Origin of the sequence: Sphingobium sp. B2D3C (assembly GCF_025961835.1) — a bacterium.
Classification (GTDB): Bacteria; Pseudomonadota; Alphaproteobacteria; order Sphingomonadales; family Sphingomonadaceae; genus Sphingobium.
This window is the reverse complement of the sequence record NZ_JAOQOK010000001.1, coordinates 2,329,579-2,790,951: the sequence shown is the minus strand read 5'-3', so window position 1 is coordinate 2,790,951 and position 461,373 is coordinate 2,329,579. Positions and strand designations below refer to the sequence as shown.

Annotated in this window: 383 protein-coding genes, 3 tRNA genes, 4 pseudogenes and 2 riboswitches (1 of these 392 only partly in view); of the genes and pseudogenes, 200 read left to right on the top strand and 190 right to left on the bottom strand. The window is 64.5% G+C overall.

What is annotated here, in order from left to right; translation table 11 throughout:
- The first annotated feature begins 185 nt into the window (after window positions 1-185).
- The 5 genes from M2339_RS12800 (at window position 186) to M2339_RS12780 (ending at window position 6,016) form a co-directional block, all read left to right on the top strand.
- Window positions 186-713 carry a DUF4402 domain-containing protein gene (locus tag M2339_RS12800; protein ID WP_264588568.1) on the top strand — a complete coding sequence of 176 codons (528 nt, stop codon included), beginning with the start codon at window positions 186-188 and terminating at the stop codon, window positions 711-713.
- A gap of 58 nt (window positions 714-771) precedes the next feature.
- Window positions 772-1,305, top strand: coding sequence for a hypothetical protein (locus tag M2339_RS12795; RefSeq protein WP_264586351.1), 534 nt, complete (start codon window positions 772-774; stop codon window positions 1,303-1,305).
- A 34-nt stretch (window positions 1,306-1,339) separates the two neighbouring features.
- A complete protein-coding gene (locus M2339_RS12790; protein WP_264586352.1) occupies window positions 1,340-2,287 on the top strand; it encodes a hypothetical protein in 948 nt (315 codons plus the stop codon).
- Window positions 2,288-2,303: 16 nt separating this feature from the next.
- Window positions 2,304-4,955: a hypothetical protein gene (locus tag M2339_RS12785; RefSeq protein ID WP_264586353.1), complete on the top strand. Its 2,652-nt coding sequence runs from the start codon at window positions 2,304-2,306 to the stop codon at window positions 4,953-4,955.
- Between the two features lie 107 nt (window positions 4,956-5,062).
- Window positions 5,063-6,016: a DUF4402 domain-containing protein gene (locus tag M2339_RS12780; RefSeq protein WP_264606379.1), complete on the top strand. Its 954-nt coding sequence runs from the start codon at window positions 5,063-5,065 to the stop codon at window positions 6,014-6,016.
- Between the two features lie 61 nt (window positions 6,017-6,077).
- On the opposite strand, the gene M2339_RS12775 is transcribed toward M2339_RS12780, so the two are convergent.
- On the bottom strand, window positions 6,078-7,532 hold the full coding sequence (locus M2339_RS12775) for an amidohydrolase family protein (RefSeq protein ID WP_264586355.1): 1,455 nt from the start codon (window positions 7,530-7,532) through the stop codon (window positions 6,078-6,080).
- Between the two features lie 334 nt (window positions 7,533-7,866).
- Between M2339_RS12775 and M2339_RS12770 the strand changes: the two genes are divergently transcribed.
- Window positions 7,867-10,218 (top strand): TonB-dependent receptor, encoded by a 2,352-nt coding sequence (locus tag M2339_RS12770; protein ID WP_264586356.1) that lies wholly within the window; start codon window positions 7,867-7,869, stop codon window positions 10,216-10,218.
- A 319-nt stretch (window positions 10,219-10,537) separates the two neighbouring features.
- Here M2339_RS12770 and M2339_RS12765 read toward each other — a convergent pair whose 3' ends face one another.
- The 4 genes from M2339_RS12765 to M2339_RS12750 form a co-directional block, all read right to left on the bottom strand.
- Window positions 10,538-11,905, bottom strand: coding sequence for a lipase family protein (locus M2339_RS12765; protein WP_264586357.1), 1,368 nt, complete (start codon window positions 11,903-11,905; stop codon window positions 10,538-10,540).
- Window positions 11,906-12,349: 444 nt separating this feature from the next.
- Complete coding sequence (locus tag M2339_RS12760) at window positions 12,350-13,138, bottom strand: SDR family NAD(P)-dependent oxidoreductase (protein WP_264586358.1); 789 nt, start codon at window positions 13,136-13,138, stop codon at window positions 12,350-12,352.
- Window positions 13,138-13,995 carry a phytanoyl-CoA dioxygenase family protein gene (locus M2339_RS12755; protein ID WP_264574204.1) on the bottom strand — a complete coding sequence of 286 codons (858 nt, stop codon included), beginning with the start codon at window positions 13,993-13,995 and terminating at the stop codon, window positions 13,138-13,140. Before M2339_RS12755 ends, M2339_RS12760 begins: the two co-directional genes overlap by 1 nt.
- Before the next feature lie 5 nt (window positions 13,996-14,000).
- Window positions 14,001-14,816 carry a D-glutamate cyclase family protein gene (locus tag M2339_RS12750; protein ID WP_264606378.1) on the bottom strand — a complete coding sequence of 272 codons (816 nt, stop codon included), beginning with the start codon at window positions 14,814-14,816 and terminating at the stop codon, window positions 14,001-14,003.
- A gap of 131 nt (window positions 14,817-14,947) precedes the next feature.
- Between M2339_RS12750 and M2339_RS12745 the strand changes: the two genes are divergently transcribed.
- Window positions 14,948-15,664, top strand: a complete 717-nt coding sequence (locus M2339_RS12745) for an SDR family NAD(P)-dependent oxidoreductase (RefSeq protein ID WP_264586360.1) — start codon at window positions 14,948-14,950, stop codon at window positions 15,662-15,664.
- On the opposite strand, the gene M2339_RS12740 is transcribed toward M2339_RS12745, so the two are convergent.
- Window positions 15,665-16,864 (bottom strand): MFS transporter, encoded by a 1,200-nt coding sequence (locus tag M2339_RS12740; RefSeq protein ID WP_264586361.1) that lies wholly within the window; start codon window positions 16,862-16,864, stop codon window positions 15,665-15,667.
- Window positions 16,865-17,111: 247 nt separating this feature from the next.
- Between M2339_RS12740 and M2339_RS12735 the strand changes: the two genes are divergently transcribed.
- Window positions 17,112-17,423, top strand: a complete 312-nt coding sequence (locus tag M2339_RS12735) for a hypothetical protein (protein ID WP_264606377.1) — start codon at window positions 17,112-17,114, stop codon at window positions 17,421-17,423.
- Between the two features lie 367 nt (window positions 17,424-17,790).
- On the opposite strand, the gene M2339_RS12730 is transcribed toward M2339_RS12735, so the two are convergent.
- Together M2339_RS12730 and M2339_RS12725 are read right to left on the bottom strand one after the other, a co-directional pair.
- Complete coding sequence (locus M2339_RS12730) at window positions 17,791-19,230, bottom strand: glutamine synthetase family protein (protein WP_264586362.1); 1,440 nt, start codon at window positions 19,228-19,230, stop codon at window positions 17,791-17,793.
- On the bottom strand, window positions 19,227-20,555 hold the full coding sequence (locus M2339_RS12725) for an aromatic ring-hydroxylating dioxygenase subunit alpha (RefSeq protein ID WP_264586363.1): 1,329 nt from the start codon (window positions 20,553-20,555) through the stop codon (window positions 19,227-19,229). The genes M2339_RS12730 and M2339_RS12725 overlap by 4 nt, the downstream gene beginning before the upstream one ends.
- A gap of 191 nt (window positions 20,556-20,746) precedes the next feature.
- Here M2339_RS12725 and M2339_RS12720 point away from each other — a divergent pair, with 191 nt between their 5' ends.
- Complete coding sequence (locus M2339_RS12720; protein WP_264586364.1) at window positions 20,747-21,334, top strand: TIGR00730 family Rossman fold protein; 588 nt, start codon at window positions 20,747-20,749, stop codon at window positions 21,332-21,334.
- Window positions 21,335-21,348: 14 nt separating this feature from the next.
- Here the strand turns inward: M2339_RS12720 and M2339_RS12715 are convergent, their stop codons facing one another.
- The 12 genes from M2339_RS12715 to M2339_RS12660 are packed head-to-tail and all read right to left on the bottom strand — an operon-like array spanning window position 21,349 to window position 30,843.
- Complete coding sequence (locus M2339_RS12715) at window positions 21,349-21,918, bottom strand: HupE/UreJ family protein (RefSeq protein WP_264586365.1); 570 nt, start codon at window positions 21,916-21,918, stop codon at window positions 21,349-21,351.
- Window positions 21,915-22,553, bottom strand: coding sequence for an urease accessory protein UreG (ureG, locus tag M2339_RS12710; protein WP_264572313.1), 639 nt, complete (start codon window positions 22,551-22,553; stop codon window positions 21,915-21,917). The genes M2339_RS12715 and ureG overlap by 4 nt, the downstream gene beginning before the upstream one ends.
- 5 nt (window positions 22,554-22,558) lie before the next feature.
- On the bottom strand, window positions 22,559-23,332 hold the full coding sequence (locus tag M2339_RS12705) for an urease accessory protein UreF (RefSeq protein ID WP_264586366.1): 774 nt from the start codon (window positions 23,330-23,332) through the stop codon (window positions 22,559-22,561).
- Window positions 23,247-23,765 carry an urease accessory protein UreE gene (locus tag M2339_RS12700; RefSeq protein WP_264571432.1) on the bottom strand — a complete coding sequence of 173 codons (519 nt, stop codon included), beginning with the start codon at window positions 23,763-23,765 and terminating at the stop codon, window positions 23,247-23,249. Before M2339_RS12700 ends, M2339_RS12705 begins: the two co-directional genes overlap by 86 nt.
- A 17-nt stretch (window positions 23,766-23,782) precedes the next feature.
- The gene (ureC, locus tag M2339_RS12695) at window positions 23,783-25,492 is read right to left on the bottom strand and encodes an urease subunit alpha (RefSeq protein WP_264586367.1); all 1,710 of its coding nucleotides are present in this window, start codon (window positions 25,490-25,492) and stop codon (window positions 23,783-23,785) included.
- Window positions 25,492-25,800 (bottom strand): urease subunit beta, encoded by a 309-nt coding sequence (locus M2339_RS12690; protein WP_264588300.1) that lies wholly within the window; start codon window positions 25,798-25,800, stop codon window positions 25,492-25,494. The genes ureC and M2339_RS12690 overlap by 1 nt, the downstream gene beginning before the upstream one ends.
- Window positions 25,801-25,831: 31 nt before the next feature.
- Complete coding sequence (locus tag M2339_RS12685) at window positions 25,832-26,134, bottom strand: urease subunit gamma (RefSeq protein ID WP_181560798.1); 303 nt, start codon at window positions 26,132-26,134, stop codon at window positions 25,832-25,834.
- 1 nt (window position 26,135) lies between these two features.
- Window positions 26,136-26,954 (bottom strand): urease accessory protein UreD, encoded by an 819-nt coding sequence (locus M2339_RS12680; protein ID WP_264571430.1) that lies wholly within the window; start codon window positions 26,952-26,954, stop codon window positions 26,136-26,138.
- Window positions 26,955-26,956: 2 nt separating this feature from the next.
- Entirely contained in the window at window positions 26,957-28,414 is a 1,458-nt protein-coding gene (locus tag M2339_RS12675; RefSeq protein WP_264586368.1) for an aldehyde dehydrogenase family protein, read from the bottom strand.
- Window positions 28,415-28,418: 4 nt separating this feature from the next.
- On the bottom strand, window positions 28,419-28,835 hold the full coding sequence (locus tag M2339_RS12670; RefSeq protein WP_181560796.1) for a DUF3830 family protein: 417 nt from the start codon (window positions 28,833-28,835) through the stop codon (window positions 28,419-28,421).
- Between the two features lie 17 nt (window positions 28,836-28,852).
- Window positions 28,853-30,049 carry a cystathionine beta-lyase gene (gene metC, locus M2339_RS12665; protein ID WP_264586369.1) on the bottom strand — a complete coding sequence of 399 codons (1,197 nt, stop codon included), beginning with the start codon at window positions 30,047-30,049 and terminating at the stop codon, window positions 28,853-28,855.
- 17 nt (window positions 30,050-30,066) lie between these two features.
- Window positions 30,067-30,843 carry an SDR family NAD(P)-dependent oxidoreductase gene (locus M2339_RS12660; protein WP_264606376.1) on the bottom strand — a complete coding sequence of 259 codons (777 nt, stop codon included), beginning with the start codon at window positions 30,841-30,843 and terminating at the stop codon, window positions 30,067-30,069.
- A 168-nt stretch (window positions 30,844-31,011) separates the two neighbouring features.
- Between M2339_RS12660 and M2339_RS12655 the strand changes: the two genes are divergently transcribed.
- From M2339_RS12655 to M2339_RS12645, 3 genes are read left to right on the top strand one after another with little or no spacing between them, the layout of a single operon-like run.
- The gene (locus tag M2339_RS12655; RefSeq protein WP_264586370.1) at window positions 31,012-32,022 is read left to right on the top strand and encodes an isopenicillin N synthase family dioxygenase; all 1,011 of its coding nucleotides are present in this window, start codon (window positions 31,012-31,014) and stop codon (window positions 32,020-32,022) included.
- Window positions 32,006-34,126, top strand: coding sequence for a hydantoinase/oxoprolinase family protein (locus M2339_RS12650; RefSeq protein ID WP_264586371.1), 2,121 nt, complete (start codon window positions 32,006-32,008; stop codon window positions 34,124-34,126). Before M2339_RS12655 ends, M2339_RS12650 begins: the two co-directional genes overlap by 17 nt.
- Complete coding sequence (locus M2339_RS12645) at window positions 34,123-35,781, top strand: hydantoinase B/oxoprolinase family protein (RefSeq protein ID WP_264586372.1); 1,659 nt, start codon at window positions 34,123-34,125, stop codon at window positions 35,779-35,781. Before M2339_RS12650 ends, M2339_RS12645 begins: the two co-directional genes overlap by 4 nt.
- A 25-nt stretch (window positions 35,782-35,806) precedes the next feature.
- On the opposite strand, the gene M2339_RS12640 is transcribed toward M2339_RS12645, so the two are convergent.
- A complete protein-coding gene (locus M2339_RS12640; RefSeq protein WP_181560790.1) occupies window positions 35,807-36,796 on the bottom strand; it encodes a LysR family transcriptional regulator in 990 nt (329 codons plus the stop codon).
- Window positions 36,797-37,005: 209 nt separating this feature from the next.
- Here M2339_RS12640 and M2339_RS12635 point away from each other — a divergent pair, with 209 nt between their 5' ends.
- Together M2339_RS12635 and allB are read left to right on the top strand one after the other, a co-directional pair.
- Window positions 37,006-37,794 carry an SDR family NAD(P)-dependent oxidoreductase gene (locus tag M2339_RS12635; RefSeq protein WP_264606375.1) on the top strand — a complete coding sequence of 263 codons (789 nt, stop codon included), beginning with the start codon at window positions 37,006-37,008 and terminating at the stop codon, window positions 37,792-37,794.
- Window positions 37,795-37,819: 25 nt separating this feature from the next.
- The gene (gene allB, locus M2339_RS12630; protein WP_264574223.1) at window positions 37,820-39,244 is read left to right on the top strand and encodes an allantoinase AllB; all 1,425 of its coding nucleotides are present in this window, start codon (window positions 37,820-37,822) and stop codon (window positions 39,242-39,244) included.
- A 134-nt stretch (window positions 39,245-39,378) separates the two neighbouring features.
- On the opposite strand, the gene M2339_RS12625 is transcribed toward allB, so the two are convergent.
- Window positions 39,379-39,963, bottom strand: coding sequence for a YdeI/OmpD-associated family protein (locus M2339_RS12625; RefSeq protein WP_181560787.1), 585 nt, complete (start codon window positions 39,961-39,963; stop codon window positions 39,379-39,381).
- Between the two features lie 602 nt (window positions 39,964-40,565).
- Here M2339_RS12625 and M2339_RS12620 point away from each other — a divergent pair.
- Window positions 40,566-40,955, top strand: a complete 390-nt coding sequence (locus M2339_RS12620; protein WP_264574225.1) for a MarR family winged helix-turn-helix transcriptional regulator — start codon at window positions 40,566-40,568, stop codon at window positions 40,953-40,955.
- 66 nt (window positions 40,956-41,021) lie between these two features.
- On the opposite strand, the gene M2339_RS12615 is transcribed toward M2339_RS12620, so the two are convergent.
- From M2339_RS12615 to M2339_RS12605, 3 genes are all read right to left on the bottom strand, one after another.
- The gene (locus M2339_RS12615) at window positions 41,022-42,116 is read right to left on the bottom strand and encodes an NADH:flavin oxidoreductase (protein WP_264586374.1); all 1,095 of its coding nucleotides are present in this window, start codon (window positions 42,114-42,116) and stop codon (window positions 41,022-41,024) included.
- Window positions 42,117-42,244: 128 nt separating this feature from the next.
- Window positions 42,245-44,785: a TonB-dependent receptor gene (locus M2339_RS12610; RefSeq protein ID WP_181560784.1), complete on the bottom strand. Its 2,541-nt coding sequence runs from the start codon at window positions 44,783-44,785 to the stop codon at window positions 42,245-42,247.
- A gap of 122 nt (window positions 44,786-44,907) precedes the next feature.
- Window positions 44,908-45,411 (bottom strand): nuclear transport factor 2 family protein, encoded by a 504-nt coding sequence (locus tag M2339_RS12605; protein WP_181560783.1) that lies wholly within the window; start codon window positions 45,409-45,411, stop codon window positions 44,908-44,910.
- 652 nt (window positions 45,412-46,063) lie between these two features.
- On the opposite strand from M2339_RS12605, the gene M2339_RS12600 reads away from it, so the two are divergent.
- Both M2339_RS12600 and M2339_RS12595 read left to right on the top strand, forming a co-directional pair.
- Complete coding sequence (locus M2339_RS12600) at window positions 46,064-46,612, top strand: nuclear transport factor 2 family protein (RefSeq protein WP_181560782.1); 549 nt, start codon at window positions 46,064-46,066, stop codon at window positions 46,610-46,612.
- 168 nt (window positions 46,613-46,780) lie between these two features.
- A complete protein-coding gene (locus M2339_RS12595; protein WP_220128568.1) occupies window positions 46,781-48,157 on the top strand; it encodes a spinster family MFS transporter in 1,377 nt (458 codons plus the stop codon).
- A 484-nt stretch (window positions 48,158-48,641) separates the two neighbouring features.
- Here M2339_RS12595 and M2339_RS12590 read toward each other — a convergent pair.
- Window positions 48,642-48,733, bottom strand: a tRNA-Ser gene (locus M2339_RS12590).
- Between the two features lie 363 nt (window positions 48,734-49,096).
- Between M2339_RS12590 and M2339_RS12585 the strand changes: the two genes are divergently transcribed.
- Together M2339_RS12585 and M2339_RS12580 are read left to right on the top strand one after the other, a co-directional pair.
- Window positions 49,097-50,254 carry a M23 family metallopeptidase gene (locus M2339_RS12585; RefSeq protein ID WP_264571391.1) on the top strand — a complete coding sequence of 386 codons (1,158 nt, stop codon included), beginning with the start codon at window positions 49,097-49,099 and terminating at the stop codon, window positions 50,252-50,254.
- Window positions 50,193-50,606 carry a bactofilin family protein gene (locus M2339_RS12580; RefSeq protein ID WP_264571390.1) on the top strand — a complete coding sequence of 138 codons (414 nt, stop codon included), beginning with the start codon at window positions 50,193-50,195 and terminating at the stop codon, window positions 50,604-50,606. Before M2339_RS12585 ends, M2339_RS12580 begins: the two co-directional genes overlap by 62 nt.
- Before the next feature lie 32 nt (window positions 50,607-50,638).
- Here the strand turns inward: M2339_RS12580 and M2339_RS12575 are convergent, their stop codons facing one another.
- Window positions 50,639-52,219 (bottom strand): peptide chain release factor 3, encoded by a 1,581-nt coding sequence (locus tag M2339_RS12575; RefSeq protein WP_264586375.1) that lies wholly within the window; start codon window positions 52,217-52,219, stop codon window positions 50,639-50,641.
- A 408-nt stretch (window positions 52,220-52,627) separates the two neighbouring features.
- On the opposite strand from M2339_RS12575, the gene M2339_RS12570 reads away from it, so the two are divergent.
- Together M2339_RS12570 and M2339_RS12565 are read left to right on the top strand one after the other, a co-directional pair.
- Window positions 52,628-54,730, top strand: coding sequence for a TonB-dependent receptor (locus tag M2339_RS12570; RefSeq protein WP_264586376.1), 2,103 nt, complete (start codon window positions 52,628-52,630; stop codon window positions 54,728-54,730).
- 183 nt (window positions 54,731-54,913) lie between these two features.
- On the top strand, window positions 54,914-55,447 hold the full coding sequence (locus M2339_RS12565) for a hypothetical protein (protein ID WP_264606374.1): 534 nt from the start codon (window positions 54,914-54,916) through the stop codon (window positions 55,445-55,447).
- A 29-nt stretch (window positions 55,448-55,476) separates the two neighbouring features.
- Here M2339_RS12565 and pheT read toward each other — a convergent pair whose 3' ends face one another.
- From pheT to rpmI, 5 genes are all read right to left on the bottom strand, one after another.
- Window positions 55,477-57,879, bottom strand: a complete 2,403-nt coding sequence (pheT, locus tag M2339_RS12560) for a phenylalanine--tRNA ligase subunit beta (RefSeq protein WP_264586378.1) — start codon at window positions 57,877-57,879, stop codon at window positions 55,477-55,479.
- Between the two features lie 130 nt (window positions 57,880-58,009).
- A complete protein-coding gene (gene pheS, locus M2339_RS12555) occupies window positions 58,010-59,122 on the bottom strand; it encodes a phenylalanine--tRNA ligase subunit alpha (protein ID WP_181560728.1) in 1,113 nt (370 codons plus the stop codon).
- A gap of 89 nt (window positions 59,123-59,211) precedes the next feature.
- Window positions 59,212-59,859, bottom strand: coding sequence for a choice-of-anchor C family PEP-CTERM protein (locus M2339_RS12550; RefSeq protein WP_264571384.1), 648 nt, complete (start codon window positions 59,857-59,859; stop codon window positions 59,212-59,214).
- Window positions 59,860-60,009: 150 nt separating this feature from the next.
- Window positions 60,010-60,372 carry a 50S ribosomal protein L20 gene (gene rplT, locus M2339_RS12545; protein WP_181560727.1) on the bottom strand — a complete coding sequence of 121 codons (363 nt, stop codon included), beginning with the start codon at window positions 60,370-60,372 and terminating at the stop codon, window positions 60,010-60,012.
- A 12-nt stretch (window positions 60,373-60,384) separates the two neighbouring features.
- Window positions 60,385-60,588, bottom strand: coding sequence for a 50S ribosomal protein L35 (rpmI, locus tag M2339_RS12540; protein WP_014078133.1), 204 nt, complete (start codon window positions 60,586-60,588; stop codon window positions 60,385-60,387).
- A 214-nt stretch (window positions 60,589-60,802) separates the two neighbouring features.
- Here rpmI and M2339_RS12535 point away from each other — a divergent pair, with 214 nt between their 5' ends.
- Window positions 60,803-61,642 (top strand): universal stress protein, encoded by an 840-nt coding sequence (locus M2339_RS12535; RefSeq protein WP_264586379.1) that lies wholly within the window; start codon window positions 60,803-60,805, stop codon window positions 61,640-61,642.
- A gap of 38 nt (window positions 61,643-61,680) precedes the next feature.
- On the opposite strand, the gene M2339_RS12530 is transcribed toward M2339_RS12535, so the two are convergent.
- Window positions 61,681-64,467 (bottom strand): [protein-PII] uridylyltransferase, encoded by a 2,787-nt coding sequence (locus M2339_RS12530; protein ID WP_264586380.1) that lies wholly within the window; start codon window positions 64,465-64,467, stop codon window positions 61,681-61,683.
- A 60-nt stretch (window positions 64,468-64,527) separates the two neighbouring features.
- Window positions 64,528-67,113, bottom strand: a complete 2,586-nt coding sequence (gene mutS, locus M2339_RS12525) for a DNA mismatch repair protein MutS (protein WP_264588301.1) — start codon at window positions 67,111-67,113, stop codon at window positions 64,528-64,530.
- 197 nt (window positions 67,114-67,310) lie between these two features.
- Here mutS and M2339_RS12520 point away from each other — a divergent pair, with 197 nt between their 5' ends.
- A complete protein-coding gene (locus M2339_RS12520; RefSeq protein WP_181560724.1) occupies window positions 67,311-69,572 on the top strand; it encodes an NADP-dependent malic enzyme in 2,262 nt (753 codons plus the stop codon).
- Window positions 69,573-69,632: 60 nt separating this feature from the next.
- Here M2339_RS12520 and M2339_RS12515 read toward each other — a convergent pair whose 3' ends face one another.
- Window positions 69,633-70,400, bottom strand: coding sequence for a hypothetical protein (locus M2339_RS12515; protein WP_264586381.1), 768 nt, complete (start codon window positions 70,398-70,400; stop codon window positions 69,633-69,635).
- A gap of 113 nt (window positions 70,401-70,513) precedes the next feature.
- Entirely contained in the window at window positions 70,514-70,990 is a 477-nt protein-coding gene (locus tag M2339_RS12510) for an outer membrane protein assembly factor BamE (protein ID WP_264586382.1), read from the bottom strand.
- Window positions 70,991-71,168: 178 nt separating this feature from the next.
- Between M2339_RS12510 and M2339_RS12505 the strand changes: the two genes are divergently transcribed.
- Both M2339_RS12505 and M2339_RS12500 read left to right on the top strand, forming a co-directional pair.
- Window positions 71,169-71,684: a ubiquinol-cytochrome C chaperone family protein gene (locus M2339_RS12505; RefSeq protein WP_264586383.1), complete on the top strand. Its 516-nt coding sequence runs from the start codon at window positions 71,169-71,171 to the stop codon at window positions 71,682-71,684.
- 4 nt (window positions 71,685-71,688) lie between these two features.
- On the top strand, window positions 71,689-72,240 hold the full coding sequence (locus tag M2339_RS12500; RefSeq protein ID WP_264586384.1) for a YceD family protein: 552 nt from the start codon (window positions 71,689-71,691) through the stop codon (window positions 72,238-72,240).
- An 89-nt stretch (window positions 72,241-72,329) separates the two neighbouring features.
- Here M2339_RS12500 and M2339_RS12495 read toward each other — a convergent pair whose 3' ends face one another.
- Window positions 72,330-72,854, bottom strand: coding sequence for a hypothetical protein (locus M2339_RS12495; RefSeq protein ID WP_264606373.1), 525 nt, complete (start codon window positions 72,852-72,854; stop codon window positions 72,330-72,332).
- Window positions 72,855-72,976: 122 nt separating this feature from the next.
- Entirely contained in the window at window positions 72,977-73,405 is a 429-nt protein-coding gene (locus M2339_RS12490; protein ID WP_264586386.1) for a GFA family protein, read from the bottom strand.
- A gap of 48 nt (window positions 73,406-73,453) precedes the next feature.
- On the opposite strand from M2339_RS12490, the gene dinB reads away from it, so the two are divergent.
- Window positions 73,454-74,551: a DNA polymerase IV gene (gene dinB, locus M2339_RS12485; RefSeq protein WP_264574248.1), complete on the top strand. Its 1,098-nt coding sequence runs from the start codon at window positions 73,454-73,456 to the stop codon at window positions 74,549-74,551.
- On the opposite strand, the gene M2339_RS12480 is transcribed toward dinB, so the two are convergent.
- Together M2339_RS12480 and M2339_RS12475 are read right to left on the bottom strand one after the other, a co-directional pair.
- Entirely contained in the window at window positions 74,548-76,128 is a 1,581-nt protein-coding gene (locus M2339_RS12480) for an SLC13 family permease (protein ID WP_264586387.1), read from the bottom strand. The two genes, dinB and M2339_RS12480, sit on opposite strands and share 4 nt — an antisense overlap.
- 105 nt (window positions 76,129-76,233) lie before the next feature.
- The gene (locus M2339_RS12475) at window positions 76,234-76,842 is read right to left on the bottom strand and encodes a flavodoxin family protein (protein WP_264586388.1); all 609 of its coding nucleotides are present in this window, start codon (window positions 76,840-76,842) and stop codon (window positions 76,234-76,236) included.
- A 139-nt stretch (window positions 76,843-76,981) separates the two neighbouring features.
- On the opposite strand from M2339_RS12475, the gene M2339_RS12470 reads away from it, so the two are divergent.
- The 6 genes from M2339_RS12470 to M2339_RS12445 all read left to right on the top strand — a co-directional run bounded on the left by M2339_RS12470 (window position 76,982) and on the right by M2339_RS12445 (window position 88,143).
- Window positions 76,982-79,321, top strand: coding sequence for a prolyl oligopeptidase family serine peptidase (locus M2339_RS12470; RefSeq protein ID WP_264586389.1), 2,340 nt, complete (start codon window positions 76,982-76,984; stop codon window positions 79,319-79,321).
- Window positions 79,322-79,371: 50 nt separating this feature from the next.
- The gene (locus M2339_RS12465) at window positions 79,372-79,947 is read left to right on the top strand and encodes a hypothetical protein (protein ID WP_264586390.1); all 576 of its coding nucleotides are present in this window, start codon (window positions 79,372-79,374) and stop codon (window positions 79,945-79,947) included.
- A gap of 53 nt (window positions 79,948-80,000) precedes the next feature.
- Entirely contained in the window at window positions 80,001-81,581 is a 1,581-nt protein-coding gene (gene guaA / locus M2339_RS12460; RefSeq protein WP_264586391.1) for a glutamine-hydrolyzing GMP synthase, read from the top strand.
- A 364-nt stretch (window positions 81,582-81,945) separates the two neighbouring features.
- A complete protein-coding gene (locus tag M2339_RS12455) occupies window positions 81,946-84,795 on the top strand; it encodes a TonB-dependent receptor domain-containing protein (RefSeq protein ID WP_264586392.1) in 2,850 nt (949 codons plus the stop codon).
- A 59-nt stretch (window positions 84,796-84,854) separates the two neighbouring features.
- Entirely contained in the window at window positions 84,855-86,456 is a 1,602-nt protein-coding gene (locus M2339_RS12450; protein ID WP_264586393.1) for a carboxylesterase/lipase family protein, read from the top strand.
- Between the two features lie 19 nt (window positions 86,457-86,475).
- Window positions 86,476-88,143 (top strand): tannase/feruloyl esterase family alpha/beta hydrolase, encoded by a 1,668-nt coding sequence (locus M2339_RS12445; RefSeq protein ID WP_264606372.1) that lies wholly within the window; start codon window positions 86,476-86,478, stop codon window positions 88,141-88,143.
- 262 nt (window positions 88,144-88,405) lie between these two features.
- On the opposite strand, the gene M2339_RS12440 is transcribed toward M2339_RS12445, so the two are convergent.
- Genes M2339_RS12440 through M2339_RS12415 form a run of 6 tightly spaced genes read right to left on the bottom strand, consistent with a single transcriptional unit; the run spans window position 88,406 to window position 96,272 of the window.
- Complete coding sequence (locus tag M2339_RS12440) at window positions 88,406-89,152, bottom strand: response regulator (protein WP_264586394.1); 747 nt, start codon at window positions 89,150-89,152, stop codon at window positions 88,406-88,408.
- Window positions 89,149-91,818, bottom strand: coding sequence for a sensor histidine kinase (locus tag M2339_RS12435; RefSeq protein ID WP_264586395.1), 2,670 nt, complete (start codon window positions 91,816-91,818; stop codon window positions 89,149-89,151). The genes M2339_RS12440 and M2339_RS12435 overlap by 4 nt, the downstream gene beginning before the upstream one ends.
- Complete coding sequence (kdpC, locus tag M2339_RS12430; RefSeq protein ID WP_264586396.1) at window positions 91,815-92,405, bottom strand: potassium-transporting ATPase subunit KdpC; 591 nt, start codon at window positions 92,403-92,405, stop codon at window positions 91,815-91,817. Before kdpC ends, M2339_RS12435 begins: the two co-directional genes overlap by 4 nt.
- An 11-nt stretch (window positions 92,406-92,416) precedes the next feature.
- Window positions 92,417-94,450 carry a potassium-transporting ATPase subunit KdpB gene (kdpB, locus tag M2339_RS12425; RefSeq protein WP_264606371.1) on the bottom strand — a complete coding sequence of 678 codons (2,034 nt, stop codon included), beginning with the start codon at window positions 94,448-94,450 and terminating at the stop codon, window positions 92,417-92,419.
- Window positions 94,451-94,463: 13 nt separating this feature from the next.
- Entirely contained in the window at window positions 94,464-96,167 is a 1,704-nt protein-coding gene (kdpA, locus tag M2339_RS12420) for a potassium-transporting ATPase subunit KdpA (protein WP_264586398.1), read from the bottom strand.
- A 15-nt stretch (window positions 96,168-96,182) separates the two neighbouring features.
- Window positions 96,183-96,272, bottom strand: coding sequence for a potassium-transporting ATPase subunit F (locus M2339_RS12415; protein ID WP_181560703.1), 90 nt, complete (start codon window positions 96,270-96,272; stop codon window positions 96,183-96,185).
- 368 nt (window positions 96,273-96,640) lie between these two features.
- Between M2339_RS12415 and M2339_RS12410 the strand changes: the two genes are divergently transcribed.
- From M2339_RS12410 to M2339_RS12400, 3 genes are read left to right on the top strand one after another with little or no spacing between them, the layout of a single operon-like run.
- Complete coding sequence (locus tag M2339_RS12410) at window positions 96,641-98,314, top strand: MFS transporter (protein WP_264578027.1); 1,674 nt, start codon at window positions 96,641-96,643, stop codon at window positions 98,312-98,314.
- Window positions 98,311-99,471 (top strand): HlyD family secretion protein, encoded by a 1,161-nt coding sequence (locus M2339_RS12405; RefSeq protein WP_264586399.1) that lies wholly within the window; start codon window positions 98,311-98,313, stop codon window positions 99,469-99,471. Before M2339_RS12410 ends, M2339_RS12405 begins: the two co-directional genes overlap by 4 nt.
- Window positions 99,471-100,844 carry an efflux transporter outer membrane subunit gene (locus M2339_RS12400; RefSeq protein ID WP_264586400.1) on the top strand — a complete coding sequence of 458 codons (1,374 nt, stop codon included), beginning with the start codon at window positions 99,471-99,473 and terminating at the stop codon, window positions 100,842-100,844. Before M2339_RS12405 ends, M2339_RS12400 begins: the two co-directional genes overlap by 1 nt.
- A gap of 25 nt (window positions 100,845-100,869) precedes the next feature.
- Here M2339_RS12400 and M2339_RS12395 read toward each other — a convergent pair whose 3' ends face one another.
- The 10 genes from M2339_RS12395 to M2339_RS12350 all read right to left on the bottom strand — a co-directional run bounded on the left by M2339_RS12395 (window position 100,870) and on the right by M2339_RS12350 (window position 113,812).
- The gene (locus M2339_RS12395; protein WP_264588303.1) at window positions 100,870-101,439 is read right to left on the bottom strand and encodes an alpha-ketoglutarate-dependent dioxygenase AlkB; all 570 of its coding nucleotides are present in this window, start codon (window positions 101,437-101,439) and stop codon (window positions 100,870-100,872) included.
- A 16-nt stretch (window positions 101,440-101,455) separates the two neighbouring features.
- Window positions 101,456-101,719: a DksA/TraR family C4-type zinc finger protein gene (locus M2339_RS12390; RefSeq protein ID WP_264571358.1), complete on the bottom strand. Its 264-nt coding sequence runs from the start codon at window positions 101,717-101,719 to the stop codon at window positions 101,456-101,458.
- A gap of 49 nt (window positions 101,720-101,768) precedes the next feature.
- Window positions 101,769-103,757, bottom strand: a complete 1,989-nt coding sequence (gene malQ, locus M2339_RS12385; protein WP_264586401.1) for a 4-alpha-glucanotransferase — start codon at window positions 103,755-103,757, stop codon at window positions 101,769-101,771.
- Window positions 103,758-103,768: 11 nt separating this feature from the next.
- The gene (locus M2339_RS12380) at window positions 103,769-104,050 is read right to left on the bottom strand and encodes a DUF2934 domain-containing protein (protein ID WP_264584087.1); all 282 of its coding nucleotides are present in this window, start codon (window positions 104,048-104,050) and stop codon (window positions 103,769-103,771) included.
- Window positions 104,040-106,319, bottom strand: coding sequence for a malto-oligosyltrehalose synthase (gene treY, locus M2339_RS12375; RefSeq protein ID WP_264586402.1), 2,280 nt, complete (start codon window positions 106,317-106,319; stop codon window positions 104,040-104,042). The genes M2339_RS12380 and treY overlap by 11 nt, the downstream gene beginning before the upstream one ends.
- Before the next feature lie 2 nt (window positions 106,320-106,321).
- Entirely contained in the window at window positions 106,322-108,052 is a 1,731-nt protein-coding gene (gene treZ / locus M2339_RS12370; protein WP_264606370.1) for a malto-oligosyltrehalose trehalohydrolase, read from the bottom strand.
- Window positions 108,049-110,199, bottom strand: a complete 2,151-nt coding sequence (gene glgX / locus M2339_RS12365) for a glycogen debranching protein GlgX (protein WP_264586404.1) — start codon at window positions 110,197-110,199, stop codon at window positions 108,049-108,051. Before glgX ends, treZ begins: the two co-directional genes overlap by 4 nt.
- The gene (locus M2339_RS12360) at window positions 110,196-111,428 is read right to left on the bottom strand and encodes a glucose-1-phosphate adenylyltransferase family protein (RefSeq protein WP_264606369.1); all 1,233 of its coding nucleotides are present in this window, start codon (window positions 111,426-111,428) and stop codon (window positions 110,196-110,198) included. The genes glgX and M2339_RS12360 overlap by 4 nt, the downstream gene beginning before the upstream one ends.
- 233 nt (window positions 111,429-111,661) lie before the next feature.
- Entirely contained in the window at window positions 111,662-112,675 is a 1,014-nt protein-coding gene (locus tag M2339_RS12355; protein ID WP_181560695.1) for an inorganic phosphate transporter, read from the bottom strand.
- 12 nt (window positions 112,676-112,687) lie between these two features.
- Complete coding sequence (locus M2339_RS12350) at window positions 112,688-113,812, bottom strand: DUF47 family protein (RefSeq protein ID WP_264572309.1); 1,125 nt, start codon at window positions 113,810-113,812, stop codon at window positions 112,688-112,690.
- Window positions 113,813-114,082: 270 nt separating this feature from the next.
- Here M2339_RS12350 and M2339_RS12345 point away from each other — a divergent pair, with 270 nt between their 5' ends.
- The 3 genes from M2339_RS12345 (at window position 114,083) to M2339_RS12335 (ending at window position 119,734) form a co-directional block, all read left to right on the top strand.
- Window positions 114,083-115,618 (top strand): right-handed parallel beta-helix repeat-containing protein, encoded by a 1,536-nt coding sequence (locus M2339_RS12345; RefSeq protein WP_264586406.1) that lies wholly within the window; start codon window positions 114,083-114,085, stop codon window positions 115,616-115,618.
- A gap of 196 nt (window positions 115,619-115,814) precedes the next feature.
- Complete coding sequence (locus M2339_RS12340; protein ID WP_264586407.1) at window positions 115,815-117,308, top strand: ATPase domain-containing protein; 1,494 nt, start codon at window positions 115,815-115,817, stop codon at window positions 117,306-117,308.
- Window positions 117,308-119,734, top strand: a complete 2,427-nt coding sequence (locus tag M2339_RS12335) for a PAS domain-containing sensor histidine kinase (RefSeq protein ID WP_264574274.1) — start codon at window positions 117,308-117,310, stop codon at window positions 119,732-119,734. Before M2339_RS12340 ends, M2339_RS12335 begins: the two co-directional genes overlap by 1 nt.
- Before the next feature lie 21 nt (window positions 119,735-119,755).
- Here M2339_RS12335 and M2339_RS12330 read toward each other — a convergent pair whose 3' ends face one another.
- Complete coding sequence (locus M2339_RS12330; protein ID WP_264586408.1) at window positions 119,756-121,924, bottom strand: sugar nucleotide-binding protein; 2,169 nt, start codon at window positions 121,922-121,924, stop codon at window positions 119,756-119,758.
- A gap of 193 nt (window positions 121,925-122,117) precedes the next feature.
- Here M2339_RS12330 and glf point away from each other — a divergent pair, with 193 nt between their 5' ends.
- Window positions 122,118-124,379 carry a UDP-galactopyranose mutase gene (gene glf, locus M2339_RS12325; protein WP_264606368.1) on the top strand — a complete coding sequence of 754 codons (2,262 nt, stop codon included), beginning with the start codon at window positions 122,118-122,120 and terminating at the stop codon, window positions 124,377-124,379.
- 164 nt (window positions 124,380-124,543) lie between these two features.
- Here glf and M2339_RS12320 read toward each other — a convergent pair whose 3' ends face one another.
- Complete coding sequence (locus M2339_RS12320; RefSeq protein WP_264586410.1) at window positions 124,544-125,167, bottom strand: class I SAM-dependent methyltransferase; 624 nt, start codon at window positions 125,165-125,167, stop codon at window positions 124,544-124,546.
- Between the two features lie 172 nt (window positions 125,168-125,339).
- On the opposite strand from M2339_RS12320, the gene M2339_RS12315 reads away from it, so the two are divergent.
- Entirely contained in the window at window positions 125,340-126,347 is a 1,008-nt protein-coding gene (locus M2339_RS12315; RefSeq protein ID WP_264606367.1) for an alcohol dehydrogenase catalytic domain-containing protein, read from the top strand.
- 25 nt (window positions 126,348-126,372) lie between these two features.
- Here M2339_RS12315 and M2339_RS12310 read toward each other — a convergent pair whose 3' ends face one another.
- Window positions 126,373-126,606 carry a hypothetical protein gene (locus M2339_RS12310; protein WP_264571344.1) on the bottom strand — a complete coding sequence of 78 codons (234 nt, stop codon included), beginning with the start codon at window positions 126,604-126,606 and terminating at the stop codon, window positions 126,373-126,375.
- 157 nt (window positions 126,607-126,763) lie between these two features.
- A complete protein-coding gene (locus M2339_RS12305; RefSeq protein ID WP_264586412.1) occupies window positions 126,764-127,669 on the bottom strand; it encodes a LysR family transcriptional regulator in 906 nt (301 codons plus the stop codon).
- A gap of 87 nt (window positions 127,670-127,756) precedes the next feature.
- On the opposite strand from M2339_RS12305, the gene M2339_RS12300 reads away from it, so the two are divergent.
- The 4 genes from M2339_RS12300 to M2339_RS12285 all read left to right on the top strand — a co-directional run bounded on the left by M2339_RS12300 (window position 127,757) and on the right by M2339_RS12285 (window position 130,746).
- On the top strand, window positions 127,757-128,791 hold the full coding sequence (locus M2339_RS12300) for an aldo/keto reductase (RefSeq protein ID WP_264586413.1): 1,035 nt from the start codon (window positions 127,757-127,759) through the stop codon (window positions 128,789-128,791).
- A 14-nt stretch (window positions 128,792-128,805) separates the two neighbouring features.
- Window positions 128,806-129,987, top strand: coding sequence for an MFS transporter (locus tag M2339_RS12295; RefSeq protein ID WP_264586414.1), 1,182 nt, complete (start codon window positions 128,806-128,808; stop codon window positions 129,985-129,987).
- Window positions 129,988-130,101: 114 nt separating this feature from the next.
- Window positions 130,102-130,452 carry a DUF2200 domain-containing protein gene (locus tag M2339_RS12290; RefSeq protein WP_264586415.1) on the top strand — a complete coding sequence of 117 codons (351 nt, stop codon included), beginning with the start codon at window positions 130,102-130,104 and terminating at the stop codon, window positions 130,450-130,452.
- Between the two features lie 84 nt (window positions 130,453-130,536).
- Complete coding sequence (locus tag M2339_RS12285) at window positions 130,537-130,746, top strand: hypothetical protein (RefSeq protein WP_264586416.1); 210 nt, start codon at window positions 130,537-130,539, stop codon at window positions 130,744-130,746.
- Between the two features lies 1 nt (window position 130,747).
- On the opposite strand, the gene M2339_RS12280 is transcribed toward M2339_RS12285, so the two are convergent.
- Both M2339_RS12280 and M2339_RS12275 read right to left on the bottom strand, forming a co-directional pair.
- Complete coding sequence (locus M2339_RS12280; RefSeq protein ID WP_181560681.1) at window positions 130,748-130,933, bottom strand: YbdD/YjiX family protein; 186 nt, start codon at window positions 130,931-130,933, stop codon at window positions 130,748-130,750.
- The gene (locus M2339_RS12275; RefSeq protein ID WP_264578050.1) at window positions 130,930-132,978 is read right to left on the bottom strand and encodes a carbon starvation CstA family protein; all 2,049 of its coding nucleotides are present in this window, start codon (window positions 132,976-132,978) and stop codon (window positions 130,930-130,932) included. The genes M2339_RS12280 and M2339_RS12275 overlap by 4 nt, the downstream gene beginning before the upstream one ends.
- Window positions 132,979-133,288: 310 nt before the next feature.
- On the opposite strand from M2339_RS12275, the gene M2339_RS12270 reads away from it, so the two are divergent.
- The 4 genes from M2339_RS12270 to M2339_RS12255 are packed head-to-tail and all read left to right on the top strand — an operon-like array spanning window position 133,289 to window position 139,341.
- A complete protein-coding gene (locus M2339_RS12270) occupies window positions 133,289-133,618 on the top strand; it encodes a hypothetical protein (RefSeq protein ID WP_264574284.1) in 330 nt (109 codons plus the stop codon).
- 57 nt (window positions 133,619-133,675) lie between these two features.
- Window positions 133,676-134,950: a TolC family protein gene (locus M2339_RS12265; RefSeq protein ID WP_264606366.1), complete on the top strand. Its 1,275-nt coding sequence runs from the start codon at window positions 133,676-133,678 to the stop codon at window positions 134,948-134,950.
- Window positions 134,947-136,089: an efflux RND transporter periplasmic adaptor subunit gene (locus M2339_RS12260; RefSeq protein ID WP_264586418.1), complete on the top strand. Its 1,143-nt coding sequence runs from the start codon at window positions 134,947-134,949 to the stop codon at window positions 136,087-136,089. The genes M2339_RS12265 and M2339_RS12260 overlap by 4 nt, the downstream gene beginning before the upstream one ends.
- A 3-nt stretch (window positions 136,090-136,092) precedes the next feature.
- The gene (locus tag M2339_RS12255) at window positions 136,093-139,341 is read left to right on the top strand and encodes an efflux RND transporter permease subunit (RefSeq protein WP_264586419.1); all 3,249 of its coding nucleotides are present in this window, start codon (window positions 136,093-136,095) and stop codon (window positions 139,339-139,341) included.
- Here M2339_RS12255 and M2339_RS12250 read toward each other — a convergent pair.
- The 10 genes from M2339_RS12250 to M2339_RS12205 all read right to left on the bottom strand — a co-directional run bounded on the left by M2339_RS12250 (window position 139,326) and on the right by M2339_RS12205 (window position 152,125).
- Window positions 139,326-140,771, bottom strand: a complete 1,446-nt coding sequence (locus tag M2339_RS12250; protein ID WP_264586420.1) for a spinster family MFS transporter — start codon at window positions 140,769-140,771, stop codon at window positions 139,326-139,328. The two genes, M2339_RS12255 and M2339_RS12250, sit on opposite strands and share 16 nt — an antisense overlap.
- A 48-nt stretch (window positions 140,772-140,819) precedes the next feature.
- Window positions 140,820-141,977 (bottom strand): 12-oxophytodienoate reductase, encoded by a 1,158-nt coding sequence (locus tag M2339_RS12245; RefSeq protein WP_264586421.1) that lies wholly within the window; start codon window positions 141,975-141,977, stop codon window positions 140,820-140,822.
- A gap of 40 nt (window positions 141,978-142,017) precedes the next feature.
- The gene (locus M2339_RS12240; RefSeq protein ID WP_264586422.1) at window positions 142,018-144,132 is read right to left on the bottom strand and encodes a TonB-dependent receptor; all 2,115 of its coding nucleotides are present in this window, start codon (window positions 144,130-144,132) and stop codon (window positions 142,018-142,020) included.
- A gap of 120 nt (window positions 144,133-144,252) precedes the next feature.
- Window positions 144,253-145,173 (bottom strand): helix-turn-helix transcriptional regulator, encoded by a 921-nt coding sequence (locus M2339_RS12235; protein ID WP_264586423.1) that lies wholly within the window; start codon window positions 145,171-145,173, stop codon window positions 144,253-144,255.
- A 487-nt stretch (window positions 145,174-145,660) separates the two neighbouring features.
- Complete coding sequence (locus tag M2339_RS12230; protein ID WP_264606365.1) at window positions 145,661-146,863, bottom strand: isopenicillin N synthase family dioxygenase; 1,203 nt, start codon at window positions 146,861-146,863, stop codon at window positions 145,661-145,663.
- Window positions 146,864-146,922: 59 nt separating this feature from the next.
- Window positions 146,923-147,141 (bottom strand): hypothetical protein, encoded by a 219-nt coding sequence (locus tag M2339_RS12225; RefSeq protein ID WP_264586425.1) that lies wholly within the window; start codon window positions 147,139-147,141, stop codon window positions 146,923-146,925.
- Window positions 147,142-147,209: 68 nt separating this feature from the next.
- A complete protein-coding gene (locus M2339_RS12220) occupies window positions 147,210-148,574 on the bottom strand; it encodes a hypothetical protein (protein WP_264586426.1) in 1,365 nt (454 codons plus the stop codon).
- Between the two features lie 4 nt (window positions 148,575-148,578).
- Entirely contained in the window at window positions 148,579-149,487 is a 909-nt protein-coding gene (locus tag M2339_RS12215) for an amidohydrolase family protein (RefSeq protein WP_264586427.1), read from the bottom strand.
- Window positions 149,488-149,525: 38 nt separating this feature from the next.
- Window positions 149,526-150,923 carry a spinster family MFS transporter gene (locus M2339_RS12210; protein ID WP_181560676.1) on the bottom strand — a complete coding sequence of 466 codons (1,398 nt, stop codon included), beginning with the start codon at window positions 150,921-150,923 and terminating at the stop codon, window positions 149,526-149,528.
- Window positions 150,924-150,973: 50 nt separating this feature from the next.
- The gene (locus M2339_RS12205) at window positions 150,974-152,125 is read right to left on the bottom strand and encodes an iron-containing alcohol dehydrogenase (RefSeq protein WP_264606364.1); all 1,152 of its coding nucleotides are present in this window, start codon (window positions 152,123-152,125) and stop codon (window positions 150,974-150,976) included.
- 239 nt (window positions 152,126-152,364) lie between these two features.
- On the opposite strand from M2339_RS12205, the gene M2339_RS12200 reads away from it, so the two are divergent.
- The 3 genes from M2339_RS12200 to M2339_RS12190 all read left to right on the top strand — a co-directional run bounded on the left by M2339_RS12200 (window position 152,365) and on the right by M2339_RS12190 (window position 154,551).
- A complete protein-coding gene (locus tag M2339_RS12200) occupies window positions 152,365-152,664 on the top strand; it encodes an antibiotic biosynthesis monooxygenase family protein (RefSeq protein ID WP_264586429.1) in 300 nt (99 codons plus the stop codon).
- Window positions 152,665-152,806: 142 nt separating this feature from the next.
- The gene (locus M2339_RS12195; RefSeq protein ID WP_264606363.1) at window positions 152,807-153,835 is read left to right on the top strand and encodes a 6-bladed beta-propeller; all 1,029 of its coding nucleotides are present in this window, start codon (window positions 152,807-152,809) and stop codon (window positions 153,833-153,835) included.
- The gene (locus M2339_RS12190; protein ID WP_264586430.1) at window positions 153,835-154,551 is read left to right on the top strand and encodes a ThuA domain-containing protein; all 717 of its coding nucleotides are present in this window, start codon (window positions 153,835-153,837) and stop codon (window positions 154,549-154,551) included. Before M2339_RS12195 ends, M2339_RS12190 begins: the two co-directional genes overlap by 1 nt.
- A 15-nt stretch (window positions 154,552-154,566) precedes the next feature.
- Here M2339_RS12190 and M2339_RS12185 read toward each other — a convergent pair whose 3' ends face one another.
- Window positions 154,567-155,622: a mandelate racemase/muconate lactonizing enzyme family protein gene (locus M2339_RS12185; RefSeq protein ID WP_264586431.1), complete on the bottom strand. Its 1,056-nt coding sequence runs from the start codon at window positions 155,620-155,622 to the stop codon at window positions 154,567-154,569.
- 198 nt (window positions 155,623-155,820) lie between these two features.
- On the opposite strand from M2339_RS12185, the gene M2339_RS12180 reads away from it, so the two are divergent.
- Genes M2339_RS12180 through M2339_RS12170 form a run of 3 tightly spaced genes read left to right on the top strand, consistent with a single transcriptional unit; the run spans window position 155,821 to window position 160,428 of the window.
- Entirely contained in the window at window positions 155,821-158,382 is a 2,562-nt protein-coding gene (locus tag M2339_RS12180; RefSeq protein ID WP_264606362.1) for a TonB-dependent receptor, read from the top strand.
- A gap of 59 nt (window positions 158,383-158,441) precedes the next feature.
- The gene (locus M2339_RS12175) at window positions 158,442-159,647 is read left to right on the top strand and encodes a cobalamin-independent methionine synthase II family protein (protein WP_264586433.1); all 1,206 of its coding nucleotides are present in this window, start codon (window positions 158,442-158,444) and stop codon (window positions 159,645-159,647) included.
- A gap of 34 nt (window positions 159,648-159,681) precedes the next feature.
- The gene (locus M2339_RS12170) at window positions 159,682-160,428 is read left to right on the top strand and encodes an SDR family oxidoreductase (protein ID WP_264586434.1); all 747 of its coding nucleotides are present in this window, start codon (window positions 159,682-159,684) and stop codon (window positions 160,426-160,428) included.
- A gap of 69 nt (window positions 160,429-160,497) precedes the next feature.
- Here M2339_RS12170 and M2339_RS12165 read toward each other — a convergent pair whose 3' ends face one another.
- Both M2339_RS12165 and M2339_RS12160 read right to left on the bottom strand, forming a co-directional pair.
- Window positions 160,498-161,514: a helix-turn-helix domain-containing protein gene (locus M2339_RS12165; RefSeq protein ID WP_264575535.1), complete on the bottom strand. Its 1,017-nt coding sequence runs from the start codon at window positions 161,512-161,514 to the stop codon at window positions 160,498-160,500.
- A gap of 30 nt (window positions 161,515-161,544) precedes the next feature.
- A complete protein-coding gene (locus M2339_RS12160; protein ID WP_264586435.1) occupies window positions 161,545-162,207 on the bottom strand; it encodes a GntR family transcriptional regulator in 663 nt (220 codons plus the stop codon).
- Window positions 162,208-162,516: 309 nt separating this feature from the next.
- On the opposite strand from M2339_RS12160, the gene M2339_RS12155 reads away from it, so the two are divergent.
- Both M2339_RS12155 and M2339_RS12150 read left to right on the top strand, forming a co-directional pair.
- A complete protein-coding gene (locus tag M2339_RS12155; RefSeq protein ID WP_264586436.1) occupies window positions 162,517-163,704 on the top strand; it encodes a hypothetical protein in 1,188 nt (395 codons plus the stop codon).
- A 284-nt stretch (window positions 163,705-163,988) separates the two neighbouring features.
- A complete protein-coding gene (locus tag M2339_RS12150; protein WP_264585973.1) occupies window positions 163,989-164,999 on the top strand; it encodes an MBL fold metallo-hydrolase in 1,011 nt (336 codons plus the stop codon).
- A gap of 226 nt (window positions 165,000-165,225) precedes the next feature.
- On the opposite strand, the gene M2339_RS12145 is transcribed toward M2339_RS12150, so the two are convergent.
- Window positions 165,226-166,293, bottom strand: a complete 1,068-nt coding sequence (locus M2339_RS12145; RefSeq protein WP_264606361.1) for a pyridoxal phosphate-dependent aminotransferase — start codon at window positions 166,291-166,293, stop codon at window positions 165,226-165,228.
- Window positions 166,294-166,763: 470 nt separating this feature from the next.
- Between M2339_RS12145 and M2339_RS12140 the strand changes: the two genes are divergently transcribed.
- Window positions 166,764-167,930, top strand: a complete 1,167-nt coding sequence (locus M2339_RS12140; RefSeq protein WP_264586438.1) for a MalY/PatB family protein — start codon at window positions 166,764-166,766, stop codon at window positions 167,928-167,930.
- Between the two features lie 28 nt (window positions 167,931-167,958).
- Here the strand turns inward: M2339_RS12140 and M2339_RS12135 are convergent, their stop codons facing one another.
- Window positions 167,959-168,891 carry a LysR family transcriptional regulator gene (locus tag M2339_RS12135; RefSeq protein WP_264586439.1) on the bottom strand — a complete coding sequence of 311 codons (933 nt, stop codon included), beginning with the start codon at window positions 168,889-168,891 and terminating at the stop codon, window positions 167,959-167,961.
- Window positions 168,892-169,380: 489 nt separating this feature from the next.
- On the opposite strand from M2339_RS12135, the gene M2339_RS12130 reads away from it, so the two are divergent.
- The 3 genes from M2339_RS12130 to M2339_RS12120 are packed head-to-tail and all read left to right on the top strand — an operon-like array spanning window position 169,381 to window position 172,964.
- Complete coding sequence (locus tag M2339_RS12130; RefSeq protein WP_264606360.1) at window positions 169,381-170,631, top strand: spinster family MFS transporter; 1,251 nt, start codon at window positions 169,381-169,383, stop codon at window positions 170,629-170,631.
- A 10-nt stretch (window positions 170,632-170,641) separates the two neighbouring features.
- Window positions 170,642-171,163 carry a c-type cytochrome gene (locus tag M2339_RS12125; protein WP_264586441.1) on the top strand — a complete coding sequence of 174 codons (522 nt, stop codon included), beginning with the start codon at window positions 170,642-170,644 and terminating at the stop codon, window positions 171,161-171,163.
- Between the two features lie 37 nt (window positions 171,164-171,200).
- Entirely contained in the window at window positions 171,201-172,964 is a 1,764-nt protein-coding gene (locus tag M2339_RS12120; protein WP_264586442.1) for a pyrroloquinoline quinone-dependent dehydrogenase, read from the top strand.
- Window positions 172,965-172,982: 18 nt separating this feature from the next.
- On the opposite strand, the gene M2339_RS12115 is transcribed toward M2339_RS12120, so the two are convergent.
- The 5 genes from M2339_RS12115 to M2339_RS12095 form a co-directional block, all read right to left on the bottom strand.
- Complete coding sequence (locus tag M2339_RS12115) at window positions 172,983-173,867, bottom strand: MBL fold metallo-hydrolase (RefSeq protein WP_264586443.1); 885 nt, start codon at window positions 173,865-173,867, stop codon at window positions 172,983-172,985.
- A 61-nt stretch (window positions 173,868-173,928) separates the two neighbouring features.
- Window positions 173,929-174,678 carry a glutathione S-transferase family protein gene (locus M2339_RS12110; RefSeq protein ID WP_264586444.1) on the bottom strand — a complete coding sequence of 250 codons (750 nt, stop codon included), beginning with the start codon at window positions 174,676-174,678 and terminating at the stop codon, window positions 173,929-173,931.
- Window positions 174,679-174,745: 67 nt separating this feature from the next.
- Window positions 174,746-175,603 (bottom strand): 3-mercaptopyruvate sulfurtransferase, encoded by an 858-nt coding sequence (sseA, locus tag M2339_RS12105; RefSeq protein WP_264606359.1) that lies wholly within the window; start codon window positions 175,601-175,603, stop codon window positions 174,746-174,748.
- 117 nt (window positions 175,604-175,720) lie between these two features.
- Window positions 175,721-178,042, bottom strand: a complete 2,322-nt coding sequence (locus M2339_RS12100; protein ID WP_264586446.1) for a TonB-dependent receptor — start codon at window positions 178,040-178,042, stop codon at window positions 175,721-175,723.
- A gap of 201 nt (window positions 178,043-178,243) precedes the next feature.
- Complete coding sequence (locus tag M2339_RS12095) at window positions 178,244-179,134, bottom strand: TauD/TfdA dioxygenase family protein (protein ID WP_264586447.1); 891 nt, start codon at window positions 179,132-179,134, stop codon at window positions 178,244-178,246.
- Between the two features lie 223 nt (window positions 179,135-179,357).
- Here M2339_RS12095 and M2339_RS12090 point away from each other — a divergent pair, with 223 nt between their 5' ends.
- From M2339_RS12090 to M2339_RS12050, 9 genes are all read left to right on the top strand, one after another.
- A complete protein-coding gene (locus tag M2339_RS12090) occupies window positions 179,358-179,939 on the top strand; it encodes an ANTAR domain-containing response regulator (RefSeq protein WP_264586448.1) in 582 nt (193 codons plus the stop codon).
- On the top strand, window positions 179,936-181,144 hold the full coding sequence (locus tag M2339_RS12085) for a CmpA/NrtA family ABC transporter substrate-binding protein (RefSeq protein ID WP_264586449.1): 1,209 nt from the start codon (window positions 179,936-179,938) through the stop codon (window positions 181,142-181,144). Before M2339_RS12090 ends, M2339_RS12085 begins: the two co-directional genes overlap by 4 nt.
- A gap of 383 nt (window positions 181,145-181,527) precedes the next feature.
- On the top strand, window positions 181,528-182,778 hold the full coding sequence (locus M2339_RS12080; RefSeq protein ID WP_264586450.1) for a nitrate/nitrite transporter: 1,251 nt from the start codon (window positions 181,528-181,530) through the stop codon (window positions 182,776-182,778).
- Window positions 182,779-182,834: 56 nt separating this feature from the next.
- On the top strand, window positions 182,835-184,025 hold the full coding sequence (locus M2339_RS12075) for an alginate export family protein (protein ID WP_264586451.1): 1,191 nt from the start codon (window positions 182,835-182,837) through the stop codon (window positions 184,023-184,025).
- A gap of 206 nt (window positions 184,026-184,231) precedes the next feature.
- Window positions 184,232-186,766, top strand: a complete 2,535-nt coding sequence (gene nirB, locus M2339_RS12070; protein WP_264586452.1) for a nitrite reductase large subunit NirB — start codon at window positions 184,232-184,234, stop codon at window positions 186,764-186,766.
- Window positions 186,763-187,101, top strand: a complete 339-nt coding sequence (gene nirD, locus M2339_RS12065) for a nitrite reductase small subunit NirD (RefSeq protein WP_264586453.1) — start codon at window positions 186,763-186,765, stop codon at window positions 187,099-187,101. The genes nirB and nirD overlap by 4 nt, the downstream gene beginning before the upstream one ends.
- Before the next feature lie 127 nt (window positions 187,102-187,228).
- Window positions 187,229-189,826: a nitrate reductase gene (locus tag M2339_RS12060; protein ID WP_264588304.1), complete on the top strand. Its 2,598-nt coding sequence runs from the start codon at window positions 187,229-187,231 to the stop codon at window positions 189,824-189,826.
- Window positions 189,819-190,610 carry a uroporphyrinogen-III C-methyltransferase gene (gene cobA / locus M2339_RS12055; protein WP_264586454.1) on the top strand — a complete coding sequence of 264 codons (792 nt, stop codon included), beginning with the start codon at window positions 189,819-189,821 and terminating at the stop codon, window positions 190,608-190,610. The genes M2339_RS12060 and cobA (M2339_RS12055) overlap by 8 nt, the downstream gene beginning before the upstream one ends.
- A gap of 496 nt (window positions 190,611-191,106) precedes the next feature.
- Window positions 191,107-191,922 (top strand): dienelactone hydrolase family protein, encoded by an 816-nt coding sequence (locus M2339_RS12050; RefSeq protein ID WP_264606358.1) that lies wholly within the window; start codon window positions 191,107-191,109, stop codon window positions 191,920-191,922.
- 205 nt (window positions 191,923-192,127) lie between these two features.
- Here the strand turns inward: M2339_RS12050 and M2339_RS12045 are convergent, their stop codons facing one another.
- Window positions 192,128-192,742, bottom strand: coding sequence for a DUF3237 family protein (locus M2339_RS12045; protein ID WP_181560779.1), 615 nt, complete (start codon window positions 192,740-192,742; stop codon window positions 192,128-192,130).
- Window positions 192,743-193,206: 464 nt separating this feature from the next.
- Here M2339_RS12045 and M2339_RS12040 point away from each other — a divergent pair, with 464 nt between their 5' ends.
- From M2339_RS12040 to M2339_RS12020, 5 genes are all read left to right on the top strand, one after another.
- Entirely contained in the window at window positions 193,207-193,920 is a 714-nt protein-coding gene (locus M2339_RS12040) for a FadR/GntR family transcriptional regulator (RefSeq protein ID WP_181560778.1), read from the top strand.
- A 326-nt stretch (window positions 193,921-194,246) separates the two neighbouring features.
- Window positions 194,247-195,710: a carotenoid oxygenase family protein gene (locus M2339_RS12035; RefSeq protein WP_264586456.1), complete on the top strand. Its 1,464-nt coding sequence runs from the start codon at window positions 194,247-194,249 to the stop codon at window positions 195,708-195,710.
- 116 nt (window positions 195,711-195,826) lie between these two features.
- Window positions 195,827-198,340, top strand: coding sequence for a TonB-dependent receptor (locus M2339_RS12030; protein WP_264586457.1), 2,514 nt, complete (start codon window positions 195,827-195,829; stop codon window positions 198,338-198,340).
- A gap of 227 nt (window positions 198,341-198,567) precedes the next feature.
- The gene (locus M2339_RS12025; RefSeq protein WP_264586458.1) at window positions 198,568-200,106 is read left to right on the top strand and encodes a carboxylesterase/lipase family protein; all 1,539 of its coding nucleotides are present in this window, start codon (window positions 198,568-198,570) and stop codon (window positions 200,104-200,106) included.
- A 265-nt stretch (window positions 200,107-200,371) separates the two neighbouring features.
- Window positions 200,372-200,908: an ester cyclase gene (locus M2339_RS12020; protein WP_264586459.1), complete on the top strand. Its 537-nt coding sequence runs from the start codon at window positions 200,372-200,374 to the stop codon at window positions 200,906-200,908.
- Between the two features lie 67 nt (window positions 200,909-200,975).
- On the opposite strand, the gene M2339_RS12015 is transcribed toward M2339_RS12020, so the two are convergent.
- The 6 genes and pseudogenes from M2339_RS12015 to M2339_RS11990 form a co-directional block, all read right to left on the bottom strand.
- The gene (locus tag M2339_RS12015) at window positions 200,976-201,221 is read right to left on the bottom strand and encodes a hypothetical protein (protein ID WP_264586460.1); all 246 of its coding nucleotides are present in this window, start codon (window positions 201,219-201,221) and stop codon (window positions 200,976-200,978) included.
- Between the two features lie 238 nt (window positions 201,222-201,459).
- Window positions 201,460-202,091 (bottom strand): annotated as a pseudogene (locus M2339_RS12010) (tyrosine-type recombinase/integrase).
- 102 nt (window positions 202,092-202,193) lie between these two features.
- Window positions 202,194-202,517 (bottom strand): ArsR/SmtB family transcription factor, encoded by a 324-nt coding sequence (locus M2339_RS12005; RefSeq protein ID WP_264586461.1) that lies wholly within the window; start codon window positions 202,515-202,517, stop codon window positions 202,194-202,196.
- Complete coding sequence (locus M2339_RS12000; RefSeq protein ID WP_264586462.1) at window positions 202,514-205,720, bottom strand: efflux RND transporter permease subunit; 3,207 nt, start codon at window positions 205,718-205,720, stop codon at window positions 202,514-202,516. The genes M2339_RS12005 and M2339_RS12000 overlap by 4 nt, the downstream gene beginning before the upstream one ends.
- A complete protein-coding gene (locus M2339_RS11995) occupies window positions 205,717-206,748 on the bottom strand; it encodes an efflux RND transporter periplasmic adaptor subunit (protein WP_264586463.1) in 1,032 nt (343 codons plus the stop codon). Before M2339_RS11995 ends, M2339_RS12000 begins: the two co-directional genes overlap by 4 nt.
- Before the next feature lie 19 nt (window positions 206,749-206,767).
- Complete coding sequence (locus M2339_RS11990; RefSeq protein WP_264586464.1) at window positions 206,768-207,106, bottom strand: rhodanese-like domain-containing protein; 339 nt, start codon at window positions 207,104-207,106, stop codon at window positions 206,768-206,770.
- 84 nt (window positions 207,107-207,190) lie between these two features.
- On the opposite strand from M2339_RS11990, the gene M2339_RS11985 reads away from it, so the two are divergent.
- From M2339_RS11985 to M2339_RS11970, 4 genes are read left to right on the top strand one after another with little or no spacing between them, the layout of a single operon-like run.
- Window positions 207,191-208,471: an NAD(P)/FAD-dependent oxidoreductase gene (locus M2339_RS11985; RefSeq protein ID WP_264586465.1), complete on the top strand. Its 1,281-nt coding sequence runs from the start codon at window positions 207,191-207,193 to the stop codon at window positions 208,469-208,471.
- Between the two features lie 25 nt (window positions 208,472-208,496).
- Complete coding sequence (locus M2339_RS11980; RefSeq protein ID WP_264586466.1) at window positions 208,497-208,700, top strand: DUF2892 domain-containing protein; 204 nt, start codon at window positions 208,497-208,499, stop codon at window positions 208,698-208,700.
- Complete coding sequence (locus tag M2339_RS11975; protein WP_264586467.1) at window positions 208,697-209,944, top strand: TolC family protein; 1,248 nt, start codon at window positions 208,697-208,699, stop codon at window positions 209,942-209,944. The genes M2339_RS11980 and M2339_RS11975 overlap by 4 nt, the downstream gene beginning before the upstream one ends.
- Window positions 209,945-209,981: 37 nt before the next feature.
- On the top strand, window positions 209,982-210,242 hold the full coding sequence (locus M2339_RS11970) for a carboxymuconolactone decarboxylase family protein (protein ID WP_264586468.1): 261 nt from the start codon (window positions 209,982-209,984) through the stop codon (window positions 210,240-210,242).
- Window positions 210,243-210,349: 107 nt separating this feature from the next.
- Here M2339_RS11970 and M2339_RS11965 read toward each other — a convergent pair whose 3' ends face one another.
- The 3 genes from M2339_RS11965 to M2339_RS11955 form a co-directional block, all read right to left on the bottom strand.
- Entirely contained in the window at window positions 210,350-212,104 is a 1,755-nt protein-coding gene (locus M2339_RS11965; protein WP_264586469.1) for a chloride channel protein, read from the bottom strand.
- 348 nt (window positions 212,105-212,452) lie between these two features.
- Entirely contained in the window at window positions 212,453-213,232 is a 780-nt protein-coding gene (locus tag M2339_RS11960) for an SDR family oxidoreductase (RefSeq protein ID WP_264586470.1), read from the bottom strand.
- A complete protein-coding gene (locus M2339_RS11955; RefSeq protein ID WP_264586471.1) occupies window positions 213,229-213,969 on the bottom strand; it encodes a nuclear transport factor 2 family protein in 741 nt (246 codons plus the stop codon). The genes M2339_RS11960 and M2339_RS11955 overlap by 4 nt, the downstream gene beginning before the upstream one ends.
- 176 nt (window positions 213,970-214,145) lie before the next feature.
- Here M2339_RS11955 and M2339_RS11950 point away from each other — a divergent pair, with 176 nt between their 5' ends.
- Complete coding sequence (locus tag M2339_RS11950) at window positions 214,146-215,054, top strand: LysR family transcriptional regulator (protein WP_264586472.1); 909 nt, start codon at window positions 214,146-214,148, stop codon at window positions 215,052-215,054.
- A gap of 178 nt (window positions 215,055-215,232) precedes the next feature.
- Window positions 215,233-216,645, top strand: a complete 1,413-nt coding sequence (locus M2339_RS11945) for a DUF1593 domain-containing protein (RefSeq protein WP_264606357.1) — start codon at window positions 215,233-215,235, stop codon at window positions 216,643-216,645.
- A 255-nt stretch (window positions 216,646-216,900) separates the two neighbouring features.
- Here the strand turns inward: M2339_RS11945 and M2339_RS11940 are convergent, their stop codons facing one another.
- Genes M2339_RS11940 through uxaC form a run of 4 tightly spaced genes read right to left on the bottom strand, consistent with a single transcriptional unit; the run spans window position 216,901 to window position 222,917 of the window.
- A complete protein-coding gene (locus M2339_RS11940) occupies window positions 216,901-218,772 on the bottom strand; it encodes a sulfatase-like hydrolase/transferase (protein WP_264586474.1) in 1,872 nt (623 codons plus the stop codon).
- A gap of 17 nt (window positions 218,773-218,789) precedes the next feature.
- Window positions 218,790-220,049 carry an MFS transporter gene (locus tag M2339_RS11935; RefSeq protein ID WP_264586475.1) on the bottom strand — a complete coding sequence of 420 codons (1,260 nt, stop codon included), beginning with the start codon at window positions 220,047-220,049 and terminating at the stop codon, window positions 218,790-218,792.
- Between the two features lie 55 nt (window positions 220,050-220,104).
- On the bottom strand, window positions 220,105-221,511 hold the full coding sequence (locus M2339_RS11930; RefSeq protein ID WP_264586476.1) for a mannitol dehydrogenase family protein: 1,407 nt from the start codon (window positions 221,509-221,511) through the stop codon (window positions 220,105-220,107).
- Complete coding sequence (gene uxaC, locus M2339_RS11925; RefSeq protein ID WP_264586477.1) at window positions 221,508-222,917, bottom strand: glucuronate isomerase; 1,410 nt, start codon at window positions 222,915-222,917, stop codon at window positions 221,508-221,510. Before uxaC ends, M2339_RS11930 begins: the two co-directional genes overlap by 4 nt.
- A 110-nt stretch (window positions 222,918-223,027) precedes the next feature.
- On the opposite strand from uxaC, the gene manD reads away from it, so the two are divergent.
- The 3 genes from manD to M2339_RS11910 all read left to right on the top strand — a co-directional run bounded on the left by manD (window position 223,028) and on the right by M2339_RS11910 (window position 227,599).
- On the top strand, window positions 223,028-224,236 hold the full coding sequence (gene manD, locus M2339_RS11920) for a D-mannonate dehydratase ManD (RefSeq protein WP_264586478.1): 1,209 nt from the start codon (window positions 223,028-223,030) through the stop codon (window positions 224,234-224,236).
- Complete coding sequence (locus M2339_RS11915; RefSeq protein ID WP_264586479.1) at window positions 224,236-225,168, top strand: sugar kinase; 933 nt, start codon at window positions 224,236-224,238, stop codon at window positions 225,166-225,168. The genes manD and M2339_RS11915 overlap by 1 nt, the downstream gene beginning before the upstream one ends.
- A gap of 163 nt (window positions 225,169-225,331) precedes the next feature.
- Window positions 225,332-227,599: a glycoside hydrolase family 3 protein gene (locus M2339_RS11910; RefSeq protein WP_264586480.1), complete on the top strand. Its 2,268-nt coding sequence runs from the start codon at window positions 225,332-225,334 to the stop codon at window positions 227,597-227,599.
- 31 nt (window positions 227,600-227,630) lie between these two features.
- Here the strand turns inward: M2339_RS11910 and M2339_RS11905 are convergent, their stop codons facing one another.
- On the bottom strand, window positions 227,631-228,389 hold the full coding sequence (locus M2339_RS11905; RefSeq protein ID WP_181558593.1) for a FadR/GntR family transcriptional regulator: 759 nt from the start codon (window positions 228,387-228,389) through the stop codon (window positions 227,631-227,633).
- Between the two features lie 265 nt (window positions 228,390-228,654).
- Between M2339_RS11905 and M2339_RS11900 the strand changes: the two genes are divergently transcribed.
- From M2339_RS11900 to M2339_RS11800, 21 genes and pseudogenes are all read left to right on the top strand, one after another.
- A complete protein-coding gene (locus M2339_RS11900) occupies window positions 228,655-230,916 on the top strand; it encodes a TonB-dependent receptor (RefSeq protein WP_264586481.1) in 2,262 nt (753 codons plus the stop codon).
- Between the two features lie 50 nt (window positions 230,917-230,966).
- Window positions 230,967-232,616, top strand: a complete 1,650-nt coding sequence (locus M2339_RS11895) for a carboxylesterase/lipase family protein (protein ID WP_264586482.1) — start codon at window positions 230,967-230,969, stop codon at window positions 232,614-232,616.
- 55 nt (window positions 232,617-232,671) lie between these two features.
- Window positions 232,672-235,377 (top strand): glycoside hydrolase family 2 TIM barrel-domain containing protein, encoded by a 2,706-nt coding sequence (locus M2339_RS11890; RefSeq protein ID WP_264586483.1) that lies wholly within the window; start codon window positions 232,672-232,674, stop codon window positions 235,375-235,377.
- A gap of 43 nt (window positions 235,378-235,420) precedes the next feature.
- Complete coding sequence (locus M2339_RS11885; protein WP_264586484.1) at window positions 235,421-236,281, top strand: sugar phosphate isomerase/epimerase family protein; 861 nt, start codon at window positions 235,421-235,423, stop codon at window positions 236,279-236,281.
- Window positions 236,282-236,311: 30 nt separating this feature from the next.
- Window positions 236,312-237,715 carry a neutral/alkaline non-lysosomal ceramidase N-terminal domain-containing protein gene (locus M2339_RS11880; RefSeq protein WP_264606356.1) on the top strand — a complete coding sequence of 468 codons (1,404 nt, stop codon included), beginning with the start codon at window positions 236,312-236,314 and terminating at the stop codon, window positions 237,713-237,715.
- Window positions 237,716-237,975: 260 nt separating this feature from the next.
- A complete protein-coding gene (locus M2339_RS11875; protein ID WP_264586486.1) occupies window positions 237,976-240,903 on the top strand; it encodes a TonB-dependent receptor plug domain-containing protein in 2,928 nt (975 codons plus the stop codon).
- A 52-nt stretch (window positions 240,904-240,955) separates the two neighbouring features.
- Window positions 240,956-242,500, top strand: coding sequence for a carboxylesterase/lipase family protein (locus tag M2339_RS11870; RefSeq protein WP_264606355.1), 1,545 nt, complete (start codon window positions 240,956-240,958; stop codon window positions 242,498-242,500).
- A gap of 27 nt (window positions 242,501-242,527) precedes the next feature.
- Window positions 242,528-243,511 carry a creatininase family protein gene (locus M2339_RS11865; protein WP_264586488.1) on the top strand — a complete coding sequence of 328 codons (984 nt, stop codon included), beginning with the start codon at window positions 242,528-242,530 and terminating at the stop codon, window positions 243,509-243,511.
- Between the two features lie 120 nt (window positions 243,512-243,631).
- On the top strand, window positions 243,632-244,537 hold the full coding sequence (locus M2339_RS11860) for a LysR family transcriptional regulator (RefSeq protein ID WP_264586489.1): 906 nt from the start codon (window positions 243,632-243,634) through the stop codon (window positions 244,535-244,537).
- Between the two features lie 191 nt (window positions 244,538-244,728).
- Entirely contained in the window at window positions 244,729-245,844 is a 1,116-nt protein-coding gene (locus M2339_RS11855; RefSeq protein ID WP_264586490.1) for an FAD-dependent oxidoreductase, read from the top strand.
- A 12-nt stretch (window positions 245,845-245,856) separates the two neighbouring features.
- Entirely contained in the window at window positions 245,857-246,759 is a 903-nt protein-coding gene (locus M2339_RS11850) for a VOC family protein (protein ID WP_264586491.1), read from the top strand.
- 3 nt (window positions 246,760-246,762) lie between these two features.
- Window positions 246,763-247,923: an alpha/beta hydrolase family protein gene (locus tag M2339_RS11845; protein WP_264586492.1), complete on the top strand. Its 1,161-nt coding sequence runs from the start codon at window positions 246,763-246,765 to the stop codon at window positions 247,921-247,923.
- 356 nt (window positions 247,924-248,279) lie between these two features.
- On the top strand, window positions 248,280-248,471 hold the full coding sequence (locus tag M2339_RS11840) for a hypothetical protein (protein WP_181558605.1): 192 nt from the start codon (window positions 248,280-248,282) through the stop codon (window positions 248,469-248,471).
- 57 nt (window positions 248,472-248,528) lie between these two features.
- Window positions 248,529-248,794: pseudogene (locus tag M2339_RS11835) on the top strand (DksA/TraR family C4-type zinc finger protein).
- 311 nt (window positions 248,795-249,105) lie between these two features.
- On the top strand, window positions 249,106-250,224 hold the full coding sequence (locus tag M2339_RS11830) for a helix-turn-helix transcriptional regulator (protein ID WP_181558606.1): 1,119 nt from the start codon (window positions 249,106-249,108) through the stop codon (window positions 250,222-250,224).
- 240 nt (window positions 250,225-250,464) lie between these two features.
- On the top strand, window positions 250,465-251,733 hold the full coding sequence (locus tag M2339_RS11825) for a hypothetical protein (RefSeq protein WP_264576803.1): 1,269 nt from the start codon (window positions 250,465-250,467) through the stop codon (window positions 251,731-251,733).
- Between the two features lie 67 nt (window positions 251,734-251,800).
- Window positions 251,801-252,148, top strand: a complete 348-nt coding sequence (locus M2339_RS11820) for a hypothetical protein (protein ID WP_264586493.1) — start codon at window positions 251,801-251,803, stop codon at window positions 252,146-252,148.
- Window positions 252,149-252,156: 8 nt separating this feature from the next.
- A complete protein-coding gene (locus M2339_RS11815) occupies window positions 252,157-252,843 on the top strand; it encodes a C39 family peptidase (RefSeq protein WP_264586494.1) in 687 nt (228 codons plus the stop codon).
- A gap of 2 nt (window positions 252,844-252,845) precedes the next feature.
- Window positions 252,846-253,586: a hypothetical protein gene (locus M2339_RS11810; protein ID WP_264586495.1), complete on the top strand. Its 741-nt coding sequence runs from the start codon at window positions 252,846-252,848 to the stop codon at window positions 253,584-253,586.
- A gap of 49 nt (window positions 253,587-253,635) precedes the next feature.
- A complete protein-coding gene (locus tag M2339_RS11805; protein ID WP_264586496.1) occupies window positions 253,636-254,943 on the top strand; it encodes a transporter in 1,308 nt (435 codons plus the stop codon).
- On the top strand, window positions 254,894-255,310 hold the full coding sequence (locus M2339_RS11800; RefSeq protein WP_319801114.1) for a CBS domain-containing protein: 417 nt from the start codon (window positions 254,894-254,896) through the stop codon (window positions 255,308-255,310). The genes M2339_RS11805 and M2339_RS11800 overlap by 50 nt, the downstream gene beginning before the upstream one ends.
- A 595-nt stretch (window positions 255,311-255,905) precedes the next feature.
- Here M2339_RS11800 and M2339_RS11795 read toward each other — a convergent pair.
- Window positions 255,906-259,133 (bottom strand): multidrug efflux RND transporter permease subunit, encoded by a 3,228-nt coding sequence (locus M2339_RS11795; RefSeq protein ID WP_319800998.1) that lies wholly within the window; start codon window positions 259,131-259,133, stop codon window positions 255,906-255,908.
- On the bottom strand, window positions 259,130-260,323 hold the full coding sequence (locus M2339_RS11790) for an efflux RND transporter periplasmic adaptor subunit (protein WP_264586497.1): 1,194 nt from the start codon (window positions 260,321-260,323) through the stop codon (window positions 259,130-259,132). The genes M2339_RS11795 and M2339_RS11790 overlap by 4 nt, the downstream gene beginning before the upstream one ends.
- Window positions 260,324-261,185: 862 nt before the next feature.
- Here M2339_RS11790 and M2339_RS11785 point away from each other — a divergent pair.
- The 4 genes and pseudogenes from M2339_RS11785 to M2339_RS11770 all read left to right on the top strand — a co-directional run bounded on the left by M2339_RS11785 (window position 261,186) and on the right by M2339_RS11770 (window position 263,763).
- Complete coding sequence (locus M2339_RS11785) at window positions 261,186-261,707, top strand: DUF3489 domain-containing protein (protein WP_264586498.1); 522 nt, start codon at window positions 261,186-261,188, stop codon at window positions 261,705-261,707.
- A pseudogene (locus M2339_RS11780) lies at window positions 261,704-262,103 on the top strand (DUF2924 domain-containing protein). The gene M2339_RS11785 and the pseudogene M2339_RS11780 overlap by 4 nt, the downstream one beginning before the upstream one ends.
- Window positions 262,090-262,593 (top strand): annotated as a pseudogene (locus tag M2339_RS11775) (recombinase family protein); the annotation flags it as partial. The pseudogenes M2339_RS11780 and M2339_RS11775, both read left to right, overlap by 14 nt.
- Window positions 262,594-262,599: 6 nt before the next feature.
- Window positions 262,600-263,763, top strand: a complete 1,164-nt coding sequence (locus tag M2339_RS11770) for a recombinase family protein (protein WP_319801113.1) — start codon at window positions 262,600-262,602, stop codon at window positions 263,761-263,763.
- A gap of 255 nt (window positions 263,764-264,018) precedes the next feature.
- Here M2339_RS11770 and M2339_RS11765 read toward each other — a convergent pair.
- Both M2339_RS11765 and M2339_RS11760 read right to left on the bottom strand, forming a co-directional pair.
- Window positions 264,019-264,105 (bottom strand) — tRNA-Leu (locus M2339_RS11765).
- Window positions 264,106-264,259: 154 nt separating this feature from the next.
- The gene (locus tag M2339_RS11760) at window positions 264,260-266,014 is read right to left on the bottom strand and encodes a PAS domain-containing protein (RefSeq protein WP_264586499.1); all 1,755 of its coding nucleotides are present in this window, start codon (window positions 266,012-266,014) and stop codon (window positions 264,260-264,262) included.
- A 213-nt stretch (window positions 266,015-266,227) separates the two neighbouring features.
- Here M2339_RS11760 and M2339_RS11755 point away from each other — a divergent pair, with 213 nt between their 5' ends.
- A complete protein-coding gene (locus M2339_RS11755) occupies window positions 266,228-267,793 on the top strand; it encodes a carbon-nitrogen hydrolase family protein (protein WP_264586500.1) in 1,566 nt (521 codons plus the stop codon).
- 24 nt (window positions 267,794-267,817) lie between these two features.
- On the opposite strand, the gene M2339_RS11750 is transcribed toward M2339_RS11755, so the two are convergent.
- The 5 genes from M2339_RS11750 to M2339_RS11730 form a co-directional block, all read right to left on the bottom strand.
- Complete coding sequence (locus tag M2339_RS11750) at window positions 267,818-269,425, bottom strand: GMC family oxidoreductase (RefSeq protein WP_264606354.1); 1,608 nt, start codon at window positions 269,423-269,425, stop codon at window positions 267,818-267,820.
- A 28-nt stretch (window positions 269,426-269,453) separates the two neighbouring features.
- Window positions 269,454-269,966: a nuclear transport factor 2 family protein gene (locus M2339_RS11745; RefSeq protein WP_264586502.1), complete on the bottom strand. Its 513-nt coding sequence runs from the start codon at window positions 269,964-269,966 to the stop codon at window positions 269,454-269,456.
- Between the two features lie 3 nt (window positions 269,967-269,969).
- A complete protein-coding gene (locus M2339_RS11740) occupies window positions 269,970-270,440 on the bottom strand; it encodes a DUF3237 family protein (RefSeq protein ID WP_264584203.1) in 471 nt (156 codons plus the stop codon).
- 115 nt (window positions 270,441-270,555) lie between these two features.
- The gene (locus M2339_RS11735; RefSeq protein WP_264586503.1) at window positions 270,556-272,160 is read right to left on the bottom strand and encodes a ShlB/FhaC/HecB family hemolysin secretion/activation protein; all 1,605 of its coding nucleotides are present in this window, start codon (window positions 272,158-272,160) and stop codon (window positions 270,556-270,558) included.
- A gap of 111 nt (window positions 272,161-272,271) precedes the next feature.
- A complete protein-coding gene (locus M2339_RS11730; RefSeq protein ID WP_264586504.1) occupies window positions 272,272-273,396 on the bottom strand; it encodes a hypothetical protein in 1,125 nt (374 codons plus the stop codon).
- Between the two features lie 202 nt (window positions 273,397-273,598).
- Window positions 273,599-273,676, bottom strand: a riboswitch (cyclic di-GMP riboswitch).
- Window positions 273,677-273,847: 171 nt separating this feature from the next.
- Here M2339_RS11730 and M2339_RS11725 point away from each other — a divergent pair.
- The 6 genes from M2339_RS11725 (at window position 273,848) to M2339_RS11700 (ending at window position 282,518) form a co-directional block, all read left to right on the top strand.
- On the top strand, window positions 273,848-274,450 hold the full coding sequence (locus M2339_RS11725; protein ID WP_264574370.1) for a TetR/AcrR family transcriptional regulator: 603 nt from the start codon (window positions 273,848-273,850) through the stop codon (window positions 274,448-274,450).
- A 325-nt stretch (window positions 274,451-274,775) separates the two neighbouring features.
- Window positions 274,776-275,180, top strand: a complete 405-nt coding sequence (locus tag M2339_RS11720; RefSeq protein ID WP_181558624.1) for a hypothetical protein — start codon at window positions 274,776-274,778, stop codon at window positions 275,178-275,180.
- Window positions 275,177-276,436: an efflux RND transporter periplasmic adaptor subunit gene (locus M2339_RS11715; RefSeq protein WP_413714829.1), complete on the top strand. Its 1,260-nt coding sequence runs from the start codon at window positions 275,177-275,179 to the stop codon at window positions 276,434-276,436. The genes M2339_RS11720 and M2339_RS11715 overlap by 4 nt, the downstream gene beginning before the upstream one ends.
- Before the next feature lie 125 nt (window positions 276,437-276,561).
- The gene (locus M2339_RS11710) at window positions 276,562-279,738 is read left to right on the top strand and encodes an efflux RND transporter permease subunit (protein ID WP_264586505.1); all 3,177 of its coding nucleotides are present in this window, start codon (window positions 276,562-276,564) and stop codon (window positions 279,736-279,738) included.
- Window positions 279,739-279,755: 17 nt separating this feature from the next.
- Window positions 279,756-281,162 (top strand): efflux transporter outer membrane subunit, encoded by a 1,407-nt coding sequence (locus M2339_RS11705; RefSeq protein ID WP_264586506.1) that lies wholly within the window; start codon window positions 279,756-279,758, stop codon window positions 281,160-281,162.
- 117 nt (window positions 281,163-281,279) lie between these two features.
- Entirely contained in the window at window positions 281,280-282,518 is a 1,239-nt protein-coding gene (locus tag M2339_RS11700; protein WP_264586507.1) for a GGDEF domain-containing protein, read from the top strand.
- 58 nt (window positions 282,519-282,576) lie between these two features.
- On the opposite strand, the gene M2339_RS11695 is transcribed toward M2339_RS11700, so the two are convergent.
- Complete coding sequence (locus tag M2339_RS11695) at window positions 282,577-284,727, bottom strand: TonB-dependent receptor (protein WP_264586508.1); 2,151 nt, start codon at window positions 284,725-284,727, stop codon at window positions 282,577-282,579.
- Window positions 284,728-285,221: 494 nt separating this feature from the next.
- On the opposite strand from M2339_RS11695, the gene M2339_RS11690 reads away from it, so the two are divergent.
- Together M2339_RS11690 and M2339_RS11685 are read left to right on the top strand one after the other, a co-directional pair.
- Complete coding sequence (locus M2339_RS11690) at window positions 285,222-287,000, top strand: tannase/feruloyl esterase family alpha/beta hydrolase (protein WP_264606353.1); 1,779 nt, start codon at window positions 285,222-285,224, stop codon at window positions 286,998-287,000.
- 561 nt (window positions 287,001-287,561) lie between these two features.
- Window positions 287,562-287,942 (top strand): hypothetical protein, encoded by a 381-nt coding sequence (locus M2339_RS11685; protein WP_264586510.1) that lies wholly within the window; start codon window positions 287,562-287,564, stop codon window positions 287,940-287,942.
- A 126-nt stretch (window positions 287,943-288,068) separates the two neighbouring features.
- On the opposite strand, the gene M2339_RS11680 is transcribed toward M2339_RS11685, so the two are convergent.
- The 4 genes from M2339_RS11680 to M2339_RS11665 all read right to left on the bottom strand — a co-directional run bounded on the left by M2339_RS11680 (window position 288,069) and on the right by M2339_RS11665 (window position 292,708).
- On the bottom strand, window positions 288,069-288,539 hold the full coding sequence (locus tag M2339_RS11680; RefSeq protein ID WP_264606352.1) for a DUF4126 domain-containing protein: 471 nt from the start codon (window positions 288,537-288,539) through the stop codon (window positions 288,069-288,071).
- A 108-nt stretch (window positions 288,540-288,647) separates the two neighbouring features.
- Window positions 288,648-289,469 carry a hypothetical protein gene (locus tag M2339_RS11675; RefSeq protein WP_264586512.1) on the bottom strand — a complete coding sequence of 274 codons (822 nt, stop codon included), beginning with the start codon at window positions 289,467-289,469 and terminating at the stop codon, window positions 288,648-288,650.
- Window positions 289,469-292,084 (bottom strand): TonB-dependent receptor, encoded by a 2,616-nt coding sequence (locus tag M2339_RS11670; protein WP_264586513.1) that lies wholly within the window; start codon window positions 292,082-292,084, stop codon window positions 289,469-289,471. Before M2339_RS11670 ends, M2339_RS11675 begins: the two co-directional genes overlap by 1 nt.
- Window positions 292,085-292,240: 156 nt before the next feature.
- A complete protein-coding gene (locus M2339_RS11665; protein ID WP_264586514.1) occupies window positions 292,241-292,708 on the bottom strand; it encodes an SRPBCC family protein in 468 nt (155 codons plus the stop codon).
- A 70-nt stretch (window positions 292,709-292,778) separates the two neighbouring features.
- On the opposite strand from M2339_RS11665, the gene M2339_RS11660 reads away from it, so the two are divergent.
- The 7 genes from M2339_RS11660 to M2339_RS11630 all read left to right on the top strand — a co-directional run bounded on the left by M2339_RS11660 (window position 292,779) and on the right by M2339_RS11630 (window position 300,121).
- Window positions 292,779-293,120 (top strand): ArsR/SmtB family transcription factor, encoded by a 342-nt coding sequence (locus tag M2339_RS11660; protein ID WP_181558633.1) that lies wholly within the window; start codon window positions 292,779-292,781, stop codon window positions 293,118-293,120.
- A gap of 281 nt (window positions 293,121-293,401) precedes the next feature.
- Window positions 293,402-295,402, top strand: coding sequence for a threonine--tRNA ligase (gene thrS / locus M2339_RS11655; protein ID WP_264586515.1), 2,001 nt, complete (start codon window positions 293,402-293,404; stop codon window positions 295,400-295,402).
- A 46-nt stretch (window positions 295,403-295,448) separates the two neighbouring features.
- Window positions 295,449-295,892 (top strand): acetyltransferase, encoded by a 444-nt coding sequence (locus M2339_RS11650; protein ID WP_264586516.1) that lies wholly within the window; start codon window positions 295,449-295,451, stop codon window positions 295,890-295,892.
- A gap of 223 nt (window positions 295,893-296,115) precedes the next feature.
- Window positions 296,116-296,652 carry a translation initiation factor IF-3 gene (gene infC / locus M2339_RS11645; protein WP_181558636.1) on the top strand — a complete coding sequence of 179 codons (537 nt, stop codon included), beginning with the start codon at window positions 296,116-296,118 and terminating at the stop codon, window positions 296,650-296,652.
- A 123-nt stretch (window positions 296,653-296,775) separates the two neighbouring features.
- The gene (locus M2339_RS11640; RefSeq protein WP_264586517.1) at window positions 296,776-298,518 is read left to right on the top strand and encodes a cysteine--tRNA ligase; all 1,743 of its coding nucleotides are present in this window, start codon (window positions 296,776-296,778) and stop codon (window positions 298,516-298,518) included.
- Entirely contained in the window at window positions 298,508-299,473 is a 966-nt protein-coding gene (locus tag M2339_RS11635; RefSeq protein WP_264586518.1) for a D-2-hydroxyacid dehydrogenase, read from the top strand. The genes M2339_RS11640 and M2339_RS11635 overlap by 11 nt, the downstream gene beginning before the upstream one ends.
- Before the next feature lie 9 nt (window positions 299,474-299,482).
- Window positions 299,483-300,121 (top strand): YoaK family protein, encoded by a 639-nt coding sequence (locus tag M2339_RS11630; protein ID WP_264586519.1) that lies wholly within the window; start codon window positions 299,483-299,485, stop codon window positions 300,119-300,121.
- Window positions 300,122-300,180: 59 nt separating this feature from the next.
- On the opposite strand, the gene M2339_RS11625 is transcribed toward M2339_RS11630, so the two are convergent.
- On the bottom strand, window positions 300,181-301,887 hold the full coding sequence (locus M2339_RS11625) for a flotillin family protein (protein ID WP_264606351.1): 1,707 nt from the start codon (window positions 301,885-301,887) through the stop codon (window positions 300,181-300,183).
- A gap of 36 nt (window positions 301,888-301,923) precedes the next feature.
- Window positions 301,924-302,544, bottom strand: a complete 621-nt coding sequence (locus M2339_RS11620) for a YqiJ family protein (protein ID WP_264586521.1) — start codon at window positions 302,542-302,544, stop codon at window positions 301,924-301,926.
- Between the two features lie 447 nt (window positions 302,545-302,991).
- Between M2339_RS11620 and M2339_RS11615 the strand changes: the two genes are divergently transcribed.
- The 4 genes from M2339_RS11615 to M2339_RS11600 all read left to right on the top strand — a co-directional run bounded on the left by M2339_RS11615 (window position 302,992) and on the right by M2339_RS11600 (window position 305,580).
- Window positions 302,992-304,365 (top strand): class II 3-deoxy-7-phosphoheptulonate synthase, encoded by a 1,374-nt coding sequence (locus M2339_RS11615; RefSeq protein ID WP_181558640.1) that lies wholly within the window; start codon window positions 302,992-302,994, stop codon window positions 304,363-304,365.
- Window positions 304,366-304,485: 120 nt separating this feature from the next.
- The gene (locus M2339_RS11610) at window positions 304,486-304,920 is read left to right on the top strand and encodes an RrF2 family transcriptional regulator (protein WP_181558641.1); all 435 of its coding nucleotides are present in this window, start codon (window positions 304,486-304,488) and stop codon (window positions 304,918-304,920) included.
- 40 nt (window positions 304,921-304,960) lie between these two features.
- Complete coding sequence (locus M2339_RS11605; protein ID WP_264586522.1) at window positions 304,961-305,311, top strand: arsenate reductase; 351 nt, start codon at window positions 304,961-304,963, stop codon at window positions 305,309-305,311.
- Window positions 305,312-305,391: 80 nt separating this feature from the next.
- A complete protein-coding gene (locus tag M2339_RS11600; RefSeq protein WP_181558643.1) occupies window positions 305,392-305,580 on the top strand; it encodes a YMGG-like glycine zipper-containing protein in 189 nt (62 codons plus the stop codon).
- Between the two features lie 18 nt (window positions 305,581-305,598).
- Here the strand turns inward: M2339_RS11600 and M2339_RS11595 are convergent, their stop codons facing one another.
- Window positions 305,599-306,396 carry an inositol monophosphatase family protein gene (locus tag M2339_RS11595; RefSeq protein ID WP_264586523.1) on the bottom strand — a complete coding sequence of 266 codons (798 nt, stop codon included), beginning with the start codon at window positions 306,394-306,396 and terminating at the stop codon, window positions 305,599-305,601.
- A gap of 114 nt (window positions 306,397-306,510) precedes the next feature.
- Between M2339_RS11595 and M2339_RS11590 the strand changes: the two genes are divergently transcribed.
- From M2339_RS11590 to M2339_RS11575, 4 genes are all read left to right on the top strand, one after another.
- Window positions 306,511-306,771, top strand: coding sequence for a hypothetical protein (locus M2339_RS11590; protein ID WP_181558645.1), 261 nt, complete (start codon window positions 306,511-306,513; stop codon window positions 306,769-306,771).
- A 42-nt stretch (window positions 306,772-306,813) separates the two neighbouring features.
- A complete protein-coding gene (gene mutM, locus M2339_RS11585; RefSeq protein ID WP_264586524.1) occupies window positions 306,814-307,623 on the top strand; it encodes a bifunctional DNA-formamidopyrimidine glycosylase/DNA-(apurinic or apyrimidinic site) lyase in 810 nt (269 codons plus the stop codon).
- Between the two features lie 8 nt (window positions 307,624-307,631).
- Entirely contained in the window at window positions 307,632-308,252 is a 621-nt protein-coding gene (locus M2339_RS11580) for a Pr6Pr family membrane protein (RefSeq protein ID WP_264574391.1), read from the top strand.
- A 197-nt stretch (window positions 308,253-308,449) separates the two neighbouring features.
- On the top strand, window positions 308,450-309,955 hold the full coding sequence (locus M2339_RS11575) for a PAS domain-containing protein (RefSeq protein ID WP_264586525.1): 1,506 nt from the start codon (window positions 308,450-308,452) through the stop codon (window positions 309,953-309,955).
- Between the two features lie 8 nt (window positions 309,956-309,963).
- Here the strand turns inward: M2339_RS11575 and M2339_RS11570 are convergent, their stop codons facing one another.
- Entirely contained in the window at window positions 309,964-311,754 is a 1,791-nt protein-coding gene (locus tag M2339_RS11570) for an aminopeptidase P family protein (protein WP_264586526.1), read from the bottom strand.
- Window positions 311,755-311,922: 168 nt separating this feature from the next.
- Between M2339_RS11570 and M2339_RS11565 the strand changes: the two genes are divergently transcribed.
- From M2339_RS11565 to M2339_RS11550, 4 genes are all read left to right on the top strand, one after another.
- Window positions 311,923-312,369: a PAS domain-containing protein gene (locus M2339_RS11565; protein ID WP_181558649.1), complete on the top strand. Its 447-nt coding sequence runs from the start codon at window positions 311,923-311,925 to the stop codon at window positions 312,367-312,369.
- Between the two features lie 90 nt (window positions 312,370-312,459).
- Window positions 312,460-314,232: an SLC13 family permease gene (locus M2339_RS11560; RefSeq protein ID WP_264586527.1), complete on the top strand. Its 1,773-nt coding sequence runs from the start codon at window positions 312,460-312,462 to the stop codon at window positions 314,230-314,232.
- A gap of 40 nt (window positions 314,233-314,272) precedes the next feature.
- Window positions 314,273-316,384, top strand: coding sequence for a S9 family peptidase (locus tag M2339_RS11555; RefSeq protein ID WP_264586528.1), 2,112 nt, complete (start codon window positions 314,273-314,275; stop codon window positions 316,382-316,384).
- Complete coding sequence (locus tag M2339_RS11550; RefSeq protein ID WP_264586529.1) at window positions 316,377-316,772, top strand: acyl-CoA thioesterase; 396 nt, start codon at window positions 316,377-316,379, stop codon at window positions 316,770-316,772. The genes M2339_RS11555 and M2339_RS11550 overlap by 8 nt, the downstream gene beginning before the upstream one ends.
- A gap of 15 nt (window positions 316,773-316,787) precedes the next feature.
- Here M2339_RS11550 and M2339_RS11545 read toward each other — a convergent pair whose 3' ends face one another.
- The 3 genes from M2339_RS11545 to hemC are packed head-to-tail and all read right to left on the bottom strand — an operon-like array spanning window position 316,788 to window position 319,350.
- Window positions 316,788-317,678: a hypothetical protein gene (locus tag M2339_RS11545; RefSeq protein ID WP_264606350.1), complete on the bottom strand. Its 891-nt coding sequence runs from the start codon at window positions 317,676-317,678 to the stop codon at window positions 316,788-316,790.
- 53 nt (window positions 317,679-317,731) lie between these two features.
- The gene (locus M2339_RS11540) at window positions 317,732-318,415 is read right to left on the bottom strand and encodes a uroporphyrinogen-III synthase (RefSeq protein ID WP_264586531.1); all 684 of its coding nucleotides are present in this window, start codon (window positions 318,413-318,415) and stop codon (window positions 317,732-317,734) included.
- Entirely contained in the window at window positions 318,412-319,350 is a 939-nt protein-coding gene (hemC, locus tag M2339_RS11535) for a hydroxymethylbilane synthase (RefSeq protein ID WP_264588309.1), read from the bottom strand. The genes M2339_RS11540 and hemC overlap by 4 nt, the downstream gene beginning before the upstream one ends.
- A 52-nt stretch (window positions 319,351-319,402) precedes the next feature.
- Between hemC and tsaD the strand changes: the two genes are divergently transcribed.
- The 3 genes from tsaD to M2339_RS11520 all read left to right on the top strand — a co-directional run bounded on the left by tsaD (window position 319,403) and on the right by M2339_RS11520 (window position 323,035).
- A complete protein-coding gene (gene tsaD, locus M2339_RS11530) occupies window positions 319,403-320,440 on the top strand; it encodes a tRNA (adenosine(37)-N6)-threonylcarbamoyltransferase complex transferase subunit TsaD (protein WP_264586532.1) in 1,038 nt (345 codons plus the stop codon).
- Entirely contained in the window at window positions 320,437-321,423 is a 987-nt protein-coding gene (locus tag M2339_RS11525; protein WP_264576600.1) for an NAD(P)H-dependent glycerol-3-phosphate dehydrogenase, read from the top strand. The genes tsaD and M2339_RS11525 overlap by 4 nt, the downstream gene beginning before the upstream one ends.
- An 85-nt stretch (window positions 321,424-321,508) precedes the next feature.
- Window positions 321,509-323,035 carry a lipopolysaccharide biosynthesis protein gene (locus M2339_RS11520; RefSeq protein WP_264606349.1) on the top strand — a complete coding sequence of 509 codons (1,527 nt, stop codon included), beginning with the start codon at window positions 321,509-321,511 and terminating at the stop codon, window positions 323,033-323,035.
- Window positions 323,036-323,102: 67 nt separating this feature from the next.
- Here the strand turns inward: M2339_RS11520 and M2339_RS11515 are convergent, their stop codons facing one another.
- The 4 genes from M2339_RS11515 to secB all read right to left on the bottom strand — a co-directional run bounded on the left by M2339_RS11515 (window position 323,103) and on the right by secB (window position 327,196).
- Window positions 323,103-323,747, bottom strand: coding sequence for a DUF4136 domain-containing protein (locus M2339_RS11515; RefSeq protein WP_181558658.1), 645 nt, complete (start codon window positions 323,745-323,747; stop codon window positions 323,103-323,105).
- 139 nt (window positions 323,748-323,886) lie between these two features.
- The gene (trpS, locus tag M2339_RS11510) at window positions 323,887-324,891 is read right to left on the bottom strand and encodes a tryptophan--tRNA ligase (RefSeq protein ID WP_264586534.1); all 1,005 of its coding nucleotides are present in this window, start codon (window positions 324,889-324,891) and stop codon (window positions 323,887-323,889) included.
- Window positions 324,892-324,979: 88 nt separating this feature from the next.
- A complete protein-coding gene (murJ, locus tag M2339_RS11505) occupies window positions 324,980-326,560 on the bottom strand; it encodes a murein biosynthesis integral membrane protein MurJ (protein WP_181558660.1) in 1,581 nt (526 codons plus the stop codon).
- Window positions 326,561-326,704: 144 nt separating this feature from the next.
- Window positions 326,705-327,196 (bottom strand): protein-export chaperone SecB, encoded by a 492-nt coding sequence (gene secB, locus M2339_RS11500; RefSeq protein WP_264576595.1) that lies wholly within the window; start codon window positions 327,194-327,196, stop codon window positions 326,705-326,707.
- 354 nt (window positions 327,197-327,550) lie between these two features.
- On the opposite strand from secB, the gene M2339_RS11495 reads away from it, so the two are divergent.
- The 4 genes from M2339_RS11495 (at window position 327,551) to M2339_RS11480 (ending at window position 330,909) form a co-directional block, all read left to right on the top strand.
- Window positions 327,551-328,201, top strand: coding sequence for a Tim44/TimA family putative adaptor protein (locus M2339_RS11495; protein WP_264586535.1), 651 nt, complete (start codon window positions 327,551-327,553; stop codon window positions 328,199-328,201).
- Window positions 328,202-328,221: 20 nt separating this feature from the next.
- Window positions 328,222-329,499 carry a murein transglycosylase A gene (locus tag M2339_RS11490; protein ID WP_264586536.1) on the top strand — a complete coding sequence of 426 codons (1,278 nt, stop codon included), beginning with the start codon at window positions 328,222-328,224 and terminating at the stop codon, window positions 329,497-329,499.
- 2 nt (window positions 329,500-329,501) lie between these two features.
- Complete coding sequence (locus tag M2339_RS11485) at window positions 329,502-330,065, top strand: Smr/MutS family protein (RefSeq protein ID WP_264571981.1); 564 nt, start codon at window positions 329,502-329,504, stop codon at window positions 330,063-330,065.
- 205 nt (window positions 330,066-330,270) lie between these two features.
- On the top strand, window positions 330,271-330,909 hold the full coding sequence (locus M2339_RS11480; RefSeq protein WP_264571982.1) for a PEPxxWA-CTERM sorting domain-containing protein: 639 nt from the start codon (window positions 330,271-330,273) through the stop codon (window positions 330,907-330,909).
- Window positions 330,910-331,042: 133 nt separating this feature from the next.
- Here M2339_RS11480 and dapE read toward each other — a convergent pair whose 3' ends face one another.
- Complete coding sequence (gene dapE, locus M2339_RS11475) at window positions 331,043-332,197, bottom strand: succinyl-diaminopimelate desuccinylase (RefSeq protein WP_264586537.1); 1,155 nt, start codon at window positions 332,195-332,197, stop codon at window positions 331,043-331,045.
- 119 nt (window positions 332,198-332,316) lie between these two features.
- On the opposite strand from dapE, the gene M2339_RS11470 reads away from it, so the two are divergent.
- A complete protein-coding gene (locus tag M2339_RS11470; RefSeq protein ID WP_264586538.1) occupies window positions 332,317-332,781 on the top strand; it encodes a cupin domain-containing protein in 465 nt (154 codons plus the stop codon).
- Window positions 332,782-332,969: 188 nt separating this feature from the next.
- Here M2339_RS11470 and M2339_RS11465 read toward each other — a convergent pair whose 3' ends face one another.
- Window positions 332,970-333,638, bottom strand: coding sequence for a glutathione S-transferase family protein (locus M2339_RS11465; protein WP_264606348.1), 669 nt, complete (start codon window positions 333,636-333,638; stop codon window positions 332,970-332,972).
- A gap of 22 nt (window positions 333,639-333,660) precedes the next feature.
- Window positions 333,661-334,893 (bottom strand): NupC/NupG family nucleoside CNT transporter, encoded by a 1,233-nt coding sequence (locus M2339_RS11460; RefSeq protein ID WP_264586540.1) that lies wholly within the window; start codon window positions 334,891-334,893, stop codon window positions 333,661-333,663.
- Between the two features lie 181 nt (window positions 334,894-335,074).
- On the opposite strand from M2339_RS11460, the gene M2339_RS11455 reads away from it, so the two are divergent.
- The 7 genes from M2339_RS11455 (at window position 335,075) to M2339_RS11425 (ending at window position 339,774) form a co-directional block, all read left to right on the top strand.
- Window positions 335,075-335,758 (top strand): queuosine precursor transporter, encoded by a 684-nt coding sequence (locus M2339_RS11455; RefSeq protein WP_264574411.1) that lies wholly within the window; start codon window positions 335,075-335,077, stop codon window positions 335,756-335,758.
- A 151-nt stretch (window positions 335,759-335,909) separates the two neighbouring features.
- The gene (argB, locus tag M2339_RS11450; protein WP_181558669.1) at window positions 335,910-336,824 is read left to right on the top strand and encodes an acetylglutamate kinase; all 915 of its coding nucleotides are present in this window, start codon (window positions 335,910-335,912) and stop codon (window positions 336,822-336,824) included.
- Between the two features lie 110 nt (window positions 336,825-336,934).
- Window positions 336,935-337,228, top strand: coding sequence for a YggT family protein (locus tag M2339_RS11445; RefSeq protein ID WP_181558670.1), 294 nt, complete (start codon window positions 336,935-336,937; stop codon window positions 337,226-337,228).
- An 8-nt stretch (window positions 337,229-337,236) separates the two neighbouring features.
- Window positions 337,237-337,560 (top strand): DUF167 domain-containing protein, encoded by a 324-nt coding sequence (locus tag M2339_RS11440; protein WP_264586541.1) that lies wholly within the window; start codon window positions 337,237-337,239, stop codon window positions 337,558-337,560.
- Window positions 337,557-338,453 carry a bifunctional methylenetetrahydrofolate dehydrogenase/methenyltetrahydrofolate cyclohydrolase FolD gene (gene folD / locus M2339_RS11435; protein WP_264584242.1) on the top strand — a complete coding sequence of 299 codons (897 nt, stop codon included), beginning with the start codon at window positions 337,557-337,559 and terminating at the stop codon, window positions 338,451-338,453. The genes M2339_RS11440 and folD overlap by 4 nt, the downstream gene beginning before the upstream one ends.
- The gene (locus M2339_RS11430; RefSeq protein WP_264586542.1) at window positions 338,450-339,157 is read left to right on the top strand and encodes a hypothetical protein; all 708 of its coding nucleotides are present in this window, start codon (window positions 338,450-338,452) and stop codon (window positions 339,155-339,157) included. Before folD ends, M2339_RS11430 begins: the two co-directional genes overlap by 4 nt.
- Window positions 339,154-339,774: a MarC family protein gene (locus M2339_RS11425; RefSeq protein WP_264574413.1), complete on the top strand. Its 621-nt coding sequence runs from the start codon at window positions 339,154-339,156 to the stop codon at window positions 339,772-339,774. The genes M2339_RS11430 and M2339_RS11425 overlap by 4 nt, the downstream gene beginning before the upstream one ends.
- A gap of 54 nt (window positions 339,775-339,828) precedes the next feature.
- Here the strand turns inward: M2339_RS11425 and M2339_RS11420 are convergent, their stop codons facing one another.
- Window positions 339,829-340,503, bottom strand: a complete 675-nt coding sequence (locus M2339_RS11420; RefSeq protein ID WP_264586543.1) for an OmpA family protein — start codon at window positions 340,501-340,503, stop codon at window positions 339,829-339,831.
- Between the two features lie 190 nt (window positions 340,504-340,693).
- Between M2339_RS11420 and M2339_RS11415 the strand changes: the two genes are divergently transcribed.
- Window positions 340,694-341,989, top strand: coding sequence for a hemolysin family protein (locus M2339_RS11415; protein WP_181558676.1), 1,296 nt, complete (start codon window positions 340,694-340,696; stop codon window positions 341,987-341,989).
- Window positions 341,990-342,012: 23 nt separating this feature from the next.
- Here the strand turns inward: M2339_RS11415 and M2339_RS11410 are convergent, their stop codons facing one another.
- Window positions 342,013-342,630, bottom strand: a complete 618-nt coding sequence (locus M2339_RS11410; RefSeq protein ID WP_264586544.1) for a glutathione S-transferase family protein — start codon at window positions 342,628-342,630, stop codon at window positions 342,013-342,015.
- Window positions 342,631-342,725: 95 nt separating this feature from the next.
- Window positions 342,726-344,009 (bottom strand): phosphoribosylamine--glycine ligase, encoded by a 1,284-nt coding sequence (gene purD / locus M2339_RS11405; protein WP_264586545.1) that lies wholly within the window; start codon window positions 344,007-344,009, stop codon window positions 342,726-342,728.
- On the opposite strand from purD, the gene xseA reads away from it, so the two are divergent.
- The 3 genes from xseA (at window position 344,008) to M2339_RS11390 (ending at window position 349,983) form a co-directional block, all read left to right on the top strand.
- A complete protein-coding gene (gene xseA / locus M2339_RS11400) occupies window positions 344,008-345,492 on the top strand; it encodes an exodeoxyribonuclease VII large subunit (RefSeq protein ID WP_264574418.1) in 1,485 nt (494 codons plus the stop codon). The two genes, purD and xseA, sit on opposite strands and share 2 nt — an antisense overlap.
- A 45-nt stretch (window positions 345,493-345,537) precedes the next feature.
- Window positions 345,538-346,449: a M23 family metallopeptidase gene (locus M2339_RS11395; RefSeq protein ID WP_264586546.1), complete on the top strand. Its 912-nt coding sequence runs from the start codon at window positions 345,538-345,540 to the stop codon at window positions 346,447-346,449.
- Between the two features lie 534 nt (window positions 346,450-346,983).
- Window positions 346,984-349,983, top strand: a complete 3,000-nt coding sequence (locus tag M2339_RS11390) for a TonB-dependent receptor plug domain-containing protein (RefSeq protein WP_264586547.1) — start codon at window positions 346,984-346,986, stop codon at window positions 349,981-349,983.
- Window positions 349,984-350,061: 78 nt separating this feature from the next.
- On the opposite strand, the gene clpB is transcribed toward M2339_RS11390, so the two are convergent.
- Window positions 350,062-352,641 carry an ATP-dependent chaperone ClpB gene (gene clpB / locus M2339_RS11385; protein WP_264586548.1) on the bottom strand — a complete coding sequence of 860 codons (2,580 nt, stop codon included), beginning with the start codon at window positions 352,639-352,641 and terminating at the stop codon, window positions 350,062-350,064.
- A gap of 275 nt (window positions 352,642-352,916) precedes the next feature.
- Between clpB and M2339_RS11380 the strand changes: the two genes are divergently transcribed.
- A complete protein-coding gene (locus M2339_RS11380) occupies window positions 352,917-355,781 on the top strand; it encodes a M16 family metallopeptidase (RefSeq protein WP_264586549.1) in 2,865 nt (954 codons plus the stop codon).
- 29 nt (window positions 355,782-355,810) lie between these two features.
- A complete protein-coding gene (locus M2339_RS11375; RefSeq protein WP_181558682.1) occupies window positions 355,811-356,113 on the top strand; it encodes a hypothetical protein in 303 nt (100 codons plus the stop codon).
- Between the two features lie 86 nt (window positions 356,114-356,199).
- Here M2339_RS11375 and pal read toward each other — a convergent pair whose 3' ends face one another.
- The 8 genes from pal to ruvA all read right to left on the bottom strand — a co-directional run bounded on the left by pal (window position 356,200) and on the right by ruvA (window position 362,490).
- Window positions 356,200-356,715 (bottom strand): peptidoglycan-associated lipoprotein Pal, encoded by a 516-nt coding sequence (gene pal / locus M2339_RS11370; protein WP_264571999.1) that lies wholly within the window; start codon window positions 356,713-356,715, stop codon window positions 356,200-356,202.
- A gap of 111 nt (window positions 356,716-356,826) precedes the next feature.
- Window positions 356,827-358,170: a Tol-Pal system beta propeller repeat protein TolB gene (tolB, locus tag M2339_RS11365; protein WP_264572362.1), complete on the bottom strand. Its 1,344-nt coding sequence runs from the start codon at window positions 358,168-358,170 to the stop codon at window positions 356,827-356,829.
- Between the two features lie 5 nt (window positions 358,171-358,175).
- On the bottom strand, window positions 358,176-359,039 hold the full coding sequence (locus M2339_RS11360; protein ID WP_264586550.1) for a TonB C-terminal domain-containing protein: 864 nt from the start codon (window positions 359,037-359,039) through the stop codon (window positions 358,176-358,178).
- A gap of 9 nt (window positions 359,040-359,048) precedes the next feature.
- Window positions 359,049-359,519 (bottom strand): ExbD/TolR family protein, encoded by a 471-nt coding sequence (locus M2339_RS11355; protein WP_181558685.1) that lies wholly within the window; start codon window positions 359,517-359,519, stop codon window positions 359,049-359,051.
- The gene (gene tolQ, locus M2339_RS11350) at window positions 359,519-360,223 is read right to left on the bottom strand and encodes a protein TolQ (protein ID WP_264586551.1); all 705 of its coding nucleotides are present in this window, start codon (window positions 360,221-360,223) and stop codon (window positions 359,519-359,521) included. Before tolQ ends, M2339_RS11355 begins: the two co-directional genes overlap by 1 nt.
- A gap of 20 nt (window positions 360,224-360,243) precedes the next feature.
- Complete coding sequence (ybgC, locus tag M2339_RS11345) at window positions 360,244-360,702, bottom strand: tol-pal system-associated acyl-CoA thioesterase (protein WP_264586552.1); 459 nt, start codon at window positions 360,700-360,702, stop codon at window positions 360,244-360,246.
- Between the two features lie 116 nt (window positions 360,703-360,818).
- The gene (gene ruvB, locus M2339_RS11340) at window positions 360,819-361,838 is read right to left on the bottom strand and encodes a Holliday junction branch migration DNA helicase RuvB (RefSeq protein WP_181558688.1); all 1,020 of its coding nucleotides are present in this window, start codon (window positions 361,836-361,838) and stop codon (window positions 360,819-360,821) included.
- A gap of 34 nt (window positions 361,839-361,872) precedes the next feature.
- Window positions 361,873-362,490 carry a Holliday junction branch migration protein RuvA gene (ruvA, locus tag M2339_RS11335; RefSeq protein WP_264572363.1) on the bottom strand — a complete coding sequence of 206 codons (618 nt, stop codon included), beginning with the start codon at window positions 362,488-362,490 and terminating at the stop codon, window positions 361,873-361,875.
- Between the two features lie 263 nt (window positions 362,491-362,753).
- Between ruvA and rpmH the strand changes: the two genes are divergently transcribed.
- The 5 genes from rpmH (at window position 362,754) to yihA (ending at window position 366,416) form a co-directional block, all read left to right on the top strand.
- A complete protein-coding gene (rpmH, locus tag M2339_RS11330; protein ID WP_014074358.1) occupies window positions 362,754-362,888 on the top strand; it encodes a 50S ribosomal protein L34 in 135 nt (44 codons plus the stop codon).
- A 44-nt stretch (window positions 362,889-362,932) separates the two neighbouring features.
- Window positions 362,933-363,373, top strand: a complete 441-nt coding sequence (gene rnpA / locus M2339_RS11325; protein WP_264588310.1) for a ribonuclease P protein component — start codon at window positions 362,933-362,935, stop codon at window positions 363,371-363,373.
- Window positions 363,374-363,542: 169 nt separating this feature from the next.
- Entirely contained in the window at window positions 363,543-363,755 is a 213-nt protein-coding gene (gene yidD, locus M2339_RS11320; RefSeq protein WP_181558690.1) for a membrane protein insertion efficiency factor YidD, read from the top strand.
- 49 nt (window positions 363,756-363,804) lie between these two features.
- Window positions 363,805-365,526, top strand: coding sequence for a membrane protein insertase YidC (gene yidC / locus M2339_RS11315; RefSeq protein WP_264586553.1), 1,722 nt, complete (start codon window positions 363,805-363,807; stop codon window positions 365,524-365,526).
- A gap of 221 nt (window positions 365,527-365,747) precedes the next feature.
- A complete protein-coding gene (gene yihA, locus M2339_RS11310) occupies window positions 365,748-366,416 on the top strand; it encodes a ribosome biogenesis GTP-binding protein YihA/YsxC (RefSeq protein WP_264586554.1) in 669 nt (222 codons plus the stop codon).
- A gap of 305 nt (window positions 366,417-366,721) precedes the next feature.
- Here yihA and M2339_RS11305 read toward each other — a convergent pair whose 3' ends face one another.
- The 3 genes from M2339_RS11305 to M2339_RS11295 all read right to left on the bottom strand — a co-directional run bounded on the left by M2339_RS11305 (window position 366,722) and on the right by M2339_RS11295 (window position 368,550).
- The gene (locus M2339_RS11305) at window positions 366,722-367,378 is read right to left on the bottom strand and encodes a flavin reductase family protein (protein ID WP_264586555.1); all 657 of its coding nucleotides are present in this window, start codon (window positions 367,376-367,378) and stop codon (window positions 366,722-366,724) included.
- Between the two features lie 194 nt (window positions 367,379-367,572).
- Window positions 367,573-368,013: a group II truncated hemoglobin gene (locus tag M2339_RS11300; RefSeq protein ID WP_264584259.1), complete on the bottom strand. Its 441-nt coding sequence runs from the start codon at window positions 368,011-368,013 to the stop codon at window positions 367,573-367,575.
- 78 nt (window positions 368,014-368,091) lie between these two features.
- Window positions 368,092-368,550: a cupin domain-containing protein gene (locus M2339_RS11295; RefSeq protein ID WP_264586556.1), complete on the bottom strand. Its 459-nt coding sequence runs from the start codon at window positions 368,548-368,550 to the stop codon at window positions 368,092-368,094.
- An 81-nt stretch (window positions 368,551-368,631) separates the two neighbouring features.
- Here M2339_RS11295 and M2339_RS11290 point away from each other — a divergent pair, with 81 nt between their 5' ends.
- From M2339_RS11290 to M2339_RS11275, 4 genes are all read left to right on the top strand, one after another.
- Window positions 368,632-369,237: an SOS response-associated peptidase gene (locus tag M2339_RS11290; RefSeq protein WP_264586557.1), complete on the top strand. Its 606-nt coding sequence runs from the start codon at window positions 368,632-368,634 to the stop codon at window positions 369,235-369,237.
- 176 nt (window positions 369,238-369,413) lie between these two features.
- Window positions 369,414-370,670 (top strand): gallate dioxygenase, encoded by a 1,257-nt coding sequence (locus M2339_RS11285; RefSeq protein ID WP_264586558.1) that lies wholly within the window; start codon window positions 369,414-369,416, stop codon window positions 370,668-370,670.
- 201 nt (window positions 370,671-370,871) lie between these two features.
- A complete protein-coding gene (locus M2339_RS11280; protein WP_264586559.1) occupies window positions 370,872-373,790 on the top strand; it encodes a TonB-dependent receptor domain-containing protein in 2,919 nt (972 codons plus the stop codon).
- Window positions 373,791-373,920: 130 nt separating this feature from the next.
- Window positions 373,921-374,502: a MarR family winged helix-turn-helix transcriptional regulator gene (locus M2339_RS11275; RefSeq protein ID WP_264586560.1), complete on the top strand. Its 582-nt coding sequence runs from the start codon at window positions 373,921-373,923 to the stop codon at window positions 374,500-374,502.
- Between the two features lie 19 nt (window positions 374,503-374,521).
- On the opposite strand, the gene M2339_RS11270 is transcribed toward M2339_RS11275, so the two are convergent.
- Window positions 374,522-375,625: a DUF1176 domain-containing protein gene (locus M2339_RS11270; protein WP_264606347.1), complete on the bottom strand. Its 1,104-nt coding sequence runs from the start codon at window positions 375,623-375,625 to the stop codon at window positions 374,522-374,524.
- A gap of 134 nt (window positions 375,626-375,759) precedes the next feature.
- On the opposite strand from M2339_RS11270, the gene M2339_RS11265 reads away from it, so the two are divergent.
- A complete protein-coding gene (locus tag M2339_RS11265; RefSeq protein WP_264586562.1) occupies window positions 375,760-376,629 on the top strand; it encodes a 3-hydroxybutyryl-CoA dehydrogenase in 870 nt (289 codons plus the stop codon).
- Window positions 376,630-376,719: 90 nt separating this feature from the next.
- Here M2339_RS11265 and M2339_RS11260 read toward each other — a convergent pair whose 3' ends face one another.
- From M2339_RS11260 to M2339_RS11250, 3 genes are all read right to left on the bottom strand, one after another.
- Window positions 376,720-377,415: a PEPxxWA-CTERM sorting domain-containing protein gene (locus M2339_RS11260; protein WP_264586563.1), complete on the bottom strand. Its 696-nt coding sequence runs from the start codon at window positions 377,413-377,415 to the stop codon at window positions 376,720-376,722.
- A 426-nt stretch (window positions 377,416-377,841) separates the two neighbouring features.
- Window positions 377,842-379,188 (bottom strand): hypothetical protein, encoded by a 1,347-nt coding sequence (locus M2339_RS11255; protein ID WP_264586564.1) that lies wholly within the window; start codon window positions 379,186-379,188, stop codon window positions 377,842-377,844.
- Window positions 379,189-379,191: 3 nt separating this feature from the next.
- Window positions 379,192-379,422: a hypothetical protein gene (locus tag M2339_RS11250; RefSeq protein WP_264586565.1), complete on the bottom strand. Its 231-nt coding sequence runs from the start codon at window positions 379,420-379,422 to the stop codon at window positions 379,192-379,194.
- A gap of 139 nt (window positions 379,423-379,561) precedes the next feature.
- Between M2339_RS11250 and M2339_RS11245 the strand changes: the two genes are divergently transcribed.
- A complete protein-coding gene (locus M2339_RS11245; protein WP_264576563.1) occupies window positions 379,562-380,344 on the top strand; it encodes a transglutaminase-like domain-containing protein in 783 nt (260 codons plus the stop codon).
- A 14-nt stretch (window positions 380,345-380,358) separates the two neighbouring features.
- Here M2339_RS11245 and M2339_RS11240 read toward each other — a convergent pair whose 3' ends face one another.
- Window positions 380,359-380,814, bottom strand: coding sequence for a COG3650 family protein (locus M2339_RS11240; protein WP_264586566.1), 456 nt, complete (start codon window positions 380,812-380,814; stop codon window positions 380,359-380,361).
- Between the two features lie 208 nt (window positions 380,815-381,022).
- On the opposite strand from M2339_RS11240, the gene M2339_RS11235 reads away from it, so the two are divergent.
- The 3 genes from M2339_RS11235 to M2339_RS11225 all read left to right on the top strand — a co-directional run bounded on the left by M2339_RS11235 (window position 381,023) and on the right by M2339_RS11225 (window position 381,947).
- Window positions 381,023-381,277 carry a DUF2061 domain-containing protein gene (locus M2339_RS11235; protein ID WP_264572019.1) on the top strand — a complete coding sequence of 85 codons (255 nt, stop codon included), beginning with the start codon at window positions 381,023-381,025 and terminating at the stop codon, window positions 381,275-381,277.
- A gap of 105 nt (window positions 381,278-381,382) precedes the next feature.
- The gene (locus tag M2339_RS11230) at window positions 381,383-381,517 is read left to right on the top strand and encodes a hypothetical protein (protein WP_264572020.1); all 135 of its coding nucleotides are present in this window, start codon (window positions 381,383-381,385) and stop codon (window positions 381,515-381,517) included.
- Between the two features lie 13 nt (window positions 381,518-381,530).
- The gene (locus M2339_RS11225) at window positions 381,531-381,947 is read left to right on the top strand and encodes a DoxX family protein (protein ID WP_264586567.1); all 417 of its coding nucleotides are present in this window, start codon (window positions 381,531-381,533) and stop codon (window positions 381,945-381,947) included.
- On the opposite strand, the gene M2339_RS11220 is transcribed toward M2339_RS11225, so the two are convergent.
- Both M2339_RS11220 and M2339_RS11215 read right to left on the bottom strand, forming a co-directional pair.
- A complete protein-coding gene (locus tag M2339_RS11220; protein WP_264586568.1) occupies window positions 381,944-382,186 on the bottom strand; it encodes a hypothetical protein in 243 nt (80 codons plus the stop codon). The genes M2339_RS11225 and M2339_RS11220 overlap by 4 nt on opposite strands.
- Window positions 382,187-382,290: 104 nt before the next feature.
- A complete protein-coding gene (locus M2339_RS11215) occupies window positions 382,291-382,680 on the bottom strand; it encodes a nuclear transport factor 2 family protein (RefSeq protein ID WP_264588311.1) in 390 nt (129 codons plus the stop codon).
- 63 nt (window positions 382,681-382,743) lie between these two features.
- Here M2339_RS11215 and M2339_RS11210 point away from each other — a divergent pair, with 63 nt between their 5' ends.
- Genes M2339_RS11210 through M2339_RS11200 form a run of 3 tightly spaced genes read left to right on the top strand, consistent with a single transcriptional unit; the run spans window position 382,744 to window position 384,258 of the window.
- Complete coding sequence (locus tag M2339_RS11210; protein ID WP_264574445.1) at window positions 382,744-383,004, top strand: type II toxin-antitoxin system Phd/YefM family antitoxin; 261 nt, start codon at window positions 382,744-382,746, stop codon at window positions 383,002-383,004.
- The gene (locus M2339_RS11205; protein ID WP_264586569.1) at window positions 383,001-383,267 is read left to right on the top strand and encodes a Txe/YoeB family addiction module toxin; all 267 of its coding nucleotides are present in this window, start codon (window positions 383,001-383,003) and stop codon (window positions 383,265-383,267) included. Before M2339_RS11210 ends, M2339_RS11205 begins: the two co-directional genes overlap by 4 nt.
- A gap of 46 nt (window positions 383,268-383,313) precedes the next feature.
- Window positions 383,314-384,258: a hypothetical protein gene (locus M2339_RS11200; RefSeq protein ID WP_264586570.1), complete on the top strand. Its 945-nt coding sequence runs from the start codon at window positions 383,314-383,316 to the stop codon at window positions 384,256-384,258.
- A gap of 35 nt (window positions 384,259-384,293) precedes the next feature.
- On the opposite strand, the gene thiC is transcribed toward M2339_RS11200, so the two are convergent.
- From thiC to M2339_RS11180, 4 genes are all read right to left on the bottom strand, one after another.
- Window positions 384,294-386,189 carry a phosphomethylpyrimidine synthase ThiC gene (gene thiC / locus M2339_RS11195; protein WP_264606346.1) on the bottom strand — a complete coding sequence of 632 codons (1,896 nt, stop codon included), beginning with the start codon at window positions 386,187-386,189 and terminating at the stop codon, window positions 384,294-384,296.
- Window positions 386,190-386,218: 29 nt separating this feature from the next.
- Window positions 386,219-386,629: a DUF2065 domain-containing protein gene (locus M2339_RS11190; protein WP_264586572.1), complete on the bottom strand. Its 411-nt coding sequence runs from the start codon at window positions 386,627-386,629 to the stop codon at window positions 386,219-386,221.
- A 58-nt stretch (window positions 386,630-386,687) separates the two neighbouring features.
- Window positions 386,688-386,798: riboswitch (TPP riboswitch) on the bottom strand.
- Window positions 386,799-386,893: 95 nt separating this feature from the next.
- Window positions 386,894-387,724 carry a MipA/OmpV family protein gene (locus M2339_RS11185; RefSeq protein WP_264574450.1) on the bottom strand — a complete coding sequence of 277 codons (831 nt, stop codon included), beginning with the start codon at window positions 387,722-387,724 and terminating at the stop codon, window positions 386,894-386,896.
- 199 nt (window positions 387,725-387,923) lie between these two features.
- A complete protein-coding gene (locus tag M2339_RS11180) occupies window positions 387,924-388,331 on the bottom strand; it encodes a hypothetical protein (protein ID WP_264606345.1) in 408 nt (135 codons plus the stop codon).
- 441 nt (window positions 388,332-388,772) lie between these two features.
- Here M2339_RS11180 and tgt point away from each other — a divergent pair, with 441 nt between their 5' ends.
- The 5 genes from tgt (at window position 388,773) to bcp (ending at window position 394,993) form a co-directional block, all read left to right on the top strand.
- Window positions 388,773-389,960 carry a tRNA guanosine(34) transglycosylase Tgt gene (gene tgt / locus M2339_RS11175; protein WP_264586574.1) on the top strand — a complete coding sequence of 396 codons (1,188 nt, stop codon included), beginning with the start codon at window positions 388,773-388,775 and terminating at the stop codon, window positions 389,958-389,960.
- Between the two features lie 8 nt (window positions 389,961-389,968).
- Complete coding sequence (locus M2339_RS11170; protein ID WP_264588312.1) at window positions 389,969-391,111, top strand: cupin domain-containing protein; 1,143 nt, start codon at window positions 389,969-389,971, stop codon at window positions 391,109-391,111.
- Window positions 391,112-391,118: 7 nt separating this feature from the next.
- A complete protein-coding gene (locus M2339_RS11165) occupies window positions 391,119-391,667 on the top strand; it encodes a pseudouridine synthase (RefSeq protein ID WP_264586575.1) in 549 nt (182 codons plus the stop codon).
- 144 nt (window positions 391,668-391,811) lie between these two features.
- Window positions 391,812-394,529 carry a bifunctional [glutamine synthetase] adenylyltransferase/[glutamine synthetase]-adenylyl-L-tyrosine phosphorylase gene (locus tag M2339_RS11160; protein ID WP_264586576.1) on the top strand — a complete coding sequence of 906 codons (2,718 nt, stop codon included), beginning with the start codon at window positions 391,812-391,814 and terminating at the stop codon, window positions 394,527-394,529.
- Complete coding sequence (gene bcp, locus M2339_RS11155; protein ID WP_264588313.1) at window positions 394,529-394,993, top strand: thioredoxin-dependent thiol peroxidase; 465 nt, start codon at window positions 394,529-394,531, stop codon at window positions 394,991-394,993. The genes M2339_RS11160 and bcp overlap by 1 nt, the downstream gene beginning before the upstream one ends.
- A gap of 78 nt (window positions 394,994-395,071) precedes the next feature.
- Here the strand turns inward: bcp and M2339_RS11150 are convergent, their stop codons facing one another.
- Window positions 395,072-395,371, bottom strand: coding sequence for a GIY-YIG nuclease family protein (locus M2339_RS11150; protein WP_264586577.1), 300 nt, complete (start codon window positions 395,369-395,371; stop codon window positions 395,072-395,074).
- Between the two features lie 161 nt (window positions 395,372-395,532).
- Between M2339_RS11150 and M2339_RS11145 the strand changes: the two genes are divergently transcribed.
- On the top strand, window positions 395,533-397,035 hold the full coding sequence (locus tag M2339_RS11145; RefSeq protein WP_264576546.1) for a replicative DNA helicase: 1,503 nt from the start codon (window positions 395,533-395,535) through the stop codon (window positions 397,033-397,035).
- Between the two features lie 234 nt (window positions 397,036-397,269).
- Here M2339_RS11145 and M2339_RS11140 read toward each other — a convergent pair whose 3' ends face one another.
- The 6 genes from M2339_RS11140 to cobA (M2339_RS11115) all read right to left on the bottom strand — a co-directional run bounded on the left by M2339_RS11140 (window position 397,270) and on the right by cobA (M2339_RS11115) (window position 402,664).
- Window positions 397,270-398,454 carry an NAD(P)/FAD-dependent oxidoreductase gene (locus tag M2339_RS11140; protein WP_264606344.1) on the bottom strand — a complete coding sequence of 395 codons (1,185 nt, stop codon included), beginning with the start codon at window positions 398,452-398,454 and terminating at the stop codon, window positions 397,270-397,272.
- Window positions 398,455-398,623: 169 nt separating this feature from the next.
- Window positions 398,624-399,403: a phosphoadenylyl-sulfate reductase gene (locus M2339_RS11135; protein WP_264586579.1), complete on the bottom strand. Its 780-nt coding sequence runs from the start codon at window positions 399,401-399,403 to the stop codon at window positions 398,624-398,626.
- Window positions 399,396-399,836, bottom strand: a complete 441-nt coding sequence (locus M2339_RS11130) for a DUF934 domain-containing protein (RefSeq protein WP_264576544.1) — start codon at window positions 399,834-399,836, stop codon at window positions 399,396-399,398. The genes M2339_RS11135 and M2339_RS11130 overlap by 8 nt, the downstream gene beginning before the upstream one ends.
- Entirely contained in the window at window positions 399,829-401,460 is a 1,632-nt protein-coding gene (locus M2339_RS11125; protein WP_264586580.1) for a nitrite/sulfite reductase, read from the bottom strand. The genes M2339_RS11130 and M2339_RS11125 overlap by 8 nt, the downstream gene beginning before the upstream one ends.
- A gap of 99 nt (window positions 401,461-401,559) precedes the next feature.
- Complete coding sequence (locus M2339_RS11120; RefSeq protein WP_181558725.1) at window positions 401,560-401,859, bottom strand: DUF2849 domain-containing protein; 300 nt, start codon at window positions 401,857-401,859, stop codon at window positions 401,560-401,562.
- A 4-nt stretch (window positions 401,860-401,863) separates the two neighbouring features.
- Window positions 401,864-402,664, bottom strand: a complete 801-nt coding sequence (cobA, locus tag M2339_RS11115) for a uroporphyrinogen-III C-methyltransferase (RefSeq protein WP_264586581.1) — start codon at window positions 402,662-402,664, stop codon at window positions 401,864-401,866.
- A 522-nt stretch (window positions 402,665-403,186) separates the two neighbouring features.
- On the opposite strand from cobA (M2339_RS11115), the gene M2339_RS11110 reads away from it, so the two are divergent.
- Window positions 403,187-403,594 (top strand): DUF1489 family protein, encoded by a 408-nt coding sequence (locus tag M2339_RS11110; RefSeq protein WP_264586582.1) that lies wholly within the window; start codon window positions 403,187-403,189, stop codon window positions 403,592-403,594.
- Window positions 403,595-403,612: 18 nt separating this feature from the next.
- Here M2339_RS11110 and queA read toward each other — a convergent pair whose 3' ends face one another.
- The 5 genes from queA to M2339_RS11085 form a co-directional block, all read right to left on the bottom strand.
- Window positions 403,613-404,644, bottom strand: coding sequence for a tRNA preQ1(34) S-adenosylmethionine ribosyltransferase-isomerase QueA (gene queA / locus M2339_RS11105; protein WP_264586583.1), 1,032 nt, complete (start codon window positions 404,642-404,644; stop codon window positions 403,613-403,615).
- A 92-nt stretch (window positions 404,645-404,736) separates the two neighbouring features.
- Window positions 404,737-405,453 carry a peptidylprolyl isomerase gene (locus tag M2339_RS11100; protein WP_264572047.1) on the bottom strand — a complete coding sequence of 239 codons (717 nt, stop codon included), beginning with the start codon at window positions 405,451-405,453 and terminating at the stop codon, window positions 404,737-404,739.
- Window positions 405,454-405,530: 77 nt separating this feature from the next.
- On the bottom strand, window positions 405,531-406,049 hold the full coding sequence (coaD, locus tag M2339_RS11095; RefSeq protein WP_264586584.1) for a pantetheine-phosphate adenylyltransferase: 519 nt from the start codon (window positions 406,047-406,049) through the stop codon (window positions 405,531-405,533).
- Between the two features lie 10 nt (window positions 406,050-406,059).
- Window positions 406,060-406,962: a polyprenyl synthetase family protein gene (locus M2339_RS11090; RefSeq protein WP_264586585.1), complete on the bottom strand. Its 903-nt coding sequence runs from the start codon at window positions 406,960-406,962 to the stop codon at window positions 406,060-406,062.
- A gap of 7 nt (window positions 406,963-406,969) precedes the next feature.
- A complete protein-coding gene (locus M2339_RS11085) occupies window positions 406,970-407,215 on the bottom strand; it encodes an exodeoxyribonuclease VII small subunit (RefSeq protein ID WP_264586586.1) in 246 nt (81 codons plus the stop codon).
- Between the two features lie 124 nt (window positions 407,216-407,339).
- Between M2339_RS11085 and M2339_RS11080 the strand changes: the two genes are divergently transcribed.
- Entirely contained in the window at window positions 407,340-407,717 is a 378-nt protein-coding gene (locus tag M2339_RS11080) for a hypothetical protein (RefSeq protein WP_181558733.1), read from the top strand.
- 143 nt (window positions 407,718-407,860) lie between these two features.
- Complete coding sequence (purL, locus tag M2339_RS11075; RefSeq protein WP_264586587.1) at window positions 407,861-410,098, top strand: phosphoribosylformylglycinamidine synthase subunit PurL; 2,238 nt, start codon at window positions 407,861-407,863, stop codon at window positions 410,096-410,098.
- A gap of 42 nt (window positions 410,099-410,140) precedes the next feature.
- Here the strand turns inward: purL and M2339_RS11070 are convergent, their stop codons facing one another.
- The 3 genes from M2339_RS11070 to M2339_RS11060 form a co-directional block, all read right to left on the bottom strand.
- Window positions 410,141-411,259 (bottom strand): CAP domain-containing protein, encoded by a 1,119-nt coding sequence (locus tag M2339_RS11070; protein ID WP_264606343.1) that lies wholly within the window; start codon window positions 411,257-411,259, stop codon window positions 410,141-410,143.
- A 114-nt stretch (window positions 411,260-411,373) separates the two neighbouring features.
- A complete protein-coding gene (locus tag M2339_RS11065) occupies window positions 411,374-411,907 on the bottom strand; it encodes a GNAT family N-acetyltransferase (RefSeq protein WP_264606342.1) in 534 nt (177 codons plus the stop codon).
- A complete protein-coding gene (locus tag M2339_RS11060; RefSeq protein ID WP_264606341.1) occupies window positions 411,900-412,706 on the bottom strand; it encodes a methyltransferase domain-containing protein in 807 nt (268 codons plus the stop codon). The genes M2339_RS11065 and M2339_RS11060 overlap by 8 nt, the downstream gene beginning before the upstream one ends.
- 84 nt (window positions 412,707-412,790) lie before the next feature.
- On the opposite strand from M2339_RS11060, the gene M2339_RS11055 reads away from it, so the two are divergent.
- The 6 genes from M2339_RS11055 (at window position 412,791) to M2339_RS11030 (ending at window position 418,774) form a co-directional block, all read left to right on the top strand.
- Window positions 412,791-414,008 carry a DUF418 domain-containing protein gene (locus tag M2339_RS11055; RefSeq protein WP_264606340.1) on the top strand — a complete coding sequence of 406 codons (1,218 nt, stop codon included), beginning with the start codon at window positions 412,791-412,793 and terminating at the stop codon, window positions 414,006-414,008.
- A gap of 96 nt (window positions 414,009-414,104) precedes the next feature.
- Window positions 414,105-414,983 (top strand): LysR substrate-binding domain-containing protein, encoded by an 879-nt coding sequence (locus M2339_RS11050; protein WP_264574473.1) that lies wholly within the window; start codon window positions 414,105-414,107, stop codon window positions 414,981-414,983.
- Between the two features lie 100 nt (window positions 414,984-415,083).
- Window positions 415,084-415,449 carry a response regulator gene (locus tag M2339_RS11045; protein ID WP_264572056.1) on the top strand — a complete coding sequence of 122 codons (366 nt, stop codon included), beginning with the start codon at window positions 415,084-415,086 and terminating at the stop codon, window positions 415,447-415,449.
- A gap of 127 nt (window positions 415,450-415,576) precedes the next feature.
- Window positions 415,577-416,218 carry a class I SAM-dependent methyltransferase gene (locus M2339_RS11040; RefSeq protein ID WP_181558740.1) on the top strand — a complete coding sequence of 214 codons (642 nt, stop codon included), beginning with the start codon at window positions 415,577-415,579 and terminating at the stop codon, window positions 416,216-416,218.
- A 90-nt stretch (window positions 416,219-416,308) separates the two neighbouring features.
- On the top strand, window positions 416,309-417,514 hold the full coding sequence (locus tag M2339_RS11035; protein WP_264586592.1) for an FAD-dependent monooxygenase: 1,206 nt from the start codon (window positions 416,309-416,311) through the stop codon (window positions 417,512-417,514).
- A gap of 102 nt (window positions 417,515-417,616) precedes the next feature.
- Complete coding sequence (locus M2339_RS11030) at window positions 417,617-418,774, top strand: sensor domain-containing diguanylate cyclase (RefSeq protein ID WP_264605748.1); 1,158 nt, start codon at window positions 417,617-417,619, stop codon at window positions 418,772-418,774.
- A gap of 6 nt (window positions 418,775-418,780) precedes the next feature.
- Here the strand turns inward: M2339_RS11030 and M2339_RS11025 are convergent, their stop codons facing one another.
- Window positions 418,781-419,452, bottom strand: coding sequence for a glutathione S-transferase family protein (locus M2339_RS11025; protein ID WP_181558743.1), 672 nt, complete (start codon window positions 419,450-419,452; stop codon window positions 418,781-418,783).
- A 143-nt stretch (window positions 419,453-419,595) separates the two neighbouring features.
- On the opposite strand from M2339_RS11025, the gene M2339_RS11020 reads away from it, so the two are divergent.
- The gene (locus M2339_RS11020) at window positions 419,596-420,072 is read left to right on the top strand and encodes a hypothetical protein (protein WP_264578200.1); all 477 of its coding nucleotides are present in this window, start codon (window positions 419,596-419,598) and stop codon (window positions 420,070-420,072) included.
- An 89-nt stretch (window positions 420,073-420,161) separates the two neighbouring features.
- On the opposite strand, the gene gltB is transcribed toward M2339_RS11020, so the two are convergent.
- The 4 genes from gltB to M2339_RS11000 all read right to left on the bottom strand — a co-directional run bounded on the left by gltB (window position 420,162) and on the right by M2339_RS11000 (window position 428,178).
- Window positions 420,162-424,679 carry a glutamate synthase large subunit gene (gltB, locus tag M2339_RS11015; protein ID WP_264586593.1) on the bottom strand — a complete coding sequence of 1,506 codons (4,518 nt, stop codon included), beginning with the start codon at window positions 424,677-424,679 and terminating at the stop codon, window positions 420,162-420,164.
- Window positions 424,680-424,720: 41 nt separating this feature from the next.
- A complete protein-coding gene (locus M2339_RS11010; RefSeq protein ID WP_264586594.1) occupies window positions 424,721-426,166 on the bottom strand; it encodes an NAD(P)-dependent oxidoreductase in 1,446 nt (481 codons plus the stop codon).
- 161 nt (window positions 426,167-426,327) lie between these two features.
- The gene (locus M2339_RS11005) at window positions 426,328-427,131 is read right to left on the bottom strand and encodes an undecaprenyl-diphosphate phosphatase (protein WP_264574480.1); all 804 of its coding nucleotides are present in this window, start codon (window positions 427,129-427,131) and stop codon (window positions 426,328-426,330) included.
- An 87-nt stretch (window positions 427,132-427,218) separates the two neighbouring features.
- Entirely contained in the window at window positions 427,219-428,178 is a 960-nt protein-coding gene (locus tag M2339_RS11000; RefSeq protein ID WP_264606339.1) for a complex I NDUFA9 subunit family protein, read from the bottom strand.
- A 359-nt stretch (window positions 428,179-428,537) separates the two neighbouring features.
- On the opposite strand from M2339_RS11000, the gene M2339_RS10995 reads away from it, so the two are divergent.
- Window positions 428,538-428,945, top strand: a complete 408-nt coding sequence (locus M2339_RS10995) for a hypothetical protein (RefSeq protein ID WP_264606338.1) — start codon at window positions 428,538-428,540, stop codon at window positions 428,943-428,945.
- A 19-nt stretch (window positions 428,946-428,964) separates the two neighbouring features.
- The gene (locus tag M2339_RS10990; RefSeq protein WP_264572066.1) at window positions 428,965-429,273 is read left to right on the top strand and encodes a UrcA family protein; all 309 of its coding nucleotides are present in this window, start codon (window positions 428,965-428,967) and stop codon (window positions 429,271-429,273) included.
- A gap of 112 nt (window positions 429,274-429,385) precedes the next feature.
- On the opposite strand, the gene M2339_RS10985 is transcribed toward M2339_RS10990, so the two are convergent.
- The 7 genes from M2339_RS10985 to M2339_RS10955 all read right to left on the bottom strand — a co-directional run bounded on the left by M2339_RS10985 (window position 429,386) and on the right by M2339_RS10955 (window position 440,624).
- Complete coding sequence (locus M2339_RS10985; RefSeq protein ID WP_264586597.1) at window positions 429,386-432,508, bottom strand: efflux RND transporter permease subunit; 3,123 nt, start codon at window positions 432,506-432,508, stop codon at window positions 429,386-429,388.
- Complete coding sequence (locus tag M2339_RS10980) at window positions 432,505-433,572, bottom strand: efflux RND transporter periplasmic adaptor subunit (protein WP_264588314.1); 1,068 nt, start codon at window positions 433,570-433,572, stop codon at window positions 432,505-432,507. The genes M2339_RS10985 and M2339_RS10980 overlap by 4 nt, the downstream gene beginning before the upstream one ends.
- A gap of 116 nt (window positions 433,573-433,688) precedes the next feature.
- Window positions 433,689-435,278: a flavin monoamine oxidase family protein gene (locus tag M2339_RS10975; RefSeq protein ID WP_264586598.1), complete on the bottom strand. Its 1,590-nt coding sequence runs from the start codon at window positions 435,276-435,278 to the stop codon at window positions 433,689-433,691.
- Window positions 435,279-435,316: 38 nt separating this feature from the next.
- Entirely contained in the window at window positions 435,317-435,754 is a 438-nt protein-coding gene (locus tag M2339_RS10970; RefSeq protein WP_264576522.1) for a c-type cytochrome, read from the bottom strand.
- Between the two features lie 4 nt (window positions 435,755-435,758).
- Window positions 435,759-437,348: a flavin monoamine oxidase family protein gene (locus M2339_RS10965; RefSeq protein WP_264586599.1), complete on the bottom strand. Its 1,590-nt coding sequence runs from the start codon at window positions 437,346-437,348 to the stop codon at window positions 435,759-435,761.
- Between the two features lie 73 nt (window positions 437,349-437,421).
- On the bottom strand, window positions 437,422-437,922 hold the full coding sequence (locus M2339_RS10960; RefSeq protein WP_181558756.1) for a Rid family hydrolase: 501 nt from the start codon (window positions 437,920-437,922) through the stop codon (window positions 437,422-437,424).
- A 47-nt stretch (window positions 437,923-437,969) separates the two neighbouring features.
- Window positions 437,970-440,624 carry a TonB-dependent receptor plug domain-containing protein gene (locus M2339_RS10955; protein WP_264586601.1) on the bottom strand — a complete coding sequence of 885 codons (2,655 nt, stop codon included), beginning with the start codon at window positions 440,622-440,624 and terminating at the stop codon, window positions 437,970-437,972.
- Window positions 440,625-440,866: 242 nt separating this feature from the next.
- Between M2339_RS10955 and M2339_RS10950 the strand changes: the two genes are divergently transcribed.
- Window positions 440,867-441,490, top strand: coding sequence for a RidA family protein (locus M2339_RS10950; protein ID WP_264578209.1), 624 nt, complete (start codon window positions 440,867-440,869; stop codon window positions 441,488-441,490).
- Here M2339_RS10950 and M2339_RS10945 read toward each other — a convergent pair.
- From M2339_RS10945 to trpD, 8 genes are all read right to left on the bottom strand, one after another.
- Window positions 441,449-442,378, bottom strand: a complete 930-nt coding sequence (locus M2339_RS10945) for a DNA-binding response regulator (RefSeq protein ID WP_264586602.1) — start codon at window positions 442,376-442,378, stop codon at window positions 441,449-441,451. The two genes, M2339_RS10950 and M2339_RS10945, sit on opposite strands and share 42 nt — an antisense overlap.
- A gap of 1 nt (window position 442,379) precedes the next feature.
- Window positions 442,380-444,074 (bottom strand): hybrid sensor histidine kinase/response regulator, encoded by a 1,695-nt coding sequence (locus tag M2339_RS10940; protein WP_264586603.1) that lies wholly within the window; start codon window positions 444,072-444,074, stop codon window positions 442,380-442,382.
- A gap of 223 nt (window positions 444,075-444,297) precedes the next feature.
- Window positions 444,298-444,753, bottom strand: coding sequence for a c-type cytochrome (locus M2339_RS10935; RefSeq protein ID WP_264586604.1), 456 nt, complete (start codon window positions 444,751-444,753; stop codon window positions 444,298-444,300).
- A gap of 3 nt (window positions 444,754-444,756) precedes the next feature.
- Window positions 444,757-445,974, bottom strand: coding sequence for an FAD-dependent oxidoreductase (locus tag M2339_RS10930; RefSeq protein WP_264606337.1), 1,218 nt, complete (start codon window positions 445,972-445,974; stop codon window positions 444,757-444,759).
- 131 nt (window positions 445,975-446,105) lie between these two features.
- Complete coding sequence (gene glp / locus M2339_RS10925; protein ID WP_264586606.1) at window positions 446,106-447,311, bottom strand: gephyrin-like molybdotransferase Glp; 1,206 nt, start codon at window positions 447,309-447,311, stop codon at window positions 446,106-446,108.
- A gap of 18 nt (window positions 447,312-447,329) precedes the next feature.
- Entirely contained in the window at window positions 447,330-447,797 is a 468-nt protein-coding gene (moaC, locus tag M2339_RS10920) for a cyclic pyranopterin monophosphate synthase MoaC (RefSeq protein ID WP_264572076.1), read from the bottom strand.
- On the bottom strand, window positions 447,794-448,582 hold the full coding sequence (gene trpC / locus M2339_RS10915) for an indole-3-glycerol phosphate synthase TrpC (RefSeq protein ID WP_264586607.1): 789 nt from the start codon (window positions 448,580-448,582) through the stop codon (window positions 447,794-447,796). The genes moaC and trpC overlap by 4 nt, the downstream gene beginning before the upstream one ends.
- Window positions 448,579-449,571, bottom strand: a complete 993-nt coding sequence (gene trpD / locus M2339_RS10910) for an anthranilate phosphoribosyltransferase (RefSeq protein WP_264586608.1) — start codon at window positions 449,569-449,571, stop codon at window positions 448,579-448,581. The genes trpC and trpD overlap by 4 nt, the downstream gene beginning before the upstream one ends.
- A gap of 179 nt (window positions 449,572-449,750) precedes the next feature.
- Here trpD and M2339_RS10905 point away from each other — a divergent pair.
- From M2339_RS10905 to M2339_RS10875, 7 genes are all read left to right on the top strand, one after another.
- Window positions 449,751-449,824, top strand: a tRNA-Gly gene (locus M2339_RS10905).
- Between the two features lie 262 nt (window positions 449,825-450,086).
- Entirely contained in the window at window positions 450,087-452,075 is a 1,989-nt protein-coding gene (locus tag M2339_RS10900; protein WP_264586609.1) for a BCCT family transporter, read from the top strand.
- 331 nt (window positions 452,076-452,406) lie between these two features.
- Window positions 452,407-454,548 carry a putative bifunctional diguanylate cyclase/phosphodiesterase gene (locus M2339_RS10895; protein WP_264586610.1) on the top strand — a complete coding sequence of 714 codons (2,142 nt, stop codon included), beginning with the start codon at window positions 452,407-452,409 and terminating at the stop codon, window positions 454,546-454,548.
- A 291-nt stretch (window positions 454,549-454,839) separates the two neighbouring features.
- Window positions 454,840-455,598, top strand: a complete 759-nt coding sequence (locus tag M2339_RS10890) for a histidine phosphatase family protein (RefSeq protein WP_264586611.1) — start codon at window positions 454,840-454,842, stop codon at window positions 455,596-455,598.
- Window positions 455,595-456,488, top strand: coding sequence for an NAD(P)H-hydrate dehydratase (locus tag M2339_RS10885; protein ID WP_264586612.1), 894 nt, complete (start codon window positions 455,595-455,597; stop codon window positions 456,486-456,488). The genes M2339_RS10890 and M2339_RS10885 overlap by 4 nt, the downstream gene beginning before the upstream one ends.
- A gap of 117 nt (window positions 456,489-456,605) precedes the next feature.
- Entirely contained in the window at window positions 456,606-457,148 is a 543-nt protein-coding gene (locus M2339_RS10880) for a hemerythrin domain-containing protein (protein ID WP_264586613.1), read from the top strand.
- A gap of 2 nt (window positions 457,149-457,150) precedes the next feature.
- Window positions 457,151-458,092, top strand: a complete 942-nt coding sequence (locus tag M2339_RS10875; protein ID WP_264586614.1) for an NAD(P)/FAD-dependent oxidoreductase — start codon at window positions 457,151-457,153, stop codon at window positions 458,090-458,092.
- Between the two features lie 24 nt (window positions 458,093-458,116).
- Here M2339_RS10875 and M2339_RS10870 read toward each other — a convergent pair whose 3' ends face one another.
- The 4 genes in view from M2339_RS10870 to M2339_RS10855 are tightly spaced (each overlapping or abutting the next) and all read right to left on the bottom strand, a layout consistent with a single transcriptional unit that may run on beyond the window.
- Window positions 458,117-458,431, bottom strand: a complete 315-nt coding sequence (locus tag M2339_RS10870; protein WP_264584318.1) for a cytochrome o ubiquinol/quinol oxidase subunit IV — start codon at window positions 458,429-458,431, stop codon at window positions 458,117-458,119.
- The gene (locus M2339_RS10865; protein WP_264586615.1) at window positions 458,428-459,054 is read right to left on the bottom strand and encodes a cytochrome c oxidase subunit 3; all 627 of its coding nucleotides are present in this window, start codon (window positions 459,052-459,054) and stop codon (window positions 458,428-458,430) included. The genes M2339_RS10870 and M2339_RS10865 overlap by 4 nt, the downstream gene beginning before the upstream one ends.
- The gene (locus tag M2339_RS10860) at window positions 459,051-461,135 is read right to left on the bottom strand and encodes a cbb3-type cytochrome c oxidase subunit I (RefSeq protein ID WP_264606336.1); all 2,085 of its coding nucleotides are present in this window, start codon (window positions 461,133-461,135) and stop codon (window positions 459,051-459,053) included. The genes M2339_RS10865 and M2339_RS10860 overlap by 4 nt, the downstream gene beginning before the upstream one ends.
- Window positions 461,132-461,373, bottom strand: the final stretch of a protein-coding gene (locus M2339_RS10855; protein ID WP_264586617.1) for a cytochrome ubiquinol oxidase subunit II. It continues 631 nt past the right edge of the window; 242 of the gene's 873 nt are visible here — the last part of the coding sequence; the start codon falls outside the window, past its right edge; the stop codon is at window positions 461,132-461,134. The genes M2339_RS10860 and M2339_RS10855 overlap by 4 nt, the downstream gene beginning before the upstream one ends.

Here is a 461,373-nt window from a genome sequence, read left to right as displayed (position 1 = left end):
GACGGTCAGCAAGCACCCTTACCGATCATCACGTGATCCAGTTGCTTGCGACTGGCTCGCCAGATGCACCCGCTTGTAATCCCAAGACCCGCGAAACGCTGCCGCCCGAGGGCCTCCAAGGCGGGTGGGGTCTGATATTTTCCGATTAAATTCATGTGCATATCAAGTAAAAGAAAGACATCGTCATGTTCGTGAACTTGAAGTCTATCGCGACAATTGCGCTTCTGGGTTCCATCCCGGCGGCAAGCTACGCTCAATCCTCAGCATCTGTGTCGACCACGGGTACAGCCCGGATCGTTCAGCCGATCTCGATCGCAAAAACCAGCGACCTTGCGTTCGGCACTATCGTGAAACCCTCGGTAGCAGGGACCAACACGGTCACTGTCGATGCCTCGACGGGCAATCGCAGCCTGTCTGGTTCCGGCGATGCCGTTGCCGCTGGCGGCACGACGTCACGCGCAGCCTATACGGTCTCGGGTGAAGGGGGGCAGACCTTCTCGATTTCGGTGCCCGCCAGCTTCTCCATGACCGGTACGCCCGGCGGCACGATCACCGTCACGCTGACGCCGAGTGCCGCAACAGGCACATTGTCCAGCTCCATCGGCACGGCTGGCACCGCGACCTTCGGCGTCGGCGGTAGCTTCTCCCTGCCCAATACGCAGGCCTCTGGCAATTACTCGGGCACCTTCACGGCGACCGTCGCCTACAACTGACCTGTGACAGGAGCGTCTCGTGACGGTCTCATCATCCATCCGGATGGGAGCGCGCCTGTTGCTGGCGACCGCTCCTGCGCTGGGAGCGCTGTGCCTTTGCGCGGCGCTTGCAGCCTCACAGGTGAACGCAGCGGAAGCGACCGCGAAAGGCCAGGTTTCGATCGTGGAGCCGGCTTCGATTACGCAATCGGCGAAGGACATTGTCCTGCAGCCGGTGCTGGTTCTTCAGTCGAGCCTCCGGGTCATGATCTTGTCGCCAGGGCCGCAGTCAAACGAGAGCGACCAAAACGCCGGGCTTTCCATGGCCGCTCCTATTCAAATCGCCGGGGGCAGCAACCAGACGTTTTCTCTCCTGGTCTCGCAAGCATTCGTCCAGCCAGGCGCAGGGGGTTCGCTTAGGGCACCGATTGCGACGCTGAGCGATGATAATTTCCCGTCCTTTGAAGCCGGTCCCTCGGGATTCGAGGATGTCCTCATGGGCCGGCTGAGCGGCGATGGCCTTCTGTCTGTTCCTCCATTTCTTTTGAAAGCGCTGCGCGACAGCTACGGGCCCGACGGCGGGCCTTTGCTGGTCCTGGCGCAATATGAATGAGCGAGAGACGCCGGTGATGACTCTCCCAGGCGTCGTGAAGCGTCTCACGCGATCTGCGAACCAACGCAAGAGCATCGCTATCGCTATCGCGTTGGTCGCTGGCGCCTTCCCATCCGCTTTTTGCACTTCCTCTTCTGCCCAGCCTGCGACGACAGAGCAGGCCGGCGGGAGCGCCAGCCTCAACATCAATCCAAAGCGGATCACCTTTGATAGGCTGGGGCGGACGGCGAGCATATTCCTCTTCAACCAGGGCACCGCCGCCGGGGTATATGACATCAGCTTTGTCGACCGGGTCATGTTGCCCACCGGCCAGATCCGCCCGACGGATGAAGCAGACGGCGCGCCGGAGGTGAGAGACCTCAGTGCCAAGCTTCAATCCGCGCGTTCCATGATGCTGGTGACGCCCAGACGCGTGCTGCTCAAGCCGGGGACGGGGCAGACAATCCGTCTTCGTGCAGGTGGCACCGGCGACTGGCCCGCCGGCGAATATCGCACGCATCTGACGGTGACGGCGGTGCCGCCACCTGACACGGGCCTAACCGCCGATCAGGCTGCGAATGCTGAGCCCGGTGCTGTTTCGTTCCGCATCGCATCTGTTCTTGGGATTTCCATCCCTGTGATCGTGCGCATCGGCACGCCCCAGGTTGAGGCCGCGATCGAAAACACACGGTTCACGATGGAGAGCCCTGGGCCGGGGTCTGAGCTGAACAGCCCTACGCCGGTCGTCACTTTTGATCTTGTGAGGCGTGGGCCGAACTCCCTTTTCGGCGATATCGAAATCCGGAAGGCGAAGGCGCGCCGTGAGGACGAACCCTTAGGTGTCGTGCGCGGGATCGGTGTCTATCCTGAGATAGAGCGGCGACAGGTGAAGATCGCTCTGCGCTCTCATCCGCAGCGAGGCGAGCAAATCAGCGTCGTGTTCACCGACCAAGACACAGCTCCGGGGAAGATACTTGCGCAGAGCCAGATCTCCTTGCCGTAGCCTGTGGATTGGACTGATGCTCATGATCGCCACTGCTCAGCCTACTCCTCTTTGGGCGGACAGCGGCGAACTGGCCGCTGACGATAATCAACTTTTGCTGCTTGAGGTTGTCCTTGACCGGGCATCTTTATCGGATGCGCTTCCCGCACTTCAGGTGGGCGACGATATCGTTCTCATCCCCGTCGGCGCGCTGACGCGCCTTCTCGATCTGGATGTTCAGGTTTCACCGGCAGATGGGAGATTGACGGGGCAGGTGGGCCAGGCTCGCCAGTCCATCTTCCTTGATATTGCGTTGGGTGAGGCGCGGGCGGGCACGGCGCGCATCATTCTGAAGCCGGGTGACGCGCTGCAAGACAGCGGCGACATCTACCTGACCGTTTCCCTGATGGAACGGCTGCTCCCGGTGCGAATGACATTGGATGTGTCGGAATTGACGCTCAATCTGGAGGCCCGAGAGAAGCTGCCCGTTCAGATGCGGGCTGAGCGGATGGCGCAGGGAAATAACATCGCACGTTCTGGCGCTGTCCTGGAGCCGGTTCTTTCGGTGGCGGCGCCAGCTGGCATGCTGTCTTTTCCCGCCTTCGATGTAACCACGGATGTGGGTTCCGATACGCGGGGGCAACCCTTTCAAAGGCGGTTCGACGTGCGGGCTTCGGCCGCATTCTTGAACGCCGGATTTCAAGGTTATCTCGCGTCCGACGATCGTGGGAAGCCAGCTCTGGCGCGGTTGCTTCTTGAGCGGCGTGAGCCGAAGGGTGGCTTGCTGGGCCCCCTGCAGGCGACCAGTGCTTCCTTGGGCGATACATTCCTGCCGGCCCTCGCACTGGGCCCCAGAAGTGTTGCCGCGCGTGGCTTTGCGTTTTCAACCCGGCCTTTGGAGCAGGCGAGCATCTTCGAACGTGTCGATATTCGCGGCGAACTCCCGCGTGGGCATGACGTCCAGATCTATGTGAACGACATTCTGAGCGGTGCGCAGTCGACGGCGGTCGAAGGACGCTATGAATTCGACGATGTCCCCCTGGTTCGTGGCCTCAACGTCATCCGGATTGTGGATTATGGCCCCAATGGTAGCCGCACTGAGACCACCCGGGTCATTTCCGTCGGCAGTGGACAGGCCGCTCCCGGAGAACTGATTATCGACTTTGGCATTGGCGAGCAGGGCAAGACCCTCGTTGGCTTCGAGGGCTCGCAGGAGCCATCCGTGGGCGCTGGGCTGCTCGTCGGTACGCTGAATGTGCTGTACGGCTTTTCCGAAAGCTGGACAGGCGCGGTCGGTCTCGCGCGCTATTCGTCCACGCAGGATGCCGCGCGCTTCCTCCTCTCGGCCGGCGTGCGAGGTTCGGTATTCGGCCTGGCTGTTCAGGGCGATGCAGCGCGAGACAGTCTGAGCGGATATGCTGCTGTTGTGGGCGTCGCGGGGAAGCCGTTCGGGATCGCATCGACGATACGACGCGCCGAATTCCGAAATGGCTTTGTCGATGACGCCGCCCCCCATGGTGGTGACGGGCGCGCTCTGCGATCTGGAACCGAAGCAACTTTCGACTTTGGCTTGAAGGCCGGAAACCGCTCGATCATTCCGGTGGCCTTGCGGATCGGTCAAGACGCCTATGTGGACGGACAGAGCGCCGTGTATGGGACATTGAACATGTCGCTTCCCGTTGCCCGTGCGCTGGTCTCGGCCAGCTGGGATTATAACCGCGTGACCGGGCCAGGGGCTCAAAACCGATTGACCGGAAATGTCTCGGCTTCTTTCAATCCGGGCTATGAATGGCAAGTTCGGGGCGGCTTTGACTATGATGTGCAGCCCTCTCTTCAGGCCCGATCCTTCAACCTGGCTGTCGACCGAAGCGTGGGAGAAGGCTCCTCCCTGCGGCTCGCGGCCGGACAATCATTTGTAACGACCTGGGATACGACGGCGGAAGCGGGATTGAGTGTCCGCTTGCCGATAGCCGATCTTACCTTCAGCGCGGATTATTCCAGACCCCGAGGGGACTGGAGCGTCGGCATCCAGCTAAGCTTCAGTCTGGCACCCAATCCGTTGAGCGGGCGCTATGCTGTGCGGCGCTCCGGAGCGGCATCGGGTGGGAATCTGGCGTTCGAAAGTTTCTTCGATTCCGATGGCAACGGCCGACGAGATCCGGGCGAATTGCCTGTATCCGGGCTCAAGCTGAAAGGCGGGACCAGGGAGGAGGTCACCGACGGGAACGGCCGAGCGCTGGTGACGGGCCTGGGATATGGCCCCTCCGCCCGAGTCACGATTGGGTTGGATGATGTGGATTTGCCCTATGTCGCCGTCCCGCCCCAAATTGTGGAATTTGCGCCCGTCCGGGGCAAGGTGGCGGTGCTGGCTTATCCGTTCAAGCCTGTAGGGGAAGCGCTTGTTCATATCGTCTTGCGGCAACCGACTGGCAAGCTTGTTGGCCTGTCGTCCGTGCGCGCTGCGCTTGTGGGCAAGGATGGTATGCGGAAGGAGGCGGTTTCCGAGTTCGACGGCAGCATTTATTTCGAGAGCCTGCCTCCTGGCACCTATGATCTGCAACTCGATCGCGAGCAGGCCGGGCGGCTGGGCATGGCCATGGCCGCGCCGGTCTCCGTCACCATTCCGGAAGCGGGAGGCATGGCTCCGGACGCGAACGCAACCGTCATTTTCGAAGGGACAAGGCATTGAGACATGCGACCGCATCTGGGGCGGCGCGCAGCGCTTGGCCCACCAGGCAGCCGGCGCCGGTGCGGCGGCTGCGCACACTGGCAGCGACTTGTGCGGCAATGCTCTGGGTGGCGCTTCCACAAGGGCCGGCGTTGGCCCAGTCCTTCACAGTCAACACTATCACAACGAACACGCCGAACTTCGGCAACGTCGCTGCGGCGACGAGCGGCAACACCGACTTCGCCATGACGACGAGCGGCGCGGTCTCCTCGGCGGCGGGCAGCGGCGGAAATATCGCTTCGGGGACCAAGTCGGCCGCGACCGTTACCATCCGGTGCTCGGGCGGCAGCGCGTGCACGAGCGCGACGGCGCTCGTCCGCCTCTTTTCGCTGACGACGATCAGTGGCCGGGCTCAGGCAGTCAAAAACTTCATTGTGGCTTCCGGCACTGGAACGGTGGGGGCTGTCACCACGAATCCCGATGGCTCGATCACCTTTCCCCTCACCGGCTTCTCCTCAACGAGCAGCCGCACCTTCCTCGTTGGAATGACCCTGCCGATTCTTGGCGATAATGCCTCTACCAGTACGAGCGCGTCAGCCTCATGGGGCGTGGGCGTCGCGAAATCGCCGACAATCCCCTCCGCATCCTCGCTTTCCCGAAACGCAATCGCGACCATTCGCAAGTCGCTGACCCTCACCAAGAGCAGCGATCTGGCGTTCGGCGCGATCCGGCCGCCTGCGAGCGGCAGCGGCACTGTTTCGATCAGCAACGTGAATGGCGCCCGGTCCATCGGAACGGGAAGCCCCGTCCTGCTTCCCGGCCTCACCAGCGGTCGCGCGCAGTTTTCTATTGGCGGACAGGCAAGCACGGCAATCACGGTCACAACGCCGGGCAGCCTGACAATGAGCGGGAGCGGCGGGGGCACGCTCAGTGTCACACTTTCGCCATCCGCCAGCGGCGCACAGACGCTGAATACATCGGGCTCCCTCACGTTGGGCGTAGGGGGCACTCTCACGGTGCCGAGTAGCACAGCCTCGGGAGATTACGCCGGCAGCTTTGCCGTTACGGTGAGCTATAATTGACGAGCGTCCTGTTGCGCCTCGGAAGCTGCCGCAGGGCTCGCTTGAACCAGCATCGACGTATCTATTCGCAGCAATAGTAGCGCCCTATGGCCGACTTTGCCTGCGCGATGTCTCGCTCAGACGCCGGTGACCGGGCGAAGGCGTCTCGCGCTTCCTCGACGAGGCGCGCTTCTAGTGCGCGCAGATCGATCCCGGTGCATTGCCCTCCCTGAACGACGGAGCGACCGCCGATGAGCAGGCATTCGACATGCTCGGCTCTGGCCCGTCCGAGCACAAGGCGGACAGGATCGGGATCAGGCATGATGCAATCGGCTGCCAGAACGCCGAAGCGAAGGATCAAAAGATCCGCATCCTGGCCTGCTGCGACCGCATGGGCGGGCGTCGAAGCAGCGCCGAGGATAGACTGCCTCCCCCAGTCGAAAACGCCTTTCAGGATTGAGCCGGGGTCGCGGCCCATGCCCCACTTCGTCTCGCGAGCGCCCACATGCCATGCCAGCCTCAGCTCCCGAAGCATGTCCTCGTCGTCGTCCAGGGCCATGCCATCCAGCCCGAACGCGACACGCACGCCAGCATCGAGCAGACGGCCGATCTGAGGCATGCCCGACCGGAGACGCAGATTGGAGGAAAGGTTGACGCTCACGATGACGCCGCGTTCGGCGAGTAGCGCGATGTCGCGATCATCGAGCCAGATTGCATGTGCGACAGTGAGCTGCTCATTGAGCAGGCCCAGGCTGTCTAGCCAGCTCACGACACCCCCCGGGCAATTGGCCCGCGACCAATCCCGTTGAAGCTCGGTTTCCAACATATGTGTGTGCACCCGTCGTCCATCCGCTGCTGATGCACGGGCGATCGCCTCGAGCGTCTCGGGTTTTGTCCATTGCGGCGCCACCGGATGGTACTGAAGCGTGAAATAGTCGTGCTCGAGTGCCTTCGCCTGCTCGAACCATGAGAAATTCGTGGTACAATCTCGCATTCCATCAGCGGCAGCGAGAATTCCCGCGCGCTGTTCTTCAGGATAGAAAGCGGCGAGACGGCCCAGATCGCCGTAGACTTGGGGGTTTCTGTCAAAGAATGGCCAGCCAAACCCGACACGGATTCCCACATCGCGCGCGGCCCGCGACACAGCCTCCGCCTCAGCGAGCAAGGCGCGCCCGTCCTGCGTATTGTGGCAATGGTTGACGGCGGCGACACCGCTCAACGCGATCCTGCCGAGCGCCACGACAGCGTTGAGCCAGGGATCGACTCGAGGGTGGCGGCGCAGGTCGGGCAACCAGCTTTCCAGAGATTGATCGGGCGCGCCAAAGGCGAGGGTCCGAAGGCCTCTGCCATGATCATGCGCGTTGGACAGTGCGGGAATGATCAGGCGCCCGGCCTCCTCCGGACTTAACGACTCCGCGGGCACCGGCTCGACCGTCAAGATCCGTCCGTCGGTGCCTATGCTGATCCGACTTGGTCCGAGCAGCGTGCCTTGCGCATCCACAAGGACGCGTCCCGCCAGCAGTGTCCGCAGTGTCATGACGGGTTTCCCATTCTGCCTGTGCTCACCCAAAACCCAACGGCCTTGATCTGCCATCACTCTAAAGCGCCTGGGCGCTCCAGGCGGTGCAAAAAAGAGATCGCTCGACGCCGCTTGCAACAACGCCGGGCGCTCCTCTTACACATTTAGCAACAGGTCGGTTCGCTTCTTGCAATGGTGCAGCGGGCAAAACTTTGTCTTGATGTGCGTGCGCCGGGGAACGCGTTGCCCAGAAATGCTGGTCAACAGCAGGGAGGTTACACGCGAGGACATCTGGACGGTGCGTGGCGCAAGAGAGGTTACTCGCAAGTATCGAGAAAAAGGGGTCGGAGTCATGTCTCTCATCAAGAACGAAATCGGGTCGACGCGAAGCGGGCGCACATTCAGTGCCCTTTCCATATCCTGCGCAGTCGCTGCGCTGGCGACATGCATCGGCACGGCCCATGCTGCTGACGCCACCGATGCTGCCGCAGCGGATGCGGCTGACGATCAGGGCGTCATCGTCGTCACCGCAACGCGGCGCGAACAGGCAATCAATGAGGTTCCGCTCTCGATCACCAGCTATGACAAGCGGCTGATGGACCAGCAGGGCGTGCGCACGATCGACGACCTCTCCCGCCTGACTCCTGCGCTGAACTTCACGTCGAGCGCCGGTTCTACCGCCAATAATGGCAGCAACATCGCGATCCGCGGTCTTTCCTCGGACGTCGGCTCTGCCACCACCGCGATCTACATCGACGAAACGCCGATCCAGATCCGCAACGTTGGCTATTATGGCGGCAACCCTTATCCTCGGATTTTCGATCTCGACCGTGTCGAGGTTTTGTACGGCCCGCAGGGCACCCTGTTTGGCGCAAGTGCGCAGGGTGGCGCGGTGCGCTTCATCACGCCGGAACCGAACTATGACTCGCTTAAAATTTACAGCCGCGCGCAGGTTTCCTTCACGCAGGAGGGCTCGCCCAGCTACGAGGCCGGTCTCGCTTTCGGAGCGCCGATCAGCGACAAGGTCGCCTTCCGCCTCAGCGGCTGGTATCAGGACACGGGCGGCTACATCGATCAGGTCGTGCACGGCACTGACGTGGTGAAAGCCAAGGACATCAATTCCGGCAACGCAGCGGTCTTCCGTGCCGCTTTGGGCATGAAGCCGACCGAGACGCTCACCATCACCCCGAGCTTCTATTATCAGCGCGTCCACACCCGCTCGCGCGATGACTTCTGGGAAGGCTACGGCCTGGCCGCAGAAAATGATTATCACAGCGGCGTCTACGCCCTCGAGCCGAGCACGGACACCTTCTACCTACCGGCCCTGAAGGTCGAATGGGAAGTTGCGCCCAATATCGACCTGATCACCAACACGTCCTACTTCGATCGCAAGCAGAAGCAGACGCTGAACTACGCGACTTATTTCTCGGTCCTGCGCTCGGGCAGTCCTTTCGGCACCTACGCCAACAAGGACCTGAACAACATGGGCGTATACCTGAACATGCGTCAGAAGAACTTCGTTCAGGAAGCGCGTCTGCAGTCCTATGAGAATGCGCTGCTCGACTGGACGGCCGGCGTCTATTACTCGAAGAGCAAACAGGAATTCGCCAACTACACTGGCTCTGGACGTATTCCTGGCGTTCTGGTGAACGGCTTCCAGCAATATCAAGGCGTCTACAGCTATGTGAACCTGGTCGATGCCAAGGACGAACAGATCGCCGGCTACGCAAGCCTGGACTTCAAGCCGACCGACAAGCTGACGCTGACCGCCGCGATCCGCTACAGCCATGTTGATTTCGACTTCACCAACATCACCGATGGTCCGACCTCACGGGGCGTGCGCACCGTCACGACGGCCAGCATGAAGGAACACGCGTGGACGCCGAACTTCGGCATCTCCTACAAGTTCGCGCCCAACAACATGATCTATGCCTCGGCGACCAAGGGTTTCCGCCCCGGTGGTGCTCAGGCGAAGATCGTCAGCGACCTGTGCACGGGCGATCTTGCCACGCTCGGCCTGACCGAGAGCCCGACAGCCTATGAGTCGGATAACCTCTGGTCCTATCAGGCAGGCACCAAGAACTCGCTGTTCGGCGGTGCGCTCCAGATCGGTGCCAGTGCCTATGTGATGAAGTGGAAGAACATCCAGCAGTCCGTGCGTTTGCCGACCTGCGCCTTCTCCTTCATCTACAATCTCGGCAACGCCACGGGTAAGGGCGGCGAACTCTCGCTGGATTTGCGCGCGGCCCGCGGCCTGAACATCGGCGGCAACGTGGCCTATGTCGATCTGACCTATGACAGCGACGTGCTCGGCGGCAATGGGCTGGTGCTCAAGGCCGACGGGCAGCACATCGGCGGACCGGCCTGGACCGGCCGCGTCTATGGCAGCTACGAACGGGAGCTCAGCGCAGGTGTGGACGGCTATGTGCGTGGCGAATATTCCTTCGCCAGCCACACTTTCCGCGGCGCGGTGCCAGGCACCTATGGCTATGATGCCGGCCTGACCGAACTGCCCGGCCGCAACTTCGTCTCGGCCCGTGCCGGCGCGCGGTTCAGCGGCGTGGACCTTTCCGTCTTCGTCGACAATCTGCTGAACTCGAACGACCTGCTGGCACGCAATCACGACTCGGTAGGCTCGCCGCTCTACTACAACCAGACCTACCGCCCGCGCACGGTGGGTCTGACGTTCCAGTATCGCTACTGACGACAGGATTTGAGACGAAGGGCAAATAGTCCTTCGGGTCGCGCGGACGGCGGGAGCAGCGATGCTTCCGCCGTTCTGCTTTGTTATGCGCGAAAGTCGTGGGCCGACTTGATCGGCGTAGGCCCTGGGCGCCTGCTTGGCAGAAATGGCGGGACGCGATGTATAGCCGAGGCGGTTCCGGCGCGCGACTGTCCTTCCCAACGCCTCTCCTTGACTGGAGGGGGCGAAGGGTAGGAGTTACGCGGAATTGCGCGCGCAGTAATCACGCGCAAAAGCGCGCTCGCGCGCCGGAAAAAGGGCTTATGAAGTCGCCCGCCGCTCAGTCGATATAAGCGCCTTTGCGCTGCTGGACTGGCCCGGGGTGCTGGATGCTTGCGCAGTTAGAGGCTGGCACATGGCCCTTGAGCAGATTCTGCGCGAAGGGGATCGAGTCGGCAGCCGAAACCGTGACGGCGGTGCTGTGGTCCTCACCCGGATAGGTGTGCCAATGGACCTGCGTCCCCGCCGCGCACATGGCGCGCACGGCGTTATACTGTCCCTGCGTGCCGGCCATGTCGTCGGCAAGGCCGGTGCCGACGAACAGCGGGCCGGGGATGCGCCCATCGGTAAAGGCGAAGGCGGCGTCCATCTTGCTGTCGAGCGGCGCGAGATCCGCTGTGAAGACCGTCTGCCCGTCCTTGAGCCCCATCTCCTCCGCCTTGGCCATCAGGTCGCGCAGGCAGCCGTGCCGCGAAAGGCGCAGCAGCGGATAGCCCGCGGACGTGACGAAATCGGCCGGATCAAGATCGGGATTGAGCGCGCGATCTGTGCCGGCGATGCGCAGCATGGCAAAGCCCGGGTCCATCGCACGGGGATCGGTCATCTTCTCGCCCTTTGCGGCCTGCCCGGCGGCCTCCGGCGTATCGAAGGTCATGACGAGGCCGGTCGCGACGGTGCCGAGCAGGTCTAGCTGTGGCGCATAGCTCTTTGCCAGATAGGCAGAGCCAATCGCCGCGCCCGAACCTTGCGACTGACCGACGAGTACCACACGGCGCGACAGCACAGCGGGATAAGCGGCGGAGGCGGCGCGGGCGGCGTCCAGCACGGCATGCCCTTCGGATCGCCAGATGAGATAGGGATGGACGCCATCTGCCCCCAACCCTTCATAGTCGGTCGCGACGACGGCAAAGCCCGCCTCCAGCCAGCGCTGCAGATAGCCCTGATCGCGCAGCGACGTGCCATTCCACGAGGGCGCGCAGACATCGGCAAAACCGGTCGTGCCATGCGCCCACGAGACGAGCGGCCAACCGCCCTTCGGTGCGCTTCCCTTGGGCAGGAATAGCATGCCCGAAACGACGATCGGCCCTTGATCTCCCACGCCGCTGGTAGAGGAATAGAGAATGCGCAGTGCTTGGCCGCTTTCCGGCTGCCTGCGGTCCGCCGGCAACGGCTCTTGCCGCAGCATCTGGCCAGGTGCGGGGATTTCGCCGGTCCATTGATAGAAAGCTGAAACGCCGCCATCGCCATCGATATCGCCCAGATCAACCGGGCTGGCAGTGTGCTGCGCCGTGTGTTCAGGCGCGGGCGCAGCCTCCTGTCCCATTGCCGGCCCGGCCAGCGCCACCAGAGGCAGTACGGACCACAGCGCAAGGCGGGCCAATCGATCTAATCGGTGCGAGCGCGCAGGGCGCAGGGGGCGGGTCATCATCGGCGGAGTCACTCCTTGTGCATCCTGCCGTTCTAACCTGTTGCGGGATAGTGTCGCGGGGGGATTGTGGCACCGGGGAGGTGCTGGTGGGGCAACGGGGTTGGCCCGACGCGGACAAATCCTTGCCTGACCGGTTGTCCGCTATTGGGTCTCGCGGAACGCTAGCGCTATCACTAAAAGTCGTTGGGAGCGCTCTTTGCCGTTCTTCCCCGTTCGTGCTGAGTAGGGTCTGAGCAGCGCCGCAGGTGCGTATCGAGGAGCCGTATTGAAGCATCGCAGCGCACGTAGCGGTCCTTCGATACGCCGCTTCGACAAGCTCAGCTGCTACTCAGGACGAACGGCGGGGCGTCCAGTCCGGTTTGGAACTCAGTCTTGCAAAAGCGCTGCCGGGATGATCGATAAACTGGACTCACTGCATCATCGATTGATCGGATGGTCCAAGCCTCAAAGCGTCGCGCCTCCGTCCACGACCAGTTCCTGACCGGTCACGTTGCGGCCGCCGTCGCCGACGAGGTAAAGCACCATGGCGACGACGTCCGCCATTTCGCTCGGGCGGTTAAGGGGGATGCCCATGTCCGCCACATAGGCGCGCAGGGCCTCTTCTTCGGAAAGGCCTTTCAGCTCTGCCATGGCGCGCCAATTGGCCTTCATGCGCGGTACGGCGATGGGGCCGGGGGCGATATAATTGACCGTGACGCCATCGGGCCCGGCCTCCAGCGCGGCGCTGCGGGTGAGGCCGCGCAGGCCCCATTTGGAGGCGGAGTAGCTGGAGCGGCCGGCCCGGCCGCGCATGCCGTGATTGCCGCCGATATTGACGATGCGCCCATGCCCTGCTGCGCGCATCACCGGCAGCAGGCGGCTCATGACGATGAACGGTGCCCGCAAATTGGTGGCGATGGTGCTGTCGAACTCTTCGATGCCAAACTCGCCGATGGGCGGTGACAGCGGGCCGGTGTGGCCGGCGGCATTGACGATGACGTCCACTACGCCTTGCGACCAGCCTAGGAAGCTATCGAGAGCGGCCTCCAGCGCGGGCGCATCGCGCACGTCTGCGGTCAGCACCAGCGCTCGGCGGCCATTCGCGCGGATCTGCTCGGCGACTTCCTCCATGGCGGCGGTGCGCCGCGCGACCATCGCGACATCATAGCCCTGCGCGCCCAGCGCCAGCGCGATCTCCCGCCCCGTGCCCGCACTGGCACCGGTGACGAAAGCGATGGGGGTTCTGCCCGCCATCACTGCGCGTCCGCGAAGAATTTGCGCTTCGAGCCGGCCTGAATCTTGTAGATCGAGCTGCCCGCGCGCGAAGGGAAGGGCAGGCGCACATAATTCTGCTCGAAGCGCACTTCTCGCGTCGAGGGGCCGCAGACGAGGCGCGATTCATACTCGTCCCAATCCACCTTGTAGAAGAGCGGGAAGGCATCGCTGGCGGCATATTCATAGAAGAGGATGCGGCGCGGATCGCCCGAGCGATTCACGCTCGAGCCGTGCAGCGTCATCGGATGATGGAAGCTGACGGTTCCGGGCGGACCTTCCAGCAATACAGCCTTCGTCATGTCGAAGGCCGCTGGATCGACCGCGCCGCAGAAATAGCCCTCCTCGTCATGATGATCGAGCAGCGGCCCCTTGTGGCTGCCGGGGATGACTTGCATCGCGCCGTTGGAGGCATTGGCGCCATCCAGCATCACCGAGGCGACGCAGGTCGACATGTTGGTGTGCGGCGCGAAGGCCCAGTCCTGGTGCCACTCCAGCGCGGCGCCGCCATTGGCGGACTTCATGTTGATCTTGGTGTGCGAGAGGCGCACGTTCGCGCCGATGATGCGGGTGAGGACCGCCAGAATATCCGCATTGCCCGCCTGCTCGGCATAATAGGGGTCGATGCGGTTGGGCTTCTTGATCCGCTGGATGGTGCGGTTGCCCTGAACGTCCGTGTCGAAATCGAACCAGGCGTCATCGGCCTCCACCGTCTCCGCCTTGGCGGCGACGCGGTCGGTGAGCGCGCGCAGATTGTCCAGCACCGGACCCGCCAGCAGGCCGGGCAGGACGACATAGCCGTTTTCGTAATAATCGGAGACGATCTGATCGATGTTCATGAGGGTCAGTCCTTGGGGAGCGGCAGGTCTGTGACGACCATGTGCGCCTTGTGGTGCGTGATGCAGAGCGGCAGACGGGCGTTGCGCACGGCATTCTGGCCCGTCGCGCCGCACGCCCAGAAGACCGGCAACTCGCCGGGGTTCAGGGTCGTGAGGCCGTGGCCGCCATAGCTGTGCGAAAGATCGGCGATCCCCAGATCGCCAGGCAGACCGAGCGAAACCGGCGCGCCATGGAATTGCGGATAGCGGGCGCTGAGCAGCGTCGCGCGGATGGCATCGGCGGGGCTGAGCACGCGCATGGAGACAATGAGCTTCCCACCGAACGGGCCGACGGGGGTCGTCTCGCGAGCCGTCTCGTACATGGCCGAGACATTGCCCTCATCGAGGTGGCGCAGACGCACGCCGGCGCGCTGAAGAATGGCTTCGAAGGAGAAGGAGCAGCCAAGCACGAAGGCGACGAGATCGTCCGCCCAGACGGCAGAGGCATCGCGCGGGGTCTCGACCAACTCGCCATCGCGGAACACCATATAGCCGCCGGTATCGCGGGCGATGTCGAGATCGTCGGCGAGCGCGGGGATCGCACGGACGCCCGGCTCGCTGCGGCCGAGGATCGGCAGCGCTTGGGCGTTGGCGCGGCAATAGGCCTCGAAATCCTCCGCATAGGCCGCCGGGACGGCGACAAGATTGCCCTGCATGAAGTCGCGCGCGACGTGGTTGGTGAAATCGGTGAATGCCCCCGCGCGGATCGCACGCCGCACGGCGCGCGGATCGGCGCGGTCGAATGCGGGCGTGGACGCCCCTGCGGAGAGGGCTTGGGTCATATTTGCTCTTTTACGCGCGCGGGGCGTTGCCGAGAGTTGCTTTTTGATGCCTCCCCCGTTGCCGATCCGGCCATGGGCGGCACCGCGCGGCCGTGCTTGGCTGCGCCTTTCGGTTGCGGGAGTGCGCAGATATGGCGGGCATGATGATCATCGGCGGCACGCGCGGACTGGGCGGCACGATTGCAGGGGAATTTGCGCGGGCTGGACATCAGGTGGCGCTGGCGGATGAAGGAGCGGCGCCTGACGGTGTCTATCCCTACGTCGCCATCGACCTCGCCGACCCTGAGGCTCCAGCCTACGCCGTCGCGCAAGCGCTCGCCCACCTCCCCACGCTCGATGCGCTGGTGATCGCCGCCAGCGCCATGGAGAGTGCACCCATCGAACGCTGGACCGCGGCGATGTGGGACCGGGCGGCAGCGATCAACCTGCGCCTGCCTTTCCTCGCGGTGCAAGCGGCGCTTTCGGAGCTGCGCCAATCGGCCAATGCGAGCATCACCCTGCTCTCATCCACCGCGACACTGCGCGGGCAACCCTTCACCCATGGCTATCAGGCAACCAAGGCCGGTGTTGCGGGGCTGGTGCGCAGCCTGGCTGCCGAACTGGGGCCGGACGGCATCCGCGTGAATGCGGTGCTGCCAGGCTGGCTCGATACACCGCTGACTGACGCATACTGGACCACGCGGGAAAATGCCGCCGATGAGCGCGCGCAGATCGAGGCGCGGATTCCACTGCGGCGGCATGGTTCAGCGCAGGAGGCCGCGGCGCTGGTCTGCTTCCTCGCGTCACCCGCCGCCAGTTATCTCACCGGGGCCATCCTGCCGGTGGACGGCGGCGACACGGCGGTCTGATCAAGCCGCCGACGCGGCCGCTTTGGGCGCCGTCGGTACGCGGGGCAACGCAATGAAGCAGACCAGCAGGCCGACGATCGCGACGCCGACATAGCCTGACCAGTGCGTCAGCGCGAAATAGACGGTGGGGGTGAGGAACGAGGCCAGCGACACGAACTGGTTGACCGAACCTGCCACTGTACCGCCGCCGACCGTTCCGGTCGCGAGCGCCGGCATAGTCGCCATGCAGATTCCGGTGGCGGCGCCATAAGTAAATAGCCAAGCCATCAATCCTGCAATGGCGATGATCATCGGGCTGGACGGCAGGAACAAAGCGATCTGCGCGACGATACCGATGACCACGACGATGCCGAGCAGCCGCCGCATCGGGAAATCCCGCGAGAGCAGCGCACCGGTAATCGTGCCGCCGAGCAGCACCGCGGCGATCTTGGCAATGGCCACGATGCTCGCAGACGCGGCAAGCGAGACGCCATGCACCTTTGCCAGATAAGTCGGCGCGGCAAGGCTGGTGCCGTAGGAGATCATCGCCGGCATCGCCATGGCAAAGCCGAGCATCAGAATCGGCGGACGGCGCAGGCCGGCAAACAGGGCAGCCAGCTTCTCACGCCCATTCTGCCCTTCCTTGCGGATTGCCGCGACATGCGGGAGGATGAAGGCCAGCGCAGTGCATCCGAGCATGATCGCGCCGTGGAAGGCAATCGCCAGCCGCCAGCTGTCACTGGTGGTGAATGGCGCTGCCATCAGCAGCCCGAGCGAAAAGCCGGTCGGCGCATAAGTAGACCACAAGGTGAGCGCACGGGTGCGCGTGCCGCCCTCCAGCGAGCCCATCAGCATCGCCGCGCCGCCGTTCAGGATGCCGAGATATCCCACGCCTGCCATCAGCACGCCCAGGTTGAACAGCCAGATATCCTGCGCGAACCACAGGATTACGTCCGCCAGCACGAAGACCGGCGAGGTGAGCAGCAGCACCAGGCGCGGACCAAGGCGATCGACAATGCCGCCGCCCACCGTCGCCACGATCGTCGCGGGCAGGGAGAAGAGCGCAATGGTGAGGCCAATCGCGGCAGCGGGCGCATCCATCGCCTCGGTAATGCGCAGCGCCAGCGGAGAGAGAATGCCGACCAGCGCCATGCTCATCAGGCCGATGAGATAGACCAGCGCTATGGTGCTCCAGTTTCCTTGCGTTCGCGGCGGCAGCATCGGCAGTTCCTCATCATGCGGCCGGATGAGCGCTCCGGCATGAGAAGGCAGGATAAGGAGCCGCCCGGTGCCCACAAGCCGGGTTCGCAATCTGCACCGAGGTGTTCACATTTTTTGGCGGGCTGCGGCTTGGCCGGTGAATGGGAGGAGACGGGCGGATGCCGCCTCATTAGAAGTATGGCGGGAGACCCGCCTGTCCAGAAACGACGGCATTGCTGACGTTCGTCATTTCCGCGATGGTATTCCGATGAAGCAGAGCGCAGATGCAAAACTTGTGGCGGAAGCAGTCGCACACAGCGTTGGCAACCGCCGCGAGGTCGAAGCGAGCAAATACGCTGGCTGCTTCTCCTGCTGCGCAACATTTGATGTAAGCGAAGTCCGTGAATGGCTTGATGAATGGACTGTTCCCGAGAAGCAGAATCGAGTGAGGCGTTGGACGGCCAGATGCCCCCGATGTAGCGCCCCAACCATCATCGGCAGTTCTAGCGGGCTTTTAGATGACCAAGGTTACCTGCCCATTTTGCATCATGTTATCAAGCATCAGCCGACGGTTCAGTGAGGTCCTTTAACCATCTCAAACTTGCCGGGCGCCGCTCCCCATGAACGCTTAAAAGCGGGCTGATCGGACACGGCAAACATAGTGACGGCATTCCGGGGGCCTGAGTAGCGGCTGAGCCTGTCGAAGCGAGGTATCAAAGGACCAGCCCCTGCTCTGCGATGCTTCGATACGCGCCTGCGCCGATACTCGGATTCTACTCGGCACGAACGGTGAAGATCGGCAAGAGACCATTCCTGCGGGAACCCAGCTGTTTCCGCCTTTTGGTTTGTTTCGCAAACCCGGACGTGCATTGCGAGGAACGCTTTTCAGGCGGCCTGTTTCACGCATAGACGGCAGGGATACCGTCCCGTCGATCCGCTTCCCCCTCTCAAAACAGGTCGAAATACTCGCGATGTTCCCAGTCCGTCACGGTCTGGTTGTAGCGGGCGACTTCGGCGCGTTTGATGAGGAGGAAGTGGTCGACGAAATCATTGCCGAAGGCGGCGCGCAGGAGGGGGTCTGTGTCCAGCCGGTCGAGCGCGGCGTCGAGCGTCTGGGGGAGTTTTTCGACCTGCGCAGCATAGGGTGAGTCCACCGGCGGGGGCAGATCCATGCCGTCCTCGATTCCGGCAAGGCCGGTGACCATCTGAGAGGCGAGGTAGAGATAGGGATTGGCGGCCGGCTCGCCCACGCGGTTCTCGATACGGCGCAGCTTGGCGGCGCCTCTGGCGAGCACGCGCAGCATGGCGCCGCGATTGTCCTCCGCCCAGGCCACGCGATCGGGGGCAAGGCTGTTGGGCCGGTAGCGCTTGTAGCCATTGATGGTGGGGGTGGAGAAGGGCGCGGCCCCAGCTGCGCCGGCGAGCAGCCCGGCGAGGAATTGCTGGCCAACGCCGGAAAGGCCATCCGACCCGTCGGAGGGCGCGAAGGCGTTCTCGCCGGTGCGGATATTGCGCAAGGACTGGTGGAGATGCCAGCCGCTCGCCATCGCCTCGGGCAATTGGGGGCGACACATGAAGCTGACATGATAGCCATGGCGCCGGGCGATCTGCTTGGCGGCGCTGCGGAAAAGAATCATGTCGTCCGCCGGGCCAATGCCGGTGCCCGCCTTGAAGACGAACTCGCATTGGCTGGGGCCGAACTCCACTTCCAGTGAATGCAGCGGCAGGCCGAGCGCGAGGCAGTTTTCGCGCAGGATCTCGACGATTGGCTCGACCTGATCGTAACGCTGCTCGGTGAGATACGCATAGCCCTGATGGAGCAACGAGACCTGCGGGGGGCGGCCGGGCTGGCCGGCATCACCCAGCGCGAGCGCCGCGTCTTCCAGCCGGGTGAGGTAGAATTCCACTTCGAGCCCGCTCACATATTCAAAGCCGCGCGCCGCCAGCCGGTCCACCGCCGCGCGGGCAAGCCGGCGGGTGGAGGCGACGACCGGGCGACCATCATGATGATAGAGATCGCACAGCATCCAGCCGGTGCCGGGTGCCCAGGGCAGAACGCGGAAGGTTGCCGGATCGGGCACCATGATGACATCGCCGCCGCCCTGCAGATCGGCATCGCCAATCCCGGCGCCGGCGGCGAAGACCGGCACGACGGTGCGGTGCGAGGTATCCTTGAGCAGCAGCGTCGAGGTGATCGCGCAGCCATCCTCGAAGGCGCCTGCGAGCGAACCGGCGAGCAATGTCTTGCCGCGGGTGATCCCGTGCATGTCTGCAAAGACGAGACGGACGGTGTTGATCCCGTCGGCTTCAACGCGCCTGAGGACATCGGCGGCCTGGCGACGGGCCTCGTCGCTCCACAGGCCGTGGGTGGCGATGAAGTCGCTCATTCTGCGGAAACAGGAGCCGGCTGGGAGGCCCAGGGTGCGGCATCGCGGCGGCGGCGGTCCACCTCACGCCAGTAGGCCTCCAAATCCGCTCCGGCGGGTGCGACGCCATCCACGGTGCCCGGATCACGCACCTGCTGCGCTTCCTCCGCTGTCAGATCGAGCAGGGGGCGCTCGCCCTTCTGCAGCTTGCCGATCTCGCGGATGAGCATGGTGCGATAGGCGACGATACCCTTGTCCGTGGTGCCGAGATGCTCGCGGGTGCGATCCTGGATGCGGCCCATGGACTCCACCGCCCACTGGTCGTGCACGTTGATGTCCTCGCCCATGCCCGTATAGGTGCGGCTGCGCTGCTCCACCACGTCATAGCCATAGTCGTTCTGGCGATTGAGGCGGGGCTTGTAGTCCGGCAGCTCATAAAGCGTGAGCCGCTGCCGGCGCATCTCTTCCTTGTTCACCGCATCGGTGAAGCTGGTGAAGGCGGCGTACCAGTAGCAACTGTGATCATCGATCGGCACATGCCATTGCGTGATCGTCATCGTCTCCGAAAGCGGGATGACGAAGGCCTGCGGAAAGAACAGGTTGGTGATGCGCACATGCGTCTTGCCCTCGGGCAGCGAGCGCAAGGCGGTGAGGCGGAAGCCGATATCCGTCTTGGTAATCGTGATGTCCGGGTTTTCGAACTCGCGCAGCACCTGGATCATGGTGAGGTCGCTGTCTGCCGAGCGGCCGCGGAACTGCTTGCCATAAGCGTCCGCCTCCTCGTCCTCGAAGAAACGGTGGAGGAAGCTGGCATGAGCCGGGTCGACACCGACCTCCAGCGCCTGCAGCCAGTTGCAATCCAGATAGCCTTTGAAGGCAAAGACATGGCTGTCCGGCGCGGCGAAGCAATCCAGGCCGGGGAAGGCCGGCGCATCGCCCTCGCCCAGAAAGCCGAAGATCATACCAGCACGCTCGACCACCGGGTAGCTGCGCTGCTTGACGCGGCTGCACAGGCTGGAGCCGGCCGGCTCGCCGGGGGTCTGGATGCAGTTGCCATCGACATCGAACAGCCAGCCATGGAACAGGCAGCGCAGGCCGCCATCTTCCAGCCGCCCGAAGGCGAGATCGGCGCCGCGATGCGGGCAATCGCGATCGAGCAGGCCGAGGCGGCCCTGCTCGTCGCGGAACAGCACCATGTCCTGCCCCAGCACCTTTACGGCCTTGGCGGGCCGCGGCCCTTCCAGCTCCTCCAGCAATGCGATGGGCTGCCAGTAGCGGCGCAGGAGTGCGCCGAGCGGCGTACCCTTGCCGCTCAGGGTGATGAGATCATTTTGTGCTGGTGTCATGCTTGGCTTCCCGTGGGTCGTCTGTGCGGTGCTGGTGCCCTGATGACGTCCGTTCTGCCTCAACCGCTCGCGCGCGCGTGTTGCCGACTGGCGCCCGCTGCGTTGCTGGAATCAGAACCCATCAGCGCTTGCCGTGACGGATTTCGAAACATAGGCTCGCGCATCGACCATTCGAACATGCGAGCACATCAATGAGCCAGCCAAAGCGCGACATCCGTACCGTTGCCGTCTTCTGCGGATCCAATCCGGGCCTTGGTGACACCTATGAACGCGCGGCGGCCGATCTGGGCGCAGCGCTGGCGCGGCGGGGCATCGGGATCGTCTATGGCGGCACGCACAAAGGGTTGATGGGCATCCTGGCCGATGCCGCGCTGGCGGGCGGCGGCCATGTCCACGGCGTGATCAACCAGCGGCTGTTCGATCGGGGGCACCTGCACCCCAGTCTCTCCCTGCACGAGATCGTGGAGTCGATGGGTATCCGCAAGGAGCGGATGCTCAGCGTCGCGGATGCCTGTATCGCCCTGCCGGGCGGCATCGGCACGCTGGAGGAGTTCATGGAGGCCTGGACGCTCAACCAGCTTGGCGAGATCGACAAGCCGGTCGGCCTCTACAATGTCGGCGGCTTCCACGAGCCGTTCATGACCTTTATCGACACGATGATCGGGCAGAAATTCCTCCCGCCCGAGCATCGCGACGGCATCGTCGTCGAAGGCGAGCCGGACGCGCTGATCGACGCCCTCATCGCCTTCGAAAAGCCCGACGTGCCGAAGTGGCTCTGATCGCCTGAGCGCGATCAGGCCGCGAGCAGGAACACCGCGAAACCGGCGCCCACCGTACCCATCGCCCGCAAGGCCTGTACGGGAACGCGGCTTCCGATCACGACGCCCAGCGCGTGCAGCGCGGCCGTCGCCCCGATAAAGCCGAACGCGAATGTGGCGACGTCCCCAGCCGGAGCCTCGAGACCATGCGCCATGCCGTGCACAAAGCCGAAAGCACCCGTCACTGCCGCCGCGACAGCCCATGAGACCTTCAGTCGAAGGGCCAGCGCCAGACCAAGCAGGAGGATGGAGAGCAGAATGCCGCCTTCGGCAAGGCCGGCTGGTTGGCCGAGCAGCGCATAGCCAAAGCCGATCACCATCGCGCCCACGAAGGCGGCAGGTGCGGCCCATTTCGCGCGGCCCGCCAACATGCCGCCCCACAGTCCGACCATGACCATCGCGACGAGGTGATCGGCGCCGGTGAGGGGATGCAGCAGGCCCGAGACCAGCGGACTGGCGACCTCATGGCCGGGATGTGCCTGTGCCGCCGCCGGCAGCATCAGCGCGATCATGGCGACGAGCGCCGTTTTGAAATGTCTGATCATCCGTTCAGCCCTCCATGTTCGATGATGAATGCCTCGATCTCCGCGACGCCCTGGCCGGCCCGCACATTGGCGAAGACGAACGGGCGCTGTCCGCGCATCTTGCGCGCATCCCGGTCCATCACCTCAAGGCTGGCACCGACATGGGGCGCGAGATCGATTTTGTTGATCACGAGCAGGTCCGAGCGCGTGATGCCCGGCCCGCCCTTGCGTGGAATCTTGTCGCCCGCCGACACGTCGATGACGTAGATCGTCAGGTCCGCCAGCTCGGGACTGAAGGTGGCGGCAAGATTGTCACCGCCGCTCTCGATCAGCACCAGTTGCAGGCCCGGGAAGCGCTTTTCCAGCGTGTCCACCGCCGCCAGGTTCATCGAAGCATCCTCGCGGATCGCGGTATGCGGGCAGCCCCCGGTCTCGACGCCAAGAATGCGTTCAGGCTCCAGCGAGCCGGCGCGGGTGAGGAACTCGGCATCCTCGCGCGTGTAGATGTCGTTGGTGATGGCGGCGATCCGATAGCGCTCGCGCAGCGATTTACAGAGCGCGTCCATCAGCGCCGTCTTGCCCGAGCCAACCGGCCCGCCAATGCCGACGCGCAGGGCGCCGGTGGTCTGCGCCTGCATGGCGCCATCCTGTTCCATTGTCGTCATGTCCTGAACAACCTCGTATATTGGGTTTCATGCGCCATGCAGCCGATCTCGGCGACGAGCGTGCAGCCGCGCAGGGCGAGGAAGGGATCGCTGTCGGGCAGCGCCATCACCTCCGCTGCCAGCGCACGGATCGGCTCGCGCAGGGCAAGCAGGGCTTGCTGGCCATCGGTCTGACCGAGCGGCACGAGCCGCTGGGCGGCGGAAACGAGATTGGCGGCGCAGCCATGGAGATAGGCCACAAGACCTTGCCTCTCCGATATGCCCTGGCAGCCGAACAGACAGCCCGCCGCTACCGGATAGGCGAGCGCGCCATCCGGCACATGGGCGATCAGCGATGCAAAGGCGGAAGGCTGCGTCGACTGCAGCGCGATGCGGCGAAAGGCCGCACCTTGCGCCGTCGTTTCCAGATGGCGCTCGAAGCCGCTCTGGGCGGCAACCGCCAGTTCGGCCACCTCGGTCAGCCGCGCTGCATCGCTGGCCTGCGCGGCGCGAAGGGCGTGGAGGAAGAATATCGCCTCGTTGAACAGCGGGCCGTGCTCCAGTAAGTCGCCGATCCACGCGACGGTGGTGTCGCGGCTGATGACATGCCCCGCCTCAACCGCCCACTCGATGCCGCCCGAATGCGCAAAGGCGCCGATGGGCCAGGCGGGCGACATCCAGCTCAGCAGATCGAAGAGCGCGCCGTCATCCATGGCGGTGATGATGGTGATGGTCGTGGTGGTGATCCCCGTGACTGTGATGATCGCGACCGTGATCGTGGGCGTGAGCATGGCCGGGCGCACCCTCATAGGCGCCACCTTCGGGATCGAACGCGGCTTCGACCGCCTGGCACGTGCCACCCAGCCCCTCGACCATATGCGCGATGACATGATCCTCGCGGATCAGCAGCCGTTCGCCATCGAGTTGGGTCGGCAGATGGCGGTTGCCCAGATGCCAGGCGATGCGCACCAGCGCGGGGAGGTCCGGGGCGGTGATGGCGGTGAGTCGCTCGGGGAGTGCCTTGACGGCGACAAGCGTGCCATCGTCCAGCAGCAGCCCATCGCCATGGCGCAGATGGACGACATTGGGCTGATCGAGCAGGATCGCGCGGCCAGCCTGCGTACGATAGACGATGCGGCGGCGGCGGCGCTGGTCATGATCGAGCAGCACTGTGTCGGTGGCGTCATGGCTGTGGCCGGGCTGGATGGCGGTGATACGGAGCATATTGCGTCCCGACCCTTTCAATAGAGGAAGTAGCGTTGGGCGAGGGGCAACTCGTACGCAGGCTCGCAGGCCAGCAATTCGCCATCCGCCCGTACCTCATAGGTCTCGGGATTGACCTCGATATGCGGCAGCGCGTCGTTGAGCTTCATGTCGCGCTTGCCGATGCTGCGGGTGGCGCGCACCGCGCTGAGCGTCCGCGAGAGACCGAGGCGTGCGGCAGGATCGGTCTCAAGCGCGGCGGCGCTCACGAAGGTGATGCAACTCGCCGCCATGGCGCGGCCATAGCTGCCGAACATCGGCCGGGCATGAACGGGCTGCGGCGTGGGAATGGAGGCATTGGCATCGCCCATCATCGCATGGACGATCATGCCGCCCTTGATCACCAGCTCCGGCTTGGCGCCAAAGAACGCCGGATGCCACAGCACCAAATCGGCCAGCTTGCCGACCTCGACCGAGCCGACCTCATGCGCGAGGCCCTGCGCCAGCGCGGGGTTGATGGTGTATTTGGCGACATAGCGCTTCGCCCGTGCGTTGTCCGCCTGCGCATCGTCGCCGGTAAGCGGACCGCGCTGGCGTTTCATCTTGTGCGCGGTCTGCCAGGTGCGGGTAATGACCTCGCCCACGCGGCCCATCGCCTGACTGTCCGACGAGATGATCGAAAGCGCGCCGAGGTCGTGCAGGATGTCCTCGGCCGCAATCGTCTCCTTGCGAATCCGGCTCTCGGCAAAGGCGAGGTCCTCCGGGATCGACGGATCGAGATGATGGCACACCATCAGCATGTCGAGATGCTCGTCGATGGTGTTGACCGTGAAGGGCATGGTCGGGTTCGTTGACGACGGGATCACATGCGCCAACCCGGCGAGGCGGATGATGTCCGGCGCGTGGCCGCCGCCTGCACCCTCGGTGTGGAAGGCGTGGATCGTGCGCCCGGCGAAGGCGGCGATCGTATCCTCTACGAATCCGCTCTCGTTAAGCGTGTCGGTGTGGATCATGACCTGAATGTCCATCGCATCCGCGACGCTCAGGCAGCAGTCGATCGCCGCAGGCGTGGTGCCCCAGTCCTCATGCAGCTTCAGTGCGCAGGCGCCGGCGCGGATCTGCTCAATGAGGCCATCGGGCTGGCTGGCATTGCCCTTGCCGGCAAAGCCGAGGTTCACCGGCAAGCCCTCGGCGGCCATCAGCATCCGCTCGATATGCCAGGGGCCGGGGGTGCAGGTGGTGGCGTTTGTGCCGGTCGCCGGGCCGGTGCCGCCGCCGATCATGGTGGTGACGCCGCTGGCGATAGCCTCCTCCACCTGCTGCGGGCAGATGAAGTGAATATGGGCATCGACGCCGCCAGCGGTGAGGATCTTGCCCTCACCTGCAATGATCTCCGTGCCAGGGCCGATGACGATATCGACGCCCGGCTGGATGTCCGGATTGCCGGCCTTGCCTATGGCGGCGATGCGCCCATCGCGCAGCGCGATGTCCGCCTTGTAGATGCCGGTCCAGTCCAGCACCACGGCATTGGTGATGACGGTATCGGCCGCCCCGGAAGCGCGGGTGACCTGGCTCTGGCCCATGCCATCGCGGATGACCTTGCCGCCGCCGAACTTTACCTCCTCGCCATAGTCGGTGAGGTCGTGTTCGATGCGGATGATAAGATCGGTATCGGCGAGGCGCAGGCGATCGCCGGTGGTGGGGCCATACATGTCGGCATAGGCCGCGCGGGTCATGCGATATGCCATCAGTCCAGTGCTCCCATCACGTCCTGCCGAAAGCCGATGACCGTGCGCGCGCCGGCCACCGGCACCAGATCGACGTCGCGGCTCTGCCCGGGCTCGAAGCGCACGGCCGTGCCGGAGGGAATATCCAGCCGGTGCCCGCGCGCGGCAGCACGGTCGAAATCGAGCGCCGGGTTGGTCTCGGCGAAATGATAATGGCTGCCGACCTGCACCGGTCGGTCGCCGGTGTTGGCGACGGTTAGCCGCAGCATGGGACGACCGGCATTCAGCTCCAATTCGCCATCGGCGGGGAGAAGTTCGCCGGGAATCATCTCGGCCGGCGCGCGGGGGTGGGCCGGGGCGTCAGCGGATCGGGTCATGGACTGTCACCAGTTTCGTGCCGTCGGGAAAAGTCGCTTCGATCTGCACATCAGGGATCATCTCGGCGATGCCCGGCATCACCTGCTCACGGGTGAGAACGTGCGCGCCGGCCTCCATGAGATCGGCGACGCTGCGGCCGTCCCGCGCGCCTTCCAGCACGAAGTCGCTGATCAGGGCGATGGCCTCGGGATAATTGAGCTTCACCCCGCGCTCCAGCCGCCGCCGCGCCACCATGGCAGCGACGGAGAGCAGCAGCTTGTCCTTCTCTCTGGGTGTCAATTGCATCTCAGCACCTCCACAGACCGGGCAGATCGGGCCGGCCCCGCAGCAATTTGAGCGATGCCGCCAGACAGCGACGCAGCGCCGGCGGATCCCGAGCGAGCAGTCGGACGGCAAGGATGCCGTTCCACAGGCTTGCGCCGGCCAGCACATCGGGATGATCCTCCAGCGCGGCCCGTACCGCATCGAGGCGGGTGAGCGCATCACCGCCAATGGCCAGCAGCACCGCGCTGGCAAGGGCGCCATTGCCCAACGCCGGGCGACTGAGCTGGGCAGCCGGCGCCTTGCCAAGGGCCAGAGCATCGGCATAGATCAGCGCGCCGCCGCGGCGGACCCGAACGCGATCGAGCAGCTGGCCCGTCGAGCACTGCTCGCCGCGTGCGAGGCGGCCGAACACGACGGATTCGCACCAGAGCAAAGCAGCGTCGGCCTCCAATGCGATGTCGGTCATGCGCTCCAGCCGGGCGCCATCGAACAGGATGGTTTCCTGCGGCAGCCACTCTGCGCTGGCGCGGGGACCGACATGAAGGCGCGTGGCAACGGTGCAGGCGGGGCCGGTGCTGCCATAGACCTTCTCGGCGGCCTGCGTGGTCAGCAGCGATGCGGTATCCTCGGCCCACGCCACGCGCTGGTCGATGCTGTCTCCGCCGCACAGGCCGCCGGATGTGTTAATGACCACCGCCTCGACTGCCGGGCCGCGCGGCACGCGCACACGCAGGCAGCCGCCCTCCTGCCGGCGGCGCAACACCGTCTTGCCGGCGCGTTGCTCGAAGCGCAGCGAAAGCGTCCCATGGCTACGAAGGTAGGAGGGGACGGCCTGCAGCACCGTCAGACCGCCGTATCGATCCAGACGGACTTGAGCTGGAAATGCTCCTCGACATGCTGTCGACCATATTCCCGGCCCTGACCGCTGGCCTTGACGCCCCCGGAGGGCACGGCAGGATCAATGCGGTTATAGCAGTTCACCCACACCGAGCCGGCCTTGAGCGCGCGCGACAGGCGATGCGCACGGCCGACGCTGCTCGTCCACACGCCCGCGCCAAGGCCGAATTGCGTCGCATTGGCGCGGGCGATGACCTCATCCTCGCTATCGAAGGGGAGCGTGGCGAGGATGGGGCCGAAAATTTCCTCCCGCACCGCGCGCATCTCGTCATGCGCATTGACCAGCACCGTGGGCGGGAAGAAAAAGCCCTGATCATAATCCGCGCCGGAAAGTCGCGCGCCGCCGGACAGGGCCTGAGCGCCCTCGGCCAGCGCATCCTCCATATGCGTAGAAACCCGGCTTAGCTGCCGCGCCGACACGAGCGGGCCGAGATCGGTCTGCGGATCGAGGCCATCGCCGATCTTGAGATCGGCTGCGATGCGCGCGACCTCGGCGGCGAACGCGCGATGCACCGGGCGCTCGACGAACAGCCTTGTGCCGGCGCTGCACACCTGACCGGAATTGGCAAAGGCGGCACCGACTGCGGCCCGCGCTGCGGCTTCGAGATTGGCATCGGCAAAGACGATGTTGGGCGACTTGCCCCCCAGCTCCAGCGACAGGCGCTTGAGATTGCCGGCAGAGGCGCGGATGATCTGCTGGCCGGTCTCCACCGATCCGGTGAAGGCGATCTTGTCGACGCCGGGATGCGTGGCGAGGGCGGCGCCGGCCTCCGTGCCGAAGCCGGTGACCACATTGAACACACCATCCGGCACGCCGGCTTCCAGCGCCAGTTCGGCAAGGCGCAGCGGCGCGAGGCTGGCATCTTCGGCAGGCTTGAGAACCAGCGTGCAGCCACTCGCGAGCACTGGACCAAGCTTGAGCACGGAAGCCCAGAGTGGGCCGTTCCAGGGGATGATCGCGCCGCAAACCCCGACCGGCTCCTTGATGGTACAGGCGAACAAGCCGGGATCGGAAGGGGCGTTGGTCGTACCTTCGATTGAACGGGCAATGCCGGCGAAATAGCGCAGCAGATCGACGAGCATCGCCACCGATCCGCGCGTGTGGCGGATGGGGGAGCCCATTTCCAGTGTATCGAGCCGCGCGAAATGCTCGGCGTCGCGCTCAAGCAGGTCGGCAAGGCGCATCAATAACGCCTGTCGGTCGACAGGAGAGAAGCGCGACCATGGCGCCTGCTCGAACGCCGCGCGCGCAGCGGCCACAGCGCGGTCGACATCCTGCGCCGTACCGCGCGCGATATGAGCCAGCAGGCTGCCGTCGGCAGGGTTGATCGTCTCGAACGTCTCGCCGCCGCTCGCCTCCGTCCACTGGCCGTCGATCAGGAGCTTTTCGATGCGCGGCGCCATGCGATCAGCCCCTCACCCGGAAGCTGACGGATTGGGCGCCTTCCCACAAGACGGTGCGGCCGAGTTCGGGCAGATGCTCCAGTCCTTCGATGATCGTGAGGAAATGGATGCCCGCCAGCGGCCCCAGCTTGCTGGCAAAGGCCACGCCGCCATAAGCGAGCAGGATCTCGCATTCGCTGTAGCCGCCGGGGTAGAAGATGAACTGGCCCGGAGCCGGATAGCGCGTCGGGTTTTCCCAGGGCAGATCGTATGTTGCATCGCCAAGCGGAATCCACACGCCCTCACCGCTCCAGCGGACGTGAATCAGCTTTTCGTCATAAGGCAGCATTGCCTTGAAGCGCGCGGCGGTCACGGGCGCCAGCTCTTCTTCCAGCTTGGCGACGAAGCTGAACGGGCCGGCGGTAATGTCGATCAGGGTCATGGGGTGTTCCATCAAAATCAGGCTGCGGCATGAAGCCGGGCGAAGCCGCGCTCAAGATCGGCGATGAGATCCTCGACCGCCTCGAGACCGACATGGATGCGCACAGCCGGGCCAGGCGCGGACCACTCGGTCGCCGAGCGCAGCGTGTTGGGATAGGTCGGCACCACGAGGCTCTCATAGCCGCCCCAGGAATAGCCGAGCTTGAAGAGATCCATATGGTCCATGAAAGCCGCGAACTGTGCCTCGCTGCATGCTTCCAGGACGAAGCCGAACAGGCCTGAAGCGCCGTCATAGTCGCGTTTCCAGATCGCATGACCGGGATCATCCGGGAGCGCGGGATGCATCACCCGGTGAACCTCCGGCCGAGCCTGCAGCCATTGCGCGATAGCATGACCGGAGGCGTGATGCTGCTTCATCCGCAGTGGCAGGGTGCGCAGACCGCGCATCGCCATGTAGATATCGTCCGGCCCGCCGCAATAGCCCGAGGCCGAAGCCGTTTTCTTGACCGGAATGAAGGCTGCTTCGGTCGTCACCGCAATGCCGAGCATCAGATCGGAATGGCCGGAAATATATTTGGTCGCGGCATTGATCGACACGTCCACGCCATGTTCGAGGGGACGGAAATTAACCGGCGACCCCCAGGTGTTGTCGAAGATCGTCCAGATGCCCCGCGCGCGGCACTCCGCGGTGATGGCCGGCACATCCGTTATCTCGAAGGTGAGCGAGCCGGGGCTCTCCATATAGACGACGCGAGTGTTCGGCTGGAAGAGATCGACAATGCCGGCGCCGACGTCCGGACGGTAGTAGGTCACCTCGACCCCGAACTTGCGCAGAAAGCTTTCGCAGAAATCGCGCGCCGGGCCGTAGAGGCTGTCCACGATCAGCAGATGATCTCCAGCGGAGAGGAAGGCCGTGAGCGAAGCACAGATCGCGCCGAGGCCGCAACTCGTCGTGATGCCGCGATAGCCACCTTCCAGCAGGGTGATCGCATCCTCGAACGCGCGTGTGGTCGCGGTGCCCTCGCGTCCATAGGTGAAGCCCTCGAACGCGCCCGAGGCCCGGTCCCGCCGCGTTTCCAGCAGCGCCTCGACGGACTCGAACAGGACCGTGGAGCAGTGGTAGACCGGCGGATTGACGACGCCAAAATTGGCTTCCGGATTGCGCCCGGCGTGCAGTGCCTGCGTGTCGCGATGGAAGCCCTTGAGATCGGCCATGCTCTTTGCTTTCCCCTTTAGATGACGGTGCCGGCATCCACGACGATGTCCTGCCCGGTGATCATGTTGCCTGCCGGCCCGACAAGATGGAAGAGCGCCGCTGCGACATCTTCCTCGGTGACGAGACGGCCCAGCACCGTGGTGGCGAGGAAGCGCTTGAGCGGCGCGTCCTCCGGCTCGCCATTGCGCTGCGCGGATTCACGGAACATGCGCGACAGGCGCTCGCCCTCCACGCCGCCCGGAGAGATGAGGTTGACCCGCACGCCATAAGGCGCGGCATCGAGCGCGGCGGATTTGACGAGGCCGCGCAGAGCCCATTTGGACGCCGAATATATGGCAAAGCCGGCGTTGCCCTTATGGCCATAGGTCCCGCCAATGGCGACCACGCGGCCTTCGCCCCGTTCCACCATGCTGGGCATCACGGCAGCCATGGCATTCATCACGCCCAGCACATTGATATCGAAGCAGGCGCGATAGTCTTCCGGTGTCGCCTCCCACACGGGACGGCGCGGCACGCCCACACCGGCCACGCAGACCAGAAGATCGATGGCGCCAAGTGGTGCGACGGCATCGCGCAAACCGGCTCCGTCGGAGACATCTGCCGCAACGGCCTGTGCATCGATGCCTTCCGCGGCGAGCGCGGCGACGGCCTTCGCGCCGGTGTCAGGATCGCGACCGACCAGAACCAGCTTTGCACCTTGCCGCCCCAGCGCCCGTGCCAGGCCAAGGCCGAGGCCACGCGTTCCGCCGGTCACCAGAGCGGTCTTTCCGGTCAGATCGGGGGCATTCTTCATGTTAGTCATTCGTGGCATCATCCGCAGGGGGACTTCTTTTACATGCCTACCGCAAATCGGCTGCGCGGGAAGTTGATCATTCGGCGACAGGCCCGTACCTAAAAAGCACCGCTAGCCCCATCCGCGTTGTCCTAAACGAGTCACGGACAGCCATTGGAGTGGTCAGATATGAGCCGTAGCGAAAGAAGCGAGGACGATATTGCAGCAGCAGCTGCCGTGTCGCTGGACGAGATTCCCATCGTGGATTTCGCGCCTTTCCTGTCCGGCGACCCGGCCGCTCGCAAGGCTGTCGCCGAAGAAATCGCCTTTGCCTGCGAGAATATCGGCTTCTTCTATCTGACTGGCCATGGGGTGCCGCAGGCGGTGATCGACGCCGTGTTCAAAGCTGCTGCGGATTTCTTCGCCAAGCCGATGGCGGAGCGGGCTGAGGCATTCGCCACACCGGACTGGTACCGCGGTTACATTCCCATGCCCCCGCAACAGCCGCTCTCTCGCAACACCCGCATGTTCGAGCAATATCGGATGCAGCATGAGTGGCCGGCCGATCCGGACGACATGGAGCATGCGCGCATCTTCGATCAAATCAATCGCTGGCCCGCTGACATGCCGGAGTTCCAGGCGGCGGGTGAGACCTATCTCGATGCCATGGTCACCCTTGGCCGCGAGTTGCTGCGTGCCTTTGCGATCGGTCTGGGTCTTGACGAGCATCGGTTCGATGGCTGGTTCAAGCATCCACCCTCGCAGTTGAGTATGAACTATTATCCGGTGTTGCCGAACGCGGCGGACAGCGACGTGTCCAACATGATTTCGCACACCGACGAAGGGCCGTTCACGATCCTGGCGCAGGGCGAGGTCGGCGGCCTTGAGGTCAAGCGGCGCGACGGCGCATGGATTCAGGCGCCGCCGCTGCGTGGCGCGTTCACGATCAATGTGGGCGACATGATGATGTGGTGGTCGAACGGCCGCTTCATCTCCAACTATCACCGCGTGCGCAATCGCACGGATGTGGAGCGCTTTTCTGTGCCCTACTTCGCCAATCCCGACCGCAATGTGACGGTAGCGCCGCTGCCGGAACTCGTTGGCGCAGACGGCCCCAGCTACCAGCCGGTGCGCGTTGCCGATCATCTCGCCCGTTTCTACAGCCAGCTCTCCAAGAACCCCCATGACGTCTATAACTGAGGCTGCCTCCCCCGCCGCTGCGGGGATCGGCGCGAAGATCGGTGCCGATATCGGCGGAACCTTCACCGATGTCGTTCTGGAGGTTGGCGATCGTCGCCATTCGACCAAGCTGCTGACCACCTATGACGCGCCCGAGCGCGCTCTCCTCGACGGGGTGAGCCTGCTGCTGGAGGAGGCCGGCATCGGGCCGGCGGACGTCTCGCTGGTCGTTCACGGCACGACGCTGGCGACCAACGCCCTGATCGAACGACGCGGTGTCAAACTTGCGCTGCTGACCACCGACGGGTTCCGCGACGTGCTGGCGCTCGGCACTGAAAGCCGCTTCGACCAATATGATATCGGCATGGAGAAGCCCGATCCGCTGGTGCCGCGCAAGTGGCGGCTCGGCGTGGCGGAGCGGATGGATGCGCTTGGCAACGTGCTGCTGCCGCTCGATGAAGAGGCCGTGCGTGCCGCCGCTGCCCAGTTCCGCGCCGAGGGTGTGGAAAGCGTCGCCGTCGCGTTCCTGCACAGCTATGTGAACCCGGCGCACGAGCTGCGCGCGGCGGAAATTCTGCGCGATGAAATGCCGGGTGTGGCTCTCTCGCTCTCCAGCGAGGTCTCGCCGGAGATGCGCGAATATGAGCGCTTCTCCACCACCACGGCCAATGCCTATGTGCAGCCGCTGGTCGATGCCTATCTACGCCGGCTGCAAACGCGTTTGACGGAGATGGGCTTTGCCTGCCCGCTCTACCTGATGCTGTCTTCCGGCGGCCTAACCACCGTGGACATCGCCGCGCGGTTTCCCGTGCGGCTGGTGGAGAGCGGCCCGGCGGGCGGCGCAATCTTCGCCGCGTCCGTGGCCAGCGAATGCGGTGAGGACCGCGTGCTGGCACTCGACGTGGGCGGCACGACCGCCAAGATCTGCCTCATCAACGATGGTGCGCCGCAGACATCGCAGGTGTTCGAGGTCGGACGCGCCCACCGCTTCCGCAAGGGAAGCGGCTTGCCGTTGCGCATCCCCGTAGTGGAAATGGTCGAGATCGGTGCCGGCGGTGGATCAATTGCCGCGGTGGATAGCGCCGGGCGCCTGACGGTAGGGCCGCATAGCGCGGGATCGGAGCCCGGCCCGGCCGCTTATGGACGTGGCGGCGAGCGCCCGACCGTGACCGACGCGGATATCACGCTCGGCCGCATCGACCCCAGCCGCTTTGCCGGCGGCAAGGTAACGCTGCACCCCGAAAAATCGAACGCCGCGCTGGCCGGCCTCGGCCTGTGGGATGGCAAGGCGGAGACGCTGGCAGTGGGCGTCAGCGAGATTGTCGATGAGACAATGGCGAGCGCAGCGCGTGTCCACGCCGTCGAGCAGGGCATGACGCTGGACGAGCGCACGCTGATCGCCTTCGGCGGCGCTGCGCCGCTCCATGCGGTGAGCTTTGCCGAAAAGCTCGGCATCGGGCGCGTGATCATCCCGTCGGGCGCCGGCGTCGGATCGGCTGTGGGCTTCCTGCGCGCGCCGGTTTCCTATGAGATTGCCCGCAGCCTCACCATGCGGCTCGATCAGGCCGATCTGACCCGCCTCAATGCTCTGCTGGATGAAATGGCGGCGGAAGCGCGCGGCCTGGTCAGCGCCGGCGCGACAGGAGCGGACCAGAGCGAACGCCGCGTCTGCTTCGCCCGCTATCAGGGACAGGGCTATGAAATCCCGTTCGAGATTCCGGCCCGCAGGCTCGGCGAGGCCGACATCGTCGTGCTGCAATCCAGCTTCGAGCAGGCATATCGCGCGCAATATGGCGGCATGGTGCTCGACCTTCCCATCGAAATGCTGACCTGGCGCGTCAATGTGAGCGCGAGCGGCTTCCGCGCGGAAGCATCCGGCACGGCGGTCGCAAGCCGCACTGCCACGCCGGTCGGCAGCCGGCGCGTGGTCGATCCCACCAGCGGTCAGGCGATGGATTTCGCGCTCTACGCCCGCGAGACGATGCAGGCCGGCGAGCGGTTCTCCGGCCCGGCGCTGGTCGCCGAGCGTGAGACGACCACCGTGGTCTCGCCCCGTTTCGACGGGCAAATGGACGAGCGCGGCTATCTGGTGCTGACCCGCCGTGAAACAGGAGACGCCCGATGAGCGATGCGCTGACCGAACTGCGGATGCAGGTGATCTGGACGCGGCTGATCTCCATTGTCGAAGAGCAGGCCCAGACGCTGATGCGCACAGCCTTCTCGACCACGGTGCGCGACGCCGGCGATCTTTCCGCTGCGCTGTTCGATCTGGACGGACGACTGGTGGCAGAAGCGGTCACGGGCACGCCAGGGCATGTGAACTCCATGGCCGAAGGCGTGGGGCACTTCCTTGCCAAATTCCCGGTCGCGACGATGAAGCAGGGCGACCATTTCATCACCAACGATCCCTGGCTGACGGCGGGACATCTCCACGACGTCACCGTGGTCTCCCCGGCTTTCCATGAGGGGCGGGTCGTCGGGCTGTTCGGCGTGTGCTGCCATCAGGTCGATATCGGCGGCCTCGGTCAGGGGCCGGATGGCCGCTCGATCTACGAGGAAGGTCTGCAAATCCCGCTGATGAAGTTGTCCGATGCCGGGCGCATCAACCAGGATCTCATCGACATTCTCTGCCAGAATGTGCGGATGCCGCTGCAGGTGAAGGGCGACGTGCTCTCCTACATCACTAGCAACGAGGCTGCCGCCCGTCGCCTGAGCGCCATGCTCGGGGAATTCGGCATGGCGGATCTTTCACAGGTCGCGGACTACATCATCGAGCGCTCGCTGGCGGCGACGCGCGCGGAAATCGCCAAGCTGCCGGATGGCCATTGGTCCAGCACGCTGGTGATCGATGGCTATGATGCGCCGGTGACCATCGTCGGGACGCTCACCATCGATGGCGACACCCTCTCGATGGATTATGAGGGCACGGACGGCTGCCTGCCGCGCGGCATCAACGTCGTGCTCAATTATTGCCGCGCTTACACCGTTTTCGGCCTGCGCTGTGTGATCTCGCCGGAAGTGCCGAACAATTTCGGCGCGCTGGAGCCGTTTGAGGTCACCGCACCGGAAGGCTCCATCCTCAATGTCCAGCGCCCCTGGCCGGTCGCGGCGCGGCATGTCATCGGGCAGATGCTGCCGGATGTGGTGTTCGGTTGCCTCTCGCAGGCCATCCCCGACCGGGTGCCGGCCGAGGGCTCGTCCTGTTTGTGGTCCGTGCAATTGCGAGGTCGGCTGCCGGCGGAAGGCAATGGCCGACAGGGCGATCCATTTGATGCGATCTTCTTCAATTCCGGCGGCTCTGGCGCGCGACCCGGGCAGGATGGCCTCTCTGGCACTGCCTTCCCCAGCGGTGTACGCGCTATGCCGGTCGAGGTGACCGAGAGCGGTGCGCCCATCGTCATCTGGCGCAAGGAATTGCGTACCGATAGCGGCGGGGCCGGCGCGTTGCGCGGCGGCCTGGGGCAGACCGTGGAGGTCGGGATGCGTGATGGCAGCGGCTTCGAAGTACTCGCGATGTTCGAACGGGTTGACCGCCCGGCCAGGGGCCGCGATGGCGGGCATGATGGCGCGGCGGGGACGGTGTCGACCTCCGGCGGCAAAATGATGCGCGCCAAGGGCCTGCAGGCGATACCCGCCGGCGAGCGGCTGGTGCTGCAGATCCCCGGCGGCGCGGGCCTGGGCGACCCAGCCCAGCGCAGGCCGGACAGCGTCCGTGCCGATCTGGATGAAGGCATGATTTCCCGCGAGAGCGCGAAGGCGATCTACGGCCAGGGCCTCTAGCACCGGCCCAGTCGGCCATTGCTGGTCAGGCGTCGAGCGTGAACCCGTGGGCGGCATCGTCGTCGTCCTCATCCATGGACCATTCCGCCGCCCCCGGCAGGGTCGGCAGGGACCGGCACTCATGAAGATCGCGCGCCATCTGCTCGGCAAACTTCGCAGCGACCAATGGCAACGGGCGGCCCTTGAGCTGCCCCAGCACCAGCGGCCCGTAGGTCCGGTCGATGTCGCTGATCCGGCGCACCGCGAACCGGGGATCATGGCGCCAGACATCGGCACCAATGTCGATTTGAAAGGTGATGAGATCGCCGCCGGCAACCAGTTCGCCCAGAAAGTCGAAGCTGTTGGCTTCCACCGCTACATTGAGCTTGGCCGAGCTTGAGAGCAGCCGGTTCTCGACGATTTCGCGCCCGCCAAAGGCCATGTCCGGCATGGCGACGTCATATTCTGCGCATTGCCGCAGGCGTAGCACCTCATGCTGGGCGAGCGGATGGTCCGCCGCCATGACGGCCACCAAGCCCTGACCGATCGACATGATCGGGTGAAGCTCCGACGAGCGAAGCGGACGGAAGATCAGCACGATATCCATTTCATAATCGATCAACGCGCGCACCGCCGTGCTGTGATCGGTCACAGAGAGCTTGAACTTCACATTGGGATGTTTTTCGCGAAAGCTGACGATGTGACGCAGGACGAAACTGCGGGCGACTGCCTGGCTGCAGGCAATGCGCACCTCGCCCCGCTGCAAACCTTCCAGCTCCTCGATCTGCGAGTAGACGCGCCGCAATTCAGAGGTCTGCATCCGTATCCAGCTGATCAGCACTTCGCCGGCGGCAGTGAGGCGGACGCCAGAGGTATGTCGCTCGAAAATAACGGCGTTCAGGTCATGCTCGACGTCCTGAATGCGGCGGAGCAGGGCGGAGGGCGTCACGTTCAACCGCTCGGCCGCCTGACGGACCGAACCCACGCGCGCGACCTCATCGATATACTGCCAGATCCTCTGGTTGCGTAGCGCCATCAGCGACTCCGTTCGATTTTCGGCTACACCATGCCCCTGGTTTAGCACCACTTGGTCACCGGCACATCCCTTATGCACCGATGTATCGAATATCGTCTTTGAAGTCGGCTTCGGTCGAAACGCACCTCTTTAAAGTCGAATCGAATATCAGAAGTCAATATCAATTTTGACTCTGGTCTATTTTCGAACAATAACGTCACGGGCGGGCAATGAATCTCGATCTCGATAGTAAAGTTGTGATGATTACAGGCGCCGGGAAAGGTATGGGTCCTGCAATTTCACAGGCCTTTTCTAGTGAAGGCGCCAAGATCGTCATCCTTGGCCGTGATATGACTGCGCTGGAGACCCTGAAGGAAGAGATCGGGCCAAAGGCCTCCGTTACCGTCATCCGCTGTGACGTCACCAGTGCCTCCGACTGCGAAGCCGCGGTGAGCCAGGCCGAGACGGCGCATGGCCGTGTCGATGTGCTGGTCAACGTTGCTGGCGGCACCGGGCCGGTCGGCGACACCGCCTGGGAGACCACGCCGGAAGGTTTCGATGAAATCATCAAGCTCAACATGGGCGGCTGCTTTTTGATGATGAAGGCCGTCCTGCCCGGCATGATCGCGCGACGTTATGGCAAGATCGTGAATGTCGGTGGCACCTTCGGCATGCATGGACGCGCCGGCCGCATGGCCTACTCCGCCTCGAAATGGGGTCTGCGCGGCATCACCAAGTCGACGGCGATCGAGGCCGGGCCTTACAATGTCAACGTGAATATCGTCGCGCCCGGCATGGTTGATGGTCCGCGCTTCCGCACCAAGGTGATGCCCGGCATGGCCGAGGCAGCCGGGCGCAGCGAAGAGGAAATCATCGCCGAGCACGCTGCCGAATATGCGCTGCGCCGCATCAGCAGCGCGCAGGACGTGGCCAATGCCTGCCTGTTCCTCGCCTCCGACGTTTCGCGCCAGATCACCGGCATCGACCTGCCCGTCGATGGTGGCTGGGCCGCTCTCTGATCCTCTCATAACCATGGAACCCGCCATGAAAGCCGATATCGTCATCAACGGCGCCACAATCGTCACCGACAGCGCCATGTTCCCTGCCTCGATCGCGATCAAGGACGGCCTCATCCTGGCCATCGGAGCGCGGGAGGCGATGCCCGAGGCCGCCGAGGTGGTCGATGCGACCGGCAAGCACATTCTCCCCGGCGCCATCGACGCGCATGTGCATTTCCGCGATCCCGGCTACACGCACAAGGAAACCTGGGAAACCGGTACGGCCAGCGCTGCGATGGGCGGCGTCACCACCGTGTTCGAGATGCCAAACACCAATCCGCCGACGGGCACGGTGGAAGCACTCAACATGAAGCTGGAATCGGCCAAGAAGGCCTATGTCGACTTTGGCATCTACGGCCTGCTCGGCGAGGATAATCTCGATCAGCTCGAGGCGCTGATCGAGGGCGGCGTCGCCGGCTTCAAATGCTTCATGGGCAACACCTTCGGCAACCTCCCATCCCCGCCGAGCGGTGCGATCCTCGAAGGGTTCGAGATCGTCGCAAAGCACGGCTATCGCGTCGCGCTGCACGCCGAGAATGCCTCGATCATGGCGCGTCGCTCGAAGAAGCTGCGCGAGCAGGATTGCTGCGACCCGCTGGCGCATCTCGACGCCCGCCCGCCCGTCGTCGCGGTGGAAGCGGTCTCGCGAGCGGCCATTCTCGCGGAATGGACCGGAGCGCGCATCCACATCCTGCACGTCTCATCCGGCGACGAACTGCGTCCGCTGCGCGAGGCGAAAGCCCGCGGTGTCGACATCACGGCCGAGACCTGCCCCCATTATCTGCTGCTCGACGAGCGCGCTTATACCGAGAAGAAGTCGCTCATCCGCGTCAATCCGCCGGTGCGCGAGAAGGTCCATCAAGAGCAGCTCTGGCAGGGCGTTGCGGACGGCACGATCGACATGATCGCCACCGACCATGCGCCGCACAGCCATGCAGAAAAGCATAATGATGACATCTGGAGGGCCGACTGCGGCTTTACCGGTGTGCAGACACAGATGCCGCTGATGCTCACCCAGATCGCCAATGGTCGGATGACGCTGACGCAATATGTCCGCATGACCTCGCTGGCGCCAGCAAAGGCATTCGGCCTCTATCCGCGCAAAGGCGCCCTGCTGCCGGGCTCCGATGCGGACATCGTCGTCGTCGACATGGAGAAGGCGGTCAAGGTCGACTCCGCGTTGCTCAAGTCCAAGGGCTCCTCGACGCCCTTCCAGGGTTACGAGACCAAGGGTGCCCCGATCCATACACTGGTGCGCGGACGCTTCGTGATGCGTGACGGAGAGTTGGTGACGAGCGCGATGGGCCACGGCCTCAACGTGCGGCGCATCCAGCAAATGCCTGCGCCGACACCGCGCAATACCCACACTACGACCAAGGCCATTCTCGAAAAGCGAGGCAAGCGTTACTGAAATAGGGCGCCTGGCGCGGCGAGCGTGACACCCGGTTCATAGCGGCGTGCTGTATTTTACATGAGGTCGGTTCAACAGCCGACCTTTGCGGTCCGATTTCTGCCTACCAAAGCTTGCCGTGTGCAGCCGGCAAGCTATCCGTAAATTGTCTCACCACGTTCCAGCATGGCGATGAATTCTGCGATTTTGCGCATACGCGTTTGTGCCCGCTTAGCCGTGCTGATTCTATAGAGGATGGCGTAGCGGTTCGCGCCCGCGAGCGTAGCGAAAAAGGCAGCAGCCTTCGTGTTCGCGTTGAGAGCGTCTTGCAGGTCGGGCGGCACCTCAGCCTTGCTGGCAGAGGCATAGGCGGCATCCCATCGTCCGTCGGCTCTCGCCGCTTCTACTTCTTCTATCCCGCGCGCAGCCATGAGGCCCTCCGCGATGAGGCTAAGTGCACGTGTTCGATTTGCCTGAGACCATTTGCTCCGAGGCTTGCGCGGCGTGAAACGGATCAGCCAACTGTGCTCGTCATACTTATCCAGTTGTCCGTCGATCCAACCGTGGCAGATGGCGGTGTCGATCGCTTCTGCCTTGGTTAAGGTGACAAGGCTCGACCCCCGCTTCGCAAACCGAAGCCACGCACCCTTGGCATCGGCTCCCTGACGCGACAGCCACTCGGCGAAATGCGTATCGGTTTCGAAAAGAAGGATTTGAAGACCGGATTTGGTACCACTCATATCACTATCCTAGGGTCCCACGAGTGGACTGAACAGGGTATGGGGTCGGCGGGAGAGCGCCACATGTGGAAACTGCGCACCAGCGTTCATACGCCTTGTTCTGGACAAGGTGATGACTGGCACACCTAGAACGCGCTTGAACGTCGTAGAGAAATTGTGCGCGCGTCACCGCCCAGATCCAGTGCCACGAACGTGATAGGCTCGCCCGCCGCCAGCTTGGAAGGCGGAACGGAAGGCGCCTGTTGGCGACGCTGCGTGAAATTCATGCCGGCTTCCCGCCGAACGATGCGCCTAAATCGGAGTCTGGTCATGCCAAGGGCGTCGGGCCATTCCTCATGGTCGCGGTCATGCAGCATATCAAACATTAGCTCAGCAGCGCGGCTCTCGACATCAGCTCTGTCGCGAAGCGATGTTTTGATGCTCGGGCCTTGAGGTCTGGCGGGCACCCCGGTCATGTACTACTGTTCTCGTTATCGTTGGCTGGAACGTCACGATATATTTGTCGCGTTCGATGACTCCATCCAACTTCACCAATTCCGGGATAATATGTGAGCAAGCCTCCTAAATTGCCGAAGTACGAGCAGACGCTTTCAGCAGTTCTGTTGAGCGCCAAGGAAGCCGTGATACTGCCGATGCGGCCGAAGATGCGGGAGCATGACATTACCGAGCCGCAATGTCGGGTCATGCGGGTCATTAACGATCACGGCCCCACGGATGCGAGCCGGGTCGCTGAAATTGGTCAGCTGCACAAGCCCAGCGTCACCCGCATCCTGAAGGAACTCGAGGCGCGCAATCTTGTGGCGCGCGAGACGGACAACCGGCGCCGCGTTCTGGTGGCACTCACGCCCGACGGGCATGAACTCGTCAAGACGCTGACCTATGATGTCAGGCGGGTGATGGCGGAATATTCAGAGCGCTTTGGAGCGGAAAGGTTGGAGCGTCTCATCAACGAACTTCGGGCATTGACCGCGACGATCAGTGGCGTCGAGTAGCCCCTTGCCATGGCTCACCCGAAGCGATCCGCCCACGGTTTGGCGGATCGCTCCCGGCGCGCTGACTTAACGTAGCTGAAGAATGGCCTCGCGGGTGAACGGGGCAATCTCGCCGAACCGCCCTTCGCGGACCTTTTCTGAAATTTGCGGTTCGCTCAGGATCGCCCGGCCGATGGCCACAAGGTCGAACTCATCGCGCTCAAGGCGTTCGACCAGTTCCCGCAAAGTCGCCACGCCGGCCTCGGCAGTGTCCCCGTAGAAACTCTCTTCCAGCCCGATCGACCCGACCGTGATGCTGGGCTTGCCTGTCGCCTTCTTCGCCCACCCCGCCAGATTGAGATCGCTGCCGGGAAACGCTGGCGCGGTGAAATTGCGCTGGGAACAGTGGAAGATATCGACGCCTGCATCCGCGAGCGGCCCGAGCCAGTCCGTGACCTCGGACGGGCTGGAGACCAGCAGCGTGTCATAATCCTGGATCTTGTACTGCGAGACGCGCATGCCGAGCGGCATGTCTGCAGGAATAGCCGAGCGGACGGCCTGGACGATCTCCACGGCAAAGCGCGCGCGTTCGGCCAGCGTGGGGCCACCCCAACGATCGTCCCGGCGGTTGGTGCCGGCCCAGAAGAACTGGTCGATCAGATAGCCATGCGCGGCATGCAGCTCTATGCCGTCGAAGCCGACGGCCTTTGCATCCGCGGCGGCGCGCGCGAAAGAGGCGATCGTATCGGCGATGTCGGACTCGGTCATCGCGTGGCCGAGCGGCTGGTCTGGGGCGGTGAGGCCGGAAGGCCCCTCGAAATTGTTCGGCCAGTCCGGCGCGCGTGGATCCGGCAGGGCGCCGACATGCCACAACTGGCTCCACATCCGCCCGCCCGCGTCATGCACTTCTGCCAGCACTTTGCGCCAGCCCGCCAGCCCATCACCGTGAATGCTGGGAAGGTCGGCGTTGTTACGCGAAAGGGGGCGATCGATGACCGTTCCCTCGCTGACCAGAAGACCTGTCCCACCTTCCGCGCGCCGCCGATAATAGGCTGCGACCTCATCGGTCGGGATGCCACCGGGGCTTTTGGCGCGGGTCATCGGCGCCATGACCAGACGATTGGGCAGGGTCAGCCCGTTCACCTGCAAGGGCGCATAAAGAGGCGAAACATCAACGGTCATTCTTCAACTCCAGTTTGCCATCGACGCGATGGCTCGGGACAATGGCGTCCTCTACAGGCTGGCTTGCTGCGAGCGGATGCGGGTGCGACATGGCTGCCGCACCCGCATTCTGCCCGTACCGATGAGGCTCAGAACCTCTTCTTCACGGTCACGGCCCATTCCCGCGGACGGCCGGGCTGCGCGATGGAGAAGCCCGCCGCACCGCTCGACCGGTCGAAGCCGGTCAGCAGATAATATTTGTCGAACAGGTTCGTGACTTCAGCCGAGACGTCCAGGTCTCCATCTGCATTGCTCCACGTCAGTCGGGCATTGGAGACGACGTAGCTGTCGATCAGGCTCGTCGGCAGATTGACGCCGAAGTAGATCTCGTCCTGGAACGAGGTGTCGATGCGCGGCGTCAGTGACCCCGCGTCGCCAAGATCGATCTCATATTGCGCTCCGATGCTCCACTTCCAGCGTGGCGTATAGAGCGGATAATCGCCGAACTGCGGCCCTGCCGGGTTGCCGGGGCCACCGACCGTCGCCGTCCCGAAGGTGCGGAAACTGGTGTAATCGAAATCGACGAAGCTGACGGCGCCATCGATCATCATGCCCTCGACCGGCCGGACCGAAGCCTCGACCTCGAAGCCCTTCACGTCGGCATCGCCCGAGTTGGTGATGAGATTGCAGGGCGAGCCCAGTGTGGCGCCCACGATGGCGATGCAGTTCGACAGGCTGAGCTGGATGTCGGAATATTTGGAGAAGAAGAAGGCCGCGTTGAGCCGCACCCGCCGGTCGAACAGGTCGCTCTTGAAGCCCAGTTCGTAGGTCGTCTGCTTCTCCGGACCGAAGGGCAGCACCTGCGCGAAGTTGAAGGGGCGGGGATTGATGCCGCCGCCCTTGATGCCTGTCGCCACCTGACCATAAATCGAAATGTCGGGCGTGATCTCATATTGCGCATTCAGGCGGTAATCGAAGTTGGTGCTGATCGGGCCATCATAGATGCCCACGCGGCCATCCAGCGCACCGACCGCCGAGCCAGCGGGCAGGGGGCTGCCATCCGGCAAACGGCGGCCGAACTCATAGCGCTTATACTCATCGGTATAGCGCAGGCCCGCCGACAAGGTCAGCCGATCGACTGGCTTCCATGCAAGGTGGAGAAACGCCGCCTTGGTATTGGCATCAGTGGGATCGTTATTGAAGAAGGCCGGATCGGTCGTGTAGCGAATGTCGGACCCGGCGAGAATGCTCGAGAACTGCTTCATGTAGAAGCCGCCGACCGTATATTGAAGGGCATCTTCGAAGAACGATCCGTTGAGGCGCAGCTCCTGGGTGAACTGCCAGTAGCGCAGCTTGCTGGTATTGTTCTGGTGCGCGAGCGGCGAGAGGTCGTCGTCGGCATCCCATTTGGAATGATAGGCCCGGTAGGCCGTGATCGAGACCAGTTGCAGATCGTCCGACAGATCATATTCGATCTGCCCGGAGATGCCCCAACCCTCGTAGGTGAGCCGGCCATCGTAATAAGTTCCGGCCCTCACGCCCCCGGTGTTCGCGAAGGCGCCCTGAGGGCCCGTCGAACTGTCCGGCGCGCCGATATAGGTGGCGTAATTGCAATAGTTGCCGCAGACGAAGCGGGCGTCATAAGGAATGACTCCGCCAAAGGGGTTGATATCCGTCGCGCCCCGCGGATTGCCGGGCAGGCGATCCGTGAAATTCGGGCTGCGCCGAACCCCGGCGATGCTCCGGTCCAGCAGGACGTTGCCGGCATTGACGCGGTCCTCATTGGTGTAATCGACGGCGATATTGATATCGAGGTCGCTGCTCGGCTGGAAGCGCAGCTGGCCGCGCGCCGCCGTGTATCCCACACCACCCTCGCGGCCGAGTTCGCAGTTGTCGGACGCCGTCATGCGCGGGATCCCGCCAGCGGGATTGATCGGAACCGTCGCGCCAGCATTGTTGACGACCGTCGTCGAGCCGCCAGCGGGGAACAGGCAGCCAAAATCCAGCCGCTTGATATAGCCGTCCTGCTTCTTGGAGACGCCGGCGATCCGCGCGCTGATGGTGTCGGTCAGCTTGAAGTCGGCCGATCCACGCAGGTCGATCCGGTTGCGGCTACCATAGGTCGCGGCCACATAGCCCGTGTTCGATCCCGTCGGCCGCTTCGAGTAGAGCTTTACCGCGCCGCCGATCGAGTTCTTGCCGGCCAGCGTGCCCTGCGGGCCGCGCAGGATCTCGACCCGGTCAAGATCGAGCAGGTCGAGGATGGAACCAGTCAGCGTCGCATAATAGACGTCGTCGACATACAGGCCCACGCCGGGTTCCAGCGCGGCGCTGAAGTCTTGCTGGCCGACGCCACGGATGTTCCCGACGAGCGAGGAGCCATAGGATGCGCCCTGCGGCTTGAGGGTGACCGAGGGCGCCTGATTGGCGACATCGGCAATGCTGGTCTGGCTGCGCGCTTCGAGCATCGCCCCGGACACAGCGGTGATGGCCAGCGGGGTGTCCTGCAGGTTCTGCTCACGAAACTGCGCGGTCACCATGATCGTCTCGACGTCTCTGGCCGTCGACGCGCTCTCGGCCTGACCGCTGGTCGAAGCCTGCGGGGCCTGCGCGCCAGCGGCGCCCGCCAAGGCGATCCCCATCGCGAACAGACTGGTCCGGCAGACGATGCCCTTTCCTTTCTTGGTCATGCTCATCTCTCCTCTCGTTTTTCTTTTCGGTGCGGCCGCCCTTTGATCGGGCGGTCCTGTGGGCGATCGTCTTTCTCAGCGCGACCGCCCAAAGTCGTTCTCAGGCGCGGGTTCGGCCTGGCTCAGCTAAACCGCTGGTAGGAAATGTCGGTTTTGTCGGCCCGCCCACGCAGCGTTGCCGGGTTATTTTCGGAACCGAACGGCGTGCGCGGTCCGGTGTCGGTGAAGTCGAGAACGGCCCAGCGTTCCGCGATCTTCCATTCTCCCTCGCGGCGCTCGAAGCGGTGGACATAGCGCCCGAACATCTGGTTGAGCTGGGCGTCGGCATTGTGGATGGCATGGTAATAGGCCTCGCACCAGGCGGTGTCCCCATCCACTTCGATCGAGATATTCGTCACATGGTGCTGGGTGCCGCCCGGTGCGACCTGCGGCATGCGCTCGACCGCGGCTTTTGCGAAATCATGCGCCAGCCGGTCGTGCCCGGCATGATGATCGATGGCGTCGGAATGGAAGGCCGACATGATGAGGTCGACGTCGCAGCGATCGACACCGCGCCAATAGCGGCTGAGCACCTTGGTGATGAGACGCTCATCGATCATCTCCTGCAGACTAGATTCAGAATTCACGCAACCACTCCATTTCTAGAAAGCGCGCGTCAGAAATCCGGCGTCGCGCGCACGCCCCATCGCTTTCGCGCCTTCGCCTGAAGCCGCGCAGCAACGAATGATCAATGATGTCGACACTTGCCTTTCCGGTTCTCACCGCCTGTCACAGGGCCACACAGCTGGCCTTGCGTCTGCGCGTTCAGAGCGGACCGTCGCACGGCCTTACATCCTCCCTCATCCACAGCCCTCCTGCTCGACTCGCTTTGCGGGCTTGGCATCGAGTTAACATGATAACTGCTAGCCGGCAACATGATTGATCGCCATGGTCGAGGAGGCAGGATCGCCGGCCGATGTGATCTTAGCGTCCCCAAAGCTCTGACCGTCGAGATGTCATCGCGCCCGGACAATTGCGAGATGTCTAGTTAAAATATTGATATATCTGTTTATAATCATCAGAATCTCATTCTGTTGATCGAAGCCTGTCTGCCCATGCGAGGCGGGCCCAGGCTTCCGCACTGCCACGCGCGATATCCGCTTGACACCTGAGGGTCTCAGCGACACATTGAATTAACGTGATAACTAAATTTCAGACGGTAGCCTTGGCTTGGCTGCCTTTCAGGAAGCTCGCAACACGACGAGCGCTGGTGCCGATGTGACAAGAGAGGATGCCGTGATGGCCAATATCGATTCCCCCGATCTTCAGACGCGCCTCGAGCGCTTGCTCGACATGGAAGACATTCGCGAAGTCCTCCGCCGCTATACTCGCGGCCTCGACCGTCATGACGATGCGGTCATCGCCAGTGCTTTCTGGCCGGACGCGGAGATCAACTATCTCGACGATTTTTCGGGGCCGACGGACGCGTTCGTCGACTGGGGCAACCAGCGGCACGAAGAGCGCTATGTCTGCCATCAACATCACATCACCAATGTGAACATCGATCTCGACGGGGATCGGGCGCATGTCAGCAGCTATGTCATCTACATGCTGCGCCAGAAACAGGACCTGCAGAACATCGGCAGCGGCCGATACATAGACCAGTTCGAGCGCCGCAATGGTGAGTGGCGGATTGCCCTGCGGGAATTCCTGCCGGAAATGGGCGTGACCGTTCCGACAGGCCCTCGTCGCGAACTCGCGAGCCCGCCGGGCAATGGGCGGTGGGACAGGGACGATATTTCCTATCGCCGCCCGCTCATGCGGCGGGATTCATCCGGTTCAGCATAACCGTCTGGAACTGTCCTGCTGCTGAGAGCACATCTTGCACGCGGCATCCGTCCGCGGCCATGATCGAGGCAGCCGCAAAGCATCGGCTGTTGGAAAGCATAAGCGCGCGCGAGGGGGATCAAGGCGACGTCCGATCCGTCGACCACGCCAGATCGAGAGGGTGATATCATGCAGGCTGAAGGCCTTCCAAAGCCTGCAGGCAAGCCACAGTTCGGGCCTGGTTATCGCGCGTGGCTACTCGCCCTCACCATGGCGGTCGGCGCGTTCGGCTTCATCGACCGGGTCATCGTTGCCACGCTGGGCCAGGCAATCAAGGATGACCTGGGGCTCTCCGATTTCCAGCTCGGCATCCTGAGCGGCCTCAGCTTCGCCATTCTCTACAGCACAATGGGATTGCCGATCGCGCGACTGGCCGAGCGCCGCAGCCGGATCAATATCATCTCCATATCGGTCGCCCTGTTTTCGGCCGCGACGGTGGCTTGCGGCATGGCTGCAAATTTCTGGCAACTTTTTTTGCTGCGCGTGGGGGTCGGCATCGGCGAGGCTGGCGTGCAGGCGCCCGCGGTTTCGCTCCTTGCGGATCACTTCCCCAAGGAGCGGCGAGGGGCCGTGATGACCGTCATGAAGCTCGGCAACCCGGTCGGTTCCGTGATCGGTGCGCTCACGGCGGGTTGGATAGGATCGACCTATGGCTGGCGCGCGGCGATCATCTGCATCGCAGCGCCCGGGCTCGTCGTGGCGCTTCTCTTCCGACTGACACTGCGCGAGCCGCCGCGCGGCCTGTCCGATCCGGATCTTGCAGAGGCAAAGAGCGAGCCACCTCCGCTGCGGGCGGTGCTCAAGATGATGGCCGCCCGGCCCGAGTTTCGCCACATGCTGATCGGGTTGGCCCTTGTCACGCTCGGCATGTATGGCTCCGGTGCCTTTTATGCGCCCTTCTTCATGCGTGTGCATGATTTGAGCCTGAGCCAGGTTGGCGTGTTCTATGCCGTCCAGAGCGGCATCGCGGCGACGCTGGGCCTCGCCATCGCCGGATTTGGTGTGGACCTGATTTCGAGATGGGGCGCCCAATGGTATGCGCTTCTCCCCGCGCTCGGGGTGCTGATCGGCGCGCCGTTTACCCTGGCAGGCTACAGCGTGGCGCATCCCATGCTGGCGCTGGTCTTGCTCATCAGCGGCGCCGTTCTGGCCTTCTTTCACAATGTGCCGACGCTTGTCGCCTTCCAGAATATGGTGGGGCCGAGAATGCGCGCGACGGCGGCGTTTGTCTTCTTCTTTGTCACCACCTTGGTCGGGGTCGGCTTGGGGCCCGCGCTCATCGGCTTTATCAGCGATCTCTATGCCAACGCGCTCTTTGCGGATGGAAATTATGCTGCCTTGTGCGGCAGCAAAACCGTCTCAACGGTCGCCGCCGTGCAAAGCGCCTGCACCGCTGCCTCCACAAGCGGCATTCGTTATGCGCTTATGACGAGCGTTCTGCTGCCTGTGTGGTCTGCGCTCCATTTCTTCCTCGCGGCTCGGGCGATCCGGCAATCGGGCTCTTGAGTGGCAGTTTATGACGCCGTAGCCGATCGCCGCCTTCGACTCTTTCGGCCTGCATAGTTGCGGTCGGACTAGACGGGACAGTCGACCGGAACCGAGGGGCTGCTGGCCCGGCGTGGGCCGCTAAAGCGGTGCTGCGTCCATGGGTCGTAACGAATCGTTGGTTATCGGTGCGGCCAATGTAGGCAGAACTGCCCAAGAGCGCGATGGCGCTACGCGGACCGGAATAGCCCAAGGGCCAAGGCCGCGCAGATGGTCCCCATCCAGACCAACCCGGGCATTCACGTGAAAAGCCACGCCACAGGCGAAGGCCTAGGAAAGAGCGAAGGTTTAGAGAGTGCGGCTATGCTATGGCCGCAGGTGAAATCAGTTCCAAAACCGGCTGAGTGCACGCGATTTCCGACAAACTACTGCGGGCGCGCAATTTGATAAAACCGGAGTTCGCGCATTCAGGCTAGATTGACGGGGATCACTAAGATCCAGGATCTGGCGGAGACGGAGGGATTCGAACCCTCGGTAGCCCCTTAAGGCTACGACGGTTTAGCAAACCGCTGGTTTCAGCCACTCACCCACGTCTCCGCGCTCACCGGGGGAAGTGGCGTCCCGTACCGGCTGAGAGCGGCCTATAAACAGGCTGTTCGTGCATGGCAACGCCCGGCGTCGCCTGTTTCTAGAAAGGCTGCAATTTATCGCGCCAACAAGCTCTGGTAGGCAGGCGTGACGGGGATCGCAAAATGATGCGACTCGACGCAGTGCCCGGTGGCGGTCTCGTGGCAATCGGACGCGAACCAACGCGGAACACGCGCCGCCGTTCCACTGTCATTCATCGACTCGTCGTGTCCACTTTTCGACTCATCGCAGGGCTTGGCGCCGCGATTCGCTTGCGGAGGGGCGCTCTGGTAGCCGCCGTGGCACTTCAAACGATATAGAACAGAGCAATCCTTGTCCGCTGACAAAACCAATTCCGGGGGTGTGATCGCACGTCTGCTGTCTCTCGCGCCCGAGCGGGAGATTTTTCTCCGCACTGGCGGACGCGTGCGCTTCATCCGTATCTCCACGCGCTTCCAGATCGTCGCTGCCAGCGCGCTGGCAGTGCTGGCTTTGCTCTGGGCCGTCGGCACATTCGCGATCCTGTGGAATCAGGCCAGCCTGCTCCTTGAGCGCGGCCATGTCGCGCGGGATCGGGCCGAGGTTCTCTCCCAGCAGGCCAAGGTGAAGGCCTATCGCGAGTCGGTGAACGATATCGCTCAGGATATCGAGCAGCGGCAGAAGGCCCTCGATGAACTGCTGCGCTCCAGCCTCGGCACGGGGATCGAAGAGGGCGGCGCAGGTGCGCCCGCTGACGGTCCGGAGGTCAGCAAGCCGCTGAGCGCGGCCTCGCCCGAAGCCTCGCGATTGGAGGCGCTGCGGCGTCATCAGGAAGTGCTCGAGACGCGCCTGGCTGGCGCGGTCGAACATCGCCTTGCGGCGGTCGAAAAGGCGATCCGCAGTTTCGGCCTCGATCCGGCCCGCATGGCGGTGCGCGAGCGGGGGCAGGGCGGTCCCTTCATTCCCGTCGCCTCGATTGTCGCCGACCAGCCGGAGCTGCGGGATATCGCCCTGCTGCTGACCCGTCTCAACACCATGGAAGCTGCGCTGGCGGCGATCCCTTCCGGCAAGCCGACGGCCGCGCCGATGACCACCAGTTCTTATGGCTATCGGCGTGACCCCTTCAACGGCAGCCTCGCGTTCCATGGCGGCATCGATTTCCGGGGACGCATGGGTCAGCCCATCCTCGCCGCCGCGCCCGGCACGGTGACCTTCGTCGGCACCAAGCATGGCTATGGCAATGTCGTGGAAGTCGACCATGGCAAGGGCCTCTCGACGCTCTATGCGCACCTCTCCGGCTTCAATGCCAAGCCGGGCCAGAAGGTGGCACGCGGCACCCAGATCGCGCGCATGGGATCCACGGGCCGTTCGACCGGCACGCATTTGCATTTCGAAGTCCATGTCCATGGCGCGGCCGTCAATCCGCGTCCCTTTCTGGAGGCACGCAGGGATGTTCTCGAAGTCCAGCAAACGGCCAAGCGGCGCGTCGCCGACAGTGGCAACCGGGGCTAAGCACACGCCGTTCTCGATCCTCGGCAGCGATGTCAGGATCACGGGCAATCTGGAAGCCAGCGTGGATCTGCACATCGATGGCACCATCGAGGGCGACATTGCCTGCGCGGCTCTGGTGCAGGGCGCCGAAAGTCGCATCGCCGGCCATGTGAAGGCCAAGAGCGCCCGGATCGGCGGCCTGATCGAGGGATCGATCACGGCAGAGGAGCTGGTGGTGGAGGCGACTGCCCGGATCACCGGTGATGTGAGCTATGAGCGCATCACCATTGCCACCGGCGGCCAGATCGACGGGCGCATGACGCACAGCGGCCAGCCGACCGAACTCAAGCTGATCAAGAGCGATGTCGGGTAAGTGAGCCGGGAGGCCCGGGCTAACCCCTCCGATCAGCGCTCGCGTGTGGCGCTGAAACTGATGTCCGGGTTGCGCTCGGCCTGATAGCCCACATCCCAGGCCGATCTGGCGAGGAAGACGGGGTTCTCGTCGCGGTCCTTGGCCATGCTCGTCCGATTGATGCTGGCGAAGTCCTCCAGCTTCTTGGCCTCGCCGGTGAGCCAGCGGGCCGTGTCGAACGGCGCCGGTTCCAGCACTGCGCCGACCTTATATTCCGCCTCCAGCCGGCTGATCAGCACATCGAGCTGCAGCTGGCCGACGACGCCGATGATCCACTGGCTCCCGATCTCGGGATAGAAAACCTGGATCACGCCCTCTTCGGAGAGATCGTCCAGCGCCTTTCGCAATTGCTTTGTCTTGGTCGGATCCTTGAGCGCGATGCGGCGCAGGATTTCCGGCGCGAAATTGGGCAGGCCGGTGAAGCGCACATCGGCCTTCTCGCTCAGCGTATCGCCCACGCGAAGCGTTCCGTGGTTGGGGATGCCGATGATGTCACCCGGGAAAGCCTCGTCGGCGATCTCGCGGTCCTGCGCGAAGAACAGGATCGGCGAGTGGACGGCGATCGGCTTGCCGCTGCCCGAGGGCGTCAGCTTCATGCCGCGGCGGAACCTGCCCGAGCACAGGCGCATGAAGGCGATGCGGTCGCGGTGCTGCGGGTCCATATTGGCCTGCACCTTGAAGATGAAGCCGGTGACGTCGCCGCGCTCCGGCTCGACCGGCGTCGGCTCGGCCGGCTGGGTGCGCGGTGGCGGGGCGTGGGTGGCGAGCGCGTCGATCAGTTCGCCCACGCCAAAGCGCTTGAGGGCGGACCCGAAATAAACCGGCGTCAAGTCGCCATGGCGATAGGCGGCCAGATCGAACGCGGCATAGCCGGCCTGCGCCAGTTCGGCCTCTTCCCGCAGGCGCGCGAGACCTGCGGCGGAGAGGACGGTGGCGAGCTTCTCGTCATCCAGCCCCGTGAGCTGGGTGAAGCTGCCGTCGAACTCTTTGCTCGGGCCGACCGGCTGATAGAGCCGATTGGTGGCAAAATCGTAGATGCCTTCAAACTCGCCGCCCATGCCAACCGGCCAGCTCATCGGGCAGACATCCAGCGCCAGCGCGTCGGCTACTTCGTCCAGCAGGGAGAAGGTGTCGCGCCCTTCGCGGTCCACCTTGTTGACGAAGGTGATGATCGGCACGTTGCGGAGGCGGCAGACCTCGAAGAGCTTGCGCGTCTGCGGCTCGATGCCCTTGGCAGCGTCGATGACCATCACGGCGCTGTCGACGGCGGTCAGGGTGCGGTAGGTGTCTTCCGAGAAGTCCTCGTGTCCCGGCGTGTCGAGCAGGTTGAAAGTGATCACGCTGCCATCGGCCTGGGTGCGCTCGAAGGTCATGACTGAGCTGGTCACCGAGATGCCGCGCTGCTGCTCGATCTTCATCCAGTCCGAGCGCGCGCGACGATTGGCCCCGCGCGCCTTCACTTCGCCGGCGAGGTGAATGGCGCCGCCGGCGAGCAGCAGCTTTTCGGTGAGGGTCGTCTTGCCCGCGTCCGGGTGGGAGATGATCGCGAACGTGCGGCGGGAAGGGATCGTCATAGCAAGCGTCTTAATCCAGGGAGCGAGCGCGCCGGGCGTGGTCGGACCGGCGCAAATGTGGCGCTGCTATAGGAGCTGGGGCGGCGATCCTGCAAGGCACGGCTTTGCCCAGGGCGAGCGTGGCGTGGGGGGCATCGATAAGGCGCGCTCTCTTCCTGTCCGCGCACGGGGGCTGCGCAGGGGTTTCAAGCGCCGAGTGCACCAAAGGGGTTGACGTGCTGCCGGTAATCGATTGTATTGAAAGCCGGTTGATAGACGTAAATCGGGACGCCCCGCGTCGCCGATGACCGTAGCATTTCGGTAACACTTCACCATAAACTGGTCTGCGCGCGCATCGTGCGTTGGACATTGTCCTGCATTTCTCTATGCAATCGATTGCTCGATTTTGTTTTTTGCAGGAGATGGATGATGAAGCGGCTTCACGCCGGTGTTGCGGTTTTGGCACTGATGGCTGTCATGGGTGCAGCGCCAGTTCGCGCACAGCAGACCACCACAAACAGTGTTGATACCGCGCCTGACGAAATCATCGTCACCGCTCAGAAGTCCGGTGTACAGGCGCTGCAGGAAGTGCCGCTCGCCATCCAGGCGTTCAGCGGCGAAGACCTCAAGGAACGCAACATCAACAATATCGCGGACCTCGCCACGGCGATTCCGGGTATTTCCGAGAGCCAGCGCCAGTCGGTCGCCTCGCGCTCGTTCAGCATCCGCGGCGCCGGCGCCGGCGCTGCCAATGGCGACTCGGCTATCGGCTATTATGTCGACGACGTGCCGTTCGTTGTCACCAACTTCGGCATTGCGCCGCCGATCCGCTTCCTCGACCTCGACCGCGTCGAGGTTCTGCGCGGTCCGCAGGGCACGCTCTATGGCCAGGGTTCGGCCGGCGGTGTGTTCATCTTCCACACCCGCGATCCTGACCTGACCGAGATCAAGTTCGCTGCCGAGGCGCAGGCCTCGCAGACGCGCGGGGCCAGCGGCCTGAACTATGGCGTCGCGGGCGTCGTCTCCGTGCCGATCATCAAGGACGTGCTTGCTGTCCGCGTCAGCGGTGGCCACTCCTATAATCCGGGCTGGGCGGACGAATATTATGGTGCGTTCGACGGCACGCCGGATCGCAAGGGCGTGAACGAGGTGCGCGACGACGACATTCGCGTGGTCGCGCTGTTCCGTCCGGTCGACAACCTCAATATCCGCGCGCAGTACTGGCATTTCCGTCCGCGCCAGCAGTTTCTGGGCGGTCTCGCCTCGACCCAGCCGCCTTATTACGCGAACACGGCGGCGCAGCCGAGCTTCGGCAATGGCGACTTCAAGCTTTACAGCCTGTCGGCCGGCCTGGACTTCGATACCTTCTCGATCTCCAGCGCCACCACTTATCTCAAGGGCAATTTCGGCATTTACGTGCCGATCGCGCCGGCGGGTGCCTTCTCGAGCCAGTTCTTCCCGGACATGTTCAGCCAGGAAGTGCGGATCAACTCCACGACCGACGGCCCGTTCCACTGGCTGCTCGGCGGCGCCTATCAGGACGGCAGCGGCCCGCAGGAAAACTATCTGCGCATTCCCGTTGCGGGCATCGACACCAATGCCGACAACAACACCATCACCAAGAACTGGGCGGTGTATGGCGAACTGGGTTACGACCTGTTCGACGGCAAGCTGCGTCCCCGGGTTGGCCTGCGCTATTATCATGACAAGCGCACGTTCGAAGACGCCAACACGACGAACACGAACAAGAAGAACGTGACGACCTGGCGCGTCAATCTCTCCTATGTGCCCAATGATGATCTGACGGTGTTCGCCACGGCGGCGACCGGCTTCCGTCCGGGCATCGTGCAGTCGCAGATCCAGGCGGACCTGCTTGCGGACGTCGGCATCCCTGCCGGCACCCAGACCCGTCCCGAAAGCTCGACCAACTATGAGGCCGGCATCAAGTGGCGCTCGCCCGATCGCACGCTCAACGTCGGGTTGAACTTCTACGTCAACAAGCTCGAGGACATGCTGACGCCGACGCCGACGCTGGACGCGAACGTCTCTGGTTTCTCGAACTTCGGTGACGGCACCAGCAAGGGCGTCGATATCGAGATGCGCTGGCGGACGCCTGTGGACGGGCTGACGCTGAGCGCAGTCGCGAACATCAACCAGGGCAAGTATGACACGGTCGATCCCGCCGTGCAGGCGCGCCTGCCGTACCTGCGTCCCGGCACGCGGCTGGTCAACACGCTCGAGGAAAATGCCCGCGTGGATGCGACCTATGAGACATCGCTTGGCGGTGACCTTAACGGTCTGTTCAACGTCGCATGGACCTACAACGGCAACCGCCTGCAGACCAATGGCGAGTATGTGAAGGCCTATAGCGTATACAGCGCCAATATCGGCCTGCGGTACAAGGCCTATGATCTAACGCTGTTCGGCGAGAATCTCGGCGATTATGATGGTGCTGTGCTCACGCTCAACACCTCCAGCATCCGGGTGACGCCGCGCACGATCGGCCTGCGTCTGCGCGTCAACTATCAGTGATCCTGCCACGGGCGTGGTGACACGCCCGGCAGTCAGATGAAAAGGGCGGGCGCGGCGAAGGCTGCGCCCGCCTTGTTTTTGGGGCTATCCGCCGGCGGAGATTGTGCCCAGAGGCGGGAACCAGATGGCAGGGACCGCAATTCTGCAGGCACCGCAGCTGTTGCGGTCGGAGACACGGTCATCATGAACAGGCTCATCCGCGCCGCCCTTCTCAGCGCTGTCCTTGCGGCAGTTCCCGCCTTTGCGCAGGAGGAGCCCGAGAAGGAGGATAAGACAGCGCAAAAGGCCGGCGAGATCGTGACGCAGCCCGCGCGGGACGTGGGCATCGAGAAAACGAAAATCCCCGAGGTGCTGGCCCGCGCTGTCGAGCAGCCTTATGCGCCGGCCGGCAAGGGTTGCCGCGCGGTGATCGACCAGATCGCCGAGCTGAATGCGGTGCTGGGCTCCGACTTCGACGCCAACAGCAAGGCCAATGAGAACAAGTTCGGCAACCTCGCGGCCGCCGGTGGCGCGGCGATCGTCAATTCGATCATTCCGTTCCGGGGCCTCGTTCGAGAAGTGAGCGGCGCGGCAGGCGCCGAGCGTCGCCTGCAGGCTGCCGTCAACGGTGGCGTCGCGCGCCGGGGCTATCTGCGCGGGCTGGCGGTCAGCCGAGGCTGCAAGTTGCCGGCTCCGCCTGTGGCTGGGCCCGAGGAGGAGAAGCGGAAAGCGGACTGATCGCCCGCGTTTCCGCCGCTCCTTTGTTCTTATCCGCGCAGAGTCGCGCCCTGTTTGGTGGCTGCGGCCACCACGCGGTCGGCGATGGCCTTCAACTCTTCGTCCGTGAAGCTCTTTTCGCCGGGCTGCAGCGTGACTTCCACGGCGAGGCTCTTCTGCCCTTCCGGCACGCCCTGCCCGGCGAACAGATCGAACAGGCGCGCGTCGACGATGGCGTTCTTGTCCGCCCCCCGCACGGCGCGCACCAGCGCGTCGGCTTCCAGATTCACCGGCACGAGGAACGCGAAGTCGCGGGTAACGGCCTGCAAGGCCGGCGGCGCATAGGCCGTGCGCATGAATGTGGTCTTCTTGGGCACGGGAATCGCATCGAGCTGGATTTCCGCCGCCACGACGGTGCCATCGAGATCGAAGGCGCGAGCGAGGCGGGGGTGCAGCACGCCATAAGCGGCGAGCACATTTTTGGGTCCGAGGCGCAGCGTGCCGGATTGGCCGGGATGATAGGCATCGCCAGCCTCGCCCATCATCTGCAGGCGTCCGGCAGGCGCACCGGCGGCCGCCAGCAGTGCGATGACCTCCGCCTTGATGTCGAAGGCATCGAACGGGCGGGCCTTGCCGCCCTGCCAACCACGCGGGCTTTTTTCGCCGGCCATCAGGATGCCGAGGGTCAGCTTCTCGTCGCTGCTGCCATCATCGGCGCGGAAATAGCGCCGGCCGATCTCGAACAGGCGGATCGAGGAGGCCCCGCGATCGGCATTGCGTCGCGCGGCGGAGAGCAATCCGGCGAGCAGCGTCGGCCGCATCACCTTCATGTCTTCGCTGATCGGGTTGGCGAGCGTCCAGTCGCCGCCACCAAAGGGCGCGGCTTCACTTTCAGAAATGAACGACCAGTTGATCGCCTCGTTGAGGCCGCGCGCGGCAGCCGCGCGCCGGGCGCGCCGCTCGATAAGCTGCAGTGGCGTCGCGGTCGGGCGGGCGACGCCCGGCGTGCGGGGCAGGGGCACGGACGGGACGTTGTCCAACCCTTCGATCCGCACGACTTCCTCGACGATATCGGCGGTGCCGTGAATGTCGCGGCGCCATGTCGGGATGGTGATCCGCCAGTTGGCGCCGGCCTCCACGGTGAAGCCGAGCGCCGCGAGGATCGCCTGCTGGCGCTCCGCGCTCACCGTCATACCGGCCAGCGCATCGACCATGTCGGGCCGATAGCCCTCGATGACGCGCGGCTCTGCCGGCGGAGTGCCGGCGCGCGTCGCCTCGGTGGGCGTGCCGCCGCACAAGGCGAGGACCAGCCGCGTCGCGATGTCCAGCCCCTCATCCAGGAACGCCGGGTCCACACCGCGCTCGAAGCGCTGGCGGGCATCGGAGGTGAGGCTGAGCGCCTGACCGGTCCGCGCGATACTCTCGGGCGTGAAATAGGCGCATTCGATCAGCACATCGGTGGTGCTCTCCTGCGCGCCGCTATGCTCGCCGCCCATGATGCCGCCGATATCGTGAACAGCGGAGGCATCCGCGATCACCGTCATGCCCTCGGCCAGCGTATAGGTCTTGCCGTTCAGCGCCAGCACCTGCTCGCCGGCCTTCGCCTTGCGGGCGACGAGGCCGCCATCGAGGCGGGCCATGTCATAGACATGCAGCGGGCGGCCAAGGCCGATCATGACGAAGTTTGTGATGTCCACCAGCGCGCTGATGGGTTTCTGGCCGATGGCCTTGAGGCGTCGCTGCAGCCATTCCGGCGAGGCGCCGTTGTGCACGCCGCGCACGGCGCGGGCATAGAAAGCCGGGCAGCCATCGGCATCGTCCGTGCGCACGTCCGGGCCTGCGCCCTGCGCGTCGATCGCCGGGAGCTGTCCGATGATGTCATCGAGCGGCCGCAGCGTGCCGAGGCCCTTGGCAGCGAGATCGCGCGCGATGCCGCGCACGCCCATGCAATCCTGCCGGTTGGGCGTGACCGAGACCTCGATGACCGGATCGTCAAGCTGCGCATAATCGGCAAAGCGCGTGCCGATGGGCGCGTCCGCAGGCAGCTCGATGATGCCCTCATGATCTTCGCCCAGCTCCAGCTCGCGCGTGGAGCACATCATGCCGTTGGATTCGACGCCGCGAATGGCCGCGACCCGCAGCACCATGCCATTGGCCGGCACCGTGGCGCCGGGCAGGCCGAACACGCCGACCAGACCGGCGCGGGCATTGGGGGCGCCGCAGACGACCTGCAGCGGACCATCGCCGACATCGACGCTCAGCACCTGCAGCTTGTCGGCCTGCGGATGCGGCGCGGCCGTGAGCACTTTGGCGACGCGGAAGCCATCGAGCTTCTCCGCGGGGTTCTCGACGCCCTCGACCTCAAGGCCGATGTCATTGAGCGCGCGCAGAATCTTTTCCAGCGAGGCGCTGGTGTCGAGATGGTCCTTGAGCCAGGAGAGGGTGAACTTCATGCGCGGGCTCCGGTATTGCCGGTAAGATCAAACCCGTGCTCCTGCGAAGGCAGGAGCCCAGGGCGGTGAAGGACGGCGGCTGCGCCCTGGGTTCCTGCTTTCGCAGTAACACGAACTCGCAAGAAATGGCTCATGCGCCCACTCCTCCGCTCAGCGTAGGCACATCCAGCGCGGAGAAGCCGTAATGGCGCAACCAGCGCAGATCGCCGTCGAAGAAGGCGCGGAGGTCGTTCATGCCATATTTGAGCATGGCGAGCCGGTCGACGCCGGTGCCGAAGGCAAAGCCCTGCCACTCAGCGGGATCCAGCCCGCAATTGCGGATGACATTGGGGTGGACCATGCCGCTGCCGAGCACTTCCATCCAGCCGCCATTTTCCGCATCGCCGCTGCCGCCGATGACGCGCTGGCCCTTCTCGATGGTGTAGCCCACGTCCACTTCCACCGAAGGCTCGGTGAAGGGGAAGTAGCTGGGGCGCAGGCGCAGGACGATGTCCTCACGCTCGAAGAACGCCTTGAGGAAGGTCTCCAGCGTCCATTTGAGGTGCCCGAGGTGAATACCCTTGTCGATCACCAGACCCTCGATCTGGTGGAACATCGGCGTGTGGGTCGCGTCGCTGTCCGAGCGGTAGACGCGGCCAGGCGCGATGATGCGGATCGGCGGCGGCGTGCTCGTCATGGTGCGGATCTGCACCGGCGAGGTGTGGGTGCGCAGCAACATCGCGGCCAGATTGCCGTCTCCGCCGGTCGCGCGCGCATTGTCGCCGAAGTAGAAGGTGTCGTGCATGGCGCGGGCGGGGTGCGTCTCGGGGATGTTGAGCGCGGTGAAGTTGCGCCAGTCATCCTCGATCTCCGGGCCGGTAGCGACCGCGAAGCCCAGGTCGGCGAAGATCTCGGCCAGCTCGTCCATCACCTGGCTGACGGGATGAATGCTGCCCGGCGGCGGCAGGTCCACCGGCAGCGTCATGTCCAGCGTCTCGGAGGCGAGGCGGGCATCGAGCGCTGCCGTTTCAAGCGCGGTCTTGCGGGCGGCTATAGCGCTCGTCACGCTTTCGCGCAGGTCGTGGATCGCGGGGCCTTGCTGCTGGCGCTCTTCCGGGCTCATCCGCCCCAATGTCTTGAGCAGGGCGGTGATGGCGCCGCTCTTGCCCAGCGCGCTGACGCGCAGCGCTTCCACGGCATCGAGGGTGTCGGCGGCGGCGATGTCGGCGATGAGGCCGTCCTTGAGGGATGTGACGTCGGTCATGGCCGCGTCCGCTAGCCTAATTCACCGCAAACGAAAAGGGCGCCGGCACGCCGACGCCCTTTCCTTTGATGGTTGCGACCCGGTTTCGATCAGGAGAACTGAACGACCGACTGACGACGACGCAGCGTGCTGCCGATCAGCGCGAAACCGCCGAGCATCAGCGCCCAGGTCGTCGGCTCGGGTACCGGCACTGCGCTCATCGCGGTAACCGTCACGCCATCCAGCGCCGGGCCGGTCCAGGGCGAGTCGGTCATCGACGCAAAGCTGAGCGTCGTGAGGTTGCCCGAGGCCGTGAAGGTGTAGGTGTAGTTCGTCCAGCCCATATTGGTCTTCGAGAAGCCGGTATTGTCGAAGCTGAACAGCTGGCCGTCATTGCCTGTCGCGGCGACTTCCAACGTCTTGACCGCCGGCCCACCTTCGGGATTGCCGGCCATCAGGAAGTCGACATTGTAGGTCATGCCTTCGATGGTATCGAACGTCTGTGCGATCGCGCCCTGGGCGCTGCCGTTCAGATCGATACTGCGGCTGCCGCTGCCCGACTGCCAATAGCCGCCGATCAGCTCCACATTGCCGGAGGTGATGGTCCAACCCGTCAGGGCCGTGCTGTCGGTGCCCAGGCGGAGGAAATAGGTGCCTGGATCGTTACCGGTCTCGAAATCGCCGTTGATGAACGTTGCTGCCTGCGCAGCGGACGGGAGGGCGAGCGTCGCCGCGACCCCCAATAGCAGTCCCTTCATTTGGTTCTCCACTTATAGTCCCACGCACTCGCAATGCTGCAGTGCGGAAAAGGTTTCCGAAGCGTTAACCAAAATCCAGAGAGTCCCGAAATGATACAAAAAGGGCGCCGGAAGCATCCGACGCCCTCTTTGGGATGATTGTGCAGATGCTCAGGCTGCGGGCAGGGCCGCGCGCGCCTGGGCAATGATGCCCTTGAACACATCGCCTTCATGCATGGCGATGTCGGCCAGAACCTTCCGGTCCAGTTCGACGCCCGCCAGCTTGAGGCCGTGCATGAACTGGCCATAGGTCAGGCCTTCCATGCGGACAGCTGCGTTGATGCGCTGGATCCACAGGGCGCGGAAGCTCCGCTTCTTCACCTTGCGGTCGCGATATGCGTACTGGCCAGCCTTTTCGACAGCCTGACGCGCGATGCGGATCGTGTTCTTGCGACGGCCATAATAGCCCTTCGCCTGATCCAAAATCCTCTTGTGCTTCGCCTTGGTGGTTACACCGCGTTTGACACGTGCCATGTCGCCTGCTCCTTACTTGAGGCCGTAGGGCGCCCAGAGGCGCACGTGAGCGACATCCGCGTCGGAGAGAACTTCCGTACCGCGATTCTGGCGAATATACTTCGCGTTGTGGCTGATCAGGCGGTGGCGCTTGCCGGCGACACCATGCTTGACCTTGCCGGTGGCGGTGAATTTGAAGCGCTTCTTCACACCGCTCTTGGTCTTGAGCTTGGGCATTTTCGTCTCCTTTGTCTTAGCGCAAGCACCCCGGAGGATGCTCGCAGACGATTACGGACGAACACGGCAGCCCTTACTGGCCGGCCCGTCCTTGCGGTCTTCCATAGGACATGGAAGCGCGGGCGTATAAGCGCGGCCGCGCGCCGACGCAAGCCCCTTAGGTGCGGGCCGGATTTGACGCCGGTCAACGACTCCTCGCCCCCATCGCATTAATATGGCACCAGTTTCGCACGATCCCGATGCGGTGAACAAGGAGGCTGCCATGAAGACGGTGATGGTTCTGATCCATGATGACCCGAGTCAGGAAGCGCGCCTGCAAACCGCGCTCGACATTGTGCGCGCGGTGGAGGGGCATCTGCTCTGTCTCGATGTCGTCCAGATTCCCATGATCGCCGACGGTTTTGGCGCGGGCGGCGGCACCGGCGTGCTGATGATGGATGAGCGCGACCGGGAGGACAAGAATATCGAGGCGCTCGAGCCCCGGCTCGCCAATGAAGGGGTGAGCTATGAGTGGGCGCGGGTGCAGAGCCAGTCCGAGGAGGGCATTACGGACAATGTCCGGCTGGTCGACATGATCGTCGTGGGCAAGCAGGCCTTCGGCGCGGTGAACGAGACCGGCGACACGGCCTCCCGTCTCGCGGCGCTGACCTCCGCCCCGGTCCTGCTGGTGCCGACGGAGCAGAAGCGCCTGGATCTCTTCGGCAAGGCGCTGGTCGCCTGGGATGGATCACGCGCGGCCGATGCCGCGCTGCGGGCGGCCATCCCGCTGCTGCGCATGGCCAGCGAGGTCGAGGTGGTGACGATCGGGGAAGGGGAAGGCGACCCGGACGAGGCGGCCGCCTATCTTGACCGGCATGGCTGCAAGGTCGTCAGCCGGCGCCTGCCCAAGGCTGGCGCGGTGAGCGACCAACTGATCGAGGCCATGCGGTCCTCCGGCGCGAGCTGGGCGGTGATGGGCTGCTATGGCCGCAGCCGCCTGCGCGAGCAGCTGTTCGGCGGCACGACACGGACGCTGCTGGCCAAGGCGCCGATCCCGATCCTGCTTTCTCACTGAGGCGCCACCGAGGCGCGCATCCCGCAATGGGGCGCGCCTCAGTTGGCCATGGCGAAGCTGTTGGTGTCGATCAGTTCGCCGGCCTGATTGCCGGCCGCTTCGATCAGCCGCCGTTCGAGCGTGGCGAGGCGGGTCTTGCTCTCCAGCTTTCCGCCCAGAAGATCGGTCAGATAGAAGGTATCGACGGCCCGCTCGCCGAAGGTGGCGACGTGGGCGCTGTGGACCATGGTCTTGGACTGGAACAGCGCGAAGGCGAGGCTGAGCAGCAGGGCAGGGCGGTCGCGCGCCATGACTTCCACCACCGTGAAGCGATTGGAGGCCTTGTTGTCGATCAGCACCTGCGGCACGATCTGGAAGGCTTCGGCGCGCCGACGGGCCAGCGGGCGCTCGTCCAGCTTGTGCATCAGCTTGTGGCGGTTGAGCAGCGCGTCCTCGATGTAGGTCTTCACGCGCTGCAACTGCTCGGGCGCATCGAAGCGGCCCCCGAGCGGGTCCTGCACCAGGAAGTTGTCCAGCGCCGTGCCATCCTTGAGGGTGTGGATGCGGGCATCGATGATGTTGCCGCCGGCCAGATGGATCGCCCCGGCGATCCGGTAGAACAGTCCGGGATGGTCCGAGGCATAGACGGTGACCAGCGTCGCGCCGCGCTCGGGATAGGAACGGGCATCGATGGAGAGATCGGACTGCCCGGCATCCAGCAGATGCCGCGCATTGCGCTCCAGAATGTCCTGCGATTCGGCGATCCAGTAGGATTGCGGGAAGCGCTTCACCAGCCTGTCGAAGGCCTTGTCGTCCAGCGCCAGGCTCGCGCGCAACGCGTCGCGCTTCTCCTCGATGCGCTCCTGACGGCCCCGCTGCTTGTGGCCGGGGCGGATGACCTCCTCGGCGGAGTCGTAAAGCTCGGCGAGGAGCTGGCGCTTCCAGCTGTTCCACACGCCCGGTCCGACCGCGCGGATGTCGACGATGGTCAGGATCACCAGCAGCCGCAGCCGCTCGGGGCTCTGCACCACTTCGGCGAAGTCGAGAATGGTCTTGAAGTCCGAAAGGTCGCGCTTGAACGCGGTTGCGGACATCAGCAGATGGTAGCGCACCAGCCAGGCGACGGTCTCCGTCTCGGCATCGCTGAGGCCCAGGCGCGGGCAGAGCTTGGTCGCCACCTCCGCGCCGAGAATACTGTGGTCGCCACCGCGCCCCTTGGCGATATCGTGCAGCAGCACCGCAACATAGAGCACGCGGCGGGAGATGATCTTCTCGATGATCGCGCTCGCCAGCGGATGATCGATCTTGAACTCGCCCTTTTCGATCTGGGAGAGCAGGCCGATGGCGCGGATGGTGTGCTCATCCACCGTATAATGGTGGTACATGTCGAACTGCATCTGCGCGACGACGCGGCCGAAGTCGGGCACGAAGCGCCCGAACACCCCGGCCTCGTTCATCCAGCGCAGCACCTTCTCCGGGTCGCGGGGCGAGGTAAGCACGTTCATGAACAGCGCATTGGCCTGCGGGTCTTCGCGCTCCTTGCGGGTAATCAGCACCGAATCGCGGTTGAGCGCGCGCATTGCATCCGGGTGGATCTCCAGCCCATGCTTGTCCGCCAGCGAGAAGATTTCGATCATCCGCACCGGCTGCTCGCGGAAGAAATCATCCTCGGGAATGGTGATGCGGCCCCGCTCCAGCACGAAGCCATCCAGCTTGCGCGGGCGGTTGAACATGGCCGGGATGTAGCGCCGGCCTCGGCTGGCCATCTTGTCATCGAGATGGGCGAGGAACACGCCGGTGAGGTCGCCCACCGTCTTGGCCATCAGGAAGTAGAGATGCATGAACCGCTCGACGGCGGACCGGCCGCGCTTGGGCGAGAAGCCCATGCGCTCGGCGACTTCGATCTGCAGATCGAAGGTCAGGCGGTCCTCAGCGCGACGGGAAATCTCGTGCATGTGGCAGCGCACGGCCCAGAGGAAATTCTCGGCCCGCTGGAACTGGGAAAGCTCGGCGCGGGTCAGCAGGCCCACATCCACCAGTTCCGCAACAGTGCGCACCCGGTTCACATATTTGCCGATCCAGAACAGCGTGTGCAGATCGCGCAGGCCGCCCTTGCCCTCCTTGATATTGGGCTCGACGACATAGCGGCTGTCGCCCATCTGCTTGTGCCTGGCATCCCGCTCCGCCAGCTTCTCGGTGACGAAGGTCTTGGCGGTGCCCTGCATCACATCCTTGTCGAAGCGGGCGACGCATTCGTCGTAAATGCCCCGGTCCCCCCACACGAAGCGCGATTCCAGCAGGGCGGTGCGGATGGTGAGGTCCGACTTCGCCATGCGCACCGTCTCGTCGATCGAGCGGCTGCTGTGGCCGACCTTGAGGCCCAGATCCCACAGCGCATAGAGCATGCTCTCGATGACCTGCTCGGTCCATTCGGTCGGCTTGTAGGGCGTGAGGAAGCCAATATCGACATCGCTATAGGGCGCCATTTCGCCACGCCCATAGCCGCCCACCGCGACCACCGTCAGCCGCTCGGACGCGGTGCGGTTGCTGATCGGGTAGAGATGCTTCACCGTCGCATCGAAGAGCAGGCGGATGATCTGGTCCATCAGGAAGGCCTGCGCTGTCACGGCATCGCGCCCGCGCGTCGGGTTGCGGGCAAGGCGGCGGGAGACTTCTTCCCGGCCGATAGCAAGCGCCTCGCGCAACGCCGCGACGATCACTTGCCGACGCGCAGCGGTATCGCTCAGTTCGGTTAGCTGGGCAGTGAGCGCATCGGCAATCTGGCGGCGATCGATGATCGCACGGCGGCCGGGCAGCGAATCGGGCACCTTGTTCATGGGTGCCATATAAGCGCGCTTTGCCGCAGTTGCAGGTGCAACCTCGGCATGGCGCGCAAATCGACGGGCTCAGGCGACAGGCGCCGTGGCGATCTGCTTCAGCTGATAGATGAGGTCGAGCGCCTCGCGCGGACTGAGTGTATCGGCGTCGATGGCGTCCAGCTGGTCGCGCAGTGGGTCGGTGGCGACCTCCGGCGCGGCGGACAGCGTGGCGGCGAACAGCGGCAGGTCATCGAGCCCCGCCGCGATGCCGCCGGTCTGCGCCTTGCCGGCCTCCAGCTTGCCGAGCACGGCCTTGGCGCGGGCCAGCACCGGGGCGGGCAAGCCCGCAAGCCGTGCCACCGCGATGCCGTAGCTGCGGTCGGCCGGGCCTTCGGACAGCTCGTGCATCAGCACCAGATCGCCATTCCATTCCCGCGCGCGAACATGGTGGAGCGAAAGGGCGCCGAGGCGCTCGGCCAGGCGCGTCAGCTCGTGATAATGGGTGGCGAACAGGCAGCGGCAGGCATTGCTGTCATGGATCGCTTCCACCACCGCCCAGGCGATGGCGAGGCCGTCATAAGTCGACGTGCCGCGCCCCACTTCATCGAGGATCACGAAGCTGCGCTCGGTCGCCTGCGCAAGGATCGCGGCGGTCTCGATCATCTCGACCATGAAGGTCGAACGCCCGCGCGCCAGATTGTCCGAGGCGCCGACGCGGCTGAACAGGCGGTCCACCAGCCCGAGGCGGGCGGCGCGGGCGGGCACGAAGCTGCCGGCCTGCGCGAGAATGACGATGAGCGCATTCTGGCGCAAGAAGGTCGATTTACCGCCCATATTGGGGCCGGTCACCAGCCACAGCCGATTGTCCGGCGTGAGCGTGCAGTCATTGGCGACGAAGCTGGTGCCGTCCTTCGCCAGCGCGGCCTCCACCACCGGATGGCGCCCGCCCTCAATGGCGATGCAGGGCTCTTCGGCGAAGACCGGTCGGCTCCAGCCGCCTTCGACAGCGCGCTCGGCAAGAGCCGCCGCCACGTCGATGCGGGCGAGCGCGTCCGCCGTGCGGGCGATGGCGGTGCGGCTGTCCATCACCAGCGTCACCAGTTCCTCGAAATGCGCCGCTTCGGCCGCCAGCGCATGGGCGCCGGCCTGCGTGACCCGGCTGGCCTGCTCGTGCAGGTCAACCGAGTTGAACCGCACGACTCCCGCCAGCGTCTGGCGATGGGTGAAGCCGCTGTCATTGGCCATCAACTGGTCGGCGTGACGGGCGGGCACCTCGACATGATAGCCGAGCACGCCATTGTGGCGGATCTTCAGCGCCGAGATGCCGGTCTGCTCGCGATAGCGCGCTTCTAGCGCGGCAATGGCGCGGCGTCCGTCGCCGGCCATGCGGCGCAGCTCGTCCAGGGCGGCATCATAGCCATCGGCGATGTAGCCGCCATGCGCCGCTTCCGTCGGCGGGGCGGGCACGAGGGCGCGCGCCAGTTGATCGACCAGCGCGCCATGACCATCGAGCGCCGGCAGCAGATCGTCGAGCAGGGGCGGTCGGTCGGGCAGCGCGCCCAGCCGCTCGCGCAGCGCGCGGCCGCCGTCGAGGCCATCGCGCAATTGCCCCAAATCGCGCGGGCTGCCCCGGCCGATGGCGACGCGGCCGAGTGCGCGGCTCAAATCCGGCAAGGCGCGCAGGCGGGTGCGGACCAGCTCGCGCAGCGGCCCGTCATCATGGAACCAGCGGACCAGATCGAGTCGCGCTTCCACCTTGGCGCGGTCCATCAAAGGCGCGGAGAGGTCCGCCGCGAGCAGTCGGGCGCCGGCGCCCGTCACGGTGCGGTCCACGGTGGCGAGCAGGCTGCCTGCCCGTTGCCCGCTGGCCGTCGTCACGATTTCCAGGCTCTCGCGCGTGGCCGGGTCGATGGCGAGATGATCCTGCGCGCCGGCCCGCACCGGCGCGGCGAGGAAGGGCATGCGCCCCTTGCCGACATGCTCCAGATAGCCGAGCAGGCCCCCGAGGGCGGACAGCTCAGCGCGTGAGAAGCTGCCGAAGCTCTCCACCGTCTTCACGCCGAAATGGCGGCAGATGTCCGCTTCCGCCCGCGCGCTGTCGAAGCCGCGATTCTCGAAGGGGAGGGCGCCGGTCAGCCGATCGGCGAGGCTCGGCCGCGCAATGACTTCGCTCGCGTTGATCCGGGCCAGTTCCGCCTCGATGCCGCCGGCGTCCACCGCCACCACGTCCAGCCGGCCGGTGGAGATGTCGGCGGCAGCGACGGCATAATGGCCGGCAGCTTCGCCCACGGCGGCGAGCAGATTGGCGCGGCGGCTGTCCAGCAGTGCATCCTCGGTCAGCGTGCCGGCGGTGACGAAGCGCACGATGGCACGGCCGACCAGCGCTTTCGATCCGCGCGCCTTGGCCTGCTCGGGCGTCTCGGTCTGCTCGGCAATGGCAACGCGCAGCCCGGCCTTGATGAGTCGCGCCAGATAGCCCTCGGCACTGTGCACCGGCACCCCGCACATCGGGATCGGCTCGCCCTCATGTTCACCGCGCGTAGTGAGCGCGATGTCGAGCACGGCGGCCGCGGTCCTGGCGTCCTCGAAGAACAGCTCGAAGAAGTCGCCCATGCGGTAGAACAGCAGGTCGCCCCCGGCTTCCGCCTTGAGCGCCAGATATTGCGCCATCATCGGCGTGGGGCCGCCGGATGCGGCGCTGGCTTTGGAGGATTTGGCTGGCAGACTGGTCACGCGGTTGCGTTAGCAGGGGCTTTCGGTCTCGAAAAGCCGGCGGTGGCGTTTCATCCACGGGGTTGTTCGTACCTCGCCTCTTGTGGAGCCGGGCGGAAAGTCGCTAGGGCGTTCCCAATTGCCGAGGAACCCTGCTGATGACCGATAAAGCCGCCATCGAATTCTCCGAGCGCGAGGCGCTGCTCTTTCATTCCTTCGGGCGGCCCGGCAAGATCGAGATCATCGCCTCCAAGCCGATGGCGACGCAGCGCGATCTGGCGCTGGCTTATTCGCCCGGCGTGGCGGTGCCCGTACAGGCCATCGCCGATGATGCCGCCAAGGCCTATGACTATACCGCCAAGGGCAATCTGGTCGCCGTCATCTCCAACGGCACGGCGATCCTCGGCATGGGAAATCTCGGCGCGCTCGCCTCCAAGCCGGTGATGGAAGGCAAGGCAGTGCTGTTCAAGCGCTTTGCCGATGTGGACGCCATCGACCTGGAGCTGAACACCGAAGACCCGCAGGCCTTCATCGATGCGGTGGCGCTGCTGGAGCCCAGCTTTGGCGGCATCAACCTTGAGGACATCAAGGCGCCCGAATGCTTCATGATCGAGGCGGCGCTCAAGGAGCGCATGAACATCCCGGTCATGCATGACGACCAGCATGGCACCGCGATCATCTGCGCCGCCGGCCTCATCAACGCCTGCTTCCTGACCGGGCGCGACATTCGCGAGACCAAGGTCGTCGTGAATGGTGCCGGCGCGGCGGCGATCGCCTGCACCGAACTGATCAAGGCGATGGGCGTGGCGCATGACAATGTGATCATGTGCGACCGCGAGGGCGTGATCTATCAGGGCCGCACCCATGGCATGGACCAGTTCAAGTCCGCCCATGCCGCCCGCACCGAGGCGCGGACCCTGCACGAGGCGCTGAAGGATGCCGATATCTTCCTCGGCCTCTCCGCCAAGGACGCGCTGAAGCCCGAATGGATCAACGAGATGAAGCCGCGGCCGATCCTCTTCGCCATGGCTAATCCCGATCCGGAGATCCTGCCGCCGGTGGCCAAGGCCGCGCGTCCGGATGCGATCATCGCCACCGGCCGCTCGGATTATCCCAATCAGGTCAACAACGTGCTGGGCTTCCCCTTCATCTTCCGCGGCGCGCTGGACGTGCGCGCGACGGCGATCAACGAGGCGATGAAGATCGCGGCGGCGCAGGCCATTGCCGAGCTCGCCCGCCAGCAGGTGCCCGAGGAAGTCGCTTTGGCCTATGGCACCAAGCACAGCTTCGGCGCCGATTACATCATTCCTGCCCCCTTCGATCCGCGCCTGATGGAGGTGGTGCCGGCGGCTGTGGCGCAGGCGGCGATGGAGTCGGGCGTCGCGCAGCGGCCTATCGAGGATATGGACGCCTATCGCCAGTCGCTGCGGGCGCGCCTTAATCCGACGACCTCGGTGCTCACCCTCGCTTATGAGGGCGCCAAGGCCAGCCCCAAGCGGGTCGTCTTTGCCGAGGCGGAAGAGGAAGTCGTGCTGCGCGCCGCGATCCAGTTCCGCGATGGCGGCTACGGCACCCCGGTGCTGGTCGGCCGGCAGGATGTCTATGATCGCCTGCGCGATCTTGGCGTGCGCGATCCGGAGAGCTACGAGCTATATAACAGCGTCAATTCGCCGCTCGTGCCGCGCATGGTCGACATGCTGTACGAGCGCCTGCAACGCCGCGGCTATCTCCGCCGCGATTGCGAGCGCATGGTCAACCGGGACCGCAACATCTTCGGCGCGCTGCTGCTGCAGATGGGTGAGGCGGACGCGATGATCACCGGCGTCACGCGCACCTATGCGCAGACGATGCGCGAACTGCGGCGCGTGCTCGACCCCGCCGAGGACCGCACGCTGTTCGGTATGCACATCCTCGTCGGGCGCAGCCACACCGTGTTCATGGCGGATACGACCGTTAACGAGCGGCCGAATTCCGCCGAGCTCGCCCATATCGCCATCGAATCCGCTGCGCTCGCCCGGCGCATGGGTCATGAGCCGCGCGTGGCTTTCCTCTCCTACTCCACCTTCGGCAATCCGCACGGCAACTGGCTCGATAATATTCGCGGCGCGGTCCAGATCCTCGACGGCATGGAGGTGGACTTCGAATATGAAGGCGAGATGGCGCCCGACGTGGCGCTCAACCGGCGCGTCATGGCCAATTATCCGTTCTGCCGCCTGTCCGGCCCGGCCAATGTGCTGATCATGCCCGGCCTGCAGTCGGCCAATCTCTCGGCAAAGCTGCTGCGGGAACTGGGCGGCGACTCGGTCATCGGGCCGGTGCTGCTCGGACTGAACCAGCCGGTGCAGGTGGCGACGATGGCCTCGACCGCGTCTGAGTTGGTGACGCTGGCCGTTCTGGCTGCTGGCGGAATCGCGCGCTGATCGTGATCGGGATCGGGTGAGCGCCGCCGGCTGAACCGGCCCCGCGGCGCTCCCTTCGCCTTACAGGCAGCGCTGGAAGGTCTGGGTGCGGCCCTTGATGGTGCCGTCGCGGAGCAGGATCGTGCCGTCCCGGCAGGATTTGCCATCTTGGACCACGGCGTCGCCGACCACCACGATGCCGTGATAGGAGCCGGCCATCCAGTTCTGCGCATCGCCGCTCCTGAGGGCGAGGCCCACAGCGCGATCGACGGCGGGGATCAGCAGGAAGTTGCCGGACTGGACGATCGCCTCATCCGGGGTCGCGCTCGGGAGCGTCGGCGCCCCATCGGACTTGGGCGCAATCGCCTGGCCCTGCGCGATCGGCACGGTGGCCTGTTTCGCCGGCGCAAAAGCGGGTGCTGTCGCGCGCTTTTCAATCACGGCGGAGAGAAACGGCGCGGGGCGTTCGGCGGGAATCAGGGTCGGCTGCTGGCCGGCGGGCGCTGCACCTTCGCTTTCGGTCGCGCGGGGCGCATGATCGATGATCGCGGCCGATACCGTCTCACCGCCCCAGATCGGCCCGCGTGCCGACCATAGCCAGCCGGCCAGGGCGATCACCAGCAATGAGATGCTGACCATGCCTGCCGCGATCAGGAGCTTTTGGGCAAGGCCGGGCCGGGCATCCACACCGCTTCGCGCGTGAAGCTGCTCGCTCGCGCGGTCGAAGCCGATCTCCAGAGACCCGATGGCGAATCGCCAGCGGCTCCGGCTGGCCTTGTAATGGCCGACTGTCTCAGTCCGTCGCGCGTAAGTCCGCTCGAGCGGCTGCAGATCGCCAATATGCTGCATGACCACGCTCCCGCTATACAACGATTTGAAGCGATGACGCGGTTAATGCAAGCTAAACCAGTCCGCCGGGCGCACGAACCGGCGCCGGATTACGACGGGCCTGCGGGGCTGAATTACTGAGACGGCCCTGCTGCTCCGGCCCCGCCGGCGCCAACCGCGCCGATATTGCCGAAGATTTCATCAAACAAGCTGCGCTTGCGGCCGAGCGTCGGCGTCGTGGCCCCGGTCGGCGAGATATTGGCGACCTGATCGAGTGTGGCGTTGCGATCGATCGTGGCGACATTGCCATTGGCATCGAACTGCACAGTCACCAGCGTCTGCGCGGTCGGGCGCGGCGAGGCGAAGGCCAGCGAGCGCGTGTCGCGCGCCACATAATACCAGCGCTCCGGGCCGAACTGGGAGACGAAGGTCGGGCGGCCCAGCGCGCCTTCGACTGACGCCTTGTTGTCCACGCCTGGCAGCACCGAACTCACGATCAGATCGTCGATCATGAAGCCCTGATGCGCGCGAATGCGGGTGCAGCCGCCCGCTAGCAGAAGGATGGCCGCTGCGCCCACGACCAGAAACGGCCGCCTCAAGCCACGCTGCATTCTCGTCTCCTGCCAATCATGCGGTCAAAAACCGGACATCCAATCAAAAAAGCGTCGCATCGCCTAACCCGCCCATTGCATTGCCAGCCGCCGCAATCAATATGCAAGTGCTGGCGCGGGCCAATGGTTGATCGGTCCCGTCCGCGCTTTCCTGTGCCGCCGCAAAGCTGAACCGAGCATGAGCCTCTTATCCACTCTGTTTTCCCGCAAGGATGATCGCGCCTATCTGCGCCCGCTCTACGAGGCCGTCGTCGCGACGGCGCGGGAGCCGCATTGGTATATGGAAGGCGAGGTGGCGGATACGCTGGATGGCCGATTCGACATGGTGGCGCTGGTGCTCTCGCTGGTGTTGCTGCGACTCGAGGCGCTGGAGGCCACCAACGATTCGGCGCGGCTGACCGAGCTGTTCATTGACGATATGGATGGGCAGATCCGCCAGATCGGCTTTGGCGATGTGGTGGTGGGCAAGCAGATCGGCCGCATGGTCGGCGCGCTCGGTGGCCGGCTTGCCGCCTATCGCGCCAGCTTGCAGGGCGAGGCTTCATTGAGCGAGGCGCTGGTGCGCAACCTCTATCGCGGCGAGGCGCCGGCGGCGGATGCGCTGGCCTATGTCGAAGCACAGGTACGCATGCTGGCCGAGACGATCAACGCATGCAGCCGCGGCGCGCTGCTGGCCGGCCAGTTGCGGGGGTGATGCCGTGAGCGAAGCGACGTCAGGCGCCGCGCCGGAATTTTCCCGCATTCTGCGCCTTAATGAGCTGGGTGACGGGCGGCGGGACCGCACCGTCGAGGCCGATGCCGCAGAGCGGGCCGCGCTCGCGCGCCGCTTTGGCCTGCGCAGCCTCGATTGGCTGGAGGCGCAGGCGCATGTGGCGCCGGATGCCGGTGGCTGTCGGGTGACCGGGCGCGTGCGCGCGTCGCTGGTGCAGGCCTGCGTCGCAACCGACGAGGATGTCCCCGCAGAGCTCGACGTGCCGATGGACGTGCGATTCGTGCGCGGTCTCGACGAGAACGGCGAGAGCGACGCAGAAGAGATCGAACTGCGCGAGGAGGATTGCGATATCCTCCCGCTGGAGGACGAGCGAATCGATCTTGGCGAAACGGTCGCGCAGACCCTGTTCCTGAACCTCGATCCCTATCCCCGCGTGCCGGATGCCGACGAAAAGCTGCGCGCGCTCGGCGTGCTGAGCGAGGAAGATGCCGGCCCCTTCGCGGCGCTGAAGGGCTTGAAGCTTGGTGGCGCCGCTTAGGCGGCATGGACAATTTGGCCGGACGGATTTTCCGCTATTGAGCGGTCCAGAATGCGCGACCAAGGGCTAAATTGGCGCCGGGAACCGACCTAGGATTGCTCGCCGAAGTCTGACGCAATCAGTTTCTCAATTAGATCGTCATCTAGGTTCATGATTGCCTCGGCGATCCTTTGATGCCCTTTCGCTACCGCCAGCGCTGAGAACGCCGATAGTAGCACTGGCTCGTTCCAATCCTCACGGCGATGGAGCGCTACGCAATCCGTCAATCTGAATATTGCGTCGCTATACGTCGCTGCAAGGTGACCTGGTATCTGCGGACCATTTCCCTTGTTTCGGGCGATCTCGATCGCCGCAGGCAGCTGAAAAAATCTGAAGTCGAGCGGCCCGGTAGCTTTGCAGGCAATCTCGACGATATGGGGCACCGCTGCATATGAGACGTCGAACACGTCGTCTTGATGGCACAGGCTTGACCAAAGAGTGAACCACGGCTCGCTCTTATAATTGTCGTTCGGATCAGTCGTTCGAGCTAGTTGGCGAAGTAGATCTGGGATATCGGCGGCGCTTCCGTGGGCATGCGTCAGCGCGGACCATCTGGGATCGTCGAGTTCGAGCATGATCGATGCCTAAACCGACGAGGGTAGGTCGGCAATGTCGTTGTGTCCGGTCAGTCCGCCTCCGGAAAAAGAGCACAGTAGCCGCCGTCCTACGAACCTTGGCGCTTGCCCACGCCGCCGAGCTAGGCCCCGTCCGCCGGGATGAACCGCAGCACGCCCGCGATCCGTGACACGCCGGTGTCGGAGGGATGCGACACCCCGTCATTCACGATCACCTCGGCAAAGTCGAACGGGCTGATGCCCGACAGGCAGGCGACATTGACGCCATATTCGTGGGGGTTCGAGCGGCGCCGGTGATGGGTGTAGATGCCGCAGGTTCCGCAGAAATGGTGCTGTGCGGTTCCGCTGTTGAAGGTGTAGGAGCGCAGCGACTCTTCGCCCGCCGTCACTTGCAGGTCTTCGATCCGGGCTGAGACCGCGATGGCGCCGCGCATCCGGCAATATGAGCAGGTGCAGCGGCGCGCCGAGCGCAGGCCGTCCTTCAGGCGCACGTGAAAGCGCACCGTCCCGCAATGGCAGGCGCCATCGATCTCAGTGACATTCAGGTCCATGCTTCGTTCCTCTTTCGTTCGCGCGGTTGCCATGGCATAACAGGGAGCATGGCGCAGACGCCCGAGCAGGATCGCAAGATCATCCATATCGATATGGACGCCTTTTATGCGTCGGTCGAGCAGCGCGACGATCCGGCGCTGCGCGGCTTGCCGGTGGCTGTCGGCGGCGGCGGGCCGCGCGGCGTGGTGGCAGCGGCGAGCTATGAGGCGCGCGTGTTCGGCGTGCGCTCGGCCATGCCGGGCGGCAAGGCGCGCCGGCTCTGCCCGGAGCTCATCTTCGTGCGGCCGCGCTTCGAGGCCTATCGCGCCGTCTCGCAGCAAATTCGTACGATCTTCGAGCGCTTTACCGACATCATCCAGCCGCTCTCGCTGGACGAGGCCTATCTTGATGTGACGCGCAACAAGCCCGGCGTTGCCTCGGCCACTTATGTCGCGCAGGAAATCCGGCGGATGATTCGCGAGGAGACGGGGCTGACCGCCTCGGCCGGCGTCTCGTGCAACAAGCTGATCGCCAAGCTCGCATCGGACCAGAACAAGCCCGATGGCCTGTGCGTCGTGCGGCCCGATGAGGCCGAGGCGTTCATGGCGGCGATGCCGGTGTCGCGCATCCATGGCGTCGGCCCGGTGACGGCGCGGCGCATGGCCGCGCTGGGCATTCACAGCGGCGCGGACCTCAAAGAGTGGCCGCTGCCGGCGCTGCAGCGCCATTTCGGCAAGGCGGCGGCCTTTTACTTCGGTGCGGCGCGCGGGCTGGACGAGCGCCCGGTGCGCGACCGGGAGTCGCGCAAGTCGATCAGCGTGGAAGATACTTTCGCCAGCGATATTGGCGCGGAAGGCCTGTTGCTGGCGGAGCTGGAGAAGATCGCCGCGCGCCTGTGGGGCCGGGTCACCGCGAGCCGGGCCTTGGGGCGCACCGTTACGCTCAAGATCAAGCTGGGGGATTTTCGCATCCTCACCCGCTCGCGCTCGCTGCCTGCCCCGCCGGGCGATGCCGAGGATCTGTTCGCGATCGGCGCCGATCTGCTCCGCGCGCAACTGCCGCTGCCGGTCGGCGCGCGGTTGCTGGGGCTCGGGCTCTCAAACCTCATCGATCCCGAACGTGAAGAGCCGGACGAGACGCCCCAGCTCAGCCTCGCCTTCGGTTAGAAACGCAGGCCGAGCGCGACGCCGCCGAGCAGCCAGCAGAAGAAGGTGATGAGCACGATCCCGACGAGGTTCAGGATGAACCCGCCGCGGACCATCTGTCCCATGGTGACCGCCCCGGTGCCGAACACGATGGCATTGGGCGGGGTGCCGACCGGCAGCATGAAGGCGAGCGTGGCGGCGAAGGCTGCGGGGATGAGCAAGGTCATCTGATCGGCCCCGATGCCAAGCGCCACGGCGCCCAGCACGGGAATGAAGGTGGCGGCGGTGGCCGTGTTGCTGGTCACTTCGCTCAGGAAGACGATGAGGGTCACGACGGCGATGACGAGGAGCAGGATCGGCAGCGTACCAAGCCCGCTCACTTGCGCGCCCAGCCAGCCATCAAGCCCGCTGGCGACAACCTCCCCCGCAAGGCTCAGGCCGCCACCGAACAGCACCAGCACGCCCCAGGGCACGCCGCTTTCGGCATCCTTCCAGTCGAGCAGCATCTGCCCTCGGCCCTCGCCGGGCAGCAGGAAAAGTGCCAAGCCGGCGGCGAGTGCAATGGCGTTGTCATCAAGGCGCCCGAACCAGCCAAGATCGGCCTTGCTGCCGAGAATGGCGCCGACCACGCCGGGCACGACCCAGAAGAAGACCGCACAGCAAAAGACGAGGGTCACCAGCAATTCGCTGCGGCTGAACCGGCCGAGGCCGGCCAGCTCCCGGTCAATGAGCGCGCGGCCGCCCGGCACCTCGCCGAAGGTGAACCGATAGAAGACCCGCGTCATCAGCAGCCACGCAATGAGAATGAAGCTGAAGGCAATCGGCACGCCGACCAGCATCCAGTTCAGGAAATCGACCTGCCGGCCCAGTTCCTTCTCGATATAGCCGGCCACGATGGCATTGGGCGGGCTGCCGAGCAGCGTGCCCACGCCGCCCATGCTGGATGACCAGGCAATGGCGAGCATCAGGCACGCGCCGAAATTTGCGAGCTCCCTGGGTGCCACGGCGGATGCGCCATCGCAGGCGAGTGCCCCGGTTTCGTCGCGGCGATCACAGACCAGCGTGAGAACGGAGAACGCAATCGGCAGCATCATGAGCGTCGCCGCCGTGTTGGAGACCCACATGGAGACAAAACCCGTCGTCAGCATCAGGCCCAGCACGATCTGGCGCGGGCTGGTGCCGACCCGGCGGAGCGTGAGCAACGCGACGCGGCGGTGGAGCTGCCATTTCTGCATGGCGATGGCGAGCAGAAAGCCGCCGAGGAACAAGAAGATGATCGGGCTGGCATAGGGCGCCGCAACCTGCGCGACGCTGCGGTCGCTCGCCATGGGGAAGAGCAGGATCGGCAGCAGTGCGGTAACGGCGATCGGTGCGGCCTCGGTGATCCACCAGAGCGCCATCAACGTCGCGACGGCGGCGACCCAGCGGCCCTCCGGCGACAGACCCTGCGCATCGCCCAGAGCGAGCCAGATCAGCGCTGCGCCGGCCAGGCCGAGCGCGCGCAATGCCCAGATCTTGAGAGGCGAGCGCGCGGTCGTGGCAGGGTCGCCATCGCCGTGCTGCCCGGTTGGTTCACTCTCTTGCGATGATGGTGCCACCTTGCCCCCGCTCCCTGTCCCGCGCGAATGTGCGGCAGGAGCGGCGGCGTGGCAAGCCGCTCCCGGCTGGAATGCCGACTGGGATGGCGGCTGGCGTACGGCCTGTCAGCCGGGGTAGGGGCTATCCTTCAGCAGGCCGGCGAGGTGCGCGGCATTGGATGCCACCATGCCGGCGGTCTTGGTCACCGGTTTGGGTGTCGACTTGAGGTCCTTGAAATCCGTGCTCCCCATCGCCTCGCCCACCCAATAGCAGGCGGCGACGGCGGGGATCGTCCAGCCGACATCGTTCATCGCCTGGAAGAGCTGCGCGCTGGAGAAATGGGCGCCATCCTCATTGCCGACGATGGCGGCGACGGCGACTTTGCCGTAGCTCGGCATCCGGCCCGCATCGTCCGTTTCGCTCAGAAAAGCATCCATCCGCTCCAGCACGCGCTTGGCGATGCTGGAGATCTGCCCCATCCAGATCGGCGCGCCGAAGATCAGGATGTCGTGTGCCAGGATTTTCTCGCGCAGGGCTGGCCAGTCATCGCCCTTGCCTTCATCGGAGGTGACGCCGGGCAGGATGTTGAGCGCGGCGACGCGCACGGTTTCGCTCAGTGTCACATCATGTTCGGCGAAGGCGTCGGCCAGAACCGCGATCATCGCGTCCGTCGATGAGGGTTCGCTGCTATCGGCTTTCAGGGTGCAGTTGAGGGCGAGGGCCTTCAGGGTCATGCTGGTGCTCCGTGTCCGTCCCCCCCCTCACACAACACCCCAGCCCCCAGAGAGTTCACCGCCCTGTCCTGCGCCATTGCACGCGGGCGGCCGCAGGGCTATCGCGCGCCGCAAGCCCGTTTTCCCAAGGGCATTGAGGATGTTGGCCGTTTCCTTTCGCCTGCCTGTTGCCGCCCTGCTGCTGGCTTTCCTGGCGCTGCCTGCGCAGGCGCAGCCGGGCGCTGCTGCGGCCGAGGACGCCGCCGTCGTCATCACGACGGACGCAGCCGCGGGTCGGGCCGTGGATTCTGCCGCTAAGCCGGGTGCGCTGCGGATCGGCCCGGCGCCCCGCCTGCCAGCGCTTCGCTACCCGCAAGCCCGCCGCCTCGACCTGACCGAGACGCATTTTGGCGTGCCCGTTGCCGATCCCTATCGCTGGCTGGAGGGCGACCCGCGCCACGATGCCGATGTGCAAGCATGGATTGCGGCGGAGAATGAGACGACCTTCCGCTACCTCAAATCTTTGCCGGGCCGGGAGGCGTTGCGTTCCCGCATGGCCACGCTGCATGGCTTTGAGCGCTTCGGGAATCCCCGCAAGGCCGGCGAGCGCTATTTCTATACGCGCAGCAAGGGCGAGAATTTCTCGCCCATCTATGTGCGCGAGGGCGTCGATGGGGCGGAGCGTCTGCTGATCGATCCCAACAGGCTCTCCACCGACGGCTCGGTTGCGCTCGCCGAGTGGCTGCCTTCGCGGGACGGGCGCGCGCTGCTGCTGGCGCTTCAGGAGCGGGGCAGCGACTGGCGGACCGTGCGGGTGCTGGATGTCGAGAGCGGCGCGCTGATGCCTGACCAGGTGGCCTGGGTGCGCTATTCGGCGCTGGCCTGGAATCATGAGGGCAGCGGCTTTTATTATGCGCGCTTTGCCGCGCCGACCGAGGGCGGGCGTGATCCCTCGTTCGAGAACCAGCAGGTCTGGTTTCACACGCTGGGCACCGAGCAGGCGCAGGACCGGCTGGTCTATGCCACGCCGGATCGGCCCCGGCTGCTTCACCGCGCCGAGGTGACGGCGGACGGCCGCTGGCTGCTGATCAGCTCGAAGATGGGGACCGAACAGACCGCCGAACTGGTGCTGATCCCGCTGACCGTTCCGGACGCCCGGCCCGTGACGCTGGTGCGGGGATTGCGCAATGCGTGGCAGATGATCGGCCAGCTTGGCGATCGGCTCTATTTCCGCACGGACGCAAGGGCCCCCAATGGACGGATCGTGACCATCGATGCCGGCCACCCGCGCCGCCGCCCGGTCGAGGTCGTCGCGGAGCGGCCGCAGACGCTGGCCGGGGGATCGATGATCGGCAGCCGGCTTGTGCTGGCTTATATCGTCGATGGGCGGATCGTCGCCGAAATCACGGATCTCGCCGGCAAGCGTCAGGGCGATGTGCCGCTGCCCGGGCTGGGCGCAGCCGCAGGCTTCAGCGGCCGGCCCGGCGATCCGGAAACCTTCTACGCCTTCTCCAGCTTTACCCAGCCGCCGACGATCTACCGCTTCAATGTCGAAACCGGCGAAACCAGCATCTTCGCCCGCTCCGCGCTCGGCTTCGATCCGGCGGATTATGTGACGGAGCAGGTCTTCTACCCCGCGCGCGATGGGACGGCGGTGCCGATGTTCATCGTGCGGCGGCGCGATCTCGCCCGCGCGGGCATGCCGGCGCCGACGCTGCTCTATGGCTATGGTGGCTTCAATGTCGCGCAAACGCCCAGCTTCTCGCCCACCCGCTTTGCCTGGGTCGAGCAGGGCGGCGTGCTCGCCATTGCCGGCGTGCGGGGCGGGGGGGAGTTCGGCAAGGCCTGGTACGATGCCGGGCGGGGCGCCAACAAGCAGACGACCTTCGATGATTTCATCGCAGCGGCCGAATATCTCAAAGCCCAGGGCTATACCGGCGCCAACCAGCTGGCCATCGAGGGGCGCTCCAATGGCGGCCTGCTGGTGGGGGCCGTGGTGAATCAGCGGCCCGACCTGTTCGCCGCCGCCCTGCCGGGTGTCGGCGTGATGGACATGCTGCGGTTCGACCAGTTCACGGCCGGCGCCTTCTGGGTGGACGATTATGGCCGGCCCGACCGGGAGGCGGATTTCCGCACGCTGCTGGCTTATTCGCCCTATCACAATATCCGCAGCGAGGCGGACTATCCCGCCATTCTGGTGACCACGGCGGATAGCGACGACCGGGTGGTGCCCGGCCACAGCTTCAAATATGCCGCAGCCCTGCAGGCGGCGCCGCTTGGCGAGAGGCCAAGGCTGATTCGCGTGGACACCGGCACAGGCCATGGCATCAATCGCCCGACCGACAAAATCGTCGAAGAATATGCGGATATGTACAGCTTTGCGGCCTATTGGACCGGCCTGACGCTACGGCCGCGGTCAAACCTCTCCACCGCGCCCACAGAGAGCGCCAATGCGGGCTCGGTCGCTATTCAGCCCGCGCTCATCGGCCCGGTGCGATAACGCTCTGGCCGGCGATGCTGTTGCCGGTGTTGCCAGGAAGCGATCTGCCGATGAACGTTCACTCGAAACTTGCCTTGGCCGCTGCGGCCGGGGCGATGGTCATGGGCTCTGCGACGCCCGCCTCTGCGCGCGGCTATGATGGCCGCTGGGATCGGTATCCGCGCCATCATCGCGGTCATGACAATAGTGGCGCCGTCATTGGCGCGATCATCGGTGTCGGGCTGATCGCGGCGATCGCGACGGCGGCTGCCAAGCAGCGCGACGCGGACCGTTATCCCACGCGCCGACCGGGCGATCGCGGTTATGATCCGCGCTATGATGACCGCGCCGGCGACTATCGCAATGACCGCTATGACGACGGCTATGATGGGCGCCCCGCGGGTCAGGCGCTGGACGATGAAGACGCGGCGGTCGACGCTTGCGCCATCGCGGCGCGCGATCAGGCCTCGCGCGATGGCAATTATGCCGAGGTGCGGGACATCACGGGCGCGCGGCCCTTCGGTTCCGGCTGGGATGTGACCGGCACGCTGAGCATGCGTTCGAACTTCAGGGCCGGCGAAGGCCGCCTGCGCAGTTTCCGCTGCATCTGGGACGATGGCCGGGTGGACGGCGTCACCTTCGGCTAACGGGCCATGCGGACAGGCTGGACAGGCCAGCCCGCCCGTCTTATCCGCTGCCCATGTCAGCACATTCCTCAGCTCACCCCGATTCCATCCTCATCGTCGACTTCGGTAGCCAGGTGACGCAGCTCATTGCGCGTCGTGTGCGCGAAGCCGGGGTCTATTCCGAGATCGCCCCGTTTACGCAGGCGCTGGCCGCCTTCCAGCGGATGAAGCCGCGCGGCATCATTCTCTCCGGTTCGCCCGCCAGTGTGTGCGACGAGGGGAGCCCGCGCGCGCCACAGGAGCTGTTCGAGAGCGGCCTGCCGATCCTCGGCATCTGCTATGGCCAGCAGGTGATGAGCCATCAGCTCGGTGGTGAAGTGCGGCCCGGCCATGAGACGGGCGAGGGCGGCGAGTTCGGCCGCGCCTTCCTTACCGTCACCGAGCCCTGCGTGCTGTTCGACGGACTGTGGGAGACGGGCGATCGCCATCAGGTGTGGATGAGCCATGGCGACAAGGTGACGAAGTTCGCGCCCGGTTTCCGCATCGTGGCGACATCGGACGGCGCGCCCTTCGCGCTCATCGCCAATGACGAGAAGCGCTATTATGGCACCCAGTTCCACCCCGAGGTGGTGCATACGCCCGACGGCGGCAAGCTGATCGCCAATTTCGTGCGCCATGTCTGCGGCTGTGCCGGCGACTGGACGATGGCGGAATTCCGCGCGACAAAGATCAAGGAAATCCGGGAGCAGGTCGGTTCGGGCCGGGTGATCTGCGGCCTGTCCGGCGGCGTGGATTCGGCGGTCGCCGCGGTGCTGATCCATGAGGCGATCGGCGAGCAGCTCACCTGCGTATTCGTCGATCATGGTCTGATGCGCCATGCGGAGGCCGAGCAGGTCGTCAGCCTGTTCCGGGGGCATTACAACATCCCGCTGGTCCATGTGGATGCGAGCGAGACCTTCCTCGGCGGCCTCGCCGGCGTCACCGACCCGGAGGCCAAGCGCAAGTTCATCGGCAAGGCCTTCATCGACCTGTTCGAGGAGGAAGCCCGCAAGATCGGCGGCGCGGATTTCCTGGCGCAGGGCACGCTCTATCCGGATGTGATCGAGAGCGTCTCGTTCACCGGCGGGCCGAGCGTGACGATCAAGAGCCACCACAATGTCGGCGGCCTGCCTGAGCGCATGAACATGAAGCTGGTCGAGCCGCTGCGCGAACTCTTCAAGGATGAGGTGCGCGATCTGGGCCGCGAGCTTGGTCTGCCGGACATCTTCGTCGGCCGCCATCCCTTCCCAGGGCCGGGTCTCGCGATCCGCATCCCCGGCGAGGTGACCAAGGAGCGCTGCGACGTGCTGCGCAAGGCGGATGCCATCTACCTCGAGGAAATCCGCAACGCCGGGCTTTATGACGCGATCTGGCAGGCTTTCGCAGTACTGCTGCCAGTGCGCAGCGTCGGCGTGATGGGTGACGGGCGGACCTACGACAATGTCCTCGCCCTGCGCGCGGTGACCTCCACTGACGGCATGACGGCCGACATCTACCCCTTCGACGCCGCCTTCCTCAGCCGCGTGGCGACGCGGATCATCAACGAGGTGCAGGGTATCAACCGGGTGGTGTACGACTATACCAGCAAGCCGCCGGGCACGATCGAGTGGGAATGAGATCGGCGTAAATTACGGACGGGTATCCTGCACATTTCCCGGAGGCCGCGAGCTCCGGGTTGGCTTTTATCTACGCGCGAATTGGCGATCCCGGCCGCTCGGCGGTGATCGTGACAGCTTGATGCCGTCCCGCCTCCAATTACGCCGACAAATAATGGCCGCTGCCCGAAAATTCCGGCTCGGAAAATTGGCGTGATTTCAACGGAAAGCACGAAAATCTGCCGCTAGCGTGCGGGCTATTTGTTGAAGTTTCTACATCATATATTGACATCTCAACAACATTTGACAGATAATGGTCTGCAATCGATTGAATCGAGCATGCTCGCCAGGGCGGCGGGCGCAATTGTCCGAAAGAGGGGATGTTATGAACGAGCGAGTCTCAGCCAAAACGCGCGGATTGCGCGATTCTCTGCTGATCACGGCAGCAATCTGTGCGGTGGCGGCAAGCGTGCCGGCGATGGCGCAGGACGCGCCCCAGGCCGATGAGGCCGACGCCGAAAGCATCGTGGTTACCGGCACGCGCCTAAGCGCCACCGGCTTTACCGCGCCGACGCCGGTCACGGTGATGGATGCGGACCGGATCGCAAAGATCGCGTCGCCCACCGTCGGTGAGGCGCTGGCCCAGCTGCCGTCCTTCCGGCCGTCCAGCACGCCGAACACGCAGAACATCTTCCCGGCCAATGCCGGCGCCCGCATCTCGGATCTGCGCGGTCTCGGTGCTTCGCGCACGCTGGTGCTGCTCGATGGCCGGCGCTTCACGCCCAGCACCTCGACCGGCAGCATCGACCTCAACATGATGCCGACCCTGCTGATCCGCAGCACGGAAATCGTCACCGGCGGCGCGTCGGCTGCTTATGGTTCGGACGCTGTCTCGGGCGTGATCAACCTGCGTCTCGACACGCGTCTCGATGGGCTCAAGGCGACGGCCGGCTACGGCGTGACCGATCGCGGCGATGGCGACCAGTATTTCTGGCAGATCGGCGCGGGCAAGCGCTTCGCCGATGATCGCGGTCGCTTCATCTTCGGCGCCGAGTATAACAAGGACGAAGGCACCGGTGGCTGCTACACCCGCGATTTCTGCGGCAATGAAGTGGGCGACCTGACCAACGTGCCGGGCCTCGGCGGTCGTCCCGCTCACAACATCATCACCGGCATGCGCACCGCGACACTGACCCCGGGCGGCCTTATCACCGCGACCATCAACGGCGCAGGCACGTCCACGCCGGCGCGCGGCGGCGTGCTGGACGGCATTCAGTTCGGCCCCAATGGCTCGCCCACGCAGTTCGTCTACGGCCAGAACGCCAGCGGTCTCTTCCAGCAGGGCGGCTCGGGCGAAGGCCTCAACGCCTTCTTCGACGATCCGCTCCTCTCCATCCCGGTGACGCGCTACAACACCTTCGCGCATCTGGAATATGAGTTCTCGCCAGCCTTCACCGCCTTCCTCGAAGGCAGCTACGGCCATGTCGATGGCTTCACGCGGGGCCCGGAAATTCGCGCGGCGTCCAACATTGCCGTCGACAATCCCTTCCTGCCCGCCTCCATCCGCACCACGATGCAGAACAACGGCATCGCCGCGATCAGCGTTGGTAAGCTCGGCGTCGACTTCGGCCGCATGGACAGCACGTCGATCCGTGACACCTATCGCATCGTCGGCGGCGCACAGGGCGATCTGGGCGGCGGCTGGTCATGGGATGCTCATGCGCAATATGGTGAGACGGCTTACAAGCAGAACACCATCAACAATCGCATCAATGCGCGCTACGCCAATGCCGTCGACGCGGTGGCCGGCCCCAATGGCCCGATCTGCCGGATCAATGCGGACAGCAACCCGAACAATAACGATCCGTCATGCGTCGCGCTCAATATCCTGGGTCAGGGCCAATATTCGCAGGCCGCGAAGAACTACGCCTTCGGCACCACCTGGCAGGACAACAAGTACACCCAGCTTGCTGGCGCTGTGAACATCAACGGCACGCCTTTTGAGACCTGGGCCGGCCCGGTCGCCTTCGCGGTCGGTGTGGAAGGGCGTCGCAACACGCTCGACATCAGGGTCGATCCGATTTCGGCCGCCAACGGCTTCTATGTGTTCAACCAGACGCCGTCGGCCGGTAACACCAGCGTTGTCGAAGGCTATGTCGAGCTGGGCGTGCCCCTGCTGCGCGAGAGCGCTGTCGGTTCGCTCGACCTGAACGGTGCCATCCGCCAGGCTCATTACAAGAATGAAGGCGCCGCGGGCAGCAACACGTTCAACGCCACCACGTGGAAGGTCGGCGCGACCTACAAGCCCGTCAACTGGGCGATGCTGCGGACGACCTACTCGCGCGACTTCCGTGCGCCCAACACGTCCGAGCTGTTCACGACGCCCGTCAGCGGGGTCGGCGTGTTCTATGATACGGTCAAGGGCGCCGAGAAGTTCATGAACGTGCTCACCGGCGGCAATGTCCGGCTGCGTCCGGAAACGGCCAACACGTTCACCGCTGGCTTTACCCTGCAGCCGCAGGGCGCACTCGAGGGCCTGCGCTTCTCTGCCGACTACTATAACATCCGCATCAACGACGCGATTGCCACGCTGTCGGCGCAGGTCATCCTCAACACCTGTAACACGACGGGTGCCGCCGATGTCTGCTCGCTGGTCCAGCGCGACGCCAACAACTTCGTGGACACGATTTCGGTTCTCTTCCTGAACCTCAATCGTCAGCAGCTGCGCGGCGTCGACTTCGAGGCTGGGTACAACCTGCCGTTCGGCGGTGAGCGTTCGGTCGATTTCCGGCTGCTCGCCACCCACACGATCGACTTCACCAACAGCGCCCTGCCGGGCATCGATCGCGCCGGGGACAACAGCGCGTCCGGTATCCCGTCCTGGATCCTTGATGGCATGGTGAGCCTCGATATGGGTCGCCTGGGTGTGAACCTGCAGGGCCGCTATCTCTCGAGCGGTAAATATGATGCGACGCTGATCGGCCCGGAAGATGCCGGTTACAGCATCACGCTGCCCAACAGCATCAACACCAACCGCGTGCCGTCGCGCTTCTACACGAACGTCGGCGTGACGTTCGACCTGATGAGCGAAGGCAGCAAGAAGGTTGAGCTGTTCGCCAACGTCTACAACCTGTTCGACGTGATGCCGCCGCCCTACTGGAACGGCAACAACAACGCCGTCTACTATGACAATGTCGGGCGTCGTTATCGCATGGGCGCACGGGTCGTCTTCTGATCAAAATCCTGAAAGCTCCGACCTCGGCCGGGGCTTTCGCTTTTTATGGAGAGGGCGCAATGCGCGAGGGTGCTTTTCCGGCCAAAGGCATCAGCCGCCGGGCTTTTTCGATAAGCTGTGCGGCGGGGCTGGGCGGACTGCTTGCCCGTCCCGCACTGGCCGCAGCAGCGCCGATCGCAACGACCACGCATGGGCAAGTGCGCGGTCGGTGCGAATATGGCGTCAATGTCTTCCGCGGCATTCCCTATGGCGCCTCGACGGCGGGCCGGAACCGATTTGCCGCCCCGCAGCCGCCTGCGGCGTGGAGCGGCGTGCGCGATGCGGTCGACTATGGCCTGCGCAGCCCGCAACTGCCCGATGGGCCGGACGGGCCGGGCTTCTCCTCATGGCGCGAGCCGAAGGCCTCGGGCGAGGATTGCCTCGCGCTCAATGTCTGGACCCCGGGCCTTGCCGACGGGAAGAAGCGCCCGGTGATGATGTGGCTGCACGGTGGCGGCCTGGCGGTGGGCTCGGGCGCGACGCCGGTCACCGACGGGCGCAATCTGGCGGCGCGGCAGGATGTCGTCGTCGTCGCCGTCAATCACCGGCTCAACCTGTTCGGCTATCTCTATTTCGACGATCTCACCCGCGATCGCAGCGTCGCCGCCAATCCGGGGCAGCTCGATATGGTCGCCGCCCTGCAGTGGGTGCGCGACAATATCGCCGCGTTCGGTGGCGATCCGCAGAATGTGACGATTTTCGGCCACTCCGGCGGCGGCCTGAAGGTTGCGGGGCTGATGGCGATGCCGGCGGCCAAGGGGCTGTTCCATCGCGCGATCCTGCAGAGCGGCTTTGGCACTACCACTGTCGCGCGCGACGAGGCGGAGCGCATCACTGCCTCCCTGTGCAAGGCCGTGGGCGTGCGGGCCGGGGACGTGGAGGCATTACGCGCCATCCCCATCGAGCGCCTGCTGGCCGGCCTGCAGGAGATCACCGGCGGCAATCCCGTGCGCGGGCCGGGGCTGGTCGCTGATGGCACCGTCGTGGCGCGGACACCGTTTGCGCCCGATCTTCCGGCGGTCTCGCCCGACATTCCGGTGATGGTCGGCCATACCAGTGCGGAGACGACCGTGCTGTTTCCGCCGCCCGGCGCCTTCGATCTCGACTGGACAAGTCTGCCGGCGGCGCTGGAAGGCCGCGTGGCATCGCCTGCGCCGCTGATCGAAGGGTTCCGCAAGCTGCACCCCAAGGCCACGGCGAGCGACATCTTCTTCGCCATCACGACCGAGGCCGGCATGGGCCGCAATGCCCGCATCGTCGCGGAAACCCGCGCGGCGGGCGCGACGAAGCCGGCCTATGCCTATCTCGTCAACTGGCAGTCCCCGGCGCAGGGCGGGCGGATGCGCAGCCCGCACGGCATCGAGGTGCCGATGGTGTTCGATATGGTAACGGAAAGCTATGGCAGCGTCGGTGAGCGCATGGCCAATGCCCAGCATCTGGCCGACGGCATGAGCCGCTATTGGGCCAATTTCGCGCGGACCGGCGATCCGAATGGCGATTGCCTGCCGCTCTGGCCGGCTTATGGACAGGACCAGCGGATGACGATGGTGTTCGACACTGAGTATGCCGCCAGCGCCGATCCGCTCGGTGCCGAGCAGGGGCTGATTGCCCGCTATGCCTGAGGCCTTCCCCATCCGGGCTGTGACGTCCGCTCGTCCTGCCACGCAGACCGTGCTTGCTGTCCTCCTGCTCATGCTGGTGGCCCTTGTCGCCGCGCCGCACGCTATGGCCGCGCCGAAGAGCGAGGCCACGCCGTTCACGCTCCCGGCTCGCCCGGCCAGCGCGCCGCAAATGCCCTGCGGCGACCTCGTCAAGCCGGTCTCCCAGCAAGCGGAGGACATTGTCTATCGCGTGCGCTCGGCCACGGTAGAAGGGGCCAGCGCGGCGACACCGGGCGTCTGCCTCGTCAAGGCCTATACGGCGCCGCAGACCGAGTTTGAGCTCCGACTGCCGATGGCCGGCTATGCGGGGCGGTTCCTGCAAGGGGGCTGCGGGGGCATGTGCGGAGTCATCGGCCGCGAGGTGACGCCGCTCTGCAGCAACGCCCATATCGCCGATGGCAGCTTTGCCGTCGCCTTCAACAATGGCGGCCATCACAGTGCCGGCATCGGCGATGGCACATGGGCGGTCGGCGCGCCGGAATTGCGGGAACAGTTCGCGCACAAGGCCGCTCATGCCGTCGCCGTCGCTTCCAAGGCGATCGTTGCGCAATTTTACGGCGCGCCCCCGGCTTACAGCTATTTCGTCGGCTGCTCGGGCGGCGGGCGGGAAGCCTTGATGGAGGTCCAGCGCTATCCGAACGATTTCGATGGCGTCGTGGCCGGCTCGTCGGTCGCCATGCCGGCGGCGATGCAGCTCTTCCTGTGGGAAGCGCAGCAGGGGCTTTATCCCGATGGGCGCGAGATTTTCACGCCGCAGGCCGTCGAACTGCTGCACGCCGCCGTCATCAAGGCCTGCGACGGGCTGGATGGCATCACCGATGGCCAGATCGACGATCCGCGCCGCTGCCGATACGACCCGGCAAAGCTCGCCTGCCGTCCGGGCGCGGCGGGGCAGGCTAACTGCCTCAATGCCGATCAGGTCGTAGCGGCCCGCGCTTATTATCGCGGCCCGACCGATGCCGATGGCCAGTCCCTCTTCCCCGGTGGCGCGCCTTATGGCGCCGAACTGGGCTGGGTTGGCCGCGGTGCGCCGACGCAGACGGGCAAGTTCGCGGCACAATCCTTCCTGCAATATCTGCTGCTGCAAGGCGAACTCCCGGCCGACTTCACCTGGCGCGACTGGACCTTCTCGCGTGAAAGCCTGCAGCGGCTGCTCAAGGGGGGCGAACTCTACGATGCCGGCAACCCGGACCTCTCAGCCTTCCGCGACGCCGGCGGCAAGCTGCTGATGTGGCAGGGCGTGGCGGACAATGCCGCCGGCGCTTTTGGCATGCTGGACTATTATCAGGCCGTGCGCGACCATGCCGGCGGGCTGGACGCGGCCCGCGCCTTTGCCCGCATGTTCCTCGTGCCGGGCGGTTATCACTGCGCGGGCGGCTATATCCCCTATGATCAGGATTTCCTGGGCGCAGTGGTGCTCTGGGTGGAAGAAGGCAAGGCGCCGGATGCCGTGGTGGCCAGCGCCCGCCTCGACACGGGCGTGGTGCGCCATCGGCCGCTTTATGCCTATCCCATGCTCACCCACTACCGGGGCGGCGACGTGAATGCCGCGACCTCCTTCGAGCCCGTCACGCCCAAGACGGAGCCGCAAGACGGCTTCGACTGGCCCGGCTCCCACGCCAGGGCGCGCCCGCTGACGGGGCGTTGATCCGCTCTCTCCTGACCGGCGCGGGGCGGGCCAAGGGTGGATGGTATCACAACGCGTGATACCGCCGCGATCTCGTAAGCTGCCGGCCTGCGCGAGCAGACGCTGGTCGCGGTCGCCATGAGCGTCCCCCGCCCCGACGAACGCCTGCTCCTGATCGGCGATGCGCTGCTGTGCCCTTGGAGTGAGCGCAAGCGAGCCGCAGCTCTGGCGCAGATCGGGAAGGCTGCCGCGAGGATTGATCCGACGGCGGTTCGCCCGCTCCTTATCCGCCGGACGTCGCTGCCGTGTCTCCTGCGGCGAATTCTTCCGTCTCGCCTTCCACATTGAAGCGCAGGCGATAGCCGATGCCCAGCTCGTTGCCAATGATCCGGGGGCGCTGGGGATCGGCTTCCAGCTTCTGGCGCAGCGTGCGGATGAGCACGCGCAGATACTCCACATGGTGCTCCTTTTCGTGCGGCCAGGCATGGGCCATGATCTGCTGATGCGTAATCACGCGGCCGGGGAATTTGGCGAGCTGGGCGAGCACGGTATATTCCTTGGGCGTCAGGTGTACTTCCTTCCCCGCCTTCAGCACGACCCTGTTGAGAAGATCGATTTCCACGTCGCCCGCCCGCACCATGGACACGCCGCCCTCCTTGGCCATGCGATTGCGCAGCGCCACCCGAACGCGCGCCAGCAGCTCGTCGGTATCGAACGGCTTGGTCAGATAATCGTCGGCGCCGAGATCGAGCGCTGCCACCTTCTGGTCCGTCGCGTCGCGGGCCGAGACGATGATCAGCGTCGTGTCCGACTGCTGCTTGAACAGCGGCACCAGTTCCAGGCCATCCCGGTCGGGCAGTCCCAGATCGAGGAGGCTGATGTCCGGTCGCTCCGCCTTCAGCCTCTCCATCGCTTCGCGCGCATTCTCCGCTTCGACGACGGCGTAATCGGCCCGCCCCAGCGCGGTGTGGATCAGCTTGCGGATATGCGGCTCGTCATCGACGATCAGCACCTTGTGACGGACGTTCATAGCAGATCCTCATGGGGGACGTCGGAGATGATCAGCGCCTGCGGGATCATGATCGTGAAGGCCGCGCCGCGCGGCTCGGCATTGTTGGCGGCGGACACCGTCAGGCCCATGGCCTCGGCAAATCCTTTCACGATGGCGAGGCCAAGGCCGGTCCCATGCTTCGCCCGGTCGGAGCCTTCCAGCCGCGTAAAGGTGTCGAACACCCGCGCTTCTGCACCCGCCGGAATGCCCGGCCCTTCATCGACCACCGACAGGGCGATCGCATCGGGCAGGCGCTGGCCGCGCACGATCACGGGCGTTCCGGGATGAGCATAGCGACCGGCATTGTCCAGCAGGTTGATGAGGCAGTGGTGAAGCAGCGTCGGGTCGACACGGACCAGCGGAATGTCGGGCGCGATCTCGACCTCGACCGCATGGCCCTGCAGGGACTGGCGCGTGTCATGCACGGCGCCGGCGACCGCGTCGAAGAGGTCGGTCGGCTCGACCTTGAGCGGCAAGGCGCCCGCTTCCACCCGCGCCATGTCCAGCAGATTGGCGACGAAGCGGTTCAGCCGTTGCGCTTCGGCATCGACGGTATCGAGCAGATCGGAGGGATGCTGGCGTTTCAGCTCGTGCACGGCGGAGAGGATGGTCGTCAGCGGTGTCCGCAAATCGTGACTGACCGAGGAGAGCAGCGCCGCGCGCAGCCGGTCGCGCTCCTTGATCTGTCGCGCATCCAGCATCTCCTGCTCCAGCGCCATGCGATCGAAGGCGATGGAGGCCTGATCGAGCAGGCTCATCAGGAGCGGGACCTGATCGGAGCGAAGCGGCGGCCCGGCGTCTTCCCGGGCCAGACCCAGCACGCCGAGCACCCCCCGCTGGGTCCGCAGCGGATGGAACAGCCAGTCCGACGCGGTAAGCGTGGACGATCCGCGCCCGGCCGGCTGCTCATTGTCCATCGCCCATTGCGCGGCGGCCTTCTCGATCTGTTCGAGCCGATCCTCCGGCGGCACCGCCGCGCGCAATTGCGGCCCGTCCGGCGATGGCAGCAGCAGCACGGTGCGCAGTTGGAGCAGGCGGCCGACTTCCGCGCAGATGGCGTGCATCAGCTCCTCCTGGCTCGCCGAGGCGGTGATTTGCCGGGAAAACCCTGCAAGAGCCGCGTTCTGGCGCGCGCTGGACTGGGCAAGGTCGGCCTGGGCGCGGACGCGCGCGGCGAACTGGCTGGTCACGATCGCCACACCCAGCAGCACCAGAATACTGACGACATTCTCGGGATTATTGACCGTCAGCGTGCCGGTCGGCGGCAGGAAGAAGAAGTTATAGGCGAGGCTCGAAAGCAGGCCCGAGACCAGCCCCGCCCGCAGGCCATAGCTGGCGGCGGCGAACATGACGGGCACGAGGTACATGAGCGCGATATTGCTCAGGTCGATCGCCTCGATGAGCAGCCTGCCGAGCGCCGTCATCGCGGCGATCATCACCGCCGACCAGAGATAGTGGGACGGCTTTCCCCATCCCTGGCTAAAACGCTGGCGCACCGCCTGCGGGCCGGGCGTGGCGGCATCTCCGGGCAGGACATGCACGGCGACATCCCCGATCTCGCGCACCAGCTTGTCGACCACGGAGCCATGGCGCAGCTCGAACCACCAGGGTCGCGCCGATTTGCCGATCACGATCTGGGTCGCGCGGGCGTCGGCCACATAATCTTTCAGCCCCTCGACGACGGACGTCGCAGGGATCGTCGCGGTCGTGGCGCCGAGGCGCGATGCGAGCGCCATGGTGTCGGCCAGCTGCTCCCGCTCTTTGGGCGTGAAGGAGAGGCTGCGCTGCGTCTCGATATGGACGGCGGACCAGGGCGCCTTGAGCGCATCGGCGAGCCGCTTGGCCGCGCGGACGAGGCCCTGCGCGCTGGTGACCTCGCTGATCGCGACCAGAACGCGTTCCCCCGCCGCGAAGCTGCCGGCCAGGGCATGGGCGCGAACATAATCGAGCATCTGGGCATCGACGGCCTGCGCGGCGCGGCGCAGTGCCATCTCGCGCAGGGCGGCGAGGTTGGACTTCGAGAAGAAATGGTTGAGCGCGCGGCTCGCTTCCTGCGGAATGTAGACCTTGCCCTCTTTCAGGCGCTCGATCAGTTCGTCCGGCGGAATATCGACCACCTCGATCTCGGCCATTTCGAGAATGGAATCGGGCACGGTCTCGCGCACATGGACGCGGGTGAAGGAGGCGACGACGTCGTTGAGGCTCTCGACATGCTGGATATTGACCGTGGAATAGACGTCGATGCCCGCGTCCAGCAGTTCCTCGACATCCTGATAGCGTTTGGGATGCCTGCTGCCCGGCGCATTGCTGTGCGCCAGCTCATCCACCAGCACGAGCTGGGGGCGGCGCGCGAGGATGGCGTCGATGTCCATCTCGCCGAGCCGGTGCCCTTTATGCTCGACGGCGCGGCGGGGGATGACCTCATGCCCGATCAGCAGCGCCTCGGTCTCCTTGCGGCCATGGGTCTCGACGATGCCGACCACGACGTCGATCCCGGCCCTGAGCCGCTGCATGCCGTCGGTCAGCATCTCGTAGGTTTTGCCGACGCCCGGAGCAGCTCCCAGGAAGATCTTGAGACGGCCGCGACCTTCCTGCGTCGCCTGACGCAGAAAGGCTTCCGGATCGCGGCGGTCTGGATCGCTCATGACGGCGTGGTAGCGCCGATTCCGTCCAGACGTCGATTGATTTCCAGCACATTGACGCGCGGCTCACCCAGAACACCGAGCAGCGGTTGTTCGATGCTCTTGTCGACGAGGGATCGGACCCTGGCTGCGTCCCAGCCGCGCGCACGGGCAATCCGGCCCACCTGATAATAAGCCGCCTGCGGGGTGATGTGGGGATCGAGACCGGAGCCGGATGCCGTGACCAGATCGGCCGGCACCGGCTTGCCGGGATTGGTCCGTTCCAGCGTGGCTATGTCCGCCTGCACACGGTCGATGAGCGCGCGGCTGGTCGGGCCGAGGTTCGAGCCGGAGGATGCCATGCCATCATAGCCGTCGCCCGCCGCCGAGGGGCGGGGATGGAAATAGCGATCCGCCGTGAACGCCTGCCCGATCAGACGCGAGCCGACCGGCTTGCCCTTCTGTTCGACCAGGCTGCCATTGGCCTGTGATGGAAAGATCAGCTGGCCGATGCCGGTGAGCGCGAGCGGATAGGCGAGCCCCAGCAGGAGGGCGAAGAGCGCTGTCATGACCAAAGCCGGTCTGAGCGCGGTGAGAATGTCCTTGTTCATGCGTCTGTTCCTCAGGCGAGGCCAAGGCCGTTGACGGCCAGGTCGATGAGCTTGATGCCGGCGAAGGGCGCGATCAGGCCACCCAGGCCGTAGATGGCGAGATTGCGCGCCAGCAGCGGTCCGGCGCCGATCGGCTTGTAGGTCACGCCCTTGAGCGCGAGGGGCACCAGCAACGGGATGATGAGCGCGTTGAAGATGATCGCGGACAGGATGGCGCTCTGCGGCGTCGCGAGGCCCATGACGTTGAGCACGCCCAGCCCCGGATAAAGCACGACGAACATGGCCGGGATGATCGCGAAATATTTGGCGACATCATTGGCGACGGAGAAAGTGGTGAGCGCCCCCCGGGTCATCAGCAGCTGCTTGCCGAGGCCGACGATCTCGATCAGCTTGGTGGGGTCGCTGTCGAGATCGACCATGTTGCCTGCCTCGCGCGCCGCCTGCGTGCCGGTGTTCATGGCGACGCCGACATCGGCCTGCGCCAACGCGGGCGCATCGTTGGTGCCGTCACCGCACATGGCGACGAGGCGGCCGCCCTGCTGCTCCTTGCGGATCAGCGCCAGCTTGTCCTCCGGTGTCGCCTGAGCCAGGAAATCGTCGACCCCGGCCTCGGCGGCGATCGACGCGGCGGTCAGCGGATTATCGCCGGTAATCATCACCGTGCGAATGCCCATATTGCGCAGTTCGCCGAAGCGCTCGCGGATGCCCGCCTTGACCACATCCTTGAGGAAGATTGCCCCCAGCAGCTCGCTGTCCTTCGCGACCGCCAGCGGCGTACCGCCGGCGCGTGCGATTTCGTCGGTGATGCGCCGCAGTTCCGCCGCCGCGGCGCTTTTGTCCGGGCCTGTCATGGCATTCAGGACCGCATCGACAGCGCCCTTGATGACCGTGGTGTCGCCCGTGACCACGCCGGAAATCCGGGTTTGCGCGGTGAAGGGGATCACCTGCGCATCGGTCGGCAGGGCTTGGGCTGCCTGACCGAATTTCTCGCGCGCAAGCGCCACGATCGAGCGCCCTTCCGGCGTCTCGTCCGCCAGACTGGCCAGCAGGGCCGCTTCCGCCAACTGGGCCGGTGTCGCCCCACCGACCGGCCGGAATGCCGTTGCCTGCCTGTCACCGACCGTGATCGTGCCGGTCTTGTCGAGCAGCAACACGTCGATATCGCCGGCCGCCTCAACAGCCCGGCCGGACTTTGCCAGCACATTGAAGCGCACAAGGCGGTCCATGCCGGCAATGCCGATCGCCGAGAGCAAAGCGGCGATGGTCGTCGGAATGAGCGTGATGAGAAGGGCCGCGAGGATCGACACCGGAATGGCGCCGCCGGCATAGCTGGCGAAACCGGGAATAGTGCCGACCGCGATCAGGAAGATGATGGTCAGGCCGACCAGCAGCAGCGTCAGGGCGATTTCGTTGGGCGTCTTCTGCCGTTCGGCGCCTTCCACCAGCGCGATCATGCGATCGAGAAAACCCTGGCCGGGATTGACGGTGACGCGCACCTGGATCTCGTCCGAGATGACCCGCGTGCCCGCCGTCACCGCCGACCGGTCTCCGCCCGCCTCGCGGATGACCGGCGCGGACTCCCCGGTGATCGCGGCCTCGTTGACCGAGGCGACGCCCGCGACGACCTCGCCATCCGATGGAATGAGATCGCCGGTCCCGACCAGCACGGTGTCGCCGACCCGCAGCGCGCTGGCCGGCACGGTCTCGGGCTCCTGGCCGTTCTTCAGGCGTTTGGCGGTGAGGTCCGCCTTGGTCGCGCGCAGGGACGCCGCCTGCGCCTTGCCGCGCCCTTCGGCCAGCGCTTCGGCAAAGGTGCCGAACAGCACGGTCAGCCATAGCCAGATGACGAGCTGGAGCTTGAAGCTGGCGGCAAGGCCATCCTGACCGACGATGAGCAGCACCGTCAGGAGCACCGCCACGATGGCGGTCGTGAACATCACCGGATTACGGATGAGTTGGCGCGGGTTCAGTTTGCGGACCGAGTCCGTGATCGCCGGGACGATCAGATCGGCCGTGAAGAGCGATGGGGATGCTTGGCGTGCCATGAAGAGGCTCCGATCAGAAAAGCTGGCCACGGATCATCGCGAGATGATCGGCGATGGGACCAAGGGCGAGGCTGGGCAGGAAGGTGAGGCCGCCGACGATCAGCACGATTCCCACCAGCAGGCCGGTCCAAAGCGGCCCGGTGGTCGGAAAACTGCCCGCCGTCTCCGGCGTGTAGGTCTTCGCCGCCAGCCCGCCGGCAATCGCCAGCATGGGCACGATGACGAAGAAACGACCGACCCAGATGGCGACGCCCAGCATGCCATTGTAGAAAGGCGTGTTGGCGGAGAGGCCGGCAAAGGCCGATCCATTGTTCGCAACCGCGCTGGTGAAGGCGTAGAGAATCTCGGAAAAGCCGTGGGGTCCCTTGTTGAGCGGGCCGGCCAGCCCGGCCTCGGTGACCGAGGCGATGGCGGTGAAGCCCAGGATCATGAGCGGCAGCACCGCGATGGCGAGAACGGCGAGCTTGACCTCGCGAGCCTCGATCTTCTTGCCGACATATTCCGGGGTTCGCCCGACCATGAGCCCCGCGACGAACACCGCGAGGATGGCGAACAGCAGGAAGCCATAGATGCCGGCGCCGACGCCGCCGACGACAACCTCACCCAATTGCATGTTGAAGAGCGGGATCAGGCCGCCAAGTGCGGTGAAGCTGTCATGCATCGCATTGACCGCGCCGCAGGAGGCCGCAGTGGTGACGACGGAAAAGAGCGCGGAGGCGGCAATGCCGAAGCGGACTTCCTTGCCCTCCATATTGCCGCCGGCGATGCCGAGGCTGTGCAGGATGGGGTTGCCCGCTGCCTCCTGCCAGTAGGTGATCGTCGTTCCGGCCAGGAAGAGCAGCATCATGGCGGCAAGGATCGCCCAGCCCTGGCGACTGTTCCCGACAGCCTTGCCGAAGGTGTAGGTGAGGCCCACCCCGATCACGAAGATCGAGAGCATCTGGACGAAGTTGACGAGCGCCGTCGGGTTCTCGAACGGATGCGCGGAGTTGGCGTTGAAAAAGCCGCCGCCATTGGTGCCGAGCATCTTGATCGCTTCCTGCGAGGCGACCGGCCCCAGCGCGAGGGTCTGCCTCGCACCTTCCAGCATCGTTACATCGACCGACCCCGCCAGCGTCTGCGGCACGCCGCTCGCGATATAGAAGAGCGCGATGACGCAGCAGAGCGGCAGCAGCAGATAGAGCGTCACCCGCGTCACATCGGCCCAGAAATTGCCGATGCCCTTGGCTTCCCGCCGCGCGAACCCGCGGAACAGCGCAAAGGCCAGCGCGATGCCGGTCGCTGCCGACAGGAAGTTGTGGATCGTCAGGCCGAGCATCTGGCTAAGGGGCGACATCGTCGACTCACCGCCATAATTTTGCCAGTTGGTGTTGGTCGCAAAGCTGATCGCCGTATTGAAGGCGAGCGGCTGGCTCACCCCGGGATGGCCCAGCGGGTTGAGGGGTAGCAGGCCCTGCAAGCGCAGGATCGCATAAGTGAAGACCAGTAGCGCCGTGTTGAACAGGAGCATGTGCACGGCATAGCGGCGCCAGCCCTGCTCCTCCTGCGGGTCGATGCCCGCCAGCCGGTAGAAGCCGCGCTCCAGTGGCCCGAGCAGGCCATGGAGCGGCGTCCGCCGCCCTTCATAGAGCGCGAAGAGCCACAGGCCGACGGGTTTGGCCAGTGCCAGCAAGATGCCAACAAAGGCGAGGATCATGATCCATCCCTGAACTGTCATGATGTCGCTCCCGGATCAGAAGCGTTCGGGGCGTGCGAGCACGGCCACCAGATAGAAGAGCAGGCCGACCGCGGTCGCAGCGGCCAGCCAATGGTCGATGGTCATGGTCGCCTCCCTCACGCCTTGTCGCACAGCGCCGCGTAACCGAGCGTTGTGGCCAGCAAGCCGAGGGTGAGCCCCAACCAGAGCATGTCCTGCATGATCGTTCTCCTGCACGACGTCGGAGACCGCAGGGGATGCGGCGCCGAATCATGTGCCGCAGGTCAAATAAGGCAGAGCCGCATTTGAATTCGAGAGACAGGAAAGGCGATCCGCATAGTATTTGCATATGAATCGCGCAGGTCTGGGGCCCGCAGCGTGCTGGACTGGCCGACAGACCACCGATCCCTGGAACGATCTGCGCGTTGAACACTTTGCATTGCAGTCTTCAGATATCCGTCCGAGGATAGAGGCTGGCATGGAAAGGCCCGTGGTTGAGCAGACGGTCTGAAGAGTCGGAATATCAGTTCGAGCCGCACGAGCGGCCGATGATGCCGGGGTCTCCGGCGACGCCTTATCACCCGGGCCGGCGTCGTCTGGGATATTTGCTGATCGGCGTGCTGCTCGGCCTCACGGGTGGCTTCATCAACGGGCTGCTGATGGCGAACCTGCCCCAAATCCAGGGGGCGCTCGGGCTGACCAGCGTAGAAGCCGGCTGGCTGACTGCTGCCTATACGATGACCAATGTCTGCATGAGCCTGCTGCTCATCAAGTTCCGCCAGCAATTCGGCATCCAGCGCTTTGTGCGGATCGTGCTGATCGGCTTCCTCGTCCTCAACACGCTGCAACTCTTCGTGCACAGCTATGGTCTGGAACTCTTCGTGCGCGCGGGCAGCGGCATCGTCGCAAGCGGCCTGTCCACGATGGCGCTGTTCTACATCATGCAATCGATGAAGGCGGAGGCGCGGCTGGGCGGGCTGGTACTGGGCGTCGGCGTCTCGCAGATCGCGACTCCGCTCGCCCGGGTGATCTCCCCGGCATTGCTCATTCATGGTGATGTGCAGAATCTGTACTTGTTCGAGTTCGGCCTCACATTGCTCTGCCTCGCCGGGGTGTGGCTGCTGCGCCTGCCGCCAAGCGAGCGCATCGACGCCTTCGAGCCGCTGGATTTCCTGACCTTCGCCTTGTTCGCCCCCGGCATAGCCCTGCTCTCCGCCGTGCTCGTGCAGGGGCGCATTGTCTGGTGGTCGACTCAGTGGCTGGGCTATGCGCTGGCGGGCGCGATCCTGCTGATCGGCGCGGCGGTGATCGTGGAACACAACCGGGCCAATCCGCTGCTCAACACGCGCTGGATGGGCAGCGCGGCGATCATCCGGTTCGCCGTCATCGCCGCCAGCATGCGCGTGCTGCTCGGCGAGCAGAATGTCGGCGCCAGCGGTCTGCTGACCGTGCTCGGCATGGGGCAGGACCAGCTGATCGGTTTCTACACGGTGGTCACGCTGGCAACCATATTCGGGCTGGCGGTGAGCCTGAAAACGCTCAAGCCGACGGACCTGCTCAAACCCGTGATCATCTCCTGCGCGCTCATCGCCATCGCCGCGTTCTTCGACACCCAGTCCAGCAATCTCACGCGCCCGGCGCAGCTTTATGTGACGCAGGCGATGATTTCCTTCGCCGCGATCTACTTCATGGGGCCGACGCTCATGGCTGGCATCCTGCAGGCGCTGGCCAAGGGGCCAAGCCATATCGTCAGCTTTTCGGCCGTGTTCGGCATTTCGCAGCAATTGGGCGGCATCGGCGGGGCGGCCCTGCTGGGCAGCTTCCAGATCATTCGCGAGCGCTTCCATTCCGAAATGCTGGTCCAGTCGCTCGTCGGCACCGATCCGCAGGTGGCGCAGCGCATCCAGCAGCTCGGCGGCGCTTATGCGCGGACGCTGGGCGATCCGGCCTTGCGTCAGGCGGAGGGCAGCATCCTCCTCTCCCAGCAGGTCGCGCGGGAAGCCAATATCCTGGCGTTCAACGATGTGTTCATGCTGGTCGGTGCGCTGGCCACGCTCGCCTTTGTGTATCTCGGCGCGCGGTGGATCTATTATCGTCGCAAAGGCATTACCCCCCTGGCCGAAGAGCTTGCGGCCTTGGCGGCAATGAGGACCAGGGCCCAATCATGAGTGACACCTCCGCCGAACATCCGCGCCCATCGAACCGGACCGACCGTCTGGAAGATCCGGTGGAAGTGCCCAATGATACCACCCCCGTGGCCAGCGCGCCGAAGCGCGGCTGGGCGCCCCCGCAAGCCGGCCGAAGGGTGACGCTGCTGGCCGTCCTGTTCATCGTCGTCGGCATTCTCATCGTGCTTTACGCCTGGGGCCTGCCGCCCTTCTCGTCGGATGTTCAGACGACGGACAATGCCTATGTGCGCGGCCAGACCACGGTCATTGCGCCACAGGTGAACGGCTATGTCGTGGAGGTGCAGGTTCAGGATTATGAGCAGGTCCGCAAGGGGCAGGTCCTCGCGCGGATCGACGACCGGATCTATCGCCAGAGAGTGGCGCAGGCGCAGGCCCAACTCGCCATGCAGCGCGCCAACCTTTCCAACAGCAGCCAGAGCGAAGCGTCCAGCCAGGCTCAGCTTGCGGGGCAAGCCGCCAGCGTGGCCAACGCCAAGGCGCAACTGGCGCGCGCGCAGGCCGACATGCGCCGGGTGAACGATCTCGTCAGCCAGGGGTCGGTCTCCCTGCGCGAGCGGGACCAGACTCTGGCGGCGTTGCGGCAGGCAGAAGCCGCCGTGCTGCAGGCGCAGGCGCAGCAGCAGGTGGCGAGCGAGCAGGTCCGCACGGTGACGGTCGGGCGCGGTGGCCTGCGCGCCAATGTCGATGCGGCGCAAGCGGCGCTGCGCCTCGCGGAGATCGATCTCGCCAACACGATCATTCGCGCCCCGCAGGATGGGCGGCTGGGCGAGGTGGGCGTGCGGCTGGGGCAATATGTCACGGCCGGCTCGCAGCTGACATTCCTCGTGCCGCCCTTCGTCTGGGTGGCTGCGAACTTCAAGGAAGCGCAGACGGCCCATATGGCGCCGGGCCAGAGCGTGCGGCTGCGGGTCGATGCGCTCGACGGGGCCGTGATCCACGGCCGGGTCGAGCGGCTGGCGCCCGCCGCCGGCAATGAGTTTCAGGTCATCCGATCCGACAATGCGACCGGCAATTTCGTGAAGGTGCCCCAGCGGATCACGGTGCGGATCGCGCCGGATGCCAAGGACCCGCTCTATGCACGGCTGAGGCCGGGCATGTCCGTCCAGGCCAGGGTCGATACGGCAGGGCACAGGTGATGCGGTCGGCCATCGCCTTGCTGGGCGTCGTGTGCCTCTCCGGTTGCATGGCGCCACCGACGCCGCTGCCCCCGTCGGCTGCGGTCACGCCGCCTGCCGGCTGGCAAAACGCCGTGGCGGGAGAGGGAGCGGTCAATGCCGGCTGGTGGCGGGCGTTCAATGATCCCGCGCTGGCCCAACTGGTCGAGACCGCGATCGCCAACAATGTCGACATGGCTATCGCCACCGCGCGGGTCCGCGAAGCGCGGGCGCAGGAGCGGCTGGCGCGCGCGCAGCTTTTCCCCACGCTGGATGCGACCGCCGCCGGCTCCCACGGCCGATCGCTCAACCCGTTCGGCCAGGCGACAGAGGGCACCAGCGCCCAGCCTGCGCTGCAGGTGGCTTATGAACTCGATCTGTTCGGCAGGATCGACGATCAGACATCGGCGGCGAGATCGGCCTGGTTGGCCAGTCAGGCCGCCCGTGATGCGACGGCGCTTTCGGTCGGCGCGGCCACGGCATCGGGCTACATCACGCTGCTGGCCCTCGATGCGCGTCGCGACGTCGTCCGCCGGACGATCACGGCACGGGCCGAAAGCCTCCGCATTGCCCGCTCCCGCGCCGAGGCCGGCTACACCTCCCAGCTGGAACTGCGCCAGGCCGAGGCGGAATATCAGGCCGCAGCCATCATCCTCCCGCAGGTCGATCTGGCGATCCTGCGGCAGGAGAATGCCCTGCGCCTGTTGACGGGGGATGTGCCAGGCGTGATCCAGCGCGGCGGATCGCTCGACGCCCTCGTCGCGCCGTCCGTGCCCGATCAGGGGCTGCCGTCCGAGCTGCTGCGCCGCCGGCCCGACATCGCGCAGGCAGAGTTCGCTCTGGCCGCATCGGATTCCACCCTGTCAGCCGCGCGCAAGCAGTTCCTGCCGAGCCTTCGCCTGTCTGCTGCGGCCGGCGCGATTTTCAGCAGCGCGTTGGCGAACCCGGTAACGATCTGGTCCGTCGGCGGCAGTGTGCTGGCGCCCTTGTTCGAGGGCGGGCGCTTGCGCGCCGGCGTGGAAACGGCCGCCGCCCGCCGCGATCAGGCCGCCTTTACCTATCGCAAGACGGCCCTGACCGCGTTCGGTGAGGTGGAGAATGCGCTGGGCAATGTCGCCAGCCTCCGCCAGCAGCGCGCGAGCGCCGAGGCGCAGAGGGCAGCCATTGCCGACGCATTGCGTCATGCGACCAATCGCTATCGTGCGGGCTACAGCAGTTATCTGGAAGAACTCGATGCACAGCGCGCCCTGCTCTCCGCCGACCTCGCGCTGGTGCAACTGCGCTCCGATCAGCTCAACGCCCTGGTCACTCTGTATCAGGTGCTGGGCGGCGGCTGGGAGAGCGACGCGCGTTGACCTGCATTAGCTTTGGGAGGCTGGCTCAGCCCCTACGCCCTTTGTCGGATAGGCTGCGGAAGGTGATCGACCAGCGCGGCTGGGTCATCGGCGCGATGCTGTGTTCCCAGTCGTGGCGGACCTCGCCGGACAGATGGTAGACCGACCGCGGGGCCAGTTCGAGCTTCGCGCGTTCGAAGCCGCCCGAATGGCGCCGGCGCAGCCGCAGCACCGCATCGCTGCCGAGCGAGATGCCCACGACATGCTCGAACACCGGCCGATCCCTGTGCCAGCCGATGCCGGCCCCCGCGTCATAGCGGGTCAGCAGCGACTGGACGAGATCGTCAGCAGCGAGCCCCGCGAAGCGGGCGGCGCGGGCTCTGAGCGGGAGCAGCCAGTCGGGTATGGGGTCGGTCGTCCCGAAGCTGCCGGTCTCGAAATCGTAGCGCCATCCAAAGGAGTGGGTGAGGCGCTTGCCGGTCCACTGCTGGAACCGGAAAGGCGCGAGGTCCAGTGCGTCGATCCGCTCGATCAGCGCGGCTTCCTCCCGGCCATCGATGATGTCGGCGCGTGCGTTCAGGCCGGGCACAAGGGGCGTATCGAACAGGTCGAGCATCGTCATGCAGGCGGCCTCACCGCAACTGGCTGTCCTTGCTGCCGCGTCGGTTGATGGCGGAAAACGACGGGCGCCTGTCGCGTGCCGACTGGCAGGCGACGCAGGTCCGCGCGCCAGGCAGCGCCTTTCTGCGCGCCTCGGGGATTTCCTCGCCGCATTCCTCGCACGCCAGGGTGCCGGGGCCCGATGGCATCCGCGCCCGGGCGGTTGCCAGAGCGTCTTTCACGCTGTCGTCAATCTGATCCTGAACGGCGCCGTCGGGCGCCCAGCCATTGGCCATGCTCGCCTGCTCCCGCATCTGTGTCTGCGATAGGTCCTATATGGGGTCGCTATCCCCGAATTTCATCAGGTCGCCATGGGGGGGCATCGACGGACGTGTCCGCCTTGCGCCCGCAAAGATCGCGCAGCATCTTTGTGCGGCGCGCGACCTCCGGTCGTCGGAGCAGGGCGTCGATCGGGGCGGGCAGGCGGCGGCGCCAATTGGGGTGCTCGTCGAGCGTGCCGGGAAGGTTGGGCTGTTCCTCAAGGCCCAGCAGATCCTCGATCGAGATGATCTTCACCGGCGTCGGTGCCTGGGCGATGTGGGCGAGAGCGGCATCGACCACGCTGTCCGTCGAAGCGCTGGCCAGCGCCTCGGGCGCGCCGGCCAGCAGGTTCCACAGATGCTCGCGCTCCTCGGCGCGCCGGTCATGGTCTGCGGGCGTCTCGGGCTGCAGGCTCTGCCGCCATTCCAGATCGCGCGCGCGCCACCAGCCGGCGACGGTCGGCGTGTCGTGGGTGCCGGTCATCGCGACGCTGTGCGGACGATAGGCCGAGGCGGCGGCGAATTTGCCGTGGGCGTCCCGCTCGAACCACAGCACGCTCATGCCCAATATACCCCGCGCGGCCAAGATTTCCATGAAGCCCTCGGGCGCCGTCCCAAGATCTTCGGCAATGATGAGCGCCTGACTGCGATGACTTTCGATGGCCAGGATCCGCAGCAGATCGGCGAACGGATAGTCGAGATAGACGCCCTCCGTGCTGGGCGCGCCCTCGGGGATGACCCACAAGCGGCGTAGTCCGAACGCATGATCGATGCGGAGGCCGCCGGCATGGCGCAGGGCCGCCCGGATCATCCGGATCCATGGGCGGAAGCCCTGCGCGCGCAGGGCGTGCGGCGAATAGGTGGTGAGGCCCCAATTCTGCCCCTCGGGGCCGAGCGGATCGGGTGGGGCGCCGATGGTGAGGCCGCGCAGAAAGCCATCCGGATCGCTCCAGACGTCGCTCCCTCCGGGATCGACCCCCACGGCGAGGTCGGCGATCAGGCCAATGCGCATCCCTGCGGCACGCGCCGAGGCCTGCACCGCGCCCAACATCCGGTCGGTCTGGGTCTGCGCCAGAATGTGAACCGCAACCTCCTGCCAGTGGCTCCGGGCGAAATGGTCGACGGCCGGGCTTTGCGGGTTTTGAAACGCGGCCGGCCAGCGCTGCCAGGGGTGGCCGCGAAACTCGATCGAGAGCGCGTCGAACAGCGCTTGGCGGATCAGGGCGGGGTCGGGTTGCGCCTCGTCCCAGACTGCGCGCTGGGTCTCCTCGTCGAGCGCCGCGAAGGTGGCGCGCTGCTTGAGAAGCGCCGCGTCCCGGGCTGCGGTCCAGTCGATCAGTTCATCATTGGCATGATCGGGCGGCGAAACAGGCGCATCGGCCAGCAGGGTGTTGAGATAGGTACGGCTGGACGGCGCATAGGGGCTGAAATGGCGAGCGGAACCCGGCACCAGCGCATGGACCGGACTGATCGCCAGCAGATCGGCGCCTTGCTCTGCAAAGCCGAAGCCCGCCACGCGCAGGTCGTCGAAGGTGCCGTACATCCTCTCGCCGCGCAGCGAAGGGATCTGGATCGCTGGCCCCCAAATGGCGGGATCTGCCAGCTCGCAGCATCGGGGCGGCGCCACCGCCAAGGTAAAGACATGGCCTGCGATGTCGACCCGATGATAGCCGATTGCGGTGAAGGCCGGCAGTTGACCATCGTGGATGGCGAGACGGCCTGCGCTGCCGTCCTCATAGGTGACCTCTGCAGAGGCTTCAGCCGCCAGCCCATCCGGCAAAGGGACGGGCTGGCCGGCATCCGCACTCAGAAAGTCCGGATTCCGCGCGGCCTCTTCAGTCAGTTTGGTCCAAACCTGCGCCCGCTGCGCATCCGTCTCGGCGGCATAGCCCAGTGCCTGCAGGGCCGCTCGAAGCGTGTCCTGCGACACGCTATGCGCGAGGCCGTCGGCATCCTTCCAATGGATCGCGAGCCCTGCCGCGTGCGCCAGGGCTAGAATTTCATCGTCAGGCACAGCGCCCGGCCTCAGGGCGTTTTGGCTTTCTTCGCGCGGCCAGCTGCCGATGCCTTTTTGGCCGGCAGCGCCGTCGAAGCCGGGGAACTGGCGGCAGCCATCGTTTCGCTCTGCTCCTGCGGCAGGGATAGGTCAGCATCATCGGCAGGGGAGGCAGCCTGCTGTTGCTGCTGGCTCAGGACTTCCTGTTCTACCTGCTCCCAATGCTCGCGGTCACGCCCATGGGGGCGGCCTTCGGCTTCCCACAGCTCATAGGCCCGCTTACTGATCGTCTGATACTGGTCATCGTCCATATTGGGTTCCTTGCGTTTCGTGGGGTCGATCATGCGCGCCTCGCGCCGCCGCATCGGGGCCGGCGATCAGGTCGGGCAGGGGAATGTCGATGGTGACTGCGCGGTTCTGCCATGCCCGGGTCACGCGCAGCCCCTCCGGGGTCCGCTCCAGCCGATAGCTGCCCATAGCGAACAGTTCTGCATCCTCCCGGCGGCGCGCGAGCAGGTCCTGTGTCAGCTTTAGCTTGCGGGCATCGCGCCCGGCTGGGCCGGAGGCGATCGCGTCCCAGTCCACGGCTCGGCGATTGTCCGGGTCGGTCAGGGCGATCGCGACGATTTCCGTGCCCTGATAGATGTCCGGCACCCCGGGCGCGGTGATCTGGAGGGCGGTCTGCGCCATTATGAGCGCTTCCCATGTCTGCAGGAACGCCTGTCGCTCGTCGGCCGACCACAGCGCGCCGTCTTCAAGCGAGGCCATCAGGGACAGTGCAAGCTCGGTCACGCCGTTTTCCATCTCAAGCGCCGGCTCCTCATAGCTGGATTCGAGCTTCGCCTCGCGCATGGCCTTGGCCATGTGGTCCGCAATGCGTTGCGCGGCTTCCGGCTGATCGAGCATCATCAGCGCGCACTGGATGGCATAGATGCCCCAGCGCGGCGGCAATGCGCGGTCCTGCGCTCGTGCCAGTGCCTCTCCATAGAGGCGCACGCCCAGTTTCGGGAAGGCGGCCAAGGCGATGATCGCGGCCCTGGCATCGGCCGAGCGCTTGGTGTCATGGGTAGAGAGGGCATTGAGCGCGCAGGGCGTCTCGGACGCACGCTCGTTCATGCGCGCCGCAAAGCGCTCAAGGTCGATCGGCTGGAGGTCCGGGGCGGCGCCCACCTCGCAAAACGGCAGATAGGCGATGGACCGATAGAAGACCGTATCCTCCTCGGACTTGGCGGTGAGCGCGCCGGTCAGTTGCTCGAACCGGGCTGCAAAGGCGCGCGCCAGCGGATCGTCCGGGGCAGACAGCAGACTGAACACGGGCCCCAGCATCCCGCTTGGGTGCGGATCGCCACGCGCACCGGCGAGAGCCTGCGCGCATAAGTCGCCCGGCGGCATCACGTCGGCGGCGTAGGAGCGATAGACCGGCCAGTGCATCGCAAGCTGCACGATGGCCGCGCGCACCTCCGGCGCTGCGACGGGCGATCCTGCCAGTGCCATGATGGCCGCATCGGTCACCCGGTCGAGCTCGGGCGTAAAGACGGTGTACAGCATCGTACGGCGAACGCCGCGCACCTCAAGGGCATAGTCCGTCGGCACATGCGCGCGCGCCGCGGCCGCCAAGGCATCCAGCCCTTCCGGCGGGGTCAGCAATTGGGTGACCGGCGCCATGAACTCATAACCGCTCATGCCCTCGACCGGCCAGCCCGGCGCCAGCGGCTCGCCTTCCTTGACGATCTTCTCCACCCAGATGGGGATGAAGCCCAGCGCCTCGCGCAGCCGGCGGAGGTAGCTGAGCGGGCGGGCCAGCCCATCGATATGGTCGACGCGGACGCCCTGGACGCGCCCGGCCCGAACCTGCTCCACAATCCAGCGATGGGTGAACTCGAAGACCTCGGGGTCTTCCTGTCGCACCCCGATCAGATCGGTGACGTTGAAGAAGCGCCGGTGGACGATGTCGCCGCCATCCTCCTGCCAATGGCCGATCTGCCAACGCTGTTCATCGAGCAGCTGCGCCAGCAGACCTTCGTCCAACGTCTCCCCGCCCGCCAGCCGCTCCGTCAGCGGTGTCGCTCGCAGGGGGTAATGCTTGTCGTAGACGCGCAGGGTCTGATCATTGCCGACGAGCGAGAAGGCCAGCTGCGCTGCGTCCAGAAGATCGGCCGGCGTCCCGTCCAGAACCGGGAATTGCAGCGGGCCACGGTCCCAGTCGATATCGAACAGGGGCGCAAAGCGGCTCTCCTGCCCATGCCGCATGATATCGGCGATGAAGGGATTTTCCGGCGTGAACGCCATATGATTGGGCACGATGTCCAATATGATGCCGAGCCCGGCGGCGCGCGCCGCGTCGCTCAGCACGCGAAAGGCCTCGTCACCGCCGAGCACCGGATCGACGCGATTGGGATCGGTCACGTCATAGCCATGGGTAGAGCCCGTCGCGGCGCTGAACAGCGGCGAGAGGTAGATATGGCTGATGCCCAGCGCCTGCAGCCAGGGAATGCGCGCGCGCACCGCCTCCAGATCGACGCCGTTCCGCAGCTGAATCCTGTACGTCGCGACGAGGCCGGGGGCGCTGGGATGGCGCATGGTCATTGGTCCTTTCGAACGGCGGCGGCTAAAGCGAAGCCGCTCCCTTGTGCGGCCTCCACGAAGAAGGGGTCGGTGGGCGTGGAAAAATCCTCGCCGCCAAGCAGCAAGCGGACGTGCAGGGCCGCCGTTTCAAACTCCCATCGCGCATCGAACGCCGCGCCCTCGCGCGTGACGACTGCCTTGGGCCGTTCCGTCTGTGCAAGGAGCGGCGTGATATGGAACGCCCGCAGCGCGAGAAGATCGCGCACAAAGGCTTCATGCTCGCGCTGCGCATCGTTGGCCGCGTGGCCGATCATCGAGCGGGCGGCCGTTTGCGGGTCATTGGGGTCCGGCACCGTGCCGGCGAAGGATGTGAACTTCTCGAACTCCCGTGCCCGGCCCGTGCGCACCGCTTCAGCCAGATCGCCCGTGAAATCCGTGAAGAACAGGAACGGCGCTTCGGTCAGGAACTCATCGCCCATGAACAGCATCGGCGTGAAGGGCGTCAGCAGCGTCAGGACCGTCACCACCCGCAGCGCGGCGCGGTCCGCCACCAGATGATGCAACCGCTCGCCCTGCGCGCGATTGCCGACCTGATCGTGATTGCTCAGGAAATTGATGAACGCTGTGCGGGGCAACAGAGCGGATGGCTCGCCGCGCAAATGGCCATGCGGGGAGCGCTCCTGCCCCTGCTCGACATATCCATCGCGCAGTGCCATTTCGATGTCCGCCAGCGGATCGACGGCAAAGGGCGCGTAATAGCTCTCGTCTTCCCCGGTCAGCAGGCAGTGGATCGCGTGGTGCCAGTCATCGTTCCAACTGGCATTGAAGGGCGCATCCGGCTCGAGATAGTCGACGAGGTTGCGCTCATCCTCGGTCACGAGATGGATCGGGCGTCCCCAGTCGCGCGCGCGAACAGCCTTGCCCAGATCCGCCAGAAAGTCCTCGGTGGTCTGGTCTGCAATGGCGTGAACGGCGTCCAGGCGTAGCCCGTCGAGCTGATATTCCTCCAGCCAGAACAGGGCGTTGTCGAGAAAGAAGGCGCGAACGGCGGGCACATCGAAGGCAATGCCGTCCCCCCAGGGCGTGCGGGCCGAGGCGTGGAAGAAGGACGGGCACCAGACGGGCAGATAATTCCCCGAGGGGCCGAAATGGTTGTACACCACGTCGAGCATTACCGCGATGCCGAGCTTGTGGGCTGCATCCACGAACTGCTTGAGGCCGTCCGCACCGCCATAGCAAGGATGGGGCGCATAGAGCAGCACGCCATCATATCCCCAGCCGCGCGCGCCCTCGAACTGGGCGACCGGCATCAGCTCGACGACCGTCACGCCGAGGCTTTTCAGGCGTGGCAATGCCCGTTGCGCGGCGGCAAATGTGCCCTCGGGCGTGAAGGTCCCGACATGAAGCTCATAGATGACCGCCTGATGCCAGGGGAGACCCGCCCAGTCGGCGGACCATTGGAAGGCGCGAGGGTCGACCAGGCGCGAGGGGCCGTGAACATCGCCCATCTGTGCCCGCGCTGCCGGGTCGGGATAGAGCCTGTCCCCGATGCGAAAGCCGTATGAGGCTCCCGGTCGAGCCGCAGCGGTGCCGGAGAACCAGCCATCTTCGCCCTGCGCCAAAGCGGCCGATACGCCGTCGATCTCGACTGCCACTGCTTCGCGATCCGGCGACCAGAGCGAGAAGCGCCATTGCCCGTCTTCCTCGGGCTCTGCGCCCCAGCCTTTGCGGAAATGGTGGCCGGTCATCGTGCGGTCGGCGCGTAGACACATACGCTGTTGGCCGGGATGGCGAGGACATCGCCCTCGCACGGGTCTTCGCTGAAGGGATCGGCGCTGGCGGTATCCAGGATGCGCGTCCAGTGCGCGATGTCATTGGGGTGGGGCAGGGTGAAGTCGAGCGCGTCGCCTGCGTTCACGATGATGAAGAGCGCACCGATGTTCTCATCGTCAAGGAAGGCCGCTCGCGCGGAATGGTCGATGAACAGACCAAGGACGCGTAACTCCGTTTCTGCCCACACCGCCTCATCCATCTCGCGCCCGTCGGGCTGATACCAGGCGACTTCCGTTCGCCCATCGTCCCCCGCATCGCCGAGCAGGAATGTCTCCTGTGCAAGGACCGGATGATCGAGGCGGAAGCGGACCATCCGCTGCACGAAATCGAGAAATGCATCGTCGCGCTCGGGCCATGAGATCCAGGCCGTCTCATTGTCCTGACAATAGACATTGTTATTGCCCTGCTGGCTGTTGCCGATTTCGTCCCCGCTCAGGACCATCGGCACGCCCTGGCTGAGCAGCATCGTCGCGATCATGTTACGCCGGCGCTGGCTGCGTGCCGCGCGGATATCGCCGTCGTCGGTCGCGCCTTCAGTGCCCATATTGGCGGACAGATTATGATCGTGGCCGTCCGCGCCATTCTCGCCATTGGCCTCGTTATGCTTGTCGTTGAAGGACACGCAGTCCATCAGCGTGAAGCCATCATGAGCGGCGAGGAAATTCACGGAGGAGGTGGGGCTGCGGTCCGAATGGTTGAACTGTTCGGGTGAGCCCAGCAGGCTCCCCGCCAGATCGCCGACCAGCCCGCCATCCCCCCGCCAGAACCCGCGCACGGTATCGCGGAACTTGTCGTTCCATTCGCGGAACGGCGCAGGGAAGCCGCCGACCTGATAGCCGCCCTCGCCGACATCCCAGGGCTCGGCGATCAGCTTCACGCCCGCAAGGATGGGGTCCTGCCGGATCGCGCCAAAGAAAGTTCCTTCGCGATCGAATCCCGCCGCCTGCCGTCCCAATGTCGAGGCGAGATCGAAACGGAACCCGTCGACATGCATGACCTGCACCCAGTAGCGCAGTGAATCGAGCACCATCCGCAGCACCATGGGGTGCGCCACAGAGAGCGTGTTCCCCGTGCCGGTCTGGTCGAACGAGTATCGCGGATGGTCCGGCGACAGGACATAATAAGCCGCATTGTCGAGGCCGCGGAAGCAGAGCGTCGGGCCGCGTTCCGATCCTTCGGCGGTGTGGTTGTAGACCACATCCATGATCACTTCGATGCCGACCCGGTGGAAGCGCTTCACCATCTCCTTGAACTGGCGAATGGCAACGGGGACGCCCTCGCCCTGCTGGAGGAAGCGGGTTTCCGGCGCGAAATAGCCGAGCGTCTGATAGCCCCAATAATTGGATAGCCCGCGCTCCAGCAGGCTGCGATCATCGAGGAAGAACTGGCAGGGCAACAGCTCGATGGCGGAAACACCGAGCTTGCGGAGATGGTCGAGGATCGGCTCGCACACCATGCCGGCATAGGTGCCGCGCAGTTCCTCCGGCACATCGGGGTGCGTCATGGTGAGGCCGCGCACATGCGCTTCGTAGATGATGGTCTCGGTCCATGGGAGGCGCAGCGCCGCGTCTCCTTCCCAATCGAAATCGGGATTCTGCACCACGCTCTTGACCATGAACGGCGCGGAATCGCGCGTGTCGAACGTCAGATCGTCGCCACTCAGGAGATCATAGCCCCACAGCGCATCGTCCCATTTGAGCGTGCCGGATACTTCCCGCGCATAAGGGTCGAGCAGCAGCTTGTTGGGGTTGAAGCGATGGCCCTGCTCGGGCTCATAGGGGCCATGCGCGCGATAGCCATAGAGTTGACCGGGCTTGAGGCCGGGGAGAAAGCCCGAGTGGATCGAGCCTTCTCGTCGGGGCAGTTCGAGCCGCTGAACCTCTTCTTCCCCATCGTCCGAGAAGAGCGAGAGTTCGATGGCCTCAGCGTTTTCGGAAAAGACCGCAAAATGAACGCCGTCGCCGGTATATTCGGCGCCCAGTTCATGGTGCAGCCTGTCCGGCTTTGCGAAGGCCAAAGGCGTCGCGTCTGGCTCCAGGCCGATATCGTCTGCCTGGGTCAAAGTCCGGGCGCCAGCATTCTCCGGGGGCTCTCATCTGCCGAGGCATAATGGGGCTTGGCGGATCGTTTCGCGCCGGCGAGCCGGCTCATCGCCTGCGCGGACAGGAGGCGAATGCCGCCTTCCGAGACGAGGCAGCTGTCGCCGCACTGCCTGAGCGCTGCGGAGAGATCGAAGCCGTCGGGAATGACGGCATCGCCGGTCACGATCGCATTGTCGATGCGCACATCCGAGCCGACCCGCGCGCCGGGCATCACCACGACGTTGCGAAGCTGGGCTCGCTCGCCGACGCTGGCACCCTGGCCGATCATATGGCCCGGCCAGGCCGGACGGTCGGAAACCGTGGCCGACCGCACCGGCAGGCCAATGGCGCGCCGCCCGGCGACCGGCCACGAGGGATCTAGCGCGACCCGGCCGCTGGCGATATCGGCATGAATGCCATGATAGGCATCCACCGTGCCGAGATCGCGCCACAGGGGCGCGGCCTGCCCACGCCCGGGCAGCGCGTAGACATAGGCGCCTCGCTCGGCCACCAGCCGGGGGAGGACATGCTTGCCGAAATCCAGATCCTCATGGAGCGGAGCCAGTTCGACCAGCACCTGCCGCAGCAGCTGCCAGGTGAAGACATAGATGCCCATCGATGCAAAGGCATGACCGGGACGGTCCGGCGCTTCCGCAGGCGAGGCCGGCTTCTCCGCGAAATCGGTGATCAGGCCATCCGCGCCAGCCGTCATGACGCCGAATTGGTCGGCGTCGGCCAGCGGGACGTGCACCGCGCCGACCGTCACTTTCGCGTTGCTCAGCATGTGGCGTTCGATGAACGGCCGGTAGTCCATCTGGTAAAGGTGATCGCCCGCGAGGACCACGACATGATCCGGCGCTTCCTGGTCGATCTGGTCGCTGATCTTGACGACCGCGTCCGCCGTTCCGTTGAAGGGGCCGCATTCATTGCCGTCGAGCACGTCTAGCTCGATGCCGCCAAAGCGCTGCCATGTCTGGTTCAAATGGCGATGCAGCGCGTCGGGCTCATATTGGGTGAGCACCAATGCGCGGGGGATGCCGGAATTGGCGACATTCGCCAGCGTGAAATCGATGAGCCTGCCCACATCGCCGACCGGCAGAGCAGGTTTGGCGAGTGCGCTGGTCAGATCATGAAGGCGACTGCCCCGACCGCCTGCCAGGACAAGAGCCAGCGCCGCAGAAGTCGCATGCCGGGCATTCGATTGGCTCATATCTACCTCAGGTCAAAGGAAATCTTCGCCTGATTAACCAACGGCAACGCGCACTGTTCCCCGTCTTTACATATGTTAAGCGATTTTTGTTGCGCCCATCGGAGGGGCGCGCAGGGGCACGGAGCGTGCGGCGGACGTAGGCGCGCCGATACCTTCATAGAGGCGCCACTGTGCCAGCCGCCAAGCCGGCTGCAGCGTCAGTGTTTGGCTAGCCTCTCACGACGGCCGCAAGATCAGAACAGCCGGGCCAGAAAGTAAAAGGCGGCGCCCACGACAGCGGAGGCCGGAATGGTGATGATCCAGGCGATCATGACGCTCTGCGCCACGCCCCACCGCACGGCGGAGGCCCGTCGCGCGGTGCCCGCCCCGATCACGCAGCCGGTAATCGTGTGGGTGGTCGAAACGGGAATGCCCATCAGCGAGGCCGTGAACACCATGATCGAGCCGCCAAGCGAGGCGCTGAATCCCTGGTGCTGCGAGAGCTTGGTGATCCGCGAGCCCATCGTCTCGATGATCTTCCAGCCGCCCGTCAGCGTGCCCAGCGCGATCGCGATATAGCAGGCAATCGCGACCCAGTGCGGCACCGCGAATTCGCCGGTGAGATAGCCGGTCGAATAGAGCAGCACCGTGATGATGCCCATGGTCTTCTGCGCGTCATTGAGGCCGTGGCTGACGGAATAGGCGGCCGAGGACAACAGGTGCAGATAGCGAAATGCATGCTCGGCGCCCCGGGCGGTGGCCCGGCGGAACACCCAGCTCGTCGCCAGCATGATGAGCATGGAGAGCAGCATGCCCAGCGTGGGCGAGAGCACGATGGCGATCAGCGTCTTGTTGAGGCCGCTCCACTGGATGCCGGAGATGCCGGCATGGGCCATCCCCGCGCCGATGAGGCCGCCGATCAGGGCATGGCTGCTGGAGGAGGGAATGCCCTTGAGCCACGTCACCACATTCCAGAACATGGCGCCGATCAGCGCGCCGAAGATGACGGCCGGCGTGATCAGATCCTGGCTGACGAGGCCCGCGCCGATCGTCTCGGCGACCTTGTGCAGGCTCGGGAAGGCCAGCATGAGAAAATAGGCCGCGAAATTGAAGAAGGCCGCGAAAACCACCGCCGCGACCGGGCCGAGCAGGCGCGTCGCCACCACGGTCGCAATCGAGTTGGCGGCATCATGCAAGCCATTGAGATAATCGAATGCGAGCGCGATGACGATCAGGCCGACCAGCAGCGGAAAAGCGAGGTTGTGCATGACCCTGTGCGCTCAGCTATGGTCGATGACGATGCCGTCAATCGCATTCGCGACATCCTCGAGCGCGTCGACGATCCGCTCCAGATGCTTGTAGATCTCGCGCCGGACGATGAACGCCATGGGATCGGCCGTCCGGAACTTGCGATAGGCCTGCTTCAGCCCCTCGCTGTGGATGGCGTCGGCATGGCCTTCCATCCGCACAAGCCGCTCGGTCAGTTCATGCAGGCGCTTGCCGTTCTGGGCGACATTGCGCAGCAGCGGCATGGCTTCCGCCAGCACGCGCGTGCTGTCGACGATGATCGCTGCCATGTCCTTCATTTCCTGATCGAAGTCGTGCACGTCATAGATGTCGATGGCCGCCACTGCCGACTGCATCTCATCGATCGCATCGTCGGTTGAACTCACAAGGCTGATGATCGCGCTGCGGTCGAAGGGCGTGAGGAACGTCTTGCGGACGAGGTGAAGCACCTCGCGGATGATCTCGTCGGCATCGGTTTCCCGCTCGATCACCTCGCGAATATGGTCATCGCGGCTGTCCCCGTCATGCAGCAGCCGGGTCAACGCGTCGGCGCCGGCGACCACGGTCTGGACATGCGCTTCGAACAGATCGAAGAAATTGCCCTGCTTGGGCAAAAGACGCTGAAACCAACCAAACATCCTGCTTATCCCTGAAGTATGCGCAACGGTGTCCATCACCGATTGGCGCCGTGTCGCCGCCTTGAACTCGGATGCTGCGAAGGATCGGATCAGATCGCTCAGATCCGGCTCGTCGACGGCATCGGCCGCCTCGCTCAGGCTGAACCACCGCCGCTCGCGCTCGTGCTGCTCTTTCCAGTCTGTGAGTTCCCGATTGACCGCCAGCGGGAACACCTCGACGTCCACCATCAAGTTGGCGCCGTTACGCCGCCTTTTGCGATAGCGATAGGTCCCCAACGGCGTCGGGCAGACGGCCCCGACGATGCCGGCTTCTTCCTCGGCTTCGGCCGCGGCCGCCTGATGCGGGAGCTTGCCCGCCGATCCATTGCCCTTGGGAATCACCCAGCGCTTCGTCTCGCGCGAGGTGATGAGCAGAATCCGGATCGGTGCATCCAGCGCATCGCCTTCAGCCCGATAGGGTAGTGCCGCAATCTGTTTGATTGTTTGTCCCCTCAGCAGAGCGCGTGGCGCCCATTGTGACAGTTTTATGTCAGTTGCAACAGTCAACCGCGCGCGATGTCCCCTGAAGAGCAGCAGGTCATTCGACATTCATGCCCTTGCCGCTAGAGCGAGGACTGTTCGATCTTCAAGGCCCTCTGCCGCACTATGTTCAGCACGCTGCTTCCGACCCTCCGCTCCGTCCACGTTCACCGGCCTTCGCCAGACCTCAGCAATCGCGGCGCTGGCCTGCAAGGCCGGGCCCTGCGTTTCATGCGCCCGGGCAGAGGCCTCAAGCTCATCGCGGCGGCGCTCAGCCTCACCGCTGCCCATGCCAGGGCAGAGACCTATCATGTGAACGCGATCACGGGGGATGATCGTTTCGACGGTCGGGTTGCAACGCAGCCATTTCGCTCGCTCGCCCGCCTAGGCAGCGTGAAGCTCAAGCCGGGCGACAGGGTTCTGCTGGCGGCAGGGTCGGTCTGGAAAGAACCGCTCACCATCACCCAATCGGGCAGCAGAGGGGCGCCCATTGTCGTCGGGGCAACCGGTTCAGGGGCGCGCCCCCGCATCGACGCTGGCGGCGTCTCGCCCCATGCGGTGGCGATCCTCAATGCAAGCTATGTGACGGTGAGTGGCCTTGAACTGACCAATGATGGCCCGCCTGCCGGCTCGCGCTATGGCGTGCTCGTGTCGGCCGAAAATGTCGGCGTCGTCCGCGGCATCCGCATCAGCGACATGTACATCCATGATGTGCGCGGCACGAACGATCGCAAGGACAATGGCGGCATCGTCTTTCAGGCGCTCGGCCCGCGCTTTCCGACCCGTTTCGATGACCTTGCGATCGAGCGCAACATCATCTGGCGTGTCGACCGCTCCGGCATTGCCGGGATCAGCGATCAGGTCACCGCCGCGCGCTGGTATCCAAGCTATGATATCGTGATCCGGGACAATTATCTGGAAGACGTTGGCGGCGACGGCATCGTGCCGCGCGGCACCGATGGCGCGCTGATCGAGCATAATATCGTCCGCTATGCCGCCGGCCGGGCGCCCGGATACAGCGCCGGAATCTGGCAGTGGAGCACGGATCACAGCCTCATCCAGCTCAATGAAGCTGCCTACACCCGCACGCGCTATGACGGTCAGGGTTTCGATTCCGACTTCAACTCGCGCCGGACGACCATCGCGTACAATTACAGTCACGATAATGCCGGCGGCTTTCTGCTGATCTGCTCGCCTAAAGCCAATGACAAGGACAATATCGGCAATCGCGGCACAGTGGTGCGTCACAATGTCAGCCAGAATGACGGGACGCGCATCTTTCAGCTGTCAGGCACGATTTCGGACGCCTTGATCGAGAAGAATGTGATCCACGTCGCCAAGGGCAAGGACGTCCAGATGGTGGTCGCCACCGAGTGGCAGGGCTGGGCGAGCGACGTCCGCTTCCGCAACAATCGCTTCGCGGTGGCGGGCACGGCGCGTTATGGCAGCGAGGTCGGCCGTCAGGGGCCGGATTATCTGATCTCGGCCGGCTTCTCTCCGGCTCAGTTCATTCGCTTCACGGGCAACGACTATCTCGGCGCTCATGTCGATCCGCCCCGCGACGAGGTCGGCCTGATGAAGGCTGACTATAAGGCCCCCTCGCTCGATTGGGCGGTGCCGACATTCGACCCGGCCAAGCCGGACGGCTTCGTGGATTATCTCGCGCGCCACCGCCAGTGGATGCTCGCCATGCTGGAGCGAGAACTGGGCGCGCCGGTAAAGCTGCTCACGCCCCGCCGCGCGTCGGTCTTCGAGGCGCGACGGTAGGGGGCTTCAGCTTTCGGGTTCTTCGCGCATTCCCAGCGGGCAGGGCCAACATCGCAATTTCAAATTAAAGCGTTGCGCCCGCGCAATCCTGAGAGACGGAGGGATCGCAATCCTCTATCGTGGGTTTTCAGCTTGCTCTTTTCGGGAGCGGTGGACGTGCGGAGACGGTCCGGCGTTTGCGAAGGGAGATATGCGGATGGATCGGACGGCGAAGGCGTCGAGTGGGATTGAGGGGCTTGATGATGTGACGGCGGGCGGCTTTGCCTGCGGCAGGCTGTTCCTCGTCGAGGGCGATCCCGGCACCGGCAAGACGACCATCGCAAGCCAGTTTCTCATGAACGGCGCAGAGGCGGGGGAGCGGGGGCTGTATATCACCCTGTCCGAAACCGAGGAGGAACTGCGTGAAACCGCTGCCTCGCACGGCTGGGCACTGAACGAGCAGTTCCACATTTTCGAACTCGTACCGCCCGAGACGCTGCTGGACGAGAATCAGCAGCAGAGCCTGCTCTACTCCTCTGACCTCGAACTGGGCGAAACCACCAAGCGCATCCTCGAGGCGATCGAGCGGGTCAAGCCGCAGCGGGTGGTGATCGACAGTCTCTCGGAAATCCGGCTGCTCGCGCAAAGTTCGCTGCGCTACCGCCGCCAGATTCTGGCCCTGAAGCACTATTTCGCCAAGCATAATGCAACCGTGCTGATGCTCGACGATCTGACCTCCGACACCAATGACAAGACGGTGCACAGCGTCGCTCATGGCGTGCTGCGGCTTGAGGAGCTGGCACCGCTTTACGGTTCGGAACGCCGCCGGCTTCGGATGCTCAAATATCGCGGCCAGCGCTATCGCGGCGGCTATCATGATTTCGTGATCGATACCGGCGGTGTCCGGGTTTTTCCGCGACTGGTGTCGCTGGAGCATAAATCCGATTTCGTGCGGGCCACCGCGCCCACGGAAAGCGCCGAACTCAATGCCCTGCTCGGCGGGGGCTTTGACTCCGGCACCAGCACGCTGATCCTCGGCCCGACGGGAACGGGCAAATCCCTCCTGGCGCTCAATCTCGTGAAAGGGTGCATCGCGCGCGGAGAGACGGCGGCCATGTTCGTCTTCGATGAGGAACTCGGCCTGCTGGCCGATCGGGCCAAGGGGCTTGGCATCGATGTGTGGCGCCTCGTTTCAGACGGCAAGCTCATCATCGAGCAGGTCGATGCAGCCGAAATGTCGCCCGGCGAGTTTGCTCATCGGGTGCGCGCGACTGTCGAGGAGCATGGCATCCGCACCGTCGTGATCGACAGCCTGAACGGATATCGCGCGGCGATGCCGGAGGAGAGCGCGCTTGTCCTCCACATTCACGAGCTGCTTCAATATCTCAATCGGCGCGGCGCGAGCACGTTCCTTACCGTCACGCAGCATGGCGTGGTGGGAGACATGCAGGCGCCGGTGGACATCACCTATCTGGCCGATACGGTCGTGCTGCTGCGCTATTTCGAGGCGGTGGGCCATGTCCGGCGGGCCATCTCGATCGTCAAGAAGCGCTCGGGCGTCCATGAGAATACGATCCGCGAATATCGTATCGACGCACAAGGCATCACCATCGGCGAGCCGCTGACGCATTTTCAGGGTGTGTTGCGTGGCATCCCCACGATGGTCGGTGCCGGCAATCTGATGGATCTCGGCCAGGACAAGCGCGGCTGATGAACCGCACTTTTTCGGAGCGTGCCGTCATCCTCGCCCCTCACGGTCGGGATGCAGAGATCGCCGCCGCCATCCTCAACCAAGCCGGTATCGAAACCGAGATTGTCCCGTCGCTCGATGCGCTGGTCGCGCGCCTCGCACAGGGCCTTGGTTTCGTGATGATGACCGATGAAGCGGTCAAGGCGGCCGATCTGAGGCCGCTGGTTGAGCTCATCGCCGCGCAGCAGGAATGGTCCGATCTTCCCTTCGTCCTGCTCACCCAGCGCGGCGGCGGCATCGAGCGCAATCCGGCGGCCGGTCGTCATCTCGAATTGCTCGGCAACGTGACCTTTCTCGAACGCCCCTTTCACCCGACCACATTGGTCAGCGTCGCGACGGCCGCCTTGCGGGCACGCCGACGGCAATATGAAGCGCGAACCCGGCTTGAGGATATTCGCGCGGTCGAAGAACGCTACCGCCTAGCGAGCAAGGCGACGAACGACGCCATCTGGGATTGGGATTTCGTCACCGACTATGTGACCTGGAACGACGCGCTCTCCATCGCTTATGGCCACCCGGTCGACCAGATCGAGAATAACGGGACATGGTGGATCGCGCAGATCCACCCGGATGACCGGGACGAGGTGGACAGGACCATCCACGCGGCGATCGACGGCTCGTCGGACAGCTGGAGCGGAGAATATCGGTTCAGGCGGGGCGACGGGAGCTACGCCCACGTCTTCGATCGCGGCCACATCATCCGGGATGCGCAGGGGCGGGCCCTGCGTATGATCGGGGCGATGCTCGATCTGTCCGAACGGATGCGCGTCCGGGCCGAGCTGGCGATCAGCGAGGAGCGGCTGCGGCTGGCGACGGATGCCGCCGAGGTCGGCTTCTGGGACGTCGACGTGGTCAACGATGTTCTGATCTGGCCACCCATCGTGAAAGGGGTGTTCGGCATCTCGCCCGATGTCGAAGTGTCGATGCAGGATTTTTACGAAGGCCTCCATCCCGACGATCGCGCGCATACCACCGAAGCCTATCTGGCGGCCGCAGACCCCAATGTCCGCGCGATCTATGATGTCGAATATCGGACGATCGGCAAGGAAGATGGACTGGTGCGCTGGGTGGCCGCCAAGGGACGCGGCGTCTTCGACGAGGCCGGGCGGTGTCTGCGCGTCGTTGGCACGGCGATTGACGTGACGGCGCGCAAGCGGGCCGAGGCGGAACTGCGGGAGCTCAACGAGCATCTCGAGCGTCGCGTGACCGAGGAGGTGGCCGTGCGCGAGCAGGCGCAGGCGGCCTTGCGTCAGGCACAGAAAATGGAAGCTGTCGGCCAGCTGACCGGCGGCATCGCGCATGACTTCAACAATATGCTGGCCGTGGTGATCGGCTCACTCGACCTGTTGAGCCGGCGCGTCATGGCCGATGATGAGCGCGCGAAACGCTATATCGATGCCGCGATCGATGGTGCGCAGCGCGCCGCGACCCTGACCCATCGCCTCCTCGCATTCTCGCGCCAGCAGCCGCTCAATCCCGAGGTGCTCGATCCCAACAAGCTCGTCTCGGGCATGTCCGAGCTTCTGCTGCATTCGCTGGGCGGCGATGTCAGGCTGGAGACGGTTCTTGCGGCGGGCGTGTGGCGCACCCATGCCGACCGCAATCAGCTTGAAAACGCGATCGTCAATCTGGCGGTCAATGCCCGCGATGCCATGCCGGATGGCGGACACCTGACGATCGAAACGCAGAACACGCACGCCGATGATCGCTATGCCGCGGAGAATTTCGGCGTTCCGGCGGGCCAATATGTGATGATCGCCGTGACCGATACCGGCACGGGCATGCCGGACGACGTCATCGCCAAGGCGTTTGATCCGTTCTTCACCACCAAGGCGGTGGGCAAGGGCACCGGTCTGGGGCTGAGCCAGGTGTACGGATTTGTCCGGCAGTCGGGCGGGCATATCAAAATCTATTCCGAGCCGGGCGAGGGGACGACGATCAAGATCTATCTCCCTCGCTTCTATGGCGAGGCCGCCGGAGAGATCGAACAGGTGCGGGCCGACCTGCCGAGGGGCGATGAGCAGGAGGTCATTCTGGTGGTCGAGGATGAGGCCGCCGTCCGCCGCTTCAGCGTCGATGCGCTCGTGGAACTGGGCTATCGCGTGCTGGAAGCGGATGGCGGACATGCGGCGCTGCGCGTGCTCGACGAGCATCCGGAGATCACGCTCTTGTTCACGGACATCATCATGCCGGACATCAACGGCCGGAAACTCGCCGATGAAGCATGCCGCCGCCGGCCGGACCTGAAGGTGCTCTATACCAGCGGCTACACGCGGAACGCCGTCGTCCACAACGGTGTTGTCGATCCCGGTGTGGAGCTTCTCGGCAAGCCCTTCACGGTCGAGCAGCTCGCGGCCAAGATCCGGGCCGTTCTCGAAAAGGCCTAGGCTGGGGCGGCGAACCTGGGCTCAGCCAAGGTGCAGGGCAAAGCGGTCGATTGCCGAAGCCAGGCTGGGCATGATCAGGCCGCGCTCGCTGCTCATCGGCGCATGGCGGGGCCGCCGCGCCGGCCAGTTCATCGCGTCGATGGAGACCGTTTCGATCAGATCGGTCGGCAGCTCCATCCTTTCGCCCACGGCATGCGCAAACTGCGCCCAGGAAAAAGCGCCGTCGCTGGTGAGGTGCCAGATGCCGCACTCGTCATCGATCACGAGGTCGAGCGTGGCGCGGACGAGATCGGGCACATAAGTGGGCGAGGTGATGCAATCCCCCACGGCGTGAAATACGCGTTCGGTCCGCAGCGCCGCCACCAGATGCATGGCGAAATTGTGCGGATCATAGGGTGAGAAGAAGGATGCGGTTCTGATAACCAGGGCGCGCCCGCCAGCCGCCAGAACACCCGCCTCGGCCCGCGCCTTGCTCTCTCCGTAGACGTTGAGCGGCGCTGGCGCGTCGCTTTCCACATAAGCGCGCCGACCATGGCCATCGAAGACGAGGTCGCTGGAGAAGCAGCTATAATGGATGTCGCGTTGCGCGCAGGCGGCTGCAAGGGCGACGCAGCCTGTGAAATTGGTTGCAAGGCAGGCATCGGCGCTGCCCTCTGCTTCATCCACCCGCACCCAGCCTGCGCAGTTGATGACGGCCCAGGGCCGCAACCGATCCAGCGCGTCGGCAATCGTGGCGGCATCGTGCAGGTCGATGACGTCTCGTCCGACCAGCCGATGATCGATATCACGGAGCGAACAGGCCCCCGCAAAGGCCTGGCCCAAGGTTCCGGTTGCACCCAAGATCAAGAGCGGGCGCGCTTCTGGAGCCGGCGGTACATCGATCGCGCGTGGCTCTGTCGCAGCCCCGGTGAGGCGCCCGGGTCGACGCCACCATCCCTGTCCATGCAGGACGGGATGAGCCGGCCTTGCGCCTCCTGCCAGTGCGCGCATCATCGGCGCCAAAGCGGTCTCTCGCGGCTGGGCGCCCCGCACGTCGAACACGCCGCTCTCATAATGGCCGGCCTTTTGGGTGAGCAGGCTGTCCCAGTCGAACGCGCCGAACAGGCTCCAGACTGTCACTGCCTCGATGCAGATGCCGTCCGCGCGGAGCGCCGTGGCCGTTGTCCAGGCCTCATCGAGCCAGCGCATCTGCTCCTCGCGCGTGCAGCCATTGTGCACCTCGGTGAGCACGATGGGCACCTCATAGCGCTCCCAGGCGGCGCGAATGGCGCCTTCAAGGCCCGGGGGGTGAGCTATGGCTCTGACCGCTTCGACGTCGGCAACCGGCCCGAGGGCGCAAGCGCCATGGCTGGCCGGGGGATGGCGCTCCAGCCGGTGATCGAGGAAGCGGTCGCTGGTGAGATAGTGATTGAGGCCGATGACGGCCGGCGGGCATGGCGCGGAAGCGATGTCGCGCAGACGATCCGACAGTCCCAGACCCTCGAGATGATCCCAAAGTGCGTGCCCTGCTACCAGGCGGCCGGTCAGCAAATCCCAGGTCGCCCAGCGGCGATGATTGTCGAAGCCTGCCTGAGCGGCCCGCTGCGGTGTCGCGTCCGTGTGCCCCAGATCCTCTGTTTGAACGAGGCGCGCCGCGGGAATGATCGTGCGGATCGCGTCCATCGCCCCCCGAATGGCATCGATCTGGTTGAGGAGCGCGGTCCAGAAAGCCGTCTCGTCGTGAAGATGGGGATACCAATGACCATAAAGGGCGGAAAAGCGCGCAGTGGTGAGAGGCTCGTTGACCGGCGTCCAATCCTGGACCCAGGGGAACCGCTCGGCCGCCTCCCGCGCGTGATCGGCAAGACCCGCCGCAAATGCCGGGTCCAGCAAGTGGGTGGGGGCGGGACCGCTGCCATGATGGATCAGGCCGAGGATCGGGCGGATGCCAAGCGCGCGCAGGCGCCCCAGCCGGTCGGCGTGCCACGCCCAAAGCGCCTCGCGCTGGTCGCTTCGGGCAAAGCTCTCCCAAAGCAAGGGGTAGCGCAGCGCCGTCACGCCCAGTCCGGCCAATCGATCCAGATCTTCGGGTCGATTGCTGTGCCCGCTCCGCGCCGACTGATCGAGATAATCATCCCCGACGCGATTGATCGTGCATTCGCACCCGCCCCACAGGGCGAGAGGGGCAAGCTGGGTCGATACGGCGTCCAAGGGAACCTCATACGGCGATGGCCGTGCACCGAGCATATACCAACCCGGCCCCCCGTTCGCCTCCAATCAAAGTCATGCTGGCACTATCGTATTGATATCGATCAATCGTGGTAAATAAGCGGGAGCAAGGACGCTGTGCGCGCATTGATGCCCGTACAGGTTCATTCCGCTCTAGCCTCGAAAGCCACAAATAATGACGCTGATGTGCTTCTCGCATCTGCGCTGGGACTTCGTGTTCCAGCGCCCGCAACATCTTATGTCGCGTTTCGCATATCGTCAGCCGGTCACCTTCTGGGAGGAACCGCTCGTCAGCGGCGAGACCGCTGATGCCTGGCTGGAGTTGAGGACACCCGCCCCGCACATCACCGTCGCGACACCGCGCCTTCCGGAAGGCCTGACGGATGCGGAAAGCCAAGCAACCCTGCGGCACCTGCTCGACGCCCATCTGGGCGAACAGGCCGAGCCGCTGGTGACATGGTACTATACGCCGATGATGCTGCCCTTCTCGCGGCATCTCCAGGCGGCCTGCACCATCTATGACTGTATGGACGAGCTGGCGAATTTCCGGTTTGCGCCCCCCCAGCTGGCGGAACTGGAAGCCGAGCTGTTCGAGAGAGCCGATCTGGTTTTCACTGGCGGCTACAGTCTCTACGAGGCGAAGCGCGCGCGCCACCCTGCGGTCCATGCTTTCCCTTCCAGCGTCGACGCCGCGCATTTTGCCGCGGCGCGCCTGCCGGGCGAGGATCCTTCCGACCAGGCCGAGCTCGCGCGGCCGCGGTTCGGCTTCTACGGCGTCATTGACGAACGGATGGACCTGGCCCTGCTCGCCGCCGTCGCTGATGCGCATCCCGATTGGTCGCTGGTGCTCGTGGGGCCCGTGGTCAAGATCGATCCCGCCGATCTGCCGCAGCGGCCCAACATCGCCTATCTGGGAAGCAAAGCCTATGGCGAGCTCCCGCACTATGCGCGGGGCTGGGACGTCGCGGTGATGCCCTTTGCCATCAATCCGTCCACGCAGTTCATTTCTCCCACCAAGACCCCGGAATATCTTGCAGCGGGCCTGCCGGTGGTCTCCACCCCGATCATCGATGTGGCGCGCCATTATGGCATGCTCGACGCGGTCGAGATCGCCGGCAATCCCGAGGCATTCGTGGCTGCGTGCGAGCGGGCGCTCTCTCGCGCCCGTGCACCGGCCGATGCCCCGTGGAGGGCGAGCGCAGACGCGTGTCTCGCCGACCTCTCCTGGGACAAGGTGGTCGATGCCATGTCGACGCTCATCGAGGAGGTGATGACGCCGCGCCCCACCCGCCATTACGACTATCTGGTCGTCGGCGCGGGTTTTGCGGGCGCGGTGATGGCGGAACGCCTCGCGGCGGACGGCGGCAAGCGCGTCCTCGTCATCGATCGACGCGACCATATCGCCGGCAATGCCTATGACCATTATGACGAGGCCGGCATTCTGGTCCATCGCTACGGTCCCCATATTTTCCATACGAACAGTCAGGACATCGTCGACTATCTCTCACGCTTCACGCGCTGGCGCCCTTACGAGCATCGCGTCCTGGCGGACGTTGATGGGCTGCAGGTGCCGATGCCGATCAACCGCGACACATTGAACAGCCTCTACGGGCTGGCACTGGCGGACGAGGCAGAGGCGGAGGCCTTTCTTGAGAGCCAGGCGGAGCCGGTCGAGACGATCCGCACATCGGCAGACGTGGTCATCTCCAAGGTGGGGCGCCATCTCTATGAGACTTTCTTCCAAGGCTACACCCGCAAGCAATGGGGCATGGACCCGTCCGAACTCGACAAATCGGTGACAGCCCGCGTGCCCACGCGGACAAATACGGATGATCGTTATTTCACCGACAGCTTCCAGGCGATGCCGGCAGACGGCTATACGGCGATGTTCGCCGCCATGCTCGACCATCCGCTGATTGACGTGGAGCTTGGCGTCACCTTCGAGGCGGTTGCGGCCCGCGTGCGGTATGACCGCCTCGTCTTTACCGGGCCAATCGATGAATATTTCGGCCATCGCTACGGCAAGCTGCCATATCGCTCGCTTGAGTTTCGGCACGAGACCCGCGCCACCGAATGGCTGCAGCCGGTCGCCGTCATCAACTATCCGTCCGAAGCGGTGCCCTATACGCGGATTACCGAGTATAAGCATCTGACCGGCCAGAGTGCGGCCCGCACGAGCATCACTTACGAATATCCCAGTGCGGAGGGTGACCCCTATTACCCCATCCCGCGCCCGGAAAATGCCGCTCTGTTCAAACGCTATGAAGCGCTCGCTTTGGGCACGCCCGATGTCCTGTTCGTCGGACGGCTCGCCACCTACCGCTATTATAATATGGATCAGGTGGTGGGGCAGGCGCTCGCGACCTACCGGCGGCACATGATGCAGCTGAGGACGGCAAAGCCGGCCCATGATATCGACGCGATCGCTGCTGAATAGGGGCGTCCCGCGCAAGCGCGATCATGGAGTATCTGATGGCCCGCTGCGGGGCGACAGGGTAGGGGGCCTCAGCGAGGAAGACGCTGCCGCCTTAGCCCATCGCATACACAGACCGGAGCGCCTAACGCCGCGATCGAGCAATTGTGATGGGGAGCGACGCCGGATCAATCCACCCGGTTCGAAGGGCGAGATCGCTTCGGCTCTCGACACCAATAGAGATGATAAGGCGGCACGTTGAGCCAGCGCCGGCGCCGTTTCACTCGTGTGAAGACTTTGCGGAGTGAGGGTTCGATCGTCCGACGCACCTGATAAGCGAGGAACTCACCGTCATCGTTGAGAAGGCGCGCTGCATCTTCCACGATCCTCGCCCTGTCGGACTTCTCCAACGCGGAGAAGGGGAGGCCAGAGAGAATATAGTCTACCCGCGCGACCACGTCGTCCCCAAGGATGGCCCGAGCTTGGAGAGCCGATCCTGTATGGACGGTCAGACGAGGATCATCGACGGTTTGGCGAAGATGGTCGGCAAGCCCGTCCTCGCTTTCGATCGCGATCAGCTGAGCGTCGCGTGGGAGGTGCGCAAGAATATAGCGGGTAAACTCACCTGTGCCGGGGCCATATTCGACGAACAGGCGCGTTTTGGCCCAGTCGACCCCTGCTAGCTGGCGCTTGATGGTACCCGCCGAGGTGGCAATGGGCGAGCCGACTGAAAGAGGTGCCTTGGCGAACTCCTTGAGGAATGTCGTCCAATGCGGTGAGCCACCATTCCCGTCCTGCGACGTGCTCGCCATGGCATATATCCTCCCGAAATCTTCAAGAACAATGTGATCGAGCGCTGTCCGTTCCGGGCTTGGCATTTTATTGGATGCGAGCAGTCGGTTAGGCCGTGTCAGCATTGAGGCGGATAAGATAGAGATGTCCCCCTCGGGCACGGGCCTCGGCGAGAGACGAAAGGGCATATTTGTGAAAGCCGTTATCTTCCAGGCGCTCCACACGCCGCTGGCGTTCGAGGATGTTCCTGATCCGACGCCGGGCGAGGGTGAACTGGTGGTCAAGGTCGGGCGCTGCGGCATTTGCGGCAGTGATCTGCATATGACGCAGGATGCCGCTTATGGATGCAAGCATGGCGATGTGCTGGGCCATGAGTTCGCCGGCGAAGTGGTGGCGCTAGGTCGGAACACGCAGGGGCGCAAGGTCGGCGAGCTCGTCTCGGTCATCCCGCTCAAAAGCTGCGGCGACTGCGAACATTGCCGCAAGGGCGAAGTGCAGTGGTGCGCATCATTCGGGCTGCAGGGCGGCGGCTATGCCGATTATGCCGTCACCCGCCCGAACCAGTGCGTGCCCCTGCCTGCGGGGCTGACGCTGGCGGATGGCGCCATTATCGAGCCGCTTGCCGTAGCCCTGCATGGCGTGAACCTCTCGGGCATGAAAACCGGTGACAAAGTGCTGGTGTTGGGCGCAGGGCCGATCGGGCTTGCGGTGGCCTTCTGGGCCAACCGGCTTGGGGCCGCCAGGGTGGCTGTGCAGGATATCTCCCCCTCGCAGCAGCAGCGCGCGCACGATATGGGCGCCGATGTGTTCGTGGTGGACCCGCAGAACCCGGTTGAAAGTGCCGTGCAGGGTCTGGGCGGCATGGCCGATATCGTCTTTGAATGCGTCGGCGTGCCCGGCCTGATCGCGCAGGCCGTCGACCAGGTGCGCCCGCGCGGCACGATCCTGCTGCTGGGCCTGTGCACCAAGCCGGACACGTTCAACTCTTTCGCCATGCTCGGCAAGGAAGTGCGCCTCGTCACCAGTGCCTTCTTCACCGTGCAGGAATATGAGGCCGCCCTCGCCGCATTGGAGCAGGGGGCCATCGCGCCCCGGCTGATGGTCACCAGCACCATTGCGCTCGCTGAGACGCCCACGGTCTTCGAGGCCCTCAAACAGCGCGGCGAGCAGTGCAAGGTGCTGATCGCGCCGGGCGTCTAGGCCCTCGGCGCGCCCCTACGCAGCGTCAACGGTCAGCCATGAGGATGGGGTGGTTCTGGCGCAGTTCATCGAGCAGGCTCTCGACCTTTGCGATGTCGGAGGTCGAACCGGTCGCATCGACCATCCAGTTGCAATGGGGATGGGTCCTGAGATCGTAAATCCGGATCGGACCGACGACCTTGCGCCAGCGTTGGCGAGTGCCGCCATGGTCACGGACCAGTCGTGCAATGAGAATATCGGCCAGCTGAGATTGGGTCATGGCGCTGCCTATCTCTTGCGGCGCGGCCCGCGCAAGGAAGGAGTGAGCGCCTGATCCACGGCGCCGTTCCGCGTCACGGCGTCACCGGCGACCAGCTTCTCCGGGCCATGAGCGCGAGCACAGCGGTCGTCTCGTTCATCACGGCGACAGGCGCAACCTAACGCATATGCTCGACCAGAAAGTCGACAAAGACGCGCACGCGGGCCGGAAGATTGGCGCCGCCGACGAACACCGCATTGATCTGCTCGACGTCACCGGGGTTATAATCCTCCAGCAGCGGCACAAGCGTGCCGTTGGCTATCTCCTGCGCGACGCTGAAGGCGCCAACACGTGCGATGCCGACGCCTTGCGCAGCGAGTTGACCGAGCGTTTCGCCATTATTGGCTTCAATGCTCCCCTTCATCGCCAGGGAGAACGCCTCCCCGTCGCGCATGAAGGGCCAGACGGGCTCACTGCGGCGAAAGTTAAAGTTCAGGCAATTGTGGCCATGCAAATCCTCCGGCACGCGCGGGGTCCCGGTACGTGCCAGATAATCGGGTGAGGCGATGATGACGCGGCGGCTTTCGCCCAGTCTGCGCGCGGTCAGGGCGCTGTCGGCGAGCGGACCGAAGCGGATCGCAACATCGGCCTGCCCCGCTGCGACATCGACCAGCGCATCGGTCAGCGCGATGTCGACCAGAATATGGGGATAAGCCTGCGCGAAGCGGCCGAGCAGCGGCACCACGCACAACCGCCCGTGCGACAGCGCCGCGCTGATCCGCAGGCGTCCGCGCGGCAGGCCCTGATCGGCGATCTGCTGCTCGCTATCGTCGAGATCGGCAAGGATGCGCCGTGCGGCCTGGAGATAGGCGAGGCCTTCCGCCGTCGGGGTCAGCGCCCGGGTCGAGCGGAGCAGGAGCCTGACGCCCAGTCGCGCTTCGATCCTGTCGACCGCGCGGCTCACCGCCGAGGGTGTCAAACCCACCGCGCGGCCGGCGGCGGAAAAACTGCCCCGATCGATCGCCGCGACGAATATCTCCATGGCGCGCGCGCGATCGCCACTCTCAATAACTTTTGCGTCCATAGCAAAGATCCTTGGCTCGAATGCGCACTACAACAGCGGGGCGCTGCGGTCCATTTATGAGTGGAAATCGCAATCGAAGGATCGAGCATGGATTATCGGCAACTAGGGCGCTCGGGTTTGCGCGTGCCAGCGTTGAGCTTCGGCGCCGGGACGTTCGGCGGCAAGGGGCCGTTGTTCAGCGCCTGGGGACAGAGCGACGCTGCCGAAGCGCGGCGGCTGGTCGATATCTGTCTCGATGCGGGCGTGACCCTGTTCGACACCGCCGACGTCTATTCGAACGGCGCGTCGGAAGAGGTGCTGGGGTCTGCAATCAAGGGGCGGCGCGATGCCGTGATGATCTCCACCAAGACCGGCCTGCCGATGGGCGAAGGGCCGCAGGATTGGGGCGCCTCACGGGCACGGCTGATCCGCGCGGTGGAGGATGCGTTGCGGCGCCTGGGCACGGATTATATCGACTTGCTGCAACTCCATGCGCTCGATGCGTCCACCCCGGCGGAAGAGGTCATGGGCACGCTCGATAGGCTGATTGCGGCGGGCAAGCTGCGCTATGCCGGTGTCTCCAACTATCCAGGCTGGCAGGTGATGAAGGCGCAGGCCGCGGCGGATCGTCATGGCTGGCCGCGCCTTGTCGCCCATCAGGTCTATTATTCGCTGATCGGGCGCGCCTATGAGTGGGATCTGATGCCGCTCGCCGCCGACCAGGGCATCGGCGCGCTGGTGTGGAGCCCGCTCGGCTGGGGACGGCTGACCGGGAAGATCGGGCGCGGCCGGCCGATCCCCCCGGGCAGTCGCCTGAATGAGACAGAGCAATTCGCGCCGCCGGTTGCGGAGGACCATCTCTATCGCGTGATCGACGCGCTGGAGGCGGTCGCAGCCGAAACCGGCAGATCCGTGCCGCAGGTCGCGATCAACTGGCTGCTGGGCCGACCGACCGTCTCCTCCGTCATCATCGGTGCCCGGAATGAGGCCCAGTTGCGTGAAAATCTGGGCGCGGTCGGCTGGGCTCTGACGCCCGAACAGATTGCCGCGCTGGATGCGGCCAGCGCCGTCATGCCGCCCTATCCGCATACGCCCTACCGCCAGCAGGACGGCTTTGCCCTGCTCAATCCCCCCATGGTCTGACGGGAGTGAACCCTTTGAAACTGAATCCCGGCATCATCGCACTGGCGATCGGCGCGTTCGGCATCGGTGTGACCGAGTTTGCACCCATGGGTCTGCTCCCGGTCATCGCCGGCGATCTTGGCGTGTCGATCCCGACCGCCGGCCTGCTCATCAGCGCCTATGCGTTCGGCGTGATGCTGGGCGCGCCATTGATGACCCTGACCACCGGCCGGGTACCGCGCCGCACGCTGCTCATTGCGCTCGCCGGCATCTTCACGCTCGGCAACCTGTTGGCTGCGATCTCGACCGGATATGGCATGCTGCTGGCGGCGCGGCTCGTCACCTCGCTCAACCACGGCGCCTTTTTCGGCGTCGGGGCGATCGTGGCCGCGAGCCTCGTGCCGCCCGAGCGCAAGGCTGGCGCAGTCGCGGCGATGTTCATGGGGCTGACCATCGCCAATGTCGTCGGCGTCCCGCTCGCGACCTGGGGGGGCGAGCATCTGGGCTGGCGGATGTCGTTCTGGGGGATCGCCGGACTGGGCGTCGCCACCATCGCCGCGCTGCGGCTGACCCTGCCGATCTTGCCTTCACCCCAAGGCGGCAATGCCGTTGCCGAGTTGCGCGTGCTGAAGCGCGGCCCGGTGCTCGCCGCCTTGGCGCTGACCGTGATCGGATCGAGCGCCATGTTCACCGTATTCACCTATATCGCGCCCATCCTGCGTGCAGAAACGCATGCGTCGCTCGGCTTCGTGACGGCGATGCTGGTGACCTATGGCGTCGGGCTCACGGTGGGCAACTGGCTGGGCGGCATCTTCGCGGATCGCTCGGTCGATCGCACATTGATGGTGACGCTCGCCGGGCTGGCGCTGGTGCTGGTTGCGTTCGCGGTCCTGATGCCGTTCGACGCGCCAACCGCGGTCCTGATCTTTCTCTGGGGCGTTGCAAGTTTCGCGCTCGTTCCGCCGCTTCAGGTGCGGGTGATGGCTGCCGCAGCGGATGCGCCCAATCTGGCGTCGGCCGTCAATATCGGCGCCTTCAATCTCGGCAACGCGATCGGCGCCGCCATCGGTGGCGCTGTCATCGCCGCGGGACTTGGCTATCGCGCTGTCGCCCTGGCAGGGGCCGGCGCCGCAGTCATCGGCCTGATCGCCGTCGTGGCCGCGGTGTGGACATCGCAGGCCCCTCAACGTCAGGAACCGAAAATTTGCGATGCTTGAACGGTGTTGAGACGCAACCACCTTTCTGCCACGGAACGGTCATTCCGGCAGAGCACTTGCTTATCGCCGGTCCTCTATTCATGCTTCGAGGACGATCATGTGATGGAGCGGCCGATGGCAGGGCATCGTATCTATTCAGTTAGCGTCGCGAGCGTCTATCCTCTCTATGTCGCCAAGGCAGCCAAGAAGGGGCGCACAAAGGAAGAGGTGGACGAGATCTTGCGCTGGCTAACGGGGCACAGCCAAGAGTCCCTCGACAGCGTGCTGGCCGCCGGCACCTCATTCGAGAACTTCTTTGCAACCGCCCCTTGCATGAACCCCGCGCGTTCCCTGATCACCGGCGTTGTCTGCGGGGTGCGCGTCGAGACGATCGAGGAAGGCACCATGCGCGAAATCCGCTATCTCGATAAACTGATCGATGAACTCGCGAAGGGCAGGGGGATGGAAAAGATCCTGCGCGGATAGAATGATGGAGAAAGCCGCACCGTTGAACGCGCGCGGAACTGGCTCCTGCGGCCTCCGTTTCCAAAACAGAAACGGAGAAGACACATGGAAGAACACAACCCTCGACAAAAGCCGGAACGGGATCGGTCCATGCCGGACGGCAGACCCGAGCCGTCCAACCGCTCGGTCGTCCCGAACACCGATAAGCCACAAGGTCGCGAGCGCGATTATATTGAGGATGGCCAGCGAAAGGCCGAGCGCGACGAAAAGCAGATGCGGGATGCAGGCTTTGGCTCCGAAATAGGGGCCGAATAACCTAGCAGCACTTGCCTCCGCCAGCGCCTCCATAGCGCGCCTGCTCACGGTTGCGGAAAAACTCGGTCCGCGTCATCGGTACCGCCTGGGGATGGTGACGCGCCATATGGGCCAGATAGGCCTCATAAGGCGGTTGCCCGACCATCAAGCGCGCGGTGGCGCGCAGCCGATGCCACAGGCCGCTCATTCCGCCGGCACCATCTGGGCCGGGGCTTCATGCGCCGTCGGAGCGGGATTGCGCAGGCTCGCCAGGCATGTCCGGATGGTGAAGAAGAGCAGCGAGAGCACCACGGCGACAAAGAGCGCACAGAGACCGGCATCGATCCGATCATTGAAGATAATCGCGTTCATCTCCGCCATGGATTTCGCCGGGGCCAGAACTTCGCCCCGGGCGGCAGCGTCCGAGAAGCGCCGGGCATGCGCGAGGAAGCCGACGGCCGGATCGCTCGACAGGAGCTTGAGCGCGCCGGCGCTCAGCGTGCAGACCAGCAGCCAGAGGGTGGGCACCACGGTCACCCAGGCGAACCGGTGCTGCTTCATACGGAAGAGAACCACGGTAGAAAGCATCAGTGCGACGGCCGCGAGCATCTGGTTGGAGATGCCAAACACCGGCCAGAGCGTGTTCACGCCGCCAAGCGGATCGGTGACGCCTTGATAGAGGAAGAAGCCCCAGCTGGCCACGCACAGACCGGTCGCGATCACCCCTGGCAGCAGGGCGTTGCCCGCGCGGAATGAGGGGACGGCGAGGCCGATCAGATCCTGCAGCATGAAGCGGCCGGCGCGGGTTCCTGCATCGACGGCCGTCAGGATGAACAGTGCCTCGAACAGGATGGCGAAATGATACCAGAAGGCCTTCATCGCTGGCCCGCCGACGACATGGCTGAAAATCTCGGCCATGGCGACGGCGAGGGTCGGCGCGCCACCGGTTCGCGAGACGATGCTGTGCTCACCGACATCGCGGGCGGTCTGGGCCAATGTGTCGGCTGAGACCGGGAAGCCCATGGCGGTGACCGCGGCCGCTGCGCTCACGGGATCGCCGCCGGTGATCGCGGCTGGACTGTTCATCGCGAAATAGATGCCCGGATCGAGGATCGAGGCGCCGACCAGCGCCATGATCGCCACGAACGCTTCCATCAGCATCGCGCCATAGCCGATGAAAGGCGCATCGGTTTCTGCCGCGATGAGCTTGGGCGTCGTGCCGCTGGAGATGAGCGCATGGAAGCCCGAGACGGCGCCGCAGGCGATGGTGATGAACAGGAAGGGGAAGAGGCCACCCGACCAGACCGGACCGCCCCCGCCGACGAACTGGGTCAGCGCCGGCATCCGCAGCGGCGGGGCCATGACGACGATGCCGATCGCCAGCGCCGCGATCGCGCCGATCTTGAGAAAGGTCGACAGATAATCGCGCGGCGCCAGCAGCAGCCACACCGGCAGGATGGAGGCGACGGCGCCATAGCCGATGAGGATCCAGCAGAGCTGCGTGGGCGTGAAGGTGAAGATCGGCCCCCAGACGGGGGAAGCGGCGACCGATTGCCCGTACATGATGGCGAGCATCAGCCCCACGAAGCCAAGCAGCGAAACCTCGCCAATGCGGCCCGGGCGGATCCAGCGTGTGTAGATGCCCATCAAGAGGGCGAGGGGGATCGTGGCGGCGACAGTGAACATGCCCCAGGGGCTCTCCGCCAGTGCGCGCACGACGATGAGGGCGAGCACTGCGAGGATGATGACCATGATCAGGAAGGCGCCGGCGAGCGCGATCGTGCCGGCGACCGGCCCCATCTCCATTCGGACCAGTTCACCGAGCGATTTTCCGTCGCGCCGCATCGAGATGAACAGCACCATGAAATCCTGCACCGCGCCGGCCAGCACGACGCCGAAGATGATCCAGAGCGTGCCGGGCAGATAGCCCATCTGCGCCGCGAGCACCGGGCCGACCAGCGGGCCGGCGCCGGCAATGGCCGCAAAGTGATGACCGAAGAGGACGCGGCGATCCGTGGGGACATAATCCAGCCCGTCGCCCCGATACTGGGCCGGCGTGGCGCGAGCAGGATCGAGCCGCATGACGTGCCGGGCGATGTAGAGCGCATAATAACGATAGGCGACGAGGAAGATACTCACCGCGGCAATGACGATCCACAGCGCGTTGACCGCCTCGCCGCGTGCCGTGGCGACGATGCCGAGACAGACGGCGCCGATGATCGCGAGGATGATCCAGAAAATATGCTTCACCATGTCCGCCCCTAACATTCCATCCTGGATTCGCCGCAATGCCCAATGCGCGCATGAGCTGTCGTAGGCGTCACGTACACGCTTTCCAAGCCGGTCCCGCAAGCTTGCGCGAGGGTGACCGCGTAAAGCCTGGCGCGTGATGCGAAAACCTCCGCCGCTGCTCACGTCGACGAGCACAGTATGCTTGCTGCCCATCTCGATAACGGGGCATCGCTCTCGCCACCTCCAGCGGCGCGCAAATCATCCTTACGGATAAGGAGCTCATTTCAAATAAGCGGTTACGTCGTGGCGTCTGGGTGGTAAGGGACAGATGATGCGCAAGCTTCTCCCTTTGCTCGCCTGCCTGATGCTGGTGCTTTCCGGCTTCGCGGGCATGGCGCACGCTGCTGAAGCGGTGGGCGGGAGCGTGCTTGGCGCCGAACTTACGGTCCACGCACCGGGTGATGGCGACGAGGTGCCCGCCGACAGCGACAATGGACTGCCGCATCATCACAATCCCTGTCACGGACATCATGTTGGAACGCCTGCAACGATCATCGGGTCACAGGCGAGCCTGGTGACAAACGATCCCGAGCAGCGCCATTTGCGCGCGCCGCTGCCGGATGCCCGCGGCGGCGTCTTGCCAAGGCCGCCCCAAGCCTGACGGTTTCGCCGGCCGGCACATGCCGGCCTGACGATCAGCTGTCAGGAAGAATCACTCATGAAGAAATTGCTCGCGGCGATGCTCGCCGCAGCGTCCTGTGCCTCGGCGGCGCAGGCGCAACAGGGGCGCGTATCGGCCGATGCTGCGGGGTCGATCCTCACGCTTGAACAGGCCATCGCCGCAGCGGGCGGCGCTGCACCGTCAACCGACGCTGCCAAAGCCGCTATCGAAGCCGCGCGCGCCAACCGCATGGTTGCGGGCCTGCGTCCCAACCCGGTGGCACAGGCGCAGGTCGAGAATCTCGTCGGCACCGGACTATATAGGGGGCTCCGGAGCGCGGAGACGACGATGGGCGTGACATTGCCCATCGAACTCGGCGGCAAGCGCAGTGCGCGTATGGCTGTCGCCACAGCGCAACTTTCGCGTGCGGAACTGGAAGCAGCGGTCGTCGCGGCCGATGTCCGCCTTCAGGTTACGTCGCTCTATGTCGAGGCAATCGCGGCGGAAAGACGGCTCGCAACCGCCCATGACCAGCTCAGGATCGCGAACGATGCCCTGCAGGCGGCAAAGGTGCGGGTGCAAGCCGGCCGTGCTTCACCGCTTGAAGAACAGCGTGCGGATCTCGCCAGGATCAACGCGGCGGCGAGCCTGGAACGCGCCGCCCGGCTTGCGGACGTCGCGCGGCTAAACCTCGCACGACGCCTTGGCCGTTCGATTGATGGTGCACTGGATATCGGGCTGTTGGACCAAATTCCGACAGTATCCTATGGCCCGATGATCGCGCCGTCCGCTTCCGGCACGCTCACGCTTGCGGCAGCCGACGCCGATCTTGCCGTCGCCGATGCCGGCATCCGTCTGGCGCGCGCCAATCGTGTGCCCGATCTTAATATCGGGCCGGCGCTCCGGCGTCTGGAAGCGACCAACGACACCGCCGCGGCTTTCGCCATCTCGATTGCAATCCCGCTGTTCAACAACGGCCGGGCGGCGGTGGCGCAGGCTAGTGCCGAGCGCACAAGGGCTGAGGCGCGGCGGCGCATGACGGCACTCGATGTCGATCAGGCGATTGCCGAAGCGCAAGCTGAAGCAGCCAATGCCGAAACGACCGCACGCGCGGCCGCCGGCCCGGCGCTTGCGGCCGCGCAGGAGGCGGCCCGTATCGCACGGATCGGCTATCGCGAGGGCAAGTTCAGCCAGCTCGACTTGCTCGACGCCGAGCGCACGCTCGCGGACACCCGCGTCGCTGCGATCGATGCCCTCGCCAATTATCACAATGCCCGTGCGCGGCTGGAGCGGCTGACCGCTCCCGCGCCTCAAGGGGGAAACCAGTCATGAAGAAAATCCAGCTTGCGGGCGCATTGTCGCTCGCGCTCATATTGGCTGCCTGCGGTGACGGCGCTTCGACGAACGAGTCCGCGCCCGAGCAACCCAAGGAAACCGGTCATGCGGATGAAGGCGTCATCACGCTCTCGGTCGAACAGATCGCGGCGGCAGGCGTGCAGGTTGCCGTTCCGCTGATCGGCGGCGCCGGCACGATCGAACTGCCCGCGACGATCGATGGCGATCCGCAGGCGACACAGGTCGTCTCAGCGGCGATCGCCGGTCGTGTCGTCGCGCTTAACCGCAATCTCGGCGAAAGCGTTTCCCGCGGGCAGACGCTTGCGGTGATCGAGAGCCGCGAGGCGGCGCAGCTCAAGGGGGCGGTCGAGGCGGCCCGGGCACGGCTCGCCCTCGCCAATTCCAATCTCGCGCGCGAGCAACGGCTGTTCTCTCAGCGCGTTTCACCTGAGCAGGACCTGATCGCGGCGCGAACCGCGGCAACCGAAGCGCGGATCGCACTCACTCAGGCGCAAAGCCAGGTTTCGGCAACTGGTGGCGGTGGGAGCGGGCTCAATCGCCTCGGCATCGTTGCCCCCCTCTCGGGCCAGGTGATCGCGCGACCGGTGGTGCTCGGTCAAACAGTTGCGGCTGACGCCGAGCTGTTCCGGGTCGCCAATCTGTCGAAGGTCTCGCTCTCGCTCAGCCTCAAGCCCGAGGATGCGGGCCGCGTCCGTCCCGGTGCGCCCGTGACGGTCACCGCAGCAGGACGGTCGGCAATCGGGCAGATCAGCTTCGTATCGCCAGCGCTCGATCCACAGACAAAACTGGTGCCGGCGATCGCATCGCTCGACAATGGCAGCGGCGTCTGGCGCGTTGGCGAGGCGGTTACCGCGTCGGTGCAACTGGCTGGCGGCGGCGACGGTCCCGCCTCTGTGCGCGTGCTCTTGACGGCCGTGCAAACGGTCGAGGGGAAAACGGTTGTGTTCGTTCGGACGGCGACAGGCTTCAGGGTCACGCCGGTGCAGCTTGGCGATCCCGCCGGCGACACCGTGCTCGTCCGCTCTGGGCTTTCAGGCCGTGAGCGGATCGCCACCACCGGAAGTTTCACGCTCAAGGCCGAACTCGGCAAGAGCGAAGCAAGCCACGAGGACTGAACCATGATCGCCCGCATCGTCACATGGGCGGTGGAGCAGCGCTGGCTTGTCCTCGCTCTCACCGCCGTTGCCGCCGTCATCGGCGCCTATTCCTTGTCCCGCCTGCCGATCGACGCCGTGCCGGACATCACCAACAATCAGGTGCAGATCAACGTTCGTGCGCCCGCGCTCTCGCCTGAACTGGTCGAGAAGCAGGTGTCGTTTCCGATCGAAACCGCGCTCGCCGGTATTCCCGGTCTTGAGTACACCCGTTCGCTGAGCCGCAATGGCTTTGCTCAGGTCACGGCCGTGTTCACCGACGCGACCGACATCTATTTCGCGCGTCAGCAGGTCGGCGAACGCCTTGAAAGCGTGAAAGAGAGCCTGCCCGGCAGTGTCAGCCCTGAAATGGGGCCGATCGCGACGGGGCTTGGCGAGGTCTATATGTGGACCGTTCGGCTCGACCATCGGGCCGACGACAAGCATCGGCCCGGCGAGCCTGGGCAGCAGCCGGACGGCAGCTACATTACGCCCGAAGGGCAACGGCTGACCAGCGAGTCCGATAAGGCCACCTATCTGCGCACCACGCAGGACTGGATCGTCACGCCGCTCCTCAAGAATGTGCCCGGCGTCGCCGGGATCGATTCGATCGGGGGCTACGCCAAACAATATCTCGTCGTGCCCGATGTTCAGAAACTGGCATCGATAGGTCTGACCCTGACCGACCTCGGCACTGCTCTTGAGCGCAACAACTCCAGCGTCGGGGGCGGGTTCGTCAATCGCGGTGGCGAAGGTCTCGCGGTCATATCGGACGCGCTGATCCGCAACGAAGCGGAACTGGCGCGGACAGTCATCGCCACCCGCGAAGGCGTGCCGATCACGCTTGATCAGGTCGCCACGGTGCAGACCGGACAGGCGGTTCGGATGGGATCAGCCTCGGAGAACGGCACCGAAGTGGTGGTTGGCACGGCGATCATGCGGATCGGTGAAAACAGTCGCACCGTGGCGACCGCGGTTGCCGACAGGCTGCAGGAGATCAACGCATCCCTGCCCCCCGACGTCGTCATTCAGCCGGTGCTGGATCGGACGGTACTGGTGAACTCGACGATCAAGACGGTCGCAAAGAATCTCAGCGAAGGCGCGCTTCTGGTCATCGTCGTCCTGTTCCTGCTGCTCGGCAACTTCCGGGCGGCCCTGATCGCTGCGCTGGTCATCCCGATCACGATGGTGCTGACCGGTTTCGGAATGCTGCGCGTCGGCGTCTCAGCCAATCTGATGAGCCTTGGCGCGCTCGACTTTGGCCTTATCGTTGATGGCGCCGTCATCATCGTTGAGAATGCGCTCAGGCGTATCGCCGAACAGCAGCATCATGAGGGCCGCCTGCTCACAGTGCAGGAACGGCTCGGCAATGTCGGGAGCGCGGCGCGCGAAATGATCCGTCCCTCTGTGTACGGCCAGGCGATCATCATTCTGGTCTATGTGCCGCTGCTCACGCTCACCGGGGTGGAAGGCAAGACCTTCGTGCCGATGGCGCTCACGGTCATCATCGCGCTCGCCTTCGCCTTCATCCTGTCGTTGACCTTCGTGCCGGCGATGATCGCGATCTGGCTTTCGAAGAAGGTTGAGGAAAAGGATGGCCGGATCATCTCCTGGTTGAAGGCGCGGTACGAACCGGGCCTCGATCGGGCGATGAAGATGCCTTCGTTCACCATCGGAGCGGCGCTTGGAAGCCTTGCGATCGCGGCGGCGGCATTCCTCTCGCTGGGGCAGGTGTTCCTGCCGCAGCTCGATGAAGGCGACATCCTGATCCAGGCCCTGCGGATCCCGGCGACATCGGTCCAGCAAAGCCAGGCGATGCAGGTGCCGCTCGAGCAGATGATGTCGCGTCAAAAGGAGGTGAAGTTCGTCTTCTCCAAGACAGGCACGGCGGAACTGGCATCCGACCCGATGCCGCCCAATGCAACGGACATGTTCGTGATCCTCAAGCCACGAGACGAGTGGCCCGATCCCCACCTGACCAAGGCGGCGCTGGTCGAGCGTCTAGAAGGCGAGTTGGGGAAGATTCCCGGAAACGCCTATGAGATCACTCAGCCGATCCAGATGCGCTTCAATGAGCTGATTGCCGGCGTCCGCGGCGATGTCGCGGTCAAGGTTTTCGGTGACGATTTCGCATCGATGAACCGGGTAGCCGAGCAAATCGCTTCGGTTCTGCGAAGGACGGAAGGCGCGACCGACGTAAAGGTCGAGCAGACCACCGGCCTGCCGATGCTCGACATCCGCGTCAATCGCGATGCGATGGCGCGGCTCGGCGTGACGGCGCAGGACGTGCAGGACACCATCACCGCCACGATCGGCGGCCGCACGTCAGGCATGATCTTCGAGGGTGATCGACGCTTCCCGGTGGTCATCCGCCTTTCCGAGGCCCAACGTGCCGACCTTGGCGCACTGGCCCAGATTCAGGTGCCGGTCGCTGGGGGCGCCTATGTCCCCCTGTCGAGCGTGGCGACGATTGCGGTGGTCGACGGGCCAAACCAGATCAGCCGCGAGAACGGCAAACGCCGCGTCGTTGTCCAGGCCAACGTCCGGGGCCGCGATGTGGGCAGTGTCGTTGCAGACGCTCAGGCAGCGATTGCGAACGAGGTGCGCTTGCCTGCGGGCAGTTATCTCGAGTGGGGCGGGCAGTTCGAGAATCTCGCTTCGGCAAGCGAGCGGCTGAAACTTGTCGTGCCGGGCTGCTTCGTCATCATCCTGTTGCTGCTCTACGGTGCGCTCGGCAATGTTCGGGACGCGGCGATCGTTTTCACCGGCGTGCCCTTCGCGCTCGTCGGCGGCGTGTTGCTGCTCTTCCTGCGCGGGATGGACTTCTCGATCTCGGCGGCGGTGGGGTTCATCGCGCTGTCGGGAATCGCGGTGTTGAACGGGCTGGTCATGGTCAGCTCCATTCAGGATCTGATCGGCAAGGGCATGAGCCGCGCCGAGGCAGCACGAACAGGCGCGATCCAACGCCTGCGGCCGGTCGCCATGACTGCGCTGGTCGCAAGCCTGGGTTTTGTGCCCATGGCGTTTGCCAGCGGCTCCGGAGCCGAGGTCCAGAAGCCGCTGGCGACCGTGGTGATCGGCGGCCTGATATCCGCAACGCTGCTGACGCTGTTCGTTCTTCCGACACTCTATGCCCGCTTTGGACAACGCGCTGTCCGGCGGCGCGGTCATCCGATGACCTCGGACAAGCGTCACCCGCTCTTGTCAAAGCCGGTTAGTCAGACGCGCGAATGATGTGCATTTGAGGTGGTCCGAATGGTCATGTGACGCGCCGCAAGGAAGAAATGCCAGGCGGGCCATACCATCGCTGCGAGGCATCCCATGATCACCCATTGCGTGGCCTGGGATGTCGCGGAGCGGCATGCGCTGGCCAGTTCCGGGGCGCTCCCGGTGGCGGCCGCGCCGCCGGGGCACGCGCTCGAAAAACTACCTTGCTCAAGGGCGCTGAAGAGATGAGCTGCCAGCAGATCGATCCCCATGCCGGCAAGCAGCGGACCAAAACCCATCGCGATCAGACTGAGGCAGAAGCTCGCGATGACCGATGCGGTCGCACGTCCGTTTGGCCCGACCGTGCTGTGCAGCATGGCGTAGGAAGGCGCGAGATAGGTCGAGTTGACGACGGATGCGAGAAACAGGATCGCCGCGAGGCCCTGCCAGCTGCTTTGCGCATAAGCCGCGACATATAATGGCGCGCTGAGCGCAACGCCGATGGCAGGCACCCACATGATCCAGCGGTCGTCAAAGCGGGATGCCCAATGGACGATGAGCCCGCCTCCCAGCGTCGATATGGCCGATCCGAGCATGAAGGTCAGCGCGATGATCACGCCCAGTTCCGTGTAGCCCAGGTCGAAGCGGCGGATCATGTAGGGGCCCATGAAGGTGACATTGGGCGCGCCCACCAGGCCCGCAGCCGTCAGAGCAATGATCACATTCCGGGCAATGGGCGATTTCCATAACGTCATCGCAACTTCGATCAGGGACCCGGCGCTGGGCAACGTCCGCGCGGATGCCCGCTCGAAACGGCCCCGCTCGGGCTCCTTGATAACCATCCAGGTCAGCAGGGCTACCAGCAGGCCGGGCAGACCCACGACCAGCATCGCGCTGCGCCATCCCCAATGGTCCATGACGAAGCCACCGATCACGACGCCGGCAAACCCGCCCAGCGGCAGGCCCAGCCCGAAGATCGACATCGCGCGCGTTCGCGCCTCCGGCGGAAAGAGATCACTGATCAACGAGTGTGAAGCGGGCAGGCAAGCCGCTTCACCGACACCGACACCGGCTCTGAACAGGCAAAGCTGCACGAAACTTGTCGCGAGCCCGCACAGCGCGGTCATGATCGACCAGAAGGCCACGCAGAGGGACAGGATCAACGTCCGGTTTCCCCGGTCGGACAGGCGCGCCATCGGAAATCCGACGACGACATACAGGAGACTGAAGGCGAAGCCGGTGAGCAGGCCAAGCTGCCAGTCCGCGAGGCGCAACTCTTCCTTGATCGGCTGGGCGAGGATCGAGAGGATGAACCGATCGAGATTGTTGAGCAGATAGACGAGCAGCAGGATGGAGAGCGCGATCCATGATGCACGCGTGGCATCCGGGCGGCTGGTCGGCCCGTTCAGATCGACCGCCTCATCCGCCGCTGATTCGGCTGGCCTGCCAGAGCTCATTGCCTCGTCCCAACTCTTATCCTGATATCTGCCATACCGATGTGTCGCTCAGGCCTTTGGGGGCACACCCTCCATATGGTCCGTTTCCCCATCGAGCTTACCAAGCGCTTTGCGGGAAAAGGCGATGATGTCACCATAACGCTGCTCCCGCACCTTGTTGACCCATTCGGGGTCGCTAATCTGCCCGCGCCCGACAGCGACAAGGTCGAAGTCGCTCCGCTGCAGACCCTGGTCGAGAATAGCGATGCTCGCCTGTACATCGGAGTGCGATTCCAGGCCCTGAGCCGTTTCCATGATGTCCGTGCTCAGTCCGACGCTGCCCACGGCGATGACCGGGAGTCCGCTCAGTTGCCTGACCCAAGCGGCCAGCGTCTTGTCGCTCTCCGGCCAGGCAGCCTCCCAGAAACGTCGCGTCGACACGTGGAGAATATCGACTCCTGAGTCCCGCAGCAGCGAGACGAATAGCGCCAGCTCCTCTGGCGTCTCGGCGATCCGCGCCTTGAGATCGATCTCCTTCCACTGGGAAAAGCGAAAGGAGATGATGAAATCTTCCCCGCAGGCTGCACGTACGCTTCGCGCAATTTCGGCAGGATAGCGCGCCCGCTCGGGCAGCGACTGGCCACCATAGCGATCCGAGCGGCGGTTGGTTTGCTCCCACAGAAACTGATCGAGAAAATAGCCGTGCGCGCCGTGCAGTTCTATGCCGTCTGCCCCGGCCTTTTGCGCGAGAAGCGCGGAGCGAACGAAGGCCTGTTTGATTTCCTCGAGTTCCTCAAGCGTCGCCGCCCGACCACGCGGTCGGTCCGCCGCCATCAATCCGGATGGGCTGAGTGTCGGCGTGACGACCACCCCGTCTCCCAGGTCCTCATCCTTGCGCACGGCGCCCTCATGCCAGAGTTGCAGGAGAATGTGCCCGCCTGCCGCGCGCACTGCCCCAACGCACTGGCGCCAGGCCTCGAACGTGCCTTCGTCCAACCGGCTGAAAACAGCCGACCGTGTCGCGCTGGGGTGATCGACCGCGACCGACTCCGTGATGATAAGGCCCGCGCCACCCTTCACGCGCCGCACGTAGTAATCGGTGAGCGTATCGGTCGGCGCGCCGTCGACGCTCCATCCGCGTTGCATGCCGGGGAGGACGAAGCGATTGGCGAGTTGCCGCCCTTTCAAAGTGAACTGGTCGAAGAGGAGGGAGGACTGATCCGTCATGCGGTTGCGCCTCGCATCGATGATAGCTGGCCTGCCACGATCAGTAGCGCCATTTGACCGTCGCGCCGAAGGTGCGCGGCGGATTGAGCAGCACCAAGTCGCCATTTGCGGACGGCTGGAAGGCCGCGATCTGCGCCTTGTCCTCGATGTTCCTGACGAACGCCGAGATCTGCCACGCGCGATTGGGGGTTTCGAAGGTCAAGCTCGCATTGGAGCGCAAATAGCCATCCTGATAGGAGCCGGGGGCGTTGCTGTTGGCCACGAAATGTCCCGTCACATATTTGCTGTCGATGCCGAAGGTCAGGCGGGCGCCGCTGTCGAAATCGAACCGGTGCTCGTAGGCGCCACCTAGCGTGAAATCGGGCGCGGCCTGGATCTGCTTGCCCGACAGGTTGGTCGCGCCAATGATATAGGTATCAAAGCGGGCATGGAGCCAGGTGGCCGCTAGCGACAGGCGACCCGCGGAGGAAACGGCGACCTCGGCCTCCAACTCGCCGCCGTACATCGATGATTTCTGCGAATTGGTCGTCTGGATGAAGAAGCCGGGAATGGCGGCGTCGCGGATCACCTGCAGCGCCTGGAAATCCTTGTAATCATAATAGAAGACTTCGCCGTTGATCTGGAGGCGGTTGCCGAGCAGGCGGTTCTTCGACCCTAACTGATAGGCAGTAATCGTCTCGGGCCGGTAGGAGCCGGTGAAGCCAGGCAGTTGCGGAACCTGATTGATGCCGCCCGATTTGAAGCCGGTGCTGACCGTTGCGTAGACCAGCGACGTCTCGGCCAGATCGAGCTCTGCCCCGGCTTTCCAGGTCCATTTGCGGGTCCGGAAATTCTGCAGGATCGGCAGTTCGGTGGTGGAGGTCGGCGAGATGGTGCGGACCACACCCGTCGCGGACTTCTCCTCGTCGGTATAGCGCAGCCCGCCGATGACCCGCAGCATGGAGGCGAGGGGCACGGTGACTTCGCCGAACACCGCTTTCGAAGTCGTCACCAGATGCGGATCGCTGGAGAAGTAGGGGACCTCGTCCTGATTGAAGGTCTGTGAGGCCGGGCCGGTCTCGCGTGCGTAAAAGCCGCCGAGGAGCCATTTGAAAGGCGACTGGGCAGGCGATGCGAGGCGCAGCTCCTGCGTGAACAATTTGCTGCGCACACCCTGGATAAAGCCTGAGGACGACGTGCCCAGCACCTGCGTCTGCCGGGCGAGGAAGTCGTTGTCGCGGTAGCCAGTGAGCGAGGTGAGCGTGGCCCAGGGGAGCGTGAGATCAATCTGATTATAGACCGACCAGCTATCGCTATGATTGAAATCCGCGAGGTTGCGTCCGCTCAGCCCGGTATAGGGGCGGAAAGGGCGGCCGGCGCACAAAGCGCTGGTGGTGTTGGGCGGGCAATAGTCCCAACCCGCGCCATCGTTGCTCAGCTTGGAGCGGTCGGCACTGAGGACGATCTTTAGTTGATCGCTGGGCTGGACCAGTAGACGCGCGCGCCCGACCCAATCAGCGGCATTGCTGTACCCATCGGGATAGAAGCCATCGCGCCTGTTCGAGCCGAACGCGAAACGGATCGCGGCCTTTTCACCCATGGGCACGTTCAGCATCGCCTCGGAACCGAAGGTCGCATAATTGCCCGCAGTCAGCGCGATATTTGCCTGCACTTGCCCCAGCACCGGTTCGTTGGTCAGGAAGTTGATCGCGCCGCCATTTGAGTTGCGGCCGTAGAGCGTGCCCTGCGGTCCACGCAGAGACTCCACGCGCGCGATGTCGACCAGAACCGGGGGATAGGCCTGGGGATGGGCCAGAAAGATGCCATCGACCGTATAGGCTATGGCGGAATCGACACCGGCCTGCGTGCTGAACGTGCCAACACCGCGCACGGTGACGATCGGCGTGCTCGTCGCTGTCTGGAATTCCACAGCGGGCAGCCGGCTCTGCAGGTCCGTCAACCCGGTGATGCCGGCCCGCTCGAGGGCGCCGCCGCCGATCACCGAGACGGCAACCGGTGCGTTCTGCAACGTCTCTGCCGTCCGACGCGCGGTGACGACAATGTCCTCGATCGTTGCCGATGGTTCGCTTGCCGGTCCCGTCTGCGCCACCCCCGGCGTTGCCACCAAGGCCGCCAGCACGCAAAAACCCGACAGACTGTCAGAGCCCTTCCACATATCCTCGCCCTCTTCATTTCGTTGTTTTGTGGCGAGCAGGCTTAATTGGCCGCAGCCATGCCGTCTTTCCGATTTCCGCAGTGGATTTTTGAAATTTGGAAGTGCGGGTCGGTTCTAAATCTAAGCAATGCGGCCATATCGCAACTGCCGTGGCGAAACCCCGGCATAGGACCGAAAGCTGGTGCTGAACTGACTGCTGCTGTTAAAGCCACACTCCAGCGCAATGTCGGTGATGGATCTATCCTGCCAGGCTGGCGATTTGAGGAGCGCCTCTGCTTGTTGGAGCCGGAAATTCCGGATCATCCGGGCGGGTGACTCTTCAACCTGGCAGATGAGGTGCAGGTAGCGCGTGGATATCCCGAGTGCGCGCGCAATATCCGCCGCTGAAAAATCGGGATCGCTGAAGTTTCGTGCGATGATCTCGCGAACGCGCAGCACATCGGCGCTGCGCTTGTGCAAGCCAGGGCTATGGTCATCGGCTTTGACGGGACGCAGAGTATCAAGGAAGCCGTCCACCAGCTTCGTGCTGATCGAAGGAAACTGCGCCAACCCAATGCATGATCGAAGCGCAAACATGATGTCGCGCGCTGCGAGCCCATTGGCATCGGGCAAGACAGTCGCTGCTGTGCTCAGATGAAGCGGCTCTGGAACTTGGCGCGCGACCATCCAGTGAGGCAGAACGAGCGTAAGATGCCGCGTGTCGCCAAGGCTGATCGTCCTGATTGGATCGTTCGTATTGATGACGACGAGTTTATGTTCCGGGATTTCCTGTATTTCGCCATCGCCTCGGCCGATCCAGGTGGGACGGTTCGCGATGTAGAAGCAGAATTTCGCAGCGCGATTGTCGGAACCGCCGCCGCTTATGACCTCGAAACGCTCGGGCACCAGCCAGTCAAAGAGCTGGATTTCGCTCTGACTGTTCGTGGTCGCGGCCACGATGACAGGCCGATGTGGCGTGCCGACATATGTCGCCGCCTGATACAAGGCAAAGCCACTGTTCCACGACCCATTGATTGGCGAAACTGAAATGTTCTGTGCCATGATGGTATCAAGATGTCATGCGATGCGCATTCCGCATAGTGTCAATGCGTGGGGTCGCTCTTTGCGTGACCTACCCGGCTTAACTGGTCCCCGGTACATGTGACCCCCAGTGGGCCGGTCATAGGAGAACCCTTGGACAGCGCGCCCGCGGGTTGTCCTCAGTTTTAACAGTTCAACATAGCCGACATTTCACCGCGCGAAACGGCCCGTGAGGACCTGCCCTCGTTCATGAAGCTGGCTTGCGCCATGAGCCTGAGATCGGCGGCGGTTAAAATCGAAGCGCACGCTGTCGGTTGCGGTTGCGGTTTCGAGGGGATCCATCTGAGATCGTTTAGCAAGGATTCTTCGGGTGAATCAGGCTGAATCAATCGCGGTATGACGCGGCTTCGGCACGAGGTGGGAGACAGATCGCATTCTGCTCGGCCCCTTGCCTTATCCTTCTGTCTGACGACGCCAGCTCTTCTCTCTAGTGAGCCGCTCATCAGAATTACACGCAATCGGCGTAAAACCGTGCTGCTACATCAGGGTGGGATCTCAAGCGCGCCTTGAGGTGGTTCATGCCGACGTCGCGAAACAGTGGGTTGTCGGGGTCTGAACTCACCCCGCGTTCGACTGCGCGGAGTTCGGGGGGCAGTTCGATCAGGGGGATGCTGCCTTCGTGGCTCGCGCCGAGAAAGAACGGAATGGAATAGCGCGCCGTGCCGGGCTCTGGTGAGGTGGCGCAATGGACGTCTGCGTGGACGAAGCCGTTGGTGGCCAGTTCAAGCAGTTCTCCGGTGTTCACGACGAATGTGCCCGGCACAGGCGGCGCATCGATCCACGATCCGTCCTCAAGCTGGACCTGCAGACCCGGCAGCACGTCTTGCAGCAAGATGGTGATCAGCCCGCCATCCTTATGGGCGCCGACGCCCTGTTTCGACGTGGCTTGATCGCGACCGGGATAGCGCACGATCTTGAGATGCTGGCGTGGGCCCGACTTGTACATGGGCGCAAAGGCATCTTCGTTCTGGCCGAGCGCCAGGGCGATCGCGCGGAGGACTTCGATCCCGACCCGCGTCACCTCCGCCTGATAGGCCAGAATGATGCCTCGCATCTCCGGCAGGGCATCGGGCCACTGATTGGGCCCGATGGCGCGATGCCAGGCGGGTGTGTCGGGGCCAGTGGGCAGCGGGGCTTCCTCGCGGTCGAAATCCACCTGCTCGCGCCAGTCGGGCTTACCGCCTGTCAGTTCCATGCCGGCCCGGCAATAGCCCCGGAAATGCGGCGATCTGATCATTTCAATGGCGAGCTTGTCTTCCTCCGGCAATGCGAAGAACTGCTTGGAGACGGCGAGGGCTGCGGCGCACAGCGCGGGGTCGACGCCATGACCCTTAAGGTAGAAGAAGCCGAAACGGTGCAGCACACTCCTCAGATGTGCGATCAGCGTCTCACGGTCTCGCGCGCTGCCTTGCAGTCTGGAGATGTCCACGACCGGCAGGGTGTCAGGCAGATCGGCACCCTGTGCGGGTTGATCGTCAACGCCGGCTTTCCCAGCCACAAGATCTGAAAGAACGTCCAACATCATACTCTCCATTTGCGTCGCCAAGCGTGTAGTCATTGTCCAGGCGGGCAATGATCGCGTTGGCTGATCAATGGTGCTGATTTTGAACGACCGTGTCGGTGGGTAAACCACATTTGTTCCCACCGTCATTGGGATAAATCCCACCTTTCGAAAATTATGAATCTATATTTCCGGTGATGGAAATATATTCAGAAATAGAAGAGATTTACATCGGATTTGAGCTGCGTCTGAATCTCTTCAAGATGGTTGCTGACGAGATTTGGCGCGAGGTAGATCGCCTTCCCACAGGTCGCGCAGCACAGGTCGCGTTTGGGCGTCTCCAATGGCTGGTGGGCCACAAGGTCTGGCGTCATGCTGCAACAGGCGCAGCCGCCGGCGCTCGAAAATCTTTCGAGCTGATCAATCATCTCCTGTGTCCAGGGCGCGTGGCAGAAGGGGCAGGTTGCGTGAGTATCCATATGGCTTCTTTCGATTGTTATCCCAGGTCTGCGCGGCGGGAGATGATGTAGGTTTCGTTCTGGAACCACAGCCCGCCATATTTGCGCAGCGTCTGACGCGTGGCTTCGAGATAGCGATCGCTGTTCATCGCCACGGACAGCCGGTCATCCTCGATCTGCGCCACGTAGCTTGCTGCGTTCCAGGCCGCGAGAAGCGTGGACGAGCCGATCGACTGGTCGATTTCCGTGTCCAGCGTCTGGATGCCATAGCGGAAGACCGAGCGCTCATCGGGAAGGTCGTGAAGCTGGAATTTGCGCGCCTCCCGGCCGAGTTCGTTCTGGACGGCGGCGATCAGCGTCTGCCGTTTGTGGACAAAGGGGGCTTCATCCGGCCAGATGGTCTGGATCAGCTCCATGCCCGGGTCGTCACCAAAAGAGTGGACGCCCATAAGCTGCCCGCTCAGACGCAAGGCGCGGGCGAGGGGTGCAACGATCTTCTCGGCCTTGAAGGATAGCTCTGCCCGGGCGCTATAGGGCTGGGAGAGCAGCACGAAATCGAAATCGGCATTGGCTTGGCCGCGGCGCGGAATGACGGCGTCGAGCGCGAACCGGTGGTCGCGGCGGTACAGAATGAGGACGGCGGGGACTTCATGCAGCGGGCGGCCTGTGGCTGCGCTGCGGCGCACCCGCCAGTTGCGCTCCAGAAACGGCTGAAGCTCGGCGATGGACTCTTCGAAATCGCCCGCCGTGGAGCCATCGAGCGGCACTTCTTCCCAGACCATCCGGCTGGCGTCCACGGGATTGCGCGGATTGAGCCAGGGCGCTTCGGCATAAGGCAGGTTGGTGACGACGAGGACGGTGGCAGGATGCTCCTGAAACCGGTCGGGCATTTTTTCCAGCATCAGCCGAACATTCTCGAGGCTGATTTCCTTCGCGACGACGTAGAAGGGCAGCCATGCGTAGCGGCGATGCGCGCCGCGCAGGAGGCGGGTGAGGGCCGTTCCGTCGCCGGCGCCACCATCGAACAAGCGGATGGCGGGCGGGCGGGGTTGGGCAAAGGTCAATTGCTGCAGCGCGCGGTCGGCAATGACCTGCTTTTCCGATGAGGTGTTCACGAACATCAGATATTTCTGGCGATTGTCGTAGAAGCGGAAGCTGTGCTCCACGTTCATCGCCGCGCGCCCGATGATGGCCGAGCGCAGATTGGCTGCAGATGGTCCGCCCTGCTCGGCAATGAAGCGATGGACACGCTCGACCGTCTGGAGCGTCACCCGGCCGCCCTGCTGCAGGCGGCTGACGAACTTGCCATCGTTGACCGCCTGCCGCCCGAATGTCGTCTGGGCAATCTTCAACCGCTTGCAGGCTTCTTCCACCTGAGCGAGCAGGGTCTCGGCATCGGTCATGCCACTACCAGCGCATCTCGGGCATCGGCCAGTCCGTACCGATGGGGGGCAGGCGCAGCAGGCGGGTGGCTGTGCCGCCGAAAATCTGGCGCTTGTCCGCAAGGCTCAGCCGGTCGCTCCGCAGCAGAAAGTTGAGGCTTTCGGCATAGGTCAGTCCGCGGCGCCTTGGGCGGGCACCGCGGGGAAGATCGGCCGTGCGCAAGCGCGTATAATCGCTGGCCCACATGATCCGCTCCGCCCCGAACGCGGCAATCAACTGGTCGAGCCGCGGCCACAGATCCTCGAAAGGGTAAGACTCTTCTGACAGGAGCGGGGCGCCGCAGAGCTTCACGGCAATGTTGGGGTAGCGGGCAAGGTCGAGCAGATCGGGGAAGGTCGCCCAGGACATCGTCTCTGGCGGCGACACGGGGTGCTGCGCGACGCCGATATGGTCGATGATCAGCGTCAAGGTGGGATGCCGTTCGGCAATCTCCGCCATGCGCGCGCATCCGCCGTGGGTGGAGTTGAAGATGGGCAGGCCGACCTCTTCTGCCGCCGCATAAAGGGTATCGAACTTTCCGGTATCGAACTCTGGGCGCATTTCCGCTGTCGCGAAGTTTCCGACCAATGCGCGCCCTGCCACCATGGCGGGATTGGCTGCGACCTTGCGGACAGCAGGGCCGAAGTCGTCGACGATCGGGAAGAAGGTATGGACCCCCGGGAAGCGCCCCGGGAAGAGGGTGCTGGCGAGTTCGATGAACGCGTCGTCGGTGACGGCGAGCGCCCGGTCGACGCCGATCGCGTCCATCGCTTCGCGCGCGAGTTCGATCTGCATCCTTGTCAACAGGTGCATGTCTGCCCCGTTCGGCCGAACTGCAGGGAAAGGCTCATGGATTTGCGCGTCGATGATTTCGAGCGTGTCGATCGGGGCCATGCAGTCGGGGTCTCCTCCGCGGGTCGGATCTTGCGCGCTCATTGCCCGGCCTCCAGGGCCATGCGGTCGACGCTGCGGGCGAATGGCTTGAGGCCCTGCCAGGTGATCAAAAGGGTCAATGGGCCAAGCAGGGCAGTGCTTAGCGAGATGGAGTAGTTGAGCAGTTGCGGATCGCGGAAGAGATAGTCCGTCAGGATCGCGACGAGGAGCGGGCCCACCGCAAAGGCCAGAACATTGGTGCAGAACTGGCTCACCGAACTGACCTGCGCGCGCATGCTGTTGGGCGTGACAAGCTGGAAGGCGGCGATGGCAGGGCCGGCGCCCATAGCGGAAACGAACACGGCCACCGATTGAAGCGTCAGCACTATCCAGGGATTGGGCAGCAGCGGCGCGACGATGTAGCAGGGCACCGACACGCACAGGCCGTAGAAGACGATGCGCAGATTAGCGTCGGAGCGCCCCTGCTTCATCCAGCGTTCCGAGACGCGCGCGCCGAGCAGCAGGGCGATGGGCGAGAGGACCATGGCGATCCCGCCCGTGATCATGCCGACATCGGACAGCTCCCAGCCGAATTCGCGGTGGTAGAGCGTTGGCATCCATTGCGAGATCCCCATAACCATCAGCAGCTTCATGGCGAGGCCGCCGATCGCAGCGAGATAGACGCGCCAGTCATCGCGCATGAAGCGGGCGACATCCTTCACCGGGACGCTTTTCAGCTTACGGCCTTTCAGTCCACGCCGCGCTGGTTCCTTGGTGGTCAGCACGACGAGCGCCCAGATGAGGCCCGGCGCGCCGACGATGATGAAGGCCCACTGCCAGGGGCGGATCGTGCCGCCGAAAGGCAGGCTGACGGTCGGGAAGTGTTCGACCATCGCGAGCACCGCGCCGCCCATGAAGAGGGCAAGGCCCGTGCCCACCGTCGCGCCGATGGAAAGCACACCGGTTCCAAAGGCCACCTTTTCCCGTGGGTAGGAGTCCGTCACGATCGACCAGGTCGCCGGGCCATAGCCCGACTCGCCGGCGCCGATGCCCATGCGCGCGAGGAAGAGATGCGTGTAGTTTTGAGCCAGACCGCACAGCATCGTGGCCCCGCTCCAGAAAGCGATGCAGGCGGCGACGATGTTGCGGCGGTTGCGGGTGTCCGCGATGCGGGCGATGGGCAGGCCGGCGATTGCATAGGTCAGCGAAAAGGCCGCGCCCAGCAACAGAGCCGCCTGCGTATCGGAAATACCGAAATCGCGCTGCACGGGCAGGATCAGCAATGCGAGAACCTGACGATCCACGACCGTGAACAGGACGACGACCGTCAGCACGAAAAGCGAATAATGCGCTTGCCCGCGGGTCGGCATGTCCGTGTCATCTGCCGGCGCGCCAAGCGTGGGACCAGCGGTTGCTTGGGAAACGCCAGGATCATGCGCATCGTGATGGACAGTCAAAAATCGTCTCCCAAAGCCGGTTGTTTTCTATCTTCTATCCGCATGTCGATTCAGAATGCAGCGCCGTAGATTTGGCGCGCGTCACGCCATTCGACGGGGCGCACATTGCGGTCCAGCAAGCGGGTGACGGTCATTGCGCCATCCGTCATCCGGTCCAGCGCATCGGCCGGCACGCCATGGTCGGACAGGCGCATCAGCACGCCGCAATCGCGGCACAATCCTTCGATTAAACGCAGCCCTGCGCGCGCGATCTCGGCCGTCGTTCCGTTGCCATCCGCGCCAGCCGCCATCGCGATGTCGGCGTAGCGTGCCTCCGCCGCTGGCAGGTTGAAGGCAAGGACGTGCGGCAGAAGGATGGCGTTCGACACGCCGTGGGCGACATGGAACTCACCGCCGAGCGGATAAGCCAGCGCATGAACCGCGGCCGTGTTCACCGGGCCAAGGCACAGGCCCCCATAGAAGCTGGCCCGCGCCATGTCCGTCCGCGCTTGCACATCGCTGCCATTGCGCACGGCGTTGAGCAAACTGCGGAAGACCAGCCGCACGCCCGCCAACGCGAAGGTATCGATCACCGGGTGGGCAAAGCGGTTGGCATAGGCTTCGATGCAATGAGTCAGCGCGTCCAGCCCGGTCGCAGCAGTGACGGCGGGCGGCATCGACATCGTGAGCATCGGGTCGATATAGGCGGCATCCGGCACCAGATGCTCGCTCACCACGCCCTTCTTGAGCAGGTCATTCTCATCCAGCAGGATGGCAATGGGCGAAACCTCGCTGCCGGTGCCTGCGGTGGTCGGGATGCACGCGAGCCAGCATCTGCGCGGGCCAGACAGGCCGTCGCGCTGAACATCCGCGATCGTCTGGCGGCCATCCATCAGGGCGGCGGCGAGTTTCGCAAGATCCATCGAGCTGCCGCCGCCGATGCCGATGACGGCATCTGCGGCCCGACTTTGGGCTATCGCCAGCAAGGCCTCGAAGTCGCTTACGGATGGCTCGCTGCCGCTGTCGCACCAGATTTCGGTGCGCAAGCCTTGCGCCCGCAAGGGGCCGGCGACCCGCTCCGCGGCGTCGCGTATCGGTGGCGTCGTCACGATAAGGGCAGACTTCGAACCGATCTTGAGAAGATCATCGACCAACCGCGCCGACACATCCGGCCCGAAATGGAGGAGCGCCACCTGTTTCATGCTGATCTGCTGGGGACTCATGGTCGGCGCGTTCCTGACGGTGATTTTGCAGGATCGGGATGACACGGCCCGCCGGGCGGCACTTACCCTGGTCGGAAGTTGCAGATGCCCGTCGCGGTATGTCTGGCACCCCGCCTGTAGGCCTCCTGCAAATCAGGCGTCGGGCGTAGAAAGGCACAGCGAACTTCCGCGACGGATAAGCGCGGGCCGGTGGCCATGGGCAGTCATGGCTGCTGGCAGCAACGTCGACAGAGAAGATCATGATCACCGAAATCGCACATCTCACCATTGATCCGGCGAAGGCGGAGGCTTTCGAGCTGGCCGTGGCGCAGGCGGCGGCTATTTTGCGGGCCGCCAAGGGCGCGCACAGCATGACACTTGAGCGGGTGATCGAAGACCCAGCCCGTTATCGCCTGCGCGTGGAATGGGACAGCGTCGAAGACCACATGGTCGGCTTCCGGGAGTCCGACGGCTTCCTCCAGTGGCGGGCGCTCGCCGGCCCTTATTTCGTCGAACCGCCCTTTGTGGAGCATAGCCAGACGGTCGGCCGCTTTTTCTGATCGCGCCGCCGCATACCGCGAGGGGCAGCATCATTTTCCGGCCCGGGCAAGTGGCTCCGGGGAGGGCTTCCTAGGTTGCGGTCCTGTCCTCCCCCTTTCAGGCCGCCTTGTTCCGTGCGGACGGCCCACACAGGAAGAAACCATGTCCACTGGCTCAATCACATTCGAAGTCGTGCCCAATTGGGAAAAATGTCCTGCCGGTGATGAATTCAGCCATGAGGACGTAGCCGGCGTCGCTTGCGATTCCCGGGACAGGGTCTTCCTCCACACCCGCAAGGGAGAGCGGGTGATGGTGTATGATTCAGACGGCAACTTCCTCTACAAATGGGGCGATGGCGTGTTCAATCGCGCCCATGGCATCACCATCCATGACGACCTGGTCTACTGCACCGACGATCAGGACAGCGTGGTGCGGGTGTTCGATCTGGAGGGGAATTTCCAGTGGATGCTGGGCGAACCGCGCAAGGTCAGCGATACCGGCTATGGATCGATCAAAGGCCGGAGGCCGCAGATCCATCACAATGAGTATGTGGAGCGCTCTGCGGATGGCTTCAACTGCTGCTGCAATGTGTGCATCGCGCAGAACAAGGACATGTTCGTCGCGGACGGATATGGCAATGCGCGCATCCATCATTTCTCGCCCAAAGGCGAACTGCTCAACAGTTGGGGCGAGGTGGGGACCGGCCCGGGCGAATTTCATCTCCCCCACGGCATCGCGCTCGATCGTCAGGAAAATGTGATCGTCTGCGACCGCGAGAACGACCGCCTGCAGTTCTTCGACCGCTCCGGCAAGTTCATCGCCATCTGGGATGACGTGCTGCGCCCGACGGACGTCGTGGTGGACGACGAGGGGCTGATTTACGTCTCCGAACTCTGGCGGCCGATGGAAGCCGGCCAAGGGTCTTTTACGCATGGCTTTGCGGACAGGGATCTGCCCGGCCGCGTGACGGTGTTTGCGCCGCAGGGCAATATCGTCGCGCGATGGGGCGCCGATTCCAACGCCCGCTCGGCCCCGGGCAACTTTATCGCGCCGCACGCCCTGGCGCTCGATTCGCAAGGCAGCCTCTATGTGGCCGAGGTTTCGGTCTCCTTTGGCTCCGGCTTCAATCGCATCGCGCGCGAGGCGTGCATCGGTCACCAGATCCAGAAGTTCCGCAGGGTCGATCGCTGATGTCCCTGCCGCTGATCGCCAACCTCGTTTGCGGAAGCCCCCATCGCAATCATGATTTCGATTATGCCCGGATCAACCTGGCGCAGGCACTTTACGATGCAGATGGCATTCGCACCGATTGCTTCATCGATTATGAGAATGTGGATGCATGGGCGCGCTGCGACATGGTTGTCAGCTACACCTCGCAAGTGCCGGTCTCGGAAGCGGCGTCGAGCGCCATGCGGGCCTTTCTGGAGCGCGGTGGACGCTGGTTCGCGCTCCATGCCAGCAATTCGGTGGGGGACAATCAGATTGTGCCGCAGATCATGGGCACGCGGTTCATAACGCACCCGCCCTTTCAGCGGTTCCGGGTAGACACCGCTCGTCCGGAAGACCCGCTGCTCGAGGGGATTGCGCCCTTCGAGATCGACGACGAGCTCTACTGCGTCGAGACGGTGCGCGATGATATCGAGGTTCTGTTGCAATGCCACTGGGGCGGCGAGGCCTTTGGCGGGCGCATGATGGAAACCAAGAATTGGCCGTTGATGTATCGGCGCCATGTCGGCGAGGGTGGCCTGCTGTATCTGGCTCTGGGGCACGCCAATCGCCCCTATGACAAACCCTTTGCGGATCGGCCCGACCAGCCCGATCATCGCGGCCCTTGGCAGGACCCCGTGTTCAAGACGTTGATCCAGCGCGGCGTGGAGTGGGCCGCGCGGCGGCGTCCTTTCGCCTAGAGCAGAGCTGGTGCTTCAGGCGCCGGGGCCGTTCCGCTCCAGCACATCCTCATCCAAGCTTAGCCCGAGGCCGGGCCGATTGGACAGGATCAGATCGCCATCCTCGATCTGCAGTTTCTCGCGGAACAGCGGTTGCGCCCAAGGGACAAGACCTACGATCAATCCATTTGGGACGGCGGCGATTGCATGGCTCAGTGTTTCAGGCGCGAGATGGTTCACCACGGGCAGTCCGTAGGCCTGCGCCATATGGGCGACCTTGAGGAAGCCCGTCAGCCCGAGGTCCTGATCAATCATCACATAATCGCTGCCGCGCTTCTCCATCAGGGCGCGAAATTCGTGGGGGTGCTGGAACACTTCGCCGGCGCAGATCGCCTGCCTCGTGTTGGCCCGCACGAAGGCCATGTCGTCATAATCATGATAGGCGACGGGGTCTTCGATCCAATAGAGATCGTCCGCCTCCGTTTCGCGCGCGAAATGCAGCGCCTGCTTGGCTGTCCACTGAAAATTGCCATCAACGATGATGCGTACGTCCCGCCCGGCGCATGACCGCACGAAGTGGACATGCTCGATTGCCGTCGCCAGCGGGGCGAAGCCGACCGGACATTTGATCGCCCGAAACCCCCGGCCAAGGAGGTCGGCGATGTGGGCGGCGAGCGCGTCCTTGGGCGGCCCGGGCATCAGTCCCCAATTGGCGGACACGGGCAACCGGTTGCGAAACCCGCCCATCAGTTTCCAGACCGGCTGACCGACCGCCTTTCCCTTGATGTCCCAAAGGGCGACATCGATTGCGCTGGCGGCGCGCAACTCCAGCCCGCTGACCGGCGCGCCGAGGAGGGGGCGTGTGAGCCGGTCGTGAATGGGTTCGACCTCCGCCTCATGCCCTATGAGGCTCTCGACCATCGCTTCGATCAGCAGAATGAGGGGCTTGAGCGTGCGCGGGTTCACCCGGCTGACAGAGCCGATGCCCTCGATGCCTTGGTCGGTCATCAGGCGCAGCACGATGTGCGTTCCCGCCATCACGCCTTCGAAATTGACCGTCGCACCCATCACCTTGCCGCCGGTGATCTTCATTCCCGCTCTCCTGATCGACCCCGGCACCGTGCCCAGAGTTCGGGCGCCTGTCTGCATCGCCGATGGGGCGCGGGCAATAAAGAGCCGACTGTCCCGGCCAATCCGCAAGGCAAACTTCCGAAACGGATAAGTGCGCGCAGGCCCACCTCATATGGTTTAGGTCCCGAGGCAAAGAAAAGCGGGGTTCAGGAGGGTGAAATGCGGAAGGCTATTAGCAAGAAGGCGGGGATGATGTTGACCGGCATGTTGCTTGCGACGGTGAGCGCCGGCGCAGCGGCGCAGGCGCAGCAGACGCAAGGCACAACCGATCGGGCCAGCGCGGCGGGGAATGGCCTTTCCGATATCGTCGTGACCGCCACCCGGCAGCAGACCAATGTGCAGGATACGCCGATTGCGATCACCGCCGTCACGGGCGACACGCTCGCCACACGCGGTATCCAGTCGGCAGCTGAGATTTCGCAGGTCGTGCCCAACGCCACCTTCTCGCGGGCGCAGGGTGCCTTCGGCCCGGGGGTGACGACCTATATTCGCGGCATCGGTTCGCGCGATACGAGCCTAGCCGGTGAGGCCGCCGTCGCTTTCTATATCGATGACATCTACTATCCGCTTCTGCTCGGCGCCAATTTCGACTTGCTCGATCTGGAGCATGTCGAGGTGTTGCGCGGCCCGCAGGGCACGCTGTTCGGGCGCAACGCGCTCGCCGGTGGCGTCGTTCTCGTCAGCAAGCAGCCCAGCCTCACCGAGGCCTCCGGCTTCGTGGACGTCACGGTCGGCGCTTACAAACGCCGCGATTTCCGCGCCGGAATCAACCTGCCGATCGTGGCGGACAAGCTCGGCATGTCGCTCTCCGTGCTCTCCAAGAAGCGCGACGGATTTGTGAAGCGGCTCGATTTCCGGTGTCAGATGGAGGCCAATGGCACGCCGCAACTCGCGGGACGCATCCCCTATGTCGACCAGACGCTGGCCTCTTCTCCCAACAACCGGCCTGATGATTGTCAGGTCGGGACGCTGGGTGGCGAAGACGTGCGCGCGGCGCGGGGCGCGTTGAAATTCCAGCCGAGCGACGGCATCCGCTTCACTCTGTCCGCCGATTATATCCAGGATCAGTCGGAGAATGTCGCCGATACTCTGATCGCGACTAATGCCTCTCGCGCCGCGACGCGCGCGTCCTGGGTCGGGCAGGCCAACCTGCTGGGCGTGGCCTATGATAACAGGTTTCTGACCGGCAACCGCTTCTCCACTTATGCGACCTATTGCGATCCGGTTGGCGCCGGTGCGGTGGTTGCCGGCAGCACCTTCTACAACGGCAATCCCAATCATGGCGGGGTTTGCTACAGCCCGCGCGTGGATGTCGTGAACTGGGGCGTTTCCGGCAAGCTGTCCATCGACCTGACGAGCGATATCGAATTCACCGGCATCCTTGGCTATCGCAATTTCAGCGACACGCATGCGTTCGATACCGATGGCTCGCCGTTGGTGCAGGAACACACGCTGGCGACGATCACCTCCCGATATATCAGTGCGGAAGCCCGGCTTTCCGGGCGCCACCAGTGGCTGGATTGGGTTGCCGGAGTCTTCCTGTTCGATGCCGATGGCCGCAATCGGGCCGTCACCTACTCACCGTGGAACGGTTTCCTCAAATATCAGAACACGACCTACGAGCCCACCAGCAAGGCGGTGTTCGCAAATGTCACTGTGCGTCCGTTCGAGCGCCTGTCCGTCGTGTTGGGCGGCCGCTACTCGAAGGATGCGAAGGACGTGCATTATTCCAATCTGGACGATCGCGATCCGGGCAATCCGAACTTCTCCCAGAACCTGACGTTCAATGTCAAACCCGAGGAGAGCCGCTTCGACTGGAAGGCCGGGCTGACCTATGAACTCAATGCCCAGACCATCGCGTATGTGTCGGCGGCCACCGGCTCGCAAGCCCCTGGCTTCAATGGGCGGCCGCTGCAGCCTTCGCAGAATCAGCAATATCCCGGCGATCGCACGCAGGCCTATGAACTCGGCATCAAGACCGAGTTTCTCGACCGACGGGTGCGCCTGAACGCGGTGGCCTTCTACACCGATTACAAGACGCGCATCTTCGGCCTGAGCGGGCAGGAAGCGCAGATCGGCACCAACGGTGGCCCATTGCCGGGCACACAGATCGTCATTCCCGATGTCGCTAATGGCAATGGCATTACCACCTGTCGTGCCCGCACGCCTGCGGAGGCCGCAGCCGGGCAAGGCGTGCAGTGCATCGGCAGGACGTTCTTCGTGAACCTGCCGGGCAAGGCCAAAGGCTTCGAGCTGGAGCTCGAAGCGAGGCCTGTCGAGGGGCTGCTGATCAATGGGTCGCTGGGCTATTCGCAATTCACCTCGCCCGACCTCAACGCGCCGGGGCGGATAACCAACCGCCTGACCGCCGTTGGCATCGGCATCCCAGAATGGACGGCCAATGCAGGAATCGAATATCGCGTTCCGGTTCCGTCGCTGGCAGGCTCGGTCACGCCGCGGCTGGACTGGTTCTACACTGGCAGCATTCCGTTCGATGCGGTCGATCCCGCCTATTTCCAGAAGGCCTATTCGACCTTCAACGGACGCCTGACGTACCAGAATGACGATCTTGGCCTGTCCGTTTCGCTGGGTGCGACGAACCTCACCAACAAGGCCTATTATCGCAACTACTTCATCTACAGCAGCATTGGTTTCGCCAGCAGTCAGGGCCAGCCTGCCGCGCCGCGCGAGTGGTACCTCAAGGTCAGCAAGACTTTCTGATTCAACGCGCAGTCCTCGCCGGCGGCGCTGGCGAGGACCGCCATGGAGATTGATTTGATATGAGACGTTCTACCGACCACATTCTAAGCAGCCACGGCGGCAACTTGCCCCGGCCCGCCAAGCTGGACGTGCTGCTGGCGAAGGCCGACGATCATCGCGCCGAGATCGACGAGCAACTGCCGCTGGCGGTGCAGTGGGTGGTGGACAAGCAGATCGCCTGCGGTGTCGATATCGTGAACGATGGCGAATATGTCAAAGCCGCCAATATGGGCCATTATGTAGGCTATATTCAGGCCCGCATCACCGGCTTTGGGCAACGCGAACGGCCCGAAGGCCTCGCACCCAAACGCGCATTTGTGGCCGAGCGGGATCGCCGCGATTTCCCCGGCTTCTATGAGTCCGGCCTGTGGTTCGCCGGCTCGGGCGGCCCGGTGCGTCCCGGCTTTTCCAAGCCCGGCGTCGTACCCCAGCCCTCGAAGACGGAAGCGATCTGCGATGGGCCGGTCACCTATATCGGTCAGGAAGCAATCCAGAAGGATATTGCGGCGCTCAAAAAGGCGCTGATCGGCAAGGATGGCGCGGACGGCTTCATCGCGGCGCTCGGCCCGCTCAGCCTCGGCGCCGGCACCCGCAACCTGCATTATCGGGACGAGCGCGACTATATGATGGCGGTCGCGGCGACTATGCGCGAGGAATATAAGGCGATCACCGATGCGGGCGTGATCGTCCAGATCGACGAGCCGGAGTTCGCGACGGCGTGGATGTTCCACCCCGACTGGAGCGTCGAGGAATATCGCGATTATCTGCGCTTCTGCGTGGAGGTCGTCAATCACGCGCTGGAAGGATTGCCCGAGGAGCAGGTCCGTTTCCACATGTGCTGGGGCAGTGGCCACCGTCCGCATGTGCACGATATCGGCTTTGAGCACATCGCCGACCTGATGCTGATGATCAACGCGCAGACCTATACGTTCGAGGCGAGCAATCCGCGACACGCTCATGAGTATCGCGTGTTCGAGACGCTCAAGCTGCCCGATGGCAAGATCCTCGCGCCGGGAGTGGTCGGGCATTACACCGATCTGGTCGAGCATCCGGAACTGGTCGCGGAGCGGCTGGTCAACTTCGCCAAGTTGGTGGGCATGGAGAATCTCCACGCCGGCACCGATTGTGGCATCGGGTCGCGCGTGGGGCATGAGGAGATTGTCTGGGCCAAGCTGTCGGCCATGGCGGAAGGCTGCCGCATCGCCAGCAAGCGTCTGAAATCCTGATTTGCGTATGGATGCCGAGCCAAGAGGATCAATCATGGTGGATCAAGGCGATCGCGGCGTATTTCTGGTGACTGGCGGAAGCCGGGGCATTGGAGCTGCCATCGCACGAGACGCCGCCAAGGCGGGCTACCATGTGTTGCTCACCTATGCCGGCCGAGCGAACATGGCGGCGGCCGTGGTGGATGCCATTCGGGCGGAAGGCGGAAGGGCGCAGGCGGTCCAGGCGGATACTGGTGTTGCCGGCGACATCACCACGCTCTTTGCGGCCGTCGATCAGGTCGGCCCGCTGGCGGCGCTGGTCTATAATGGCGGCATCGTCGGTGAATCCTCGGCACTTGTGGACGCGAGCGACGACCTCCTGGCCAAGGTGGTGGATGTCAATCTCACCGGCGCCTTGCTGTGTGCGCGGGAGGCCGTGAGTCGCATGTCCACCGCGAACGGCGGGGGAGGAGGCTCGATTGTGCTGATCTCGTCGCGCGCTGCGCTCTATGGGGCGCCCGGCGAGCATGTCTGGTACGCGGCCACCAAGGGCGGAGTGGACAGCCTCGTACTGGGGCTCGCGCGCGAAGTCGCTCCGCAGGGCATTCGTGTCAACGCGGTGTCGCCCGGGCCGATCGACACCGAAATTCATGTCCCGGGGAAACTGGACCGGATCGCCTCGGCCTTGCCGATGCGCCGGGCCGGTCAGCCCGAGGAAGTCTCCGCCGCCGTCATGTTCCTGGTTTCCGACGCGGCCTCTTATGTGGCCGGGGCCAATATCGCCGTGGCCGGCGCGCGATAACGAGCGCGTAAATCCGTCATTCCGGAGTGGGGCTTATGCGCTCTCCTCCGGATGCCGCTGTTCCAAGATTTACTGCAACAGGGCCGGTTCTGCGCGCTCCGTCGCGTGTTTTAGGCGATACTGGCTGGGCGCCATGCCAAAATGCTGGCGAAACGTGCGCGTGAAATGCGGGGCGCTGTTGAATCCCCAGCTGAACGCAATCTCCGTGATGGATCGGCCCCGCCAGCGCTCGTCGCTGAACTGCCGCGCGCATTCCTCCAACCGCCGACGAAGGATATAGGCCGAGGGGGACTCATCGCTTACGGCGAAGATCATGCGAAGATAGCGGTCCGACAGCTTAAGCCGTTCCGCCACGAGCGAGGGAGAGAGCGACGGGTCGCGCAGATTTTCCTCGATGAAGAGGCGGACTTTCCAGAAGCGCCGTTCCATCAGCGACGTCGCGGATGACGGCTCGTCCATGACTTCCGCATAGGCCGTGGCGAGCACATCGAGCAGATGCGTGGCCACGCGCTCGTTGAAGTGGAGGCCGGGCCTTGTTTCGAGCTTGGCGGAGAGATCCTTCGCCATTGCCAGCGCGGTGGATGTCAGCCCCACATCGCCAGGAATGCGCTGGCCATAGAAGCTGTCGGGCACCGGAAAAATCTGCCGGATAGCGGTTGAGTTCACCCGGATCATGATCACCTGGGTCGGCTGCCCGAAGTGCAGCGTGTATTCGGCGCTGTGGTCGTACATGGTGATGTCACCGGGATATAGTTCGATCTGCCGGCCATAATGGCGCAGGCTGGCCCCACCGGACAGGACGAGGATGAAGGTCGATTGACGGTCGGCGGGGGTCAATGCGCCTTCCGGCCGGGAAATTGTCACGGAGCCGCACCGCATCTGGATCAGCAACAGCGGCCCGAGTTGTTCGGCCAAAAGCATGGAGTTTGGGATGCGGCTGTGCACCGTCACCTGCGCCCGCCCGCCTTTCCAGACCACGGGCGGTGCCTGACTGGGCTCAATGGCTCTCGCTCGACGCATAAAAGACGGTCCTCTCCACCGCTTTTCGTATTTCCTATACGATATCCTAGTTGCGCTGGCAGTCAATGGACCTGCGCAAGACGGTCCGCCACACGCCTAGCTTTGCTGCGGCTCTCCGATAAGCCGTTCATAGGAGTTGCCGATGTGCAACCGCATGGCGGCTTCGGCCCCGTCCGCGTCCCGACGGCTCAGCGCTTGCGCGATGAGCCCATGCTCGCGGCTGGCTTCGATCGCGACCTCGGTGTTCGACTTCAGGCGAAAAATGTGGAGGTGCGCGTGCAGCCGTCCCAGCGTCTCTTGAATGATCGTATTGCCGCTGCCGCGCGCGATCATCTCATGCAATTCCGCATCGCGATCGGCGTAGTCATCATAGCCGAAAACATGGGTCTGCGGGTCCATCAGCGCGACATGGCGTGTCAACGCGCGCATATCCGCGTCGGTCATGTTTAGCGCCGCATGTCGGGCGGCGTGCGGCTCCAGCAGCAATCGGACGGCGAAGAGATCGTCGATCTGCGTCCTAGAAAGCTGCGGCGCGCACCAATATCCGGCATAGAGGCGCCGCACGACTAGGCCGATCGCTTCCAGCATGCTCAAGGCCTCGCGGATCGGCGTTTGCGAAATGCCGAGTTCGCGGGCCAGCTTGTCGATCGAGATCCGCGAGTCTGGCGGAATGCGCAGAGCCATGATGTCTGCGCGAATGATCTGGAACACGTCTTCGACCAAGCCGTGCCTGCGCTGGAGTTTGCGCCGGGCACGCACGGACGAGCGGGACGGTCGGGTGTCGGCGGCGCCTTCATCGGCAGGGAAGTCAGGGGGCGGGGTCATCGTCGGGCGTTTATAGCGTGCCGGGCCGGCGCTGTCCGGCAGAACGGCACGCCGCAGATGCTATCGCGCGTCCATGCCGGATTGGCGAAGTGGAAGTTCCGCCTGAGGCAGGTTGGGAAGGCCCGGAAACCGTGCTTCTCGGACGAGTGGGATGCAATGTGGTTTACCCGGCCATCCGTGGATGGACAACTCGCTACGCCTGCGAAGGGCAGGCAAAGTTCGCGAGGCGATAGGGGAGCGGATATGCAGCTGACGAATAGAAACCGGCCCCACCGCGTGCCGGAGGATGAAGCGCCCCAACCCTCCGGGCCGAAGCCGCGCTTCTACGACAGTCGCCAGAATTACCTGATGTTCGTGCACAGTTGTACCGAGAAGCTGGTGATCGCCGACCGCGTGGCGCAGGAGCTTGAGCATCTCGATCCGCAGCAGCCCGCACTGAGGTTCTTCGATGCCGGCGTTGGCGACGGCACGGTGATGTCGCGCCTACTGCGTGCCATGCACCGGCGCTTCCCGCGCTTGCCCTTCTATGTGGTCGGCAAGGAAATCAGCCTCGAGGATTTGCGCCTCGCGCTCGACAAGCTGCCGGATCGCTTCGTCGAGCATCCCGAAACGGTCGTGGCACTCACCAACATTTCCTATGCGGAGGCTCCCTGGCTGCGCCGGTCCCGTCCGCAGGCGCAGAAGGCGCTGGTCTGGAAGGACGTCGCATTGCACGGCGAGACCTCCGCCGACATGGAGCAGCAAATCCAGTCTCTCATGCCGTTTCTCGCGGACCATTGGCGGATGAAGGTCAACCCCGCGACGGGCGCATTGTCGCCAGAAACGCCGACTGTGCTGTTGCTCTATCGTGAAGCCTATCGGTTCATCCTCGACCGGGTCATTCCTCGCCCGGCCGCGACACGGGCCGATTTCGATCTGGTCCTGGCGAGCCAGCCCTTTCGCCTCAAGGCCGATGTGCAGTTCAAGGCTGAGCGCGTGCTGGCGCCGTTGGCGCGGGCCTTGCGCCCCGGCGGCCGACTGATCGTGGTGCAATCCGCCGGCGACGATCCGGCCATGGAGATCATTCGCAAGGTCTGGCCGGAGGAGCAGCCTTTCCCCTTCAGCCGGCAGGACCTGATCCGGGCCACGCAAGCAGCCTTGTCCGGTGGCACCGCCCATTATGCCTTCGACACGCTATCCGATGAAGCCGCGTCGATTCGCTTCGAAATGCACGTGCTGGGCAGCGAAGGCGACCGGGATGCCACGCTCATCGGTACGTCTGCGCTTTATTCGGCCTGGATCGCCGCAACCTATGTGGCGCAAATCGAGAATGAGCGCGTGGCCGAGCAAATGACAAGACCTGGCTATCTCACAGCCACCCGGGAGGTTCTGGCAAAGCACGGGCGCTTGTGGTTCCGGGACGAGTGTCTGGTCATCGAGCGGGTCGAGTGACGGGGGATGATGCTTGTCGCTGCGGTGTCGCGGGTTGACCCTGCCGTTTTCGTCAGAAATGCAGACGCACGGATAGGGCCAAATCGCAACCAATCACGTCTGATAGGACAGCTGGCTGATCACTATAGAACGTCAGATCTCCTGCCCTGAGCACTGGCATCTCGCTCTGACGATCTCAACGCTGAGCAACCCCGACGCTGGGCGGTCGCCCTCTCCTGACCGGACTTGATCTGCCACAGTGAAACGCCATTTGAGTGGCGCCGGATAGGGAGTCGGTGAACCACATGCCGAAGAACCGCTACTATAACGGCCCCGTCACCGATCATTTCGACGGTCTCCGCTTTCACAATTTGCGCGACGAACCAGAGACGGACCGCTCACTGCGGGACGTGATGCGTTGGAAGCGCAACGTCCCCGATAATCCCTGGCCCAACTCGGTCGCGGTGAAGCCTGTCGTGCCGGACGAAAGGGTCGACGGCCTGCGTGTGACGATGGTTGGCCATGCCACCCTGTTGATCCAGATCGGGGGCTACAATCTCGTCACAGACCCCGTCTGGTCCGATCGCGCCAGCCCGCTCTCGTTCGCCGGGCCTCGACGCATCTGCGCGCCCGGCGTTGCGCTGGCGGACCTTCCCCCGCTCGACGCCGTGTTGCTCTCCCACAATCACTACGATCATCTCGACATCGCGACGCTCAAGGCGCTTCACAGTCGTCACCATCCGCTGATCGTCACGCCGCTGGGCAACGACCATATCGTCCGCAAGCACATTCCAGCCGCCCGCTTTGGCGTGGGAGACTGGGGCGACAGCATCGAGGTTGCGCCGGGCCTCGAGGTGCATATCGTGCCCGCACTCCACTGGTCGTCGCGCGGATGGCGCGACAGGCGCATGGCCTTGTGGGCGGGCTTCGTGATCGAGGCGGCCGGCAGGCTCGTCTACTTCGCCGGCGATACCGGCTATGGCACCGGCGGCATCTTTCGGCGGATGCGCGACCGTTTCGGCGCCATGGACCTCGCGATCATCCCGATCGGGGCCTATGATCCGCGCTGGTTCATGGCCACCCAGCACACCGATCCGGAGGAAGCGATCCAGATCATGCTGGACCTTGAAGCACGAGCCGCCATCGGCATGCACTGGGGCGCCTTCAAGCTCACCGACGAGCCATGGGACGAACCCCGGACGCGCTTGCAGGCCGGTTTGGTCGCGAGAGGGATCGATCCCACCTGCTTTCCGGCGCTCCGGGCGGGAGAAACTCGAGACCTGTCATTCATCGGCCTAGAATCCAGCGTGATGTGATTGACATAGGGACAAAGATCAAGCGCCCTCGAGCTGAACTCAGGTACATTGCCTACATGATATTCTGCGCTCGACCAGAAGTCGATCGATGGCATGGACGGATTGCTGTCCCTCGGTGCCCTCATCACATCGATCACCAGGACAGGTCAAAGACCGTTATTTCCTTTTCTTGACGCGAAGGATCAATATGCGGCTACGAGATCTAACCACTCGGTGGATGTGACAGTTAAACCATTAATTCGATAATGTTCGGCAGCGCCTCGGCATAGCGTGCAACGTCGTGAAGATGACCGACGGAGACGCGGGAGTACTGCGTCCACTCACCGAACGCGCCCCGGATAACGATGTTGCGCTCGCGCATGGCGCGGTCGAGGGCGTCGGCATCCGGGACTTTGACGAAGACGAAATTGGTCTGGCTGGGCAGGGCGGTCAGACCGGCGCGGGCGACGGCATCCAGGATCATTTCGCGCCCCTCGCGGATCGAGGCGAGGGATGCGGCGAGGAAGGCCTGGTCATTGTAGCAGGCGATCGCGGCAGAGATGCCTGCGACGTTGCCGCCAAAACTCGTCATGTAGCTGCGGATGCGCGCGGCATTCTCTTCGCTGGTCAGCGCATAGCCGACGCGCAGCCCAGCCATGCCGTAGATTTTCGAGAAGGTCCGGGTGACGATCACATCTTCACCAGCGCGGACCAGATCGACCAGCGAGCTTTCCTCCGGCTGATCCGAGAGTTCGTTATAGGCTTCGTCCACCAGCAAGGTGGTGCCATTTTGCGCGACGGTGCGTGCAAAAGTGCGCAGGGCGGCGTTGTCCAGCGCCATGCCGGTCGGGTTGTTCGGGTTGACGAGGTGGACGAGCGAAACGTCTTCGCTGAGGCGGCCCGCCATGCCATCGAGATCGAAGTTCATGTCCGCGGCCAGCGGGACATAGATGCACGCGACGCCCTTGCGTTCCGCGAAGAGGATTGGCGCGTCCCAGAACAGGCTGGGGCAGATGATCGATCCCTTCTGACCCCAGGCCAGCGCGGTCGCGCACAGGATTTCGGTCGATCCGGCGCCGAGCACGACCTGCGCGGGCGTCACGCCATGCCGCTCGGCGATCATCGAGGTGAGGTGGAAGACGCCCCGGTCGGCATAATAGCAGCCGGACCCGGCCGTTTCAGCGAGTGCCTTGAGCGCGCTGGGGGCGGGGCCGAACGGATTTTCGTTCCCCACGAGCCGCGCCTGGCCGGGGAGCGGCCCAAACAGGCTGGCGACTGGCGCATCGCGATCGGTCTGCAGGAAAGGAACATTCACGGCCCCGCCTTGAACCAGGCCAGGTGCCCGGGCCGGCGCGCGCTTCTTGTCCTGCATCATCTCGATATCTCCTAAGGTCTTTATTGTGCGATGGGGGCCCGCTGATGGGGACGGCCATCAGGCGCTAAGCTGGCGCAGAGGCGCGGCTGGGCGAACCTGCCGCGCGCCCCTAAACAATGGCCAGAAATTAGAAATTGCGTTGATATTAAATGGTTTAATCGAAATGTTATTCGGCGGGAATCTATGGCCCTGCTGTGGGACCGTCAAGAAAACGGCCATGAACCGGGCGCATAACCAGTATCAGAATTCATCATTGGCGTTGGCTGATGCAGCATCTCAATTTGAGGTGGATTATAAAGGCGATGGGCCGGCGTGATGTTTGCGCGGTTCAGGCAAGCCTGCGCGCGTGTGACGGACGCTGAACGAAGCATCGTCATCCGCCGCGTCGGGACGGTGGCTGAGGATGTACTGTGACTTTCATCGAAAAGACCGACCGCATTACCATTGACGATCTGCGCCGCACCGGTGCGACGAAATGGGCGGTGCAGGACGATCTGATCGGCGCCTTTGTTGCGGAGATGGACTTCGGCATCGCGCCCGTGATCACCAAGGCGCTGCATGAGATCGTCGATCAGGGGGCGTTCGGATATTTGCCGACCCGCTTCACCGCCGAGTTGCGGGCATCATCGGCGCAGATGCTTCAGGCGCGTCACGGCTGGACGGTCGAGCCCGCCGATGTGCGCGTGGTGCCGGATGTCATCAAGGCGTTGGAACTGGCGATCGAGCATCATTCGCGGGCCGGATCGAAAATCATCGTGCCGACCCCATCCTACATGCCCTTCCTCTCCATCCCGCCGATGATGGGACGCGAGGTCATCGAAGTGCCGATGCGGTGTGAGGATGGGCATTATGCGCTCGATATGGCCGGCATCCAGGAGGCGTTCGATCAGGGCGGCAACCTGCTGATCCTGTGCAACCCCTATAATCCCGTGGGCCGCGTGTTCAGTCGTGCGGAACTGGAAGCCGTTGCGGAACTGGTCGAGCGCAATGGTGGCAGGGTGTTCTCCGATGAGATCTGGGCACCGCTGACCTATGCCAGCAACCGGCACCTGCCTTATGCCTCGGTCAACGCGGTTGCGGCGGGCCACACCATTACCGCACTCTCCGCATCAAAGGCGTGGAACTTGCCGGGGCTGAAATGCGCGCAGGTGATCACGAGTAACGATGCGGATCGGGCGATCTGGAACAGGATCGGCTTTTTCGCAGCCCATGGCACCGCCAATCTCGGTGTCGTGGCCAATGCCGTGGCCTATCGGGAGGGCTTTCCCTGGCTGGAAGACGTGGTGGCCTATCTCGACCGGAACCGCAGGGCCATGGCGGACCTCGTCCACGATCTGCTGCCCGGCGTGCGCTACGAAGTGCCGGAAGGCACCTATGTCGGCTGGCTGGACTTTCGCGGGTCCGCTGTCGCCGAAAATCCAGGTGCCTTCTTCAAGGAGAAGGCCGGCGTCTATCTCACCGAGGGCGTGACGTGTGGCAAGGACTTCGCAGGGTTCGCCCGCTTCATTTTCGCCACGCCCCTACCCATCATGCAAGAGGCGATGGAACGGATGAGCAAGGCGATGAAGGCGCTGTGATTGCGGCCGCCGGGATGGGTCTTCAGCCTCACCCGCCCCGGTTCTTCGTCGCATCGTTGAACATGCCGAACATCGACTTGCGCAGCCATGAGACCAGCGGATCATTGTTATAGCGGCGGTGCCAATATTGCAGCACCTCGATGGTGCCGGTGTCGAAATCCAGCTCCAATATCTTGATATCGTGGATCTTCTTCATGAAGGTGGCGAGCGATCGCGGGTAAAGCGCGATCAGCGTCTTGTCATTCGAGACGATGAAGGGCGTCGCGCTCGCATTGGGCGTGATGATCCGGGAGTTGCGGCGCAGGCCCCGACTGTCGAGCATATGATCGACCCGTGTCTTGGCGGCAGAGCGGATCTGATGGATGACATGATCGGCAGCGGCGTAATCCGCGATCGTCATGACGCCCTCATAGGGATAGTCGGTTGCGCAGATGACAACCATGTCGTCGTCGTAGAGCTTCTGGCACATCAAATCGAGCGAGGGCGAGGCGATGAAGCCCACATAGAGATCGAGCTTGCCGTCCAGCAATTCCTGCTCGGCTTCATGGGCAAGGCTCATGACTGTCTGGATCTTGCAGCTCGGCGCCGTGTTGCGGACGAACTCGAGGAGTGTCGGCATCAGCATGATCTCGCCGACATCGCCGAGCGCAAGATGCAGGGTCCGCTCGGCCAGTTCCGGCTGGAAGGATGCAGTCGAGAGCAGGATATTCCCTGCCGATTGAAGAATCTCGTTGATCGGCCCCGCCAGTTCCAGCGCTTTTGGGGTCGGCATCATGCGGTTGCGCGTCTTGACGAACAGCTCATCACCCAGCAGGCGGCGTAACCGGGTGAGCGCGTGACTGGCCGAGCTTTGCGACATGGACAGCTCGTCGGCGGCGGCGCTGACGCTCTGATGCTCCAGCACCGCGCCCAGCACGACCAGCAGGTTCAGATCGAAATTGCGAAGCTTGCCATATTCCATATCCGCTCCTTATTCCGTCGCAGTCGCTTGCGCGAGGCTTCAGCGTTATCGTCTTTGCCGGCAAAGGCCAGTGCCCACGATGCGACAGCCTCAGCCGCGCAAAGGGGATGTTCTTGTTTAGCCGATTGGACTGCTCATCGAAGGCCCGGTGCTATGCAGCAGGTCGATGACCAATATGGATCAGGCGCCATGGTGAGCGCCGCGGCGCCATGTTAGCCATCGGGGAAATATCATCCGGGCGAACGCACATCCCACCCGATTGCCTTCGCCGTGCATGATGGACAATGAGGGGCTGCAGCCCGACCTGAGAGGATGACGACCGTATGAGCGGAGTTGGATTTAGCGGCGTATCTGCGCATCGCATCGCCCCCGTTTCATATCGAGTTTGAAGGCCGTTCTATGTCATCGATCCCTTCTTCAGCCGCCGCACCGGCCGCTCTTGACGCCTCAGTATCGCGCGACGGCGGGTGGACCCCCCGGTCGATCTATATGCTCGCCTTGCTCACCCTGGCTTATGCCTTCAACTATTTCGACCGGCTGCTGATCTCGCTGCTCTTCCCGCTCATTCAGGCGGACCTCAAGCTGACCGACACAGAGCTGGGTCTGATCACCGGCGTTGCCTTCGTGCTGATCTATGCGGTGATGGGCATTCCCATTGCGCGACTGGCGGACCGATGGAACCGCAAGATGATCATCGGCATCGGCTTCTCCTTCTGGAGCGTGATGACGCTGGCGACGGGCTTCGTCACCAATGTGTGGCAGATGGCGGCGGCGCGCTTTTTGATGGGCGCCGGCGAGGCTGCGGGCACGCCGCCCTCCACCTCGCTGCTCTCGGACATTTTCGACAAGAAGCATCGGCCGCTGGCCTTCTCCATCATGGCCTCCGGTACGGCGATATCCGGGCTGGTGTTCACGCCCATCGCGGGGTGGATGGGGCATCTCTATGGATGGCGCGTCGTCTATTGGGTGGCCGGTTGCGTGGGCTTGGGGCTGGGTCTGCTGATGATGCTGACGGTGCGCGAGCCGCAGCGTGGCCGCTTTGATGACAAGGCGCCGGATGGCGAGGCCGCCAAGCCGACATTCAAGAGTTCGCTGGCCTTCCTGCTCAAGCGCCGCACATATGTGTTCGCGACGCTCGGCGCGGCCTTGGTGACGATTTCCTTCTATGCGCACATCGTTTGGAGCACGACCTTCATGCTGCGCGTGCACGGCATGAGCGTGGCGGAGAGCGCCAGCCTGCTCGGCCCCATTCGGGGTATTTCCGGTCTTGTCGGGGCGATCGGCGGCGGCATCCTGCTCGCGCGCCTGCTGCGCTATGACGAGCGCTGGCGGATTTGGCTCCCGGCTCTGTGCTTCACCGCCGTCGGCCTTTCGCAATATGTCTTTCTCTTTTCGACGAACATCCTGTTCGTGGCGATCGGGGCGGCCATCGACAGCGTCGCCGCGAGCATGATGGTGCCGTTGCTGTCCCTGTTGCTGATTCAGGTGATGCCGGTGCCGATCCGCTCCTTCGGCATGGCGCTCTACGTCCTCTCCATCGCTATTCTCGGCCAGATCATCGGCCCGCTGGGCGTCGGCATCCTCAACGACCAACTGGCGACGATCTGGCAGGATGAGGCGATCCGCTATTCCATGGCGATCACGGCGTTTGTGGGGGTGATTGCAGGCCCCATCATGCTGCGGGCCGGGCGCCATCTCTCCAGTGACACAGCCGAAGCGCGGACATGGTCCGGTGCGTGAGGGCAGAACCATGAGCCGAACAGATCTCGTCCGGATATCGGCTGTGTCCCTCGCGGCTGTGGTTCTCGCAGTCTCCACGATTGCCGCCAGCAAACCGGCCGTGACCGTGTTCACGGCCGAGCAGGCGAGCGCGGGCGAGAAGGCCTATAACAGCCAGTGCGCGATGTGCCACGGCGCGGAACTGCGCGGTTCCAATGCGCCCGGCCTTGTCGGCACGGATGTGATGCAGAATTTCGACACGGTGGCAGGGCTATATACCTACATCAGCACAGCAATGCCGCCGCAGGCGCCCGGGCGACTTGCCGAGCAGGATTATCTGAACATCGTCGCCTATATCCTGAAGGCGAACGGGGCCCGCGCCGGCACAGCGCCGCTGGTCGGGGATCCGCAAGCGATGAAGGGCATGTCCCTTGCAGCCATTGCCGGCGCGCATGGCAGCGCGGCGCCCTCTGCATCAAGCGCCCTACACGAAGCGCCTGAGGCCGTGCCGCAAGCCTACACCTGGGGCAAGACACTGCCGAGCGTGAAGTGATCCTGCCGCACCCGGTTGCTCAGATATGGAGTTTATAATGAGCAAGCCTTCCCTTGCTGCAATGACCTGTGCCGCTTTTGCCTTGGCAGGCCTTTCAGTGCCTTCCCACGCGCAAGGCGTGAGGGCGCGCTACGAGCCGGTCACCGACCAGATGCTGCGCGATCCGCCCGCAAGCGAGTGGCTCTCCTGGCGTCGCACGATCGACAATCAGGGATATAGCCCGCTCGCGCAGATCGACCGCGAGACAGTCGGCAAGTTGCAGCTCGTCTGGGCCTGGCCGATGGCTGATGTGGGCGTGCAGGAAACGGCGCCGCTGATGCACGATGGCATCCTCTTCCTGCAGACCAACAACAATATCGTGCAGGCGCTCGATGCCCGCACAGGCGACCTGATCTGGGAATATCGCCCGGCCCTCGCCAAGATTCCCGCCGACTGGAGCTATCAAGCCTATCAAAGCCGCCGCCAGAAGAACTCCATCGCGCTCTATGAGGACAGCGTGGTGCTCACCACGGTCGATGCGCGCATCATTATATTGGACGCGCGGACGGGCGAGGTCCGCCGCGAGGTGCAGGCTCTCGATTACCGCAAGGGCTATAGCTACACGGTCGGTCCGCTCGTCGTGAACGGCAAGATCATCTCGGCGATTTCGGGCTGCTCGACCGCCGGTTCGGCCGGCGGCTGCTACATCATGGCGCACGACTTCGAGACGCTCAAGGAGCTGTGGCGAGTCAACACCATCGATGATCCCGCTAATCCGGCGCAGGGCCAGAGCTGGGGCGCGGTGCCGCCGGCCAATCGCTGGGGCGGCACGCCCTGGGCAACCGGCTCCTACGATCCGCGGACGAACACCACCTTCTGGGGCACCGGCGGCCCCGGCCCTTATTCGGAGCTGATCCGCGGCACCGGCAAGGGCAACGTCCTCTACACCAATTCGACGCTGGCAATCGATGCCGATACCGGCAAGATCAAATGGTATTACCAGCATCTCCCCCGCGACAACTGGGATCTGGACAGCCCCTTCGAGCGCGTGCTGGTCGATGTGCCGGAGGGCGGCAAGATGCGTCGCCTGATGATCTCCGTGGCGGGCAAGAACGGCATCTTCTTCGCGCTGGACCGCGACACGGGGAAATATCTTTGGTCGAAGGACACGGTGTTCCAGAATGCCGTCTCGCGCATCGATCCGGACGGGACGGTTCATCCCAATGAGGCGATGATCATCAAGGCGCTGGGCGAGGAAGTGGATATCTGCACGTCGATTTCCGGTGGGAAATTGTGGCAGGCCGGCGCCTATAGCCCGCTCACCGGGCAATTCTATGTACCGCTGACCGAGGCGTGCAATACCATCTCGGCAACGCAGACCAAGTTCACGGCCGGCAACATCATCGCGTCCATGAAGTTTGGGCCGCGCACCTTGCCTGAAGGCGTGACGGATGCGGGACTGGTCGAGGCAATCAATATCGGCGCGCGCAAGCCGAGCGTTGAGGGCTGGAAGGCGCGGCAGCGCACCGTCCCGACATCCTCGCTGCTGGCGACCGGCGGCGGGCTGGTGATCGGCGGCGATGCCGGCCGCTTCGTCAAGGCCTGGGACCAGAAGACCGGTGCGGTCCTCTGGCAGCAGCGGCTCAATGCGCCGGTCGGCGGCTCGCCGATGACTTATGAGCTGGATGGCGAGCAATATCTGGTCGTCCCGACCGGCTATAGTGTTTCGGCCAGTTCCATTGCGGCGGCCTTTCCGGAGACACCGCTGCCCTCCGGCGCGGGCAACTCGATCTTCGTGTTCAAGCTGCCGGCGAAGAAGTGACCTGACTGAACGGCGCTGTCAAAAGGCGTCGATGGGAATCTTGAGGTAGCGCACGCCATTGCTTTCCGGCGCTGGCAGATGGCCACCCTGCATGTTCACCTGAATGGATGGCATCAGGAGCTGAGGCATGGCAAGCGACCTGTCGCGGGCCTCGCGCATCGCGACGAAACTCTCCTCATCGATGCCGTCCCGCACATGGATGTTCGCCGCGCGCTGGGCTGCCACAGTGGTCTCCCAGCAGAAGCTGTCCCGACCGGGTGCCTTGTAATCATGGCAGAGGAACAGGCGCGTCTCGGCGGGCAGGGCGAGGAGGCGGCGGATCGAGCGGAACAGGGTGCGCGCATCCCCACCGGGGAAGTCCGCGCGTGCCGTGCCGTAATCCGGCATGAACAGCGTGTCGCCGACAAAGGCAGCATCGCCGATGAGAAAGGCGAGGTCAGCTGGGGTGTGGCCGGGCACATGCAGAACCTGGCAGTCGAGATTGCCCAAGGGCAGGCTGTCACCATCCTCGAGCAGCCGGTCGAACTGCGAGCCATCCCGCGCGAAATCGCTGCCGGCATTGAACAGCCGCCCGAACAGCGCCTGCACGGTGATGATCGCGCGGCTGACCGCCAACTGGCCGCCGAGCCTCGCCTGCAGATAGGGCGCTGCGGAGAGATGATCGGCATGGATATGGGTTTCCAGATGCCACGCCACCGTCAGTCCGGCTTCGACCACATGGGCTGTGATGGTATCGGCCGAGGTGAACGCGGTGCGCCCGGAGGCCGGATCGAAATCCAGCACGCTGTCGATGATCGCCGCCTGCCGGGAGGCCGGATCATGCACGACATAGCTGACGGTAAAGCTCGGCTCATGGAAAAAGGCGGCGATCCGGGGACCGCCGCGCGTCTGGCCTATCGTCATCGGTTTGATCTCGAATGGGCGCGGACAGCCGGCGAACCGGCCGTACACGGTCCGGATTTGTTCAGGCGGCCGGCATCTTCAGGCCGAAGATCGAATGCAGGCCGGGATGGCGACCGATGCCGCCGAACAGATCGCAGCCGCGCTCATACCAGTCGCGCAGGAAATCATCCTCGGGGAGGGGCGGCGTCTTCGCGACGGAGGCGGCCCACAGGAAGATGGAGAGCGCGGAATAATCGGCAAAGTCCGGCGCCTCACCGCCGAGCCAGCTGCGCTCGCGCAGCACTTCGCGTAGCGGCTCCAGCTGCGGCACGACCAGCGGCAGGCGCTCTTCCCGTCCGGCCTGCGCGTCCTCCAGCGTGCGTCCGCCCAGAAAATCCCGCTCGCGGCTTTCGCGCACATAGGGGCGATCTTCCGGCAGGGAGAGATCGTGATAGTCGAGGATGTAGCATTGGAACCAAGGCTTGATCGCGGTGGCCCACAGCCAGGTATCCAGGAACTTCACATAGTCATGATGGTCCGCATTGCGGAACAGCATCGGTCGGTCGGGATAGGCGCGGTCGAGATAATCCGCGACGACGAAATCGCCGCTGCGCAGGCTCTCGAACACCCATGTGTCGCCATCGCTGATGCCGGGATGGAAATCGGTGCGGCCGCCCGTGCGGCGCGAGAGCGAGGTAAATCCCCCCTCGCTCATCTCGGCCTCCAGCCCCTTGTGGGCCACGGCATATTTGGCCTGCCAGCAGAACGGGCTGATCGTCGCGCCGGTGACGAGATTGAGGTCGTAGATGCGGATGGGGTTGGTCTGGGTCATGGCACTCTCTTTCGCCGGCCGGGGGGCGTGGCGGGGTTTGTTCGGGGGGAAGTCTGCTGCCGTCCGCTCAGGCGGGAGTAGGTTTAGCGGGGCCTTTGGCCTTGGGCAGGGCCGGGTCTGCGCCCCATTCCGTCCAGCTTCCGTCATAAAGCGCGACGTCCTCCTTGCCGATCCGCTCCAGGGCGAGGGCAAGCGCGCAGGCGACGACACCGCCACCGCAACTGGTGATGATCGGCTTGGAGAGGTCGACGCCGGCGTTCGCGAACACGCCCCTGAGCGTTTCGTCGCTCTTGAATGTCCCGTCCGCCTCGAACAGATCCCAGAAGGGCACGTTGATCGAGCCGGGCACATGTCCGGACGCAACGGCGGGATTGGGGTCTTCATCCGCGCCGCTGAAGTGGGCAGCGCCGCGGCCGTCGATATGCTGGGCGGTCTTGTCCTCGATGTTGCGCAGAACGTCGGCCTTGTCGCGCAGGCGCGCCGCATCGAACGACGCCGTGAAGGTGCTCGGCGTCCGCGTCTCGATTCCGCTCGCGAGTGGCCGCCCCTCGGCCTTCCATTTCGCCAGACCGCCATCGAGCATGGCCACGTTCGGCAGGCCGTATATACGGAACATGAACCAGGCCCGCGCCGCCGTCTTCACCACGCTGTCATCATAGATGACGATGCGCTGATCGGCAGAAATGCCCAGCTCGCGCATCCGGGCCGAAAACTGCTCCGCCTGCGGCATCGTGTTATCGATGGGGGAGGCGGCATCGACCAGATGGAGCAGATCGAGAAACACCGCGCCGGGGATGTGTCCGGCTTCATACTCGCTCGCGGACTGCCGCTCCGGCTCGAAATGGTGCCGCGTCGCATCGACGATGCAGAGATCGGGAGCGCCAAGCTGCTCGGCGAGCCATTGAGTGGAAACCAGATTGTCCATAGCGGTCCTCATCGATGCCGGGCGACCCGTGTTTTGCGATGCGTCGCCATGCTGTTGTGCCGGTCAGGCAAAATCCGGGGCCTGTGACGGCCCCGGACCTGAACTTTCATCGTCCGGTCAGAACTCGTAGCGGGCAGTGACGGCCCACTCGCGCGGTCTGGACGGGGTGGCCTGGATGCCGGCCGTCGAGGTCGGGCCAATGCCGGTATAATAGAAGGTATCGGTCAGGTTGCTGACCGACGCCGATAGCGTCAGCCCGCTCGCATCCGGCTGCCAGCTTACTCGCGCCCCAAGCAGGCCATAGCCCGGCTGTGACTGGCTGAGCGTGTTGCGCAGATCGTACCAGATGCGGCTGCGCCAGTTCCAGTCGGCCCGCAGGCTCACATCGCCGGCGGAACCCAGGTCGATGTCATACTGCGCCGCGACGGCATAGTTGAACGCCGGGGCACCGACCGGTTCGCAGGTCGGGCAGGGGCCGTTCGGAACCGCTGCTGCCGCCCCGAGATCGGTATAGTCGAACTTGTTATAGCCGAGCATGCCGTTCAGGGTCAGGCCCTGCGCAGGGCGCGCCGTTACCTCCGCTTCCACGCCGCGAATGCGGGCGGTGCCGGCATTGGTGCGCAGCGAGTTGGGAACGCCGTTGAGATCCGGCACGATGGCGGTGACCTGACGGTTGGTGAAGTCCGTTTGGAAGACCGCGAAATTGGCCTGCACGGCGCGATCCAGCACGTTGAGCTTCGCGCCCAGCTCGTAGGACGTCACCGTTTCCGGCAACACCGCAGTAACCTGCGCCGCGCTGAGCGGACGAGGATTGAAGCCACCCGAGCGGAAGCCGCTGGAAACCGAGCCGTAAAGGAACACGTCTTCGCTGGCCTTGAAGTCCAGACCGACGCGATAGTCGACACGATCATAGGCGACATCGGCCGTGGTGTAAGCGAAGGGCCGCGTGCCGGTCTCGTAATAGAGACGGTCGAACACATAGTCCTTCTTCTCGTTGCTGTAGCGCAGGCCACCGTTCAGCTTGAGCTGATCGGTGAGCGCAAAGGCGACATGCGCGAAGGCCGAGTAGTTCTTGCTCTTCGAGATATCCTTGGTGAACTGGGTCAGGTTGAGCGTGGCGAAGTAGACCCAGCTGTCATAATTGCCGGTCGCCGTGTAATAATAGCCGCCCAGGGTCCAATCCAGCCGGTTATCCATCATCAGGCCGGACAGGCGGACTTCCTGGCTGAACTGGTGGTGGCCCAGAGTCTCCGCGCTGCCGCCCAGGTCCATCGGCGAGCCATCGCCATCGCGCCCGAAGAAGCCGTCATATTTCCGCCACGCCGTGATCGAGGTGAGGCTGATATTCTCGCCGAGCTTCCAGTCGATCTTGCCGGTGATGCCCCACTGATCGAGATTGCTCTCATTGGGCAGCGCCAGACCGTTGCGGCCGGGCTGATAGGCGGCATAGGTCGTGTAGGGCGAGTTGGTGATGAAGCGGCTGTCGTAGGGAATCCCGTACAGCGGCACGCCGATGGTGGCATTGTATGACGTCAGCGTCGGGCTGATGGTGAGCAGCTTGTAAGCGCTCTGCGCCGTATGATCGCGGGAATAATCGCCCGTCACGGTCACTTCGAGATCATCGCTCACCAGCGCGCGCAGAGAGGCCCGCGCCGCCTTGGTGTTGATGTTGCCGAGCTTGCCGGCCTCGCATCCGGATTCCGTCGTTCTCTGACGCAGCAGGTAGGACAGCGGCGCCGTGCCCGCGCCGGTGCTGCCGGGGTTGGCGCAGGCGAAGTCCAGCACGGACATATAGCCCTCGCGGCTCAGCGAGGCGCCCGAAACGCGCAGGAAGACGCGGTCCTTGATGAGCGATGCATCGAACGCGCCGCGCACGTCCATGCGGTCGTAGCTGCCTGCGGTCGCCTCGACATAGCCGGTGTTGCTGCCGGTCGCCTGCTTGGAAACGAGGCGCAGCGCACCGCCGAGCGAGTTCTTGCCGAACAGCGTGCCCTGCGGACCGCGCAGAACTTCCGCGCGTTCCAGATCGAGCAGGCCAAGCACGCCGCCGAACACCGTGCCGTGATACACGTCGTCAACATAGACGCCGATCGCAGGCTCGATGGTGAACTGATAGTCGGACTCGCCGATGCCACGGATGGTCGACTGGAGCGACTTGCCAAAGGCAGCGCTGCCTTCCCGCAGATAGATGTTCGGCGTGGTGTTGGACAATGCGGTTACGTCCCGCGCATCGCGCGCCACCAGTTCGTCGCCGGTGACGGCGGTGATGGCGATCGGCACGGTCTGCAGGCGTTCCTCGCGGAAGCGCGCCGTCACCACGATGTCACCGTCGGTTCTGGCCGTCCCGGCCGCATCCTGCGCGACGGCAGGCGCCGCGACGCACAGGCTTGCCAGCACGGCTGCCGATGCAGAACAACCAAAAATCGTCTTGAGCCCCATATCACTCTCCCTTGAAATCGCTGCTACTCTAAGCGCCGCTCTTTGGGCGGTAGCTTGGCTGGCGCGTGGGCCGCGGCTGACGAGCCGGCGGCGTGTCGATCCAACGATGGGCGGATATCATCGCTCATGAACAGCGGCCATGAGGGCGCGGCGATAACCGTTATTCAGCTTGTGCATATCGACCCCCCACGGCGGCGCTGATCAGGTCCGCCGCGCCTCGATCGCTGACATTTCCTCGCCATATTCACAAATGGTCGAGCGACGCAGGTCGCGCTTCACACCGAAGTAATCGAACGGGCGGGCGCGATGCAGGGTGCACCGATTGTCCCAGATGAGCAGGTCTCCCTGCTGCCACCGGTGGCTGTAGATAAATTGCGGCTGGGATGCGAAGGCGACGAGGGCGTCCAGCAAGGCGCGACCCTCGGCTTCATCCATGCCGATGATATGGTCCGCATGCGAGCCGATCACGAGGCACTTTCGGCCGGACGCGGACAGGCCAACAATGTCATGGGTGACCGCCGGATACATCTCCTTGAGCGCCATCGTGCCCTCAAAGCCGATGCGCTGGCGTGATATCCAGACATTATGTTCCGCCACGCGGCCTTCGACCCCTTGGCGCACATCCTCGGGCAGCGCGTCGTACACGGCCCGGGTATCGACCAGCTCCGTCTCACCGCCCTCGCTGGTGACGCTGCGGCCGAGCAGGAGGGACCATTTGGTTGGCATGGCGTGGAAGGAACTGTCCATGTGGAACAGCTCATTGCCCTTGTTATTGGCGACCGCCTTGTCGTCCGGCGCCATGATCTCTCCGTCCAGCCGAAGATTGGAGGCATCGTACAGCAATGGGCTGATCCGCTTGCGGGGAGCGGCGCCATCAGAGCGCGTGCCATGCGGCAATTCCAGCGGGCCGAACGCCCGGCTGAAGCGAATGTGATCCGCATCATCGATGTGCGACTGCCCGCGAATGACGAGCACCGCATATTGCGCCATCGCCTCTTCCACGAGGTCGACCAGCGCCTGATCCGGCTCGCTGGAAAGGTCAGCGCCGATGAGTTCCGCTACAAACAGCGGATGAAGCGGATTGATCTCCATGCATCGTCTCCCGATATTTTCATCGAGATTTATGGCGTGGCCTGACGAGGGCAACGGTGTGGTGGCGCATGGGGCTTATCGACTGCGTGCATAACGCCATCACGAAGTGGAGCTTGAGCCCAGCCCATTCTCCGCTCGCCATTGCATGCCGCATCACCGGCTTTATGTTTGACTAGAGCCCTGCGCTTGGCGCACTTGCGCTGCGGGTGCGAAAAGAGATCTCATGAGAATCGTCATCGTCGATGATAGCGGCGCGCGCGCGACGGTCCTTGAGGAAGGGCTGCGTGATGCCGGCTATGACGACATTCATGTCGTCCCCCCACGCGGCGCCTTCGTCGCGCGGCTCGAGCGCATGGCGCCGGACGTGGTGCTGATGGACCTCGGCAACCCCAGCCGCGATACACTGGAAGAAATGCTCACCGTCAGCCGTGCGCTGGCCAAGCCGATCGCGATGTTCGTCGACCAGTCGGATGACAGCATGATCGAGGCCGCGATCGATGCCGGCATCTCGGCCTATGTGGTGGACGGGCTGCGCAAGGAGCGGATCAAGCCGATCCTCGATCTGGCGATCCGTCGCTTCAATGCCTTCGCCCGGATGCAGGCTGAGCTGGACGATGCCCGCACGCAACTGGCCGACCGCAAGACGATCGACCGCGCCAAGGCCATGCTTATGGCCCAGCGCGGCCTCGGCGAGCCGGAGGCCTATGCGCTGCTCCGCTCCAGCGCGATGAACCAGGGGAAGAAGATGGTCGATATCGCCGCGGCCCTGATTACCGCGCATGATCTGCTGGGAGGCACGCCGTGACGCCGATCCGCATTGCCTTTCTAGGACTGACCGATACCGCCGTTCTCGTTGCCGCGCGCGAGAAGGGTTTTGCGCAAGCCGAGGGCGTCGCGCTCGATCTGTTGCGCGATACCAGCTGGGCCACGCTGCGCGACCGGCTCGTCTACGGTCAGGTGCAGGCCGCGCACATGTTGGCCCCGCTCGCGGTGGCGGTGACGCTGGGCTTGAGCCAGCAGCCTTGCGCGCTTTCCGCGCCCTATAAGCTCAACGTCAATGGCAACCTCATCGTCATGGCGCCCGGCTTTTCCGCCGCGCTGGAGCCGGATACGACTGCGCGCCTCAACGATCCGCTGGCTACCGCGCATGATTTTGCCACCGCCATCGGCCTCCATCATCGCAAGCCGATCATCGGCGTCGTCCATCGCTTTTCCAGCCATGCTCTCGTGCTGCGCTACTTCCTCGCTAGTGCAGGGATCGACCCGGACCGCGACGTGGTGATGCGCGTCCTTCCGCCTTCCCTGATGGCCGAGGCGATGCGCGCGGGCGAGATCGACGGGTTCACGGCGGGAGAGCCATGGGGCAGTGCGGCCATCGAGGCGGGGCTTGCCGAAGCCGTTGCGGCGAGCGAGCGTCTCTGGCAGCGCGGCGTCGAAAAGGTGCTCACCTTCCGCACCGACTGGATGGAAGCCAATCCGGATGCAGTCGATGCGCTGCTGCGGTCCATGGCCAAGGCAGCGCTCTGGTGCGACGATCCCGCCAATCGCGCGGAACTGGCCTTCCTGCTCGCCGGGCCGGCCTATCTCGATCAGCCAATCGCGCTGGTGGAGCGTGGGCTGGCCGGGCGCATCGTCGCGCGGCAGGGCGAGCCGCCGGTCGACCTGCCCGACTTCCTGCTCTTCGCCCGTGAGGCCACGCCCTTTCCCTGGCAGAGCCAGGCGCTGTGGATCTACTCCCAGTTCGTGCGCTGGCGCATGGTGAAGCCCGGCGAGGCGAGCCGCGCCAAGGCCGCGTCCGTCTTCCGGCCGGACATCTACCGCCGCGCGCTGGCCGACAGTGACGCGCCGATGCCCGGCGCCAGCAGCAAGGTGGAGGGCGCCCTCACCAGCCCCCTCCCCATCGGCGCCCCGCGCGGCGCGATCACGCTGGGGCCGGACCGGTTCTTCGACGGTCGCAGGTTCGATCCGGATCAGATCGAGGCTTATCTGGCGGGGTTCGAGCGGGGATGAGGGGGCGGATCATCGATCCCCGCGATCCTTCGGATCGCTACCCCTCTCCCAGCTTCGACTAGGCAGCGTGCTGCCAAGTCTGCGCATCCCTCTCCCTCAAGGGGAGAGGGTTTGAGCTTGGCTCATCGGGCAGGAGATTGCCGCCTCCAACTCTGCCCAAAATTGTGCCTTGCAACATGAGCCGAATCGCGAGATAGTATCTCCGTTACGCGACGAGGCGTGACCGCTTGGACAGGCGCTCCATTGAGGGAGCGGGCCGCGTCCTCCCAAATTTTGCAGCAAAGCCGCTGGCCAGACATGTGCATTTTTGTGCGCATCGTCTGCCGAGCGGCTTTTTTCGTTTCACCGCCCATCAAGGGGCTTCGTCACTAAGGGGACGTGACATGGCAACGATAATCAGTGACGTGACTGGCATGAGCGCCACACCGGCATCATCCGAGAAAAGCAATTTCTGGCGCGTGGGCCACAAGCCGACGCTGATCGCCTCGTTTCTCTATTTCGATCTCGCCTTCATGGTCTGGGTGATGCTCGGCCCACTCGCGCCGGATATCTCCGCCACGCTGGGTCTGTCGGCTGCGCAGAAAGGCCTGATGGTCGCAACGCCCACGCTGATGGGCGCCATCCTGCGCGTCGTGAACGGGCTGCTGGTGGACCGGATCGGTCCCAAGCTCTCCGGCGCGATCAGCCAGGTCATCGTCATCGTCGGACTGCTGACGGCTTGGATGATGGGCGTGGACAGCTTCGGCGGCACGCTGGCGCTGGGTGTGATCCTCGGCTTTGCGGGCGCCAGCTTTGCCATCGCGCTGCCACTGGCCAGCCGCTGGTATCCGCCCGAGCATCAGGGCAAGGCGATGGGTCTTGCCGGCATGGGCAATTCCGGCACGGTCCTCGCCGCGCTCTTCGCGCCGACGCTGGCCAAGCTCTTTGGCTGGAACGCGGTGCTGGGCCTCGCCTGCATTCCGCTCGCGATCGTCTTCGTGATCTACATGGTGATGGCCAAGGACGCGCCGAATCAGCCCGCGCCCAAAAAGGTCCTCGAATATTTCAAACCGCTCCAGACGGCGGACGCCTGGTGGCTGATGGGCTTTTATGCGGTCACGTTCGGCGGTTTCTCGGGACTGTCGGCCTCGCTCAGTATCTACTTTACCGACCAGTTCCTGCTCAGCCCGATCATGGCCGGCTATTGCACGGCGGCCTGCGTGTTCGCCGGATCGCTGGTGCGGCCGATGGGCGGGGCGCTGGCGGATCGGGTCGGCGGCATCAACACGCTTGTGCTGGTGTTCCTCGTCGCCGCGCTGGCCCTTGCCGGGGTGAGCATGGCGACGACGCTCCCCGCCGCTCTCGGTCTTTTCGTGCTGGCCATGCTGGCCCTGGGCACGGGCAATGGTGCGGTGTTCCAGCTCGTGCCGCAGCGCTTCCAGGCGGAAATCGGCATCATGACCGGGCTGGTCGGCATGGCTGGCGGCGTGGGCGGCTTCTACCTCGCCTCCTCGCTCGGCTTTGCCAAGCAGCTCACTGGCAGCTTCTCCTCGGGCTTCCTGATCTTCGCCGGCCTCGCGGTTCTGGCGCTCGCGGGGATGCTGGCGGTCAAGAGCAAGTGGCGCGCGACCTGGACGACCGGCGCGCGCATCTGATGACGTGACGATGGGGCGGGGCCGGTGGCTCCGCCTGTCTCATCAGGGGGAAAATCATGAAATATTTTTCTATCACGGCGGCCCTGCTGGTCGCCGCCGGGCCGGCTTGCGCCCAGGATCTGACGGTCAAGCCGCTCGCCGAACTGCGCCTGCGCTATGAGAGCGTCGATCAGGACGGGCTGGCCCAGCCGCAAGCCGATGCGGCAACGGCCCGGCTCCGCGCCGGCACGCAAGCCAGCCTCGGGCCACTCTCCGCGCTGGTGGAAGGGCAGGGCACGCTCCGCCTCGCAGGGGATGCCTTTGACGGGTTGAACGGCGCAGCCAACCGGCCGCTTATCGCCGACCCGCAAAATGTGGCTCTGTCCCGCGCGCAGATTGCCTATCGCGCGCCCGCCTTCGCGCTGACGGCCGGGCGGCAGCGCATCATGCTGGATGACGAACGCTTCGTGGGTGCTGTGGGCTTCCGGCAGAACGGCCAGAGCTTCGATGCCGTGCGCGGGGAATGGACCGGACTTCCGGGCGTTCGCGCGGATGTCGCCTATGTCTGGCAGGTGCGCACCATCTGGGGCGTGGATGGCGCCGGTGCCCGGCCGCGCAGCATCGACGGCGATAGCGTGCTGACCAACGTCTCGGCCAAAACGCCGCTCGGCACCGTTACCGGCTTCGCCTATCTGATCGATCAGGACGAGGCGGCGGTGCAGGGCTATCGGCTATCGAGCCAGACCTATGGCGTCCGGCTTGCCGGGACGCGCAAGCTCTCGGCCTCCACGAAGCTCGGCTATGCGCTCAGCTACGCGCGGCAGAGCGATTATCGCCGCAGTCCCAATGATTATGCGGCGGACTATTGGCTGGCGGACGTGACGCTGGATGTGGCCGCCCTCAAGCTCAATGCCGGCTATGAAGTGCTCGGCGCGTCCGGCGGCGCCGCGTTCACCAGCTTCCAGACGCCGCTCGGCACCAATTTCAAGTTTCAGGGCTGGGCGGACAAGTTCCTCACCACCCCGCCCGATGGCCTGCGCGATCTTTACGCCGGCGCAAGCTACGGCCGGCGGGGTGTAACGGTGCAGGCCATTTATCACCGCTTCGAGAGTGACCGGCTGGAGCGGCATTATGGCGACGAGATCAATTTCCTCGCCAGTGTGAAGCGTGATAAGGCCACGGTATCTGCGCGTTTTGCACGCTATGAGGCGGACAGCTTCGGGACCGACACCAGCAAGCTGTGGCTGCAACTGGATTGGGCGCTGTGACGATGACGCGCCGGAATCGCTTGCGCGGTTTCGCGAATCGCGTCATGTTGCAGTGCGAAGGGCAAGGATGCCCGACGGATTTCATAGCTGAGACTGGCCCGCGGATGGGCCGTCAAGGCGCGATGTGATGGCAAAGCCGCCATCCAGGCTTCGGTTCAAACACCGGAGCCCGGATGGCGGCTTTTTTTCGTTTTGGAGCAAGGCACATGGACTTCCAGGATTATCGGGCGGGGGAGCATGCGGCGGACGGCCCGGACACAGGTCCCGCCAGCCCCCGCGAACATCTGGTGGTAATCGGCAATGGCATGGCCGGTTGCCGCGCCGTCGAGGAGCTGCTGGCGCGCGATGCCGGGCGCTACCGCGTCACCATCTTCGGCGCCGAGCCGCATGTGAACTATAACCGCATCATGCTCTCCCCTGTGCTGGCCGGGGAAAAGAGCTTTGACGAGATCGTCATCAATACGGCCGACTGGTATCGGGAGAACGGCATCGATCTGATCGTGAGCGATCCGGTCATCGCTATCGATCGTGCCGCGCGCACCGTCACCAGCCGTTCGGGCCGGGTCGTCGCTTATGACCGCCTGCTCATCGCCACCGGATCGGACCCGTTCATCATCCCCGTACCCGGGTATGACTTGCCCGGCGTCATCAGCTTCCGCGACATGAAGGATGTCGACACGATGGTCGCCGCAGCCGATGCCAAAAATAACGGGGGTGGCGGCGAGGCCATCGTGATCGGTGGCGGTCTGCTCGGGCTGGAGGCCGCGCACGGGCTTTCCTTGCGCGGCATGAAGGTCACGGTGCTGCACCTGCCCGGCACGCTCATGGAGCGCCAGCTCGATGAAGCCGCGGGCTGGCTGCTCAAGACGGCGCTGGAGGCGCGCGGGCAGACCATCCTCACCGGTGCCGATACCGCTGAAATCTTTGGGCAGGGCAAGGTCGAGGGCGTGCGCCTGAAAGATGGCCGCGAGATCCCCGCGAGCCTCGTCGTCATGGCCGTCGGCATCCGCCCCTCGGTGGCGCTGGCGCGCGAGGCCGGTTTGGAGGTCGGGCGCGGCATCAAGGTGGACGATCATATGGTCACCTCGGACCCCGCGATTCTCGCGGTCGGCGAGTGCGTGGAGCATGACGGGCAGGTCTATGGCCTCGTCGCGCCCTTGTGGGACATGTGCCGCAGCCTTGCGGACGGCCTCACCGGCAAGGTCAACCCCTATCGCGGTTCGGTCACCTCCACCAAGCTCAAGGTCTCGGGCATCGACGTCTTCTCCGCGGGCGATTTCTCCGGCGCGGGCGCGGGCTGCGAGGACATCGTGCTGCGCGATGCCAGCCGGGGCGTCTACAAGCGCCTCGTGCTGCAGGATGACCGTATCGTCGGCGCGGTACTCTATGGCGATACGGGCGATGGCAGCTGGTATTTCGATCTGCTCCGCAAAGGCGAGAGCGTCGCGGACCTGCGCGATCTGCTGATCTTCGGCCAGGCCTTCGCCTCCGGGGGTGGGCAGGCGGACCCTAAGGCGGCCGTTGCGGCGCTCTCGGACGATGCCGAGATTTGCGGCTGCAACGGCGTGTCCAAGGGCCAGGTCGTCTCCTGCATCGCCAAGGGCGCGCACAGCCTCGATGCCGTGCGCGCGACCTGCAAGGCCTCGGCAAGCTGCGGTTCCTGCACGGGCCTCGTCGAGACATTGCTGGCGATCACGCTGGGCGACGATGTCCAGTCCGGCCCCAAGACGATGTGCAAGTGCACCAGCTTCACGCATGACGATGTGCGCCGCGAGATCATCGCGCAGGGCATGAAGTCGATCCCCGAGGTGATGCAGAAGCTGCACTGGGGCACGCCGGATGGCTGCGCCTCCTGCCGTCCCGCGCTCAATTATTATCTGCTCTGCGCCCTGCCGGGTGACTATGTGGACGACCAGCAGAGCCGCTTCGTCAACGAGCGCCTCCATGCCAACATCCAGAAGGACGGCACCTATTCCGTCGTGCCGCGCATGTGGGGCGGCCTCACCAATCCGCGCGAGCTGCGCGCCATCGCCGATGTGGTCGAGAAATATGAGGCGCCGATGGTCAAGGTCACCGGCGGCCAGCGGCTCGACATCTTCGGCATCAAGAAGGAGGATCTGCCCGCCGTCTGGGCCGATCTCAATGCCGCCGGCATGGTCTCGGGCCATGCCTATGGCAAGGCGCTGCGCACGGTGAAGACTTGCGTGGGCAGCGAGTGGTGCCGCTTCGGCACGCAGGATTCCACCGGGCTTGGCGTGCGGCTGGAGAAGATGAGCTGGGGCTCGTGGATGCCCCACAAGTTCAAGATCGCCGTCTCCGGTTGCCCCCGCAATTGCGCGGAGGCGACCATCAAGGACTTTGGCGTGGTCTGCGTGGACTCGGGCTATGAGCTGCATGTCGCAGGCAATGGCGGAATCCATGTCCGCGCCACGGACCTACTCTGCCGCGTCTCCACCGAGCAGCAGGTGCTCGATTATTGCGCGGCCTACATCCAGCTCTACCGCGAGGAAGCCCGCTATCTGGAGCGCACCGCGCCTTGGGTCGAGCGGGTCGGCATCGATTATGTGAAGCAGCGCATCGTCGAAGACGAAGTGGGGCGCGAGGCCCTGTGCGCCCGCTTCCTTTATTCGCAGAGCTTCAGTCAGGACGATCCCTGGGCGGCGCGCGCGGAAGGCGGCGAGCGCGAGCAGCACGCACATATGGCGCAGTTCAAACCCGTCAAAGCGGAGGAAATGGCATGATCGGCGATTGGCTCGACATCGGCTGGGTGAACGAGATTCCCGTGCGCGGCAGCCGCACCGTCACCGTGGATGGCGCCGGGGAGATCGCCGTGTTCCGCACCGGGGACGACAATGTCTTTGCCCTGCGCAACCGCTGCCCGCACAAGGGCGGCCCGCTGAGCCAGGGCATCGTCCATGGCCACAGCGTCGCCTGCCCGCTGCACAATTGGAACATCGCGCTGGCAACCGGCGAGGCGCAGGGTGAGGACAAGGGCTGCACGCCGACGATTCCCGTGAAGGTCGATGGCGGTCGGGTGCTGATCTGCCGTACCGGCACGCTGCAGGCGGCAGCGTGATGGGGGCGATTGCTTCTCCCTCTCCCCTTCAGGGGAGAGGGCTGGGGAGAGGGGTATTGCGTCGTTGACCCCCGCCAATCCCAGTTCCCCTCTCCCAACCCTCTCCCCTGAAGGGGAGAAGACTAACATCCGCACCACCTGCGCTTATTGTGGCGTCGGCTGCGGCATTCTCGCGACGCCCATCGGCCCGCGCAGCATGGCGATCAAGGGCGATCCCGATCACCCGGCCAATCGCGGGCGGCTGTGCTCCAAGGGCACGCATCTGGGCGAGACGGTCGGGCTGGAGGGCCGTCTGCTCCACCCGATGATCGGCAACAAGCGGGCCGGCTGGGACAAGGCGCTCGATCTCGTGGCCCGCCGCCTCCGCGAAACGATCGCGCGCCACGGGCCGGACAGCGTCGCCTTCTACGTCTCGGGCCAGTTACTGACCGAGGATTATTACGTCGCCAACAAGCTGATGAAGGGGTTCATTGGCTCAGCGAATATCGACACCAATTCGCGCCTGTGCATGTCCAGCGCGGTGGCGGGCCATCAGCGCGCGTTCGGCGAGGATATCGTCCCCGCCAGCTATGACGATCTCGACGCGGCCGACCTGATCGTCCTCGTCGGCTCGAACACCGCATGGTGCCACCCCATCGTCCATCAGCGCATCATGGCCGCCCGCGCCGAGCGCGGCACGAAAATCATCGTCATCGATCCGCGCCGCACCGAGACGTGCGAGGATGCCGACCTGCATCTTGCGCTCAAGCCCGGCACGGATGTGGCGTTGATGAACGGCCTGCTCGCGCATTGCCGGCGCGAGGGGCTGGTGGATGCGGCGTTTGTGTCCGATCACGTCGCTTCGCCGGAGGGCTTCTGGGAGGCGCTGGAGCGCGACCATGATCTGTGGAGCATCGCAAAGACCTGCGACCTTCCCCCCGCCGATCTCCAGCGCTTTTACGATTTGTTTGCCGCGACGCCGCGCGCCGTCACCCTGTTCAGCCAGGGCATCAACCAGTCGATCCGCGGCACCGATCAGGTCAACGCGATCCTCAATGTCCATCTCGCCACGGGTCGCATCGGCAAGCCGGGCGCGGCGCCGTTTTCGATCACCGGTCAGCCCAATGCCATGGGCGGGCGCGAGGTCGGCGGGCTGGCGACGACGCTCGCGGCGCATCGCGGCTTTGGCGAGGAGGACGTGGCGGAGGTGGGGCGCTTCTGGGCCGCCGAGCGCATGGCGACCAAGCCGGGCCTCAAGGCAGTGGACATGTTCCGCGCCATTGCGGAAGGGCGCATCAAGGCACTGTGGGTGATGGCGACCAATCCCGCCGTCTCGCTGCCGGATGCCGCCCGCGTGCGCGAGGCGCTGGAGACTTGCCCGTTCGTCGTCGTCTCGGACGTGATGGCCGATACCGATACCACCCGCTTCGCCCATGTGCGCCTGCCCGCCGCTGCGTGGGGGGAGAAGGATGGCACCGTCACCAACAGCGAGCGGCGCGTCAGCCGCCAGCGCGCGGTGCTCGCGCTGCCCGGCGAGGCGAAGCCGGACTGGTGGATCATCAAGGAAGTCGGCCGCCGCATGGGCTGGCGCACGGCCTTTGGCTATGCGCATCCGGCGGAAATCTGGCGCGAGCATGCCCGCTTGACCACCTATTGCAATGAGGGCGCCCGCCTGCTCGATCTGCGGGACAAGGTGGCGCTGGGTAATGCGGATTACGACGCGCTCGAGCCTTTCCAGTGGGGCGGCACGCCCTTTGCCGATGGGCGCTTCTCCACGCCGGACGGCAAGGCGCGGCTGGTGCCGGTCGTCCAGCGCGAGGCCGAGGCGCAGTTGCGCGACTGGCCGATGACGCTCAATACCGGGCGCTATAGGGACCAGTGGCACACGATGACGCGCACGGGCCTCAGCCCCAAACTCGCCCGCCATCGCGAGGAGCCGCAAGTTGAGGTGCATCCCGCCGATGCCGCGCGGTTGGGGCTGGAGGATCGCGCGCTGGCCCGCGTCATCACGCCGCAGGGAGAGAGCCTGTTCCGCGTCGCACATATGCCTGGCCAGCGCCGGGGCGAGGTGTTCACGCCGATCCACTGGACCGATTGCCAGTCCACCGGCGGGCGCACCGGCTTGCTTGCGCGTCCGCTGGTCGATCCGCACAGTGGTCAGCCCGGCTTCAAGATGACGCCCGCTCGCATCGAGCCGGTCGCGGTCGACTGGCGCGGCTTCCTCATCCTCCACGGCTCGGCACTGGGCGCCCCCAAGGCACCGGATTGCCTCTGGGCGACGCGCATCGCCGTGCCCAATGGCGCGCTCTATGAGCTGGCCGGGGAGGGTGATCCCGCCGTGCTGGATGCAGCCCTGCCGCGCGGTCAGCGCATCGAGGCGAGCGATCCCTCACGCGGCACGCGGCGCATCGCGATCCTGCAGGACGGGCGCCTCGCCGCCGTGCTGTTCGTCACCCGCGACGGCGACCTGCCGGCGCGCGACTGGCTCATCGGCCAGCTTGCCCAGCCGCAGGGGCCGCAGGTGCTCGCCGGTCGCGCGCCGGGCGCGCAAGTCAATGTCGGCCCGATCATCTGCGCCTGCTTCGGCGTGGGTCTCCACGCCATCGTCGCGGCCATTCGCGCGCAGGATCGCGTTGATGCCGCTGCCATTGGCGCGGCGCTCGGCGCGGGCACCAATTGCGGCTCCTGCCGCCCCGCCATTGCGCAGCTCATCGCTGCCGAAACGAAGGAGGCCGTCCATGGCTGAAGCATTTGCACCCGGTACCGTCTGGCTTGTCGGCGCTGGGCCGGGCGATCCCGATCTGCTCACCCGCAAGGCCCTGCGCCTGCTCGAACAGGCCGATGTGGTGTTCTACGATGCGCTGGCCGGGCGAGACATCCTCGATCTTGCCCCGCAGGCCGAGCATGTCAGCGTCGGCAAGCGCTCGGGCCGCCACAGCAAGGACCAGGCGACGATCGACCAGCTGATTGTCGCGGCGGCACTGGCCGGACGGCGGGTGTTGCGACTGAAGGGCGGGGATCCCTCGATCTTCGGCCGCTCGACCGAGGAGCTGACGGCCTGCGCCGCGCATGGCATCCCTGTCCACATCTGCCCCGGCATCACGGCTGCCAGCGCCGCGGCCGCCAGCGGCCTCGTCTCGCTCACGCTGCGCGGGGCGGCACGGCAACTCACCTTCCTCACCGCCCATGCGCGGTGCAAGGAGCCGCTCAATGTGGATTGGTCACGCCTCGCTGCCGGCGAAGCGACGCTCGCCATCTATATGGGCCGCGACGCCGCGCCGGAAATTGCCCGCAACCTGATTGCCGCCGGACTGCCCCCGGAGACACCGGTCATGGTCGCCGTCAATGTCTCCCGCCCGGATGAGCGCCTGCTGCGCGGCCGGCTCGATGCGCTGGCCTTTCTCGTGCGCACCATCGGGCGCGACGATCCCACCCTGCTGCTGATCGGCGATGCGCTGCTGTGCCCGGGGAGCGAGCGCAAGCGCGCCGCGGCGTTGGCGCAGATAGGACAGGCTACCACGCAGGATTGATCTATCGCTCAGATGACAGGGTCGAAATGGCAGCGTCCTTTCGCAACAGGACGCTGTGTCAGGCGATTTTTCCTGATCTGAACTTAAACGATTGTGTAGCGTAACCAATGTCCAGACGCTTGATTTCTCAGGTGTCTGAGGGCGCAGTATCTTCAAAGTTTATGCGCTGCTGAATTTTGGTAGCGATGCAATCACGACGCCCGCCTTGGTTTCACCTTGCAATTGCAGAAAATGGGTTCCAACGAACTCCCGCATGCCAGTGGATCGAATAGCTGGCAGGCGGCTAAATCCTCCATAAGGACTGCATCAGATGTTTAGAAGACTGTCGCTTGAGACGGGTCTGAAATCGATCGGTACCCGCGTTGAGGAGTATGCCATCATCGCAATAGTCGTGGTCGGCCTTAGCTGGCCGGCTTCACTTTTGGCGGCTCCAACTCCGACTCCGGCGGCACCTGTTGAATCGGTCAGGCTTTTGCCGCGTACCGGGCCGTTCACGGTGACGATGGAGACGGTGCCGAGCTTGCCCAACCACGTCGTTTATCGCCCTGAGGGCGTCAAAGGCCGTATGCCGATCGTCGCCTGGGGGAATGGCGGCTGCGCGGCGGTGGGCAATCGCTACCGCAGGTTCCTGACGGATATCGCATCGCGGGGCTTTTTGGTGATTGCGGTCGGGCAGATCGGCGATGCGCGATACGAGACGGATCATGATGCCGAGCCCTACATGCCGACGGGCCCGATCGATTTCAACGCGCCTGGCCCTTCCGAATCCGTGGAACTGAGCAGGGCGATCGATTGGGCTACGGCGGAGAGCCAGCGTCGCGGTAGCGCCTATTTCAAGCGGGTCGACACGCGCCATGTTGCCGTGATGGGTCATTCCTGTGGCGGGCTGCAGGCGCTGGCGGTGACGGTGGCAGATCCTCGGGTGACGACAGCGGTCATCCTCAACAGCGGGGTTTGGTCCACCGGTCCGGGCGGTCTGCCGGGTGCGCGCGTAACCAAAGCCGATCTGGCGCGAGTCAAAGTGCCCATCGCCTATTTCAGCGGCGATCCATCCGATGGCGCCCACGCGAACAGCAAGGATGATTTCAGCCGGTTGCGCTCTGTGCCAGCGGTGTGGGCCTATCGCAGCGGCGTGGGGCATACCGCGCAATATTGGGGGCCGCAGGATGAAGACGAATATAGCCGGGTGACCGCAGCCTGGCTGCAATGGCAATTACAGGGCGACAAGAAGGCGGCCCAGGTGTTCCGCGGCGCGGATTGTACGCTTTGCAGTGACAGCAAGTGGACGCTGGCGCGACATGATATTCCCTAGGCGGGACGGATCATCAGTCCGTGCCGATAGGCTGCCAAACAGCGGCTCCTCTTATATGACGAGGAGCCGCTATTTTTTATCCCGGTTCCACCTGGAAGGAGATTGATCCCGAGCATCTCGCCATCTGGCGTGATGGCTAAGAATGGCCGTCCCCCGGGGGGCGCGACGGCATCAGCCGATGCCCCCCGGGAGCAGCGGCGCCTCGTTACACCATCGCCCAATAAGTGAAGATGGATTGAGACTCACGGCGGTCCGCCTTGCCGACGAAAATCGTGCGGCTCAGCCAGTCGTGCGGGCCAACCGGCGCATCGAAGCGCGGGGTAAGGCCCATATAATATTCGGAAGGATCGACGGGCTCATATTTGCGCATCCGTTCCAGCACCTCTTTGCTGCCATAGCGAACGCCGGTGTTGTGCAGCTCGATGATGGTGCCGTCATCGGCCTCGATCAGGTAGCGGGCGTCGAACCGCACCGTGTCGTCCGGTTTCACCGTCGGCCAATCGCCACCGCTGTGCGGGATGATCTTGCCGTTCAGCTTGGGGCCTTTCACGGTGCCGCCGAGAACACCAACATAGCCGCGATCCATGCCCCAGAAGGTCGGGCCGTAACGCAGGCGCTTGCCCAGCTCGATCTTGATTTCGAATGCGAATTCGAAGCTCGGCGGCGTCAGCGCCTTTCCGGTCATGTCGGAGATCTGCTGCTGCCGCGCGGCCGCTGCGCTCGTTTGGGCAGCGGCCATGGCCGGGAATGCAGTGGCGACACCAGCAGCGCCGATGCCGGCAGACAACAGGCTGCGGCGCGAAAATGACTCATTACTCATATAGACTTCCTCTCTATCGCCCGAAGGCTCTCGCAGGCTGACGATGGGGATGCAGAAACACGGGTACCGCAGAATTGTCAGACCATAAACACCAGTCGAGGACCGGTGAGGCGGATCTTGGTCGCAAAAAAACAGATCATTGGCAAGATTGGCGGTCTTGCCCACGGCATGATGGCTCCAATTTCGTGTCAGATTCCTGCACGGACAGCCGCGCGCCGCGGAAAACGGCTATTAAGAGCCCATATTCCAATCTTCTTAGAGCGTGATGAGCGCGCGGACGCCCGGTTCCGGCCCCGCCGCGCCATCGCAAATCGGCGGACAGTTCGTCGCACCAGCGCTCTCTGCACGAGCGGCAAAGGCATAAATTCGCTGCATAATCTGGCAACTTGTGTGCGGCATGCTGGCTTTAAGGCCGCAATCCGGCTAGCTGACGCTGCAAAACTCGGCGCAACCATGGGTGGGCAATGACAAAATCCGCAACGAACAAGGCGAGCCGCCGGCCGGTGCAGCTGAAGCGGCAAAAAACGAGCCTGCACCGTCGGATCGCGCACGATCTCGGCGTGGCGATCGTAACGGGCAAGCATCATCCCGGCGATATCCTTGCGACTGAGCTCAATGCCAGCGATGAGCTGAGCGTTTCCCGCAGCGCCTACCGTGAGGCGATCCGTGTGCTTGCCGCCAAGGGCCTGGTTGAGTCCCGCCAGCGCACCGGCACCGTTGTCATGCCCATCACGCGCTGGGCGTTGCTTGACCCGGACGTGATGGAGTGGATGTTCGAAGGCGGCGCCTCGACATCCGTGCTCGAGGGATTGGTCGAGATGCGCCTGATCATTGAGCCCGCAATTGCAAGCCTTGCAGCGCAGCGGCGCACGCTCCAGCAGATCGCGAGAATGCGCGAGGCTTTGCAGGATATGGAACGTTTTGGCCTGACAAGCGAGAAGGGACAGGCGGCGAACCGCCAGTTCTATGAAGTGCTGTTGCAGGCGACGGCCAATCCCCCGCTGGTCAATCTGGGCAACAGCCTTGGCACTTTTGTGCTGTGGTACACGGAATTTCAGGGCGGCAGCAGCACGCCGCGCGAAACCGTGCGCGAACATTGGGCGCTGTTTGATGCCGTTGCCGCGGGCGCAGCCGAGGAAGCATCCGCTGCCATGGAAGGCCTGATCCGCAGCACCTGACCTGCGACGCGGGCTACCGGGCCCTGCCGATCATAAAGCGCCCTGCCCCGTAGCACTCGCTATTGCGCAGTATATGCCATGAGCATTCTGTGTGGTTTTCCTCAAATTGTCTGTTTTTTTGTGGCCCCGTCCGCGCGATGTTGGTATCGGCGCCGGCGCGTCGTGGCCAGACGATCGGCCGGACGGTGAATATTTATAGGGCTGAAGCATCTTAAGATGCTGAAAAGACATAGATGTGAGGGGCTTGGGATGGCGGACGGTCAGATAATCGGCGATTCGCTAGATGCGGACCAACTGCGGCGGATTAGCTCTGCCGGAGTCCTGTCATGACCGCTTTTCCTCAGACCATTCATTTCACGGGCCTTAATACGCCTGTTCGCACCGAAGCGTCTGTCCGCAACCTGCTGGTGGAAGGCGAGATCCCGTCCGAGATTGAAGGCGCCTTCTTTCGCGCGGTCCCGGATCCGGCCCACCCGCCCATGTTCGATGACGATCATATCCTGTCGGGAGACGGGATGATCGCGCGTTTCAAGTTCGAACACGGCTCTGTGGATTATGACATTCGCTATGTCGAAACCGCGCGTTATGCGGCCGAGCGCGAAGCCCGGCGCGCGCTGTTCGGCCAGTATCGCAATCCCTTTACCGATGACCCCAGCGTTGCGGGCGTTGATCGCACGGTCGCGAACACGACGCCGCTTTGGCATGCAGGTCGGCTGTTCATGACGAAGGAGGATGGCCGCGCCTATCGCGTGGATCCGACTACCCTGGACACGCTCGGTGCCTGGGATTTCGGCGGCGCCCTCAAATCGGAGACGATGACGGCCCATTCGCGGATCGATCCCGAGACCGGCGAATTGTTCTTCTTCGGCTATGAGGCCGATGGCCAATGTTCGCGGGCGATCGCCTATGGGATTGCGGATCGCGACGGCAACCTCGTTCGCGAGCAGTGGTTCGACCAGCCCTATGGCGGCATGATCCATGACTTTGCGATCACGAAGAGCCGCGCGATTTTCCCGATTTTTCCGACCACCACCGATCTTGAGCGGCTGCGCGCCGGCGGGCCGAAATGGGCCCATGAGCAGGACCTGACCTGCCGCGTTGGAATCATGCCGCGCGATGGCGATGTCGCTGCGATGCGCTGGTTCGAAGGCGCGGCTGGCGCGTCCGCTTTTCATATCATGAACGCCTTCGATGAAGGCGATCGGGTTCATCTCGACATCTTTGTATCCGACACGAACGCATTTCCGTTCATGCGCGAAGCGGGAGGAATCCAGCGCGGTCAGCAGGAGATCCGCGGTGCCTTCGAACGCTGGACGTTCGACCTCACCAAGGATAGCTCTTCCTACGAGGTGCGGCCGCTCGGCCCCCCGGGCGACATGCCGCGCATTCGCGATGCCGATACCGGCCTGCCGTACAGCTTCGGCTGGTATCTGACGGTCAATCCGAATGGGCCGCCTCCGCTGCCCGGCGGCCCGGTCGGCATGACCTTCAACATGCTCATCCGCATCGATGTGGCGCATGGCGGGCTCGACGCGCTCGCACTGCCGCCCGGTCACGCAATCAGCGAGCCCGTTCACGTGCCCTCGGCCGCGCCAGGGCATGACGGGTGGCTGCTTGCTGTGGTCGATCGCCAGGTCGGCGATCAGGCCTTCGCCTCGCAGCTATGGGTCATCGATGCTGGCGCGGTCGGGGCGGGGCCGGTTGCCAAGGTGCATGTGCCGCTGCCCTTGCGCGCTCAGGTGCATGGCACATGGGTGCCAGCCACCCAACTGGCGCTGGCAACGACCTGAAACCAAAGCAGTAATTCCGGGCGCCCGGCGCCTTCTTTTTCATTGCAGTTTTGCAATCGATTGAAATTCAATGGTTCGGCCCGCTCGTCGAGAGCGGTGCTTTTAGGAGGGAAAGAATGAAGACCATGAGCATCTGGCAAATCAACGGCGCGACCTGGTTGCGCAACTCCGTCGCGGTCGGCGCGATGGCAATCGCTTGTGCGGCACCCGCCTTTGCGCAGGAGGCGGCTCCGTCGACGGCACCCGTTAATCAGGCGGAACCGACCGCACAGGCCGAGGACGGCATCAGCGAAATCGTCGTGACCGCGCAGTTCCGTGGCCAGAGCGCCCAGAAAACGCCGCTCGCGATCACGGCCTTGTCGGCTGAGACGATCGCCGCGCAGGGGCTGACCACCGTCAGCGATATCGCGGCCCAAGCCCCCAACGTCGTGCTCCAGCCGGCTCCCGCTGGCGCCGGTCCGTCGGTTCAGTCCTTCATTCGCGGCGTGGGCCAGGTGGACTTCAATCCCGCCGTGTCGCCCGGCGTCGGCACCTATATCGACGACGTCTATTACGGCACCATCGCTGGCGCGAACTTCGATCTGGTCGACCTCGATCGCATCGAGGTCCTGCGCGGTCCGCAGGGCACGTTGGCCGGGCAGAACTCGATCGGCGGCTCGGTGAAGCTCTATTCCAAGAAGCCGACCGGCAATGGCGGCGGGTTCATCTCGCTCTCTTACGGAAGCTACAATAACGTGCGCGTGAATGCGGCAGCGGACATGACGCTGGTGCCCGATCGCCTGTTCATGCGGATCACCGGCGTGACCGACCACAAGGATGGCTATGTCACGCGGTACGATTATGCCTGCACGCATCCGGGTACGCAGGTTCCGTCCTTCGCGCGTGATGCGAACTGCAAGCTCGGCACTGAAGGCGGGAAGGCCGTGGCAGCCGGGCGCGTCCAGCTGCGCTGGGTGCCCACTGATGCGCTCGAGGTCAACCTTGCTGCGGACTATGTCAGCGACAAGTCGGAAGGCACGCCGCAGACGTTGCTTTATGCCCGCAATGACAGCCTGACGCCCAAGAATAGCATCAATGGCGTCAGCATCGGCACCGCGACCGGCGCGTCGCAATTCATCAGCTATTCCCCGTTCGGCGCGTTCGCTGGCGACAGCTTCAGCACGAGCCCCTATACCAACTACGCGACCTATTGCGACCCGACCCCGAGCAGCCGCTCGGGCGCCTATTGCCTGGATTCAAGCTCGGCGACCAAGGGCGGCGGCGTCTCCCTGACGATCGACTACAAGCTCGCAGACAATGTCTCGTTCAAGTCGATCACAGCCTATCGCAAGCAGAAGATGGAGTTCTCGCAGGATAATGATGCGACGCCTGTCCCGCTGGCGCAGAGCTTCAATGCGCTGACCTATCGCGAGGTGACGCAGGAGCTGCGCGTTAATGCCAGCCTGATGCAGGATGCGGTTAATCTGACGCTCGGCGGCTTCTTCATGGATGAGTTTACCGCGCTGGATTCGCGCATCGACATCCCGCCCTTCGACTTCATCGGGCGGGATCGCGTGCCGGCGAAGACCTATGCCGTGTTCGGCAACGTCGACTGGAGCGTGACCGACAAGCTGCAGCTGATCGGCGGGCTGCGCTACTCGAAGCAGGAAAAGACCTTCAAGTTCGGCCGCCTCGGCGTGCCGGGCACGCAGCTCGGCGGCCATCCCGATGGCCCGCCCTATCTGCCCTGCCCCGAAGCGGGCGGGACGATCGTCAATGTGGCGGTCTGCCCGGTGAATGGCGCCTCGGGCACCTTCAAGGGCGACAATGTCGATTATCGCATCGCAGCGCAGTATCAGTGGACCCCCACGATCATGACCTATGCGTCGGTCGCGACCGGCTTCAAGGGCGGCGGCATCAACCCGCGGCCTTACAATATCTATCAGGTCATCCCGTTCGCGCCGGAAAAGCTGACCTCCTATGAGGTTGGCTTCAAGAGCGACCTGTTCGACCGCAAGCTGCGCGTCAACGGCAGCTTCTTCTATGGCAACTACACCGATCTCCAGCTCCCGGTCAGCGCGTGCCCGGCCAACCCGGCTTATCCGGATGTGCCTCTGGCAAGCTATGCACAGCCGTGCAGCGCGCTGCTGAACGTCGGCAAGGCGGTGACCAAGGGCGGTGAACTGGAACTGACCGCTCGCCCGACCAGCAGTCTCACGCTTCAGGCGGCAGTCGGCTACATCAACATCGGCTTCAAGTCGCTGCAGGCGACGGCGATCAGCGCCGGCACCACGCTGGACTCCAAGTTCCCGCTGATCTCCGACTGGAAGGGCAGCGCGAGCGCCCAGTATCGCATCGATACGGCCAATTTCGGCACTCTGACGCCACGGCTGGACATGACGTTCCAGTCCAGCTTCCAGACGTCGATCCCCAACACGACGTTCAACAAGGTGCCGGCCTATACGCTGCTCAATGCAGGCCTGACCTGGGATGCTCCGGGCGGCGATTGGCAGGTGATTGCGAACGTCATGAACCTGACGAACAAGCTTTATTACTACGCTTATCTGGATAACCGTGCGACCAATGGCACGGTGAACGGCTTCCCGGCCGCGCCGCGGCAGTGGCGCCTGACTGTGAAGCGTTCGTTCTGATGATCGGCGGCGGGGCGGTGGTTGCGATGCGATCTCTGCCCCGCCTCGAGAACCATAAGATGAAATAGGATGGAGGCGGCAGGGTGAAAGTCGGTCGGAGAGCGATATTAACGGGCGGCGCCGCGATCGTCGCTGCCAGCACCCAGACCCCTCGCATGGCAGCCGCCGCTGTTGCTCCCTCGCGCACTGGCCGGCAGGCGGTATCAGCAGGCCGGGATACGGCACGCGTGGAAACGCAGTCGGGAGTGCTGGCCGGCTATCGGCAAGGGGATGTCCTGACCTTCAAGGGCATTCCCTATGCGGATGATACGGCCGGGCCAAATCGCTTCCTGCCGCCACGTCCGCCCCGTCCGTGGTCGGGCGTGCGCAGCGCACTGAGCTTCGGGCCGGTCTGTCCGCAAGATCGCGGATCAGGTCGGGCCAATGACGAAGAAGCGTTCATTTTTCAATGGAATGACAGTTACGAGCGCGAAGACTGCTTGCGGCTCAATATCTGGACGCGGGGCGATGTCGGTCGCCCCCGACCCGTGATGGTCTGGCTGCACGGCGGTGCGTTCATCGCCGGATCGGGTCATGACCTGCCCGCCTTCGATGGCCATAATCTGGCCGACCTGCACGACGTCGTGGTGGTCACGTTGAACCATCGGCTCAACGCGCTCGGGTTTCTCGATCTGTCGACGTTCGATTCCGCCTTCGCGGACTCCGGCAATGTCGGTCTGCTTGATATCGTCGCCGCGCTGCAATGGGTGCGCGACAATATCGCAGCGTTCGGCGGCGATCCGGCGCGCGTCACGCTGTTCGGCCAGTCGGGCGGCGGACGCAAGGTCGCGGCGCTGATGGCCATGCCCCAGGCGCGCGGTCTGTTTCACCGGGCGATCGTCCAGAGCGGCTATGTCCCCACCGGCGTGACGGTAGACGAGGCCGCGAGCCTGGCCGCCGCAACGCTCGCGGAACTGGGCATTGCGAGGACGTCGGCGCGCGCCGTGCAGGATGTGCCCTATCCGCAGTTGCTTGCGGCATCGAATGCGGCAGCGCGGCGGCTCAATCCCAAGCTTGCGGGAAGCCCCATCGATCCGCGAAATTTGCCGCGCTTCTCATTTGGGCCGGTTATCGGCGGGGCCACTCTTCCCGGCGGCGTGCTCTCCGATGGCGCACTGGCGAATTCCGCGCATGTGCCGCTGATCGTCGGCACCACGCTCAACGAATTCGCAACCGGCATCAACGACCCGGCGTTCGAGGCTTTATCGGCAGCGCAATTGCGGGAACGGGTCACCGGCCTGTTCGGCGATCGTGCGGACGGCATTATCGAGGCCTTCAAAGGTCGCACGCCGCATGCTTTGCCCTGCGATCTATGGTCACGCATCGCGACCGCGCCGCTGCGCCTCAGCGCGATGGAATTTGCCCGTCGCAAGGCCGCCATCGGCGGAGCAGGCGCATGGCTGTACCAGTTCGCACGCCCTGCGCCGGTGCTGGATGGCCGGCCACGCGCATTCCATTGTGCGGATATTCCCTACGCGTTCGCCAATGCCGAACGCTGCGCCACGATGACCGGAGGGGACGCGGCCGCGCTGAAGCTGTCCAATATCATGGCCGGCGCCTGGACCCGATTTGCCGGGACCGGTGACCCCAACGGACCGGGTTTGCCGCGCTGGGCGGCTGCAAATCGAGACCGACCTGCGACCATGATCTACGACGATCAGACCCGGCTCGACACCGGCAGCGACCACGCCGAACTGGCAACCGTCGCGGCTGCCTTGCGTGACTGAGCAGTCGCGGGAATTCTCAAGGTGTCGCCGTGACGGGGCCGTCGGGAGCGAGTGCGAGACACTTGATCAATACTCTGGTTTTTAAGGTCGGCGCTCCCCGCGCAAAGCCGCTTTCGCCCAAAGATGGTAAAACCGTTCGCCGCTGGCGCAGATTATTGTCGTTTCACAACAAAGTGTTGCCTCGCCGTCCGATCTCTAGCCGAGAGGGATTGGCGGCACTTAAAAGTCCTACCTTTTTCCGCCTCTGTCATGCTAGGCTTCTCCCATGATATCGATCCTGCTCGCTACCGCTCTTGCCATGGCCCCGGACTCGACGACGGCTGTGGCCCCGCCCTCATCGCATGAAGCGCCGGCAGCAGCGCCGTCCGTCCCGGCGGATCACGCTGCCTTGCTCGCCAGCAAGGACCCCAAGCTCGCGCGGAACAAGCGGCTGGTGTACGACATGTATCGGATCGTGCTCGTGGCTGGTCAGGTTGATCGCGCGCACGAGTTCATCGCGAAGGATTACATCCAGCATAATCCCAATGCCGCCCAGGGTTTGGCCGGCGTGATGGATTATGTCCGGTCCTCGCGCCCGCAGCGGCCTGTGGAGGCAAAATTGAGCCTCCCCATGGTCGACATCACGGCGGAGCGGGACAAGGTCGTCATTGCATTTGTGCGCCCCGAGAAGGACGCGAACGGGCAGACCTATTACACAACCTGGTTCGACATGTTCCGGATCGAAAACGGCAAGATCGCGGAGCATTGGGATCCGATGCTGAAGGGCGAGCCCAAGATCGACCCAAATCAGAAGAAGCTCTGACTGCTAAAGGGAATCCCGTGAGTTGCGAGAAGCGCGCGGGTAGCGTTCGGCCGCAATGTCAAGTGTCTCAACTGCGCCTATTGCCCTGCGTCATTTCCAGAGCTTGGAGAACCAAAGCGATAAAATCCTGAAACATGATCCGCCGCTTGCAGTTGAGCGATGTCAGCTCGATCAGCCGCGCCCGGATCCGGGATACAGTTCTTCGCGTGCCGTCGGGACAGGTAATCCTGATCCTGCTGTTGCCCAGATCGAGGATGGTGCGCCAGCTATCGGTCAGAGAGGAGGCTGCGTCGCCAGATGCTACTTGGTCCATCACGCCTCGCCGTCATCACGCTTTTGCCGCCGCGCGCCAGGGACGGATTGGAAGAGTGCGCTATCCTTGGCAGAAGCTAGGGTTATTGAAGCCCTTAGGGCCAACGGTGCGAGCTTGTAAGCCTTCGCGTTTCGCCAACACAGCGGTCATCCCCAAAACGGGGCACTATCCCTGAATGCTGCCGTAGGTTCATGGTCTAATACCGGCTCCACGAGCAGGTCGCGGGGCCGGCAATCGCTCAAATTTCGGTCCTTTCTGACAAGGTCAGTGCATCGTCGATATCAACGCTCAGATATCGCAAGGTGTTTTCAATATTGGTATGGCCGAGCAGGATCTGCACCGCTCTCAAATTTGCTGTCGCTTTGCACATCAGAGATGCTTTCGTCCGACGCAGCGAGTGCGTGCCGTCCTCCCGATAATCGAGGCCCACCGTCGAAACCCACTCATCTACGAGGCAAGCATATTGCCTCGTAGATGAGGTGACCAAGGTAATCCACACGACTGGGAAAAGGAAAGTCCTGCGCGGAACCGTGGCGTCGTTCGAGCCATGTTGTCAGACTCTTTCGAGCTTCTTGCATGATCTCGAACTGCACTGGTCTCCCAATGTTCTGCTGGATGACGGTCGACCGACTGCGAATGTTTCCGGCGCTTACGACATCACTGATCTTGGGTTTGACAAGATCACACCCTCGAAGCTCGCTGTCGATTGCCAGGTCGAACAATGCTCGATCACGCAACCGTCGGCGCTCGTCGAGATAAAACCGGATTGCCCATATATCACGCGGCTTAGAGGGCGTTTGGGCGTGACGTTCTGGCCTGCATTCCAAGGACGCCGCTCGTGCACAGCGGGTCAAGGCCTGAATGTCCCATGACCCTTCTCCATTGGCCGGAATGGCCTTTGGAAGATTAACTCACTGGGGCGGTTGGCCAGATAAGTCGGTGTCCCCGCCGCGCCTCAGCTGCGACGCGCACCTAGCGTAGGTGGGCCTCTGGTCGGAACCGCTCGCACATGAATTCCATCAGTGCTTCGACATGCTGATTTTCGAGCCGATAGTAGATCGTCTGGGCGTCGCGTCGGGTTTGCAGGATTCCACCTTCGCGCATCTTCGCCAGATGTTGCGATACGCTCGATTGCGACAAGCCGCACAGGTCAGTCAGCTCGCTTACCGAGGCTTCACCCTCACGCAGGCGGCAGAGCAGCACCAAGCGCTGCTGGTTCGCGACCAGCTTGAGCATAGCCGCGACTTCAGTGGCGCGCTCGCACAGAAGGCTGAGCTTCATATCCTCCATCTTCATTGCGTCGCGAGGGTCCTGTCGTCCTTGAGCACGATATAAATCGCTGGAATAACGAGCACCGTCAGCAGCGTCGAGGAGGCAAGGCCAAAGAGCAGCGAAATCGCAAGACCCTGAAAGATCGGGTCCGTGAGGATCACTGCCGCGCCGATCATAGCCGCCGCGGCTGTAAGGGCGATCGGTTTAACCCGGATCGTGCCGGCTTCGATCAGCACATCGCGCAGGGGCCTGCCCGATTCAGCACTGTGACGGATGAAATCGACCAACAGGATGGAGTTGCGCACGATGATTCCGGCAAGGGCGATGAAGCCGATCATCGAGGTCGCCGTAAACGGGGCCTGAAACAGCATATGGCCGATGACGATGCCGATCAGCGTCAACGGGACCGGTGTCAGGATGACGAGCGGGAGTTTGAAGCTGCGGAACTGTGCGACCACAAGAATATAGATACCGAGTAGCGCGACCATGAAAGCGCCGCCCATGTTGCGGAACGTCACCCAGGTGATCTCCCATTCACCGTCCCAGAGCATGCTGACTTTCGACTCATCCTCGGGCTGGCCGTTGAGGCGAATCTGCGGCTTGACGAGGCCCTTGGCTGCCCAATCAAGGTCGTCGACGGCGCGATCAACAGCGAGCATGCCGTAGATCGGTGCTTCATAGGCGCCCGCCAGTTCGGCCGTGACCATGTCGGCATAGCGGCCGTCGCGACGGAATATGGCGGGGCTGCCGGTCTCGTTGCGCGCATCGACCACGGCGCCGAGGTCGATGAGTTGACCGGCTGGCGTCTGGGCGACGGGTGTTGCGGCGAGCGCTTGGGTCCAACTGCGGTCCTTCTGAGCCAGCGCAATCGTAATCGGCAGCGGTGTGCGCCCGTCGCCGCGCGGTGCATAGCCGACCGTTTGGCTGCCCATCAGCATGCCTATGCTGTCGGACACCTGTCGCTCGGATAGGCTGTAATAGTCGATCCGATCGCGCTGCGGCACCAGACGCAGGCGAGGGCGCGGCTCACCGACGCTGTTGTCGACATCGACGATGAACGGCACGGACTTGAAGATTTTTTCCAGCTCGGCGGCCGTCTTCTGGCGCGTCGCGGCGTCGGGCCCGTAGACCTCGGCCAGCAGCGTCGCGAGCACCGGCGGCCCCGGCGGTGTCTCGACGACTTTAATCGAAACGGTCACTGGCAGCTTGAGCGCTTTCAGCCGCTCGCGCAGATCGAGCGCGATCTGATGACTGGAACGACTGCGGTCGCCCTTGGGGAGCAGGGTTACCATGACATCGCCCTGATCAGGTTGCGCGCGCAGGAAATAATGGCGAACAAGCCCGTTGAAATTGAAGGGTGCCGAAGTGCCCACATAGGCTTCCATCGCCGTCGCCTCCGGCAGCTGGCGCACGATGGCGGCGACGTCTTCTAGCACGCGGCCGGTATTCTCAAGTGATGTGCCCTCCGGCATATCGACCACCACCTGCACCTCAGATTTGTTGTCGAAGGGAAGCAGCTTCACCGTGACGGCCTTGAAGTAGAACATCGAGCAGGCGACCAGCGTCGCAATCCCGACGCCTATAAGGAAGCGCCAGGCGGATTTGCGCGTGTCGATGATCCGATGGGCAACTTTCGCGTAGAGACGGCCAAGCCTTCCGCCGCTCTCATCATGCCCGCCAGCCCCATGCGCCAGCGTCTTGCGGGCAAAGCGGATCATCAACCAGGGGGCGAGCACGACCGCGACGAAGAACGAGAAGATCATCGCCGCCGAGGCATTGACCGGGATCGGCGCCATATACGGCCCCATTAGTCCCGAGACGAACAGCATCGGCAGCAGCGCCGCTACCACCGTCAGGGTGGCGACGACGGTCGGGTTGCCGACCTCGGCGACCGCCTCGATGGCCGCCTGTGTCCGTGTCCGATTGTCGTCCATGGCCCAGTGGCGGGCGATATTCTCGATCATGACGATCGCGTCGTCTACGAGAATACCGATTGAGAAAATGAGCGCGAACAGGCTGACGCGGTTGATCGTGTAGCCCATGAGATTCGAGGCGAACATGGTAAGCAGGATCGTCGTCGGGATGACCACTGCTGTCACGGCAGCCTCGCGCCAGCCGATGGCAAATCCGATCAGGACGACGATGGAGATCGTTGCCAGGCCGAGATGGAAGAGCAGTTCATTGGCCTTCTCGTTCGCAGTCTCGCCATAGTTGCGGGTGACGGCGACGGCGACGCTATCCAGGATGAGCTTGCCCTCGAGTGTCTCGACACGCTTGAGGATCGCATCCGAGACGACGACGGCGTTGGCGCCCGCGCGCTTGGCGATGGCGATGCTGACGGCTGGCGCGCTGGTCCATGTGTCGCCGGCCTTCGCCCAGCGCCAGGCGCGTGCCTGATCTTCCCGCGGCCCCTGCGTCACCGTGGCGACATCCCGCAGATAGACCGGTGCGCCCGAGGCGGATCGCACCGTGAGGAGACCGACTTCCTGCGCCGAAGAAAGGGTGCGTCCGGCTGTCACTGCCACGGCCTTGCCGTCCTCGCGGATGTTGCCGAGCGGGAAGCTCCGATTGGCTTGGCTCGCAGCCTCTATGACGTTGCCGAGTGGTACGCCATATTGGCGCAGTCGAGCCGGATCGGGAGCAATGCGGATTTCTTCGGGTCTGCCACCAACGAGGAACGTGAGGCCGACATTGTCGACCTTGGCGATTTCGGTGCGCAGCTTGGCGGCCAGTTCGTAGAGGCTGGCGTCGTTCCACTGGCCTGCCGCGCCGGGCTTTGGGGTGAGCGTCAACACGACAGCCGGCACGTCGTTGATGCCGCGCACGGTCACCTTGGGATCTGGAATGCCAACCGGCTTCCGGTCCCAGTTGGCGCGCAGCTTTTCCTCGACGCGGATAGCCGCGTCTTCCGGGTTCGAGCCGACGAGGAACCGGGCGGTGACCATCACCCCGTCGTCCTGCGCCTGCGTATAGACATGCTCGACCCCGTCGATGCTCTTGACGATTGTCTCAAGCGGGATGCCGACCAGTTCGATTGCGTCTCCAGCCGAAAGCCCTGGTGGCACCACCTGAATGTCGACCATCGGCACGCTGATCTGCGGCTCCTCCTCCCGGGGGATGGAGAAGAGAGCCAGCAGACCAACGGCCAGCGCCGCCAACAGGAATAGCGGCGTCAGGGGAGAAGAGATCGTGGCGCGCGTGAGCCGGCCGGAAATTCCGAGGTTCATTTCGCGCCTTTCGGCAGGAACAGCGTGTCGCCAGCGGCGACGCCCGCCAGAATCTCAACCTTGGCAGGGTCGTCCGTCGGCGCGATCTGCACCGGCACAACCCCCACTGCTTTGTCGCTGCCAACGATCTGTACCTGATCGATGCCATATTGTGTCGTCACGAAGCGGCGCGGAACGACCAGCGCCTTGCGCGCGCCTACAGAGACCGAAGCGCTGACGCGCCGTCCTACCAAATCAGTGGAGAGGCCAGGAAGTGTGGCATCGACACGGATCTGTCCGCCACTGACGCCCGGATAGACCTGCACGACGCGGCCTTCGCGGACGCCGGAATAGCGCGCATCCGTCACCAGTACGCGCGAGCCGGCCTGAACTGCGCCTGCGGCCGACTCCGGCAGCATGAGGCGCAGAACGGGTGGGCCGGCGGTGACAGTGGCAATGGACATCCCGGGCGCCACGACCGACCTGGCCGGAATATCGGCGCGCAGGACGCGGCCACTGGCCGGGGCCAGCACGGCGCCTTGCTCCGCGATGCTCGCGCTTGCGCCTCGCTGGGCCTGTGCAGCCGCTACCATTGCATTGGCGGCCTTGGCAGCCGCGACTGCCTGATCAAGTCGAGCCTTGGCGTAGACGCCATTGCTGTAGAGATCCTGGATGCGGGCGAGATCGCTATTTGCACGAGCAGCCTCGGCCTGCGCCGCTGCGACGTTTGCACCAGAGGCGCTGGTTTCGTAGCCGAGGCGCGCATCGACGATCATGCCGATGCGCTGCCCCTTGCTGACCACGTCGCCAGCGCGGACGGAGAGGCTGCTGAGCGTGCCGGGGATGCGCGCGAGGGCCTCGGCTTGGTCGCGGGTTGCGATTTCAGCGCCAACAGCTTTCATGTCGGCAATGTCGCTCAGGGCAAGGCGTAGCGTATCGCCAGCGGCCAAGCTGGAAGACCGTTGCTCCTGCGCTGGTTCGCCGCCGCATGACGACAGAACCAGCAACGCGCCATAAAGCCAAGGCGCTTTCGCTTTTTTCGCCATCATGTGCTCCCCAGTCGTCGCTTCAGTCCATCACCACGGGACGGCCGCTAGATTTCCAGGCTGCAATGCCGCCGGCCAGATGAGTATCGATGGTCGATTGCGTCTGGCCGCACTTTTCAAGCGCCATGCCCGAGCGCTTTCCACCAGCACATTGCAGCACGACAGTCCGGCCTTGGGCATCCGGAACATTAAGCGGTGAAAAGGTCGCCAGGGGCATATTTACTGCACCGGCAATGTGGCCTGCAGCGAACTCGTCCGGCTCGCGCACGTCGACCAGCAGAACAGCGTCTGCTTTCAGCAAGGCGTCGAGTTCCATCGGCTCGATTTCGCGATGGGTCTTGCCTTTTCCGAATCCGAACATGGATGCCCCCTTCAATTTCCCCATTGCGCATATCGTGATATGCTTATATTAGTCAATAACGATTGATGAAGCGGAGATGGGGCGATGGGCAAGCCGAAGATCGTGGTTCTAGGTGCGGGTCTGGGCGGAACGATCGCCGCCTACGAGATCAAGGCCGCCGTCAAGGACAAGGCCGACATCCTGACGGTCTCCGACTCGGAGACCTATAGTTTCGTTCCGTCTAACCCTTGGGTTGCCGTGCGATGGCGCCAGCCTGAAGCCATTCAGGTCCATCTTCCGCCCGTCTTCGCCAGGAAGGAGATCGGCTTCACATCGGTCGGGGCAAAGCGGGTTCATCCAGTCGAGAAGCGCATCGAGCTGAACGACGGCACGTCCATCGATTATGACTATCTGATCATCGCCACCGGCCCTGATCTTGCCTTCGACGAGATTGAGGGGCTGGGGCCTCATGACGGCCATACCGTGTCGGTCTGCCAGACGGCGCATGCTGCTGCGGCTGCTGACCAGTTCGACGCATTCTGCGAGAAGCCCGGACCTATCGTGGTCGGCGCGGTGCAGGCCGCATCCTGCTTCGGTCCAGCCTACGAGTTCGCGCTCATTCTCGACACCGAGCTGCGCAAGCGCAAAATTCGCGACAAGGTACCCATGACCTTCGTTACCTCCGAGCCCTATATCGGTCATCTCGGCCTCGGCGGTGTGGGCGACACCAAGGGGCTGCTCGAGAGCGAGATGCGCAACCGCCACATCAAGTGGATCACCAATGCCAAGGTCTCCAAGGTCGAGGCCGGCATGATGCATGTCGATGAGTTTGACGAGGACGGCACCGTCAAGAAGTCGCACGACCTGCCGTTCGGCTTCTCGATGATGCTTCCTGCCTTCCGTGGGGCAGCAGCAGTGCGCGGGATCGAGGGACTCACCAATCCGCGCGGTTTCATCCTGGTCGACAAGCATCAGCGCAATCCTGCCTTCCCGGAGATCTTCGCGCTCGGGGTCTGTGTTGCCATCCCGCCAACGGGACCGACCCCGGTTCCGGTAGGCGTGCCCAAGACCGGCTTCATGATCGAGAGCATGGTAACGGCGATTGCCGCCAATCTCGCGGCGATCATCGACGGCAAGGAAGCAACTGCCGAGGCCACTTGGAACGCTGTTTGCCTCGCCGACTTTGGTGACGGTGGCGTCGCCTTCGTCGCCCAACCGCAGATCCCGCCGCGCAACGTCAACTGGTCGTCCAGTGGCAAATGGGTCCATCTCGCCAAGGTCGGCTTCGAGAAATATTTCCTGCGCAAGGTCCGCAGGGGCGAGAGCGAGCCCTTCTACGAGAAGCTGGCCCTACATGTGATGGGCATCCGCAAGCTTCGCTTCTGACCACCATTACCAAGGGGAAAATGCCATGAATATCGATCGCGCTGTCCTGATGTTCGCCGGCTTCGTCGTGCTGCTCGGTGTCACCTTGGCGCTGACAGTCCACCCGTGGTGGATAGCCCTTACGATCTTAGCCGGCGCCAACATGATCCAGGCAGGCATTACCGGTTTCTGTCCGGCAGCGATGATCTTCAAGGCCATGGGCGTGCGCCCGGGAAATGCTTTCAGATGAAGGTTGCCCGGATCATCATGATTGGTCTGTTTGCGGGCACTTCCATGCCTGCGGCGGCGGTGACGCTCGAGGAGGCGATCGCTGCAGCGGTGGCGCATACGCCCGAGATCGTGGCGGCGCGCGCTGACAGTGACGCCGCAGCCGCGCGTTTGCGCGAAGCCAAGGCTGACAGCCTGCCGACTGCAACCTTGACCGGGACCATCGGTGTCGGCCGTCTCGACCCGCAAAATTTCTTTGGTCTGGGCGCGGCCAATGTGACGCCGCGCGCGGGGCAGGTGACGATCGAGCAGCCGCTCTATGCCGGCGGACGCGTCAGCGCAGGGATAGCGCAGGCGAACGCCGGCAATGATGCTGCCCGGGCGGGCGAAGACGCCACCCGCAGCCAGATGGTCGCCACCGTCGCGCAGGCCTATGGCGACGTGTTGACCAGCCGCCGCCTGATGGTGCTCAGTAACGAACTCGTCGCGCAGATGCAGGAGATCGAGCGGCAGGCCCGGCTGCGCTACAAGGCAGGCGAGAGTCCCAGCACCGAGGTGGCGCAGGCTGCGGCGCGACTTGCTGAAGCACAGGCGGGTCTCGCTCAGGCCCAGGGATTTGTGGTCTCGGCAAATGCCCGCTTTTCCATTTTGACGGGGCTTTCGCCCGAAGCGCTCGAACCACTCCCCGCCAATCCCGCGCTTCCCGCGACGTTAGACGAGGCCATGGATGCCGCGCTTCAGCACAATCCCTGGCTTGCGGGTGCCGAGGCGGGTGTGCGCGCGGCACGCGCCGCTGCATGGGGCGCACGTGCCGAACGATTGCCGACGGTCGGCGCTTTCGCCGAGGGCACGATGGTCCGCGATCAGTTCTTCCCAGGCTATCGGGCAGATAGCGCGACCGTTGGCGTGCGGGCTCGTTGGCAGATATTCAATGCCGGCGCATCGGCGAAAGTGGCCGAAAGCGACAGCAGCGTTCGGGCCGCCGAGGCACGGTTCGAAGCGGCCCGAAATCAGGTGAGAGAGCAGGTCATTGCTGCCTTTCAAGCCGCTCAGACCGCCCTGCTGGTCGAAGAAGCATCTGCCAGGCAGGCCGAATCTGCGAGGCAGGCACGCGACAGCGTTGCGCATGAAGTGCGCGTCGGCCTGAAACCCCAGATCGATCTTTTGAACGCCGAGCGTGAGGCTACGGGTGCCGCTGCCGCCCTCGCCAAGGCTCAGACTGATAGGGTCGTCGCGGCGTACCGGTTGCTCAGCCTGATGGGCTGATAGGCATCCGAGAGAGACGGACAGCCATGAACAAGGATTGGCCCGAAATGGCCGCGAACTCAGCCACGCGATCAAGGAAGTGCGGCTCGGTACGCCCGAGGTGATGCAGTCATTCTCGGCTATGGCAAAGGCGGCGACGGAAGGCGGAGCGCTGGACGTTAAGACCAAAGAATTGATGGCACTCGCCATCGCCGTTGCCATTCGCTGTGACGGCTGTGTGGCCTTTCACGCGCAGGCTGCAGTCAAGCATGGCGCGTCGCGCGAGGAGATCATGGAGACCATGGGCATGGCGCTGTAAATGGGGGCAGGGCCCAGCCTCATATATGCTGCGCAGGCGGTCGAGGCCTATGACCAGTTTGCAAAGGGGAGCGTGGCGGCCTGAACAGGCCGCGCCGCACAGCCCCTTCAAGTTTCACCAAATAGCTCCCGTTGCGAAGCTTCGATCTCTTCGAAATAGCGACGGCGTGCATGCTTTTCGCTCACTACACCGAGCACCTGTCCTCGCTCATCGACCACGGCCATTTCGTCTGCGGCATGGTCGTCGAACATGTGCAGCATTGCCTGTATGCCAGTTGCTGGCGTCAGGCTCGTGTCGGCAAGCGTGGCCAATGCCTTGAGAGGAGAAGCCACTGGCAGATCGGGCCGATACGCTGACGTCGTTGCCACGATCCCACAATAGTGCCCCTGTGCATCGGTCATCACAGCCTTGCTGGCCGAACCAAGCTGAACCTGCGTGCGAAAGTCAGCAACGGTCATATCCTCGCGAACTGTGACCCAATCCTTGCGCATGATACGGCCGGCCGTGAGCGTCATCGTCCAGCCGATGTCGCGCGGGCTGCGGATTGTCGCGCCGCGCAAATGAAGGCGCCAGGTGGAGAAGGAATATCCGAACGTCTCACGCGTGAATGCGCTTGAGATTAAGGTCGCTGTCAGCACGACACCCATCAGGGCAAAATCGTGGGTGGTCTCGAGCATTAGGATCGCGAGCGTCATGGGGCCGCCGACAATCGAGACGCTGAGCGCCGCCATGCCGACCAGCGCGGCGTCATTGACGTCCAGTGTCACCGCCAGCGGACTCAGGTTGATCAGGCCGGCAAATATCTGGCCGACGAGCGAACCCAGGAACAGCGATGCGAAGAACAGTCCGCCTCTGAAACCAAAGCTCAGCGAAATGACCGAGGCCGCAATTTTCAGCAGAAGCACGACCGCGAGGAAGGTCAGTGTGGGGCGGAGGAGCAGGTCGAGGTGTAGGGCTCCATGCCCCGCTGAGAGCGACTGCGGCGAGATCCATGCAATCGGCATCAGCAGCAAACCGCCGATCACAGGCCGCCACCGTCCAAGCCGAGTCCACGACTGCACATGGAGTTCGGCCGAAGTGACCAGGCGCATGATCGCTATTCCGATCAGGGCGCAGACCAAGCCGAGGCCAGCATAGGCCAGATAGTCGGCAATCGCTAGGTGCCGGTCCGTAGTGGTCGCGACCAGATAGGGCTCGACGCCAAGCGCTCGAGTGACGAAACTGGCGGTGAGCGCTGCGGCCATAACTGGCGCGATGGCTGCGGGCGTGTAGTTGCCGATCACGATCTCGAAGGCATAGAAGGCGCCGGTGAGCGGCGCCCCAAAGGCAGCACCCACGGCCGCTCCGGCGCCCGCGCCGACCAGAGTCCGCAAGTCGTTTCGTCGAAGCTTGAACCATTGCCCAAAAACTGAAGCGACCCCTCCACCCATCTGGGCATAAGCCGCCTCAAGGCCGACCGAAGCGCCGGCACCGTTGGAGATAACGGTTTGGGCTGCAATGACCAAATTGTCAGCAAACGGAATGCGGCCCCCATGCAACGCGTTCGCCTCGACCACGTCGATCGGCGCTCTCTTGCGGCGGCGCAGCGCGCGCGACGCCATGACCAGCATTAGCCCGCCTGCCGGCAGGGCCAACAGGCGCCAGGGATGATGGATTGAGCCCAGCGCACTTAGGCGATTGATCGTGACGCCGTAGAAGAGATGCTGAATGCCGTGGGCAAGGAACTGCAGCGCATTGGTAAGCAGACCTGCGCAAAGGCCCGCAATTGTTGCCAACAGGATGAATGCAGCCTCGCTCTCACGAAGGGAGCGTCGCCGCCGGGCAACAAAGGCTAGAAGTGTTTCTTGCCACGAATGATTCATACGGGGGGTCAACTCTCACACGTCATCAAAGTCAACTTTAGGCAAGTGCCGGTTGTGTGCATGATCCAGCCGCAAGAGTTTAGCCTTTACCGCCCTCATACCCGACATTCGCACGCTCGAAACGTGACCCTAAAACCGCCGTTTGTTCATCAGGCTGTTGCGGCATAGCGATCGACCGGCTTTGGGACTTACCGGTCATTCCGTCGCAACCTGCCCAACGGCAAATCTCTTGCCAAAACCCGACACCCAGGTTTCGCTTCCCTGGCCTCGCACCGCGGCTACAACTAGGCCGATAGCGGAATGGCGGGTTTGAAGATCCTCTTTCCTCAAAAGACATTTACCTAGCGCTCACGCGGTCGGGATTGTCCCCCCGTCAATGACATACTCTGTCCCAGTAATTGTTCCTGCCCGGTCCGATGCCAGGAAGGCAATGAGACCGGCGATCTCCTCCGGTTCCGAAGGACGACCGATCGGGACGCCGCCGAGCGAATCCATGATCATGCGCTTTCCTTCTTCGACATCAACGCCGTGCTCGGCCGACAACCTCCTCGCGAGATCCACCGAGCTTTCGGTGGCGATCCAACCGGGCGAAACGCGCACCACGCGAACCCCTTTGGGCGAAACCTCCTTCGACAGGCTCTTGCTGTAGGTCGATAGCGCGGCCTTGGCGGCGGCATAGGCGGTCGTCGCTTCGGGTAGCGGCAGCTCCCGCTGGATCGAGGTGATATGGATCACCACGCCCGAACCGCGTTCGTTCATCGCCGGAAGCAGCGCCCGGTCGAGCCGGACTGCCGGCATGAGGTTGAGATCGAGTTCGCGGCGCCACTCGTCGTCGTCCAGTGCCCGGTAGCCGCCCGCCGGCGCTGCGGACCCGCCGAGCATGTGGACGACGATATCGACCCCGCCCATCCGCTTCTCGACCGCCTCGGCGACAGTGAGGCAGCCTTCGGGTGTCGTGAGGTCGGCGGCGACGAATTGGACCTCTGGCATGGTTTTGGGCCTGGTCCGCGCGGTGGTCAGCACCTGTGCGCCCAATTCGCGAAACAGCGCGACCGTGGCCGCCCCCGCCCCGCGGGTGCCCGAGGTGACGAGCGCTCGCTTGCCTGCGAGTGTGATGAATGGCGTCATGGCACGATCTCCAGTTGCGAAACGAGGTCGCCGTCGAGCACAAAGCGGTAGCGCAGGTCGACCGGACTGCCGGGGAAATTGCCGACGAGGTGGCTGGTGACGACCACGTGGCCATCGTCTTCGGTCAGGTCAAACGGTTCGACGGTGTATTGATATTGCGTCGAGGCATTGGCCATCCACTGCCGGATCGCCTCGCGCCCGACATAGCGGTTGCCCTCGTCGATCACGACGGCGTCGGGCGTGAAGCATTCGGAGATGGCCTGCGCCTCCCCTTTCCGGTCGGCAGCAAAATAGCCTGCGATCACTTTTGGCAATTGTAAGGTCATGGTCGTTTCCTTTCGGGGTTCGGGATCAGCGCCGGCTGCCCACGGCGCCGGCGAGCTCTTGGTGCGGGAGGGGATCTGCTCGGTCGGCACGAAGGTCAGCGCGGTGACCGCATCGACAGGCTCGGGCTGAACGACAGTGCTGCGACCTTCGAATGATGCTTCGCGCAGCAGGCGCAGCGAACGGTTCGATTCCGTCGGCAGGAACGAGATCATGCAGACCTCTTCCAGCGAGGCGGACTCGGCGATCTCGACCAGTTCGTCCTTCAGGTCCTCGCGGGTGTAACTGATGATGTAGTTGTAATCCTGTTCCAACGTGAACAGCCGGTGCTCGCGCATTTCCGGGGGGACGTCGCCGTCTTTGAAGTTCCACAGGAATTTGGCCGGGCCGCCAACGACGGGGCCGCCGAACACCAGTTGCCTGGCGATGAGCGCGTCGAGAATGCGGTACGCTTACACAGTGCTCCGCGCTGATGAATACCTGATAATATTGCATGGTCTCACTCCGGTTTGGTTTGACGGAGATAGGCCTTGCCGATCATTCCGATAATCGAGATAAATTGGGATGAGGAATTTCGGATTTCGAAACAATGGCAGGATACGGTCTTCACGAATTCGACGCGGTGCTGGCGATTGCCCGTAAGGAATCGTTTCGCGCGGCGGCGATCGATCTTGGGTTGTCGGCCACAGCGCTCAGCAATGCGATCGCGAAGCTGGAGGGGCAATTGGGCGTGCGTCTGTTCAACCGGACGACTCGCAGCGTTTCGCTGACGGAGGCGGGGCACCGCTTCGTCGAGCAGGTGACGCCTGCGCTGCGCGACATCCATCACGCGCTCGATACGGTGCGATCGCAGCAGGATACGCCTTCGGGAACCTTGCGCATCAACACCTTTGCGACCGCGGCGCGCGAGATCATGCAGCCGCTGGTGCTGGAATTCCTGAAGCGGTTTCCGCAGGTGCGCATCGATCTGGTCACCGAAGGCGCGCTTTCGGATATCGTCGCCGACGGTTTCGATTTCGGGGTGCGGAGCCGGGATCTCGTCCCCTCAGACATGATCGCCATTCCGGTCGGCCCCGAGAGGCGGCACGCGATCGTTGCCGCGCCGGCCTATCTCGCTGACCGGACCCACCCGCGCGTCCCCGCCGATCTGCTCGCCCATCCCTGCATCCGGATCCGGCTTCCCAACGGCGTGATGTATCGCTGGCACTTCGGAGCGGAGGGTCAGTCGCTGCATCTTGAGGTCGACGGGCCGCTCATCCTCGACGAGGCCAGCGTCGCCCGGTTGGCAGTGCTGGAAGGCGTCGGTATCGGCTTCTTCATGGAATCGGACGTGCGGGCGGATATCGAAGCGGGGCGTTTGGTGTCGCTCCTGCCGCAATGGCTGCCCGCACTCACGCCGATCTGCCTTTATTACCCCAGTCGGCGAAATCCGCCCGCCGCTGTCAAGGTGTTCATCGATCTGGCGCGCGAACGATCCCGCGCTTACCGCCATGAGTAAGGCGGCCTACCTGACCACTGGCAGTGGCTATGGTAACGGGATTTCGCTCGGAAGGCTGGTTCAGCCCGGCATTCGTACGCGCTTCTGATCCGCCGGGTCGCCCGTCCGCCACGGCGCGATCATGGCGGACGGGTCATCGATATTTGAGGTAGGAGAACTGATGGTCACTCGATTTAGCATGGTGCTCGCCCCCGCTGCGGCGCTGGCAGTTTCGGTTCCGGCGACCTCTGCCGAACCTTTGCATACAACGAAGTCGCGTGTCCTGATCTTGTCCGACATCGGAAATGAACCCGACGATTCTGAGTCTCTTGTGCGCTTGTTGCTTTATGCAAACGAGTTCGACATCGAAGGCCTTGTTGCGACGACCTCCACCTGGCAGCGTACCAGGGTTCAGCCACAGCTTATGCGCGAGCGGGTGGAAGCTTATGGGAAGGTGCTTCCCAATCTCCGGAAACATGCCCGGGGCTATCCGGATGCCAGCACGCTGATGGCCGCAATCGTCAGCGGCACGCCGGTTTATGGCATGGCTGCGGTGGGCGAGGGCAAGGATACCGAAGCCTCGCGCCGGATCATCGAAGTGGTCGATCGCCCCGATGACCGACCGGTTTACATCCCCGTATGGGGCGGCAGCGCGGATCTTGCACAAGCTTTGTGGACCGTTCGCGAAACGCGCACGCCCGAACAGGTGAAGACCTTCGTTTCCAAGCTTCGGATCTATTCCATTTCGGATCAGGACGATACCGGCGCTTGGGCGCGACGGACCTTCCCCGACCTGTTCTGGATCGCCAGCGTCCATGGCTGGGGCCAATACGGCCTCGCCGCATGGATCGGCATTGCTGGTGACCTTTTCCGCCGTGACGACAAGTGGCCGGATGCGGACATGGTCACCAATGAGTGGCTGGAGGCCAATATTAGGCGCGGGCCGCTGGGCGCATTATATCCCCCGCATGAGTTCATCATGGAAGGAGACACACCGTCCTTTTTGGGCTTGATTCCTAATGGCCTGAATAATCCCGAGCGTCCCGAATGGGGTGGCTGGGGAGGGCGCTATCTGCCGATCTACGAAGGTGCCGGCCACCGGGCCGACGCATCTGACAGGTTTGTGGACGCAAATGGCAAGGTCTGGGTCAGCAATCAGGCGACGGTGTTTCGTTGGCGCGGGGCTTTTCAGAACGATTTTGCCGGACGGATGGCCTGGACTCTTTCGCCCGACGTGCGCCGCGCCAATCACCATCCCGAGCTGGTGTTGAACGGGGTCGCCGGAAAGGCGCCCGTCACCTTGTCGGCGAAGGTCGGCGCAACCGTGCGCCTCTCCGCCGCCGGCACGCATGATCGGGATGGCGACAAGCTGACCTATCGCTGGTGGCAATATGCAGAGCCAAGCCAGGCGCCCGGCGTCATGGTGCCGCCCCTTGAGATTACCGGCGCGGACAGCACGGAGGTGAGTTTCACTCTGCCGATGTACCGGATGACGAACACGAACGTCCCTGTGCCCAAGGACACCGCCTATCACATTATTTTGGAGGTCACGGATTCGGGATCGCCGCCCCTGACCAGCTACCGGCGGGCCGTGGTGACTTTGGAACCATGACGGGGCTGTGCCGCAATGGTCGATCGGGCGTGCATTCGATCGGCCGTTGATGTTTTCTGGAAGGGCCTGTGGCAAATGGCGTGCTGGAGAGCAATGTAGCGGACTTTCACAGACAAGCGATCACGAAAGTAGACGTTCCCGATCATCGAGCGAAGCGGATGGCTGCGTGGACCAGTGCAGCTTACGCTAAACAACCAGCCAGAACTGGAATCTCGGGGAACGTTAGACTGTCTCGTCAAACTTGCCTATGAGCCTTCACACGCCTCGTGGGGGCAGAAGCGAAACTGAAGGATCGTAAGTGCCCTCACTCACGCGTGTGAGATACCGTGTCGCGCGCCCGACATAGCCGGGATCGGTCTTCCATCTCGCCAGCATGTCCATGGGCCGATAGACCGGCTCGATATAAGTAAGAGCATTAAGAGTCTGCAGTGCGACCATTTCCGGAGGATTTGCGGCGAGCAACTCGGCAAAAATCTGCTTGGCCTGCTCCCCTTCACTCAGATGCGTGAGGGCTTCCGCCATGACCACGCGGACCTGCGCCGACGTTTCGCGCTTGCTTGCGCTGAGTAACGTCTCTCGCGCCGGCGCGGCCTGTGCTTTGCGGATCAGCAGACCCGTTGCTGCCCAGTAGCGCATCACTTCGTTATCGTGTGTCAGGGCCCGAGTAAGATCCGGCAGTGCTGATGGGCCTCCGGTCGCCGCCTGCGCGGCCAGAGCCATAATGTCCGCCAGCGGATAGGCATGGGGCTGGCGACTGGCTTCGTAGCCCTCTAGTGGCGAGCCTTCGGGTATGAAGCCGTTATCGTTTATATCCAGCATGTGCTGGTCGAGCGCTGTCCGCAAAGCGCTCAGGCGGCGGCTCTGCTTCGGATCGGCGGCAAGGTTTTGAAGCTGATCAGGATCAGCTTCCAGGTCGTACAGTTCCTCATAGGGCCGAGGCTCGAAGAAGCGCGACTGCACGGCGTTAAGCTCGCCGGCGGCATAGCGGCGATACCAGTCCTGATAGCTGCGCAACATCATCGGGAAGGCGTTGACCTGCCCCATGGGGCGGTGCGGCATGTAGTTGCGAATATAGCGGTAATGCCCGTCCGCGACGGTGCGGACGAAGTCGTAACGCTCATCCATGCGATTGCGCATGCCAAAGGCATAGGCTTTCGGACGCGCGATCTTCCGGCCAAGGAAGGCCGTGCCCGGCATGGTCGCAGGCTGGGGAATGCCCGCGATGGACAGCAGCGTGGGTACGAAATCGATGAAGCTGACCGGCGCCGCGATCTCGCCGCCCATCGCGGCCGGCGCATAGTCCGCCCATTTGTCGGGCACATGGACCACCAGCGCGCAACGCAGCCCTTCCTCATGGCAATGCCGTTTGGAGCGGGGCATGCAGCCGCCATTGTCCGAAAAGTAGAAGATGATGGTATCGTCGGCCAGCCCGGCATCTTCCAACTCGGCCAGCTTTTCGCCGACCTGTGCGTCCATCCGCTCCATGAGGTTATAATAGCTGGCGAAATCCTGCCGCACGGCGGGGCTGTCGGGGAGATAGGGCGGGACGCGGACCTGTTCGGGCTTCACCTTGCCTTCGGTGATGCCGAACAGTTGCGATTCATGCGTGGTGTTAAAGTTGAAAACAGCCATGAAAGGCGTGTTCGCAGGCCGGTTGCGGTAATGCGCCTTGGCGCTCGATTCATCCCAGATCGACGCTGGATTGACGGCGGCATTGTAATCGGTTTTCTCATTGTTCGTGCAGTAATAGCCCGCCGTGCGCAGGAGTTGCGGATAAGTCTTGAGGAAATCAGGCAGGCTTGCGTCGGCGCGCATGTGGTTCGCCGGCGCATTCGATTCCGGATAGATGCCGGTCAGAAGGCAGAAACGTGCCGGGGCGCAGACCGGCGCGTTTGCGTAGATCTTCCGGTAGAGCAGCCCTCGGTGCGCCAGCGCGTCGATATGTGGCGTATGGGCAATCGAGTCGCCATAAGCGCCGATGAAGGGATTATTGTCTTCGCTCACCAGCCACAGAATATTGGGCCTGCCTCTCGGGCCGGGCCGGCTTGTCTGTGCAGTTGTCGTGCAGCCGGTCGCGACGCTGGCCGCAGTCAGGCCCCCGAGCATATCCCTGCGACTGATCGCCATCTTCGCGTATCCTTATCTTAATTGAGGGCGGCCTTTGCCTTCCCGGACCGAAGCAATCCCCACAGCACCAGCGCGCCGATCAGGTCGAAGGCGGCGAGCATGACGAACAGCGGATTGTAGCCCACGATCTCCGCGAGCCCGCCGACGATCAGCGTGAAGATGGCGCCGCCGATCCATCCGATCGATCCAGCCATGCCGGTCGCTGTGCCGACTGCCCGCTTGTCGAACAGATCGGCCGAGAGGGTGAGCAGGGCGCCGGAAAGCATCTGGTGTGCGAAACCGCCGACGCAGAACAGCGCGATCGCCATGGCCGGGGATGTCGCCAGCCCGATGCAGGCCGGGCCGATCATCAGGGCTGCGCCCAGTGTGACGGTCAACTTGCGCGAGGTGAGCAGGTCAACGCCGAACCAGCGGATAAGCGCGGGAGCTGTGAGGCCGCCCAGCATGGAGCCCGCGTCCGCTGCCAGAAATGGCAGCCAGGCCCACAGAGCGAGATCTTTCAGATTAAAGTCCCACACCGTGACCAGATAGAGCGGGATGAAGAAATTGAAGGTCTGCCACGCCGGCTCCGCGAAGAAGCGAGGGATGGCGATGGACCAGAAGCCCTTGGTGCGGATCACCTCGCGCCAGTGCGCCGGGCGCGCGATGACCCCGGCATCGTCACCGGCGGTCTGGATATGGGCGAGTTCCGCTTGCGTCAGTCGCTTGCTCTGCTCGGGGCTGCGATAAACGAAATACCACAACAGGGCGAAGAGCAGGCTCAGGCCGCCGGTGATGAGGAAGGCCGACTGCCAGCCGAAATACAGGATGCAGAACGCGACGAGCGCGGGGGCGATCATGTTGCCGATGGATGCGCCCATGTTGAACACGCCGGTCGCCACGGTGCGCTCGCGCGGCGGAAACCACTCTGAGACGACCTTGAGGCCGCCGGGAATGGCGGCGGCTTCAAAGCTGCCCAGCAGCCCGCGCCAGAAGGCGAGGCTGAACCAGCCGGTGGCAAAGGCGTGGCACATATTGGCAAAGCCCCAGCCGACCACGAAGATGGCGAAGCCCAGGCGGGTGCCGAGCCAGTCCAGGATGGCGCCGCTGAACGTCTGCATCACCGTGTAGGTGGCCTGGAAGGAGAAGACGACCCAGCTATATTGCTGGGTGCTCATGCCAAACACTTCCATAAGCGTCGGCGCCGCGACGGAGAGGGACGAGCGCGCGAGATAATTGAGAATCGTGCCGATCGTGACGAGGCTGATGATCCACCATCTCAGGCCCATGAGGGGCATGCGCCGCTTGTCATTCACCGTCATTCTCTCCCGAAGCCCTGTTTGATTGGCAAAGTCAGTCTGCCATCGTTTCCAGATGACTGGACAGTGCGGCCAGTTCATCGCTCGTGGGTTTCCACGAGGAGGCGATCAATCCGCTCTCTGCGAAAAGCGCGGCGGCGATCCCGTCCCGGCCGGCCTGCTTCCAGGCCAGCGCCAGCGCCTCCGCACGGGGGTCGCTGACATGCGGATTGTTGCCCCGCACGTGGGCGATCCACGCGGCGAGGGCTTTCAGGATCGCAGGCGAGGCTTTCCCCTGGGCCTGCCGGTCGGCAAGCGTCGCCAGCCAGCGCTGGGGGATCTTCTGCGATCCATCCATTGCGATCTGGGCGAGCCGGTGGGGAAGGGCGGGGTTGGCGAAGCGGGTTTCCAGCGAGGCCGCATAAGCCTGCAGGTCTTGCCCGGCGGCCGGCTGGAAACTGTCGGCGGCTTCGTCCCGCATCAGGCTGCGAACCAGCGCGCCGATGTCTGGGTCGGCCATGGCCTGGCTGACCAGCTCATGCCCCTTGGCAAGGCCGAGATAGGCGAGCGCGGAGTGGGCGCCGTTGAGCATCCGCAACTTGGCCGTTTCATAAGGGCGCACGTCCGCCACGATCTCGGCACCAGCAGCTTCCCATGGGGGGCGGGGGCCGGCGAACCGATCCTCGATCACCCATTGGCGGAAGGGTTCGGTGAACACTGCAGCCTCGTCCCGCAGACCGATCATGCTTTCCAGCCGGTTGATGTCATCGGGCTGCGTCGCCGGGACGATCCGATCGACCATCGAACAGGGGAAGGTGGTGTTATCCGCGCACCATTGCGCCAGTTGCGGGTCGGTGCCGGTCAGCACCTTCAGGAGCATGGCGCGCAAGCGGGTGCCATTGTCCGCGAGATTGTCGCAGCTCAGGATCGTGAGGCCGGGCAGGCCCTGGTCTCGGCGCTGCTTCAGGCCTTGTGCGAGATAGCCGTAGATGGTGCGCGGCGCCTGGCTTGCGGGGTCATCCTGCAGCAGCGGATCGAGCGCGTCGTCCTGCCTGCCGGAAAGGTGATAGCCTTTCTCGGTCACGGTCAGCGTCACGATATGGGTCTTGGGATCGGCGATGGCGACCATCACACGGGCCGGGTCTTCCGGGGCGACGATGATATCGCTCAGGCAGCGCACCAGCCGCGTCGCAGGCGCGCCTTCGCCCTTGGTAGTCACGGTGAACAGGCAATCCTGCGGCGCAAGCTGATCGCGCACCGTGGCGCTGCGCATCGACACGCCGAGGATGCGCCAGACCTCGCCCGACGCCGCAATGGCATCTTCGGTAAACACCGCCTGATGCGCCCGCGTGAAGGCGCCCAGGCCAAGATGGACGATCTGCTTGCTGCCGGCGGCGCGATCGTAAGGCACCTGAATAGCGCGCGCATCGAGCGACGCGAGGGTCTGCTCGGAGAGCCTCATAGTTTGTACGCTGCCTTGGCGAAATTATAGGCGAGATCCTGCGCGAGTTCGGCAGCTTCCCAGTCCTCCAGCCGATGCTCGGCGACCAGCCGCGCGAGAAAGGCGCAATCGACCCGGCGGGCGACATCGTGGCGCGCGGGAATGGACATGAAGGCACGCGTGTCGTCGTTGAAGCCGACTGTGTTGTAGAAGCCCGCTGTCTCCGTGACATTCTCCCGGAAGCGCCACATGCCTTCCGGGCTATCGTGGAACCACCAGGCCGGGCCGAGCTTGAGTGCCGGATAGTGGCCGGCAAGCGGAGCCAATTCCCGGCTGTAGGTCGTTTCATCCAGCGTGAAAACGATGAGGGACAGGCGCGGATCGCGGCCATATTTGGCGAGCAGTGGCCGCAGCGCATGGACATATTCGGTGCGCACCGGGATGTCCGCGCCCTTATCCCGCCCGAAATGCTCAAACAGCCAGGGATTGTGATTGCGGAAACAGCCAGGGTGGATTTGCATGACCAATCCATCCTCGATGCTCATGCCGGCCATGACCGTCAGCATGTGCGCGCGGAACAGTTCGGCATCCGCGGCGCTCACGTCCGGGGCAATGACGCGCGCGAAAAGAGCGCGGGCCTGCGCGTCGTCAAGGTCCGCCGTCGCAGCGGTTGGGTGGCCGTGATCGGTTGAGGTTGCGCCCATCCGGGCGAAAAACGCCCGGCGGTTGCGGTGCGCGGCGAGATAGCCCTCATAGGTGAAGCAATCTTCGCCGGCCAACTCGCCAAAGCGCACCAGATTGTCGCGAAAACCCTCGAATTCGGGATCGATCACTGGGTCCGGGCGATAGGCGGTAATCACCCGGCCGGACCAGCCGCTGGCGGCAATCGTGCGGTGATGGTCGAGACTGTCGAGGGGGGACTCGGTGGTGGCGATCACTTCGATATTGAAGCGCTCGAACAGCGCGCGAGGGCGGAACGCCTCCTGCGCCAGCTGCTCTGCGATGGCATCGTAATATGCGTCGGCGCGGTCCGCATCCAGCTGCTCGGTGAGGCCGAACACTTCGGCGAACACCCAATCCAGCCAGAGCCGGGAAGGGGTGCCACGGAAAAGATGATAATGGGCTGCGAAGATGCGCCATGCCTCTCGCGGCGCCGTCTCCGCCGCTTCGCCGCGCCGCCGCACGCCCAGCTTCTCCATGGGAATGCCCTGGCTGTAGAGCATCCGCAGGAGATAATGGTCGGGGATCAGCAGCAGGTCTGCGGCATTGGTGAATGCCTGATTGTCCGCGAACCAGCGCGGGTCAGTATGGCCATGGGGGCTCACGATCGGCAGTCGCGCAACCTGCGCATAAAGGTCGCGAGCGGTTGCGCGCGTGGTGGAGTCCGCAGGAAACAGCCGATCAGGATGCAGTTTCAGTGGACTCATGACCTTCTCCCTGACGACCGGAAATGACCCCTTGCCATACAATGCCTGACCAATCTAGTATTGATTGTCAGGCGAAAATGCTTGGACACTCATCGGGAGCTTTGCCTGCAATGAAGATAACTGCCGCTCGGGTCATCGTCACCTGTCCCGGACGCAATTTCGTGACGCTCAAGATCGAGACCGATCAGGGCGTTTATGGAATCGGCGATGCCACGCTCAACGGGCGGGAGCTTTCGGTCGTGTCCTATTTGCAGGACCATGTGGCGCCCTGCCTCATCGGCATGGACCCGAGGCGGATCGAGGATATCTGGCAATATCTCTATCGCGGAGCCTATTGGCGGCGCGGGCCGGTGACCATGCGGGCCATCGCGGCGGTCGATGTCGCGCTGTGGGATATCAAGGCCAAGATGGCCAATATGCCCCTGTACCAGCTTCTGGGTGGCCGCAGCCGCGATGGCGTGATGGTCTACGGCCATGCCAATGGCTCGGATATCGAAGAAACCGTCGATGCCGTGGGCGAATATATCGACATGGGCTATCAGGCGATCCGCGCGCAGACCGGCATTCCCAATGTGAAGGACGCCTATGGCGTCGGGCGCGGCAAGCTCTATTATGAGCCGGCCGATGCCGCGCTGCCCTCTGTCACCGGCTGGGATACGCGCAAGGCGCTCAACCATGTGCCCAAGCTGTTCGACAAGCTGCGCCAGAACTACGGGTTCGACCATCATCTGCTGCATGATGGCCACCACCGCTACACGCCGCAGGAAGCCGCCAATCTCGGCAAGATGCTCGAGCCCTATCAGCTGTTCTGGCTGGAAGACGTCACGCCTGCGGAGAATCAGGAAGCCTTCAGGCTGGTCCGCCAGCACACGGTCACCCCGCTGGCCGTCGGCGAGATCTTCAACACCATCTGGGATGCCAAGGATCTCATCCAGAACCAGCTCATCGACTATATCCGAACGACCATTGTGGGCGCTGGCGGCGTCTCGCATCTGCGGCGCATCGCCGATCTGGCCTCGCTCTATCAGGTCCGCACGGGCTGCCACGGCGCGACCGATCTCTCGCCGGTGACGATGGGTACGGCCCTGCATTTCGATACCTGGGTGCCGAATTTCGGCATTCAGGAATATATGCGCCACACCGAGGAGACGGACGCCGTCTTCCCCCATGATTACCATTTCGAGCGCGGCTTTCTCTACTGCGGCGAAACGCCGGGTCATGGCGTCGACATCGATGAAACTCTGGCCGCCAAATATCCCTACAAGCCGGCGTATCTGCCGGTCGCGCGGCTGTCCGACGGCAGCATGTGGAACTGGTGATGCGCTTTCTCGCGATCGGCGAGGGCATGGTCGAGTTCCGACGGGAGGATGCGTGCTGGCGGCAGGCCCATGGCGGCGACGTGGTCAACACGGCCATTCATCTGGCGCGCTTCGGTATCGCGACCGGCCTTGCGACGGCCATCGGGCGCGATGGGTTCAGTGATGATCTCGCCGGCGCGTGGCAGCGTGAGGGGCTTGATCTCTCCTGCGTGGCGCGCAGTCCGGTGCACGAATGCGGCATCTACTTCATCGCCACTGACGAGAATGGCGAGCGCTCGTTCACTTACCGTCGCAGCGACAGCGCCGCACGACGCCTGGTTTCACTGATCGCGCCCGATCCCCTCGCCGCTGCAGTCCGTAACGCCGAGCTGATAGTTTATTTTTCGCTGGTGACGCTGGCCATCCTCCCGGAGGAAGACCGCGCTACGTTGCTCGATATTTTGCGGAGCCGCCGCGCAGCCGGTGGCCGCATCGCGTTTGACAGCAACTACCGTCCGGCGCTTTGGGAGACGGTGGCGGCGGCCCGGCATTGGCATGATGCGGCGCTGCGGACAGCGTCCATTGGTCTGCCGACGCTCGATGATGAGCAGGCTCTGCTCGGGACGACTTCTTGCGAGGAAGCAATAACCTATTGGCGCGAGCGCGGCGTCGATGAGGTCGCTGTAAAAATGGGGGCGGCCGGCGCGATGGCGGGCGATTGCCTCGTTCCGACCCGCAAGATCGTGGCGCGCCCTTTGGATACCTCCGGCGCGGGCGATGCATTCAATGGCGGCTATTTGGCTCATCGGCTGGTGGGGCGAAGTCCGGAGGCGTCGGCGGAGGCCGGCAATGCTCTGGCCGCTTGGGTTGTGCAGCGGCGCGGGGCTATTCCGCCGGCCGAAGCCGGGATCTACAGTCGGCCATCGGGCGACGACACAGGGATGGCCGTTTGACCGGGTGACCCCGCCAATAAGAACAGCATGATTGGAGAAGGCCGTGCGCATGACTGGCAAGATTTCGTTCTCGGTATCCGCAATGGCGCTCTGCGCCGTGTTTAGCGGCTGTGCGACAACGGACCGGTCCGCCGCCGCGTCTACTCCATCTGCTTCACCGACGATGACACAGCCGGATGTCGCGGCGCGCAGCAAGCCGGTCATCACTGTGGCCGGACTGCGGTTCAAAGACCTCAATGCCTCCGGCACGCTCGAACCCTATGAAGACTGGCGTTTGACGGCGCTTGAACGTGCACGCGATCTCGTGACGCGCATGACGCTGGCCGAGAAGGCGGGGACGATGCTGATCGCGACGCAAAATCCCGATTGTGACGGCTCGATCACTGAGGATGGCAAGGCGCTCATCGAAAAGGAGGAGATGAGCCGCTTCATCCTGCGCGCCACGGTCTCCACGGAGCCGGCAGATTGTTCGGTCAAGTTGACCGGCTTCCGTCTGAGGGGCGGTTACAGGCAGACGCCGCTGCAGATGGCGCGCTTCACCAATGCGGTGCAGGAAGCGCGCGAGGCGAGCCGGCTTGGCATCCCCGCCCTTTTCAAGGACAATGCCCGCAACCATGTCGAGGTCAGCCCGACCTTCGGCATCGGCCAGGGCGCCGGTGCCTTTACCGAATTTCCGAAAGAGGCGGGGCTCGCTGCCGCTGCGCTTGGCGCTGCAGGGCTGCTCAGCGCAACGGACGGTGCGCCACCCGCTGGCCTGCGGGGCGATATGTCCGTCATCGCCGGATTTACGCGCGTCATGGGGCAGGAGTGGCGGGCCATCGGCCTGCGCGGCATGTATGGCTATATGGCGGATCTGGGCACGGAGCCGCGCTGGTCACGCTTCCATGAGACGTTCAGCGAGGATGCCGATCTGGTCGGCGATATCGTGACGGCGCTCGTCAAAGGGCTGCAGGGCGAAAAAGGGCAGGGCGGCCTTGCGCTCTCACCAGCCACCGCAGTCAGCATGACGCTCAAGCACTTCCCCGGCGGTGGGCCGCAGCAGCTCGGGCTGGATGCGCATTACACATTCGGCAAGGACCAGTTCTATACCGATCCGAGCGGACGGTATGGGTTCGATTATCATCTGCGGCCCTTCCAGCGAGCCATCGACGCGGGCGTGGGTTCGATCATGCCTTATTATGGTGTGCCGGTGGACGCGCGCCATAGTGGGCGGCCGGTCGAAAGTCTGGGCATGGCGTTCTCGCGGCAGATCGTCACGGGTATTCTGCGGGATGAGCTGGGCTTTCGCGGCTATGTGAACTCGGACAGCGGCATCATCGAAGAACGCGGATGGGGTCTGGAAGACAGTCGCATCAATCCGGCGACTGGCAAGGGGTACACCGTCGCGGATCGCACAGCGCTCGCCGTTCGTGCTGGCACGGATATTCTCTCCGAGTTCCGCAGCAAGAGCACGATCGTCGATCTGGTTGCCCAGGGCGCGCTCAGTGAAGCAGGCGATATCGATCCGGCGGTCGAGCGGCTGCTGACCGAACAATTCGCGCTGGGCCTGTTTGAAAATCCCTATGTCGACGCCGAGGCAGCGCCGGAGATGATCGGCACGGCCGAGCATCGCGCGCTGGGGCTGGACATTCAGCGGCGGTCGCTCGTGCTGCTGCACAATCAGAAGGTGGATGGCACGGGCGTGTTGCCGCTCCGCCCGGGCAGTCGCATCTACACCATGGGCTTTGCCGGTGCTGACTTCGCCGCGCGGGGTTTCGCAGCGACTGACGGCAATTATGATGCGAAAAAGGGGCAGGTCCGTCCCGTCGTCCCGGCGGGCACGGACTATGCCGTCATCAACGTCCGCGTGAGCACGGATGGGGCGCGGCGCTATTCCAGCAAGTCAACCGAAGCCGGCGGGCGCGCGGTCGATCCGGCTATCAGCATCGCCAACCGCGTGACGGGCAAGCGGCAGGCAAGCTGGGGTGAGCAGGACCCCTGCACGGCGCCCGGTGTCAGCAAGGACGTCACCTGCGTGGACGACAACCTGATTTTCGGCGGCGCGTTTCCGTGGGAGGCGGGGATGCTGTCTTTCTCCGCCATGGCGAAGGCGCAGAGCTGGTCGATCTATCCATCGCTGGCGGACATTCAGGCGGTCATGCGCGAAATCGGCGATCCGCGCCGCGTGATCCTCAATATCTATTTCCGCCAGCCTTACGTGCTGGATGAAGCCAGCGGCCTGCGCAATGCCGGGGCGATCATCGCCAGCTTCGGGGCGAGCGATGCGGCCCAGATCGATGTGCTGACCGGCAAGCAGGCCCCGGCCGGGCGCCTGCCATTTGCCTTGCCCGCCTCGCTCAATGCTGTCGACCGGCAGCATTCCGATGCGCCCGGCTATGCCGAGACGCCGGGCGGCACGCTCTATCCGTTCGGCTTTGGCCTGACCTACTGAGTGCGCGTGCCGGGGCTGCCCGGCACGTTGCTCAGGCAATCGCCCTTTCATAGCGGGCGCGCTTCGATGCCGATGCCTTGCGCGCTTCCTCGATCGCCTTTTCCTCGGTCGCGAAGAGCAGACTGTCCAGAACCGCGGTCAGATGTGCGCGCATGGCGGCGCGGGCCTTGGCGGGGTCGCGCGTCCGCAGCGCATCGAGAATGACCTGATGCTCGTCGATGACCGGTTTGACATTGGCCGATCGCGCCTTGGCATAGAGCAGGGCGGTCTCAGGGGATTTGGCGCGCAACGACCAGAGATTGTCGATGAGGTTCACGATCGCCGAGTTGCGCGTCGCCCGCGCGATGGTCAGGTGGAACTGGTGGTCGGCGTCTTCCGTGCCGGCGTTGCGTTCATTCTCCGTCGCGATCTCGTCGATCAGCTGCGCCAGCGTGGCGAGCTCCTCGTCGGTGATCTGCGCCGCCGCAAGCGCGGCCGCCTCGCCTTCCAGCAGCAAGCGCGCTTCGGTTAGTTCGAAGGCGCTGACATTGAATGCCGCAGGATCGCCCGCGCTGGGCAGGCCTTTGAGATAGGCGCCGGAGCCGACGCGGACTTCGACGATGCCCTGAACCTCCAGCGCGATGATCGCCTCGCGGATCGTCGGGCGGCTGACATTATACTGGATCGCGAGTTCCCGCTCCGTGGGTAGCCGGTCGCCAGGCTTGTAGCGCCCGCTTCCGAACACCTCCAGCAACTGGTGCGCGATTGCCTGATAAAGTCGGTCTCTGCCGCTGATCGGTTCGGATGCCATGACCACCTGTTCTATGTCGACCCTCTGCCAGAGGAAAGCGGCGATGCTATAGCGGATTGAGCGGATTGGCCAGACACCTTTGCGCGGTTTCTTTGCAACAGTCGAATGTGAAAGTGGCGGCTGAAATTAGCCGTTTTCGGTCAGCACGCTGATTTTTCCCGCCACAGCCATTTATATTCTGCCTACAATGTGGCATGACCAATTATCCGCAGTGACTTGGCCAAGTCCGGTTCGGTTCCGAGTTTTGGTAAGAGGATCTCCCTAAATGCGTTCTTTCCTACGTTTTTCCGTTGCGTCTGCTGCATTGGCGGCGGCCTGTGCGGTCGCAACGCCTGGCTTCGCCCAGAGCGCGCCCGAAGCCGGTGCCGGGGCTGAGCCGGAAGCGATCATCGTGACCGCGCAAAAGCGGGAGCAGGACATTCTTGAAGTTCCGGCGGCGGTCAGCGTGATCAACTCGGCGGTGCTGAACACGGCGCAGGTCACCCAATTCTCCGACATTACCCGCGTGTCGCCGTCGCTGACGGTGAACGAGCAGGGCAATTCGGCGTCGTCGTCCGTTTCGATTCGCGGCATCGGCACCTTCTCCTTTTCGACCAGCACTGAGCCCGCCGTCTCGATCGTCGTGGACGGTGTGGCACTGCTTCAGCAGGGCCAGGCGTTCGGTGGCGGGTTGAATGACATCGCGCAGGTCGAGGTTCTGCGTGGGCCGCAGGATTCCCTGTTCGGCAAGAACGCGTCTGCCGGCGTGGTCAACATCACGACCAAGAATCCGACGCGTGACCTGAGCGGTTATGTCGAAGGTGTCCTGACCAATGACGACGAGACGCGGGTATCCGCCATGCTCTCCGGTCCCATCGGCCAGAATGCCGGCTTCCGGCTGAACGGCTTCTATTCCGATCGTGAAGGCTACATCAACAACCTGACCAACGGTCATCGCCTCAATGGCGCGGAAAGCTACGGTTTTGGCGGCAAGTTCACTTACGGTGCCGGCAACCTCGATCTCACGTTGTCCGGCAATTACAGCAACACCAAGTCGAACGGCAACGCGCCGACCTATTATTATGTGACCCCTGGCGCGACCCAGAATGGCGCGGCGATTGACCTGCGCGGCATCCGGCCGGGCGTCGGCAACGACAATGTCCGCTTCGATGGCGATCCGCGCGCTGACAGCTTCCAGTATCTGCTGTCGGCCAAAGCCGATCTTGACCTGGGCTTTGCGACGCTGACATCGGTTTCCGCCTATCAGCGCTGGAAGCTGGAATCCGGCCAGGATCTCGACTTCTCTGCCGCGCCGACCCTCTATCAGGGCGGCCCCTATGATGCGACGATGTTCAGCCAGGAGCTGCGCTTGACCTCGCGGGGCGCCAGCCCGTTCGAGTATATGGTCGGCCTGTTCTATGCCGATGGCAATACCGATCGCCGCTTCATCCGTTCGGCGCCGTCATTCTTGTCGTTCCTCCGTCAGGATTGGGATTCGACCGCATCGACGGAAAGCTATGCCGCCTTCGGTCAGCTCGGCTATAATTTCACACCGACAACCAAGCTTACGCTCGGCGGCCGCGTGAATCGCGAGACCGTCGGCGTGTTCTATCGCGATAATCGGCCGGCAACGCCTGTCGTCTACGAAGATCAGCGGAGCGATACGGCGGTCACCGGCAAGGCCTCGCTGCAGCAGTTCGTGAGCGACGAAGTGATGGTCTATGCCGCCATCGCCAAGGGCTATAAGGGGCAGGCCTACGACATCTCGTCGGGCTTCAACCAGTCGCGGATCGACAATCTCGTCAAGCCCGAGCATTCCGTATCTTACGAAGTCGGTATGAAGGGTCGCTTCTGGGGCAACCGTGGATCGTTCGCGATCACCGGCTTCTGGACCGACTATGACGACTTCCAGGCGCAGAGCGCGGAATTCATCGCCGGTGCGCCGCAATTCATTCTCAAGAATGTCGGCAAGCTGCGCACCAAGGGTATCGAGTTCGAGGGCTCCATCCGGGCGAGTCCGAACCTCAATCTCTATGGTTCGGCCGCTTACGTCGACGCGAAGATCCGCGAATTCCCGGGCGCGAGCTGCTATCCTGGTCAGACGGTTGCGCAGGGCTGCGTCGCCATTCCGGGCACGACCACGTTCGTGCAGGATCTGGCCGGCGTCGGTCTCGCCAATTCGCCGGACTTCAAGTTCAACGTCGGTGGCGTGTACGAGGCGCCCATTCAGGGCACCGAGATCAACGCCTATATGAGCGCAAACTATGCTTGGCAGGATGATGTCAACTTCTCGCTGGATCGCAACCCGCTCACCAAGTTCGATGCCTATGGCATCGCCAATGCCAGCATTGGCCTGCGCAGCACGGGCGCTGTGAACTGGGATCTGTCGTTCTTCGTCAACAACCTGTTTAACAAGGCGTATCTGACGTCCATCACCGATTATACGGGCAATGGATATTCGGCCCCGACGCTGATCCAGCAGGTTCCGCGCAACTATCAGCGCTATGTCGGCGTCCGCCTCCGGGTCGGTTTTGGAGCCAGCAACTAAAACCGTTCCAATCAACGGAACGAAGCAGAACTGAAAGAGAGGACAGTACCATGATGATTGCCCGTTTGAGAGGGTTCATTCAGCAATGGCGTGGTCCTGGCCTCTTTTTCCTCGGCGCGTTATCGGCGGCACCCCCGGCATTGGCTGGGGAGGCCGTTGGCACATCCGAGCCGCGGGTGACGACGCAGGCGGGGGCGATTGAGGGACGGATGCTGCTCTCCGGCGTTCGCGCGTTTCTGGGCGTGCCTTATGCCGCACCGCCGGTACGGGATTTGCGCTGGCGGGCGCCCCAGCCGGTGGCGGCCTGGAAGGGCATCTATCATGCCGACCGGTTCGGCCCGCAATGCATGCAGCAGCAGCGCGGCATCCTGACCAACCAGTATTCCGGCGCGGAAGTCACCAGCGAAGACTGCCTTTATCTCAACATCTGGGCCAAGCCGGGACTCAACAAGGCGCCCGTGATCGTCTTCCTGCATGGGGGCGGCTTCTTCATCGGCGCGGGCAGCATGGCGCTGTACGGTGGCGAGACTGTCGCCACGCGGGACATTGTCTTCGTCAATCTCAATTATCGCGTCGGCCCGCTTGGCTTTTTCGCGCATCCCGAACTGACCTCTGAATCGGGGCATAAAGCATCGGGCAATTATGGATTCCTGGACCAGATCGCCGCGCTGCGCTGGGTGCGGGAGAACATCGCGCAATTTGGCGGCGATCCTTCCAATGTGACCATTGCTGGTCAGTCGGCCGGGTCGATGTCGGTTCTCGCTTTGCAGGCCAGCCCGCTTGCCAAGGGTCTTTTCCAGCGCGCCGTGGGCATGAGCGGTGCGCTCATCGGCTCGGCGGGGCCGGGTGCCATGCGTCCCCTGGCGCAGGCCGAGCAAGATGGCGTGCGGCTGCAGGTCATCTGGAAGGGCAGCAACCTCGCTGATCTTCGCGCCATGCCCGCCGACCGGCTGGTCGTGCCGCGCGTGCCCGGATCTCCGCCGGTCGGCCCGATCGAAGATGGCTATGTGCTGCCTTATCCCATCGACGAGGCTTTCAACCGCTCCGCCCAGAGCGATGTCCCGCTCATGCTCGGCTTCACGCGCGATGAATCGCTCGGTGGCCTCGGCCCTGTGCAGACGCTGGCTGACTACAAGGCGCGGGCTGCAGCCGCATTTGGCGATCGTGCCGACGCCTTCCTGAAGCTCTACCCGGCGGCGACCGATGCTGAAGCGAAAGCGCAGGCGCGGGTTGCGGATCGGGACGGGACGATGGCGGCGGCGATGGATGCCTGGGCGCGGGCGCAGGTCGCGAAAGGCAAAGCGCCGGTTTACAGCTATATGTTCGCCCGCCCGCATTCCTACCCGACCGGGGTGCACATCCCCGACCTCGATCCCGCGACGGCCGGCGCTTACCACACCTCGGAAGTGCCGTTCTGGCTCTCCACGATCGAGAGCTTCAATCGCTTCCGCCCCATGCGGGACTGGTCCCAGGCCGACCGCGCGTTCAGCAGCGCGATGACGGATTCGCTCGTCGCCTTTGCCCGCTCGGGGGAGCCGGACACGCAGCAACTGAAATGGGTGACGTTCGACCCGGCCCGTCCGCGCCTGCTCGAACTGGGGGCCGACGCACATATCGCTGCCTGGCCGGAGGAGCGCAGGCTGGCGTTCTTCCGTGCCGCGCCCGCCCAGCGTCCCGCAGGTGGCGCGGCGCGCGACTGACCGGCGAACGCCTGCCTGAAGACGCGCACTAGGACATGAAGAAGGCGAGATAGATATGCGGATGATGACATCGATGGCACTGGTTCTGGCGCTCGCTGCAACGAGCCATGCCTCCCCATCGCTTGCCCGCGACGCGGTGTCGTCCAGCGATCAGGCCAGCGAGCACGTGCGCACCAGAATGGCGCTGGCCGACGGCTGGCAGTTCAATCTGGTCGGCGAGGCCGGTCCCGCCGCGCATGACCCGAAGCCGGAGAACTGGAAGCCGGTCTCGGTGCCGCACAGCTGGAATCGCGTCGGCTATTATCTCTCCGACCCGGAAACACATGTGAATTCGGCGGAGACAGTCAACAAGATCCAGGGCGTCGGCTGGTATCAGCTGACCTTCACGCCCGCCGCGGCGAATGCGGGCAAGCGCGCCTTTCTGGAATTCGATGCAGCCAGCCGGACGGCCGAGGTGTGGCTGAATGGCGTGCGCTTGGGTGAGCATCGCAATCCGTTCGGTCGCTTCCGCCTGGATGCCAGCAGCGTGATCCGCTTCGGCGAGCCCAATTCGCTCTACGTGAAAGTTGACAACACCCAGCCGCGTCTGGGGAACAGCACTGAGGACGTGCTGCCGATGACCGGCGATTTCTTTGTGCGGGGCGGGCTGTATCGGCCCGTCAGTCTCGTCATGACCAATCCGGTCCATATCGACATGCTCGATCATGGCGGGCCGGGCATCTACGCGGCGACCCGCAGCGTTCAGAGCGGCCAGGCGACTATCGATCTGCTCGCGCGGCTCAGAAACGACAGCGCCTCCGCGCAGCCGGTGACGATCGACGCGCAATTGCTCGATCATCGCGGCAAGGCGGTCGCGACATGGCGCGAGACGGCGCAGCTGGCCGCTGGCGCGGTCAGGGAGATGCGCGGCGCGCTGGTCGTCGCCAATCCACATCTGTGGAACGGCACGGCCGATCCCTATCTCCACACGCTGCGCTTCGAGATGCGGTCTGCCACCGGCGAACTGCTCGATGCACTGGACCAGCCCTTCGGCATCCGCACGCTGAGGCTCGACCCGAAGGAGGGCTTTTTCCTCAACGGCAAGCGTACGCCGCTCGTCGGCGTGGGGCTGCATCAGGACAATGAGGCTGCCGACTGGGCCATGACGCCCAAGGACGTGGCAGAGACGGTGGACATCATGCGGGATATGGGCGCCAACTCCCTGCGCCTCGCCCATTATCAGCACGGCCAGCCGATCCACGACCTCGCAGACCGCTATGGCCTCATCCTGTGGGACGAGATCGCGCTGGTGACGGCTTGGACCAATGCGCGCGACCAGACCGAAGCGCCGGCGGGCATTCGCGAGAATGCGCGGATGCAATTGCAGGATCTCATCAAGCAGAATTACAATCACGCCTCGGTCGCGGTGTGGGGCATCGCCAATGAAGTGGATTTCGGCCCGGGCCGGCCGGACTTTCTGGGCCGCCCACCGGAGGTGCTGGCCAATCCGCGCCCGCTGCTTGACGAGCTGAACGCGCTGGCCAAATCGGTCGATCCGCTACGGCCGGTCGTGCTGGCGCAATGCTGTGAAGGGCGAGGCATGCCCGACGTGCCGCCCGTTGCGGAGTCGGTCGATGCCGTCGGCGCCAACCGTTATTATGGCTGGTATTATGGCGAGCCGGATCAGCTTGGCGCGCATCTCGATGAACTGCGCGCCAAGCGACCCGATCAGCCGATTTCGATCAGCGAGATCGGGGCTGGCGGCGCGGCCAACATGGCATCGGACAATCCGCTGGGCGGCCCGATTGAATCTGCTGGGCGGACCCAGCCGGAAGCCTTCTTCTCCTGGTATCATGAGCAGAGCTGGAAGGTGCTCAAGGATCGGCGCGATCTTTGGGGCATCTGGCTGTGGAACGGCTTCGATTTCGGCTCGACGGTGCGGCGCGAGGGCGATGCGCAGGACATCAATACCAAGGGCATCGTCACCTATGATCGCAAAATCAGAAAGGACATTTTCTACTTCTATCGCGCGAACTGGTCCGACAAGCCGACCGTCCACATCAACGGCCGTCGCTATGTGGACCGCGCCTATCCCGTCACCGGCATTCGCGTTTACAGCAATGCCCCGGAGACCCTGCTCACGGTGAATGGCCGCACGCTGGGCGGTCTGAAGGATTGCCCCGACAGTGTATGCGTATGGCCGGCCGTGCGCCTGAAGCAGGGCGGCAATGTCATCGAAGCCCGTGGCGTGTTCCCGTCCGGCCCGGTCATGGATCGGATCGACTGGACCGTCGCGCCGGCGCAGGCCCGCAGCTTCCGCATCGACAGCGGCGCGCTCGTCGCCGCGCGCGCGGACGTGAAGTTCGGCTCGGATGAATTCTTCGTCGGCGGTACGGCAGGCACGACCGATCAGCCCGGCGGACGCGGCCGCCAGGCCGTCCTCGCCGAGATTAGCGGAACGGATCGCCGCGATGTGGTCGCGAGTTTTCGGCAGGGGAAGGCGTTCCAATACCGAATCCCCGCCGCCGATGGCCGTTACCGCGTCACGCTGAGCTTTGTGGAGCCAGACAAGGGCGTCGGCGAGCGGCGGTTCAGCGTCACCGCCAATGGCAGGCCGGTCCTGCAAGCCTATGACATTCGCGCCCGGGCTGGCGCCGTCCGCGCGGCCGTGCGTGAGACGTTCGACGTCGATGTGACGGGCCAGATGCTGACGCTGCAGTTCAAGGCTTCCGTTGGCGAGGCGGTGGTTTCCGCCATTGAGGTCGAACCGGTTGGTAACTGAGCCGGATTCTGGCGTTGCCCGTCGCGCTGTAGTGGCGGGCGCGGTGTCTGCGTTCGCAGCAGGATGCACGCCTTCGCTGGTTCGGCCCGCGGCAGAAGCGAGGCCGCTCGGACTGGCGAGCATCACCGTCGCGCAGGCGCTCCAGCGCGACTATGCGGGTACCCTCAAGGCCGCCAAAGCGATGGGGTACACCCATTTCGGTTTCCCGCTCGCCGCGCTCTCCCCCCGCCAGCCGCCGGCGCCCGATCCGGTCGAGGTCGCCGCGATGGTGCGGGATGCCGGTCTGTCGGTCGGCGTCGTGCGGCTGGGTTACGGCGTGGCGCCGGCAATGCAGATGGCCACAGCGCGCAAGATCGGCGCAACGATTGTCGCGCAATCGGCCGCGCCGGTGTTCTTCGAGGGCGCGGTCCCCGGCAAGACGACGCGCGCGGCGTTCGAGGCGTGGCTGCCGCGACTAAACGATCTTGCGCGCGCGGCACATGAAGAAGGCCTGCGTCTGGTTTTCCACAATCACGGCTGGGACCATGTTCCGCTCGAGGGAAAGACCCCGCTCGCGTTGATCGCGGAGCGGTTTGCGCCCGGCGAGGTGGATTTCGAGATCGATCTGGCATGGGCCGCCTTGGGCGGCGCCGAGCCTCTGAGGCTCGTCCGCGCGCTGGGGCCGCGCGTCCTCACCATGCATTTCAAGGATGTCGATCCATCGCGCGGGCCATCGGAGCATGACCGGCTGGTCCCGCCGGGCGATGGCATATTGAACTATGCGCGGCTGATACCGCTGCTCGATAGGATGACCAACGCGATCGGCTATGTCGAAGTCGATGCGCCGGAGGACGAGATTGCAGCCGCCGGCCGGGGCGCGGTGTTCGTGCAGCGCGTGCGGCGAGGCTCGGTCTCGGACCGCTGATAGCCGACACATTCAGGGGAGGGGTCTGTGATGAAAGTTCTGGTTCGCGCGGCTTTGTTTGGCGCCACCGCCTTTGCGGCATGGGGGCCGGCCGCCGCTCAGGATAGCGCGTGGAAGGCGGGGGCGGCGAAAGTCGAGACTACACCCGATGCGTCCACGCTCAGCCCCGGCGACATCATTCGTGATCCCCTCTACGTCCGCGCCCTTGTCATCGCCAATGACAAGAACTGCGCAGTCCTTGTCGGCGCCGATCTGATCGGCATATCCGACGCGGTCGCGGAGCAGGCGATCGCCCAAGCGGCAAAGATCACGGGGTGCCCGCAAGAGAATTTCGTCGTGTCGGCCACTCATACGCATAGCGCATCCGGCTCGTCGCGCTTGCGCGCGGGTGCGGGGCGGGACGCGGCCTTGGCCATCGTCAAGGCGGTGACAATGGCCAAGGCCGCGTTGCGGCCTGCCACAATCGGCTTTGGCACGACGCAGGTGGACCTCAACATCAATCGCGACCTGTTGCGGGACAACCGCTGGGCACAGGGGGCCAATCCTGACGGACCATCCGACAAGACATTGGCAATTCTTGAAGCGCTGGGGGAGGATGGCCTACCGATCGGCGTCTATCTCAACTACGCCATGCACCCGATCAATTTCTACATGTCGGGCGTGGTGAGCGCGGACGTGCCGGGCGAAGCCTCGCGCTATATCGAGCGGCGCTATGGCGACGCCACGGTGGCAATTTTCGCGCAAGGCGCTTCCGGTGACCAGAACCCCAGATTCACGCGGGCGCAGAACAGATTGAGTCGCGTGCGCACGGGCGTGCCCGGCGCGTCGGACATGCGCGTTCTGGCAGAGGGCCAGCCGAGCGCTGGGGTGTCGATGGCGGACCGTATGGCCGCGTTGGGCAGCCCTGTGCCAGCGCAAAGGCAGGCGGACTATCTTGCTGCGGTCGAGGACGTCAGCCAGATCGTCGCGGCAGGGGGAGCGCTTCTCGGGGAGAGCGCCATCGATCTCATGCATTTCGGCACGTTGGCGCGCAGCCGGCAGGGGGTGATTGCGGGCGCGGTCAGGCAGTTGCAATGTCCGGGGCGAGACCGGCTGGACCGGGACAATCCCGTCCGGGAAGGCGCCGCTCCGCCTTATGCCGACGGGGAACCGGTGACGATCCGCGCGGGCATGCTGAAGATCGGCCCGGTCTATATCAGCGCGATCAATGGCGAGGTCTACAGCGAGATCGGCACGCGTCTCAAGCGTTCCACCCCTAGCTTGCAATTGATGATGACCTCGCTGGCCAACGGATCGGCCAATTCCGGCTATATTTATTCCGACGCTGCGCGCTCGCATTTGACCTTTCAGGTCATTGGGTCTCGCCTGCAGCCGGGCTGCGCCGAAGACGCCATCGTGAGATCCGCACTCGAGATGATCGACGAATTGAAATGACGGGGCGGGCGAGTCGGTCGTCCCTTTGAACTCGCTTTATTGGTCAGGCAAATGTCGGTGAGTATCCCGACGCCCGTCCCATTCCGCCGATCCTGCAATAAAATACAAGTAAAATCCGAGCGTTGTGAAGGTGGGGGTCTCATTCTTCTTGGCCGCGCAGTCATCGTCCCTCTGTCCGCGTGCTGACCAAATTGTCATTGCAATTGCTATATTGTCGTGCAAACTGGTAAAACCAATAAGGGCAAACAGGGAGAGGGAATGTGCGCCTGAAAGCATGGATGCTTGCCGGTGGCAGCGCGATAATCATCGCCACGCCCATGGCGGCAATAGCTCAGTCTCAAACATCATCTACGGCTGCGCCGCAGTCTTCGGCATCGTCGCAAGAAGAAGGTGGCGTCGAGCAGATCATCGTCAGCGCTTCGCGCATCGATCGTGCAGGGTTTATTGCGCCCAGTCCGACCGTCGTCATCGGCGCAGAGCTGTTGCAGGACAGGGCGGCGGTTAACGTGGCCGACGTCATCAACGAGGTTCCGTCCTTCCGGCGCAGTCAGGCCCCGGAAAGCGGCGGCATCGGCAATTCCGGCGCGAACAATGCCGATTTGCGCGGCCTGGGCGCGGTGCGCACGCTTGTCCTCCTGGACCGGATGCGCTTGCCGGCCGTCAATGTGCCCGGTTCGGCAGTGGCCGGAGCGACCGACCTCAATCTCATTCCCTCGGCCCTGATCCAGCGCATCGACGTGGTGACGGGCGGCGCGTCTGCGGCTTATGGCTCGGATGCCGTTGCTGGCGTGCTCAACCTGCAGCTCAATACCCGGCTGGATGGCATCAAGGGTTCGGTGCAATGGGGGCAGACCAAATATGGCGACGCCGATGACATGTTCGCGTCGCTCGCGTTCGGGACGCACTTTGCCGGCGGTCGCGGCCGTTTCGTTATCGGTGGCGAATATGGCAGCAATGACGGCACAGACCTTTTCAACGACAAGCGGCCGTGGGGAAGGCGGAACGTCAGCAGCATCACACTCCCGACAAATCGTGCAGCCGGTCTGCCGGCCAACCTGATTACCGACGATGTGATTTTCGGCATGTTGACAACGGGTGGCCTGATCAGCCCGACCGCTGCCACCAATCCAGCGGCGCTGCGCAATCTGCAGTTCGTTGTCGGACCGAATGGGACCGTGACGACCGCACCTTTCAATGCCGGGCTTTATCAGGGCCAGATTGGCACCAACATGGTCGGCGGAACCAACGTGTCGCCCTATCAGGTGCTCCGCGCCAACACGCAGCGCTACAATCTTGCCGCGCATGCCGAATATGATCTCTCTGACAGCCTGACGCTATGGGCGCGCGGACTCTACTCCAACACCGAGGCGCAGAATATCAGCGCCCAGATCCGAGCAGCGACGGGCGGGACGACCGGTTTCCTCTCGATCAGCCGCAACAATCCCTATCTGCAGCAGGCGCTGACGCCAGCCCAGCTCGCGCTCATCCCCGCCAACGGGTCGCTGACGGTCGGCTATCTCGGCAATGATTTCGGCCCGCCGATCCTGCGCAACGCCAGTAAGACCTACAGCCTGTCCAGCGGCTTGCGCGGCGAGCTGGGTGGTTCCTGGCGGTGGGATGCGGCCGTTCAATATGGCCGTAACAGAAGCTCGCTGGACCAGGCCAATACGCCCATCACCGCGAATTTCCTGAGCGCGGTCAATGCCGTAACCTTGAACGGGCAGATCGTCTGCGCAAATGCCGCGGCCCGCGCGGCCGGCTGTCAGCCGATCAACATTCTCGGGCGTGCCAGCTATTCGCCGGCAGCCTACAATTACGCGTTCGGCACGACCCACGCAGTGGCGGAAACAACCTTGTTCGAGGCGAATGCCAACCTCAATGGGGATCTGTTTTCGCTGTGGGCGGGGCCGGTTTCGGCAGGCATCGGCGCTTCCTACCGGCGTGAAACCTTCGTCACCGACGCGGACGATCTGAGTCAGGCCGGTGCCTTCATGGCGCGCGCACCCCGCGATTTTCCGAAGGCGAGCCAGTCGGTCAAGGAGGCCTATCTCGAGACGATCATTCCGCTGTTGAGTGCGGACTGGGTCACGGGCTCGCTTGAATTCAACGGTGCCATCCGCCTGACGGACTATAGCGTCTCCGGCGAGGTGACGACGTGGAAAGCGGGTCTGGTCTGGAAACCGATCCCCGACATTCTGTTCCGGGGCACGCTCTCGCGGGATATTCGCGCACCCAGCCTGACGGAACTGTTCACAGCGGCCGTGGCGACTGTGCCCCGCCCGATCTATGCCGATCCCCGCGCCGGGTTCGCCGGGCAGCCCTCTTATGCGTATGACGTCGTCACGGGCGGCAATGCCGGCCTGACCCCGGAAATCGCCAAGACGTTTAGTGTAGGCGCTGTGTTCAACCCGCAATTCCTATCGCGGCTGAACATCTCGGCGGATTATTTCCAGATCAAGATCCAGGACGCCATCGGCGCAACCGGAGCGGGCACGTCGCTGACCAACTGTCTGGGCACGGGCACGGCGGATCTGAGCAGCCCCTATTGCTCGCTGATCACCTTCGCCAATAACGATCCTGCGAACGGCGCTGTGCTCTCGGTGTTGGCACAGAACGCCAACTTTGCCGAATTCAAGACCCGCGGCATCGACATGGCGTTGTCCTACATGCAGCCGGTCGATGAGATATTCGCCGGTGCGCAAGGACGCATCACGCTCAGCGCACAAGCCACCCGCACGCTGGAATATCGCTCGACCTTCGACGTTTCGCTGGCCTACCCTAATGGTGTGAACCGTGCGGGGCAGACCGGTGCGATCTTCGGCGGGACAGCTGGCGTGCCGAAGTGGGTGGTGAACACTTCTCTCGCCTATCGCGGCACGCGGTTGGAAACGAGCGTCAACTTCCGCTGGATCAGCCGGAGCAAGTTCAACAACGCCTTCATCGGGCCGGACGAGCCGGGCTACAGCCCGACGCTGATCAACAGCATCAACAACAACATCGTCCCAGCGCGCGGCTATGTAAACCTGAGCGTGGCCTACAATGTGGGTTCGCAAGACCGGAAGGTGCAGATCTATGGCACGGTCAACAACCTGTTGAACCAGGAGCCGCCGCTCCCCGCCGTCAATAACAACGCCTGGTACGATCTGCTGGGCCAGAGCTTCAGGGTCGGGGTCCGCTTCGATCTCTAGAGGTTCTAAAAACTGAATGCAGTGGGAGGGGCAGATGCGCGCATTGGCAGGGATGAAACGGCTCGGCACGAGCCTGACAATTCTGGGTCTGGAGCTCTCATCTGCCTCCCTCCTTCACGCTCAGTTGCCCGGGCTGGCGGCACTGCATGTCGCGACGGCACAGGGGCAAATTCAGGGCGTCGCCACCGAAACCGGGGCAGCCTATCTGGGCGTGCCCTATGCGGCGCCGCCGGTCGGAGAGCTGCGGTGGCGATCACCGGCCCCGCCGCGCGCCTGGGCCGGCGTGAAGCAGGCCGACCATTATGGTCCACCCTGTGCTCAGGCGCCGCTGCGCGGGCAAACCGCGGTATCCAGCATCAGCAGCGAAGATTGCCTGACCCTCAACATTTGGGTGCCACATGTGTCGGCGGATCCAAAGCTGCCGGTCATGGTCTGGGTCCATGGCGGCGGTTTTCAGAACGGCATGGGCAGTAGCCCGACCTATGATGGTGTTGCCCTCTCCCGGCACGGGGTCATCGTGGTCACGCTCAACTATCGGCTCGGCGCGTTCGGCTTCTTCGCGCATCCACAGCTGACAGCAGAATCGCTCCATAAATCCTCCGGCAATTTCGGATTGGAAGACCAGATCGCCGCGCTGCGATGGGTTGCGGCGAACATCGCGCAATTCGGCGGTGATCCGGCCAATGTCACTCTGTTTGGTCAGTCGGCCGGCGGCGCCAGCGTTCTTGATCTGGTGACCTCCGATGTGACGGACGGGCTGTTCGCGCGCGCCATCATCCAGAGCGGCGCGGCGCGTAGCAGCATTGCGCCCCTCAATATGGCCGATGCGGAGCGGGAGGGCGAGAGCTTCGCCAACGGCCTCCCGCTATCGGCCTTGCGTGGCCTGGATACGGCGGCGGTCATCGAGATGGCGCAGGCGGCTGGCCAATCCGGCGCGCGCTTCTCGCCAGTGCAGGATGGCTACATCATCACCCGCGCCGCCACGGACGCCATCTCTGACCAGCGGCGCAAGCCCATCCCGCTGCTGATCGGCAGCAACGCGCGGGAAGGGCTGGCGGTTCTGCCGCCGGACAAGCTCGATGCTGCGATGGCCAGCGCGTTCGGTGCGAATGCGGCTGCGGCCCGCGCGGCTTATGGCTTGTCCGCCGCGATGCCGCCGGCGCCCGATCGCCTGATGGGAACGGTGGCGGAGCAATTCTCGACCGACAGCAGCTTTCGCTGCGGCGCCGTGCAGATCGCAGCAGCATCGGCAAGAGCGGGAGGGCCGGTCTGGCACTATCAGTTCGAGCAGTTCGTGCCCGGTCGTGAGGCGCGGGGCGCTGCGCATTCGTTCGAGGTGCCCTATGTGTTCGGCAATCTGCTGACCACGGGGTTTTCGGCTGCCGATTACAAGGCGGCCGACCGCCGTCTCTCTGATCTGATGGTCGAATATTGGACCAATTTCGCCAAGACCGGAAATCCAAATGGCGCAAAGCTGCCCGTTTGGCCGGCCTACCAGAAGGATCGCCGCGCCTATGCGCGGTTCTCCTCGGATCACCCCGGCGCGGTGGAACTCGGGACGGATCTGCGCGGCGAGATCTGCCGGCTTTTCCCCTGATCGATATCAACGAGGAGCAAGGATGTTATGAAGCGACCATTTGAGCCTGCCGTAAGAGCGCTGTCCCTGGCCGGTCTGGCCGCGCTGCTTTTCTCGGGAGCCGCGCCTGCGCTGGCCCAGAGCCAGGCCGGCGCGCAGCAGACAGCAGCAAAGCCGGCACCCAAGATGCGCTCGCGTTTGATGACGACGCTGACCGGGTGGGAAGTGGAAGACTATCTCAAGCGCAACGATGTCATTTTCGTGCCAGTTGGCCCGGTCGAGCAGAATGGCGGCAATCCAACGGATGTCGAATATGTCATTCCGCTCGCTTATGCGCAGGAACTGGCCGAGAAAGCCGACGGGCTCGTGATGCCCTACCTCGCTTATTTCTATCCGGGCGGGACGACGACCAGCCGGGGCACGGTGTATGTCTCGACATCCGACAGTCTGCCGTACCTCAAAGCGTTGACCCGCTCGCTCATTCGTCAGGGGTTCCGCCGCATCATTTTCCTTACCTCGCACGGCCCGTCCCAGCAGACCATGCTGCCGCTGGTCCGCGAAATTTTCGATGAAGAGCATGTTCCGGTGCTGTGGATGGGGACGGACATGGTCCGCAAGTCGGAGCCGGGTCAGCCGCGCCCCGGCTTCGGTGACGGTCCGCCCAATGGCCGCAACCTGGTGAGCTATGGCGCTTATCAGTTGGTCGGCCGTCTCAACGATATGCCGGTCGGCCTCAGCCAACCTGAGCATGAGATCGAGCGCGATCCCAGTGCCGTGTCGCGGTATGTCCCTCCGTTCAGCGGCACGCCTGCCGGCAGTTTCTATCCCGATGCGGTGCTGCACGGGGGCTTCGTCAAGCCGGTTACCGAACAGGAGCGCGCGCAGTGGGGGCGGGAGGGGGCCGACCTTATTCGCTCTCAAGTCGCCGCCTTTGACGTCAACGGCCTGCTCACCGAATTGCGCAAGCGCGACGAGTTCACCAAGAAGCTCGAGAAGAAATATGGCGATCTTCTGCCCGGCAGGAGGCGCTAAAGGCGGACGGCATCGCCCCGTCTGAGAACGGCGGGGCGATCCACAATCAAATGCGCGCTGTCCAACAATTGGCAGGGATTGCGCTGGCCAGTGCGCTGCCGACATGAGATGGGTCCGGCCATGCGGTTCAAGGGCCTTGATCTCAACCTGCTCTACGCGCTCAGCGTATTGCTCGATGAACGCAGCGTCTCGCGTGCCGCGGCGCGGGTCAATATCAGCCAGCCGGCCATGAGCGCGGCATTGACCCGTCTGCGCGAATATTTTGCGGATGACCTGCTGGTCCAGGTCGGCCGCCGCATGGTCCCGACCGCTTATGCCGAGAGCCTCCAGCCGCTGGTCTCCCAGTTGATCGAGCAGGCGGACCAGATCCTGTCGACCTCCAGCACGTTCGATCCGGCCATTTCTAACCGTCGGTTCCGCATCAGCGTGTCGGATTATATGATGACAGTGCTGATCGGCCCGCTGATGCGCAGCCTCGGGACGATCGCGCCGGGTATCCGCATTGATGTCTATCCGACGGGGCCCGATGCGACGAGCTTTCTTGAGAAGGGCGAGGTCGATCTGGTCATCTGCCCCGAGCAATATCTCTCCCCCGCGCACCCCAGTGAGATGCTGCTGGAGGACGAGCATGTCGTCATCGGCTGGGCGGACAATCCAGCGCTGGCAGGGCCGCTGGATCGCGAGACGCTCTTCTCGCTGGGTCATGTCGCCGTCCGCTTCGGCCAGTCGCGCGAGAGCACTTTTGCGGAGCAGCAGGTTTTTCCGCATCAGGACAAGCAGCGCACGGAACTCACGACGAACAGCTTTTCCAGCGTGCCCAGCCTGATCGTGGGGACGATGCGCGTGTCCTTCCTGCAGAAGCGGCTCGCGGATGCCTTTATCGATCAATTGCCGATCGTCGTGCGCCCGGACCCCCTTGGCCTGCCGCCGCTTCGGGAAATGGTCCAATATCATGCCGCCCGTGCGAATGACGCCGGGATCCTTTGGCTGGTGCGGCAGATGCACCATATCCTCCACACCGAATGACCTATCCATAATCTGGATGGAACTGTATCTGAACAATTCATTTTTCAGATTTTCTGCGCAGCGATAGAACAGGCCCAAGGCCCGCTTCGGGGCTGCCGTGCGCGCGGAGAGGGAGGTCGAAAGCTGCCGCACATGCTGTGCCTGCATCCGCGCTTCGCCCCTCTCATCAACATAATCATCGGACATAGACCATGCAGAGCCTGAACATTCTCGTCATCGGCGGCGGCATTGGTGGCCTGACCTCGGCCATCGCGCTGCGCAAGCAGGGGTTCTCCGTAACGGTGATCGAGCGTGATCCCAGCTGGAGCGTCTATGGGGTCGGCATCATCCAGCAGGGCAATGTCCTCCGCGCGGCGCACATGCTGGGCATATTGGACGACTATGCCGCGGCCGGCGTCGGTTTCGATGCCGTCGAGGTGTTCGCGCCCAATGGCGTTCAGGTGGCGCGGGTGCCATCGCCGCGCCTGCTGCCGGATTATCCCGCCAATCTGGGCGTCGGCCGCAGGCAGCTCCAGAAGGTGCTGGGCGATGCGGCACAAAGCGCCGGCGCCGAGATTCGCCTGGGCGTGACGGCGCAAGCGATCAGCGACGGGGATGACGCCGTCGAGGTGGCGTTCTCAGACGGCAGCGCAGGCCGTTTCGATCTGGTGATCGGCGCGGATGGCGTCTTTTCCAAGACGCGTGAGATGATCCTGCCGGACGCAGAAAAGCCGCAGTTCACAGGGCAGGCCGTGTGGCGCTATAATCTCCCGCGCCCGGCCGATCTCGATGCGCTGCAGGTCTATAACGGGCCGATTGGCGCCGGTCTCGTGCCGATCAGCCCGGACCTCATGTATCTGTATGTCACCACGCCGGAGCCGGGCAATCCCTGGTATCCGCGCGAGGGCCTGGCTGCAGCGATGCGCGCCAAGCTCGCCGGCTGCGCCCCGGCCTTGCAGGCGCTGGCCGAGCAGATCGTCGATGACGAGGAGGTCGTCTATCGTCCGCTGGAAGGCATGCTGGTCGAAGGCCCGTGGAGCAGGGGGCGGGTGGTGCTGATCGGCGACGCCGTCCACGCCACCACGCCGCATTTGGGGCAGGGCGCCGGCATGGCGATTGAGGACAGTATCGTGCTGGCCGAGGAACTGGCCCGTCACGCCTCCGTCGAAGAAGCGTTCGCGGCTTATCATGATCGCCGCTTCGAGCGCTGCGCCTACATCGTGCGCGCCAGCCTCGCCATTTGCATGGGCCAGATCGGAAAAGGCCCGCCTGTCGACAACGCCAAGGCCACCGCCGAAATGTTCGAGCGCACCGCCGAGCCGATTTGAAAGGAACTGAAGATGAGCCGCGTCACTGAAATTCGCTATGTCGGCTATGCCGTCACCGATTTTGCCACCGAGTCCAGCTTCTATGAGGGCCAATGGGGCCTTGAGCGCGTGCCCAGCGACGATGGCATGGCGTGGTTCAAGACGCAGGGGCATGACGAGCATCATGTCGTCCGCCTGCGGCCGAGCGAAGAGAACCGTGTCGATGTGATCGCCCTGGCTGCCGACAGCCGCGCCGATGTCGATGCGCTGTGCGAAAGGGTGCGGGCCTCGGCGGCCAAGCTGGTGAGCGAGCCGCAGGATTTGACCACGCCCGGCGGCGGCTATGGCTTCCGCTTCTTCACGCCCGATGGCCTGCTGATAGAGGTCTCGTCCGATGTCGCGCGTGGCGAGGCGCGCGAGATCACGCGCTGGGAAGGCCTACCGGTCAAGATCAGCCACATCGTGCTGCATTCGCCGGATCATCAGGCCGCCGTGCGCTTCTTCTGCGATGTCCTGGGCTTCAAGGTTTCCGACTGGCTTGGCGACTTCATGTGCTTCCTGCGCTGCAACAGCGCGCATCACCGCATCGCGCTGCTGCCTGGGCCGCCCTGCCTCAATCACGTTGCTTATGACATGACCGATGTCGACGGCATGATGGCGGGCATCAGCCGCCTCAAGCAGAACAAGACCGATATTCGCTGGGGGCCGGGGCGCCATACGGCCGGCGACAATACCTTCTCCTACTTTGTCACGCCCTCGGGCTTCGCGGTTGAATATACGGCTGAACTGGAAGACGTGGACTTCGAAACGCATGAGCCCAAGGTCCATGTGCCCGCGCCGCGCGTGATGGATCAGTGGGGGATCGGCGTCGGCGGTCCGCAGACCATGCCCCATCCGGAGGCCAATCCCGGCCTGTTCGTGGCAGTGGAGGCCTGATCGGTGGCGTTGTTCGAATATTTCCCCAACTACATCTGGAACCTCTCGGTCGCCATCGCGCTGGAGAGCGGCGGGCGCATCGGCGAAATCGTGGATATGTGCCAGCCGATCAAGGATGCCGCCGCCAGCGGCGCTGACGCCGGTACGCCGCAGTTCATGGCGCAATGGGTACGCGTGGCGGATACGCTGGTCAGCCTCGCCGATGAGGATATCGCCAAGGGCCGGGCCATCTCGGCATCCGAGAAGCTGGAGCGGGCTGCGCTCTACCTGCTCGTCGCGGAGCGGATGCAGGGCCATGGCTCCCCGGGGCGCGAGGAAACCTACGCCCGGGCGCTGTCGATCTTCGCCCAATCGACCGATCTCGGCAAGATCAACCGCGAACGGGTGGAGATCCCGCTCGGCGATGGCAGCATGATGTCGGCGCTCTACACGCGGGCGCCCGGCGAGGGGCCGCGGCCGGTGGTCGTCTACTGCAATGGCCTCGATAGCTGCAAGGAACTGCTCTACTGGTCGCGCCTGCCCGAGGCGCTGGCCCGACGCGGTGTCTCCACGCTCTGCGTCGATCAGCCCGGCACCGGCGAGGCGCTGCGGCTGCACAATCTGCCGGTCGATCCGCACAGCGAAAACTGGGCATCAAAAGCCGTCGACTGGCTGGAGACCCAGCCGGATGCCGACCCCAAGCGCATCGGCATGACGGGCATCTCGCTCGGCGGCCACTTCGCGCCGCGCGCCGTCGCCTTCGAGCCGCGCTTCGCCAGCGGTGCCTGCTGGGGCGCCAACCACAATTGGCGGGAAGTGCAGGACAAGCGCATCCGCCGCGAAGGCGAGAACCCCGTACCGCACTACTGGGCGCATGTGTTCTGGGCATTCGGTGCGACAGACATGGAGGATTTCCTCGCTAAATCCGAGGAGATGAACCTCAATGGCCGCATGGATGGCGTGCGCGTGCCCTTCCTGGTCACCCACGGCGCACATGACCGCCAAATCAGCGTGGAATATGCCCATGACTGCTACGCGCAACTGGTCAACAGCCCCCGGCGCGAACTCAAGATCTTCACCGAGCGCGAAGGCGGGGTGGAGCATGTCGGCGCCGACAATATGTCTTACGGGCGCGATTATATTGCTGACTGGTTCGCCGAGACGCTGGGTGGCCACACAGGTTGAACGGAAAGGAACTTCGTCGGGTGCTGACGTCGCTTCCCGCCGCCCGTCGTTTTCGCAAGTCGCCATGCCTCTTATTAGAATGTCTTGTTTCCGCATCCAGCAGGTTGGGAGCGTGATAAGGGGACTAAGTTCTGCGAGGTACGGCGGGTCGGTCTATTGTCGGTGCAAATCGTTTAAGGTTTTAGAGCGGACCGGCGCAGGCTCGCCTCCTTTCGGCACGGCCGAGAGTCAGGAAGACATCGAACGCATTTTATCCAGGGTTTCCATTGCGGATGCATCCCACAATATGAGGACTATCGAGCGCGCGCTGAATGTTTTGCGTGACGCAACGGCCGCGACGGGCAAGGTAGAGACCCGTGGGGGTCGCGCTCGCGCTGTGGGTGCTGCGCGAGCGCTGCCCGGACGGATGGCTGGTCGCGTTCTGGGAAGTGGCAGGATCGGACCATGAGACTGGGCGCAATGAGGGATTGCACGCCGCCTATAATGGCATTGTGAGACTGCTGCGCACCAGCGGAGGACTGTCCGAAGACGCTGCGAGGATGAAATGAGGCCGCTGCATTCCTATAACGGTCCCTCAACCTCCAATTGCGCAGGATCGAGTACGCATGGCCAATGGCTGGGCGCTCGAGGGCGCTGTTCAGAACCAAATCGAGGACAGCGTGAAAGACGCGCTGGCAACAGCGCGTGCTCGTATGCCGGCAGGTTCGGGTCGCGCCGATTGTGAGGGAAGGTGGAGAGCCAATCCCGCAGGCACGCCGCGAAGCTCTGCCCGGTGCCCGGACATGCGTGGCCTGCCAGTCTGGCCGCGACAAGCACCGGGCTTTTTCCTTGCATCAACCGGCGCGGCAGTAAGGATAGCCAACTGCGCTGATGGTGATCGGTCAAAATCTCACGCCATCGAGGCACTGCTGGCCGCAGTCGCCAATTTAGCAAACATTTAGCGTACAAATGCTGGAGTTCAGAAGCGGCCGTTCATTAATAACCCAAATGTCGTTTCGCCGAATTGTAGCGTCCCCAATACCGGATGGTCGGCTATTGATGGGCATTGCCGGCATGAAATCCTCAAATTTCAGATATGTACCAAATCGGGGCAGTCTCAATCCCGCGATAGCGGAGCCAAATCAGCCCCCCACGCATTGTGGTTAACGCGCATGCCATACAATGGTGGGCTGAGGGGGAGGAATGGTCACAATATCGAAGACCGAGGTGGCTGCAGACCACATATTTGCAGAACCGGACGGTGGGCGCCCGATCGATCAGGACGGACAATCTGACCGGGTTGCAGACGATCTGGACTGGATACTAAGCAAGTTCGCCGGTCGCGTCTTTGCGGACGAGGCGGTTCTTTCCCTTCATCGCGACGACAACAGCCCAGAGCTGCTTGCGCGAGTGAGCCCCAATCGCGCCCTGCTCTCCGATCCGCACTTGGCGGTGGCGATCGCCTGCCAAGATACCGACGCGCTTCATTACACCGGCCAAGGTGCGCGTGTTGCTTGGCACGAACTGACGCAGGTCGAGGAAGCGAAGCGTGCGATGACCTTGGCCGTGGCAGAACATGGCGGGCTGCGCCTGATCCTCACGGCGCTTTACCGCCATGCCAACATGGTCCAGCGGCTCGCCGCCGAACAGATGGCCAAGAAGCTGCAGCCCGTGCTTGCGGGCTATTTTCGTCTCTGGCTGCATGCGCGAAGCCAGCAGCGCGCCTTGATCGCCTATAAGTCGGCGCTCGACCTGAGCGACGTGGCGATTATCATTCTTGACGGCCATGGCGCGGTGATCGGCGAGAATGCCGTCGCCACGCTGATGTTCCAGAAGCGGGATGTGGTGCACAAGTCGCGCTATTCGCTTGTTGCCGTCAATCGCGGCGAGACCACCAAGCTGCACGCGGCCATGGACCATGCGTCGCACGATGGCGAAGCGGTGCTGATCAGCCTGAGCCGGAAGAATTATCGCCGGCCTCTCATGGCCCTTTTATCGCCGACATTCACGCGCCCGGAAATTTCCGCGGATCCTTCTTTCGTCCTGTGCATTTATGATTCGGACACGGACGTAACCCTGGCGCTCCAGCGCTGTTGCGACGCCTATCGCCTCACCAAGACCGAGGGTCAGCTGGTCCACCATCTGGTTTGCGGCCTCGCACTGAATGATGCTGCCGCCCGGATGAAAATCGCGGAGGCCACCGCGCGAAGTTATTTGAAACAAATCTTCGGAAAAACGGCCACCCATCGGCAATCTGATCTTATCAGGGTGATGTTATCGAGCATTGCTCGAACATCATTGGGTCATTTTTCCGCCCTCTGATTCAGAAGCCCGATTCCCTCTTATTATTCTGAGACTTTCGTTCGTCTTCACAATTATCACACTCACCCCCAAATGAGGGTTACTCATACAGCGCTATGAGGGGGGAAGAGATAGTTCGGTGGGGGTGAAGGTTAATTCGCCGTTAACCTATTCAGGGTGGGTCTCCGCGGAGGCGGAGTCGATGCGTCGATCGGGGAAAGCCCCGAGGGCGGCGTGGGAACCCTGAAAGGACGACAATCGATGAAAACTCTACTGATCACGGCCTCGGCCGCCGCGCTTATCGCGGCATCGCCCGCGCTGGCGCAGGACGGCAACACCGTCAGCGATAGCGGCAACAACAGCTGGATGGCCGAATCCACCACCACCACCAGCGACAGCGGCAACAGCGCCTGGACCGCAAACACGTCCACGAACGTGGCCACCAACACGGATAACAGCGTTGCCGACAGTGGTAACGATATGTCGAACAACTCGGTCAACACCGCCGACAGCGGCAACACGATGACGTCCGACAGCGGCAATTCTGCCTGGACGGCCAACACCACCACGAACACGGACAACAGTGTGGCGGACAGTGGCAACAGCGCCACCACAACCACCACCAGCGACAGTGGTAATTCGGCATGGACCTCCAATGCCACCACCAACACCGACAACAGCGTCGATGTGGCAGACAGCGGCAACGACATGTCGAATAACTCGGTGAACACCGCTGACAGTGGCAACACCACAACCACGACGAGCGACAGCGGCAACTCGGCCTGGACGTCCAACGCCACGACCAACACCGACAATAGCGTCGATATTGCCGACAGTGGCAATGACATGTCCGACAACAGCCTCACTGTCTCCGACAGCGGCAATGATATGTCGAACAACTCGGTGAACACCGCCGACAGCGGTAACACCAGCACGAGCGACAGCGGCAACAGCGCCTGGACGTCGAACACCACCACGAACACGTCCACGGACAACAGCGTCGCCGATAGCGGCAACGACATGTCCAATAATTCGGTGAACACGGCCGACAGCGGCAATGACTCGTCCACGCACGACATGTCGGACAACAGCTCCGCTTCGGGCGCGCAGGTTGCGGCCAACAATGGCGGCACGGCAACCGACAGCCGCGACATGTCCTCTCAGGATGACAGCTCGACCAACACCGTGGCCAGCAACAACAGCTGGGAAGACAATTCGGACAATTCCGATCACAGCTGGGCCTTCAGCGGCGGTGATACCGCAGCCGGTTCCGCCAAGTCGGATTCCGTCTTCGGTGACAGCGCCCTGGTCGCCAGCGCCAACCTCTCAAGCTATGTCACGGGCGTGAGCGTCAGCTTCGACGGTCGTGGCGGCGAGTCCCCGGTGGCTGATAACAGCATCCGCACGGGTGGCAGCGCATTCCAGAACTTTGCTGGCATGCAGGCGGTCAACCAGAACACCGGCGTTGGCGCATCGCAGAACGCGTCGGTGAGCGTGGCGGTCTCCGCGGGCGACATCACGCTTCGCTAAGCCTCTCCAACTGGCCGGCGATCTCCACCGCCGGCCAGTCTTTTTACATCATAAAGGGAGAGGATGCATGAACCGATTTCTATTCCGCCGGGCATGGCTTGTGACCTTGTCGGGCAGTTTTGCCTCGGCTGCCCTTGCGCAACCGCCATTTGAGGGCGCGGCGCCGCCCGTCGACGTCGCCACGCTCGAGCAGGTGACAGGCCGCGCGGATCTCAACCAGATCGCCCAGTCCGAGCATGTTACCGCCGTGTCGGACAGCAGCGTGAGCGGCAATTCCGTGACCGGGGCGGTGGCCATCGATGGGAACGCATTCCAGAACCTTTCCGGCCTCTCGATCATCAATGCCAATTCCGGCAACAACGTCGCGATCAATGCTTCGATGAACGTCAACATCGCCCTGCTGCCCGCACAATAATGGCGCGCATGCTCCTTGCCGCACTCATGCTGCTCTCCGGCTGCAGTGCGCAGGTGAGCGGAGGGCCGACGTTCCAGCTCGGAGCGGCGGGTCTCGGCGATGTCACGCCGCCTGTCACGTCGTTCGAGGACCGGCGTTTTTTGACGGTCGTTCGGCAGCAATTTGATTTCAGTTGCGGTTCGGCTGCGCTCGCCACGTTGCTGACTTATCATTATCGCCGGAGCAGGGCGGAAGCCGACGTGTTCAACGGCATGTGGCGCGTGGGAGACCGCGCGCAGATTACCCGGCTCGGCTTTTCGTTGCTCGACATGAAGCGCTATCTTGCCAATGCCGGCCTCAGCGCGGACGGATACAAGGTCTCGCTCGACCAAGTCGCTGCGGCAGGCGTGCCCGGCATCGCGTTGATCGAGGCGAACGGCTATCGCCATTTCGTCGTGGTCAAAGGCATCAGCGCGGAGGAGCTGCTGATCGGAGATCCGGCGCTCGGTCTGCGCACCATGTCGCGACCCGCGTTCCAGCGCGCTTGGAACGGCATTTATTTCGTGATCGGCGAGGATACTGCGGTGGGGCGCAGCGCCTTTAATGGGGATCGGCAGTGGGCGGCCTTCTCCCGCGCACCGGTCGGCGCCGCATTCGTTCAGCCGCTCAGCCAGCAAGCACTGGCTTTGACTGCGCCCTTCATGAGGGACTTCTAGCCATGAACCGCCATCTCATCTCGGCCGTTGCAGCAGTTGTCCTCTGCAACCCCGTCTTCGCGCAACCGCCGGTCGAGGGACACGCGCCGGTGCCGGAGGATGTTCTTGCCGAAAGCCGCGGCAAATTCCTCCTCCCCAACGGTGTGGAAGTCGCCATGGCCGTACAGACCGATACGAGCGTCGACGGGCAATTGCTCCTGCGCAGTGTCTTCACCGTCGACCAGGGCGCGCCGCGCCTTGCCATATACGCGCCACAGTCGACAAGGCAGTCCGGTGCGCCAGGCACCAGCGGCCCCTCGCAACACGCGGGCAACCCGGGTGATGTCTGGGTCAGTTTCGACCGCGAGAGCGGTGTCTCGCTCGTCGAGCGGAGCTATCGTCCGAGCGTCGGCGCCGTCACCGTGAGTACGGGCGAGCAGGCGGAGATCGGCCTCAGCCCCGATGGATCGACACCACTCCCGCTAGGCCCGGGCGATCGCGCGCAAACCCAGAACGGCACGGTCGGGCTCGATCGGCTAGGCAGCGGTTTCAAGGTGACCTTGTCGCAGCAGGATCTGGAGGTCAGCCACGTGTTTGGGCTGGCCTTGGGCAGTGTGCTCCTCAACAGCGGTAACAACCGTGCGATCGAGACCAGCACGACGATCAACCTCGATCTGATGAACGCCACGCCCGCGACCGTCGGCTCGGCCATGCCGAGGATCGACAGCATGGCGCTTGACGCGACGCGGGATCTTATTCGTTGAAGGAAGGACACAAATGACCAGAATAGGTCGGCTCCTGGGGGGAGTGGCAATGCTTGGCGGCGCACTGGCTGCATCACCGGCATGGGCCCAGCCAACGGGCACCGCGCTGCCACAGTCGAGCAAAGCCAGCCCCGAACTGAAGCAGGCGCTCAGCCTCATCGCCCGGCAGCAGCAGCAGTTGGAAGCGCAGGAGGCGCGTATTCGCGCGCTGGAGCAGCGCCTTGCCATGGATGCGCAACCAAGTGGCGCAACGGCGGCGCCATCGGCAGCAAATCCGCCGCAAACTGTCCAGTCCGCCAGCAACGCTGCCCCGCCGCCGCGCGCGCCCAATGGTGCGCCCCAGACCCCGGCTGGCCCCGTGGGGGAAGCGCCACCGGATATCGATCGCCCGCCCGAGGTCGCGGTGCTGGGAGAGCAAGGCAGCGTCGTGACCCGGCGCGGTCAGCTCACCGCCGAGCTTCAGCTCGATTATGCGCGGGCCGACCGCAACCGTGCGCTTTTCCGCGGCATCGAAGTGGTGGAGTCCGTGCTCGTTGGCGTGTTCGACATCAACGAGAGCCGGCAGGACGTGCTCACGGCATCCGCCGGCCTGCGTTATGGGCTCCTCGGCAATGTCGAGATCGGCGCCCGTCTTCCGTTCGTCTATCGCAATGACAAGTCGGTGCTGGCCCCGATTCAGGGCACGACGGGCGATCCCGATGCGGCGACCATCGATAGCAGTACCAGCGGCCGGGGGATTGGCGACCTTGAGCTGTCGGCGCGCTATCAGCTGAGCTCTGCGCGTGGCGGCTGGCCGTTCCTGATCGGCAATTTGCAGGTTGTGGTGCCCACCGGCACCGACCCGTTCGACATCTCTCGGGATACGCTGGGCCGCGCGACCCGTGCGGCCACGGGGTCCGGCTTCTGGGGTGTGACGCCGAGCCTGACCGCAATTCTGCCCAGTGACCCCGCCGTCCTGTTCGGCTCCATTGGCTACACCCGCAATTTCGGTCACGGGGTCGATACGGTCATCCCGCCGGTGCGTATCACCTATGTGAAGCCGGGAGACGCGATATCCGTCAGCATGGGGATCGGCGTATCATTGAACCAACGCACCTCGTTCAACCTGGGTTATGCGCACAGCTGGTCCTTCGGCACGCGCACCACGCAGCGCCTGCTGATGCCCACGATGGACTGGGGCGACCCGCAGGTGCAGACGGCGCGCGATCTCCAGATCGGCCGCCTGCTGTTCGGCGTAAGCTACCGCGCGACGGACCGCACGACGCTGAACTGGTCGGTCGAGGTGGGGGCGACCGAAGACGCCACCGATCTGCGCACGGTGCTGCGCATCCCGTTCGTGTTGTCGAGGGGCAGGTGACGCCGCGGAAAGTAGTTGGCGAGACGATCGCATTTTCGGGAGCACGGCCAGGCACCGCAGCTATCCAGGGATAGATGAAGAAGGGCGGTTGCTCGGTCTGGTATCGAGATCCGACGCGCTGCGCTGGCAAGTTGAAAGCGCACCGGGAGACGTGGCTTTGTCTGATGTCGTTTCGGATGCGTCACAGCCCTTTACAACCGCGCAGGCACCGGTTGGTGTGGTGGCCGATCTCATGGTCGCGACGGGCGTCGGGCGTGTTCCGATCATCGACCCGATCACCAGCAAGGTGATCGGTATTCTATCGCGACACGATTTGTTGAAGGCGCGACGGATCGGAAATGAGGCGAAACGCACCCGTGGCCGTTAAAATGACTTAGCACTGATCGAACGTCCGCTGTCGGGATGCACAGTTCCGAAGCCAAAGTCTCGAATTGGGTCGGGTCTCTCAGGGCGGGCTGAAACGTCCCGAATGACTGCTATTGGCTGGAGCAGTCGTTCAAGTAGGCCGACCCCAACGACCGGCTTTGATCGACTGTCGCAGGAAGCGAACGCGGATCGTGGGACATTGCAGTCAGCAGTGGATCATCTATTTGGTGTCAAATGCATTCGATACCGCGCCTCTTAAACCTGAAGAGCGAGTATTGATTGCCTACCTTTGGGAAGTAACGAGTGCAATAATGCTTTGCCGCCTGGAAGGCCCGTGAGCTGGGATTAGAGCAGCGCTGCTGACAGACGACACCTAATTCATCGAACCGCTGAGCCGCTTTCCACAAATTCGTGAATTACTCGCCCAGGACCGTTGAAACGTTCACGATTTGATCTACATCTACTCTGGGGAAGCACAACCGGGGGTAGAGAGCTTGAGTATCGCGGACACAGGGGGCTTGAGCATTCCAAGGTCGTGGCCATATCAGCAGATGATGTGAAGTCGAGTTGCTAGTGGCCTCAGTCAGCGAAAGGGCTCACTCCCGCGAGATCTTCTCAACAGCAGTGTCAGACACATCAAGATCGCGTCTTGCGCGTCGACGCTCCATTGTGCCTGAAACCCGGTCGCCGAGCATCCTGCAGGCCACATAGAAGATTGGCGCAAAGATGAGGCCGAGCAGGGTCAGGCCGATCATCCCGTAGAAGACGGCTGTTCCCAGCGCTTGGCGCAATTCCGCACCGGCGCCTGTGGCAAAAGCGAGGGGGACCACGCCGGCGATGAATGCGAAGGAGGTCATGAGGATCGGACGCAGGCGGATGCGCGCGGCGATGATCGCGGCTTCCCGGCAGGACAGGCCCTCATCCTCGGCCTGGCGTGCAAATTCCACGATCAGAATTGCGTTTTTCGCCGCAAGGCCAATCAGCACCACCATGCCGATCTGCGTGAGAATATTATTGTCCTCGCCTCGCAGGTTCACGCCCAGAATGGCGGAGAGCAGGCAGAGCGGTATGATCATGATGATCGCGAGCGGCAGCGTCAGGCTCTCATAAAATGCCGCTAGCGCGATGAACACGAAGATGATCGCCAGCCCGAAGGCAAGTTCACCGCTGCCTCCCGCAACACGCTGCTGATAGGCCAAGTCCGTCCACTCGAAGCCAAAGCCCGCGGGGAGGCGCTGAGCGGCGATCCGTTCCATCGCTTCCATCGCCTCGCCGGAGGAATAGCCCGGCGCTGCCTCGCCCTGAATATCGGTCGATGGATAGAGATTGTAGCGCTGAACGCGATACGGCCCGGTCGAGGGCGTGAGCTTAGCGACCGCGTCGAGCGGGACCATCGTGCCGGACGCCGAGCGCGTTTTTATCTGCCCCAGCAGGTCCGCATTCTCCCGATAGGCCGGGTCCGCTTGCGCAATCACCTGGAAGCTATGGCCAAGCAGGGTAATGTTGTTGACGTAGGAGCCCGCCATGTAGGTCTGGAGCGCGGCATAAACATCCTGGCTTTCCACACCGAGCATCTCGGCCTTATCGCGGTCCACCTCCACCGCGATGCGCGGGCTGCGCATGTTGAAATTAGTGAAGCTCTGGGAAATGGCGGGCTCTTCAGCGGCCGCCGCGGCGAGATCGCGTGTCACAGCATCGAGCGCCGCGTAGCCGTGCCCGCCACGGTCCTCCACCATGAGGCGGAAGCCGCCCGCCGTGCCAAGGCCGCGCACCGGTGGCGGCATGATGAGACGAATGTCCGCCTCGGTCATGCTCGAGAAGCGCTTGCGCAGGTCGGCGACGATGACGTCCGCGGTCAGTCCCTTGGGCAACCGCTCGCTGAACGGCTCCATGATGGCATAAAGCTGTCCGGCGCTGGACTGGACGGACATGCCCATCGCATCCACGCCCGCATAGACGGAGGCTGCCTGAACGCCCGGTGTCTCCAGCATGACATCGATGGCCTGCCGCACGACGGCATCGGTGCGTGCAAGGCTGGCGCCGGTCGGCAGATTGATCGCGACGACGGCGAGGCTCTGATCCTGCTGAGGCACGAAACCGCGCGGCGTGTCATAGAGCCGCCAACCGGTGAGCAACAGCAAGCCGATATAGAGGATGAAGACGAGGCCCATCATACGCAGCAAGCGCCGTGTGAGCCTGCCATAGCTTTGACCGAAGCGGTCAAACATCATCGTAAAGCGCTCGCCGCTCCGGTGCAGGCAACGCACGATGGCGGTGCGCGGCGGGACACTGTCATGCTGGCGCAGTAGCAGCGCGCACAGGGCGGGCGAGAGGGTAAGCGACACGATGAGCGAGATGACGGTTGCGGCGGTCACCGTCAGTGCGAACTGCTTGTAGAATTGCCCCGTGACGCCGCCCATGAAGGCGGTCGGCACGAACACGGCCACCAGCACCAGCGCGATGCCGATGAGCGCGCGCCCCACCTCATTCATAGTCCGATACGCCGCCTCGCGCGGGGAAACGCCTGCGCGAATATGGCGCTCGGCATTTTCCACCACGACGATGGCATCATCCACCACGATCCCGATGGAAAGAACCAGCCCGAACAGCGAGAGGTTGTTGAGCGAGAAGCCCGCCGCCGCCATGACAGCGAAGGTGCCGACTAGCGAGATGGGTATGGCCAACAACGGGATGATGGCGGTGCGCCAGCTTTGCAGGAACAATATGACGACGATCACAACGAGAATGACCGCCTCGACCATCGTGTCGCGTAACTTGTTCACGGAATCGCTGATATATTGGCTGGGGTTGAATACGATCCGGTAGGAAATGCCGGGCGGGAAACTCTTGGCGAGTTCCTTCATCGTCTCGCGAACGGCGTTGGCCGTCTGGAGTGCATTGCCGCCCGATGCCTGCGAAACACTTAGGGGATAGGCTTCTCCCTGATCGAGATAGGCGTTGATCGAATAGGTCTGTGCGCCCAGCTCCACCCGCGCAATGTCGCCGATGCGGGTGACGCGCCCTTGCGCATCGCGTTTGACGATGATTTGCTCGAACTCTTTGGGCTGGTTGAGCTTGCTCTGAACATTCAGATTATATTGGGTAGGGCCGGGATTCTGGCTCATTTGCGCGCCGCCAACCGTTCCCGCCGCAAGCTGGATATTGTTGCCGCGCAGCGCCGCCAATATCTCTTGCACGGTCAGGTCGCGCGCGGCTGCCTTGTCCGGGTCGATCCAGATGCGCATGGCATAATCACGTGAAGCGAATGTTCCGACATCGCCCACGCCGGGCAGGCGGAGCAGCCGTTCGCGCACCTGCATGGTTGCGTAGTTGGCGAGATATTCGCGATCGATACTGGGTGAAGTCGACAGCATGTGGACGATCATCAGTGTGTCGTTCTGCGCCTTGCGCACCGTCACGCCGAGATTTTGCACTTCCTGCGGCAGCTGGGGCAGCGCGGTCTGCACGCGGTTCTGCACCTGCACCTGCGCCAAATCAGGATCGGTGCCGATCTGGAAGCTGATGTTGATCGTCACGCGGCCATCCGCAATCGCGGTCGAACTCACATACAGCGTGTTGTCCACGCCATTGATCTGTTGCTCCAGTGGGGCTGCAACGGTGTCCGCCATAACCTCGGCAGAGGCGCCGGGATAGACGGCGGTGACGCTGACCACCGGCGGCGAGATTTTTGGATATTGGTCGACCGGCAAGCGCCAATAGCTAATGATGCCGACGAGCAGAATAAACAGCGACAAGGCGCAAGCAAAGATGGGTCGCGCGATGAAGAAATGCGAGAAGCTCATCCGCGCGTTGGCGGCGCTCACTTGGTCGCTCCCGGTGCGGGCCGCTCAGGTTCGATCTTGCCTAGCTTGGCGACGACCTTCTGCCCCACTCGCGCGCGCTGCATGCCGGCGATGACGACCTGCTCGCCGGGCGCGAGGCCGCTGCGGATCACCCGCAGGCCGTCCGCTATATTGCCCAGCTCCACAATGCGCTGGGCAATCAGACCATCCTTGCCGACGACGAATACGGTCGGACGGGTCTGATCGACAATGATCGCCTTCTCTGGAACAAGCAGTGCAGGGCTAGGCGCGCCCAAAGTCCAGCGCATCCTTCCAAACATGCCGGGGGTGAGCAAGCCGGTGGGGTTCTGTACGAGCGCTTGTCCGCGGATGGTGCCGGAGCTTCGATCGAGCGCATTGTCCAGCATCTCGATCTGACCGGCCCAATTGAACTCGGTTTCATCCTCAAGGCGGATCCGCACGACAGCGCCACTCTCACGAGCCCGGCGGAATTGCAGGAAAGCACGCTCCGGCGCATCGAACACAAAGCGCATGGGGTTCTGTGTCATGATGGTGGTGAGCAAGGTCTGCTCGGCCGAGACCAGATTGCCTGCTGCAAGCCTGCGATAGGATGCCCGCCCGCTTGCTGGCGCCGTGATGCGCGTGAACGAGAGATCCAGCGATGCGGCCTGAGCGACGGCGCGGGCGTTGGCCAGCTCAGCGGCCGCCTGCTCCCAATCAGCAAGGCGGGTATCGACCAGGGACTGGCTGATGAAGCCATCGCCGATCAGGGCCGTCGCGCGCTTATAATCAGCCGAGGTTCTGGCGAGCGCCGCTTGCGCACGGGCGACGCCGGCGCGAGCTTGCGCCAGTCTTGCGGCGAAGGGCCGTTGATCGAGCGTGAAGAGCAATTGTCCGCGCGTGACGGACTGCCCGTCCTTGAAGTGAACCGATTGCAGCAAGCCAGAGACTCGCGGACGCACATCGATGGCGTCCACCGCTTCAAAACGTCCTGCATAATCGACCCAATCGGCCACATTGCGGCTGAAGGGTTTTGCGATAATAACTTGCGGTGTAGGCGGCGGCGGTGGCGCTTTTTCCGAGCAGGCAGCCAAAGCGTGAAGGGCAAAAGCGATTAGAAAAGTGCGCTGGTTGCGGGGGAACTGCGAGATAGCAATCCTGCGGCCATGCCATTCCTCAGGTCGCGCTACCGCGCTGTGGCTCCCCCTCATTCGTCCATCCCTCCGCGCAGACTGCAAAAATTCTGTGTTCCAGCGCTTATATCTGCTCGTCCTAGCAGCACCTCATAGTGGACGAAAGCAACTATTGGCCTGCGAATGAGCGCCCTGCAACGTCTCGATCTGAGGGCTTTTCTGACAGTTGTGCTGGCGAGCACATCCTCCATCAGATGTTTCACCTCACCGACGGGCACGCGCCTAGCGAAATAACGGTGCAAGGCGCGGTTGCGCAGCGCGACGCGCTCATCCTCCAAAACGGGCACGCACCTTTCCTGCACCTACGCTATCTCTGCCAGAGGTCAGATCTCACTGTCTCCTAAGAGCGGAAAGGCGGCCAACCCCTCATGTTGAGCGTGCATCAAAAGCATCGGTCAGAACTGTGTTGGTGTCTCGGCCCAATGGTAATAAGGCGCTGGACAGGGAACTGGCACGTCATTGACGTGATATGTTTGCGCGTCCCGCCGGTCGGAATGATGCGGCCCGAACGACTGCTATTGCTTGGAGCAGACGTCCGTTACGCCGGATCTGAACGACCAGGTTTGGTCGGTAGCCGTCATCAGGGTTCAGCCGAATGCACGTCCGCTATCACCTTTTCAGCTCCTGAAAGCGGACTGTCCAGATTGTCCAACAAAGCAGTCGCGAAACTCTGCTCCCAAAGCAGGTGCGCGATCCGGCTAAACGAACAGCTGCTTTCCTCATTGCTGAGGGCGCACATTCGACTGGACTTGTTCCTGACACCGAGCATTGGTGCTGGTCGAGCCGCGGCGCAATGCTGCGGAGATGCCCTGCCGGCTTGGTCGACAGGGCTCTGGGTGGTGGGAGCAGCGCAGTGCTGCTCCGCAAGAGGAGACCACCCATGACCAGGCTCAACGATCTGCAACTCGTCCTGCTGTCCGCTGCTGCCCAGCGGGATGATGGCAGCTTGCTGCCACCGCCCGATCACCTCGCCGATCAGGCAGGCCGGATCCGCAAGGTCATCCCGCCGCTGATCAAGCGCGGACTGGTCGAGGAAGCCGCGACCTCCGATCTGCCCAAGGTCTGGCGGGAAGAGGGTGATGATCGCTTCGCGCTTGTCATTACGCAAGCGGGCCGTGCCGCGATCGGCCTGGACAGCGAGCAGAATGCTCAGGCTGAGACTGTTGCTACCGCGGCCGTCGTCACGCCACCGAACCGCACACGGTCAAAATCAGAGCAGGTGCTGGATCTGCTCCGCCGCGCCGAGGGCGCATCGCTTGATGAGCTGGTCGGCATGACCGGCTGGCTGCCGCACAGCACCCGCGCGCCGCTCACCGGCCTGCGCAAGAAGGGCCATGGGATCACGCTGGACAAGAGCGGTGAGCGCGCCTGCTATCGTCTGGTCGAAAGCGCTGCGGCATGAGCCTGGAGGCACGCCTTGATGCTCTGGCGGCGCTGTCGTTGGGCGAGCTGCGTGATCAATGGCGATCGTCAATGGGTTCAGAGCCGCCGCGCGTCAGCGCCGATCTGCTGCGCCGACTGCTCGGCTATGCGCTGCAGGAGAAAACCATGGGAGGGCTGTCGCCCTCCCATGGCCAGGCCCTCCGTCGCCTTGCTGCCGGCAAGGAGAGCGTCACCCTCAAAAGCGGAATTGCATCTCGTGCGGCAGTGGAACGGGCGTAGCATCAGCGTTACCGTGGTTGAAGATGGCTATGTGTGGGAAGAGCGCAGCTATCGGTCGCTCTCGGCCATTGCCCGCGCGGTAACCGGAACGTCCTGGTCGGGTCCCCGCTTCTTCGGGCTGCATGATCATGGCTAGGCGGCCCAAGCTCACTGAAGGACCGCGCGGTGCTGTACGCTGCGCCGTCTATACCCGCAAGTCCAGCGAGGAAGGGCTGGAGCAGGCGTTCAATAGCCTCGATGCCCAGCGCGAGGCCTGTGAGGCGTACATCGTCAGCCAGCGCCATGAAGGCTGGTCTCTGGTCAAGACCGCCTATGACGATGGCGGCTACTCCGGTGGGTCGATGGATCGCCCCGCGCTGGTCCGCCTGCTTGCCGACGTGGAAGCCGGGAAGATCGACGTGATCATGGTCTAAAAGGTTGATCGCCTGACCAGAGCCCTCTCGGACTTTGCCCGCATCGTAGAGATCCTCGATGCCCGGGGCGCCAGCTTCGTTTCGGTCACGCAGGCGTTCAACACCACGAGTAGCATGGGACGGCTCACCCTCAATGTGCTGCTCTCCTTCGCCCAGTTCGAACGCGAGGTGACCGGTGAGCGTATCCGCGACAAGATCGCCGCCTCGAAGAAGAAGGGCATGTGGATGGGCGGTAATCCCCCGCTTGGCTATGATGTGAAGGACAGGGCGCTGGTCATCAACCAGGCCGAGGCGAGCCAGGTCCGCCACATCATGACCCGCTATCTTGCGCTGGGCTCCCTGCAGGCCCTGGTCGAAGAGTTGTTGCGCGATGGCTATCGCACCAGGCGGCTTCAAGGCCGGGGCGGCATTGCGTTCAGCCGCGGCGCGCTCTCCCATCTGCTGGGCAATGCCATCTATCGCGGCAAGGTCGTGCACAAGCGCGCGGTCTATGACGGCCAGCACGACGCCATCATCGATGAGGCACTTTGGGATGCGGTACAGCGCCAGCGGGAAGAGGGACGCAACAACCCAACATACAAGCGGTCTCCCAAGCGCAGCTTGCTCACCGGCTTGATCCACGATGGGGAGGGGCGCAAAATGTCGCCCAGCCACACGGCCAAGGCCGGCAAGCGCTATCGCTATTATGTAACCCATCCCAACGCGCTCATCGGCAGCAGCGAAAAACCATGGCGGGTCAGCGCGCCGGAGATCGAACGGATCGTCATCGAGCGCCTGAAGGGCTGGCTCATGGATCGTAGGACGATCATGGATCTCGTGGGTTCGGCCAATGCGGTCAATGCTATGGCTAAGGCAGCCCAAGCTGCAGTCGATGTAGGCAAAGCATCCAGGCGTGCGGCGATGCTGACGATGCTCCTCGCTCGAATCGACATGGCAGAGGAGAGCATCACTCTCACACTCCACCGGGACAAGCTGCGGTCCCTCCTGCGGGTCGATCAGCTGGTGCACGATCACCCGGTGCAACTGACCAGCCGGGCGATCCGCATTCGGCAGGGCAAGGATGTTCGCCTAATCATTGGCCACTCGCAGGATCGTTCGGCTGACACGGTCAACAAGCCGCTGGTCGCGCTGATCGCTGAGGCGCGTGCGCTGCATCAAGCGCTGCTGAGTTCCCCTGGGCACAGTCTGGCATCACTTGCCGACGCGCAGGGCAAGTGCTGCAAGCGTTCCGCGCAGCTGATGCGGATCGCGATACTTGCGCCGGACATCGTTGCCCAATGCATCGAGGGCAGTCAGCCAGTATCGCTTACGACCAAAAGACTGCTTAGCATCGATCTGCCGATTAGCTGGAGTGAGCAGCGGGCTTTGCTCGGCTGCAGCTGACTTCCGTCACCCATCTAGGGAAAGCGTCGGCCGGATGTCCTCCGGCCGTTTTTGTTCGATGCCGCGCGGCGCCGACCGGTCATGAGGTCTGGAAAGTGACAACTGAGATAAAGGGGCATAAATGGCCAACGGTGGCCGCGTGCTTGGTCTGCAGACCTCAGTTCGCGAAGTGCCAGCGCCAAAATGGCGCAGTTCTGCGCCAGTTTTATCACGGTCAAAGCGCGGCTCACAAATCTCGGAGAATTACGGACTGTCTGGTGCGGGCGGTCGGACTCGAACCGACAAATCCTTGCGGATGGCGGATTTTGAGTCCGCTGCGTCTACCAATTCCACCACGCCCGCACGGCGCGAACCCCTTGATGCAGCGCGCTGCGGGGATGGCTGGCGCGCCTATATCTCACCTTTTTAGGAAACGCCAGATGCTCGGTGGCGTTCATGTACCGCGCGTGAGAATAGATCGTCTTACGCCCGTGCCCTCGTCAGCCGGCCCGTTCGATCAGGCTTCGGCGTGGCCGTAATCGGAGCGGTGCCGGCGGGCATCGCCGGCGGTGGCGCGGTTCTTGAGCGCCTGCTCGACCCTGTTGAGCAGTTCGGCCGGGCGATAGGGCTTGCCGATCACATCCTGCGAGATGGTCTGCGGGCCATCGGAGACGAGCTGCTCATTATAGCCAGTGGTCATGAGGATCGCGATGCCGGGCACCAGCTTCACCGCTTCCTCCGCCAGCAAAATGCCATTCAGGCTGCCGGGCATGACGAGATCGGTGAAGAGAAGATCGACCGGGTCGGCCTCCATCAGCTTCTGCAGCGCCTTGAGACCCTCATCGCCCGAGATGGCGGTCGAGACACGATAGCCGGCGCTTTCAAGGATCTCGCGGGACAGGGCCATGACTTCAGGGCTGTCTTCCACCACCAGAATATGGGCCTTGCCGGAGGAACCATCCGCGGGCGCGGCCGCGGTGATGGGGGCGGGGTTGCCGGCGCGGTCATCCTCGTCATTCTGCACGGAAACCGGGAAGAGCAGGCGGATCGTGCTGCCGACGCCCTGTTCGCTCTCAATCTCCAGCCGGCCCCGCGATTGCTGCAGGAAGCCGCTGGCCATGGCGAGGCCGAGGCCCGTGCCCTGACCGGTGGGTTTGGTGGTGAAGAAGGGCTCCGTCGCGCGCTGGGCGACATGGGCGGGCATGCCTTCCCCCTCATCCGTCACCTCAAGGCTGATATAGTCACCGGGCGGAAGCTGGCGGGCGGCAGCATCGCCGTTGAGATGCAGCTTGCCGGTCGTGATGGTCACCAGCCCGCCGGCGCCGCGCATCGCGTCCTTAGCGTTCATCACGATGTTGAGCACCGCCATCTCGAACTGGTCAGGATCGACGTGGATGCGCGGCAGGCCCCGCCGTAGGCTGAGGTGCAACTCGATATCGCTGCCGAGCGCGCTCTCCAGCACATGCACGAAGCTCTGCACGCAATCGCTCACGTCCACTGATCGGGGCGTGAGGCGCGTCTTGCGGGCGAAAGCGAGCAGCTGGCCGGTCAGCTTTGCCCCGCGCGCGGCGGCGTGCTGGGCATTCTCGATATGCCGCCCGGCCCGCTCATCCTCGATGCGGTTCGAGGCCAGTTCCAGGCTGCCGCCGATCACCTGCAGCAGATTGTTGAAGTCATGGGCAAGGCCAGCGGTCAGCTGCCCGATCGCTTCCATCTTCTGCGCCTGGCGCAGCACTTGCTCGGTTTCGCGCCGCTTGGTGACGTCCAGCTGGCTGGCGAAAAAGTAGAGCAGCTTGCCGGAGACGTCATAGACCGGGCCGATGAACACTGCGTTCCAGAATGGCGTGCCGTCGCGCCGGTAGTTGAGGATTTCGAGCGCGATGGACTCGTGCCGCGCCACGGCATCGCGCAGTTCGGCGATCCGCTCGCGGTCCGTCTCGGCGCCTTGCAGGAACCGGCAGTTGCGCCCGATGATTTCGCTCTCTTCGTAAAGCGTGAGGTCCAGAAACGCCTTGTTGGCAAAGACGATGGGATTGTCCGGCAGATTGGGATCGGTGAGGATCATCGGCATCCGCGTCATTTCGATCGCGGCGAAAAACACGTTGCCCCGTTCGCTCAGACCCGGCGCTGTGATGGTGCGCTCACGCCAGTGATCCTTGCCGCGCACGGTCACCCGGCCTTCGGCTGCTTCAGTGCCCTGATTGTCATCCGAAGCGGCGGTATCCCCGTTTTCAGCCGCGAAGTCGTTGTGATCGCCCGATTCTATCGCCAAGGTCGCATTCCCTGTGGTTGCCCGCTCCAGCCGTCCGCGACTTTGAAGCCAGCATAACAAACGCTTCAGGACCGAGTGGTTCCCGAAAACCGCCCAGACTGCCCTTGCGTACAGGGGGTGGCTAGTCGTCCGATTGCCGGGGTGCAAGACAATGTGGGGACAGCCGGACTGCACGAACATGGACGCTGGGCGCGATCGCGCTATATCGCCTGCATGGCTCATACACAGGCAAAACTCATCGTCCGTCCCGCGCTCGCTAAGGATGCGCGCGCAATCGCCCGGCTCTCCACCAAGGTCTATGGCAAGGCCGAGGCCATGACCGCCGCGCAAATTCGCGGCCAGATCAACAACTTCCCCGAAGGGCAATTCGTCGCCGATTATGAGGGCACGATCGTCGGCCACTGCGCCACGCTCATCGTCTCGCAGGAGATTGCTTTCCCGCCGCACAGCTGGGGCGAAATCACCGGCGATGGCTTCGGCACGCGCCATGACCCGGAAGGGGACGTTTTGTACGGCATGGAAGTCTGCGTCGATCCCGATTTCCGGCGTCTGCGCATCGGCCAGCGCTTTTACCGCAAACGGCAGGAGCTATGCCAATATTTCGAGCTGAAGGGCATCGCCTTTGGCGGTCGCTTGCCGGGCTATGCACGCCGCCGGCGGGATTATCCCGATCCGCAGGCCTATCTCGATGCCGCGATCGAGCGCAAGCTGCGGGATCCGGTGATCAACTTCCAGCTGGGGCAGGGCTTTCAGGCCAAGGGCATCCTACCGGATTATCTGCCGGGCGACCGGGACAGCGCCGGCAATGCCGTACTCATGTTCTGGCCCAATCCGCTGGCGCCCGAGGAGGGGACAGGGCGCGCCCACCATGGCACCCTCAAGCTGCCGTCATCGGTGCGGGTTGCCACGGTGCAGTTCCAGATGCGCGGCATTACACGGATCGAGCAGTTCGAGGAGCAGGTGGAGTATTTCGTCGACGTCGCGGCGGATTACCGCGCTGACTTCGTGGTGTTTCCCGAGCTCTACACGTTGGAATTGCTTTCCATCTCGCGCGCCAAGCTGGCGCCGAGCGAGGCCATCGGGAAGATCGCAGAATATACCGAGCGCTACTGCGCGTTCATGGAAAAGCTGGCGGTCAGCTACAACATCAACATCATCGGCGGCTCGCACCCGACGCGGGTGGAGAATGGCGATATCCGCAACATCAGCTACGTCTTCCTGCGGGATGGCGCGATGTACACGCAGGAGAAGCTGCACCCCACGCCATCGGAACGGCGCTGGTGGAACATCAAGGGCGGGTTCGGCGCCGATGCCATCCCCACCGATTGCGGGCCGATCGGCGTGATGATCTGCTATGATTCCGAGTTCCCGGAACTGGCGCGGCACCTCGTCAATCAGGGCGCGCTGCTGCTGTTCGTGCCCTTCTGCACCGATGAGCGGCGCGGCTATCTGCGCGTGCGCTATTGCTGCCAGGCGCGGGCGGTGGAAAACCAGTGCTATGTCATCACGTCCGGCGTTGTCGGCAATCTGCCAAATGTCGAGAATATGGATATTCACTATGCCGAGAGCGCGATCCTCACGCCCTCGGACTTCCCCTTCGCGCGCGATGGCGTGGCCGCCGACACCGCGCCCAATACCGAGACGATCGCCATTGCCGACCTCTCCCTCGACGATCTGCTGACCAGCCGGCAGAGCGGCGCGGTGCAAAACCTGCGCGACCGCCGCTTCGACCTCTACGGCGTGCAATGGAAGGAGCCGCGCACCAAGCGGGCGCGCTGAGGCAAGCCGGGGACGGGGACGGCTCTAGCCTGCCTTCACCAGATCGGCGCCTTTCTCGCCGATCATGATCACGGTCGCATTGGTGTTGGCGCCGGGCACGGTCGGCATGACCGACGCGTCGATGACGCGCAGGCCGGTGACGCCCTTCACGCGCAGCGCGGGGTCGACCACGGCATCGGGCCCGGTGCCCATGGTGCAGGAGCCGACGGCGTGCTGGCCGATCTCGACCACCTGGCGCACCCAGTCTTCCATCTCGTCATCGCTCTGCACCTGCTCACCCGGCATCAGTTCGGTGCCGGTCAGCGCGGCTTGCGGGGCGGTGCGGTAGATGCGGCGGGCCTCGCGGATGCCGCGGATCATGGTCTGCATGTCCCAGCGGTCGTCCATCAGATTGAGGGTGATGGCGGGGCGGTCGTTCGGGTCGGTGGAGCGGAGCGTCATCCAGCCGCGGCTGCGCTGGTTGAGCACCACTACGCCGCAGGCCAGCTTGTGCGCCGGTGCGGGACGGAAGGGCGGCATCCACAGCCGCGCGCCGAAGGTCACCGGATTGCACATCAGCTGAATGTCCGGCTGCGCCAGCGCCGGATCGGTGCGCAGGATGACATTGCAGCTGTTGAGCTGCGTCGCGAACTTGCCGGTGCCCAGCATCAGCCACTGGACGAAATGGCGCGCCGCCCGGTCGAGCCGCAGTTCCTTGACGAAGGTGACCGGCCTGGTCGCCGCGAACTCCATCATGCAGCAGGGATGTTCGGAGATGTTGCGGCCGACGCCGGGCACATCGGCCTTCACCGCAATGCCCATCTCGGCAAGCTGTGCGGCTGGCCCCACGCCGGAGAGCAGGAGCAGCTGCGGGCTGTTATAGACGCCGCCGCTCAGGATGACCTCGCGGCGCGCGCGCACCTGGCGGGTCTGGCCGTCCACCGAATATTCGATGCCGACCGCGCGATTGCCGTCGAACAGGATGCGGTGGGCGAGTGCCTTCAGCCGCACGTCCAGATTCTTGCGGCCCAGGGCAGGGCGGATATAGGCCGCCGCCGCGCTCGCCCGTCGCCCGCGCTTGTCGATGGTGACCTCGCCGCGCGCCGGGCCTTCCGCATCCGCGCCATTGATGTCGTCGGTCGCCGGATACCCGGCCGCCAGCGTGGCCTGCCGCAATGGCTCGTGGAGGAGATGCCCGGTCTGGATCGGCGCGACATGCAGCGGGCCGCCCACGCCATGATAGGCGCTTTCGCCCCGCCAGCTATCCTCCATACGCCGGAAATAGGGCAGCACATCGTCATAGCTCCAGCCGCGCGCGCCCATTTGCGCCCAGGTGTCGAAATCATTGGGGTGGCCGCGCATGTAGAACATGCCGTTGATCGAGGAGGAGCCGCCGAGCACCTTGCCGCGCGGAATCCAGATCCGCCGGCCATTGAGATGCGGCTCCGGCTCGCCCATGTCGCCCCAGCTCAATTTGGGGTCGGCGATGGTCTTGAGGAAGGCGAGCGGCATGGCGATGTCCAGCCGCTTGTCGCTGCCGCCCGCCTCCAGCAGCAGAACCGACGTGCCCGGGTCTTCGCTCAGCCGCGATGCGACCACGCATCCCGCCGATCCCGCGCCCACCACAATATAGTCGAATTCATCCATCTCCATCTCGCCCGGTCCGCCTGCCTGAATTGCTTCAATCCTGCCTGTCGTACAGCAGCCCCTTGAGCGGGGGCGGCAGCGGTCGACCTTCCCGCGCGCCCGTCTGCCCCGCAAAGGCCGCGAGGATCGGGCCGGACCAGTCGCGGATCGTGCGCTGCGCCATGCGCCACACGCCATCCTCCTGCCGGAAGATGTCCTCATAATAGCCCATCACGTGCAGGGCGTGCGGGCCATCGCCCTGCCGCAGCGCCACGGCGCCATAGGAGATCGCCCGCGCGCCGCCCTCGCAGGGCGTGACGATGATGTTGGTGACATGATGCTGCCGCCCCGCCGAGGCCGGCTGGTCGCGGATGAAGGTCGCGAAATGGCGGATGGCGTCCGCGCCCTGCCAGCGCAGCGGCGTCTCGAACGCATCCCAGATCAGCAGCCCGTCACGGGTGAAGCAGCCCACGAAAGCGTCGACATTGCCGGTATCGAGCGCCCAGGCATAATGCGCGATGGCATCGCGGATGCCGAACTGATCGTCGGCGGAAAGGCGGGTGGTCATGCTTCAGGTCACCGCATAATAATCGAAGAAGGTCGAATTGCCCCGCCGCTCGGCAATGCCGACGAAGACGGTGCGGTTGAGCCAGCCGTGCCGCCCTTCCGGCGCCTCGAAGCGCGGTGTGATGCGGCAATAATTGTCCTGGGGGTCGACCTGCTCGCCGGCCTCGATCCGTGCCGTCATCTCCGGATTGGCATAGGCGATGCCGCGATTGTGGATGTAGATCATGGCGCCGTCATCGGCTTCCAGCATGTAATGCGCCTCGAATTCGACAAGGCCGCTGGACCAGAGCCGGGGCCAGTCCCCGCCCGAATAGGGCACGACATGGCCGGAAAGACGCGGGCCGCTCACCACCCCGCCGGCGAGCGCGACGAAGCCGCGCGTGTAGCTTTGCAAGGCCGGCTGGAACCGCGTGCGCGGCCCTTCGCCGAAATCGAGGCGAACGTGGAAAGCCAGGTCGAGCGCCGGAACGTGCACATCATCCTCCCCCGCGAGCGTTCGTGCCGCTCGTCAGATTGATTTTGTCTGCACACGCTTGTGCCGGAACCCGCCTGCGAATGCCAAGGCAAAAAAGCGGGAGCCGCGCGTTCGGTTATCGCCGCAGTTTCAGGAACCAGCCGATGTTGAAGCGCCAGCCGTCCCCTGCGTTGGGAAAGGGTGCCTCGATAACGCGCGCGGCCTCCAGCGAGAGCGAAGCGCGGGTGGTATAGTTGAGGCGCAGTCCACCGCCGGCCGAGGCCATGGAATAGCTGGCTGCCGGCAGGCCGGTGCGGGCGTTGAGGCGCACGCGGGCACCATCGACAAAGCCGTAGACTTCCGACCCCTGCAGGCGCGTGGGCAGTTTGGGACGCAGGGCCAGTTCGAACAGGCCGGCCATGCCCTTGTCGCCGCTGAGCAGCGCCGTCTCGAACGCGCGGCCGATCTCCGGCCCGCCCACCGAGAAGCGCTCGTTGCCGCCCAGCCGGTCGCCGCTATACTGGCCGCTCAGCCGCAGCCGTCCGACAAGGCGCTTGCCGATCATCCGATCATAATTGGCGCGCCCTGCGATCTTGGTGAAGTCGATATCGGTAAAGCCCGGCACCCCGCGCGCGCCGAGCATATCGAGGCCTCGGCTGCCGGTGATGGCAAGGCTCAAGGCGCTCTTGTCCGCCACGATCGAGTAGCCGGCGGCCGCGCGCACGGCCCGGATGCGGTCGGAGGAAATTACCGATCCGAGATAGGCCGCATCGCTGTTCAGCCCGTCAATGCCGGCGCTGACGGTGAGATTGCGTTTATATCCGCGAATGACGGGGTAGGAGAGGCTGAGCCCGAGCGTCTGCGCCTCGCCGACGATCGCGGGCGCCTGCAGTCGCGTATCCAGCCAGGAGGTCGAGAGGCCGAGAGTGAGGCCGTCCGTGCCGAGCGGCGTCTGGTGGCTGAACCCGGCATAGCGATAGCGCTTGAGATCGGCGGCGCTGAGCAGGGTCAGGTCGCTGCGGTCGCCATCGCGCAGCAGGCTGTAGAATTTGGCCGATGCGCGCCACTGGCCGCTGCCCAGCCCGCTTTGCGTGCGGTTATCGAAGCCGAAGGAGAAATCGCTATACTCCCGCTCCGGCGTAATCGCGAGGCGAACGCCACCGGCCTGCGCGCCGCGCAACATATTGGCGTCGATCTTCGCCCCGGGAATGTCGCGCATCAGCGAGAGGCTGCGCTCCAGCGTGCGGCGGCTGAGCGGGTGCTCGCGCGCCAGCGGGGCTGCATAGGCCTGGATGAGCGGCGAGGCGCCCTTGGGATAAGCGATATCCTCGATGAACCCTTCGGCCAGCAGTACGCGGACATGGCCCTCGGCCAGATCCTGCTGCGGAATGGCGACCGTATAGAGCGCGATGCCGGTCTTGGCATAGGCATCGGAAATCCTCTTGGCGAGGGCGCCCAGAGTCTCGCGCGTGGCCGGCTGGCCGACGAAGGCCCGGGCAGCTTCGGCGACCGGCGCCGGCGCGTCGACGCCGGAGAAGGTCACGCTGCGGATCGGCGCGGCGGTGGCCTGCGCCTCGACGGCCACCTGGCCTGTCGGATCATCCGCAGGCTGCCGCTCCTGTGCGGGCAGCACCGGGGCGGGGCCGGGCTGGCTTTGATCGATGAGGGGCGGTGTCAGGCCGCTGCCCGTGGGTTGGGCGATGGCGATCAGCGCAATGGCTGCAGGCAGGAGCGCGACCATATGGACCTTTCGGAATGGGAGCGGTGGGTGCGCGGCGGGTCTTGAGACCGCCCGCCGCGCACCGGAGGGAAGGTTGCGCCGAGGTTCGGCGACTTGAGGCCGTTTGGCTGTTTAGCGGCCCAGCCCCAGAGAAGTGCCGACCGTGTTGAGCGTGCCGGTTACCGGCGCCAGCAAGCCGCCATTGGTCGTCGTGCCGGCCCCCGCGCCTGCACCGGCTTCGACGCTGCCGCCAACGCCTAGCGCACCGCCGACCGAGCCGACCGTGGCACCGACCGTGCCGAGCACGCCGCCATTTACGTCGCCGCCCGTGGCTGTTCCACCGCCAAGCACGCCGCCGCCTGACACGTCACCGCCCACGCCCACGGCGCCGCCGACAGACCCAACGGTCGAACTCACGGCGCCGAGCACGCCGCCCACGGCCCCCGTGCCCCCGCCGGGCAGGGACGCGCCGTTCGGCAGCACATTGGCGTTGACCAGCGCCGGATCGCCGCTCCCCAGCAGCTGATTGCCGCCGAGCGCGACATTCAGCAGATTGTCGGAAATGCCGCCGGTGGGCGCCGTAATGTTGGTCACGCGCACATCGGCGATGCCGTTCACGGTGGCCAGCGCGGTATTGCCTGCGTTCAGCACGCCGGCGGATGCGAGCGTGCCCGTCGGCTGGGTGTCACCGAGCACGCCAACGCCGATCGCGCCTGCGGTGCCATCAAGACCGTTGGTTACGGTGCGACCGCCAACGTCGATGGACACGATATCGCCGACCACGCCCTGCGCGCCCTGCAGCAGCAACGTGCGGCCTTCGCCGGCATCGACCAGCACCGTGCCGGTATCCTGCAGCACCCGCGTGATCGTGCCGGTCACGGGCTGCGTGACTGGCAAGGCAGCGGCGATGGGGGTGGTCACGCCTTGCTGGCCATCCGCGACGCCGAGCACGGCATTGCCGGCCGTCGCCAGAACCGGGGAGACCTGCGTAACGACGCCCCCAGCCAGACCGCCACCGGTGCCGCCGCCGCCATCGGCCGATCCGCCGCCCCCGGTATTTCCGCCGCCGGTGTTCCCACCGCCGGTATTTCCGCCGCCGCCCGTGTCAGTGCCGCCGCCGCCATTGTTGCTGCCGCCATCGCTGCTGCCGCCCGACCCGGGCGCTGGCGAGCCGACATTGGCGTAGCGGGAATAACCGCTGGTCTCGCAGGCGCTCAGCAGCATGGCGAGCGCGGAGCAGGCGGCTATGGCGGGCATGGCCCGGCATAGTCGTGACGTTCTGTTGGATCGGAATGTCGTCGTGGAAAGAACCTGAGCCATTGCGTCATCTCCTGTCAGGCTTGCAGCCGGGCTGGAGACGGAGCTATCCGATGGCAGGCCCACGTAGCGCGGAGCGGTGTGGAGCGATCATAGCCAGAGCGAGGCGTAGACACGCACACACAGCTCCGACCTCGGCTCCTTCGGCAACCCCGCTACCTTGAACCCAAGGCCGGAAGCTTTGCGTCACGGCGTCACCACCGCTTTGCCATTATCGGGATCGGAGTGATCCTGCGCTTGAAATGTCAAGCTCCGGAAAAGGTTCATGGAAAAGAGTCTGAACTTAACTTTTATCATGCTTGGGAGAACGTGCCGATCGAGCGGGACCGTCCTGGCTCCCTTCGTCGCACCGGACTCGACAAGCCCGTCGAGGAATTCTATACCGCCCGATATGGAACAGACCGCCATCAGGGGTCGGCCCCGCGAATTTTGCTGCGAGCAGGCGCTTGCGGCCGCGTTGCGTGTGTTCTGGACAAAGGGTTATGAGGGCGCGTCGCTCAGCGAACTGACGGACGCGATGGGGATCACCCGCCCGAGTCTCTATGCCGCGTTCGGCAACAAGGAGGCCCTGTTCCGCCAGGCGCTCGATCTCTACGAGCGGGAAAAGCTGGCCTATATCGGTCCGGCGCTGGATATGCCCACCGCGCGCGGCGTGGCGCAGCATCTGCTCGATGGCGCACTCTCCACGATTGCCGGCAATGGCCAGCCCACCGGCTGCCTCAGCGTGATCAGCGTCACCGCCTGTGGCGCGGAAGCGCAATCGATCCGTGAGGAAGTGCTCAAGCGCGGCGAGACCGTGAAGCGGGCATTGGTGGCCCGGATGCAGCGCGCCATCGACGAGGGCGAGTTTGTCGGGCCCGCCGATGCGGAAGCGATCACGAAATATCTCATCGCCGTTTTGCAGGGCATGGCGGTTTTGGCCGGCTCCGGCACCACGCGCGAGGAGCTGGAGCGCGTTGCCGAGACCACCATGGGGATGTGGCCCAGCCGCTGAAGCGCCCTCGGACCCAAGACCGATTTTGCGCGCTGCAAAATAAAATATCGGTCGGTACAAAAAACCGGGTTGACGCCTGAATATCCGATTAATATACCAGTCAGTACAGAAGGCATGGGGGTGCGTGCGGCTTGGCCGGGCGCGTTCTGCTTGCCCGACTTGATTTGACAGCAATTTCATAGGTTCTGGTTTCGGGACGGACGCGCCGGTCGCGCACCGTCTTTCCCGGATCGGTCCCTGGCATCCGCGATGCGCGCGCCCGGCAGCACTGGCTGTCCGGGGCTGCCCCGTCGTGCCTGCCGGGGAAGCAGGAGGAGACACGGTGATGGCATATCTGGATCTGAGAGATGGCGGGGCACGGGCGATGGTCCCGGGTGTCACTGCATCGGAGGCTGCAAGCCTTCAGGTGCAGGATGGCCACCTCCTTCCGGTCGAGTGGACGATTGTCCGCCTTGCGCGGGAAGACGGGTTGTCTTCGCTGCGCGAGGAGAGCCGCCTGGGCCGCCTGCTGCGCCTCGTCTTCGGCTTCCGCCGGGCCATGCCGCTGGCGAGCGCGCGCCTCGAAGCGCTGCGGCGCATCGCGGTGCTGAGCTGGCACCATGGCTACAACATCGCCCCATCCGAGCTCGGTCGCTTTTACGAGGCCGGCTATACGACCCATCAATATGAGACGCTGCTCCGCCACATCGGGGCCTTGCGTCTGTCGATCAAGCGGAGGAACCGCGCATGAACATGCTCAAGAAACTCAGCCCGGCGGAAGCCACGCCCATCGAAGGTGGCACGACGCGGCGGCGCTCGCTGACCCGTGCCGCCTGGGTGGCGCTGCCGGTGCTCGCCATTGCCGGCGGTTACGCGCTGATGCGCCCGTCGCCCCCGGCGCAGGCCGCGATGGCGGCGCCCACCGTCACCGTCTCGGCGCCGCTCGCGCGCGAGATTATGCTGTGGGACGATTATGTCGGCCGGTTCGAGCCGAGCCGCGCGGTCGAGGTGCGTCCGCGCATTTCCGGCCAGATCACGGCCGTGCATTTCACGGACGGTCAGATGGTCCGCGCCGGCCAGCCGCTCTTCACCATTGATCCGCGCCCCTTCCAGGCCGCGCTGGCCGAGGCGCGCGCTGGTGTCGCGACGGCCCAGAGCGATCTGGCGCTGGCCCGCAGCGATCTTGAGCGCGCCGAACGGCTGGTGGCGGTAGAAGCCGTTTCCAAGAGCGAAGTCGACCGTCTTCGCGCCCGCGTCTCGGCGGCATCGGCTGCGCTGGCCGGTGCGCAGGCCCGTGCCCGCAGTCGCGCGCTGGACCTTGAGTTCACCACCGTGCGCGCGCCCATTGGCGGCCGCATCTCGGATCGGCGGATCGACCCCGGCAACCTCGCCTCATCGGGAGAGGGCGCATCCGGCACGTTGCTCACCACCATCAACGCGCTCGATCCGATCTACTTCACCTTCGAGGGGTCCGAAGCGCTGTTCCTCAAGACCAAGCGTGATGCCGATGCCGACGCCACGCCGGTCGAGATCAAGCTGCAGGACGAAAATGCCTATCGCTGGAAGGGCAAGCTCGACTTTACCGATAACGGCCTTGATCCGCGCTCGGGCACCATTCGCGCCCGCGCCGTGCTGCCAAATCCCGATCTGTTCCTGACGCCGGGCATGTTCGGCAACATGCGCCTCTCCACCGGCGCGCCGACCCGCGCGCTGCTGGTGCCGGACACCGCCGTGCAGACCGATCAGGCGCGCAAGACGCTGCTCGTCGTCGGCAAGGATGGCACCGTCGCCGCCAAGCCGATCGAGCTTGGGCCGGTCGTGGATGGCCTGCGCGTCGTGCGGGCCGGGCTCGATCCGGCCGATCAGGTGGTGATCGTCGGCACCCAGCTCGCCATGCCCGGCGGCAAGGTGCAGGTCCGCAAAGGCCGCATTGTGCCCGAGACGCAGCCCGCGACGCCTGCCGCCGCGACCGCGCTGATGTCCGGCCAGGCCACGTTTACGCGCTAGATCATGATCGGCTTCGCCTGAAGCCGATCATGATCCGGTCCCTTTTGCTTTCCGCATGTCCGAGCCGTCAGGTGAAGCCGCCTGACCCGGACATGCTCTGAGCGCTGCCCCGAGGAGAGCTCCTCATGCGTCTGTCCCGTTTCTTCATCGACCGGCCGATCTTCGCGGCGGTCATCGCCGTCATCATCACGATCATCGGCGCGATCAGCTATTTCTTCCTGCCCGTCTCGCAATATCCCGAGGTGGTGCCGCCGACGGTGACCGTTTCGGCCATGTATCCCGGCGCCTCTGCCGAGACTGTGGCGGAAACCGTTGCCAGCCCGATCGAGCAGGAGATCAACGGCGTCGAGAACATGCTCTATCTCTCGTCGCAATCGACGGGGGACGGACGCGTGGTCGTCACCGTCACGTTCAAGCAGGGCACGGACCTCGATGAGGCGCAGGTTCTGGTGCAGAACCGTGTCGCCATTGCCGAGCCGCGCCTGCCGCAGGAGGTGCAGCGCCTCGGCATCGTTACCAAGAAGACCTCGCCGGACTTCCTGCTGGTGGTGAACCTCATTTCGCCCGACGGCTCGCTCAATCGCGAGTATATTTCCAATTACGCACAGACCCGCATCAAGGACCGGCTGGCCCGCATCGAGGGCGTGGGCGACGTGCAGCTGTTCGGCTCGCGCGATCTCTCCATGCGCGTGTGGATCGATCCGCGCCGTGCGGCGGCGCTGGGTCTGACGGCCGGCGACATCGTTTCCGCGCTGCGCCAGCAGAATGTGCAAGTTGCGGCCGGCACGCTCGGCCAGCCCCCCTCGGGCGGATCGGCCTTCCAGCTCAATGTCGAGACGCAGGGTCGCTTCACCGATCCGCAGCAGTTCGCCAATGTCGTCATCCGCACCGACGATCAGGGCCGGCAGGTCCGCGTCTCCGATGTCGCCCGTGTCGAACTGGGCGCCGAGGATTACGGCACGTCGGCCTATCTCGGCGACAAGGACAGCGTCATCATCCCCGTCTTCCAGATGCCGGGATCGAATGCGCTGGCCGCCGCCGAGGCGATCAAGGCCGAGATGAACGTCCTGGCCAAGGACTTTCCGCAGGGCCTCGAATATCGCATCGTCTACAACCCCACCGAGTTCATCCAGAAGTCCATCGACGAGGTCGTGAAAACGCTGGTCGAGGCGGTGATCCTCGTCGTGCTCGTTATCATCGTCTTCCTGCAGAAATGGCGGGCGGCGCTGATCCCGGTGCTGGCGATCCCGGTCTCGCTCATCGGCACCTTTGCGGTGCTGGCGGGCATGGGCTATTCCATCAATAACCTCTCGCTGTTCGGCCTCGTGCTCGCCATCGGCATCGTCGTCGATGACGCCATCGTGGTGGTCGAGAATGTCGAGCGCAATCTGGAAAACGGGATGACCCCGCTCCAGGCGGCGCGCACCTCCATGGACGAGGTGGGGGGGGCGCTCATTGCCATCGTGCTGGTGCTGTGCGCCGTGTTCGTGCCGACCTTGTTCATCGGCGGCATGTCCGGCGCCTTCTACCAGCAGTTCGCGATCACCATCTCGGCCGCGACGATCATCTCGCTGGTCCTCTCGCTCACTTTGTCGCCCGCCTTCGCGGCGCTGCTGCTGCGGCACCGCCATGCCCTGCCGGAGGGCGCGCCGCGCTGGCGCCAGCTCACCGAGCGGGCAGGCGATGCGTTCAATCGCGGGTTCGACCGGTTCAGTGCCCGCTATGCGACCCTCACCGCGCGGCTGGTCCGCCAGCCCAAGAGGATCATGGCGGCTTATGTCGGGCTGATCGCGGTGACCGTCGCGGCGCTGGTCTACACGCCGTCGGGCTTCATCCCGGCGCAGGACCAGGGCTATTTCTTCACGATCATCCAGTTGCCGCCCGGCTCCTCCACCGCGCGCACCGATGCGGCGATGAAGAAGGTCGCCGAGCGGATGCTGCCCATTCCGGGCATCACCAACGCGGTCATGCTCTCGGGCTTCGACGGCGCCTCGGAGACGCGCAACGCCAGCTCGTCGGCGGCCTATTGGGTGCTCGATGATTTCGACGAGCGCGCCGCCAAGGGTCAGACCATCGACAAGCTGATGGAGGAAGCCCGCAAGGCGACCGCCGACATCAGTGAGGCGCGCCTGATGATCGTCAAGCCACCGCTCATTCGCGGCATCGGCTCGGCGGGCGGCTTCCGCCTGATGGTGCAGGATCGAGAGGGCGCCGGCTACAAGGCGCTCGAGCAGGCAGCCTACAGCGTGATCGGCCCGGCCAATCAGACGCCCGGACTCTCGTTCGTCTACACCTTCTTCGACACCGCGACGCCGCGCATCTTCGCGGATATCGACCGCGAGAAGGCGCAGATGCTGGGCGTGCCGCCGGAGCGGGTGTTCGAGACGCTGCAGATCTATCTGGGCTCGGCCTTCGTCAATGACTTCAACCTGCTTGGCCGCACCTATCGGGTGACCGCGCAGGCGGACGAAGCCTTCCGGCGGACCACGGCGGATATCGCCAGCTTGCAGACGCGCTCGGACTATAACCAGATGGTGCCAATCGGCTCGATCGCCACCTTCCGGGATACGACCGGCCCGTATCGGGTGCAGCGCTACAATCTGGCGCCCGCTGTCGCCATCGATGGCGATACCGCGCCCGGCGCATCCTCGGGTCAGGCGCTGGATGCCATGGAGCAACTCGCCAATGCCAATCTGCCGCGTGGCTTCAGCCATGAGTGGACCGGCATCGCCTATCAGCAGAAGACGGCTGGCAATACTGCAGGCCTCGTCTTCGGCCTCGCCGTGCTGCTCGTCTTCCTAGTGCTGGCGGCGCAATATGAGAGCCTTGTCATGCCGCTCGCGATCATTCTGATCGTGCCGATGTCGGTGCTGGCGGCTCTGGTGGGCGTCAACCTGCGCGGCATGGACAATAACGTGCTCACGCAGATCGGCATGATCGTGCTTGTGGCGCTGGCTGCCAAGAATGCGATCCTCATCGTCGAGTTCGCCCGGCAGGGCGAGCAGAACGGCATGAGCACGCTGGATGCCGCCGTCCACGCTGCCGGGCAGCGCCTGCGGCCGATCCTGATGACCAGCTTTGCGTTCATTCTGGGTGCGGTGCCGCTGGTGCTGGCCACCGGAGCAGGCGCGGAACTGCGGCAGGCTCTGGGCACAGCGGTGTTCTTCGGAATGGCCGGCGTCACCATCTTCGGCCTCATCTTCACGCCCACTTTCTACGTCGTGAGCCGCGCGCTCGGCGACCGGATCGCACGCCTGCGCGGGCGGTCCGGTGGCGATGCCGTGCCGGCCCCCGCCGAGTGAGTGAGGAGGACCCTATCATGACTGCTCATCGCATCTTCGCACCTCTTGTTTCCGCGCTGGCGCTTTCAGCGTGCGCGGTGGGGCCGGACTACGTCGCCCCCACGCCCCCCTCGGCGTCCTCCGGCCCCTTTCTTTCCGCCGCGGCCCCGGCCTTTGCGCCGGCCCCGGTCCAGCCGGACTGGTGGCGGCTCTACAATGACCCCGTGCTGGACGGGCTGGTCACCGACGCGCTCGCCGCCAATACGGATGTGCGCATCGCGCTCGCTCGGCTGGAGAAGGCCCGCGCCGGACTGCGCGGTGCCCGGGCGGATCGGCTGCCGCGCACCGATCTTTCGGCCAGCGGCGATTATGGCCGCCTGCCCGCGAGCCAGCGCGCGCCGGGAGCGCCGCGTGAGGATTGGGCGCTCGATGCCGGACTGTCGGTCTCCTATGAGGTCGATCTGTTCGGGCGTGTGAGCCGGGGCGTGGAAGCCGCGCGCGGCGATGCCGATGCAGCCGCGGCCGATGCCGACGCCGTGCGCGTCGCCGTCGTCGCCGATACCACGCGGGCTTATGCCGATGCCGCCTCGGGCGCGGCGCAACTGGCCGTCAATCGCGAGATCGTGGGCCTGCTCGACCGGTTGCTGGACTTGACCGGCAAGCGGCGCGAGGCGGGTCTGGCGACCACGCTCGATGTCTCGCGGATCGCCGCCTTGCGCGACCAGCGCGCCGCCGACATTCCGCTCATCGAGGCGCAGCGTCAGGCCGCGCTCTTCCGTCTCGCTACGCTCACCGGCCGGACCCCGGACGCCTTGCCGGAGATTGCCGGCCAGCGCAGCATCGGGCTGGAAATCCGGCAGGCCATTCCGGTCGGCGATGGGGCCACCTTGCTTGCCCGCCGCCCGGATGTGCGCGCTGCCGAGCGCCGTCTCGCTGCCGAAACCGCGCGCATCGGCGTCGCCACGGCGGACCTTTATCCGCGCATCAGCCTGGGCGGTTCGGGCGGGTCGACCGGCAATGACATCGGTGCGATGTTCGGCGGTGGCCCACTGCGCTGGCTGCTGGGTGGCCTTATCAGCTGGTCCTTCCCCAATCAGGAGGCCGCCCGCGCGCGCATTGCCGGCGCACGGGCGGACAGCGATGCCGCGCTTGCCGCCTTCGACGGCGCGGTGCTCAACGCGCTGGAGGAGACCGAGACGGCGCTCTCGACCTACGGCCACGCGCTGGAGCGCCGCCAACGCCTGCAGGCGGCCCGCGATTCCGCCGGCGCCGCCGCGCGCATCACCCGTGCCCAGCAGCGCGAGGGCGCCATCGACTCCCTCCAGCTGCTCGACACCGAGCGCACCTTTGCAGAGGCAGAAGCCGCGCTCGCCGCGCAGGATGCCGAGGTCGCGCGCGCGCAGATCGATGTGTTCCGGGCGCTGGGTGGGAGCTGGGCGAGCTGAGCGAGGCTCAATGGTCCCCGGACTTGCGAAGAGTCGCGCGACCGACGCTGAAATGCTAATGACATCTTAACATCCGCACCATAGCCCATGCGGCTGAGAAGCTGTTGTGAGTCAGCAATGGACGAAAGTCAGGTTTCCAGTGAGCGGATCGAAGCAATCGAACGCGCATTGTCGCGGCCTGTTGGCCAGATCGCTCTGGAGCCGTCCCTCGAAACCGCCTATCTCGACCGCACTGACCTGAAAAGGCGCACAACCATTGCCAGCTGGCACATCGGGGCGCTGATTGCCAATCTGGCGTGCCTGCCTCTGGATTATATCGTCGGTCAGCTGCAGCTGGGGCTGGCATTGCGGTTGGGCATCACGACTCCGGTCTATCTGCTGGCCATGGTGATCATGATCCGGGGCCCGAAGCGGTTGCAGAACGCCGCCATCATCCTGCCCATGGTGATCTTTGTCGCGACCGTGACCTATCTCGGGCTTCAGGTGGGGCAACCGCATAGCGACCGCTATTTGATGGCCGCGGCACTGCTGCTGATCTTTAAAAATCTCGCAATCCCTACCTCGGTGCGGCAGGCGCTGGCGACCACGACGCTGTCGATCCTCTCCATGTTCGGTCTGGCCTTTCTACTGCGCGGGCCGAACATCGAATCCCTTACCCTCTGCGGATTCATTACCCTCGCGTCGTTCCTGCCGCTCGTTATGCGCTGTCAGGCAGAGCGCTCTGCGCGAAATGCGTTTCTCATCGAACTGAGGGACGAACTCAAATCCGCCCAGCTTGTTGCCTTGACCAAGGCGTTGGCGGAGCTTGCCGAGACTGACCCGCTGACCGGCATGCGCAACCGGCGGAGTCTTTCGGAGACGCTGAACGGCAAATGGGCGGCGGCAAGCGCGGACAACGCCTGGTTCGGTATCCTCATGATCGATATCGACCGCTTCAAGCTGTTTAATGATACCGCAGGGCATGATGCCGGCGACCGCTGCCTGGAGCGGGTGGCCTTGGCGTTGCAGAGCGAGGTTCACCGGCAGGGACATTATATCGCGCGCTTCGGCGGCGAAGAGTTCACCGCGATCACTTATGGCCTTGCGCCCGAACCGGCCCTCGCCTTTGCCGAGACGCTCCGGCGCGCGGTGCTCGATCTCGCCATTCCACATCCCGGCTGCGAGGATGTCGCGCCGGTCACGGTCAGCATTGGTGTGGCGGTGTTGCAGCCTTCGGCTCAGGACTCCGTGGAGGATGTCATCGGCGCGGCGGACGGCGCACTGTACAAGGCCAAGGCAAACGGACGGAACCGCGTTGTCGGCTCGGCGGGCATGTCCGGCTACATTGCGCGCACGCTCATGAAAGACGCTGGCTAGGGTCTGGCAGGAGAGGAGCGGGGCCGGCCACAGCGAGTGAACCAGCCCCATCTCTCAATCAGAAGTCGTAACGAACCCGCACGCCATATTCGCGCGGAGCGCCGTAGAACTCGTTATTGCCGAACTGGCCGGAGACATAGGTCTCGTCGGTCAGGTTGGTGCCATAGGCTTCGACCAGCAGATTACCCTTCTGCACGCCGAGCCGGGCACCGAGCAGACCCCGTGATGGCAGCCGGTCGCTAACGGGGGAGTAAAGGATATAGGTCCATTGCGGGCCGACATAGGCGTAGCTGACGCTTGGCGTGATCTTCACGTCGCCCACCCACAGGTCGTAGCGCGCACCCAGATTATAGGTCCATTTGGGCGAGTAGAGATTGGTGCCGCCGCCGGTGTTTCGCAGAAACGGCGTATAGTTGATACAGGTCGGAAGGTTGGTAGCCTGGTTCGCCGGGCATTGCTGGACCGGTGTGACCCCCGGGAAGGCGAGGGCAAGGGCGCGCGTATCGACGAACGTGGCATCGCCCAAAGAAGAGTCGACGAAAGCCACGCCGGCATCGAATGTAAAGCCAGAGACGCGCGCCTGAATTTGCGCCTCTACGCCTTTCACCGTTGCGCCGGTAAGATTGGTCACCCCCGTCTGACCCGTTGACGTATCCAGCGCGTCGAACTGGAAGTCGTTATAGTCATAATAGAAGGCGCCGAGCTGGGTGCGAACCGCGCCGCCCAGCATCGTCGCTTTCCAGCCGATTTCATAATCGATCACCGTTTCCGGATCGAACTCGGAGACCAGCGAGTTAGAACCGCCCGGCTTGTAACCACGCGCGACGAAGGCATAGAACAGGTTGTTCTCGTCCGGCGTCCAATTGAGCGAGACCTTGCCGGTCATCCGCCCGTCCTTATGATCGCCGCTCAGATCCGCCACCTGCAAGCCGTTTGGCGGGAAGGTGGGGATGCCCAGACCGATCGAGACGCTGCCGCCGCCGGTCACCGAGAAGTGCGAGTAGCGGGCGCCCACGTCCAGCGCGAGTTGCGGCGTGATCTTGTACGTCACCTGGCCGAAGACGCCGGTGGTGGTCTTGTCATTGTCGATCAGAATGTCCGTCGGGAAGCCGTCCGAGCGGTTCTCGATGATCACGTCGATCCGGTTGCGCTGATAATAGCCGCCGACGATCCAGGAAAGATCCTGATCGGTCGGCGAGATGATGTTGAACTCCTGCGTCCACACCCGCTCGCGCACGAACTGCTGCTGCGTCGCAACCGGGAAGGCGGCAGTGTAGCGCGCGGCATTGGTCGCATCGCTGTCGTAGAGGTTGAAGATGCGCTTGTTCTGGTAGCCGCTGAGCGAGCGCAAGGTGATGCCCGATCCCAGCTCGTAGCGCAGTTCCAGTGAGGCCTGGATTGCCTTCTCGTCATTCTGCGTCGGCGTATCATAGTCGATCAGGCGCGGGTCGCTGGTCCGATAGGCCGCATAGGCGGTGCCGGTAATGGGGCGGTAGGCATAGCCGCCAGTTTCCTTGTCCGCGGCTTCCAGCTTGAACAGCGCCTGGAAGCTCTCGGTCGGCTTCCACAGCGCACCGAAGCGGCCGGATAGCTCATCGAGCCGACCGGCCGAGCTGCCGGCGGAGCCGATGTCGGTGTAGAAGGAATCGCGCGTGCGCCATTTGCCGGCGCCGCGAATGGCCAGCGTGCGCGAGAGCGGCAGGTTGAGCACCGCTTCCACGCTGCGGGCGTCATAATTGCCGATCGAGCCCTCGATGGCGCCTTCCACGCCCGCAAGATTGGGGTTGCGGGTGTTGATGAAGATCGCGCCGCCGGTCGAATTGGAGCCGACGAACGTGCCCTGCGGCCCGCGCAGCACTTCCACCGTGGCAATGTCGTAGAAGCTGGAGGTGGTGACGATGGGCGGCTGGAAGATGCCGTCCACATAGGTCGCCACGCCGTTTGCCACTGCGGGCGATCCGCTGGCGAGGCCGATGCCGCGAATGTTGACGTTCTGCGTCAGCCCGGCGTCGGTAACGGAGAGCGAGGGCACCACGGTCTGTAGCTCGTCCACCCGGGTGACGCCCTTCTCCACCAGGCCCTGGCCTGAGAGCGCGGTAGCGGCGACGGCAACCTTCTGGAGATTTTCCTCGCGCCGTTGCGCGGTGACGATGATCTCTTCCAGACCCTCGCCTTGCTGCGGGTTTTGCTGCGCCAGTGCTGGTGCCATCGCAACGATGCATGTCGTTGACGAAAGCAACGTCAGCAGTGCGCGGACGGCATAAACCTGTCGATTGGCTTTCATATCCTCCCTCTCCCTTGTCTGTTTCCCCGGCCTCCTTTGGCTATTGTGCCTTCAGGTGCGCGCGAGGCTTCTCATTTTCATTTTCAGTCCGCCGACTGCGCCTCTGCCTCATCCATTTTTGGCGGCTTCCATGAGCCTGGCAGAGGATCGCGACGTGCTGTGCCATTGGTCTATGAGGTTTCGTTTGTTTCGGCGACTCCTTTCATTTATATGAAAAAGAAAATAGTCTGCCTGTGGCGCGCGGTCCACAGTTACCGCTGAGCGAGAATGGGGAGAGGCGTGCAATGGAAATCATCATCGCGGCCACACCCCGACAGTTCCCGGACAGAGTCATTCTGCACGAAATTTGTAATCGATTGCTGATTCGCTGTCACGCGTTTACTGTGAGGGCGCCTTGTGGAGAGGAGCGGAAGACCGTCATGACCATGCATCGCCTTATGTTTGCGCCGCTTGCGGCCATCCTCGCGCTTCTTCCTCACCAGCTCCGGGCGGCCGAAGTCCCGCCGTCCGGCACGACCTCAACGCTACCCGCCGCGACCATCGCGGACGCCACCGCCCGATGCGCCGCGCTCGGGGCAAGGATGGCGGGTCATTGGCCGGATGCCTCCACCCGGCTGCTCAGCGCGACCTTCAATCCCGCCGGCCCCGCGCCGGTGCCGCCCGGCCCTCCCGGCATGACGCCCCCGTCAGTCGAGCTACCGCCTCATTGCGCCATCGTCGGCGCGATGCGTGCCCATACCGGCGTCGATGGTCAGGCCTATGCGATCAGGTTCCATCTGCGTCTGCCGGTGGCATGGAACGGGCGGTTCTTCTTTTCGGGCGGGGGCGGCACCAATGGCGAACTGGGCGACGCTATTGGTCGGCTGACCGCCGCAGCGCCGGCCCTGGTCCAGGGCTATGCCGTGCTTTCGCAGGATAGCGGGCACGATAATGCGACCAATAGCGATCCCGCCCGCGGCGGCGCGAGCGCTTTCGGTTTCGATCCGCAGGCGCGCGCCGATTATGGCGGCACCTCGCTGCCGGTCGTCACCCATGCGGCGAAGGCGGCGATCCGCCAGTTCTACGGCAGCAATCCCCGCCAGAGCTATTTCGTCGGCTGCTCCAAGGGCGGGCAGGAAGGCATGATGCTCGCCCAGCGCTACCCGGATCTGTTCGACGGGATTGTCGCCGCCGCGCCCGGCTTCTCGCTGCCCAAGGCCGCGATCGCCGAGGCGTGGAACACGCAGGCCTTCGCCTCCGTCGTGCAGGCATCGGGCAAGCCGGTCACGCTCGCCAATCTGCGCGCGAGTTTCAGCATGGGCGATCTTGCGCTGGTCGCGCAGGCCGTGCGCACCGCCTGCGACGCGCTTGACGGCACGACCGATGGCCTGATCGGCGCGGTCGGCCAGTGCACCTCTGCCAGAGTGCTGCCGCAGTTGCACGCCAGCCTGTGCAAGGGCGACAAGGCCGAGGGCTGCCTCTCCCAGCCACAGCTCGATGCGCTGGTGCGCATTCACGAGGGCGCGCGGGACAGCAAGGGCGCGCAAATCTATCCCGGCTTCCCGTGGGATGCCGGCTGGGCGGACATGGGCTGGCGCATCTGGATGCTGGGCACGCCCGATGGCAGCGTGCCGCCGATCAATGTCGCCATGGGCCTGCCTTCGCTTGCGGCCGTCTTCATGACGCCGCCCGCTCTGGCCGGCGCCACGCCTGACGAATTGCTGGCTTGGGCCATGCGCCTCGACATGGATCGCGCCCGCGCCGGCGTCGAGGCGGTGGTGCCGCCGTTCACGCGCTCGGCCTGGCAGGATATCGGCGCGCGCTCGAACGACCTCGATGCGTTTCGCGCGCGGGGCGGCAAGCTCATCGTGCCGCATGGCATGTCGGACCCGGTCTTCTCGGTGAACGACACGCTGGCTTGGTGGGGCGAGGTCGATGCCCGGTACAAGGGCGCCGCGCGCGAGTTCGTGCGCGTCTTCCCAGTGCCCGGCATGGGCCATTGCGCCGGCGGCCCGGCGACGGATCAATATGATGCGTTCGGTGCCCTCGTCGCGTGGGTGGAGCAGGGCAAGCGGCCCGATCAGTTGAGCGCAACCGCCGGGCCGATGTCCGGCCTCAACGGCATCCAGCGCCCTATCTGCGCGGCGCCCGCCATCGCCCGGCGGGCGGGCGACACATCGGATCAGTCTGCGGCGCAGATCAGCTGCACGCAGCCCTGAGCACCGACGGCCGCGCCATCTCCCCCGTCCGGGCGCGGCCGTCGTTGCAAGGATAGGCGCGACGTCCGTCTGCCAGACCGTCGCGGCGCGCACCTGCCATGTCGGATGAGGGGCAGCGCCTCCCATCCCGCGTCCGTCGGCATTTTGAGGAAATGGCCCGCGGTCGTGTGGACAATTTTCATTTGTGACGAAACTCCGCTTAGGAGCGGCAAGGATCGCTCGGTCTGCGTCGAAATGCGGTCCTTACCGTTTTCCCCGTTCGTGCTGAGTAGCGCCGCAGGCGAGTATCGAAGGCCCGTATCGAAGCATTGCAGCGCACGGCTGGTCCTTCGATACGCCGCTTCGACAAGCTCAGCAGCTACTCAGGACGAACGGAGGGAATGCCGGCAATGGCGTCGCGCCTGATCAGTCCGCATTCAACACCATGGTCGGACCACAGCCATTGCCGCTTTGGAGAGGTGACGAAGGATGGATGAGCGGCCAGTTTGGCGTGGGGAGCGGACATCCCGATTGTGGTCTTCTGGCTTGAACCGCAGATGAGAGCGGCGGTAGCATCACGATATGACCATCGCTTCGTTTAAGCATCATCTTCAAACAGCGATGCCTTTTGGCTGTCTGCCTAGCGTCCTTCTCTTTGTTGGGATGGGATTCGCTGTGTTTGTTGGCAACATCATGGGCGATTGTGAAGCTGGATCGGGTTGCCACGATAACGATGGCTTTCACATCCTGAACGGGGTCATGTGGACGCTAGTCATCGCGATGTCGATTGGAGTAGGGACCTGGCTGGCGTCGGCGGTTTTGAAAATGGCTTTGCGACCTTTGATTGGCTCGGTCGCGACCAATCTTCTTCTAGTAATTATGTCGCTGCTTGTCGTGTCGCTTTGCTTCAATCCGGCAATGGACTTCGTCCTCAAAACCACAACCCTCGCCGGTAATCTGTAAGGCGCCTTCAGGACATTCCAGCGCTACGAGAATGTCCGCAAAGTCGTCGTACCGGGAATGGCAGCTGACCAATCGAAATATCGGACAACGGCCACCCAGCGCAGCAACTGACCTTTCCCTCGCCGCCTAGGCTGATCGTTCAGCCCCGGCCACACTTGGGCTCGCAATCGCAAGGCCGCTGCCCAGCACGAGCGCGTCCTCGACAAAGCCGGTCGCGGTCTGTCCATAACGCCGCATCGCCGCGCAGCGCACGCGCCAGCCGATGTAGGATGAGGCCAGCGCCGTCCCGACCGCGACGGCCGCGCCCAGCCCACGGCGGCCGCGTGGCGCCAGGGCGGCGCCGGCATAGGCCGCTGTCACGCTGCGCACGGCGAGGCCGATCGGCACGATCCGGTCGGGCGCGCTCTTCATCTTGTCGCCGGCCATCTCCGCCGCCGCCAGCGACGCCGTGCCCGCCGCGATCAGCGGATTGCGCAACAGGCCCTGCAAAGGCAGCACCACCGGAATATCCCCCTTGCGCGTGCCCGTCGCCACTGCCGCCAAGGGCGTCATGCCACGCTGCCCGGCCACCAGGCCGATGAGGAAGGATCGGATCATGTCGCGTTCTCCGTAGATGGGTTCGTCTGGAGAACCGACGCGATGCGTGGATCGTTCCGGGGCGTGAGTATTCTTGGGCGGCGTTGCGCGAGGGGCGCCGTCGCCGTCCTATTTCTGCAGCGGCGGCACGCGCATTTCCAGCATGGCGCGGGTCTTGCGACTGATGCCCCACAGGATGCCCGGCCGGTTCTCGTCCCAATCGATCGCCTGGCCTTCCGCCTCCATGGGCACGGTGGCGATATGGTCCAGCGTGGCGCCACCCTTGGGTAATTGCGTCACGTAGAGCTCGGGATTGTCATGGCCGGAGAGCCACAGCCGTCCATCAGGGCCGAACCCGCCGCCAGAGATGCTCATCGGCGCGATCCGCTCGAGGATCGTGTCGGGCAGCGCCCAGCTTTGCGTGCGGCGCCAGTCCGTATCGAACTGGACGAGGGTGGTGTGGCGGTGGTCGCGCGGTGCCTCGCCGCCCTTGCCGTCATAATTGGCGAACAGCCCCCACCAGTGCCCGTCATGCCAGTCGACCCAGGTCAGCGAGCCTGTACCAAGACCGAGCGAGACTGTGCGCTTGTGGGCGAGGGTGACGGGATCGAAGATCTCGACCGAACTGGCCTGTGGCACGGCGGGGAAGTTGGAGGCCGCGCACACCAGCTCGGCCTTGATGAGCGCGCAGCTGTTGATGTGCGGGTAGCGCGCCGGCTCGCCGGTCCAGATCGCGCGCCGCGCGCCGGTCTTGCGATCGTAGCGGGCGATGGTCCAGTTGGCGACGGCATAGACATCGTTCGGGCCGACCGCCACGCCCTGCCGCGCTTCCTCGGCAGGGATGCGGCGCAGCGTTTCGGCCGGCTGGCCCTGGGGCGGGGCGGCAGCGGGTGTCCCCGCCGCCGCCGCCGCCGCGGCGGCACTGGCCGCCAGAGCGAGAAGCAGGCCCATCAAAAATTCGCCGCCACGCCGAACCAGAAGGTTCGGCCATATTCGGCGGATTCCTGCAGGTAGGTGCGCCCGGGCCCGACCAGCTCGCGCCGGCCCTGATTGTTGAGGTTCTGCCCCTCGGCATACAGCGTGATATTGGAGGTGACGCGATAGCTGATATTGGCATCCAGCGTGCCGCGGCTCTTCCAATATTGGTCGGCATTGGGGATGGTGTCGTTGATCGTCTCCAGGAAGCCGCCGATATAGTTGTAAGACAGGCGCCCCTCGAACTTGCCTTTCTGGTAGTAGACCGAGGCGTTCCACACCGTGTCCGGCTGGAGGTACAGCCCGGTGACGCGCGGCCCGGCGGTCGTGAGGAAGGTGAAACGCGTATCGAGGAAGGTCGCGTTGGCGCTCACGCCCAGCCCGTCGAACGGATCGGGCAGGAAGGTCAGCGCCTGCTGCAGGTTCAGCTCGAGGCCCTTGATGGTGGCCGTTTCGGCATTGCGCGGTTCGGAGACGAGTACGCTCTCCGGCCCCCGGCCGACATCGATCGTCTCCACATTGGAGAGGGTGAAGATCTCGTTCCTGATCTTCTTGTGGAACAGCGCTGCAGAGATGACGCCATCCTTGGGATAGAACTCGAAGGATAGATCGAAGCCCCTGCTCTCTCGCGGCTTGAGGCCCGGATTGCCACGAGACAGCGTTGGCTGGCTGCCATCGAAACTGAGCGTCTCGCTCGCCGCGATGGAGGAATAATCCGGCCGGCCGATGGTGTTGGTATAGGCGCCGCGCACCACAACGCGGTCGGTCACATCCCAGCGGATGTGCGCGCTGGGCAGCCAGTTGCCATAGCTGCCGTCCGTCGTGATCTGAGTGAGCGTGCTGCCGAGCGTGCGATAGGCATCCGAGGAGACTTCCGTGCGCTCATAGCGCAGGCCGCCGAGCAGCGTGACATTGCCCATCCGGGTGCTGCCCTGCACATAGCCGGCGTAGACATCCTCGTTGACCTTATAGTCGCCCGCCTTCGAGGCGACGGTGGTGGTGAAGCGGCTCTGATTGGCCTGGTAGAAGGCCGGAAACGCGGCCGCATCGATGCGGATCGGAATGTAGAACTTGTCGCGGATCGCTTCACTCGGCCCGGCGGTCACCACCTTGTCGAGCGTGTAGGTGAAGCCGCTGGCGGCCTTATAGTCGGTCCGCTCGACTTCGTTCTTGCGGCTGGTCAGGCGCAGCACTGCGCCGGTCTTGAGCTTGATGCCGCCATCGATGCTGTCATCGCCATAAGTGAAGTTCAGGCGGAACTGGCCGCTCTTCTCCAGCGACTTCTCCAGATTGCTACGCTGCTGCTGCAGGTAGAAGTTCTGCGGGTTCACCGCGGCGGCGGCGTTGGCCGGCATGAACACGGGGTAGAAGTCCGACGTGTCATAGCTGAAGGCATAGCGGGTCGCGTCGGCATCGCGGGTGCGGAACTCGATGCTCTCATTGGGCACGCGCATCCGCCCGAGCGAGAACACCGCGTCGCCGTCCAGCTTCCATTGCTCGCCGCCATCCCAGGCGAAGGCGGTGCGGCCGAGCGCGACGAGGCGCCGCGTAATCGGCTGGTTGAGCTGCACGATGATCCGCCCGCGCGCGAACTGGCCGCTCGTCTGCGTCTGGTTCGCGACATTGCCGATCGGCTCCATGCGATATTCGATGCGTTCCTCATCGTCCTCGGTGCGGGCGACGACGCCGGAGAGTTCCCAGCGGAACGTGTCGGACGGGCGCCATTCCAGCTTCACATTGCCGCCGGTGCGCTGCTTGGTGTTGTTGTACCAGAAGAGGCGGTGCTGGGTCGGCACCTGGATGCCGTTGCCGGTCGCCGCGCCGCTGTCCACCGGGGCGCCGGCGGCGGTATATTCGCGCACTGAGGGGCTGGCGACCTCGATCTGCGGAATGTCGTAATCGAGCTGCTCCTGGCTCGCGCCGATCACGATGCCCCATTCGTCGTCCGCGCCGAAGGTGGTGCCGGCGGCAAAGGCCAACCGGTAGGAGGGCTTGCTGTTTCGCACCTCGCCATGCTGCTCATAAATGCCATAAGAGGCGATGCCGTTGAAGAACGGCCGGCCGGCATCGAAGGCGCTGCGGGTGGTGATATTGATGATGCCGCCGACGGCATTGGCGTCATTCTCCGGCGTCACCGTCTTGATGACCTCGATCCGCCCCGCCATCACGGAGGGCACGATGTCCAGCGGCACCGTGCGCCCGCCCGAATCCACGCCCGCCACCAGCGCGCCGTCCACCGTCGTGCGGTTGTAGGTGGATTGCAGGCCACGCAGCACCGGGAAGCGCGGTTCGCCCTGATCCTCTTGGACGGAAAGGCCCGGAATGCGCCGCAGCGCCGCCGCCGTATTATGGTCCGGCAGCTTGCCGATATCGTCGGCGGAGATCGCATCCATCACCGCAAACGCCTCGCGCTTCTCCGCCGTCGCCTCATATTGCGCGCGGCGCTGGCCGGTGACGACGATGGTGTCACCGTCCGCACCGGCCTCGCTCTCGGCCTCCGGAACGGGCGCGGATTGTGCGAGGGCAGGCGTGGCAAGCAGAATGGCCGAGCACAGCAAAGCGGCCCGGAAAGTCGGGTAAAGCGGTTTCATTGTGGTGAGTCCCCAAAAGCAGGTTTTGTTCTGGGGGCGGCAGATAGGGAGGCGTTGCGTCAGGGAGGTGACGGAACGGCGTCACGCACATGAAGGGAGGATGACGGATTGGTGACGGGGTGAGTTCCCGTCAGGTCAGTGCGCAGGGACAGGCCGTCACTTATAAAATCCGTCGCGCAGATTTACCCAATGCTCCAGCCACATGCGCATGGCGCAGAGCATGCCGGTCCAGCCTTCGCAATTGCCGTAGGACGCTTTGAGGCCCGCCGCATTGTCGCGCCAGCCTTCCTCGCTGATCTGCACATGGGTTCGTCCGTCGTCCAGCGCGGCGAAGGTCATTGTCACGGTGGTGAGCGCGCGGCCCTGCGCGTCCGGCGTCACGGCGTCGTCCGCGCCGGCCCAGCGCAACACGATGCAGGCATTCTGCTCCACCTCGATCACCTCGACGGGGAAGGCGCCGGGAAAGTCATGAAAGTCCCAGGTCACCGTTGCACCGGGTTCCAGTCGCCCCTGTGCCCCGCCCGTGGTGAAGAATTGGGAGAGGTGGGCCGGGTTCACCACGGCCTCAAACACCTCATGCACCGGCTTGGCGATCCGCCCGCCGACCGTGAACTTCAGTTCCATGCTCTATCCTCTCGCAAAGGAAGCACCACCGACTCTTGATCGGGCGACTCATATGTTATAAAAACATAACATGTCAACGCAGACTGAAATCGCAAGGCCCGATACGGACAATGAGGATGCCGCCGACGCGCTGTTCAAGGCGCTCGGTCACCGCGCCCGCCGCCGGATGCTCGATGCGCTCAAGGGCGGCCCTCAGACCACCGGGATGCTGTGCGCGCTCCTGCCGGAGCTGGATCGCTGCACGGTCATGCAGCATCTGGGCGTGCTGGAAAGCGCCGGGCTGGTGATCGCCGAGAAGCGTGGGCGCGAGCGGTGGAATCACCTCGACGCACTGCCCATCCACGCGATCCACGAGCGCTGGATCGGCCCTTATGCGGCATATGCGGCGTCGATGCTTGCTCGGCTGCGCTGAATCGACGACGCTGTAAGGAATGCCCGCCAGCAGGTGACAAACCTCCGCGCTCCCCTTATGAAAGCCGCCATGCCTCGTCTGCGCTTCACAGCCGCGACCACGCCCACCACCCGGACTAGCACCGGGGTCGTCGGCACGCGCCTCATCGATTGAAGCGCGCAGGACCGAAGGCCCCATCCCAGCAGCGGATCGGGGCGGTCATGCGCATCCGGCCCGTTCCGCCTCTTCCCAAGTCTATCGCACTTGCCTAAGCGGCAAGCCGCACAGCAGGAACCAGACCGATGACGCAACAGGTGACAATCACGCTCCCCGATGGCTCGCAGCGCGAGGTTGCGCGCGGCACCACGCCGGCGGACATCGCCGCCGCGATCGGCCCCGGCCTCGCCAAGGCGGCGCTGGCCGCGCGGGTGGATGGCGAGCTGGTCGACATCACCCGCCCGCTGGACGCCGATGCGCAGCTGGCGCTGGTGACGGCCAGGGACGAGGCGGACGCGTTGGAGCTGGTCCGCCACGATTATGCGCATATCCTCGCCGAGGCGGTGCAGGCGCTGTTCCCGGGCACGCAGATCACCTTCGGCCCCTCCACGGACGATGGCTTCTATTATGACGTCGCGGCGCCGGCGGATCGCGGGCCGTTCACCGAGGAAGACCTGCCCGCCATCGAAGCGAAGATGCGCGAGATCATCGCTGCCGACAAGCCGCTGCGCCGCGAGGTCTGGACGCGCGAGCAGCTCATCGCGCGCTGGACGGGGCAGGGCGAGCGCTTCAAGGCCGAATGGGCGGCCGAACTGCCCGGCGACGACGATCTGACCGTCTACTGGTCCGGCAGCGATTGGCTGGACATGTGCCGCGGGCCGCATCTTGCCTCCACCGGCAAGGTCGATCCGCAGGCCTTCAAGCTGACGCGCGTCTCCGGCGCTTACTGGCGCGGCGACCAGAAGAACGCGATGCTCAGCCGCATCTACGGCACCGGCTGGCTCAACAAGAAGCAGCTCGATGCGCATCTGCTGCGGCTGGAGGAAGCGGCCAAGCGCGATCATCGCAAGATCGGGCAGGAGATGGACCTGTTCCACCTCCAGCAGGAAGCGCATGGCAGCGTATTCTGGCATCCGCAGGGCTTCGTCATCTGGCGCCAGCTTGAGGCCTATATGCGCCGCGCCATCGATGACGCGGGCTACCACGAAGTGAAGACCCCGCAGGTGATGGACGCGCGCCAGTGGGAGCAGTCTGGCCACTGGGGCAAGTATCGCGAGAATATGTTCGTCATCCCGGACGAGGTGCCGAATGTCGAGGACGAAGGCCCGCTCGTGTCGAATGATGCGCAGTGGATGGCGCTCAAGCCGATGAACTGCCCGGCGCATGTCCTCATCTTCCGCCAGGGCATTAAGAGCTATCGCGATCTGCCGTTGCGTATCTACGAGAATGGCTGCTGCCACCGCAACGAGCCGCATGGCGCGCTGCACGGCCTGATGCGCGTGCGCCAGTTCACGCAGGACGATGCGCACATTTTCTGCCGCGAGGACCAGATCGTCGATGAAGTCCGCGCCTTCTGCGCGCTGGCCGACCGCATCTACAAGGACTTCGGCTTTACCTATTCGATCAAGCTCGCGCTGCGCCCGGAAAAGCGCTTCGGCTCGGACGAGATGTGGGATCTGGCGGAGACGGAATTGCGCAACGCCGTCATCGCCGCTGGCCTTGCGACGGACGAGTATGGCTGGGAAGAGCTTCCCGGCGAAGGCGCTTTCTACGCGCCCAAGCTGGAATGGCACCTGACCGATGCCATCGGCCGCACATGGCAGGTCGGCACCATCCAGTCCGACCGGGTGCTGCCCGAGCGGTTGGATGCGAGCTATGTCGGCGAGGATGGCGCCCGCCACCGGCCGGTGATGCTCCACCGCGCGATCTTCGGCAGCTATGAGCGCTTCATTGGCATCCTCATCGAGCATTATGCCGGCAAATTCCCGCTGTGGCTGGCGCCGGTGCAGGCGGTGGTCGCGACCATCGTCTCGGATGCGGACGGCTATGCGACCGAGGTGGTCGAGAAGCTGCGCGCCGCAGGCATCCGCGCCGAGACCGATCTGCGCAACGAGAAGATCAACTACAAGGTGCGCGAGCACAGCCTCGGGCGCGTGCCCAACCTGCTGGTCGTCGGCCGTCGCGAGGCCGAAGAGGGTACCGTCGCCCTGCGCCGCCTCGGCAGCGACGAGCATCAGAAGGTGCTGAGCGTGGATGAAGTCATCGCGCAACTGGTAGCGGAAGCCACGCCGCCGGATTTGGCCTGAGCTTAGCCCCTCCCCTGAAGAGGAGGAGCTAGATGATGAGAAGCCGATGAGCATCCACATCCGCAAGGCGACTCCGGCCGATCTGCCGCGCGCGCTGGCGATCTGGCGGGCGGCGGTCGATGCGACGCATGGCTTTCTCACGCCGGAGGACCGGGTTGAGATCGACCGGATGGTTGAACACGAGCATCTTCCCTCGGTCGACCTGTGGGTCGCGACGGATGCGGCCGGCACCGTCCAGGCCTTTCTCGGCATGGGGAAGGACGAGATCGATTCGCTGTTCGTCGATCCCGCCGTGCATGGTCAGGGTTTTGGCAGCGCTCTTGTCGCGCACGCTCTCGCGCTGGTGCCCGGCGCAAAGGTGGATGCCAGCGAGCAGGCGCCTCAGGCCATCGCGTTTTACGAAGCGCGCGGCTTCGTGCGCACGGGGCGCTCAGAGACCGATCCGGCAGGGCGGCCCTATCCGCTCATTCATTTCCGCCATCCGGGCTGAGGGATGCCGCAAGGCCGGGCTCGTTCATCATCGGCCTCGCTGATGATGGCCCTTGCCGTGAGCGGCTTGCGATCCTAAATGCACGGTGCACGCAACTGTGGCCTTCGCGCCGCAGTTCGCCTCGTGTCGCGCTACGGCCTCTTTCCGTTCTCATGGAAAACCGGTAAGGTGCGCATCTCGCATATGTGAATTGGCAACAGGAGAAACTGCTATACGTCCCCCGATGATGCGCCGCCCGATGGCGCCACAGCCCGCGAACGGCCCCCGCTACAATGAATTCATCAGTGTGCCCAAGGTGCGCGTCATTGATGAAGAGGGCGAAAATCTGGGCGTGATGTTCACGCGCGAGGCGATCGAGCAGGCAGCGGACGTCGGGCTGGACCTGGTAGAGGTCTCTCCCAATGCAGATCCGCCGGTCTGCAAGTTCCTGGACATCGGCAAGTATAAGTACGAGGCCCAGAAAAAGGCGAATATCGCCCGCAAGACCCAGAAGACGCAAGAGATCAAGGAGATCAAGATGCGTCCGAACATCGACGATCATGACTATGATACGAAGATGAAGAAGGTCGTCGATTTCATCGGTGAGGGCGACAAGGTCAAGGTCACGCTGCGCTTCCGCGGCCGTGAAATGGCGCACCAGCAGCTCGGCATGCAGCTGCTCCAGCGCGTCGCCGAGAACACGGCCGAGATCGCCAAGGTCGAATCCTATCCGCGCCTCGAAGGCCGGCAGATGCTCATGGTGCTCGCACCCAAGGGCTGAGATTTTCGGTCAGGGGGCGGTGCCTGCGCCGCCCTCTGCCATTGCTATGGCTTTCCCCGTCAGTGCATCACGGCCTTTGTGCCCTGTTGACCCGCGCGCTGGCTGCGCTCACATGGGCGCGCCATGATCCAAGCCCCGTCACTCAAGCTCTTCAACAGTCTTACGCGCCAGCTCGAGCCGTTCGATCCCGTTCACCCCGGCGAGGCGCGGGTCTATAGCTGTGGGCCGACGGTCTATAATTATCCGCACATCGGCAACATGCGCGCTTATGTGTTCGCGGATACGCTCGGGCGGACGCTGAGTTTTAAGGGCTACAAGCTCACCCACGTCATCAACATCACCGATGTCGGCCACCTGACCGACGATGGCGATGCCGGCGAGGACAAGATGGAGAAGATGGCCGCGCAGCAGGCGCAATCCATCTGGGACATCGCGAAGCATTATACGCAGGCCTATTGGGCCGACGTGGATGCGCTCAACATCCGCCACCCGGCGCACTGGTCGATCGCCACCGATTTCGTGCCGCAGATGATCGAGTTCGCCAAGAGCATTGCGGACCAGCACTGCTATGAGCTGCCGACCGGCCTCTATTTCGATACCAGCACGGTGGCCGATTATGGCCGATTGGCAGGCCACGATGTCGAATTGTTAAATGAATTAAGCCGGTTGACGGAGCGCCTTCGGACGATTCCTTCCAATTTGCAGGAACCACTGCATATCAAGACTTATCTGAGTGCAGAGATCGAAGCTTTCATCGGTGTTGTGCAGCGGATGAAAAGGAATTCTCCCGCGAAGAAATTGCACTCGGAAGTTCTGGCGATTTTTGGCACCATGCCTTCACCAGCATCCGATGATTTTTTGAACGCCTTTGAGAAGGTGATCGGAGAATTCAAAGACTTCCAGCAGCGGGTAAAAAATGAAGGCCGCATCGATCCGGTCGAGGGCAAGCGCCACGCCGCCGATTTCGCGATCTGGCGTAGAACGCCGCCGGGCGAGACGCGGCAGATGGAATGGGACTCGCCCTGGGGCAAGGGCGCGCCGGGCTGGCATCTGGAATGCTCAGTGATGAGCCGCGCGCTGCTGGGGCTGCCGTTCGACATCCACACCGGTGGCATCGATCATCGCGAGATCCATCACCCCAATGAGATCGCCCAGAATCAGGCGATCCAGGGCTATGACGCCGCTCACGGCCATCTCGATTGCGCGGCCCATTCCGGCGCGCGGCTGTGGATGCACAATAATTTCCTCATCGACCGCACCGGAAAGATGAGCAAATCATCGGGCGAGTTCCTGCGGCTGCAATTGCTCATCGACCGGGGCTATCATCCGCTCGCCTACCGCATGATGTGCCTGCAGGCGCATTATCGCTCAGAGCTGGAGTTCAGCTGGGACAATCTCGGCGCGGCGCTGACCCGGCTCAAGCGCATGCTGATGAGCGCGGCACCCCTGCGCGATGTGGCGGCGGCTGGTGCGGTGGCGCATCCCAAGCTGACGGCCTTGCTGGAGCGCTTCGATGCGGCGATCAGCGATGATCTCAACACGCCGGTCGCGCTCACCGTGCTGGACGAGGCGCTGGCGATAAAGAAGGTGCCGGCCGAGGAGAAGCGCGCGCTGGTCGAGGCGATGGAGAGCGTGCTCGGCCTCGGGCTGTTCGCACTGGAGCGGGAAGCACTGCGCCTGCGCCCGAAGACCGCCGCCATCGATGAAGGCGCGATCGCGGCGCTGATGGACCGGCGCAAGGCTGCGCGGGCCGAAAAGGACTTCGCGGCCTCGGATGCGCTGCGCGACGAACTGCTCGCCGCCGGCGTCGAGGTCATGGACGGCGATCCGCTCGGCTGGGAATGGAGGCTCGATCATGGCGCATAAGCCGCTCATCGTTCTGCCGGAAGCGCAGCGGGAGAGGCTGGAAGCCATGCTGGGCGCCGAGATCGCCGGGCGCGTGACGTTGCGCGGCTTCTCCACGGTCGAAGAGGCAATGGCTCTGGCGCCGGAGGCGGAGATCGGCTGGTTCGACGAATTCGCCGGCAATGTCTACGCCAAGGGTCCGCGCGCGGCGGTGAACGCCAAGTGGATCCACACGGTCATCGTAGGCTTCGATGCGTTCCCGATCGAGGACATGCGCGCGCGCGGCCAGATCTTCACCAATGGCGCTGGCCTGATGCCGGACGTGATTGCCGATTATGCCGTCATGGGCGCGCTGGTGCTCGCCAAGCGACTAGATGAGGTCGTGCGCGCCCATGACCGGCAGAACTGGCTGGCGCGACCGCCAGGGAATTTCGAGTTGCTGGGCGCGCGGGCGCTGGTGATCGGCTATGGCGCCATCGGCCGGGAGATCGGCACCCGCCTGCGTGCCTTCGGCGTTCAGGTGACCGGCGTGCGCCGCTCGGCAGACAGCGCCAATGCGGTGATCGGTCCGGATGACTGGCGCCCGCGCCTCGCGGAGTTCGATTTCGTCATCATCGCCGCGCCCAACACCAGCGAGACGCGGGCGATGATCGGCGCTGAGGAACTGGCAGCCATGAAGCCGGGTGCGCGCCTCATCAACATCGCGCGCGGCGATCTGATCGATCAGCCGGCGCTCATCGCCGCGCTGGAATCCGGGCATCTGGGCAGCGCGTTTCTCGATGTCGCGACGCCCGAGCCCCTGCCGCCCGAACACCCGCTGTGGCGCGCGCCGAATGTGCTCGTCACCATGCATCTGGCGGGGCCGAGCCAGACCAGCGCCTTCCAGCGCGGCGCCGAGCGGTTCGCGCGGAACATCCGCCACTATCTGGCCGGCGAGCCCTTGGAGCATGTCGCCGACCTCAATCGGGATTATTAGGCGTTAGCGATGCTGAGGTCCGACGCCCGCCTGCTCAACCTCGCCATCGCGCTCTCCGCGCTGGCCGGTTTCGTGGATGCGCTCGGATTCCTCACTGCGGGCGGCTTTTTCGTCTCGTTCATGAGCGGTAATTCGACGCGGTTGGCGGTGGGGATCAGCGAGGGCTCCAGCGCCGCGCTGACCGCCGCGGGCCTCATTGCCGGGTTCGTTACGGGCGTCGTGCTGGGCGGACTGGTGGGGCATCGCGCGGGCGCGCATCGCCGTCCCGCCGTGCTCGGTCTGGTGACGGCGCTGCTGCTGGTGGCCGCGCTCGCCGCACCGATTTCGCCGACTTTTGCACTCGCCGCGATGGTCATGGCCATGGGCGCCGAAAATGCCGCGCTCGCCGATAATGGCGAGGTGAAGGTCGGGCTCACCTACATGACCGGCGCACTTGTCCGGCTGGGTCAGGCGCTCGCCAACCGCCTCACCGGCAAGGATGCAAGCCACTGGCGAGTCGATCTCGGCCTGTGGAGCGGGTTAATGACCGGCGCGATTGCAGGGGCTTTCGCTTATGCTAGGCTGGGCTCTTCAGCGCTGTGGATTGCGGCGGGTGTCGGAATGATCCTGTGCGTTGCATCAACGAGGACCATCGTGCCGAGCCGCTAAGTGGCAGCAGGCTGCGGAGGCGGCATAATCACGTTCCTCCACAGTCTGGTGCATCTGCGTTACAACTTTTCCGACCGCTCCTGCGCCTGGCTACCCTTCAGTCTCTTAGCGCTCTCGCCAGTATCGCCGCGCCCGTCGCGCGGGCTTGCCTCGTCTGTCATGCCTCCGGCGACAAGCCCGTCGAGCGAGCGTCCATCAAGCCCCAGTTCCTTCATCAGGCCGTCGAGAACCGGCGCCTGCGCTCGATAGGCGAGGGCCGCTGAGAGGGCGTCCTGCGCAAGGTTGCCCGATCCTCCTCCCGAGGGCGCTGCATTGGCGGCGCCACCCGCCTTTTGCGTGAGGCCATCCACCTGCACGATCTTGATGGAATCGATTGCCTCAAGTGGCTTGGCGCTTTCACGCACCAGGTCCGGCAGCACCTTGAGCAGCGCGAGTTTCGTCTGAAGGCTGATCTGGCTGCTTGAGAGGAGGTTGGCGGCCTCGTTGACAGCGCGTTGACCCGCTGCTTCGACTTCGAAGCGCACGCGGTCGGCCTCGGCTCTCAGCTTCGTCGCATCGGCCTCGCCCTCAGCTGCGCGTCGAATAGCCTCGGCGTGGTTCGTGGCCGCATCCTTCTCGGCTTCTGTCTGGACCTTCAGCTTGATCGCTTCGCGTTCCGCTGCTTTCGCCGCTTCGATCAGTTCGATGCGCTTGTCACGCTCGGCCACTTCAGTTTCGCGGCTGGTGATAACCTGTTCTTCGGCCGCTGCCGCTTTGGCGCGAGCGGCGTCAGCCTCGGCCTTTGCCTGGCTTTCTTCCCGGCTCTTGTTCTGAACGGCGATCTGCTGTTCCTGCCGGGCGATTTCTATGGCCTGGGCCTGTGCGATGCGGGCTTGTTCGATCGAGCGGTCAGCTTCGATCTGCTGCGAATCGATCAGCCGCTTGGCGTCGATCCGCGCGGCCTCCGCCTCCTGACTGCGCAGTGCCTGCTCCCGAGCGACTTCTGCCGCTTGCGCCGCACGCCGCATTTCGACCTCGCGTTCCTGCTCCAGCCGCGCGAACTCGTTATCGCGGCTGATCTGCAGACTGCGCTGATCGGCTTCGAGGTTCTTCGTCTCGATCTGGACCCGCGTGTCCATTTCGATATCGTTGCGCAGCTTCTTGCGCTGCTGGATCTGTTCGGTGAGCTTGGTCAGACCCTCCGCATCGAATGCGTTGTTGGCGTTGAAATGCTCGATGCTCGTTTGGTCCAGCCCCGTCAGTGAAACGGATTCCAGTTCCAGGCCATTCATCGCGAGATCCACGGATGAGACCTGTTGCACCTTCTGAACGAAGTCGGCGCGCTTTTCGTGCAGTTCGTTCATGCTCATTCCGGCCGCAACAGACCGAAGCGCGTCGACAAACTTTCCTTCGACGAGATCTTTCAGAGCTTCCGGCTGCATCGTGCGCAGGCCAAGCGTCTGCGCAGCCATGGCTATTGCGCCTGCATCGGGGCGGACGCGGACATAGAATTCGGCCTTCACGTCAATCCGCAACCGGTCGAGCGTGATCAGCGCATCCATGTTCTTGCGCTCCACCGCGAGGCGGACCGTATTCATATTGACCGGCATGGTTTCGTGCAGCACGGGCAGCACGAGCGCCCCGCCGTTCATGACCACCTTCTCTCCGCCAAATCCGGTTCGGACGAAGCCCACTTCCTTCGTGGCGCGCCGGTAAAGTCGCGCGATCGTAAAGCCGAAGATCAGGAGCAAGGCGAAGATCGCGCCTGCCCAGATTGCAATATCCATCAGGTCTAGTCCCTGCATTCCAGTCTCCCCTCGCCGTTAGATCGGCGCCAAACGTTTTTCCTCTAGGGCTACAGCGTAAAACCGCTCTCCTTCCCGGCGCACGAGGAGAACTTCGTCGCCTTCGCCCATTTCGGTGTCACTATGATGGGGCTCCACCATCACAAGGTGCATCTGACCATGATGATCAATGACCTGAGCGCGGGTTGGGCTTCCGCGGCTGGCGCGACCGGTGAGAATCTTCGCGCGGTGACCAAGGAGGGATTCGATCTCTACTGCCGTCGTCTCGTCGCCGGGCAGGATGCGCGCGAGCGGTCGCACGAGTGCTCCCGTCGCTGGTAGGGCTACAATCGAGGCAAGCAGGCCTGCCAGCCACGGAGCCAGTGCCTCGCCCAGGAAGGCGCCGGCCAGGCTTTGTATACTCACGCCGATCGCCGCGAAAAGCAGCAGGAGCACCGCCAGCCAGATCATGAATGGCACGCGGCCCACACCGACCAAGCTCAACAGTCCATCGGCTGGGCTTCCGCCCGATTCCGCGTCCAAGTCGGTTTCCGTGCTGCTGAACAGGTCACCGAGCCCAAACACCTGCAGGGCCGCGAGAAGAACCATCACGCCGAGCGATACCGCGAATGGCCAGTTATAGTCAGCCAGAAGGTTCATGATTCGCGCTGTCGATTTGACAGCCCCCGTTTCCGATTCCCGAGTCCATTTCGCCTGATAGCGACTATGAATCCAGCAAAACCGGACCTTCATCATACGATTTTTCTGAATGTTCCGGCGATTTGGACGTCATTTACTTCGAGAAACGGCCTGAATTCTCAAGATTTCGCCGCACGATTAGAGTGTCTCCGTTCACCATGTGTTTAATGTTTTTACGGGCCTCCGGATCATGTTACGCGGCAGGCGCTCCGTTTGTTCGCGGGAAGACTGGATTGATCTCCCCACTACGCGACGGGTTGATCTTACGTCACGACGCTGCTGCGCCCGCGCATCCTCGCGCCTTTATCCCCAACCTCCTTGCCTCAAAGCCCTCAAACGCGTAGGGGCTTGCCCCTTGTCCGCCACACCCCATGTTGTGGCGCGAACACGCTTGGAGTCTGGAATATCATGACGGCGAAATGGTCGCCCGCGAGCTGGCGGGATCATGAAGGGTTGCAAATGCCGATCTATCGCGATGCTGCGGCACTCGCGGCAGCCGAGGCGCAGCTTGGGACCTTTCCGCCGCTCGTCTTTGCAGGCGAGGCCCGCAACCTGACGGCCGATCTGGCCAAGGTCGCCAATGGCGAGGCGTTCCTGCTGCAGGGCGGGGACTGCGCCGAATCCTTCGCCGAGTTCCACCCGAACAATATTCGCGACACGTTCCGCGTGCTGCTGCAGATGGCGGTGGTGCTCACCTTCGCCAGCAAGCTGCCGGTTGTGAAGGTGGGTCGCATGGCCGGCCAGTTCGCCAAGCCGCGCTCGGCCGGGACCGAGACGATCGATGGCGTCGAGCTGCCGAGCTATCGCGGGGATAATGTGAACGATATCGCGTTCACGGCGGACGGCCGCGAGCCCGATCCGGCGCGCATGATCCGCTCCTACAATCAGTCGGCCGCCACGCTCAACCTGCTGCGCGCCTTCTCGACCGGCGGCTATGCCAGCCTCGACAAGGTGCATGGCTGGATGCTGGATTTCATGGGCCGCAGCCCCTGGGCCCAGAAGTTCAGCGAAATGGCCGATCGCATCGGCGAAGCTCTGGATTTCATGAAGGCCTGCGGTCTCTCGCCGGACACGGTGCCCCAGCTTGGCGGCACCAGCTTCTACACCAGCCACGAGGCGCTGCTGCTGCCTTATGAGCAGGCCCTGACCCGTCAGGATTCGCTCACCGGCCAGTGGTACGACACCAGCGCGCACATGCTGTGGATCGGCGACCGGACGCGCTTCGAAGGCTCGGCCCATGTCGAGTATCTGCGCGGCATCGGCAATCCCATCGGCATGAAGGTCGGGCCGAGCCTGCAGCCCGATGTGCTGCTGCGCCTGCTCGATGCGCTGAATCCGCGCCGCGAGGCAGGGCGGATCACGCTCATCACGCGCTATGGTCATGACAAGATCGAGGGCGCGCTGCCCCCGCTCGTGCGGGCGGTGATGCGTGAAGGGCATCCGGTGGTGTGGTCGTGCGACCCGATGCACGGCAATGTCATCAAGGCGGCCAATGGCTACAAGACGCGCCCGTTCGAGCGCATCCTCGCCGAGGTGCGCGGCTTCTTCGCCGTGCACCGCGCCGAGGGCAGCTTCGGCGGCGGCATCCATGCCGAGATGACCGGCCAGAACGTCACCGAATGCACCGGCGGCGCGATCGACATCACCGAGCAGAGCCTCGCGGATCGCTACCACACGCATTGCGACCCGCGCCTCAACGCGGCGCAGAGCCTGGAGCTGGCTTTCCTGCTGGCCGAAATGCTCAACGACGAGCTGGCAGAGCGACGCAAGCAGGCCGCTTAACAATCGGAAGGGCCGTGGCGCGCGTCACGGCCCGTTCCCGAGATTGAAAAAGAACCGCTATCGAGCGATTGCGCGGGCTTGCCCCTTGCGCGGACGGCATTCTCTGCCAAATAGGTTGGTATGCTTTCGCAACGCACGCGATATTCCATCCGCGCTCTCCAGCACCTGGCGCGGCATTATGGTGAGGGGCCGATCCAGCTCACCGATATTGCGGTCGCGCAGAATATTCCCGCCAAGTTTCTGACCGTGATCCTGTCCGAATTGAGCCGCGCGGGCCTGGTGGCGACGCGGCGGGGGCGGGAAGGTGGATACTGGCTGGCACTGCCGCCGATCGACATCCGCTATGGCGATATCTTCCGCCTGACCGACGGCGCGCTGGCCCTCGTGCCTTGCGCCAGTCGCTATGCGCACCAGCCCTGCAAGAACTGTCTGCCGGAAGATGAGTGCGAGCTGCGGCGCATCATGCTCAAGGTCCGTGACGAGACCGCCGCCATCCTCGACCGCCTGACGCTGGCCGACAAATTCGAGGATGCCGAAGTCGGCGCACCGGCCTGATCGCTTTCGACCTTCCAGTCTGTATTCCAAGGAGAGAGCATTGTCCCTGACCCTGCACGGCATCCCCAATTGCGACACGGTGAAGAAGGCCCGCAAGTGGCTGGACGATCAGGGCCTCGCGCATGATTTCCGCGATTATAAAAAGACGCCGCCGACGTCGGCAGAGCTGGCCGATTGGTCAAAGCAGGCAGGGTGGGAGGTGCTGCTCAACCGCGCTGGCACGACCTTTCGCAAACTGCCGGATGATGCCAGGACCGGGATCGATGAGGCCAAGGCCATCGCGCTGATGGTCGAGCATCCCTCGATGATCAAGCGCCCGGTGGTAACGGGAGCGAGCGCCTTGCTGGTCGGTTTCAAGCCCGATCAGTGGCAGGCGGTTCTTAAGGCCTAGGCAGCGGCGACGTAGCGATCGGGAACGACGCGGAGGCTTTGCGCATTTGTTCAGCAGGAATTTGCTGGAAGGAATGCATCATGAAACTCGTTCTGATCGGCCTCATCACGGCCAGTGCGTTGGCTGTCTCGGGTTGTTCGACCCTCAAGGGCGCCGGCATCGGCGCGGCGGCGGGCGCTGGTACGGCTGCCGTGACCGGCAATGACGTCGGCAAGGGTGCGGCTGTCGGTGGCGCAGCTGGCGCCGTGGTCGGGACGGTCGTCGACTAAAAACGCGGCCCTGGCCCGTCAGTCCTGATGATGGGACAGGGCGCCGATGACATCCTCGAGGCGGGCGGGGTCGCCCATGGCGATGACGTCGCCGGCGCTGGCTTCATGGAGCGGCTCGCCTAACCAGTCGCACATGTGCCCGCCGGCACCCTCGACCACCGGGACGAGCGCTGCGAAGTCGTGGAGCTTGAGGCCGGTCTCGCACACGATGTCGACATGGCCGCTCGCCAGCAGGCCGTAATTATAGCAGTCGCCGCCATAGATCGGGCCCTGACCCAGTCGGTCGCCGGCAACGGCTGCGGCGAGCGCGAGATAATGTTCGCCATCGTGCGCGTTGAACAGATGGGGGCTGGTGGTCGCCAGTTGCGCGCCTTCCAAAGCCCGACATCGCCGCGTGCGGGCGGGTTTGCCGTTGAACAATGTCGGCTGGCCCATGGCGCCGACCCAGCGCTCTCCACTGATCGGCTGATCGATGATGCCGAGGATCGGCCAGCCGTCCTGCATCAAGGCAATCAGCGTCCCGAAGATCGGGCGGCCCGCGATGAAGCTGCGCGTGCCATCGATGGGGTCGAGCACCCACTGGCGTGATGCCCCTTCGCGAACGGTGCCGAACTCCTCGCCGATGATGCCATCCGCCGGACGCTGCGCGTCCAGAAGGCCGCGCATCGCCAATTCCGCCGCGCGATCGGCTTCGGTTACCGGCGAGGCATCGGCCTTGGCCTCGATATCGTAAGGCGCGCGGAAAAAGGGGCGGATCGCGGCGCCCGCTGCGTCGGCAAGGGCATTGGCGAGGGTGATGTCATCGGGAAGAGCCATGGCATTTCGCTACGGAGAAAGCCGCCGAAGAGCCAGCGGTTTTCGCGCACGTTCCTCGCTAAAGAGACGGCGCTTCGATCCGTTTTTTGAGGGCATGAGCAAAGAGCCCCGACCATGCGCCTGCTGATGTGGGTCCTGACCCTCGGCTTTGCCTTTGGCGCGATGGGGCTGTGGCTGGACGGCGCTTTTCTGGGGGCTCGGCTGGTGGCTCTGGGGCTGGGCGCGCTGGCTGTCCTCGCCTGCCCATTCCTGTGGGCGCGGCCCGATGGGCTGGTGCCCGATGAGCTGGCGGTGCCCGGCAAGGCGCGGCTGATGCTGGCGCTGGCGCTGCTCTTCTGCGCGCCGCTGCTCCTGCCCTGGCAACTTTGGCTCTGATGCCTGTTGGCGCCGGCCGCGCCTCGGCCTATGCCTGCAGGAATGCCTGAGCTTCCCGAAGTCGAAACCACCGTTGCCGGCCTGCGTCAGGTGCTCGACGGGGCGCAACTCACGCTGGTCGAGCCGCGCCGGGCGGACCTGCGCTTTCCCTTCCCGGTCGATCTGCGCCAGCGGCTCACCGGGGCGCGAATCACCGGGCTGGGCCGACGCGCCAAATATGGCCTGATCGATACCGATCGCGGCGACACCATGATCTTCCACCTCGGCATGTCCGGGCGCTGGCGGATCGACCCGAGCGAAGTGGGCAAGCACGATCATCTGCTGCTGGAGACGGCCACCCACCGCCTTGCCCTCAATGACCCGCGCCGGTTCGGGTTCGTGCACCTCACACCAACCGATGCGCTGGACGCCTACCCGCCCTTCGCTGCCCTTGGCCCCGAGCCGCTGGGCGATGCGCTGACTGCCGACTATCTGGCGCAGGCGCTGGAGGGGCGGGCGGCACCGATCAAGGCGATGCTGCTGGACCAGCGGATCATCGCCGGGCTGGGCAACATCTACGTGTGCGAGGCGCTGAACATCGCCCGCATATCGCCGACGCGGGCGGCGGGGCGGATCTCGCGGGCGCGGCTCGCGCGGCTGGTCGAGGCCATTCGCGCGGTGCTGGTGGCCGCCATCGCCGCCGGCGGCTCCACGCTGCGCGATTATGCGCGGCCGGATGGCGAGCTCGGCTATTTCGCCAAGGACTGGCGCGTCTATGGGCGGGAAGGGCTGGCCTGCCCCTGCGGTGGCACGGTGAAGCGCCGGGTCGATTCAGGCCGCTCCACTTTTTACTGCCCCACTTGCCAGAGCTAGGCCGAGAGATGCGCCCACCCACCAAGACGCTGTCCATGTCCGCGCGCATCGCGGCGCTGCTGGTCGGCCTCATCGCCTTTGCCGGACTTTCGATCCGCTTTGCCGTCTCTCTGGAGACGACGGGCTCACCCCAGGCCGCCGCGTGGACGATGCTGCGCTTTTTTACGGTAATCGGCAATCTGCTCAGCTGCGTGGTGCTGTTTGGCGTGGCGCTGGGGGCGAAGGCACCGAGTCATCCCCGCCGGCTCGCGGGCGTGATGCTGGCCATGGGCTTGATCGGCATCGTCTATGCAGTGCTGCTGCGCGCGACGGAAAGCCTCAGCGGCCCCGCCGAGACCTCGAACCTCCTGCTCCATTACATCGCCCCGCCTGCGGTGGCGCTCTACTGGCTCGTGTTCGTGCCCAAGGGACGGCTGGTCTATGCCGATACGCTGCGCTGGGCGCTGCTGCCATTGGCTTATCTGGCCTATGCCATCGGGCGGGCGCAGTTCGATGGGCGCTATCCCTATCCCTTCCTCGATGTCTCCCGCCACGGCTGGGCGCAGGTTGGCGTGACCGTGGGCCTCATCGCTTTGGGCTTCATGCTTGTCGGAGCCGTGGTGGTGTGGATTGACCGCCGGTTGGGATGAATCTGCGCCAGAGATCAAGAAACGACTGATTGAGAGACACTTCCTGCGACGAAATCCCGCAGATACGCAAAAGTCCGCATGGACTTCCGCCTTTGCGTTCCTACATGGGTGTCTCCCCATGACGATCTTGCTCCTCACATATTGGCCCTCTTCACGCGCGCAGCCTTACGTCTGCCGAGGCCGGATTGTGAGCGCCCATGGCGAGCGCTGAGAGCAACCGCGACGCTGTTTCGCCCGAAGAGCGCATCACGCTTGAGGCTTATGAGATCGACGGGCTGTTCGGCGACGAGGAACTGACCCGCATCGTCGAGTTTGCCGGCCAGCTTTGCGACTGCCCCATCGCGCTGGTCAGTCTGGTCGAGGAGCATCGCCAGAGGTTCGTGGCGAAGACCGGGATCGACGCCACCGAGACGCCCAGGAGCATGTCTTTCTGCGCGCACGCGATGCTCGGCCATGATGTCATGGACGTAGGCGACGCGACGCAGGACGCTCGTTTTCAGGATAATCCGCTCGTCACTGGCGAACCGCATATTCGCTTTTATGCCGGGGCGCCGCTTGTATCCAAGAGTGGCGAGGCGCTGGGGTCGCTTTGTGTCATCTCACCAGAGCCGCGCACTGGGCTGACCGACATTCAACGTCAGGGTCTCACCGTCTTGGCGGAAGCCACGATGCGGCGGCTGGAGGCCCGACGGGTCATGCTCGCGCATCGGGCTTGGGAGAATGCCGCCGAAGCCGATCTGGCGGCAAGCGAGGAGCGCTTTCGGGTGCTGGCCGACGCCATGCCGCAAATGGTCTGGTCCACGCGGGCCGATGGCTATCATGATTATTATAATGCGCGTTGGTACGAATTTACCGGTGCGCAGCTCGGCCGGACCGACGGGACCGGCTGGAACGGCCAGTTCCATCCCGACGATCAGGCCAAGGCATGGGAGGTGTGGAGCCATTCGCTGGCCACCGGCGATCCCTATGAAATCGAATATCGCCTGCGCCGGTTCGATGGCGAATATCGCTGGACGCTCGGGCGCGCATTGCCGATCAGGGATGATGCCGGCAACATCGTGCGCTGGTTCGGCACCTGCACGGACATTCACGATCAGCGGATCATGCGCGAGCAGAAGGAGCTTCTCTCGCGCGAGCTGGTCCATCGCATCAAGAACATCTTCACCGTCATCGGCTCGCTGCTCTACCTCTCCAGCCGGGGCGTTCCGGAGCTGAAGGGCTTCAGCTCGAAAATGAGCGACCAGATTGCCGCGCTGGGGCGGGCCTATGATTATGTGCAGCCGCGCGAGGGCGCGCAGACGCTGACGTTGCAGGGGCTGCTCGGCGAATTGTTCGCGGCCTATAATCTGGAGGGCATTGAGCGCATCCGCATTCGCGGCGACGATGTGCTGCTCGCCGAAACCTACATGACCCCCATCGCCCTCGTGTTTCACGAACTGGCGACCAACGCCGTCAAATATGGTTCGCTCTCCTCGCCGGAAGGGTTTGTGGACCTGATGATCTCAGGATCTTCGGAACAGCTCAGGCTGGAGTGGCAGGAGAGCAAGGGCGACAGCGCGCCGCCCGGCGATCATCAGGGCTTCGGGTCCGATCTCATCCGGCTGAGCATCGAGCGCCAGTTGCGCGGCACCTTCGTGCGGGAATGGTTGCCGCGCGGCCTCAAGGTCACGACGACCATCCCCTATCGCCTGCAGGCGGCCTGACTCCCCTGTCAGTCAGCAGTCAGTGGCGCGCAGGCAGCCTGCAGCCATGCCAGCTCCTCGCCATCCAGCTGCGGCCCGATGATCTCCCGTGTGCGTGCGTGATAGGCGTCCACCCAGGCCCGTTCAGCCGGGGTCAGCCCGTCGACGGCGATGAGGGCGCGGTCGATCGGCGTATGGCTCAGCGTCTCGAAGGCATAGAAGGGCCGGTCGTTTTCGCCGGTGCCGCTCTCCACCACCAGCACCAGGTTCTCGATGCGGATGCCATATTCGCCGGTCTTGTAATAGCCCGGCTCGTTGGAGAGGATCATGCCGGGTTGCAGCGGTTCGTCCCCGCCGCCGAACGTCGCAATGCGCTGCGGGCCTTCGTGCACCGACAGGAAGCTGCCAACGCCGTGTCCGGTGCCATGGGCATAATCCAGCCCTTCGGCCCACAGGAATTGACGGGCGAGCACGTCGAGCTGGCTGCCGCGCGTGCCGGCAGGAAAGCGCGCGCAGGCGAGCGCGATATGGCCCTTGAGCACCAAGGTGAAGCGGTGGCACATCTCCTGCGTGGGCGTGCCGATGGCCATGGTGCGGGTGATATCGGTCGTCCCGTCCCGATATTGCCCGCCTGAATCGACCAGCAGCAGCGAGCCCGCCTCAACCGGCCGGTTCGTCGCCTCGCTCGCCTTGTAATGGACGATGGCGCCATTTGGGCCTGAGCCGGAAATCGTGTCGAAGCTGAGGTCCACGAGTGCGCCGGTTTCTTCACGGAACGCCTGCAACCGGTCCGACACGCTGATTTCGGTCTGCCCGCCCTTGGGGCCTTCGATGGACAGCCAGTGGAGGAACTTGGCCATGGCCGCGCCGTCCCGCGCCTGCGCAGACTTGTGGCCGGCAATCTCGGTCTGGTTCTTCACGGCCTTGGGCAGAACAGCGGGATCGCGCAGCGGCTTGATCAGGGCGCCGGCCTTGTCCAGCGCTTCGAAGATCGCGGAGACGGCGCGGTCGGGGTCGACAGCGACGGCCTTGCCGGCAAGCCCTGCCAGCGCATCGGTGAAAGCGGCGCGGTCCAGGATGTCGACCGAATTGCCGAGATGCGCGCGCACATCGGCATCGATCTTGGCGGGGTCGACGAAGAGCTGCGCCTTGCCGTCCGCATGGAGCAGGGCATAAGCCAGCGCGACCGGCGTGTGGGTCACGTCCGCGCCGCGAATGTTGAAGGTCCAGGCGATCGAATCGAGCGCGGTGAGGACGGTGGCGTCCACGTCCTGCGCTTTCATCCAGTCCGCCATATCGGCGCGCTTGGCGGCGCTGCTCTGCCCGGCATAGCGGTCTTCATGCGGCACGAGGCGGGCCTTGCTGGGATCGGGCCGATCATCCCACACGGCATCGACGGGATTATGGTCGACCGGCACGAGCGTGGCGCCCTTGCTGGCAAGCGCACGCGTCGCCTCCTCCACCCAGCGGCGGGTGTGAAGCCAAGGATCATAGCCAATCCGTCCGCCCGCCGGGGCATGGACCCCGAGCCAGGCGGCGACGCTCGTTTGCGGCACGCTCTCGAACTGCCATTGCGCGCCATCCACCTGATCGCGCACCTGCAAGGTGTAGCGCCCGTCCGTGAAGATCGCGGCTTCCTCCGGCAGGACCACCGCGCTGCCCGCAGAGCCCAGAAAACCGGTGAGCCAGGCAAGCCGCTGCGCATAGCCGCCGACATATTCGGACAGATGCTCATCGGTGAGCGGCACGACGAATCCGTCGAGCGACTGGCGGGACAGCTGGGCGCGCAGGGCGCGCAGGCGATCTTCATGGGTAGACATGGACAAGCGTTCCTGTTCGCGCCCGCATTCGTTCATTTTTAAGGGGCGCTCGTTAATCTCTGCCGGACAGCATAAGCGTTTCCAGACGGCTTGCCAGCATTTGCCGCCACTGCTGGCAAACAAGACCGGGAACGCTCATGCGATCAGGACCAGAGCAAAGATCACCCTATGACCACCGGGCAAACGCCTTTTCTGACGCATAGCTGGCCGGTTTACGAGGCAAGCTGGCGCCTGCCGATCATGCCCATGGTGAATCGGGAGGAGAGCGCGCTGGACAATCAGGGCATTGGCCTGTGGAGCTGCCGGCTGACCGACGAAAGCCTGACATGGTCCAGAGCCGTCTACGATCTGTTCGGCATCCCCGTGGAAGAGAAGCTGACACGGTCGCTGGCGACATCGATCTATCTGGCGGACTCGCGGGCGGCGATGGAGTCGCTGCGGGCCTATGCGATTCGCCATCGTCGCGGGTTCACCATGGATGCGCGGCTGCGCCGGCCGGATGGCGCCTTGCGCTGGATGCGGCTGACGGCCGTGCCGGTGCTGTGCGAACGGCGTGTCGTGCGGCTCACCGGCACCAAGCAGGATGTCACGGCGGAGTATGAGACGCAGATGTGACAGCGGCGGGCCGCTCGTCTCTATAGCCTGACATTGCCATAGCCGACGGGGCTGCTCGACGCGGTCCGACAGGGGCGTTAGGGGAGGGTGATGTTTGATTGGCTCTCTGCGATCATCGACGCCAACCAGGCCCTTGTCGGGCTCGTCATCCTTGTGGGACTTTTCGTGGCGTTCGTGCGGGAGCGCTATCCGGCGACGGTGATCGCCGTGCTGGGCGTCTGCGCCTTCCTCGTCACGGGCTTGCTGGACAGCGCATCGCTGCTGCGCGCATTCGCCAATCCCGCGCCGATCACCATTGCCTCCATGTTCGTGCTCTCGGCCGCGTTGACCCGCACCGGCATTCTGGATGTGATCGGCAACTGGATCGTGGCCCGCGCCAAGGCGCATCCGATCCGCGCGATGATCGAACTGGTCGTTGGCTTGCTCGCGGCGGCTGCATTCATGAACAACACGCCGGTCGTGGTCATCATGATCCCGATCGTGTTGCGGCTGGCCTCGGCGATCAACGTTTCCGCCAAAAAGCTGCTCATTCCTTTGTCCTACATCTCCATGCTGGCCGGAACCCTGACGCTGGTGGGCACGTCGACCAATCTTCTGGTCGATGGCGTCGCGCGCGATCTGGGCGTCGCGCCATTCAGCGTTTTCGAGATCACGCCGGTGGGCATCATCGTGGCCGCCGCCGGGACTGTCGCCCTTGCGGTGCTGGGGCGCTTCCTGCTCCCGGATGGTGACGGCGCCCCCTATCACAGCGACGCGGACCGGGTGTTCCTGAGCGAGATCAGGATCGTGCGGGATAGCGGCCTGATCGGCAAAAACCTTTCCGAAAGCGGTCTCCTCAAGCGGGTTCGACTGGTGAGCATCCAGCGGGGCAGCCAGCTGATCGAGGCTATGGACGAGCCGTTCATGGCGGGCGATCGCCTCGTGGTGCGCGCCAAGCTGGCCGATCTGATGACCCTGCGCACCAACAAGGACATCGAGCTTGGCATCGCGACGGTCGGCAACACCAAAGCCGATGCGCCGCTGGTGGTGGAGGCGATCATTTCACCCGGTCACCCGAGCATCGGTAACCGGATGGTGGAAATCCCGTTCCTCAATGTGCTGCCGGTGCGGCTGCTGGGGATTACCCGGCATCGCCATGACGCCGGGCCGACCTTGGCCGATAGCCGCGTGCGCGCTGCCGACACGGTGCTGGTCACCGGGTCAGAGGCGGCCATCAATGCGCTGCGCGAGAACCAGAACCTCATCGGGGTGGAAGAGACCGAAGGCGTGGCTTTCCGCCCGACCAAGGCGCCCATCGCGGTCGCCGCGCTGGCGGGCACCATCGTCTTTTCCGCCTTGGGTCTCGTCCCGATAATGGTTGCAGGACTGATCGCCGTCGGCATCGTCCTCGCCGCGCGCTGCATCGATGGCGATGAAGCCTGGGGCTCGATCAATGGCGATGTGCTTGTCCTGATCTACGGCATGCTGTGCGTTGGCACGGCGCTCGATCAGGCGGGGAGCATTACCCTGCTGGTCAACGCGATGCGACCGCTGCTGGAGGGCGCCAGCCCCCTGGTGCTGCTCTTCATCGTCTATTTTGCGTCGAGCGCGCTCACCGAAGCCGTCAGCAACAATGCGGTGGCGGTGATCATGACGCCGATTGCCATCGGCCTGGCGACGACCCTCGGCACCGATCCGCGCCCGTTGCTGATCGCGGTGATGTTCGCGGCTTCGGCGAGTTTCGCGACGCCGATCAGCTATCAGACCAACACTATGGTCTATGCGGCCGGCAATTATCGCTTCGCCGATTTCCTGCGGATCGGCCTGCCGATGAACGTCGTGGTCGGGCTGACGACATGCCTCGCACTGGCGGCGCTCTATTGACGGCATTGAGCGCGGCGGTGCGAGCGCCTATCTGGCGGGGATGACCGATACGCTCCAGCCGCCCCGCGCGGCGCAACGCCCCCACCGCTCCGTCCACCACAATCGCACGCTGGACGACCCCTGGGCCTGGCTGCGCGATCCCGGTTATCCCGAGGTGACGGATCGCGACGTGCTCGACTATCTGACGGCCGAGAACGATTATTTCCAGGCGCATATGGCGGCGCGCAAGAGCCAGGTCGATGCGCTGTTCGCGGAGATGAAGGGCCGCATCAAGGAGGAGGACGGCTCCGTTCCGCAGAAGGACGGGGCTTATGTCTACTGGAGCACCTTCGAAGCAGGCGAGCAATATCGCCGCCACTGGCGCCGCAAGGTCGGCGCGGCGGAGGACGGATCGGCGGACGAACTGATCGTCGATGAGCCGGCGCTGGCGGAGGGGAAGGATTATTTCCGGCTCGGCAGCGTCGCGATTTCCAATGATGACCGGCTGCTCGCCTATGCGATCGATGACAACGGGTCGGAGCGCTACACGGTGCGCATCCGCAATCTGGAAACCGGCGAGATGCTGCCCGACGTCATTCCGGACGTGCTCTCGGCGCTGGTCTGGACCCGCGATGATCGCGCGCTTGTCTATGCCCCGGCCAACGCCCAGTGGCGCACGGATCGCGCGATGCTGCACCGCCTGGGCACCGATGTGGCGCAGGATGTCATGCTGTACCATGAGGCGGACGAAGGGTTCCGCGTCTCTGTGGGCCTCACCTGCGCGGAAAACTGGATCGTCATCGCCACCGGCGATCATGTGACGAGCGAGGTGCGGCTGGTGCCGGCCGGCGACCCGACTGCCGCGCCGATCCTCGTTTCGGCACGCGTGCCCGAACGCGAATATGATGTGGATGAGCATGAGGGCTGGCTCTACATCCGCGCCAATGACACCCACCCCAATTTCCGCTTGGCCCGCGCGCGCATCGAGACGCCGGACCAGTGGGAAGAGGTGCTGCCGGCCTCCGACGCATTTTACCTGACCGATTTCAGCCTGTTCAAGCGCTTCTATGTCACCGAAGGGCGCGAGAACGGCCTCGATCAGGTCGAGATCCGCGATTACGCAACCAACACGCCCAAGCGCCTCGATTTTCCCGAGGCGAGCTATGTCGCTGGGCTGGATGACAATCCCGAATATGATGTCGATACGCTGCGGCTGAGCTATGAATCGATGGTCACGCCCGAGACGATCTTCGACTATCGGCTGGCCGACGGACATCGCGAAACCCTCAAGGTGCGGGAGATTCCGTCTGGCTTCGATCCGGGGCTGTATGCCACGCAGCGCCTCACGGTCACCGCACGGGACGGCACGCCGATCCCCGTCTCCGTGCTGCACCGGCGCGACCATCCGCTCGATGGCTCCCGGCCGCTCTACCTTTATGGCTATGGTGCTTATGGCATTGCCATCGAGCCGGGCTTCGGCACCACGCGACTCAGCCTCGTCGACCGCGGCTTCGCCTTCGCTATCGCGCATATCCGCGGCGGCGATGACCTTGGCCAGCAATGGTACAAGGACGGCAAGCTGGAGAAGCGCACCAACACGTTCAACGATTTCGTGGATGTGGCGAAGGGGCTGATCGCCCTTGGCTACACCTCGGCGGGCAAGATCGCGACGTCGGGCGGCTCGGCTGGCGGCGAACTCATGGGCGCCATCGTCAATTCCGATCCCGATCTGTGGGGCGCTGTGGTCGCGCATGTGCCATTCGTCGATGTGCTCAACACGATGCTCGATGAGACGCTGCCCCTGACGCCGGGCGAGTGGCCGGAATGGGGCAACCCCATCGAGGATGCCGCCGCCTACGACCTGATCGCCAGCTATTCGCCCTACGACAATGTGAAGGCGCAGGCCTATCCCCCGATGCTGGTGACGGCGGGCCTCAACGATCCGCGGGTGACCTATTGGGAGCCGGCGAAATGGGTCGCGAAACTGCGCGAACTCAAAACCGACGACAATGTGCTGCTGCTCAAGACCAATATGGAAGCCGGCCATGGCGGCAAGTCCGGTCGCTGGGAATCGCTCCGGGAAACGGCGGAGGAATTCGCCTTCATTCTTTGGCAGCTTGGCATGGAAGAAGTCGGGCAGGGTGCGGGCGGCCATGGGGGCGGCCATGGGTAAGGCATTCGAGCAGCACTTTACGGCCGGCCCCGATGACATCGACATCATGGGCCATGTGAACAACGCCGTTTGGGTGCGGTGGATGGAGCAGCTTGCCACCGCCCATTGGGAATCGCTGGCGCCGCCCGACGCGCAGGCGCGCTATGTGTGGGTCGTGACGCGTCACGAGATCGATTATCGCGGCAATGTGACCGAAGGCGAGACGGTGCTCGCGCGGACCTGGATCGAGGAGCCGCCGCGCGGCGCCCGGTTCGATCGGCTGATCGCCTTCACCGGTGTCGATGGCACGCCCAAGGTGAATGCACGGACGACCTGGGCGATGATCGACAAGGAGACGGGCCGGCTGGCGCGGGTGCCCGCCGATCTCGCGACGATCTTTCTGGCTTGACGCACCACCGCGCGGTCAGGGCTGAGGGCTGGCCCCGGTCTCGGTCTCGGTGGGCAGGGGGGCGGGCGCCACGATGGGTGCGGCGCGCGGCTCCAGAATGGCGGCGGCTTCGATGACATCGAGCGCGCGCCGGGCTTCCTTGTAGCGGCGGGCTTGCTCCAGCCACAGCTCGGCCTCCGGCTGGGCCGGAAGCGCTGCGATTTCATCGATGGCGGCTTCCATCTGTCCGGATTCGGTGAACATCCGCGCGCGCGTGATGCGCTCGTCCAGCTCTGGGGAGGGATCGCCAGCGTGGCGGATCACGGCCAGACCCCGCAACTCCCGCATCGCTGCCGACCACCAGCCCTGATTCGGGTCACCGCGCTGGGCGGTGCTACGGACCTGCTCCAGCCCCTGGCGCAGTGTGGTGAGCGTCACCGGCTGCGCCGCGGCGTTGACGATGGTGGCGACGGCCTTGGGCTGCGCATCGCCGAACAGTAGCCGGAGCTGGCCCTCGATATAGCCGAGCGGCTGGCCGGCATCGAGCGCGCGCCGGGCGGCGAAGGCGATCATCATCGCCTCGGCCCGGTTGGCATGGCCAGAGGCCGCAATGGCAGCAAGCGAGATGCGGTTGAGGCGCTGCTCAAGCGTTAGCACGCGATCTTCGGGGCGTTCGGTGACGTCGGAGAGACCGCGCGACCGCGTGGCATCCGGCGCCTGCCCATTCGCCCCGCTCTCGGCGCCATTCTGGGCCGCGTTCATATCGTCTGTGAGTGCCGCCGGATCGCTGCCGGGGCCGAAGGACAGCCGATCCCAATTGGTCATGATCCAGGCCATCGCACCGAGGCCGAGCAGGAAGGCGATCAGCGAGCAGGCGACGATCAGCCGCAATCGGCTCCGGCGCGGCGGTTGCGCTCGGTCCGTCATCTCACCGACACCGTTTTCCGGTGCGTTGCCGTCCATCTGTTCTGCCCGATCCCTCAAGAGGCGCCTATACATAGCGAGGTTGCGAGGCGCAGCAAGGCGCTATCGTTCGGCTCCGGCGCGACGCTCACCCGGCGCCAGCCCGATCCGGTGGCGTTAGCCGCTGCCTGACTGATCGCGATGAGGAAATGGTTGCGGCAGGCAGGCGGCATCAGCGCGTTGAGGCGGCGCCCGGCAGCGGGCGAATGCACGGCGATGACGGAGGGGGGCATGGTCACCAGCATCTTGGTGTAGCGCCGCATATCCCGCGCCTCGGTGTGGTAGCAGATATGGCGCGTGATGCGCAGATCGAGCGGATCGAAGGGGCGCGTTTCTTCCCCGCAGATATGGAGGATGCGCCGGTGGCCGGCCGCGACGATCACGGGGACGGTGGACGCCGCATCGCCGCCGCCGATGATGACATTGGAGTGGCCAGCCTCGCGCACGGCGTCCGCGCTCGCCTCGCCCACGACATAAGCCGGCAGGTCCGGGAATCGCGCCAGCGCTTCGCTACCAAAGCGTGCGCCATTAGCGCTGGTGACGAGCAGGGCGTCGAACGGGCCTTGCGGGAGCGGTTCTTCATGGACCGCAACCACCTCGAAGAGAGGCAATTGCACCACCTCAAGACCGAGCGCAGCGGCTTTGGCGGCAGACGCATCATTGCCCGGTTGCGGGCGCAGGATGAGATAGGGGCGGTTCACGGCGTGAACAGGCTCCGCAGGGCTGGGGAGGCGCCATCGAGCAATTGCGCGGCCAGTGCGGCGGCGCCAGCCGTGTCGCCTGTGGGCAACATGATCTCGCCGGAGACCTGCTCGCCGCCGTCCTCCAGCAGGATCTGCCCGCGCAGATGAACGCCGGCGCCGGCCAGCCGCGCCAGCGCTCCGATGGGCGAGTGGCAACTGCCGCCCAGTGCGAGCAGCAGCGCGCGTTCGGCCAGAACGCAGGTTTGCGTCGGCGCATCGCTGATCGCGGCGAGCAGACGGCGCATCCGCTCGTCATCGGTGCGGCATTCGATGCCGACCGCGCCCTGCGCGACGGCGGGCAGCATGACCTCGGCAGGGACGGTGGCGCCGACATCTTCCATGCCGAGCCGGTTGAGGCCCGCCGCCGCGAGCAGCGTCGCATCGATCTCGCCGGCCTCCACGCTGGCGAGGCGCCGCGCGACATTGCCGCGCAGCAGCGTCGTGCGCAGGTCTGGCCGGAGCGCCCGCAACTGGGCGGCGCGGCGGGGCGAGGCGGTGCCGATGAGCGCGCCCTGCGGCAGGGCCTCGATGCTCGGCGCGCCGATCAGCCGGTCCTCCACCGCAGCGCGCGGCAGCATGGCGGCGATGTGGATGCTCTCCGGGCGGATCGTTTCCACATCCTTCATCGAATGCACGGCGCCGTCGATCTCGCCCGCCAGTAGCGCACGGTCCAGTTCCTTGGTCCACAGCGCCTTGCCGCCCAGTTCAGCCAGGGCGCGGTCCTGAATGCGGTCGCCACTGGTGGTGACGACGACGATCTCCAGCGCCTCACGGGGCAGGCCGTGGGCGAGCGCAAGCGCGGCCAGCGTCATTTTCGCCTGGGCCAGGGCAAGGGGGGAGCCGCGTGTGCCGAGGCGCAGCGGGGCGGTGGGCGAGGGAAACTGCTCGGGCATGATGGCGAATGCCGATAGACCCTGCGCGCGCACGTCTCTAGAGGAAAGTGCCATGCCCATCATCCTCGGTCTGGAATCAAGCTGCGACGAAACGGCGGCTGCGCTGGTCGCCAGCGATCGCACAATCCTTGCCCACCGTCTGGCGGGGCAGGAAGCCGCGCATGGCCCCTATGGCGGTGTGGTGCCGGAAATCGCGGCGCGCGCGCATGTCGAGGCGCTGATTCCGCTCGTGGAAGCGGCGTTGGCTGATGCCAAGCTCAGCCTCGCCGATGTCGATGCCATTGCCGCAACGGCAGGGCCGGGGTTGATCGGCGGGGTGATGGTCGGCCTTGTCACTGGAAAGGCGCTGGCCCATGCGGCTGGCAAGCCGCTGATTGCGGTCAATCATCTGGAGGGCCACGCGCTGTCACCGCGTCTGGCCGATCCATCGCTGGAATTCCCCTATTTGCTGCTGCTGGTCTCGGGCGGGCATTGCCAGCTACTCGAAGTGCGTGGGGTCGGCGATTATCGCCGGCTTGCCACGACCATCGACGATGCAGCGGGCGAGGCGTTTGACAAGACCGCCAAGCTGCTCGGCCTCGGCATTCCCGGCGGTCCGAAGGTGGAGGCGGTGGCGGCGCAGGGCAATCCGCGCGCCGTGCCGCTGCCGCGCCCATTGATCGGGAGCGGCGAGCCGCATTTCTCCTTCGCCGGCCTCAAGAGCGCCGTGATGCGCGCAGTCGAGAGCGGGCGGTGGGCGGATGCCGACATCGCGGCGAGCTTCCAGCAGGCAGTGATCGATTGTCTAGTAGATCGCACCAAGCGCGCTCTGGAAGCCATGGCAGACCGGCCGACGGCGCTGGTCGTCGCTGGCGGTGTGGCCGCCAATGCGGGCGTGCGCGGCGCGCTGGAGGGGCTAGCCGCTCAGCACGAGTTGCGATTCGTCGCCCCGCCGCTCTGGCTGTGCACGGACAATGCCGCGATGATCGGCTGGGCGGGGGCGGAGCGGTTCGCGCTCGGCCTGGTGGACGATCTCGCCGTGGCGGCGCGCCCGCGCTGGCCGCTGGACCCGAGCGCCGAGACGGTGCGCGGCGCGGGGGTGAAGGCATGAACGCGGCAGGGCCAATCGGCGTGCTCGGTGGTGGCGCCTGGGGTACGGCGCTGGCGCAGGTGCTGGCGGAAGGGGGCAGCGACGTGCTGCTCTGGGCGCGCAATGGCGCGGTGGTGGAGGCGATCAACACGCGCCGCCAGAATGAGACCTATCTGCCCGGCCAGCCCCTCTCGCCGCGCATTCGGGCGACGCAGGCGCCGGGCGATCTCGCCGGCGCCGGGGCGCTGCTGGTGGTGACGCCCTCCCAATCAATGCGCGCCGTTCTCTCCCAGTTCGCGCCGCAGGGCCAGTCGCTGATTCTCTGCTCGAAAGGAATCGAGGCCGGGTCGCACTTGCTGATGCATGAAGTCGCCCGCGAGGTGATGCCCGGCTCGCCGGTGGCGGTGCTCTCGGGCCCGACCTTCGCGCATGAGGTCGCCGCCGGCCTGCCGACGGCTGTCACGCTCGCTGCTGAGGAAGAAGCGCTGGCGCGGCTGCTGGCGGATGTGATCGCGCGACCGACCTTCCGGCCCTATGTCTCCGACGATGTGGTGGGCGCCGAGATCGGCGGCGCGGTCAAGAATGTCCTCGCCATTGCCTGCGGCGTGGTCGAGGGCGCGGGACTGGGGCAGAATGCCCGTGCGGCCCTGATTGCGCGCGGTTTCGCGGAAATGACCCGTTTCGGCCTCGCGCGGGGCGGGCGGCCGGAGACGATGGCCGGCCTGTCGGGTCTCGGCGATCTGGTGCTGACCTGTTCCTCGACCCGGTCCCGCAATTATGCGCTGGGCTATGGGCTGGGGCAGGGGCAATCCCCCGATGCGCTGCTGGCCCATCGCCATACGGTGGCCGAGGGGGCCTCGACGGCACCGGTGCTGCACGAAGCGGCGCGCGCACAGGGCATCGATATGCCCGTCACGGAAGCGGTCTGCGCGCTTCTTTCCGGCGCGTCGCGCGTTGACGATGTGATCGCCGCGCTACTGGCCCGGCCGTTACGCGCCGAATGAGGGACCAAGAGACTTTGCGCACATCGATCGCAACGCCTATGGCTGGCTGGCGCGGCGCAACGGCCCGCGCCGGGGAGCGCCTTGCATGACCATAGCGCGTGGGGAGGCCGAGCAGGCCGAACGCGATGACATCTCGGCGCTGGCGCGGGGCGGCAGGGCCAATGTGCTGGGCTTCGTGCTGCGGCTGGCGGCGCGCATTCCCTTCCTGTTCATTGCCGGGCGGCTCTATGGCGCGGCGACGCTCGGTCGCTTCGCTTATGCCGTGCTGGTCATCGAATTTGCCGCGCAACTGGCCACCATGGGGCTCAAGCGCGGTCTGGCCGAGCAATTGGCGAAGGACAGCCGCCCACAGGCCCATGTCGTTGCCGATGCCATGTGGCTGTGCATCCTCGTCAGCGCCGTGGCGGCGGGCCTGCTCATCATCTTCCCTGAGGCGATGTTCCCCAATAGCGGCCTCAACGGGCTGGACCGGCTGCTGCCGCTGATCGTCATCGCCATTGCGACGACCGAGGTGGCGCTGGCAGCCTGTGCCTATCAATACAACATCGCCGCGACCGTGCGGGCGCGGGCCATTGTGGAGCCGTGGACAATCAGCATCGCGGCGCTGGCGCTCTATTTCTACTCGCCGCGCGACGGGCTGATCCTCGCCTATGTCGCCTCAATGGCGGCCGCGATGCTGGCGGCGTTCTGGCCGCTGATGCACCATTATGGCCTGCCGCGTGGCTGGCGGCCGCATCCGGGGCGGATCTGGCATCTGGCCATGCGCAATCTGCCGCTGGCCGGCGCGGACGCCATCGAATGGGGCACGCGGCGTCTCGATCTCGCCATTTTGGGCCTGTTCGCGTCCCCGGCGATCGTCGGCATCTATTATGTCGCGCAGCAGGTCGCCTCCCTGCCGCAGAAGCTCAAGACCAGCTTCGAGCCGATTCTCGGCCCGGTCATCACCCGCAACATCGCGCTCGGCAATCATGAGGCGATTGGGCGCCAGGTGAGCCAGGTCGGCTTCTGGATCGTCGCGGCGCAGCTTGGCGTCGCCGTGGCGCTGGCGATGCCGGGCGAGGCGGTGATGGGACTGGTCGGGCCGACCTTCGTGATCGGTGCCGCCGCGCTTGGCGGCCTGCTGGCGGCGGAAGTGCTCGCGAGCCCGGCGGTGGTGAGCGAGGCGGCGCTGGTGTACCTCGCCCGCCTGCGCAACCTCTACCTCTCGCTGGCCACCGTGGGCCTGCAGGCGATGCTGACGGTGGGCCTGCTCATCGTGGCGCGCTGTTATGAGTTGGCGGACGGCTATGTCGCCGCGATGCCGGCGGTGGCGCTGGCGATTGCCCTTGGTTGCGGCGCCATCGCCAAATCCCGGTTGCTCAGCGGTCTGCTGGGGATGCGCCTGCCGATCTGGCGGTCGAGCCTTGTGCTCTGCGGTGTCGTAGCCGGGCTTGTCGGCTTTGGCTTCACGCTGCTCCCGCGCCGGCTCGAATGGATCGAGCTGGTGGTTGGCCTGCCGCTCACGCTGGCTGTCTATTGCGTGCTGATGTGGAAGGTCGCATTCGGCGAGGCCGACCGCACACTGTTCCGCAAGCAGAAGCTCGGTGCCAGCGGGGACGACACGCCCGCCTGACGAGCCCCAAGAAAAAGGCCGGCGCCCATTGGGAGGGCACCGGCCTGTTCGATAATCTGCCGAAAGCCTATTTCTTCGGTTCGGGCGCCACGGTCACGCGGACCTCTTCGCCATTCTGCCCCGGGAAGCCCGTGAACAGCGCGTCGATGAGGTTCGGCACCAGATAGGTCAGCTTGTTGCTGAGCGACTGGGCGCGGGCGGTGCCCTCGAACAGTGGCTCGCCGCCGACCCGGTTGATCCGCATGTGCAGATCGCTCTGGTAGACCATGTAGCTCTCGATATCCGTATAGCCCGGTCCCCACATGAAGGGATCGTTCCAGCCCATCACATAGCGGCCGCGCCAGCCACGGTAGTAGCCTGGATAATAGAAGGGATCGTAGAAGGGCGAGCGGGCAAAGCCGGTCGAGCGGACACGCTGCGTACCGCGATCCACCCCATAATCCAGCTCAACGACGAGCTGCGCGCTCGCCGGATCGGCCGCACGGGTATAGCCCTGATCGACCAGACGCTGGGCGACCAGATCCGCATAATGCTGGAATTCGAGGCTGCCGGCCAAATCCTGTTCGCCGGGCATGATGGTGAAGCTCTGGCCCTGCGCGGGCGGAAGCTGCTGGAAGCGGGCCACATCCGCCTTGAAGGGCGAGGCGCAGCCTGCGAGGCCAAGCGCAAGGAGCGAGGCCGCTGCAGTGACGAGGAGACGCTTGCTGTTCATAAGACGGTTCCGTTTCTCGGGCGAGTACACCCTCTAGGACGTAGTGTACGCCTTGATACCTTAGGTCAAATGAACTGGCGTTGAATGCGGTTCCTGCAATCGGCGTGCCGTGTGTCGAAACGGCGCAGCGGCCTTCCGCTCAGCGCATCAATCCCATCGCCTCATAGGCGCCGCGCAGGGTGGGCTCGGCTGCCTTTGCGGCCGCCGCCGCACCCTTCTCCAATATGGCATCGAGCGCGGCATGATCTTCCTGCAGCGCAATGAACCGCTCCCGGATCGGCGCGAGGTGCGTCACCAGAAGATCGGCCAGCGCAGGCTTGAAGGCGCCAAAGCCCTGCCCGGCGAACTGCGCGCACACCGCATCGGGCGTGGTGCCCGAAAGGGTGGCGTAGATGCCGACCAGATTGAGCGCCTCGGCCCGCCCGGCCAGACCGGCCGCCTCGGCGGGCAGCGGCTCGGCATCCGTCTTGGCCTTGCGCACCTTCTGCACGATGGTGTCGCTGTCGTCCGTCAGGTTGATCCGGCTCATGTCGCTGGGGTCGGACTTGGACATCTTGGCCGTGCCATCGCGCAGGCTCATGATCCGCGCTGTCTCCTTGGGGATGATCGGATCGGGCAGGGTGAACAGCTCCACGCCGAAATCGGCGTTGAACTTGACCGCAATGTCGCGGGTCAGCTCCAGATGCTGCTTCTGGTCCTCGCCTACGGGCACATGGGTGGCCTGATACAGCAGCACGTCGGCGGCCTGCAGAACCGGGTAGACGAACAGGCCGACGCTGGCGCCCTCGCGATTCTTGCCGGCCTTGTCCTTGAACTGGGTCATGCGGTTCAGCCAGCCGATCCGCGCCGTGCCATTGAGCAACCAGCACAGCTCGGCATGAGCCGGCACGCGCGCCTGATTGAACAGCACGGAGCGATCCGGGTCGATGCCGCACGCGACGAGCGCAGCCGCCATGTCCCGCACATTGGCCAGCCTTTGCTCGCGCGTCTCGTGGACGGTGATCGAGTGCATGTCCGCTAGGAAGAAGAAGCAGTGCGAGTCCGAATCCATCTCATCCTGCATCCGCACCCAGTTGCGGATCGCGCCCAGATAATTGCCCAGATGGAGATTACCGGTCGGCTGGATGCCGGAGAGCACGCGCATGAGGAAAGTCCTGCTTTATAAGAAGAGCCCCGCTCTGTCGTCCGTGAGGCGTGGCGTCAAGCCGGGCGAACAATCGGGAGGGGGCGCGTCAGCGCGGTCTGCGCCGCAACTGCGCCTTCAGTTCGGCAATGCGATAGGCGCCAAAGCCGATGGCGGCGATGGCGTAGACCAGCCCGCCGCCACCGCAGAGCAGGCCGAGCGCGATGAGGCGGCGCCAGAAGCCGGCGGCCATATGCGCGTCGAGAAGCTGGTTGCCCGCCCAGAGCGCGGCGCCCATCAGCGCGCCCGCTGCGACGATGCGCAGCGCCTTGGCGCGGAAGCGTGCGTCGAGGGTGAGGTGCTCCTTGCGGCTGAGCGTCCAGTAGAGCAGCGCGACGTTCACCCAGGCCGAGAGAGCCGTGGAAGCCGCAATGCCGGCGGCACCGAACCGCCAGATCAGCGTGAGATTGCCGACCAGATTGACCAGCATGGCAATGAACGCGATGCGCACGGGCGTTTTCGTGTCGGCACGGGCGTAGAAGCCGGGGGTCAACACCTTGATGAGCACATAGGCGGGGACGCCCGGTGCGAAGGCGGCGAGCACGGCGGCCGCGCCGAGCGTGTCTTCCGCCGTGAAGGCGCCATGCTGAAAGACGCCGCGGATGATCGGCACGGCCGAGACGAACAGGGCGATCGCGGCGGGCAAGGCGAGGAACAGCGCCAGTTCCAGCGCGCGGTTCTGCGTCTCATTGGCGGCGCGGGTGTCGCCGGCGCCGATCTGGCGGGAGATGAGCGGCAGCATCGCAGTGCCCACGCCGATGCCGATCAGGCCGAGCGGAAGCTGGTTCAGCCGGTCGGCATAATAGATCCAGCTCACCGAGCCTTGCGGCAGGAAGCGCGCTGCAAGCGAGGTGGAAATGAGCAGGTTGATCTGTATGGCGCCCTGGCCGATGGCGGCGGGCGCGATCAGCAGCAGCATCGCCTTCACCTGTGGCGAGAGGCGCGGGGCCGACAGCTTCAGGGCCACGCCGATCCGGCGGCAGGACCAGATCAGCCAGAGCAATTGCATCGCCCCGGAGACGGTGACGGCAATCGCTTGAGTGACGGCCGTTTCGATCTCCGTGTCCCCCCGGAAGAACAGCAGCGCCCCGATCATGCACAGGTTGAGCAGGGACGGCGCTGCGGCATTGACCCAGAAGCGGTTGAAGCTGTTGAGGATGCCGCCGAGCAGCGAGGTGAGCGAGATCAGCCCGAGATAGGGGAAGGTAATGATGGTGAGATGGCGCGCGAGCGCGAACTTCTCAGGACCACCATCCGGGAAGCCGCCGGTCATCGCCCACACGACCGGTCCGGCGGCGAGCATCATGACGATGGTGAGCGCGACGAGGATGGGGAAGAGGACCGAGAGCACCTGACCGGCAAAGCGAATCGCTGCCGCGCGTCCGGCCTCCGGATCATCGGCGCCCTCCTTGCCCATGATGCGGTTGAACATCGGCACGAAGGCGGCGGAGAAAGCGCCTTCCGCGAACAGGGCGCGGAACAGGTTGGGCAGGCGCCAGGCGATCAGGAAGGCGTCCGACGCGAAGCCGGCGCCGACGTAGCGCGCCATCAGCATGTCCCGCACCATGCCGAGGACGCGGCTGACGAGGGTGAGGGCGCCGATGGTGCCGGTAGAGCGCAGCAGGCTCATGGCAGGCCCGCCGGAGTGGACGCGGGCTGAAACGGCACCGCCCGGCAGCGCTGAGGCGCGGCCGAGCGGCGAAGGGCTGCAGTCAGGCGAGGAAAGGCAAAGCGCATGGGCATGACCCTTCCTCTATGCCGGACTGGATGATGATCAGGCGTGGCCGGCGGGCTCGCCCTGCGCGGCGGCCTCGATCTGCGCCTGCTGCTGGACGTACAGGGCGCCGAAATCGATGGGATCGAGCATGAGCGGCGGGAAGCCGCCATCCTGCACCGCATCGGCCAGCACGCGGCGGGCGAAGGGGAAGAGCAGGCGGGGCGCCTCGGCATAGAGGAACGGGCGCATCTGGTCATCGGGCACGTTGCGGATGCCGAAGAGGCCGGCGAACACCAGTTCGACGGCAAAGGCGGTGCCTTGCTCGGCCACGGCCTTAGCGCTCACCTTCAGCGCGACTTCGTACACATCATCGGCAATCTGGTTGTTGCTGATGTTGAAGTTGATGTCGATCTGCGGCTGCTCCTGCCACTGGTAGACGGCCGGCGCGTTCGGGTTCTCGAACGAGAGATCCTTCACATATTGCGCGATCAGGCCGATCTGGGGCTGGGTGTCGGCGCCATTGGCGACGGTGTCGGTCGTGTCGGTCATGCGTGAATCCTGTTCCTCGATGGTCGCTGCCATGCCGCCGGCGCAGGACCGCCGCGACCTAGAAGCTGGAAAGTCGCCGGACACCGAGCGTGCCGGGCAAAACCGCGCTCCTTGTCCATGGGCGCGCCGCTTAGCAGGCACGCAAGGCGGGGGCAATGGGGTGGCGCTTCCCGGGTGCGCGGAACGCATGCGGGGCCGACGAAAATCGGGGTGGGGAGGCCGGGCGCCTGCGTTGGCGGCTTTTTTACCCAATGTCGGTATCGTTCCGGCGATCTGGCGCGTTGTCCGTTTGAAGTTTTGCGCGAACGTGCCTATGTCTTGCGGGTTGTATTTTGAAGGAAGGGTGTTGACCTCGTGACCGTCATCGTCGTGCTGGCCATGATCTTCGCACTGCTGGCGTTGCGGCTTTACTCTGTGCTCGGCAAGCGCACGGGTCATGAGCAGCGGCAGCTTCCCACGCCGGCCGACGATCGTCCGGCCGCGCCCATGCCGTCCTCCGGGCAGGTCGACAATCGCACGCCCGCTCAGCGCGCGGCCGACAATGCGGTGGCAGTGCCAGCCCAGCCCGGTCTGCGCGCGATCATCGCGACCGACCGCAACTTCGATGTCGCGCAGTTTCTGGGTGGCGCCAAGGCGGCCTATGGCATGATCCTCGAAGCCTATTGGAAGGGCGACCGCGAGACGCTGCGCACCTATTGCGCGGACGATGTGTATGAGGCGTTCAGCGCCGCCATCGACCAGCGCGAGGCCGATGGGCTGACCATGGACAACAAGCTCGTCCGCATCGAGGACGCGCGGATCGACGCTGCGCGCGTCGAGAGCGGCACCGCCTTCATCGCGATCCACTTCGAAGCGGATCTGTCCGCCATCACGCGTGACCGGGACGGCAATGTCGTGGCCGGATCGCTGGACGATGCCATCTCCACGGCGGAAACCTGGACGTTCAGCCGCAATCTCTCCAGCCGCGATCCCAATTGGGAGCTGGTGGAGACGGACGAAGGCTGATCGCGCGCAGGCGGATCGCCATGCCGGCTCGTTTTCAGACTCGTTTCAAGCAGCTTTCCGCTCTGGCAAGCGCGCTGGCGCTTGCGGCGTGCGGGAGCATGATTCCGCCGGGTGGGCCTGGTCAGAGACCCGTCCCCTCCCGGCCTTCTTCGCCCGCCACGCCGCCGCAACCGGCAACCCCGCGTCCGCCGCTTACCCCGGTCCCTGCGCCTACCCCTGCGCCCGATCAGGCTGAGCTGGCGCCCGCCGTGGCGGCCGGCCTGACGCCGGGGCCAGCGATCGACACGGTTCTGCCGGCCGCATCCGAGCGGATGGGGCAAGCCTTGCGGGCTTTCCGCCTCTCCTGCCCCTCGCTGCTGCGTCGGCGCGACCAGAGCGGCCTCACCGGCAATGCCGACTGGCAAACGGCCTGCGCGGCGGCGGCAAGCTGGAGCGAGGCAAACGCGCGGGAATTCTTCCGGCGCTATTTCGAAACCGTGCAGGTCGGTGACGGCAAGGCATTCGCGACCGGCTATTACGAACCGGAAATCGCTGGCTGCCGCACGCGCGCCACGGGCTGCGAGACGCCGATCTATCGCAAGCCGGACGATCTCATCGAGGTCGATCTCGGCCTGTTCAGCGAAAGCCTCAAGGGTCGGCGCATCAGGGGCAAGGTGCAGGGCTCCAGCTTCGTGCCCTATGATGACCGGGCGGCCATCACCGCAGGCGTGCTGGACGGGCGTGGTCTGGAACTGGCCTATGCCGTCGATCCGGTCGAGTTGTTCTTCCTCGAGGTGCAGGGCAGCGGGCGGTTGCGCCTGCCTGATGGCGGGATCATGCGCATCGGCTATGCCGGGCAGAATGGGCGCGATTATACCGGCATCGGCCGGCTGATGCGGGACCGGGGGCTGATCCAGATCGGCTCGATGCAGGACATCATGAGCTGGCTGCGCGCCAATCCGGCGCAGGGCCAGTCGATCATGAACGAGAATAAAAGCTACGTCTTCTTCCAGGAGCTGACCGGTCCCGGGCCGCTGGGTGCGCTGGGCGTGCCGGTGACGGCGGAGGTGAGCGTCGCGGCCGACCCCACCTTCGTGCCGCTCGGCGCGCCGGTGCTGCTGTCGCTCGACCGGGTCGAGCCCAACGGGCTCTGGATCGCACAGGATACCGGTGGGGCCATCAAGGGCAGCAATCGCTTCGATACCTTCTGGGGTGCCGGTGAGCGCGCTCGCGGCATCGCCGGCGGCATGTCTGCCCGTGGGAGCGCCCTGCTGCTGCTGCCGATCGGCACCTATGCCCGCCTGACCGCTGGCCGCTGAGCGTGGCCCGGCGGGTTCTCACGCCCGATGAGCGCGCGCTCTGGGGCAAGCTGACCCGTACGGTGACACCCCTGCGGCGGGTCCGTCCGCTTCCACCGGTGGAGCCGGTCTCGGCAGCGGCTTTTGCTGCGGCGCTGGATACGCCCAAGCCGGTGAAGGGCCGAATTCCACCGAGTCGTCCCGTGGCGCCGCCGCCATCCCCGCCGGCGCCCGTCGCCGTGCCCGTGCTGGACGGCAGCTGGGAGAAGCGCATTCGCTCCGGGCGGATTATTCCCGATCATGCCATCGATCTGCACGGCCTCAATCTGGCGGCAGCGCATATCCGGCTGGAACGGGCCATCGGCGATGCCCTCGCGCAGGGCTGGCGGGTGCTGCTGGTGGTGACCGGCAAGCCGCGGCCCGCCCCGGCGCCCGGCGAAACCCGGCGACGTGGCGCGATTCGCGCGGAAATCGGTGATTGGCTGGCGAGGAGCGCCCATGCCCACCGCATCGCCAGCGTTCGCCAGGCCCATCCCCGCCATGGCGGGGATGGCGCGCTCTACGTGATTTTGCGCCGCAGCAATTAGGCAGCGCCGCATGGCCCGGGATAGCCATGCGCACGAGGATGTCCGCGCTGGCATGTCGCCCGCTGGCAGGCAGGAAACCGCCATTTGCGTTCGTTCATATTCGCGCTCCGAAATGAGACAGAAATTTACCGCGTTTCTGCGAAATCCCATTGGACGGAGGGTTAAGAATCGATTAACAATTGCCCCTCTTATGTGGGAGTTGAACATGAACATGAACCTCTTTGCCAAGGCGTCTGCGATCGCCCTCGGCCTTGCCGCGGTTACCCCGGCGCAGGCCGTGACCTTCCTGTACTTCCCCGGCACGTCCGCACCGACGGCAGGCTACAATGTGATCAACCAGTTCGACACGACGGCTGGCATCACCGGCTCGAACTTCCAGATCAACACGCCGCCGTCCAACTCGACCGGCGCGCCGCCGGCCTATGCGACGTTCGGTTCGTCTTCCTATCTGTCGGTTCTCGCCAACGGTTCTGCGACGATCAACTTCGGCGCTGCCAGCGCGGTGGAGTTCGACTGGGGTTCGATCGACGCCTACAACACGCTGACCGTTCTGCTGGACGGTGGCTCCAGCTTCGTCATCACGCCGGGCGGCAACTTCACCAATGACGCCGACGGCAACCAGATCCTGGCGAACACCAATGGCCTGTTCCAGATCTTCGCTGAGGGTAACGAGAAGATCGTGGGCCTGACGCTGGAATCGAGCCGCAACTCGTTCGAGATCGACAATCTCGCGACCGTTCCGGTTCCGGAGCCCGCCACCTGGGCGATGATGATCGCCGGCCTCGGCCTGGTCGGTGGCGTGATGCGTCGCCGCGCTGGCGCCACGAGCGTCACCTTCGCCTGATTTTCAATCAGTCGACAGATTTGGGAAACGCCGTCGGTTGGGAGACCGGCGGCGTTTTCTTTTGGTTTTGGGATCGGCGGTTTAGCAGGTGAGGCGCAAGGTTGCCTGAGCGGTTCGCCCTAGAGCCGCCGGGTCAACCGAGCGTTGGGGCTGCGCTCAGGATCCGCTTGTAGATGCGCGTGAGGCTTTCGATGTCGGCCAGCGACACCGCCTCATCCAGCTTGTGCATCGTCGCATTCAGCAGACCGAACTCCACGACCGGGCAAAGCGCCGAGAGGAACCGGGCATCCGAGGTGCCGCCGCTGGTGGACAGCTCCGGTGTGAGGCCGGTTTCGGCGGCGATCGCCTCGCTAATCAGGCTGGAAAACGGACCCGGCTGGGTGAAGAACGACTCGCCGCTGATCATGGCGCGCAGCGTGCCGCCTTCGGCCTCCACCAGGGTGCGGATTCGGGCAACCAGATCCTCGCCGCGATGCAGATCGTTGAAGCGGATCGAGATGCGGGCCGTGGCCTTTGCGGGAATGATATTGGTTGCTGGATTGCCGACATGCAGGTCGGTGATCTCGATATTGCTGGGCTGGAACCAGTCGGTGCCCTGATCCAGTTCGATCGCCTCAATGGCGGACAAAATGCGCACCAGCGGCGAGATTGGGTTTTTCGCCAGATGCGGATAGGCGACATGGCCCTGCATGCCCTCAACGCTGATCCACATGTTCACCGAGCCGCGCCGGCCGATCTTGATCATGTCGCCAAGGCGGTGGACCGAGGTCGGCTCGCCGACGAGGCAGACATCGGGCGTCACGCCGCGCTCGGCCATGTGGCGCATCAGCGCGCGGGTGCCGTGGACGGCGTCGCCCTCCTCATCCCCAGTGATGAGCAGGCTGATCGTGCCGGGCAGCGAGGTGCCCTCGGCGTCGGCCCTCGCGATCGCCGCGACGAACACCGCGATGGAACTCTTCATGTCCACAGCGCCGCGCCCGTAGAGCAACTCGCCGCGCCGCTCGGGCTGGAAGGCGTCGCTCGTCCAGCCTTCGCCGGGGGGCACCACGTCCAGATGGCCGGCAAAGGCGACATGCGGGCCATCGCCCGTCCGACGGACCGCCAATAGATTCTCCACCGGCCCGTGCGGCGGCTCGCCATCGATGAAGCGCTCGACGGTAAAGCCGAGCGGGGTCAGCATCGCTTCCAGCGCATCGAACACCGCGCCGGTCGCCGGTGTGACGGACGGGCAGGCAATCAGCGCTTCGGCAAGCGCGACAGGATCGGTGAGGGACGGGGCGTTGCTCATGGCGCCTGCGTTAGCCAAGCTTGCGCGCCAAGGGAAGCGAGGTCCGCGCCCTGCGCTCCCTCTGGCGGTGATGGGGCCCCTGCGGTAGCGAGGAGGGGCGCAACACAGGAGGAGCCGACATGCCCAAGATCGAGATCGAGCAGGTGGAGCAGAGCAACAGCACGGGCTATCCGCCGCCGTTCAACGAGCCGGTGGCCGGGCGCTGGCACCGGCGGCTGGGGCGCCATGCCGGCCTGACGCATCTGGGCGCCAGCCATGTCGTGCTGGAGCCGGGCGCCTGGTCCTCGCAGCGGCACTGGCATCTGGGCGAGGATGAGTTTCTGATCATGCTGTCCGGGCAGGCGGTGCTGATCGAGGACGAAGGCGAGACCATCCTGCACCCCGGCGATTGCGTGGCCTGGGCCGCGGGCGTCGCCAATGGCCACCATCTCGTCAATCGCAGCGATACGAATTGCACCTTCATCTGCCTGAGCGCGGGAGATCGCGATGCTGGCGGGCGCTATTCCGATATCGACATGATCTTCACGGCCGGCGGCTATCAGCATCGCGATGGCGCGCCTTATGGGACTGAGCGATTGCCTTGATATCGGGATGCGGACTGCGGCGCCCTCGGCTCCTGCCTTCCCAGGAGCTTTGGTTCTCAGGCACGCTTGCAGGCTCATGCATCAGTTTACTCCACAAGCCTCCCGTTCGTGTCGAGCGAAGTCGAGACACGTGAGTGCAGTGCGTAGTGTCTCGACTTCGCTCGACACGAATGGGAAGGTGGTGGGTCTTAAACCCCGCCCGCGGGCTCCAGCCGTGGGATAACCCAGCTTTCCTGCGCGGCATCGTCCAGCCATTCGCGCATCCATGGGTGGGCGAGGATGTCGTCCATATAGGCGCGCGCTGCAGGCGGTACTGCGATGGAATAGGTGACGAAGCGCGAGACGACCGGCGCGAACATGATGTCCACCGCGCCGAAGGAGCCGAAGAGATAATCGCCCTCTGCCCCGAACCGCGTGCGGGCCTGTGCCCACACGTCCACGATGCGCGCCACATTGGCGGCGACATCGGGGCCGAGATCGCGCGGGGGGAGGATGTGGCGGGTGTTCATGCCGCAGGTCTGGCGCAGCGGCTGGTAACCGGAATGCATTTCCGCCGCCATCGAGCGGGCCAGCGCCAGCGCTGCCTTGTCCTGCGGCCAGAAGCGAGCGTCGCCGGAGAGCGCATCGAGATAGTCGATGATGGCAAGACTGTCCCACACGGCGATGTCGCCATCCCACAGAGTCGGCACCTTACCATTGGAGACTGCGAGATCCGGCTGCGCCTTGCGGGCTTCCCACGCCTCATCGTAGAGCGGGACCAGCACTGTCTCGAACGGCAGGCCGGATTGCTTGGCGGCCAGCCAACCGCGCAGCGACCAGCTCGAATAGACCTTGTTGCCGATGATGAGCTTCAGCATCCGCACATCTCCCCTTGCTCGATCAGAGGCTCAGCATCAGCCCGGCCAGCGCCGCACTCATCAGATTGGCGAGGCTACCGGCGATCAGGGCCTTGATGCCGAGCCGGGCGATCATCGGCCGCTGATTGGGGGCTAGGCTGCCGGTCACCGCCATCTGGATGGCGATGGAGGAGAAATTGGCGAAGCCGCACAGCGCAAAGGTGGTGATCGCCACCGTGGCGGGCGATAGCGTGGCTTGCACCTGCCCCAGCTCGATAAAGGCCACGAACTCGTTGAGCACGACCTTGGTGCCGAACAGTCCGCCCGCGACCTGCGCCTCGTTCCAGGGAATGTTGAGCAGCAGCATCACCGGCGCGAACAGCTTGCCGATCAGCAGCTGGAAGCTGAGATCGGGATAGCCGAACCAGTTGCCGACCCCGCCGAGCAGGCCATTGGCCAGCGCGACCAGCGCCACGAAGGCAAGCACCATCGCGCCGACCGCGACGGCCAGCTTCACGCCGGTCTGCGCGCCTTGCGCGGCCGCCATGATGAGATTGGCGGGCTTCTCCTCCTCATGCGTGGCATCGGGCAGGATGACCGGCTCGATCTCGGCATCGTCGGGATTGTCCGGCATGATGATCTTGGCCATCAAGATGCCACCCGGCGCGGCCATGAAGGCGGCGGCGAGCAGATAATCGATCTGGATGCCCATCGAGGCATAGGCGGCTAGGATCGTGCCTGCCACGCCGGCCATGCCGCTCGTCATCACGGTGAAGAGCTGGGCGGGCGTGAGGCTGGCGAGATAAGGCCGGATGACGAGCGGGCTTTCGCTCTGGCCGACGAACACATTGGCCGCGCAGCACAGGCTCTCCACGCGGGAGATGCCCGTCACCTTCTGGATGGCGCCGCCGACCCAGCGAATGACGAACTGCATGATGCCAAGATAGTAAAGGATCGAGACGAGGCTCGCGAAGAAGATGATGACGGGCAGGGCGGCGATGGCAAAGCTGGTGCCGCCGACCTCCGGCCGGGCGAGCGGCCCGAAGATGAAGTTCGTGCCGGCCTGCGCATAGCCGAGCAGATTGCCCACGCCATGCGACATGGCGGCGATGGCGGCCTTGCCGGCGGGTACGTAGAGAACGAGCAGGGCGATGCCGGCCTGCAAGGCGAAGGCGGCGGCGACCACGCGCAGGCGGATGGCGCGCCGGTTGCCGGAGAGCAGCACGGCGATGGCAAGAATCGCGACGATGCCAACGAGGCCGATGAGGATGGGCATGGAGTGGCGGCTGTCCCCTGTTCGCATGGCCCGCCAAAGGGCCATCAGCGCGAATCGCTTATACAGGCGCGCTGCAGCGCGGCAATCGGCTGCGCGGCGCCGGGTGTCGTTGCACGGCGGCGCGTGGCATGCACGCACAGGGTCTCTTCCCGCCTCGCTGCAAAGGCATTAAGCGACGGGGATGACCGCACCCGCTCAGGCCTCGTCCGCACCCATCGCCCGCTCGCTGTTCGTCCTGTCCGTCTTCTATGGCGGCATGGTCTGCATCGCGGGTGTTCTCGGCAACAAACAGGTTTCGCTCGGGCCGCTCGGCGCGATCGGCTCTGCGCTTGGCTTGGGGGACTTGGCGGTGGAAGCCGGCATCTTCGCCTTTCTGCTGCTGGTCGTCGTGTCGAGCGCAGTGGCAGAACTGCATGGCCGCGCCGTTGCCAACCGGCTGGTGTTGCTGGGCTTCATCCCGCTGATCGTCTCGATCCTGCTCTCCGTGGTTGTGCTGGCCCTGCCGGCCGCGCACGAAATGGCGCCGGAGCGGCAGGCAGCCTTCGCCATGATCATGTCCGGCACGCCGCGCATCTGGGCGGGCGGCATCGTCGCTTACGGTATTTCGCAGATCCTCAACGTCACCATCTTCGCGGCGCTCAAGGGGCAGGCGGGGAGCCGGCTGCTCTGGCTGCGCGCCGGCACGGCGAGCGTGCTCTCGCAGATCGTCGATACGCTGCTGTTCGTCACCATCGCCTTTTACGGTGTCTTCCCCATCGGAGCGCTGCTGGTGGGGCAGATGCTCGCCAAGGTTCTGCTCTCGGCGCTGCTTGTGCCACCGGTCATCTATGCGTTCGTGGCATTGGGGCGCCGGCTCGACCGGTAATGTAATCCGTTCGGGCTGAGCTTGTCGAAGCCTCGCTCTTCTTCTTGATAGAGGGAAAGAAGTAGCACGGCCTTTCGACAGGCTCAGGGCGAACAGGGAGGTAAGGGATGCCACACCCCCTCCTTTCTTGCAGCGCGGGCCGCAAAGCCTTATGCGCCCGCGCATGACCGATCACGCACCCGATCCCGCCCTGCTGGCCAAGGCCGAAACCCTTACCGAGGCGCTGCCCTATATGCAGCGTTATGCCGGCGAGACGTTCGTCGTGAAATATGGCGGCCATGCCATGGGAGACCCGGAGGCCGCGCGCGATTTCGCCGAGGATGTGGTGCTGATGAAGATGGTCGGCATCAATGTCGTGGTCGTCCACGGCGGCGGGCCGCAGATCGGCGCGATGCTCAAGAAGCTGGGCGTCGAGAGCAAGTTCGTGAACGGCCTGCGCGTGACCGACGAGGAAACCGCGAAGATCGCCGAGATGGTCCTCGCCGGATCGATCAACAAGGAGATTGTCGGCTGGATCGCCCAGGCAGGTGGCCGCGCGGTCGGCATTTCCGGCAAGGATGGCGGCCTGGTGCTGTGCGAGAAGGTCGGCGGAAAGCGCGAGCCGGACCCGAACAGCGGCATCGAGCGCAATGTCGATCTCGGCTTTGTCGGCGACCCCGTGAAGGTGGACCGGCGCATTCTCGACAGCCTCTCGCGCGACGGCATCATCCCCGTGGTCGCGCCGGTCGGCATTGGCGCCGACGGGCATACCTATAATGTGAATGCAGACACGATGGCGGGTGCGATTGCCGCCGAACTCGGCGCCAAGCGCTTCTTCCTGCTTACCGACGTGGCGGGCGTGCTGAACAAGGACAAGGACCTGCTGAGCGATCTGACCCCGGCGAAGATCGGCGGTCTGGTCGAGGATGGCACGATTTCCGGCGGCATGATTCCTAAGGTGGAAACCTGCGTGAAGGCTGTCGAGGGCGGCGTGGAAGCGGCGGTCATTCTGGACGGGCGCATTCCCCATGTCATGCTGCTGGAGGTGTTCACTCGCCAAGGCGCCGGCACGTTGGTGCATCTGTAACGCGCGGCGCGCTGGGGTTATGGCGGTAGAAAATCACCGCTCTCAAGCAACTTGCAGCCGCTAGGCCCACTGGGCTAGACTCTTTTTAACCTTCCACCACAGGACGAACCATGGCCGTTGCCCTTATCCAGACCTTGGCGATCCTGCTGAATGTCGCCTGGTGGATCATCATCGTTCAGGCCATCTTGAGCTGGCTGATCGCGTTCAACGTGATCAACACCAGCAATGATATCGTGCGCAGCATCTGGGTCGCGCTAGACCGGCTGACCGAGCCGCTCTATCGGCCCATCCGCCGGATCATGCCGGATTTGGGCGCGCTCGATCTCTCGCCGATGGTCGTGCTCATCATCATCATCATCCTGCAGGGGCCGGGCCTGACCGCGCTGGCAAGCCTGCTGCTCTGACGTGCGCCGTGCCGCTTCGTCGTGACGGCGCAGACCTGCTGCTGGCGATTCGCCTGACGCCCAAGGCTGGGCGTGCCCGCCTTGGCGGAACGTTCACGGATTTCGCCGGCCAGCGCTGGTTGCAGGCCAGCGTCACCGCGCCGCCGGACAAGGGCAAGGCCAATGCCGCCCTGCTGACGCTGCTCGCCCGACATCTGCGCGTGCCCGGATCGTCGATTTTGCTGGAGACAGGGGATACCAACCGGCTAAAGCGCCTGCGCATTGCGGGTGCTGATCCGCACACGGAACAGTCTTTGAGAGAGATCGCTGAGAAGGAGCGAAGCGCGACATGAGTTTGGGCAAGGAAATCGACGGCAAGGCATTCGCAGCGAAGCTGCGCGGGCGGATGGCCGAGGCAGTCCCCGGTTTCGTGGAGAAGACCGGGCGCAAGCCCGGCCTCGCGGTGGTGCTTGTCGGTGAAGACCCGGCGAGCAGCGTCTATGTCCGCTCCAAGGGCAAGGCGACGGTCGAAATCGGCATGAACAGCCTTGAGTTCAAGCGCCCCGCGACGATCAGCCAGGAAGAGCTGATCGAGCTGGTCGAAGAGCTGAACGCCGATGATAGCGTGGACGGCATTCTCGTCCAGCTGCCGCTGCCGGCCCATCTCGATGACAAGGCAGTGATCGCCACCATCGATCCCGCCAAGGATGTCGATGGCTTCCATGTCGTCAATGCCGGCAAGCTGGCGGTTGGCGATCCTACCGCGCTGGTGCCCTGCACCCCGCTTGGCTGCCTGATGCTGCTCAAGGACGAGCTGGGCGACCTTTCCGGCAAGGAAGCGGTTGTCATCGGCCGCTCGAACATCGTCGGCAAGCCGATGATGCAGCTGCTGCTGGCGGAAAGCTGCACGGTGACCGTGGCGCACAGCCGCACGCACGATCTGGCCGGCGTGGTCCATCGCGCGGACATCGTGGTCGCGGCGGTCGGCCGGCCGGAAATGGTCAAGGGCAGCTGGATCAAACCGGGCGCCGTGGTCATCGACGTTGGCATCAACCGCGTGAAGGGCGATGAGGACGGCAAGAGCAAGATCGTCGGTGACGTCGCCACCGCCGAGGCGATCAACCACGTCGCGGCGATCACGCCCGTGCCGGGTGGCGTCGGTCCGATGACCATCGCGGTGCTGTTGCGCAACACTTTGGTCGCCGCGCACGTTCGCGCGGGTCTGCCCGCACCCAAGGGCCTTTGATCCGCAGCGCTGCCTTTGCCTTGCTCGCCACGCTCTCCTTGGGCGTGGTGGCTGGTCCTGCGCAAAGTCAGCGCCAGATGATGCCGAGCGTCGGCGTCGGCACGGCCAATCCCAGCGCCATCGTCGCTGCCGAACTGGGCATGGCCCGCCAGGCGCGCGAGGAGGGGCAATGGACGGCGCTGCGCAAGCTGGCCGACAAGGACGCCGTGATCTTCGCGCCCGGCCCGCTCGGTGCGCAGACTTGGCTCAAGCAGCAATCGGACCCCGCCCAGCCGGTGCGCTGGAGCCCCCAGCAAATCTTCATCGCCTGCGATGGCAGCTATGCCGCCGCGACCGGATCGCTGGAGCGCGCAAACGGGCAAGCGGCGCGGTTCGTCACCCTTTGGCGCCAGCAGCGCAAGGGTGACTATAAGTGGGTGATGACGGCCACCAGCGACACGCCATGGAGCGGCGAGGCGGACGGCATGATCAAGGCCTCCGTCGCCGATTGCGCGCGGCGGGGTGAGCGGCCGGAGCGGCGCGATCGCGATATCGTGCGCCTGCCGGACCCGCCGCCGGCCAGCGGGTCGGCGCAGTCCGAGGACGGGTCGCTGCGCTGGACATGGGCGGTGAGCGGCGATGTGCGGACGCTGGAGGTCTTCCTGCGTCGCGGTGCCGGTGAGGAGCGGGTTATTCAGGAGACGGTGGCGGAGGGCCCGCGATGATGGAGCTGTTCCTCGCGGCGTTCATTACGCTGTTCGTCGTCATCGACCCGCCGGGCACGGCGCCGATCTTCAGCAGCCTCACCATGGGCGCGAGCGGCGCCCAGCGTCGCAGCATGGCGGTGCGGGCGGTGATCGTGGCGGCCTGCATCCTGCTGGCCTTCGCGCTGGCGGGGGAGGCGTTCCTGCGCACCCTCGGCATCACGCTCGAGGCATTCCGCATCGCGGGTGGCATCATGCTGTTCTTCATCGCCATGGACATGGTGTTCGAGACGCGGACGCGGCGGCGCGAAGACCGCGCGCAGAAGATCAAGGAAACGCCGGAAATCGAGGATGTCGCCATCTTCCCGATGGCGATGCCGATGATTGCGGGACCGGGGTCGATCGCGACGATCATGCTGTTGATGGCGCGGGCGACGGGTCCGCAGGAGACGGCGATCGTGCTCTTCGCGCTCGCGGCCAATCTGCTGCTGATGCTGGCAGCGCTCCTGGCGGTCGGCCCGATCATGCGGGTTTTCGGCGGTCAGGTGGAGGCGGTCATTACCCGTTTGCTGGGTGTGATTCTCGCGGCCCTTGCGGTCCAGTTCGTGATCGACGGATTGCGCCAGAGCATTCTCTGATTTGACAGGGAAGGGGCCGGAGAGATGGCTCCCCGACCCTTCCCATCATCCCGTTCAGCTCGCGACGGCGGGCACGATCTTGATTTCCACGCGGCGATTCTGCGCCTTGCCTTCAGCCGTTTCGTTGCTGGCGACCGGGCGCGTCTCGCCATAGCCCATCGTCGCCATGCGGATGGGATCGACGCCGCGACGTCCCAGATAATTGGCCACGGCCTGCGCGCGACGCTCGGAGAGTGCCTGATTATAGGCCTCGCTGCCGTCGGAATCGGTGTGACCCAGCACGTCGATCATCGTCTTGGGATATTCCGCAAGGGTCGAGGCCACCTGATCCAGCGTGGACTGTGCCTGCGGCTGCACCGTGGCTTGATCGGTCGCGAAGGTGATGCCGGAGGGCATGCGCAGCAGCAATTCGTCGCCCTGACGGACGACATCGACGCCGGTGCCGGCGGTCTGCTGGCGCAGCTTCCTCTCCTGCGCGTCCATATAAGCGCCGACTCCCGCGCCGGCCACGGCACCAATGCCCGCGCCGACGATCTTCTCCGTGCGGTCGTTGCGACCGCCCAAAATGTCGCCGAGCAGATAGCCGCCGAGCGCACCACCGACGCCGCCGATGGCGGCCTTCGAAATGGTCCGATTGCCGGTTTCGGGATCGGTCACACAGCCGGAGAGGGCCAGCGCCGCCAAAGCGGTACCGGCAAGGGCGAAGGGGGAATGGCTGCGAAGGCTCATGATTATCTCCTCAAGTCTGGCCTCCCACGCTGTTACGCGGGAACCCAGCCATTAACGGCGCGGGAACCTGATTAGTTCCTGAACGAGGGAACTCTTGCCGGCCTGCGATGTTGCCCCGCAATGTTGCATAGTGGCTTTCCGTAGCGAAAGCCGCTAAGCTTTCAGCCAACAACCCCCTTTAGAAGAGACCATGCCGCCTTTTCCCTGGCTCGATGCCGCCATCGTCCTCGCGCTGATTGCGCTCAACGGCGTCTTTGCCATGTCGGAACTGGCCATTGTCTCGGCACGCCGGCCACGGCTGGAGGCCATGACCCGCAATGGCAAGCATGGGGCACGGGCCGCGCTGGGCCTCAGCGCTGAGCCGGGTCGCTTCCTGTCTACCGTCCAGATCGGCATCACGCTCATCGGCATTCTCGCCGGTGCCTATTCGGGCGATAAGCTCGGCGGCCCGCTGGGCGCGATCTTCGCCTATCTCGGCATGTCCGCCAATCTGGCTCAGAACACCGGTTTTGGCGTTGCGATCGTCGCGACGACCTATGTCTCGCTGATCATCGGCGAGCTGGTGCCCAAGCAGCTTGCGCTGCGCAATCCCGAGCCGCTGGCCTGCGTCGTCGCGCCCCTGATGATCATGCTCGCGCGGGTTGCCGCACCGATCGTTTGGGTGCTGGATCAGTCCAGCGAGGTCATCTTCAAGCTGATGCGCCTCAAGCGCGAAGGCTCGGACCATGTGACGGCGGAGGAACTGCAGCTCATCGTGGCGGAAGCGAGCCGGCACGGCGTGATCGAGGAAAGCGAGCGCGCGATCATTTCCGGCGTGGTGCGACTGGCCGACCGGCCGGTGCGCGAAGTGATGACGCCGCGCCGCGATGTCGACTGGCTGGATGCCGATGCCAGCGCCGAGCAATTGCGCGAGAAGCTGCTCGCGACCCCGCACACCCGCCTGCCGGTGGCGCAGGGCAGCGTGGAGGACATTATCGGCGTCGTGCAGGCGCGTGACGTGATGGCGGCGCTGTTCCGGGGTGAGGCGCTCGACTTGCGGGTGCTCATGCGCCCCGTCTCCATCGTGCCCGATCAGGTGGATGCCATGGACGCCCTCAACCGCCTGCGGGAGGCCGACGCCCCCATGGTGATGGTGCATGATGAATATGGCCATTTCGAAGGCATTGTGACGCCGGCCGACCTCATGTCCGCCATTGCCGGCGAGTTCGCATCGGACAGCGATCTTTATACGCAGCCGATGGTCACGGAGCGGGAGGATGGCAGCCTGCTCGTCTCCGGCCAGATGGCCATCGACGCGCTGGCCGAGCGCATCGATCTCGATCTCTCCGAAGACCGCGACTACGCGACCGTTGCCGGCTTTGCGCTGGCCGTGCTGCGCCACCTGCCCGAAGAGGGCGAGCATTTCAGCGAGCAGGGCTGGCGGTTCGAAATCGTCGATATGGACGGGCGGAAGATCGACAAGCTACTGGTCAGCGCGGAAGACTGACCGGCGCGCCCGCGCCCGTTCGATCAGGCATAGGCATAAGGCCCGCCCGCCTCCAGCGCGCGCTGATAGGCAGGCCGTGACTGCACCCGGTCCAGCCAGGCGATGGTCGCGGGACGGCTCTCGTCCAGCCCACCCCGGCTGCGCGCGGCCTCCAGCGGAAAGCTCATCATTACATCAGCGCCGCTGATCTGGTTGCCGGCAAACCATGGACGCCGGCTCAACTCGGCTTCGACATAATCGAGATGGACGTCGATCATCGGCTGGATGCGCTTGACGGCGACCTTGCCGACCAGCGGAATGCGGGAGAGCACGAGCTTGAGCAGCAGCGGCGGCATCATCGATCCTTCCGCATAATGCAGGAACATGCGGTATTGCAGCTTCCCGTCAGCGTCATCGGGCGGCCCGAACTGGCCGGATTTCTCCACCAGATACTCCACGATCGCGCCGCTCTCGATCAGCGTGCGGCCCTCGTCTTCCAGCACCGGCGACTTGCCGAGCGGATGCACCGCTTTGAGCGCAGCGGGCGCGAACATCGTTTCGGGATCGCGCTCATAGCGGCGCAATTCATAGGGCAGGCCCAACTCCTCCAGCATCCACAGGATGCGCTGCGAGCGGGAATTGTTGAGATGGTGGACGATCATGGGCGTGCCCTTGCAATGATTGATCCCCCGCGCCCTTGTCCCTGATGGCAAGGGGCGGAGTCAAGGCAAGGGGCCGTGGTCTATGGGTCAGGCGGTCAATCCGCCGCGCTGCCGGCTTCCCGCGCGATTTCCCGCCAGCCGAGGTCGCGCCGGCAGAAGCCGCCGGGGAAATAGACCTGATCGACCAGCGCATAAGCTGCGTCGCGCGCCTGCGTGACCGTTGCCCCCCGCGCGGTGACGTTCAGCACGCGGCCGCCGCTGGCCACGAGCTGCCCGTCCTTGAGCGTCGTGCCGGCGTGGAAGATTTTGGCGCCTTCGGGCGCCATCGGAAGCGCGATGGGCGCGCCTTTCTCGGGCGTGCCGGGATAGCCGTTTGCGGCCAGCACCACGGTGAGCGCCGCGTCGGGCGCGAAGCTGGGGCCGCTGGCCTCGTCGAGCGCCCCTTGCGCGACGGAGAGCAGCAGCGAAACCAGATCGCTGGTCAGCCGCATCATCAGCACCTGGCATTCAGGGTCGCCAAAGCGACAATTATATTCGATGAGCTTGGGGCCGTCCGGAGTGAGCATCAGCCCCGCGAACAGCACACCGGAATAAGGCGTGCCGCGCGCGGCGAGCGTCGTCACCGTCGGGCGGATGATCTGGTCCATCACGGCATCCTGCAGGGCAGGCGTGAGCACCGAGGCCGGACTATAGGCGCCCATGCCGCCGGTATTGGGGCCAGTGTCGCCTTCCCCCACCCGCTTGTGATCCTGCGCCGAGCCGAAGGCGACGACATGCGTGCCATCGGTGAGGGCGAAGAAGCTGGCTTCCTCGCCCTCCATAAATTCCTCCAGCACCACTTCCGCGCCCGATGCGCCGAAGCTGCCGCCGAACATGTCGCGGATCGCCTCTTCGGCCTCTTCGCGCGTCTGCGCGATGATGACGCCCTTGCCGGCGGCGAGCCCATCGGCCTTCACCACCACCGGCAGGCTGAAATCGCTCAGCGCCGCCAGCGCCACCTCAGCACTGGTGCAGCGGACATAGCCGGCCGTGGGAATGGCGGCATCGCGGCAGAGATCCTTGGTGAAGCCCTTGGAGCCTTCAAGCTGGGCGGCAGCGGCGCTCGGCCCGAACACCGGGATGTCCACGGCGCGCAGGCTGTCGGCAATCCCGTCCACCAGCGGCGCTTCCGGGCCGACGACCACCAGACCGACGTTGTTAGCGCGGCAAAAATCGATCACGGCGGCATGATCGGCAAGGTCGATATCGACCAGGCGCGCCGCCTCGGCTATGCCGGGATTGCCCGGTGCGGCGAACAGGCCGGTGCAGAGCGGCGATTGCGCCAGCTTCCAGGCGACGGCATGTTCGCGCCCGCCACCGCCGAGCAAAAGGATATTCATGAGCGATTTTTCCGTCAGTGAGGATGCGTCCGGCCGCCTGTTAGCGCAGGAGCGCGCGGGGGACAATCTGACCGCGCTCAGCATTTCCGAACTGTCCGCCCAGCTCAAGCGCACGGTGGAGGACCGCTTCGGCTTCGTGCGCCTGCGCGGCGAGATTTCGGGCTTCAAGCGGGCCGCCTCCGGCCATGTCTATTGCTGCCTCAAGGACGATGCGGCGGTGATCGACGGGGTGATGTGGAAAGGCACGGCGGGCCGGCTCGCCTTCCGGCCCGAGGACGGGCTGGATGTGATCGTCACCGGCAAGGTCACGACCTACCCCGGGCGCTCCAAATATCAGATCGTCATCGAGAGCATGGAGCTGGCCGGCGAGGGCGCGCTGATGCAGCTCTTCGAGAAGCTCAAGGCGCGCCTCTCTGCCGAAGGGCTGTTCGATCCCGCCAAGCGCCGGCCGATCCCCATGCTGCCCGATGTGATCGGCGTGGTGACCTCGCCCACCGGCGCAGTGATTCGCGACATTCTCCACCGGCTTGCCGATCGCTTTCCGAGCCGCGTGCTGCTCTGGCCCGTGCTGGTGCAGGGGGAGGGCGCAGCGGCCCAGGTTGCGGCGGCGGTGCGCGGCTTCGGCGCGTTGCCGGCCGATGGCCCGATCCCGCGCCCCGACGTGCTGATCGTGGCGCGCGGTGGCGGCTCCATCGAGGATTTGTGGTCGTTCAATGAGGAAGTCGTGGTGCGGGCGGTGGCGGAGTCACCGATCCCCGTCATTTCCGCCGTGGGGCATGAGACGGATACGACCTTGTGCGATTTCGCTGCCGATCTCCGCGCGCCGACGCCCACCGCTGCTGCGGAGATGGCCGTGCCGGTCCGCGCCGACCTCGCCGTGCAGGTCGCCGAGCTACGCGCCCGGATGCAGCGCTGCGTGGCGCGCGGCCTGGACCGCAGCCGCGAGCGATTGGAAGCGCAGCGGCGGCTCCTCCCGCGCCCGGACGTGCTGCTGGCCCAGGCCCGCCAGCGCGCGGACGATCTCGGCGACCGGCTGCGGCGGGGCCTTTCCCACCGGGTGAGCCGGGCGCGCCACGAGCTGGCGGATGCATCCGGCGCATTGCGGCCCGCGTTGCTGCAGAGCCACCTCGCGCGGGAGCGGCAAAAGCTTGCCAACGTCCGGCTCTCGCCCCTCGTGCTCGAGCGCCGGCTGGGCGACGCGCGGCGGCAGCTGGATGGGCTGTGGCGGCTGGCCCAGTCGCTCAATCCCGATGCGCCGCTCAAGCGTGGCTTCGCGCGCGTGATGGCGCAAGGCCGGCTGGTGCGCTCCGCCGAGGAGGCGCGCGCGGCGGGGCGGGTGACGCTCAAGTTCGAGCAGGATGAGGTGACCGCACTGACGCAGCCCGCTGCTGTCGGCGGCGACTCTCCGCCGCCGGCGCCCCGGCCGGCGCGCAAGGCCGCCCCTTCCGCGACGCCAGCGCGGCAGACCGACCTGTTCGACTGACGGCGCGCCCTTGCATCGCGCCAGCCGCGCGGCCATGAGTGCGGCATGACAGCTTTCCGCTTCCGCTCTCGTTCTGTTCTGGCGGGAGGTCTGCTCGCCGCACTGGCCGGCTGTTCGACCGTCCCGCCGCCGCCGCCGGAAGCCAGCGCGCTGCCCATCGAGGACGTGCCCGATCTCGCACTGCCCCAAGGGCCGGCGACGTTGCAGGTTCGCGGCACGCCCCGGCAAGGGGCACTGCTGCGCGGTCTCGTCCCCGTCGGCACGCTGGGTCTTACGCTCGATGGCGTGCCGGTGGCCGTGGACGCCGAGGGAAACTTCATCATCGGGCTGGACCGCGATGCTCCCGCCACCATGACGCTGGAAGCGACCGGGCGCGATGGGCGCAAGCAACGGCGCGTGCTGACGATCGCGCGCGGCGACTGGAAGATCCAGAACGTCAATGCCTCGATCACGGGGAGCGCCACCAGCGAGGAATTCCAGCAACGGCGGGCGGGCGAACTGGCGCGCATCGTTGCCGCGCGGGGAGATCCGCAACTGAGCAATGGCTGGCGGCAGACATTCATCTGGCCGGTGAAGGCGCGCATTTCCGGCGTGTTCGGCTCGCAGCGCATCTATCGGGGCACGCCGGGCAGCTACCATAGCGGGCTCGATCTCGCCGGTGGGCAGGGCACTGTCTATGTCGCGCCGGCGGACGGCGTTGTCGTGCTCGCCAGCGAAGAGCCGTTCACGCTGGAAGGCAAGCTGCTCATCATCGATCACGGCATGGGCCTCAACAGCGCCTTCCTGCACAGCGATCGGCTGCTGGTGAAGGAAGGCGATGTGGTGCGCCAGGGCCAGCCGCTCGGCGAGATCGGCGCGACGGGCCGCGTGACAGGTCCGCATCTGCACTGGAGCATGAAGTGGAACGATGCGCGGATTGATCCGTTACCGCTGGTACAGGGCCAAGCGGCTCGCTGATCGACAATCAGGCTGGATGCCGTAGCGTCCGGCTGTCGGTCTCATTTGCTGCATTGCAGCACGATGTGCCAAGGCCACAGTGGCGGGTGCGGCGGTCTGAAAATGCCCCCTTTGAGCATCGGACGCTACGGAAAGCTACCCCGTGGGTCGCTCCGATTTCGCCACGAATTCCATGTTGATTCGAGCTGCGGTGTGAGAAGATTAACAAATAGTTTCTAGGGAAACTGCGGTTCGGGACGATTTGTGTCGTGCTGTGTAGATCGCCGCTAATATTGTTACAGCGGACCGCAGGGGCCGGAGGCACCCGGATCGGCGATTTTGTTGCATGAATGTGACATGTACGGGAAAATAGCCCCTTCATGCTGCACCTGCGCTTTACACCTTTAACCAATCCGCACAGTTTCACGGCCATATAGCGCAGGGGCCACGCGTGTTGTCGTCGGGAGACCGAGAGGGCGACGCACGATCCCCGCGTTTCGTGCGGCCGGATATTCCCGGCCGCAGTTCGCAAATTCCAGAGCAAGGGACTGGATCGTGAAGAAAACAACATCGCAAACATTGCTGAAGCTGGCAGCTGCACCTGCCGTGCTCGGCCTCGCCATGCTGAGCTCCGCCGCACATGCGCAGGAGCCGCAGAATGCGGATGCCGCCGAGGATGGTGAGGTGATCGTCGTTACCGGTTCGCGCATTGCGCGACCTGAGCTCGAAGTTGCCAACCCGATTGTTGCGATCACGGCGGCTGCAATCGAGAATACCGGTCAAACCAATATCGCGGACATTCTGATCCGGAACCCCGCGCTGACCGCTTCTGTTGGCTCGTCATTGGCTGGTGGTGCGGATGCCGGATTTGGTGAGACCGGCGTCAACCTGCTTGATCTCAGAAATCTCGGCACGGACCGTACGCTCGTGCTGGTCAACGGCAAGCGGCATGTCGCTGGCGTGGCCAACTCGGCTGCGGTCGATATCAACACGATCCCGCAAGAACTGATCGAGAAGGTGGACGTGCTCACCGGCGGCGCATCTGCCGTTTACGGTGCGGACGGCGTGTCCGGCGTGGTGAACTTCATCCTGAAGCGCAACTATGACGGGTTCTCCGCGCGTGCACAGGCTGGTATCTCCAGCAAAGGCGACGCCGGCAGCCAGTTATTTTCGGTGGTCGCCGGTAAGAATTTTCTGGATGATCGCGCAAACCTGACGGTTGCATATGAGTACAATCGGGCCGATCGGCTTCACAGTTCCGAACGCCTCTACTCAGGCGATCCGTCACGCTGGGCGGTGATGGTTCAGAACCCAAATGATTTCCTTGAAAATGAAGACGGCGATCCAGTCGACGACCCCAATGTTTTCGACAACATTCGCCAGAACAACCTGACTTGGGCTTATAGCGCCCGCCCGGGCATGGTCGCGCTTGATAGCGGTCTCTATCTGGGCGACGGTCGAGCATATGATGAGGGCATCGTGCTGCCCGGCACCGCTTTTGCCATCGGGGGGACGAATACACCCGTCGCCGGTTATTATGGTGACTTGCAGCCGGAGACAGAACGTCACTCGTTCAACATGCTGTCGAGCTTTGAGTTCTCGCCTGCAGCCCGTCTCTACTTTGAAGGCAAATACGTAAAGAACGAGTCCTTCTCGGTTGGTCAGCCCAGTTTTGACTTCGGCACCTACCTTTATCCTGACAACGCCTATCTCATTGAGCGCTTTGGTGCTGATGAGGCGGCGGGCGGCGCAGGGCTTTATCGCGATAACTTCGATTTGGGCATTCGCGGTGAAACGACCGAGCGCGAAACCTTCCGCATCGTCGTCGGTCTCGAAGGTGAGATTACGGACAACCTGCGTTACGACATCTCCTATGTATACGGTCGTACCAAGTCGCAGTTCGTTCAGACCTCGAACCTGATCGGTGACCGCTTCTTCGCCGCACTTGATGCAGTGCGCGATCCGGTTTCGGGTAATATCGTATGCCGTTCGACCCTCGATCCCACGTCGAACATCGATCCCGAGAATTTCGACGCGCCTGCAACGACGTTTACACCCGGAGCGAACAGCGCTTGTCGCCCACTCAACCTCCTTGGTGAAGGTGTTGCAAGCCAGGAGGCACTCGCCTTCGTCCTGGCAGACAATGTCAGTCGCTCACGCGTCGCTCAGGAAGTCGTTAGCGGCTATATCTCGGGCGATACGGAAGCCTTCTTCAATCTGCCTGGCGGGCCCGTTGGTTTTGCGATCGGCGCTGAGTATCGCCGCGAAAAGAGTAGCGAAACGCCTGACGTGCGGATTCAAAATGGTGATTTCCGAGACTTCAGCGCCATCGCACCGAGCAGCGGTGAATTTGACGTGAAGGAAGTCTTCGGCGAGATCAATCTTCCGATTCTGGCTGATCTTCCGTTCGCTGAGCGCCTCTCGATTGGCGGCGCGATCCGCTTCTCGGATTATTCCACCGTTGGCAGCACAACGACCTGGAAGATTGACGGTGTTTATGCGCCGATCCGCGATATCCGCTTCCGTGCAACCTATTCGCAGGCTGTCCGGGCACCGAATATCGGTGAACTGTTCCGCCCGGAAACCGGAACGTTCCTCTTTATTACTGACCCTTGCGACATTACGCGGCGCAATCAAGGTACCCAGTACCGAGCTGCAAATTGCGAAGCTCTACTCGCTGGGTACGGTTTGACGCCTACGCAGATCGCAACGTTTAGCCCGAACAGCGTGCCAGAGCAGAATACGTCGCGTCGCGGTCTGTTCAGCGGTAATCAGGATCTGCAGGAGGAGACGGCCAAGACCTGGACGGCCGGCGTCGTGCTCCAGCCGAGCTTCATCCCGGGGCTGTCCATAACGTTCGACTGGTACAATATCCGTATCACGGATGCCATCAACACGCCGACCGCGACCGAACTGGCCGAGCTTTGCGTTGATCAGCCGACGTTGGACAATCCTTACTGTCCAAACCTGTTCCGCGAAACGACACCCGGATCGACGCTTGGCTTCTTCCTGGGTCAAGGCAACGACCCGCTACGTCGCAACGCCTTCCTGGTCCGTCCTGAAAACGTCGCGGCGTTCCGGACTGCGGGCGCGGACTTCACGATCAACTACGTGGTTACGCCGGCAGCGAACATCGGTCGGTTCCAGTTCAGCCTAGCTGGCGGTTACCTCGACTCGATCAATTTCGTGCCGACGCTCGGCGCTGATGTCGATGATGATTTGCTGGAGCGGTACAACCCCCGCTGGCGCGGGAGTGTCAGCCTGACCTGGGCGCTCGAAAACTTCTCGATCAACTACGGCCTGAGCTACTGGAGCAAGACACGTCGTTACACGACCGAGCAGCTTGCGGGCGATCCGGACATCTCTGATCCCAAGTATTTCTTCTTCAAGGAGCGTTGGGAGCACGATATCCGTGCGGCATTTACCGTGGAAAAGTTCGAGTTCTATGGCGGCGTGAACAACCTGTTCGACTACGAGCCGGAACCCGGTCAGCTTAGCTATCCGGTATCAGGCGTTGGACGCTACCTCTATGCGGGCGTGAAGGTCGGTTTCTAACGACCTCCTGACCACTGCCAGAAACAGAAAGGGCGGCCCATTTGGCCGCCCTTTCCTTTCTTACGTCCGTTCGCACCCTCACCCCACCGTCAACACCAGTGCCCCATCGCCCTCATCGACGCGCACGGTTGCGCCGTCGGGCACTTCACCGCGCAGGATGAGGTCGGCGAGCGGGTCTTGCAGATATTTCTGCACCGCGCGCTTCAAGGGGCGGGCGCCATAGACCGGATCGTAGCCGACCCGGCCGAGCCAGGCGCGGGCGCCGTCGGTGAGGTCGAGCGTCACCTTGCGGTCCTTGAGCAGCTTGCCGACGCGGGCGACCTGGATGTCGACGATCGGCCCCATATGCTCCGCGCCCAGCCGGTGGAACAGGATGATCTCGTCCAGCCGGTTGAGGAACTCGGGGCGGAAGTGCGCACGCACCACGTCCATCACCTGGTCCTCCACCTTCTCCACCGGCTCATCGTCACCAAGGCTGGTGAGGAACTGGCTGCCGAGGTTGCTGGTCAGCACGATGATCGTGTTGGTGAAGTCGACCGTGCGGCCCTGCCCATCGGTCAGGCGGCCATCGTCGAGCACCTGGAGGAGCACGTTGAACACGTCGCCATGCGCCTTCTCCACCTCGTCGAACAGCACGACCTGATAGGGCCGGCGGCGGACGGCTTCGGTCAGCACGCCGCCTTCCTCATAGCCGACATAGCCCGGCGGCGCGCCGATCAGCCGGGCGACGCTGTGCTTCTCCATGAACTCGCTCATGTCGATGCGCACCATCGCATTGCTGTCATCAAACAGGAATTCGGCGAGCGCCTTGGTCAGCTCCGTCTTGCCGACGCCCGTGGGGCCGAGTAACAGGAAGCTGCCGAGCGGCCGGTTGGGGTCCTGCAGACCGGCGCGTGAGCGGCGCACGGCGGTGGAGACGGCCTTCACCGCATCGGCCTGGCCGATCACCCGGCGACCCAGCTCCTCCTCCATGGCCAACAGCTTCTCGCGCTCGCCTTCCAGCATCTTGTCGACCGGAATGCCGGTCCAGCGCGAGACGACGCTGGCGATGTCCTCGCTGGTCACTTCCTCACGCAGCATCGCGCCCTTGGAGGCGGACTGCGCCTCTTCGAGCTGCTTCTCCAGCGTGGGGATGGTGCCATATTGCAGCTCGCCAGCCTTGGCATATTCGCCGGTGCGCTGCGCCTGCTCCAGCTGGATGCGCGCGGCATCGAGCTGTTCCTTGAGCTTGGCCTCGCCTGCGATCTTGTCCTTCTCGGCCTGCCAGCGGCCGGTGAGTTCGGCCGATTGCTGCTCCAGATTGGCGAGGTCGCCTTCCAGCGCCGCCAGCCGGTCCTTGCTCGCCTGATCGGTCTCCTTCTTCAGCGCCTCGCGCTCGATCTGCAACTGCATGATCCGCCGGTCGAGATTCTCGATCTCCTCGGGCTTGGACTCCACTTCCATGCGGATGCGGCTCGCGGCCTCGTCCATCAGGTCGATGGCTTTGTCTGGCAGGAAGCGGTCGGTGATGTAGCGGTTGGAGAGCGTCGCGGCCGAGACGATTGCCCCGTCCGCGATCCGCACGCCATGGTGCGTCTCGTACTTGTCCTTGATGCCGCGCAGGATGGAGATGGTGTCCTCCACCGTCGGCTCGCCAACAAACACCGGCTGGAACCGCCGCTGGAGGGCGGGGTCCTTCTCGACATATTTGCGATACTCATCGAGCGTGGTCGCGCCGATGCAGTGCAGCTCGCCACGCGCCAGCGCCGGCTTGAGCAGGTTGGAGGCATCCATCGCGCCTTCGGATTTGCCCGCGCCGATCAGCGTGTGCATCTCATCGACGAAGAGGATGATCTGGCCGTCCGCGCCCTTCACCTCGTCGAGCACGCCCTTGAGGCGCTCCTCGAACTCGCCGCGATACTTCGCGCCGGCGATGAGGCTGCCCATGTCGAGCGCCATCAGCGTGCGGTCCTTGAGGGTGTCGGGCACGTCGCCATTGGCGATGCGCAGGGCGAGGCCCTCCGCGATGGCGGTCTTGCCGACGCCGGGCTCACCGATCAGCACCGGATTGTTCTTGGTGCGCCGGGCGAGGATCTGGATGGTGCGGCGGATTTCCTCGTCGCGGCCGATCACCGGATCGAGCTTGCCATCGCGGGCGGCCTCGGTGAGGTCGCGGGCGAATTTCTTGAGCGCGTCGTAGCGGTCCTCGGCGGACGCGGTGTCCGCCTTCCGCCCGCCGCGCAAGGCATTGATTGCCCCATTGAGCGCCTCGGCCTTCACGCCGGCGGTGGCCAGCGCCTTGCCGGCGGCGGTCGTCGTCGCCAGCACCAGAGCGAGGAGCAGCCGCTCGACGGTGACATAGCTGTCGCCCGCCTTCTGCGCGACCTGCTCGGCGGAATCGAGGACGCGTACGGCGTCATTGTCGAGGCCCGGGCTCTGCTGCGCGCCCGATCCGCTGACGGCGGGCACCTTGGCAAGCGCCGCGTCGGTCTCGCGTAGCGCGGTCGCGGCATCGCCCCCCGCCGCCTTGATGAGACCGCTGGCCATGCCCTGCTCATCCTCGAGCAGCGCCTTGAGCAGATGCTCCGGGCTGATGCGCTGATGGTTCATGCGGATCGCGACGGTTTGCGCGCTCTGCAGGAAACCCTTGGCCCGGTCTGTGAACTTTTCGAGATTCATACTATCTCCCTTCGCCTGCCACAGATGGTGTTGCTATTTCGCAACACAAGAGGGCCAGTGCGTTTTTCTCCGGCGCGATCCGGGCAGCATGATCGACCCGTGCGATATGCCATGCCAGCTTCGATATGATCAACGCTTCAGCTCGCTGGCGGGTCCTCAATCGGGGCCGGTTCGATCCGGCGCTAGGCTTGGCCGCCGCCTGCCGCTATGGTCCGGCCATAGTTCAGGCCGTTGCTGCTACGGGTGGCGATCTGTTGATATTCGTCGGAGATTCTATGCGTCTGACTGTTCGTCGTTCGACTGCCCTTATGTATCTGGGCGTTTGCAGCCTTGCCCTTACGGCATCCGTGCCGGCCTGGTCGCAAGCGCAGCCCGCCCCCCGCCCGGCAGCCGCTGCGGCAACCGTCAAGCCGGCGCCGCTTGCCGATCTCATCAAGCGAGTCGACATTCCCTATGAGACGTTCACGCTGCCCAATGGCCTGCGCGTGATCGTGCATACCGATCGCAAGGCGCCGGTCGTCGGCGTCACCGTCTACTACCGTATCGGCTCCAAGCATGAGCCGGAAGGCAAGACCGGCTTTGCGCATCTCTTCGAACATCTGATGTTCGGCGGGTCGGAGAATGTGCCCAATTTCGATGAGCCTTTGGTTTCGGCCGGTTCCACGCCCACCAATGGATCGACGTGGTTCGACCGCACCAATTATGTCGAGACGGTGCCGACGGGCACGCTCGATCGTGCGCTGTTCATGGAGGCGGACCGTATGGGCCGCCTGCTCGGCGCGGTGACGCAAGGCAAGCTCGATGCCCAGCGCGCCGTGGTGCAGAATGAGAAGCGGCAGGGCGACAATCAGCCCTATGGCCTGGTGGAATATGTGCAGCTTGAGACGCTGCTGCCCAAAGGCCATCCCTATGGCCACTCGACCATCGGCTCAATGGCGGATCTCGACTCTGCCTCGTTGGAGGATGTGAAGGGCTGGTTCCGCGATCATTACGGACCGAACAACGCGATCCTGGTGCTGGCCGGCGATATCGACGCCGCCACGGCCAAGGCGAAGGTCGAGAAATATTTCGGCGGCATCGCGGCGGGGCCGGCGGTCAAGCCGGTTGCCGCGCCGATCCCGACGCTGCCTGCACGCGTTGACAAGGTGATGAAGGACCGCGTGGCGACCACGCGCATCTATCGCATGTGGGTGACGCCGGGCCGCAATGACAAGGATGCGCCGTTGCTCTCCGTGGGCGGCGCGGTGCTCGGCGGCCTCGCCAGCTCGCGGCTGGACAATATCCTCGTCCGCGACGAACAGATCGCGGTGAGCGTGACGGCGGGCGTGCAGCAGTTCGAGCAGCTCGGTTTCTTCATGGCGACAGCCGATGTGAAGCCCGGCACCGATCCGGCGCTGGTCTCCCGCCGGCTCGATGAGATCATGGGCGATTTCATCAAGACTGGCCCGACCGCCGATGAAGTCACCCGCGTGGCCACCCGGCAGGTCGCCGGGGAGATTGCCGCGCTCGAAGTGGTCGGAGGCTTCAGCGGCAAGGCGTCCACCTTGGCTGAGGGACTGTTATATTCGGGTGATCCTGCCCAGTATAAGAAGGACCTGGCGGCCATCGCCGCCGCGACGCCCACGGCCGTGACGGCGGCGATGCAGCGCTGGCTCACCCGCCCCGTGTTTGCACTGACGGTCGAGCCCGGTGAGCGGGAAGCCTATGAGGATGCGAGCGTCGCAGCGCCGGGCGAGAATGCGCCGGCGGATGTCGCGGCGCCCAAGCCGACGCTGGCGATCCCGGACGTAACGCAGAACCCGGACCTCGATTTCCCCACGGTGGAGACGGCGACGCTCGGCAATGGCATCAAGCTGCACGTCGCGACCCGCTCGACCGTGCCGACCGTCAGCATCGCGGTCAATTTCGACGCTGGGCTTGCCAGTGACCGGCGGGACCGGATGGGGCTGGGCACGCTGATGCTCGACCTGCTGGAGGCCGGCACCACCAGTCGTTCGACCATCCAGATCGCCGAGGAGCAGGAGCGGCTCGGCGCCAGCATCTCGACCGGGCAGAGCATGGACCGCACGTCCATCTCCCTGTTCGCGCTCAAGCCCAATCTGGCGCCTTCGCTCGACCTGCTGCAGGATGTGATCCGCAACCCCGCCTTCGCGCCGAGCGAGATCGAGCGGCTGCGGACCATCCAGCTTGCCGGCATCGCGGCGGAAAAGACGCAGCCCAGCGGCCTTGCCAACCGGGCAATCTCGCCGCTGCTCTACGGCCCGCAGCATCCTTATGGCGTGGTCAGCGCGCGGGGTGAGGAGGCCACCGTGAAGGCGATCACGCGCGACGACCTCGTGCATTACCATGGCGGCTGGATCGTCCCCAGCAAGGCAGAGATCTTCGTCGCCGGCGACATCACTATGGCCGAGATCAAGCCCCTGCTGGAGGCGCGTTTCGGCAATTGGCCGCAGAACCGCATGGCCTCGCCCGTCAAGGATTTCTCGGTGGCGGTGCCTACGCCCAAGCCGGGTATCTACCTGATCGATCGGCCGCAGTCGCCGCAGTCCGTCATTCTGGGCGGGGTGGTCACCAAGGCGACCGGGCGCGATGACCTGGTCGCGTTCAACATGGCGAACACCGTGCTGGGCGATGATTTCCTCTCGCGGCTGAATGCGGACATTCGGGAGGCCAAGGGCTGGTCCTATGGCGTGCGCGGTGCGCTCAGCCGGCGGCTGGAGCGCAGCCCCTATCTTGTCAGCGCACCGGTGCAGGCGGACAAGACCGGCCCGGCCATCGCGGCGATGCGGGACCAGATCGTCAGCTTCCTTGGGCCAAAGGGCGTGACGCCTCAGGAATTCGCACGCGTGGTCAATGGCGAGATCGCCGGCTTGCCGGGCAAGTTCGAGACCACCGGCGCCGTGCTCGGGCAAATGCAGGCGGATGCGCTGTTCGGCCGGCCGTTCGATTATGTGGAGACGCTGCGGGCGCGCTATCAGGCGCTCACCCCGGCCCAACTCGACGCGGCGGCGAAGCAACTCATCGACCCCGCGCAGCTGAGCTGGGTGGTGGTCGGCGACAAGAGCCAGATTGCGGACCAGCTCAAGCCGCTGGGGTTGTCCGTGACGGAGATCACCCCCGGCGCAGCCCCCGCTCGCTGAAGAACGTTCATTCCGGAAGGAGAGATGAAATGGCCAAAGTTGACGGCGCTTATGATTGCACCACCAAGACCCCGATGGGGGATCAGGCGAGCGTATTCACCGTCGTGACGGACGGAGACACGTTCAACGGCACCAATGCGGGGCCGCTCGGCTCGCTGGATGTGAAGAACGGCAAGGTGGATGGCAACCGGCTGACCTGGACCATGGAGATGACCATGCCCATGCCGATGACGCTCACCTGCGAGGCAATCGTGACCGACGGCAAGATCAGCGGCACCATCGATGCCGGCGCTTTCGGCACCATGGCGATGACGGGTACGCGCCGCGGCTGACGGCCCATCCGCCAGCAGGGCAGATCATAGAAAAGGGCAGCCTCCCGCTTGGAAGCTGCCCTTTCTGTTTGGCGTTCTGGCGCGTGTCAGTCGACCGTGACGGTGACTGCGCGACGGTTCTGAGCCCAGCTGGCTTCATCCGAGCCGAGCGCGACCGGGCGCTCCTTGCCGTAGCTGATCGTGTTGATGCGGCCGGCATCGATGCCGAGCGACGCCAGATAGTTCTTGGCGGCATTGGCGCGACGCTCACCGAGCGCGAGATTGTATTCGCGGGTGCCGCGTTCGTCGGCATGGCCTTCGACGGTCACGCGCTTCTGCGGGTAGCGCATCAGCCATTCGGCCTGGCTGCGCAGCACGTTGCGATCTTCATCGTCGATGTCGCTCTCATCCGTGTTGAAGAAGATGCGGTCCGAGGTCACGCTGGCGACGAAGTCCGCCTGGCTGCCCGGGGTCGGGCCGCTCGGCGTGGGCGTCGGCGTGGTGGCTGGCGGCGGAGCCGTGTCAGCCGGGGCGGGGGGAAGAGTCTCCGGCGCCTTTTTGGCACAGGCCGAAAGGGCGAGCGCGGCACTGGAAACCAGCAGCAACAGGGGTGTGGTACGCATGGGGGCTTCTCCTACTGTCCTGAACACAAACCGGTTCGTCGTATGGTTGGGGCGTTTTGCCGACAAGTCAACCTGAAGATATGAAAACAAAGATGAATTATTGGTTCCCCGTCACTGAAGCAGTGGCCCCCAAGCGGGGTCGGAGCCGTCCACCGGCGTTACGATCTTGCGCTCGTTCACGCCCGTCAGGTCCACCTGCCAGATCGACGAATTGCCCGATCGGCCGGCTGCGGTGCGGAAGAATTGCAGCACGCGGCCATTGGGCGACCAGGTCGGCGCTTCATCTTGCCAGCCATTGGTGAGGAGACGCTCGTTGCTGCCGTTCACATCCATCACACCGACCCGGAAGTTGCCGGCGATCTTGGTGAAGGCGATGAGGTCGCCGCGCGGGCTCCATTCCGGCGTCGCGTAACGGCCACCGCCGAAGCTGATGCGGCGCTGTCCCGAGCCATCCGCATTCATCACATAAATCTGCTGCCCGCCCGAGCGATCGCTCTCGAACACGACGCGCGTGCCATCCGGCGAGAAGGAGCCGCCGACATTGATGCCCGGCGTGTTGGTCAGCCGTGTCGGGCGACCACCTGCGACGGGGATCTTGTAGATGTCCGTATTGGCGCCGCTCGCCATCGAATAGAGCAGCGTGCGCCCATCGGGCGACCAGCGCGGGGCGAAGATGGCGCCGCTGCCTTCCAGCAGCACGCGTTGGCGGCCCTGATCGACATCATAGATGTAGATGCGCACATTGCGGCCGACATAGCTCACATAGGCGATGGAGCGATAATCCGGCGACCAGCGCGGCGTGAGCGCCAGGCTCTGGCCGTTGGTGATGAAGCGATGGTTGGCGCCATCGCTATCCATGATGGCGAGGCGCTTGACGCGATTGTCTTTGGGACCGGTCTCGGCGATGTAGGCGATGCGGCTATCGAAGAACGGGCTCTCGCCAGTCAGGCGCGAATAGACAAGGTCGGCGCAGCGGTGCGCAGCCCGGCGCCAGTCGCGGGGCGCGACGACATAACCCTGTCGGGCCAGTTCGGTGCCGAGCGATACGTCATAGAGATAGCAACCGACCGTGATCTGCGAATCGCCGCCCGCTGAGCGCACGAAGCCCTGCACCAGCGCCTCGGCATTCATCGCGGACCAGCGCGCGAAGACGGGGCTGGTGACTTCCGCCATGGAAGGCGCCTGCACGCCGTTGGGGCCGAGTGGCGTGAACAGCCCGGAGCCGCGCAGATCGTTGGCGATCACCTCGGCGATGCGCTGGCCAAGCGACTGGGTGGAGCCGGCCGGCGTTTCGACATTCTGCTGGGTCGGCATGGCCGGAACGGCGATCCTCAGATCGCTCTCGACCGGATTGGTGACGTCCACGCTGAGCTGCGCCGTGGCGGGCATCGCGATGAGCAGGGCCAGCAGGGCGCTGGCACCGCGCAGGGTTTTGCGTCGAAGGCTGAGCATCATCATCGTCACAGACTCGCATAGATGCGGAGCGGCCGGAGCCACTTCCACTGTTCATAAAATTCGGCGGGCAGATTCTTGAACGGTGCGGCGCGCATCACGGCCTGCACGGCCCGCTCGGCATGGAGATCGGCCTGGGCGCGATTGCTGGCCGTCACGCCCTCCTGCCCGACGACCTCGACCCGGCCATCGATGCGCCCGTCCGGTGTCAGGTGGACGCTGAGCAGCGTCACCAGCTTTTCGGCATCGGCGCCGGAGGGTGGGCGCCAGTGCGGCTTGATCTGGCGGGTGATCTCCGCATTGAGCGCACGGGCCGCGACCGGGCTGAGCTTGGCGTTCGAGCCGCTGGTGTTGGGCGTCGCGCGGCTGGAGGCCGTCTCGGCATCGATGCCCTTGAGGAAATCGTCGCCCAGCCGGGACGCACGCTGACGCGGCGCTTCCTCACGCGCGGGGCGGGAGGGCGCGGGCTTGGCGGCCGGCGTCTCGCGCGTGCTGGCCCGCTGTTCGCGCGGCTTGGGCGCGGGCGGCGGGGGTGGAGCTGGCTTGGGCGTCGGTGCCTGTGCGCGGGGCGGGGGTGGCGGTGCAACCGGTTCGGGCTGCGCTGGCGGCGTGGGCGCCGCGGCGGCGGGCGGCGGCGGCGCAGCATCGGGCTCGACCTCGCCGATTTCCGGCGCGGTGGCGGTTTGCGGCACGTCCGGCGCATGTTCGCGGGTGAGGCTTTCGAGCGCAACGGCATCCGCGAAGGTCACGTCGATCCTCGACGGCGGTTTTAAATCGGCGCTCTTCTGGAACAGGCCGAGCGACAGCGCGCCGAGCAGAAGCACATGGCCCGCCGTGGAAATTCCCAGTCCTAGACGCTCGCGCTGGTCCATTCCCCGCCCTTATTCGCCCGTCACTGAACGCACGGTGGACGGATCCGATCCGCCCATGCCGATCCCGGTGGTGACGAGCGCCACCCGGTCCAGCCCGGCGCGATTGAGCTCGCCCATCACGCGCATGACACGGCCATAATCGAGTGCGGCATCGGCACGCAGGAACACCTGCTCGTCCGGACCCAGGCCAGCGCGCAAGGCATTGAGCCGGTCCGGCAGGGCATCGTCGCTCACCGGATCGTCATTGATGAAGACCGCGCCCTCCGGATCGACCGAGACGATGGCGGGCTTCTTGTCCTGATCCAGCGCGCTGGCCCGGCTTTCCGGTAGGCGCACGGGCACACCGGTCACCAGCAAGGGGGCGGTCACCATGAAGATGATGAGCAGCACCAGCATCACGTCGACCAGCGGCGTGACGTTGATGTCCGCCATGGGCGCGCGTCGCCCGCCCCGCCGGTTGGAAGGCAGGTTCATGCCCATCAGGATTCAAGCTCGCGGCTGAAAGTGGTATAGAGCCCGTCCGAGAAGCGCTGGACGCGCGCTTCCAGCCGGTTCACCCCGTGGCTCAGGCGATTGTAGCCGATCACCGCGGGAATAGCCGCGAACAGGCCGATGGCGGTCGCGAACAAAGCCTCGGCAATGCCGGGCGCCACGACCGCGAGGCTGGTGTTCTGCTCGCCGGCAATGGCGATGAAGGCGCGCATGATGCCCCAGACGGTGCCGAACAGGCCGACGAACGGCGCCACCGAACCCACGGTTGCGAGGATGTTCAGCCGGTCCGAAATCTTGTCGATGGTGCCGGCAAGAGCAGAACCCATGGTGGTGGCGAGCCGGTCGCGCGTGCCATCCGGATTCATGCCGCGCTGGGCGGTGGAGCGGCGCCATTCGGCGATGCCGGCATTGAGCACCTGCGCGCTCGGCAGGTCTTCGCGGCCGCGCTCCTTGGCGAAGGCGTCCATGTCCTTGGCCTGCCAGAAGGCGCGCTCGAACTCGTCGCATCCCTTGCGCATCCGCCGGAGCCTTCCGGCGAAGCTGAAGATGATGCCCCAGGTCCAGACGCTGGCCAGCAGCAGGCCGACCATCACCGCCTTCACGACGAGATCCGCCTGGAGGAACATGTCCACCGGCGACAAAGTGAGCGCATTGTCCGGCGCTGCGGCAGCAAGCATGAGGGTGAGAGTCATGGGCGGGGGTGTTTCTCCGGTCAGGAAGGAAGCGGCGCGAGCCGGCTGAAGCGATCGATCCAGTCAGCCGGCTGGCGGCGTGGGCGACCGGTGCTGTCGAGGAAGGCCACGGTGACGCTGCCTCGGGTCAGTTCCGTGTCCTCGCGCCAGACCGACTGGGCTATAACGCAACGCGCCGCGCCGAGTTGCGTCAGCTGGCTGCGCACGGTGAGATCATCGTCCAGACGGGCCGGCGCGCGGTAGCGCAGCGCGATGTCCGTCACCGCATACACGCCCTCGCCGGCTTCCTGCGCCGCGCGCTGATCGATGCCGAGCTGGCGCAGCATGTCCGAGCGGGCGCGCTCCATATAGCGCAGATAATTGGCGTGATAGACGACGCCGGAAAGGTCTGTGTCCTCGAAATAGACGCGCACGGGGAAGCGGTGTTCTCCGTTCTCAAACTGTCCCGAAGCGGGATGAAGGGCGATTTGCGAAGGCATGGGCGACCAGTCCTAACCGACGCGACTCGCGGCGGGAAGCCTTTTCAAGCGTCAGAACGCAGCAGATCTTCGTTCTATCGCACGGGACCGGGGAGGATCGCTTGCCGCTCGTCGCCTCAGTCGAACAAACCGTCCTGGCTGCCCTCTGGCGGATTGAGGCCGAGATGCTTCCAGCCCGGCGCATTCAGGATGCGGCCACGGGCGGTTCGCGCGATGATCCCCAGCTGGAGCAGATAGGGCTCGATGACATCCTCGATGGTGTCGCGCGGCTCGGAGAGGCCAGCGGCCAGCGTCTCGGCGCCGACCGGGCCGCCCTTGTAAATGTCGGCGATCATCCGCAGGTAGCGGCGATCCATCAGGTCGAGGCCGAGCTGGTCGACCTCCAGCCGGGTCAGTGCGGCATCGGCGGCGGCGGCATCGACGACATCATGCCCCGCGGCATGGGCGAAATCGCGTACCCGCCGCAGCAGCCGCCCGGCGATACGCGGTGTGCCACGGGCACGGCGCGCAATTTCGGTTGCGCCATCGGGAGCGATCGGCAGGTCGAGCAGCCGCGCCGCGCGGGTGATGACATGCTCCAGCTCATCCACAGTATAGAAGTTGAGCCGCACGGGGATGCCGAACCGGTCACGCAACGGCGTGGCCAGCATGCCCTGCCGCGTCGTCGCGCCGACCAGCGTGAAAGAGGGCAGATCGATCCGCACCGAGCGGGCCGAGGGGCCTTCCCCGATCATGATGTCGAGCGCGCGGTCCTCCATGGCCGGGTAGAGGATTTCCTCCACCGCCGGATTGAGCCGGTGAATCTCGTCGATGAACAGCACGTCGCCTTCATCGAGATTGGTAAGCAGCGCGGCGAGATCGCCCGCCTTGGCGATGACCGGACCGGACGTGGCACGGAACCCCACGCCCATCTCCCGCGCGACGATCTGCGCCAGCGTCGTCTTGCCCAGGCCCGGCGGGCCGAAGAACAGCACGTGATCGAGCGCTTCGCCGCGTGCGCGGGCGGCGTTGATGAAGATCCGCAGATTCTCGCGCGCGCCCTTCTGCCCGACGAAATCGTCCAGCGTCTTTGGGCGCAGCGCGGCATCCATATCTTCAGGCGTGCGGCCGGCGGTGAGGAGGGGGGAGCTTGCCATCAGCCCGGCACCCTAGCGCGCGTTGGCCGGCCCGTCACTTGGCAGCCTTTCGCAGCGCGAGGCGGACCAGAGCATCCAGCGAGGCGCTGTCGCCCAGCTCGTCCAGCGCGGCGCTGACGGCGATGCTTGCTTCGCCCGGCTTGAAGCCCAGCGAGGCGAGGGCGGAGAGAGCATCGGCCTGCACGCCCGTCGCGGCCGGGATCGCCGCGCCGCTGGCATCCAGCCCGATGGCGAACGATCCGGTCGCGATGGCGCCGACCTTGTCTTTCAGCTCGCGCACGATGCGTTCGGCGAGCTTGGGGCCGACGCCGTTGGCGCGGGCGACCATCGCCTTGTCCTGGGCGGCAATGGCACGGTGCAGGTCGCTCGGTTCCAGCGCGGAGAGAATGGCCAGCGCCACGCGCGCGCCCACGCCCTGCACACCGGTCAGCAGACGGAACCAGTCGCGCTCCGCCTCACTCGCGAAGCCGACCAGCCGGATGAACTCCTCGCCGACCAGCATCTCGGTATGCACGGTGACGGCTCCGCCGACGCTGCCGAGCGCAGAAAGGCTGCGCGAGGACATGCCGACGAGATAGCCCACGCCACCGACATCGATGACGGCACTATCCAGTCCGGTGGAGACGAGCAGGCCTTTCAAATGCGCGATCATGAGGCGGGTGTAGCGATGTTCCTGCTTCGTTTCCACCGTTTCTGAATGAGGCGCGCGTGGCTATTCATTCCCTTGCAGGTAGCGGCGCGGCCCGCCTAAGAGAGCAGCGCAGGGCGGCGTCCTTTTCCGTCCCGCTGATTGACAAATAAGCCCGCTTTGCCTATCCGCGCGCCTTCGGACAGACGGCCGCTCCTCCCGGATCGGGGCGAGGCGGCCATTTTTGTCGAGTCTGCAGAACCTGATTCGATTTTGAGGAATGAACGATGAAGCGCACCTTTCAGCCGAGCAACCTTGTTCGCAAGCGCCGCCACGGTTTCCGCCTGCGCATGGCGACGGCAGCCGGCCGCAAGCTGCTGAACGCGCGCCGCGCCCGCGGCCGCAAGAAGCTGACCGCCTGATCGAGCCCGGCGCGGACGGCGCGCTGCGGCGCGTCGTGGGTCGCATAACCCGCCGCGCCGACTATCTGGCCGCCAATCGCGGCCAGCGCGCACCCATGCCAGGCTTCGTGCTGCTGGTGCGCGATCGGGGCGATGGCGATCCCACGGCCCGCCTCGGCATTACCGTCACCAAAAAGATAGGCGGCGCTGTCATCCGGAACCGGATGAAGCGCCGTTTTCGTGCGCTTGCGCGCGAGATCCTCCCCGTTCACGCCATTGCCGGCGGCGATCATGTGCTGATCGGCCGCGAGGGCGGCGTGGAGCGCGATTATGCCTCGCTGGCCGCCGAGCTTGAGAAAGCGCTGCGGCGCATCGCCAGCGGCAAGGGTGCCCCGCCGCGCGAAGGCGGACGGGGTCGGGGTGGTCGCGGCTCCGGTGGGAGCAAGAGGGTGACGCCCCCGGCGCCTCACAATGACCCTGCGCCGCGCAATGAGCCGCCCGCATGATGTCGATCAGGGATTGTCGCCTTGGCCCCGCACAACCCGTGCTCCTGCGCAGGCAGGAGCCCAGGGCCCAACCGACTGCCCTTGCCGCCCTGGGCTCCTGCCTCCGCAGGAGCACGGTGGTCGAGGCTGGAAGACCATGGCGTCGCCGCATACTCGACCACTCCGCCCCGTGATTGCGCGCCTTCTCATCCTCGTCGCGCGCTTCTGGCAGATCGGGCCGAGCCGGATTCTGCCGCCCTCCTGCCGCTATTCGCCGAGCTGCTCCCAATATGCCATCGAGGCCCTGCGGAAATATGGGGCGATAAGGGGTGGCTGGCTGGCGTTGAAGCGGCTATTGCGCTGCCACCCATGGGGCGGCTGCGGCCATGATCCGGTGCCCTGACGCCGAATCCCCTGACATGAGCTGACAAAGAGACGGAAGCCAAAGAGACGTGGACGACAAGCGCAACATCCTTCTCGCCGTGGTGCTGACCATTGCTATTCTCTTTGGCTGGCCGGTCATCAGCAATTATTTCTTCCCGCCATCGGCCCAGCCGATCGAGCGAGCCGAGCAGCAGGCGAAGCAGAAGGGCGCAGCGTCCAATGTGCGCGGCGGACCGCTGGCCGAAGGCGCGCAGGCGATTCGCCCGATCGAGGCCGTGCTGGGCGAAAGCCAGCGCGTCGCCATCGAGACGCCTAAGCTGCGCGGCTCCATCAATCTGCGCGGCGCCCGCATCGATGATGTCGTGCTGCCGACGCATCGCCAGACGGTGGATGAAAAATCGCCGCCGGTCCGCCTGCTCGCGCCGAGCGGCACGGCCGATGCCTATTTCGCGAGCTTCGGCTGGAGCGGCGAAGGCGTGCGCGTGCCGGATGCGAACACCGTGTGGACAGCCGACGGCACCAAGCTGACCCCGCAGACGCCGGTAACGCTGCGCTGGAGCAACGGCGCGGGCCAGACCTTCCTCATCCGCCTGTCGATCGACGAGGATTATCTGCTCACCGTCGCGCAGACGGTCGAGAATGCGGGCGGCAATGCCATCGCCGTCCGCAACTATGGCCTGCTCTCGCGCACCGGCCACAGCAAGGACAAGTCGACCTGGACGATCCACACCGGCCCGATGGGCGTGTTCAACGGATCGGCCAATTATGACATCGGCTTCGACAAGCTGGACAAGGATGGCGACAAGCGCTTCTCCACCACCGGCGGCTGGCTGGGCTTTACCGATCTCTATTGGCATGCCGCGCTCATCCCGGCGCAGACGCTGCCGGTCGATGCGCAGTTCCGCAAGGGCGCGAGCGACCGCTATCAGGCCGACCTGACCTATGCGCCCGCCGTCGTCCAGCCCGGCACTTCGCTCAGCACGACGAGCCGGCTGTTCGTCGGCGCCAAGGAAACCCCGGTGCTCGACCGCTATATGGACCAGCAGGGCATCGCGCTGTTCGACCGCGCGATCGACTGGGGCTGGTTCCGCTGGTTCGAGAAACCGATCTTCTATCTGCTCGACTGGCTGTTCCGCCACATCGGCAATTTCGGCGTGGCGATCATCTGCCTCACCTTCATCGTGCGTGGCCTGATGTTCCCGGTCGCTCAGCGGCAGTTCGCCAGCATGGCGGCGATGCGCGCCATCCAGCCGAAGATGAAGGCGCTGCAGGAGCGCTACAAGAACGACAAGCCCAAGATGCAGCAGGAGATCATGGCGCTGTACAAGACGGAGAAGGTCAATCCGCTCGCGGGCTGCCTGCCGATCTTCCTGCAGATTCCTATCTTCTTTGCGCTCTACAAGGTGCTGATGCTGACGGTGGATATGCGCCACCAGCCTTTCTACCTGTGGATCAAGGATCTGTCCGCGCCCGATCCGGCGCACATCCTCAACCTGTTCGGCCTGCTGCCCTTCACGCCGCCGTCCTTCCTCGGCATCGGCGTGCTGGCGGTGATCCTCGGCATCACCATGTGGCTGCAGTTCAAGCTGAACCCGGCGCCGATGGACGATGTGCAGAAGCAGATCTTCTCGCTGATGCCCTGGATGATGATGTTCATCATGGCGCCATTCGCGGCGGGCCTTCTGATCTACTGGTGCACCTCCAACATCCTCACCATCGCGCAGCAATGGTGGCTGTATCGCCAGCATCCCGTGCTGGGGCAGCCGACTGCGGATACGGCAAAGGGTTGAGGCGGGGGAAGATCGAGCAGCGGGCCCCCGGGTCAAGCCCGGGGTGACGGTGGGGAGCAAGCGCCCTATCCCACTCGCCCTTCCAGGGATGATCTCATTCCAACTTCGTCACCCCGGGCTTGACCCGGGGGCCCGCTGATCTTCGGGATCGACCGTACCCCGCTTTCCCGCTCCTTGCCCTTTCAGGTGACGGGCGCCGCGTCTGGCGCTAGGGGGATGGCATGAACCAGACCGACACAGATCAAGCCCAGAGCGATCAGGATACCGCCGCCCGCATCGAGGAGGCCCGCCGGATCTTTTCCGGGCCGATCAGCTTCCTCAAATCCGCGCCGGGGCTGAACTTCCTGCCGCCAGCAGATGTGCCGGAGGTCGCCTTTGCCGGGCGCTCCAATGTCGGCAAGTCCTCGCTCATTAATGCGCTGACCAATCGCAATGGCCTTGCGCGCACATCCAACACGCCGGGGCGCACGCAGGAACTGAACTTCTTCGACGTGGGCGAGCCGCTGCGCTTCCGCCTCGTGGACATGCCCGGCTATGGCTATGCCAAGGCGCCCAAGGATGTGGTGAAGCAATGGCGCTTCCTCGTGAACGATTTCCTGCGGGGGCGAGCGGTGCTCAAGCGCGCGCTGGTGCTGGTCGATGCCCGCCACGGCCTCAAGGATGTCGACCGCACGCTGCTCGACATGCTGGATGAAGCAGCGGTGAGCTACCGCATGGTGCTGACCAAGGCCGATAAGGTTAAGGCGACCGACCTCGCTATCGTCACCGAGCAAACCGCTGCAGAAGTGCGCAAGCGCCCGGCGGCCCATCCCCAGATTATCCCGACATCGAGCGAGAAGGGCATGGGCCTGCCGGAGTTGCGCGCGGCGGTGATTGAGGCGCTCGACTGAGGGCTGGCTGCGGGGTTGGGCGCGGCATCTCAGGGATGCCGTTCGCGCTATTGGCCCCCTCCTGCCGCAACATGGCTTGTGTCGGGCGTCTCCATCGCGCCGAGCGCGTTCGAGCATTGCAGGCGATAGTGCAGGCAGCTCTCAGCCCAATACCAGCCTATCGCCCTGCAAATCCAAAAGACCTGGCCGCTGACGGTCAAAGCCGACAGTCCCGCCGTTTCACCTCTGGCTGCCGCTTCAAATGTCGTCGCCCATATCGTCCGTGTCGAGACTCGGGGGCGGGTCAGACATTTTGAGCCGTCAGATCACTTGGAAAACTCTCGCTTGCGGTCGACGGGCGTGACCGGGCCGCGCCGCCATTTTTGGACCAGGGCATCGGCACGCGTCTCATAATAATCGGCCGGGCCGCCCCCGCGTGACACCGGCACGGCATGGGTGGTCTGATAGATGCCGTCGAGGATGCAGTCCTGATTGATGTGCACGTGCACGACCTGGCCGAACACCACCCGGAAATCGCTGGGGACGCCATCCAGATCCTTGAGGTGGACGATCTCCGTCACCTTGCATTCGAACTGGGCAGGACTCGCCGCCACGCGCGGCGGCGCGACATCGATCGAGGCGATCTTCTCGATCCCCGCCATCTCGAACTCGTCGACCTCGGGCCCCACCTCGTCCCCCGTCAGGATCATCACGTCTGTAACGTCGCGGCCAACGAGGTTCCAGACGAACTCACCGGTTTCCCGCGCATTGCGGACGCTGTCCTTCTCTCCGCCCGAAGAGAAGCCGATGATCAGCGGGCGATAGCTGGCAATGTTGAACAGGCTGAACGGGGCGAGGTTGGCGACTCCCTCGGTGCTGACCGTGCTGATCCAGCCGATCGGGCGGGGCGCGACGATCGCGTTGGCCGGCTGATGCTTGAGGCGATGGCCCTCGGCCGGGCGGTAGGAGTGAAATTCTCTCATGATGACGCAGGTCCCTTGGCAAGCTTCACTATGCCGGAATTATTTCCGGTTTCTGACTCGCTAGGCCTATAAGACGTGTCTGCGCTTCCGTCTAAGATATTTTGGGGGGTGTGATTGAAGACCGCATTCACGACAGTTCGGCCGCCACGCGGTTTTCCGAGGCGGGCCGATAGCGGCAACGATGCAGGACGGCCCTAAGCCAATCGGTCTAATCGCTCTGCACCGCTCTGCATCGCTCGGCCCATGCGGGCGAAGGCGGCGTTCATTTTCTCGGCCAGCGCTTCCTCTACGCCGGTGTCGATTAGCGCCTGTCCCATCGCTTGCGTCCATTGCCGGGTTTCCACATCGCCAAAGCCGATCTGGCGATGCGCGGACATGATGCAGGCGCCGGGCTTTTGCGTGAACCAGTCGCGTGGGCCGCCGAGCCAGGCGGTGAGGAATCCGGTCAGAGACTCCCGCATCGGGGCCAGATCGGGCGCATGTATCGCCCGCAATTCGGCAAAGCGCGGGTCCTGCTCCATGAGATCGTAGAAGCGCTCGACCAGCGCGCGCACGGCCGGCGTGCCGCCGATCTCGTCAAAGGGCAGCGGCGCGGGATCGGGTGGGGACACTTCGGCAGTGGTGGATTGGGTCATTGGGCGTGGCTCATGGCGCAGGGCTCCTCATCATGAGGCTTGCATGTCAGGGCCGGCGCCTCGTCGCCTTGCGCTGGATCAAGCCGCGGAGGGATCGCCTGGTGCGCAACCCGGTGCCCAGTCGAGCGGCGCGAGCGTGAACCCGGCAAAATCAAAACCCGGCGTGACGATGCAGGAGACAAGTGCCCAGCCTCGATCGGCCTCGGCGGCCTGCCAGTGGTGCGGGGAGATGACATGCTGCGGGATCTCGCCCGCCAGCACATCGCCGCCGAGGCGCAGGGCTGTGACCGGGCCTTCGTCGCCCGGCGCGGTGGAGAGGTTGAGCGCGTGGCCGGCGTGCCAGAGCCAGGCCTCGCTCGCATCCACCTTGTGCCAATGGGAACGCTGCCCGGGCTCGAGCAGAAACAGAATCGCCGTCGCCCCGGCGCGTTCGCCGGGCGCGGCCTCCGCCCGCCAGGTTTCGCGATACCATCCGCCCTCGGGATGCGGCTGGAGAGCGAGGCGGTCGATGAGGGCGCGGGCGGTGGAATCGGTCATGCGCCCTTTGTCGCCCGATCGCGATGCACGGCGCAAGAGCTTGACCGCGCGGTCGCGCGCCGGGAAGGGTGGGGGGCAATCATGACGTCCCTCTATCGCCTCGATGCCAGTGCCGCGCAGATCGGCGGGGCGCTCCGTGCGGATGCCGGTGAGGACCCGTGGCCGGGAGGCTATATGACGCCGGGGCGCTATGGACCGGTGATCGTGCGCGGGCGCGATGGCGTGCGCCGGTTGGTGCCGCGGCTATGGGGCGTGCCGCCGCCGCCGGCCGCGGCTCTGACGGGCGGCGCGCCGGTTGCGCATGTGCGCAATGTCGAAAGCCCGTTCTGGATCGGCACGCTGCGGCATACGGAGTTCCGCTGCCTGGTGCCGGTCACCAGCTTTCAGCTCTGGTCGCAGGTGCCCGATCCGCGCACCGGCAAGCGTGTCGCGCATCGTTTCTCGCTGCCGGATGCCACGATCTTCGCGTTCGCGGGCATCTGGCGGGACAGCGAGGTGGCGAGTTTTGCGCTCCTGACCTGCGAGCCGAACCGGCTGGTCGCCTCGGTCAACCCGCGCACCATGCCGGTCATCCTGCATGCCGAAGAGCATGGCCGCTGGCTGCGCGCGGACTGGAAGGAGGCGCAGCGGCTGGTTGCGCCTTACCCCTCGCAGGCGATGACGATAGATGAGGCGGGGCCACGCTAGACAGTCCCCTTCGTCATTCCCACAAACGCGGGAATGGCGAGAGAAGGAGGTCGAGCGCTCGCCGATGCCGCCCTTCGGCTACTTCGTTTGTGTTGCGTACAAATAGGGTGCAACCTACACTCTGCGCCACCGGCGACGAGTCCGTGCTTGCGCCGCAGAGACAAGAGGAGAGGCTCATGGCCAGGATCATCGGCGGTTTCGCCGTTTCGCACACGCCGACCATCGCGTTCGCCAAGGATGCGAACAAGCAGACCGATCCCGTCTGGGCGCCGATCTTCGAGGGGTTCGAGCCGGTCAAGCAATGGCTGGCGGACGAGGAGCCCGATGTGATCCTGTATGTCTACAACGACCACATGACCTCCTTCTTCACCCATTACTCGCATTTCGCGCTGGGCATTGGCGAGGCGTATGAGCCGGCGGACGAAGGCGGCGGCAAGCGCGATCTGCCCGCGATCAAGGGCGATCCGGACCTTGCCAAGCACATCGCGGAGTGCATGGTCGCCGACGAGTTCGACCTGGCCTATTGGCAGGGCATGGGGCTGGACCATGGCGCCTTCTCGCCGCTCTCCGTGCTGCTGCCGCATGAGGAGGGCTGGCCGTGTCGGCTGGTCCCTCTCCAATGTGGCGTGCTTCAGCATCCGATCCCCAAGGCGCGCCGCTTCTGGAAGTTCGGCCGCTCGCTGCGCCGCGCGATCCAGAGCTATCCCAAGGACATCAAGGTCGCGATCGCGGGCACGGGCGGGCTTTCCCATCAGGTCCATGGCGAGCGGTGCGGGTTCAACAACACCGCCTGGGACATGGAGTTCATGGAGAAGCTCACCAACGATCCCGAATCATTGCTCGACGCGACGGTGACCGATCTCGCCAAGCTCGGCGGTTGGGAAGGGGCCGAGGTGGTGATGTGGCTGCTGATGCGCGGCGCGCTCTCCGAACAGGTCGAGAAGCTGCACCAGAGCTACTTCCTGCCATCGATGACGGCCATCGCGACGATGCTGTTCAAGGATCTGGGCGATCCGGTGCCGCCAGCCGAAACCGACGAGCAACTGCGTGCCCGCGCGTCCCGCGAGCTGGCGGGCGTCGAGGCGATCGAGGGCACCTATCCCTTCACCATCGACCGGGCGGTCAAGGGCTTCCGCATCAACCATTTCCTCCACCGCCTGATCGAGCCGGAGTTCCGCAAGCGGTTTGTCGAGGATCAGGAAGCGCTCTTCGCCGAGTCGGACCTGACCGACGAAGAGAAGGACTTGATCCGTAGCCGCAACTGGATCGGCATGATCCACTATGGCGTCATCTTCTTCATGCTGGAGAAGATGGCCGCGGTGCTCGGTATCGGCAATATCGACGTTTATGCCGCCTTCAAGGGCCTGAGCGTTCCCGATTTCCAGAAGACCCGCAATGCCGCGATCACCTATTCGGTGGCCGGCAAGCAATAAGCCGCGCGGCTCGGACTGCACGTGAGAGGGCGGCGGACCTTGGTTTACCGCCTTTCTCATGGGGCATCCCGCGACAGCCTGCCGCATTTGCGCCACACCATATCGACCTTCGCCCGGACGCCGACAAAGTAGATTGCAAACTAACAGAATCTGATGAATAGATAGCTCCCTAACAACGATAATTGTCTGGGAGACTTTGCAATGAAGAGACCTGCGCGCGTGCTGCGTCAGCACGCCTGTTTCGCGGCCCTCGCCACCGTCCTCGCTTTCCCTGCTTTCGCGCAGGACAGCGCCCCCCAAAGCGATAGAGCAGATGCAAGCGATGAGGCCATCGTGGTCACCGGATCGCGCATCGCCTCCGGTTTCGACCGGCCGACCCCCGTGGCGGTTCTGGGCGCGGAGCGACTGGAAACACGCGGCATCACCAATCTCGGCGATGCGCTGAACGAACTGCCTGCCTTCCGCGCGACCAACTCACCGGCCTCGACCGGTCTGGGCGCGGCGGGCGGCTATGTCGGCGGTCGCATCCTCGATCTTCGCGGTCTGGGCGCGGTGCGCACGCTGACCCTCGTCGACGGCAAGCGCTTCGTGCCGTCCACCACGCAGGCGACGGTCGATACCAACATGATCCCCTCGATCATGCTCCAGCGTGCCGAAGTCGTCACGGGCGGCGCCTCGGCCGTTTACGGTTCGGACGCCGTGTCGGGCGTCGTCAACCTGCTCATCGACAAGGCGTTCACGGGCTACAAGGCCAATGCCCAGGTCGGCTTTTCGCAATATGGCGATAATTTCACCACCCAGTTCGGTGCGGCCGGTGGCTGGCAGATCGGCGAGACACTGCATCTGCTCGTGGGCGGCGAGTATGAAAAGGCGGAGGGCGTGGAAAGCTGCCCGTCACGTGACTGGTGCGCCAACGGCTTCATCAACATCAGCCGCAATCCCGGCGTGACGAGCCTGCCCGCCAACAACATCCTCGCGGGCGTCTATCCCTGGACGGCGCCCTATAACGGTATCACCACGCCGCCGAGCTCGGCTTATGCCGGCCGCCTCGTCCCGGCTCTCCGCGCGATTGACGGCATCGGCTTCCGCGCCGACGGCACGCCGTTCCGCACGACCCAGGGCACGCTGGCCAACAACCTCTATCAGCTTGGCGGCACCAATGACGGGCCGGGTGAGAACATCTATTTCGACTTCCCGATTGTCTCGCCGACCAAGCGCTACAACGCCATGGCGTTCGCCACGTGGGAAGCCACGCCGGCCCTGACGATGGAGTTCGGCTTCAACTACGGGCATGGCGAAGGTCGCCACCGCGCCGTGCCGTATCGTAATACGGCCATCACCATCCAGCGCGACAACCCGTTCATTCCCACCTCCAGCAATCCCGCGCTGGACCTGCGCACCATCATGGACGCCAACGGCCTCACCAGCTTCACGCTGGGCAAGGGATTCAAGGATGTTGGACCGGGCCAGCTGGTCGTGAAGAACGACGTCTATCGGGCCGTCGCGTCCGCCAAATATGAGATTTCGACCAACTGGTCGGCGGACATCTATTATCAGTTCGGCCGCAACGAGTTCCGCAGCGACATCACGGGTGGCACGATCACCTCGCGCATTCTCAAGGCGCTCGACGCGGTAGCCGGGCCGGGCGGGGCGCCGGTGTGCCGGGTGAATGCCGACGCCAGCACAACCAATAACGACCCTGCGTGCGTCGCCCTCAATCCCTTCGGCTCCGGCCAAGGCGCGACATTTGCGGCGGCCAAGGCCTATGTCACGGCGAATGCCTTCCAGACCAACGTCACCACCCAGCATGTCGTCGCTGCCAACGTCACCGGCTCGCTGTTCGATCTTCCCGCCGGACCGCTCGGCGTTGCCGTTGGCGCGGAATATCGCAGCGACAGCGTCAGCGGCGATGCCGATGCCAATTCCAAGGCGCTGGCCTTCTTCACCGGCAACGGATCGGTTATCTCGGGCAAGATTCAGGTGGTTGAGGCTTATGGTGAGGCCGAAGTGCCGATCCTGCGCGACACGACGTTCTTCCGCGAACTGAGCCTGAACGGCGCCGTCCGCCGGACCCACTACAAGCGGTCCAGCGACTTCTTCCCGAGCAGCACGGTCAATGTGACCACATGGAAGGTCGGCGGCGTCTGGGCGCCGGTCGATGCGGTCCGCTTCCGGGTGACCAAGTCGCGCGACATCCGCGCGCCCAACGTCTCGGAACTGTTCGGCCCGATCACGAGTGCGTCCGGCATTCTCAACGATCCGGCGCGTGGCGGTCAGCAGACGGTCGTGCCGATCACGCTGGGCTCCAACCCCAATCTGCGGCCGGAAAAGGCGGACACGTTCACCGCTGGCATCGTCTTGCAGCCAAGCGGTGGGATGCTCGGGCGTTTCCGGGCGTCGGTCGATTATTATGACATCAAGATCAAGGATGCGATCAGCACGCTCGGTCAGCAGAACATCGTGACGCGCTGCTCGCAGGGCGATACGCTGAGCTGCTCGCTGGTCACGCGCGATGGTGGGGCGGCCAATGGCGTCATCACCAATGTTCGCGACGTTGTGCAGAATGTGAACCAGCTCAACGCCCGCGGCATCGACATGGAGCTGAATTATCGCCAGCCAGTCGGCGCGGCCAGCGCAGTCAACCTGTCCGTCATGGCCAGCCATGTCATCGATCTGGTGACCGTGGACGCGGTTGGTCCGGTCGAACGGGCCGGCCAGACCGGTCTGCGCGGCGGTACGCCTCCGGGCATCCCCGACTGGACGGTCGACGCGACCGTGGGCCTCGACCTGGGTGAGCTGTTCTCGCTCTCCACCCATGTTCGCTGGATCAACAAGGGCTTCTACAACGCGGCGTTCATCGGCGCCGAGCAGCCTGGCTATGTAATCACGGCCTCCAGCAGCTCCAGCACCAACGCCATGCCCTCGCGCACCTATGTCGACATGATGGGCACGGTGAAGGTGCCGGTCGGCGGGGATAACAAGCTGAGCGTCTATTTCGGCGTGGACAATGTGTTCAATGTCGATCCGCCGAACTTCCCCGGTGCGAACGGCAGCGGCAACAACGTGCTCTTCAACCCGGTTGGGCGCATGTACAAGGCCGGTATCCGCACGTCCTTCTGATCCCCCTGCCGTGCCGGGCGCGTTTCGTCCGGCACGGCACCCTTTGGCGCACAGGCCGGCCGACGGATCGCTCTTGACGGAGCGGGTGCAGGTGCGGGAGGTCTGCTGGAACGGCACGTAAGGGAGAATGATGGTCGACAAGGCTCCGTCCGCACAGGGTTCCACCAGCGAAGAGGACGCGGCGACATCGCGCAGCCTGCCGCGATTTGGCGGTTTTCCCATTGAGGATGCCACGCGACATCTCTCCAATTTCTACGCCGGGGCAAAGCCCGACGAGCGGACCGTCACCTTTTTCCGGACCACGCGCGCGCTGGTCGTTGCGGCAAGGCGCTGGCGCAAGCTTGCCAATGACAAGGTCCGCAGTGTCGGGCAGAGCATGGCGCGGTGGGAGACAATGTATCTGCTCGCCTGCGCCCGCGATGACCTCTCCCAGCGCGAACTGGCCCAGCTGATCGGCGTCGAAGGGCCGACCATGGCCCATATGCTCAACACGCTGGAACGCGACGGCCTGATCGAACGTGCGCAGAGCCAGGTCGACCGGCGGGTGGTCCACAACCGGATCACCGAGAAAGGGCTGGCCGCCACGCGGGATATCATGGCGATCACCAATGATCTGCGCGCGGACATCCTGCGAGACATTCGACCCGAGAAGCTCGCTATTGCGCTTGAGGTGCTGGAACAGGTCCACGCCCGGCTGGACGATTACTGCTGAGGCGCGGTCATGCAGCCGGCTACGGCCGTCCCGTTGCGGTCTCTTCCTTCAGCGAGAACAGCACCGGCCATTCCCAGGCGCCCCGGCAGACCGGCATGGAGCGAGCTTCCGTCAGCCGGAAGCGGGTGCCATCCCAGCGGTAGGTCTCTGCCGTGCCGCAGTCGCCAAGGCCCCGGCCCTTGGCGAAGCTGGAAAGCTCACCCCGCGAAGGATTCCAGCGGGCGTTCATGATCAGCGGCGGGGCGCTGGCATCGCCGGTGAAGCCAGGGAGATGATCGAACGGGGCGAAGGCGATTGTCCGGTTGCCGGGCTCGCCGCTCGCGATCAGCGGGACGGCGCTCACATTATATGCGCCCGCATCGCAGGGCAGCAGCAGCAGGACATGCCCCGCGTCGAGCGTATGGAGATCGGGCTGGCGACTGCTCTCCAGTCCACTCTCGCACTGCGCCAGACGCTGGGCGGTGGCTTGCTCTTGCGCCGTGAGCGCAGGCGTCGCCACATCGGCGAGGAGCGGGATCGTCTTGGGCAGCACGGGGTCGGCCGGCAGGGCGCGCGCCATGTCCGCAGGGCCATCACCGATGGCGGCCAGCGCGCCGCGGCTGCCGATGCGGCCCTGCTGCTCATCCATATAGCGCAGTGCCGCTGCGACGCCTTGCAGCGACGGGGCGCCGATGACCGTCCGGTTGCGATCGTACAGCTCGAACACATAGCTGGAGCCCATGGACCGCACGACCTCCAACGCGGTCTGGCCATCCAGCGCAATCGTGTCGCCATCGACTTTCTGCCGCACGCGGCGCGTGCCATCGATCATGAAATCGACCCGGTCGCGCAGCCGATCGGCCAGCAGCACGCGCAGGCTGGTGGCGCCTGCGGGGCCGCCATCGCGGTGAATGAGGACCAGCAGCCGGTTGGGCGTATCCACCCCTTCCGGATTCAGCGATACCGCACTGCAGGACAGGCGATTGTCGCAGCCCACGGCCCAGTTATCGAAAACACGCAGACGACCCAGCACCGGTTCTGCCACAACGGGCGCGGTCGAGAGGACAGACCCCGACGTCTGCTCGCCGCGCGGCGGGGCAGCGGGCGCGACCGTGGCCAGGCCCGTGAGAGCCAGCGCGCCCATGCGCAGAAGCCGTGAAATCCTTGTCATTCCGCCAGTCATAATGCACTTGAAGCCAATGGTGTAGCGCCAAGCTGCATGTGTTGCGACAGCCCGTGGTCAGCAAGCCGGGCCAAGTGGATCGAAAGGACACAGATATGCGCAGAATCGCTGTGATCGGCGCCGGCCAGATGGGCGCGGGCATTGCGCAGGTGAGCGCTCAGGCCGGCATGGATGTGCTGCTGCGTGATATCGATCTCGCGCGTGCGGACAAGGGCAAGGCCGGGATCGAGAAGCGACTCGCGCGCGCCGTGGAGAATGGCAAGCTGGAGCAGGCGGATGCGCAGGCGGCGCTGGCACGGATCACGCCCGTGGTGGCGCTCGATGAGGTCGCCCGGTGCGATCTGGTGATCGAGGCCGCGACCGAGCGGGAGGACATCAAGCGCGCCATCTTCGCGGAGGTGGGCGCGGTCCTGGCGCCGGATGCGATCCTTGCAACCAACACCTCGTCCATTCCGATCACGCGGCTCGCGCAGGCGGCGCCCGATCCGGCGCGGTTCATCGGCGTGCATTTCTTCAATCCCGTGCCGGTGATGGCGCTGGTGGAGGTCATTCGCGGCCTCGCCACCTCGCCGGAGACGGTGCAGGCGGTGGAGGCCTATGCGCAGGCGCTGGGCAAGGAGGTCGTCCATGCGTTCGACGCGCCGGGGTTCATCGTCAACCGCATCCTGCTGCCGATGCTGAACGAGGCGATCTTCGCGCTCGGCGAGGGCGTGGCCAGCGTGAGAGACATCGATAGCGCGATCAAACTGGGCCTCAACCATCCCATGGGTCCGCTGACCCTGGCTGATTTCGTTGGCCTCGATACCTGTCTGGAGATCTGCAATGTACTGCAGGACACGACGGGCGATCCCAAATTCCGGCCGGCGCCGCTGCTCGTCAAATATGTCGAAGCCGGCTGGCTGGGGCGCAAGACGGGCAGGGGCTTCTACGATTATGCCGGCGACGAGCCCGTGCCGACGCGGTGAAAGGCCTTTCGGGGCGCGCGCTGGCCGCACAGCAAGGAGCCCCGTGTCCGCAGACACGAGGCTCCCGCTCCCACATCGTAAAGGCTGTGCTTAGCTGAAGCTGATCGCCATGTTGGGGCGGCGTGCGCGCAGCGTGCGGCCGATCGCAGCGAAACCAATGATCATCATCGCCCAGGTGGCCGGCTCCGGCACGGCGGGCTTGACGGTGTAGAACAGCAGATCCTGCTTGCTGCTGTTGGTCGCGACCCAGAAATCCAGATTGCTGTTAATCGTGCCCTTGTTGGCAAGGTGGGAATTGGCGGTGTTGATCAGCGCGGACTCGCCTTGGCTCGCCCATTCGAGCTCGAAGTTACCCGCTCCCAGGTTCTTCGAGTTGCTCGTTTCGTAGCGAGTCTCCCAAAGCGCCAGTTGCAGGGCAGCGGACTGAGTCTTGTCGCCACCGGCATAATTGCTCACCAGCGCGGCGACGTCGTTATAAAGAGAGCCGCCCAGATAATCGCTCAGCGACACGACATTGAACGTGCCGGTGCTCGAGTCCTGGGTGACTTCGAGACAGTAAGCCAGGAAGCTGACCGCCTTGCCGTCCCACGTGCCGGAGATATTCTGGGGCGAGAACGAGCCGCTGTAGGAGGTGGTGTTCCACCACGACGAACCAATGCTCACCTCGCCGCTCGGGCTGCTATACTGCGTCGAGAGGTTGTTGATGACGAAGGTGCTCGCGTTCGCGGCAGTTGCGGAGGCGATAGCGGCTGCACCGGCAGCGAGAGCGATAAGCGTTTTCTTCACGGCGATGTTCCCTTCAAAAGTCCTGAAGCCGGTGTGAAGGAATACTTCTCGATACAAAATGGTATTAACTACGATTGGACGCTCGTTAACTTCGATTATCGCAAAATAATCAGGAAATTCTGAGGGGAAGTTTTAAGAGAACTAGTTAATGATCCAAATGGGGTCATTAACTACGATGAGCGTTTATAAGACGCTACATTTGCGAGTGGCGTGACGCTGCGAATCGGGAAACAATGAAGGGGCGGCGGCGCCGCTGCCGCATTTCCCGATCGTCACCCCTGGGCTTGGCCCGGGGTCCAGCTGGCCTTCTTGCGAAGAAGGCGTGCCGCTTGAAACGTCCGAACACGGAAAGCCGCAATGTATTTGGCGATGCGTGCGAAAGAAAAGCTGGACCCCGGGTCAAGCCCGGGGTGACGGTGAGGGGGCTCAATTTCCCCTGATGTTCTCGCCGCCCTCATCGCCGGCATCCTCGGCCTGCGCCGCTGCGAGGTCCTGCAGCAGGGCGTCCACATCGAGCGGCTGGCTGCGGTCATGCGCCTCGATGCGATCGCGCAGGCCCTGTGCCCACATCGCGCTGGGGCCGCCGTGCGGATCGAACGCTAGCGGGCCGAGGTTGATCAGCGCGTCATCATAGCGCTGGTCCCGCAGCAGCTGCATCACCAGCATCGTGCGGAGATTTTGGTCGAACGGCGCCAGCACCACAGCGCGCTCCAGCCCGGCCACCGCATTCTCCGTCGGGCGCCGGCCCTGCTCAAGGAAGCTGCGGTAGAAATATTGCAGGGGCAGGGGATGATTATTCTCGACCCTGTTGAGCTCGATGAACGGGCGTCGCGCTTCGGCATAGGCCGCGCTGGCGTCCGGGGCGGATTCCGCTTTGCGGAACAGCGCCTTTCCTTTCGTCAGATAGGCGCTCACCTGCCGGTCATCGAGCGCGAGGGCGGTGTTGGCAGCGGCGAGGGCGGCATCTTCATTGCCCGCTTCCAGCTCGGCTTCGGCCAGCGTGGCGTGCAGCGCCGCATCGTTGGGATAGCGCGGCGCAAGAGCGCGCAAGTCCGCCACCAGCGTCTCCAGTTCTTCAGGCGAGGGGCGGTTCTTGAGCTCGATCCGCAGCGGCATGGCCGCCGCTTCGCCCTCGCTCAGCGCGCGGACCGAGACGGGGCCGGGCTTAAGGGCGGCAGCAGGTAGTTCCAGATAGGTCATCCGGCTCTTGCCCAGATATTGGTTTAGATCGCGCTGCAGGGCGTTGAGATCGCCAAAGGCGCTTGTCGCCGCGTCCGTGAGGCTTTTGCCGCTGCGCAGCAGGCGCTGATAGGTGGCCAGCTGCCCTGGCCGATCCTTGCTGAAGGTCAGATAATGAAAAAGCAGCCAACTCCGCCCGTAAAAGGAAGTGCCGCGCGACGCAGATTTGTCGCGATAGCGTCCCGCCTCCAGGATTTGCTCGACGGGAATGAAGTCGCCATAGATAAGCTCGCCTGCCCGGTGGCGCGCAGGCATGCCGAGCCCCACATTGCCATTCTTGCGGAACTGGGCGGAGGCGAAGAACTCTGCGGCCCCTTCCGAAAACCATCGCGGTGTGCCGAAGCTGCTGGTTGAGATAAGGTAGTGGTGCGCATATTCGTGCAGCAGCGCGATCATCGGCATATCGAGCAGACTGTTGCTCGTCTTCACCCGCGGGACAATGGCGAAGGCATCGCCAGCGCGCGGTACATAGAAGGCGTATGTAGATTGGCTCTTGCCGCCCTGTAGCCTGCGCACGTCCTTGTCGCTGCGCACGACCTAGACGGTCACGCGGTTGGACGGGCTGGGCGGCTCCATCTCAACCGAGAGCACATAGCCCATGGCATGGTGGAAGCGTTCGAGCTGGTCGGAGAATTGCTTGATCTCCTCCGGTTTCTGATCGGCATAGATGACGAAATTCTCGCTGGAGGCTTCCAGCCAAGCCGCCTGCGCAGGCGATGCCATGGTCGCAAAGAACAGTGCGGCCCATGCTAACAGTTTGATCGGCATTGCTATTCATCTCCCCCGCGGCCGGACGCTAGGCAGGCGCGCGAGGGACGACAAGAGTGAAATGAGGCTGTCCGCGATGCACAATGTCTTTTTTAGAGCGCCCCCCGCCACCAATATGCCGCCCGCACGTTGCGCGGGGATGAAACTGCGTATCCATGCCGCGATCGATTATGCGCTGCCCCAGCCGACCGATCTCATCCTCCATATCGAAGCGGCGCACCTGCCCGAGCAGACGGTATCCGATGCCCGGCTGGACCTGAGCGTGCTCGATCATTTCGCCCGTGTCGCCGCGCACGATCATATCGGTGAGCGCGTGCTGATGCGCGCGCAGGGGCAGCTGAAGGCGGATTATCATGCGACGGTGGAGATCCACCGCCTGCTCGCCGATGTGAGCGGGCTGGAAGCGCTGCCGCCGCACATGCTGCCGGGCGAGGCCGTGCAGTATCTGCTCGATTCCCATTATTGCCCTGGCAGCCAGTTCATCAGCTTCGTTGGCGAGACGTTCGGCGATCTGCAGGGCGGACAGCGCATCGCCGCGATCCGGGATTATGTCAGCGGACATTTCCATTATCTGCCCGGCGTGAGCACGCCCGAAACTACGGCGCTGCAGACCTTCGTGCGCCGGCAGGGCGTGTGCCGCGATTTCGCCCATATGGTGATCGCGCTCGCCCGCGCCTCCTGCATCCCCGCCCGCTTCGCCAGCGTTTATGCGCCCAATGTCACCCCGCAGGATTTCCACGCGGTCGCCGAGGTCTTCCTGGATGGCAGCTGGCATCTGGTCGATGCGACCGGCATGGCCACGGAAGGGGAGATGGCCAAGATCGGCATCGGCCGGGATGCGGCCGACGTGGCCTTCCTGACTTCCTTCGGCCCGGTCATCATGAACAGTCAGACGGTCGAGGTTGAGGTGGTCGAGCAATAAAGCCGGCGCCCGGCTCAGGGCGCCGCATCGCCCTTGAAAGGATGCGCATCGGACCAGGCACAGCCCGAGCGCAACGCATCGCCGATCTGGAGCGTGGCCACGAACGGATAGGTGCGGTCGGACATGCCGTCCGAACAATCGCCCGGCGTCAGCGTCATGGTGAAGGGCGCCGCGTTCAGCGTCCCGCTCCATGAGAGGCCGCCGCGCCCATCGAACCGCTCCACCGCGATCCGCTCGCCCTTGGGCGTCTCCGGCGTTTCGTAGACCAGCGTCTTGCCGGAGACCTGACCACCCCAGAACGGCTCAGTGCCCGTGAAGCGCACGGTCTCGTTCGCCGCAATCTCCGAATAAGGGCGATTATCGTCGCGATTGCCCGGCACATTGGGCTCATCGCCATGCGACTGGCAACCGGCGAGCAGCAGCGCCAGGGGCAGCGCCCGGACGATGTTGAGGGTGACGGCGTCGATCATGCCTCCCCTCTGCGCCCGCTATGCATTGCGGGCAAGCGCTTTGCGATGCGGGCGGGCTATCATGGTCGGGCAGGTCGGGGAGAGATGGAGCGCACGCCCGATCCATCACTGTAAGCGGATCAATCGATTGGAACTTGCGAGTGGTTCTCAATAAATGATCAGCCACCCGCTGCCGTGCCCGGCGCGCGGAATGAGATTGAGGACTGCCATGCCCCGTGACCTGACCAAGACGCTGACCTATCTGGCCGTTCACCTGACCGTGGGGTTCACGGTGGCATATCTGCTCACCGGATCGCTGGCGATGGCTGGCGGCATCGCGCTCATCGAGCCAGCGGTGAACGCGGTGGCGTTCTTCTTCCATGAGAAGGCCTGGAAAGCGGCCGATGCCCGTGCGACGGCGGCTCCAGCAGCGGTTCCGGGCGCTGCGTTCGATACGCGCATGGCGGCGGTGCGCTGGGGGTGATCGTCCGACGGACAGGCGATCCGCGAATAAACGCGCTTTTGCAGGGCGACAGGCGTAGGATGCGCGCTGCGGGCTGATGCGCTCGTGACCCCGAGAGGAACGCCAATGGCCAAGGGCCAGAAAAAGTCGAACAAGGAAGTCCGCAAGCCGAAGGCGGAAAAGCCGCCCAAGCAAAATGCGTCCCAGCCCAGCCAGAAGACCGGCGTGGTCAAGGGGCTGGAGAATATGCGGAACAGCTAAGATCAGGCGCGCGATGCCCACCTCCTGGCGACGACGCGCCGCCCGGTGGGTGCTGGCGGCGGCCTATCTGGTCGCCGGTACTGCGCATCTGCGCACGCCGGCCGGCTTCATCGCCATCACGCCGGACTGGGTGCCCTGGCCGGCGCAGGTGGTGATGCTGACGGGTCTTGCCGAGCTTGCCGGGGCGCTGGGTCTCATGATCCCGCCGCTGCGCCGCGCGGCGGGCATCGGCCTCGCGCTCTATGCGCTGTGCGTCTGGCCGGCGAACCTCAACCATGCGCTGAATGATATCGCGATCGGCGACACGCATCTGGGCTGGTGGTATCATGCGCCCCGGCTGGCGCTGCAGCCGGTGATCATCTGGTGGGCGCAGTGGGCGAGCGGCGTGACCGACTGGCCCTGGCGGACCGGGGCCGCGCGCAAGCCCTAGCGCGCGCTGCCCGCGCCGCCCTTCTTCGCGCCGGCAGATTTGGCGGGGGCCCTGGCACCGGCTGGCTTCCCCCCAACCTGTTTGCCACTGGCCTGCTTGGCCTTGTGCGCGGCAATGTCCGCATCGATCGCCGCGATCCGCTCCCGCTCGGGCGTGTCGCGCGGCAGGCCTTTCAAGCGGCAGGTCGCCCACAGGGCCTTGCGCTCGGATTCCAGCGCCTTGAGATACAGATCGGCCATGCCGGCTCCTATGGGTTGCGTGGGGGAAGGGGAACCATCCCCTAGCGCATGGCAGGCGAGGAGGACAGAGCCGTGCGCGGCGTACGGGGCAGCGGACGCCCGGCTCAGGCCAGCGTGACGAAAATCTCCGCCTCGATCACCCACTGCCCGGCGACCTCGCGCCACTTGGCGGTGTAAACGCCCGAGGCCGCCAGCGCGCCACGCTCCCGCCCAACGCCGCGCCATTCCCCCTGCTCCAGCGCGATCGGTTCGACCGGCGAGACGGTGATGGCGGCGGGGATGCGCTCATAGACGAGCCGGCTGGGCGAGGCGAACTCGCGCTGCCATACTCTCAGCTGAGCGGCCCGCCCGGCGATGACCGCGCTATCCGTGCCGGTGACCATCACGCAGTCCTTGCCCAGGATCGGGTCAATGGCTTGGGCGTCGCCATCAGCAATGGCGCGATTGAAGGCGGCCCGGCGGGCGCGGATGGGGAGGTCGGTGGGGGTGGTCATACGGTCCGTGCCGGGGATGGTGACGCAATTGACATTGTACAAATCTCTGTCCATATTTAGGATATGCAGGCTGTATCCTACTCCGAAGCGCGCGAGAATTTGAAGTCGATGATCGACAAGGTCGTTGCGGATCGCGCACCGCTGGCCATCACGCGTCAGCGTGGTGAAGGAGCGGTGCTGGTCTCCGCGAGCGAATGGGCGTCGATCGAGGAAACACTGTACCTGCTGAGTTCGCCCAAAAATGCCGAGCGCTTGCTGGAAGCCGTGCGGGGCTTCGAGGCGGGCGGTGCCGGTGTTGATAACGAGGGCGTGCCACTCCCGTGAACGTGACGTTCTGGCCGACGGCGTGGGACGATTATCGCCATTGGCAGGACCATGACCCCAAAATGTCCGAGAAGCTCAACGGGCTGATCGAGGAATGCCGGCGACATCCCTTCAAAGGCACCGGCAAGCCTGAGCCGTTGGGTGGCAATTTGTCAGGCTGGTGGTCGCGTCGGCTCAACCATGAGCATCGGCTGGTGTATCGGGTGGCGGGGAGCGGGAAGGACCAGACGCTACAAGTGGCGCAGTGCCGGTATCATTATTGAGAATTGGCCTAGTAATCCCCACATCGCGCTTGAGGGGAACGATTAGATGCGGTTTGATGCGGCAACTCTGGGATATGTCGAGGACGCTCTGAGCGAATGCTTTAATTACCACAAAGCCTTAGACAGATATCTTATTCGATCCGGTGTGTCTGGCGAAATGCTCAAGGCTGCTCGGGATCGAGCAGAGCTTATCGCGTCGAACTCCTCAAACAGAGAATATGACAGAGCGCCTAAGAGATTCGTTGTTCAGGAAGTTTTATCGGATCTTGATTCGGCGGGGGCCGAAGGCACCCGTATTGTATCCGCAATTGTTACGGGTTTGACGAGCGGCAATTTCCCGGACGCTTCTGCATCGGCATTGGCCGCAATTGAAGGATTGAAAAATAAGCAGAAGAGCGACGCTTTCGAAGCGCGACGTATTCGGGAAGAGAAGGAACTGCTCCGCTCCCAACAACGAGCAACCGAGGAGCGTAAGCGGACGGATGCTCTTTTAAAAAGAGAACAGGCACGCGTTATACTACATGAACGTTTCCTTAGTTTAATGGCGGAAGGCAATGCACAAGCCCGGGGATATCTGTTAGAATCTTTCCTAAATGACCTATTTGAACTTGAAGGATTGGATCCTCGTTCGTCTTTCAAGTTAAAAGGTGAGCAGATTGACGGATCATTCTCTTGGCGATCCCGAACCAATATCGTCGAAGCGAAATGGGTAAAGAGCCCAATTGCGGGCGCAGAATTTGGTGCATTCATCTATAAGATTGAGGGAAAGACTGCAGATACGAGAGGGATATACATATCGATCAATGGCTATTCCGTGGAGGCGCTGAAAGGGCTTAATAGCAAAGGCTCACTGAAATTCATCTGCATTGACGGAGCGCATGTTATGCGAGTTGTCGCTGGAGGGGAAAGGCTGCCAGAGCTCATGGAGAAACTCTGGCGCCATGCCGACGAAACTGGCGAAGCTTATCTGCCAAACAATAAAATTGCCTAGAGAATTACAAGGTGGATATCCCGCCGCCTTGGCCCTCAATCCCGCTCCCGTCCCCCGCTACCCATATACAGCTCGCTCCCCGTTTCGCGAAACACCTTGCTCATCTCTTCCATCCCCTTGAGCGCTGCGGCCTTGCTCGCAGCCGCCGTCTCCGCGCCGGTCGGGCCGGTGGCGATGAAGCCTTCCACGCCCTGATTCTGCTTGCCGGCGAAGTCGCGCACTTCCTGCGTGATCTTCATTGAGCAGAATTTCGGGCCGCACATAGAGCAGAAGTGCGCGGTCTTGGCGCCTTCTGCGGGCAGGGTCTGGTCGTGATATTGCTCGGCGGTTTCGGGATCGAGGCTGAGGTTGAACTGGTCGCGCCAGCGGAACTCGAAGCGGGCGCGGCTCAGCGCATCGTCGCGGACCTTGGCGGCCGGGTGACCCTTGGCGAGATCAGCCGCGTGGGCGGCGAGCTTGTAGGTCACCACGCCCACCTTCACATCGTCGCGGTCGGGCAGGCCGAGATGCTCCTTGGGCGTGACGTAGCAGAGCATCGCCGTGCCATACCAGCCGATCTGCGCGGCGCCGATGCCGCTGGTGATGTGGTCATAGCCCGGCGCAATGTCCGTGGTGAGGGGGCCGAGGGTGTAGAAGGGCGCCTCGCCGCAGACCTGCAGCTGCTTCTCCATATTCTCCTTGATCTTGTGCATGGGCACATGGCCCGGCCCTTCAATCATCACCTGCACATCCTGCTTCCAGGCGCGGTGCGTCAGCTCGCCCAGCGTATAAAGCTCGGAGAACTGCGCTTCGTCATTGGCATCGGCAATGGAGCCGGGGCGCAGGCCATCGCCAAGGCTGTAGGCGATGTCATAGGCCTTCATGATCTCCGTGATCTCGTCGAAATGCTCGTAGAGGAAGCTCTCTTTGTGGTGCGCGAGGCACCATTTCGCCATGATTGATCCGCCGCGCGAGACGATGCCGGTGACGCGCTTGGCGGTCATCGGAATATAGGCAAGGCGCACGCCGGCATGGATGGTGAAATAATCCACGCCCTGTTCGGCCTGTTCGATGAGCGTATCGCGGAAGATCTCCCAGGTCAGATCCTCGGCAATGCCGCCGACCTTCTCCAGCGCCTGATAGATGGGCACGGTGCCGATGGGGACGGGCGAATTGCGGATGATCCACTCGCGCGTGTCGTGGATGTTGCGGCCGGTGGAGAGGTCCATCACGGTGTCCGCGCCCCAGCGGATCGACCAGACCATCTTGTCGACCTCGCTCGCCACGTCGCTGGCGACGGCGCTGTTGCCGATGTTGGCGTTGATCTTCACCAGGAAGTTGCGGCCGATCGCCATCGGCTCGCTCTCGGGGTGGTTGATGTTGTTGGGGATGATCGCGCGGCCCCGGGCCACCTCATCGCGCACGAACTCAGGCGTCACATAATCGGGGATGCTGGCGCCGAAGCTCTCGCCATCGCGGATATATTCGGCGAGGCGGGCGCGGCCGAGATTCTCGCGCTCGGCAACATATTCCATCTCGGGCGTGATGATGCCGCGGCGGGCATAATGCATCTGGGAGACATTGGCCCCGGCCTTGGCGCGCAGCGGCCGCTTGACGACATTGGGGAAGGGGCGGACGCCGCCGGAGCGATCCGGGCCGAGCTGGCCGTTGTCCTCCGGCTTCACCGCGCGGCCATCATAGGCCTCGACATCGCCGCGCCCGAGAATCCAGTCGCGGCGCAGGGCGGGGAGGCCGGCCATGATGTCGATCCGCGCGTCCGGGTCCGTATAGGGGCCGGAGGTGTCGTAGACGCGCACCGGCGGCTCGCCGGAGCTGGGCTCGAGGTGAATCTCGCGCATCGCCACACGGTGCGGGCCGACGTGGATCTTGCGGCTGCCACGAATGGGTCCGGTGGTGACGCCGATCTCGGCCTTTGCGGGGATGTCAGCCATGGGGATGAGCCTTTCTGTGAACGGAGGAATCAGAGGAAACCGGCACGGCCGGTGAGCCCGGCAACGCCGAGCAGAAGACCAAGGACGATCGCGGCGATCGCCCAGATGCGGGTGGCGGTCGCGGAGGAGACCGCGCGGCCGATGCGCAGCACTGGCCCCGGCACGGCGATCAGCAGCGCGCCCTTGATGAGCGCACCCCAGCCAAACAGCGTGACGAGGGTCGCGAGCGGATCGGTGAGACTGCTGTGAGCGAGCACGAGGGCCGCGCCGATGGCGAAGGTCACCACGCCGGCGAGCAGCACCAGCCCGGGCGCGCGGTCGAAATCATCCAGCAGCGCCCGCCAGCGTTGCGGCGCGGAGAGGCCGGCAAGGCCAATGAGAATGAGATAAAGCCCCAGCACCTGCGCCAGTTGCAGGGTGAGCACGCTGCCCGTCATCATCGCCGCCACCCTCCTCTCAAGGGCCGGCGCGCCTGTGGCTAAGGGAATGAGGGTGGCAAGACTGGCCACGCTCCGCTCCCTCCGCCGGTACGAGCCGGTTCAGGTTCAACGGGTCGGATGGCGCTACCCATCCCTCTCAGCCAGTCAGCAGGCTCCCCGGGGAAGGCAGGAGGATAGGCCCTCTGGAGCGAGAGTGCAATGGTGCCGTCAGCCGAAGAGGACTCGCCGCGCGGGCGCCGTACGCAAGGCCCGCGCGGCGGTGGATCAGAAGGTGTAGGCCAGTCCCGCGCCGAACATCCACTGGTTGCGCGATCCGGCGAGGCGGACCACCGGGCTGTCGGCAATGTCGCCGAGCAGGCGGGTATAGGCGACGCCACCCACCAGCGAGAGGCCGCCCGAGAGGTCACCTGTCAGGGCGATGTTGCCGGCGGCGGCGAGCGTCCAGTCCTTCCAGCCGCTGCTGGCGGTGTAGACGGGCAGGGTGCTTGCGGCGCTCTGTGCGGGGGTGATCGAGAAATAAGTGCCGGCATAATCGCCATCGACATGATTGGCGCTAAAGGACACGACCGCGAGGCTCTTGGTGCTCAGCGGTGTCATGTAGCTGACCGAAGGCGTGATGATCGTGCCGCCATGGGCGCCCGCGACATCCTTGCGCGCGGTGACCGTTGCGGAGAGGCGGTCATAATTGCTGGTGATGAGGCCCCAGCGGGCAATGCCGGCATAGCCGCCCAGCTCGACCGAGGTGCCGACCTTGCCGAGCGCGCGGATGCGCTCGTCGTCGATCTTGTCGACATTGGTGCGGTTGAGGCCGATGGTAGCGACCGGACCGAGCTGGAAATCCCAGCGCGAGCCGCCATCGTTGATCAGATCGATGCTGGCGCGGTTTCCGACATACAGGAAGTTGAGGCCGCCCAGCTTGCCGACCGCACCGGGCACCGGCGTGATGCTGGTGCCGTTGGCGCCCTCATATTCCGGGATCACTGCGGCGCCCAGGCCGATGGTCAGCCGGTCCCCCGCGCGGGCGCGTGCGGCTTCGCGCTGCTCGGCGGCTTCGCTTGCCGCCGTCGCGGTCTGGCCGAGGGCGGGTGCCGACAAAGCGGGTGCGACGGCCAGAATGGCGAGAAGACAAGGGGATAGGGAGGGGAAAGGGCGCAAGTTGAAACTCCGACAAGAGGCTGATCCGTGCAACGCCGCAGGAGGCAGAAGGCTCCCGCCGCGCCGATCACGCCCGTCTCTGCGTCGACAATCCTGTCCGCCTGCGTCCTTCCGGCATCACGCAGGATGTCGTGCGCGGTCAGTTGAGCCGCATCAGTCCCGCCACGGTGAGGGCCAGCCCGCAGACCAGCGTCAGCGCCACCCAGATGCGCTGCATGTTTGCCAGATTGCGCAGCCAGAAGTGGAAGTAGAGGTCCGAGAAGGCGAGCACGACCAGCGCCTCGATCATCATGATGCCGCCAATGGCCTTCATGATGCAGGTGAGGATATCCGCCGGAATCCATGGATTGGCGAGATAGACCGCGGCGCCCAGAATCAATTCTACCAGTCCGCACAGCAATTGCAGCGCAGGCGATAGCTCGATCTCCTTGACCATCGTCTGCCACAGGCCGGGCTTGCGCAGCGCGCCGATGGCGGCGGCCAGCGTAAACGCCCCGAGCAGCATGGCCGCCCAGGCCGTTGCATCAATCATGTCGAACTCTGCCACTGATCTCTCCCGATGATGCCCGCCCCCGGGCAGCATGGGGCAGGCGATTGGTCCGGGGCCTTGTGGGCTCCTCGGCTGGCGCGGACTTTAGCGCGGGTGCGCGGGCGGTCCAGATGGAATTTTGCGGGATTATCTAACGGCGGTGAAGGAAGGTTGCCGGTGGGCTTCATGCCCTCTCCCCTTGAGGGAGAGGGATGCGCAGACTTGGCAGCTTGCTGCCTTAGTCGAAGCTGGGAGAGGGGTGAGCGATCCCCAGGATCGCGCGGATCAGAGATCCGCCACCTCTCATCCAACTCCGCCTAGCCGCCAGAAGGCGGCAAGGCTGCGTATCCTTCTCCCTCAAGGGGAGAAGGGTGAAGGGTGTTCGTTATATCCTCTTGGCTTGACACACGTCGCCCGCCGGGGGGTGTCAATGCGGCCGCGGCGCGCTATGGCGCGGGCATGAGCGACAGCGCCCCGCATACTCCCCCGCCTTTCCGCGTGCCGGCGGATCCGCAGTCGGCGCGGTTCGCCTTCAGCATCGCCGCCACGGACGGCAAGGCCCGCACCGGCGAGATCGTCATGAAGCGCGGCGTGATCCGCACGCCGGCCTTCATGCCGGTCGGCACGGCGGCGACCGTCAAGGCGATGCGCCCTGCGGAAGTGCGCGCGGCGGGCGCGGATATCATCCTGGGCAATACCTATCATCTGATGCTGCGACCCGGTGCGGAGCGGGTAGCGGCGCTGGGCGGGCTGCATGCGCTCTCCGGCTGGGAGCGGCCGATCCTCACCGATAGCGGTGGCTATCAGGTGATGAGCCTGTCTGCGCTCACCAAGGTCACCGAGCAGGGCGTCGCCTTTGCCAGCCATATCGATGGCTCGCGCCATATGCTCAGCCCCGAGCGATCGATGGAAATCCAGCGGCTGCTCGGCAGCGACATCGTGATGTGCTTTGACGAGTTGGTGCCCACGACCACCAGCCGGGATGCGCAGGCGCAGGCCATGGAGCGTTCGATGCGCTGGGCGGCGCGCTCGCGCGCGGGCTTCGATGCGGGCGGAGACCATGCCGCGCGAGCGGCGCTGTTCGGCATCCAGCAGGGCGCGCTCGATGAGGAACTGCGCAAGCAGTCCGCGCAGGCGCTCGTGGAGATCGGCTTCGATGGCTATGCGGTCGGCGGCCTCGCGGTGGGCGAGGGGCAGGAGGCGATGTTCGCCTGCCTCGACCATTGCGTGGGCCATCTGCCGGTCGAGAAGCCGCGCTATCTGATGGGCGTCGGCAAGCCGGACGATATTGTCGGTGCGGTCGAGCGCGGCATCGACATGTTCGATTGCGTGCTGCCGACCCGCTCCGGGCGCAACGGGCAGGCCTTCACCTGGGCCGGGCCGCTCAACATCCGCAATGCGCGCTTTGCCGAGGATCCGACACCGCTCGATGCGCGCTGCACCTGCCCGGTCTGCGGCAGCGTCAGCCGCGCCTATCTGCATCATCTGGTCAAGGCCGGCGAGATGCTGGGCGCGATGCTGATGACGCAGCACAATCTCCATTTCTATCAGGCGCTGATGGCGGGGCTGAGGGATGCGATCGCTGCCGGGCGGCTCACCGAGTTCGCGAGCCGCTTCCGCGCCGATTATGCGAGCAAGGCGTTTTGAGCGCGCCCTTGCAGCTCGCCGATTTCGACATCGACCTGTTCCTGCGGGAGTATTGGCAGCGCAAGCCGCTGCTCATCCGCAATCCGTGGAGCCAGTGGATCAACCCGCTGGAGCCGGACGATCTCGCCGGCCTCGCCTGCGAAGATGAGGTGGAATCGCGGCTGATCACCCAGGCCGGCACCGACTGGGCCGTCGAGCACGGACCGCTGGACGAGGCGCGCTTTGGCGCGCTCGGCGATGCGCCATGGACGCTGCTGGTGCAGGCGGTCGATCATTACGTCGAAGAGGTGGCCGCGCTGATGGCGCCCTTCCGCTTCATCCCCAATTGGCGGATGGACGATGTGATGGTGAGCTACGCCACGGACGGCGGGGGCGTCGGGCCGCATTTCGACCAATATGACGTGTTTCTGATTCAGGGCGCGGGCAAAAGGCGCTGGCAGATCGGCGGGCTGTGCGACGAGTCGACCCCACTGCGCCCCCATGACGACCTGCGGTTGCTTGCGGACTTTGTGCCGACGCAGGAATGGCTGCTGGAGCCGGGCGACATCCTGTATCTGCCGCCGGGTGTCTCTCATGATGGCGTGGCGGTCGGGCCGGATTGCATGACCTATTCCATCGGCTTTCGCGCACCCTCCCAGCGCGACCTGATCGAGGACTGGAGCGCGCATGTCGCCGACGGGCTGGCCGAGGATGATCGCTATGCCGACCCCGGCCTGTCGCGCCAGGCCAATCCGGGCGAAATAACGCCCGCGGCGCTGGCCCGGCTGCATGATCTGGCGACGCAGGCGCTGGCGGATCGCGCCGGCTTTGCGCGCTGGTTCGGACAGGCGAGCAGCACGCCCAAATATCCGCAGGCAGACTGGCGCCCCGAAGCGCCGGTGCTGGCGGAGGATGTGCAGGATGCGCTGGACGACGGCTTGCCGGTGCGCCGCAATCCGGCGAGCCGCTTCGTGTTCGTCCGTGACGGGGCGGACGCGTTGACGCTGTTCGTGGACGGCGAGGCGTTTGCCTGCACGGGGGAGGCGGCGCGCTTCGCCGAGCGGCTCTGCGCAGGGGACGACGCGCCGGTGGAGACGCCGGATGCGGCGGTGCTGGCGCTGATCGCGGCGCTGGCCAGTCAGGGCAGCGTCACCCTCGATCCGGAGGATTAAGCGGACGATGGCGCGGCTCATCCTCTTCAATAAGCCCTATGGCGTGTTGCCGCAGTTCACCGATGCGCGCTCGCCCTCGCCACGCCCGACTCTCTCGGCCTATATCGATGTGCCAGGCGTCTATCCTGCCGGTCGGCTGGACCGGGACAGCGAGGGGTTGCTGCTGCTCACCGATGATGGCCGCTTGCAGGCGCGCATCTCCGATCCCCGCTACAAGACGCCCAAGACCTATCTGGTGCAGGTGGAAGGCGAGCCGGACGAGCCGGCGCTCGAGCGCTTGCGGCGCGGCGTCATGCTCAACGACGGCATGACCCGCCCCGCGCAGGCCGATCGCATCGCACCGCCGGACCTCTGGGAGCGCGATCCCCCGATCCGCGTGCGCAAGAGCGTGCCCGATTGCTGGCTGCGCCTCACCATCAGCGAAGGCCGTAACCGCCAGGTGCGCCGGATGACCGCAGCAGTCGGCAATCCCACGTTGCGTCTGGTGCGCTGGCAGGTGGGGGCGTGGACGCTGGACGGACTGGCGCCGGGGGCGTGGCGTGAGGTCGCAGTCTAGTTCGCTATTTACCGTCACCCCGGACTTGCTCCGGGGTCCCGCTTTCTTCATCTAGCCTGCACGAGAAACAGCAGTTGCTCAGCGAGCGGCTTCGATCACCGCGCCACCCTTCCCGCCTGCAGCTCCCGGCGCTAAGAGGCGGCAATGGAGAGCCTGACCACAAACCCCGTTATCGATGCCCTTGAGCGCGCGCGTGCGCATTCGCCCTTTCTGGCGCGGCAGATTGATGTTTATCCCGAGCTGGTTGCCCTGCTGCGCGAGGGGCAGGCGGAGACGGCGTGGGAGGCCGGGCGCGCGCTGGCGGCGGATGAGCCGGTGGATCGTCGCTTGCGGGTGCGGCGCAGTGCGCTGGCTCTGGTGGCCGCGATTGCGGACCTTGCCGGGCTTTGGGATCTCGATGTCGTCACCCGGCGACTCTCCGATTTTGCTGATGAGGCGGTCGATATTGCGCTGAACGCGGCTTTTGCCGAGCGCTACCCGGATGAGGCGCCGCGCGGCATCGCGGTGATTGCGCTGGGCAAGCATGGCAGCCGGGAGCTGAACTACAGCTCGGACATCGACCCGATCCTGATCTTCGACCCTGAAACGATCCCGACGCGCGGCAAGGAAGAGCCGCAGGAGGCAGCGCTGCGGTTGGCGCGGCGGATGGTGGCGCTGCTCACCGAGCGGACCGGGGACGGCTATGTCTTCCGGGTCGACTTGCGGCTGCGCCCATCGCCCGAGGTTTCGCCGATCATCCTGCCGGTCGAAGCGGCGATCAGCTATTATGAGAGCGCCGCGGTCGGTTGGGAGCAGGCCGCTTTCGTGCGCGCCCGTGCGGCGGCCGGCGACATCGCGCTGGGCGAGGAATTCCTCAGCACGATCCGGCCATTCGTCTGGCGGCGCAGTCTGGATTTCGGTGCGATCCGGGCGATTAGCGACGTCTCGCGCCGCATTCGCGCGCATTATGCCAGTGGCCAGCGCTTTGGCCCCGGCTTCGATTTGAAGCGCGGGCGCGGCGGCATTCGCGAGGTGGAGTTCTTCGCGCAGGCGCACCAGCTCATTCAGGGCGGGCGCAATCCCGCGCTGCGGGCACCGGCCACGCGCGCGGCGCTGCGCGTGCTGGGCGAGGCGGGGTTGATCCAGCCTGACGAGCGCGCGCGGCTCGATGCGGCCTATGTGATGCTCCGCACGATCGAGCATCGCCTGCAGATGGTCGATGACCGGCAGACGCACATGCTCCCGGAAAGCCCGGCCGCCTTGGGCAATGTCGCGCAGCTGGCCGGCTATGCCGACGGCGCGGCGCTGCTCGCGGCGTTGCAGCCGCATGTCGAAGCGACCGGCCTCACTTTCGATGGGCTGGTCGGCGAGGATGAGGAAGGCGATGATCGCCTGCCCGATGAGCCGCGCGCGCTGGCGCAGCGGCTGGAAGACATCGGCATCGAGGAGACCGAGCCCTTCGTCGCGCGCATCACCCGCTGGCGGGACGGCAGCCTGCGCCCGCTGCGCAGCGCCCCGGCGCGCGAGGCGCTGGAGGAGCTGCTGCCCGGCCTGATGCGCCAGATCGCCCGTGCGCCGGCCCCGCTCACCGCGCTCAACAAGCTGGATCAGGTGATCGAAGGCCTGCCGACGGCGGTCAATCTGCTGCGCCTGCTGGTCGCCCGCCCAGCCCTGGCCGAGACGCTGGTGACGATCCTCTCCCACGCGCCCACATTGGCCGATGCGCTGGGGCGCCGGGCGGCACTGTTCGATGGGCTGATCGACCAGAGCGCGCTCGATCTGCCGCCGGATGTGCCGACGCTCATTGAGACGATGCGCACGCATGATGCCGGCGATGACTTCCAGCACCGGCTCGACCATGTCCGCCATGTCGTGGGCGAGCGGCGCTTTGCGCTGGGGGTGCAGATCGTCAGTCGCGAGGTCGATCCACTTGAGGTTGGCCGGGGCTATGCGCGGGTGGCGGAGGCGGCGGTGGACGTGCTCGCCGCAGCCGCCGTGGCGGAGTTCGAGCAGACCCACGGCCGGGTGCCGGGTAGCGAGCTGGCCATTCTGGCGCTCGGGCGCTTTGGTGGCGGATTGCTCACCCATGCCTCCGACCTCGATCTGATCTTCCTGTTCAGCGGCGATTTCAACGCGGAATCGGACGGGCGCCGGCCCTTGGGCGCGACGCTCTATTATAACCGCCTCTCCCAGCGGGTGATCAACGCGCTCTCCGTGCCGACGGCCGCCGGCGCGCTTTATGAAGTCGACACGCGGTTGCGCCCCTCGGGCAATCAGGGCCCGCTGGCGGTCAGCTTCGAGAGCTTTGCGCGCTATCAGGCGGAGGCGGCGTGGACCTGGGAGCATCTGGCGCTCACCCGTGCCCGCCCGGTGTTCGGATCGCCCAGCGCCCGCGCGGCGCTGGACGAGATCGTCCGGGAGACGCTGATGGTGGAGCGCGACCCCGCGCAACTGCTCGCGCAGGCGGTGAAGATGCGGCGCGACATCGCCACCCACAAGCCGCCGGCCGGGACACTCGACGTGAAGCTGATGCCGGGCGGCCTCGTCGATCTGGAATTCCTCATCCATGTGACGCAGCTCACCCATCGCACCGGCTTCTCGCCCAGTCTCAACATGGCGCTGGAGAGACTGATCGCCGCCGGGCTGCTCGACAGCGCGCTGCGCGAGGCGGCGGACCTGCTGACCCGCTATCTGGTCGTCGCTCGCCTCGTCGCGCCGCAATCGAGCGAGCCGGTGGAGGAAAGCCGCTGGCTGGTCGCCCGGGCCTGCGGCGCGCGCGACTGGGGCGAGTTGCTTGCCCGAATCGACGCCGCGCGGCAGATCATCGCCACGAGCTGGAACGCGCTGGCCGGCCAGGCGGCGCCATCGGAAGGAACGACATGATGCTGAGCCAAGGCGAGACCCTGCCCGACGTGACTCTCACCGGTGCGGATGACGCGCCCATCCGGCTCGCGGATTTTCGTGGCAAACCGCTGGTCGTCTATTTCTACCCCAAGGCCGATACGCCGGGCTGCACCACCGAGGCGATCGACTTCACCGGGCTGGTCGATGCGTTCGGCGCGCTGGGCGTGCCGGTGATCGCGGTCTCCAAGGATGCGCCCGCCAAGCTCAAGCGCTTCGCCGACAAGCACAGCCTCGCCGTCACGCTGGCATCCGATGGCGATGGCAGCGTGTGCGAGGCCTTCGGCACCTGGGTTGAGAAGAGCCTTTATGGCCGCAAATATATGGGCATCGAGCGCGCGACCTTCCTGGCCGATGCGGACGGCAAGATCGTGCGCGTGTGGCCCAAGGTGAAGGTGAAGGGCCATGCCGCCGAGGTTCTGGAGGCGGTGAAGGCGTTGGGGTGAGGGTTTGTGCCACGGATTGCGCGGCAGATCGATCTCTCTTCTCTCGTCACCCCGGGCTCGACCCGGGGTCCCGCTTCTTCAAACCAGCAGATCGAACCTGTCCTTCCAGTCGGGATTATCACGTTCGATCGGCGCGAACTTCCATTCGCGCCGCCAGCGCTTGAGCCGTTTTTCGTGAGCGATGCATTGGGCGATGTCCTCGCCCGGCTCCGCCCACACCATTCGGGCTAATCCATAACGGGCGCAGAAGTCCGATCCTGTTCCGCTGCGATGCTGAAGAATGCGCGCGCCGAGATGAGCGGTCACGCCGACATACATCGTGCCGCGATAGCGATCTGCCATGATGTAGACCCAGCCACCCTGCCGTTCCCGATCCATGGGCTGATGTGATGAGAAGCGGGACCCCGGGTCAAGCCCGGGGTGACGGAGTTGAGGTGGCGCTTCCAAAATCCATCCCCAGTCTTATCCACAGTCCTCCACAGTTGGACGCACCCTCGGCTCTTGCGCCGCACCTCGGAAGAGAGGACAATGCGTCCCCCATGTCAGAAAACACGATCCGTCTTGCCCCGGTGCCCGATGTGCCCGGCTCTGAAGCCCGTATGCCGCGCAATGTGGAGGCGGAGGCTGCGCTGATCGGCGCGTTGATGATCGACAACCGGATCGTCGAGGACGTGCAGATGGAGCTGCGCGCCGAGCATTTCTTCGAGCCGCTGCATGGGCGCATCTATGAGGCGATCCTCAAGCTGGTCGATCGCAACATGGTCGCCAATCCGGTGACCTTGAAGCCACTGCTGGAGAGCGACCCGGCGCTCAAGGAACTGGGCGGCCCGGCCTATCTCGCGCAGCTCACCGGCAGCGGCGCGGCGGTGATCGGCGCGCGCGATTTTGCCCGGCAGGTCTATGATCTGGCGCTGCTGCGCGAGCTGGTCGGCGTCGGGCGGGAGCTGGTCGACAAGGCGCTCGACACCTCCGATGCCATCGACCCCAAGGGGCAGATCGAGCAGGCGGAGCTGGCCCTCTATGCGGTGGCCGAGCAGGGTGGTGACACCGGCAGCATGAAGACCTTCGCGCAGGCGACGCGGCTTGCGGTCGGCATGGCGGAGAAGGCGCTCAATTCCGGGGGCCATGTCTCGGGCATCACCTCGGGCCTGGATGGGCTGAACAACCGCACCGGCGGCCTGCATCCGTCGGACCTTATCATCGTTGCCGGGCGCCCCGGCATGGGCAAGAGCTCGCTGGCGACCAACATCGCCTATAATGCCGCCAGCCGCTGGATGCGCGACATGGCCGACGGCATTCCGCCGGAAAAGTCGATCGGCGCACCGGTTGCCATTTTCAACCTGGAAATGTCCGCCGACCAGCTGGCGACGCGTATCCTCGCCGAGCAGTCGGGCATCAGTGGCGAGAAGCTGCGCATGGGGCGGATCAACCATAGCGAGTTCCAGAACCTCGTCCGCGCCTCGCGTGAGTTGCAGGATCTACCGCTGTTCATCGACGATACCGCAGGCCTCACCATCGCGGCGATGCGCACCCGCGCCCGCCGCCTCAAGCGCCGGCACAATATCGGTATGATCGTGGTCGACTATCTCCAGCTGCTGCAAGGCTCGGGCAAGGCCGGCGATAGCCGCGTCAACGAGATCTCCGAGATCAGCCGTGGTTTGAAGACGCTCGCCAAGGAGCTGATGGTGCCGGTGATCGCGCTCTCCCAGCTCAGCCGCGCGGTGGAAAGCCGCGAGGACAAACGGCCGCAACTCTCGGACCTGCGCGAATCCGGCTCGATCGAGCAGGACGCCGACATGGTGTGGTTCCTCTACCGCGAGGACTATTACGAGATGAGCAAGGAGCCCAAGATCGAGGACGAGGGCGCTTATGCCGCCTGGCGCGAGAAAATGGACCGGATCACCGGCCATTCCGAGCTGATCGTCGCCAAGCAGCGCCACGGCGCCACCGGCAAGGTGAGGCTCTACTTCGATTCCAAGATCACGCGGTTCACCGATCTGGCGGACGATAGCTATGCCGGGGCGGATGATGGTTATGAGTGAGGTGAGGGGCTAGCCCCGAACCTTCAGGTGCCGCTCGTGTCGAGCGAAGTCGAGACACGGAGAGCGCTGTCCTTGGGTGTCTCGACTCCGCTCGACACGAACGGGGATGAGCGGCGGTTGTAGCTGATCTCGTGTTCCTGCGAAGGCAGGAACCCAGGGCGCAATCGACCGGCTTCTCCGCCCTGGGCTCCTGCCTTCGCAGGAGCACGTGGGTGTGATGATGGTGCAGTGGACTTAAACCGCCTGTCCTGCCGCATGCGCGCTGGCCCAGGCCCACTGAAAATTATACCCGCCCAGCCAGCCGGTCACATCCACCGCCTCGCCAATCACGTACAAGCCCGGCACCGCCTTGGCCTCCATCGTCTGCGAGGAGAGACCCGCGGTATCGACGCCGCCCGCTGTCACCTCCGCCTTGGCATAGCCCTCACTGCCATTGGGCATGAACGTCCAGTCCGCCAGACGCGCTTGTGCGGCGGCAAGGGCGCGGTCGGGCAGGTTGCCGAGCTCCGCTTCCAGCGCGAGATCGGCCGCCAACCGGTCCGCGAGGCGCTCCGCCAGCGCGGCGCGGAGCAGGCGGCGCAGGGTCATGCGCGGGGCCTCGCGCTTGGCGGCAAGCAGCCAGTCGCGCGGATGATCGGGCAGAAAATCGATGCCAACGCCCTCGCCGTGGCGCCAGTAGGAGGAGATTTGCAGGATCGCCGGGCCGGAAAGCCCGCGATGCGTGAACAGTGCCGCCTCGCGAAAGCGCGTCTTGCCGGTGCGGGCAACGACATCGGCCGAGACGCCGGACAGCTCCCGGAACAGCGCATCGTCGCCGCTGAGGGTCAGCGGCACCAGCGCCGGGCGGGGCTGCACGACCTTGAGGCCGAACTGGCGGGCGAGATCATAGGCAAAACCGGTCGCGCCCATCTTGGGAATGGACGGCCCGCCGGTGGCGACGACCAGCACCGGCGCGGTCGCGATGCCACGCGGTGTGTTGACGTGGTACTGGCCATCGGCATGGGTGACCTCGCGGATGGGGCAGGCGCAGGCGATGTCGACCGCGCCCTTCGCGCATTCCTCCAGGAGCATGGCGACGATCTGCCGCGCGCTACCGTCGCAGAAGAGTTGCCCCAACGTCTTCTCGTGCCAGGCGATGCCGTAGCGCTTGACCAGCGCGAGGAAATCCTGCGCGGTGTAGCGGCTGAGCGCCGACTTGGCGAAATGGCGATTGCCGGAGAGGTAGCGATCCGGCGCGGTATGGAGATTGGTGAAGTTGCACCGCCCGCCGCCCGAAATGAGGATTTTCTTGCCCGGCTCGTCGGCATGATCGAGCAGCAGCACCTTGCGTCCGCGCTGCCCGGCCACCGCCGTACACATCAACCCCGCTGCGCCGGCGCCCAGGATGATGGCGTCATAAGGGGTGGGGGAGGTGGGCATGGGAGCTTTCGGCTGGGGGTGGAGACTGACGTCCTTCGCTAGAGGCTACACGCTGGGCGGGGAAGCACTGATCTTTGGAACCTCACAGACTATCTGAGCAACACCCAATTTCTCCCCTCCTCTGAAGAGGAGGGGCTAAGGAGAGTTGCTTGCTACGGTTATAAGTCCTTCAAAACGCCGGCTGGTTCGCCGGGTCTTCCGGGTCCGCCACCGGCGTCGAGCTGGTGTGGATACCGCATTCCACCTTGTCCCAGCCGCGCCAGCGGCCGGCACGTGGGTCTTCGCCCGGCATCACCTTGCTGGTGCAGGGTTCGCAGCCGATCGAGAGATAGCCCTGTGCTTCCAGCGGATGGCGGGGCAGGTCGTGCGCGGTGAAATAGGCTTCCAGCGCCGCCTTGTCCCAATCACCCAGCGGATTGATCTTCAGGCGCCCGTCCTCGATCTCGAAGCGCGGCAGGTTCTGGCGCGTCACGGACTGGAAGGCCTTGCGCCCGCTAATCCAGGCATCGAGGCCCTGCTTGGCGCGCGCCAGCGGCTCGACCTTGCGGATTTCGCAGCAGCCATCGGGGTCGTAGGACCAGCGCAGACCCTTGTCGTCCTTCGCCGCCAGCACGTCGGCCTTGGGCTCGACCACGCGGCTGTCGGTGAAGCCGAGGGTGCGGATCAGCGTATCGCGATAGTCCAGCGTTTCCGGGAACATCTTGAGGGTGTCGACGAAGATCACCGGCACGCTCTTGTCCGCCTGTGCGATGAGGTGGAGCAGCACCGCGCTTTCCGTGCCAAAGGAGGAGACGACGGCGACCGTGCCGAGCGCATCCTCGGCGAACAGCGTCTTGAGCATCGTGCCCGCATCCACGCCCGCAAAGCGCGCGTTGAACGCGTCCGCATCTGCCTGCGTCCAGCGCGGGGCGGCGTCGATCCGGTCGATCTGGCGAGCGGCTTCAGCCATTGCTTGCTCCGTGGCGCTGCGCCCAGATCGGCGCGCGCGGATCGACGGTCTTCTGATAGACGCCGGGGAAGCGGTTGAGCGCTGCCTCGACCAGCGCAGGGTCGAGCGGCTTGTCCGGCCGGAAGCTGTCGAACCCGCAGCGAACCATATGGCTGATCTGATCGACCGCGACATCGCCCACCGCGCGCAGCTCGCCGGCATAGCCAGCCTCGCGCAGGATGCGCGCCGCCGAATAGCCGCGTCCGTCGCCGAACACGGGGAAGTTCACCTCCACCAGCGCCACGCGGTCCAGATGCGGCAGCAATTCGCGGGCGTCCTCGCCCGGCTCGATACGCACCGCGGCCGAATTGCTCTGGCCGGAAAAGGCCTCCAGCGTCACGGCGGGCAGTTCGGCTGCCTCGCCGCCTTCACGCAGGGACAGATATTCAAGCATAAAGTGCCTCCTTGAACGGGGCCATGCCGATCCGGCGGAAGGTGTCGACGAAGCGCTCGCCCTCCTGCCGGTTGGCGAGATAGACGTTGGTGGCCTTCTCGACCGCATCGACAATGCCGTTCTCGTCGAAACCAGGACCAGTAATCTGGCCAAGGCTGACATCGTCCGCGCCGGAACCGCCGAGCAGGAGCTGATAATTCTCCACACCCTTCCGGTCGACGCCGAGAATGCCGATATTGCCGGCATGGTGGTGACCGCAGGCGTTGATGCAGCCGCTGATCTTCAGCTTCAGCTCGCCCAGCTCCTTCTGCCGATCGAGATCGGAGAAACGCTGCGCGATCTTCTGCGCGACCGGGATTGAGCGCGCATTGGCAAGGCTGCAATAATCCAGGCCCGGGCAGGCGATGATGTCGCTGATGAGATCGAGATTGGCGGTGCCGAGATCGGCTTCTTCCAGCGCCTTCCACAGCGCATAGAGATCCGCCTTCTTGACATGCGCCAGCACGATGTTCTGGGCGTGGGTGACGCGCAGCTCATCGAAGCTGTACTTTTCGGCCAGGTCGGCCATCAGGTCGATCTGCGCGGAGGAGGCATCGCCCGGAATGCCGCCAATGGGCTTGAGGCTGATGTTGACGATGGCATAGCCCGGCACCTTGTGCGGCTTCACCTGCGTGCTCACCCAGGCCGCGAAATCCCGGTCGGAGAGGTCGATCTCGTCCGAGAGGCCGTTCTCATAGGCGGGGGGCGCGAAGTGATCGGCAATGCGCGCCAGTTCGGCGAGCGGCGGATCGAGCCCGAGCGTCTTCATGTGCGCGAACTCTTCCTCGACCTGGCGGGTATATTCCTCCCGGCCCATTTCGTGGACGAGGATCTTGATCCGCGCCTTGTACTTGTTGTCGCGCCGGCCGTGGCGATTGTAGACCCGCAGGCACGCCTCCAGATAGGAGACGATCTCCGCGAAGGGCACGAAGTCGCGGATTTCCGGCGCAACCATCGGTGTGCGGCCCATGCCGCCGCCGACGAACACGCGGGCGCCGATCTCGTCATCCTTCTTCACCAGCTCGATGCCGATATCGTGCAGGCGCATGGCCGCGCGATCCTCTGCGCTCGCGATCACCGCGATCTTGAACTTGCGCGGCAGATAGGTGAACTCCGGGTGGAAGCTCGACCACTGGCGCAGCAACTCCGCGAGCGGGCGCGGATCGGCGACCTCGTCGGCGGAGACGCCGGCATATTGGTCGGACGAGATATTGCGGATGCAGTTGCCGCTGGTCTGGATGGCGTGCATCTCCACCGATGCGAGATCGGCCAGAATATCCGGCGCGTCCGCGAGCTTGATCCAGTTATACTGGATGTTCTGGCGGGTGGTGAAATGGCCGTAATCGCGGTCATATTTGCGCGCGATGTGGGCGAGCATGTGCATCTGCTTGCCCGAGAGCGTGCCATAGGGGATGGCGACGCGCAGCATATAGGCGTGCAGCTGGAGATACAGGCCGTTCATCAGGCGGAGCGGGCGAAACTGCGCCTCGCTCAACTGCCCGTCGAGGCGACGCTGGGTCTGGTCGCGGAATTCGGCAACGCGGGCATCCACCATCGCCTGATCGTAAGTGTCGTACTGATACATGGTCTTACTTTCCGTTCGCTTCGAGCGAAGTCGAGAAGCGTTGGGTGCGGCGTGTCTCGACTTCGCTCGACACGAACGGCAGGGTGGTTTGGCGCGCCATCATATCACCCAGTTGCCGGCATTGGGGTCGGCGGGTTTGAGGCTCAGGTCGAGGCGCACGGTCGGGCCGAGCGCGCGGATGCGCTCCTTGATGTGGGCGGGGCGGATATTGCCCTCACCATCCTGCTCGCCGTCGATCACATAGGCTTCGTTCACGCGACGCGCGGCGGCTTCGGCCTGGGCGATTTCCGCGCCCTTCTCGCCGACGTCCACGGCGTCGTTCACATGGATGGACCAGCCTTGGCCAGTCCACCAGATGACGTCGCCGGTGGCGAGATCATTGCCGGTCAGGATATTCATGTCGTCAGTGGCTCCCCGCACCTGTGCTGTGCTGAATGTGAAATGACCCGAGCGGCAGGCAATCGAGCGCATCGGCATGCCGCACGACCTCGCCCACCACGATCAGCGCCGGACTCGCGACCGCCTCGCGCGCCACAAGATCGCCGAGATCGGCGAGCAGGCTGCGCAGCACGCGCTGATCGGGGCGCGTGGCTTTCTCGATCACCGCGACCGGCGTCGAGGGCGAGAGCCCGTCGCGCATCAGCTTCTCGGCAATATCCTGGCTGGTCGCGAGGCCCATATAGATGACGAGCGTGCGACCCGGCCCGGCAAGGCCAACCCAGTTCTGCTCGGAAAGACCCTTGCACTGCCCCGCGACGAAGCTGACGATGCTGGCATCCTCGCGATGCGTGAGCGGCAGGCCGGCACTGGCGCCGCCGCCGACCGCCGCGCTGATGCCGGGCACGACCTCGCAGCGCACACCAGCCTCGCGGCAGGCCTCCAGCTCTTCGCCGCCCCGCCCGAAAATAAAGGGGTCGCCGCCCTTGAGGCGCACGACATCCCGGCCCGAAAGCGCCTCGCCGACGAGCAGCGAATTGATCGCCTCCTGCTTCATCGAATGGCGAGAGCGCTGCTTGGCGACTGAGATCAGCTCCGCCTCCGGCGAAGCGAGCGCGAGAATGGCGGGGTCGACCAGGCCATCATGCACGATAATGCTCGCCGAGCCGATCAAACGGGCAGCACGCACCGTCAGCAGATCGGGATCGCCCGGACCTGCGCCAACGAGATAGACCGTGCCGGCCGTAAAGGACTCAGAGTGCGCCATGGGTGGTAGATGCGTTCGAGCACCCAAGCCCGCAACCGACGCTTGCTTTAGCAGGCCGAAGCGAAACTATTGTGGGGGCTTTGGGTGGTGGCAGAGGTCGTGCCAATAGCGGGTCAGGAGAGCGCTTCGGTGGCGATCTGACTGCTGCGCGGCAGCAAAGCGTCTAAGCGAACAGGACGACATTGTTGCCAAGTCTTCAACCTTCTCCCCTTGAGGGAGAAGGATACGCAGCCTTGTCGCCAGTAGGCGGCTAGGCGCAGTTGGATGAGGGGTGGTGTAACGGTGGTCCGCGCGAGCCAGCGGATCGTATACCCCTCTCCCAGCTTCGACTAGGCAGCACGCTGCCAAGTCTGCGCATCCCTCTCCCTCAGGGGGAGAGGGTAGAATACGCCCGCCCTCGATAACCTAACTAGCTTCGGCGGCCGGTTGGGTGGCGGACATGCGGACCTAGGCACCAACCACCAAGCTTGCGCCACCGCTTCCCGCCATTGCGAATTCGCCGCCACGCCCTAGATCGGCATCATGCCGCTTCATATGACCAAGATCGCCTTCCAGTCTGAGAGCGCCGCCACCTTGCGGGACTGGCTGGAGGGCCATGCGCAGGCCGGAGAGGGTGGCGAGGCGCGGTTGACGACGCGCTATTTGCCCAAGCGGCATGAGGAGATGGCCGGCGGGTCGCTCTATTGGGTACTGGCGCATCAGATCGTCGGGCGTAGCCCGCTGCTCGGGTTCGAGGCGCGGCCGGACGGGCGGCAGTGGATCCGCCTTGCGCCGCGACTCATCCCGGTGGTGCCACGGCCCAAGCGCGCCCATCAGGGTTGGCGCTATCTGGCTCACGAGGACGCGCCGCCGGATATGGGGGAGGGCGAGGGCGGCGACATGCTGCCCGATCAGCTGGCGGCCGATCTTGGCCGGCTCGGGCTGATCTAGGCGCCCCGCTGCCCGCCCTCAGGGGAGCAGCAGGCTCGCATCGCCATAGCTGTAGAAGCGATAACCCTGCGCGATCGCGTGAGCATAGGCTGCCTGCATCCGCTCACGCCCCATCAGCGCGCTGACCAGCATGAACAAGGTCGAGCGCGGCAGGTGGAAATTGGTCATCAGCCCGTCAATGGCGCGGAAGCGATAGCCCGGCGTGATGAAAATGCGCGTCTCGTCCGCGAACGGCCGGATGATGCCATCTTCCCCGGTTGCGCTTTCGAGGAGGCGCAGGCTGGTCGTGCCCACCGCGATCAGGCGCCCGCCATTGGCACGGACTGCATTCAGCCGATCCGCCGTGGCCTGGTCGATCCGCCCCCATTCGGCATGCATCCGGTGTGCGTCGGTATCGTCGGCCTTGACCGGCAGGAAGGTGCCGGCGCCGACATGCAAAGTAAGCGTCGCCTGGCCGATACCGGCCTCAGCGAGCGCTGCGACGAGGCCGGGCGTGAAGTGCAGGGCTGCGGTAGGCGCCGCGACGGCACCGGGTTCCTGCGCGAACATCGTCTGATAGTCCTCGCGGTCCTGCTGGTCGGTGGGCCGCTTGCTGGCGATATAGGGGGGCAGGGGCATCTGGCCGGCGCGTTCGAGCAGCAGCTCCACCGGTTCGTCGCCGAGGAAGCTGAGCGTCATGCCGCCATCTGCATCGCGATCGCCGGCTTGTGCCTGCACGCCTTGCGCGAAGGCGATGATGTCGCCGGGCCGCACTCGCTTGGCGTTGCGGACGAAGACCTGCCAGTCGCGCGGGCCGAGGCGCTTGTGCAGCGTCACCCCGACCTTCGCCTCGCCGCGTTGCCCCTCCAGCTGGGCGGGGATGACGCGCGTATCGTTGAAGACGAGGCAGTCGCCAGCGCGCAGCACGGTCGGCAGATCGCGCACGCCCATGTCGCGCAGGCCCCCGTCCTGGCCTTCGAGCACCAGCATTCGGGCCGCATCGCGGGGCGAGGCCGGTCGCAGGGCAATCCGCTCGGGCGGCAGGTCGAAATCGAAAAGGTCAACGCGCATGGCTGGCGCCCTTAGCGTCTGCGCCGGGCATTGAACAGGTGCCGATCAGCGCGGTGTGGCTGGCCGGCAATCCCTCGCGCGTGTCGGCGCGCTCAGCCTGCCGTGTTGCTGCCGGCGGGTGCTGCGGCCTGCTGATCGCTCTGGATATAGGCGCGCACGATGGTCGTCGGCTGGGCCGGCGGCTCGCCCTTGGCGATCTGGTCGACACCGGCCATGCCATCGATCACCCGGCCCACAACCGTATATTTGTGGTCGAGCTGCATGCGCGGCATCAGCATGATGAAGAACTGGCTGTTGGCGCTGTCATCGCTCTGCGCGCGCGCCATGGAGACGGTGCCGCGCATGTGCGGCAGCCAGCTGAACTCCTGCTTGAGGTCCGGCAGGGGCGATCCGCCGGTGCCATCACCCTTCGGGTCGCCACCCTGCGCCATGAAGCCATCGATCACGCGGTGGAACTTGAGGCCGTTGTAGAAGCCTTCCCGCGTTAGCGTCTTGATCCGCTCGACATGGCCGGGGGCCACGTCCGGGCGGAGCAGGATGCGCACGGTGGCGCCGTCCGAGAGGGTCAGCACCCAGGTGTTTTCGGGCGTGACCGGCGTCATTGCGACGAGCGGCTTGTCCGTGGACTTCTCCGCGTCCTCGCGCAGGGCGTCGGCATCCTTTTGCGCGCGGGCCGCCATTTCGGCCTTCGCCAGGGCATCCTGCGCACCGCCGCCCGGCTGGGCCTGCGCGGAATTGGCGCTGGCCAGCATGAGGCCGCAGGCGGCGGCAAGCGCAATGCCGGAGCCAAACAGTCGGGTAACACGCATGTCGTCCATCCTCATTCCACGGCCGAACCGGGCCCGGCCGCCAACTAGCGTCGCATGGCTGAACCAATGATGACCCGTCAAGTCTCGTCTGCTCTGCCGACGTCGACGCTCATGCCGAGCCGGGCCATCACATCGGTGCGAACACCGGGCGAAACGAACTTGCCGATGTCGCCGCCCAGCCCTGCAATTTCCTTCACGAGGCGCGAGGCAATGGGCTGCAGCGCGACATCGGCCATCAGGAACACCGTCTCGATGCTGGCATCGAGATACTGGTTCATGCCGGCCATCTGATACTCATATTCAAAGTCCGCCACGGCGCGCAGGCCGCGCAGGATCAGCGAGGCGCCGACCGAGCGGGCATAATCGATCAGCAGCGAATCGAAGGGCCGCACGTCGATCTCCGCATCGATTCCCGCACATTCCCGCCGGATCATCGCCAGCCGCTCGTCCAGCGTGAACAAAGGCGACTTGCTGGGATTGGTCGTCACGCCGATCACCAGCCTGTCGACCAGCTTCGATCCGCGCCGGATGATGTCCATATGGCCGAGCGTGATAGGGTCGAAGGTTCCCGGATAAAGGCCGATGCGGTGAGCCATGTGCGCGTCCTTAATAGCTGCGGCTGATCGCGAAATCGGCAATGTCGCGCAGCAGATCGGCTTCCTCGCCAAAATCGCGCAGATGGTCCTTGGCCTGCGCCACCAGCAGGGATGCCTGCTGCCGGGCCTTCTCCACGCCCATCAATGAGGCGAAGGTGGCCTTGCCAGCAGCGGCGTCCTTGCCCACGGCCTTGCCGGTCACGGCAGCGTCCCCTTCGATGTCGAGCAGATCGTCGGCGATCTGGAAGGCGAGGCCGACATCATGCGCATAGCCGCGCAGGCTCGTGCGTCGCTCCTCGGGGATCCGCGCGAAAATGGCGCCGGCTTCCAGGCAGAAAACAATGAGCGCGCCGGTCTTGAGCAATTGCAGTCGCGTGATCGCCGGCAGATCGAACGGCGTCGTTTCAGCGACGAGGTCCATCATCTGCCCGCCGGCCATGCCCGCGGGACCGCTGGCCTGGGCCAGGCTGGCGATCAGTTCGCAGCGCACGGTCGCATCAGCGTGCGTGCGCTCGTCCGCCAGCACCGCGAAGGCGAGATCGTGCAGGCAGTCGCCGGCCAAGATCGCCGTCGCCTCATCGAAGGCGCGATGGGCCGTCGGCTTGCCGCGCCGCATATCGTCATTGTCCATCGCGGGCAGATCGTCGTGGATCAGGGAATAGACGTGGATGCACTCGACGGCGAGGCCGGCGCGTACCGCGCTTTCCCAGCCAATGTTGAAGAGGTCGCAGCTTGCCTTCACCAGCAGCGGGCGCAGGCGCTTGCCGCCGCCAATGGCGCTATAGCGCATCGCTTCATAAAGCCGCGCGCGCTGGTCCTCCGGCACCGGCAGCAGCCGGTCGAACTGCACGTCGATCGCCTCGGCAATCTCCGTCAGGGCGGTTTCGAGCCGGGTTCCGGCGTCCTGGCGCATCAGCGGATCATTCACTGGGATAAGGGGCCGTCCGGGGGGCGGACCCATCGGCGCTTGCCTTAATCTGTTGGATCTTGGCCTCGGCGGCATCGAGCCGCTTCTGGCATTGCAGCCGCAGATCCTCGCCCTCGCGATAGAGGGTGATGGACTGGTCCAGCGGCACGTCGCCGCGCTCCAGTTGCTGGACAATCGCCTCCAGGCGCTTGAGCGCGTCCTCGAAGCTGAGGGTGCCGTTATCGGTCTCGTCTGCCATGCCCATGCATTGACCCGGCTCCCCCACAGGGTCAAGCGTGCTCTCTACGCTCCCCCGAAAAATGGCGTATTGTCACGCAAATCAAGTTGACCTCGCGGGAGCGAATCGCAATAGCCGCGGGGCTATGAAAACCCTCACATACCCCTCAATCGCGCTTTGCGCGGCCGCGCTCGCCTTGTCTGCGTGCAAGTCCGAGCCTGAAACCTTCAACACTGGCACGAATGACCCAATGGCTGCGGAACTGGCAAATGCCGGTAACGTCGCCCTGCCCCCCATGCTCCGTGCCAGCACCACCTATCGCTGCAAGGACAACAGCCTGATCTTCGTCGACTTCATGACGGACGATGTGACGGCGAACCTGCGCACCGAACGTGGCGGCCCGATCACCGGTCTCAAGGCACCGGAAGCCGGCCAGCCCTTCGTTTCCGCCGATGGCGCGACGAAGCTGGAAGGCGCCGGCGAGACGGTCACGTATAACGGCCAGGCCTGCAAGGCGGGCTGACCGGCCGTTTATGGTTCAACCGCACGGTCCGCCCTGGCGGGCCGATGCTCAAAGATATGGCCGACCCGAGAGGGTCGGCCTTTTTCGTTACAAGGGCCGATCGGGCGGTTGTGCCCGCCCGCTGGCGGCGATAAAGGCCGCTCATGTCGACCAGCACCACCCCAAGCGCCTCAGGCATCACCCCCGAAATCGTCGCCGAACACGGTTTCACCCCCGAGGAATATGAGCGCGTTGTGAACGCCATCGGCCGCGAGCCGAATATCACGGAGCTCGGCATCTTCTCGGTGATGTGGAGTGAGCACTGCTCGTACAAGTCCAGCCGCATCCACCTGAAGAAGTTGCCGACCGAGGCGCCCTGGGTGATCTGCGGTCCCGGCGAGAATGCCGGTGTCATCGACATTGGCGATGGGCAGGCGGCGATCTTCAAGATGGAGAGCCATAACCACCCGAGCTACATCGAGCCCTATCAGGGCGCGGCGACCGGCGTCGGCGGCATCCTGCGCGACGTGTTCACCATGGGCGCGCGCCCCATCGCGAATATGAATGCGCTGCGCTTCGGCCGGCCCGATCATCCGCGCATGAAGCACCTCATCTCCGGCGTGGTGCGGGGCATCGGTGGCTATGGCAATTGCGTGGGCGTGCCGACGGTCGGCGGCGAGACCAATTTCCATGCTGCCTATGACGGCAACATCCTCGTCAATGCGATGACTGTGGGCGTCGCGGAGACGGACAAGATCTTCTATTCCGCAGCCTCCGGCGTGGGCAATCCGATCGTCTATGTCGGCTCCAAGACCGGGCGCGACGGCATCCATGGCGCCACCATGGCCTCGGCCGATTTCGGCGAGGACTCCGAAGAGAAGCGCCCCACCGTTCAGGTCGGCGATCCGTTCACCGAAAAGCTGCTGATCGAGGCGTGCCTTGAACTCATGGCCTCTGACGCCATCGTCGCGATTCAGGATATGGGCGCGGCAGGCCTGACCAGTTCATCGGTGGAAATGGCCTCCAAGGGTGGCGTCGGCATCCGGCTGGACATGGACAAGGTGCCGCAGCGCGAAACCGGCATGACCGCCTATGAGATGATGCTCTCGGAGAGCCAGGAGCGGATGCTCATGGTGCTCAAACCCGGCAAGGAGGCCTTTGCCGAGGCGATCTTCCACAAATGGGAGCTGGATTTCGCGGTGATCGGTGAAGTGACCGATACGGGCCGGATGGTGCTGGTCCACCATGGCGAGACGGTGTGCGACATTCCGCTCGGCCCGCTGGCCGACGACGCCCCGCTCTACGATCGCCCGCTTGTGCCGACTCCGCCGCTCGCACCGCTCGCCAGCGCGCCCGATAGCAAGGACCCGGCCGCCGATCTGCTCGCGCTGATGGGCTCGCCTGATCTCGCATCGCGCCGCTGGATCTGGGAGCAATATGACCACATGGTCGGCGCCGACACCGCGCAGGCGCCGGGTGGAGATGCGGCGGTCGTGCGCGTGCATGGCACCAGGAAGGCGCTGGCGATGAGCACCGACTGCACGCCGCGCTATTGCTATGCCGATCCGGTGCAGGGCGGTCGCCAGGCGGTGGTCGAGACGTGGCGGAACATCACGGCGGTCGGCGGCCAGCCGCTCGCCATCACCAATTGCCTCAACTTCGCCAATCCGCAGCGCCCGGAGATCATGGGCCAGATCGTCGGCTGTCTCGAGGGCATGAGCGAGGCCTGCCGGGCGCTCGATTATCCCATCGTGTCGGGCAACGTCTCGCTCTACAATGAGTCGAAGGCGACGGGCGGCGGCAGCGCGATCCTGCCCACCCCGGCCATTGGCGGCGTCGGCCTGCTGCCGGATGTCGAGCGGATGTGCACCATCGCGTTCAAGGATGTCGGCGACATCATCTTCCTCATCGGTGAGCGCACGGGATCGCTCGGCCAGTCACTCTGGCTGCGGCAGGTCCATGGGCTGGAAGGCCGTGATGCGGGACCGCCGCCGCCGGTCGATCTCGCCACCGAGCGCCGGACCGGCGATTTCGTGCGCGAGGCCATTCGCTGCGGCGCCATCACGGCCTGTCACGACGTGTCGGATGGCGGCGTCGCCGTCGCGGTGACGGAGATGGCGCTTGCCGGCGGCATCGGCGCGATCCTCGATCAGCCGCTTGCCGGCACGACGGCGGAAACCTATTTCGCCGAGGATCAGGGCCTGTATGTCGTGACGGTGCGCGATGCGGCGCTGGTCGAGATGCTCAGCCATGCCGAGGCGCGCGGCGTCACGGTCGCGCGGCTGGGTCGCACCATTGCCAATCGCATCATCTTCGAGCTGCCGGAGAGCGATCACTCGGTCGCGCTGGCCGATCTGCGCACCGTGCATGAAGGCTTCTTCCCGGCCCTGATGGACGCCTGACCGGCGCCCGTCGGTGCCGGCTCAGGGCACCATGCGGCCGGGTCAGGGCACCATGCGGAAAGTGTATTCGTAGCCGCTCTGCGGGGCGCCGGTGATGCCTACAATCTTGACGGTGTAGGTCGTGTTGGCCTGCAGGCCCGTCACCCGCCACTCGATGTTGTTCGGCACCCCATATCCGTCATTGTCATACTTCACGTTGGTGACAGGCAGGCTCGTGCCACCGCTGCTGACCGTGATGATGGCGCCACTAAAGCCGACGTTTCCGTTGGCGCCATAGGCCCCGGTCTTGTTGGCGAGCACGGTGAACGAGAGAATGTCGCTCGCGCCGAAGTAACGCTGCGGATAATTGCCCTGCGGATAGGCGATGAAATCGGGCAGGCTGCTCGGGGCTGGTGCCGCGACGCTGGTGCTGAAACCAAAGACCTTCATCGTCGCGCCATCTGCGCGTTCGCCCGAAGGCAGCTGATACACGGACCGCCCATAAGCAATCTGACCGAGGAACGGGTTCAGGATCCAGCGACGGTGGCCGATCGAGAGGCTATTGCGCTCCGTCATCCATCCCGCCAGCAGATCGTCTTCGGTCCGCCATGGCAATGACCCCCATCCGCCGATGAGATTGCCCGAGGCAGCGGCGTCGCGACCTGCGGTCGTGTAGCATGTCCATGTGGGTGGAGGATTGTGGTCGAGCGTCCTGTTCGCGGCCATCATGAGCGAGGAATCGTCGACGCCCTGATTGGCAGACGCAGCGTAAACGACGGCGGGAAGCCCATGCAGCGCGCGCACCGCATTCACCTTGGCCAGCATGTCCATCCGCACGCTGGTCTTGAGCACGCCGGTGTTGCACGAGGCGACATTCGGCTGCGTATCGTAGAGCGCGGCCGCCGCCGCCGTCCAACTTGTCGGCGTTGGGGTGGGGGTCGGCGTCGGCGTAGGACTTGGCGTGGGTGTGGGCGCCGGGGTTGGCGCCGGCGTGGGGGTTGGTGTCGGCGCGACCGTGATTGGCGTCGATCCGCCACCGCCACTGCCGCTGTCACTGCCACCGCAGCCGGCCAGCGAGAGCGCCAGCAGGCTTGAGGCGAGCCCCATCCATATCCGCTGTCCGCGCGGCACGTCCGACCTGTTGAGGATTTCTGCAGCCCGCATCTTGTCCGTCCGTTCCAAGCTTTGCCACGGCTTTTTGGCACCGTGTCGTTCTGGCGCAGGCTAGGCGCCGAACTATGGCGAAACTCTAAACGGGGCTGCGGTTCGTCGGGCGGCAGAAACGCTGCATCGCTTTCAGTCGCGGCGCAGAATATATTCCTCGTCGCGGTGGTCACCGACATGGAACAGATAATCGCCGACCTTGTGGAAGCCGGCGGCGGCGTAGACCGCCTGCGCCCGGTCATTGCCGGACCAGACGCCGAGCCAGCTTGGCCCCGGATAGCGCTCTGCAAGCCAATCCAGCGCGCTTTTCAGCAAGGCGCCTCCCAACCCGTACCCTTGATGGCCGCGACGGACGTAGAGTTGATAGAGTTCGCCGGAGTGCGCGCTGACCTCCGGGTGCGGCAGCTTACTCGGCCCGGCATGGGCGTAGGCGACCAGCTCTCCGGCAACCGTAGAGCACACCCAGCTGGCGTGGGTCGGGTCTGCCAGTTCGCGGGCGACGGCCTGCGCGCCATAGGCCTCGATTTCGAACCGGGCGAGGTCGTCGGGCGGATAGGGGACCGCGAAGTCCTCCAGAAAGGTCTCGCGAAAGCAGGTAAGCTTCAGCCTCGCCAGGGCTTCGGCATCCTCGGCTACTGCCCTGCGCAGGGTCGGTCGATCAGTCATGCCACAGCCTGCCATAGATGATGTGGTAGTTTGAAGCCCCGCCATCCGCATCGAACCGCGCCATCACGCGGCGGAGCGAAGTGGGCGCAAGGCGGCGATAGCCGGGCTGCGGCACCCGCGCGCCGATGGCGTGGAAATGCCGGGCCAGCGCCAGCCCGCCGGGCGCGGGCAGCGGGACCAGCTCCTCGGCAAGATCGCACTGGCCCAAAGCCTGCGCCATCGCGGCCACCTCATCACGGTCCGGATAGTCGCGTAAGCCGCAGACTAGCCCTTCACGCGCATGGGCCGCGCGCCAGTCACTGAAGCTCTCGGCGCCCATAGTGGCGAAGCATAGGCTCCCGCCCGGCGCCAAAAGGCCGTGCAGGCGGGCGAGGGCTGCCGGCAAATCCTCGAACCACTGGAAAGCGAGGCTGGAGAGAATGAGGTCGAAGCGCTCGGTGCCCAGATCCGGGCGTTCTCCGTCCATCACTAGTAGCCGCGCGGGGCTGCCGGCCTCACGCATCGTCGCGATCATGCCGGGCGCGATGTCGGTGGCGGTGATCGCCGCATTCGGCCAGCGCTGCGCAATCAGCCGCGTCAGCAGGCCGGTGCCGCAGCCGATCTCCAGCACGGTTGCCGGATCGCGCGCACCGGTATCGGTGCCGCCCGTCGCAAAATCGAGCAGGCGCATGGCGACATGGCGGTGCACGCCGGCATCGCCCTCATAGCGGGGCGCCGCCGCGCCGAATGCGGCGCCGATGCGTGTCTTGCAGTCGCTGACCATCGCTGCGCGAATGCACCAGCTTGGGGTGGACGTCACGCCAAAAGGCGATAGAGCAACGACCAATCGAACAAGGCGCCGGCCCGCTCATGCGCCCGGCCCGCAACCGGGACAGCACAGCGCATGGCCGATGAGGGCTTTCGGATCGAGGGACTGGATTTTCTGAGGGGGTGCGCCGTGATGGGCATCCTGCTCGGCAATATCGTAACCTTCGGGCTGCCCTCTGCGGCGGGGTTCAACCCGTTCACGGTGGGGACGCAAGGGCCGGCGGATCTGGCGACCTGGTTAGCGACCTTCCTGCTGATCGATGGCAAGATGCGCGCGATTTTCGCGATGCTGCTGGGTGCGTCCATCCTGCTGGTGATCGAGTCGGCGGAGATGAACGGCCGGGATGGGCTGCAGGCCCACCGTCGGCGGATGCTGTGGCTGCTGCCCATCGGCATAGCGCATTATCTGCTGCTCTGGTCGGGGGATATCCTCGTCCAGCTGGCCCTGTGCGGCCTGATCGCCACCCTGTTCATCCGGTTCGAGACGCTTGGCCTGATCAAGCTCGCGCTGGGACTGCTGTTGCTTCAGTGGGTGATCAATCTGGTGGCGGTGTGGCCCGCCTTCTCGCTCCGCGCAGCGGCGCTGGCACCGGGAGCCGCACCGACCATCGTCGAGCATTGGCAGGCCTATGCGGACTCGGCCGGAATGGGGGCGAGCCGGGCGGTTGCCAATGAGATCGCGCTCTATACCGGTAGCTATGCCGGCATTTTCGCCGAGCGGATCGGCGCCGCGCCGCGGGCGGCGCTAAACCAGATTCTCTATTCCTGGCCCGAATGTCTGGCCTTCATCGCGCTTGGCATGGCGATGCTCAAGGGCGGCTTCATGGCGGGCCAGTGGCCGGCCCCCCAATATCGCGCGACATGGCACCGGGCGATGCTGGTCGGGCTGGTGCCGATGGCGGGCCTTGGCATCTGGGTGCTGCTGTCGGGCGATCCGCTCGCGGCGCAGGCGGCCCTGTTCGGCTGGTCGGTGCCGCTGCGTCTGCCCCTGGCCGTCGCTCTGGCCGCGCTGGCGATGGGACTGGCGGCGCAGCATCCGCAAGCGCCGCTGGTTCGAGCCATTGCGACGATTGGCCGGCTGGCGCTCTCCAATTACCTGCTCACCAGCCTGCTGATGACCGCCCTGTTCTACGGTTATGGCGGAGGCCTGTTCGGCGCGCTGACGCGGACGCAGCTTTTGCTGGTGGTGCTGGCGATGTGGGCTGTGATGCTCGTCTGGTCGGTCTTTTGGCGGCGATCGATGGGGCAGGGGCCGGTCGAACGGCTCTGGCGGCTGGCGGCGCGTCGCGGATAGCGTTGAGATAACAAAGGCTCAAAACGCGCTGGCGTCGGCTGAACGCTTGCGGCATAGTTGTGCAATGCAGCATAAACTTGGGTCCCGTTAACATCGATGCGCAGGCTTCCCCCTCTCACCGCCCTTGAGGCTTTTGTGCAGGTCGCGCGCACCGGCTCGGTAAAGGCCGCGGCCGAGGAACTGGCTCTGTCAGCCCCCGCGCTCAGCCGCCGCATCCAGGCGCTCGAGCGATTTCTCGGCTACAACCTCTTCGAGCGCAAACACCAGCAGCTGGAACTCAATCAGAACGGCCATGCCCTGATCAAGGAGATCGCGCCCGCCCTCGATGCGCTAGGTGCGGCTATCGAGAGTGCTACCGGCGGCGCGCGGACGATGCGGGTGCGGCTGGGCATGTTGCCCTTGTTCGCCAGCCAGCGCCTGTTCCCGCGGCTGGGCGAGCTACACAAGCAGCATCCCGATCTGCATCTGGACGTGGATACCAGCCCGAACGCCATCGCGCGCCTAGGCGAAGGGCTGGACGCTGCCATCGTGCTGGCGCGAGATGTCGATCCGTCGTTATACGGTCGCGAACTGGATCGCGATCTTGTCTACCTCATCGGGTCGAAGGCGCTGCTGGAAGGCCCCCGGCCGGTCACGCGCCCTGAGGACATCGCCCGCCAGACCCTGCTGGTTCACCGCGACATGTCGGCGACGTTCGACGTCTGGAAGGAAGCGGTCGGCCTGCCGAATCTGACGCCGGCGTCGATCGACTATTATGATTCGGGTGCGCTGATGCTGGAGGCTGCGGCGCAGGGACTCGGCATCGCCGCGATGCATGGGCGCCATTTCAAGGAAGCGCATGACCCGCGGATCGTGCGGCTGTTCGATTATCATGTCGAAAGCCCCTATCGCTATTTCTTCGTCTGCCGCCCGAAAGCCATGGAAAAGCGCGCGGTGCGCATGTTCCACGACTGGGTGATCAACGCAGAAATCTGACCGGGCCGGGCCGTCACCGGTCTGCGCTGTCGACGATTTGTAAACGCTGCCACCCTTATGGCGTGCCTTCGCTCGAACGGGCAGAAGGTCGCACAAGCACATGCCGAAGGTTCTGACAGTCGATGACAGTCGCAGCATGCGGGCGTTGCTGCGCATGACGCTGACCGGCGGCGGCTATGAGGTGGTCGAGGCCGAGGACGGCCAGGCCGCGCTCGACTGGCTGGAGGCCAATGAGGCCGATCTGGTCATCACGGACATCAACATGCCCCGGCTCGATGGCTTCGGCTTCATCGAGACGTTGCGGGCGCAGGGCAGGCGCCATGTCGACCGGCCGGTGCTGGTGCTGACCACTGAATATAGCGAGGAAAAGCGCGCCCGCGCCCGGGAAGTCGGCGCGACGGGCTGGCTGGTCAAGCCGTTCGATCCGGAGCGTCTCCTCGCGGCCGTGCGGCATGTGACGCACTGACCAGCCGGTCCCTGTGCTTTTCAGGACGAGCGGCGCACAAAGCCGATCGATCACCCACATCTTGCCTCTTCCCAGCGCCCCCACGGCGCACTAGTGAGACGGTTCCGTGACAAGCGAGCGAGGGGCGATGGCGAGCAAGAGTTCCGCACTGACCGATCGTCGGTCAAGCGCCGGGGATTATCTGAAATTCCTTCACGCCTGGCTGCGCAAACCGCGCCAGACGGCCTCCATCGTGCCGAGCAGCCCGCACCTTGGCCGGCTGATGGCCTCGCAGATCGACCCGCAAGGCGGCCTCGTCATGGAGTTCGGCGGCGGCACGGGCGCGCTCACCCGTCAGATTTTGGCGACCGGCCTGCCGCGCACGCATCTGGAAGTGGTTGAGATCAATCCCGGTTTTGCGCGCAACCTGCGGCGCGATTTTGCGGGCGTTTCGATCATCGAGGCGCCGGCTCAGGCCGTGCTCGGCCAATGCACGGGCGGCGAGGGTGCCTATCAGTGCGTGATCAGCGGTCTGCCGCTGCTGGCGATGAGCAAGACCCTGCAAAGCGCGATTGTCAGCGAGGCCTTCCGGCTGCTGCGGCCCGGCGGTGCGTTCATCCAGTTCACTTATTCGCCGCGCCCGCCGCTGGCCGAGTCGGTCGCCGATGCGCTCGATCTGGGCGTGGAGCGGATCGGCACCATCGTGCGCAACGTGCCGCCGGCCACGGTGTTCCGTTACCGTCGCGCCGCGGACATTGCGGCCATGGACAGCGCGCAACTCGCCTTCTGATGTGAGCGGGGGCCAGCCCGGTCTTGGTAGGCGCGGGCTTTTCTCCAATGGGCAGTCGCCTTCGCCCTCCGGCCTCGCTAGAATGGACCGATGCAACGCTATGATGTCATCATTCTGGGCGGCGGTCTTGTCGGGCTGACGCTGGCCGTCGCACTCGAACGCCATGGCGTGCGCAGCGCCATTGTCGATCCGGCGGCGCCCGCGCGCGTACCGGCGCAGAGCTTCGATGGACGCACCTCCGCGATTTCCTCGGCAAGCTGGCGCCAGTTCGAGGCCATCGGCATCGCGCCGCGCCTCGCCGGCAAGACCTGCCCGATCGACCGGATCTGGGTGAGCGAAGGGCTGACCGGCGGCGCGCTCGATTTCGCGCCCGATCCCGATGATGGCGCCATGGGCTTCATGGTCGAGAATCGCGAGCTGCGGGCCGCGATCGAGGCCACGGCGGACGCGGCCAACATCGTGCGCTTCCAGCCCGACCGGGCCGTGGAGACAGTGCGGGATGCGCATGGCGTGCGCGTGCGGCTGGAAAGCGGCGCCGAGATCGGCGCGAGCCTGCTCGTCGGCGCGGAAGGCCGGGGCAGCCCGACGCGTGCGGCGGCTGGCATCACAGTGGCGAAATGGGATTATCCCCACACCGCGCTGGTCACGGCCATTGAGCATGACGATCCGCACGGCAACACCGCCTATGAAATCTTCTATCCCGGCGGGCCGTTTGCGCTGCTGCCGATGCTGCCGGGCAATCGCTCGGCCATCGTCTGGACGGTGCCGACAAAGCACGCGGCGGCCTATCTCAAGCTCGGCGAGCACGCCTGGCTGGCCGAGGCGGAAAAGCGGATGGGGAATTTCCTCGGCCGCATTCGTCTCGCGGCGCCCATGCAGAGCTATCCGCTTGGCTATCACCGCGCTGCCCGGATCATCGATGAGCGGCTGGCGCTGGTGGGTGACGCTGCCCACGGCATCCATCCGATCGCCGGCCAGGGGGTCAACCTTGGCTATCGTGACGTCGCGGCGCTCACGCAGGTCGTGGTGGAGGGCATGCGCACGGGCATGGAGCCGGGCGATGCGCAACTGCTCGCCCGCTACCAGCGCTGGCGGGCGCTGGATGCGCTGAGCGTAACGATCATGATGGATGGCCTCGTCCGCCTGTTCGATGTGCCGGGCCGGCCGGTCTCGGCGATCCGTCGGCTGGGCTTGTCCGCCGTGCAGAAGCTCGGACCCCTCAAGGATCGGTTCATGGCGGAAGCGCGCGGCGAAAGCGGCAGCCGGCCCAAATTGCTGCTGGGCGATCTGGTCTGACCGCCTGACAGCTTTTTGCATTTCAGTCGCAATTCAGCCCGTCACCTTCAAAGCTTTGTTTACCACAGCCGGCTAGAAGGGCCGCGTTGGAGGAGATCAGGCATGTCTGCCGCGCAAGTGCCGTCTGAGAGTTTTGGTGGGAAGCTGGCCCGGTTGGGCCGCATTCTGGGCATCACGGAAGGTGCGTCCGAAAGCGCGCACGTCGTCGAGGGGGCTCGGCGCGAGGAAGGCAATGCGCATCTTCGCCGCGAGAGCGAGCGGCGCAAGATGATCTACGAAGAAGTCGGCAGCTTTCTCTTCGCCCATGATCTCGATCTGACGCCGCTCAACTTCGGACTGGCGCTGGATTACATCACCGGCAACGACATCGCCGTGGAAAAGGCGGTCCGCGCGATCCTGATGGAGCGCGGGAAGCTTACCAATGGCGCGGTCGAGCAGATCATCGTCGACCAGCGGGCCGAGGAACTGACCCCTGATACGCTGGCCGACATGCTCAAGAAGGTCGAGGCCAATCTTGATCAGATCACCGGCATTGTCGATCAATCCAGCACCTCCGCCAAGGATTTCGGCGTGGCCTTGCAGAAGCAGGCCGCCTCGCTGGAGCAGTCGGATGCCGGGGAGGCGCTCGGCAATCTCATTCTGCTCACCCGCAGCATGATCGAGAAGACGCGCGAAGTCGAAAGCAAGATGCGCGAGGGGCAGACGCAGACGCGGCTGCTGCAGAAGAACCTGGAAAGCGCTCGCAAGGCGGCTGAGCAGGATCATCTGACCGGCCTCCCGAACCGCCGCGCATTCGAAAACACGCTGCGTGAGGAAGCCGTCAAGGCGCGGGAAGATGGCGAATCCCTGTGTGTCGCCTTCTGCGATATCGATCATTTCAAGGTCATCAACGATACGCATGGCCATGATGCCGGCGACCGCGTGCTCAAGTTCGTTGCCGGCCTGCTCGCCAAGATTTCCGGCGATAAATGCCATGTCGCGCGCCACGGCGGCGAGGAATTCGTCATGCTCTTCCGGGGGCTGACCGTCGCGGAGGCCGCCAAGGTGGTGGACGATGCGCGCATCGACATGGCGCAGCGCAATCTGGTCGACCGCAAGACCGGCGAACGCATGGACCGCGTGACCTTCTCAGGGGGCGTGGCGGATGTCTTTGGCTACACCGAGCCACGCGATGCGCTCAAAGCCGCAGATCGCGCCCTGTATCTGGCTAAGGAACATGGTCGCAACCGCGTCTATATCGCGGCTGAAACCGAGCATTGAGCGCGCTCAGAAATCCGGCTGATCGTAATATTTAGGCGGCGTCACGATCTCCATCCGCTCCGCCAGCAGCGGACGGAAGGAAGGGCGTGACTTGATGCCGGCATACCAGCGCTTGGTCTGGCCATGGCCTTCCCAGTCGATGCCGCCGAGATAATCCGCGACGGAGATATGCGCGGCGGCGGCGATGTCCGCCAGACTCATCGTTCCGCCGGCCAGCCAGCTGCGATGGTCGAGCAGATAATCGAGATAATCCATATGCGTGTTGGCCCGCCGCATCGCCTCGCGCAGCGCCCCAGCATCGGGTGAGGTGCGGGAGACGACCCGCTTGATCATCCGCTCGTTGAGCAGCGGCGCCACGACATCGCGATAGACGATCTGGTCCAGCCAGGCGACCAACCGGCGGACTTCCGCACGATCCAACGCGGAGCCGGCGATGAGCGGGAACTTGTCCACCGTCTCTTCGAAATATTCGCAGATCGCCTGACTGTCCGCCAGTGTCGCATGGCCGTCATCGGCCACGATCACCGGTGTGGTGCCGGCGGGGTTCAGATCGAGGAATTCATCCCGACCTTCCCAGGGCGATTCGCGCACCGTTTCGTACACGATGCCCTTTTCCGCCATGAGAAAGCGGACCTTGCGCGAGAAGGGACAGAGCGGAAACTGATAGAGATGCCACATGCGCGGCTCTTAAATCGCCAGCGAGGCCGATCATAGCTGAAACTTGCACCGCTGGAACCAATGGCGGCGAGGGGACTTGTTCCAGTGACAGCATCCCCGACGGCGGAGTGCCCGAGAAGGCGAGATCTGATAGGGACAGGACCATGAACACCAGCGTACGCACATGGGGGTTTATCGGCGCCGTCTTGTTGGCGGGCGGAACCGGCGGCGTGGTGCTCGGCAATTTCGTCACGGCAAATGGGGCAGGCCGCCCTACCGGTGCAGACGAACTGGCTGCGTATTGGAGCGAGGCCGGCGCCGAGGAAACGTCCTCGTCCTTCGAGGATCGCGCCTATGCAAGCGCAGCGATGCGTGACGGCCCGTCCAGCTACCATTGTGAAGGATGCGATGCGGGCCTGAACCGCCACCGGGATTATCTGGAGCCGATGCCTGCGGATTATGCGCCGCTGCCGCCTTATGAGGCGGTCGACTTGCAGGAGTCTACGCGACCAGCCCTGGCGGACCGCGCTTCTGTCTCGCCGCCCTCAGCGCCCTTGCGCGTGCAGGAGCCGGCTCCGGCGAAGGTCGCCGCGCGTCTGGCCGCCGCGCCGGTCATCGCCGCGCCGCTTCTGCAGGAATGAGCAGAACCCACCGCTAAGGCGCGTCGCCGCACGTCTAACTCGCCATCCGTCGAGAAAAACCCCCGGCGTCACCACCGGGGGTCTTGTCTTCATTCCGCCGCGACAACCTCTTGCTTGTCGGACAGCGGCTGCTTGAGGCGGCTGAGCATTTCCTTCGGGCAGACTTGCCAGAAGTGATCGCGGTTGCGCTCCCAGCTGTGCAGGATGGACTTGGCCCAGTCGCTGTCCGTGCGCGCGACATGCTCCTCGACCAGATCCTTGAGCACGCTTTCCCAATGGGCGCTGTCCAGCCGCTGCCAGACGATGCTCTCGGCATTGGCATGGGCCGGGAAGGTGCGGCTTTCATCATAGATGAAGGCCATGCCGCCGGTCATGCCCGCGCCGAAATTGGCGCCGACCTTGCCGAGGATCACGGCGGTGCCGCCGGTCATATATTCGCAGCCATTGGCGCCGCAGCCTTCGACGACGACCTGCGCGCCGGAGTTGCGGACCGCGAAGCGCTCGCCGGCCTGACCGGCTGCGAACAGCTTCCCGGCGGTGGAGCCATAGAGCACCGTGTTGCCGATGATCGTGTTCTCCTGGCTCGCCAGCGGGCTGGAGACCATCGGCCGCACGGCGATGATGCCGCCCGAGAGGCCCTTGCCGACATAGTCATTGGCATCGCCGAATACTTCCAGCGTGATGCCCTTGCACAGGAAGGCGCCCAGCGACTGGCCGGCCGTGCCGCGCAGACGGACATGGACATGCCCATCCTGCAGGGTGGACATGCCGAACTTCTTGGTGATCAGCGCCGAGAAGCGCGTGCCCACGGCGCGGTGCGTGTTGCGCACCGTGTAGGTGAGCTGCATCTTCTCGCCACGCTCGAACACCGCCTGCGCGTCCGCGATCATCTGCGCATCCAGGCTGTCCGGCACTTCGTTGCGCCAAGTCGGCAGGTTGAAGCGGCGCTTGTCGTCGTCCGCATCCACCTTCGCGAGGATCGGGTTGAGGTCCAGATCGTCCAGATGCTCGGCGCCACGGCTGACCTGCTTGAGCAGTTCGGTACGGCCGATCACCTCATCCAGGCTGCGATAGCCCAGACGCGCCAGGATCTCGCGCACTTCCTCGGCGATGAAGGTCATCAGGTTGATGACCTTTTCCGGCGTGCCGGTGAACTTGGCGCGCAGGCGCTCGTCCTGCACGCACACGCCCACCGGGCAGGTGTTCGAGTGGCACTGGCGGACCATGATGCAGCCCATGGCGACGAGGCTCAGCGTCCCGATGCCGAATTCCTCGGCGCCCAGGATCGCCGCGATCACGATGTCGCGGCCGGTCTTGAGGCCGCCATCCGTGCGCAGCTTCACCTTGTGGCGCAGGCCGTTGAGCGTGAGCACCTGATTGGTCTCGGCCAGCCCCATTTCCCACGGCAGCCCAGCGAACTTGATGCTGGTCTGCGGCGAAGCACCGGTGCCGCCGACATTGCCGGAGACGAGGATGACGTCGGCATGCGCCTTGGCGACACCCGCCGCGACCGTGCCGATGCCCGCCTGGCTCACCAGCTTCACGCAGACCCGCGCACGCGGGTTGATCTGCTTGAGGTCATAGATGAGCTGCGCCAGATCCTCGATCGAGTAGATGTCGTGATGCGGCGGCGGCGAGATCAGCGTCACGCCGGGCGTCGAGTGGCGCAGCTTGGCGATGAACTCGGTCACCTTGAAGCCGGGCAACTGGCCGCCCTCACCGGGCTTGGCGCCCTGCGCGACCTTGATCTCGATTTCCTCGCAGGCGCCCAGATATTCGGCATGAACGCCAAAGCGGCCGGAGGCGATCTGCTTGATGCTCGAATTGGCGTTGTCGCCATTCTCATAGGGCTGGAAGCGCGAGCGATCCTCGCCGCCCTCGCCGGAGACGGCCTTGGCGCCGATCCGGTTCATGGCGATGGCCAGCGTCTCATGCGCCTCGGGTGAGAGCGCGCCCAGCGACATGCCGGGGGTGACGAAGCGCTTGCGGATCTCGGTGATCGCCTCGACCTCGTCGATCGGCACCGCCTGATCGGGATAGTTGAACTCCAGCAGATCGCGCAGATAGACCGGCGGCAGCTCCGAGACGCCCCGCGAGAATTGCAGGTAGGTCGAGTAGCTGTCCGTGTTCACCGAGGTTTGCAGCAGGTGCATGAGCTGCGCCGAATAGGCATGGGCATCGCCGCCCGCCCGGTGACGGTAAAAACCGCCGATCGGCAGCGTGGCGACGGCCTTGCTGAACGCCGCCTCATGGCGGACGAGCGCGTTATACTGCAGCGAGGCATAGCCCTCGCCGGAGATCTTCGAGGGCATGTTCGGGAACAGATCGTTCACGATCGCCCGCGAAAGACCCACCGCCTCGAAATTATAACCGCCGCGATAGCTGGAGATCACCGCGATGCCCATCTTGCTCATGATCTTGAGCAGGCCCTCGTTGATCGCTGTGCGGAAGTTCTCGAGGCACGCCTCCAGGCTGCGGTCGCCCAGCAGACCGCGCGCATGGCGGTCGGCGATGCAGGCTTCGGCAAGATAGGCGTTCACGGCCGTGGCGCCCACGCCGATGAGGACCGCGAAATAATGCGTGTCCAGACATTCGGCGGTGCGCACGTTGATTGACGCGTAGGAGCGCAGGCCCTTGCGGACGAGATGGGTGTGAACCGCCGCCGCCGCGAGGATAATGGCGATGCCGACGCGGTCCGGCCCGATGGCTTCATCGGAGAGGAACAGCTCGGTCTGGCCGGCGCGCACGGCGATTTCCGCCTCGTCGCGAATGCGGTTGATGGCCGCGCGCAGGGCATCCGACGGACCATCGGCGGGGAAGGTGCAGTCGATTTCCGCCACCGTCTTGCCGAAATAGCGCTTCAGCCGCGACCAGTCGTCGCACAGCAGCACTGGCGATTCCAGGATCATCACCTCGCTGTTCTGGCGGTCTTCCTCCAGAATGTTGGCGAGGTTCGAATAGCGCGTCTTCAGGCTCATCACATGCCGCTCACGCAGCGAGTCGATGGGCGGATTGGTCACCTGGCTGAAGTTCTGGCGGAAGAAGTGGCTGATCGTGCGCGGCTTCTCGGTGATCACCGCGAGCGGCGCATCATCGCCCATGGAGCCGACCGCTTCCTTGCCATCCTCGGCCATGGGGCTGAGGATCAGCTCCATGTCCTCCATGGTGAGGTTGGCGGCGACCTGACGGCGTGCCAGCTCGGCGCGGTCCCACTGCGGGCGCGCGTCGTTAGCAGCGGCGGGGAGGTCGTCCGCCGTGCGGAAGCCCTTCACATAATCCGCATAGGGCCGCTCGCCGGCAATCCGGTCCTTGATGGCGCGGTCGTCATAGACCTGGCCGGCATCAAGATCGACGGCAATCATCTGGCCGGGGCCGAGGCGGCCCTTCTTGACCACGGTGGTTTCCGGCACCACGACCATGCCCGTCTCCGAGCCGACGATCAGCAGATTGTCGGAGGTGAGCGTGTAACGCAGCGGACGCAGGGCGTTGCGGTCCATGCCGGCCACGGCCCAGCGGCCGTCGGTCATGGCGAGCGCGGCCGGGCCATCCCACGGCTCCATCACGGAGGCGAGATAGTTGTACATGTTCTGGTGGGCCTGCGGCACATCGTCATTGTGCTGCCATGCCTCTGGCACGAGCATGATCTTCGCGGTCGGCGCGTCGCGGCCGGCGCGGCACAGCGTCTCGAACACGGCATCGAGCGCGGCGGTGTCGGACGCACCCGCCGGGATCACCGGCTTGATGTCGCCGGACTGCTCGCCAAAGGCCAGCGCCGCCATCTTGATCTCGTGGCTCTTCATCCAGTTCTTGTTGCCGCGGATCGTGTTGATCTCGCCATTATGGGCCAGCGACCGGAAGGGCTGGGCCAGCCACCACTGCGGGAAGGTGTTGGTCGAGTAGCGCTGGTGGAAGATCGCCACGCGGCTTTCGAACCGCTCGTCGGTCAGGTCCGGATAGAAGACCGAGAGCGATTCCGCGAGGAACAGGCCCTTGTAGATGATCGACTGGCAGGAGAGCGAGCAGACGTAGAAGTCGTTGATCTGCGCCTCGATCACCTTCTTCTCGATGCGTCGACGCACGAGATAGAGATCGCGCTCGAACTCGGCGACGTCCTGCTCCTCGGGCATCGGGCCGGAGATGAGGATCTGCTCGATCTCGGGGCGCGTGCGCTGCGCCTTTTCACCGATGACGGAGACATCGACCGGCACCTGCCTCCAGCCATAGATGCGGTAGCCCGCCTGGATGATCTCGGCCTCGACCAGCGTGCGGCAGGTCTCCTGCGCGCCCAGGTCCGTGCGCGGCAGGAAGATCATGCCGACGGCAAGGCGGTTGGGCAGCGGCTTGTGGCCGGAGGCGGAAATGGCATCGTCGAAGAAGCGCACCGGCAGATCGACATGGATGCCGGCACCGTCGCCGGTCTTGCCATCGGCATCGACAGCACCGCGGTGCCACACGGCCTTGAGCGCATCGATGGCGCTCTCGACCACACGGCGCGAGGCCTTGCCATCCGTCGCCGCGACGAGGCCGACGCCACAGGCGTCCCCCTCGAATTCAGGGCGATACATGCCCTCACGGGCGATCCGGTCGCGTTCGGTTTCAGGAACCATGGTGGTTGTTCTTTCAACTGCGGAGTTGCGATTGATCTCGGTCATGCGGCGACCGCCTGCTTCTTGGGCGTCCGCGCACGCAGATAGCTGTGCATATGGTCGGCCACGTCGCGGCCATCGCGGATGGCCCAGACGACGAGGCTGGCGCCGCGCACGATGTCGCCGGCGGCGAACACGCCATCGACGCTGGTCATCATGTTGCGATGGTCGACGCGCAGCGTGCCCCAGCGGGTGACGGCGAGGCCCGGCTCGCCGAACAGCACCGGCAGATCCTCGGGGTCATAGCCCAGCGCCTTGATGACCAGATCGGCGGGAATGCTGGTCTCGCTGCCCGGCTCCGGCTCCGGCGCGCGGCGGCCGGAAGCGTCCGGCTGGCCGAGGCGCATGCGCGTCGTCTTCACGCCGGTGACCTTCTCCGTGCCTTCGAAGGCGACGGGGGCGGAGAGCCAGACGAACTCGACGCCTTCTTCCTCGGCATTCTGTACCTCGCGCTGCGAGCCGGGCATGTTCTCCCGGTCGCGGCGGTAGAGGCAGCGCACTGACTTGGCGCCCTGGCGGATCGAGGTGCGCACGCAGTCCATGGCGGTATCGCCGCCGCCGATCACCACGACATCCTTGCCGGTCGCGAGCAACGAGCCATCCTCATGGGCGGGGACATGATCCCCAAAGCCGGCCTTGTTAGAGGCGGTGAGGAAATCGAGCGCCTTGACCACGCCGGTGGTCCCGACGCCGGGCGCCTTGATGTCGCGCGCCTTGTAGACGCCGGTTGCGATCAGGAGCGCGTCATGCCGCTCGCGCAGCTCGGCCAGCGAGGCGTCCTTGCCGACGTCGAAGCCCATGTGGAACTGGATGCCGGCATCCTCCAGCCGCTTGACGCGGCGCATGACGACCTCTTTCTCCAGCTTGAAGCCGGGGATGCCATAGGTCAGCAGGCCGCCGGCGCGATCGTGACGATCGTAGACATGCACCTCATGCCCCGCCGCGCGCAGATATTCCGCCGTGGTGAGGCCACCGGGGCCAGCGCCGATGATCCCGACCGAGAAGCCGGTCGCCTTGCCGACCTGCACCGGCTCGACCCAGCCTTCTTCCCAGGCGGTATCGGTGATGAACTTCTCGACCGAGCCGATGGTGACGGCGCCATGGCCGGAAAATTCGATGACGCAATTGCCCTCGCACAGCCGGTCCTGCGGGCAGATGCGGCCGCAGATCTCGGGCATTGTGGAGGTCATGTTGGAGAGCTCATACGCCTCGCGCAGCCGACCTTCCGCGGTCAGGCGCAGCCAGTCCGGGATGTGGTTGTGCAGCGGGCAGTGGACCGAGCAATAGGGCACGCCGCACTGCGAGCAGCGCGCGGCCTGATCCTCGGCCTTGGGCGTTTCGAACCCGTCCGAAATTTCATGGAAGTCATGCGCGCGTTCGTTCGCGGACCGCTTCTCCGGATAGGATTGCGGGCGAATGACGAATTTGAGCATCGGATTCTCGGCCATGGGCGGGGTCCTTCCTTTCGGCGCCGCACATAGGGACGACAATCGCGGAAGTCACGCGTTTCTCAACATTAAGGACAGTATAGCTGACCTATAATGTGGCGCACGGCCATTTTTTAGGGTTTGAACAGGTTATCTAAACCCCTTATAGGTCCGATCCGGTCCTATCGCATCAAAAGGGCGATCAGAGCGATCGACCCGGCTATGATTCGGTACCAGGCAAAAGGCTTGAAACCGTAGCGGGTCACGACGGCGACAAAGCCCTTCACGACGAAGAGCGCAGTGAGGAAGGCCATGCCGAAACCGATGGCGATCATCCCCAGATCGTCGGCGTTGAGCAGCGCGCGATCTTTCCAAAGCGCATAGACGGTCGCTGCGAGCATGGTGGGGACGGCGAGGAAGAAGCTGTATTCCGCTGCCGTCTTGCGGTCGACGCCCATGGTCAGCGCCCCCAAAATGGTCGCGCCGGACCGGCTTACGCCCGGTATCATCGCGATGCACTGCACCAGTCCGATGCCAAGCGCGGTGGTAAATGGCATGGTCTCCACCGACTTGACCCGCACGGTCTTCACCATCCGCTCCAGGATCAGCATCAGAATGCCGCCGATGATGAGGGCGACCGCCACGATCATCGGGGTCTGAATAGCGGCGCGCACCGCTTCATAGGCGAGAACGCCGATGACCAGCGCCGGCGCAAAGCCGAGGAACACGTTGCGCGTGAAGGCGATATCGTCCGGCCGGCCCTTCAGCAGGCCCGTGCCCACGCCCCAGAAGCGCTGCCAGTAGACAGCCATCACAGCGAGAATGGCACCGAACTGGATGGCGATCTTGAAGGTCACCGACGATTCGCCGGTAAAGCCCAGCAACTCGCTCGCCAGAATGAGGTGGCCTGTCGAGGAGACGGGCAGAAACTCGGTCAGCCCTTCCAATATGCCCAGCAGAATGGCGGTGAAGACGTTGCTATCCATGCGGGCGCAATCCTTGAAACGAGGCAGGTGTCTGGCGCGGGCGGGCAGGGGCGCGCTACGAGCGCCAGTGCCCCCAACGGATGGTCGTCAGGCCCGTGCCGTGACGCCGAACCGCCCTTGCTTGCGATATTGCTCCAGCCAGGCCGGCGCAATCGCCGCCATCGGGGCTGGGGTGATGCCGAACCGCTCGAAGCCCGCCGCGCCCGGCGCAACGACATTGTCGCTCAGCAGCATCTCGAACTGGTCGCGCGTGATCGGCGCGCCCGGTGCCCAGCCGGTCAGCATGGCCAGCGCCTTGGCGACACCGTCGGGGATGGGCAGGAAGCTGCACGGGCGACCGATCTCGGCGGCGATCCAGTAGTTGATCTGGCGCAGGGAGAGCGTGTCCGGGCCGCCCAGCTCATAGGTCTGACCAGCATGATCCTCGGGCTGAGTCGCGGCCTGCGCGATGGCGCGGGCGACATCGACCACATGCACGGGCTGAAAGCGCGTCTCGCCACGGATCACCGGGACGATCTGGCCGGGCAGGGTCGATCCCGAGGCGATCAGGCGGGCAAAGCGGTTGGTGAACTGGTCGTCCTGCCCGAACAGGATCGAGGGCCGCACGATGGTCGCGCGCGGGAAGGCGCTGCGCACTGCCGCCTCACCCTCGGCCTTGGTCCGCCCATAGGCAGACGCACTGGCGGCGTCCGCGCCAATGGCGGAGACGTGAACCAGCGCCTCAAGGCGCGCCGCCGCCGCAGCCTCGGATATGGTCTGTGCGCCCACCACATGCGCGGCGTGCATATCGCCGGTCAGCAGGCCGACGAAGTTGACTGCGGCGGATGCGCCCGTGAGGGCTGCAGTGACCTGATCGGCGCGGGTGATGTCCACGGCCGCGAACTGGATCTGGCCCATGCCGCCCAGCGTGCGCAGCGCAAAGGCCTGGCGCGGATCGCGCTGGGCGATGCGCAGGCGATAGCCCTTCGCCAGCAGCTCCTGCGCCACGTGGCGGCCGACGAAACCACCACCCCCAAACAACACAATCGGCTTGTCCGTCGCTATCATGACTCTGTTCCGTCGTCCTTGCCCCGAGGGCCTGTCTGTCCGCGTTTGCGGTTCTCCTCTCCCTTGCATCAGGCCGCCATCCAAAACAACCGGGTGGATGCGCGACTCGACAGACGGCGGCGCAAATCGCGAGCGACGAGCGCATCATCCGGGCGAACGACGCCATATGGGGTCGGATATGGCGTGGCCCGCAAAAATAATTTCGCCGGCTTATTTCGCCCATGCAGCGTAAGAATAAGTTGCACATAAATGCACAACGCGCCGGTGATCTCGGCTGTGCGCTGTATAGTCTAGGCTGGGATCGTCGAGACTGCCGGTGGGCACGGCTAGGGTCAAGGCGACGCGACCGACTTTGCAGGGTGATCCAACTATCGGTCGATTACGGGCGTAAACTTTTGAACGTAAGCCACAATATTCCGAAATTTGACTTGACGGCGGATGATCGCACCGCGCGTGGTTGGAACGTGGCCGCGATTTTGCGCAATCCATCGAACAACGCCGCTGGCGCGACTTCCGCGAGCGGAGCACCAAGCGAAAACTTGTCTCCTGGCGTACTGCGACATTGCAAGGGGCGCATGGCTTTCCTGCCTTGCAGCATCGAAAAATGGCTGATTTCTGCGGCGCAGCGACGATTTTGCCTTGTCCGTGAACGCCCGCAGACCTATCTGGACGGCAAGCGCACTCAAGAACGCTGGACAGGTTCAGGACCGCTCCTTGTGAGCGTCACGAGCCTGACTTCATCAAGAGTTACCGAAAAGAAAAATTGAGTTTGCAGGAGTAACAGACATGAAAATCGTTGCCGCCGCCCTCGTCGCGGCTGGTCTGCTCGTCGGTTCGAGCGCCGGATTCGCCAAGCCCCGTGAAAATGTCGAAGTGCGCGTCTCCACGGACGGCGTGAACTTCGCCGACGCCGAGAGCGTCGACCAGTTTCGCGGTCGCGTCGCTCGTGAAATCGCCGCTGCCTGCAACCCGGGCAACCGCGTGAATGCCGATCTGGCGCCGGACTTCAAGTGCCGCAAGTCGATGAAGCAGGTCAGCGAGACCCGCATCGCGCAGCTGTCCAACAGCAATGCGCGCATGGCGACCATGGACTGATCCATCACGATCTCATCGTCGTTGAGCGGCGCGCCCTCGGTCATCGAGTGGCGCGCCGTTTGCGTTTGGGGCGTCGCCCAGCTGGCTGGCGTGGCCGGTTAGCGGGGCCGGATCATTCCGCCGGCTGGGCCGTTCCATCGGGCTTCCCGTTCTTGCCCATCAGCGCACGCAGGCGGCGGGTGACGGTCTGGGGCGAGGATGTGCCCCGCGCAAAGCGGCTGTAGAGCAAAGGCACTACGAATAGGGTGATGGCCGTCGCGATGCTGACGCCGAACACGATCACCCAGCCGATGGACGAGCGGGCATGCGCGCCGGCACCCCCGCCGATTGCCAGCGGAATGGCGCCTGCGACCGTGGCGATGGAGGTCATCAGGATCGGGCGGAGGCGGCGGACGGACGCGTCGCTGATCGCCACCAGAAAATCCCGGCCTTCGTCGCGCAACTGGTTGGCATATTCGACGATCAGAATGCCGTTCTTCACCGCGAGGCCGACCAGCATGATCATGCCGATCTGACTAAACAGGTTGATGCTGGTCCCCGTCACCGCCAAGCCAATAATGCCGCCCGCGGCGCCCAGCGGCACAGCGGAAATGATCACCAGCGGGTGGACGAAGCTTTCGAACTGGGCGGAGAGCAGCAGGTAGATCACCACCACGGTAAAGCCGAACGCGATCCAGATCGAGGTGCCGGTCTGCATGAAGCTGCGGCTCTCACCCTTATAGCCCACGGCGGTCACTTCCGGCGACTGGCGCGCCTGCTCATTGAGAAAGTCGAGTGCGCGCCCGAGAGAATAGCCCTCGGCCAGGCCGCCACTGAGCGTAATGGCGCGCATCTTGTTGAAGCGGCCCAGCTCGCGTGCCGTCGCCGCCTGCTTGACGATCAGCAGGTTGGAGAGCGGAACCAGTGCGCCGCCGGCGGCGCGGACATAGACTTTCGCCAGCGATGCCTCATCGTCGCGATTGAAGGATTCCGCCTGCAGGACGACATAATATTCCTCGCCGTCGCGCACATAGGTCGACGTGCGGCGCGACCCCATCATCGTCTGCAGCGCCTGGCTGATGTCATTGACGGAAATGCCGAGGTCACCGGCCCGCTGATGATCGATCTCGATCAGCAGTTGCGGCTTGTTCTCGACATAGTCGGCATCGAGATTGACGATGCCGGGGTTGTCGCGCGCCGCATCCAATATGCGGTCCCGCGCGACGGCCAGATCCTCATAGCTGGTGCCGGCAATCACGAAGCTGATCGGCTGGCCGCCGCGCGAAAGGCGGTTGGTGACGGTGGCGTTGCCGCGCACGGATGGCAGGCCTGCCAGCCGCTTGTTGACCTCCTGCGCGACGCTCTGCGAGCTTTCCTTGCGCTCGTCCCAATGCTTCATGAACACCGAGAGGCTGCTGCTGTTGAAATCGTCGGTGCCGCCGCCGAAACCGCCGATGCGCGCATTCATCCCGCGCACCGGGCCATCCTCGGCGACCATGGGCAGGACCAGCGTTTCGGCCTGGTGCAGATATTTGTCGGCCTGCGCAAAGCCCGTCCCTTCCGGGCTGTTGAGGCGGACCTGGATCACGCCGGTGTCTTCCGCCGGGGCGAGTTCGGAATCCAGGCTGCGGAACAGCACCGCGCTGCCGGCGATCAGCAGTACGGACGCGACGATCACCGGCAGGGGGCGGCGGAGCACCGAGCCGAGCGCGTTGCGATAGCCGTTTTCCGTCCGCTCCATCAACCGGTCGATCTTGGCCGTCAGGCGGCCGCGCTGGCTGCCCTTGAGCAGCTTGGAGCACATCATCGGCGTCAGCGTGAGGGCGAGGAAGCCCGAGACGCCGACCGCGGCGATCATCGCCACCGCCAGTTCGCGGAACAGCGAGCCGGCCTGGCCGGAGAGGAACATCACCGGCACGAACACGGCGCATACCACCATGGTGGAGGCGACGACGGCAAAGCCGACCTGCCGCGCGCCGTAAAAGGCGGCAAAGAGCGGGTCTTCGCCTTCCTCAATACGATGATAGACATTCTCGAGGACGACGATGGCGTCATCGACCACAAGGCCGATTGCCAGCACCAGCGCCAGCAAGGTGAGCAGGTTGATCGAATAGCCGGCCAGCCACAGCACGCCGAAGGTCGTCAGCAGGCAGATCGGCACGGTGATCATCGGCACCAATGTCGCGCGGAGGCTGCCGAGGAAGAAGAATACCACGATGGTGACGAGCAGCGCCGCCTCGAAGATGGTGTGCCACACGCCGCGAATGGCCTCGTCGATGAACATGGTGCTGTCGCCACCCATGCGGATCTCGACGCCCTCGGGCAGGTTCTTGCTCAGATCCGCAACAGCCGCCTTGGCGGCTTGCGCCACCGCCAGCGTGTTGGCGCCTGACTGGCGAACGATGCCGAGGCCAACGCCTGTTTCGCCGTTGTAGCGGAAGATGGAATAGGGATTTTCCGGCCCTTCCTCGATGCGCGCGACATCGCCCAGGCGCACCTGATAGCCATCGCTGCCCCGTCCGATGACAAGCTGGGCAAAGTCCTGCGGGGTCGTGAAGTCGCGCTGGACGCGGAGCGATAGGTTTTGCGCCTCCGCCTCGATCCGCCCGGCGGGCAGCTCGACATTCTGCCGGCGCAGCGCGGCCTCGACATCGCCGGGGGTCAGCCGAAAGGCCGCCAGCCGATCGGCATTGAGCCACACGCGCATGGCGGGCTTGGCCATGCCAAGTTCGACGATCTGCGCCACGCCATCGATGGTCGAGAGTCGGTCAACCACGACCCGCGAGACGAAATCGCCGAGCTTGGTGCGGTCCCAGCCCGGCGCCATCACGGCAAAGAAGATGATCGGCTGGGAATCGGAATCGACCTTGCGCACTTCCGGCGGCAGGGCGTCGTCCGGACGGTCCGCCGCTCCGCCGGCGACCCGGTCGCGCACATCGTTGGCGGCCGCATCGACATCGCGTCCGGCGCGGAATTCGATCACGATGCTGGAGGTGCCGTCGCGCGAGGTCGAGCTGATCGTCTCGATCCCCTCGATGCCAGCAAGCCGCTGCTCCAGCGGCTGGGTGATGCGGTTCTCGATCACGCTGGCATTGGCGCCGGTATAGCGCGTTTCGACCGAGACGATGGGCGGGTCGGTGTCCGGATATTCGCGCACGGACAGGTTCATGAAGCCGACGAAGCCGATGATCGCGAGCAGGAGGGACATCACGGCGGCGACCACTGGCCGCCGCACCGAAATATCCGAAAGGATCATGGCCGCGCTTCCGGCGTGGCGGTGCCCTTGGGCGCGATCTCTTCAGTCTGCGCGCTATTGCTGCTTTCGACTTCGGCCAGACGCACGGGCCGGCCTTCCGCGACCTTCACCACGCCTTCGGAGACGACCAGCGCATCCTGCGGCAGGCCGCTCACTTCCATCAGCCCATTGTCTCGCAGCCCGGTGCGCACGTCCATCCGCTTGGCCTTGCGGTCCTTGTCGAGTGTGTAGACATAGCGCCGGTCACCCTGGCTCAGCACCGCAGTCTCGGGCACGGCGAGCGCGGTGCGCTGTCCGGTCTCGATGCGGACGGTCAGCAACATGCCGGGCTTGATCCGCGCGCCGGGATTGGGGAGCGTCGCACGGACCATGACGGCGCGGCTTGCCGGATCGATGACCGGATCGATGGTGCTGATCGTGCCCTGCAGCACATCATCGGGATAGGCCGAGGAGGAGGCCCGGATCGGCTGGCCGATGCGCAAGGCACCGAGCTGCGTTTCCGGCACGGTGAAATCCAGCTTGATGCGCGACAGGTCGCTGATCGTCACCAGTGGCGTGCCGCTGTTGACGATGGCGCCCTCGGAGATGGTGCGGAGCGAAAGATAGCCCGAGAAAGGCGCGCGGATCAGCCGGTCGCCAAGCTGGGCCTTGATGCCATCCTGACTGGCCCGGGCCTCGCTCAGGGCGGCGCGCTGCTGATCGAGCAGGGCGCGCGTGGCGAAGCCCTGCTCATACAGGCTGTTGACGCGGTCGAGCTGCGAGGCGGCCTCGGTGGCGCTTGCCCGGGCGCCGGCCAATGCTGCCTGCTCCTGCGCGTTGGAAAGCACCGCCAGCAACTGGCCGGACCGGACGAACATGCCATCATCGAACATCAGCCGCTCGATCCGCTCGGTCACATTGGCGGCAAGCGTCACCTGCTCATTGGCGCGCGCGGTGCCGACGGCCTGAATCTCGTCCCGGAAGACGTGGGTGGCAGGTTTTGTCGCCGATACCAGGGGCGGCTGCCGCTTCTGCTCGGTTTCGCCCTTGCCGCATGCCGCGAGAAGCGCGAGCCCGATCAGCAGGGTGCCCTGCCGCCACGAGGAGAGAGGATGCCCGGCGGCGCCCGGCAGCCGGTTTAGAAGGTCCACGGCGTCATCCATATCGATAGTAGATTTTGTCTACTTTGCCCCAGTTTCGATCAGCCAGCCACTGCTTTTTTGTGCAGTCGCTCAATGGCATCCAGCGAGGAGAGCAGAGCGCCCTCCATCCAGCAGCCATAATAAGACGCATGCTCGCCCGCGAGGACGATGCGGCCATCCATGGCGACCAGATTCTGGTAGTGCTGCGCGCGCGCCGCCTCCGACCAGGTGGCGCAGCATCCCATGATCCACGGCGTGCGGCTCCAGGCGAAGGAGACTCCGTTCATAAACTGCTTGCGATAGTCTTCCGGGTGGAACACCGATCCTTGCGCCAGCGCGGTTTCGATGCGCTGCTGCGGCGTCATGCCGGCCAGCGCATAGCCGCCGGCGCCGCCTGCAAAGGCCCCGAGCAGCACCGCCGGCTTGTCCGCGAAGAAGTCGAAGTTCGGGTAAGAGATCAGCGAAATCTGCTGGTCGGTGAAGCTGTGGCCACCATAGATCGCGTCCTTCTCCTCCCAGAAGCGGCTGCGCATCTCCAGGCCCATCTTCACCGAGTTGGAGTAGGGCACGGCGGCGATGGCGGCCTTGAGGGGAGCGCTCGCCTGCAGCTCGAGCTGGTTGAGCACGCCCAGCGGAATTGTGCAGACGCAATAATCTGCCTTCGCCTCATGCATCGCGCTGGAGGTCAGGTCCTGCCAGGAGACGGTGACGCCTTTCTCGCCCTGCGCGATCTTCGTCACCTTGGCATTGTAGGTGATCAGGTCGCCGACCTGCTTGGCAAAGCCCTTGCCGATCATGTCCATGCCGCCCTTGGGCTGGAACATCGTCGTCTGCATCACATTGGTGAAGAAGAAGCTCATCTGCTGCCACACGCCGGAATCCAGCACATCGCCCAGATCGTTGATCTTGGAAGGCGTCGGCGCGCCGTTGACGCCGCCGCCGGGCGCGCGATCATAGCCGCGCTGGCCAGAGGTACGCAGGCCGCTGGTGTAATTCAGGTCGCCATCGAGCAGACCCCATTCCCGCAAGGCCTCGACCAGCTTCTCCTTGTCCTCCTTGGTGACCTTCTGATCGAGCGCGCCGGCATTCAGCGCCTTGCCGAGCAGCTCGGAGACATGGCCCTTATAATCAACGGCCAGCTCCTTGTAGCGCTGGGGCTTGCCGCCGAACGCCTTGCTGTTGTGGACCCAGGCATTGTGATTGAGCTGGATGAACGGCTCCAGCTCGACACCGAAGGCCTTGGTGTAATGGAGCAGGGTGCGGTGATGGTGCGGGATGCGCCACGGGCCGGGGTTGAGGTAATTGCCCGGCTGGAATTCGCAGGTCTGCGTCGTGCCGCCGACCTCGACCACCTTGTCGCCGCCGCGGATCGAGTAGTTCCGCCCGCCGGGGCGGTTCTGATATTCGAGGATCTGCACGGCATAGCCGGCCTTGCGCAGCTCATAGGCGGCGAGCATGCCGGCAAGGCCCGCGCCGAGCACCAGCACCTTGGCTCCCTTGGGCGCGCCGGAGAGCTTGGGCGGGCCGGTGAACTGGGTTTCGGCGGCATGGCCAAAGGCGGTCATGGCCTGATACATGGCCATGGCGCCGCCCGCCTTGCCAATCATCGCCAGCAGGTCACGCCGTGTCGGAGCCGTAAATTCGGTCATGCTCATGTCCCCCAAAAGTGCCGGGCCGTCCCCACGGCTCAGCACGTGCTGCAATCGCGCGTCGACGATCCGTTCGCGGCGATGACGCGCTTGACGTCGGCGGCCGTGACGGGATCGGGATAATTGTTGAAATGGCTGCGCGCGTAGGTCGCGACGGCGGCCATCTGCTCGGGTGTGAGCATATCCGTGAACCAGGGCATGCCGCCGCGCCCCTTGACCAGGATCGTGGCGATGAAGTCCTTGTCCGCCAGGTTGGCGTTGCCCGCGATGGCCGGGATCGCCGCGCCGGCGCCGGCGCCGCCCTTGCCATCCGCCATGTGGCAGGCCTGGCAGATCATCTCATAGACCTCCTTGCCCTCATTGGAGATGTCCACGCTGGTCGGCCCGCCGCCTGGCGCATCCTGCGCGCGGACAGCCACTGTGGCGGCGAGGAGAGCGCCCGCCAGAGCGAGCGCAGCGGCGGTTTTGAGGGTCATGGCGTCAGGCTCCGGTGGCGCGCTGGTGGATACGGGTGATGGCGTCGAGCGCGGAGAGGAGCGAACCCTCCATCCAGCCGCCGTAATAAGAGGCATGTTCGCCCGCGAGGACGATGCGGCCATCCATCGCGACAAGGTTCTGGTAATGCGCGGCGCGGGCGTCGTCCGACCAGCGCGAGGTGCAGCCCAGGATCCAGGGCAGGCGGCTCCAGGCCACCGACGTGCCGTTCATGAACTCCTTGCGATAGGCGGCCGGGTGGAACACCGAGCCCTGCGCCAGTGCCATCTCGATGCGCTGGGCGGGCGTCATGCCGGCAAGCTGGAACCCGCCAGCATCGCGGGCGAAGGCGCCGAGCAGCACGGCCGGGCCGTTGCCGAACATCCTGTCATTGGGGTAGGAGATCAGCCCGATCGTCTGATCGGTGAAGCTGTGACCGCCATAGATGGCGTCATCTTCCTCCCAGAAGCGGCGACGCATCTCCAGACCGATCTTCACCTGCCCGCTATACGGCACGGCGCGCATCGCGGCCTTGAGTGGCGCACCGACCTGCATGTCGAGCTGGCTGAGCACGGGCAGCGGAATGGTGTTCACGCACCAGTCAGCGCTGCTCTGGCCGGTCTTGCCGCTCGGAATATCCTGCCAATAAGCGGTGACGCCCTTGTCGTCCTGCGTGATGCGGGTGACCTTGGTGTTGAGCTGGATCACCGGGCCGACAGCGCGGGCGAAGGCCTTGCCGATCATGTCCATGCCGCCCTTGGGCTGGAACATGGTGGTCTGCATCACATTGTTGAAGAAGAAGCTCATATGCGCCCAGATGTCGGACGAGAGTACGTCGGACAGGCTGTTGATCTTCGAGGGTGTGGGTGCGCCGTTCACGCCGCCGCCGGGCGCGCGATCATAGCCGCGCTGTCCGGAGACGCGCAGGCTGCTGGTGAAATTGAGGTCGCCATCGAGAAGACCGAAGCCGCGCAGAGATTCGAGCAGCTTTTCCTGATCTTCCTTGGTCACCGCATCATTCAGCGCGCCTGCGTTGAGCGCCTTGCCGAGCAGGTCCGAGACATGGCCTTTGAAGTCGACCGCCAGCTCCTTGTAGCGTTGCGGCTTGCCAACGAAAGCCTTGCTGTTGTGGACGAACGCATTGTGATCGAGCTGGATGAACGGCTCCATCGCCACGCCCAGCGTCTTGCAATAATGCAGGAGCGAGCGGTGATGGTGGGGGATGCGCCACGGGCCGGGATTGAGGTAATTGCCGGGCTGGAAGGCGCAGGTCTGCGAGACGCCGCCGACTTCCACGACCTTGTCGCCACCACGCACCGAGTAGTTCCGGCCGCCGGGGCGATCCTGATATTCGAGTATCTCGACGGCATAGCCCGCGCGCTGCAACTCATAGGCGGCGACCAGACCCGCAAGGCCGGCGCCGAGGATCAGCACCTTCTTGCCCTTGGGCGCGCCGGTGAGCTGGGGCGGGCCGGTGAATTGCGATTCCGCCGCATGGCCCAGCGCTGTCATCGCCTGATAGAGCGCGACCGTGCCGCCGACCTTGCCGATCATCGCCAGCATATCCCGCCGGGTCGGCCGCAGTGATGTCGTCATCCTTGCTTGTCCTTTGATGCCGGTGCCCGGTGGAAAAGGGAGGCGCGATCCCCCGATGCGCCTCCCTCGACCCTCACGGCATTTTCGCCGCGATGGCCTCGATCTCCACATACATGGTCGGGCGGCCCAGCGCGGCGACCTGGATGGTCGAGCGGGTGGGCTTGTTGGGTTGTTCCGCCGTGCCGAAGAAGGTGCGGAACACCTCATTCATCCCGGCTGAGTCCATGCGGCCGCCCGTCTCCGGGGTACCGACGAGGAACACCGTCATCTTGACGATGTCGCCCATGGAAAAGCCCTTGGCTTCCAGCGACGCCTTCATCTTGGTGAGGATGCTGAGCGTCTGCGCTTTGGTATCGCCCAGTTCTTCCGGCTTGGCCGGATCGACCGGCGAGGGTGTGGTGCCGGAAACGAACATGATGTTCGCGCCCGCCGGCACGAAGGCCAGCGAGGCGATGGGGGAGTTCGGCGCGCCATAAGTGCGCTCGACGGTCTGCGCGCCGGCGGCCGAGGGGAGCGCTGCAAGCAGCGCTCCTGACAACATGGCGGCGGTGATGCCGGTCTTCTTCAATGTCATTCTCCTCGTCCAGATACTGTTGATGTAAAGTGGCTCGTCTTGTTCGATCAGAACTTGAGCGTCAGGCGGGCGTAGTAATATCCGCCGTTCGACCCGTAGGGACCGAAGGTATAGGGCGCGTTGAACGTGCCGCCGTTGTTGATGTAGGGCGAGACACCGGTCGTCGGCCACGTTGCGGGATCGTAATTTCCAACGAGCGCCGGCACTTCCGGCATCTTGTCGAACAGGTTGTTCGCGCCGATCGCGAGGTTGGCGAACTTGGTGATCTCGTAGCTAAACTCCAGATCGACGATCGCGGCCGGCGCCACCTCGGCATTGTAGTAACGCTGGTTGTTCGACAGCAGGATCGGCGCGGGCAGGGCAGCGATGCCACGGCTCGCATTGCCGTTGGCCGATGTGCTGTTGGGCTGCACGAACTGATTGGTCTTGCTGTAGTAATTCACGCGGGCATTGGCGGTGAACTTGCCGCTGGTGAACAGGGCGCTGAAGTTGCCCTTGAAGGCCGGGCTGGCCTTCTCGATGATCTGCTCGGAGGTCGGGCCGAACAGGGTGCCCAGCTTGTTCTTCGTGACCTTGGTGAGGTTGTAGTTGCCGCCGATCGAGAAATCGATGTTACCGAAGGGCAGATCGACCGGATAACGCGCGGCGAGCTCCAGGCCCATCGTCCGGGTATCGATGCCGTTGGTGAAGGTCTGGATCGCGAGCGAACCGTTCGTCCGCACCGTCGGATCGAGCTGCTTGCCGCTGGCATTGATGGCGTTGATCACAAGGTCATAGGGCGTCAGGCCATTGATCAGCGCGGCCGGCGTGTCGATACCGACACGTTGCGGCGGCGACGTCAGGTTGACGAACTGCTGGCCGGTGATGCTGCCCGAGGACACGATGCGGTCCTTGATCTTGATGAGATAGCCATCCAGCGTAATCGTCAGGCGCGAGATCGGGCGGAGCACGATACCGGCAGAGAAGTTGACCGACTTTTCCGGACTGAGCGCGCCGAACCCGGCGCTGGCCGATCCCGGCGAACTGGGCGCAAGTTGCAGCGTGGCAGAGGTCGGCCCGACGTTGGTGGCCGAATAGCCGGATTCCTGCAGTGAGGGTGCGCGGAAGCCCGTGCTGGCCGTCCCGCGGATCGCGAAGGCCGGCGAGAAGTCGTAGCGCGTCGTGATCTTGCCGATCGTCGTGTCGCCGAAGTCGCTGTAATGCTCGTAGCGGCCGGCGACATCCACGGTCCAGTCGGGCACCGGGTTGACGGCGACGTCGATATAAGCCGCCTTGGCGTTGCGCGAGAGTGTGCCGGCATCGCTGAGAGCATAGCCGGGGAAGGACTGGCCACCCTCGACATAGCGCGACAGCGCGTCGCCGGCGCCAATGGCATAGGTTTCCTTGCGATATTCTGCACCGATGGCGAAATTCAGCGGATCCTCGAAGCCCACGTCGAACTCCTTGCGAAGATCGAGGGTGCCGACGAACTGGGTGAACTTGAAGCTGCCGTCATAGAAGTCGGATGGCGACTGGCCGGTCGCGACAAACAGCGACGCGTTGGCCGAATTGGTGGTGTAGACCTTCGCGACGTCTTCCGAATAGCTGCCGGCCAGATCCCAGTCCCAGCCGCTGATCTCGCCGCGCAGGCCGGTGGTGAACTGGAACTCGTCCTGCTTCACCTCGATATGCGGGACGAGGCCGGTCTGGGCGCTGGTGCCGAAGCAGTTGGTCGGGTCCGTGGTCGTCGCGGCGCCGGCGGTGGTGCGGCACAGGCGGGTCGGATGGCGATAGCCCTGCAGGGCGTCACCATGACGATAGGAGATGTTGCCGAACGAGTAGAGCTCAACGCCACCGAAATCATAGCCGAAATTGTAGAAGCCAAGGGTCAGTTGCGACGCCGGCTGGCCACCGTTAATGCCGGCGGTGCAATTTTTGGCATTGCAGGCATCGAGCAGGGGCTTGAAGGCGGTCGAAACGTTGGTGACGGTCGTTCCGTCATAGTTCCGCACCGAGAACTGACCGTCACCGACCGTTGTCCAGTCATTGCGGCGATGGAAGAGCGACAGGTCCAGGAAGCCGCTGTCGCCGATCGGCATGCCGAAATTGCCGCTCGCGCTGTAGGTCGTGCCTTCGCCGTCATAATATTGGCCGGCGTTGAACTTCACCGCGCCGCCATAGGTGTCCGACTTGAGGATGATGTTGATCACGCCGGCAATGGCGTCCGAACCATATTGCGCGGCGGCGCCGTCCTGCAGGACCTCGATGCGCTGAACGATGTCCGGCGGAATCAGGTCGATGCTCGGCGCGGCGGAACCGCCGAATGCGCCGTTGATGACCTGAAGGATAGAGTTGCCGTGGCGGCGCTTGCCGTTGACCAGCACCAGCGTGTGGTTGGGGCTGAGGCCGCGCAGGCGGGCCGAGAGCGAGAAGCTCGCCATATCGGTGCCCTGCGTCTGCGCCTGGAAGCTCGGCACGAGCTGGGTGAGGGCCTGGTTGAGGTTGGGCTGACCCACCTTTTCCAGTGCGGAGGAGCTCAGCAACTGGATCGGCGCGGCGCTCTCTGCGGCCATCATGCCGGTGGAACGGGTGCCGGTGACGATGATCTCGCCGCCATCGGCCGGCGGCTCCTGCGGCGTTTCGGCCGTTTGCGCCACGGCTGCGGCGGGAATGGCTGCGCTCGTAAGGAGCAATAGGGCAGCAATATTTCTGCGCGTGATCATGAAGACGTCCCCCTTGTTCTCGTGGTGCGCTCTCCTTTTTGTCTGTCTTTTCGGCGGGTTATGGTTGTTGCGCCGGGCGTCCCGCGTCGCCCTGTGATATGCTGTTTTGCGCCTGGCTAGCTGATCGGACTGGTCGGGATTCGGACATACGCATTTTGTCGTATGGTGGCGGAGGGGGGGTATTCGTAGCTAACATCACTATGATTAGACGCGCTTATTCGGCTCGCCGCGACCTGGGTCGCATGTCTCTCAAGGCCATGTTGGCCAAGACCGTTCTGGCAGGTGCCGCCGCGCTGCTGATGACCGCCGCGCCCGCTCAGGCAGAGGTCACGCGGATCAAGGGCAATCCCAACGCAATCATTCTGGATGGCGTACGCGTCGGCGAGGGGATGGAGACCTTCTACCTCTCCGGCCAACTGCCGTCCCCGGTCGATCCCGCCAAGCCGATGAGCGAGGTCAAGACGCTGGAGGAGATGGGCGACACCAAGGCCCAGACGATCAGCACCCTCAACAAGATCAAGAGCCTGCTCGAGGCGCAGGGCTATAAGATGTCCGATCTGGTGAAGCTGTCGCTGTTCGTCGCGGCGGACCCGCGCACCGGCAAGATGGACTTCGCCGGCGTTAACGAGGGGTTCCGTCAGTTCTTCGGCACGCAGGCTAATCCCAACACCGTTGCGCGCTCCACTTTCCAGGTCGCCGCGCTTGTCGGCCCGCTCTACCTGATCGAGATCGAGGCCATCGCGGTGCGCAAGTCCAGCGGCGCGTCGCCGGAGGCCTCGTACATGCGGCCGCCGCGGCTTCCCCCCGCCCTGCGCAAGAAGTCGCTACTGGCCCAACATGCGGATCGCGACAGCCGCCGCGGCTGAGCGGGTCTCCACACCCAGCTTGTCGAAAATCCGTTCCAGATGCTTGGTGACGGTGCGCGGGCTGATCTCCAGCACATCGCTGATCACCCGGTTGGGCTTGCCATAGCTCACCCATAGCAGCACTTCCGCCTCGCGCCGGGTGAGCGGCAGGCGCTCCTGCAGGCGGTCGAGATCCTGCTCGGGATTGAGCTCGTTGAGGCGGATGAGCACTTCATCCTCCCGATAATGGGCGATGACCTGCATCTCCAGCTCGCCCTGGCCCTTGGTCTGTCGCACGCGCACGGCATTGCCGGCGACGCCCTCGTCCTTGGTCAGCAGCTTCTCGATCTGGTTGCGGATTTCTTCCGGCAGCGCGGATTGGCTCCGCAGCCAGCCGGGTGAGACGCGCGAGATGGCCTGTTCCGCACGCGGGGTGCACCACAAAAGGCTGCCGCGGGCATCGGTGGCGAGGATCAGCCGGTCGGTCGCATCGAGACTGGCGACGCTGGCATGGACGGCACGCCCCTGCGCCATATGCACGCGCACGCGCGCCAGCAGCTCCTGCAGGTCCACCGGCTTGCGGACATAATCCACGCCGCCGACCTCGAAGGCCTCGACGACATGCTCGCTCTCCGTCAGGCCGGTCATGAAGATGATCGGGATGCTGGCGAGCTGGGGATTGGCCTTGATCTTCTGCGTGGTCTCGAACCCGTCCATGCCGGGCATCACCGCATCCATCAGGATGAGGTCGGGCATGATGTTGCCCAGCTGGGCCAGCGCCACATGGCCTGAGGTCGCGACCAGTACGGAAATCTCGGCTGTCTCCAGCGCGGCGGTGAGCATCCGCAGCGTGTCCGGCTCGTCATCGACGATCAGGACGGTGTCCGAATGTCCGGGAATGCCAATCATGTCAGTAATCCTGTAAGAGGCGCGCCATGGCGGTCAGGTCGTATCGGTCGAGGTGCTGGTAAAGCTGGCGAACAAGCGGCTCGGCGGCGGGTGAGGCGCGCTCCAGCTGCTTGATCTCGGTTTCGATCCCGCGAATGTGCCCGATCCGCAGGCATTCCTGCATCCGGGCGATGTGCTTGCGGGCGGTGTCGTCGAGCGCAACCGGCGCTGGTTGCAGGCCGGACGGTGTATCCGGCCCGGCGCTGCCGACATCCGGCGCATCGTCCTGCCAGCGCCACGTCAGTTGCAGCAAATCGCCAATCGCGCCGACGAGCGATTCAAATTCCACCGGCTTGACGAGAAAGCGGTCGTGCTGCGGGCTGTCATGCTCCGGCCGGTGCAGTTCCTCGCTATTGGCCGAGAGCATGAGGATTTGCAGCCGGTCGCCGAACATCGCGCGCAACTCACAGCCGATCTCCCAGCCGGATAGACCGGGCAGGCTGATGTCCAGAATGGCGAGGTCCGGCGGCGTCTCGCGCGCGGCAAGCAGCGCCTGTTCGCCATCGGCCCGCGCCTCAACCTGAAAGCCGAGCCCGCGCAGCAACTGCTCGAGGAAGTGGCGCTGGTCGGCATCGTCCTCCACCAGCAGGACATGGCGGGGCTTGCCCTCATAGCCGGTCAGCTTGCGCATGGGCGCCGAGGAGAGGGCCTTGCCGGCGACCTCGCTCAGCATCATCACGATGCGGAAGCAACTGCCGCCTTCCGGCGTGCTGACCAGATCGAGCTGGCCGCCGAGAATCTCGACCAGTGTGCGCGAGATGGCGAGGCCGAGGCCGGCGCCGGACTCCCGCCCCTCGCCGCGCTCGAATGGCTCGAAGATGCGCTGCCGGTCTTCCGGCGCGATGCCGGGGCCGGTGTCCTTCACCTCAAAGGTGGCGATCTGCCCGGCATAACCCACTTTGAGCGTCACGCTGCCTTGCTGGGTGAACTTGATCGCGTTGGAGAGCAGGTTGATCAGCACCTGGCGCAGCCGGTTCTGGTCGAAGCGGGCGATCTCGGGGGGGCGGCCAGTCTTTTCCAGCGTGAACGTGAGGCCCTTGGCGTGAGCGGCGGGGCGCATCATCGAGACGATATGGTCGAGAAAGCTGTTGAGGCGCACCTCTTCAGTGCGCACGCGCAGCATCCCGAATTCGAGCTGCGAGATATCCAGCAGCCCCTCGACCAGATTGGTCAGATGCTCCGAGCAGCGCAGGATGACCCGCGCTGCCTCCTGCGCGTTGACGCCATCGCCCCGCTCGAACAGCTGCGCATAGCCATAGATGGCATTGAGCGGCGAGCGGATCTCGTGACTGACGCTGGCAAGGTAGCGGCTTTTGGCGAGGTTCGCGCTGATCGCACTCTGCCGTGCCGTCTCCAGTTCACTGACCAGATGCTGGGCGCGGATCGTGTAGGCCGCCGCTTCCCGCCAGCGGCGAATGCCGAGCAGCAGCAGGAAGCTCAGCGCCAGAAGATCGAGGATGGTGAGCGTTTCCAGCAGCAGCCGATCTTCGTTGTCCGACACCATGTGCAGGCCGACGAAAATCCCCCCAAAGGCCAGCCCGAGAAGCCCGAGCTTGACGAGGTGGGCGAGCCGAGGCGGCTGCGTCTCCAGAACGCCGGCGGCATCGATCTTCTCGATGGGAGCGGTGTCCCTGCGATGAAGATCCTGCCGCGTCATGGTCAGCCGATCTGCCGGTGACGCGGGCGGCGGCGAGACAGCGTCCTGAAGCCGGGACAATCCGACTCCAACGGCGATCGACCTTGGTTCACGCGCGCACGGTTCATTTGATGAATGGTGCATTGCAAAAAGGACAAACTCAAAGCCTCGCGCGCGCGCAAGGCATTTTCCCGGAATCTGTGGCAAATTTGCTGCAGTGCGTCATAAGGAAAAAGGGCTGTGCCTATTGTGTTCTGGGCACAGCCCTGGCGGTGAGCTTGAGATCTGCGGGCTGCACGGTGATCCGCGCGAGAGCGCCGGCCTCGCTGGGCAACGCAGCGCTTCCGGCCGGCAGGCCATTGGCCTGCAGCAGAAAGGCGATGATGTTCGTCGTGTCGTCCGGCGTCAGCGAGCCGGGCGCGAATTGCGGCATGGCCCGGCCGACATAATCATGCAGATTGGAGAGCGGGGCATTGCTCCAATGGGCCATGAACCGATCGCCAAGGCCGGGAATCTCGAACGTGCCTTCCAGCGCCCGGCCGTGGCACATGGCGCAACGCGTGGCGTAGAGGCGGGCGCCAGCCTCGGCCTGTGCGGCCGTATAGACGCCGTCTCGCGTGCTGGCTGTAGGTGGCGTGGCAGCTATCGCGGCGAGGGCGGTCAGGGCAGCGGCCAGGAGCGGGGCGGTGCGCAGCAGCATCGGTCAGCCCTGTGCCTGGAAGCCGGGCGCGAAGACGGGCGCCATGATCTCCAGACCTTTCTCGATATCGGCGACATTGGGCAGCTCCATGCTGTCGCCCACGCCCAGCATCTCGCCGACATCTGGATTATTGTTCATCACCACGATCCCGTCGCGCTTGGAGGTGAGCGAAACATTGCGATAGCGCACGCTGTAGAAGGCGTCGGGCTGCGGCACGAGCCAGCCGGTCTGGCCGCGCACCGGGATGATGGTCTTGTCCTGCCACAGGTCGCGGGCGGCATAGCCCGTGCAGTTGATCACGACCTTCTGGGGCAGTGCCGCATAGTCCGCCGGGCGAGCGAAGTCGCGCATCACGAACTGCCCGCCGCGCTCGAAAAACTCGCCGAGCATGACATGGGCATAGCTGGCGAAGTTGAAGATCATCTGCGAACTGCGCCGCACATGGGGTTGCGGGAAGGGGTTCTCCTCGGCGCTCAGCGGCTGCGCCTGCGGCACGATGTCCCGAATGCGTTCGCTATAATGGCCGAACTCGGAATTCTGCTGTGGCCGCCCACTCGTCGCGAAGCTCTGCGTGATTGCAGGGTCGGCTGGCCACTCCCGCCGGGTGATCGGCGTATCCGAAAGCTGGTAGGAATCGCCGAACTCCACCGGCTGACCCGGCAGACCGAGATAGGTGCGAAAGGCCTTCCACGAGAAGCGGGCCATGCGTTCCCACAGCTTGCCAAAGGCGGGGCCGGCGGGCTCGGCCAAGGCGATGCGGCTATCCGGGGTGAACGATCCGCTGGCGCGGAACGAGCGGGTTTGCTGGATGGATTCGCGCGCATAGAGCGTGACCTTGAGGCCGGCGCGCTGCGCCATTACGGCCGTGGTCAGTCCGATAATCCCGCATCCCACCACTGCAATCTCACGCGGCAGGACAGAGAGCGCCTTGCCGACCGCGATGTCGGCCGATCCCCAGGAGAGCGACCAGCCGCTGCCGCCATGGCCATAATTATGGATGACGAGGGCATCGCCGACCGTCTCCACGTCCAGATTCGGCCCGGCGGCGCGCAGCGGGCGGATGCAGCATTTCACGTCGATCAATTGGTCACGGCTGATGCGGATGGGAACGAGTGCCGTCCGGCGGCTCGGCGCCCGCAGGGTCGCCGGACGGGAACCGGAGGCTGGCGCGCAGGCCTGCAGCCCCAGCATGGCTGCGGCGCCGATCGTTCCTGTGAGCATGGCCCGGCGGTCGACGCCTAGCTGCCCCTCTTGCCGAATTTCTGCCATGCGACCCCCATTTGAGACGCAGACTGTAGGGCGCGAGGGGAGGGCAGCAATTGCCCAGAATACGTATTGAGTGCTGGAAAGGCTTAGTCCGCGCCGAGGCCGAGCGCGGCCCAGTCGAGCACGGCTGTTTCTTCCCCAGCGCGCGCGGCCGGCGCGCCTTCGGGCCGGACGATCAGGGCATTGGCCTGCGCAGCGGCGTGCATCGCGCCGCTATCCTGGAAAGCCAGCGGCGTGGCGATCCCCGCACCGTCGACCACCGCGCGCATGAACAGCCTGCGCTTGCCGACTGGGGGAAGGTCTGCGCCGAGCCGCACCGTGCGGCTCTTGGGCAGCACATCGGTTCCGCCGGCAAGACGCCGAATGAGCGGCAGCAGGAACAGCGCGCCGGTGACCATCGCCGAGACCGGGTTGCCGGGCAGGCCGAGCATGATCTGCTGCCCGATGCGCGCCACGATCAGCGGCTTGCCGGGCTGCATGGCGATCCGCCAGAAATCGATGCTGCCGCCTGCCGCCTCCAGCGCCGGGCGCACCAGATCGTGATCGCCCACGGACGCTCCGCCGGAGGTGACGATGACATCGGCGGTAGCCGCATCGCGCAGCGCGGCGGTAAGTGCATCCAGATCGTCCCGCACGATCCGCTCGATGGTCACCACGCCGCCCGCGCCGCCAATCATGGCGCGCAACATCGCGCCGTTGGAGGCCGGGAGCTTGCCGGGCGGGCAGGGCGCGCCGGGCGGGACGAGCTCGTCGCCGGTGGAGAGGATCGCGACCCTCGGCTGGCGATGCACCGTCAGCGTTTCGTGGCCCGCGAGCGCCGCCAGGCCGATTTGCGCCGGGCCGATCCGCAGGCTGGCCGGCAGCAACGTATCGCCCTGCGCAAAATCGCTGGCACGCGGGCGGACATGCCGCCCCGCACCGCCCGGTCCGTCGCCGGTCAGGCGAATGGACAGGCCATCGGCAGCGATATCTTCCTGCACCACCACGGTATCCGCGCCGGGGGGCAGCGGTGCGCCGGTGAAGATCCGCATTGCTTCGCCCGCGCCGATGGCCTGAGCCGGAGGAACGCTCCCCGCCGCGCTTTCGCCCACCAGGCGCCAGGGACCGGGAAGATCGGCATGACGGATCGCGTAGCCATCCATGGCGGAGAGGGCCGTCCAGGGCTGGTCGCGGACTGCGGTCAGCGGTGCGGCCAGCCATCGGCCGTTCGCCTCAGCCAATGAAACCGCCTCGGGCGCCAGCGGGGTGGCGAGGGCGAGCAGCCGCTGCTGTGCGTCGTCAACGGAGATCATGGCTGCACCGCCATGATCTCAGGCGGTCCAGTCGCCGGACTTGCCGCCCGCCTTGGCAGTGACGTGAATGTCGCGAATGACCATGTGCTTATCCACGGCCTTGAGCATGTCGTAGAGCGTCAGCAGCGCGGCGGAGACGGCGGTCAGCGCTTCCATCTCCACGCCGGTCTTTCCGGAGGTGCGCACGGTCGCCGTGGCGGTGGCGCCGCCCGCATCCAGCGCAAGGTCCAGGGTCAGGCCGGTGAGCGGCAGGGGATGACAGAGCGGAATGATGTCGCTGGTGCGCTTGGCGGCCATGATGCCGGCGATGCGCGCGGCGGCGAACACATCGCCCTTGGCGGCAGTGCCGTCCGCAATCGCGGCGCGAGCTGCTTCATTCATGTCGATCCTACCGGTCGCGCTGGCGGTGCGGCTGGTGTCGGCCTTGGCCGTTACATCCACCATGCGCGCGGCGCCGGCCTCGTCGGTATGGCTGAGGCCGCTCATGCGCCGATCAGCGCGCGGGTCGCCGCCTCGACATCATCCTGCCGCATGAGCGATTCGCCGACCAGGAAGCAGCGCACGCCATGCTCCGCCATCGCATCGAGGTCCGCCTTCGAGCCAAGACCGGACTCGGCGACGAAGGTGCAGCCCTCCGGCGCGCTGCCGACCAGCTCATAGGTGCGCGCGAAATCGACCGAGAAATCCTTGAGGTTGCGGTTGTTCACGCCGATGAGACGCGAGCGCAGGGTCAGCGCCCGCTCCAGCTCGGCGGCATCATGCACCTCCACCAGCGCATCCATGCCGAGGCCGAGCGCGGCATCCTCGATCTCCTGCATCTGCGCATCGGAGAGGGCCGAGACGATGATCAGCACGGCATCGGCGCCGATCGCCCGGCTCTCCAGCACCTGCCAGGGATCGACCATGAAGTCCTTGCGGATCACCGGCAGCGAGACGGCGGCACGGGCCGCGATGAGATAATCCTCATGGCCCTGAAAATAGGGCGCGTCGGTCAGCACCGAAAGGCAGGCCGCGCCGCCCGCCTGATAGGCGCGGGCATGGGCCGGCGGATCGAAGTCGGCGCGGATCAGCCCCTTGGAGGGCGAGGCCTTCTTGACCTCGGCGATGAGGCCATAGCCGCCCGCGGCCACCCTGGCGTCGAGCGCGCGACGGAAGCCGCGCGGCGGGGTCTGGGAAGCGGCCATGGCCTGCAGGTCAGCGAGTGACGTCGCCTGCTTGCGGGCGGCGACCTCGTCCCGCTTGGTGGCGCAGATTTCATCGAGCTTGTTCATGCGTAGGCGATCCAGCAGTCGAGCAGGGTGTTGGCAAGGCCGCGGTCGAGGGCTTCGGTGGCTTCCTCGACGCCTTCGGCCAGCGTTTCGGCCTTGCCGGCGACGATCAACGCCGCAGCGGCATTGAAGAGCACGGCATCGCGATACGGGCCGGCCTCGCCCAGCAGCAGCGCCCGCAGTTTCGCGGCATTATAGGCCGGGTCGCCGCCCTTGATCGCGTCGATAGGGTGTGTCGGCAGCCCGGCATCGGCGGCGCTGATCCGTCGCATCGCAACGATGCCGTCGCTTGTCACATCGGCCACGTCATTGCCGCCGGCGAGCGAGAGTTCGTCCAGCCCCTCATCGCCGGAAATCACCATCGCCCGTTCGGTGCCCAACTCGGCCAGCGCCTGCGCATAGATCGGCACATAGGCCGGGCGCGCGATGCCGATGAGCTGGCGGGTGACGCCGGCCGGATTGGCGAGCGGGCCCATCAGGTTGAAGATGGTCCGCCGGCCCAGCGCCTTGCGGATCGGCGCGATCCGCGCGAGCGAGGGATGATGCTTTTGCGCAAAGAGGAAGCAGATGCCGAGGTCTGCCAGCGTGCGCTCGGCGGTTTCTGCCGCGCGGTCGAGGTCGAGACCCAGCGCCTCGAGCGTGTCGGCGGCGCCGGCCTTGGAAGACGCAGCGCGATTGCCATGCTTGGCCACCGGCGCACCACAGGCGGCGACGACAAGGCTGACGGCGGTCGAGATGTTGAGCGTGTGATGGCCATCGCCACCGGTGCCGCACACGTCGATGGCCCCCGCCGGCGCCTGCACGGGAATGAGGCGCGCCCGCATCTCCCGGGCGGCGGCGGCAATCTCGGTGGCCGTCTCGCCGCGCTCGGCCAGTGTGACCAGAAAGGCGGCGATTGCTTCGTCCTCCACCGTGCCATCCAGAATGGCGGCGAAGGCGCGCGCGGCGTCCTCCGGCGAGAGAGGGCTGGCAGGATCGGGCAAGCTGTTCATTGCCGATCCTTTGCAATCTGTGGCGCGCAAAGTCGAGGGTCGATCAATGCTCTGCCGCCAAAGGATCGCGATGCGAAGCTGTTGACGCTGCCGTGCCTGTCGTGGCAATGGCTCCAGCGCATCGCCACTGAGCGGTCGTCCCGGCTGAGTGCCGGTGAGGATCGGCGAACGGTCGATGAGCGGGTATAGCTCAATGGTAGAGCACTAGCCTTCCAAGCTTGTGATGCGGGTTCGATCCCCGCTACCCGCTCCAGCCTTTTCCGCCATTTTTACGCTTTGTCTCGGGATTGTTTTGAACCCTGCTCGCAGGCGCGCAGGTGCTTCGATTGGACGACCACCCACATTGGGGCGGCATCTCCGTGGGTCAGTCTTCCGCCAGCGGACAGGTGCAGAGATGCCGCGCTATAAGGTTACGCCGGTGACGTGGTCACGGCCCCTTGTGAGCCATATGCAACCGACCGCGCTTCGCCTCGTTCCCTTTCGTGAAGAGAGTTCTCGCTGCATGGGGGGAAGAGGTGAGCGAGCCATCGTTTAATGAGACGCCGGAAGGCACCATAAAGCGCCGGATTGAGATCAATCCCACCGTGTTCTTCGTCTCGGCCGGCCTCATTCTCGCCTTTGTGTTGTTTGGAGCAATCGTTCCTGATGTTGCCGGTCGGCTATTCGCCGCTGCGCAGGCGCTCATCGTGGCGGACTTCGGCTGGTTCTACATTGCATCGGTGGCCGGCTTTCTCGTGTTTGCCCTCTTTTTGATGTTCAGCCGCTATGGCGACGTCAAACTTGGCTCCGACGACAGCGAGCCGGACTACAGCTATCCATCGTGGTTCGCGATGCTGTTCAGCGCCGGGATGGGGATCGGGCTGATCTTCTTCGGTGTCGCCGAGCCCATCCAGCATTACGCCTTACCGCCGGTCGGCGAAGGCCGCACGATCGAATCCGCCCGGCAGGCGATGGTCCTTACCTTTTTTCACTGGGGGCTCCACGCCTGGGCAATCTATATCGTCGTCGGCCTGGCGCTCGCCTATTTCGCCTTTCGCCGCGGTCTGCCGCTCACCATCCGTTCGGCGCTCTACCCGTTGATCGGGGAGCGGATCTATGGTCCCATCGGCCACGCTGTCGACATCTTCGCCGTGCTGGGCACCATGTTCGGGGTGGCGACTTCGCTTGGTCTGGGCGTGTTGCAGGTGAATGCCGGCTTTAGCTATCTGTTCGGTCTGCCGAGCAATACGGTCATCCAGCTGGTCCTGATTGCCGCCATCACGGGGTTGGCGACGCTGTCGGTTGTCATGGGGCTGGATCGAGGCGTGAAGCGCCTGTCGGAACTGAACATCATTCTGGCCGCCCTTTTGCTGGTCTTCGTGCTCGTGACAGGGTCGACGGTGTTTCTGCTTCAGGCCTTCGTCCAGAATGTGGGGACGTATCTCAGCGACGTCGTGCAGCGCACCTTCCGCCTGTACGCCTACGAGCCTAATCCGTGGTTGGGTAGCTGGACGCTGTTCTACTGGGGCTGGTGGATCGCATGGTCGCCATTTGTCGGCATGTTCATCGCGCGCATCTCGCGCGGGCGCACAATCCGTCAGTTTGTTGGCGGCGTTCTGCTCGTCCCGGCATTGTTCACCTTCCTCTGGATGACCGTATTCGGCAACACGGCGATCGCGCTTGATCTGAGCGGCGCAGCCCACATCGCCGATACGGTCGCTAACAACCTCCCGGTCGCCTTGTTCGAGACGCTTGAGCAGCTCCCGCTTTCCACTATTGTTTCAGGCATCGCGACGCTTCTCATCATCACGTTCTTCGTAACGTCGGCGGATTCCGGCGCGTTGGTGATGGATATGATCACGTCCGGGGCCGCGAAAGACCCTCCGGTCTGGCAGCGCGTCTTCTGGGCGGTCTGCGCCGGCGGTGTCGCGGCGGTGCTGCTGGTCGCCGGCGGGCTTCAGGCGCTTCAAACCGCGGCGATCGCCAGCGCGTTGCCCTTCGCTGTGGTCATGGTGTTCATTTGCTATGGCCTGTTGCGAGCCCTTCAAACCGAGAGCCAGGAAGCGATGGACCTGTCTACTGCGGGTGATGCCACGGGCGCAGAAACCGCCCTCACATGGCAGCAGCGCCTCGCAACCATCACCCGGTTTCACGATCGAGACGAAGTCCTTACTTTTCTAGCCGACATTGCCCAGCCGGCCCTCGCGGCCGTGGCGGCGCAGATGCGAGACAGCGGCATTTCCGCGCGCCTCATGCAGGATGCCGACCATGTGGGACTCACCATCCCGCATGGCGATCGCGGCGACTTCGATTACACCGTCCGTGCGCGCGGGTTTCGCGTGGCGAGTTTTGTCTGGGCCGAGCCGCGAAAGATCCAGGAGCGAGAGCGCCTACATTATCGCGCCGTGGCGCACTCTTCCGACGGCGGGCAGCCTCATGACGTGACCGGCTATACCGACGAGCAACTGATCAACGATCTGCTCAATCGCTATTCCCGCTTCCGTCACAGCCGGCGGATGTCGTGATGCGATGAGCGGCAGTCAGCACGAAGGCAAAGGGTAGCGCTCGTATGGAGTGCAGTCGTCATAAGACGCAAACGGCATTTGGCCTCAGAGAACAATTTCAGCCGATTGCAAGCTCGCGTAAGGGAGACTTCAAGGGAGCGTGGCAGTTCGTCCGCACACTTTCTCAGACGGAAATTTGTCAGCGAGGTCCTGCTGAGATACGGGCCATTCTGAGCGAAAAAGGCGCTAGCTTTCCCTCCATCCGAAATGCGGTGAATGGAGAATCTTTATTAACGTCTTGGTACGACCTGCGGCCCAAAGGTGCTGAAAACAGTCACATCAGCAAAGGCCTATGTCACTCATTCAACGCGTGCCTGCTCGCTATCTCTGGCCTGTGCTATTGCTTCTCGGGTTGTGCTTCGGAAGCATTCTAGGGCTCATTTTAGTCACGACCTCCGCGCAGGATCGGCTTGAGGCAGTACGCGAGACGCGGACGCTGGAAGCTGCCCTCGCGACAAGCGTCTCCATGGTGGAGCATGATCTACAGGACTACGCGAAGTGGGATGACGCCGTGCGCCACATTTCGTCCGACTTCAGCGCGGTGTGGATCGACGACAACATCACGGCTTACCTCGGCAAAACCCAGAATTATGACCATGTCTTCGTCATCGGTCCTGACGGGGAGACCCGCTACGCCTTTAGCAACGGGAACCGATCCTCATCTAAACTTGCCGAGATACTGGGGCCGTCAATTCAGACGGCGATGGCAAAAGTGCGTGCTATGGATGATCGTGGCACGCCAATCGTCAGCGGCTTCGCCCGCGAGAAACGTCAGGTTTTCGTCTACTCGGTTGCTGCCGTTGTTCCCTTGACCAACAAAGTGTCGGCGCCTGTGGGTGAGAGGCACTTGCTCGTCATAGCCGAGCGTTTTGATGCGAGCCATCTCGCCAGTATCCGTGGCAAGCACCATCTCCCCGCCCTAGCGCTAAACCTGGCACGGCCAGCCCCGTCGAGCGCCGCGCTAGCCCTGCGAGATATGGATGGTAACCAGATCGCATCCGTTGAGGTCGCGTTCGAGACCCCTGGCACACAATTTCGTCGCGAGGTCATCCCCGGGTTTGCCGGCATCATGGTTGTCGCGGTTATCGCTGCGCTTTTTATCCTGCGGCAGGGGGGGCAGTCCATTGCAGCATTGACAGCCAGCCAAGCCAGAACTCAGCATTTGGCGAACCACGATCCTTTAACGGAGCTTCCTAATCGCCGCGTCCTCCTCGGTCGGCTCAACGAGGCGATTGCGACCGGTAATCATTTCGTTTTGCTTTACATGGACCTGGATGGCTTCAAAGGCGTGAACGATCTTTATGGCCATGGCGCAGGAGACGCCCTGCTGCGGGAGGTGGCATCCCGGCTCGCGGCGGCCGCACCGGCGCATTCGCTGATTGCTCGCACGGGCGGCGACGAGTTTGCAATATTGTGCCAGCTTGATGTCGATGGCCCGGGATGTTCGCTCGCCGAACGCATTATCGCCTCCTTTCAGACGACGGTTCCGGTTGCCGGCGCCAATATTCTCATCGGAATATCCGTTGGCGTCGTGACGTCTTCTTCAGATGCTCTCGTCGATATCGACGAGCTGATGCGCCGTGCAGACGTTGCAATGTACAATGCCAAAGCCAGGGGGAAGAACCGCTGGAGCGACTTCACCCTCGAACTGGACGAAGAACATCTCGTGCGGAAGCGTCTTGAACAGGACCTACGCATTGCAATCGCGGAAAATCGAATTGAACTGGCCTATCAGCCCATTGTTCTAGCGGAATCCGGCGCCATTGTTGGGCTTGAAGCCCTAGCGCGATGGACCCATCCCACCGAAGGTCCAATTCCCCCAGATGTCTTCATTCCGCTTGCCGAAATGACTGGCTTAATCGGTTCCTTGGGAGGGCAGGTGCTCCGCAGGGCCTGCATCGACATCAAGCCTCTCGGCATCGATCTTTCGGTCAACCTCTCGCCCGCGCAGTTTTGGGATGCACATCTTGCTGATCAGATCAGCGCGATCCTTGCCGACACAGGCTTTCCAGCTGACCGGCTCGAACTCGAGATCACTGAAAGCTATTTGCTGGGTCGGCCACAGGCCGCTGCGGCAATCATGGCCGATCTGCGGACCTTGGGCATCCGGCTCGCTTTGGACGACTTTGGAACTGGCTTCGCAAGTATTGGTTACCTCCAATCCTTCAAATTCGACCGGTTGAAAATAGATAAGCTCTTCGTGAAAGAAGCCATGGGCTGTGCGTCGGGTCGCGATTTGTTGGTAGCCATTGTAGCGCTGGCCCAAGCGCTGGGTCTTAGGATCACGGCAGAAGGCGTGGAGACAGAAGATCAAGCGGCCCTCGCCCGGGCCGCAGGATGCCACTGGCTGCAAGGCTGGCTGTTCGGCCGCCCGATGCCACTCTCCCAGCTACTCCAAGAAAGCAGTCTAAGGCGCGGGACTCAAAAAAGATGATTCTCGATTGCAGCCGCTGAGCGAGAATGAAGCGGGTGGCGTGGCCCCTCCTGCCGACCGAGCGGTGTTGTAAACCCCAATCTTCTGGCCTTCGGAGCCGTTATTGGTTCGGCTTCAACAACCGACCGGTGCGTTGAGTGGAGCACTCGGCTTAGACAGCAAGGGCTCGGAAGCGGACAACTGGAGCGCTTTGAATCGCGGATGCCGCCGGGGTGCTCGCTGTCCGCGCTCTACGCTCATAGGGATCGAATTAAGCGTCAGGAACGTTCCGCGATCACCAGCGGAGGCAGTATGCATTGGCCAGAACAGTTGATTATCGTGCGCCACGGGCAGAGCGCGGGGAATGTCGCTCGCGACGCTGCGCACGAGGCAGCGCATGACCGGATCGCGCTGACCTCGCGGGATGCCGACGTGCCGCTGAGCGACCTCGGAACGGCGCAAGCGCGCGCGCTGGGCCTGTGGTTCTGCGAGCAGCCGGCCGAGCATCGGCCACAGATTCTCTTATCTTCTCCCTATCTCCGTGCCTTTCAGACCGCGGAGCTTTTCCGCGAGGCCGGCGGGACCGACGGGCAGGAGCCGATCTGCTTTGACGAGCGCCTGCGTGAGAAGGAGTTCGGCATTCTCGATGGCCTCACCACGCCCGGCGTGGCGAACATCTTCCCCGATCAGGCCGAATTTCGGCGCCTGCTGGGGAAATTCTACCACCGCCCGCCCGGGGGCGAGAGCTGGTGCGATGTCATCCTGCGGTTGCGCTCGGTCCTTGATACCATCTCGCTTCATTATGCCGGAAAGCGGGTGATGATCTTCACGCATCAGGTGGTGGTCCTCTGCATGCGCTACATCATCGAGAGCCTCGATGAACAGGGCATCTTGGCCATCGACCGTGAAGGGGACGTGGCCAATTGTGCCATTACCGACTATCTGTTCGATCCGTCGGCCGGCCGGGATGGCGGGCTCAAGCTCCAGCGCTACAATGTGACAGCGCCGATGCAGAACCACGCGACCCCGGTCACCAGCGAACCTGACGCGATCACGGGGCGGCGCGGATGATGCCGACCCTCGACCGCGCCTGGCTCGAAGCCCATCCGCTGCCGCCGATCGCGGCGCTGGGCGATAAGGACGCGCGGGGCCGGGTTCTCCTGGTCGGCGGCGCGGAGTTCATGCCGGGCGCGCTCAGGCTCACCGGCGAGGCGGCGCTGCGCGCGGGAGCCGGCAAGCTCCAGATGGCGACGGTGCGATCCGCCGCAATGGCGCTCGCCGTCCTGGTGCCCGAGGCGGCGATGATCGCCCTGCCTGCGGATGAGGATGGCGAGATCGCGCTCGAGGCGGTCGCGTTGCTGCAGGACCGCCTCGCGCGCTGTGACACGCTCATTCTTGGCCCGGGGATGTCCGCGGGGGATCGCACCGAGCAGTTTGTCGCCGCGCTGCTCGGCACGCCAAGTCCGGGCCAGACGATCATCCTCGATGCCGCTGCCCTCACTTGTGCCCGAAAGCTCGAGAAGCTGGTGGCGGCGCATGAGGGGCGGGTCATCCTGACGCCCCACCATCGGGAAATGAGCTTTCTGACCGGGCAGGATATCGACGTGATCCGCAAAGACCCGCGCGCAGCAGCCCTGCATGTGGCGCGCGCCTTCCATGCGGTCGTCGTCCTGAAGAGCGCCAAAACCCTCATCGCATCACCTGCGGAAGATGAGCCCTTGCTGTTCGAGGGCGGCAGCATCGGTCTTGCCACGGGCGGGTCGGGCGATGTGTTGGCCGGTCTCATCGGCGGCCTTGCCGCACGCGGCGCCGATCCTTTGCGAGCGGCGGCCTGGGGTGTCTTCGTCCATGGCGCGGCGGGCGCCCGCGTTGCCAGCCAGATTGCTGAAGTCGGATTTCTCGCGCGCGATCTCCTGCCGGTCGTTCCCGGGCTGATCGCCAGTCTGGAGCCGGAGCGATGAACGACGGCAATCGTATTGCCAAAGGTTAATATGGGCGGCGCGTCGGGGTCCGCGGCGTCGTTCGGTGGTTGTTCTGCGAAGGGGCGCGCGCATGCGTCCCCATGATGGAGATACGACATGGCCACGACCAAGACTGCCGCAAAGCCCAAAGCGAAACCCGCATCGAAGAAGCCCGCCTCGAAGACGGCGCGCAAGACCCAGCGGGCGGCGGCAAAGCCCGCCGACGCGATCAAGCTGCTCAAGGACGACCACAAGGAGGTGAAGGGCTTTTTCGATCAATATGCTGATCTCGAAGACGATGCCGAGAAGCAGGTGCTGGCTGACAAGATCTGCCTTGCTCTGACGGTTCATGCGCAGATCGAAGAAGAAATCTTCTATCCCGCCGCGCGCGAGGCCATCGACGATGATGACCTGCTCGACGAAGCCGAAGTGGAACATGCCAGCGCCAAGCAACTCATCGCCGAGATCCAGGCCATGAAGGCGGGTGACCGCCTGTTCGACGCCAAAGTGACGGTGCTTGGCGAATATGTTGAGCACCATGTCGAGGAAGAGGAGCAGGAAATGTTTGCTGAAAGCCGCGAGAGCGAACTCGATCTCAAGGCCCTGGGCGCCGAGCTCGCGGCCCGCAAGGCCGAGCTGATGGCGCAGGCCAGCAAATAAGCATGGCCGTCCAGGAGCCGGCCGACCCTTCGGCTGAACGGCTGGACTGCCTGATCGTCGGCGGCGGCCCTGCGGGGCTGACCGCCGCGATCTATCTCGCACGCTTTCATCTGACGGTCTGCGTCATAGACGGCGGACATAGCCGAGCCGCCTTGATCCCGCTCACCCGCAATCATGCCGGGTTTCCGGAAGGCATCTCCGGGGTCGATCTGCTTGCACGGATGCGTCGACAGGCAGTCCTCTATGGCGCGCGCCTGCAGGACGGGATCGTCGAGAGCCTCGCGCATGATGGCAGCCGGTTCATCGCGCACGCGGGCGGCCGAAGCCTTGCTGCGCGGACCATCCTGCTCGCCACCGGCGTGGTCAATCGCCGCCCCATGATGATGGACGATCTATGCCATGATCGCGCGCTTGCGACCGGTCGGCTCCGCTATTGCCCGATCTGCGATGGCTATGAAGTCACGGACAAGGCGATCGCGGTGCTCGGAACGGGCGAGCGCGGCTATAATGAAGCCACGTTCCTTCGCGGCTATTCCGCCGATATCACGCTGGTCGCGCCTGAAGGGGGACATAGTCTGGAACCGGCGCAATGCGCGGGGCTGAAGGCAGCGGGCATTGGGATCGCCGGACAATGTACGTCCATCAGCTTGGTGGAAGACCAGATCGCGCTCGGCATCGAGAGCGAGACGCGCCGCTTCGACACGCTGTATCCGGCGCTGGGTTCTGACATCCGCTCGGAGCTTGCCGGGATGCTCGGCGCAAGTCGCACATCCGAGGGGTGTCTGATGGTCGACGCCCATCAGCGCACAGACATCCCCGGGCTTTATGCCGCTGGCGATGTCGTCCTCGGCCTCGACCAGATCAGCCACGCGATGGGGGAGGGCGGCGTCGCCGCGACCACGATCCGGAACGATCTGGCCAAGGTGGCGCCCATCCGTCGCTAGGTTGGCGCCGCAACGACCGCCCGCTCACATCATCCGCATCCGCAGATTGAACAGGATCACCAGCGTGCCGCCGACCATGAGCGCGATGATCAGGCTGGAGAAGAGGATGAGCTGGAGGTCGTCACGCGTCGAGCGCTTGAGGCCGATGTGGAGGAAGCAGCGAAACTGCACGACAATCTGGATGAGTGCCAAGGCAAGCACAAGCGCATAGGTGGCGGTGCTGGCAAGCACCGGCCAGCGCACGAGCGCAAAGGCGACGCTGGTCAGCAAGAGCGCGGCGGCGTAGCCCAGCACATAACCGCGCGCCTCGCGGCGAGGATCGTCTCGGCGTTCACTCATGGGATCAGCCCCGGTAGATAGACGGTCGAGAAGATCGCGATCCAGATGATGTCGAGGAAGTGCCAGAACAGGCCGAGCCTCAGGAGGTTGATCTTCACGCGCGCATCAAGGCCGATGATCCGCAACTGCGCCATCATCACGACAATCCACAGGCTACCGGCGAGCACATGCAGGCCGTGCAGGGGCACCAGCGCGAAAAAGGCCGAGAGGAAGCCGCTGCGCATGGGCGTGGCGCCATGGGCAATCATGCCAGCAAAATCGTGCAGTTCCAGCCCGAGGAAGAGCAGCCCCAAGGCAAGTGTCAGCCCCAGCCAGGTCTGGATGCTCGCCTGCGCCGCCCCATGCTTCATCGCGATCGAGGCCAGGCCGTAGGTGAGGCTGCTGGTGAGCAGGACCAGCGTTTCCAGAAAGGTCGGGCCGATCTTATATTCGCTCGCGGGGGTCGGGCCGCCGGCGGTCGCGGGGAGCATGACGCCATAAGTTGCGAAGAGCAGCGCGAAGATCACCGCGTCGCTCATCAGGAACGCCCAGAAGCCGAACAGGGCCGAGCCCGCCGCCTCATGGGCTTGCGCGTCGGTGCTGCCTAGATTGAGGCCGGGGTGTTTTGTCTCACCGGCTGTCATGGGTGCACCTCGGCCAGGCCCGCATTCGCCGGGGTCGTCTCCATCTCGCGGGGGATGGGCCGCGCCCGCGCCACCGCGTCGAGCCAGGTCCGCTCCATCCGTTCGACCGCACTGGCGGGGATCAGCCGGTGCGTGTCGCGGGCAAAACTGCGCGTGATCACCGTCGCAACGACAGCCAGCACGCCAAGGATCGCCAGCCACCACATATGCCAGACAAGAGCAAAACCGGCTGCCGTGCTGGCAATCCCGATGATCGGCGCGACGGCGCTGTTTTTCGGCATCTGGATGTCTTCATAACGGGCCGGCGGGGCATAAGGCGCACCCTTGCGCTTGGCGTCAAAGAACCAGTGGCGCTGGTCGACCTGCGGCAGCCGGGCAAAATTATACTCCGGTGGCGGCGCCGCGATCGACCATTCGAGCGCCCGCCCATCCCAGGGATCGCCTGCGAAGACGCGGGTGGCGGCGCGGTTGCGCAGGCTCACCCAGAGCTGGACGAGCAGTGCGACGAAGCCGCAGAACAGCACCAGCGCGCCGACTTCTGCCGCATAGAGCCAGGGCCGGTAGGCGGTCTCCATCACCGCCGGGGTGCGGCGCGCCATGCCTGCAGCGCCCAGCACGTAAAGCGGCATGAAGGCGAGATAGAAGCCGATCACCCAGCAGGCGCAGGATATCTTGCCCCACCGCTCATCGAGCCGAAAGCCGAACGCCTTGGGGAACCAGAAGGTATAGGCGGCGAGCAGGCCGTAGAGCGTGCCCGAGATCAGCATATTGTGGAAATGCGCCACGAGGAACAGCGTGTTGTGCACGATGTAATCGAGCGGCGGGAAGGCGAGGATGATGCCGGTGAGCCCTCCGAGCACGAAGGTCATCATGAAGGCGAGCGCATAGCACATGGGCGTGGTGAAGCGCACTTCGCCGCGGAACATCGTCCAGATCCAGTTGTAGATCTTGACCCCCGTCGGCACACCGATCGCCATCGTCGCGATGCCGAACACGGCGTTCAGGCTCGGGCTCTGCCCCATAGTGAAGAAATGATGCAGCCAGACGGTGAAGGAGAGCACCGCAATCGCCATCGTGGCGATCACCAGCGAGTTGTAGCCGTACAGCTCCTTTGAGGAGAAGGTGGAGACCACTTCGGAATAGATGCCGAAGGCCGGCAGGATGACGATGTAGACCTCGGGATGGCCGAACATCCAGAACAGGTTGGCATAGTGCATCATGTTGCCGCCAAGGGCGTTGGTGAAGAAGTGGAAGTCGAGATAGCGGTCGAGCGCCAGCAGCGCCGTCGCGACCGTCAGCGGCGGCATTGCGAAGATCATCAATATGGCGGTGCACAGGCTGGTCCAGGCGAACAGCGGCATCCGCATCAATGTCATGCCCGGGCAGCGCATCTTGTAGATGGTGACCGCGATGTTGATGCCGGCCAGGGTGGAGGCAATCGAGCCCAAAGTGATGGCCCAGATCCAGTAATCCGGCCCGACGCCGGGATTGAAGCCGATCTCCGTAAACGGCGGATAGCCGCTCCAGCCGCCGGTGGAGAAGCGGCCGATCACCAGCGGGGCCATCATCAGCCCCGCGCCGGCCGCAGTGAGCCAGAGGCCGATGGCGTTGAGCAGCGGATAGGCGACATCGCGCGCGCCGATCTGCAGCGGCACCAGATAGTTGATCAGCCCGGTGAGGAAGGGCATCGCCATGAAGAAGATCATGATCGAGCCATGGGTGCTGAACAGCTCGGCAAAATGCTCGGGCGCAACCAGGCCGGGATTGCCGATTGCCACCGCCTGCTGCAGCCGCATCAAATTGGCCTCGATCAGCGCGCGCGCCAGCATGACCAGTGCGATCACGATGTACATGATCCCGATCTTCTTGTGATCGAGGCTGGTGAGCCATTCCGTCCACAGCCAGCGCCACCGGCCGAGGCGGGTGATCAGCACGACCATGAAGAGCGCGCCGGCCACCACCAAGGCTCCGGCTCCGGCGGCGATCAGTTCATTGGCGTTGGGGTTTTCCCAGGCACGCACGAAGGGCAGCGCATCCCAGCGGAACCGCCCCAGCAGCGCCGGCAGCAGCGGCGCGCTCAATGGGCCTGCCCCTGTGTGCTCGCTATCATCAGATGCTCGAACAGGCCCGGCGGGACGGACGAGAACAGGGCGGGTTGCGGGGCGATGGAGCGGGCGGTGATCGCCGCCAGCGTCTTGTCGTCGAGCGGCCTGCGGACGGCGCGCACCTGCCCCAGCCAGCGGCGATAGTCGGCCGGCGGCAGCGCCACCACATCGAACTTCTGGTTCTGAAAGCCCTTGCCATTAAACTGCGTGTTCT

Coding starts and splice junctions, on each gene's coding strand:
- M2339_RS12800 (WP_264588568.1), top strand. CDS start 186: ATGTTCGTGAACTTGAAGTCTATCGCGACAATTGCGCTTCTGGGTTCC.
- M2339_RS12785 (WP_264586353.1), top strand. CDS start 2,304: ATGCTCATGATCGCCACTGCTCAGCCTACTCCTCTTTGGGCGGACAGC.
- M2339_RS12775 (WP_264586355.1), bottom strand. CDS start 7,532: ATGACACTGCGGACACTGCTGGCGGGACGCGTCCTTGTGGATGCGCAA.
- M2339_RS12770 (WP_264586356.1), top strand. CDS start 7,867: ATGTCTCTCATCAAGAACGAAATCGGGTCGACGCGAAGCGGGCGCACA.
- M2339_RS12765 (WP_264586357.1), bottom strand. CDS start 11,905: ATGATGACCCGCCCCCTGCGCCCTGCGCGCTCGCACCGATTAGATCGA.
- M2339_RS12760 (WP_264586358.1), bottom strand. CDS start 13,138: ATGGCGGGCAGAACCCCCATCGCTTTCGTCACCGGTGCCAGTGCGGGC.
- M2339_RS12755 (WP_264574204.1), bottom strand. CDS start 13,995: ATGAACATCGATCAGATCGTCTCCGATTATTACGAAAACGGCTATGTC.
- M2339_RS12750 (WP_264606378.1), bottom strand. CDS start 14,816: ATGACCCAAGCCCTCTCCGCAGGGGCGTCCACGCCCGCATTCGACCGC.
- M2339_RS12745 (WP_264586360.1), top strand. CDS start 14,948: ATGGCGGGCATGATGATCATCGGCGGCACGCGCGGACTGGGCGGCACG.
- M2339_RS12740 (WP_264586361.1), bottom strand. CDS start 16,864: ATGCTGCCGCCGCGAACGCAAGGAAACTGGAGCACCATAGCGCTGGTC.
- M2339_RS12735 (WP_264606377.1), top strand. CDS start 17,112: ATGAAGCAGAGCGCAGATGCAAAACTTGTGGCGGAAGCAGTCGCACAC.
- M2339_RS12730 (WP_264586362.1), bottom strand. CDS start 19,230: ATGAGCGACTTCATCGCCACCCACGGCCTGTGGAGCGACGAGGCCCGT.
- M2339_RS12725 (WP_264586363.1), bottom strand. CDS start 20,555: ATGACACCAGCACAAAATGATCTCATCACCCTGAGCGGCAAGGGTACG.
- M2339_RS12720 (WP_264586364.1), top strand. CDS start 20,747: ATGAGCCAGCCAAAGCGCGACATCCGTACCGTTGCCGTCTTCTGCGGA.
- M2339_RS12715 (WP_264586365.1), bottom strand. CDS start 21,918: ATGATCAGACATTTCAAAACGGCGCTCGTCGCCATGATCGCGCTGATG.
- ureG (WP_264572313.1), bottom strand. CDS start 22,553: ATGGAACAGGATGGCGCCATGCAGGCGCAGACCACCGGCGCCCTGCGC.
- M2339_RS12705 (WP_264586366.1), bottom strand. CDS start 23,332: ATGCTCACGCCCACGATCACGGTCGCGATCATCACAGTCACGGGGATC.
- M2339_RS12700 (WP_264571432.1), bottom strand. CDS start 23,765: ATGCTCCGTATCACCGCCATCCAGCCCGGCCACAGCCATGACGCCACC.
- ureC (WP_264586367.1), bottom strand. CDS start 25,492: ATGGCATATCGCATGACCCGCGCGGCCTATGCCGACATGTATGGCCCC.
- M2339_RS12690 (WP_264588300.1), bottom strand. CDS start 25,800: ATGATTCCCGGCGAACTTCTCCCCGCCGATGGCGAATTGGAGCTGAAT.
- M2339_RS12685 (WP_181560798.1), bottom strand. CDS start 26,134: ATGCAATTGACACCCAGAGAGAAGGACAAGCTGCTGCTCTCCGTCGCT.
- M2339_RS12675 (WP_264586368.1), bottom strand. CDS start 28,414: ATGGCGCCGCGCATCGAAAAGCTCCTGATCGACGGCCAGTGGACGGAG.
- M2339_RS12670 (WP_181560796.1), bottom strand. CDS start 28,835: ATGACCCTGATCGACATTACCGCCGGCCCGTTCAGCTTCGTCGCCAAG.
- metC (WP_264586369.1), bottom strand. CDS start 30,049: ATGGCCGATCTCAAGGGCTTCCATCGCGACACGCAGGCACTGCACGCC.
- M2339_RS12660 (WP_264606376.1), bottom strand. CDS start 30,843: ATGAAGAATGCCCCCGATCTGACCGGAAAGACCGCTCTGGTGACCGGC.
- M2339_RS12655 (WP_264586370.1), top strand. CDS start 31,012: ATGAGCCGTAGCGAAAGAAGCGAGGACGATATTGCAGCAGCAGCTGCC.
- M2339_RS12650 (WP_264586371.1), top strand. CDS start 32,006: ATGACGTCTATAACTGAGGCTGCCTCCCCCGCCGCTGCGGGGATCGGC.
- M2339_RS12645 (WP_264586372.1), top strand. CDS start 34,123: ATGAGCGATGCGCTGACCGAACTGCGGATGCAGGTGATCTGGACGCGG.
- M2339_RS12640 (WP_181560790.1), bottom strand. CDS start 36,796: ATGGCGCTACGCAACCAGAGGATCTGGCAGTATATCGATGAGGTCGCG.
- M2339_RS12635 (WP_264606375.1), top strand. CDS start 37,006: ATGAATCTCGATCTCGATAGTAAAGTTGTGATGATTACAGGCGCCGGG.
- allB (WP_264574223.1), top strand. CDS start 37,820: ATGAAAGCCGATATCGTCATCAACGGCGCCACAATCGTCACCGACAGC.
- M2339_RS12625 (WP_181560787.1), bottom strand. CDS start 39,963: ATGAGTGGTACCAAATCCGGTCTTCAAATCCTTCTTTTCGAAACCGAT.
- M2339_RS12615 (WP_264586374.1), bottom strand. CDS start 42,116: ATGACCGTTGATGTTTCGCCTCTTTATGCGCCCTTGCAGGTGAACGGG.
- M2339_RS12610 (WP_181560784.1), bottom strand. CDS start 44,785: ATGACCAAGAAAGGAAAGGGCATCGTCTGCCGGACCAGTCTGTTCGCG.
- M2339_RS12600 (WP_181560782.1), top strand. CDS start 46,064: ATGGCCAATATCGATTCCCCCGATCTTCAGACGCGCCTCGAGCGCTTG.
- M2339_RS12595 (WP_220128568.1), top strand. CDS start 46,781: ATGCAGGCTGAAGGCCTTCCAAAGCCTGCAGGCAAGCCACAGTTCGGG.
- M2339_RS12580 (WP_264571390.1), top strand. CDS start 50,193: ATGTTCTCGAAGTCCAGCAAACGGCCAAGCGGCGCGTCGCCGACAGTG.
- M2339_RS12575 (WP_264586375.1), bottom strand. CDS start 52,219: ATGACGATCCCTTCCCGCCGCACGTTCGCGATCATCTCCCACCCGGAC.
- M2339_RS12570 (WP_264586376.1), top strand. CDS start 52,628: ATGAAGCGGCTTCACGCCGGTGTTGCGGTTTTGGCACTGATGGCTGTC.
- M2339_RS12565 (WP_264606374.1), top strand. CDS start 54,914: ATGAACAGGCTCATCCGCGCCGCCCTTCTCAGCGCTGTCCTTGCGGCA.
- pheT (WP_264586378.1), bottom strand. CDS start 57,879: ATGAAGTTCACCCTCTCCTGGCTCAAGGACCATCTCGACACCAGCGCC.
- pheS (WP_181560728.1), bottom strand. CDS start 59,122: ATGACCGACGTCACATCCCTCAAGGACGGCCTCATCGCCGACATCGCC.
- M2339_RS12550 (WP_264571384.1), bottom strand. CDS start 59,859: ATGAAGGGACTGCTATTGGGGGTCGCGGCGACGCTCGCCCTCCCGTCC.
- rplT (WP_181560727.1), bottom strand. CDS start 60,372: ATGGCACGTGTCAAACGCGGTGTAACCACCAAGGCGAAGCACAAGAGG.
- rpmI (WP_014078133.1), bottom strand. CDS start 60,588: ATGCCCAAGCTCAAGACCAAGAGCGGTGTGAAGAAGCGCTTCAAATTC.
- M2339_RS12535 (WP_264586379.1), top strand. CDS start 60,803: ATGGCACCAGTTTCGCACGATCCCGATGCGGTGAACAAGGAGGCTGCC.
- M2339_RS12530 (WP_264586380.1), bottom strand. CDS start 64,467: ATGGCACCCATGAACAAGGTGCCCGATTCGCTGCCCGGCCGCCGTGCG.
- mutS (WP_264588301.1), bottom strand. CDS start 67,113: ATGATGGCGCAATATCTGGCGCTCAAGGCGGAAGCCGGGGGCGACCTG.
- M2339_RS12520 (WP_181560724.1), top strand. CDS start 67,311: ATGACCGATAAAGCCGCCATCGAATTCTCCGAGCGCGAGGCGCTGCTC.
- M2339_RS12515 (WP_264586381.1), bottom strand. CDS start 70,400: ATGCAGCATATTGGCGATCTGCAGCCGCTCGAGCGGACTTACGCGCGA.
- M2339_RS12510 (WP_264586382.1), bottom strand. CDS start 70,990: ATGCAGCGTGGCTTGAGGCGGCCGTTTCTGGTCGTGGGCGCAGCGGCC.
- M2339_RS12505 (WP_264586383.1), top strand. CDS start 71,169: ATGAGCCTCTTATCCACTCTGTTTTCCCGCAAGGATGATCGCGCCTAT.
- M2339_RS12495 (WP_264606373.1), bottom strand. CDS start 72,854: ATGCTCGAACTCGACGATCCCAGATGGTCCGCGCTGACGCATGCCCAC.
- M2339_RS12490 (WP_264586386.1), bottom strand. CDS start 73,405: ATGGACCTGAATGTCACTGAGATCGATGGCGCCTGCCATTGCGGGACG.
- dinB (WP_264574248.1), top strand. CDS start 73,454: ATGGCGCAGACGCCCGAGCAGGATCGCAAGATCATCCATATCGATATG.
- M2339_RS12475 (WP_264586388.1), bottom strand. CDS start 76,842: ATGACCCTGAAGGCCCTCGCCCTCAACTGCACCCTGAAAGCCGATAGC.
- M2339_RS12470 (WP_264586389.1), top strand. CDS start 76,982: ATGTTGGCCGTTTCCTTTCGCCTGCCTGTTGCCGCCCTGCTGCTGGCT.
- M2339_RS12465 (WP_264586390.1), top strand. CDS start 79,372: ATGAACGTTCACTCGAAACTTGCCTTGGCCGCTGCGGCCGGGGCGATG.
- guaA (WP_264586391.1), top strand. CDS start 80,001: ATGTCAGCACATTCCTCAGCTCACCCCGATTCCATCCTCATCGTCGAC.
- M2339_RS12455 (WP_264586392.1), top strand. CDS start 81,946: ATGAACGAGCGAGTCTCAGCCAAAACGCGCGGATTGCGCGATTCTCTG.
- M2339_RS12450 (WP_264586393.1), top strand. CDS start 84,855: ATGCGCGAGGGTGCTTTTCCGGCCAAAGGCATCAGCCGCCGGGCTTTT.
- M2339_RS12440 (WP_264586394.1), bottom strand. CDS start 89,152: ATGAACGTCCGTCACAAGGTGCTGATCGTCGATGACGAGCCGCATATC.
- M2339_RS12435 (WP_264586395.1), bottom strand. CDS start 91,818: ATGAGCGATCCAGACCGCCGCGATCCGGAAGCCTTTCTGCGTCAGGCG.
- kdpC (WP_264586396.1), bottom strand. CDS start 92,405: ATGAACAAGGACATTCTCACCGCGCTCAGACCGGCTTTGGTCATGACA.
- kdpB (WP_264606371.1), bottom strand. CDS start 94,450: ATGGCACGCCAAGCATCCCCATCGCTCTTCACGGCCGATCTGATCGTC.
- kdpA (WP_264586398.1), bottom strand. CDS start 96,167: ATGACAGTTCAGGGATGGATCATGATCCTCGCCTTTGTTGGCATCTTG.
- M2339_RS12415 (WP_181560703.1), bottom strand. CDS start 96,272: ATGACCATCGACCATTGGCTGGCCGCTGCGACCGCGGTCGGCCTGCTC.
- M2339_RS12405 (WP_264586399.1), top strand. CDS start 98,311: ATGAGTGACACCTCCGCCGAACATCCGCGCCCATCGAACCGGACCGAC.
- M2339_RS12400 (WP_264586400.1), top strand. CDS start 99,471: ATGCGGTCGGCCATCGCCTTGCTGGGCGTCGTGTGCCTCTCCGGTTGC.
- M2339_RS12395 (WP_264588303.1), bottom strand. CDS start 101,439: ATGCTCGACCTGTTCGATACGCCCCTTGTGCCCGGCCTGAACGCACGC.
- M2339_RS12390 (WP_264571358.1), bottom strand. CDS start 101,719: ATGGCCAATGGCTGGGCGCCCGACGGCGCCGTTCAGGATCAGATTGAC.
- M2339_RS12380 (WP_264584087.1), bottom strand. CDS start 104,050: ATGGACGATGACCAGTATCAGACGATCAGTAAGCGGGCCTATGAGCTG.
- treY (WP_264586402.1), bottom strand. CDS start 106,319: ATGCGCCATCCCAGCGCCCCCGGCCTCGTCGCGACGTACAGGATTCAG.
- treZ (WP_264606370.1), bottom strand. CDS start 108,052: ATGACCGGCCACCATTTCCGCAAAGGCTGGGGCGCAGAGCCCGAGGAA.
- M2339_RS12360 (WP_264606369.1), bottom strand. CDS start 111,428: ATGAGCCAATCGAATGCCCGGCATGCGACTTCTGCGGCGCTGGCTCTT.
- M2339_RS12355 (WP_181560695.1), bottom strand. CDS start 112,675: ATGCACAACCTCGCTTTTCCGCTGCTGGTCGGCCTGATCGTCATCGCG.
- M2339_RS12345 (WP_264586406.1), top strand. CDS start 114,083: ATGCGCCCGGGCAGAGGCCTCAAGCTCATCGCGGCGGCGCTCAGCCTC.
- M2339_RS12340 (WP_264586407.1), top strand. CDS start 115,815: ATGGATCGGACGGCGAAGGCGTCGAGTGGGATTGAGGGGCTTGATGAT.
- M2339_RS12335 (WP_264574274.1), top strand. CDS start 117,308: ATGAACCGCACTTTTTCGGAGCGTGCCGTCATCCTCGCCCCTCACGGT.
- glf (WP_264606368.1), top strand. CDS start 122,118: ATGACGCTGATGTGCTTCTCGCATCTGCGCTGGGACTTCGTGTTCCAG.
- M2339_RS12320 (WP_264586410.1), bottom strand. CDS start 125,167: ATGGCGAGCACGTCGCAGGACGGGAATGGTGGCTCACCGCATTGGACG.
- M2339_RS12310 (WP_264571344.1), bottom strand. CDS start 126,606: ATGACCCAATCTCAGCTGGCCGATATTCTCATTGCACGACTGGTCCGT.
- M2339_RS12305 (WP_264586412.1), bottom strand. CDS start 127,669: ATGGACGCAAAAGTTATTGAGAGTGGCGATCGCGCGCGCGCCATGGAG.
- M2339_RS12300 (WP_264586413.1), top strand. CDS start 127,757: ATGGATTATCGGCAACTAGGGCGCTCGGGTTTGCGCGTGCCAGCGTTG.
- M2339_RS12290 (WP_264586415.1), top strand. CDS start 130,102: ATGGCAGGGCATCGTATCTATTCAGTTAGCGTCGCGAGCGTCTATCCT.
- M2339_RS12285 (WP_264586416.1), top strand. CDS start 130,537: ATGGAAGAACACAACCCTCGACAAAAGCCGGAACGGGATCGGTCCATG.
- M2339_RS12280 (WP_181560681.1), bottom strand. CDS start 130,933: ATGAGCGGCCTGTGGCATCGGCTGCGCGCCACCGCGCGCTTGATGGTC.
- M2339_RS12275 (WP_264578050.1), bottom strand. CDS start 132,978: ATGGTGAAGCATATTTTCTGGATCATCCTCGCGATCATCGGCGCCGTC.
- M2339_RS12270 (WP_264574284.1), top strand. CDS start 133,289: ATGCGCAAGCTTCTCCCTTTGCTCGCCTGCCTGATGCTGGTGCTTTCC.
- M2339_RS12265 (WP_264606366.1), top strand. CDS start 133,676: ATGAAGAAATTGCTCGCGGCGATGCTCGCCGCAGCGTCCTGTGCCTCG.
- M2339_RS12260 (WP_264586418.1), top strand. CDS start 134,947: ATGAAGAAAATCCAGCTTGCGGGCGCATTGTCGCTCGCGCTCATATTG.
- M2339_RS12255 (WP_264586419.1), top strand. CDS start 136,093: ATGATCGCCCGCATCGTCACATGGGCGGTGGAGCAGCGCTGGCTTGTC.
- M2339_RS12250 (WP_264586420.1), bottom strand. CDS start 140,771: ATGAGCTCTGGCAGGCCAGCCGAATCAGCGGCGGATGAGGCGGTCGAT.
- M2339_RS12245 (WP_264586421.1), bottom strand. CDS start 141,977: ATGACGGATCAGTCCTCCCTCCTCTTCGACCAGTTCACTTTGAAAGGG.
- M2339_RS12240 (WP_264586422.1), bottom strand. CDS start 144,132: ATGTGGAAGGGCTCTGACAGTCTGTCGGGTTTTTGCGTGCTGGCGGCC.
- M2339_RS12235 (WP_264586423.1), bottom strand. CDS start 145,173: ATGGCACAGAACATTTCAGTTTCGCCAATCAATGGGTCGTGGAACAGT.
- M2339_RS12230 (WP_264606365.1), bottom strand. CDS start 146,863: ATGACGGTGGGAACAAATGTGGTTTACCCACCGACACGGTCGTTCAAA.
- M2339_RS12225 (WP_264586425.1), bottom strand. CDS start 147,141: ATGATTGATCAGCTCGAAAGATTTTCGAGCGCCGGCGGCTGCGCCTGT.
- M2339_RS12220 (WP_264586426.1), bottom strand. CDS start 148,574: ATGACCGATGCCGAGACCCTGCTCGCTCAGGTGGAAGAAGCCTGCAAG.
- M2339_RS12215 (WP_264586427.1), bottom strand. CDS start 149,487: ATGGCCCCGATCGACACGCTCGAAATCATCGACGCGCAAATCCATGAG.
- M2339_RS12205 (WP_264606364.1), bottom strand. CDS start 152,125: ATGAGTCCCCAGCAGATCAGCATGAAACAGGTGGCGCTCCTCCATTTC.
- M2339_RS12200 (WP_264586429.1), top strand. CDS start 152,365: ATGATCACCGAAATCGCACATCTCACCATTGATCCGGCGAAGGCGGAG.
- M2339_RS12195 (WP_264606363.1), top strand. CDS start 152,807: ATGTCCACTGGCTCAATCACATTCGAAGTCGTGCCCAATTGGGAAAAA.
- M2339_RS12190 (WP_264586430.1), top strand. CDS start 153,835: ATGTCCCTGCCGCTGATCGCCAACCTCGTTTGCGGAAGCCCCCATCGC.
- M2339_RS12185 (WP_264586431.1), bottom strand. CDS start 155,622: ATGAAGATCACCGGCGGCAAGGTGATGGGTGCGACGGTCAATTTCGAA.
- M2339_RS12180 (WP_264606362.1), top strand. CDS start 155,821: ATGCGGAAGGCTATTAGCAAGAAGGCGGGGATGATGTTGACCGGCATG.
- M2339_RS12175 (WP_264586433.1), top strand. CDS start 158,442: ATGAGACGTTCTACCGACCACATTCTAAGCAGCCACGGCGGCAACTTG.
- M2339_RS12170 (WP_264586434.1), top strand. CDS start 159,682: ATGGTGGATCAAGGCGATCGCGGCGTATTTCTGGTGACTGGCGGAAGC.
- M2339_RS12155 (WP_264586436.1), top strand. CDS start 162,517: ATGCAGCTGACGAATAGAAACCGGCCCCACCGCGTGCCGGAGGATGAA.
- M2339_RS12150 (WP_264585973.1), top strand. CDS start 163,989: ATGCCGAAGAACCGCTACTATAACGGCCCCGTCACCGATCATTTCGAC.
- M2339_RS12135 (WP_264586439.1), bottom strand. CDS start 168,891: ATGGAATATGGCAAGCTTCGCAATTTCGATCTGAACCTGCTGGTCGTG.
- M2339_RS12130 (WP_264606360.1), top strand. CDS start 169,381: ATGCTCGCCTTGCTCACCCTGGCTTATGCCTTCAACTATTTCGACCGG.
- M2339_RS12125 (WP_264586441.1), top strand. CDS start 170,642: ATGAGCCGAACAGATCTCGTCCGGATATCGGCTGTGTCCCTCGCGGCT.
- M2339_RS12120 (WP_264586442.1), top strand. CDS start 171,201: ATGAGCAAGCCTTCCCTTGCTGCAATGACCTGTGCCGCTTTTGCCTTG.
- M2339_RS12115 (WP_264586443.1), bottom strand. CDS start 173,867: ATGACGATAGGCCAGACGCGCGGCGGTCCCCGGATCGCCGCCTTTTTC.
- M2339_RS12110 (WP_264586444.1), bottom strand. CDS start 174,678: ATGACCCAGACCAACCCCATCCGCATCTACGACCTCAATCTCGTCACC.
- sseA (WP_264606359.1), bottom strand. CDS start 175,603: ATGGACAATCTGGTTTCCACTCAATGGCTCGCCGAGCAGCTTGGCGCT.
- M2339_RS12100 (WP_264586446.1), bottom strand. CDS start 178,042: ATGGGGCTCAAGACGATTTTTGGTTGTTCTGCATCGGCAGCCGTGCTG.
- M2339_RS12095 (WP_264586447.1), bottom strand. CDS start 179,134: ATGGAGATCAATCCGCTTCATCCGCTGTTTGTAGCGGAACTCATCGGC.
- M2339_RS12090 (WP_264586448.1), top strand. CDS start 179,358: ATGAGAATCGTCATCGTCGATGATAGCGGCGCGCGCGCGACGGTCCTT.
- M2339_RS12080 (WP_264586450.1), top strand. CDS start 181,528: ATGGCAACGATAATCAGTGACGTGACTGGCATGAGCGCCACACCGGCA.
- M2339_RS12075 (WP_264586451.1), top strand. CDS start 182,835: ATGAAATATTTTTCTATCACGGCGGCCCTGCTGGTCGCCGCCGGGCCG.
- nirB (WP_264586452.1), top strand. CDS start 184,232: ATGGACTTCCAGGATTATCGGGCGGGGGAGCATGCGGCGGACGGCCCG.
- nirD (WP_264586453.1), top strand. CDS start 186,763: ATGATCGGCGATTGGCTCGACATCGGCTGGGTGAACGAGATTCCCGTG.
- cobA (WP_264586454.1), top strand. CDS start 189,819: ATGGCTGAAGCATTTGCACCCGGTACCGTCTGGCTTGTCGGCGCTGGG.
- M2339_RS12045 (WP_181560779.1), bottom strand. CDS start 192,742: ATGAGTAATGAGTCATTTTCGCGCCGCAGCCTGTTGTCTGCCGGCATC.
- M2339_RS12040 (WP_181560778.1), top strand. CDS start 193,207: ATGACAAAATCCGCAACGAACAAGGCGAGCCGCCGGCCGGTGCAGCTG.
- M2339_RS12035 (WP_264586456.1), top strand. CDS start 194,247: ATGACCGCTTTTCCTCAGACCATTCATTTCACGGGCCTTAATACGCCT.
- M2339_RS12030 (WP_264586457.1), top strand. CDS start 195,827: ATGAAGACCATGAGCATCTGGCAAATCAACGGCGCGACCTGGTTGCGC.
- M2339_RS12020 (WP_264586459.1), top strand. CDS start 200,372: ATGATATCGATCCTGCTCGCTACCGCTCTTGCCATGGCCCCGGACTCG.
- M2339_RS12015 (WP_264586460.1), bottom strand. CDS start 201,221: ATGGACCAAGTAGCATCTGGCGACGCAGCCTCCTCTCTGACCGATAGC.
- M2339_RS12005 (WP_264586461.1), bottom strand. CDS start 202,517: ATGAAGATGGAGGATATGAAGCTCAGCCTTCTGTGCGAGCGCGCCACT.
- M2339_RS12000 (WP_264586462.1), bottom strand. CDS start 205,720: ATGAACCTCGGAATTTCCGGCCGGCTCACGCGCGCCACGATCTCTTCT.
- M2339_RS11995 (WP_264586463.1), bottom strand. CDS start 206,748: ATGATGGCGAAAAAAGCGAAAGCGCCTTGGCTTTATGGCGCGTTGCTG.
- M2339_RS11990 (WP_264586464.1), bottom strand. CDS start 207,106: ATGTTCGGATTCGGAAAAGGCAAGACCCATCGCGAAATCGAGCCGATG.
- M2339_RS11985 (WP_264586465.1), top strand. CDS start 207,191: ATGGGCAAGCCGAAGATCGTGGTTCTAGGTGCGGGTCTGGGCGGAACG.
- M2339_RS11980 (WP_264586466.1), top strand. CDS start 208,497: ATGAATATCGATCGCGCTGTCCTGATGTTCGCCGGCTTCGTCGTGCTG.
- M2339_RS11975 (WP_264586467.1), top strand. CDS start 208,697: ATGAAGGTTGCCCGGATCATCATGATTGGTCTGTTTGCGGGCACTTCC.
- M2339_RS11965 (WP_264586469.1), bottom strand. CDS start 212,104: ATGAATCATTCGTGGCAAGAAACACTTCTAGCCTTTGTTGCCCGGCGG.
- M2339_RS11960 (WP_264586470.1), bottom strand. CDS start 213,232: ATGACGCCATTCATCACACTCGCAGGCAAGCGAGCGCTCGTCACCTCG.
- M2339_RS11950 (WP_264586472.1), top strand. CDS start 214,146: ATGGCAGGATACGGTCTTCACGAATTCGACGCGGTGCTGGCGATTGCC.
- M2339_RS11945 (WP_264606357.1), top strand. CDS start 215,233: ATGGTGCTCGCCCCCGCTGCGGCGCTGGCAGTTTCGGTTCCGGCGACC.
- M2339_RS11940 (WP_264586474.1), bottom strand. CDS start 218,772: ATGGCGATCAGTCGCAGGGATATGCTCGGGGGCCTGACTGCGGCCAGC.
- M2339_RS11935 (WP_264586475.1), bottom strand. CDS start 220,049: ATGCCCCTCATGGGCCTGAGATGGTGGATCATCAGCCTCGTCACGATC.
- M2339_RS11930 (WP_264586476.1), bottom strand. CDS start 221,511: ATGAGGCTCTCCGAGCAGACCCTCGCGTCGCTCGATGCGCGCGCTATT.
- uxaC (WP_264586477.1), bottom strand. CDS start 222,917: ATGAGTCCACTGAAACTGCATCCTGATCGGCTGTTTCCTGCGGACTCC.
- manD (WP_264586478.1), top strand. CDS start 223,028: ATGAAGATAACTGCCGCTCGGGTCATCGTCACCTGTCCCGGACGCAAT.
- M2339_RS11915 (WP_264586479.1), top strand. CDS start 224,236: ATGCGCTTTCTCGCGATCGGCGAGGGCATGGTCGAGTTCCGACGGGAG.
- M2339_RS11910 (WP_264586480.1), top strand. CDS start 225,332: ATGACACAGCCGGATGTCGCGGCGCGCAGCAAGCCGGTCATCACTGTG.
- M2339_RS11905 (WP_181558593.1), bottom strand. CDS start 228,389: ATGGCATCCGAACCGATCAGCGGCAGAGACCGACTTTATCAGGCAATC.
- M2339_RS11900 (WP_264586481.1), top strand. CDS start 228,655: ATGCGTTCTTTCCTACGTTTTTCCGTTGCGTCTGCTGCATTGGCGGCG.
- M2339_RS11895 (WP_264586482.1), top strand. CDS start 230,967: ATGATGATTGCCCGTTTGAGAGGGTTCATTCAGCAATGGCGTGGTCCT.
- M2339_RS11890 (WP_264586483.1), top strand. CDS start 232,672: ATGCGGATGATGACATCGATGGCACTGGTTCTGGCGCTCGCTGCAACG.
- M2339_RS11880 (WP_264606356.1), top strand. CDS start 236,312: ATGAAAGTTCTGGTTCGCGCGGCTTTGTTTGGCGCCACCGCCTTTGCG.
- M2339_RS11870 (WP_264606355.1), top strand. CDS start 240,956: ATGAAACGGCTCGGCACGAGCCTGACAATTCTGGGTCTGGAGCTCTCA.
- M2339_RS11865 (WP_264586488.1), top strand. CDS start 242,528: ATGAAGCGACCATTTGAGCCTGCCGTAAGAGCGCTGTCCCTGGCCGGT.
- M2339_RS11860 (WP_264586489.1), top strand. CDS start 243,632: ATGCGGTTCAAGGGCCTTGATCTCAACCTGCTCTACGCGCTCAGCGTA.
- M2339_RS11855 (WP_264586490.1), top strand. CDS start 244,729: ATGCAGAGCCTGAACATTCTCGTCATCGGCGGCGGCATTGGTGGCCTG.
- M2339_RS11850 (WP_264586491.1), top strand. CDS start 245,857: ATGAGCCGCGTCACTGAAATTCGCTATGTCGGCTATGCCGTCACCGAT.
- M2339_RS11830 (WP_181558606.1), top strand. CDS start 249,106: ATGGTCACAATATCGAAGACCGAGGTGGCTGCAGACCACATATTTGCA.
- M2339_RS11825 (WP_264576803.1), top strand. CDS start 250,465: ATGAAAACTCTACTGATCACGGCCTCGGCCGCCGCGCTTATCGCGGCA.
- M2339_RS11820 (WP_264586493.1), top strand. CDS start 251,801: ATGAACCGATTTCTATTCCGCCGGGCATGGCTTGTGACCTTGTCGGGC.
- M2339_RS11815 (WP_264586494.1), top strand. CDS start 252,157: ATGCTCCTTGCCGCACTCATGCTGCTCTCCGGCTGCAGTGCGCAGGTG.
- M2339_RS11810 (WP_264586495.1), top strand. CDS start 252,846: ATGAACCGCCATCTCATCTCGGCCGTTGCAGCAGTTGTCCTCTGCAAC.
- M2339_RS11805 (WP_264586496.1), top strand. CDS start 253,636: ATGCTTGGCGGCGCACTGGCTGCATCACCGGCATGGGCCCAGCCAACG.
- M2339_RS11790 (WP_264586497.1), bottom strand. CDS start 260,323: ATGAGGGGGAGCCACAGCGCGGTAGCGCGACCTGAGGAATGGCATGGC.
- M2339_RS11785 (WP_264586498.1), top strand. CDS start 261,186: ATGACCAGGCTCAACGATCTGCAACTCGTCCTGCTGTCCGCTGCTGCC.
- M2339_RS11770 (WP_319801113.1), top strand. CDS start 262,600: ATGTGGATGGGCGGTAATCCCCCGCTTGGCTATGATGTGAAGGACAGG.
- M2339_RS11755 (WP_264586500.1), top strand. CDS start 266,228: ATGGCTCATACACAGGCAAAACTCATCGTCCGTCCCGCGCTCGCTAAG.
- M2339_RS11750 (WP_264606354.1), bottom strand. CDS start 269,425: ATGGAGATGGATGAATTCGACTATATTGTGGTGGGCGCGGGATCGGCG.
- M2339_RS11745 (WP_264586502.1), bottom strand. CDS start 269,966: ATGACCACCCGCCTTTCCGCCGACGATCAGTTCGGCATCCGCGATGCC.
- M2339_RS11735 (WP_264586503.1), bottom strand. CDS start 272,160: ATGGTCGCGCTCCTGCCTGCAGCCATTGCGCTGATCGCCATCGCCCAA.
- M2339_RS11730 (WP_264586504.1), bottom strand. CDS start 273,396: ATGCCCGCCATAGCCGCCTGCTCCGCGCTCGCCATGCTGCTGAGCGCC.
- M2339_RS11725 (WP_264574370.1), top strand. CDS start 273,848: ATGGAACAGACCGCCATCAGGGGTCGGCCCCGCGAATTTTGCTGCGAG.
- M2339_RS11720 (WP_181558624.1), top strand. CDS start 274,776: ATGGCATATCTGGATCTGAGAGATGGCGGGGCACGGGCGATGGTCCCG.
- M2339_RS11715 (WP_413714829.1), top strand. CDS start 275,177: ATGAACATGCTCAAGAAACTCAGCCCGGCGGAAGCCACGCCCATCGAA.
- M2339_RS11710 (WP_264586505.1), top strand. CDS start 276,562: ATGCGTCTGTCCCGTTTCTTCATCGACCGGCCGATCTTCGCGGCGGTC.
- M2339_RS11705 (WP_264586506.1), top strand. CDS start 279,756: ATGACTGCTCATCGCATCTTCGCACCTCTTGTTTCCGCGCTGGCGCTT.
- M2339_RS11700 (WP_264586507.1), top strand. CDS start 281,280: ATGGACGAAAGTCAGGTTTCCAGTGAGCGGATCGAAGCAATCGAACGC.
- M2339_RS11695 (WP_264586508.1), bottom strand. CDS start 284,727: ATGGCACCAGCACTGGCGCAGCAAAACCCGCAGCAAGGCGAGGGTCTG.
- M2339_RS11690 (WP_264606353.1), top strand. CDS start 285,222: ATGACCATGCATCGCCTTATGTTTGCGCCGCTTGCGGCCATCCTCGCG.
- M2339_RS11685 (WP_264586510.1), top strand. CDS start 287,562: ATGACCATCGCTTCGTTTAAGCATCATCTTCAAACAGCGATGCCTTTT.
- M2339_RS11680 (WP_264606352.1), bottom strand. CDS start 288,539: ATGATCCGATCCTTCCTCATCGGCCTGGTGGCCGGGCAGCGTGGCATG.
- M2339_RS11675 (WP_264586512.1), bottom strand. CDS start 289,469: ATGGGCCTGCTTCTCGCTCTGGCGGCCAGTGCCGCCGCGGCGGCGGCG.
- M2339_RS11670 (WP_264586513.1), bottom strand. CDS start 292,084: ATGAAACCGCTTTACCCGACTTTCCGGGCCGCTTTGCTGTGCTCGGCC.
- M2339_RS11665 (WP_264586514.1), bottom strand. CDS start 292,708: ATGGAACTGAAGTTCACGGTCGGCGGGCGGATCGCCAAGCCGGTGCAT.
- M2339_RS11660 (WP_181558633.1), top strand. CDS start 292,779: ATGTCAACGCAGACTGAAATCGCAAGGCCCGATACGGACAATGAGGAT.
- thrS (WP_264586515.1), top strand. CDS start 293,402: ATGACGCAACAGGTGACAATCACGCTCCCCGATGGCTCGCAGCGCGAG.
- M2339_RS11650 (WP_264586516.1), top strand. CDS start 295,449: ATGAGCATCCACATCCGCAAGGCGACTCCGGCCGATCTGCCGCGCGCG.
- infC (WP_181558636.1), top strand. CDS start 296,116: ATGATGCGCCGCCCGATGGCGCCACAGCCCGCGAACGGCCCCCGCTAC.
- M2339_RS11640 (WP_264586517.1), top strand. CDS start 296,776: ATGATCCAAGCCCCGTCACTCAAGCTCTTCAACAGTCTTACGCGCCAG.
- M2339_RS11635 (WP_264586518.1), top strand. CDS start 298,508: ATGGCGCATAAGCCGCTCATCGTTCTGCCGGAAGCGCAGCGGGAGAGG.
- M2339_RS11630 (WP_264586519.1), top strand. CDS start 299,483: ATGCTGAGGTCCGACGCCCGCCTGCTCAACCTCGCCATCGCGCTCTCC.
- M2339_RS11625 (WP_264606351.1), bottom strand. CDS start 301,887: ATGGATATTGCAATCTGGGCAGGCGCGATCTTCGCCTTGCTCCTGATC.
- M2339_RS11620 (WP_264586521.1), bottom strand. CDS start 302,544: ATGAACCTTCTGGCTGACTATAACTGGCCATTCGCGGTATCGCTCGGC.
- M2339_RS11615 (WP_181558640.1), top strand. CDS start 302,992: ATGACGGCGAAATGGTCGCCCGCGAGCTGGCGGGATCATGAAGGGTTG.
- M2339_RS11610 (WP_181558641.1), top strand. CDS start 304,486: ATGCTTTCGCAACGCACGCGATATTCCATCCGCGCTCTCCAGCACCTG.
- M2339_RS11600 (WP_181558643.1), top strand. CDS start 305,392: ATGAAACTCGTTCTGATCGGCCTCATCACGGCCAGTGCGTTGGCTGTC.
- M2339_RS11595 (WP_264586523.1), bottom strand. CDS start 306,396: ATGGCTCTTCCCGATGACATCACCCTCGCCAATGCCCTTGCCGACGCA.
- M2339_RS11590 (WP_181558645.1), top strand. CDS start 306,511: ATGCGCCTGCTGATGTGGGTCCTGACCCTCGGCTTTGCCTTTGGCGCG.
- mutM (WP_264586524.1), top strand. CDS start 306,814: ATGCCTGAGCTTCCCGAAGTCGAAACCACCGTTGCCGGCCTGCGTCAG.
- M2339_RS11580 (WP_264574391.1), top strand. CDS start 307,632: ATGCGCCCACCCACCAAGACGCTGTCCATGTCCGCGCGCATCGCGGCG.
- M2339_RS11575 (WP_264586525.1), top strand. CDS start 308,450: ATGGCGAGCGCTGAGAGCAACCGCGACGCTGTTTCGCCCGAAGAGCGC.
- M2339_RS11570 (WP_264586526.1), bottom strand. CDS start 311,754: ATGTCTACCCATGAAGATCGCCTGCGCGCCCTGCGCGCCCAGCTGTCC.
- M2339_RS11565 (WP_181558649.1), top strand. CDS start 311,923: ATGACCACCGGGCAAACGCCTTTTCTGACGCATAGCTGGCCGGTTTAC.
- M2339_RS11560 (WP_264586527.1), top strand. CDS start 312,460: ATGTTTGATTGGCTCTCTGCGATCATCGACGCCAACCAGGCCCTTGTC.
- M2339_RS11555 (WP_264586528.1), top strand. CDS start 314,273: ATGACCGATACGCTCCAGCCGCCCCGCGCGGCGCAACGCCCCCACCGC.
- M2339_RS11550 (WP_264586529.1), top strand. CDS start 316,377: ATGGGTAAGGCATTCGAGCAGCACTTTACGGCCGGCCCCGATGACATC.
- M2339_RS11545 (WP_264606350.1), bottom strand. CDS start 317,678: ATGACGGACCGAGCGCAACCGCCGCGCCGGAGCCGATTGCGGCTGATC.
- hemC (WP_264588309.1), bottom strand. CDS start 319,350: ATGCCCGAGCAGTTTCCCTCGCCCACCGCCCCGCTGCGCCTCGGCACA.
- tsaD (WP_264586532.1), top strand. CDS start 319,403: ATGCCCATCATCCTCGGTCTGGAATCAAGCTGCGACGAAACGGCGGCT.
- M2339_RS11525 (WP_264576600.1), top strand. CDS start 320,437: ATGAACGCGGCAGGGCCAATCGGCGTGCTCGGTGGTGGCGCCTGGGGT.
- M2339_RS11520 (WP_264606349.1), top strand. CDS start 321,509: ATGACCATAGCGCGTGGGGAGGCCGAGCAGGCCGAACGCGATGACATC.
- M2339_RS11515 (WP_181558658.1), bottom strand. CDS start 323,747: ATGAACAGCAAGCGTCTCCTCGTCACTGCAGCGGCCTCGCTCCTTGCG.
- trpS (WP_264586534.1), bottom strand. CDS start 324,891: ATGCGCGTGCTCTCCGGCATCCAGCCGACCGGTAATCTCCATCTGGGC.
- murJ (WP_181558660.1), bottom strand. CDS start 326,560: ATGAGCCTGCTGCGCTCTACCGGCACCATCGGCGCCCTCACCCTCGTC.
- secB (WP_264576595.1), bottom strand. CDS start 327,196: ATGACCGACACGACCGACACCGTCGCCAATGGCGCCGACACCCAGCCC.
- M2339_RS11490 (WP_264586536.1), top strand. CDS start 328,222: ATGCCGGCTCGTTTTCAGACTCGTTTCAAGCAGCTTTCCGCTCTGGCA.
- M2339_RS11480 (WP_264571982.1), top strand. CDS start 330,271: ATGAACATGAACCTCTTTGCCAAGGCGTCTGCGATCGCCCTCGGCCTT.
- dapE (WP_264586537.1), bottom strand. CDS start 332,197: ATGAGCAACGCCCCGTCCCTCACCGATCCTGTCGCGCTTGCCGAAGCG.
- M2339_RS11470 (WP_264586538.1), top strand. CDS start 332,317: ATGCCCAAGATCGAGATCGAGCAGGTGGAGCAGAGCAACAGCACGGGC.
- M2339_RS11465 (WP_264606348.1), bottom strand. CDS start 333,638: ATGCTGAAGCTCATCATCGGCAACAAGGTCTATTCGAGCTGGTCGCTG.
- M2339_RS11460 (WP_264586540.1), bottom strand. CDS start 334,893: ATGCCCATCCTCATCGGCCTCGTTGGCATCGTCGCGATTCTTGCCATC.
- M2339_RS11455 (WP_264574411.1), top strand. CDS start 335,075: ATGACCGCACCCGCTCAGGCCTCGTCCGCACCCATCGCCCGCTCGCTG.
- argB (WP_181558669.1), top strand. CDS start 335,910: ATGCGCCCGCGCATGACCGATCACGCACCCGATCCCGCCCTGCTGGCC.
- M2339_RS11445 (WP_181558670.1), top strand. CDS start 336,935: ATGGCCGTTGCCCTTATCCAGACCTTGGCGATCCTGCTGAATGTCGCC.
- folD (WP_264584242.1), top strand. CDS start 337,557: ATGAGTTTGGGCAAGGAAATCGACGGCAAGGCATTCGCAGCGAAGCTG.
- M2339_RS11425 (WP_264574413.1), top strand. CDS start 339,154: ATGATGGAGCTGTTCCTCGCGGCGTTCATTACGCTGTTCGTCGTCATC.
- M2339_RS11420 (WP_264586543.1), bottom strand. CDS start 340,503: ATGAGCCTTCGCAGCCATTCCCCCTTCGCCCTTGCCGGTACCGCTTTG.
- M2339_RS11415 (WP_181558676.1), top strand. CDS start 340,694: ATGCCGCCTTTTCCCTGGCTCGATGCCGCCATCGTCCTCGCGCTGATT.
- M2339_RS11410 (WP_264586544.1), bottom strand. CDS start 342,630: ATGATCGTCCACCATCTCAACAATTCCCGCTCGCAGCGCATCCTGTGG.
- xseA (WP_264574418.1), top strand. CDS start 344,008: ATGAGCGATTTTTCCGTCAGTGAGGATGCGTCCGGCCGCCTGTTAGCG.
- purD (WP_264586545.1), bottom strand. CDS start 344,009: ATGAATATCCTTTTGCTCGGCGGTGGCGGGCGCGAACATGCCGTCGCC.
- M2339_RS11395 (WP_264586546.1), top strand. CDS start 345,538: ATGACAGCTTTCCGCTTCCGCTCTCGTTCTGTTCTGGCGGGAGGTCTG.
- clpB (WP_264586548.1), bottom strand. CDS start 352,641: ATGAATCTCGAAAAGTTCACAGACCGGGCCAAGGGTTTCCTGCAGAGC.
- M2339_RS11380 (WP_264586549.1), top strand. CDS start 352,917: ATGCGTCTGACTGTTCGTCGTTCGACTGCCCTTATGTATCTGGGCGTT.
- M2339_RS11375 (WP_181558682.1), top strand. CDS start 355,811: ATGGCCAAAGTTGACGGCGCTTATGATTGCACCACCAAGACCCCGATG.
- pal (WP_264571999.1), bottom strand. CDS start 356,715: ATGCGTACCACACCCCTGTTGCTGCTGGTTTCCAGTGCCGCGCTCGCC.
- tolB (WP_264572362.1), bottom strand. CDS start 358,170: ATGATGCTCAGCCTTCGACGCAAAACCCTGCGCGGTGCCAGCGCCCTG.
- M2339_RS11360 (WP_264586550.1), bottom strand. CDS start 359,039: ATGGACCAGCGCGAGCGTCTAGGACTGGGAATTTCCACGGCGGGCCAT.
- M2339_RS11355 (WP_181558685.1), bottom strand. CDS start 359,519: ATGGGCATGAACCTGCCTTCCAACCGGCGGGGCGGGCGACGCGCGCCC.
- tolQ (WP_264586551.1), bottom strand. CDS start 360,223: ATGACTCTCACCCTCATGCTTGCTGCCGCAGCGCCGGACAATGCGCTC.
- ybgC (WP_264586552.1), bottom strand. CDS start 360,702: ATGCCTTCGCAAATCGCCCTTCATCCCGCTTCGGGACAGTTTGAGAAC.
- ruvB (WP_181558688.1), bottom strand. CDS start 361,838: ATGGCAAGCTCCCCCCTCCTCACCGCCGGCCGCACGCCTGAAGATATG.
- ruvA (WP_264572363.1), bottom strand. CDS start 362,490: ATGATCGCGCATTTGAAAGGCCTGCTCGTCTCCACCGGACTGGATAGT.
- rpmH (WP_014074358.1), top strand. CDS start 362,754: ATGAAGCGCACCTTTCAGCCGAGCAACCTTGTTCGCAAGCGCCGCCAC.
- yihA (WP_264586554.1), top strand. CDS start 365,748: ATGAACCAGACCGACACAGATCAAGCCCAGAGCGATCAGGATACCGCC.
- M2339_RS11305 (WP_264586555.1), bottom strand. CDS start 367,378: ATGAGAGAATTTCACTCCTACCGCCCGGCCGAGGGCCATCGCCTCAAG.
- M2339_RS11300 (WP_264584259.1), bottom strand. CDS start 368,013: ATGACCCAATCCACCACTGCCGAAGTGTCCCCACCCGATCCCGCGCCG.
- M2339_RS11295 (WP_264586556.1), bottom strand. CDS start 368,550: ATGACCGATTCCACCGCCCGCGCCCTCATCGACCGCCTCGCTCTCCAG.
- M2339_RS11290 (WP_264586557.1), top strand. CDS start 368,632: ATGACGTCCCTCTATCGCCTCGATGCCAGTGCCGCGCAGATCGGCGGG.
- M2339_RS11285 (WP_264586558.1), top strand. CDS start 369,414: ATGGCCAGGATCATCGGCGGTTTCGCCGTTTCGCACACGCCGACCATC.
- M2339_RS11280 (WP_264586559.1), top strand. CDS start 370,872: ATGAAGAGACCTGCGCGCGTGCTGCGTCAGCACGCCTGTTTCGCGGCC.
- M2339_RS11275 (WP_264586560.1), top strand. CDS start 373,921: ATGGTCGACAAGGCTCCGTCCGCACAGGGTTCCACCAGCGAAGAGGAC.
- M2339_RS11270 (WP_264606347.1), bottom strand. CDS start 375,625: ATGGGCGCGCTGGCTCTCACGGGCCTGGCCACGGTCGCGCCCGCTGCC.
- M2339_RS11265 (WP_264586562.1), top strand. CDS start 375,760: ATGCGCAGAATCGCTGTGATCGGCGCCGGCCAGATGGGCGCGGGCATT.
- M2339_RS11250 (WP_264586565.1), bottom strand. CDS start 379,422: ATGCCGATCAAACTGTTAGCATGGGCCGCACTGTTCTTTGCGACCATG.
- M2339_RS11245 (WP_264576563.1), top strand. CDS start 379,562: ATGAAACTGCGTATCCATGCCGCGATCGATTATGCGCTGCCCCAGCCG.
- M2339_RS11240 (WP_264586566.1), bottom strand. CDS start 380,814: ATGATCGACGCCGTCACCCTCAACATCGTCCGGGCGCTGCCCCTGGCG.
- M2339_RS11235 (WP_264572019.1), top strand. CDS start 381,023: ATGCCCCGTGACCTGACCAAGACGCTGACCTATCTGGCCGTTCACCTG.
- M2339_RS11230 (WP_264572020.1), top strand. CDS start 381,383: ATGGCCAAGGGCCAGAAAAAGTCGAACAAGGAAGTCCGCAAGCCGAAG.
- M2339_RS11225 (WP_264586567.1), top strand. CDS start 381,531: ATGCCCACCTCCTGGCGACGACGCGCCGCCCGGTGGGTGCTGGCGGCG.
- M2339_RS11220 (WP_264586568.1), bottom strand. CDS start 382,186: ATGGCCGATCTGTATCTCAAGGCGCTGGAATCCGAGCGCAAGGCCCTG.
- M2339_RS11215 (WP_264588311.1), bottom strand. CDS start 382,680: ATGACCACCCCCACCGACCTCCCCATCCGCGCCCGCCGGGCCGCCTTC.
- M2339_RS11210 (WP_264574445.1), top strand. CDS start 382,744: ATGCAGGCTGTATCCTACTCCGAAGCGCGCGAGAATTTGAAGTCGATG.
- M2339_RS11200 (WP_264586570.1), top strand. CDS start 383,314: ATGCGGTTTGATGCGGCAACTCTGGGATATGTCGAGGACGCTCTGAGC.
- thiC (WP_264606346.1), bottom strand. CDS start 386,189: ATGGCTGACATCCCCGCAAAGGCCGAGATCGGCGTCACCACCGGACCC.
- M2339_RS11190 (WP_264586572.1), bottom strand. CDS start 386,629: ATGATGACGGGCAGCGTGCTCACCCTGCAACTGGCGCAGGTGCTGGGG.
- tgt (WP_264586574.1), top strand. CDS start 388,773: ATGAGCGACAGCGCCCCGCATACTCCCCCGCCTTTCCGCGTGCCGGCG.
- M2339_RS11165 (WP_264586575.1), top strand. CDS start 391,119: ATGGCGCGGCTCATCCTCTTCAATAAGCCCTATGGCGTGTTGCCGCAG.
- M2339_RS11160 (WP_264586576.1), top strand. CDS start 391,812: ATGGAGAGCCTGACCACAAACCCCGTTATCGATGCCCTTGAGCGCGCG.
- bcp (WP_264588313.1), top strand. CDS start 394,529: ATGCTGAGCCAAGGCGAGACCCTGCCCGACGTGACTCTCACCGGTGCG.
- M2339_RS11150 (WP_264586577.1), bottom strand. CDS start 395,371: ATGGATCGGGAACGGCAGGGTGGCTGGGTCTACATCATGGCAGATCGC.
- M2339_RS11145 (WP_264576546.1), top strand. CDS start 395,533: ATGTCAGAAAACACGATCCGTCTTGCCCCGGTGCCCGATGTGCCCGGC.
- M2339_RS11140 (WP_264606344.1), bottom strand. CDS start 398,454: ATGCCCACCTCCCCCACCCCTTATGACGCCATCATCCTGGGCGCCGGC.
- M2339_RS11135 (WP_264586579.1), bottom strand. CDS start 399,403: ATGGCTGAAGCCGCTCGCCAGATCGACCGGATCGACGCCGCCCCGCGC.
- M2339_RS11130 (WP_264576544.1), bottom strand. CDS start 399,836: ATGCTTGAATATCTGTCCCTGCGTGAAGGCGGCGAGGCAGCCGAACTG.
- M2339_RS11125 (WP_264586580.1), bottom strand. CDS start 401,460: ATGTATCAGTACGACACTTACGATCAGGCGATGGTGGATGCCCGCGTT.
- M2339_RS11120 (WP_181558725.1), bottom strand. CDS start 401,859: ATGAATATCCTGACCGGCAATGATCTCGCCACCGGCGACGTCATCTGG.
- cobA (WP_264586581.1), bottom strand. CDS start 402,664: ATGGCGCACTCTGAGTCCTTTACGGCCGGCACGGTCTATCTCGTTGGC.
- M2339_RS11110 (WP_264586582.1), top strand. CDS start 403,187: ATGCCGCTTCATATGACCAAGATCGCCTTCCAGTCTGAGAGCGCCGCC.
- queA (WP_264586583.1), bottom strand. CDS start 404,644: ATGCGCGTTGACCTTTTCGATTTCGACCTGCCGCCCGAGCGGATTGCC.
- M2339_RS11100 (WP_264572047.1), bottom strand. CDS start 405,453: ATGCGTGTTACCCGACTGTTTGGCTCCGGCATTGCGCTTGCCGCCGCC.
- coaD (WP_264586584.1), bottom strand. CDS start 406,049: ATGGCTCACCGCATCGGCCTTTATCCGGGAACCTTCGACCCTATCACG.
- M2339_RS11090 (WP_264586585.1), bottom strand. CDS start 406,962: ATGCGCCAGGACGCCGGAACCCGGCTCGAAACCGCCCTGACGGAGATT.
- M2339_RS11085 (WP_264586586.1), bottom strand. CDS start 407,215: ATGGCAGACGAGACCGATAACGGCACCCTCAGCTTCGAGGACGCGCTC.
- M2339_RS11080 (WP_181558733.1), top strand. CDS start 407,340: ATGAAAACCCTCACATACCCCTCAATCGCGCTTTGCGCGGCCGCGCTC.
- purL (WP_264586587.1), top strand. CDS start 407,861: ATGTCGACCAGCACCACCCCAAGCGCCTCAGGCATCACCCCCGAAATC.
- M2339_RS11065 (WP_264606342.1), bottom strand. CDS start 411,907: ATGACTGATCGACCGACCCTGCGCAGGGCAGTAGCCGAGGATGCCGAA.
- M2339_RS11055 (WP_264606340.1), top strand. CDS start 412,791: ATGGCCGATGAGGGCTTTCGGATCGAGGGACTGGATTTTCTGAGGGGG.
- M2339_RS11050 (WP_264574473.1), top strand. CDS start 414,105: ATGCGCAGGCTTCCCCCTCTCACCGCCCTTGAGGCTTTTGTGCAGGTC.
- M2339_RS11045 (WP_264572056.1), top strand. CDS start 415,084: ATGCCGAAGGTTCTGACAGTCGATGACAGTCGCAGCATGCGGGCGTTG.
- M2339_RS11040 (WP_181558740.1), top strand. CDS start 415,577: ATGGCGAGCAAGAGTTCCGCACTGACCGATCGTCGGTCAAGCGCCGGG.
- M2339_RS11035 (WP_264586592.1), top strand. CDS start 416,309: ATGCAACGCTATGATGTCATCATTCTGGGCGGCGGTCTTGTCGGGCTG.
- M2339_RS11030 (WP_264605748.1), top strand. CDS start 417,617: ATGTCTGCCGCGCAAGTGCCGTCTGAGAGTTTTGGTGGGAAGCTGGCC.
- M2339_RS11025 (WP_181558743.1), bottom strand. CDS start 419,452: ATGTGGCATCTCTATCAGTTTCCGCTCTGTCCCTTCTCGCGCAAGGTC.
- M2339_RS11020 (WP_264578200.1), top strand. CDS start 419,596: ATGAACACCAGCGTACGCACATGGGGGTTTATCGGCGCCGTCTTGTTG.
- gltB (WP_264586593.1), bottom strand. CDS start 424,679: ATGGTTCCTGAAACCGAACGCGACCGGATCGCCCGTGAGGGCATGTAT.
- M2339_RS11010 (WP_264586594.1), bottom strand. CDS start 426,166: ATGGCCGAGAATCCGATGCTCAAATTCGTCATTCGCCCGCAATCCTAT.
- M2339_RS11005 (WP_264574480.1), bottom strand. CDS start 427,131: ATGGATAGCAACGTCTTCACCGCCATTCTGCTGGGCATATTGGAAGGG.
- M2339_RS11000 (WP_264606339.1), bottom strand. CDS start 428,178: ATGATAGCGACGGACAAGCCGATTGTGTTGTTTGGGGGTGGTGGTTTC.
- M2339_RS10990 (WP_264572066.1), top strand. CDS start 428,965: ATGAAAATCGTTGCCGCCGCCCTCGTCGCGGCTGGTCTGCTCGTCGGT.
- M2339_RS10985 (WP_264586597.1), bottom strand. CDS start 432,508: ATGATCCTTTCGGATATTTCGGTGCGGCGGCCAGTGGTCGCCGCCGTG.
- M2339_RS10975 (WP_264586598.1), bottom strand. CDS start 435,278: ATGACCGAATTTACGGCTCCGACACGGCGTGACCTGCTGGCGATGATT.
- M2339_RS10970 (WP_264576522.1), bottom strand. CDS start 435,754: ATGACCCTCAAAACCGCCGCTGCGCTCGCTCTGGCGGGCGCTCTCCTC.
- M2339_RS10965 (WP_264586599.1), bottom strand. CDS start 437,348: ATGACGACATCACTGCGGCCGACCCGGCGGGATATGCTGGCGATGATC.
- M2339_RS10960 (WP_181558756.1), bottom strand. CDS start 437,922: ATGACATTGAAGAAGACCGGCATCACCGCCGCCATGTTGTCAGGAGCG.
- M2339_RS10955 (WP_264586601.1), bottom strand. CDS start 440,624: ATGATCACGCGCAGAAATATTGCTGCCCTATTGCTCCTTACGAGCGCA.
- M2339_RS10950 (WP_264578209.1), top strand. CDS start 440,867: ATGTCTCTCAAGGCCATGTTGGCCAAGACCGTTCTGGCAGGTGCCGCC.
- M2339_RS10945 (WP_264586602.1), bottom strand. CDS start 442,378: ATGATTGGCATTCCCGGACATTCGGACACCGTCCTGATCGTCGATGAC.
- M2339_RS10940 (WP_264586603.1), bottom strand. CDS start 444,074: ATGACGCGGCAGGATCTTCATCGCAGGGACACCGCTCCCATCGAGAAG.
- M2339_RS10935 (WP_264586604.1), bottom strand. CDS start 444,753: ATGCTGCTGCGCACCGCCCCGCTCCTGGCCGCTGCCCTGACCGCCCTC.
- M2339_RS10930 (WP_264606337.1), bottom strand. CDS start 445,974: ATGCTCACAGGAACGATCGGCGCCGCAGCCATGCTGGGGCTGCAGGCC.
- glp (WP_264586606.1), bottom strand. CDS start 447,311: ATGATCTCCGTTGACGACGCACAGCAGCGGCTGCTCGCCCTCGCCACC.
- moaC (WP_264572076.1), bottom strand. CDS start 447,797: ATGAGCGGCCTCAGCCATACCGACGAGGCCGGCGCCGCGCGCATGGTG.
- trpC (WP_264586607.1), bottom strand. CDS start 448,582: ATGAACAAGCTCGATGAAATCTGCGCCACCAAGCGGGACGAGGTCGCC.
- trpD (WP_264586608.1), bottom strand. CDS start 449,571: ATGAACAGCTTGCCCGATCCTGCCAGCCCTCTCTCGCCGGAGGACGCC.
- M2339_RS10895 (WP_264586610.1), top strand. CDS start 452,407: ATGTCACTCATTCAACGCGTGCCTGCTCGCTATCTCTGGCCTGTGCTA.
- M2339_RS10890 (WP_264586611.1), top strand. CDS start 454,840: ATGCATTGGCCAGAACAGTTGATTATCGTGCGCCACGGGCAGAGCGCG.
- M2339_RS10885 (WP_264586612.1), top strand. CDS start 455,595: ATGATGCCGACCCTCGACCGCGCCTGGCTCGAAGCCCATCCGCTGCCG.
- M2339_RS10880 (WP_264586613.1), top strand. CDS start 456,606: ATGGCCACGACCAAGACTGCCGCAAAGCCCAAAGCGAAACCCGCATCG.
- M2339_RS10875 (WP_264586614.1), top strand. CDS start 457,151: ATGGCCGTCCAGGAGCCGGCCGACCCTTCGGCTGAACGGCTGGACTGC.
- M2339_RS10870 (WP_264584318.1), bottom strand. CDS start 458,431: ATGAGTGAACGCCGAGACGATCCTCGCCGCGAGGCGCGCGGTTATGTG.
- M2339_RS10865 (WP_264586615.1), bottom strand. CDS start 459,054: ATGACAGCCGGTGAGACAAAACACCCCGGCCTCAATCTAGGCAGCACC.